Origin of the sequence: Streptomyces sp. NBC_00376 (assembly GCF_036077095.1) — a bacterium.
GTDB lineage: Bacteria > Actinomycetota > Actinomycetes > Streptomycetales > Streptomycetaceae > Streptomyces.
Genome location: NZ_CP107960.1, coordinates 2932065 through 3393437, shown reverse-complemented (window position 1 = coordinate 3393437; position 461373 = coordinate 2932065). Strand labels below are relative to the sequence as shown.

Genomic DNA, 461373 nt, shown 5'->3' with positions numbered 1-461373 from the left:
ATGCGAGTCGCCGCAGAGTACCGCCCCGGCACCGGGCGGAACGCCCCCGTGCACGCCGGGCGCACTGGGGGCAACTTCCGTGTGAAGGCCGACCGCTGCGGCGGTTTCCGGTCCCGGCGGTCAGGCCCCTCTCCATACGTTGCGCGCGCCGCTCGACTTCCGAAGCGGGCAGCGGGGTGGGGACGAGATGACGGACGACGGCGGTTCCGGCAGCACACCCGCCCTGCTGCTGTGCTGCTCGCCCCTGCTCGCCGCGGCGGCCACGGTCCTCGGCCTCGCGCCGGCCGCCCGCGCCGAGGACTCGCTGGGCCGGCTGGCGCTGCCGGTCGCATCGGGGAGGACCGCCGACAACCCGACCTTCCCCGGGTGGCCGCCGACGGCGCCTGCCCCGCCGAGAACGCGCAGCAGGTCTCACTGGCCGGGTCTCCCTGCACATGCCCGCCCTGGAGGTCACCGCCCTCATCGGCCCGTCGGGCTGCGGCAAGTCGACGTTCCTGCGCATCCTCAACCGGACGCACGAACTGATCGGCTCCGCCTCACTGGCCGGCCGGGTCCTGCTGGACGGCGAGGGCATCTACGACCGGGGCCGCCGCATCACCGATGTTCCACTCCCCGCAGGACGGCCGGACCGCCGACTACGTGAACGGCCGCTTCGGATGACGCCCGCGGGGGCCCGCCGCGCTCACCGCTGCGCACCTGCCGGCGCGTGAGTGAGGGCGGCGGCTCCCGCTCAGATCCCGGCCGCGGCCGCCAGATCGCGCTTGATCCCGTCGAGCAGCTCGGCCCCCCTGGCCCGCGCGGCCGGCAGCTCGTCCGCCGAACCGACCGGCACCACGACCTCCAGGTAGCACTTGAGCTTCGGCTCGGTGCCGCTCGGGCGGACGATCACCCGGGCGCCCCGGAGCTGGTAGCGGAGCCCGTCCGTGGGCGGCAGCTCGGCCGTGCCCCGCGCCAGGTCCTCGGCCGAGATGACGGCGAGGCCCGCCAGCGCGGTCGGAGGCTGCTCGCGCAGCCGCGCCATGGCGTCGGAGATGACCGACAGGTCCTTCACCCGGACCGACAACTGGTCGGTGGCGTGCAGCCCGTGGACGAGCGCCAGGTCGTCCAGGAGATCGAGCAGCGTACGCCCCTGCTCCTTGAGCACGGAGGCGAGCTCGGCGACGAGCAGCGCGGCCGTGATGCCGTCCTTGTCGCGCACTCCCTCGGGGTCGACGCAGTAGCCGAGCGCCTCCTCGTACCCGTAGCGCAGTCCGTCCACCCGGGCGATCCACTTGAAGCCGGTCAGCGTCTCCTCGTGGCCGAGCCCCGCCTTCTGGGCGATCCGGCCGAGCAGCGAGGACGACACGATCGACTCGGCGAAGACGCCGCTCACGCCCCGGTCCACCAGATGGGCGGCGAGCAGCGCCCCGACCTCGTCGCCGCGCAGCATCCGCCAGCCGCCCTCGGTGGCGGGGTCCGGGACGGCGACGGCACAGCGGTCGGCGTCCGGGTCGTTGGCGATGACGATGTCGGGCCCGGTGCGGCGCGCGGTCGCGAAGGCGAGGTCCATCGCGCCGGGCTCCTCCGGATTGGGGAACGCGACGGTGGGGAACGCCGGGTCGGGCTCGGCCTGTTCGGCGACGAGCACCGGTGCGGGGAACCCGGCCCGGTCGAAGGCGGCGGTCAGCACGGACGTACCGACCCCGTGCATCGCGGTGTACACGACCCGGGCGGTACGCGGCGAACCCGCGGCGAGCACCGCGTCCGTGCGGGCCAGGTAGGCGGCCAGGACCTCCTCGCCGAGGGTCTCCCAGCCCTCGTCGGGGCGGGGCACGCGGTCGAGCGGGCCGACCGCGGCGATCTCGGCGGCGATCTCGCCGTCCGCCGGGGGGACGATCTGCGAGCCGTCGCCGAGATAGACCTTGTAGCCGTTGTCGCGCGGCGGGTTGTGGCTGGCGGTCACCTCGACGCCCGCGACGGCGCCCAGGTGCCTTATGGCGTACGCCAGCACGGGGGTGGGGAGCGGGCGGGGGAGCACGGCCGCCCGCAGGCCCGCGCCGGTCATCACGGCCGCGGTGTCGCGGGCGAAGTCGGCGGACTTGTACCGGGCGTCGTACCCGATGACGACGAGCCCGCCGCCCTGCCCCTGCGCCTTGAGATAGGCGGCGAGCCCGGCCGCGGCGCGGATGACGACACAACGGTTCATCCGCATCGGCCCGGCCCCCAGCTCACCGCGGAGCCCGGCGGTGCCGAACTGCAGGGTGCCGGCGAACCGTGCGGCGAGCTCGTCGGCACTCCCGGATTCGATGAGCGCGGCGAGCTCGTCGCGGGTCTCGGGATCGGGGTCCTCCGCGAGCCACGCCCTGGCCTGCGCGATGAGGTCCTGCTGCACGGTGTCCGCCTTCCTGCGGGTGCTTCGTGGGTGGGTGCGCGGATCCGGCCGCGGCCGGATCAGATGCGTTCGAGGACCCGGGCCAGCAGCGCGCCCATGCGCGTGGCGGAGTCCCGGCCCGCCTGGAGCACCTCTTCGTGGTTGAGCGGCTCCCCGCTCAGCCCCGCCGCGAGGTTGGTGACCAGCGAGATGCCCAGCACCTCGGCGCCCGCCTCGCGGGCGGCGATGGCCTCCAGCACGGTGGACATGCCGACCAGGTCGCCGCCCATCACACGGACCATGTTGATCTCGGCCGGCGTCTCGTAGTGCGGGCCGGGGAACTGCACGTACACACCCTCTTCGAGGGTCTCGTCGACCTCCTTGCACAGCGCGCGCAGCCGCGGCGAGTACAGGTCGGTCAGATCGACGAAGTTGGCGCCGACGATGGGGGAGGCCGCCGTCAGGTTGATGTGGTCGCTGATCAGCACCGGCTGACCGGGGCGCATGCCCTCGCGCAGACCGCCGCAGCCGTTCGTCAGAACGACGGTCCCGCACCCTGCCGCGACGGCGGTACGGACCCCGTGCGCGACGGCGGCGACGCCCCGGCCCTCGTAGAAGTGCGTACGGCCGAGGAAGACCAGGACCCGCTTCTCACCGATCCGGTACGAGCGGATCGTCCCGCCGTGCCCCTGCACGGCGGGCGCCGGGAAACCGGGCAGCTCGGTCACCGGGAACTCGGCCTCCGGAGCGCCGAGCGCATCGCCCGCGGGCGCCCAGCCGGAACCCATCACGAGCGCGACGTCGTGGGTCTCGGCGCCGGTCAGCTCGCGCAGGCGGGCGGCGGCGTCGGCGGCGGCCGCGTACGGGTCGCCCTGGATGTAGTCCGGAATAACTGATGCGTTCACGCGGATGAGGGTAGCCGGTGATTCCCTACGCGCGTAGATGCCCTTGTGCAGAGTCTGTACACGCTTGCTCGTACATTCACACAAAAGCGCTGGCCGGACCGGTCAGCAGGGGCGCTTGCGAAGTTCCATCACATAGTCGTGCGGCGCGCCCGCGGACTCGGCGGCATCGGCGATCTCGCCCAGGTAGCGGGCGGACGGCAGCCCGCCCTCGTAGCCGTTCAGCACATACATCCAGGCCGGCTCCTCGCCGTCCAGGGTGTGCACCCGCACCCGCATCCGCCGGTAGATGTCGAGGCCGACACCCTCCCACCGGTCCATGGAGTCCTCGTCCATCGGCGCCAGGTCGTACAGCGCCACGAAGACCTGGGAACGGGGCGCCTCCACCACGGTGGCCAGCGCGCCCTCCCAGCCCATCTGCTCCCCGCCGAAGGTCAGCCGCCAGCCGTTGAGCCAGCCCGTGCCGCGCAGCGGGGAATGCGGTGCGCGGCGCGTCATCAGCCGCGCGTCGAGGTTGCCGGCGTACGCGGCGTAGAGCGACATGGGTTCGAGGGTACGGGAGGTGACGGCGGGAACGTCGATTCCGGTGCGGAAGACCACTCGCCGGGTTCCGCTTCCCGCCCCCGGGCCCCGGCGCGCACGCCCCGGCGCACGTATGGAGGGCCCCGGGGCGAAGCACCTTGGCGCGTGCGGGACAATGAAGTACGTACTGCATTCCCCCGGGGCGCTCCCCCGGACCCCCGGCCGGGGCAGCAGACGGCCGCGGGATGACATACGCGAGGCGGACTTTTCGTGACCCGGATCGTGATCATCGGCGGCGGACCCGGCGGCTACGAGGCGGCACTGGTGGGCGCCCAGCTCGGCGCGGAGGTGACCGTCGTCGACTGCGACGGCCTCGGCGGCGCGTCCGTCCTCACCGACTGCGTGCCCTCGAAGACCCTGATCGCGACGGCGGAGGTGATGACCACCTTCGACTCCTCGTACGAGGAACTGGGCATCATCGTCGCGGACGACACCCCGCACGTCGAGCAGGCCGCCCGCGTGGTCGGCGTCGACCTCGGCAAGGTCAACCGACGGGTGAAGCGCCTGGCGCTCGCCCAGTCCCACGACATCACCGCCTCCGTCACCCGGGCCGGCGCCCGCGTGATGCGCGGCCGGGGCCGCCTTGAGGGCCTCCAGGCCGCCGACGGCTCCCGCAAGGTCGTCGTGACCGCCGCCGACGGCACCGAGGAGACGCTCACCGCCGACGCCGTGCTGATCGCCACCGGCGGCCACCCCCGGGAGATCCCGGACGCGCTCCCCGACGGCGAGCGCATCCTGAACTGGACCCAGGTCTACGACCTCGACGAGCTGCCCGAGGAGCTCATCGTGGTCGGCTCCGGCGTGACCGGCGCCGAGTTCGCGGGCGCCTACCAGGCGCTCGGCTCGCGCGTCACTCTCGTCTCGTCCCGCGACCGGGTGCTGCCGGGCGAGGACCCGGACGCCGCCGCCGTGCTGGAGGACGTCTTCCGGCGCCGCGGCATGAACGTCATGGCCCGCTCCCGCGCCCAGGCCGCCAAGCGCGTCGGCGACCGGGTGGAGGTCACCCTCGCCGACGGCCGGGTCATCTCCGGTTCGCACTGCCTCATGGCGGTCGGCGCCATCCCCAACAGTGCGGGGATGGGCCTGGAGGAGGCCGGGGTCCGGCTCAAGGAGTCCGGCCACATCTGGACCGACAAGGTCTCCCGCACCAGCGCGCCGGGCGTGTACGCGGCCGGTGACGTCACCGGGATCTTCGCCCTCGCCTCGGTCGCCGCCATGCAGGGCCGGATCGCGATGTACCACTTCCTCGGTGACGCGGTGGCCCCGCTGGACCTGAAGACGGTCTCCTCGAACGTCTTCACCGACCCCGAGATCGCCACCGTCGGCTACACCCAGGCCGACGTCGACGCGGGCAAGATCGACGCCCGGGTGGTCAAGCTGCCGCTGCTGCGCAACCCGCGCGCGAAGATGCAGGGAATCCGCGACGGATTCGTCAAGATCTTCTGTCGGCCCGGCACCGGAATCGTGGTCGGCGGCTGTGTCGTCGCGCCGCGCGCGAGCGAACTCATCCATCCCATCTCGATCGCGGTCGACAACAATTTGACGGTAGAACAGATCGCAAACGCTTTCACCGTGTATCCGTCCCTGTCGGGTTCGATCGCGGAAGTGGCCAGGCAGTTGCACACCCGTAAGAGCACGGGCGAGGCGTAAGCGCCTTCGAGGACGCTGCATTCCCTGACGTCTCCCGGCATCTCCCGGCAACTCGGGTGCTCCGGTGATCGCCGTCCGGTCAGTACAGAACAACAACGGGGCCGCCTATATCACTTGGCGGCCCCTTGTATGTACAACTTCCGTTATTCGGCGCAAACTGCTGAAAACACTCGGGCGTCACGTTACTGTCAGTTTTGTGTTCGCTGCAGAACGTCGTCAGTTGATCCTCGAAATGGTGCGTGCCAACGGGGCGGTATCGCTCCGTGAGCTCGCCCGCGTCGTCCAGACCTCCGAAGTGACCGTACGGCGGGACGTGCGGGCACTGGAGGCAGAAGGACTCCTCGACCGCCGGCACGGCGGTGCGGTACTGCCGGGCGGTTTCACACGGGACTCCGGCATTCCGCAGAAATCCCATCTCGCCACCGCGGAGAAGACGGCCATCGCCGACCTGGCCGCCGGTCTCGTGGAGGAGGGCGAGGCCATCGTCGTCGGTGCCGGTACGACCACGCAGGAGCTGGCCCGCCGGCTCGCGCGGATTCCTGGCCTGACCGTCGTCACCAACTCCCTGCTGGTCGCACAGGCGTTGGCCCATGCCAACCGGGTGGAGGTGGTGATGACCGGCGGTACGCTGCGCGGTTCCAACTACGCCCTGGTGGGCAGCGGTGCCGAGCAGTCCCTCCAGGGGCTGCGGGTCTCTCGCGCGTTCCTCTCCGGGAGCGGGCTCACCGCGGAGCGCGGCCTGTCCACCTCCAACATGCTCTCCGCGAGCGTGGACAGGGCGCTGGTACAGGCCGCCGCCGAGGTGGTGGTCCTGGCGGACCACACCAAGCTCGGCTCCGACACCATGTTCCAGACGGTGCCGACCGACATCATCACCCGCCTGGTGACGGACGAACCCCCCGGCCACGACGACCGCGCCGCCACCGAACTGCAGGCCCTCGCCGACCAGGGGGTCCAGATCGCGGTGGCCGGTTCGGGCGGCGGCCCCGCATCGGCCGAGCCCCTCCCGCACGGCCGCCAGGGCCGCCGCGACATGCCCCTGCCCGGACAGCGCCGGACTCACGGGGGCGGGCCCGGGGGGCCGGGCCCGCAGCAGCTGCGGAGCGCGACGGTGATGGCGGAGCAGGGGGACCGGGCGAGGGTGGCGGACCTGCGGCGCCGATAGGGCCTCTCGTTTGGATCATGCCGGGCTCGCGTGCCCCGGTGCCGCACCTCGCCGCGTTGTCGTCGGTCGTCGACGCCCCTTCCCCAAGCTCTCGGCTCCGCTCGAGCAGGGGAGACCACATCCGGCTCCCTCCTCCCCCTTGCGATGCACGGCACCGGACCCCGCTCCCTGATCCGGCCTGATCCAAACGAAAGACCCTAGGCCCGCCGCGCGCGGCGGAGCCGCATATCGGTGACGCCGGGAAGGGGCGGGCAGGGGAACAGCCCCGCGCAGCGGACCACACGGCCTGCACGCCCCCCGCTCAACCCTCCTCCGCGCGCGCCCCCTTCAGTCCCTGCAAGGTCAGCATCAGCAACCGCTCCGCCAACTCCGGGTCTTCCGGCGACTGTTCGGCAGCCAGCGCGATCGCGTTCGTCAGCTGCAGAAGGTCGTCGATCGACACCTCCGGCCGCACGGCCCCGCTCGCCTGCGCCCGCCCCAGCAGCACTGTTCCCGCTTCGCGCAACGGCACATTGCACTGTGCCAGGGCAGAAGTGTCGTCCCGCGACGTCGACATGAGCGCCTGTGCGAGCCCCCGGTACTCACCCGCGTGGGTGATGATCGCGCTCAGCCACTCGACCAGGGCCCGGCACGGCTGCTCCGCCCCCGCGAGTTCACGGGAACGGGTGATCAGGGACGTCACCGCCTCCTGGAAGACCGCGTTCATCAGCGCGTGCCGGTTCGGGAAGTGCCGGTACAGCGTGCCGATCCCCACGCCCGCGCGCCGCGCGATGTCCTCCAGGGACGCGTCTGTGCCGTGCTCCGCGAAGGCGGTCCGCGCCTCGCTCAGCAGCCGGTCGTAGTTCCGGCGCGCGTCGGCCCGCATGGGCCGGGGCGGCGTCTGTGCCGTACTGATCGTCATGGCGCGGTCGTCCCTTCTTCCGCCTCGGGTCCAGGATGCCACCACGCGTCCGAGGGAGTGACCGCACGACCGGGTCCCCCGGGAAGACGTACGTCTTCCCGGGGGACCCGGTCGTGCGGAACAACGCGTCGATCAGTCCTTGATCTCACAGATCACGGCGCCGGAGGAGACCGAGCTGCCGACCTCGGCGGCGAGGCCCTTGATGGTGCCGGAGCGGTGCGCGTTGAGCGGCTGCTCCATCTTCATGGCCTCCAGGACGACGATCAGGTCGCCCTCCTGGACCTCCTGGCCCTCTTCGACGGCGATCTTGACGATGGTGCCCTGCATCGGGGACGCCAGGGTGTCGCCGGAGACCGCGGAGCCGGACTTCTTGGCGGCGCGGCGCTTCGGCTTGGCGCCCGCGGCGAGTCCGGTGCGGGCCAGGCTCATGCCGAGCGAGGAGGGCAGGGAGACCTCCAGGCGCTTGCCGCCGACCTCGACCACGACCGTCTCGCGGCCGGCCTCCTCCTCGGCCTCCGTGGCGGCCGTTGCGGTGAAGGGCTTGATGTCGTTGACGAACTCGGTCTCGATCCAGCGGGTGTGGACCTGGAACGGTTCGCTGGTGAAGGCCGGGTCGGTGACGACCGCGCGGTGGAACGGGATGGCGGTGGCCATGCCCTCCACGTTGAACTCGGCCAGCGCACGGGCCGCGCGCTGCAGCGCCTGCTCACGGGTCGCACCGGTCACGATGAGCTTCGCCAGCAGCGAGTCCCAGGCCGGGCCGATGACCGAGCCGGACTCCACGCCCGCGTCGAGGCGGACACCGGGGCCGGTCGGCGGGGCGAAGGCGGTGACGGTGCCCGGGGCGGGCAGGAAGCCGCGGCCGGGGTCCTCGCCGTTGATCCGGAACTCGAAGGAGTGCCCGCGCACGGCCGGGTCGTCGTAGCCCAGCTCCTCGCCGTCGGCGATGCGGAACATCTCGCGTACGAGGTCGAGGCCGCTGACCTCCTCGGTCACCGGGTGCTCGACCTGGAGGCGGGTGTTGACCTCCAGGAAGGAGATCGTCCCGTCCGTGCCGACGAGGAACTCCACCGTGCCGGCGCCGACGTAGCCGGCCTCCTTCAGGATGGCCTTGGACGCCGCGTACAGCTCCGCGTTCTGCGCATCGGACAGAAACGGTGCCGGGGCCTCCTCGACCAGCTTCTGGTGGCGGCGCTGGAGCGAGCAGTCACGGGTGGAGACCACGACCACGTTGCCGTGGCTGTCGGCCAGGCACTGCGTCTCGACGTGGCGCGGCCGGTCGAGGTAGCGCTCCACGAAGCACTCGCCCCGGCCGAACGCCGCGACGGCCTCACGGACCGCGGAGTCGTACAGCTCCGGGATCTCCTCCAGCGTGCGGGCCACCTTCAGCCCGCGACCGCCGCCACCGAAGGCGGCCTTGATCGCGATCGGCAGCCCGTGCTCCTCGGCGAACGCCACGACCTCGGCGGAACCCTCGACCGGGTCGGGCGTGCCGGCCACCAGCGGAGCCCCGGCGCGCTGCGCGATGTGCCGGGCGGCGACCTTGTCGCCGAGGTCCCGGATCGCCTGCGGCGGCGGGCCGATCCAGGTCAGGCCGGCATCCAGCACGGCCTGCGCGAATTCGGCGTTCTCCGACAGGAAGCCGTAGCCCGGGTGGATCGCGTCGGCACCGGAGTCCTTGGCAGCCTGGAGCACCTTGGCCATGTCCAGGTAGCTGGCGGCCGGGGTGTCACCGCCCAGAGCGAATGCCTCGTCGGCCGCACGCACATGCAGAGCGTCGCGGTCCGGGTCTGCGTAGACGGCCACGCTCCCGATCCCGGCATCCCGGCATGCCCGAGCAACACGGACAGCAATTTCGCCACGGTTGGCGATGAGCACCTTGCGCACGATGGCTCCCTCCTTGAAACAAGCTGAGTTTAGGGACTACCGACACGGCCCTACGACCCGTCCCCAATGGTGAGCTTGCCCACACGGAGTGTGATTCGAGGCTTGCTCAAGTCGCGAAATCCCTTGTGGCACCACGGTACGCCGGGTTTCATAACCGCACAGTAGCCACGAGGTGTGGTCCAGGTCTCTGTTCGGGCGAGCTGTGACCCCGCGCGTTTCTTTGTCGAGTCCCCACTAATGGGCGAACGATTCTTTGCCCGACGCGCCCGGGGCCGCAACAGCGGGGTGCGGGACGAGTGCGCCCACGTGCGCCACGAGCGCGGGGCGGAAGCGGAGATCGCCGGGCCCTTGTCCGGAGCGTTACCGGTTAGTAGGGTCCGCGCTATCTCACGTACTGCAGGTAACAGGGGGTGAACACCGTGGTGCGCAGACCGGTGGCGTTCGTGGCCGCGATCGTGCTGTTCGCGGAGGCCGTGGGCATCGTGCTCATCAACGGCATCCTGGCGACGGTCGTCAAGAACCAGGACATGTCACTGGCCGGGATGGACCCCGCCGTCATGTCGAACGGCACCTGGGCGATGGGCGGCGTCTTCGGCCTGTACCTGCTGCTGTGCGGGCTGTTCCTGCTGCTGGCCGGCGCCCGCGACCGGGCCCCCGGCCGGTTCGCCCGCATCGTCCTGATCATCTGCGCCGTGGTGCACGCGGTGCTGGGCGCGCTGACGGTCGGGCTGATCGGCTGGGCCGCGTTCGCGATCATGATGGTGGTGCTCGGGCTGATAGTGCTCACACTGGTGGCGTACGGCACCCGGTCCGAGGAGCCCGCCGACGACGACGCCGGAGCGGGCGCTCCGGCCGCCGTCTGACCGGTCCGGCCCGAGCCGGATCCGAGTCGGGTCCGACTCGTTCCCGAGCCGGACCCGTCACGCGTCAGACCCAGAGTTCGGTGACGGAGATCCCCAGCTCGCCCAGCAGCCGGCGCAGCAGCGGCAGCGAGAGCCCGATGACATTGCCGTGGTCGCCCTCGATGGCGTCGACGAACGGTGCCGAGCGGCCGTCCAGGGTGAAGGCGCCCGCGACGTGGAGCGGCTCGCCGGTGGCCACGTAGGCGGCGATCTCGGCGTCCGTCGGTTCGCCGAAGCGGACGGTCGTGGAGGCGGTCGCCGAGGCGGTACGTCCGGTCGCGGTGTCGATCACGCTGTGGCCGGTCTGCAGCACGCCGGCCCGGCCGCGCATGGACTTCCAGCGGGCGATGGCCTCCTCGGCGTCGGCCGGCTTGCCGAGCGCCTCGCCGTCGAGTTCGAGCACCGAGTCGCAGCCGATGACCAGGGCGCCCGCCGCCTCCGCCCGGCCCGCCACCGCCGCCGCCTTGGCCTCGGCGAGCACCAGCGCCAGCTCGGCCGGGGTCGGGGCGCTCAGCGCGTCCTCGTCCACCCCGCTGACGATCACCTCGGGCGCGAAGCCGGCCTGCCTCAGCAGACCGAGACGGGCGGGGGAGGCGGAGGCGAGCACGAGACGGCGCTGATCAGTCATACGGGCCATCGTAGAAGAGCCGCACCGGCCCCGGCCCCGTACGGCGGCCTCCGCGGACCGGCCCCGGACCCGCCCGTCAGCGCATCCCGATCGCGAACATCGCGACCACCATCGCGAGAGCGAGAACCAGCCAAGCGCGACGCATCATGTCCTGGGCGTCGCGCAGTTCCTTCGGAGGCTTGTTCTCGGGGTCGGACCACAGCATGGAAACGATCCTGCTGCCGTGGCGGACGGTGCGCCTGAGTACGGGTACTCAGCCGCCGTGGTGCGTACGGACCAGATCGCGCCCGGACGCACCGGAGGCCCGGACCCAAAGGGGCCCGGACCTCCGGAAACGTGCGCGAAGGGCTGCTCCCGCGCCTACCCGGGCCAGTACGTCCGGGCCCAGGCCCGGGGCCCCGGCAGATGGCGTGTGCGCCGGGCGATGCGCCCCGGGTCGGACCACTGGCCGGGCAGCGCCGACCCGGTGGCCGGACCGCCGGCCGACTCGTCGGGCGACGTCGTCGCGGCGGCGCGCGCCCGCACCACCGCCAGTGCGGCTGCCAGTTCCTCCGGGGTCGGGTTGCCCCGTACGACCTTGATCATGGCCAGGACCCTTTCTAGAGGGGGATGTTGCCGTGCTTCTTCGGGGGCAGCGACTCCCGCTTGGTACGCAGCTGGCGCAGCCCCTTCACGATGTGGGCGCGGGTGTCGGACGGCATGATCACCGCGTCGACGTAACCGCGCTCGGCCGCCACGTAGGGGTTGAGCAGGGTGTCCTCGTAGTCGGCGATCAGTTCGGCGCGGGTGGCGTCCTGGTCCTCGGCGGCCGCGATGGTGCGGCGGTGCAGGATGTTCACCGCACCCTGCGCGCCCATCACCGCGATCTGGGCGGTCGGCCAGGCGAGGTTGATGTCGGCGCCGAGGTGCTTGGAGCCCATGACGTCGTACGCGCCGCCGAACGCCTTGCGGGTGATCACCGTGATCAGCGGGACGGTCGCCTCGGCGTAGGCGTAGATCAGCTTGGCACCGCGGCGGATGATGCCGCCGTACTCCTGGTCGACGCCGGGCAGGAAGCCCGGGACGTCGACGAAGGTCAGCACGGGCACGTTGAAGGCGTCACACGTGCGGACGAAGCGTGCGGCCTTCTCGCTCGCGTTGATGTCCAGGCAACCGGCGAACTGCATCGGCTGGTTGGCGACGATGCCGACGGGGTAGCCCTCGACGCGCCCGAAGCCGGTGACGATGTTCGGCGCGAACAGGGCCTGCGTCTCCAGGAACTCGCCGTCGTCCAGCACGTGCTCGATGGCGGTGTGCATGTCGTACGGCTGGTTCGCCGAGTCCGGGATGAGGGTGTCGAGCTCGCGGTCCTCGTCCGTGGTGGCGAGGTCTGCCGCCTCGGGGAAGGCGGGCGCCTCGGACAGGTTGTTCGAAGGGAGGTACGACAGCAGCGACTTGACGTACTCGATGGCGTCCTTCTCGTCGCCCGCCATGTGGTGCGCCACCCCGGAGGTGGTGTTGTGGGTGCGGGCGCCGCCGAGCTCCTCGAAGCCGACGTCCTCACCGGTGACCGTCTTGATGACGTCGGGGCCGGTGATGAACATGTGCGAGGTCTGGTCGACCATGATCGTGAAGTCGGTGATCGCGGGGGAGTAGACCGCGCCGCCCGCGCACGGTCCGACGATCAGCGAGATCTGCGGCACGACACCCGAGGCGTGCACATTGCGGCGGAAGATCTCGGCGAACAGACCGAGTGCGGCCACGCCCTCCTGGATCCGGGCGCCACCGCCGTCGTTGATGCCGATGACCGGGCAGCCGGTCTTCAGCGCGAAGTCCATCACCTTGACGATTTTCTCACCGTAGACCTCGCCGAGCGAGCCGCCGAAGATGGTGAAGTCCTGCGAGTACACGCAGACGGGGCGGCCGTCGACCGTGCCGTAACCGGTGACGACGCCGTCCCCGTAAGGGCGGTTCTTCTCGATGCCGAAGTTGGTCGAGCGGTGCCGGGCGAATTCGTCGAGCTCCACGAAGGAACCCTCGTCGAGCAGCAGTTCGACCCGTTCCCGCGCGGTCAACTTGCCCTTTGCGTGCTGCTTCTCCACCGCGCGCGCGGAGCCCGCGTGCGCGGCCTCGTCGATGCGGCGCTGCAGGTCCGCGATCTTGCCCGCGGTGGTGTGGATGTCGGTCTCTTCCGGCTCGGACATCGGGTGGCGGCTCCCTGCCTGGTCACGGGGACGACTGTGCTGCTGAACAGGTACTGAAACACCTACTGATCCGTAGCGTATCGGCGCGGATACGGTTCGGCAGTGCGTCGTTTGCCACACCTAGTCTGGCTTGCATGACACCTTCGGATGCGTCACAGAGCCGTTGGTCGGACCTGGACCGACCGCCCCTGAACGTCCCCGCGCTGCGCCGCGGACTGCTGCGGCCGGGCGGGCTGTGGACCTCGCTCGACGTCGTGGAGACGATCGGGTCCACCAACTCCGAGCTCGCCCGGCGAGCGGCGACCGGGCTCGACGAAGGCACCGTGCTGGTCGCCGAGGAGCAGACCGCCGGCCGCGGCCGCCTCGATCGCACCTGGACGGCTCCGGCCCGTTCGGGCCTGTTCTTCTCCGTCTACCTGAAGCCGGGCGACGTCCCCGCCGAACGGTGGGGCTGGCTGCCGCTGCTCACCGGCGTCGCCGCGGCGACCGGCCTGGCGAAGTCCGCGGGCGTCGACACGGCCCTGAAGTGGCCCAACGACGTCCTGGTCACGGTGGAGGGCGTGGAGCGCAAGGCGGGCGGCATCCTGGCCGAGCGCGCCGGGGACGGCGTCGTCGTCGGCATGGGCCTCAACGTCTCCCTGCGCGCCGATGAGCTGCCCGCACCCACGGCCGGCTCGCTGGCCCTGGCCGGTGCCGTGTCCACCGACCGCGAGACGCTGCTGCGGGGCGTGCTGCGCTCGCTGGAGCACTGGTACGGCCAGTGGCGCGCGGCGGACGGCGACGCGGCGGCGAGCGGCCTCCAGTCGGCGTACGCGGCGGGCTGCGCGACGCTGGGCCGGACGGTACGGGCCCAGCTGCCCGGCGACCGCATCGTCGTGGCCGAGGCCGTGGCGATCGACGGCGACGGCCGCCTGATCCTGTCCACCGAGGACGGCCTCCAGGAACCGGTATCGGCCGGCGACATCGTCCACCTGCGGGGTGTGGGGGGCGGTCTGGTCTGAGGCGGAGGCGAAGGGTCGGTCCGGCTCACCCAGGAAGCGTTCCGGGAGGCGTCAGGGCTTGAAAACCATGCCCTCCTGGAAACCACCCACCGGCCGCAACCACCCACGCCCCCCGGCTCACCCAGGAAGCGTTCCGGGAGGCGTCGTGGCTTGAAATCCGCGCCCTCGTGGAAACCACCCACCGGCCGCAACCACCCACGCCCCCCGGCTCACCCAGGAACATTCCCGGACGCCATAGGGGCGTGAGCTTCGGCACACCTGCCGTATCGTTGAGGCGATCCACCGACAGATCGGCAGGGCAGTGCGCAGGGAACGGGCAGGAGGCGGCTGGTGACCGTCGACGACACGACCTCCGGTGCGGGCACGCAGCCCCCGTCGGAACCCTCGGTCCACGCGACACCGCATCACGAAGTCGACCATACGGCGGAACCGACCGACGACCCCCTCGCGATCCGGCTGGAACAGCTGATCCTGGGCGCCGACCGTCGTTACACGCCGTTCCAGGCGGCCCGTACCGCCGGTGTCTCGATGGATCTGGCCTCCCGGTTCTGGCGGGCCATGGGCTTCGCCGACATCGGGCAGGCCAAGGCGCTCACCGAGGCCGATGTGCTGGCGCTGCGCCGGCTCGCCGGTCTCGTCGAGGCGGGGCTGCTCAGCGAGCCGATGGCGATCCAGGTGGCCCGGTCCACCGGGCAGACCACCGCCCGGCTGGCGGAGTGGCAGATCGATTCCTTCCTGGAGGGGCTGACCGAGCCGCCCGAGCCCGGAATGACCCGTACCGAGGTCACGTACCCGCTGGTCGAGCTGCTGCTTCCGGAGCTCCAGGAGTTCCTGGTCTACGTGTGGCGGCGCCAGTTGGCCGCCGCCACCGGGCGGGTCGTCCAGGCCGCCGACGACGAGGAGATGGTCGACCGCCGCCTGGCCGTCGGCTTCGCCGACCTCGTCGGGTTCACCCGGCTGACCCGGCGGCTGGAGGAGGAGGAGCTCGGCGAGCTGGTCGAGGCCTTCGAGACCACCTCGGCGGACCTGGTGGCCGCCCACGGCGGCCGCCTCATCAAGACCCTCGGCGACGAGGTCCTCTTCGCCGCCGACGACGCGGGCACCGCGGCCGAGATCGCGTTGCGCCTGATCGAGGCGATGACCCAGGACGAGACCATGCCGGCGCTGCGCGTGGGCATCGCCTTCGGCACGGTCACCACCCGGATGGGCGATGTCTTCGGCACGACGGTGAACCTCGCCAGCCGGCTGACGTCGATAGCGCCGAAGGACGCCGTGCTGGTGGACGGGGCGTTCGCGGAGGAGCTGACCCGTACCGGCGACGCCCCGGCCTCCGAGGCGCAGGCGGCCCAGGAGGCCGCGGTGGCCGAGAAGGAGCGCCAGGAAGGCGTGGAGCCGGCCGTCGTGCCCAAGTACCGCTACGGGCTCCAGCCGATGTGGCAGCGCCCGGTGCGCGGGCTCGGCGTGGTGGAGCCCTGGCTGCTGGCCCGCCGCGGCTCTTCCTGAGCCCGGCGCCTCGCGGGGCCGGGAAGCCGGGCCGGCCTCACCCCTGACCACTGGCCGGGCCGCGCCATAGGATCCCTCCGGTAACGATCGTTAACCGGAGGGGTGCAGTCATGACCGTCACGTCCGAGCAGCGGTTCGGGGAGTTCGTCGCCGTACGGGTCCACGAGGGGCAGGAACACGTCGCCGAGCTGGTGCTCGACCGGCCCAAGGCGATGAACGCGGTGTCCACCGACATGGCCCGCTCGATCGCCGCCGCCTGCGCCGCGCTCGCCGTCGACCCCGGCGTACGGGTCACCGTCCTCACCTCCAGCCACGAGCGGGCCTTCTGCGTGGGCGCCGACCTGAAGGAACGGAACTCCTTCACCGACGCCGAACTGCTGCGCCAGCGCCCGACCGCCCGCGCCGCGTACACCGGTGTGCTCGAACTGCCGATGCCGACCATCGCCGCCGTGCACGGCTTCGCGCTCGGCGGCGGGTTCGAGCTGGCCCTGTCCTGCGACCTGATCGTCGCCGACCGCACGGCCGTGGTCGGCCTGCCCGAGGTGTCGGTCGGTGTCATCCCGGGCGGCGGCGGTACGCAGTTGCTGCCGCGACGGATCGGCGCGGCGCGCGCCGCCGAGCTGGTCTTCACGGCCCGGCGGTTGGAGGCGGCCGAGGCGCTCGGCCAGGGGCTGGTCGACGAGCTGGTGGAGGCCGGGCAGGACCGGGCGGCCGCACTGGCGCTCGCGGGCAGGATCGCCGCCAACTCCCCGGTGGGGCTGCGGGCCGCGAAGCGGGCGCTGCGGCTGGGGCACGGCCTCGATCTGAGGGCCGGTCTCGAAGTCGAGGACGCCGCCTGGCGGTCGGTGGCCTTCTCCGGCGACCGGGCCGAGGGCGTGGCCGCGTTCAACGAGAAGCGCAAGCCGAACTGGCCCGGCGAGTGACGCCGCATGACTTTATGCAACTGAATAGACACGCAGTGAAGGTGGTCGGTACTCGAAACTGATCAAATCACCACAAAACTACATAAGCTGTAGCGATGGGTGGTGATGATGCACGGCTGCGGGCCGTGGTTTCGCTTGCGCAGACGATGGCGGCGGCACACACCCCGCGGGGGTCGTGGCGAGCGGCTGCGCTGGGGGCGTGCGAGGCGCTGGGCGGCAGTTTCGCCGCGCTCTCCGTGTGGGAGCGCGGGCGCGGGCAGCTGCGCGTGCTGGTGAACGCGGGCGAACGGGCCGAGGGGGAGGAGGAGTTCCCCGAGGCGGAGGCGTATCCGGTGCACCAGTTCCCGGAGATCACCGAGTTCCTGCACGAACGGTGGGCCGGGGGTGGTGAACCGGACGCCTGGGTGGAGACCGCCGACGGCACGGCGGACGCGGGCGCCGGGGTGCGGGAGTACGGGAGCGGGTACGGCCGGGAGCGGGTGGCCGCGCTGCGCCGGCGCGGGCGCGGCTGCTGCGTGATCGCGCCGATCGTGCTGCACGGGCGGGCCTGGGGCGAGCTGTACGTGGCCCGCCCGGTGGGGGCGCCGGTGTTCGGGCGGGAGGACGCGGACTTCGCGACCGTGCTGGCCGCGGTCGTCGCCGCGGGGATCTCCCAGGCCGAACGGCTCGAAGAGGTGCGCAAGCTCGCCTTCACCGATCCGCTCACCGGTCTGGCCAACCGCCGCGCCGTCGATGTGCGGCTCGACGAGGCGGTGGAGCGGCACCGGGCGGACGGGGCGGTGGTCAGTCTGGTCGTCTGCGACCTCAACGGGCTGAAGCAGGTCAACGACACCCATGGCCACGCGGTCGGCGATCGCCTGCTGGAACGTTTCGGCTCGGTGTTGTCCCGCTGCGGCGCCATGCTGCCCGGCGCGCTCGCGGCGCGGCTCGGCGGCGATGAGTTCTGTCTGCTCACGCTGGGCCCGGAGGTCGACGACGTGGTCCGGGTGGCCACCGAACTCTGCGAACGCGCGGCCGAGTTGGAGCTCGGGGACGGGGTGGCGTGCGGGATCGCGTCGACCGGTGATCCGATCGGCCCGGTGGTGTCGGCGCGGCGGCTGTTCCGGCTGGCGGACGCGGCCCAGTACCGGGCGAAGGCGGCCCGTTCGGTCAAGCCGGTGGTGGCGGGGCGGGACGGCGAGGTGCTCCGGCTGGCCGACGCGCCGCCCAGGTCCCCGCACGACCGCCGCCACCTGCGCGGCAGCCGGCCCTGAGCGCCGCACCGGCCGGTAAGGGGTCAATCGCGCAACCACTGGTGACATGAAGAGATTCAGTCCGTACGCTTTTGAATATGGATATGCGCAAAGTGGTGGTGGAGACGTCCGGTACCACCGCTCAGGACGTCATCGCCGTGGCCCGCGGCAACGCCCGCGTCGAGCTCTCCGCAGCCGCCGTCGACGCGCTCGCCGCCGCCCGCGAGATCGTGGACGCGCTCGCCGCCAAGCCCGAGCCGGTTTACGGCGTCTCCACCGGGTTCGGGGCGCTGGCCAGCCGGCACATCGGCCAGGATCTCCGCGCCCAGCTCCAGCGCAACATCGTCCGCTCGCACGCCGCCGGCATGGGCCCGCGCGTCGAGCGCGAGGTCGTCCGCGCGCTGATGTTCCTGCGGCTGAAGACGGTCGCCTCCGGGCACACCGGCGTACGCCCCGAGGTCGCGCAGACCATGGCCGACGTCCTCAACGCGGGCATCACGCCCGTCGTCCACGAGTACGGCTCGCTCGGCTGCTCCGGCGACCTGGCCCCGCTCTCCCACTGCGCCCTGACGCTGATGGGCGAGGGCGACGCGGAGGGCCCCGACGGCACCGTGCGCCCCGCCGGCGAACTGCTCGCCGCCCACGGCATCACCCCGGTCGAGCTGCGCGAGAAGGAGGGCCTCGCCCTCCTCAACGGCACCGACGGCATGCTCGGGATGCTCGTCATGGCCCTGGCCGACCTGAAGATCCTCTACACCTCCGCCGACATCACGGCCGCGCTCTCCCTGGAGGCGCTGCTCGGCACGGACAAGGTGCTCGCCCCGGAGCTGCACGCCATCCGCCCGCACCCCGGCCAGGGCGTCAGCGCCGACAACATGCTGCGGGTCCTCGCAGGCTCCGGCCTAACCGGCCACCATCAGGACGACGCGCCCCGCGTGCAGGACGCCTACTCGGTGCGCTGCGCCCCGCAGGTCAACGGCGCGGGACGGGACACCCTCGACTACGCCGGGATCGTCGCCGCCCGCGAGCTGGCCTCCGCCGTCGACAACCCCGTCGTCCTTCCCGATGGCCGGGTCGAGTCCAACGGCAACTTCCACGGCGCCCCCGTCGCGTACGTACTCGACTTCCTGGCGATCGTCGCGGCCGACCTCGGCTCCATCACCGAGCGCCGCACCGACCGGCTGCTGGACAAGAACCGCTCGCACGGGCTGCCGCCGTTCCTCGCCGACGACGCCGGGGTGGACTCGGGCCTGATGATCGCCCAGTACACCCAGGCCGCCCTGGTCAGCGAGATGAAGCGGCTCGCCGTGCCCGCCTCGGCCGACTCGATCCCGTCCTCCGCGATGCAGGAGGACCACGTCTCCATGGGCTGGTCGGCCGCGCGCAAGCTCCGTACCGCCGTCGACGACCTCGCCCGGATCGTCGCCGTGGAGCTGTACGCGGCGACCCGCGCCATCGAACTGCGCGCCGCCGGGGGCCTCACCCCCGCGCCCGCCTCGCAGGCCGTCATCGAGGCGCTGCGGGCCGCGGGCGTCGAGGGCCCGGGACCGGACCGCTTCCTGTCGCCGGACCTGGCCGCGGCGGACGCGTTCGTACGCGCGGGGAAGCTGGTCGCGGCGGTCGAGCCGGTGACCGGCCCGCTGCACTAGTCCGTCAGGCGGGCCGGGTTTCGGTGCGGCGTGCCGAGTGGGAGACGAACGCCGCGCCGATGCCCAGGAACGCCACTCCGCCGATCAGATACGGGGTGGTGTCGATGCCGGTCCCGGTGTCGGCCAGCCTCGGAGCGGCCGCGGTGTCCCCGGCGGAGGTGGCGGTCGGTCCGCTCCGGTTGCCCGACGGAGCGGCCGGTCCGTCCGTCGCGTTGGCGGACGGTACGAACCAGAGGGCGGCCAGCAGTATGCCCGCGGCGGTGGCGGTCAGGAGCGGGCGGCGAGCGACGACCACGGAATCGATCCCCTTGTCACGGCCGTGAGTTAGTCATGTCCGCCGATGCTAATGAAAGCAGCGGGTCGCGGGAAAGCCGGAAGCGCGAGGAGCTTACGCTCCGGCACATGAGCACTTCTGAGACATCACAGTTTGTTCGGCTTCGAGTCGAAATGGTGCTGGAGATCACCGACCCCGCCGCCCTCAGCGGCACCGCTTTGGAGTCGATCGCCGCCGAGTACGGGGAGCCGGGCGGGGAGCCGGCCGAGGAACGCATGCACGCCGAGGCCGCCGTACGGGAGGACGGCGCGGAGGCCCTCGCCTCCCTCGTCGACCCGTTCGACCTGGTCGGCGAGGTACCCGGGGTCGAGCTCGCGCAGGCCTCCTGGAGCAGCGAGACCATCGACTACGACCCCGACGACCCGGACGCCTGGGACCTCGACGAGGAGGACGGCGAAGAGGAGTACGAGGAGGACGGCGTGGGGAGCGGTGGCGGCGTCCCGCACAATGGGTGAGGACGACGACGGTCACGTCGCCGCGAGCGGCGGGACCAGCAGCTGGTGAACACCGGCCCCGGACCGTTTTCGTACGCGGTCCGGGGCCGTTTCGTTCGCCGGCCGCTCCTACGGGACCGGCGTCGGGAACCACCGCAACCGCGGACGCGTCGATGAGTGTTGTTCCCCACATCTTTCGTGGATGTGGAACGGAGGACCCTTTCCATGGGTTCTAGGACCAATGACGGGTTCCGCCGGTCGACGGCGGCTCCGCTCGGGGTTTATGGGGATTCGGCAACGATGGAGAAGCGTGTGATGACGGACAGCAAGCGGCGCAGGGGCCTGATGGCCGCGTCCGCACTGCTCGGCGGCGTTCTGGTGCTCACCGCCTGCAACGACACGAGCGGCAGCAGCGCCGAGAGCTCGAAGAAGTCGCAGGCGGCCGAGGTCGACAAGGCCGCGGCCCAGGACGCCTCGGAAGCTCAGATAGCGATCTCGCCGAAGAACGGCGCGACCAACGCGAGCATCAACAACGACGCCAAGGTCGCCGTCACCAAGGGCACGCTCTCCGAGGTCACCATGACCACGGCGGCCGGGGACGCCGTCAAGGGCACGCTCTCCGCCGACGGCAAGAGCTGGAAGCCGGACGTCCAGCTGGAGCGCTCGACCACGTACAAGATCAGCGCGACGGCGAAGGACTCCAAGGGCCGCGAGGCGCACGAGAACTCCTCCTTCACCACCGTCTCGCCCGCCAACAGCTTCATCGGGAACTTCACCCCCGAGGACGGCTCCACCGTCGGTGTCGGCATGCCGGTCTCGATCAACTTCAACAAGGCGATCACGGACAAGAAGGCCGTCCAGGACGGCATCACCGTGACGTCCAGCAGCGGCCAGGAAGTCGTCGGCCACTGGTTCAACTCGCAGCGTCTCGACCTGCGTCCGGAGAACTACTGGCAGGGCGGCTCCACCGTCACGCTGAAGCTGGCGCTGGACGGCGTCGAGGGCGCGGACGGCGTCTTCGGCGTCCAGCAGAAGACGGTCACCTTCAAGGTCGGCCGCAACCAGGTCTCGACGGTCGACGCCAACACCAAGACGATGACCGTCACCCAGGACGGCAAGACGATCAAGACCATCCCGATCTCTTCCGGCTCCTCCGAGAACCCCACGTACAACGGGCAGATGGTGATCTCCGAGAAGTTCAAGGAGACCCGGATGAACGGTGCGACGGTCGGCTTCACCGACGACGACGGCAAGGGCGAGTACGACATCAAGGACGTGCCGCACGCCATGCGGCTGTCCACCTCGGGCACCTTCATCCACGGCAACTACTGGGGCGCGCGGTCGATCTTCGGCAGCGCCAACACCAGCCACGGCTGCGTCGGCCTCGCCGACGTGAAGGGCGCGGGCGACGCCAACCAGCCCGCCGCCTGGTTCTACAACAACTCCATCGTCGGCGACGTGGTCATCGTCAAGAACTCCCCGGACAAGACCATCACCCCCGACAACGGCCTCAACGGCTGGAACATGAGCTGGGCGGAGTGGACGGCGGGCTCCGCGGCCTGACCCGGCCCGCGCGCCCATCCCCGGCGCGGCCCGAACCCCGCATGGAGGCGGCGGCACCCGGATCCCCTCGGATCCGCGGTGCCGCCGCCTCCTGCGTCGGCTGCTCGCCGACGAGCCCACCGGCAACCTCGACGAGTCGATGCGGGACGAGGTCATGGAGGTGCTGGAGACCATGTGGAAGGAGCACGGCCTGACCTTCGTCATGGTCACGCACGACAGTGCCATCGCCCGGCGGGCACCCAGGCTCGCGAACATCCGCAAGGGCAAGGTCACCATCACGGAGAACGCGGCGGCCTGACCGGGCAAGGGACTTGAGGAGGGGGCCGGCGCCCGTGGGCAGGTGCCGGGCATGCGGGCCCGGTCTCAGCGGTGGGCCCGGGCGTCCACGGTGGCGGCCCGGTGGGCGGCGAGGTCGCTGCGGCGGACCTGGCGCAGGCCCAGCGGATCGGCGCGCAGCTCACCGTTCCCGCCGTTCCAGAGGGTGGTGCGGGGCAGCACACCGGGGCCCGAGAGGAGCGAGCGCAGCCCGTACCAGGGTTGCAGCGGCAGCCAGCAGAGCCCGTACAGCCAGCGCAGCAGCAGCGGCCAGGGCCCCGGCCGTCCGGCGTCGGGCAGTCTTACCACCCGTATCCCCATGATCAGCTTGCCCGCGCCGGCTCCGGTGAGCGCGGTGAGGACCACATGGTTGAGGAACGAGAACACGAGCGCCGGGCCGAGCAGCAGGCCGGCCGCCTCGGCGGAATCGGCCCTGTGCACGTACGGCCGGGCCAGGATGCCGACGGTGACCAGGCACAGGTAGCAGTCGAGGCCGACGGCGAGGTAGCGGCGCATGTCGCCCACCCGTGGCGGTAAGCACGCCGTGCGCGGCGCGGTCCGGTACCCCGGCGAGGGCGGGAGGGCCGGGCGAGCTGCCGGCAACGGTGATCCGGCGAGGTTCCGGGTACGTCTCGCCACCCGTGGAATTGTCATGACGGCATCATGTCTGATGAGCCGTCACCATGCCCCCGGGAACCGCGCGTACGCCGCCCGGCGGCCCGCATTAGTCTCACTGCCATGACCACCGCCATCACCGCCATGATCACCGCAGTCGTCGGGGTGCTCGGCACCCTCCTCGCACCGGTGTTCGCGCAGCGGCTGACCGTGCGCCAGCGCACCGAGGAGACCCGACTGGCGGACGAGCGGCGGAAGTTCGAGGAGCGGCGTACCCAGTACACGGCCATGAACCGGGCCTCCCGGCAGTTCCACACCCTTCTCAAGGACGCCCTGCACCGCATCCGCGACGGCGTCTACACGGAGCAGGAACGCAACCAGCTCGAAGAGGCCCGCCTCGACCACCGCGACCGCTACGCCGAGGCGCAGATGATCGTCCCCGAACGGATACTGCAGGCCTCCCGCGACCTCAACCGGGTGCTCGCCGGCGGTGACGCCGTCGTCAAGCGCCTGGACCGGGGCGTCGCCCGCGACGGCGAGAACGTCGGACAGGCCCTGGAAGACCTGAAGGCGGCCGACCCCTGCCTCGACACGATGTGGCGGCTGATGCGCCAGGACCTGGGCATCACGGACTGACTCCCGGGCCCCGCCCGTGAAGCTCGCCCCGCCCCCTCAGCAGGACCCGAACGGCCACAGCCGGTAGTGCGAATCGAGCCGGTACTCCCCGCCGTGCTCCACCGTCAGCCGCGTCCACTCGCCGTCCTGCCGCAGGCACCCGCCGCCGTCCGCCCGCAGCCACGGCGAGTAGGCGATCCGTACCGTCACCGACCCGGCGGCGGGCATCCGTACCACCAGGGAGGCGTCGTCCCCGCGTACGACGGAGCCCGGAGCGGAGATCAGCGGTACGGACTCGCGCACCCGGTAGATCCGCCATCCGGCGTTTTGCCACACCGGCTCCAGCCAGTCGGCGCCGCGCCGGACGATCTCCGCCTCCGCCTCGGCGGGCCCGTCCGGCCTGCCGCTGTGCAGCACGACCAGGCCCACGCCCCACCGGTCCAGCCAGGCCCGGTACGTCGCCGGGGCCGGCTTCCCCTGGTAGAACAGCCGCCCGCGCTCCACGTCGAGCTGCCGGTTCCAGCCGCGCGCCATGTTCACGTACGGGGCGAGGACCGTCGCCTCGCGGTGGTTGCGGGCCGGCACGACCTCCACCCGGGTCCGCCCGGCGCCCAGCCGGCGCAGCTCGGCGACCACGCCGTCGGTGTGTGCCGCCCAGGCGGGCACGGAGCCGGAGACCCGCAGGTCGTCATCGGTCTTGCCGGCCAGCCAGGCCGAGTTGTACACCAGCATCCCGGCCAGCAGCACGGCCGCGCCGCCCCGCGTCCACCCGGGGCCCCTCGTCAGGACGGCCGCCAGCGCCGCCAGCAGCACGGGCGGACCGGCCAGCCCCACCAGCCGCTCCACGTTCGTCCCGATGGGCGAGGCGATCAGGAAGGTCAGCACGACGCCGACCGCGTACACCGCGGCCGCGAACCGGACCACCCGCCAGCCGCCCTCGCGCGGCGCCGCCGGCCACAGCACCGCACAGGCCGCCAACGGCATCCACAACCTGCCCGCCGCCATGGGCTGTTCACCCGTGAACGGGAAGAGCAGCGTCGTCGCGGCCACCACCACGAACGGCGGCACGGCGAGCCCGGCCGCCCGCCGCCACTGCCGGTCCAGCCCGTACGCCGCGCCCGCCACCACCAGGAACAGCCCCGCCACCGGACTCGCCGCCGTGGCCAGCGCCGCGCAGCCCGCCGCGATGCCCGTGCGGCGGCGCCGTACGTACACCAGCGCGACCAGCCCGATCGCGACGCCCAGCGCGAACGTGGTGCGCCCGGACGCGACATTGCACCAGAGCGTCAGCGAACCCAGCACCGCGACCGCGCCCGGCCACCGCACCCCGCTCCGTACACAGAGCCGCCCCAGCGCCCACGACCCGCAGAGCCCGGCGGCGACGGTCACCGTCCGCACCCCGGACACCGCCATGAGCGGCGGCGTCAGCAGGCTGTAGTTGGCGGTGTGCATCCCTCCGTACCAGGAGAGGTTGTACGCGGACCCCGGATGCCGGGAGGCGAAGCCGGCCCAGGCGAGCTGCGCCGCCAGATCACCGCCGCCGGTGGCCAGCACCAGCGCCCAGAGCAGGTACAGCGGCACGACGACGAGCACCGCGATCCCAGGCACCCACCACAGCGCCGGATCCTCGGCGGTACCGGCGGAGGCCGGCCCGTCCTCCGGCCGGCCCTCCCGGGCGAGTTTTGCTACGCGCGGTCCGGTGCGCTCGGTGATCCCCACCCGGCAAACCCTAGTAAAACAATCCGGACCGGGCCGCAGCCTCCGCGTTGCCAGGGTCCGTGGTGTAGCCGGCTACACCACGGACCCGGGGGGCCGGCCCCTCGTGGCGGCCGCCTCCCGCCAACAGAATGGAGACATCACCCGGCGACACGGCATCACCCCGGTCACCCACACGGAGGAACCCCATGAAGGCACTGCTGTGGCTCGCGCTCTGCGCCGCGCTCGCCGCGAACGTCGCGCTCAACCTGATGGAGAACAACGCTCTCCACATCGTGCTGAGCGTGGTCTCGGGGCTGGTCGTCATCGCCTCCGGAGCGGGGTTGTGGATGCTGCGACGCGAGGCGCGCGCGTAGAGGCCGTCCCCCCCCTGCTCGGGTCCCCTTGAAAGAGCCACCGGGGCGGCTGGGACAATGGGTGGGCCACAACGGTTCAGTACGTCGCTTTCGTGAGCCGCAGAGCGTGCGAAGTCTGGGCGACGCCCTCAATGGGGAGGGGGACCGCCGGCGCCCCCGGGACGGGGGGCGTCTTCGCGCGCATGCCCACCGACGGAAGGTCTTGACCTGATGCAGGCCACCCCTGATTCCGTAACCCCGCACGCCACCGAGAACAGCATCATCGAGCCGCTGTACGCCGAGATCCTCCGGCGCAACCAGGGCGAGAAGGAATTCCACCAGGCGGTACGGGAGGTCCTGGAGACCCTCGGCCCGGTCCTCGCGAAGCGACCGGAGTTCGTGGACGCCAGGATCATCGAGCGCGTCTGCGAGCCCGAGCGCCAGCTGATCTTCCGGGTGCCGTGGTCGGACGACTCCGGTGACATCCACGTCAACCGCGGCTTCCGGGTCGAGTTCAGCAGCTCGCTGGGTCCGTACAAGGGCGGGCTGCGCTTCCACCCCTCGGTCAACCTCGGCATCGTGAAGTTCCTCGGCTTCGAGCAGATCTTCAAGAACGCGCTCACCGGCATGCCCATCGGCGGCGGCAAGGGCGGCGCGGACTTCGACCCCAAGGGCCGCTCGGACGCCGAGATCATGCGGTTCTGCCAGTCGTTCATGACCGAACTCCACCGCCACCTCGGTGAGTACACCGATGTCCCCGCCGGTGACATCGGCGTCGGCGGACGCGAGATCGGCTATCTGTTCGGCCAGTACAAGCGGATCACCAACCGCTACGAGTCCGGCGTCCTCACCGGAAAGGGCCTCGGCTGGGGCGGCGCCCAGGCGCGCACCGAGGCGACCGGCTACGGCTGTGTCATGTTCACCGCCGAGATGCTGCGCAGCCGGGGCGAGTCCCTCGACGGCCAGCGCATCGTCGTCTCCGGCTCGGGCAACGTCGCGATCTACGCGATCGAGAAGGCCCAGCAGCTCGGCGCGACCGTGGTGACCTGCTCCGACTCCACCGGCTACGTCGTGGACGAGAAGGGCATCGACCTCGCCCTCCTGAAGGAGATCAAGGAGGCCGGCCGGGGCCGCGTCTCGGAGTACGCGGAACGCCGCGGCGAGCACGTCAAGTACGTCCCCGGCACGGGCGTCTGGAACGTTCCCTGCGACGTGGCCCTGCCCTGCGCCACCCAGAACGAGCTCCACGAGGCCGACGCGGTGGCCCTGGTGCGCAACGGCGTGAAGGCGGTCGCCGAGGGCGCCAACATGCCCACCACGCCGGAGGCCGTACGCGTCCTCCAGGAGGCCGGAGTGGCCTTCGCCCCCGGCAAGGCCGCCAACGCGGGCGGCGTGGCCACCAGCGCCCTGGAGATGCAGCAGAACGCCTCGCGCGACTCCTGGACCTTCTCCCACACCGAGGAGCGCCTCGCGGAGATCATGCGCCACATCCACGACTCCTGCTACACCACCGCGGAGCGCTACGGCAGCCCCGGCAACTACGTGGTCGGCGCCAACATCGCCGGCTTCGAACTGGTCGCGGACGCGATGCTGGCCCAGGGCCTGATCTGATCCGGCACCCCTGACACATGACCGTGGCCCGGCTGCTCCGCGCGGAGCAGCCGGGCCACGGCCGTGTGGGGACAGCCGGCCGACGAAGCCGATGCGGCTCGGACCACTACCACTGACGGACATTGCTCGGCGGACATTGCTCGGCCCCATCGACGCATTCGGTGCCTGGGCCTTCGAGTACGGCGACGAGATCATGGCCGCCCAGGGCCGAAACAGCGCCTGGACCCCGCAGGCCCGGCGCCTGACGCCGCCGCAACGTCAGCCGGCCGCGCCGCCGTTCAGACGTCGCCGGAAGGTCTCCGCCACCCCCGTGTTCACGACCACCACCACCCCGAAGAACACCGCGGCCACCGAATGCCCCACGGCATGCACCGCGTACACACCACCACCGAGCACCACCGCCTTGACCAGCAGAACCCCTGCGAGCGGCGGCCGGAAACGCGCACGAGGCGCGGCGAACATCCCCCATATCAGGGCGGCGACAGCGGGCGCCCCGATCCCCAGCAGCAACCGGGCAGCCACACCGTCCCCGGTGACGAAACCCCACCAGGCCAGAGCGGCCAATGCCGCCACCTCGACGACGAACGCGAGCAGTTCATTGGCCATGAGCCAGGCCGGACCGGTCGGTGTGGCAGCAGTGCCGCGCCCTTCGCTCGTCATCAACGGGAACTCCTCTTCGCACGGTGGTCGACCGGGGTGGCCCGACCCCGCAGTCCAGCAAGGAGGCGAAGATCCTGTCAAAGCCGTCGGCGTGCCGTCGAGTCGAGTCGGATCGAACCCTGAGCCGGCCTGGGACGGGGGATGTCCGCCGAGCAGACCGGACCGCTCAGACGCCGGGTGGGCCGACTCGGGTGTAGGTATCGCCGATACTGGTGCCACCCGGGGTGACGACCCTGACGGTGACCGCGCCCAGCACGCCGGGCGGCGCCGTGGTCGTCAACTGGGTGTCGGAGACCACGGTGAAGCCGGCTGGCACACTTCCGAACAGCACTGCGGTGGCATACGTCAGTCCGGAGCCTGTGACGGTCACCGTGTTCCCGCCTGCCGACGGTCCCTGGTCGGGTACCAGACCGGCGAGCACCGGGACGCCCAGATACAGGTAGGTGACGGCGTTGCTCGTGCCGCCGGGCGTGGTGACGCTGACCGGTACGGTGCCGCTGACACCGGGCGGCACCGTCGCTCTGATCTCCGTGGCCGAGAGAATGGCGGAGGGGGCGGACGCCGTCGAGCCGAAGCGAACCGTCGTGGCCTGGAGGAGATTCGCCCCGGTCAACGTCACGGCGTTGTTGCCGCCCACCTGACCGGAGCTGGGGGCGACGCTGTTGAGGACCGGTGCGCCGAGGTAGTAGTAGGGGACGGCTTGAGTGCTGGTACCGCCGGGCGTGGTGACCGTGACGGCGACCGGCCCCGGGCCGCCGGTGGGGACCACCGCGGTCAGCTGGGTCGCCGAGACGAAGGTGAACGCAATCGCCGTGTTCACGCCGAAACGAACAGAGGTCGTACCGGTGAAGCCGGTTCCGGACAGGGTGACGGTGTTCTGGCCCGCGAGCGGTCCCTGGGCAGGAGCCACACTGCCCAGAACCGGAGCGGCGACATACGCGTAGGAGATACCGGCGCTGGTGCCGCCCGGGGTGGTGATCGTGACACTCAGCGGGCCGGCGGGAGCGGCGGGGGCGATCGCGGTGAGCTGTGTGTCGGAGACGGTGATGAACGCGGCGGCCGTGGTGCCGAAACGGACCGAGGTGGCGCCGGTGAAGCCGGTCCCGGTCATCGTGACCGTGTTCCCGCCTTCGACCGGCCCCTGGGTGGGGGTGAGGGAGCTGATCGTGGGCGTCGCGACCGTTACGGCCGCCGCCGGGAATGGACTGCTCGTCGTGATCGCGTGGGCCGCCGCGGCCGTCGACGGCTGCGCAGCGTGGGGCATTGAGTTGTCGGAGTGCTCCACTGCCGTTCTCCTGTCAGGGTGGTGTGAGCGGGGTGTTGGACAGGACGTCATGGACGGGGGGTGTTGTGGGCGGGACGGGACGAGGGGACCGGAATATGAGGGCCGGGCGCCGCCCGGACCTCCTGGCCGGGCGCCGCCCGGACCTCCTGGCCGGGCGGCGCGAGCGAGTGGTGCCGAGTGGGTACCCGCCCGGCCGGGCGCGGAGCGCGCCGACCGGGGCGGGCATCATGCACCGGAAGCGGTACCGGCGCCGGGCGCTGTTCCGCGCCGACGGCCGGTGCCACAGCCGTGGCGGATCAGATACCGGGGCCCGCCACATAGGTGAAGGCGCCGACGTCCGTGGCCGTGCCCGCGGGGTTGGAGAGACCCACGTCGACCGCACCGACGGTACCGGCCGGGGTGACGGCGGACACCGTCGTCGCGTCGATGACCGAGAACGGTGCCGGCACCGAGTCGAACGTGACCTGACTCGTCGAGGTCAGGTTGGTGCCCGTGATCGTCACCGCCGTTCCGCCGGACGTCGGTCCGGAGGCCGGAGTGATCCCGGTGATGGTCGGGACGTCGATGTACGTGTACGACAGACCGTTGTTGGACCCTCCGGCGGTTGTCACACTGACCCCCACCGGCCCGGCTGCCGCACCCGCGGGCACGACGACACTGATCCGGCTGTCCGACAGCACCGTCGGCGTGGCGGTATTGGCGCCGAAGGACACCCCTGTGGCGGTGGACAGGCCGGTGCCGCTGATGACGACGGTGTTGCCGCCTGCGGTGGGGCCCGAGCTCACGCTCAGACCGGACTTGAACGGGGCGCCGACGTAGAAGAACGGGATCGGATTGCTGGTTCCGCCCGGGGTGGTCACCGTCACGCCGACCGAGCCGGAACCGGACGGGGAGACAGCGGTGACCTGGGTGGACGAGACGTTGGTGACACCGGTGGCCGGCTTGGTGCCGAAGAGCACCGCGGTGGTGCCCGTGAGGTTGGTTCCCGTGATGGTGACGGTGGTACCGCCACCGGTGGAGCCCTGGTTGGGACTGATTGGCATGATCGTCCTCCGTGTTCCTTGAACTTACCTCTCGAATCCGGAAGTTGACTTCGAGACGGGCCCGGATCAGGGCCCATGGCCGCGGCTTGGACCACCGGGACGCTGTCCGGCCCCGGCCGTCCGCGCTCACCTCCCGCTCGGCCGGTCCCGGGGACGCCGCTGGGCGAGCCCGGGGAACCTTCCGAAGGGCGCCTGTTGGCGGGGAAGGCTCCGTCATCGGCCGTCCGCCGAACAGGGCACTCGGAGCCGTGACGAGCCGAGTCGCAAGCCGGCCGGCCCCGCAGGCCGTGGCCGGCCGGCTGCTCTCGTGGTCCCGATGACGAGGTGTTCGGTGTGCGCGTATGGTTCGCGCACCGCTCACTTGCAGAGGCCGGGGGCTGCCGCACCAGTCCCTGCTGCTGTTCGGCAGGGACGACTGGTCGGATCCATGTCCTCTACAGGGGCGCCCATCGCGGCCATCCGGAGCAAAAGATGCCGAGGCCCGTCATACGTGGGCGGTCGGCGAACAGAACGGTTCCGCGCTCCCCCGGAGAGGGATGGGCGGCCCACCGGTTTGGTTACGCAAGTGACCCATACAACTGGAATATGACACAAGTGTTGTGACGGGCAGTCACCTGAACGGACGAGCGTACGGAGGGCGGGTGCATCAGTACGCCGGGGGTACCCGAACCCGCCGCCTCTCTCACTGCGCGCCCCACCCGAAACCAGCATGCGCCTGGCGTGTACGCGGGCTGGATCGTTACGGGGTTGCTTCGGGCGGGATGGTGGGCTGCGGCCGGGGGAGCGTGTCCGGCTGCGGTGGTGCTGTCCAACTGGTGAGGGGTTGGAGGGAGCGGGCGGTTTCGGAGCCCGGTTCGACGTTGCGGACGCACAGGGGTTCGCCGACGGGATCGGCGAGCCGGCGGCGGTGTCAGACCCTGCGGACAGCGTCCTCGCTGCCCGGTCACCGCCCCGTCGAAGGAGTCCTCGTGAGCGACGCGTCCTCTCCCGTCCCTGAACTGAACTTGCTCAAGGAGTTCCAGGACAGCCTCGAAGGGCAGTTCTTCGCGCCGGGCTTCGAGCTGTTCAAGTACGACAAGGGCCTGGACTGGTTCTGCGGCGACGCACCCGACGCATACCTGGACCGGCTGATCCCGTTCGCGTACGCGACGCACTCCGGCTCGTACTGCGCCCTGTGGCGCTGCGACGACCGCACCGACCTCGCCACCCTGCCCGTCATCTTCTTCGGTGACGAGGGTGACCTCTGCACAGAGGCCTGCAACCTGCGCGAACTCTTCCGTCTGCTCGCCGCCGAGCCGGACGACCCCGAGGTCCGCGCCCGTCTCGCCTCCCCACGCCAGAGGTATCACGCGTGGCTGCAACGCAACTTCGGGCTCACGCCGCCCGACGGCACGGAGGACGTCGACGGGGAGGTCCTGGCCGAGTACACCCGGCGGTTCGCGCTCTGGGTCTCGGAGTTCGCCTCTGAGGACCTTCTCGGAGATGTGCTCAGCGCACTCGACCTGGACGTACCCACGCCATAGCCGCCGCCCGGCTCACCCCTCCGCCGGAGCCACCCCGATCGGGCACGAGACCCCCGTGCCGCCGATGCCGCAGTAGCCCGCCGGGTTCTTGTCGAGGTACTGCTGGTGATATCCCTCCGCGGGCCAGAACGTGCGGCCCTCCGCCGGGAGGATCTCCGTGGTGATCGTGGAGTGACCGGCGGCCGTGAGGACCTTCTGGTAGGCCTCGCGGGAGGCTGCCACCGCCGCCTCCTGGGCGGGGGAGTGGGTGTAGATCGCCGAGCGGTACTGGGTGCCCACGTCGTTGCCCTGGCGGAAGCCCTGGGTCGGGTCGTGGGACTCCCAGAAGAGCTTCAGGAGCTCGGCGTACGAGACGATCTCCGGGTCGAAGACGACGCGGACCGCCTCCGTGTGGCCGGTCAGGCCCGAGCAGACCTCTTCGTACGCGGGGTTCTCGGTGTAGCCGCCCTGGTAGCCGACGAGCGTCGTCCAGACACCCTCCGTCTGCCAGAACTTGCGCTCGGCGCCCCAGAAGCAGCCCAGCGCGAAGTCCGCGACCTCCAGGCCCTCCGGGTACGGGCCCACCAGGGGGTTGCCGAGGACCGTGTGGTGGGTGGGGACGGTGAATTCGGGGGTGGGGCGGCCCTTCAGGGCCTCCTCCGGGGTGGGGAGCTGCGGGGTGCGGCGTTGCAGGAACATGCGGGGGCTCCTCCTGGGGTGAGTGTGCAGTGCGTACAACGCGGTGGGGGCGCCATGGATTCCGCCCGCCCGGCCGTACGTGCGGTCAGTGCGGCAGCGTCGCCGGGGTGCCGCCATTCGCCTCGTACCCGGCCACCGCCAGCGCCCGGTAGACCGCGTACTCGGCGGCCGGGTCGGGGCCCTGTGTCCAGGGCAGTGCGCCGACGTGGCCGTCGATGTGGACGAGCTGGGCCATCGCCTCCGACCAGCGCTCCATCCGGACCAGGAAGAGGACCAGGAGATGGCGTACGTGGGCGAGCATCGGGTCGTCGGGGCGGGCCGCGTGCACCGCGAACAGGGCGCCCTCGACCGCCTTGGTCACCACCGCGCCGCGGTAGAAGCCCTGCACCAGATTGACCTCGGGCAGGTGCTCGTACACCGCGAAGAGCGGCAGAGCGGCCAGCAGCGAGCCCTGCGGGGCGCGGGCGGCGGCCGCGGTGGCGAAGCGGTCGGCCTCCTCGCGCGAACCGTGCCACTTCTCGCACCAGAAGTGCAGTGCGGCGATGTGCGCGCCCATGTGGGCCGGGGCGCGGTCCATCACCTTCGCCCAGAGCTGGTCGAACTCCTCGTGGGAGTAGCCGAGTCCGCGGGAGACGGCCAGTTCGGTGAGGTACGGAACGGGGTCGCCGGGCGCCAGCAGCGCCGCTTCGCCGCAGACCGTACGGGCCTCCTCCAGAATGATCCGGAAGTCGTCCGTCCCCGCGGTCGACGAGCGCCACGCCTGCTGCACCAGGAACTCCGCGTGCACCGCCGCGCCGCCCGCGTCCTTCGGCGCCTCGGCCCGCCATGTGCGCAGCCACGCACCACCGACCCCGGGCTGCTGCGCCAGCTCCAGCGAGGCGGCCCCGGCGAAGGCCTGCACCCGCTGCCACCGCACCTCGCCCTCCTTGGGCGTACCGGCCAGCAGCTGCGAGGCCGCCCGCCAGTCCTGGGAACGCTGCACGACGTCGAGCACGTCCAGGAGGTCCTGGTCCGGGCCCGGCAGCCGGATGTCCAGCTCCTCCTGGCGCACGAAGCCGTACGCGTCCGGGTCCGCGGCGTCCGGGGAACCCGGCGCGGCCAGGCGGATCCCGCCCCGGCGGCGCAGCACGAAGGGGCCGACGACGGCCGCGAGCATGCACAGGGCGATCAGGAACCAGAGAATCTCCATGCACCCATTGTCACCGGACGGCCCGGTAGTCCGGTGGGCGCCCTCGTGACGAACTACGCTCGGGCCCCATGAGCGACCAGCACAGCTTCGAGACCCTCGCGATCCACGCGGGAAACACCGCCGATCCCCTCACCGGCGCCGTAGTTCCGCCCATCTACCAGGTGTCCACGTACAAGCAGGACGGCGTGGGCGGACTCCGCGGCGGCTACGAGTACAGCCGCAGCGCCAACCCGACCCGTACCGCCCTGGAGGAGAACCTCGCGGCCCTGGAGGGCGGCCGCCGCGGGCTCGCCTTCGCCTCCGGCCTCGCCGCCGAGGACTGCCTGCTCCGTACGCTGCTGACCCCCGGCGACCACGTGGTCATCCCGAACGACGCCTACGGCGGCACGTTCCGGCTGTTCGCGAAGGTCGTCTCGCGGTGGGGCGTCGAGTTCTCCGTCGCCGACACCTCGGACGTGGCGGCGGTGCGGGCGGCGATCACCCCGCGCACCAAGGCGATCTGGGTGGAGACCCCGTCCAACCCGCTGCTCGGCATCACCGACATCGCCGCGATCGCCGGTGTGGCCCGTGCCGCGGGCGCGCGCCTGGTCGTCGACAACACCTTCGCCAGCCCCTACCTCCAGCAGCCCCTGGCCCTGGGCGCCGATGTGGTGGTGCACTCCACCACGAAGTACATGGGCGGCCACTCCGACGTCGTCGGCGGCGCGCTGATCGTCAACGACCCGGAGCTCGCCGAGGAGTTGGCGTACCACCAGAACGCGATGGGCGCGGTCGCCGGACCGTTCGACGCCTGGCTGGTGCTGCGCGGCATCAAGACCCTCGCGGTCCGCATGGACCGGCACTGCGAGAACGCCACCAAGGTCACCGACCTGCTCACCCGGCACCCCAAGGTGACCCAGGTCCTCTACCCGGGGCTGCCCGAGCACCCCGGCCACGAGATCGCCGCCAAGCAGATGAAGGCGTTCGGCGGCATGGTGTCCTTCCGCGTCGAGGGCGGCGAGGAGGCGGCGGTCCAGGTCTGCAACCGGGCGAAGCTGTTCACCCTCGGTGAGTCGCTGGGCGGCGTCGAGTCGCTCGTGGAGCACCCGGGCCGCATGACGCACGCCTCGGCGGCGGGCTCCCCGCTGGAGGTGCCGGCCGACCTCGTCCGCGTCTCCGTCGGCATCGAGAACGCCGACGACCTGCTGGCCGACCTCACGCAGGCGCTCGGCTAGAGCCGGCCGGCCGGGGGATCCGGTCGGTCGGAAGATCCGGGCGGGCTCGAACGCTTCGAGTCCGCCCGGCCGTCCGGGGCCTCGTCAGGCGTTGACCTGCTCGTCCTCCAGCATCGCCCGGATCTGTTCGCGCAGTTCCGGGCTGTCGGTGTGTTCGTGGACGGAGACCGCGTGTTCCGTCGCGGCCCGTACGACTTCCTCCTCCTCACCGGAGATGGTGAGCGAGCAGTGCGACACACTCGGATGCTTGCGGCAGTCGGCGATCTTCCTGGTCATGGCAGCCTCCCGGGGACCATCGCGCAGGACCGCGATCCCCCGCATTCCAGGATAGTTCGGCAGCCAGGACCGCCTACCAGCCCTCCAGGGGCGTCGTCTCGGCCGGTGGTACCTGCCAGGGGTGTACCGCCATCGCCCAGACCGTGAAGGCCACCACCGCGGCGCACGCCAGCACCAGCATCAGCCGGCGGACGAACAGCCGTCGGCGCAGCATCCGGCCGCCGCGCTGCGACGCCCGCCGCGCCAGATCGGCGGGCACCTGCGGATGCGGGCCGTCCAGCATGCGCCGGACCTCGTCCTCCCGGTCGCCGCTGCGGCTCACCGCGCGACCCCCAGCGGGCCCGCCGGGCGCCGCGCCGTGGGACGGCGGGTGCCGCGCATCGTGGCCACCGAGCGGTTGCAGAGCGCCCGTACCCGGTCCACCGGAAGGCCGAGCAGCGCCGCGGTCTGCTCCTCCGCGACCCCCTCGTACAGCCGCAGTACGAGGACGAGGCGCTCCTGCGGTGTCAGCGGGTCCAGCAGACCGCCGCGCGGCCGGTGATGGTGCCAGACCTCTTCGGCGAACCGGACGGCGAGCTCGCGCCGGGTGCGGTCGTACGGGTCCTCGCCGCGCAGCCGGTCCCACTGCGCGTACGTGCACGCCAGCGCGGCCGTCAGCAGCCGCTGGGCCCGGGGATTGGCTCCCGGCGGCCGCATGGGCTCGGCCGTGAGCAGCGTGGCGGTGTGCAGCAGGCGGCCGGCCGCGCCCGCGACGAAGGTCTCGAACTCCTGGGCGCGGCGCCGCTCCCGGCCCGTCTGGCGCTCTCGCACAGTCCACATCCGAGCCCCTTCGCGGGCTCCTGGTCAAGAGGCGTGCAGCAGGTCGGCCCGGGGCCGGAGCGCCCTCAGCCGGCCGGAGGCGCCTGGTGCGAGGTCTGGCGGGCGGCCAGCGACGCGTTGAACCGGGTGAGCAGTGCGCAGAACGTCTCGCGCTCCTCGGCCGTCCAGCCGTCCGTCACCTGCGTCATGAGCTCGCGGCGGGAGCCGCGGACCTCGTCCAGCCGGGCCTGGCCGCGCGGCGACAGCTGGAGCACGACGGCGCGGCCGTCCTCGGGGTGCGAGGTGCGCTTGACCAGTCCGGTGTCGACGAGCGGGGCGACCTGCCGGGTCACGGTCGAGGAGTCGATCCCCATGCCCGCGGCGAGCGCCTTGACGCCCATCGGCCCTTCCCGGTCCAGCCGGTTGAGCAGGAGATAGGCGGCCCGGTCCATGGAATTGCGTACCTGGCCGACACCGCCGAGGCGGGTCTGCTCGGCACGGCGGGCGAATACCGCGACCTGGTGCTGCAGAGCGTCGAGGACGTGGTCGGAACCCGTGGGTTCGGGGGCGGCGCCCCCGGAAGGAGACGCAGCTGTCGTCATGTCCTGAGGGGGCATGGCCGGGGGCTCTCTTCGTGCGGTGTCGGATGGGTGGGGGACAGAGTACGCGGCCACGGGGCAACGCGTACCAGCGCTGCGCAAACCCGTGGACAACGGCCCAGGAGGGGACGGGACGCGGCGGCCGGTGCCCTGCCGAGCTGCAAGACTTACCGTATGAACTTCCGCGCGACCGGCCACTTTCCCCCGCTGATCCTCGACGACGTCCGCGGGGCGCAGAAGATGCTCTCCGGCGTGGCCAGGATGACCGCCATGGAAGGCAGCCGCCACCTGACCGGCCTGGTGGGCGCGCCGGTCCACCTCAAGTGCGAGAACCTGCAGCGGACCGGCTCGTTCAAACTGCGTGGTGCGTACGTACGCATCGCGGGGCTGTCGCCGGTGGAGCGGGCGGCCGGGGTCGTCGCCGCGAGCGCCGGAAACCATGCGCAGGGTGTCGCACTCGCGTCTGCGCTGCTCGGCGTACGGTCGACGGTCTTCATGCCGGTCGGGGCGCCGCTGCCGAAGGTGGCCGCCACCCGCCAGTACGGGGCCGAGGTCCGGCTGCACGGCCATGTCGTCGACGAGACGCTGGCCGCCGCGCAGGAGTACGCGCAGGAGACCGGTGCGGTCTTCATCCATCCCTTCGACCACCCGGACATCATCGCCGGGCAGGGCACGGTGGGCCTGGAGATCCTCGAACAGTGCCCCGAGGTGCGGACCATCGTCGTGGGGATCGGCGGCGGCGGGCTCGCGGCGGGCATCGCGGTGGCGGTCAAGGCGGTCCGGCCCGATGTGCGGATCGTCGGGGTGCAGGCGGCGGGCGCGGCCTGCTACCCGCCCTCGCTGGCCGCGGGCCATCCGGTGTCGATCGATTCGCCGACCACGATGGCGGACGGCATCAAGGTGGGGCGCCCCGGCGATGTGCCGTTCGAGCTGGTCAGGGAGTTGGTCGACGAGGTCCGTACGGTCTCCGAGGACGAGCTGTCCAGTGCGCTGCTGCTCTGCCTGGAGCGGGCGAAGCTGGTGGTGGAGCCGGCCGGGGCGAGCCCGGTCGCGGCGCTGCTGAGCGATCCGAAGTCGTTCCACGGGCCGGTGGTCGCGCTCCTTTCGGGCGGCAACGTGGACCCGCTGCTGATGCAGCGCATCCTGACCCACGGCATGGTGGCGGCCGGGCGGTACCTGAGCCTGCGGCTGCGGCTGACCGACCGCCCCGGCGCGCTGGCCACGCTGCTGGGCGTGCTCTCGGTGGTCGACGCCAATGTGCTCGACATCGGTCATGTGCGGACCGATCCCCGGCTCGGGCTCACCGAGGTCGAGGTGGAGCTCCAGCTGGAGACGAAGGGTCCGGAGCACTGCGCGGAGGTCTCGGCGGCGCTGCGGGACGCGGGCTATCTGGTGATGGACTGAGAGGGCCGGCCCGCACCTGCGCCGTACCGAACCCTTGTCAGTCGCGATGTATCGCGTTACGTTTGCTGTCGGCGCCGGATTGTCGCGGGCATGCCTGCCTCCATGCGTTCACCGGGCGCGGAAAGACCGTCAAACCTAGGATCTGTTGAGGAAGTCACCCGAACGCACTGGGGGAATCCCGTATGCCAGGCGCCATCCATGCCGAAGGCCTGGTGAAGACCTTCGGCGATGTACGAGCACTCGGCGGTGTCGATCTCGATGTGCCGGAAGGCACCGTCCTCGGACTTCTCGGCCCCAACGGCGCAGGCAAGACGACCGCCGTGCGCGTCCTCACCACACTGCTCAGGCCCGACAGCGGCAGGGCCGTCGTCGCGGGCATCGACGTGCTGAAGAAACCCAACGAGGTACGCAGATCGATCGGCCTCTCCGGCCAGTTCGCCGCGGTCGACGAGTATCTGACCGGCCGTGAGAACCTCCAGATGGTCGGCCGGCTCTACCAGATGACCGCACGGGACGCGAAGGCCAGGGCGGGGGAGCTGCTGGAGCGGTTCAACCTCGCCGACGCCGCCGACCGCACGGCCAAGACGTACTCCGGGGGCATGCGGCGCCGCCTCGACCTGGCCGCGGCGCTCGTCGTCTCCCCGCCGGTCATGTTCATGGACGAGCCGACCACCGGCCTCGACCCGCGCAACCGGCAGCAGCTCTGGGAGGTCATCGAGGAACTTGTCGCGGGTGGCACCACGCTGCTGCTCACCACGCAGTACCTGGAGGAGGCCGACCGTCTCGCCCACGAGATCTGCGTGATCGACCACGGCCTGGTCATCGCCCGGGGCACCTCCGACGAGCTCAAGGCCCGCACCGGCGGCGAGCGCGTCGAGGTGGTGGTCCACCAGCGCGACCAGATCGAGCCGGCCCGCGCCGTCCTCGCCCACCTCGGCAAGGGCGAGGTCGCCGTCGCCGAGCACATGCGCAAGCTGACCGTCCCGGTCCTCGGCGGGGCCAAGCTGCTGGCCGAGGTCATCCGCGACCTCGACGCCCGTGGCGTGGAGATCGACGACATCGGGCTGCGCCGCCCCACCCTCGACGACGTCTTCCTCTCGCTGACCGGCCACACGGCGGGTACGCAGAACGGGGACGGGACCGGCGACGGAAACGGCGACGGGACCGGCGACGGAAACGGCGACGGGACCGGCGACACGACCGGGACCGGGACCGGGGCCGGGGCCGCCGCCGGCCGGCCCGGCGGCTCCCTGGCGGGAACGGAGGCGGTCAAGTGAGCGCGACAACCGGAACGCCCTTGACCTCCGCCGCACCCAGGGCGGGCGGCGGGATCGGGCAGTCGATGCGCGACTCGCTCGTCATCGCCCGCCGCAACCTCATCCGGATGGCCCGGATACCCGAGATGATCATCTTCGGGCTCATCCAGCCGATCATGTTCGTCGTGCTGTTCAGCTACGTCTTCGGCGGCTCGATGATGATCGGCGGCTCCACCAGCCCCGTCGAGTACCGGAACTTCCTGATGGCCGGCATCTTCGCGCAGACCGTGACCTTCGCCACCGCCGGGGCCGGTGCGGGCATCGCCGACGACATGCACAAGGGCCTCATCGACCGGTTCCGCTCGCTGCCCATGGCGCGCGGCGCGGTCCTCACCGGCCGTACGCTCGCCGACCTCGTCCAGACGACGCTGACCCTGCTGGTCCTCGCCGTCGTCGCGCTGCTGGTCGGCTGGCGCACCCACGAGAACATCGGCAAGGTGCTCGGCGGCTTCGCGCTGCTGCTCCTGCTGGGGTACGCCTTCTCCTGGATCGGGGCGCTGATCGGCCTCTCGGTCCGCACCCCCGAGGCGGCCACCTCCGGCGGGCTGATCTGGCTCTTCCCGGTCACGTTCATCTCGAACGCCTTCGTGCCCACCGAGAACATGGCGAGCTGGCTCCAGCCGATCGCCGAATGGAATCCGTTCAGCGCCACCGTCCAGGCGTGCCGGGTGCTCTTCGGCAACCCGGGCGTGTCGCCGTCGGACGCCTGGCCGATGGTGCACCCGGTCTGGGCGTCGCTGATCTGGTCCCTGCTGATCCTGGTGGTCTTCCGCACCCTGGCGGTGCGCAAGTACCGGCAGGTGGCGGTCTGAGCACAGCCGCACACGCCAGGAGCCCCCGGCCCGACGGGCCGGGGGCTCCTGGCATCGGTGTACGGGATCAGCCGGTGTACGGCTTCGCCGCGAGGATCTTCACGGTGGCCGTCTTGCCGTTCGGCAGCTCGTACTCGGCGTCGTCGCCCATCCGCTTGCCGTTCACGCCGGTGCCGAGCGGCGACTGCGGGGAGTACGTCTCGATGTCCGAGCTCGCGTACTCGCGGGAGGCGAGCAGGAAGGTCATCGTGTCGTCCGGGTCGCCGTCGAAGGCGATCGTCACGACCATGCCGGGCTCGACCACGCCGTCGTCGGCAGGTGCCTCGCCGACCTTCGCGTGCTCCAGGAGCTGGGTCAGCTGGCGCACCCGGAGCTCCATCTTGCCCTGCTCCTCCTTGGCGGCGTGATACCCGCCGTTCTCGCGCAGGTCGCCCTCCTCACGGGCCGCCGCGATCTTTACGGCGATTTCCGTGCGCGCGGGACCAGACAGGTACTCCAGCTCGGCCTTGAGCTGGTTGTACGCCTCCTGCGTGAGCCAGGTGACGTTTTCGCTGGTCTGGGTCACAGGGTGCTCCTCGTCGGTACTGGGAATACAAAGCATCGCCCTACCCGTAAGCATGTGCCTTCACGGGTGGGCGAAACCACGAGCCTAACAATTCCGCAGGAAAAGGGGGAGAAGGTAAAACGTCGGGACCGCGTAGACGCAGGTCAGGCCCGGACGCGGCGGTTCAGGACCGGCGTGCGCCGGTCAATGGGAGGCCCCGCCGTCGGTGGTGCAGCCCAGCAGCTCGACGCTGGTGGCCCTGGCCGTCGTACGCAGCGAAACGATCCGGTCGATCCGGTCGGTGCGCTCGTCGAAGCGGAAGTCCTTGCGGGCCACGTCGCTGCCGTCCTCGTGCTGAGCGCGCAGGGTGCAGTAGCCCTTGGCGTCCTTGTCCTTGCGCACTTCGAGGTGGACGTCGACGCGCTGGTCCGAGACGACCTGGCGCTTGATCACCTCGGCGCTGATGCCCTGGCCGGTGATGTAGTCGTAGCCGATCCAGCCGACCACAGCGAGAAGCACGACGCCCAGCACCGAGCCGATGATCTTGAGCTTGCGGTCCGCGAGCTGGTCCGCGGAGCGGCCGTAGCGGTTCTCCGGAAGCGCTTCGCGCACCGCCGTCATGATCGTTCCTCCTGTGCCGGGGATCGAGGAATTTTCCACCCCCCGGTTTCGGTCACTATAGAAGCCTGCCTACATGCCGAATCACTGAGGATCGAGTCTTGACCGAGCAGCTGCGACTGATGGCCGTCCACGCCCACCCCGACGACGAGTCGAGCAAGGGCGCGGCCACCATGGCCAAGTATGTTTCCGAGGGGGTGGACGTGCTGGTGGTGACCTGCACGGGAGGCGAGCGCGGCTCCATCCTCAACCCGAAGCTCCAGGGGGACGCGTACATCGAGGAGAACATCCACGAGGTGCGCAGGAAGGAGATGGACGAGGCCCGGGAGATCCTGGGCGTCGACCAGGAGTGGCTGGGATTCGTCGACTCGGGTCTGCCCGAGGGCGACCCGCTGCCCCCGCTGCCCGAGGGCTGCTTCGCGCTGGAGGACGAGGAGAAGGCCGCCGCGCGGCTCGTCCGCAGCATCCGTGCGTTCCGGCCGCAGGTCATCACGACGTACGACGAGAACGGCGGATACCCGCACCCCGACCACATCATGACCCACAAGATCACGATGATCGCCTTCGACGGTGCGGCGGACGCCGAGAAGTTCCCCGAGTCGGAGTTCGGCCCGGCCTGGCAGCCGCAGAAGCTCTACTACAACCAGGGCTTCAACCGGCCGCGCACGGTGGCGCTGCACGAGGCGCTGCTGGCCCGTGGCCTGGAGTCGCCGTACGGCGACTGGCTGAAGCGCTGGAAGGAGTTCGAGCGCGACGAGCGCACGCTGACCACGCACGTTCCGTGCGCGGACTTCTTCGAGATCCGTGACAAGGCGCTGATCGCGCACGCCACGCAGATCGATCCGGACGGCGGCTGGTTCCGCGTCCCGATGGACATCCAGAAGGAGGTCTGGCCCACCGAGGAGTACGAGCTGGCGAAGTCTCTCGTCGATACATCCCTCCCCGAGAGCGACCTCTTCGCGGGCATCCGCGACAATGCCTGATATGTACGCGACCCAGGCACTGACCGACCTCGTTCCGCTTGCTGAAGAGCTCGACAAGAACAAGGTGACCCCAGGCGTTCTCGGCTTCATCGTCTTCGCGGCGCTCGCCGTGGGCGTGTGGCTGCTGATGAAGTCCATGAACCGGCACATGGGCAAGGTCGACTTCGAGGAGGCCCCGGATCCGGACGCCGAGGCCGACGCCCCCGTGGCGGCCGGTTCCGCGAAGCGGAAGTAGCCGGAAGCGGCAGGCGGGGGCGGTTCCGGAGTTCCGGAGCCGCCCCGGGCACGAATCCGGCCGGTCGGTGACCGGCCGGATTCAGGGCTGTCCTCGGCCCGCGGCTGCCCTCAGCCGCCGGACGGGCCGTACGCGGCCGGCACCGGTACGCCCATGACCTCCCGGGCATGGCGTGTCGGCGTCATGCCCAGGCGCCACGCCTGCCACCCGTCCTCCAGGTCCACGCCGCGGTTCAGCACCACCGTGAACGCCGCCGCGCAGTCCTCCAGCTTGCCGTCGCGCGCCGGGTGGCCGGCCCGCACCAGCTCGGCCAGCTCCTCCTGGGCCACCGCCGTGCCCACCTCGCTGCCGCCCGGTGACGCGTAGGGCAGCAGCGTGCAGCGCAGGAAGCGGGCCCAGTCCGCGCCCCGCGCGTCGCCGTACGAGTCGAACAGCTCCACCGCCTCGCCGCACAGCTCCAGCGCCTGCGGGGAACGGTTGTTGCCCGCGTCGATCAGCGCCAGCTCCAGGCACGTCCACGCCTCGCCATGGGCGACCCCGATGCGCCGGAAGTCGGCGCGGGCGTCCATCAGGAGCTGGCGGGCGAAGCCGGAGTTGCGCAGGTTCCCGGTCTGGGCCGCCCGCTGGTCACGGGTGACCCGGCCCGAGTGGTGGCGGGCGCACGCCAGCCCGTACACGTCCCGCATCCGGGAGAACATCGTGCGGGCCCGCTCCAGCTGCCGCACCGCCCGGTCCGTGTCGCCGTTCTCCTCCAGGGCCTGGCCCAGGTAGAACAGCGTCCACGCCTCGCCGCGCGCGTCCTCGTTGTCCCGGTGCCGCTCCAGCGCCCGGTTCAGCTGCTCCACCGCCGGGGCAGGGTCGCCGTCCAGGAGCCGGGCACGGGCCAGCTGGGTCAGCGCCCACGCCTCGCCCCGCTCGTCACGGGTACTGCCGTACAGGTCCAGGGCCGTGCGCAGCGCCTCCTCGGCCCGCTCCACGTCGCCCATCCGCAGCAGGGTCTGGCCGAGCTGGAACCGCGTCCACGCCTCGCCGTGCAGCGACTCGCCCTCCCGGTGCAGGGTCAGCGCCGTGTCCAGCAGGGACAGCGCCTCCGCGAGCCGGGCCCGGTCGCGTTCGACGGCCGCCAGGGCGTGCATCGACCAGGCCCGGTCCTCCGCCTGCTCCTCGGAGGACTGCAGCTCGATCGCCTCGCGCAGCCGCGCCGACGCCTCGGTCAGATTGCCCTGGTGGTGCAGGGTGATGCCGAGCGAGCAGAGCGCCAGCGCGGTACCCGCCTCGTTCTGCGCCTCGCGGTAGAGGCCGACCACCGACGACAGGGTGGTGCGGGCCTTGTCCAGCTCGCCGAGTTGCCGGGCCGCGATGCCGGTGCGCCACTGCACGGACCGCTCCAGCAGCCCCTTGTCCACCGCCTGCGTCAACTCGCTGATCTCGCCCAGCCGGTAGAGGTCGCCGCGCAGCAGGCAGTAGTCGCACAGCGCGCCCAGCAGGTCCAGCACGGCGGCCTGGTCGACGCCCTCGGCGTGCCGCAGCGCGGAGGTGATGAAGCTCGACTCGTCGTCCAGCCAGCGCAGCGCCGAGTCCAGCGAACCGAAGCCGTGCGAGCCGAACTGACCGGCCCGGGTGGACATCTTGCCGTCCACCATCCGGATCACCGCACCGGCCAGGTCCGCGTAGTTGCGGATCAGCCGCTCCTGCGCGGCGGTACGGTCCGCCTCCTCCTCCTCGTCCCGCAGCCGGTCCAGTGCGAAGCCCCGTACGAGGTCGTGCAGCCGGTAGCGCGAGCCCCGGACATGGGTCAGCAGCCCGGCCCCGGCCAGCGCCTTCAGCAGCCGCTCGGCCTCCTGCTCGTCGGCGGACAGCAGGGCCGCCGCCGCGGCCGCCCCCAGGCTCGCCCGCCCGGCCAGCGCGAGCCGGCGCAGCAGCCGCCGTGCCTGCTCGGACTGGTCGGTGTAGCGCAGCCACAGCGCCCGCTCGACCGGGGTGACCGGACCGTACCCGGCGAGAGAGGCGGCGAGGTCGTCGCGGGTGCGGGTCCCGAGCGAGGAGCCCGCGATGCGCAGGGCGAGCGGCAGCCCGCCGCACAGCTCGGCGACGGTGTCCGTCGCCCGGGAGTCGTACGGCCCCTCCTCCCGGGTCTCGGCCGCCTCGCGCAGCAGCTCCTCCGCACCGGCCGCGTCGAGTGCGCCGACCGGCAGCTGATGGACCCGGGCCGGGACGTCGTCCGGCAGCCGGAGGGGCTCGCGGGCGGTGACCAGGACGAGGCTGTCGGAACGCTCGGGGATCAGGGTGCGCACCTGCGCCGCGTCGCCCGCGTCGTCGAGGACGACCGTCACGGGGGTGCCGGTCAGATGCTGGTGGTACAGCTCGCTCAGCCGCCGCACCTGCTGCTCGGCCGACGCCCGGCCCCGGGCCGACGGGTCCGCCCCGCCGCCGGGCGCCGCCCCGTCCCGGAACAGCAGCTGATCACGGGGCGCGCCCAGCCGGTTCAGCAGGTGCAGCAGCGCGTCGCGGGTCGGCAGCGGCGCCTCACCGGCCACGTCGCCGCGCAGATCGACCACGCAGGCGCCGCGGAACAGGTCCTTCAGGCTGTGCGCGGCCCGCACCGCGAGCGTGGTGCGCCCCGAGCCGGGCGTGCCGTGCAGGACGACGACGGTCGGCTTGGTCTCCGTCGACGCGCGGGCCTCCCGCACCCACTGCGCGATCTGCGCCAATTCGGTCCGCCGCCCCGCGAACGGCCCGTCGGAATCGGGCAGATGGCCGAACGACTGCTCCAGGACCGCGCGGGTACGGGCCGCCGCGCTGCGGTCCGTGCGGCGCGGCGACGGAGCGGTCCGCGACTGCGGGGGGACCTTCTTCGCCGGGGTGCGGGACGAGGCGGTGAGCATCCGCTGCTGGTCGATGAAGGGGCGGATGCCCCGTACCTCCAGCGCGGCCAGCCACTGCAGCCGCAACTGTTCGGCACCGCCGGGCTGTCCGAGCGCCCCGGCCCGCCGGTGGGCTGCGGGCCAGTGCGAGGCGGTGACCTTGGCGACGGTGGCGGTGGCCCCCGCGACCGCGACGACGGCGCCCGCGCCGAGGGCCGGCCCCGCCGCCGTACCGAACGCGACATCCGCGCCGACGGCGGCGATCGCGGCGACTCCGGTCACCAGCAGGGGAGTTCCCAGCGTGGCCCGGCTGAACCGCTGCGACAGCGGCCGCGCCCCGGCCTCCGCGGCGTCCAGCGCCTGGAGGTACGCGGCGTACTCGTCGTCCGCCGCGGCCGCCAGCGAATCCAGCGCCGCTCGCCCGCGCGCCGTCAGCGTGGCGGCGTCCGCCCGGCCGCCCGAGCGCCGTACCTCTTCCTCCACGGCGCGCACCAACAGCCCTTCGGCTTCGGCCCGATGGCTGTCCCGCATGTGTGTCCCCCTCCGGATACGACGGTCGGCCCTGCCTCGGCCGGGATCGCCGCCCAGTCTCCTGCTTGCGGCGCGTCGGCGCGAGGGAGTGACGCCCGGCACTGCGTGGCGCCGGCCGGCCAGGTGGCGTCCGAGGCGGAAATGCGGAAGGCTCGCGCGCATGGTTTCGGTAGTGCAGAACGTGGCGATCGACTGTGCGGATGCCTATGGGCTGGCCCGGTTCTGGAGCGGGGCGACCGGCCGTCCGCTGCATCCGGAGGCCGGCCCGGGGGACCGGGAGACTCAGGTGATGCTGGAGCAGGGCCCGGTGCTGTACTTCAACCAGGTGCCCGAGCCCAAGCAGATCAAGAACCGGATCCACCTGTGCCTGCGCCCCGAGACCTCGCGCGAGCAGGAGGTGGAACGGCTGCTGGGCCTCGGCGCCGGCTTCGTCAGCGATCACCGCAATCCCGACGGCTCCGGCTGGGCGGTCCTCGCCGACCCCGAAGGCAACGAGTTCTGCGTCCTGCGCAGCGAGTCCGACCGGGCCGCGACGAGTCCCTGACGCGCGTACGTGCGCCTGCCCGCCGTCCCGGCCCGCGGACGGGGAAGCCGCGTCTGCCCGGCCGGTACGCTTCCGGGGTGACGGAGCACACCGGGCAGGACGGGAGGCGTCCCGCGAACGACGGGCCGAAGGCGGCCGCCCGTAACCGGGCCGCTCTGGTCACCGCCGCCCGGGAGATCTTCGCGGAGCACGGTCTGGAGGCGCCGCTGTCCGCGATCGCGCGCAGGGCCGGGGTCGGGCAGGGCGTTCTCTACCGGCACTTCCCGGACCGGACCGCCGCGGTGGCCGCTGTTCTGGAAGAGAATGTGCGGCAGATCGAGCGGGCGGCCGAGGCCGAGAGCGCGACCTTCGCCGGTGTTCTCGGTGTGCTGACCTGGCATCTGACCGAGTCGGCGGCCTTCATCGGTCTCCTGCACGCCGACCGGGCGGCCAGTCGCTCCGAGATCCGCGCACATGCCCTGGGCCTGTCCGAACGCGTGGAGCGCGCCTTGCGGACACGGCTTCCCGGCGGTCATCGGCTGAGTGCCGCGAACGACCTCGTGCTCGCGTTCGCCATGGTCTCGGCCGCCGTGACCGGCCCCACCCGCGAGGAGCGGGAACACCGGGCGCTGGCCGCCTGGCGGCTGCTCGGCGTCGAGGTGGGGCCGGTACGGGCCTTCGGCGGTTGAGCCGAGGCGGGCGTCAGCCGCCGTTGGACTGCCGGATGCCTTCCGCGAGCGCGTCGAAGGCGTACAGGTATCCCCCGGCGGGGCCGCTGACGGTCATGTACGCCTTGGTCCCGCCGGGCGTGATGGCCACGTTCGTCGCCGACTCCAGACCTTCGGTCCGCGCGGGGAGCTCGACCGTCGCCAGCTGCTCACCGTGCCGGTCGTACACGGCCATTGCCGCCCGGCCGTGCAGCCCCTGGTAGAGGTTGCCGTCCGCGTCCACGGCGATCGAGTCGGTCTGCGCGATTCCGCCGTCCACGCGGATGGCAGTGTGCCGGGACGTCACCTCGCCCTCGTCGTCGAGGCGCAGGTAGGAGATCCGGTTCTCGGTGAGCTCGCTGAACCACAGACCGCGGTGGTCGGCGTCGAACGAGATCCCGTTCGGTGCGGCCAGATCCTCGGCCAGCACGGTGGCCTTCTTTCCCTCGCGGTCGATCCGCACCACACGCCCGTGCGCCTGTCCCTCGGACAGACCGCGTGAGTCGCTGATGTACAGGTTGCCCTTCTGGTCGAAGGCGATGTCGTCGGGGTTCATCCGCGCCCCGTCGACCTCGCCGGAGAAGAAGGTCCGCGGATCGCCGCCGCCGGGGGCCAGGCTCACGACCTCGCCGTGGGCGAAGTCGCTGAGGTAGAGCCGCCCGTCGTACGGGCTGAACTGCGCCGAGGTGTAGGCCCCGCGGCCGTCGGTGTGGACCGCACGGGACGTCTTCTTCCCGACGTCGACGCGCATGACCTTGGGCTTGCCCCCGGGCGCGGTGACATCGACGACGAACAGGCCGCCGTCCTCGCCGAACGTGGGCCCCTCCAGCAAGGTCATCCCGGTCTCGGCGTGCGCCGGGGTCAGTTGCATGACCTTCTGCGCGCGGATGGTCCTGCCCGCGGTCGCCGCCTCCTGCGTCCTGGGATCGCCGCTCCGTGTACCGCATCCGGTGAGGACCAGGGTGCCGATCGTGGCGAGCACGGCAAAGGACCGGGCCGAAAGTCGCTGCATGGGGGATCGCTCTTCCTGTCCGCTGCGGGGGTGCGCAGTCCGGGGATACGCGGCGCGTCAGAGGCGCGAAGGCCACCTGGCCGAATGTCGCCGTACCGCCGGACTCCAACCGGACACCATTGTCCGGTACTTGTTACGGTAGCGGACCGCCGCTCGTCCGGGGCGGTTCCAACGCCAAGGATCGAGGCTCTGTATGACGACCCATCAAGTTCCATCTCCCCATGGGCTCGCCGAGCTGCGACAGCGCTACCGCCTCGAACGTGAGCGGCGCGTCCGGCCCGACGGCGTCGGCCAATACCACGACACCGACGCCGAGTTCGGCTACTACGCCGCCGATCCCTACAAGGTGGAAACGGGCGAGCGCGAGCCGCTCCACGACACCGTGGACGTTGCTGTGATCGGTGGTGGATTCGGCGGCATCCTCGCCGGGGCACATGTGCGGCGCCAGGGCGTGGAACGCGTCCGGATCGTCGAGAAGGGCGGCGACTTCGGGGGCACCTGGTACTGGAACCGCTACCCGGGCGTCCACTGCGACATCGAGTCCCACGTGTACCTGCCGATGCTCGACGAGACCGGCTACGTACCGGAGTGGAAGTACGCCCCCGGCGACGAGATCCGCCGCCACGCGGTGCGGATCGCACGGCAGTCCGGCCTCTACGCGGACGCGCTCTTCTCCACCGCGGTCACCGCTCTGACCTGGGACGAGGCCGCTGAGACGTGGATCGTGGCCACGGACCGCGGTGACACCTTCCGCGCCACGTACGTCATCAATGCCACCGGCACCCTCACCGACCCGAAGCTTCCGGGGATTCCCGGGATCGAGGACTTCAAGGGCCACACGTTCCACACCTCGCGGTGGGACTACTCCTACACCGGCGGCACCCCGGAGGGCGGCATGACCGGCCTCGCGGACAAACGGGTGGGCATCGTCGGCACCGGCGCCACCGGCGTCCAGGTCGTCCCGATGCTGGCCGAGGACGCCGCGCACCTCTACGTCTTCCAGCGCACCCCCTCCACCGTGGACGTACGGGCCAACCGCCGCACCACCGCCCAGGACGTCGGCGCCGACCGCGAGGGCTGGGCCCGGCGACGACGCGCGAACTACCTCCGCATAGTCTCCGGCGAGCACGCCGACGAGGATCTCGTGGCGGACCGGTGGACCGCTTCGGCGGGCCTGCTGGAGAAGCTCCAGCCGAGCTTTCGGCGCCAGGGCGACCGAAGGGCTTTCGAAGCCGCCTACGAGGCCGCCGACGCCGCCAAGATGGACGAGCTCCGCGCCCGAGTCGAACAGACCGTGACCGACCCGGAGACGGCACAGAAGCTCAAGCCCTGGTACCGCTACGCCTGCAAACGCCCCACCTTCTCCGACCTCTACTACCCGGCGTTCAACCGCGACAACGTCACCCTGGTCGACACCGCCGACACCCACGGCATCGAGCGCGTCACCGAACACGGCGTCACGGTCGGCGCCACCACGTACGGACTCGACTGCCTGATCTTCGCCACCGGATTCAACGTCGGGACCTCCGGAATCCACTCGGGCAAGCTCCCCGTCCACGGCCGGGGCGGCGTCCGGCTACTGGACAGGTGGGCGCAGCGGGGCCCGCGCACGCTCCACGGCTTCACCAGCAACGGCTTCCCGAACCTGATCCAGATGGGCTCCCTCCAGAACGCCAGCAGCGTCAACTTCACCCACATCCTGGACGAGCAGGCCCTCCACGCCGCCGCCCTCGTCGCAGCCGCCGAAGCCGAGGGCGCCCTCATCGAACCGTCCCCCGAGACCGAGGACGCCTGGACAGCCGTCCTGGCCGAGGGTGCCCCCGACCACGAGCCGTTCCACGCCGAGTGCACCCCCGGCTACTACAACCGCGAGGGAAGAGGCCGGCCCAACGGCCCGACCGCCTACCCGCACGGAGCCGTCGCCTTCCACGAACTCCTGGAGCGGTGGCGCGACGAGTCAATGGGCGAAGTCCTCCGCGCCAGGACCGGGCGCCTCTAGGGTCTTCCGTCCGGATCGGGCCGGATCGGGCCGGGCCGATCCAGGTCGGAGGGCGCCCAGCGGCAGGGCACGCCTGCTGACTGCACAGCGGAGTTCGACTCGCACCGTGCGGCCGGAGGGGTCGTGCGCGTGCCTGGCGAGGCTTGGTGCTACCGCTCCGTACGACGCAGGAACTGCCAGCCCAGTACGGCCAGGGCGAGCGTCTGCCCGAGAGAAGCGAGCAGGAGCAGGGGCTGAACGACGGGAGAGCACCAGAACGCGGTCGTGCAGACCATGGGCAGGACCAGGTACGTGAACAGGTCCACCGCGGTCTGCAGCCGCTTGCGCACGGTGCGGCCCGCAACGTTGCGGTGGTAGATCTCCCAGCCGAACACTGCGCCGTGGGTGGCGGTGAGTTCCCCCAGGCGCGGTCCCAGCCGGTCGCGGACGTAGCAGCCGATCGCCGAGATCTTCTCGTCGTTGACCAGGTAGGTCCAGCCCAGGATCAGACAGATCGCGGGGACGGAGAGCAGCAGTCGGGACTGTCCGCTCTGGGCGGTGATTGCCACGACCGCAGTGGCTGCGGCGAGCGTGAAGTAGAGCAGGTTGTCGCGGAACCCTATGCGGTTCTTCTGTTCCTCCTTGAGACAGTCGTACTCGGCCAGAAGGATCTTGCTCTCGGTGACGTCATCCGTGGAGGTCACAGGCGCTCCTATGATCGAGCTCTGGTTCAGCCGGCGATCTGGAAGGGCGCCAGGCTGTCGGGGCCGTGCCGTTCGATCCAGCCCTTCCCGTCCGCCGCTATCCCCTCCAGGAGGCGGAAGGTGTGGGCGGAGCCGGCCGAGCTGAGGTTGATCTCGGAGATTTCCTGGGAATTCTCGGTCGGCGCCAGTTGATGGGCGTCGGCGTCCTTGACGCGGATCTTCCTGGCCGGTCCGTTGGAGAGGACGAGCTCCAGGTCGTAACCGACGTCGGCGTTCTCCGTCACCTGCACGGAGGTCAGCGCGTCGAACCGGTAGTTGTTCCGCTGCTCGTTCCTGCGCGTTGCGTCGGAGAAGTTGAACTCGGAGCTGATCTCGCGGATGCCGTCCTGGGTGAAAAGGAACAGGCGGAACACATAGTGCGAGTACCGCCATGGGCCGCCTCGTACCCGGCCACGTTTGTAGGAAGGCCCCGGGGCCACCAGGATGGTGTGGGTGATCAGGTCGCGCCAGGTGAGCCGGTGGTGCCGGAGCGCCTCATCGACGAACAGAGTCTTGTCGCAGGTGAGCCAGGTCTCCATCTCCAGTTCGCTGGGGCGCGTCTCGTCCAGCAACGACTGCCAGCGCTGATGGGCGATCTGCCGTGCGGTCAGCTGTTCGAGGTACTCCTGAGTCTCCCGATTCAGCCGGCGCTCTTCACGCTGGACCTCCAGCCATCGGAAAACGGTCTCGTGCCCGGACCAGGCCGCACCGAGCACGGCCAGGAACGCCCACAGAGCCCGCTGTGGGGCGGCACCGGAGACCGCCGTGCCGAACGCGGCCAGAGCCGCCCCGCCGAGAACAGCGAGGGCCGCCATGGTCAGGGCCTTCGTCCTGCCCGGAGTCTGGTCCTGGCGGCGCTGGTCGAACAAGGTGCCGTTGTTGTAGCGATTTCGGGCGTCCTCGGCGAGGTACCGGATCAGCCAGTCGACCCGCTCCACACCGATCCGGCTCTCCCGGTAGAGGTCCGCGATCTCGGCGGCGAGGCTTCTGCGGATCTGAATCGTGTGGGCGAGCCAGGCGTCCGAGGTGAACCCGTGGGGCCTGCGAACACTGAAGTAGTGATCGAACGAATGAATGACGCGCTTGGTGAACTTGTCCTCGGCGGAGGCGGGATCGCGCGGGTGCGAGACGTGGGCCTCGGCCGTGGGGCCCGGCCCGGGCTCCTGGCCCCACCACCGGCCGCCGAAGCGGGCCGCGGTCAGGCCCGCGCCGAGTGCCACTGGTAATTCGGCGATCGCCTGGGCCGGATTCGCGACCAGTGCCATGGCCCAGAGGAGCGCACTGCTGACGACGAACAGGACCGCCCGGACAGGGAGGGCCGCCCTGGCGGCGGCAGCGGTGCTCGGGCGGGGCCGAACGGCCCGCGCCCCTATGGGGGCGGGTGCGAAGTAGGCCCAGACCCGCTGGGCCCGGTCGTTGTCGAAGCGCTCCGCCCTGGCCTGTCCGAGGGTCTCCGCCCACAGGTCGTCCTTCAGCCCTCCGGTGAGTATGACGTCGAGGTGGCGGAGGATCGCGTCGTACTGGCGGAGCGGCAGGTCGTGCAGCTGCTTCAGCACTGGGCCGGTCTCGCTGCCGGTGGTGCTGAGTACCGCCAACAGGTCGAAAGTGACGCGCAGGGCTTCCTTCCACTCGTCCTCGGCGTAGTTCCGCACGAGCCGGGAGGCGTAGCGCAGCCGCTCGACCTCTTCGGTGGTCAGGTCGTGGTGGGTGCGTGCGCTGAGCATGGCGAGCACCCAGTGGAAACGAACCTCCGTGCCGTCGTGCCCGTGGACGATCGCATCAGTGATCATTTCGCGGGCGCGGCTGGGGACGCCGTCCTCCAGGAGCTGTACGCCGACCCGGTACTTCTCCTGCGGCGAGGCGTCCGGGTGGACGAAGTAGATCGTGGAGTCGTGCACGGTCTCGGCCTGGATCCCGATGGTGGAGTTGTACGCGGCCGAGCTGTACGCGGCACCGTCGTCGTGGCTCATGTCAGGTCACCGGCCGCAGTGACCAGGGGAGCCAACGTGGCCACCAGCGCGGGGCACTCCGCGACCAGTCCGCGCAGCCTCTTGAGCGTCATGACCGTCCGCTTCGACGATTCAGGGGTGCGCTCCCCGGCCGACCGGAGCGCGGAGTCCAGATCGGTCAGGGCTTCCCGGTAGCTGTCCTCGTCGAGGAAACCCTCGGTGCGGTGCCACCCCAGCTGATCGCGGAAACCGTTCAGTTCCGTGATCAGGTCCGTCGGGCCGGATGCCTTCGAGGCCCCGCTCATGTGGACACTGCTGCCCGTGGCTGAGCCGGCCATGATGCCGACGGTGCTGTTGTGGACGGTGTTGCTGACGCGCCGGTCGAACCGGTCGGCCGAGCGGGCCCTGTCGTCCTGGGGCATTGCGGCCTCTTCCTGCTCGCCCACCAGTTCCACTGCCAACCGGATGGCGAATGCCGCCGCGTTCGCCGCGGCCCGCGGCTGCCAGTTGCGGTCCTCTGAACTGTTCTTCGTGCCGTCCGCCCGGTCGCTGATCCCCCGGACGATGGCCACCGGCGCTCCGCTGAGATGGCCGGCCTGGGCCACACCGGCCGCCTCCATCTCGATGGCGAGCGCGTCGTTGTAGTGCTGTCGGATCCACTTCGCCTCGGCCGAGATCCTTGAGTTCTGGACGATCTCGCCGGCGGCGATCGCCCCGAAACGCACCTGCGGTCCGTCCTCGTGACTGGGTGTGGGGTCCGCCCAGTCGTCCATACGGGCCAGGTGCGAGGCGAGCTGGCTGATGCCGTGCGGCGCTTCCCACGCCCGAGGACGGGCTTTGAGCCCGTCGTCCTCGCTGGTCCCGCCGTGGTAGGCGTACACGTGTGACGCCATCACCACGTCACCCAGCCTGGTGGCGTCCCACAGGGCGCCGGCGACTCCGACGAACAGCACGGCCACCGGCGAGAACTCCTGGATGGCGCGTTCTGCGATGACCGCGGCGGAATGGTTCCCCTTGTTCGTCAGGCCGAGCGCGACACGGCACGATGTGCCCCGCACGGTGCCCACTTCGAACCGGGTACCGCGCTCATGGCGATGCACCTGAAGATCCGCCAGCCTCTGGCGCACGGACTGATATTCAAGATTGAGGGCGGTGAGAATCACCACCGGGCCGTTCGGCATCTACTCCTCTTCCCCTCTCGTGTTCCCTTCCGTCGCAGATGGCGCGGGTCGGATCAGCGGTGGGAACAGCACGGTGTTCGGACCGGCCCGGTACAGCCGTGCGGGCCGTCCTCCGGTGGTCCTGCGGTCCGTGCCGGCGGGGACGATGAATCCCTTCGCGGCTTGGACCTTCCGATAGAAATTGCGGGTGTCGAGCGGGGTGCCCCAGACGGCCTCGTACACCTGCTGAAGCTCTGCGATGGTGAAGCTCTCCCCGCAGAACGCGGTGGCCAGCGCCGAGAATTCAATCTTGGTGCGCGCGCGTTCGATCCCGTCCGCGGCGATTCGGCGGTGGTCGAAGGCGAGGGCAGCCTCGCCGGACAGGACGGCTTCTGCGGGAATCCACGCGGCATCGGTGGCATCCGTCCCCGCGACAGGGTCGGGCAGCCCCGGTGCGATCGCCAGGTGAGCTACGGAGACGACTCGGCCCCGCGGGTCGCGGCCCGAGCTTCCGTACACCGCCAGCTGTTCGAGGTGCACCCAGCCGGAGGTCAGGGCCGTTTCCTCACTCAGTTCGCGGTGGGCGGCGTCCAGGATCTCCTCGCCATCGTGGTTCAGGAATCCTCCGGGCAGCGCGAGCATGCCCCGGAAGGGATCTTCGCCCCGCTCCACCAGGAGGACGTGCAGACGATTCTCCCGCAGCGTCAGGATCACGAGATCGACCGTCAGTAGGACAGAAGGTGGTGACCATGCGTCATCTTGCATGTTCCGCACGGTACTTCAGTTACTGTCACTTGCACAAGAAGTGGGGTGCTGGGATCGACGCACCACTCGATCCCGTGGTCGTGGCGCGCACGGATGGTCAGCTGGTGGTCGAACATGTCAGCTCGCACCTGCCCGCAGTGCCACGTTCCGGCCCGCGACCGGCCTGGCATGGCATCCGCAGGGTGATGCATCCGGCCCGAAGGCGGGGAGTGTTCCGATCGCCCGCGAACGACGACTATCCGAGCGCCAACGGTCAGATGTCGAAAGCGAGACCTCTCCGTCCTTACAGGACCCCAAGATCGACCGTGATGGAGAAAGGTGCGGTGGCCTTCACTGTGCCGGTGAACATCTCGCCGTCCCTGTAAGCCTTGGTGGCGGGGTCGAGGACGTAGGTGTAGACGATCGGGACACCGGTGGCCGCTTGCTCGACCCGCCAGTAGAAGGGGATGCCGGCCTTGGCGTACTGGTCCACCTTCACAACCCGGTCGGTGGTCTCCGAGCCGGGCGACACGACCTCGACGACCAGGAGAACGTGTTCGGGGCGGGTGGGCGTGAGGTCGATGGTCTCCGCCCGGTAGACGATGACATCTGGGCGGCGATTGGTGAGGGGAACATCCTGCAAGCGGACGTCGAAGTCAGTGTCGGCGTTCCAGTCCGGGCCCGCGGCGGCGTCCAGGGCATTGGCCAGGATGCGGGCCAGTCGATTGTGCCGCTTGGAGGCGCTCGGGCTCACGACGACCATTCCGTCCACGATCTCGATGCCGGCACACTGCTCCTCGGACCAGGAGTCGTACTGCTCCGCGCTGATCTGCGTATGCATCCACGCGGGCGCCACCATCTCGGCGGTCATGGTGCACCTCCTTCGAGGAGCCTCGGCACTTCCGGCGCTGCTGGGCTCAGCCTACTGTCCTGTGCTGCCGGAACGTCCGGTTCGTAAGAGTGCGAGGGCCTGTCCGCCTGCATGGCCCGCCGGGCGGGACGCTCCGGGCCCGCTCGGCGAACCGTCTCAACTGAAGCTCGCCCCAGGCGGGTTGCCATGGGGTGGAGAGGTCGGCGTCCTCCACTCGATGGCGCATGCGTACGGTTCGGCCAAGCGAGGCAGGGCCCGCGCGGGCCTCACCGGCGGGGTCGGGCATTGTGAGAGGCTGGGATCATGAACCGGTTGGCTGGTGCGACCTCGCCTTATCTGCTGCAACACGCTGAGAATCCGGTCGACTGGTGGCCCTGGGAGCCGGACGCGTTCGAAGAAGCCCGGCGGCGCGACGTCCCGGTGTTCTTGAGCGTCGGTTACAGCGCCTGCCACTGGTGTCACGTCATGGCGCACGAGTCCTTCGAGGACGACGACGCCGCCGCGTACATGAACGAGCACTTCGTGTCCGTCAAGGTGGACCGCGAGGAGCGGCCCGATGTGGACGCCGTCTACATGGAGGCCGTGCAGGCCGCCACGGGGCAGGGCGGCTGGCCCATGTCCGTGTTCATGACGCCGGACGGCGAGCCGTTCTACTTCGGCACCTACTTCCCGCCCGAGGCCCGCCACGGCATGCCGTCCTTCCGGCAGGTGCTCGAAGGCGTGCACAGCGCCTGGACCGGCCGGCGCGCGGAGGTCGGGGAGGTCGCCGAGAAGATCACCCGCGATCTGGCGGGTCGGCAGCTGGACCACGGGGCCGGCGGGGTCCCCGGCGAGGCGGAGCTCGCGCGGGCGCTGCTGGGCGTCAGCCGGGAGTACGACCCGGAGAGCGGCTGGCTCGGCTCCGGTGACACCAGGTTCCCGCCGAGCATGGTGATCGAGTTCCTGCTGCGGCACCACGCCCGGACGGAGTCCGAGGGGGCGCTGGAGATGGCCGAGGGGCTGTGCGCGGCCATGGCCCGGTCGAGCCTCTTCGACCAGCTGGGCGGGGGCTTCCACCGGTACGTGCTGCGCCAGCGGTCCGGGGGCGCGCTGGTGCCGCACTTCGAGAAGATGCTCTACGACAACGCGCTGCTCTGCCGGGTCTACGCGCACCTGTGGCGGGCCACCGGCTCGGAGCAGGCCCGCCGGATCGCCCTGGAGACCGCCGACTTCATGGTGGGCGAACTGCGCACCGCCGAGGGCGGTTTCGCCTCCGCGCTCGACGCGGACAGCGAGGACGGCGAGGGCGGCGACGGGCGGCACGTCGAGGGCGCGTACTACGTGTGGACGCCCGAGCAGTTGCGGGAGGCGCTGGGGGAGGAGGACGCGGCCTTCGCCGCGGAGTACTTCGGGGTGACGGAGGAGGGCACGTTCGAGGAGGGATCCTCGGTGCTCCAGCTCGCGCCGGAGGGCGCCGGGGCGGACCCGGACCGGGTCGCCCGGGTGCGGGCCGCGCTGCTGGCCGCCCGTGAGACGCGCCCGCGCCCCGGCCGGGACGACAAGGTGGTCGCCGCCTGGAACGGTCTGGCGATCGCCGCGCTCGCCGAGACGGGGGCGTACTTCGGCCGGCCCGACCTCGTCGAGCGCGCCACCGAGGCCGCCGACCTGCTGGTACGGGTGCACATGGGCGCCGTCGCCCGGCTGGACCGTACTTCGAAGGACGGGCGGTCCGGCGGGCACGCAGGGGTCCTGGAGGACTACGGCGACGTGGCGGAGGGCTTCCTCGCGCTGGCCTCGGTCACCGGCGAGGGTGTCTGGCTGGAGTTCGCCGGCTTCCTGCTCGACATCGTGCTCCAGCACTTCACCGGCGAGGGCGGCCAGCTGTACGACGCGGCGGACGACGCCGAGCAGCTCATCCGCCGCCCGCAGGACCCCACCGACAACGCGACCCCGGCCGGCTGGACGGCGGCGGCCGGGGCGCTGCTCTCGTACGCCGCGCACACCGGTTCCGAGGCCCATCGCACCGCCGCGGAGGGCGCGCTCGGCGTGATCAAGGCGCTCGGGCCGCGGGCTCCCCGGTTCACCGGCTGGGGGCTCGCGGTCGCGGAGGCCCTGCTCGACGGGCCGCGCGAGGTCGCCGTCGCCGGACCGGTCGGCGGCGAGCTGCACCGTACGGCGCTGCTCGGCACGGCGCCGGGCGCGGTGGTGGCGGCCGGGGAGACGGGCGGGGCCGAGTTCCCGCTGCTGGCGGACCGGCCGATGGTGGGCGGGGCACCGACGGCGTACGTGTGCAGGCACTTCGTGTGCGATGCGCCGACGACGGACGCGGGAGAGCTGGCGCGGAGCCTCGGGGGCCGCTGAGGACCGGCGGGCGGCCGGGGCCGGTTTCCGGGCCCCGGCCGCCACAGCCGCAGGCCGTCCTCCGTACCGGTCACAGCCGCAGGCCGTCCTCCAGGGTGTCCAGGGCCTGGCCGATCAGCGCCACGAGGTCGTCCTCCTGGCCGCGCTCGCCCCAGTACAGCGTCACCTCGCGCAGCGTGCCCAGCACCGCCGCGACGAACACCCGGACCGCCAGGTCGCCGGGGGCGCGGCCGCTGCGGGCGGCGAGCGCGCCGGCCAGCACCTCGGCGGTGCCCGACATGCTCTCCGCCATCCGGACCCGGATCGCCGGCACCTCCACCATCAGCCGGGTGCGCTGCCGGAGCTCCTCCTCCCCGGTCGCCAGGAACGCCGCGAGCGTCCCGGTCAGGACGTGCCGGAGCGACTCCAGCGGCGGCTCACCGGCCGGGCGGCGGCGCAGGGCGGCCTCCAGGACCCGGTCGTACTCGTCGGTGAGGACGATGTCCTCCTTGGCCGGGAAGTACCGGAAGACGGTGCTGGGCGACACGTCGGCCGCCGCCGCGATCTGCTCCACCGTCGTCGCGTCGTACCCCTGCTCGGCGATCAGCCGGTACGCGGCCTGCCGGATCGCGATCCGGGTCCTGAGCTTCTTCCGCTCGCGCAGCCCCAACTGCGGCCCCGGAGCGGAAACGGAACGGGTACGGGAGGTGGCGGCCATGGCCGCCATTGTCCGGCATCGGCGGGGCGCCTGCACCGGTCAGGACGCCGCTCAGTGGTGGTTGTAGGCCACCAGCGAGATGCCGACGTAGTGCACCACGAAGGCCGCCAGGGTCAGCGAGTGGAACACCTCGTGGAAGCCGAACCAGCGCGGCGAGGGGTTGGGGCGCTTGATGCCGTAGATGATGCCGCCGGCGCTGTAGAGCAGCCCGCCGACGACGACCAGCACCAGCACGGCGATCCCGCCGGTGCGCATGAAGTCCGGCAGGAAGAAGACCGCGGCCCAGCCCATCGCCAGGTAGCAGGGCGTGTAGAGCCAGCGCGGCGCGCCGACCCAGAACACCCGGAAGGCGATCCCCGCGGCGGCGGCCGCCCAGACCGCCCACAGCAGCGGCGTCCCGGTGGACTCGGGGAGCAGCAGCAGGGTCAGCGGGGTGTACGTGCCCGCGATGATCAGGAAGATGTTGGCGTGGTCGAGCCGGCGGAGCACCGCCTCGCCGCGCGGGCCCCAGGTGCCCCGGTGGTAGAGCGCGCTCACACCGAACAGCAGGCACGCGGTCAGGGTGTAGATGCCGCAGGCGATCCGGCCGACGGGGCTGTCCGTGAACGCGATCAGCACCACCCCCGCGACGATCACGGCGGGGAACATTCCGGCGTGCAGCCAGCCGCGCAGCCGCGGCTTCACCGGGACGGGGTCGGACTCGGCTGGTTCCAGCCCGGCGGGCGCGGGCGCGGCGGCGGCAGCAGTCATTCCCGCATCGTACCTACGCGACCGTAGGTAACCGATACGAGTGGCAATGCTCACGTGTGCACCCCCCTGGACATATGGGCGAAACGGTCGGATGATCAAATGAGTGCGGTCGGCACCGGATGAGCGCCAACGGGATTCGAAGGGGTAGAAGCATCCGGGTCGCAGCCCCCACGGGGCAACTACCAAACAGACACCCTCATCAAGGAGCGATCGTGGCGCGCGACATCGCGGCTCCCCTCACCGTCCCCACCGATCACCAGGAGCTCGTCTCCTGGGTGAACGAGATCGCAGCGATAACCGAGCCGGACCGGGTGGTCTGGTGCGACGGCTCCGAGGCCGAGTACGAGCGCCTGTGCGGGGAGCTCGTGGCCAAGGGCACGTTCACCAAGCTCGACGAGACCAAGCGCCCGAACTCGTACTACGCCGCGTCCGACCCGAGCGACGTCGCCCGCGTCGAGGACCGCACGTTCATCTGCTCCGAGAAGGAGGAGGACGCCGGCCCGACGAACCACTGGAAGGCCCCCGCCGAGATGCGGGAGATCTTCACGGGCGAGAAGGGCGTCTTCCGCGGCTCGATGCGCGGTCGCACGATGTACGTCGTCCCGTTCTGCATGGGCCCCGTGGGCTCCCCGCTCTCCGCGATCGGCGTCGAGATCACCGACTCCGCGTACGTCGCCGTCTCGATGCGCACCATGACGCGCATGGGACAGGCCGTCCTGGACGAGCTCGGCACCGACGGCTTCTTCGTCAAGGCCGTCCACACGCTGGGCGCACCCCTGGAGGAGGGCCAGGAGGACGTTCCGTGGCCGTGCAACTCCACCAAGTACATCTCGCACTTCCCCGAGGACCGCGAGATCTGGTCCTACGGCTCCGGCTACGGCGGCAACGCCCTGCTCGGCAAGAAGTGCTACGCGCTGCGCATCGCCTCCGTCATGGCGCGTGACGAGGGCTGGCTCGCCGAGCACATGCTGATCCTCAAGCTCACCCCGCCGCAGGGCGAGGCTGAGGCCCCCAAGTACATTGCGGCGGCCTTCCCGTCCGCCTGCGGCAAGACCAACCTCGCCATGCTGGAGCCGACGATCCCCGGCTGGACCGTGGAGACCATCGGCGACGACATCGCCTGGATGCGCTTCGGCGAGGACGGCCAGCTGTACGCGATCAACCCGGAGGCGGGCTTCTTCGGTGTCGCGCCCGGCACCGGCGAGCACACCAACGCCAACGCCATGAAGACGATGTGGGGCAACTCCGTCTTCACCAACGTCGCGCTCACCGACGACGGCGACGTGTGGTGGGAGGGCATGACGGAGACCGCTCCGGCCCACCTCACCGACTGGAAGGGCAACGACTGGACGCCCGCGTCCGACACCCCGGCCGCCCACCCCAACGCCCGCTTCACCGTCCCGGCGGGCCAGTGCCCGATCATCGCGCCCGAGTGGGAGGACCCGAAGGGCGTGCCGATCTCGGCGATCCTCTTCGGCGGCCGCCGCGCCTCGGCCGTCCCGCTGGTCACCGAGTCCTTCACCTGGCAGCACGGCGTCTTCCTCGGCGCCAACGTGGCCTCCGAGAAGACCGCCGCCGCCGAGGGCAAGGTCGGCGAGCTGCGCCGCGACCCGTTCGCCATGCTGCCGTTCTGCGGCTACAACATGGGCGACTACATGAACCACTGGGTCAAGGTCGGTGCCGACAAGGACCAGTCCAAGCTCCCGAAGATCTACTACGTGAACTGGTTCCGCAAGAACGACGCGGGCAAGTTCGTGTGGCCCGGCTTCGGCGAGAACAGCCGCGTCCTGAAGTGGATCGTCGAGCGCCTCGACGGCAAGGCCGAGGGCGTCGAGTCCCCGATCGGCATCCTGCCGGCCAAGGGCTCCCTCGACACCGACGGCCTGGACCTCTCCGAGTCCGACCTGGACTTCCTGCTCAGCGTCGACAAGGAGGTCTGGCGCGAGGAGGCGGCGCTGGTCCCCGAGCACCTCAACACCTTCGGCGACCACACGCCGAAGGAGCTGTGGGACGAGTACCGCGCGCTGGTCGAGCGCCTGGGCTGATGCCCCCGGGCGCACCCCGGGAGGGGTGCGCCCCGCACACCCCCGCGGCCGGGCCTCGGACGTCCGCCCTGACCTGTGGGGTCAACAGCCCGCCGCGGTCCGGCCCCCGGAATCCCCTCACGATTCCGGGGGCCGCCCCTTTTCGTGTTCTTCCTGTCCTCCTGCGCCTTTCGTGGGGAACCACCGGGCATCGCCTTGATATTGCGCACGGCTCCTTCACAAGATTCGATGTTCCTTCACATGTCTCCGGCTTGGTCGGCCGGGGGCCAACAGAGCCTGTGGGGGACTCAGTTGAGAAGGAATCAGCACCGCATACGCATCGCGGCGACGCTCGCCGCGCTGACGCTCGGCACCGCGGGGCTCACCGCCGTCGCGCCGTCCGCCGCCCTCGCGGCCGACGGTCCGGTGGCCGGTGACACCGTGGCCAAGCTGCCGATCTCGTCGTACTCGGCCATGGTCGTCGACTCGGCGCACGAGCGGGTCTACATCACCGACGACCGCCGGGACCGGGTGGCGAACCAGGTCCATGTCTACAACTTCCAGGGCCAGAAGGTCGGCTCGCTGCCCACCGGCACCGCACCGTCCGGGATGGCCCTGAGCGCCGACGGCGGCACGCTCTACGTCTCGCAGTCCTCGGGCATCCTCGTGTTCGACACCGTGACGCAGCAGCGCACCGGCTTCACGTTCACCGCGTACGACGTGGGCTGCCCGCGCGATGTCGCCTTCGCGGGCGGCAGGGAGTGGCACACCGAGACGCCGTACTACTCCGAGTGCGAGACTCACACGACCTGGCTGTACGGCACGAGCGGGAACCAGGCCACGAACACCGGATGGAACGGCGCGGGCCGGCTGCGGCTGACCAGCGGCCCCGAGGCCCCGGACCGCATCGTGATGGCACAGACCCGCAGCCCCGGTGCGGCCGACCCGTTCCTCACCACGCTCGACGCGAGCGGCGACACGCTCGTGCGCGGCCCGGAGCGCCGGTTCGCGGACGCCGAGGGCCGGGGCGCGCTCGACGTGCGGGACACGGCGCAGTCGCCCGACGGGCGGCGGATCGCCGTCGCCGACGCCGCGTACGGCACCCGGCTGCTGGACGCCGCCGACCTGTCCGACGCGCCGGCCGGGTACCAGCCGCTGCCCGAGGGGGCCGTGGCGTCCGCCGTGGCCTTCAGCGGCGACGGCACCTACATAGCCAGGGGCGCCGCCGCGACCGGGAGCACGGTCGACCTGCTCGTGCAGCCGGCCGACCCGGCGGCCGGTACGGCTCCGCTGGAGTTCGCCTTCGAGGGCGCGCTCGACGGGGACCGGATCGCGCCGCGCGGGCTCGGCTGGTCGAAGGACGGCTCGCGGCTGTTCGCCGTCACCACCAACGCCTACGGCAACGAGTACTGGCTGCACGTCATCCAGCCCCCGGCCGCCCAGTACGACTCCCGGTTCACCGGCTCGCTCTCCACCACTCCGGGGCGGCCGGTCGTCGGCGAACCGGTCGGGATCAGGGGCCGGCTGGAGCTGGACGGGCCCGCGCCCGCCGAGCCGGTCAGGGTGTCGGCGGTACGGCATGACGCGAACGGCGACCGCAAGCTCGCTCCCGTCGAGGTCGACGCGGACGGATCGTTCACCGTTCTCGACGTACCGTCGCTGGTCGGCGACGCCACCTACACCGTCTCGTTCACCGGTGACGTCACCCACCGTCCGGCCGAGGACACCACGCTCGCCGTCACGGTCGACAAGGCCCCGACCACCATCGCTCTCACCGCCCCGGCGGAGGCGACAAAGAGCGCCGGGCTGACGATCACCGGCACCCTGACCGGCCAGGGGCGGCCGCTGCCCGCCGGGATCACCCTGTCCGTGGTGCGCACCGACCGGAAGGGCACCGGCACGCTGACCTCGGCCGCCGTCGCCGCCGACGGCACGTTCACCATCAACGACCTGCCCCGCGCCACCGGCGAGGTGACGTACACGGTGAGCTACGCCGGCGACGCTCTGCACACGGACTCGACGGCGTCGGGGACGGTGCGCGTCCGGCGGTAGTCGGGCGGCTTCCCGTCGGACGGGCCGGTCTTCCGGCCCGCCCGACGGGGCCCAGAAAGCGCCCCGCATCCGACGACCCGCCGGTGGCCGGTTACGGGCACGCGAGCTGGCGGCGACGGGGTAGTTGCTGCGAACCACCCGCGGCGGGACGTGCACCGCGCCGCAGGGCGCACGCACGCGTGCCGTGCCCGGACGATCCCGGGCACGGCACACTTCAGAGGGATCCCAACGAGGTCAGGACTCCTTCTTGCTCTTCGAGAGTCCCTTCTCGATTGCGTCCGCCGCCGTCCTGTTGAGGTCGAGGCTGTTCAGCAGCTGGTCCAGCGTGTCCCGGTAGCTGGACTGCTGGCTCCCGTTCAGCGGCTGCTCGTTCACGCGCGGCGGCGCGCCGGCGCCGGCCAGGGTCGCGTGGGGCACCTGCATGTTGGCCGGCACCCACGTCGCGTCGCCGCAATCGAGCGTCTGAGGTTCGCCCCCCTGCAGTCTGCATGTGAGTGAGAAGACATCTCCGTCGGTGTCGACCACCTGGAACCTGACGATGTTGTTGTGCTCGGTGACCGTGATGCCACAGGGGTTGGGCGGGTAGCCGTTAGTGGTGAGGGGCGTCCACGCGTACGGCGGGACCGTGTTGAAGTCAACAACACCCCCGAACGCCGACCCGTCGGGGGCCAGCACCGCCTTGACCTCCCGCTCGGCGTCGGTCTGGAAGGAGTCGATGGAGACGCACGGCCCGGTCGCGCCGGTGGCTCCCGTGGCGCCGGTCGCACCGGTGGCTCCCGTGGCGCCGGTCGCGCCGGTGTGGCCGGTCGCGCCGGTGGCTCCCGTGGCGCCGGTGGCGCCGGTCGGCCCCGTGGGGCCGGTGGCTCCGTTCTCGCCGTTCTCACCCGTGGCGCCGGTCGGCCCCGTGGGTCCGGTCGGTCCCGTTGCTCCGGTGGCGCCGTTCTCGCCGTTTTCACCCGTGGCGCCGGTCGGTCCGGTGGGGCCGGTGGGGCCGGTGGCTCCGGTGGCTCCGTTCTCGCCGTTTTCACCCGTGGCGCCGGTCGCACCCGTGGCGCCGGTCGCACCCGTGGCACCGGTCGCACCCGTGGCGCCGGTCGGTCCCTTCGGCCCCGTCGGCCCGGTGGGCCCGGTGGGCCCGCGCTTGCCCTTCTCCTCCTTGCACTTGTCCCTGTCGTGCTTGTTCTTGTGGTTGTCGCAGCACTCGTCCTTGTCGTGCTTGTTCTTCTGCTCCTTGCACTTGTCACCGCCCATAAGCGCAGGCCGGTTCGTCGCGCTCGGAGAGAAGTTCTGGGCGGCCGCCACCACAGGACTGGAGAAGCCCAGCACGACGAGGCTCAGCGTTGCCATCGCACCGCCGGCCAGCCACCTGCGACCGCGGGGCACCGGGCCAAGACGTGAGGGGGTCCTGTTCTCAGGACTCATGAGTTTGCTCCTTGGGGAACCGAATGGAGTGGTCTTGACGAGGCATGCAGAGCCTCTGACGCAACACTCGGGTGCATGTGCAAGAAAGTGGGCGAGGCACACCAGGCGTTCAGGCGATCGGCAGAACGAGGGAGGGGCCGAAAGAGAATGAGCCCGGAAGAGTTGGGCCATGCAGCCCCGTAGCGGGTTTAGTTCCGAGTGAGTGTCGGTGCGGCCGACACCCAGACGGATGGATACGCTCTGCATGCTTCATCAGTTCCCACTTTCCAAATCGAGGCTCGAATGTCCGTCAGGGATTTTCAAGGAAAGATGAATTTCTTCACCAGGGCCAGGAAGCGCGTGGCCAAGGTGGCGGCGGTCGCGCTCGCCGTAACCGCGACGTGTTCAGGGCTGACATGGGCGGCGGTCTCCCTGACGGGAAACAGCGTCGATGCGAAGGCGCCGGCCGCTTGCTCATACAACCTCACCAATGGTGCAAAGCCCGTGGGAATTCCCACTTTCAATGCATCGGCCGCTGCTCGGCCATACACGGCAGAAATCGTGACCAACCGGGGAACCGTCACCTTCGAGGCCCTGACCGACAAGGCGCCCTGCACCACCAACTCCTTCTCCTTCCTGGCGCGGAAGGGGTACTACGACGGCAGCGCGTGTCACCGCGTCACGACCCGAGGGATTTACGTACTGGACTGCGGTGACCCCGAGGGGAAAGGCGCGGCAGATCCGGGATATTTCTTCCAGGATGAAAATCTGGACGGAGCCGAATACTCGGCCGGCACCTTGGCGATGTCCAAGGCGGCTCCCGGCAGGAACGGCAGTCAGTTCTTCATCAGTTACGCCGATCCTGATGTCTCCATGTCGTCCGAGTGGACTCCCTTTGGGAAAGTCGTGAGCGGATTGGATGTACTGAAGGAGATCGCCAGCAACGGGACTCAGGACGGATCCTCCGACGGAAGGCCGAAGAAGGCTGTCGTCATCAAGTCGGTAACGGTGCGACAGGCATCGGTCAATGCCCCTCGCGAGAAGCGCGGGTGACTCCACCACGCCCCAGGTGTGCCGCTATTCGGAGTATTCAGCGCGCGCACATGGCGGCTCAGGGCCAGGCCTTGAAGGCTGCTGGCATCTTGAGGTCCTCAGGGTCAGTTTTCCGGAAGGAATAAGTCATGCAAGCCCCACCCACCGACAGTGCCACGCTCCCGGTGCAACAAAAATCAACTGTGGACGAAGGGCCGGTGGTCGAGCCGTCCAGGGGGAGCCGCTCCGACAGCCCGTGGTGGATCTGGGCCCTGGCGGGAGCACTGTTCTTCACGTACGCGACGTTGTCCCTGCGTATCCATCAGCGCATGCTCTCCCACAGTTTCGACCTGGGAATCTTCGAACAGGTCGTCCGCTCCTACGCGCATGGGCACCTGCCCGTCTCCGAGATCAAGGGACCGGACTTTCCCATCCTGGGAGACCACTTCTCTCCCATTCTGATCCTGGTGGTACCTGTCTACTGGCTGTGGCCTTCGGCGATGGCCCTGCTCGTGGTGCAGGCGGCGCTGATCGCCGCGAGCGTTCTGCCCCTGACTCTCTGGGCGCGCCGAGCGCTGGGCTCCCCCGCCGCCGCGGTCATCGGGGTCTGCTACGGCCTCTCCTGGGGTCTCGCGAGCGGGGTCGGCTCCGACTTCCATGAATGGGCCTTCGCCGTCCCCCTTCTCGCGTGCTCACTCACCGCTCTCGCGACGGGCCGGATGCGTGCCGCGGTCTGCTGGGCTCTGCCCCTGCTGCTGGTGAAGGAGGACCTCGGGCTCACCGTGGTCGTGATCGGCCTCGTCGTCGCCTGGCGTGGCGACCGCAAGCTCGGGATCACGACCGCCGCAGTCGGCCTGGCCGCGGCACTGCTGGCGACGATGGTCATTCTGCCGGCCTTCAGTCCGAGCGGGTCCTACGACTACTGGGGCTTCCTGAACGGCTCGGAAGGCAGTGAGGGCGGGCTGACGCATCTGCTGTACAGGAGCACGATCGGTCTCATCACCCCCGAGGCCAAGATCTCGACGCTCCTGCTCGTGCTGGCCCCGACCCTGTTCCTGGCCCTGCGGTCCCCGTTGATGTGGATCGCGGTGCCGACCCTGATGTGGCGGGCTGCCTCAGAGCTCAGCACCCACTGGGGCACCGTCTACCACTATTCGCTCACTCTGATGCCGATCGTCTTCGCGGCCTTCATCGACGCCTTGATCCGACGGAACCCGAGCAGGAACAGCCTGCGCCGATACCTCGCCGGCTCCGCTGCGATCACGCTCCTGGTCCTTCCGCAGTATCCGTTCTGGCAGCTGGTCCAGCCGGCCAGCTGGCGGGACGATCCCCGCATCGCTGTCGCCCACCGTCTGATGGACCGGATCCCTGACGGCGCCACGGTGCAGGCATCCAATGAGCTCGTGCCCCAGCTCACGAACCGTACGAGTGCCAGCCTCTACGGCTGGCCCGACAGCCGTCCCAATCCTCAGTGGATCATGGTGGACACCAAGGTGCCGTTCAGTCAGCGGTGGCCGCTGAACATCCTTCAGGAACAGCAGGCCCTGGGCGCTGCGCGGGCACAGGGGTATCTCACCGTGAGTAATGAACAGGGCTTCGTACTGCTCAAGCGTCCGAGCTGACGTCGCATCGTCGGTCTTCTACCTCACCGAGTCGGAGGTGACCCGTGAAATCAACGGTCTGCCTGAACATGATCGTCAAGAACGAGGCCCCGGTCATCAGACGCTGCCTCGAATCCGTGCGCCCTTTGATCGACACGTGGGTCATCCTGGACACGGGATCGACCGACGGCACCCAGGACGTCATCCGTGACGTCTTCAGTGATCTGCCCGGCGCCCTGCACGAAAGTCCTTGGAAGGGATACGACGGGAGCCGCAGCGAGGCGATCGACCTGGCGCGCGCCGAAGCGGACTATCTGCTGTTCATCGACGCCGACGACGAGATGGAGGTGGAGCCCGGCTTCCGTATGCCGGAGCTGACCCACGACGCCTACCGAGTCGCACTGCACGACGGACCCATCACCCACTGGCGCCCCGCTCTGGTCTCGACCCGGTTGCCCTGGCGCTATGTCGGCGTCCTGCACGAGTACATCGACTGCGGAACGCCGTACACCCTCGGGACATTCAACGGCGCCAACATCCTCTCGGTGGGCGGCGGCGCACGCCTGAGAGGAGAAGGAGTGCGGAAGAAGTACCTGCGCGACGCCAAGGTCCTTCAACAGGGTCTGATCAAGGAACCCGACAACTCCCGCTACGTCTTCTACCTCGCCCAGAGCTGGCGGGATGCCGGAGAGCCGAAGAAGTCACTGGCCGCCTACGACCGCCGCGCAGGGATGGGCGGTTTCGCGGAGGAAGTCTTCTGTTCCCACCTCTACGCCGCACGGCTTGCGGCAGAGCTCGGCAAGCGGCCGGCCGAGGTGATCGACCGCTACCTCCGCGCGCATGAAAGCCGTCCTTCTCGCGCCGAAGCGCTCGGTGAACTCGCGCGCTACTGCCGCACGAACGGCCGGCGCTGGCCACTTGCGCACATGTTCGCGCAGCAAGCAGCACAGATCCCGTACCCGGAAGACATTCTGTTCGTCGAGTTCGAGTGGTACGACTGGTGCTCGCTCGACGAACTCGCCGTAGCCGCTTACTGGACCGGAAACTATGAGGAGTCGGAGCGCTGCAGCCAACGCCTCCTCAAGAGCGGCAAGGTGCCTCCCGAGCACCACGACCGCGTGGTCGGCAACCTCGAATTCGCCCGGCAGAAGCTGGGTTCGAGGGAACTCGTGAACGCCTGACCGGGGCCGGAGCAGGGCCTGAACGGGGCCGGACCCGGGGTCGCGCGGGCGGTCGTGTGCGGCAATTGGGTGGCACCCGGCCCACGCGCCTCGACGGCACGTGGGCCGGGGCCGTCAGTGGGCGCCGACCAGTCGCGTCGAGGCGGCGGAGGCGGCGGCGAGCGCCGCGGTGTGGGCGTCCATCCGCTCGGCCGCGAGGATCGCGACGGCCGTGTCGGCGCGGGACGCGGCCACCACCAGTGCCCGGCCCGCGAGGGCGTGGGCGCGGCGGTGCAGTGCCGGTGCGGGTGCGTCGGTGCGGCCGGCGTGCCGGGCGGGCGGCGCGCCGCGCAGCCTGGCGACCTGCACGGCGATGCGGTCGCCCGCCTCGCCGATGCCCAGCTCGTCGGTGACCGCGAGGAGCGCGGCCAGGTGCCCGGCGAGCTGGATGTCCAGCTCTTCCTCGCGGGAGCGGTGCGGGAAGTCGTCGGCGTGGTCGGCCGGTGTGTGGACCGATTTGGTGCGGATCGGTTCGTACATGGATGGCCTCCTGGTGTTGCAGTGGGACCATCCTACCTTGGATTAAGTCTAAAGTTGTCTGCGGTCGATTCCTGGCTCCCGCGGAATCCTCGGCGGAGCACCCGGGGCCGGCCGCTACGGCTGGCCGTAGCCGTCCAGGAAGTGCGCGATCCGGGTCACCGCGTCCGTCAGGTCCTCGGTCGAGGGCAGCGTCACCACCCGGAAGTGATCGGGTTCGGGCCAGTTGAACCCGGTGCCGTGCACGACCATGATCTTCTCGGCCCGCAGCAGATCGAGCACCATCTGCCGGTCGTCCTTGATCTTGTAGACCTTGGGATCGAGGCGCGGGAAGAGATACAGCGCCCCCTTGGGCTTCACGCAGGTCACGCCCGGGATCTGCGTCAGCAGGTCGTACGCCGCATCGCGCTGCTCCAGGATCCGCCCGCCCGGCAGCACCAGGTCGTCGATCGACTGCCGGCCGCCCAGCGCGGTGGCCACGGCGTGCTGCGAGGGCATGTTGGCGCACAGCCGCATGTTGGCGAGGATCGTCAGCCCCTCGATGTACGAGGAGGCGTGCGCCTTCGGACCGCAGACCGCCAGCCATCCGGACCTGTATCCGGCCACCCGGTAGTTCTTGGAGAGCCCGTTGAAGGTGAGCACCATCAGATCGGGCGCGATCGTCGCGGTCGGGGTGTGGGTCGCCCCGTCGTACAGGATCCGGTCGTAGATCTCGTCGGAGCAGACGACCAGGTTGTGGCGCCGGGCGATCTCCGTCAGCCCGCGCAGCATCTCGTCGTCGTACACCGCACCCGTCGGATTGTTCGGGTTGATGATCACGAGGGCCTTGGTCCGGTCGGTGATCCGCCGCTCGATGTCGGCGAGGTCCGGCATCCAGTCGGACTGCTCGTCGCACCGGTAGTGCACGGCCGTGCCGCCGGCCAGCGAGACCGAAGCGGTCCACAGCGGATAGTCCGGAGCCGGTACGAGGACCTCGTCGCCGTCGTCGAGCAGCGCCTGCATCGACATCTGGATCAGCTCGGAGACACCGTTGCCCAGATAGATGTCCTCGACGTCGAGGTCGATCCCCTTGGTCTGGTAGTGCTGCATCACCGCCCGCCGCGCGGACAGCAGCCCCTTCGCGTCGCCGTAGCCGTGCGCCCCGGAGAGGTTGCGCAGTATGTCTTCGAGGATCTCGGGCGGGCACTCGAACCCGAACGCGGCAGGGTTGCCGGTGTTCAGCTTGAGGATGCGGTGACCGGCTGCTTCCAGCCGCATCGCCTCCTCCAGCACGGGGCCCCGGATTTCGTAACAGACGTTGGCGAGCTTCGTGGACTGGATGACCTGCATGTCTGGGAGCTTACGACCGCGCCCCGCGCCCTGCCCGGCCTTTCCTTCCCGGTTGCCCCACCCGGGTATTTCCCCCGCACCGCTCCGTCTTCCATAGCCATGCGCCCACCGTCCGTGACCGTGGGAACGCCGGGCGGAGCCGGGGGCGGGGCTTCGAATGCGGTGGAATCCGGGCGTGACGGACGCGGACGGGTGAGATGCGCCACGACGTTCGCCTTCCCCTCCCCTCTCCCTCCTACTCCGGCAGCCGGGTGCCCGGGGGCAGGTGGACGCCGAAGTCGGCCGCCAGTACGCGCAGCACCTCGTCGCCGTCCGCGAGTTCGCGTTCCTCGCGGGTGCCGCCCGGCGCGGTGACCGTGAGGGTGCGGCCGGTCAGTGAGAGGTGGGTGTCCGGGGTGGTGCGCTGGGCGTACACGCGGTGCGAGAACGGGGAGCGCGGGTTGGTCGCGATGTGCCAGTTGATCACCTCGTAGTCCGGCGCCTCGAAGGGTTCCAGCGTGAAGGCGTACTGGGACTCCCACGCCCCGTCGGCGCTGTACGCCTGGAGCTCCCACCGCGCCAGCGGCCCGTCGTGCGGGGTGTTCACGAGCCGGTGGCGGCGCGGGGCGTCGTGCAGCTCGGCTCCGGCGACCAGCGGGATCGGCTCCAGCAGCGCGCCGGGGGAGCCGAAGCCGACATCCGCCAGGTACGGCGTCGCCTCGCCCGGCACCTCGGCCAGCATCAGCATGTGCGTGCGCGGCCGGATCTCCCCGGGCCCGGCCCCCACCACGACCCGGGCGCACAGCAGGGTGATCCTGAAGCCGAGCGCGGTCAGCGCGGCGGCGAGCAGCGTGTTGTGCTCATAGCAGTACCCGCCGCGCCCACCGCGTACGAGCTTGGCCTCCAGGTCGGCGAGGGCCAGCGAGGGCGCGCTGCCGAGGACCGGGTCCAGGTTCTCGAAGGGGATGCCCAGCGCATGGGCCCGGTGCACGGAGCGCAGCACGCCGGCGGTGGGCCGACGCTCCCCGGTCCAGCCGATGCGGGCGAGGTAGGCGTCGAGGTCGGGCAGGCGGTCGCGGTCGGAAGTCATGACCCCGACGGTACGCAGTGGGGGCGGACGGTCGCCTCCGGCCCGGGACGGAGGCGACCTGGTCCCAGGGACCTCGGTCCCCGGGACTCCGGTCGCCGGGGACCGGGCGCCTCCTCCGTACCTCAGATGTGGCTCAACTCGGGTGAGAGGGCCACTCTCTTCGGAAACCATGACCACATGATCGGAAACGGGAAGCAGGATCTGGCCGTGGTCGTGGTGCGCGACGCGGAAGCCATCGCTGAGGTGCTCCGGCAGGCGCTGGAGACCGCCGGCGCGGAAGAACGCCCCGGCCTGGAGCGAGCCCTCGCCGTGGTCGCCGACGCGGCCGGCGTACCGGACGCGGAGCTGCGGGGCCGCTGGGCGGGGCGCCGGATCAGGGCGGGCGGACACCAGGGCCCGCTCGACGCGGTCGCGGCGGTCAAGGCGCTCCGCAAGGCCGAGCCGGGTCTGAGCCTGCGCCAGGCGGTGCAGCTTTCGAGGGAGGCGGCCGCGACGGAGGCCGCGTAGCCGCGCTGTCAGCGGGCGAGCAGGTCGACCACGCCCGTCGTGCCCTCGTGACCGTGGCCCTGGGCCAGGCGGCGCTCCATCAGGGACAGGTACGGAGTCAGCAACTCCGTGCTGACGCCCTGCTCCTCGGCGGTGCGCAGCAGCGTCGGGCTGCCCGCGACCTGCATGGCGAGGTTGGACACCACTCCCCGCGTGTAGTCGCCGTCGGCCAGCTGGGAGGCCATCAGGTGCACCGAGGGCACCATGGCGACCAGCCAGTCGGCGAGCAGCCGGGCGAACTCCGTCGGCTCGATGTCCTCCTTGCGGACCAGGGCGAACGCGTGCGCGACCCCGCCGAACATCCCGTTCATGGCGCTCAGCAGCGCCACGTCGTGCAGTGCGGCGGAGCCGGCGTCCGCACCGACGTAGGAGGTCCCGGTGGGTACGGCCAGCGTGTCGCGGTGGGCGTCGAAGAGGGCACGTGAGCCGCTGTAGAAGATGTAGCCGCCGGAGTCGGGGACGCCGATCATCGGCGGGACCGCCATGATCCCGCCGTCCACGAAACGGGCGCCCCGCTCGTGCGCCCACGCGGCGCGGGAGCGGGCCAGGGCCGGGGTGGAGGTGGTGAGGTTGACCAGGTCCTTGCCGGTCAGGTCGATACCGTCCAGGGTCTCGTCGACCGAGGCGTCGTCGAGCAGGCAGAGGACGACGAGGCCGCTCGCCGCGACCGCCTCCGCGACGCTTCCGACGACGCGCGCGCCGAGGGCGGCGAGCGACTCGGCCCGGCCGGGGCTGCGGTTCCAGACGGTGAGCGGGTGGCCGGCGTCGAGCCAGGTGCGGGCGAGTGCGGTGCCCATGGCACCGAGGCCGAGGAGGGTGAGCGGAGTCTTCTCAAATGCGTCGGAATTCATGGCAATTAGGCTGGCCGGGGAGCCGGGGGTGATCAAGTACGCACTTCGTTGTGGGTGGTTACCGCCGGGTGAGTGAGCAGGTGGGAGGGGTGGAGCGTGGGCACGGTTCGGAGGCCGGGGTCGTACGTGTGCGGGATCGACGCCGCGATGGACGTGATCGGCGGCAAGTGGAAGGTGCTGATCCTCTGGGCGCTCGGCGAGCGCACGTGCCGGTTCGGCGAACTGCGCAGAATGGTGCCCGGGATCACGGAGAAGGTGCTCGCGTCGCATCTGCGGGAGCTGGAGGAGGACGGCATCGTGCACCGCGAGGCGCACGACGAGGTGCCGCCGCGCGTCGAGTACTCGCTGACCCCGCTGGGCGCCGGGCTCAACGAGGCGCTGCGACCGCTCGGCGCCTGGGGCAGGGAGCACATCCTCACGGACGCCGGGCGGCCGCCGGTCTGACGGGGGCGCCGGCCCTGTGGGCGGCCACCCGACCGTAACGGGCACAGGATGTCGGGCCCGCGGTGGTGCGCGGTTCCTAACGTGAGTGTCCGTAAGGGAAGGAGTCCGGGGTGCTGGAGAAGCTGAACCAGGCCATGGAGTACATCGAGTGCCGTCTCGGTCAGGAGATCGAGGCGGCCGAGCTGGCCCGGATCGCCATGACGTCGGAGTACCACTTCCGGCGGATGTTCTCCGCGCTGGCCGGGATGCCGCTGTCGGAGTACGTGCGACGCAGGCGGCTGACGCTCGCGGGCGCCGAAGTGCTCGGCGGGGAGCGGACGTTGCTGGAGGTCGCCGTGCGCCACGGCTACTCCTCGGGCGAGGCGTTCGCGCGGGCGTTCCGTGCCATGCACGGTGTCGGTCCGGGCGAGGCCCGGCGGACCGGTGCGGTTCTGCGGTCCCAGCCCCGGATGTCCTTCCGTCTCGTGGTCGAAGGGAGCAGCAGCATGGAGTACCGGATCGTGGCGAAGGACGAGTTCCGGGTGGCGGGCAGGAAGGCGCGGGTCCCCCTGGTGCACGAGGGGGTCAACCCGGCCATCGCCGAGTTCGTCCGGGGCATCGACAAGGAGACCGTGGCGCGCATCGCGGCCCTGTCCGACCAGCAGCCGGAGGGCATCGTCCAGGTCAGCGACAACCTCGACCAGAGTCGTGCCGAAGGGACCGAACTCGACTACTACCACGCAGTGGTGACGAACAGCCAGGAACTTCCCGAGGGTCTGGATGTACTGGTGGTCCCGGCGGGCGCCTGGGCCGTCTTCGAGAACACCGGGCCCTTCCCCCAGGCGCTCCAGTACCTGTGGCGGGACGTGTTCACCCAGTGGTTCCCGTCCAATCCGTACCGGAGCAGGCCGGGGCCCGAGATCCTGCGCGTCCGGCTCTCGGAGGACGGTGCCCGGGGCGAGGCGGAGCTCTGGATCCCGGTGGAGCCGGCCACCGTCTGAGGCCGACGGCTTGAAACCGCCCCTTGTGGGGACCCCTTCAGTGCGCCAACATGCGCATGTCAAATCCGAAGGAGACTTCGGTGGGCGGGGGCCAACAGGACCCTGCCCAGGTCACTTGAGGGGACCCCCACATGAAGAAGCCTCTCGTCGGTGCGCTGTTCGCTGTCCTGCTCCTCGGGGCAGGTGTCGCGCCCGCAACCGCTGCAACCGGCCACGACGCGTCGTCGCCCGCCGCGGTCAAGGAGAAGGTCAGGCCCAAGGCGGTCAACTTCGCCGGGACCGTGGCGCTCAGCAACTGTTCCGGCTCCGTCGTCCGCACCCCGAACTCCCAGCCGGGCGATCCCGCGCTGGTGCTCTCCAACGGGCACTGCATGGAGACCGGATTCCCGGGGCCCGGTGAGGTCGTGTTCGGCCAGCCGTCCACCCGCAGCTTCACCCTGCTGAACGCCTCGGGCAGCGGCGTCGGAACCCTGCGCGCCAGCAAGATCGCGTACGGGACGATGACGGACACCGACATATCGGTGTACCAGCTCACCCGCACCTACGCCCAGATCGAGAGCACCTACGGCATCAAGGCGCTGGAGCTCAACACCGCGCACCCGGTCCAGGGCACCGCGATCACCGTCGTGTCCGGCTACTGGAAGCGCACGTACGCCTGCAACGTCGACGGCTTCGTCTACCGCCTCAAGGAAGGGGAGTGGACCTGGAAGGACTCGGTCCGCTACACCTCCGCCTGCCAGACCATCGGCGGCACGTCGGGCTCCCCGGTGATCGACAACGCGACCGGCAAGGTCGTCGCCGTCAACAACACCGGCAACGAGGACGGCCAGGAGTGCACGGACAACAACCCGTGCGAGGTCGACGAGAACGGCAACGTGACGGTGCGCGAGGGCATCAACTACGCCCAGGAGACGTACGGCATCGTGCCGTGCATCGGCGCCGGCAGCCAGTTCGACCTCAACCGTGCGGGGTGTGCCCTGCCCAAGCCGTGACCGTGTGAGTCATGTCGCCGCCGCGACTCCCGCCACCGGGTGTCGCGGCGGCGACGCGCGCGTTCACGGCTTCGCCGCGCGTCCGATCGCCGCCTCGATCCCGTCGAGCAGCACCCCGAGTCCGACGTCGAACGTCTCCCTCGCCTCGCGCTCCAGGTACGGCACCGACTCCCCGCCGGGAGCGGAGGCGGGCGCAGGCGGCTGCGGGGTGGAAGCGGTCTCCATCGCGACCAGGCTCGGGTAGCGCTCCGCGAAGTCGGGCGCCACCTCGCCCAGCAGCGCCGAGCGGGCGAACCACCACTCCTCGTCCGGCTCGCCCGTCGCCGCCGCGGCCTGCCGCGCCTCGGCGACCGTCCCGGCGCAGCCGCGCACGAAGTGGGAGAGTGTGCCGACCAGCCGCCGCAGCAGGTGCGCTTCGAGCCCGGTCGCGTCCAGCAGCCGCACGAGCGTGTCCAGCCCCGCGTACTCGTGCGGGCCGAGCACCGGGCGGGCCTGGGAGACCTGGAGCACCCAGGGGTGGCGGAGGTGGAATTCGAGCCTGTCCCGCGCCCAGGCGGTCAGCCCCGCACGCCAGTCGCCGTTCTCCTCGTACTCCGCGGGCAGTTCGGCGTGGACCGCGTCGTACATCAGGTCCAGCAGCTCGCTCTTGCCGGGGACGTAGGTGTAGAGCGCCATCGCGGTGCGGCCGAGCCGCTCGCCCACCGCGCGCATCGACAGCGCGGCCATGCCGTCCTCGTCCGCGACGGCGATCGCGGCGGTCACGATCGCATCGACGCTCAGCCCCGGCCTGGGGCCGGGACCGGGACGCCGGCCCTGCTCCTTTGACCCGTCGGCGCGCCACAGCAGGGACATCGAACGGCGGGCGTCGCCCTGTCCGGCAAAGACCACCACTTGCGACTCCTTACGCCGTAAAGTAACTTCGCCAGGTAATTCCTTACGGCGTAAACTATCAGTCGGAGAGGGCGGAACCGCCATGGGGCAGGCGTTGACCGTGTCGTACGTACGGGTCGTCGGCGTGGAGCGGATCACTCCGCGTACGGCGCGCGTCACCTTCACCGGGGACGCGCTGGCGGGGCTCATGGAGGACCGGCCCGACCAGCAGATGAAGCTCTGCTTCCCGAGGGAGGGGCAAGGAGTGCCCCGGCTGCCGGAGCCGGAGGCCGACGACACGTACGGCATGCGGTGGTACGAGGCGTATATCGCGATCCCCGAGCCCGAGCGGCCGCTGCTGCGGAGCTTCACCGTTCGCGCGTACGACCGTGGACGTGACGTGATGACGGTCGACTTCGTGCTGCACGGCGACGACGGGCCCGCCGCCCGCTGGGGCCGGGACGCGCGAGCGGGCGATGTGCTCGGCATGGTCGGCCCGTCGTCGCTGTACGCCCGGCCGCTGCCCGCCGCCGACTGGCTGCTGCTGGCCGGCGACGAGTCGGCGCTCCCCGCGATCGCGACCCTGCTGGAGTCACTGCCCGCCGGGGCGCGGGCGCTCGTCTGCGCCGAGGTCGCCGACGCGACGGAGGAGCGGCCGCTCGACTCGGCCGGCGAGGTGAGCGTCCACTGGGTGCACCGGGACGGGGGCGGGTCGCTGGCGGACGCGGTGCGGGCGGCGCCACTGCCCGCCGGGACCGGGGCCGCGTGGCTGGCCGGTGAGGCGGGGGCGGTACGGGCCCTGCGCCGTCACCTGATCGAGGAGCGCGGGTTGCACCGGGCGGCCGTGCAGTTCAGCGGCTACTGGCGGCGCAGCCTCACCCAGGACGACGCCCCGACCGAGGAGGACCTGGCCTGGGCGAAGGAGCAGGCGGGGGAGTGAGCGCGGGGGAGCGGGGGCCGAGGGGCGAGGACGGGGTGGCGGGGGCCGGACGCGCTACCCGGCGGCGCGCCCTGTTCCCCGGACGGCCCGGCCCGCCAGGGTCTGGGTGCGGCGGCCGTCCTCGATGACGAAGCGGCCGTCGATCAGCACGTGCGGGATGCCGACCGGCAGGGTGCGCGGCTCCTCGAACGTGGAGCCCGCCGCCACCGTCGCCGGATCGAAGAGCACCAGGTCGGCGCGGTAGCCCTCGCGGACGTACCCCCGGTCGGCCAGGCGCAGCCGCCGGGCCGGGCGCGAGGTGAGGTGGGCGACGCACTCCTCCAGCGAGAGGATGCCCAACTCCCGTACGTACCGGCCGAGATACTGCGGGAACGTACCGTAGGCGCGCGGGTGCGGCTTGTCGCCCTGGAGGATGCCGTCGCTGCCCCCGGTGTGCACCCGGTGGCGCATGATCTGCCGCACGTTCTCCTCGTGGCCCACGTGCTGGAGGATCGTCGGGCCGAGCCGGTCCTCGACGAGCAGCCGGCGCGCGGTCGTCCAGGGCGCCTCGCCGCGCAGTCGCGCGGACTCGGCCACCGTACGGCCCACATGGTCGGCGAGGGCGGGGGCGCCGACCCCCGAGATCTCGATGGTGTCCCACTCGATCGGCACGCCGTGGCAGCCGTCCGAGCCCAGCACCTCCAGGTGGTGCCGGATGCGTTCCGCCGTGGCGTCGTCGGCGAGGCGGGCGAGCACCGACTCGGGCCCGCCCTCGCTCGCCCAGCTCGGCAGCATCGCGACGAGGGTCGTGGAGCCGGGGGTGTACGGGTAGGTGTCGAGGGAGATGTCGGCGCCCGCGTCCAGGGCGTCGTCGAGCAGGGCGATCAGCTCGGGCGCCCGGCCCTTGTTCACACCGAAGTTCATGGTGGCGTGGGCGAGATGGAGGGCGCAGCCCGCGTTCCTGGTGAGCTGCACCATCTCCTCGTACGCGCCGAGCGCGCCCGCTCCGTACGAGCGGTGGTGCGGGCAGTAGTAGCCGCCGTACTGGGCCACCACCCGGCACAGTTCGGTGAGTTCGGCGTCGTTCGCGTACATGCCGGGGGTGTACGTGAGGCCGGAGGACATGCCGACCGCGCCTTCCGCCATGCCCTGGGCGACGAGTTCCTTCATCCGGGTCAGTTCGGCATCGGTGGCGGGGCGGTCCTCCCAGCCCACCGCGTGCATCCGGACCGTGCCCTGCGGGACGAGGTAGGCGGCGTTGACGGCGATGCCCCGGCCGTCGAAGTTGCGGTCCAGCCGGTCCAGGTACTCGCCGACCGTGCGCCAGTCGAAGTCGATGCTCGTGTCCTCGGGCGCACAGCCGTTCCAGCCGGCGATGGTGGAGCGGACCTCGGCGAGCGTCCGGTCGTCGACCGGGGCGTACGACAGGCCGTCCTGGCCGAGGACTTCGAGCGTGACGCCCTGCGCGGCCTTGGCGCTGTGGTCCGGGTCGCGGAGCAGCGCGAGATCGCTGTGCGCGTGCATGTCGATGAAGCCCGGCGAGAGGACGAGCCCGTCGGCGTCGAGCGTGCGGCGGGCACAGGGGCGCGGGCCGGGGGAGCCCTCGGGGTGGATCCCGGCGATCCGGCCGTCGGCGATGGCCACATCGGCGCGGTGGCCGGGGGCGCCGGTGCCGTCGACGACGTGGGCGTTACGGATGACCAGGTCCATGGGGGCTCCAGTTCAAGCCCCTCCGGCGAACGGGGGAGCGCTTCAGCTCCTCCGTTCGCCGAGGAGCATTTCAAGCCTCTCCGGAGATCGAGGAGCGGGGGTCCGGGGGCGGAGCCCCCGGTTACGGGAAGGGGCGGGGCAGGGGAACAGCCCCCGCAGGGCAGCTCCCCTCCCACAGCTGTCAGATGCAGGTGTCAGAAGAACGTGCGGATGTAGTCCGTGACCGTGCCGTCCGCCGCGACCAGCGGAATCAACTGCCACTTGTCGAAGCTGGTGCACGGATGCGACAGGCCCATCCCCACCCAGTCACCGACCTCCAGCTCCGCACCCGGCTCCGTACGCACCCATGCGTGCTGGTCCGACAGCCCGGTGACCGAGATGCCCGTCGCGGGCCGGACCGAGCCGTCCCGGCCGGACCGCACGACCTGCGCCTCGGGCAGGTCGAGGTCGTACGCCGCGTCCCGCTTGCCCGCGTTGAGGAACGCCTGCTCGTCCGACGGGCGCGACACGACCTGCGCCCACAGCCGGAAGGCGGGCTGCAGCTCCCCCTCCTCCGGCACCCGGTTGAACGGGGTCAGGTGGCGGTAGTGGCCGTCGTCGTGCGAGACGTACGCCCCCGAGCGCAGCAGCTTCAGCACCGGCGCCGACAGCTCCGGGATCTGTGCGAACACTTCCGCCACCGCGTCGAACCAGGCGCTGCCGCCCGCGCTGATCACGATCTCCTCGGCGGACGCGAAGCGCCCCGCGCGGTCGAAGTCGACGGCCAGCGCGACGAGCCGGTCCAGCCAGTCCCGTACCCGCTCGGCGGACGCCTTTGGCACCTCACCCTCATAACCGGCCACGCCCACCAGGCGCAGGGTCCCGGTCGCCGCCACCGCGTCGGCCACCGCCGCGCACTCGGCCTCGGTGCGGACCCCGGTGCGCGCGCCCTCGCCCGCGCCCAGCTCCACCACGACGTCGACGGGGCGGGAGGCGCCCGCCGCGCGCAGCGCCTCGTCCATCAGCTCCACGCCGCGCACCGAGTCGACGTAGCAGATGAGACGGAACTCCGGGTCGGAGTCCAGCTCGGCGGCGAGCCAGCGCAGCGCCGAGGCGTCGACGAGCTCGTTGGCGAGGAAGATCCGCCGGATCCCGTACGCCCGGTAGACCCGCGCCTGGTGCGGCACGGCGGCGGTGATGCCCCAGGCGCCGTACTCCAGCTGGCGGGCGAAGAGCTGCGGGGACATGGATGTCTTGCCGTGCGGGGCGAAGGCGAGCCCGTGGCGCTCCGCGTACGTCTCCAGGAGAGCGAGGTTGTGCTCGACCGACTCGGCGGACAGGGCGAGCACCGGGGTGGTGAAGCCGCCCGTGAAGAGGTTGCGCCGCTCGGCGGCGAGGGCGCCGACGGTCAGGCCCTCCGCGTCGGGCGGGAGCGCCTTGAAGCGGTGGTCGACCAGCTCGTCGGCGAGTCCGGACACAGGACGGTCGGCGCCCAAGGGGGCCTCCTCGATCGAAGTCGTCGTTGCATCATGTGCAACACTCATTGCGTATATCGCTTAACGCTGTCTAACATCCGAGCCGACGCCGGGTCAATGGCGTGCACCCCCGCCGCGCCCCGAACCCGCATCACCGAACCCGCGAGGAGCCCCGAGTGTCCGGAACCCCGGCCAGGACCGCCGACGCCGCCACGGCCGCCGAAGTCGTGTGCCTCGGCGAATCCATGGTGACGTTCCTGCCGTCGCAGCCCGGACGCCTCGCCGACGTACCCTCCTTCGGTCGCGGCATCGGCGGCGCCGAGTCCAACGTCGCCTGCGCGCTGGCCGCCGCCGGGCACCGGACGGCCTGGGTCAGCCGGGTCGGCGCGGACGGCTTCGGCGACCACCTCGTCGAGGCGATCGCCGGCTACGGGGTCGACACCTCCGGCGTGCGGCGCGATCCCTCGCGGCCCACCGGGATCTACTTCCGCACCGCGACCGACCGGGCCACCGACGTGCACGAGGTCGCCTACTACCGGGCCGGCTCCGCCGCCTCCGCGATGTCGCCCCGGAACATCCCGTACGTGACACTGCCCACGACCCGGGTCCTGCACCTGTCCGGCATCACCGCGGCGCTCTCCGCCGACTGCCTGGCCCTGCTCCACGACCTGACCGAGCCCCGCCCCGGCCGCCCGCTGATCTCCTTCGACGTCAACCACCGGCCCGGCCTGTGGCGCGACGCCGACGCGTCCCCCGAGGTGCTCCTCGACCTTGCCCGCCGCAGCGACCTGGTCTTCGTCGGCGAGGACGAGGCGGCTCAGGCGTGGGGCGTGACCGGCGCGGAGGCGATCCGCGCGGCCCTGCCGGAACCGGCGACGCTGGTCGTGAAGCGGGGCGCGGAGGGCGCGACGGTCTTCTCGGGCACCGGCGATGTCGCGGAAGCCGGTGAGGTCACCACCGTCCCCGCCCTGCGCGTGGACGTCGTCGCCCCCGTCGGCGCGGGCGACGCCTTCGCCGCCGGGTTCCTCTCCGCCACCCTGCGCGACCTCCCCGTACGCGACCGCGTCCGGCACGGCCACCTCATGGCCGCCGCCGTCCTCACCGTCCCCGGCGACCTCACCGCCCCGCCGGCCCGCGCGCACGCCGACTCCCTTGCCGCACTGGACGACGAGGCCTGGGGGAGACTTCGTCTCGGCCCCGGGTGGACGGGGGACGACCAGGAGGTACGTACGACATGAGTCAGACCGTCGACCGGGCGCTGAGCATCCTGCCGCTGCTCGCCCAGGGACCCGCCGACCTCGGCCAGGTCGCCGAGCGGCTCGGCGTCCACAAGTCCACGGCGCTGCGCCTGCTCCGTACGCTCCACGAGCACGGCCTCGTCTACCGCCAGCAGGACCAGCGCTACCGCCTCGGCGCCCGTCTCTTCGCCCTCGCGCAGGAGGCCGTCGAGAACCTCGACGTACGGGAGATCGCCCACCCCCACCTCGTCGAACTCAACGAGAGCTGCGGTCACACCGTGCATCTCGCGGTGTACGAGGAGCAGGAGGTCCTCTACATCGACAAGGTCGAGAGCCGCTACCCGGTCAGGATGTACTCGCGGATCGGCAAGCCCGTCGCGATCACCGTCGCCGCCGTCGCGAAGCTGCTCCTGGCCGACCTCACCGAGCCCGAGCGGCGCGCCATCGCCGAGAAGCTCGACTACCCCATGTACACGTCCCGTTCGACCCCGAACGCCGGTGCCTTCCTCAAGGAGCTCGCCGTCGTCCGCGAACAGGGCTGGGCCACCGACCTCGGCGGCCACGAGGAGTCCATCAACTGCGTCGGCGCCCCCATCCGGGGGGCGGACGGGCGGGTCGTCGCCGCGATGTCGGTCTCCGCGCCCAATGTCGTCGTCACGGCCGAGGAACTCCTCACTCTGCTCCCGCTGGTGCGCCGCACCGCCGACTCCATCAGCCGGGAGTACTCCGGCACCACCCGACCCAAGAAAGCCTGAACAGCCATGACCGAGAAGATCGCCCTCACCCCGAGCACCCACACCACGCCCCCCGCGAAGTTCTCGCACGGGGTGAAGAAGGGGAACATCCTCCAGGTCGCCGGCCAGGTCGGCTTCCTGCCCGCAGTCGAGGGCCAGGCCCCGACCCCCGCCGGTCCGACGCTGCGCGAGCAGACCCTCCAGACCTTCGCCAACGTCAAGGCGATCCTGGAGGAGGGCGGCGCGAGCTGGGACGACGTGATGATGATGCGCGTCTACCTCACGGACGTGGACCACTTCGCCGAGATGAACGAGATCTACAACGCCTACTTCGGCGAGCAGAACCTCAAGGCCGCCCCCGCCGCCCGCACGACCGTCTACGTCGGCCTCCCCAAGGGCCTCCTGATCGAGATCGACGCGCTCGCGGTCCTCGGCTGAGCAGGCTGAGCCGTCTGAACCAGCTGAACCACCTGAGCCCACCGAACCGGCCGAACCAGCTGATCCACTTGCCGCAACCGCACCACCGCTCTGCCACGCACGGCACGGCGCCCCACCCCATGGGGGCGCCGTGCCGCGCTCCCCCACACCCAAAATCCGTCGCCCCCAACGGAGTCACGCATGCTGCTCGCCGCAACCCCACCACCGGCCGAGACACCGCCCCACACCGGCGGAATCCTCCCGCTCATCGACGGCACCGCCGGTCTGCTGACCGTCGCCGTCCTCGGGATCGCGCTCCTCCTCTTCCTGATCATCAAGGTCAGGCTGCAGCCGTTCGTCGCGTTGCTCGCCGTGTCCATAGCCGTCGGCCTGGGCGCCGGACTCTCCGTCACCGAGCTCTTCGGTACGGTCCAGAGGTCCGCCGCCGTCTCCGTCATCGAATCCGGCATGGGCGGCATCCTCGGTCATGTGGCGATCATCATCGGCCTCGGTACGATGCTCGGCTCGATCCTCGAAGTCTCCGGCGGTGCCGAGGTGTTGAGCACCCGTCTGCTGAACTTCTTCGGCGAGAAGCGCGCCCCGCTCGCCATGGGCCTCACCGGCCTCGTCTTCGGCATCCCGATCTTCTTCGACGTCGGCATCTTCGTCCTCGCGCCGATCGTGTACGCCACCGCCAAGCGCTCCGGCAAGTCGATCCTGCTCTATGCCATGCCGCTGCTGGCGGGCCTCTCGATGACCCACGCCTTCCTGCCGCCGCACCCCGGCCCGGTCGCCGCCGCCGGACTCTTCCACGTCTCCCTCGGCTGGGTCATCCTGATGGGCGCCGTCGTCGGCGTCCCGTCCGTCCTCGCCGCCTGGGGCTACGCCGCCTGGATCGGGAAGCGGATCTTCGTCGCGGTCCCGCAGGACATGGTCGAGGCCGCCGAGGAGGCCAAGGCGGCGGTCGTCGCCGAGCAGCGGGCCGCCGGGGTCACCCCGCGCGAGGAGCCGGTCGCGCTCTCCACCGTACTCACGATCATCGGCACCCCGCTGGTGCTGATCCTCGCCGCGACGTTCTCCTCCATCGCGCTGGGCGCCTCCACCGCGCGCTCGGTCATCGAGTTCTTCGGCAACCCCTTCGTCGCCCTGACTATCGCGCTGGTGCTGGCGTACTACCTGCTGGGCATCCGTCGCGGCTGGTCCCGCAAGTCCCTGGAATCGGTGTCCACCTCATCGCTGAAGCCGGTCGGCAACATCCTGCTGGTGGTCGGCGCGGGAGGTGTGTTCGGCGCCGTCCTCAAGGCCAGCGGCATCGCGGACGCAATCGCCAAGACCTTCAACGACGTCGGCCTGCCGGTCATCCTGCTCGCCTGGCTGATCTCCGTGGTCCTGCGCGTCGCCCAGGGCTCGGCGACCGTCGCCATCGTCACCACCGCCGGCATCGTCGTCCCCCTGGTCGAGGGCCAGGACCTCTCGCAGGCCCACCTGGCCCTGATCATCATGGCGATCTCGGCCGGCTCGATCTTCGCCTCGCACGTGAACGACGGCGGCTTCTGGATGGTGTCGAAGTACTTCGGCATCTCCGAACGCGACACCCTGAAGTCCTGGACGGTCCTGGAGACCGTCCTGTCGGTCGCGGGATTCGCGGTGGCGGCACTGCTGAGCCTGGTGATCTAGGCTCTTCCATTCGGCTCGGACCGGCTCAGGCCTGGCTGACGCAGATGATGTTCTTGCCCTTGTCCACCTTCCAGTACCAGTAACGCTGCCCGCTGTTCGCCGGACAGATCTGGCCGCTGTACGACTTGGGTGCCCGGTAGTAGCCGGTGATCTGTGCGATCGACTGGCCCGCGACGGGCACCTTGTCGGCGTTGCAGCTCCAGACCACGAGCAGACGGGCGTTGCCGTTGCCGTCCAGGTCGGCGGGGAAGCACTGGCCCTTGCGGAACTGACGGGTCAGACACAGCGTCGTGTTCATGTCGTCCTTCGCGGCGTGGTACCAGGTGCCACTGCCGTTCTCCGAAGGGCAGGGGTCGGGGGTGCCGCCGGTCGAGTAGGCGCGGGTGACATGGACGTACGCGTTGGCGGAGTCACAGGCGACCCGCTGCGGCACCGCGGAGCTCCAGTTCCCGTACCCGTCGTCGTAGACGTTGAGGCACTGGCCGCTGGTCACGTACTGGAAGGCCCGGTCGACGGCATCGGCGGTCGGGGTGGGGGTGGGCGTGGGCGTCGGGGTCCGCGCCGCGTTGGTGCCGTAGGTGCTGCCGCTGGTGCTCTCCGTGCCGGACGTCTCCCAGGGCCGGTAGATCAGGAGCACCAGGACGATGAACAGTACGAGCAGCCAACCCGCGGAGGGGGACGACTTCTTCGGCGGTGTTGTGCCGTGCCCGGTCAGGCCGCCGAGGCGCAGATGATGCTCCGGCCGTTGTTCACCTGCCAGTACCAGAACCGCTGCCCGCTCCCGGCCGGGCAGGTCCACTTGGTGCCGGCCGAGGGCGCCCGGTAGTACCCGGTTATTCGCAGGATCGACTGGCCTGCCTGGGGGACGGTCGACGAGTTGCAGGACAGCACCACCGTCAGATCGGCGCTGACGGAACTCTGGACCTGCGCGGGGAAGCACTGGCCCACCTGGTACACCCGGTCGAGGCAGAGCGTGCGCTCGATCCCGTCCTCACCGGACTTGTGCCACCAGGTGAAGCCCTGCCCCGTGTCGCAGGAGCTGGACTCCCCGGACTGCGAGGTGACGCGGTTGACATGCATATAGGCGTTCCAGGCCCGGCAGTTGACCCGGACCGGGGTCGTGGCGCTCATCTTGCCGTGCCCGTCGCTGTACACGTTGAGACAGTCACCGGCGCGCACGGCGCGGAACGCCAGGTCGGTGGCGTCGGGTGTGGGGGTGGGCGTGGGGGTCGGTGTGGGTGTCGGGGTCGGTGACGGGTCGTCGTCGGTGCTGCCCGAATCGTCCGAGGTACCCCCGGAGTCGTCGCTGCTGTCGTTGTCGTCGGTGCCGGTGGTCTCGTCGTCGGAGTGGGTGTCGAGACCGTTGCCGGACGTGACGGCACCGGAAGCGGTGGTGCCGGCGGAGGACCCGCCGCTGCCGCTCGCCTTCCCCGAGGTTTCCCAGGGCTGCCAGAACACCAGGGCGACGACGACGGCGATGGCGATCAGCCAGCCCCAGTTCGATGAGCTGCCCGAGGCGGCGCCCGGCGGGCGCGTCGTGCCCCCGGCGGGCGAGGCGTTGGCGGACGCGGCCGCCCGCGCACGCGCGGCACGGATCGCCTGCTGGGCACGGGCGGCCTCCTCCGCGCGCTCCCTCTCGGCCCGCTCCCGCCTGGCACGGTCCTGCGCCGCCGCTTCCCGCCTGGCCCGCTCCTGCGCGGCCCGCCGCTGCTCGGCACGGGCGGCCTCCGCGCGTTCGCGCTCGACGCGCCGCGCCTCCTGCCGGGCGGCTCCCGCGCGTTCGCGCTCCGCCCGCTCCTGCTCGGCGCGCTCGGCCTGTTCGCGCTCCGCCTGCTCCCGCTCGGCCTGCTCCGCCCGCTGCCGCTCCGCCAGTTCCGCGAGGGCCGCCAGCTCCTGCCGGGTACGGTCGCGGCGGGCCCGGTCGCGGGCGGCGCGGGCCCTGCGCTCCTCCGTGTAGACCATCGTCGGGCGGGGCGGCGGCACCACGTCCGTACGTCCGTCGGCGTTCGGCGCCGCCGGGGCCGCGCCGCGGCCGTTGGCGAGTTCGATGCCCTGGGTCGCGTACGCGCCGATCAGTTCCGTCCACCGCGGTGGCAGCCAGCGGGTACCGCTGTGTGTGGCGGGCATTCCGGCCTGGTCGCGGCGGAAGCGGGCGAGTAGTTCGGCGGGTGTGGGGCGTCGGGCGGGGTCTGTGGCGAGGCAGGGGCGGATGGTGGGGACGAGTTCTTTGGGCAGTCCGTCGAGGTCGAGTTCGCCGCGTTGGACGCGGGCGAGGAGTCGGAGGGTGTCGCCGTCGGCGGCGTAGGGCGGTCGTCCGGTGGCGAGCATGAAGAGGGTCGCGCCGAGGGAGTACACGTCCGAGGCCGCTGTGGATGCCTCGCCGCGTGCTTGTTCGGGGGAGGTGAAGGCGATGGTGCCCAGGGTCAGGCTGGTGCGGGTGAGGTCGGCGGCGTGGGAGATGCCGAAGTCGATGACCCGGGGGCCCTCCAGCGGCAGCAGCACGTTCTGCGGCTTCACATCACGGTGGACGATGCCCACCCCGTGCAGGGTGACGAGCGCCTCCGCGGTCCCTGCGGCGATCCACCGCACCGCCGACGCGGGCAGCACGCCGCAGCTGCCGACGAGTTCGGAGAGCGGCGGCGCGGCGATGTAGTCGATGGCCATCCACGGCCGCTCGGCCTCCGGGTCCGCGTCCCGTACCCGCGCCGTGTACGCGCTGTCGACCCGCTGCGCGAGCGACACCTCGCGGGCGAACCGCCGCCGGTCGGTCTCGCTGACGTTCCCCTCGGCCAGCAGCGTCTTCACGGCGACGAGCCCCCGGCCGCCGCGCTCACCGCTGCGGGCCAGATAGATCCGCCCCATGCCGCCGGACGCCAGCCGTCCGATCAGCCGGTACGGTCCGAGCGCCGCCGGATCGTCCGCGCCCAGTGCCTGCACCCGCGCCCCGGCCATGTCCCGCCCCCTGTCGCATCACCGTCGAGCCCGTCGAGCCCAACAACGGTGCCATGTACGCGTCCGAACAGCCATGGAATGCGGAAAGTCCCGGCACTCTGTTGCCGGTCCGGGACAGGCTTGGGACGGCCCCGGGAACGGCCCCGGCCCCGGAACGTGCAGCAGCGCCGCCGGGGGAGCGGCGGCGCTGCTGGTCACTGATGCCGGCCGGTGGTTGTGGCAGGCCGTGCACGCGTGGATGTCACCTGCCGGCTACGGCAGGCCGTGCACGTGCGGGCCCACCGCGTTCGACCAGGCGTTGCCCGACGCGGCGTCCCAGTTGGTCGACCAGGTCATCGCCCCGCGCAGTCCCGGGTAGGTCTTCGAGGGCTTGAAGGAACCGCAGCCGGTGCCCTTGGCCAGGCAGTCCAGCGCCGCGTTCACGACCGAGGGCGCCACGTAACCGCTGCCCGCGCCCCTCGTGGAGGCCGGCACACCGAGGCCGACCTGGGACGGGTCGAGGCCGCCCTCCAGCTGGATGCAGGCGAGCGCGGTGAGGAAGTCCACCGAACCCTGCGAGTAGACCTTGCCGTCGCAGCCCAGCATCGAACCGCTGTTGTAGTACTGCGTGTTGACGACGGTCAGGATGTCCTTGATGCCGAGCGCCGTCTTGAAGTACTCACCGGACGTGGACTGCATGTCGATGGTCTGCGGCGCCATCGTGATGACGAGGCCCGAGCCCGCCTTCTGAGACAGTGAGCGCAGCGCCTTCGTCATGTACGTGGAGTTGAGGCCGTTCTCCAGGTCGATGTCGACGCCGTTGAAGCCGTACTCCTGGATGAGGGTGTGGACCGAGTTCGCGAAGTTGGTCGCGGAGGCGTCGCTGTTGACCGAGATGGAGCCCTTCTCGCCGCCGACCGAGATGATGACGTTCTTCCCGGCCGCCTGCTTCGCCTTGATATCGGCCTTGAACTGGTCGACGGTGTAGCCGTTCAGGCCCGCCGTGTCCAGGTTGAAGGTGACGGCGCCCGGCGTGCTCGTGGCGTCGGCGAAGGAGACCGCGATGATGTCGTAGTTCGCGGGCACGTCGCTGAGCTTCTGCACGGTCGCGCCGTTGTTGAAGTTCTGCCAGTAGCCGGTCACCGCGTGCTTGGGCACGGAGGTGCCGGGGTTGGGGTTGCCGCCGCCCTCCTTGGCCGTACGGCCGCTGACCGTCGCGGACTTGACGGACTCACCGGCCGCGTTGGTGGCGGTCACCGCGAACTGGTACGCGGTGTCGGCGGCCAGCCCCGTGACCGTCGCCGAGTTCCCGGTGGTCGTGGTGGCCTTCGCGCCGTCCCGGTAGACGGTGTAGCCGGTCGCGCCGGAGACCGCGTTCCAGGACAGGGCCACGGAGGAGGAGGTGGCCGTGCCGACCGCCAGGCCGGCCGGGGCGGACGGGATGGTCGGCTCCGGGTCGGTGCCGCCCCCGCCGTCGGGGCCGTTGACCGACACGTCGTCCACCAGATAGGCGGCCTGCCCGTACCAGCCGTGCGTGTAGACCTGGACCGAGGTGGTGCCGGGACCGGTCTTGAAGCTGGTGGTGAGCTGCGTCCAGTCGCCGGAGCCGGGGGACCAGGTCGACACGTCGGTGGTCCCGGTGCCGCTCGCGCCGAGGTACGCGTACCCGCCCTGCACCCAGGAGCTGAGCGTGTACGTCGAGTCGGGCTTCACGGCCACGGTCTGGGTGCACCGCGCGTTGTCCTGGCCGGCCGGGGTGGCCTTGAGGGCCGCGGCACCACCGTGCACGGGGGAGGAGACGGTGGTGCCGCTGCCGCCGGAACAGGTCCAGTTGGCGAGCCCGGATTCGAAGCCGGCGTTCTTGGCGACGTTGATATCGGCGGCCTGGGCGTTTCCGGCGAGGCCCGTGGCGGTCAGCGCACCGGCCGCGAGGACGGCCGCGGCGGCGCCGACGAGGGGACGGCTGTAACGTCTGCGGATTCTGTGGCCGTTGGCGGGGGAAGGTTCCACTTGCAGCCTCCGTGGGGGAGTCGGGGGTGCCTGCCGGGGTGCTCGGCGAGGAGCCGGCGGGGTGGACCGGCGGTACTCGGATCGTCCGGCGGGTGACGGGCAGAAGAAGGGGATGTGGAGTTGAGGAACGGTGGCCACCGCTGGCCGACAAAGCTGGTCCAGACCAATCGAGTTGTCAAGACCTCTGGCAACGGGACCTGCGGCGACCCCGTCCGTCCGGCCGGTGCCGAACCGGTCCGCCAGGGGCTCGCGAGCGCCTCCGCTTGGGCTCCGAACCGGCCTCGGCTTCCCTGTGAATTGACGTTTTGTTGACCTCGTCGGACCGTGTCGCGCCCCGTGCGGGTGAAGTGCCGCAAGTGCTCGGACAGTGACCGTCCGGTCTTCGCGGGGGCGGGTGCGGCAGGTTCCGCATCCGCGCTGACGTGCGGCGATGAATTCGGGGTCGGGGTAGCCGGAAGGTGTATCGGTAACCCTCCGCAGTTGTACAGAAGTTGACGATTTTCGATTTGGTCCGATTTAGCACCGGGGCGTTACGCGGGCGCCTCGCACACGTTGTCGGACTGGCCTCCGAAAAGTGTTCTCTGCCAGGTAAGACGTGGATAAAGTGCTGAGGCAGAACCGCGGAGCAGGAGCGATTGCGGCCGACGTCATGACCGGCGTCCGGCCGGAGCCGAAACGGGGAACAGCGTGCCGACCGCAATAGCAGTGACCAGTGCTGACTTGGTACTACCTCCGACCGATCAGCAGACGCCGACAGCCGCCCTGTTGCAGGCTCCGGATGCCCAGGCTCTGGAGATGGCCATCGGTGACATGCACGTGCTGCTCGAACAGCACGGGTACGTCGTCGCCGTCTATCCGACCGGCATCTCGCCCGCCCACGAGCGTCGGCTCTACTCCGTCCGCTCGGTCCTGGAGAGCGATCGCATCGCCCTGGTGAAGACGGACCTGCCGCCGCTCGGTGTGGCCGTACTCGTGAGGCAGCTGCGCCAGTTGTCCATCTGTGACTTCAGCCCCGGAGTGGTAGCCTCCGCCGCCCGGCTGCTGGCGCACTACATCCACGCGGGCGCGCTGCTCCACTCCGTCACCAAGTTCGACCGGGTCCCGGTCGACCTCAGGACCCATGCCAAGTCCTGGGTGCCCGGCTCGCAGTTCGCCGTGGTCGCGGGACCCGAACCACAGCTCGTCAAGGTCGGTCCGAAGGCGGAACTCCCGACCGGCCCCGAATTCGCCACTCATCTGATGACCGCCAAGGGGCAGTCCCAGTCCGAGTGGGTGAAGGAGGCCCTCGCGCCCGCGTGGAAGGTCCAGTCCATTCACGAGGCCGCACTTCCGTCCGGTTCCCCCGCATGGTGGGGAACCGGGAAGCTGGTGGAATTCGCCGCCTATCTGCCAGACATCTCCGTCCTGTACCAACTGGTGGCCTCGGTGCGCCGGGAGAACTGCCACTGGTGCGGAATGGAACTCATCGGTGACCGCTGCGGGTTCTGCTCCTCCCCGCTACCCGCAGCGGAGAACCGTAAGCACCCAGCCGGTGTCCTCAGCCATGGAGCGCTCGCACCACCGCAGTCCTAGAACGACCGCAGTCCTGGTACCACCGCAGTCCCAGCGCTTCCGCTTTCCTCCGTAGACGCCCTTCCGTCCGCTGCCCCACGCATCCGAATTGAACGAGGTTGTCCGGCCTATGAACTCCCGTCAGCGCCGCGGCGTGATACTCCTGCTTTTGTCGGTTCTGTGCGCCTTCGGCGCCTTCGCCGGCGTGCTCTCGGTGATCAGCGACGTCAATTCCAAGGTCGGGCCGGAGGTCTCGGCCTACCAGCTGAAGTCCGATGTAGCCCCCTATACCGCCCTGTCCTCCGGACAGTTCGAGAAGATCTCGATGCCCAAGCGCTGGCTCTCCTCCAACGCGGTGACGGACCTCTCCGAGGTCAACGGCAAGATCGCCGTCACCCAGCTGCGCAAGGGCTCGCTGCTCCAGTCCGACATGATGCAGCGCCGGCCCGAGCTGCAGCCCGGGGAGCAGGAGATCGCCATCATGATCGACGCCGCGACGGGGGTCGCGGGCAAGATCACCCCCGGTGCCACCGTCAACATTTACGCCACTTTCGAAGGCGAGAACGATGGCGCCCCGTCCCAGTCGAAGGTCATCGTGTCCAACGCCAAGGTGCTGGACGTCGGCAAGCTGACCGCCCTGGAGCCCAGCAACGACGGCAAGTCCAACATGGGCACCGAGGCCGTCCCGATCACTTTCGCGCTCAACACGCTCGACACCCAGCGCATCGCCTACGCCGAGTCCTTCGCGGCGCACGTACGCCTCGCGCTCCTCGCCTCCGGCAGCGACAGCACCATCCGTCCGGGCGACCGCACCTACACGCTCGACAAGGACAAGTGAGGATCGAATGACCACGAGGATCCTCCCGGCCGTCGGTGACGTCGACGCGGCCAGATCCGTCACCACCCTGCTCAGCCAGCTCCCCGAGGCGGAGCCGGCCACTCCGGTCAGCGATTCGACCCAGCTCATCGACACTCTCGCCCGCCTTGCGGGCGAGTCGCTCGACGATCTGCCCGAGGTCGTGCTGGTCCACGAGCGGATCGGTCCGGTGCCGGCACTGGAACTGATCCGGGAGGTCTCCCTGCGCTTCCCCGCCATCGGGGTCGTGCTGATTACCGCCGATGTCACCCCCGGTCTGTTCTCGTCCGCGATGGAGTCGGGTGCACGTGGTGTCGTCACCCTCCCCCTCAGCTACGAGGAATTGGCCAACAGGGTTCAATCCGCGGCCCAGTGGTCCGTCGGAGTCCGCCGCCACCTGACCTCCGGGACCGATGTCTTCACCGGTCCCGGCGGTACGGTCATCACCGTCAGCGGTGCCAAGGGCGGTGTGGGCGCCACTGTCACCGCCGTGCAGATCGCCCTGGCGGCGCAGGCATCCGGGCGCAACGTGGCCCTGGTCGACCTGGACCTCCAGACCGGCGACATCGGCTCGTACCTCGATGTGCAGTTTCGGCGTTCCATCGTCGACCTGTCGACGATCACCGACATATCGCCGCGCGTCCTGTCCGACGCCGTGTTCAGCCACAGCACCGGCCTGGCGCTGCTGCTGGCCCCCAGCGAGGGCGAGAGCGCCGAGGAGGTCAGTGACCGTTCGGCCCGGCAGATCGTCAGCGCCCTGCGCTCGCGCTACGAGGTCGTGGTGATCGACTGCGGCAGCCAGCTCCAGGGGGCCAGCGCGGCGGCCATCGAGATGGCCGACACGGCGCTGCTGGTCACCACACCCGATGTGATCGCGGTGCGCGGTGCGAAGCGGGTCGTACGGATGTGGGACCGGCTCCAGATCCGCAAGGCCGAGGAGACGGTCACTCTTGTCAACCGCTTCATCCGCAACACCGAGATCCAGCCGCAGCTGATCGAGAAGATCACCGGGACCACGACGGCCAACACCGCGGTCCCGGCGAACTTCAAGGAACTCCAGGCCGTCGTCGATGCGGGCCGGCTGCACGAACTCGACTCCAAGAGCACGGTCAAACAGGCCCTCTGGGCCCTTGCGGGCGAGCTCGGCATCGTCAAGGTTCCTGAGAAGGCGGAAAAGAGCGGCGCGAAGGCCATCGCGAAGTTCAAGAACGACCGAGGCTCGATCGGCCGCCGGCGCGACCGCGACGGCGACTCCCGGAACCGGAAGACGACCTAGGGGGCAAGTTGACCAATGGCACTTACCGAGACGAGAGACACGGAGATACGGGGAAGGCGTTGCGGTGACGTTTCCCCGGTGCGGGGCGGGATGCGCACCCGTCTCCTCGGCCGGGGACGCGACCGCGGCCAGACCGCGATCGAGTTCCTGGGCGTCACACCGCTGATCATCCTGCTGCTGATCGCGCTCTGGCAGTGCGCGCTGATCGGCTACACGTTCTCCCTGGCGGGGAACTCGGCGGACCAGGCGGCACACAAGGGCGCCATCGCGCAGGGTACGCGCGGACAGGCGTGCCGGGACGCGGCCAAGGAGGACCTGCCGAAGGTCTGGCGCGAGTCGATGAAGCGGACGAAGTGCGAAAGCTCGGGCGCGCTGTACAAGGCCACGGTGAAGCTTCGGGTTCCGGTCCTGGTACCCGGAGTACTCAACTGGCCGATGACGATCGAGGGCAACGCCGCGTCGCCGCTGGAGGCCGAGCGATGAGCATGCGCGTACACACACCGGGCCGGAAGGCCGCCGCGACCCGCCGGGACCGTGGCCAGGTCGCCATCGAGTACATGGGCTTCATTCCGCTGCTGCTCCTGGTGGGCCTCTTCGCGATTCAGCTGGGGGTCGCCGCGTACGCCGCCAACCAGGCGGGCACCGGTGCCCGTGCGGCCGCGCGTACCGCCACCCAGGACGTGCCGCGCGGGGACTCGGAGCGGGCGGGGCGCGACGCGATGAGCGACTGGCTCGGCAGCTACAAGAACTCGAAGTTCAGTAGCGACGACGGGACCGGCGAAGTGACGTACACCACTCGCGTGAGGATCCCCTCCGTTGTGCCCGGAATCGACGACTGGGGTTGGGCCAGTCGCAGTTCCACCATGCCGCGAGGGTGAGCAGGGCCCGCATTGCACAACTGGAGCACCACGAGCAAGTCTGAGCGAGGAGTTACGCAATGAGTCTGCGGGCACGCATGACCGCCCCCGAGAAGAACGGCGGGGCGCGGGAGGACAGCCACATGGTGGCCACCTACCGCGCCAAGCTGCTCGAAGAGATCGACCTGGCCGAGATGTCGTCGCTCGCCGCCGCAGACCGGCGAGCGCGGCTGGAGCGTGTGCTCAGCCACATCATCAGCCGCGAAGGGCCGGTCCTCTCGACCGTCGAACGCACCCAGCTGATCCGCAGGGTCGTCGACGAGGCCCTCGGGCTCGGCATTCTGGAACCGCTCCTTGAAGACGCGTCCATCACCGAAATCATGGTGAACGGACCGGACCAGATCTTCGTCGAGCGCAGCGGCAAGGTCGAGAAGCTGCCCATGCGATTCAGTTCGCACGAGCAGCTGATGCAGACCATCGAACGCATCGTGTCGACGGTCAACCGCCGCGTCGACGAGTCAAACCCCATGGTTGACGCGCGTCTACCCAGTGGTGAGCGTGTCAACGTCATCATCCCGCCCCTGTCGCTGACTGGTGCGACGCTCACCATCCGACGGTTCCCCAGAGCCTTCACGCTCCAGGAAATGATCAATGTCGGCTCGCTCGACGAGCAGATGCTGATCCTGCTGTCCGGACTTGTCCAGGCCAAGCTCAACATCATCGTTTCCGGCGCCACCGGCACCGGGAAGACGACGCTCCTCAACGCGCTCTCCGGCCTCATCCCCGACAGGGAGCGCATTGTCACCATCGAGGACTCCGCCGAGCTCCAGCTCCAGCAGAGCCACGTCATCCGGCTGGAGTCCCGGCCGGCGAACGTGGAGGGGAAGGGCCAGATCTCCATCCGTGACCTGGTCCGTAACTCCCTGCGTATGCGCCCCGACCGCATCGTCGTCGGTGAGGTCCGTGGTGGCGAATCGCTCGACATGCTCCAGGCGATGTCGACCGGTCACGACGGCTCGCTCGCCACGGTTCACGCCAACAACGCCGAGGACGCGCTCATGCGTCTGCAGACTCTGGCCTCGATGTCCGAGATCGAGATCCCGTTCGAGGCACTGCACGACCAGATCAACAGCGCTGTCGATGTCATCGTCCAGCTCACCAGGCACGCCGACGGTTCGCGCAAGATCACCGAGATCGCCGTCCTCGACTCGCACGGTCGCGACCCCTATCGCATCGTGTCCGTCGCCCGGTTCAACGCACAGCCGATGGACGCCGAAGGGCGGATCAACGGCGAATTCCAGTACCTCCCGATTCCGCGCAAGATCGCCGAGCGCCTCTACATGGCCAGCCAGCCCATCCCGCAGGCCTTCGGGGTTGCCGATTCCGCCGAACAGCTCGCCACCCGAGAGGCCAACTAGGTACCGTGCCATGACGAATCTCCCTTTTCTCACCATCGGCGTCACGCTGCTCGCCGGCGTCACGGGCGTCGCGGGCCTGCACGCCTACTCCGGTGGCAAGGCCGACCGGGATGCCCTGGTAGACCGTCTTTCGCACACCGGTCATATTCCGGAGGCCGGCCGACGCCGTCGATTCCGGTCGCTGGACAGCCGACTGCGGAGGACCGGCCTGGGCCGGAAGCTCGAACTGAAACTGGCTGCCACGGGCCTCGAGATCACTCCGGGCGAGTTCTTCGTCTATGCGGTCGTCGCCCTGGCCGGGCTCTGGATGATCGCTTCGTCCATGCTCGCCAGCTTCTTCGGACCGGTCGCAGCCCTCATCGGCCTCTGGGGCACCAACGCCTTCCTGAACTGGCAACGGACCAAGCGCACCGAGCACTTCATCAACCAGCTTCCCGAGCTCGCCCGCATCCTCGCCAACGCCACCCAGGCCGGCCTCGCGCTGCGTACGTCCATCGGTATGGCGGCCGACGAACTGGAGGACCCGGCGGGCGAGGAACTGGCCCGGGTCGCCCGTCGCCTCGCCGTCGGTGAATCCCTCGAGGACGCGATGAGCGAACTCACCGACCGCCTGCCCTCCCGCGAACTCGTTGTCCTCGTCACCACTCTCGTCCTGTCCAACCGGGCCGGCGGTACGGTCGTCAGCTCGCTGCGCAACCTCACCGAGACGCTGGAGGAGCGCAAGGAGACCCGACGCGAGGTCAAGACCCAACTCTCCCAGGTGACGGTCACGGCCTATGCCGTTCCCGCTTTCGGCCTGGGGGCCATGCTCCTGATGAACGCGGTCATGCCCGGCGCCCTCGACCGTATGACCGGTGCACTCATCGGCCAGGTCGCGGTGATCGTCTCCCTTGCCCTGTACGCGATCGGATTCCTCGTGATCCGACGCCTGTCCAAGATCGATGTCTGATGGGCGGCGCGCACATGGATCTGCTGTTGGCGGGCGTCATAGGACTCGCGGTCTTCGGAGCCATCGCGGGTGTCCGCATGTACCGGGCCGATGCGAAGCTCCCCGGTGACCTCGCGATCGCTCTGGAAGTCGGCTCGACCCGTACCAGTGCGGTCGGCTCCGGTATCGACCGTCTCGGCATGCGCTGGGCCCCCGCGGTCCTGCGGATGATGGGCGCCAAGGCCGTCAACAAGAAGCGCCGCCAGATCGACATGGCGGGCAACCCGGGCGGTCTGACCATCGACCGCTACGCTGCCCGCCGAGCGGTCTACGGCGGACTCGGTCTGCTCGGCGCTTTCTCAATGATCATCCGCGGGCAGATCTTCCTCTCCCTGGTACTGATCGCGTTCGGACTGTTCTGGGTCGAGGTCGGCATCTGGTCCGCGGTCCGCATCCGCCGTGACCACATCGACCGGACGCTTCCGGACTTCCTCGACGTGCTCGCCGTCGTGGTCTCCGCCGGCCTCGGCTTCCGGCAGGCCCTGGCCCGGGTCGCCGACAAGTACGAGGGGCCCTGGGCGGACGAGCTCCGTATCACCCTGCGCCAGATGGACATGGGTGTCAGCCGCCGTGAGGCGTTCGAGCAGTTGCGCAAGCGCAATGACTCGGAGCAGGTCGCGATGTTCGTGACCACGCTCCAGCAGGGCGAGGAGCTCGGTGCGCCGATCGTCGAGACCCTGATTCAGATCGCCAACGACATGCGGCGCACCGACGCCCAGAACGCCCGCCGGAAGGCGGCCAGGGCCGTTCCCAAGGCGACCTTCGCGGTCACCACGTTCCTTCTCCCTGGAACGCTGGTCATGCTGACGGTCGGATTCGTCTACGGGGTCAACGTCGACTTCAGCACCCTCATGGGCGGATGACGTGAACCAGGCGGACGGTGGGCAGAACCGCCGTGGGGAGGTGACAGGCTCATGGCGTTTCAACTCGGCAGCATCCAGACCGGACTGAATGCGCAGGTACGTCAGGCGATCGCCGATCCCGGCTCACGCCCGGCGTTCGCGATCCAGCTCAACGCGCTCCAGGCGATGTGCCGCCAGGTCTTCGGATTCCGGCTCGCCATGATCGCCATGGCCACACCGTTCGCCATCGATCACGCTGCCTCGGGCCTGGCTACATGGCTGATCGGCTCGGCCATCCTCGTCACCTTCATGGGCAGCTACGTCCTGTTCCGCGACTGGGAACGCTTCGGTCCGGTTCTGCTGCGCCACCCCTGGCTGCTCGGCATCGACGCCTTCTTCGGCGCCCTGCTGCTGATCACCGCCTCACCGGAATCCACTCTCGCCTACGTCACCGTGTGTACCCCGATGCTGGCCGGGCTGGTGCACGGCTGGCGGGGCGCCGCGATCTTCGCGGCACTCCAGACGGCGATCGTCCTCGGTGTGTACGGGACCGATCCGAGACTGGAAGCCGCCAACGCAACGGCGTTCCTCCTTCCGGGCTTCTGTGTGATAGCCGGAGCGGTGGGAGTCACGCTGCGGAACCTTCTTCTCCGCTTCGGTACCGCCAGCCAGGCGCTCACCGAGACCAAGGCGCGGCTCGCTGTCAGCGAGGCGGTGGAGGGCGAACGCGCGCGCCTCGCCCGGGAAATGCACGACTCGGTGGCCAAGACCCTGCACGGTCTGGCACTGGCGGCCGACGGACTGGCGGTGTCCTCCGACCGGATGGACCCACTCACCGTCAAGCACCAGGCCGAGCTGGTCGCCCGCGCTGCCCGCCGGGCCGCCGCCGAATCCCGTGAACTGCTCTCCGACCTCCGCCGCGAGTCCGGACTGGACGGAGGCGTGGACGTGACACGCGAGCTCCGGGCCCGTGCAGAGGACTTCACCCGACGCCACGGCCTCACCGCCACCTTCCGGCTGCTCAACGACGCCCCGATCCCGCACGTCCCCCAGGTCGTCGCCCGCCAACTGCTCACCATCGCCTCCGAGGCGATGGAGAACGCCCACCGCCACGCACAACCCACCTACCTCGTCGTACTCGCAGGCGTGAAGGGCGACGTCCTGCGCGTCAGCGTGTACGACGACGGGCGCGGCCTGCCCCCGGGCACGACGCTCGACGACCTCCGTCACGCCGGGCACTTCGGCCTGGTCGGAATGGTCGAGCGTGCCGCTTCCATCGGCGCCCGCATCCGTATCGGAAAGGGAAAGGCGACCAAGGGCACCGAGGTCCGCCTGGAACTCCCGATCGCAGCTCTCCTCGCCACTGCCGGCGCGGAGCAGCCCGACTGAACCGCTCCGTTTTCACCCTCACCCCCCATAGACCCTTGAGAGGAGGTCGCAGATGCCGGACGACGTCTCCCGTGTGTCGGGCCAGAACTGGGCCGCTCAGAACCACGCGTCCCAGCACACGTCCTCGCACGTCACCCCGCTCAACTCGGAGCCCAGCTCCAACGCGTTCCCCGTCCCTCAGCAGTCCGCGGCATCCGGGCCCATGCCTCCCTTCCCCGCAGCGGCGCCCATGGCCGTTCCCAACGCCCTGCGGGTCGTCGTCGCCGACGACAACCCCGTGGTCCGGGCCGGCCTCGGCGTCCTGCTCTCCGGCCGCGACGACATCGAGGTCGTCGCGGAGGCCGCGGACGGCCGCCAGGCCTACGACATGGCCGTCCAGCACCGTCCGGACGTCGTCCTGCTGGACGTCCGGATGCCCGGCGTCGACGGCATCTCCGCGCTGCCGCACCTCGCACAGGTTGCGCCCGTCATGATGCTGACCTACAGCCGCGAGAACGAGATCGTCCACGAGGCACTGCGCCTGGGCGCGAGCGGCTATCTGGTCCACGGCGAGTTCACGGCCGACCAACTGGTGCAGGCCGTGCGCGACACGAAGGACGGCCGTGCCCATTTCACCGCCACCGCGGCCAACGCCCTCCTCGCCCACATGCGTCAGGGCCCGGGGGCACAGTCACGACCGCTTCCGGAAGGGCTCGGCACGGCTCTGACCACGGGGGTTCCCTACCAGGGGCCCGGCTACGACGGACACCCCCCGAGTTCCGTTCAGCAACACGGTGCGCCTGCACACGCGCCCAAGCCCGAACCGTCTCCACCTGCGCCGCGCCCCGTCCGGTCATCACAGGGTCTTTCGCATCTGCAACCAGTTGTGGCACAGTCTTCCATGGCCGAGGAGCCGGGCGCGAAGCCCAACAGGCCACAGTACGGGCTGAGTTCACGGGAGGTGGAGGTCATGGAGCTGATCGCGTCCGGCATGAGCAATCAGCAGATCGCTGCCACCTGCTTCATCAGCGAGAAGACGGTCAAGAACCACATCAACCGCATCTTCACCAAGCTGCACAGCGCGAGTCGCAGCGAGGCCATCGCCCGCTGGCTCGGCACGGCCCCCTCCACGGGCAGTGGGGTTCGCGAGGTCGGTGGTCGCCGTGGCTGAGCGCGAGAGTTCGAACGGGAGTGTGGCCACGACGGGACATGGGCCCTTCCGGTGCGCATCGAGGGAAGAGGCCCAACTGATGCTTTGGGCCCGGGAATGGGCCCTGGGACCCTCCGGCGAGCGTGGCGCGTCGCCGTATGTTTCTCATGTCGCCAGCGGCACCGGCCAGGAGGAAGCCGGTACCGCAGGCGGCACCCAAGAAACGTGCGAGTCGGCCGGCTACCGGTCGGCCGAACCCGGAGGGGAACACCATGTCGGACATCACCCTGAAGACCGCCGTTCGGATCAACGGCTGGGCCAACACCGCTGTGAGCCGCATCCAGAAGCGCTACGAGAACATGGACCGCGGCCAGACGGCGTTCGAGTACCTGGGCATCATCCTGGTGGTCGTGGCGATCATCGGCGCGATCGCGGCCTCGGGTATCGGTGGCTCGATCTCGGGCAAGATCTCCAAGCTGGTGGACCAGATCAAGGCCGGCTAATGACCGCGAAACTTCGCGGCGAGGCAGGGCAGGCTTTCCCCATCTACGTTGTGATGGTGGCGGGTCTGCTCTTCCTCGCGTTTGCCTTCTTTACCGTCGGCAAGGCCTCGGCCTTGCGCAATGGGGCCCAGGGGGCAGCGGATGCTGCCGCACTCGCTGCCGCCCAGGAATCCCGCGAGCTGTTCGAGGCTCCGTTCCTCGCTTCACTTCCCGAGAGCATGTTGGACATGTTCCTGCAGGTGCACCCGGTTCTGGGTTGTCCTGCGGCCCACGCAATGGCCGCAGAGAACGACGCGAAGCTCACCCCGCCCGGATGCGTCGCTACGCCCGGCGGCGAGCGGGACAAGATCAGGGTTGATGTCAAGACCCTCAAGCCCGTGGGTGCGTCTGTGGTTCCTGGCATGAAGCGGAAGTTTGCCAAGGGACACGCCACTGCTGTCATCGAGTGGCGCTGCCCCAGGTGGAGGTCCGTCGACTACAACGACGATACCGTCCAGGACATGTACTTCTTCTCGTGCAGGGGAGGAGAGATGCTCGCAATCAGTCCGAGCAGCCCCCCGCCCTGGGAGCAGGTGAGCAAGATTCTCTTTGACGTGCACCTGGTCGACAGTTGACAGTGAACGACGAGTAAAGGAATCAGAAGCGATGAGCATTCGGCGCTCCATCAAGTCCCGGAGGGTAGTGGCAGCCGTCTCGATGACGGCGGCACTGGCCCTGGCCGTCACCGGCTGCGGTGCCGAGGACGGCGGAGGGACAAAGGACACCGGTTCGCCGTCTTCCCCCACGTCCCCGAAGTCCTCCGACGAGGACAAGGGAACGAAGCAGGAGGACACCGCAGCCGGGGAGAACGTGGACCCGAATGTGAAGCTCGCCGAGGCCAAGGGCGAAAAGGACATGCTCTTGGTCGTCAATCAGGTGGAGAGGGACTCCGGTGGGTTCGTCACGGTCCAGGGTGAGCTGAAGAATCAGGGTGACGTCGCCGTCAACCCGTCCGTATGGGCCGGAAACGAAAACGCGATCGTCACCAACAACCTCAACTCCGTCGGTGGCGCGACACTCGTGGACAAGGCGGGCAAGAAGCGCTACTACATCCTTCGGGACACTGACGGGCGCTGCCTCTGCACGACGGGGATGTCTGCGGTTCAGCCCGGAAAGTCGGTGCCGGTATTCATGCAGTTCCCGGCGCCGCCGGCCGCGACTACCGAGGTCGACTTCAATCTGCCGACCTTCGCCACCACGTCGCTGAAGATTTCTGGGTGACTGGCGATATGACATACACCTACATGAGGCGTGGCCCGATTCAACTGGCAGGCATGGCCATTGCGACAGCCGTGCTGCTGGCCGGGACGTCTTTCATGGGCGCCTCGGCAGCTCGGGCCGATGACGGACCGAGCGTGCCGCCTGGCACCGAGGCGTCCGAGACTCCACCTGTCACTGTGGACGGCAAGGATCCCGACCTGAAGATGGTCGACGGCGCCACGCTCGCCCCTGCCCGGGTCCTCGACATCATCCAGGTCGTCGAGGACATGGGCGGCGAGGAGCGGCGCGAGGACAGCAACGCGAACGTCAAGTTCGCGCTCCAGGCCGAAGTCCTCTTCGGCAAGGACAGCGCCAAGCTGAGCGCCGCGGCCAACTCCCGTATCGCGGCCATCGCCGCCGAGATCAAGAAGCAGAACGCCACCAAGGTGCGCGTCTTCGGCTTCACCGACAACCTCGGCTCGTCGGCCCACGGCGACGTGCTGTCCAAGCAGCGCGCCAACGCCGTGCAGTCGGTGCTGGTGAAGGATCTCGGTTCGACCGTCACCTTCGAGATTCGTGGCTACGGCGAGCAGTACCCGATCGCCGACAACAGCACGGAAGAGGGCCGGAAGAAGAACCGGCGCGTGGAGGTCTCCTTCCCGCGCGGCACGTCTTCCTGAGGAACCGCGCCACAGAAGGGGCCCGTGCACCGCGATCGCATCGCGGTGCACGGGCCTTTCGGCTGTGCTCGGTGCTCTCCTGACGATCACTCACAACATGTTCGACGCACCATTAAAGTAAGGGCCATGGGGCAGCAAGGTGAGCTGGTCGATGGTCGATTCCGACTGATCAGGGCCATCGGAAAGGGCGGCATGGGCCGCGTCTGGCTCGCTCACGACGAGGAACTCGACCGGGAGGTCGCCCTCAAGGAGATCCTTTACGGGTTCGCCGACGGCGAGGAGGAACGAAGCCGTCAGGTGGAGCGCTTTCGGCGGGAGGCCAAGGCGCTGGCCCGGCTCAGCCGGCATCCCGGCATCGTCACTGTGTTCGACATCCTTTCGCGGATCGACCCGCCGGCGATCGTCATGGAGCACGTGGAGGGGCCGTCTCTCAGGGAGCTGCTCGACGACGAGGGCCGGCTGCCGGTGCGCCGGGTGGCGGAGATCGGGCTGGCCGTTCTGGATTCCCTGGCAGAGGCGCATCGGCACAACGTCGTGCACCGCGACCTGAAGCCGGCCAACATCCTGCTCTCCGGCCAAAGGGTGTTCATCGCGGACTTCGGGATCGCGCTCATCTCTGACGCGACAACCATGACCAGGGACGGGGGCGCTCCCGTGACCCTGCAATACGCCTCCCCGGAACAGCTTCAGAGCGCCCGTGGCGACGCGGCCTCCGATCTCTGGTCGCTCGGCGCGACGCTGTACGAGATGGTCGAAGGGCGGCCGCCGTTCCGAGGGGACACCTACGCCACGTTGATTGCGGCGATCTGTGGCAGGGAGCCCGAGCAGATGCGTTGGGCAGGTGATCTCGCACCCCTTCTCCTGCGTCTGCTCGTCAAAGAGCCTGATGGGCGGGCAACGGTCGAAGAGGTAGCGGATGCGCTTTCCGCGATCGTCAATGGTCCGGTGGCCGACTTCGAGGAGGGCCTCGGTACGCGAACAGCACCTTCGCCCGCGCCCTTCGACCAGATGACGACGCGCACAGGCCCCGTGGCGGCGGGCCGGGCAGGGGTGCCTCGCCCTGCCGCGCCCGCCCCTGTCCCGGCAAGCCGTCGCGTTGAGGCCGTTGTGACGGAAGCTGTGGCGGCCGAGACCACCGTGCCGCCCCCTGCCGGTCCCGGCACGATGTCCTCCGCAGAACCTGCCGCTGCCACCCCGGATCCTCCGGTGCTGATTCAGGGCCTGCCGGTGGCCAGGCTGGTTCCCGCGCTGCTCGATCTGTGGAACTCGGGACACAGGGACGCGGCGCATCGGTCCCTTGTCCAAGCAGCGAAGATGCTCTCGGCGATGGACGTGATCGAGACGGCCCAAGGGCTTCGCGAGGATGAACGTCCGGCGATGGCACGGGACTTGCTCCGATATGCCGGACGCTACCAGTCTCCCGCAAGCCTCGCGGCACTCGTGACGGCTCTCCGCTCAGCCGGACGTGACAGTGACGCGGACGAGGTCTTGAAGGCGGCGGGCAGTGGTCGACCGGCTGGAGAGGTTCCGCTCGTCGTTGCCGCGCTCCGATCTCGGCTCAATCTGAGTGCCGGAAGATACAAGATGCATCCTGACCACGATGCGGCCCTGGTGATGGGAGCGGTGGCGGTGCGACAGAGCCCTCCCCGGGCCGCACGCGTAAGGCAACCGGACGGTGAGGGCTCCACATACCGGTTCACTGTGCCCGAGGCCCGTCAGCTCGTTGCCGAGGACTTGTCCCCCAGGGTGGTGACCGATCTGCGGCCAGGCACGCCGTACCTCGCGGTCGGGCAGCGTGGGCAGGCGCTGGTCGTGCAGCTGGACGATGGTCGACGTGGGCTCTTGTGGGACACGAAGAGTGTTCAACGCGTGGGCGACGGCTCCGACCGCTCACCGAGCGTTCCGTCTTCGCGTGCCAAAGGGGAGCGGCGCGGTGCTTCGGCGAAGGACAGCCCGTCCGGGGACGGGCAGGAGGTGGGGCAGCCGGACAGCGGGTTCTCGGCATTCTGGTTCGCCGTGCCTGAGCCCCGTCAGCTTGTCGCGGAGGACCTGTCCCCGCGAGTGGAGGCCGAGCTGTTGCCAGGGGCTTGGTATCTCGCGGTCGGTCAGCGCGGGCAGGCCCTGATCGCGCAGACGGCGGACGGTCGGCGCGGCCTCCTCTGGGACACGACACGAATTCAACGCGGCGACACTTGATCGAGGCCCGGCACGGCGAGCGCATCGCGGTGCCGGGCCCTGCCGTCCTCCAGCTACAGCAGGTGGTCGGCCTTGCCGGCCTTGATGTCGCGGATCATCTGCTGGAGCGCTTCGCGGCTGTCGACGAGGTAACGATCCTCCTCGCCCCGGATGGCGATGAATCCGTTGCCTTCTGCGTCCGTACCGATCCTGAAGCAGTTGTTCCCCTCGCCGCAGTACGGCTCTTCCCAGTCGATCTCGGGCATGCTGAACTCCTCAGAGTTGGCGGGAGATGGCGCGAATGAAGTCCCGGGACTCGGCGGAAGACAGCGAGGCTTCCTCCATCCAGTCCAGGTGTGCGCGGTATTTGGTCAGCTGCGCATCCGCGTGCATGAACTCGGGGCCGTGAGCTGAATCGAGTTGCACGGTGTCGAGTTGAGGCACGACACCGTGGGCATAGAGGAGTGCGTGCCCGGCACCGGGGAACGCGCCCTGGTCCACTGGGATCACCCGTACATCGATGTGATCGCGTTCTGACATTTCGCACAGGTGCAGCAACTGCTCGCGCGTGACGCTCCGGCCGCCGAACTGCATGCGGAGGGCGGCTTCGTGGACGTAGCCCGCGTAGTCGATGGGGGCTTCGCGGTCGAGTACCTGCTGACGTTCCATGCGGTGTGCGACCCGCAGTTCGATCTCCAGGCGTGACAGCTCGGGCAGAACGGCACCGAACACCGCGCGGGCGTATCCGTTGGTGTGGAGCAGGCCGGGGAGATGCACGGTCTGCGCCGTACGGATGCGCGTTGCGTGCCATTCAAGTTCGGCAATGTCCAGCAGACCGGATGGGAGTGTGCCTCTGTACTGCTCCCACCATCCGCGTTCGCGCTGCTCAGCCATCTCGGCGAGCGCGTCGACGTAAAGGGATTCGGCGCAGGCGTAGTTGCAGGCCAAGGTCCGCACCCGAGCGGGCGAAATCGGGCGGACCCCGCCCTCCATGTTGGAGATCTTCGTCCGGTCGATGCCCAGTAGTCCGGCCGCGTACGAGGTAGTTGCTTCGGCTGCGCTGCGCATCTTGCGCAGCTCGGCGCCGAGTCGCCTCTGGCGCTCTGTCGGGGTGGAACTGCTTGGCATAGGCCCTCTCTTCCACGGACTGTGGGAACAGTCTGCCGCTGCACGGGACGCCCAGTCCAACACGTTGGAGGCAATTGCCTCTAACTCGGCGGCACGTGTGCCAATGCTGCGCTACGTTAGGTTACGCACCGCTCACGCAGCGCCGACGAGCCGGAAGTGCATCACGCGGTCCTGCCCGCAACCTCCTGCCCTGGGAGGGGCGGTCCCGCGTCAGGGAGACAGGCCACTGCTCGTCCACAACACAACAACGTGAGCCACTCGTGCGCGCCCACGCGAAAGAGAGACACCGCCAACTCACCACCCGCACCAGGGGAGTCCGTCATGCACGTATCCACCTTCACCGCGCTCTGCCCGGCCGTCACCGCCGAGACGGGCCCGCAGGCCACCCCGTACCCCCGCCTCGCCCTCCGCTCCGACCCTTCGCAGGCTCATCCCCGGCCCCATCTGCGTTCCAAGGGTCATTCCGGGCGCGGGCTCTCGTTGAGTTTCACGCTCCCCGGTGACACCCGTAGCGCGTTCATCGGCCGGACCGTGGTGGCCGCCGCCCTGGAGGCGCACGGGCTTACCCCGTATGTCTGGCCGGCCACGCACATCGTGGACGAACTCGTTGCCGTCACCGTACGGATGAGTCCGGGCAAGGACCTCTACGTATCACTGCGCCACCGCGAGGATGCCGTACGTCTCCTTGTCTGGGACCAGCACCCGCACCACGCCGCCCCGGACACGGCCACCCTCTGCGAGACCCGCCGCCGGCGGGCGCTCTGGATGCTGGCGGCCGTTGTGGACGACTGGGGCGGCGAGTGGGGCGCCACCGAGGCCAACCCGCCCCAGCACGGCATCAAATCCTGGGTGCAGCTGCCCCGTTGAGCTGTGGATCCGGTACGCGACAGTGGTCGATGGCGGCCGCGGCGGCGACTTGGCAGCCAGAAGCGAGCTCTGCGAGGCGCCGCCCATCGCTGTGCAGTCCGCCTCGCGGAGGCGGCCAGGAGCGGGATATCCGACGGGTCCGCGCTGCGCGGGCCGCAGGCGGAGTTCTTCGACGCGGCGTACGACGACATGTGGCCCGGCCATCGACGGACCGGGCCCGCATAGCTTCCGCGAGCCGATGCGGAGAACTGCAGGTGCTCCAGGTCGTCATCCACGCAGGCGCCCGGCGGCCGGCTCCGAGCTGCCAGACGCCGGTGCTCGGCGATATTCGACCTCGGAGAGGTACTCGCTCATTGCGTCACGGTTGCGGACGAGTACGTCGATCCGCTCGGTGAGCCGGTTCCGTTCGGTGGCCAGCAGGGCCAGCATCTCCGGTGTCGCGTCGGGGAAATGGATCGATCGGGGTTTGTCCAGGCACGGAAGGATCTGCTTGATGATGCGCGTGGGGAGCCCCGCATCCAGCAGGCCACGGATCTGGTTGACCCGGTCCACGTAGCGGTCGTCGTACTCCCGATACCCGTTCGCTCCCCGGTCCGGGACAATCAGCCCCTGCTCCTCGTAGTAGCGAAGTAGCCGGCGGGACGCGCCCGTCAGTCGCGACAATTCACCGATTCTCACAGCCGCCGAAGCTACCTGGCGCACCTCGGCTTGACCATCACACCTATGTGAAGGTTTCAGGATTCGGTCCATGACCACCACGTCTTCCGACGCACAGCCTCGTGCGCGACAGGCCGGCCTGCCCTGGTCGGCTCTGTTGGCACTGGGGACTGCCGTCTTCATCACGAGCTTGACCGAGACTCTCCCCGCCGGTGTTCTGCCTCAGATGTCGGCCTCGCTGGAGGTCAGTTCGGGCGCTACCGGCCAGGCCGTCACCGTCTATGCGGCCGGTACGGCGTTGACCGCGATCCCGCTGGCCACGGCGACAGCGGCTGTTCCACGGAAACCACTGCTGCTCGGCGCCATGGCCGTCTTCCTGGTGGCCAACACGCTGACGGCGGCCGCACCGGGATACGCCGTCCTGCTCGTGGGCCGGTTCCTCGCCGGTGTGGCCGCGGGTCTGGCGTGGGCGATCCTCGCCGGGTACGCCCGTCGCATCGCACCCGCCGGCTTGGAAGGGCGAGCCATCGCGGTGGCGATGACCGGGATCCCTGTGGCGTTGTCCCTGGGAGTTCCGGCCGGCACGCTGATCGGTGAACAGGTGGGATGGCGGGCGGCGTTCGGAGCTGTCTCCCTGGCCACTCTCGTCGTCATCGGCTGGATCAGTGTGTCCGTCCCCGGCGTGGGGCGACGCGCCGATGAGAAGGCCGGAGCACCGGCGTCGGCGAAGTCGTCCCTGCGGCAGACCCTGGCGGTGCCCGGTGTCGTGGCGATCATGGTCACGGTCACGACGTTCGTTCTCGGGCACACGATCATCTACGCCTACATAGCTCCCTACCTCGCGCACGCCGGGCTCGGGTCGGCGACGGACGCGGTTCTCCTTGCTTTCGGCGTCGCATGCCTGGTGAGCATTTGGTACGTCGGACGCCATGTCGACCGTCGGCCGCGGACTCTGATGGTCACCGCCGCGGTGCTGTTCACTCTCGCCACCGCAGCCCTCGCAGCCGCAGCCCTCGCCGTCACAGCCACACACCTGATCGTCTGGGGCGCCGCTGTGCTTTGGGGCCTGGGGTGGGGCGGTGTTCCGACCCTGCTGCAAACCGCGGCCGGACAAGCCGGAATGCGGCACAGCCCCGCTGCCGCCGACACCGCGCAAGCCGTCCTCGTCACCCTCTGGAACGCCGCGATGGCCCTTGGCGGCATCATCGGCGGTCTCCTGCTGCAGAGCTCGGGCGTCACTGCGGTCGCCGTGTCGGCCGCCGCCCTCGGGGCAGTCAGCCTGCTCATCGTCGCCGGGGCCCGACACCACGCATTCCCCGCTCGGGCCACGCGATGACAGGCGGTGGGCGCCGGGCGGCGGTGTCAGCGGATGACGTCGAAGACGTTCTTCTGCAGGCCGTTGGAGTACGCCTCGTGCTCGACGAGCTTCAGCTTCTGGGTGTCCTTGTCCGTGCTGCTGAACAAGCGCTTGCCCGCGCCGAGGAGCAGGGGGAAGACGAGGAGGTGGTAGCGGTCGATCAGGCCGGCGTCCGAGAGGTTCTGGTTGAGGGTGGCGCTGCCGTGGATGATGATCGGGCCGCCCTCGGTCTCCTTCAGCGCGGCGACGTCGTCGAGCGAGCGCAGGATCGTGGTCTCGCCCCAGCCGGAGACCAGGTCGCTCTCGGTGAGGGTGGTGGAGACGACGTACTTCGGCATCGCCTTGTAGTCGGCGAAGTCCGCCATGTCCGGCCAGACCGGGCTGAACGCCTCGTAGCTGACCCGGCCCATCATCATCGCGGCGGCTTCCTGCTGCTCCCGGCCCTTGATCTCGAACGCCTCCGGGACGAACTCCATGTCCTTGAACGTCCACCCCGAGTTCCGGTAGCCGGGCTCGCCGCCCGGGGCCTCCACGACGCCGTCGAGCGAGACGAAGGCGGTGCTGATCAGGGTGCGCATCTGAGGACTCCTCGTTTCACGTGGGTGGTGCGGCAGCGGGATGCGCCGCACCGAACTATTGCTCACTTGACTGCAGACTGCAGACTGCGGATCCACGGGAAACTCATCGGTCCTCGTCGATCGTTTGTGCGGGTGGCTCATCCGTGTTGGCGCAGGTACGCCTCCAGCTCGGCGGCCCCGGACAGCATCGCGCGCCCTCGGGCCGACAGCCGGGCGTGCCAGTCGCGCAGAGTGGCCTCCAGCGGCTCCGGCCCGCCCGCCGCACGCACCTGGTCGATCAGCGGGGCGATCTGCTCCAACAGGTAGCCGCCCCGCCTGAGCTGGTGGGCCATGCGGGCATCCCGTACATCGGCCTCGTCGTAGACGCGGTAACCGGTCCGTGGGTCGCGGCGCGGGTGCACAAGTCCGGCGCGCTCCCACTTGCGCAGCGTCGCGGGCCGGACGCCGAGCTTCCCTGCCAGCGGCCCGATGAAGGTCTCGCCGGAATCGCATCCGGGTGCCGCATCCGGGGCGGGCGCCGCCGCGGGGTCCAGGTCGCGGAGGGCGCGTTCCACGGCCCGGAGGGTCTGCCGGTCCTCCAGGAGCTGGGCGTGGCTCTCGTCGACGAGGTGCAACGCCTCATCGGCCGAGCCCTCGTTCACCGCCCGCATGATCGCCGACGCCGTGGGGTGGCCGTGGCCGGGGACCAGGGCGAGGAACGCGCGCAGGGCCCCCGCGTGCAGCGAGGTGTAGGTGCGGTAGCCGTGGGGTGTGCGACCGGCGGCGGGAAGGATGCCGGCCTCCTCGTAGTTCCTGACCGCCTGCGTGGACAGACCGTGCACGCGCGCCAGGTCGACCGGCCGGAGCCGATCACCGGTTTCACCGGTTTGAAGGTTTTGCCCCATTGCCCTGCCGATATCGCGGGAAAGTTTCAACCGAAGGTTCAACGATAGCGTTGAAGGCATGGCTACCGACATCAAGGACACCGCCCATGCCGTCGATGCTGCCGCCGTCATGAGGCTGCTCCCGGCCCGGCCCCGGGTGCTCGCCCTGGGCGAGCCCACCCACGGCGAGGACTCCCTGCTCGACCTGCGCAACGAGCTCTTCCGGCAGCTCGTCGAGGAGGAGGGCTACCGCACGATCACGATCGAGAGCGACTGCATCGCGGGCCTGGTCGTGGACGAGTACGTCACCTCGGGCACGGGCACTCTCGACGAGGTCATGGAGCACGGCTTCAGCCACGGCTGGGGCGCCTCCGTGGCCAACCGCGAGCTCGTGCGCTGGATGCGCGCACACAACGACGGCCGGCCCGAGTCCGAGCGGGTCCGCTTCGCCGGCTTCGACGGCCCGCTGGAGATCACCGCCGCCGCGAGCCCCCGGCAGGCACTCACCGCGCTCCACGGCTACCTCGCGGACCGAGTGGAGGCGGACCTGCTCCCCTGCACCGCGCAGACGCTCGACCGCCTGCTCGGCGCCGACGACCGGTGGACCGAGCCCGCCGCGATGAGGGACCCGTCCCGGTCCGTGGGGCAGTCGGACGGGACCGGTCGACTGCGGCTGCTCGCCGACGAGCTGGTGGCACTGCTCGACGCGCAGACGCCGCACCTGATCACGGCGGATCCGCGGGAGGACCAGGACCGGGCGCGGCTGTACGGGCGGACCGCGATCGGCCTGCTGCGCTACCACCACTGGATGGCCGACACCTCACCGGCCCGCCTGACCCGGCTGGTGGGCCTGCGGGACCAGATGATGGCCCACAACCTCCTCGCCCTCGCCGAGCGGGGCCCCGTGCTCGTCCACGCCCACAACTCCCACCTCCAGCGGGAGAAGAGCACGATGCGGATGGGTGGGGAGCGGCTGGAGTGGTGGGGCGCCGGTGCACTGGTTAGCGCCGGGCTCGGCGAGGAGTACGCCTTCGTGGCCACGGCCCTCGGCACGATCCGGCACCAGGGCGTGGACACCCCGCCACCGGAAACCGTCGAAGGACTCCTCTACGCACTCCCGGAGGACCGCTGCGTCATCGACGCCGGCCGGCTGGCCACCGCCCTCGGGGACACGCGGCCCGGCCCCCGCGTATCCCCCTGGTTCGGCTACGCCCCGTTCGACCCGGCCCACCTGGCGGGCATCGACGGCATCGTGTTCGTCAAGGACGTCCCACAGGTCCAGTGAGGGGTCGGGTCGGCCATTCCGCCCGATCAGCTGCGAAGTGCCGTGCGGCTACGGTCAGTTGATGGCAGCCGGAACGTTGACGGCATCCGGGGCGTCGGTGGCAGCCGGGGCCGGGGCCGGGGCCGAGGACGGGGCCTTGCCGCAGAACTCCGCCTCGATCACATCGACGTAGGTGTCCCCGTCCCACAACCAGTCACCGTTGATGTTGAACGTCAGCTGGTGCTTCCCGTCCATCGTGCCGACCATCGCGGACAGGGAACCGTTCGTACGGCCGCTCTTGCCCACCACCTTCACACCGCAGGACAGCTCCGCGAACTCGACGCCGAGTCCGTACCCGGTCCCGTTGCCCAGCGGCACCTCGTCGAGCATCTCCTTCATCTGCGCCGGCGGCAGCAACTCACCTTCCATCAGCGAGCGTTGGAAGCGGTTGAGGTCGCCGGCGGTGGAGATGATGTCGCCGGACGCGCCCAGCCAGGTCATGTTCTGCGTGGTGGCGTCGTGGATCTCCGCGTCGGGGGTCTCCTGGTGGAAGCGGGAGTAGGCGACGGGGTGCGGGTCCGGCATCTGCGGTTCCGTGCCGGGGAACGACGTCCCGCGCAGCTTCAGCGGCCGGATGATGCGGCGGGTGGCCTCCTGCGCGTACGAACGGCCCGTCGCCTTCTCGATGACCATCCCGGCTATGACGTAGTTGGTGTTCGAGTACAGCGGCGCCTTCTGCGGGTCGGGGACCGGCGGGTACTTCAGCGCGACCGCCACCAGTTCCTCGGGCGTATGGGTGTCGTACCGGTGTTCCGGGAAGCCGGGACCGGCGGCGTCGTGCACGAACGCGGGGTCCGAGGTGTGGTCGGCGATGCCGCTGGTGTGGTTGAGGAGACTGCGCAGGGTGATCCGGCTTCCGTCGTACCCATTGCCCCGCACCAGGCCGGGCAGCCAGTGCTCGACCGAGTCGTCGAGGCTCAGCTTCTGCTCGGCCTCCAGTTGGAGCAGGACGGTCGCGACGAACGTCTTGGTGATGCTGGCCCCGCGGAAGTGGTCGCCGGGAGAGCGTTCGCGGCCGGTCGCGGTGTCGGCGTGTCCGGCCGATCCGTACCAACTTCCTCTGCTGTCACGTGCCATGGCGGCGACGCCGGGCAGTTCGCCCTGCTCGACCACAGCGCGCAACGCGGCACGGGTCGCCTCGTGGCCGCGCGGCGACTGTGTCTCGTGCGCGGCTGCGATGGGCGCGGGGGCCGCTTGTGCGGAAGGGCCGAATGCGGCCGTTCCCGCGATCGCGGCCACCGCCAGGGCGAGCGAGGAGATACGTGCGGTTCGTTGCCTCATGCGTCTTGCCTCCAGGTCACCGAGGGAGCGCGGTGCCGCCCCCTCGGTGCCACTGACGCGCAACGCAGGCCTCAGGGTTGATCGTTGGGGTTGTGTGCCGGGGTCACTGCTTGGGAGCCCTGGCCGTGACCAGCAGGCCGGCGAGCACGCTCGCCAGCAGAGTGAGGCCGACAGTCCACCAGAGGACCGCGGAGTACCCGCTCTCCATCGCGTTGGCGATCTGATCGCTTGCGCTGATCGAGATGCCGGCCTCGGCCGCCTCGGCCGCAGCGGGGGGAACGCCCGACGCGTTGCTCAGCCGATCGGAGGTCACCGAGACGAGGACGCCGGTGAACAGGGGCACGGCGGCCCAGCCGCCAAGATTCTGGGCCGCGAGGACCATCGCCGAGGTCCCGCCGGAATCCTGCGCGGCGACTCCGCCGGTCACGGTGGTGAACAGCGGCGTGAGGGCCAGTCCGGCACCGAAGCCGATGAGCAGTGTGCCCGGCAGCACCTGGCCGGTGTACGAGCTGCCCGCATCGATTTCGATGGAGGTCAGGAGCGCCAGGCCGACCGCCGTCAGCAGCAGTCCCGGCACGATCAGGTTGCGGGGCGCCAGCCGGTGGCACAGACGGGCTGCGACCTGGGTGGCGGCGAGGACGGCCGCGCCGGCCATGGGCAGCAGGGCCGCACCGCTGCCGGCCGGGGAGTATCCGAGGACGGTCTGGAGGTACCTGCTCACGATCAGGAACGTGACGAACAGGATCAGGCCGAGGAAGAACAGGGCGAGGAGAGAGCCCCCACGGTTACGGTCCCTGAGCACGTGCGCCGGGACGAGCGGGTTGAGCGAAGTGGTCTGCTGCCATGCGAAGGCCAGTAGCAGGAGGACGCCACTAGTGAGGAGGATCAGGGTCAGGAAGGTGGTCCAGCCCGTCGCCTGGGCCCTGTCGAAGCCGAAGGCGAGGGCGATGAGCGCGACGGAGCCGATCGCCAGCCCCGGTGCGTCGAGACGGGCAGGGGCGCGGACCGGGTGGGGGTCGTGCACCAGGGGGGCCGCGCCGACCGCGATGACCAGGGCGAGCCCGGCGGCGGCGTACATGCACATGCGCCATGCCAGGGTGTCGACCAGCGTGGCGCTCGCGAACACGCCGAACGCCAGGCCGCCACCGGCGACCGCGGCGTAGACACCGAAGGCCCTGCCGCGTTCCTTCGGGTCGCTGAATCCGGCGGAGACCAGGGCCAGCGCGGACGACGAGAGCAGCGCGGCGGACATGCCCTGAAGCGCGCTGGCGAGGATGAGCAGGGTGGAAGAGGGGGCCAGGCCGCCGACCACGAAGGCCACGGCGAAACCGGCCGAGCCGATGATGAACACCCGTTTGCGGCCCAGGAGATCGCAGAGGTGGCCGCCGAGCAGCAACAGCAGGCCGAAGGCCAGCGTGTAGGCGGTGGAGAACAGGCTCAAATCATCGGTGGAGGCGTGCAGTTCGGCGTAGATGGACGGCAGCGCGGTGCTCGTGATCGACGTGCCGATCAGCACCAGGAGCTGAGCCAGCGCGGCCATTCCCAGCCCCCACCACCGCATGGGGTGCGGAGCCGGAGCGCCTGCCGGGACGGGGGTCGTCGGCAGGCCGCCGGGCGCCTTGCTCAGTGACGGCCCGAACCCCGGTGACGGGTGGCGGTCCGCCGGTGCCGTCGGGGCGTACGCGGGATGCGGGGGGAGCGGCTGGGGCCGGTCGGCGTACTGCGGCTGGGCCGGGACGCGCGGGTCCGGCCGCGGGGTCCTCGTCTCCGGGGCGAAGTCCAGCAACTGTGCGGCATGACGCCCGAGTTGGGCGAGCACCGAGCCCGGCAGCCATTCGCCGCCCTGGTCATCGGATGTGCGGGCGACCACGTCGGCGGGGGTGGGTCGCTGCGCCGGGTCCTTGTGCAGACAGGCGCGTACGAGGTCGACGAGTGAGTCCGGTACGCCGGTCAGGTCCGCTTCCTCCTCCGCGATGCGGAACAGGTGCGCGTTCAGACCGGTCTCCGTGGCGCCGAAGAGGAGGCGGCCGGTGGCGGCGTAGACCAGGACCGCACCCAGGCAGAACACATCGCTGGCCGCGGTGAGTTCGAGGCCGCGCACCTGCTCGGGCGACATGAAGCCGGGGGAGCCGATCAGCATTCCGGTGCGGGTGTGCAGGCTGTCCCCGGCGAGGCTGTCCATGGCCCGCGCGATCCCGAAGTCGATCACACGCGGCCCGTCCACCGTCACCAGCACGTTGGACGGCTTCAGATCGCGGTGGATCAGGCCCGCGCCGTGCACCGACTCCAGGGCCGTGGCCAGGCGGTTGGCGAGGGTGCGGACCGAGTGCTCGGGCAGCGGTCCGAAGTCCTTGGCAATCACGGTGGTCAGATCGGGCCCGGGGATGTACTGGGTCGCCACCCAGGGCACCTGGGCCTCGGTGTCGGCGTCGAGCACGGCCGCCGTCCAGGTCCCGCCCACCCGTCGGGCGGCGGCCACCTCACGCGTGAACCGCTTGCGGAATTCGGGGTGCTGGGAGTGTTCGGCCTGCACCACCTTCACGGCCACGGTCCGTCCGGCTTCGGAACGTCCGAGGTACACCAGGCCCATGCCGCCCGCACCCAGCCGGGCTATCAGACGGTAGGGGCCGATGTGCTGGGGATCTTCGGCGGTCAACTGTTCCACGGCAGCAAGATAGTTGAGGTATCCAAGCCGTGGTGCCAGGTTGCCGTGAACGATCGGTGTACGTGTACGTGTACGTGCATGTGGCCGCGTACGTCTACGTCTGCGTGCGCGCGGCGCGTGTACGCAGTACGCGGCACGGGGCTCAGTCGGGAGACGGCATGAGCGGCGGGCCGTCGGACTCCGCCGCCGAGGCGATCTTGCGCAGCAGGACCACCAACTGTTCCCGCTCCGCCTCGCTCAGCGGGGCCAGGAGCGCGCGCTCCGTCTCCATCTGCTCGCCGATCGTGGACGACCAGGCGTCGGCCCCCTTCTCGGTCAGTACGACGAGCAGGCTCCGGCGGTCCTCCGGCGAGGGCTGACGGGTCACGTAGCCGGACTTCGCCAGGCGGTCGAGCCGGTTCGTCAGCGTCGCCGGATGGGTGCCCAGACCCTCGGCCAGCTGTGTCGGCGACATCCGGTACGGCTTGCCGGCGGAGCGCAGCCGCCAGAGGATCTCGTACTCCCACATCTTCAACTTGCGCTGCGAGAGCCCGGCTTCCTTGCGGCCCTGGAGGTACTGCACCAGCGTCTGCATCCGGGTGACGGCACCCTCGACGAGCGGGTCCAGGTCGGGGACCTCCCGCCGCCATCGGGTGATGTGCCGGTCGATCGAGTCGGCGCCGCGGGCCGAATCGCGCGTGGTCTGCATGGCTCCAGCATAGAAGCGATGATCCCGATTCAGATATTTTGAAATCGTAGTAAGCTCCGGTCTCCGCTCCTGGCTCCCGAGGCCGTCACGACGGTCCGCGCGGTTGGCCCGGACGCAAACGTCGTCTCATTTGGTGGGGGCCTGATGGGGATCGTCGAGCAGTTGGTGCCGGACGAATTGTGGGAGCTGTTCCAGCGGGTGGTGCCAGGGGCGCCCTCGCGGCCGCAGGGCGGTGGGCGGCGCCGGCACGGTGACCGTGAGGTGCTGGCCGCGATCGTGTTCGTGGTCACGTCGGGCTGTACGTGGCATCAACTGCCCACGGCCTCGTTCGGCCCGTCGGGGGCGACCGCCCATCGGCGCTTCTGCGAGTGGGCGCGGGCCGGTGTGTGGGCAGAGCTCCAGCGATTGGTGCTGGAACGGCCGGGCTCCCGCGACGAGTCGGAGTGGTCCCGTATCGCGATCTACTCGGTGAACCTGCGGGCCCGGGGCAGAGGGCTCTGACGGGCGGGCCCGGCCACTGCCTCCGGCCGGGGCGGGAAAGTGGTGAGGATTCGGTTGATCGCCCCATTTCCGTCATGGGCTCGCTTTTCGCTGCCGTAGCACCACCAAATGAGATGTCTTCTCGCTGTTTCGATTATGTTCAGGCGTTTCCAGAAAGGTTCCAGCCCCCTTTCCGGGTCCTTGAAAGCTCGGCGCTGGAAGGTGAATCCAAAAGCTTGACAGTGCGTTGCCGTGCATGGTGATGTACCTCGCAACGAAACGCCGGGTGGTGCTCCACAGGGGATACCAGAGAGAAACTTTGCGGATTGAACCTCACCTGATGGTTCTCCGTGCAGGCTGCTTTAGCGCCTGTAGTTTCCCTTTATTCTCCCTTTGCTGCCGCCTGCCCGAGGTGGTGTTTCCGGCCTGCCTTCGGATTGCCGATACGCAGGTGAACAGAGCATGCGGGCCATTCGGTCCGCGTGCACGTCGAAACGGCTGCGAACCAGCGGGGAGAAGACATGCGGAAGAGGCTCGGAGGGGCGGTCGTGGGTGCCGCGCTCATGACGATGATCGGCTTGTCGGGAACAGCGCACGCGGATGACGGCGAGTGCCTGAGTGCGACCGGGGGCAAGGTCTGCTTCTACCACTACGGCGACTACTTCACGGTGTACGACACCGCCAAGGACAGTGCCCACCCGGAGGCGCCCTGGTGGCTGCAGGGCGGGCGCATGGACACGTGCAAGAACCTTGAGGGCTACCAGTCCCAGGTGACGTGCAACTACGACTTCCCCGAGCACCAGCTCATCGCGTTCAACCTGCAGATCTGGGACGGGAACAAGATGCTCCGGAACACCCCCTCCCACCGGACATGCACGTCGGAGGCGGGCGGCTTCTGCAGCTGACGGGCCTGCTCGCAGACGTCACCGGCATCGATCCGAGGGGAAGAAATGAAACTGCGCAGGACCATGGCCGCGACCGGCCTGGCACTGGCCACCCTGACCACACTGGCCGTCGGCGCGTCGCCGGCCAGTGCCGCGGACGTCGTCACGTGCGGAGAGGTGCGCGTCGCCGATCCCACGGACGGGTGGCGGGTAAAGCTGGCCGGCACCGGCTGCTTCCACAGCTACGGCGACAAGTTCACGCTCACCGATGAGAACTCGGATTCGTACCACGTCGAGATCTGGTGGCAGACGGGGTACGGCAGGACCGGCATCTGCCGGAACATCGACAAGGCCGGATCCACCGTCACATGTAATTACGACATGCGCGAAGGCGAGAAGCTCATGTTTGAGGTGCATGCGATGAATGACGGAGTTTCCATCATGGCTGGAGAGCGGAAGAACGTCACCATCTGATGGTGCGCTCCAGCGCAACAGAGTTCGGGCGGGAGGCAGGAAAAGATGAACCGGCAATACAGAATTGCCCTGACGCTGGCGGCGGCCGGGTCGGCCATCGGGCTTTCGGTGACAGCTGCGTACGCTGCGCCCAGTGCGGGGTGGCAGGAACCGACGAAGGTCAGTAATGGGTACGGTCACGCATCGTTCAAGACGGACGGTGATGTCCTCACCACGTGCGACGACAAGACCGACGGCAAGAAGGTCCGGGCGAGCGTGCAGAAGTGGTACGCGTCCACGGGTTCCTGGCAGGCCGTGGGCGCGAATGACGCACCCGCTTCCGCCTGTGACTCCAAGGTCGTCGATGTGGAGCCCGACAGTTCGCTCTGCCGGATTCACATCTGGGCCGAGGACGGCGGCGTGAAGGTTTCCGGGAGCGACAGATACGGCCCGGAATTCAACGCCACGCCGTGATCGCAACGCGATACTGCACGGCGTGATCGCGCGGCGATATTGTCCCCCGATATCGCACGGCGATCGACGTTGTGCGTCGTGATCGGCCGTCGGCTTCGGCCGGCGGCCGGTCCGCGGCACCGATGCAGGATGCAGGATGAAATGCGACGGCCCGGCCGCGACGGTCCCCGCTCGACATGCCGATGGGTGCCGCCTCGCGTAGCGTGACAGTCCCCGGCCGCGACGGCGCCGCAGTCCCGCGCCCGAGCCCCCTCGGCCTTCGGAGGGCGGACATGAAGCTCGGTCTGCACTACTGGAACTACTCGACACCGGCCGACCCGGCGCTCATCGCGCCCACGCTCGCGGAGTCGGTGCGGGTCGCCGAACAGGCCGGGATCGCGTCGTTCAGCGTGATGGACCACTACTTCCAGATGGAGACGGGGCGGAGCGTCGCCGACGAACCGATGCTGGAGGGGTACACCACCCTCGGCTACGTGGCGGCGGTGAGCGAGCGGATGACGCTCGGCCTGATGGTCACGGGGGTCATGTACCGGCACCCCGGCCTGCTGGCGAAGATCGTCACCAGCCTCGACGTGCTGTCGGGCGGCAGGGCGAGGCTGGGCATCGGTGCCTCCTGGTACGAGCGCGAGCAGTACGGGCTCGGCGTGCCGGTGGTTCCGGTCGCCGAGCGGTTCGAACGGCTGGAGGAGACGCTCCGCATCTGCCTCCAGATGTGGAGCGACGACAACGGCCCGTTCCGAGGCCGTCATTACCGGCTCGCCGAGACGCTCTGCGTGCCCGAGCCGATCGGCGGGCACCCGCCGATCATGATCGGCGGCGGGGGCGAGAAGAAGACCCTGCTCCTGGTCGCCCGCTACGGGGACGCGTGCAACCTCTTCGCCACCGACCAGGAGGAAGTGGCCCACAAGCTCGATGTGCTGCGGGCGCACTGCGAAGCGGAGGACCGCGACTACGACGCCATCACGAAGACCGTGATGTACGGCGGGCCGGTGCTGGAGAAACCGGCCGCGTTCCTCGCCGACGCGGAGGCGTACGCGGACCTGGGCATCAGCGAGATCCAGGTGCTGCCCGACCGGGACCCGGTCAGCTTCACCCACCAGATCGCGGAGCGCATCGCACCCGCCGTCGCCGGGATCGGATAGCCGGCAGCGGGGGCGACGCGCTCCCACGTCGAAGCAGGGCGGGTCTACACGCCGGTGGTGCCGTCGACGATCTCCCGGATCACGTCGAGGTGGCCGTTGTGCCGGGCGGTCTCCTCGATCAGATGCATGACGACCCAGCGCAGATCGGGGTGCCTGCCGTCGCGCCGCGGCTGCTTGGCCGGTGTGTCCAGGTCGGTGGAGGCCACCAACTCGCTGTAGCGGGTGGTCCGTTCCTCGTAAAGCGAAAGCACATCGGCGAGTGGCATGTCCACCGCGATGCGCATTTCGCGGTCGGGGTCCTCGTCGGTCCACGGACCCTCGTCCGGACCACCGAGGAAGGCCACCTCGAACCAGTAGTACTCCACCCAGCTCAGGTGGTTGATCAGCCCGGCGATCGTCATCAGGGGCGATCCGGGCAGCGGGGCTCTGCGGGCGTCCTCCGGCGAGACGCCCTCGCACTTCGCGCGTGCGGTGGCGCGGACGTAGTCGAGGAAGGTGGCCAACTGGGTGCGCTCGTCCCATGCGGGAGGCGAATCGGTGCGTGTCATCGCCGTACACGATGTGCGACGGGTCGTCCCCTGTCCACCGCATTGTCCAATGGGGCCCGCTCCTGGGTCCGTGGGCCCACGCCCGGGCGATCCGGCCTCATTACGCTCGTGCACGACCGACTGTGAGCCAACCGGCCGGCGCCCGCGACGAGCGCCTGTCCGGCGTGCCCGCAGACATCCGGAACTGCACGCTCTACTCGTCTCTACTCGTTTCAACTTGTCTCCGACTGTCTCTGCCCATCTCCATCTGTCTCCATCTCTGTCTCCACCGGGCGCCCGCATCTCCTCCGAAGCGTGGTGTCCACACATTCATGAGGTGATGTGTCGATGAGTGACGGTTTCTTCTACTCGTACCACCTCGGCTGGAGCCGCCCGGACTCCGAGTCGCTCTTCAATGATCTCGACGCGGCGGGGCTGCGGCTCAGCCACCCGGTCACCCGGCGGGTGACACTGCTCGGCCCGGGGCCCGGCCCGCACGGCACTCCGTCGTGGGTGACCAGGGAGCAACTCGTGCTCCTCGCCGGACTCCAGCGGCTCGACAGTGTCGACTTCGTGCTGTGGGTGGACAGCGGGACCGAAGTGCCCGCCCGCATCCGCCGGATGAGGGACGGAGTGGTCGCGCTGGAATTCGGGTTCGGCCGGCTGACCCGGGACGAACAGGAGGTGGCCGCGAGGGCGATCAGGGAGGCGATAGGGCGGGCTTCCGTGCTCTGCATCGGCTTCGTCGTCGACCGCGAGGGTGCCTCCGTGGCGACGGACTGGAGCGGCGTCGTCATCAACGGCACCACGTTCTTCGACAGTTGGCCCGACACACTGGCCGTTCGGCACGAGATAGCCGCGATGCAGCCGCAGCTCGCCGGGGTGGCGTCGTTCGACCAGTCGCCCTGGATGCTCTTCGGGAGCGAGGTCCCCGTCCGGTAGCGGCGCCCCGCCGGGTAACGGTTCCCCGTCCGGTAACGACTCCCCGTCCAGTAGCGCCGACTTTGAGCCTTGCATTGGGTCCTGAGGCCCATGCCCCGATGGGTGCCGGTGTGGTCGGATGCGTGGAGTGGCTGAACTGTGGCCGTACACCGGCAAGGTGGGGGACTCGTCGTGTCTGGCATAGGCGGATTTGCGGTTTCGGGTGGCGGTGGCGGGGGCGTCGCCGTGGGCCGGCAGGGCAGGCAGTCCCTGCCGCGCCCGTTGCAGGCGGTGCTGATCCTCGTACGGCTCCTCTTCGCCGCCGCGGCTCTGGGCGGCATCGGTGTGCTGACGGTGGCGTCGGCGGTCGACGAGGTCGACGGCCAGCTCCTCGGGCTGCTGCTGTACGCGGCGCTGCCGAGCGTGACCGCCTTCGTGCTCTCGCTGTACGCGCGCACCGGTGGCGTCTGGATCTGGCGCGGACTGCTGGCCGTACACGTCTGGCTCACCTTCGGCGCACTGGCGAACCTCGGCGGGGACGGCGGTGGGCGCGCTGTCACCCAGCTGGTGATGCCGGTCGCCGTCATCGTCCTGCTGTTCCGGCCGAGTTCGCGCGAATGGTTCGACCTGCCACTCGAACAGCGCTTGCCGCACCGGCGGTTCAGCATCGCGCGCATGATCAAGTGGCGTCGGGACGACGCCGGTCAGACCGCGATGGAATACCTGGGCATGATCCTGGTGGTCGTGGCCCTCATCGGCGGGCTCGTCGTCACCGGCATCGCCGCCCAGCTGACCGGCGGGATGCAGGACGCGATCTGCCGGCTCACCGGGAGCGCCTGCCCCGCGCCCGGCAGCAATGTGGAGGCGGGTCCGGGCAAGGACTCCGGCGGTACGGCCGCTTCCGGCGGCACGGACTCGGGCGGCACGGACTCGGGCGGATCGGTGGCCACGGGCGGCACGGACTCCGGCGGCTCGGGCCCGGCGGGCTCCGACTCCGGCTCCGGTTCCGGTGGGTCGGACGTGGCCGGGGGATCCAATGCGGCCGGTGGGACCGATGCCTCCGGCGGAACCGGCTCGGCAGGCAGCGCGGGCAACGACTCCGGCGCCTCCGGCGCATCCGGAAGCTCCGCGGGCTCCAGCGGGGGTGACCCCGCCATCCAGGTCGACGACGGTGGCGACGACGTGGACACCACCGGGGAGCCGAACGGCGGCGACGATGACCAGGACGACTCCGGCGACGGCGACGACGGGAAGTCCGACGAGAGCTGCACCTCGGGCGTCGGGGCGTTCTTCTCCTGCGCCGCCCACCAGACCGGCGGCTTCTTCAAGGGCCTGATCGGCGACGGCCTGTGGGGCGACATCACCGGCACGATCGGCACGATCTTCCACCCGGTCGATGCGTGGAACGGCCTGATGGACTACGGCAAGAGCCTCGGCGACAAGTGGAGCCAGGACTCCAAGGACGCCGGGGGCAAGTGGGACGACGGCGACTACCTCGGCGCGATCTGGGACTGGACCAAGGCGTCCGGCGGCACCGGCCTCAAGGTCCTCGACGACATGTTCATCGGCGACGAAGTCCGTGACATGTGGAAGAACGGCGACGAGGGCCAGGCGATCGGCACCGGCCTCTGGAACATCGGCTCGCTGTTCATCCCGGGCTACGGCGAGGCCAAGCTCATCGGCAAGTTCGGAAAGCTGGGCAAGCTCGGGAAACTCGGCAAGCTCGGCGAAGTCGCCCAGAAGGCCGAGAAGGCCGCGAACAAGGCGAAGAAGGCCGCCAAGGCGGGCGATGTCGACGCCGCGGAGAGGGCCGCGCAGGAAGCACAGCGGCACGCCGACGACGCCGCCGAGAAGGCCGGCCTCAAGGGCTGCACCGTCGGGATGGGCGGTCGCGTCCGGGTCCCGTACGGCAGTGGTGCGGGCGTCGGACTGTCCGGCTCGGGCACCGGCACCATCGCCGCGCCGCCCATCTCGGTACCCGTCGGGTTCCTCGCGAAGGACTGCGGCGACGTCGACCCGGAGGACAAGGCCGCCGCCGACGAGGCCCAGCGACTGGCCGACGAGGCGAAGAAGGCCGCCGATGCTGCCAAGCGCAGGAAGAACCTGGAAGCCGCCCAGAACGAACCGAAGCCGGCCTGGTACAAGGACCTCAAGGACCCGCCGGCCGGGTCCAAGGACGGCGGCGACGGCAACTGGGAGAAGATCAAGCCCGGCGTCTGGAACTACCCGACCGAGATGGGCGCCCGCTATCAGGAGCAGATCTCCAAGGTGGGCCGCGGCACCGAGTACCGGATGCCGCTGGACAAACTCACGGGGAAGCCGGTCGATTTCGACGGCTGGGACGCCTCGCGGGGCACTTACCTGGAGGCGAAGTACGGGTACACGGGTAAGAAGTACTACAACGCCGACACCGGGGAACTCGCGCCGGATCTCGCCAACCGCTGGGCCGACCAGGCAACCCGGCAACTGGATGCCGCACGGGGCAAGCCGGTGGAATGGCACCTGTCCGATCCCGACGTCGCCGATGCGGCCCGGAAGATGTTCCGGGACCGGAAAATCGACGTTATCGTGATCAACACGCCGGGAGATGTCGTCGGCTGAACGAGGGCGCCGGGCGCAATTCCGAAGGCTGAGGGAGAGTTCCGTGCTTGATGTCGTTGTCAGCGGTTCTTGGGGTGTCCGGCAAGAGAGCGTCCAGGACATCGGCAGACGATGGGCCCAGACCCTCGCCGCGCTCAAGGCAGTGGACGGCGCCACATTCGGCGACTGGCACGACGCCGGGCGCGGCGACGCGTCCGATCCCGTGGTGCTGCCGTCGGGGGACCCGGTGTCGGAAAAGGTGCTGGTCGACTACATCGAGCGCAAGAACACAGGGCCCGATCTCGATGTGGTCGGCTACACGACTTCCCTCTGGGCGCACAATCCCGGGAAAGTACGTGTCACCACGGCAATTCACGCGGGCGGGTCGTCGCCGTACGTCACGAATTCGATCTCGCTCGGTTTCCGCTCGCGCGAGCTGGACGAATCGACCGAGGTGATCCGGCGGGCGCCCGAAATTCTGCGCATCATCGCGGAGGCCTGGGACATCGACACCGGTGAGGTGTACAACGATTCCCAGTACGACGCGGTGGCAGCGCAGTTCGAGTTGAAGAATTCCCATCCCCGGTGTGGCCGGGCGGTCTATCTCTCCGCCGGGCGGGCGGCACCGGCGCCCGAGGGCCTCGACGGCGCGTACACCCGTACCGCGGCAGGCGGCCTGGTCATCGATCTCACCCGGGGCGGTGCGACCGTGCCGGACAACGAGACGATCATCGAGGCCAACAGGGAACTGCGGGCGGCCGGGTCGCTGACCCCGCTCCCGGTGCCGATCGACCGCGACAAGTTCTGACGGCTGCCGCCCCGGCGCGGACGGGCCCCGGCCCCACCGCCCCGGCCCCAACGCCCCGGCGCGGACGGGCCCCGGCCCCAACGCCCCGGCGGCACCCGCCGGGCCGGCAGCCCTCAGAGCCATCCCCGCATCGCCGCGAACCCCAGCAGCAGCCCCACCGCGAACGCCCCGGGCACGAGCGTGAACGCCGCGGGCATCAGCACCGGACCCCAGGCCCCCGGCCCGGCCACCGTGGCGCTCCCCGCCGGGTCGGCCGGGTCGTAACTGACCCGGACCGGCGCCCCGACCTCGAAGCCGAACGGGCCCGGGGCATGGTCGGTGAACTCGATGTCGCGGCCTTCGCGGGTGCGGAACGCGAAGACGTACTCGGTGGCGTAACCACGCTCCGAGCCCGGCCCCCGGTCGACCGTCCGGCGGTCCGAGCACCGGCCCTCGGCGCGTTCGCCGTGCCGCACCAGCCGCAGCACCCGGTTCAGCCTCAGCGCGGAACGGAGTGCGAACGCGCCCAGGAGCAGGCCGAACAGCAGCAGGAACGTGGCCGTGCCACCGGGCAGGATCTGCATGAACGAGCGCTCCCGGTCCGCTACTTGACCGTGATCGAGTCGACGAACGCGTCGAGTTCCTTCGAGCTCAGCGAACCCTTCACCGCGTTGATCCGGACCGCGAACGGCACGTCCTTCGAATCGACGCCCGCCACCACGACCCCCGTCATCCGGGTGCCCTGCGCCGGCGTCCGGTCCTCGCCGCTCGACGTGAACTCGTAGTCGATCCGGCGCGCCTCACGGGCGCTCTCCGCACCCGCGAGCCGCACCTCCTCGGTCCCCTTGCGGGTCGCCCCGAGACCGATGCCGGCGCCCGCCGCGGACGCCGCCTCGGCGGCGCTGTCCACGCCCGTGGCGAAGTCGAGCTGGACCGAGACCATGCCGGTGCGCAGCCCGCCCTCCTCCTTGAGCGCGACGGCCGCGTTGGTCTTCGCCCGGTCGGCCGCGGGCTGCTCCTTGTAGCCCTTGTCCCCGGGGTAGCCGACGGAGAGGCTCTTGGTGTCGAGCTTGTCCCAGCCCTGCGGGAGCGCGGCGCTCTCCCCGCCGCAGCCGGTGAGCAGGGCGAGGCCGATGGCGGCGGCCGCGGTCGCGCCGATGGTCCGGTACGTCTTCTTGGTCGTCGTCATCGCCTATCGCCTCTTCGTCGTGCCGGTTGGTGCTCGCCGTACCGGTGCTTCCCGTACCGCTACTTCGCGCAGTAGCTGTACGGAAGGTACGAGCGCTTGTCGCCCTGCGGAGCGCCGAGGAACTCCGCGTCCGTCAGTGTCTCCTTCTTGTGCTCGTCGGAGATGGAGAATCCCAGACTCATGCCGAGCGAGACCTCGAAGCCGAACTCCTGGGCGTCCGTCTGGCCGTTGTACTTCATCTTGCTGGACAGGCCGTCCTCGTACATCAGCTGGTCGAAGGGGTCGGTTCCGGTGGGCTTCTGCTCCAGCGAATGATCGCCGAACATGTACTCGAACGGGGCGGTGTTGTTGCCGGAGCCGTCCAGCCACTGCTCGGCGATGGCGCGCTTGTCCTCGGTGGCCTTGTCGGTGTCCTTGCCGAAGACGATCGAGTTCGTCTGGACCTCGATGCCCGTTTCGCCGGAGGAGTCCGAGCCGCTGACCTTGCCGCCGCGCTTGTCCTTGCCCTTCTCGCCGTTGTCGCCGCTGATGTCGCCCTTGTTGGAGGTCGAGCCGTTCTCGATGGTCTGGGTCATGTCGATCCGGACGATCTTGCCGGTCTTCTGGTCGCGGGTGACGGTGACCGCCCCGGTCCGGTTGTCCTTCGCGGAGGCCGCGCCGCCCAGCGGGCCGGCCGAACCGCTGACCTTGCCCTCCAGTTCGAGCTTGGCGGTGTACGTGTACGACTCGTTGCCGTTGACGTCGTCCTTGGTGATGGTCACCTCGGGGGAGAACTTCGCCTTGCCGCCGAGCTTCGCGCCGAGCTTGGACTCGTCGCCCGCGCTGATGGAGAGGCCGCCGTCCGCGTACGCGTTGAGGCCGATGGTCGAGTACGAGATCTTCTTGTCGCCGATCTTGCTCTCGACATCCTTCTTCTTGTCGGCCCACTTCATTCCGGAGTACCAGCCGCCGCCGTAGCCGCCGCTGTACTTGGTCGAGGTCTCCCACATCTTCATCTCTTCGATGTCGTCCCTCATCTTCTGGGCCTCCTCCTCGCTCTTGAAGACCCAGGTGTCACCGTTGGTGATCTTGATGCCGCCGCCGACGTCCACATCGGCCTTGCCGAGCTTGCCGAGCTTGACGCCGGGGGTGCTGGCGGTGGCTCCGGCCGAGGCGGCGTCCGTGAACGTCATGTAGACCAGTTTGTCGTTCTCGTCGACCTTGCCGTCCTCGTTCACATCGGTCTTGGCCTGGCTGACCTTCTGCTGGAAGCCGTACTCGTTGCCCCACTCGAACCAGCCGATCTTGACCTTGTCGCCGACGGTGTCGGAGATGCTGGAGACCTGGCACATCTTGGGCTCGTAGTCGGCGTCCGTCTTCGGCTTGGCGGTGGTGTCCCCGCCGCCGGTGGAACAGCCGCCACCGCCGCCGCCCATGGAGCTGATCGCGCAGCGGATGCGCTCACCGATCTGCCCGCCGACGCCGGCCATGGCCATCGCGCCGATCAGCGTCACGACGAGGACGACCACCCCGAGGTACTCCATGGCGGTGGCACCGCCGTCCCGCCAGGAGTACGGCTGGTACGGGGCGGGCTCCGGCCGGTCCGCGCGGTCGTCCAGGAGCCGGTCTACGGCCAGCCCCGCCGCCGCGCCGGTCGCCAGCGAGACGAGCGGCATCAACGTGCCCTCGACGTCCACGAGATGCCAGGACACGGCCAGCCCGTAGACGAGCGCGGCCAGCGGGACGGTGAGCGAGGCGAGGAACGTCAGCAGGCGGGACTCGCGGTACTCGTCGGGCAGGACGCGCGCGGAGGCCAGGACCGTGAGGACGGTCGTGATGACGGCGGGTACGTGGATCAGGGCCAGGCGCCAGCCGAATCCGGCCAACCGCTCGTCGCTGGCCAGCAGCTCGACGAGTCCGCGCGAGACCAGATACCCGGCGGCGATGTAGACCAGCGCGCCGGCGGCCCAGCTACGGGTCAGCGCGAAGAACACGCCCCCGCTCGCACCGGATCCGCCACCCCCGCTCCCCGGCGGTATGTGGCCCGCGCCTCCGCTTCCCCAGCCCCCGCCACCAGTCACGGTTCTTCCTCTCCGACGCCCACTTGCCATGCCTGTGCCCGCAGTTCACATTCGGGTCGACGTGAGCGTACGGGTGTACGAGCCGGGTGACCTGGGCCCTTGGCCCCAAAGTCGGGCCCAACGGCCGATGCCCCGCCCCGCCGCGAGGAGCGGAGGGACGGGGCATCGAGGGAGAGGTGGAGGGGGCGAGAGGGGAGAGCTGCGGGCGGGTCAGTCCAGGTCGTCCGCGAACGTTCCCGCGCGCTCGGCGACCTCCGGTCTGCGGACCCGCAGTACGGCGAAGCCGACGATGCCCACGACCAGCGCGCCGACGAACACGTACGGCAGTACGTTCAGCGGCCAGGCCGGAACCGGCCACAGGTTGCGGTAGAAGACGTAGATCATCGCGGCGGCACCGATCAGCCCCAGGCCCCAGGTGACGATCAGGCCGCGGGCCCCGATCCGGCGCACGAACAGCGGAGCGGCCAGACACACCAGGGTGTAGCTGAGCATGTAGCCGAAGACGCCGATGGTGTCGATGTACGACGTCGCGTTCAGCGGCGCGGTACCGGCGCCGACCACGAGCACCGCGGGGACGACGACGAACGGGGTGATGGTCCAGATCGCGGCGGACGGGGTGCGGTGGCGAGGGTGGGCGACGCCGAGCCGGGCCGGCATCACACCCTCCTTCGCCATGCCGAAGAGCAGCCGGGCGGCGACGGTGATGCAGGCCATCACCACGGCCACGAACGACGCCGCGAAGCCCGCGTGCAGGAAGAACTTCAGGAAGCCGAGACCGGACATCTCCGCCAGCTCGTCCATCGGGTCGGAGCTCTTGCCCAGCGCGTCCGCCCCGCCGAACCCGGCGACCTGCGCGTACGTGGCGAACATGTACAGCACACCGGCCAGCACCGCACTGCCCATCACCGAGCGGGGGATCGCCTTGTACGGGTCGGTGGCCTCGGCGCCCAGCGAAGCGGCGCCCTCGAAGCCGACGAAGCCGAGCACGCCCAGCACCACGGCGAAGACGATGCCGTCGAGGGTGGAGCCGCTGAGGCTCAGCTGCTCGGTGTCGATGATGTTCCCGCTCTTGAAGAAGGCGGGGAGCAGGACGACCACGATCAGGACGATCGACACGACCTCCAGCACCGAGGCGACCCGGGCGGCCGTCCGCACACTGGCGATCGTCAGCCGCATCGCCACGGCGGCCAGCAGCACGTCCAGCAGGATCTGACCGGTGATCCCGGTGAAGAGCCCGATCCCGATCTGGTCGAGGGCGCGCGCCGTGTAGTAACCGGCCCCGGCCAGCGAACCCGAGCCGATGCACACCGCCCCGATGAGCAGCGCCCACCCGGTCACGAAGGAGCCGGGCGCCCCGAGCGAGAGCCGGGAGAAGGCGTAAAGCGAACCGACCCCGGCGCGCCTGCGGGCGAAGACGCAGATGCAGTACGCGATGGCGAGCACGGCCGCCATGGCCAGGAAGAAGGAGAACCAGGCGCCGTTGCCCGCGGACGCCGCCATGCTGGCGGGGGCGAAGGCGATGACGGCGCTGGGCGCGACGTTGGCGACGCTCTGCGCGCCGACCTCGAAGGTGGAGACGGAGCGGTGGGCCAGGCCGTCGGCCGGCTTCGCGGCGGTGGACTGCTTTCCGGCGGTGCTCATGTCCGGTCCTCCATCATCAGCAGCTGGCGCAGGGCGTGGCCGGCGGCGAGGTCGGCCAGCGCGTCGCCCGCCTCGTCCAGCGGACGCCGTGCCGAGATCATCGATTCCACGTCGAGCTCGCCCGACACCACGAGGTCCACCAGTGCCGGGATGTCCCGGGCGGCGTCGACGGAGCCGTAGTTGGAGCCGAGGATGCGCTGGTCGGCCTCGGCGAGCGCAAGCGGGTCGAAGCGTGCGGTGCGGCCGGTCGGCGGGAGGCCGACGATGACGGCGGCGCCGCCCTGGCCGAGCGCCGCGATGGACTGCTCGGTGGTCTCGATCTTGCCGATGGCGTCGAACACGTAGTCCAGGCCCTCCGGGACCAGGGCGCGCAGTGCCTCGACGACGTCGCCCTGGCGGGCGTCGACCGTGTCCGTGGCGCCGAGCCTGCGGGCCAGCTCCAGCTTCTCCGGGACGACGTCGACGGCGACGATGCGGCCGGCCTTCGCCAGCCTGGCGCCCTGTACGCAGGACAGGCCCACGCCGCCGCAGCCGATGACGGCGACGGTGGCGCCGGCCTCGACGCCCGCCGTGTTGCGGACCGCGCCGACACCGGTGGCGATGGCGCAGCCGACCAGGGCGATGACGTCGAGGGGCGCGTCCTCGCGCACCTTGATCGCGCCGGAGGCGGGCACCACGACGCGCTCGGCGAACGAGGAGACACCCAGGTAGTGGTGGGCCGGCTCGCCGTCGACCGAGAGCCGGCTGGTGCCGTCGTACAGCACCCCGCCGGGCGCCACGACCTCGGCGACCAGGCTGCACGCGGCGGGCCGTCCGGCGAGGCAGAAGCGGCAGGTGCCGCAGGAGGGGACCCAGGAGAGCACGACGTGGTCGCCGACCTCCAGCCCGGTGACGCCCGCGCCGAGCGCGGTGACCACGCCGGAGCCCTCGTGCCCCATCACGACCGGGGTGGGGTGGTCCCACTCGCCGCGCAGGACATGGAGGTCGGAGTGGCAGACGCCGGCCGCGGTCACGGCGACCTCGACCTCACCCGGGCCGGGCGGGTCCAGGGTGATGTCGGCGACGGCCACCTGCTGGCCCGGGGAGCGCAGGACGACGCCGCGCACGGTGCGCGCGGTGCTCTCTTGGAAGGACGGGGAGCTCATCGGCTTACTCCTCGGGTGGTGCGGAAGGGGCGGGGGGAGCGCGGCACGGCCGGCGCTCGGAGGCGGACGGCACAGCGGCCCGCCAGGACGCCTTGTTTAGCGCCATTAAACTTTCGTCAAGTTTTACAGCACTAAACTCGATGGGTAAAGACCCTTCCGGCAACCCTTGTGACCTGCGCGTTCCCCCGGCCACCGAACGTGACGTCCCCGACAGGTAGCGTGTCCGCCATGTCCGAAGCCCCTGACAGTCACATGTCCACGATCGGCCCGAGGCTGCGTGAGCTCCGCCTGGCGCAGGGCCTGACACTCGCCCAGGTAGCGGAAGCGGCCGGCGTGACCAAGGGCTTCGTGAGCCTTGCCGAGCGCGGCAAGACCTCGGTCTCCGTCCCGACCCTGATCCGTATCTGCGAGGCCCTGGGCACCGGCATCGCCACGCTCTTCGACTATCCGGACCAGGACGTCGTCAAGGGCGGCGTGGGCGCCAAGCTGGAGATGGGCGGCCACGGCATCGAGGAGTTCCTCCTGACGCCCGCCGAGGAACGGCACGTCCAGGTCATGCGGACGATCCTGCGGCCCGGCGGCGGCTCCGGCGGTGCGTACAGCCTGGAGGCCGAGACGGTCTTCGCGTACATGGTCCGCGGCACGCTGCGGCTGAGCGTGGACGGTGAGCCCAGGCTCCTGGAGGCCGGTGACTCGACGACGTTCTCGGCGCGGGCCGCGCACGCCTGGGACAACCCCGGCGAGGAGGAGGCCGAGGTCCTCTGGTCGATCGCCCCGGCCCTGCCGCTGTCCCGCACGAAGCTCCGGCCGTAGCGCGCCCGGCCGCCTACTTCCTGCTTCCTGCTTCCTGCTTCCGGCCGCAGTTCACTTCCGGTCGGTCCCGCTCTGCACGATCGTCACCCGGACCCCCGGCCGGATCCCCCACTTCTCCATCGCCCCCGCCTCCGCCTCGACCACATGCCGGGCCCGCAGCCGGGGCAGGCCCAGCCGGCCGGGCTTCATCGTGTGGACCGCCACGACCTTGAACTTCCGGTCCAGGTAAGCCACATCGATGGTGAACCGCATCCGGAAGCTGTGCACACTCCCGCACGGGGTGATCAGGAGAGCGCCGTCGATCCCGTCCTGCCCGAGCAGTCCGCGGCTCCGGGCCCGGTACGAGGCCGCGATCCGCAGCGGGATCTCCTCGCCCTGTCCACCCTGTGCGTCGGTGACCGTCAACGTGCCGTTGCCATTGCGCCATTGAGCCATGGCCATGAAGGTAGCGCCAGGTGACCGCCGCTGGGTCCGGAACGGTACGCAGTGGGCCCCAGGACCCATGACCGGTGCCCGGCGCCCGCTTAGGGTCGCTCCGTGGACGCCATGCTGACAGTGCTCGCCGCATTCTGGGGCGCAGCGGCCGGACTGCTGGTCCCGCGCGCCGCCTACCGGTTCTCCGTCGAACCGGAGGACCCCTGGCGCGACGCCTGCCCCGAGGGCCACGCCCTGACCGGGGCCGCCCGCGGCTGGCTCGGCTCCACCCGGTGCGCCCGGTGCGCGGCCGTGCCGGTACCCGCCGCCGCGGGCGCCGAGCGGGGAGAGCCGGACGGTGGGCCGGACCGCACGCCGCCCGCCACGCGTTACGCCCCCGGCGTCCTCGTCCCCGTCGTCACCGCGCTGTCCTGCGCCGTCCTCGCGGCGGCCACCGGGCTCCGCCCCGAACTGGCCGTCTGGCTGCTGATGGCACCCGTCGCCGTACTCCTGGCGACCATCGACCGCCGCGTCCACCGGCTGCCCGACCGGCTGACGCTGCCCGCCGCCGGGGCCGTCGCCGTACTCCTCGGCGCCGCCGCCCTTCTCCCCGAGCACGCCGGATCCTGGCTGTCCGCCCTGCTCGGCGGCGCCGCGCTCGGCGGCTTCTACTTCCTGCTCTTCCTCATCAACCCGAACGGAATGGGCTTCGGGGACGTCAAGCTCGCCCTCTCGCTGGGCATGGCCCTCGGCTGGTACGGCTGGGCCGTGGTGTTCGCCGGAGGCTTCGCCGGGTTCCTGCTCGGAGCGGTGTACGGGTTCGGGCTGATGGTCATGAAGAAGGCCGGGCGCAAGACCGGCATCCCGTTCGGCCCCTTCATGATCACGGGCGCGCTGCTGGGCATACTGCTCGGCGCCCTGGCCGCCTGACCTGGCAGTCTGGCCCCACCGCCCCCTGCCCCGTCGTCCGGCCCCGCCGCAATCCGGTCGCGCCGCCCGGCACCCGGCTGACACCATTCCCGTATGTCCGGAGCACCCGAAGAGACGCCGTCCGAAGCAGAGCGCGCACGATTCGAAGCCCTCGTCGCGGAGGCGGCCACCGTCTCCGTGGACGGCTGGGACTTCTCCTGGCTCGACGGCCGGGCCACCGAAGAGCGCCCCTCCTGGGGCTACGCCCGTGCCATGGCGGACCGGATGGGGCGGGCCACAGCCGCGCTCGACATCCAGACCGGCGGCGGCGAGGTCCTCGCCTCCGTACCGAAGCTGCCGCCGCTCACCGTCGCCACCGAGTCCTGGCCGCCGAACATCGCCCGCGCCACCGCGCTCCTGCACCCGCTCGGCGCGGCCGTGGTCGCCGACGCGGACGAGCCGCCGCTGCCGTTCGGCGACAACGCCTTCGACCTGGTGGTCAGCCGGCACCCGGTCACCACCTGGTGGGCGGAGATCGCGCGGGTGCTCGTCCCCGGCGGCACGTACTTCTCCCAACAGGTCGGCCCGGCCAGCGTCTTCGAGCTCGTCGAGTACTTCCTCGGCCCGCAGCCGCCCGAGGTGCGCGGCGCCCGCGACCCCGAGCAGGCGCGCGCGGCCGCAGAGGCGGCCGGGCTGGAGGTCGTCGATCTGCGGGCGGAACGACTGCGTACCGAATTCCTCGACATCGGCGCCGTCGTCTACTTCCTGCGCAAGGTGATCTGGATGGTGCCGGGCTTCACCGTCGAGGAGTACCGGCCGCGCCTGGCCGAACTGCACCGACTGATCGAGAAAGAGGGGCCGTTCGTCGCCCACACCACCCGATTCCTGATCGAGGCCCGCAAACCGGACCGGCCCTGACCGGGCAGTACCCGCCACGCACGGCCGGATGATGCGACCCTGGGCGGTGAACTCCCGGGGAAGGATCTGGCACATGAGGGTGGGGAACGAAGGAGAAGCGCCGCGGGTCCCGCGGCAGGGGCGGGCCGACTGGCTCAGGGGCGAGCGGATCATCGCGGTGGTCGGGGTGTTCTACCGGCCGGAAGGACGGCTGGGGGAGCCGGAGGCCGTCGAATTCCTGCTGGCCGACGGCCAGTCGGTGCTCCTGACCTGTGCGTCCGACTGGACGCTGCGCGTCGGTCCTGGTGCCTGGCCGCGGCTGCCCGACTGGTGCGTACCGTCGGGGCAGTGGGAGTTCGCCACCGTGTCGAACCTGCCGGAGCCGCCCGACGGCGGCTGGACGGTCACCCGCACCGAGGAACGCGGGGACGAGAACGGGCAGGTGCGCGAGGTCGTCATCCGCTGCGAGGGCGGCAGCTTCGTGGTCATCGGCGGCGACACCGTGGCGATCCGCTTCACCCGGGGCCACCGGGGCGCACCGGCCGCCACCTGAGCACGCCCCGCATCCGCCGTACGGTCTGCCCCTGCCGCCGCCTGAGCCCCCCGCATCCGCCGTACGCGTTGCGCCCCCGCCGCCCCTGAGCATCCCCGTGCACCCGCCCTACGCGTGCGCTCCCGCCGCACCCTGAGCGTCCCCCGCGCGCCCGCCTACGCATCCACCCCCGCCGCCCCTGAGCGTCCCCCGCGCGCCCGCCCTACGCGTGCGCCCCCACCGTCACCTTGCCCACCGTCAGCTCCGCGTGCCCCTCCAGCACCGCCCCCAACCGCGCCACCTCCGCCTCCAGCTCCCGCAGCTGCCCGGCCGTCAGGGGTGCCAGCGGTTCCACGGTCACCGCGATCCGGCGGCCCGAACGCCGCTGGTGCCACACCCCGGCGGCCGTGCCGTCGACCAGCAGCACCGGGAAGTTCCCCGCCTGGCCGCCCGCCAGCGCACGCGTGTACGCCGCGCCCGGGAAGAGCTGCTCGCGCGGCTGGGACGCGATGAGGAAGCCGTCGAAGTAGGGGAGCAGCCGCACCCCGCGGACCGGCTCCGCCGAGAAGTCGGTGTCACCCGCCACCACCCAGGCCGGGCCGCCCTCGTACGTCACCTGCTCGATCTCCCCGCGCGCGGCCGTTCCCGCGAACAGCTCCCCGGCCCAACCGGAAGGCGCCGAGAGCCACTTCGCGAAGTGCGCGGGCGTCGCGGGCCCGTACGCGTGCAGATAGCGGCGTACGAGACCGGCGAGCGCCCCGGGCCCGTCGAGCGGTACGACGCCGGGGCGGGTGTAGGTGACCTTGCGGCCGCGATCCGGCGCGAAGCACAGCACCCCGCGGTGGCCCGCCAGATGCATCACCTGCCGCCAGCGCGGCCACATGCCCTGGAACGCGGGCATCACGGGATCCCCCGCCCACGCCCCGGCCCGCTCCACCACCGCGTCGGACAGCTCGTCGACGGTCAGCTCGGCCCCGGTCAGCGCGTCCTCGATCGCGGCGAGCACCGTCCCGACCTGCTCCGGGGTCATCCGGGCATCCTTGGCGAAGGGATTGCGCCCGGTCGGCAGCGCGGACAACGCACCTGTCCACATGGAGAGTTCGGTCATCGGCAGCAGATGGACGGTGCCCCGCGGCCCGAACGTCTTGACCAGCGTGCGGTCCTTCCACAGCGCGGCGCGCACATCGGTACGGGTCACGTCCGTGGTCCGCATCCCGACGGAGAGCTCGGCGGCCGAGAGCACCTGGGCATGCGCGGCCGGCAGCGTGGCGACCACTTCGGCGGGGGCGAGGCGGCCGGGGGACGCGAGCCCCTGGCGTGCCATCCGGCGGGCATTCGCGGCGGTCCAGGTCACGTTTGCGGTTCGGCTCGTCATGACGGTGAAGCTATCGGCCCATCAGGTCAGGTCCTGTCCCATACTCGGCCCATGACCTCTGCGAGACGTACGGCCCGGATACTCGCCGCAGCGGCGGCGCTCGCCATGCTCCCCGCCCTCGCCGGCTGCGGCACCGAGCGGGCCGGGTCCGGGGCGGCGGCCGAGGGGACCCCACCCCGCGCGGCCCCGCTCGACGGCAGCGACGATCCCGTCGACGGCAGCGACGCCTCGAAATACCGGGAGAACCACGCCTTCCAGTCCACCGCCGAGCTGTCCCCGGCCGACCGGACCCGGGGCGATGCCGAGGTGGAGAAGGTCAAGGCCGGCCTGGCCGGGATCGCGGAGGGCCGCAGGACCACCGAGCCCCGGATCAGGGCGGCCCTCACCGGTCTGGGCTACAGCTCCGGAGCCATCACCACCGGCACCTTCGGCCCGCACCGCACCACCTTCCTGCTCGACCTCGGCACCATCTGCGTCGAGGGCGCGCTGGACGGCATGGTCAACGGCCTGGTCACGGCCGAGGCGCACGGCAGATACCTCGAAGGAACCGGCTGTGTGAAGCCGGTCGGCGGGCACTGAGACGTCAACCCGGTGATGCGCGCAACGGAGTCCGGTGAATCCGGAGAGTGATTGTGGAGTGGCGTGGCGCCCACCATCACTTACGAAGGGTTATGGTGGAAACCCCCCCTCGGGCCGGTCCGTATCCCCCCCCCACGGACCGGCCCGTTTTTTGTCGGGCCGAGGCGCCGGGCTCGTACCGCCCCGCGGTACCGCCCGCCCCGTGAGCCTCGTCAGCCCCGTCCGGCCCAGATGTTGGTGCCCTCGGTGTCCACGGCGAAGGCGTCGATCTCCTTCAACTCCTCGTCGGTCAGCGGCTGTCCGGCGAGCGCCGCGACGTTCTCCTCCAGCTGCTTCACGCTCGACGCGCCGATCAGCGCGGACGTCATCCGGCTGTCGCGCAGCACCCAGCACAGCGCCAGCTGGGCGAGCGACTGACCGCGACGCCGGGCGATGTCGTTCAACCCGTTCAGCCGACGCACCACCTCGTCCGAGAGCAGACCGGGATCCAGGGACTTGCCCTGGGTGGCACGGGAGCCCGCCGGGATGCCCGCCAGGTACTTCCCGGTGAGCAGACCCTGCGCGAGCGGCACGAAGGAGATGCAGCCCATGCCGGCCGTCTCCAGGGTGTCGAGCAGGTCGTCGTCCTCGATCCAGCGGTTGATCATCGAGTAGGACGGCTGGTGGATCAGCGCCGGTACACCCATCTCCTTGAGCAGCCCGGCGGCCTCGGCGGTCTGCTCCGCGTTGTACGAGGACACCCCCACGTACAGCGCCTTGCCCTGCTGGACGGCGGAGGCCAGGGCCCCCATCGTCTCCTCCAGCGGGGTCTCCGGGTCGAAGCGGTGGGAGTAGAAGATGTCGACGTAATCCAGCCCCATCCGCTTCAGCGAGGCGTCGAGCGACGACAGCAGGTACTTGCGGGAACCCCATTCGCCGTAGGGGCCGGGGTGCATCTCGTAACCGGCCTTGGTGGAGATGATCAGCTCGTCCCGGTACGGGGCGAAGTCCTGCTGGAACAGCTTGCCGAAGTTGAGCTCGGCGGAGCCGGGCGGCGGTCCGTAGTTGTTGGCCAGGTCGAAGTGGGTCACACCGAGATCGAAGGCGCGGCGCAGGATCGCCCGCTGGGAGTCCAGCGTGCGGTCGTCGCCGAAGTTGTGCCAGAGGCCGAGGGAGACGGCGGGAAGCTTGAGACCGCTGCGGCCGGTGCGGCGGTACTCCATGGAGTCGTATCGCGAACCGGCGGCTTGGTAGTGGAGAGGAGAATCAGTCACGTTTCTCTCCTTATCACGGACTTGTGACAGGCCGGGTTGGGCCGGTACGCCGCCTGCGCAGTAATGTGGCGGCTTCGGGGACTGCTACGGCACGGCGGGGCGACGGACTCTGTGGACCTGTGCGGCGATCCCCAGGGGGGACGACCCCGGACCCCGGGCAGAGGGGGGCGGGCGGGGCCCGCACGGAACCGAGAGGTGGACTCAGTGAACTTGCGCGACCTGGTGTACGGGCTCTACGCGCGCCGGGTGGAGGCCCGCCTCGACCACACCCAGGTGCCCAAGCACATCGGTGTCATCCTCGACGGCAACCGGCGCTGGGCGAAGGCGTCCGGCGGCACGGCCGCGCAGGGGCACCAGGCCGGCGCGGACAAGATCAAGGAACTTCTCGGCTGGTGCAGCGAGACGGATGTGGAAGTCGTCACGCTCTGGCTGCTCTCCACGGACAACTTCGACCGGCCCGATTCCGAGCTGAAGCCGCTCCTCGGGATCATCGAGAACACCGTGCGCGACCTCGCGGCCGACGGCCGCTGGCGGGTCCACCACGTCGGCACGCTCGACCTGCTGCCCGCCCACACCCAGACGGTGCTCAAGGAGGCCGAGCAGGCCACGGTCGGCGTCGACGGAATACTGGTCAATGTCGCCGTCGGCTACGGCGGACGCCAGGAGATCGCCGACGCGGTCCGCTCGCTGCTGCTGGACCACTCCGCCAAGGGGACCTCGTTCGAGGACCTGGCGGAGATCGTCTCCACCGACATGATCTCCGAGCACCTCTACACCCGGGGCCAGCCCGACCCGGACCTCGTGATCCGCACCAGCGGCGAGCAGCGGCTGTCCGGCTTCATGCTCTGGCAGACCGCGCACTCCGAGTACTACTTCTGCGAGGTCTTCTGGCCGGCCTTCCGCAAGGTCGACTTCCTCCGCGCACTGCGCGACTACGCGGCCCGCGGCCGCCGCTTCGGCGGCTGACTCCCGAAGGCTCCCGACGGGTCCGGCGATCATTCCCGGCCCGTCCCGGCGACCGCTCCCGGCCCGTCCGGCGTCCGAGGAAGCAGCCGCGCGGGCGGTGCGCCCGGACCCATGTGCCCCGGGGCACAAATCCCAGCTCACCCGCCTGCCCCGGGCGGCATGGCTTCGCGTGTTCGAGGGAATACCCCTGACAGGTCGACGTCCGGTCAGAAACCAGGCGGACGTCGTGTCCAAGTGAGCGGCATGGAGTCCGCTCGCCCGGGAGGCCCTTTGCACACGAAGGACCGTACGACCAACGCGGCCGACGCGGAGGGCCGGTATCCGGCCCGTGCTTCGGGGCCCGAACCCGGTCCGTCCTCTCCCATTGGGATGCTCCGCGACGCCGTCGCACCCCAACCTCGTCCGAGGGGGTACGTCCTTCCGTGGTGACCAGCACAAAGCGCCGCATGTCCGACAGGCGCACCTACGTTCTCGACACCAGCGTCCTGCTGGCCGATCCCAACGCCATGGCCCGGTTCGACGAGCACGAAGTGGTGCTCCCGATCGTCGTGGTCACGGAACTGGAGGCCAAACGGCACCATCCGGAACTCGGCTACTTCGCCCGGCAGGCCCTGCGCCTGCTGGACGACTTCCGGGTCCGCTACGGCCGGCTGGACGCCCCGATCCCGCTCGGGGATCTGGGCGGGACGCTGCGCGTCGAACTCAACCATTCCGACCCCGGCGTACTGCCAGCCGGCTACCGGTTGGGGGACAACGACTCACGGATCCTCGCGGTCGCGCGCAACCTCCAGGCCGAGGGGTACGACGTCACCGTCGTCTCCAAGGACCTGCCCCTGCGCATCAAGGCGTCCTCGGTCGGCCTCCTCGCCGAGGAGTACCGCGCCGAACTCGCCATCACCGACTCCGGCTGGACCGGCATGTCGGAGGTCCCGCTCTCCGGCGAGCAGGTCGACCTGCTCTACGGGGAGGAGACGCTGTACGTCCCCGAGGCCGCCGAACTTCCCGTGCACACCGGACTGGTCCTCCAGTCCGAGCGCGGCAAGGCGCTCGGCCGGGTCACCGCCGAGGGCAATGTGCGCCTGGTCCGCGGCGACCGGGAGGCCTTCGGCATCCACGGCCGCAGCGCCGAACAGCGCATCGCCCTCGATCTGCTCCTCGACCAGGACGTCGGCATCGTGTCGCTGGGCGGCCGGGCCGGCACCGGAAAGTCGGCGCTGGCGCTCTGCGCCGGTCTCGAAGCCGTCCTGGAGCGCAGGCAGCACCAGAAGGTGATGGTCTTCCGCCCGCTGTACGCGGTCGGCGGGCAGGAACTGGGCTATCTCCCCGGCACCGAGGCCGAGAAGATGAGCCCCTGGGCGCAGGCCGTCTTCGACACGCTCTCGGCGGTGGCCGGGCGCGAGGTCATCGAAGAGGTGCTGGGGCGCGGGATGCTGGAGATCCTGCCGCTCACCCACATCCGGGGCCGTTCGCTCCACGACGCCTTCGTGATCGTCGACGAGGCGCAGTCGCTCGAACGGAACGTACTGCTGACCGTGCTGTCCCGGATCGGGGCGAATTCCCGGGTGGTGCTCACGCATGACGTGGCTCAGCGGGACAACCTCAGGGTCGGCCGGTACGACGGAGTCGTCGCCGTGGTCGAGAAGCTGAAGGGCCATCCGCTCTTCGCGCACGTCACCCTCAGCCGCTCCGAGCGCTCGCAGATCGCCGCGCTGGTGACCGAAATGCTGGAGGAAGGCCAGATCTGATACAGGATGCGACAGTTGGTGCCGCCCGGCGGGCGAAGCAGCTTAGCCGGGCGGCACCGTGCTGCGGCACCATTTCCGAAAATCACTTGCTCCAAACGAGGTGTGAGCTTTCACACGCAACAGAGAATTGCTTCCCGGTGCGCCGTTCCGGCAGAGTCTTGCTTCCGTCAGGCCCCGCATACGGCACACCCGCACCTCCACAGGTGCTACGCACTACACAACTCAACAAACGCCGTCCGTATGCCGCCCGCGAGCACCACGCGGCGCTTCCTCCGGGGAGTCGCCCACCGGGCCCGTGCCTCCCGTGACCCAAGCAGTAGGGAGGCCAGCGCCAGGGGCACGATTGCGTCCGCGAGGTCACCTAAGCGGGCGATGCTGGAAGGACACCGTGTGAGCCGGATCTCGGTCCGGGGGTTCGCCGTGGCATCTGCCACTGCCGTGACCACCGTTGGCGCCGTCGTAGGCGTTGCATCGGGCAGCACCCCTGCTGTCGACGACAACAACTTCGAGGCGACCGCAGCCGACACCACGCTGCTCGCAGACATCCCCGCGGGCCAGCAGGCCCAGGTGCAGACCGCCTCGCTGACACAGCAGGCCGACGCCCAGGCCTCCGCGGCCGACGCAGCCGCGAAGAAGTCCGTGGAGGAAGCGGCCCGCATCCAGGCCGCCAAGGACGCCAAGTCGAAGAAGGCGGCGGCCGAGGACAGGCTGGAGAAGGAGCGCCAGGAGAAGAAGGACCGCGCCGAGCGCGCCAGCCGCTCCTCGATCCGCAGCGCCTCCGCCTTCGCCACGCAGAGCTCGTACACCGTCGCCGAGGTCCAGGCGATGGCCCGTCAGATGGTTCCTGGCGACCAGTTCCAGTGCTTCAGCAACATCGTGAACCACGAGTCGACCTGGAACTACCGGGCGAGCAACCCGTCTTCCGGTGCCTACGGCCTCGTCCAGGCGCTGCCCGGCTCCAAGATGGCGTCCGCCGGTGCCGACTGGCAGACCAACCCGGCCACCCAGATCAAGTGGGGCCTCAACTACATGGACAGCCGCTACGGCAGCCCGTGTGGTGCCTGGTCGTTCTGGCAGGCCAACCACTGGTACTAGGACCTGAACCTCCCGAGGTTCGCGTTCCTCTCGTGCGAAGCCCCTCACCGTTCTACGGTGGGGGGCTTCGCGCGTGTACGGTCGGTCCGAACCGTCCAGTGGGGGAGCGGTGGGGAGAGTAAACGGGGGAAGAGGAACGATCATGTCGAAACTACCGGGCTGGCTCGGCCGGCTGGGCGCCGAACTGACCGAGCTGGGCGACCGGCTGGAGCAGCGCCGGGACGAGGCCGTGGGCCAGGGGGCCGGGCGGGCCGAGCTGCCGGGGTCCGCCGGGGACGTGACCGCCTCCGCCGTGCCCGCCGCGGACGTTCCGGCCGAAGCGGCACGGGACGCGGACGACCGCGTCCCGCCACCGCCCTCGTACGCCCCTTCCGTCGCCGCCCGGCCCGATCCGGTCGCGGCGATCCCCTGGGGGATGCGCGTCGCGGCCGAGGCGGGCTGGCGGCTGCTCGTCCTGGCGGGCACCCTCTGGGTGCTGATGAAGGTCATCAGCGCCGTGCAGCTGGTGGTTCTGGCGTTCGTCGCCGCACTGCTCGTCACCGCGATGCTCCAGCCGACCGTCGCCCGGCTGCGCCGCCACGGGCTGCCGCGCGGTCTGGCCACCGCCGTCACGGCGATCCTGGGCTTCGTCGTCATGGGCCTGGTCGGCTGGTTCGTGGTCTGGCAGGTCATGGACAACCTCGACACCCTCTCCGACCGGGTGCGGGACGGTATCGACGAGTTGAAGCGCTGGCTGCTCGACAGCCCCTTCCACGTCACCGAGCAGCAGATCAACGACATCGCGAAGAACCTCAGCGACACCATCGGCACCAACACCGAGCAGATCACCTCCGCGGGACTGGAGGGCGTCACCGTGATGGTGGAGGTCCTCACCGGGATACTGCTGGCGATGTTCTCGACGCTCTTCCTGCTGTACGACGGAAGGCGCATCTGGCACTGGGTGCTGAAGCTGGTGCCGGCCCAGGCCCGGCCGGGGGTCGCGGGCGCCGGGCCGCGCGCCTGGCGGACGCTGACCTCCTATGTGCGGGGCACCGTCATAGTGGCGCTGATCGACGCGATCTTCATCGGGCTCGGGATCTTCTTCCTCGACGTGCCGATGGCGGTGCCGCTGGCCGTCTTCATCTTCCTCTTCGCCTTCATCCCGCTGGTCGGTGCGGTGGTCTCCGGGGCGCTGGCGGTGGTCGTCGCGCTGGTCACCGAGGGCGTGTTCACCGCCCTGATGGTGCTGGCGGTGGTGCTCGCCGTCCAGCAGATCGAGGGCCATGTGCTCCAGCCGTTCATCCTGGGGCGCGCGGTGCGGGTGCATCCGCTCGCCGTCGTCCTCTCGGTCGCCGCGGGCGGCATGATCGCGGGCATCGGCGGTGCGGTCGTCGCGGTGCCGCTGGTCGCGGTCACCAACACGGTGGTCGGCTATCTGCGGACGTACGGGCAGGAACAGGCGCTGAGATACGCGCCGTCCCCGCGCGGGGCGACCGCGGTCGACGTCGCTCCGACCCCCGCACCGGGCTCGCGGCCCGAGGGCACCGGCCACGCCGACGACGAGGACGGCGACGGCGGCGGCACGAAGAACGGGCCCGGCAAGTAGGGCCTGCCGCGGACGCGGGACGCACAAGCACAAGAGAGAAGGGCCCCGGGACGGTCGGTCGTCCACGGGGCCCTTCTCGTACAGGGGGTACTGCTGGTCCTACTCGGCGAGCACGGCCTCGGCATCGAGGGTCACGCCCACCGCCTGGATCACCGAGGCGATCTTGACGGCTTCCTGAATGGTCTCACGGTCCACGCCGGCCTTGCGCAGCACCTGCTCGTGGGAGTCCAGGCACTGGCCGCAGCCGTTGATCGCGGAGACGGCGAGCGACCACAGCTCGAAGTCGATCTTCTCCACGCCGGGCTTGCCGATGACGTTCATCCGCAGACCCGCACGGAGCGTCCCGTACTCGGGGTCCGACAGCAGGTGCCGGGTCCGGTAGAAGACGTTGTTCATCGCCATGATGGCGGCGGCCGACTTCGCGGCGGTGTACGCCTCCGCGGAGAGGTTGGCCTTCGCCTCCGGCTCCAGCTCGCGCAGCACCTTCGGCGAGCGCGAGGCGATCGCGCAGGCGAGGACGGTGCCCCACAGCTGCTGCTGCGGGAGCTCGCTGTTGCCGATGACCGAGCCGAGGTTCAGCTTCAGATCCTTGGCGAAGTCCGGAACGGCGGCCTTCAGTTCGTCGAGTGCCATGTCGCTGTCAGCTCACTCGCCCGAGAGGAGGGCGACCGGGTCGAGGGTGTTCTCGCCCTTGGTCCAGTTGCACGGGCACAGCTCGTCGGTCTGCAGGGCGTCCAGGACCCGCAGGACCTCCTTGGGGTTACGGCCCACGGAACCGGCGGTCACCATCGTGAACTGGATCTCGTTGTTCTGGTCGACGATGAAGACGGCGCGCTGGGCGAAGCCGTCCTCGCCCTCGATGCCGAGGTCACGCATGAGCTCGTGCTTCGAGTCGGCCATCATCGGGAACGGCAGGTCGGTCAGGTCCGGGTGGTCCTTGCGCCAGGCGTGGTGCACGAACTCGGAGTCACCGGAGAAGCCGAGGATCTGGGCGTCACGGTCGGCGAACTCGTCGTTCAGCTTGCCGAAGGCGGCGATCTCGGTGGGGCACACGAAGGTGAAGTCCTTCGGCCACGCGAAGACGATCTTCCACTTGCCCTCGTAGGTCTTGTGGTTGATCTGCTCGAACTCCTTGCCGCTCTCCAGCGAGACACAAGCAGTCAGGTCGAACTCGGGGAACTTGTCACCGACAGTGAGCACGCGCTCTCCTTGTAGCGTTGGAATTCCCTTTTAGGGGATTTCCTGAGGGTTGGACAAGGTCCACCTTGGCACAGAGTGCATTGATCGCGGAAATAGCTACACTCGGCCTTGATGATCGGAGGTGCCTATCAGTGGCTCAGGTGAATCAGGGCAGTAGGCCCAAACAGCCCAGCCTGTCGCAGCTGCGTGCCTTCGTGGCCGTCGCGGAATATCTGCACTTCAGGGACGCTGCGGCAGCAATCGGGATGAGTCAGCCGGCGCTGTCCGGAGCCGTGTCGGCGCTGGAGGAGGCACTGGGTGTCCAGCTCATCGAGCGTACGACGCGCAAGGTCCTGCTCTCGCCGGCCGGGGAGCGGCTCGCGGTGCGGGCCCGTGCGGTGCTGGAGGCCGTCGGCGAGCTGATGGAGGAGGCCGAGGCGGTCCGGGCGCCGTTCACCGGCGTGCTCAGGCTCGGAGTGATCCCGACCGTCGCCCCGTACCTGCTGCCGACGGTGCTGCGGCTGGTCCATGAGCGCTACCCGGAGCTCGACCTCCAGGTGCACGAGGAGCAGACCTCCTCGCTACTGGAGGGGCTGGCCGCGGGAAGGCTCGATCTGCTGCTGCTCGCCGTTCCGCTCGGGGTGCCGGGCGTCACCGAACTTCCGCTCTTCGAGGAGGACTTCGTCCTGGTGATGGAGCAGGACCACTGGCTGGGCGGGCGCGCCGACATTCCGCGCGAGGCGCTGCGCGAGCTGCCGCTGCTGCTGCTCGACGAGGGGCACTGCCTGCGCGACCAGGCCCTGGACATCTGCCGGGAGGCGGGCCGCACGGAGGGGGCGCCGGTCACCACGACCGCGGCCGGGCTCTCCACGCTGGTCCAGCTGGTGGCCGGCGGGCTCGGGGTGACGCTGCTGCCGCGGACCGCGGTGACGGTCGAGACCGGCCGCAACGAGGCCCTGATCACCGGGTACTTCGCGGAGCCGGCACCGTCGAGGCGGGTGGCGCTGGGGATGCGGACCGGGGCGGCGCGGCACGAGGAGTTCGAGGAGTTCGCGGCGGCGCTGCGGGAGGCGATGCGGGGGCTGCCGGTACGGGTGACGGGAGGGCCTTAGCCCTTGGGGCGAGTCAGGCGCGGGGTGCCGCCTCTGAATGGACCGTGTCCTCGCGGCTCGTCACTCCGTGCATGGCGGTCTCCGACCGGCCCGCGCGGGAGGTCGCTTGTATCCGTTGCCACGCTTTCGAAGGTTTTCCGCCCGGGTGGCCGGACGAGGGTCGACTGAGCCCGAGCAGAGGGTACGCCCCTGTGAGTAGCGGCACAGTGCCGGGAGGCCTCGGAAGCCATGGTGATCGCCCCGGACGGTCCGTAATCGGCAATACTTCAAGCCAATTTACCTATACAAAACCTCTGAAATTTGAGTGACTGTACGTCACTTAACGTACTGAACACTAAGATCTGCGACTGCAACCTCAAATGAGCGCGACGGACTCATGGGGGAGCCCGGGGAAGCCTGCCCGGATGGCATCCGGGGCACTGGGGGAGAGGGGCCAGGCATGGCGTGGGATGAATGGGAACAACTCAAAGCCGATGCGGCGCAGCGCCACACTACGCACATGGAGATAAATGGAGAGTGGTGACGGCCCACTCCCGTTCTGGCTGTCGGGCCAAGGGCCAACTCCCGCGCATTCTGGTTATTTCGACGTGGACAGGAACCCGTCAGCGGCAGACAATCTCGCTTTGATCGTCGCCGGACATTCAGACTTGATTACTGAAGAGGCCCCGCGGTGAAGTACGTATCCAATCGCATCGCCGTCCTTGTGCTTGCCATGGCTTTCGTAACTGGCTGCGGGAGTGGCAGCAATAATTCCCCTGCTTCCCAAAGGAGTTCCAGCGTGAATATGCAGCAGGCTGCGGACAAGGCCGACAGCCTCATCGGCGACACGCTGTCTTCTGTGCGCCCTCCCCTGGAGTGGACGCACGGTCAATCCGACAGCGGAATGTGCACCGGCGCTCCGGAACTCGGCGATGTCACGCGCCGTGCTGTGGTCATGACTCAGGTCTCCGAGGAACGCAGGGGTTCGCTTCTCGGAATCATCGAGCGGGCATGGAAGAAGTCGGGCTACACAATTACCAAGGTCAGGCCCGACGAGGAGTTCCCTGCCATCTTTGCCGATGCCGGCGACGGTGTATTGAGGATGGGGTTGGTCGTCGGGTACAAGGGGCAGTTCTTCCTGGATGTCCAAACGGCCTGCGTGGACAAGTCGAAGGTGGCGCAGCCCTCCACTCCGGGGAAGGGCACTGACTACCGCGGGAAGGAAGTGCCCACTCCCAACGTGCACTCCGACTTCTGGTCGTCCGACAAGCCGGTCGCTTCTGGTTCTCCGAGCTGAGGCCGACGGTACTGCCTTCGGTAAGTCCGGTACGAGCGCCGACCAGCGCCGGCTCAAGGCGAGGGGGCGCGGCTCCCGAGGAACCGCGCCCCCTCGCCGCCTCGCACAGGTCACTCCGTGCGCAGGCCCTCCGGGCGCATCAGGCGCCACAGCGAGGGCAGGGACACCAGCGTGACCAGCAGGATCAGTGCCGCACCCGCGCCGGTCATCGGCACGAACAGCCACCAGTCGGTGATCTTCTTGTCGAGCATGGTGATCAGCGCCGCGCCCAGGCCGAGCCCGCCCGCCACGGCGACCGTCAGCCCGATGACCACGGGTACGGCGGTCTGCCACAGCACCGACCAGGCGAGGGTGGAGCGCCGGGTGCCGAAGGCGACCAGGACCGACAGCAGGCGCTTGCGTTCGCGCAGCTGCTCCAGCTGGGAGACCAGCATCGCGGCGGCGATCAGCAGCAGCGTCGCGGTCGCGCCGACCTGGAGGCCGCGCTGCACACTGGCGTACTTCTCGTCACGGGTCTTCGACGTGAGGGACGCGACCCGCATCGCGGGGTCGATCCGGGCCGCCGTGTTCCGTACGTACTCCGCGGCGTCCTCGACGCTCTCGTCGATCCGGATCTGCGTCTGGGTCGTCGCGCCCGGCAGCTTGCTCGGGTCGAGGGCGCCGATGGTGGCCATGATGCCCCAGGAGTCCTCGCCCAGCGGATCGTGGCGGGCCTGGACCGTCCGGGAGTCGGTGGGCAGGGTCCACCGCATCGGCTTCTGGCCGTAGCCCGAGCCGATCAGGACCTCCTTGCCCTTGCGGGCCGTCGCATCGACCCAGTCGGACATCTCCTTGTCGTTCCTGGGGTGGGCCACGAAGGTGTCGCCGTCCGTGCAGGAGCCGATCCGGGCGAGTTCGCGCAGGGTCGCGCAGTCGCCGACGATGAGACTGGTGGTCGGCTGCACGTCGGACTTCGTGTACTTGCCGGGCCGGGTGGCGTACGTCTCGACCTTCCCGATGACGGCGTCCACGCCCTTGGTGGCCTTGAACTCCTCGATGGTCCGGGTGGCCGCCCCGGGTTCGACCTTCTCGGAGTACGTGTAGAACTGGGCCCGCGACGGGTCCTGCCCGGTCACCGTGCTGAACTCGTCGCCCACCGCGGCGAACAGCATCTGCAGTGCCACCGCTCCCGCGACGGCGACCGTGATGCCGCTGACCGCGCGGGAGGCGGCCCCGCTGCTCAGCTGGAGCCTGCGGGTGGCGAGCTGCCAGGGCACCGGGCCGCCGTGCAGCCGGTTCACGCACGCCTCGACCAGCCAGGGCAGCAGCAGCGCGAGCCCGACCAGGACCAGCACGGCACCGCCCGCGATCGGATACGGGTTGACCGGGGTGAACTCGTCGACCTTGCCGGTCAGTCCGAGCACCGCCAGACCCGCGACCGGCATCGGCAGCCGCCACCAGAGCCGGCGCCCGCGGTTGCCGCCGCCCCGTACGACGCCGAGCGGTTCGATCACCACCGAGCGCATCGCGACCAGCGTGACCAGCACCGCCGCCACCGGGACGGAGACGACGACCAGCGCCGTCAGCACGGGGTCGGGCACCAGGTCGGACGGGAAGACGCTGACGTTCCACACCTCGATGTGACCGACGAATCGGCGCCCCACCAGGAAGAGCACCGCCCCGGTCAGCACGCCGAGGAGCGCCCCGAACAGGGCCTCGCCGGCCGCGATCCGCCGGGTCATCCGGATGTCCGTACCCACCAGCCGCAGCGCGGCGAGCCGGCGGTCACGGCGGTCGCCGCCGAACCGCACCGCCGTCGCGATGAAGATCGCGACCGGCACCAGCAGCACCACGCAGATCATGATGATCAGCACGATGAGGACGGGCGGCATCTCCTCGCCCTGCCCCGGATCGCCGTAACCGGCGATCCGGTGGCCGCCGTCGGCGGGGGTCAGGGTGTCGCTGCCCGCGTAGTAGACCAGGTCGCCCGGCGAGACCAGGCCGGAGTCGGCGATCGTGCCGGTGATCCGGTACGGCAGCCGCTCCTTGAGGAGGCTGCCCTCCGAGGAGTCCAGCAGTTCCTTCAGCGCGGGGGAGACCACCATCTCGTCGGCACCGGGGAAGCGTGCGACGCCCGGCGGGACGACCGGGTGCGTACCGTCCGCGCGCATCAGCCAGCCCTCGACGGTGCGGCTGCGGTACTCGGTCTCCGAGTTGATCCGCAGCACCGAGGCGTCGGTCTTTTTGGCCTGCGCGTCGGGCCCGCCGGGAACGGAGCTCTCGGCGCGGGCCTCGCTGCGCGCGGAACGCTCCTGGAGCAGATGCGGTGCGGAGGCGGCGGTCAGCAGCAGTGCCACCCCGAGGCCGACGCCGACGGCGGTCAGCAGGGTGCGGGTCCAGCCCTCGCGCCCGCCGCCGGAGGCGAAGCGGATGCCGAGGCCGAGGTCGCGGAACCAGGCGGCGACGCCGGTGGGCGAGGTGGGCGCCGGCGGTGCCGCGGCCGGCGCGTCCTTCCGGTCGAGCAGCGTCATACGGCGTGCTCCAGGTCACGGGTCCGGCCGTCGCGCACGGTGACGTCGCGGTCGGAGTACGCGGCTACCCGGGCCTCGTGGGTCACCAGGACCACGGCGACGTTGGTCGACCGGGCCGCCTCGGTGAGCAGCTCCATGACCCGTTCGCCGTTGAGGGAGTCCAGGGCGCCGGTCGGTTCGTCGGCGAAGATCACCTTGGGCGAGGCGGCCAGCGCGCGGGCCACGGCGACGCGCTGTCCCTGCCCGCCGGAGATCTCGCCGGGACGCTTGGCGCCGACGCCCTCGACCTCCAGGCGCTCCAGCCAGTGGCGGGCGGTGAGCTCGGCGTCCTTGCGCCTGGCGCCGTTGAGCCGGATCGGCAGGGCGACGTTCTCCACGCAGGTCAGCTCCGGGACGAGCTGGCCGAACTGGAAGACGAAGCCGAACTCGGTGCGGCGCAGGGCGCTGCGTTGGGCGTCCGACATCGCGGAGAGCTCGCGGCCCGCGTAGGTGATCGTGCCCCGGTCGGGGGTGACGATGCCGGCGAGGCAGTGCAGCAGGGTCGACTTGCCGGAGCCGGAGGGGCCCATCACGGCGACGACCTCGCCGGGGTGGATGGAGAACGACGCGCCGTCGAGCGCGGGCGTCCGGCCGTACGCCTTGTGCAGGCCGTCGGCGCTGAGCAGGGAGCCGGCGGGGATCACGCGGACACCTCCGCGGCGAGCCGGTCGAGCCGGGCGGCGGTCAGTTCCAGCCAGCGCAGATCGGCTTCGAGGTGGAAGAGGGCGTGGTCGCAGATCAGCTGATCGGCGAGGTCGCCCTTGCGCTTGCGGTCGGTGAGTATGCGCATCAGGCGCAGATGCTCGGTGCGCTGGGTGTCCAGCAGGGCCTCGGCGCTGCGACCGGTGAGCAGGGCCAGGACGACCTTGGTGTAGAGCGTCGACTGGAGGTACGGCTCGGGCTTCTCCGGTTGCGCGAGCCAGGAGCTGACATCGGTGATCCCGGCCTCGGTGATGGCGTACCGCTTGCGCTCCGGGCCGCCGCCGCTCTCGACGCCGTCGACCTCGACGAGGCCGTTCTTGAGCAGCCGGGACATGGTCGAGTAGACCTGGCCGTAGTGCAGGGGGCGGTCTTGACCGAACTTCTCGTCGAACGTCCGCTTGAGGTCGTAGCCGTGGCGGGGGCCGGACTCCAGGAGTCCGAGCAGGGTGTGACCGATTGACATGCCGAGCACTGTACACGGCGTGTATACCTCTGGTGTATACCGGGGTTCCACTCCTGGAACCCCGGCTTCCGGAACCCCGGGGCTCAGGCGCCGGGCGGGCCCGGAGCATCCTTCGGGGGTCGCCCACGGCGGGGGATCGGCCGTGCCGTGCCCGGCAGGCGGCCCGCCTCCGCCAGCGCCCTGCGCAGCAGGAACTCGATCTGGGCGTTCGCGCTGCGCAGTTCGTCCGAGGCCCAGCGGGCCAGCGCGTCATGCACCGCGGGATCCAGCCGCAGCAGCATCTGTTTGCGCTGCGGCGGGGTCCTGCGGGCCGGCGGGGTCTGTTCGGTCACTGGTAAAGAGTGCCCGTGTTCAGGACCGGCTGGGCCGCGCGGTCACCGCACAGCACCACCATCAGATTGCTGACCATGGCCGCCTTGCGCTCCGAGTCGAGCTCGACGATGTCCTGCTCGGCGATCCGGGTGAGCGCCATCTCGACCATGCCGACCGCACCCTCGACGATCTGCTGCCGGGCCGCGACCACCGCGCCGGCCTGCTGGCGCTGGAGCATCGCGGAGGCGATCTCGGGGGCGTACGCGAGGTGGCTGAAGCGCGACTCGATGATCCGTACGCCGGCGGCCTGGACCCGGGCGGTGAGCTCCACGGCCAGCTTCTCGGTGATCTCCTCCGCGTTGCCGCGCAGCGAGAGGCCGCCCTCGTCGTGGGCGTCGTACGGGTACTCGATCGCGATGTGCCGGACGGCCGCCTCGGTCTGGGTGGCGACGAACTCCAGGAAGTCGTCGACCTCGAAGAGCGCCTGCGCGGTGTCCTCGACCTTCCAGACGACGATCGCGGCGAGCTCGATCGGGTTGCCGTAGGCGTCGTTGACCTTCAGGACCGCGGTCTCGTGGTTACGGACCCGGGTGGAGATCTTCCGGCTGCTGGTGAGCGGGTTGATCCAGCGGAGCCCGTCGGCGCGGATCGTGCCGACGTACCGGCCGAAGAGCTGGATCACCCGGGCCTCGCCCGGTGCGACCATCTTCACACCCGTCATGCAGAAGAACGAGACGATGACGAGCAGCACCCCGAAGATGCAGACCGGGACGCCCAGGCCGTTGTTGCCGTTCGAGCCGACGACGCCGCCGACGATGGCGAGACCGATACCGGCGATCACGCCGACCACGGTCAGCAGCAGGCCGAGACCGCCGGGAATGCTGTGCGCCGTGACCTCTCTCACCTGCGGTTCGGGCATCTGGGGCGTGTCGGGAGCGAGGTCGGTGGCAAGGGCGGTCGTGGTGTGCGGATTGTCGTGATCAGTCATGGGATCCCCCGTTTCGAAAGGCCGGCTCGGTGCTAGCAATGTGATTACACATTACCTGTGCTCGCAACCTTGGGCACCCTTCATGAGTCGGTTCCCTTAAGAACGGGTGCTGATTGTCACGTCCGCAAAAGACCGCATCGCTCGCTTTTTGTCCTGGCCGACGGTGTTAGCTGGTTCGGCTGAGCGGATCTGGTCGAGCAGAGAAACGGGAGCAACACAGCGATGGGTCGAGCGGATGCGCGACGAGCCCAGCGGCGCGGAGCGCGGCGGGCCGCGAAGAGCGGCGGCATACGCAGACTCTTCACCTGGAAGAAGATGCTGGGCGCCTTCTTCGGATTCTGCCTGCTGATCATGGGCGCCTTCGTCGCCCTCTACATGTACGTGGACATCCCGAAGGCCAACGCCCTGGCCGAGCGGCAGAGCAACGTCTACCAGTACAGCGACGGGTCACTGCTGACCCGGACCGGCTCGGACGGGGTCAACCGTCAGATCGTGGATCTGGCCGAGGTGCCCCTGAAGGTGCAGCACACCTTCGTCGCCGCCGAGAACAAGTCCTTCTACGACGACCAGGGCGTCGACCTGAAGGGCACCGCGCGCGGGCTCCTCAACACCCTCAGCGGCAAGGGCAAGCAGGGTGGCTCGACCATCACCCAGCAGTACGTGAAGAACTACTACCTGACGCAGGACCCGACGATCAGCCGGAAGCTCAAGGAACTGGTGATCTCGCTCAAGGTCGACAGCAAGAAGAGCAAGGAATACATCCTCGCCGGGTACATCAACACCGCGTACTACGGGCGCGGCGCGAGCGGCATCCAGGCCGCCGCGCAGGCCTACTACGGGGTCGACGCCAAGGACCTCACCGTCTCCCAGGGTGCCTACCTGGCCTCGGTGCTCCAGGCGCCCAGCCAGTACGACTGGCAGACCGCGAGCGAGACCGGCAAGAAGCTGGTCAAGGAGCGCTGGGGCTACACCCTCGACAACATGGTCGAGATGCACTGGCTCGACAAGGCCGAGCGCGACAAGCTCGAGTTCCCGGTCCCGGGCAAGGCCAAGCCCGCCAAGGGCATGGAGGGCCAGACCGGTTACCTCGTCGAGGCGGCCAACAACGAGCTGGAGAAGCAGGGCATCACCGCGGAGATGCGGCAGGCCGGCGGCTGGACCTTCACGCTCAACATCGACAAGAAGCGGCAGAAGCAGCTGGAGCAGTCCGTCGACCGCCAGCTGGAGTCCAAGCTGGACCGCAAGGGCAACAAGGTCGACGCGACCGTCCAGGCGGGCGCCACCTCCGTCGACCCGAAGACCGGCGCCGTCGTCGCGATGTACGGCGGGGCGGGCTACACCCAGCACTACTTCTCCAACGCCACCCGCCGGGACTACCAGCCGGCCTCCACCTTCAAGCCGCTGGTGTTCGCCTCCGCGCTGGAGAACGGGTCGAAGACCCAGGACGGCGACCTGATCGGCGTCAACACCCGCTACGACGGCACCAGCAAGCGGCCCGTGGTGGGCAGCGACACCCCGTTCGCCCCGGAGAACGAGGACAACCAGAGTTACGGCAGCGTCACCGTGCAGAAGGCGATGAACGCGTCGATCAACTCGGTCTTCGCGCAGATGGTCGTCGACGTCGGCCCGCCCGCGGTGAAGAAGACCGCGCTGGCCCTCGGCGTACCGGACAAGAACTTCCCTGAGCGCCCCGCCATCACGCTCGGCACCATGAACGCCTCGACGTGGGACATGGCGGGCGCGTACGCCACGCTCGACAACCACGGCAAGAAGGTCACCCCGTTCATCGTGAAGTCGGCCAAGCACCGTGAGCGGACGGTCGAGCCGGTCGAGGGCGTCGGCAGCCAGGTGATCAGCCGCAAGTCCGCCGACACCGTGACCTCCGTGCTGACCGGCGTGGTGGACAGCGGCTCCGGCCGGGCGGCCAACACCTCGGCGTACGAGGCGGCGGGCAAGACGGGTACGTCGGAGAACAACAAGTCGGCCTGGTTCGCCGGCTACACCCCCGAGCTCACCACCGTCGTCGCGCTCTTCGGTGAATCGCCCAAGGAGGGCGGCGGCCAGGTCAGCCTGACCGGCACGGCCAACTCCGGCCGGGCCAACGGCGGTGGCTTCCCGGCGCAGATCTGGGCGGACTACACGCTCGGCGCGCTGGGCGGCGGCTCCAGTGCCCAGTTCGACCTGGAGGACGTCGAGCGCGGACAGTCCACCGTCCCGTCCTCGCCTTCGACGACCCCCTCGCAGACGGCGAGCACCGACACGACCGCGTCGCAGTCGCCGGACGTGCCCTCGCAGAGCGCGAGCAAGTCGCCCGACGTGCCGCCGACCCAGTCGCCGGACGTGCCGCCGCCGACCCAGTCCCCGGACGTGCCGCCGCCGACCCAGTCCCCGGAGCCGCCGGGCAGCGGCGGGGTCCCCGGCAAGCCGGCCGACGGCAACGAGAACAACATCGTCAACAATGCTCCTCCCGCCCGATGAGCGCCTGAGCCGACGATGAACACATGAGTCAGGGGCGGTGCCGGCCGGCACCGCCCCTGACCCCTTTCCCGTGGGTCAGCCGCCGTTGACCTTCTTGGCGATCCGGTCGCCGAGGTCCTTGTCCACGTTGCGCCAGTACTGCAGCGCGCGCTCCAGGACCGGGGCGCTCACACCGTCCAGCAGATGGCCGGAAATGTTCCCTACCAGCCGCTCGCGGGCCGCGTCGTCGAGCACCTTGCGCACCATGGTGCCCGCCTGGCCCCAGTCGTCGTCCTCGCTGTGCAGCTTGTACGCCTCGTGGACCATCTCGCCCGCCGTCGCCCAGCCCGCCGGGTCGCCGTAGCGCGCGGTGTCCGCCGCCGGGCCGCCGTAGGAGTTCGGTGCGTAGACCGCTCCCGTACGGCTCGGCTCGTACCGCATCGGGCCGTCCTTCGCGTACGAGTTCCGGCCGAACCGCGGACGGTTCGGGGGCAGCTGCGCGTAGTTCGGGCCGATCCTGTACCGGTGGGTGTCCGGGTACGAGAAGAGCCGGCCGAGCAGCATCTTGTCGGGCGACGGACCGATGCCGGGCACCAGGTTCGACGGCTCGAAGGACGCCTGCTCGATGTGGACGAAGAAGTCCTCCGGGTTCTCGTTCAGCGTCATCCGGCCGACTTCGATCTCCGGGTAGTCGCCGTGCGGCCACACCTTCGTGAGGTCGAACGGGTTGAACCGGTAGTCCGGTGCGTCGTCGAACGGCATGACCTGGATGTACAGCGTCCAGCTCGGGTGGTCACCGCGCTTGATCGCCTCGAACAGGTCGCGGCGGTGGACGTCGCCGTCCACACCGGCCATCCGGTCGGCCTCGTCCTGCGTGTAGAAGTCGATGCCCTGGTCGGTCTTGAAGCGGTACTTCACCCAGAACCGCTCGCCGCCCGCGTTGACCCACATGTAGGTGTGCGAGCTGTAGCCGTTCATATGGCGGTACGTCTTCGGGATGCCCCGGTCGCCCATCAGCCACGTCACCATGTGCGCGGACTCGGGGGACAGGGTCCAGAAGTCCCACTGCATGTCGTGGTCGCGCACCGCGCTGTCCGGGCGGCGCTTCTGCGAGCGGATGAAGTCCTGGAACTTCATGGGGTCACGCACGAAGAAGATCGGCGTGTTGTTGCCGACCATGTCGTAGTTGCCCTGCTCGGTGTAGAACTTCAGGGCGAATCCACGAGGGTCCCGCCAGGTGTCGGGGGAACCCTGCTCCCCGGCGACCGTGGAGAAGCGGGCGAGCATGGCGGTCTGCTTGCCCGGCTGGAACAGGTCGGCCTTGGTGAACTGGCTGACGTCGTTGGTCACCTTGAAGGTGCCGTACGCGCCGGAACCCTTGGCGTGAACCACTCGTTCGGGGACCCGTTCGCGGTTGAACTGGGCCATCTTCTCGATGAGGTAGTGGTCCTGGAGCAGAATCGGTCCGTCGGATCCGACAGTGAGCGAGTGTTCATCGCTCTCCACCGGGATTCCGGCGTTGTTCGTGGTGTACGGGGTGTTCTTGGTCTTCGATTCCTCGGACACGAGCGTCCTCCCGTCGGTGGGGGTTTCGGTCAGGCCGTCTCGTTCACGACTGAAGTCAAACCCGCCGACAGGAGGTCGGCAACATTTCGCTACCCTGCGTACAGGGCTCTGCCCCGCGCCCGTTCCATGCCCTTGTGCCGCTCCTTCGCCGGCCCGGCTACTGGCCCCGGGACGGCATCTCGAACCAGACCACCTTGCCGGTCGAGAGGCGTGTCGCCCCCCACCGCCTGGCCAGCCGGTTCACCAGGAACAGGCCGCGCCCGCCCTCGTCCATGTCACGCGCCCGGCGCTGCCGGGGCAGCTGCGGGGAGTCGTCGCCGACCTCGCAGCGCAGCACGTCGGTGCGCAGCAGCCGCAGCGTCACCGGCCGCTCCGCGTAACGCACCGCATTGGTCACCACCTCGCTGATCAGCAGCTCCACCGAGTCGGAGAGATCGTCGAGGCCCCAGCGGCTGAGCGCGCGGCGGGCCAGCCTGCGGGCCCGGCCCGGCGCCGTCTCCTCCGGTTCGAGGTGCCAGTACGCGACATCGCTCGGCGCGATCCCGTCGAACCGGGCGGCGAGCAGCGCGATGTCGTCGTCCCGGTCGCCCGGACCGAGCATGTCCAGCACGTCGTCGCAGAGCGCCTCCAGCGGCGGCGAGTGGTCCGGGCCGGTCAGCCGGGCGGTGGCGGCGAGCCGTTCGCGCAGCTGCTCGATCCCGGTCCAGACGTCCCGCAGCCGGGACTCCACCAGGCCGTCGGTGTACAGCAGCAGCGTGCCTCCCGCGGGCGCGTCCAGCTCGACGGCCTCGAAGTCCACCCCGCCGACGCCGATCGGGGCGCCCGGCGGCACCCGCAGCACCTCCGCACGGCCGCCCAGATGGAGCAGGACGGGCGGCGGATGCCCGGCGTTGGCGATCGTGATCCGGTGCGCGACCGGGTCGTACACCGCGTACAGGCAGGTCGCCATGCGGTCGCTGCCGAGCCGCTGGGCCTGCTCGTCGAGGTGGTGCAGCACCTCCTGCGGCGGCAGGTCGAGCTGGGCCAGGGTCTGCGCGGTGGTGCGCAGCTGGCCCATGATCGCCGCGGACGTCATGGAGTGGCCCATGACATCGCCGACGACCAGGGCGACCCGGCTGCCGGGCAGCGGGATCGCGTCGTACCAGTCGCCGCCGACCCGGGCCGTCTCGGCGGCCGGGAGATAGCGGGAGGCGAGCCGGACGCCGGTCGGCTGCGGCAGCGAGTCGGGCAGCATGGTGCGCTGGAGCTCGTCGGCGATGTACGCCTCGCGCCCGTACAGCACGGCCTTGTCGATGCCGAGCGCGGTGTGCGTCGCCAGCTGGGCCGCGACCAGCAGGTCGTTGGACTCGAAGGGCGGCCGCTCCGTGCCGCGCAGGAAGACGGCGGCGCCGATCACCCGCCGCCGGCCGCGCAGCGGGGCGAGAATCGCGCGGTGTCCGGTGGGTACGGTCCGGCCGGCGCCGAGCAGCTCGGGCAGCGCGGCACGGGCCGCCGCCGAGTCCCCGAAGACCGGCCGCACCCCGCGCAGCACCTCGGCCAGCGCGCCGCCGGAGCGGACCTCGCACAGCTCGGCCGCCGGCGTCAGGTCGCCGTGCGGATCGATGACGGGCAGCCGCAGCCGCTCGGTCTCCGACGAGCTGTCCGTCTCCTCCTCGCTCAGCCGCAGCCGGTCGGACCGGCGCAGCCGCAGCACGAAGGGGGAGACCGGCCGCTCGTCACCGACCGGGAGCGGGTCGCGGAGGTAGACCAGTATGGCGTCGGAGAACGTCGGCACACTGGCCCGGCACAGGCCCAGCACGATCTCGTCCAGGTCTATGCCGCGGGCGATCCGCCGGGTGGCGGCCCCGACGAAACGCAGCCGGTCGCCCTCACGACGGGCCGCGGCCTGTGGATCGAGTCCTGCGGGGCCGGTCGCGGGGCCGGCTGCCGACCCCGGAGCCGCGGCCGGGCCGGGGATCGCGGCGGTGGCAGGGGAGGCGGCCGGCGCGGCGTCCTGCTGCCGCGGCCGGGTGCGTTCCTGCGACCGGGCGGCGAGAGGCTGCCGGCCTTCGTGGGAGGTGGGGTGCTCCGTCACGCGTGGGGTTCCGTCCGTCCGGGCCGGTTGTATGAGGCAATCACCTCGTGGGGCGTTACTGTGCCCCGGCAAGAGCGGCGATAACAACGGCTGTCACCGGATGCCCCGGAACGAGGGGCTGAAACCGGATGCTTGCGGGGTTGGCCGGTGACAACGTTTCCGGCGACGGGGCGGGCAACAGCGAGCACGTCTCCACCCCCTCGTAGTGGTTCATACGATTCATACGACTGATGTGGCTCATACAGCTCATGCAGTACGCGGTGCTCGTGCGGTGACTTGTGGTCAGGTCCGGTGCCGCGCCTCCCGGTTGGGGTGGAGCGGCACTCCGGAGGACGATCCTACGTTTGTCCCCCTGGGGTGCATCAAGGGTCTCACGACGGCGTATACGAGGGGGTGCGGTCCCAGTCATCCGGAAGCGCGGGAACCCGCCATTGTGGATCGGGCCGCCAGTCCTCCCAGCCGTCCCGGAACGGAGCGCCCCACTCCTCGATCAGCCCGACGGCGGCCCGGCCCGCCTCCCGCACCCGCCGCGCGGTCCGCGGGGCCATCAGGCCGGCCCGCTGCGCCATGGCGAACTCGTCCTCGTCGCGCCAGACCCAGCTGCGGTCCGGGTACACGGAGATGTCGAGAAAGTGATCCTCGGAGTCGACGCCGCCCTGCCAGCGGGTGTGCGGTTCCTCCAGATTCACGTACCAGCTGCGGAACTGCCAGACCGGCTCCCAGAACAGCCAGACCGACCACGGCTCACCGGGCCGGGCCAGCTTCAGCACGCCGTTTCCCAGCCAGGGGGAGCGGGCGGTGGTGCGCGGGGCGGTGTAGCGGGTGGCGAGCGGCTCGGCGTGCACGTCCCTGCCGTTCGCCAGCACCGGCTTCACGCACTCGGTGCCCGGTGCCACCCACACCGCGAGCAGTTCGTCGGTGTCCTGGACGACGGTGACGGGGCGGCAGATGTGGAACGGGTCCGGGGCCCGCTCCGGCGCCCCGGACCCCGCCGGCGCGCCGTTGCGGCGGTAGCGCCACAGGATCTGATCACCCGGCGCCCAGTGCTCGATGTCTCCGGTACCTGCCATGGACGGATCTTAGAGGGACCAGAAACCCCGCAGCTGCGACGCAGGTCACGGGTGGGTCATGCGCAGCACGTCGAGCGCCTCGTCGAGCTGTTCCACGGTGAGGTCGCCCCGCTCGACGTAGCCCGAGTCCAGTACGACCTCGCGAATGGTCCGGCGCTGCGCGAGGGACTTCTTGGCGACCTTCGCGGCCTCCTCGTAGCCGATGTACTTGTTCAGCGGGGTGACGACGGACGGCGAGGACTCGGCGTACTCCCTGGCCCGCTCCACGTTGGCGGTGATGCCGTCGACCGTGCGGTCGGCGAGCAGCCGGGAGGCGTTGGCCAGCAGCCGTACCGACTCCAGCAGGTTCTTCGCGATGACCGGGAGCATCACGTTCAGCTCGAAGTTGCCCGCCGCGCCCGCCACGGCGACCGTCGTGTCGTTCCCCGTCACCTGGGCGGCCACCATCAGTACGGCCTCTGGGATGACCGGATTCACCTTTCCGGGCATGATCGACGAGCCCGGCTGGAGGTCGGGGAGGTTGATCTCTGCCAGGCCGGTGCGCGGCCCGGACGCCATCCAGCGCAGATCGTTGGAGATCTTGGTGAGCGAGACGGCGATGGTACGGAGCTGGCCCGAGGTCTCCACGAGTCCGTCCCGCGCGCCCTGCGCCTCGAAGTGGTCCCGGGCCTCCGCGAGCGGCAGCCCGGTGGCGGAGGCGACCTCGGCGATGACGGCGGCGGAGAAGCCGGGCGGCGTGTTGATGCCGGTGCCCACGGCCGTGCCGCCCAGCGGCAGTTCGGCGAGGCGGGGGAGCGAGGCGCGCAGCCGTTCGATGCCGTACCTGACCTGTGCCGCGTAGCCGCCGAACTCCTGGCCGAGGGTGACGGGGGTGGCGTCCATCAGATGCGTACGCCCCGACTTCACGACCGCCGCGAACTCGGCGGCCTTGCGCTCCAGGGAGGTCGCCAGCCGGTCCAGGGCGGGGATCAGGTCGCCGGTGACGGCCGCCGTCGCGGCGATGTGGATGGAGGACGGGAAGACGTCGTTGGACGACTGCGAGGCGTTGACGTGATCGTTCGGATGGACCTCGCGGCCCAGCCTTTCGGTGGCGAGGGTGGCCAGCACCTCGTTGGTGTTCATGTTGGACGAGGTGCCCGACCCGGTCTGGAAGACATCGACCGGGAACTGGTCGTCCCAGCGCCCCTCGACGACCTCGGCGGCGGCCTCCTGGATGGCCGCGGCGACGTCCGGGTCGAGCACCTTCAGCTCGGCGTTCACCTTGGCCGCGGCCGCCTTGATCCTGGCCAGGGCCTCGATGTGGGCCCGCTCCAAGCGCTGGCCGGAGACCGGGAAGTTCTCCACCGCGCGCTGCGTCTGGGCCCGCCACTTGGCCTCGGCGGGCACTCTCACCTCGCCCATCGAATCGTGTTCGATGCGGAAATTTCCACCGCTCGCGGGGGTCCGCTCGCCGGCCTGTGACTCGTCCATCTCGTTCAACCTCCTGAAAAAGTTGAGCACTTGTCTTGTTCTTTCTATTCCCAAGACGCCTACCGGCCAGTAAATACCGGGGGTAACCACAACCCGGGGAGGCGCAATGAGGCGCATGAGGCACAGATTCCGCTGTACGGTCGCGGCCGCCGCGGCCATGGCGGCGGCGGTCGGCGGCATGACCGTAGCCGCCGGACCGGCCGGCGCGACGGACCGGTCAGGTTCCAGCACCATCGCATCCACCCCCCTGTCGCCCGAGCTGGAGGCCATCCGCGCGGCGGAGGCCACCAAGCTGTACGGCGACCCGGCCGAGCGCCCGCTCGCGGACCGCAAGACCGGGCTGATCTCGCTCGGCGACAGCGAGATCTCGGGCGAGGGCGTCGGCACGTACGAGGCCGGCACCAACGGCCCCGACAACTGGTGCCACCGCTCGCCCGACTCCGCCATCCACCGCACCGGCATCCCGGCGGACGTCACGTACAACGTCGCCTGCTCCGGCGCGTACACCGGCAACATCGTGATCGGCGGCTCGAAGCAGTACGCCGACGAGCTGGTGCAGAGCGACAACCTCGCCGTCAAGGCCCGCAACACCCGCATCAAGATGATCCTGCTGGTGGCGGGTGCCAACGACGACCTCCAGTTCGGCCCGGTCATGACGGACTGCGTCGAGCGCTGGGTGTTCTCCCAGGGCACCTGCCAGCCCAAGTACGAGGGCGGCTGGCAGGCGCGCGTCGACGGACTCGTCCCCAAGGTCGAGAAGACGGTGCGCGACCTGAAGACCGTCATGACCAGCGCCGGGTACACCGACAACGACTACAAGCTCGTGGTCATGGGCTACCCGAGCCCCATCGGCCCGGACTTCTACGACAACCCGAGCTTCCCCGGGAAGCTTCCCGGCGGCTGCGCCGGGTACGACTCCGACGCGGCCTGGGGCCGCAACGTGGCCGTCCCCGCCTTCGAGCGCGGCATGCGCAGGGTCGCCGACGACACCGGTGCCGTCTACCTCGACAACTCCCGGCTCTTCCACGGCCACGAGGTCTGCAGTGAGTCCACCTGGGCCCGCGGTCTCTACATCGACCTCGGGCACTTCCCGCCGGACTCCAACTCGACGCGGCAGTCCTACCACCCGAACGCGAGCGGCCACGGCGCCTTCGCGTCCTGCCTGACCCAGATCTACAACTCCAACCTGCGTCAGGCGAGCTGCGCCGACCCGGCGAGCACCGGAAAGCCGGTCCTGCAGGCCGGTGTGTGGGACGACGCCTTCAAGCCCCTGAAGAACGAGGCGACTGGCACCTGTGTGGACGTCCCGGGCTCGGTGACCCGTAACAACACGAAGATCGGCGGCTGGGACTGCCACGGCGGCCGCAACCAGGGCTGGTGGTACGACTCCAGCACGAAGAACCTCCACACGGAGCTGAGCCACGACCGGTGCCTGGACATACCGGGCGCCGACTACAAGGCGGGCGCCACGGCCATCCTGTACAACTGCTCGGGCGCGGCCAACCAGCAGTTCGTGAAGCAGTCGGGCACCTTGCGCCCGGCGGCCTCGACCGGACTGTGCCTGACGCTGGCGGCGGCGAAGGACCCGCTGAAGCTCCAGGCATGCGACGGCAGTGCGCAGCAGCGGTTCGTGTAGCTGTCACCGTTCTACGAGTGCGTGAAGAAGGGGCGGGGCGGCCGGTGCCGCTCCGCCCCTTCGGGCCGTCCGGCGCGGATCAGCCGGACGTCATGAACGCGCCGAGCGCGGCCGCCAGACGGCCGGGGTCCTCGGCCCCGCACAGCTCGCGCGCCGAGTGCATGGACAGCCCCGGCACCCCCACGTCGACCGTCTCCACGCCCAGCCGGGCCGCGGTGAGCGGGCCGATCGACGTACCGCACGGCATCGCGTTGTTGGAGACGAACGGCTGCCACGGCACACCCGCCCGCTCGCACGCCGCCGCGAACACCGCCATGCCGGTGCTGTCGGTGGCGTACCGCTGGTTGACGTTGACCTTGAGCGCGGGCCCGCCGTTGGGCAGCGGACGGTGGTCCGGGTCGTGCCGCTCCGCGTAGTTGGGGTGCACCGCGTGGGCCATGTCGGCGGAGACGCAGAACGCCCCGGACAGGGCCCGCGACCAGTCCTCCGGGCTGCCGCCGCGGGCGGTGACCGAGCGGCTCAGGACCCGCTCCAGCAGCGGACCCTGCGCACCCGTCGCCGAACCGCTGCCGACCTCCTCGTGGTCGAAGGCGGCCAGGACGGGGATGTACGCCGGCTCGTCGGCAGCGGTCGCCGCGGCCGCCAGGGCCGTGACGCCCGCGTGCACCGAGACCAGGTTGTCCAGCCGCGCCGACACCACGAACTCCCGGTCCGCGCCCAGGTATCCGGGCGGCTGGACGTCATGGAGCATCAGGTCCCAGCCGAGCACCTCGTCCGGCTCCGCCTCGGCGGCCGCCGCGACCCTGCGCAGCAGTGCACCCTCCGCGCGTGGTCCGAGCGCCCAGACCGGAGCGACATGGAGCTGCGGGTCGAGCGCGAGCGCCTCGTTGACCGTACGGTCCAGGTGGATGGCCAACTGGGGTACCCGCAGCAGGGGTTCGTCGATCCGTACGAGCCGGGACCCGACACCGCCGCCCGGGGTGCGCACCGCGAGCCGCCCGGAGATGCCGAGGTCGCGGTCGAGCCAGGTGTTCAGCGGAACGCCGCCGTAGATCTCCACGCCGATCTGCTGCCAGCCCGCCGACGAGGTGTCGGGGGCCGGCTTGACCCGCAGGTTCGGGGAGTCGGTGTGGGCGCCGACGATCCGGAACGGGGTGTGCGCCGGAGCCCCCTCGGGGACGTACCAGGCGATCAGCGCACCGGCGCGGGCGACGAAGGTGCCCCCGGTCGTGCCCGTCCAGTCGTCGGTGCCCCGCAGTTCACGGAAGCCCGCCTTCTCCAGGCGCTCGGCGGCACCGGCCACCACGTGGTACGGGGAAGGGCTCGCGCTGATGAAGGACAGCAGGTCGTCGGTGTGGCTGCGGTGGGTAAGCGGCGTCATCGGGCGTCCGCCTTTCCGGAGTTCGACGGTGAGGGTGGAGGGACCCGCGCCGGGCCGCTGGGTGCGGCGCGGTGCGGGCGGTGTGCGAGGAGCAGCCGGTCCCCGGGCACCCGGGCGATCCGGCGGGGGCGCCGGTCCTCGGGGGCGGGTTTACCGGGGCCGGCCGAGTGGTGCGGGAACGTCCGACAACCCACCAAAGCGGGCCGGTACGGCGCAAGTCCGCAGCGCGGCCCGCTGCGTGAAAGCGGCGGTGTCCGACCGTCCGCGGCGGCGGCGGTCCCCGGCGCGGGCGGGGACGTGCCGGGGCAGGCACCGGGAGCGTGCGGGACACCACGGCGGTCGCCCGGCCCCTCACCGAGCCCCCCGAGAATGGCTGAATAACGTCGTACGGGAATCTCATCGCTCCGGACCGGCGCGGTCGGCGCCGGAACGGGGTGCGGGGACGGCGGCCCGCCCGCGCGCCCCGGACACCCTGATCAGGAACACCACGGCGACCACGATGGCCGCCCCGTGCGACCAGCCGACGACGGCCAGCGGGCTGAACCTGTCGAGGGCCGCGGCGACCAGGATCATGCCGACGCCGAACCCGAGGTTCTCCAGGGTCGCGGAGAGCCCGAAGGCGTGAGCGCGCAGACCGGCGGGGAGCGTCTGCAGATGGGAGGTGTACGAGACCTCCGTCAGCCCGTCGGCCGCCCCCGCCGCCAGCGCGACCACGACGGTCGCGGCCCATGGGAACCCGGCGAACGCCAGGATGAACGCCCCGGACATCAGACAGGTGCCGTACCCGAAGCCCGGCGCCCCCACCGTGCGCCCGGTACGTCTGACGTACCGCTGGATCACCTGCTGCGCGACGACGTTCCCCACCGCCCACAGACACCAGAACGCGCTGACGAACACGGCCGGGTGGCCGGCGTCGAGCGCGGCGGAGTGGACCGGCAGCGCGGCGTTGTGGGAGGACGAGCCGAAGGCGTCGACACTCCGCAGCACCACCATCAGACCGAGACCCGGCGCGGCCGCCGACGCGAGCAACGCGCCCGGCCGCCGCCACCTCCCCGGCCTCCCCCGGCCGCCGGTCCGCTCCTTCTTGCCGTCCCCGCCGGAATCCCCCTCCGATTCCGGCCGGGCGGTCTTTCCCCGGCCCCCGCCCGGGATCGGCAGCAGCGCCACCGTGACGGCGCAGATCACGAAGGTGGCCATGTCCACCACGAAAGCAGCGGTGTAACCGACCAGCGAGACCACCACGCCCGCGGAGGCGAAACCGGCCACCATCGCCAGTGAACGCCCTGTAATGGAAAGGGAGTTCGCCCAGGACCGCCGGTCGTCGCCGACCATCTCGGGAATCGAACTGCGCAGCGACACCATGAAAAGCGTTCCGCAGCCGCCGACCACCACGGAAACCGCCATCAGGGAGGCCGTCCGCATCCCTTCGGGCGCGAGGACCAGCAGCAGCATCACCGCGGCCTGCGCCACATTCGTCCACAGCATGACGCGCTTGGCGGCGAACCGGTCGAGCAGACCACCGGCGATCAGCCCGGCGACAAAGCCGGACGCCAGGCGTGCGGCCATGAACAGGCCCATCGTGAGCGCCCGCCCCGTCGTCTCGTAGACGAACAGATTGAGCGCCACCATGTTCAGGAAGGTGCCGTAGGAGGACAGGGAGTACCCGGCGACGAGGAACCGGTAGCGGCGCTCCCCGCGCGCGGGGAGCGCCCCCTCGCCGTCCGGTGCGGGGTCCGGCCGGTCCTCCACCTGTTCGATGTCGCGCGTCACCCGGCCCATACTCACCGAGCGGTCGCGTTCACCCCCGACCGCGCGATTGCATGAATGTAATCTGCATGCTTGTGAAGGACGACCATTCCGGCCCACGGGCGTGTGATTGCCGCGAATCGTCGCCGGACCGCGTCTGCGACTCGGCCCTCGCTGCCTATCGGCGAGCGCTCACGGACGGAAGCCTTCCGGCAGGCGACGTGCCCGGTTGCCTGAGCGCCCTGCATCTGATGGTGGCGGACCGCCACGCGCCGGGACGGCTCGTCCCCGTACCACCCGAGACCGCCTCGTTCGACGTGCTCGGACCCATCGAGGCGGCGATCGCCCGGCAGCGCCGCACCCTGCGTTCGGCCCGCGCCGCGCTGACCGTGTTCGAGGGCCTGTACGCCGACGCGCACCGGCTCGAACCGTCCGCGCTCACCCGGCTCTCCGGCGAGGCCGTCATCGGCAAGGCGCTCGAAGCGGGCGTCGCGGGCTGCCGCGAGGAGGTCCGCACCGCCCACCCGGGCGGCGGCCGCCCCGTGCACGCGCTGGAGGAGTCGCTGCCCAGGGACATCCGCAATCTGCGGCGGGGCATCCGGCAGCGGACCATCTACCAGCACACGGTCCGCTCGGACCGCACGACGCTCGCCTACATCGAGCAGGTGACGACCGAGGGCGCCGAGGTCAGAACGCTCGCCGAGGTCGCCGACCGGATCATCGTCTTCGACCGGAACCTCGCGTTCATCCCGTTCTCCGACGAACCGCACAGCGCCCTGCGCATCCAGCACCCGTCCCTGGTCCGCTTCCTGGCCCGGCACTTCGACGAGGCCTGGGCCCGTTCGGTCCCGGTCCGCCCCGAACGGGTGCCGCTGCGCACGCCCGTCGTCACCTTTGACCTGCAACGGACCATCCTGCAGGCGGTCGTGGGCGGCGAGACGGACGAGTCGATCGCCCGCCGGCTCGGCATGAGCCGCCGCAGCGTCGCGGAGCACGTACGGAAGGTCTCCGAGCAGCTGGGCAGCAACAGCCGGGCCCAACTCGGCTATCTGGTCGCGACATCGGGCCTGCTGGAGGCATGAGCACGGCCCCGCGGAACGCTCCGCGGGGCCGTGGTGCTTCGTACCGACGGGTCAGGCGAGACCCGGGCCCCGCACCGGAATGCTGGTGAACGTGGGTGCCGGGGCGGGCTCGGTGAAGAAGTCGTTGCCCTTGTCGTCGACGACGATGAACGCGGGGAAGTCCTCGACCTCGATCCGCCAGACCGCTTCCATGCCGAGCTCCTCGTACTCGACGACCTCGACCTTCTTGATGCAGTCCTGCGCGAGGCGGGCCGCCGGACCACCGATCGAGCCGAGGTAGAAACCGCCGTGCGCGTCGCACGCGTCGGTGACCTGCTTGGACCGGTTGCCCTTGGCGAGCATCACCTTCGAGCCGCCCGCCGCCTGGAACTGCGCGACATAGCTGTCCATGCGGCCGGCCGTCGTCGGGCCGAAGGAGCCGGAGGCGTACCCCTCGGGCGTCTTCGCCGGGCCCGCGTAGTAGACCGGGTGGTCCTTCAGGTACTGCGGCATCTCCTCGCCCGCGTCCAGCCGCTCCTTGATCTTGGCGTGCGCGATGTCGCGGGCCACGACCAGCGGGCCGGTCAGCGAGAGCCGGGTCTTGACCGGGTACTTGGTCAGCTCGGCGAGGACGTCGTCCATCGGGCGGTTGAGGTCGATCTTCACGACGTCACCCGCCTCGTCGAGGTGCTCGTCGGTGGTGTCCGGCAGGAAGCGGGCCGGGTCCTTCTCCAGCTGCTCCAGGAAGACGCCCTCGGCGGTGATCTTCGCGGTGGCCTGGCGGTCCGCCGAGCAGGACACGGCGATCGCCACGGGCAGCGAGGCGCCGTGCCGGGGGAGGCGGACGACACGCACGTCGTGGCAGAAGTACTTGCCGCCGAACTGGGCGCCGATGCCGATCTTCTGCGTCAGCTCGAAGACCTTCTCCTCCAGCTCCTTGTCCCGGAAGCCGTGGCCGGTGGGGGAGCCTTCGGCGGGCAGCTCGTCCAGGTAGTGCGCGGAGGCGTACTTCGCGGTCTTGAGCGCGAACTCGGCCGACGTACCGCCGACGACGATCGCCAGGTGGTACGGCGGGCAGGCGGCCGTGCCCAGCGAACGGATCTTCTCCTCCAGGAACTTCATCATGGAGGCCTCGTTCAGCACGGCCTTCGTCTCCTGGAAGAGGAACGACTTGTTGGCCGAGCCGCCGCCCTTCGCCATGAAGAGGAACTTGTACGCGCCGCCGTCGGTGGCGTACAGCTCGATCTGGGCGGGGAGGTTCGAGCCGGTGTTCTTCTCCTCCCACATGGTGAGCGGAGCCATCTGCGAATAGCGCAGGTTGAGCTTGGTGTAGGCGTCGAAGATGCCGTGCGACAGCGCCTCCTCGTCACCGCCCTCGGTGAGGACGTTCTGCCCGCGCTTGCCCATGACGATCGCGGTGCCGGTGTCCTGGCACATCGGCAGCACGCCCGCCGCCGCGATGTTCGCGTTCTTCAGCAGGTCGAGCGCGACGAACTTGTCGTTGGACGACGCCTCGGGGTCGTCCACGATCCGCCGCAGCTGCGCCAGGTGGGCGGGGCGCAGATAGTGCGAGATGTCGTGCATGGCCTCGGCGGCCAGGGTGCGCAGCGCCTCCGGCGCGACCTTGAGGAACGTACGACCGTCGGCCTCGAAGGTGGAGACACCCTCGGAGGTCACCAGACGGTACGGCGTGGTGTCCTCTCCCAGGGGGAGCAGATCGGAGTACGCAAACTCTGGCATTACGGCCATTCCTCACTCGGCAGACGGCGGCTGACCTCCCTCGGGCAGCGCACCCACCAGGGTAGAACGCCACAGGAGTGCCGAAGCTGTGAGGTAAGGCTCAGTTCGGCCACTCCTGGGCGGCCGTTCCTGGGCGGGGTACGACACGGCGGGGGCGGGGCGGGGGCTAGTCGCGATCTATCGCGTTTGGGTACGCTGGGCCGGTGGACCTCGAAAAGCAGCCCCAGCAGCCAGTGGCCCCGGTGGAGCCGGCCGGCATCCGCGCCTCCGACGCGGACCGGGACCGGATCGCGGACATCCTGCGGGAAGCCATGGCCGAGGGCCGGCTCACCGCCGACGAGCACGCCGAGCGGGTCGACGCGGTCTACCGCGCCAAGACCGTCGGCGAGCTGGAACCGCTGGTACGGGACCTGCCCGCCCCGGTGGGCGCCGCCCGCACTGCCGCCGCTCCCGGCGTCCACGGTCACGAGAGCCCCACGGGTCCCGCCGACAACCTGGTGGCGATCTTCAGCAGCTCGACCCGCAAGGGCCGCTGGCGGGTCGGCAGCCGTACGAACGCCTTCGCGCTCTTCGGCAGCGTGGAGGTCGATCTGACCGAGGCGCTTTTCGGTCAGAGACTCACGGTCATCAACGCGACTTCCATCTTCGGGAGTGTCGACGTCAAGGTCCCCGAGAACATCTCGCTGCGCGGTAGCGGCACGGGCGTCTTCGGCAATTTCGAAGTCGCCACACTGGAATCCGCTGACCCCGAAGCGCCGGTGGTCGTGGTGAACGGCTATTCCGTGTTCGGCAGCGTGGAGGCGAAGCCCAAGCGCGGGAAGTTCATCGCGGATCTCCAGGACCGGCTGCGTAAATACCTCGGATAGCTCCTGCCGGAACTCATCCGGGAACTCCCTCGATTCTCCTTCGAAAACAAGCCAAATTCCCGGTCGACCGCTATTTCGCAGCCCGGAACCGAGTGCCACTCAGTGCATAGGCGTGCGCACAGCGGGTAGGGAATGCTGCATCGTCTCTCGCTCGCGAAGCCGTCGTCAGGAGTAGACCGTGCTGCAACTGCCGCATCAGCCCCTGCAGGTCGCCGCCGTCCCTCCCCAGCGCGCCCCCGCGCGGGAGGACCAGGCCGGCCCCTGGCATTCGGAGGCGGTGTGCCGCCGGGACGAAGCCGGGCTGTTCTTCGCCCCGTCGAAGGAGCCGACTGCTGCCAGACTCGCGCGCGAGGAGTCCGCGAAGCGGGTCTGCGCGCGCTGCCCGGTGATGATCGAATGCCAGGAACACGCGCTCATACAGCCGGAGCCGTACGGGGTGTGGGGCGGCCTCACCGCCGCCGAGCGCCGTGTGGTGCTCGCCCGTCGCAGACGTCGCGAGATGGAGCGCAAGGCCTCGGCCGTGTCCTCCGGTGCGACGGGCCGGATCGCGGCGGCGGGCTGACCGGCCCGGACCCGGCCGGTCCGGCCCGTACGCATCCGCGTCCGCATCGGTATCCGTATCCGTGTCCGCTCTGTGCGGTTCTGAGCCCGAACGCCGCATGCCGCACGCATCCGTACGCTTCCGTGTCCGCGCGCACCACGCGAAGAGGCGCCCCCACCGCACATGGGGGGCGCCTCTTCGCGTGGTGTCTCCGGAGACCTCGCACTGTCTTCCGGAGATCTCCGGGACCGGGTCTACTTCGCGCGGTCGAAGTCGATCGCGCTGTAGGCGCGCAGCTTCGAGAGCCGGTGCGTGGAGTCGATCTTCCGGATGGTGCCGGACTTGGACCGCATGACGATCGACTCGGTGGTCGCCGTCTCCGCGCGGTAGCGCACGCCGCGCATCAGCTCGCCGTCCGTGATGCCGGTCGCGACGAAGAACACGTTGTCGCCGCTGACCAGGTCGTCGGTGGACAGCACCCGGTCCAGGTCGTGCCCGGCGTCCAGCGCGCGCTGGCGCTCGGCCTCGTCCTTGGGCCAGAGCTTGCCCTGGATGACGCCGCCGAGGCACTTTATGGCGCAGGCCGAGATGATGCCCTCGGGGGTGCCGCCGACGCCCATCAGCAGGTCGACGCCGGTCCCCTCGCGGGCGGCCATGATGGAGCCGGCGACATCGCCGTCGGAGATGAACTTGATCCGTGCGCCGGTCTCGCGGATCTCCTTCACGATGCCCTCGTGACGCGGGCGGTCGAGCACGACGACGGTGACGTCCTCGGGGGCGGAGTTCTTCGCCTTCGCGACCCGGCGGATGTTCACCGAGACGGGGGCGTTGATGTCTACGAAGTCGGCGGCCTCGGGGCCGGTGACCAGCTTGTCCATGTAGAAGACGGCCGACGGGTCGAACATGGTGCCGCGGTCCGCGGCGGCCAGTACGGCGATCGCGTTCGGCATGCCCTTGGCGTTCAGGGTCGTGCCGTCGATCGGGTCCACGGCGATGTCGACCTCGGGGCCGGTGCCGTCGCCGACGCGTTCGCCGTTGAACAGCATGGGGGCCTCGTCCTTCTCACCCTCGCCGATGACGACGACGCCGTTCATCGAGACGGTGGAGACGAGGGTCCGCATGGCCTTCACGGCGGCGCCGTCGGCGCCGATCTTGTCGCCGCGGCCCACCCAGCGCCCCGCCGCCATGGCGGCGGCCTCGGTGACCCGGACCAGCTCCAGGGCGAGGTTGCGGTCGGGGGCCTCGGGGGAGACCTCGAGCTGAGACGGCAGATGATGCTCGGACATCGGAGCGCACCTTTCTGTACGGCGACGACCGGAAGAGGGTGCTGCGACTCTATCGTCAGGTCGACAAAATGAGCAGACCGGGTCACTTATGAGCAGCTGCCCCCGGGTCGGACCCGTCGGGGCTAATGCGACCATGGACCCGTGGCTAGCAAGCGAGGCAAGCAGACGGTGCGGGACATGTTCCTGTCGATGGCGGTCATCTCCGCCGCGGCAGGGGTTGTTTACATCTTCGTTCCGCACGACGAGAACGCCAACCCGGTCAAGGCGGTCGACTACCGGGTGGAGCTCCTGACGGCCCGCCGCGCGGCGCCGTACCCCGTGGCCGCCCCGGACGGACTGACCGAGAAGTGGAAGCCGACCTCGGTCAGCTACGACCGCAAGGCGGGCAACAGCTGGCACCTGGGCTTCCTCGACCCGGAGGGCAAGTACGTCGCGGTGGAGCAGTCCACGTCCCCGGCGAAGAAGTACGTCACCGAGGTCAGCCAGGACGCCAGGAACACCGGGCGTACACAGCAGGTCGCGGGCGAGACCTGGCAGCACTGGGAGGGCTCGAAGTACGACGCCCTGGTACGCCACGACAAGGGTTCGACCACCGTGGTGACGGGTTCCGCCTCGCCGGAGCGGCTGGCGGAGATGGCCGCCGCACTCAAGACGTCCTGACGCCGCCGCGCGTACGGCGTACGGAAGAAGGCCCTGGAGCACTCGGTGCTCCAGGGCCTTCTTCCGTACGGCTGTGACGCCGGGGTGACCGGGGTGACGGTCCGGCGCGGGGGCCGGACTCAGACGGTCTTGACGACCTCGTCGTAGGCGAGACGCGGCAGACGCGGGAACCAGGCGTCCTCGCCCGGCTTGCCGATGTTGACGACCATCAGCAGGCTGTGGTCGCCGTCCAGGAACTCCTTCTCGATGCCCGCGGCGTCGTAGCCGGTCATCGGGCCCGCGGCCAGGCCGGCGGCGCGGACGCCGATGATGAAGTACGCGGCCTGCAGCGCGCCGTTCAGCGCGGCGGCCGACTCGCGGACCGGGCGCTCGGAGAAGAACGCGTCCTTGGCCTGCGGGAAGTGCGGCAGCAGGGCGGGGAGCTCCTCGTGGAACTCGTTGTCGGTGGCCAGGATCGCGACCAGCGGGGCGGTCGAGGTCTTCGGCTGGTTGCCCTCGGCCATGTGCTTCACGAGACGCGCGCGGGCGTCGTCGGAGCGGACCAGGGTGACGCGCAGCGGCGACTGGTTGAACGCGGTCGGCCCGTACTTGACCAGGTCGTAGATCGCCTGGACCTGCTCCTCGGTCACCGGCTCGTCGGTGAAGGTGTTGGCGGTGCGGGCCTCACGGAAGAGGAGATCCTGGGCGGCGGGGTCAAGAGCGAGGGACATCGTGCGTATTGCCTTCCGGACGTTCAGATGGATCGACTGACTAGGATCACGGTAGCCCGAAAGTAGGTTAACTTTCAACTAAAACTGGGTGAGGTGATCCGTTCCACAGCGCTCCACCGGCCCCGCGGCAGCCTCGGGCAGCCGCAGCGCTCCGCCCGGCCCCGCGGCAGTCCTGGACTGCCTCAGCCGTTGTCGGCCGTTGCCGCGCCGCCGTTCTCCTGGCCGTCGGCCGGACCCGCGAGGGCCGCGTCCAGCCGGGCGCGCGCGCCCTCCAGCCAGTGCCGGCACACCTTCGCCAGCTCCTCGCCCCGCTCCCAGAGCGCGAGGGACTCCTCCAGCGTCGTACCGCCGGCCTCCAGGCGGCGCACCACCTCGATCAGCTCGTCGCGGGCCTGCTCGTAGCCGAGCGTGCCCGTGGCACCCGCCGCCGTAGTCGCGTCGTCCGTCATGCGCTTCACCCTACGTTCCGGCCCGCCAGGGGCCCGTGACCTCGTACGTCCATGATTTCGACCCGGTCCTCGACCTCGACCCGGTCCACGATTTCGACCGCGTCCGTGATCTCGACCCCGTTCACCAGCTCACTCGCTCACCCGCACCGCGAACTCGCCCCCCGAAACCCGCGCCCGGAGCATCTCGCCCGGCGCCCCCGCGTCCGCCGGATCCCGCACGACGTGGCCGTCGGCCCGCTGCAGCACCGCGTAACCGCGCTCCAGCGTCGCCGCGGGCGACAGCGCGACCACCCGCGCCCGGGTGTGGGCGAGCTCCGAGTCCGCCCGGTCCAGCAGATGCCCCAGCACCCGTCGGCTCCGCCCGACCAGCGCGTCGATCTCTGCCGCGCGCTCGTCCACCATCCGCTGGGGGCGCTCCATCGACGGCCGGCCCAGGGCGTGCGCCAGTCCGCGCTCCTCCCGGTCCAGCAGCCCCCGTACCGTCCGCAGCGCGCGGTCACGCAGCTGCCGCACCCGGTCCAGCTCCTCGCCCACGTCCGGCACGATCTTCTTCGCCGCGTCGGTCGGCGTGGAGGCGCGGAGGTCCGCGACCAGGTCGAGCAGCGGGGAGTCCGGCTCATGACCGATAGCCGACACCACCGGCGTACGGCACGCGGCCACCGTGCGGATCAGCTGCTCGTCCGAGAACGGCAGCAGGTCCTCCACGCTGCCGCCGCCCCGCGCCACGACGATCACGTCCACGTCCGGCAGATCGTCCAGCTCCTTCACCGCCTGGACCACCTGATTCACCGCGTGCACACCCTGCACCGCCGCGTTGCGCACCTCGAAGCGGACCGCGGGCCACCGCCGCCGGGCGTTCTCCAGCACATCGCGCTCGGCCGCCGACGCCCGTCCGCAGACCAGCCCGATCAGCTGCGGCAGGAACGGCAGCGGCTTCTTCCGGTCGAGCGCGAAGAGCCCCTCCGAGGCCAGCGACTTCTTCAGCTGTTCCAGGCGGACCAGCAGCTCACCGATGCCGACCGGCCGTATCTCCGTGGCCCGCAGGGACAGCTGGCCGCGCGGCGCGTACCACTCCGGCTTGGCCAGGACGACGACCCGCGCCCCCTCCGTCACCACATCAGCGATCCGGTCGAAGACCTGCCGGAAGCACGTCACGCTCACCGAGATGTCCTGCGACGGGTCGCGCAGCGTCAGGAACACCACCCCGGCACCCGGCCGCCGGGACAGCTGCGTGATCTGCCCCTCGACCCAGACCGCCCCGAGCCGGTCGATCCAGCCGCCGATGAGCCGCGACACATCACCTACGGGCAGCGGAGCTTCCGCGGACGTCTGGAGAGCCATGCGAGCGAGCGTATCCGCCCCCACCGACAATCGGGCGCCCACGACAGGACCGCCGGGTCCCAGGGAGTGTCAGGACCGCCAGGGCTCAGGAGCGTCGGATCACGCCCTCACCCCGTCACCCGGCCGCCCCGGGCCGTACGCCGCGCCCCCACTGCAACGCCAGCACCACCAGCCCCACCGCGAACCAGCACACCCCCACCACCTGAGCGCTCGGGGTCGCCTCCACGATCACCGCGATCAGCACCCCCGCGCCCACCACCGGCACCAGCACATGCCGCCACCAGCTCGGCGGTCCCGCCATCCGGCGTACGGCGAACCAGCCGACCACCGACGCGTGCAGCAGCACGAAGGCCGTCAGCGCACCGATGTCGACGACCGACACCAGACGGTCGAGGCCGTCGGCGCGCCGGGCCGCCCACACCGCGGCGATCAGCGTCACCGTCGCGGCCAGCAGGATCGCGACCCGCGGCACCCCGGACCCCGGGTCGACCTTGGCGAGCACCGAGGGCAGCCGCCGCTCCCTGGCCATCGCGAAGAGCAGCCGTCCCGCGGCCGCCTGCCCCGCCAGGGCCGCGAACGCCGCCCCGATCGCCTTGCTGACGGCCACCAGATCGTGCAGCCAGCCGCCGACCGCCGAGTCCACCGTGTCGTAGAAGGCCGACCCCTGCGCGACCGAATCGGCGGCCAGCTCCGCCGACGTCAGCGGTTCGAGCAGCGCTGCCAGATACGCCTGCGCCACGAACAGCACACCCGCCAGCACCAGACAGAACAGCAGCGCCCGCGCCACCTTCGCCGAGCCCCCGGTCACCTCCTCCGCGAACGTGGCGATCGCGTCGAAGCCCAGATACGACAGCACCGCCACCGACACCGCCCCCAGCACCGCCGAGGCGGAGAAGCCCGAATCACCGGTGAGCGGAGTCAGCCAGCCGCGCTGCGCCCCGTCCCGTACGAGCACCACCACCGCCGACACCAGGAACACCAGCAGCACCACGATCTCCATCGCCAGCACCGCGAAGCCGACCCGGGCGGCGGCCCGCACACCCCAGAGGTTGAGGAGCGTGGTGACGACGACGGCGAGCGCCGTCCACACCCACCGCGACACAGACGGCACCAGCGCATTCAGCGCGATCCCGGAGAAGAGATAGGCGACCGCCGGGATCAGCAGATAGTCGAGCATCGCCATCCACCCGGCAACGAACCCCGGCCCTTCCCCGAGCCCCTTGCGCGCGTACGCGAAGACCGAACCGGCCAGCGGGGCGACCCGCACCATCTGGGCGTAGCTGAACGCCGTGAACGCCATCACCACCGTCGCCGCGACGTAGACCAGCGCGACGGCACCGTCGGACTTCGCGTCCAGCGTGCCGAACACCCCGACGGGGGCCATCGGCGCGATGAACAGGAGCCCGTAGACCACCAGGTCCCGGAACCCGAGCGTCCGCCGCAGCCTCCCGCTTTCCTGATGCGCCCCTGCCACCCCAGTAGTCCCGCCGCTGCCGGTGTCCGGCATGAGCCCTCCCAGAGTCGCGAACGGTTTCAGCCCGTCAGGTCCTGCCAGTCCCGCCAGTCTCGCCACCGGGCTGATCTTCCGCGCGTTCGACTCGGCCTTACGATGGTTCGCATGACTGCTACGACACCTCGCCGCGTCCTGCTCGCCGCTCCCCGTGGCTACTGCGCGGGGGTGGACCGTGCCGTGATCGCCGTGGAGAAGGCCCTGGAGCAGTACGGCTCCCCGGTGTACGTGCGCCACGAGATCGTTCACAACAAGTACGTCGTACAGACCCTGGAGAAGAAGGGCGCGATCTTCGTCGAGGAGACGGCGGAGGTCCCCGAGGGCTCGATCGTGATGTTCTCCGCGCACGGCGTCGCACCGACCGTGCACGAGGAGGCGGCCGAGCGGAAGCTGGCCACGATCGACGCGACCTGCCCCCTGGTCACCAAGGTCCACAAGGAAGCCGTCCGCTTCGCGCAGGACGACTTCGACATCCTCCTGATCGGCCACGAGGGCCACGAGGAGGTCATCGGCACCTCCGGCGAGGCCCCCGACCACATCACGCTGGTCGACGGCCCCGAGGACGTCGCCGGTGTCGAGGTGCGCGACCCGTCGAAGGTCGTCTGGCTCTCTCAGACCACGCTCTCCGTCGACGAGACGATGGAGACGGTCGGCGCGCTCAAGGAGAAGTTCCCGCTCCTGATCTCGCCGCCCAGCGACGACATCTGCTACGCCACGCAGAACCGCCAGATCGCGGTGAAGCAGATGGGCGCGGACGCCGACCTCGTGATCGTCGTCGGCTCGAAGAACTCCTCCAACTCGGTCCGCCTGGTCGAGGTCGCCCTCGGCGCCGGTGCGAATGACGCCCATCTGGTCGACTTCGCCGAGGAGATCGACGAGGCCTGGCTGGAAGGTGTCTCCACGGTCGGCGTCACCTCCGGGGCGTCGGTCCCCGAGGTGCTGGTCGACGGCGTCCTGGCCTGGCTGTCCGAGCGCGGTTTCGAGGACGTGGAGATCGTGAAGGCGGCCGAGGAGTCCATCACCTTCTCGCTGCCCAAGGAACTCCGCCGCGACCTGCGCGCCGAGGCCGCCGCCCTCTCGGAGAAGTGACACCCGGCTTACGCTGTCCGGCTTTCGGGAAGTGGGCCGGGCGGCCTGCCCGTACCGTGGACTGCATGCAGATCTTCGGCGTGGACATCGGCGGATCCGGGATCAAGGGCGCTCCCGTGGACCTGGACCGCGGAGACCTGGCGCAGGAGCGCCACAAAGTACTGACACCGCACCCGGCCACGCCCAAGGACGTGGTCGAGTGCGTGGCCGAGGTCGTCGGCCATTTCGACTGGTCGGGTCCGGTGGGCGTCACCTTCCCGGGCGTGGTCACCGGCGGGGTCACCCGTACCGCGGCCAATGTCGACAAGGGCTGGATCGACACGGACGCCCGCGGACTGCTCGGGGACCGGCTCGGCCTCCCCGTCACCGTGCTGAACGACGCGGACGCGGCCGGTGTCGCGGAGATGACGTTCGGCGCGGGCCGGGGCCGCAAGGGAACCGTGATCGTCCTGACGCTCGGTACGGGGATCGGCAGCGCCCTCTTCATCGACGGCCGGCTCGTGCCCAACACCGAGCTGGGCCACCTGGAGCTGAACGGCCACGACGCGGAGAAGCACGCCTCCACCAAGGCCAAGGAGGACGAGGACCTGAGCTGGCACCACTGGGCGCACCGGGTGCAGAAATACCTGGCCCATGTGGAGATGCTGTTCTCGCCCGAGCTCTTCATCATCGGCGGCGGGGTCAGCCGCAAGGCCGACAAGTTCCTGCCTCTGATCGAGCACGTACGGGCCGAGATGGTGCCCGCGGAGCTCCAGAACAACGCCGGCATCGTCGGCGCGGCGATGGCGGCCAGGGGCGACTAGAGCCCCGCGCGCCGCTCGCCGCTCACCGCCGCGGGCGGCGCGGTCCCCGCGAGGAGGGCCGGGCCGTCTGCGCGGCGAGCAGCATGCGGCGCTGCCGCTGACGCATCAGCCGTACCTTCCGCACGGTCGCGATGAGCCCGGCGATGAGCGTTCCGCCGTACAGCCACCCGGCGTGCACGGCGAGCGCGGTGACGACCGCCATGGTCTGGCCGCCGAAGCCGCCCGTGCCACCGGCGATCGGGACGACGCCGATGGCGAACGCGATCGGCACGATGATCGGCGCGGTCACCAGGTCCGCGGGCCGCACCCACAGCGCGGTCAGCGCGCATACCGGGAGGAACAGCACACCGAACACCACCGACGAACCGTCGAGGACCAGCAGGTCGAGACAGGCCAGTACGAACATGGTGGCAGCGGCGAAGAGCCCGGCCCCGATCCCGGTCAGCCGGGGGTTCGGCAGCCTGCGCAGCGCGAGGACGACGGGCGGCACCGGACGCGTACGGCCCTCCGGCGCGCTCACCACCCGGTAGACGGTCGCGGTCTCCTCGATGGTGCCCTGCGGGGACAGCGGGGCCTGGCGAGACTGCCTGCGCTGCGGGGGACGTGTCCTGTGCTGCTCCACCGGGACAACGTAGGTCGCCGGGCAGCAGTAATCAGGTACGGGACACGCCCTTTGCGCGACCTAGGGGATGAGTTCGATGCCACACGGCCGAACGGGAACCGAATCGGCACCCGACCGGACCCGTGGGGACCCGGTTGCCCCCGCCCGTAAACTGGAGAATCGGCCCACCCGGTCCGCGGTCCCCCTCCACCCACCTCACTCCTCAGGAAGTCGCCAACGTGTCGCTCACGATCGGAATCGTCGGCCTGCCGAATGTCGGCAAGTCGACCCTGTTCAACGCCCTGACCAAGAACGACGTGCTGGCGGCCAACTACCCGTTCGCCACGATCGAGCCGAACGTCGGCGTCGTCGGCGTCCCGGACGCCCGGCTGAACAAGCTGGCGGAGATCTTCGGCTCCCAGCGGCTGCTCCCCGCGACGGTCGACTTCGTCGACATCGCCGGCATCGTCCGCGGCGCCTCGGAGGGTGAGGGCCTGGGCAACAAGTTCCTCGCGAACATCCGCGAGTCCGACGCGATCTGCCAGGTCATCCGCGCCTTCAAGGACGAGAACGTCGTCCACGTCGACGGCAAGGTCTCGCCCAAGGACGACATCGAGACGATCAACACCGAGTTGATCCTCGCCGACCTCCAGTCCGTCGAGAAGGCCGTCCCGCGCCTCACCAAGGAGTCCCGCCTCCAGAAGGAGAAGGTCGCGGTCCTCGCCGCGGTCGAGGAGGCCCAGAAGATCCTGGAGTCGGGCCAGACCCTCTTCGCCGCGGGCATCACCGCCGGCACCGAGAAGGGCAAGCTCCTCCACGAGCTGCACCTCCTGACCACCAAGCCCTTCCTCTACGTCTTCAACGTCGACGAGGACGAGCTGGTCGACGAGGACTTCAAGAACGAACAGCGCGCCCTGGTCGCCCCTGCCGAGGCGATCTTCCTCAACGCCAAGATCGAGTCCGAGCTGATCGAGCTCGACGACGACGAGGCCCTGGAGCTCCTCCAGTCCATGGGCCAGGAAGAGCCCGGCCTGGCCACCCTCGGCCGCGTCGGCTTCGACACCCTGGGCCTCCAGACCTACCTCACGGCGGGCCCGAAGGAAGCCCGGGCCTGGACGATCAAGAAGGGCGCCACGGCCCCCGAGGCGGCCGGTGTGATCCACACCGACTTCCAGAAGGGCTTCATCAAGGCGGAGATCGTCTCCTTCGAGGACCTGGTCGAAACCGGCTCCGTCGCCGAGGCCCGCGCCAAGGGCAAGGCCCGCATGGAGGGCAAGGACTACGTGATGCAGGACGGGGACGTGGTGGAGTTCCGCTTCAACGTCTGATTGGACGTGAACAACGGCCTGACCTGCGAGAAGACAGGTCAGGCCGTTGTGCTGCCCGCAGCAGTCCGCAGAACCTGAAGCGGCTACGTGTAGCAGACCGTTGAGCGGTGTCTGACGTGTACGACCCACACCCCCAGCTCCCCGCCGCCGATGGTGTAGACGACGCGCTGCCGATTGGGTGGCTGATTCCGGGACAGGGCTCCGGGAGCAGTTCCTTCCATTACCTCTTGTACCTCTTGCCGTTCGTGAGGTCGCGGTCGTGATCGTGTTGGCGTCGCCATACGCGTCGATCTTCCACCACCGAGGCGGGGGCCTACGCCGTCAGCTTTCCCAGTCGACGGATACCACGGCCCCGTCGCGGGCCACCTTGACGGCGAGGAGTTCGTCACTGGTCGCAGCGTCGATCGTGTAGTCCATGACGATCCGGGCCTCGTCCTCGCCGATCGGGTGCCACAGCCCGATCCGAACGGGGTGCATGGCTGCAGCGAACGCGTCGACGCTGATCGTTTCGCCGTTCGCTTCCCGGGTGAGGCGCTTGATCACCTCGATGTCGTCGAGTTCGTCGGCGTGGTGGTCGATGAAGTAGCGATCCTGCTGCAGGTTCTTACGGATCGCCGCGCGAGCCGCAATGTCCAGGGTCGGCAGGCGGCCCAGGTGCGTCGCGAACGCATCCAGTTCTCCCGCATCCAGCCCGGAGCCGGGATCGGCCCACAGTCGGATTTCGACCTCGCTGCTTCCCAGCGCGGCTGCGCCTTCCCAGATGACTTCCGTCTCGTCCACCGGTGGAACCTCAAGGTGCCCGAAGTAAGGGTGATCGATGCTCTTCATGTGGCCTGTCATTCCGATGGGCGTGTAGGGCTTGAGGAGTAGTGAACGTTCCTGTTCTCAGGTTACGGCCGTGATCATTCCTTGCGGGTACCGGTTCTGTCGGTACAGCGCCTCCGCTGGCGCCCGCCCGTACGCGATCCGCACGCGCGCGGCCTGCTCGAAACGACACCCCTGAGTGCACGCCGATGCGCAGACTGTTATCACGTCTCGGGGCTCAGTCGACACGTCTGCCGAGGGCCATGAAGGCAATCACTAACCTCTATGTTGCTAACATTGTTGTTAGTTCTGTGGGTGGAGGTCGGTCAGGCGTGGTGGATTTTGTAGGACGTCGCCAGGAGCTGGCGACGTTGGAGCGGGAGCTGCAGAAGGTGGCGGCAGGGGTCGGCGGGGAGCGGCCCGGTCGGTGCGTGATGTTGCGTGGGCGGCGCCGGGTGGGCAAGTCGCGGCTGGTCGAGCGGTTTGCGGAGCGCTCCGGAGCCCCCTTCTTGTTCTTCGCTGCGACTGGTGCATCCCCCGGGGATGATCTGGCGCGGCTGGCCAGGGACGCCCAGGTGTCGACGCTGCCACTGGCGGGGCTGGTGGCTGCCGCACGGCCGGAGAACTGGGACGCCGCGTTCGATGTGCTGGCCGCGGCGCTGCCTGCCGACCGGGCGAGCGTTCTGATCATCGACGAAGTGCCGTACCTGATGGATGCCGACGGCGCCTTTGAGGGGATGCTGCAACGGGCCTGGGACCGGGTGCTGGAGACCAAGCCGGTGCTGCTGGTCCTCATCGGCTCCGATCTGTCGATGATGGAGGCGCTGAACAGCTACGGACGCCCCTTCCACCAGCGCGGCCGGGAGATGGTGCTGGGACCGCTCAACCCCGCCGAGGTGGGGCAGATGCTCGGGCTGGATCCGGCGGAAGCCTTCGACGCCGCACTGGTCACCGGCGGGCTGCCGCTGATCTGCGCGGAGTGGCCGCGCGGCGCAGGACTGTGGGACTTCCTCGGCGAGGCGCTGAGTGATCCGGTCTCGGCCCTGCTGGTGTCGGCCGAACGCTCGCTGGCCGCCGAATTCCCCCCGCAGGTACAGGCACGCAAGGTGCTGGCGGCCATCGGGAGTGGCGAACGGACCTTCACCAATATCGCCCGTGCCGCCGGCGGGATCGGGGCCACGCCGCTGCAGCGAGCTCTGGAGCTGCTTACGGACAAACGGATCGTCGCCGGCGAGCTGCCTGTATCGCTGCGCCCGTCGAAGGACCGCCGCTACCGGGTGACAGATCCGTACCTGCGGTTCTGGCTGCACCTGCTCGGCCCGTCGATGGAGGAGATCGAGCGGGGGCGGGGCGATCTGACCTTGGCGCGCATCCGGGAGAACTGGACCAGCTGGCGTGGTCGGGCCGTCGAGCCTCTTGTCCGTGAGGCGCTGGCGCGGACACTGCCCGACGACCGGTTGCCCGCTGCCCCCGCAGTGGGCGGCTACTGGACCCGAACCAACGACGTCGAGATCGATATCGTCGGGGCGGACCGAGCCCCCATCGCCAAGGAGTTGCTCTTCGTCGGCTCCATCAAGTGGCTGGAGCAGTCGCCCTTCGACCGGCATGACTTGGCCGCTCTGCATCGGCACCGGGCTGCCCTCACCGACGAACCTGTTCCCGTCGTGGCGGTTTCGCGTAGTGGAGTCGACTGTCCGGGGCTCGACGCCACCTACGGCCCCGGCGATTTGCTGACCGTCTGGCCGCTGTGAGTGGCGGATGTCAGGTGAGGTAGGGGAGCCGGTGAGGCCTCGGTCGCTTACCGGCGCTGTTGTGCAGCGTTGGCGGTCCTGAGCCTCCTCGTGCCCAGGTCCCGGGACAGGAAAGGCTCCCCCGCCGCGATGTGCGGTGAAGGGGGAGCCTCGGAGGACCGGCCGTCTACCGGATCAGCTGCTGTCCTCGTCGTCCTCGTCCTGTGCGCGAGGTGCGTCGGGCCGGTGCGGGCTGTGCGAGGTGTCCCAGAAGTAGGGAGGCGCCATGTCGTCCTCGCTCGTCTCCTGCCGGTCTTGGTTCCGTTCGCCTGCGCCGCTCTCCGCGGACCCCGGCGTGAACGCATCCGCGTCGGCATCCGTGTCCGCGGCCGCGTCGGTGAACGGCGCGCCCTCGGGGGCTCGGAAGCGCGGCGACCAGGGCCCGGTGGTGTCCCCCTCGCTCGGAGGCTCACCCTCCGGCCCCTCGTCGGGCGCCGGGAGAAGGGTCTGCCTGATCTCCTCGGCGGCCTCGTCCAGCCCGGCCGCCTCCAGGCTCCGCACCACACGGTGCACGAACACCGTGTACTCATCCATGTCCGGCTTCAGGCCCACCGCCGCCAGCAGCAGGAGCAGCCGATCCGAAATCCCCACTTCCTCCTCGCGGTCGAACGTCCCTCCTCCCTGGGTGTGCCCGTCCCACAGCGGACCTCCGACGGTTGCTTCGGTCCGCGCGTACACGGGCGGGACGAGCAGGTGCCGGAAGATCTCGGGCACCTCCTCGTTCTTGGCCGCCGCCGAGATCTGGGCGAGAGGACCGATCATGTCGACTGCCTTCTCGATGTCGTCCTCGTGACGGGCCAGCCACCACACCACGGCGCTGCCCGTGCTCTTGAGCACGTCGTCACCGAGGTAGCCCCGCTTGTTGCGCTCGTGCTGACGCTCGTACTCCCAGAGCTCCTCGTCCTTGCGAAGGTCGTTCAATTTCCGCAGGCGCTCGCGGTCGGCGGGGGCGAGGGTCAGTGTCACATCGGCTGCCAGGGCCTTCACCCGTCCGCTCCGGTCCGGGAGCGGGGCGCCCAGCTCCCCTTCCAGGAGATACCGTGCGAAGCTCGCCCGGCCGGGCTTCTCGTGGCGGACGACCTGCAGGGCCCGGCTGACGACCGAGGAAACGGCGAGGGCTGGGGAGGCGCCGTCGGACCAGTCGGCGTGGTCGGGGACCGGCCTCCACCACACGGTGGCGGAGAAGAGGAAGTCGTAGCCGTCCGTTGCGCTCGGCAGCGCCGCGTCGACCACCCGAGTCTCCTGGTACGGCTGCTCCGTCGGCGCCGCGGGCGGCTCAGCTTCCTCGGGCTCGTACGGATCGGCCGACGCGCGGCCACCGCTGAGGACCGTCATCACGAGCAGCAGGGAACCCGAGGATGTGACCATGGACATGAAGCCCCACAGCCACGCCGACCAGTGCAGGAGGTTTCCGAGCACAGCCGGTGCGAGGCCGCAGAGAGCGACGAACAGCAGGCTGGGAAAGCGATGTTTCATCGTGCCTCTTCCGTGGTCCGTGGTCCGGCGCCCGCACGCTTCGCACTCTCCGTGCGGACGGACTGCGCGTTGTCGATGTGCTGCCAGAAGAGGGCGGCGACGGCCGCCCGGGACGGGTGGTGCCTGGGCCCCGCCCAGCCGCAGGCGATGGCGTAGAGGCGGTGCAGAGCGGCCGTGCGGCCGTGTGTCGCCCCGACCATCACGCCCAGCGCCATTTTCCGCGTACTGTCGCCCGCCGCGGCGTTCAGCCAACTGCTCACCAGCAGGTTCCAGAGCTCCGTCGGTGGCTGGGAGAAAACCGTCTCCCAGCCCAGGAACAGGTCCGGCCACGGCGGCGGCTCCGGTGCCCGGTCGCTCCTCAACAGTTCAGCGAGCAGCTGGAGATGGAGCTCTGCCCCGCGCGGCTCCCGACGCGTCCGGTCCCGCAGGCGGTCGATCAGTAGCCGGTAGGGCCGACGGTCGCGGCCGGCGAGGTCGAGAAGTACTTCCCGGGCCCCGCGTGCCGCCTCCCCCTTCCGCACGGCGAGGTAATGGAGCCGCACCATCGCCTGATCCGGGTGCGTCGCGCCGAGGCTCTGGAGGCAGGCAGCGGTCAGGACGCGAACGAGACCGTCCGACAAGGGGCCGGACCTCGCGCACTCGTACATCCGTCTGCGGAACCATCCCCCGAACCTCTCGTGGCTGAGACCGAGTTCGAGGGCCGCCACCGCTCGTGGGTCGCAGGACGCCCCGGTCGCGTGGTCCGCCCAGCGGACCACAAGGTCGAAGAGGTGGTCGGGCCGCCCGACGGCCAGGGACCGCTCGCCGAAGCGGACGACGACGTTCACCCGGTCGTCGGTGGTCAGACCGCGGAGCCCGGCGGCATGGCCGATCCAATTCCTGAGGTCGTCGCGCGTCCCGGGGAAGTTCGCCCAGAAGTACGTCCGTACCGCGTCGGCGTAGGCCAGCCGCCCGAAGTGGAGCCGCCCTTCCAGGTCCCGCTCGATCCCGAGCGTCGCCAATCGCTCCCCGAAATCCGTCCGTGCGAGCTCGGTTGTCGTCTCTTCCTCGTGCCTCACCGTCCTCATCAAGCCGTGCCACGCCTCGTAGACGGTGTCGGCGCGGGCCTCCTCGAACACTGCCGCCGCAAGCAGCAGGGCCCGCTCGGGCGCGGTGCGGACCGTGGCCACCTGCCGGCCCACCTCACCGGCGCGGTCGGTCACCGCGTGCATCGCTTGGTCGAGCCATCCCGCGAAATCGACGCCGAACCGGCCGCTGTCGCGAGCAGACCTCACCAGCCCCGCGAGCCGCGCCAGTTCCCGCATGGGGGAGCGTTCGCACAGGCGCTGGAGGTCGTAGCTCCCCAAATCCGTGGAGTGGAAGGCCATCCGGTCCATACGGAGGTACCGGGTGACGACGGCGATCCCCCGAGGGCGCCCCAGCGTCACCGTGTGCGGTTCGAGCTCCGGCGCGTGGGCGTGCTCCATGCCCGACGGCAGGACGACCACCATGTGGGCCCCCGCCTCCTGGACCTGTGACCGGCGCACGACCAGGAGGCGCTGGGCCTTGGCATACGCCTCCTGGTCGGCGATCGCGGAGAGGTCGAGGAGGAAGCGGTCCCCCTCGCCGGGGGCGAGAATGGCCTCGTCCTTGTCCGTGGCGGGAAGCTCCTCGAACCGGTCCTCCTCCTGCTCCTCTTCAGCGCCTGCGTCCTCACCGAGCTCGTGCAGCAGCATGATCGCTGCGGCGCGCCGGCCGCTGCCGGGCGCAGCCTCCAGCAGCACCACCGATCCGGGCTTCTCCAGGCAGCCGGCGGCGATGCGATAGCCCACCGGCCGAACGAACCGGTCGGCCAGGCGCACCCGGTCCTCTCGGACGATCCGGAGGGACTCGACCCCTTTGCGGATCATCCAATCCGCGCCGCCGTAGAAGACGTACTGGGGCCCTACGCCATTGTTCACCGGGCCACGCGGATCGTTGACGGTGACGCGGTCCTGCTCGGTCATCGTCCGTCGTCCGAGCGCCGACGCTCGCGCTCGAAGCGTTGGTGGACCGTGCCGCTGTTGTCGCCCGCGGTGAACTGGACCCCGGTGTTGTCGCCCTCGAAGTGGGGAGCGTTGTACTGGTGCCCCCACCGGTGTTCACGGGCCCCTGCGGTTCGTTGACGAAGGTGCCGGACAGATCTCCGTTGAGGTTTCCGATGCCGCGCACGCGCTGTTCGACGTCGCGCGTCCGCATCCTGGTGTGCCTGGCATCCTTGGCCGACTTCTTGCGGGACTTCGCCTCCGCCCGCTCCCGCGCCGCACGGGCGTCGCGGTCCACCGCACCCAGCTCGGGCAGGAGCCGGGCGAGGGTGTCGCCGAGCGCCGTCAGGTCCGATTCGGCGTTGCGGTGGTCGAACCGCCTGTACTGGCAGTCCGCCAGCTCCAGCAGATCGTCCGGAAGGACGGAGCGGTCGATCCTCGTGGCCTTTCCGACGAGCACGGGGATCACCAGGACCCCGCGGTCGAGCGCGGTCTGGATCTCGCGACGGGTCCAGTCCTGCTCGGCTTCGAGGGCGGGGCGGCCGTCGGCCCCCCGCACTTCTGCCCAGCGCGGGCCGATCACGGCGAGGAGAGCCTCGCACTCCTCCACCGCCCTGACCAGTTCCACCGGGAAACGGCGTCCGGGCTCGATCGAGTTGCTGGCGAAGAAGATCCGCTCGTCGCCGAACCGACGGGCGAGTTCCCGAGCGATCATGGTCGCTGCGGACTCCTCGTCGCCTGTGCGGTAGTTGACGAAGACGTCGGGCATGAAGGTTCCCTTCGTGAGAGGAAGACGGGTGAACGGGCACGGGGTTGTGGACCGGGGCTCCGGTCCGCCCGGGCCATGAGGTCCCGACCGTGTGGACGGCATGGTGCATCCACGGGAGGGCGTGCGGATGGAGGGGCGCCGCCTGGTGCGTCACTGGTCGCGGGCAGCCCGAAGAAGCCGGGGGCGCGATGCGACGCGTCGAGCGGTGATCAGAGGGTTCCGCCGGGGATCGTGGGATCCGGAGGGCCGGAGGGGCCGGGGAGTCCGGCGAGCCGAGCGGCTCGAGTCTGTGTCAGCCGTGCGCGGGGGCGAGTACGCGTGCCAGCGCGGGCTGCAGATCACGTACGGCGCGGCTGCTGCGGAACCGGGAGAGTTCCCGTGCGAGACGCCGGACGTCGCTGTTCACCGTCGCCGAGGGCACGGCCGGCATCACTCCCAGAAGATCCCCAGCGATCGCGCACGCGTGCTCGACCTCCCCGGAGGCGGCATGGGCCAAGGACCGGCGGAAGCCGTACCGGGCGCGGGTACGCAGCGCGTGCGGCGGGAGGCGGCGGTACTCCCGGTCGAGTACCTCGGCGGCGACCTTGGGGCGGCCGAGGTCGTGCAGGCACCAGCCGGTCGACATCGCCGCCGGATCGCTCACATGGGAGGTGCCGATCACGGGATCAGCGCCATTGCGGGCTTCGTCGCTGGCGAGCAGTTCCCGCGCCCTGTCGAGGCTGCGGAGGCAGTCGACTTCGTTGCCGACGAGCGCGTGCCCCTGGGCCTCCCGCTGGGCCGCGAGTCCCCGGATGCGCGGCGGGAGTTCGCTGCTCTGGGCGCGGCGGGCCAGGGCGACGGTGCCAGCGGCGTCCCCGCCGTACATTGTGACCAGGGCGCGTCGCACCAGTGCGTAGGAACCGAGGTACGGGTCACCCCCGGCGCGCGCCAGTTCGGCGGCCTCGCCCGTCCAGCCGAGTGCCGCGTCGCTGTCCCCGGCCTCCTGGGCCATCCAGCCGGTGAACTCCGCGAACCGCGAGGCGAGCAGGAGCGCAGGGGCCCGAGAAACGGACCGGGCGTCGGCGGCCAGCCCCGCGATCATGCGAGTCTGCGTCTCCAGCAGGGGCAGCAGGACCTTGGGTGCGGTGGACTGACCGAGCTTCCGCAGCTGGTCGAACTGCATGCGGAAGGAGGGCAGGAGGGGGTCGTCGGCGGAGGACAGCGCCTGACTGCCGAGTTTCAGGCCGAGGTCGATCAGCGCTCCCGTACCCGCCGAGAGGACCGCCCGGCGCCCGACGAGCCAGCGGTTCGGACCGGCGGGGGATTCGGCGGTGCCCGAGTCCGAGTCCGTCTCGGGTCGGGTGACCAGGCGCTGCAGCTCGCCGTCCGCGCCGAGGAAGGCGTCGCACCGCCGGGCTAGTTCGGGGGATGCGGAACGCTCCCCGCGCTCGACCTTGCTTATGTGCCCCTTGTCGTAGTTGAGCGCCACGGAGAACTCAGTCAGAGTCAGCCCCGCCTCTACTCGTAAACGGCGAAGTTCCGGGCCAAAACGTAAAGTCGTGCTCATCATCAACCTCCCCTTGAACAGTGACCGCGAGAGCCGTCCGCCCTCACGGGAGCCGTCATCCGACGATCACCGATCGACACGAAACCCGACGGTGAACACCTGCTGTGACGGCGTCGTTTCGGTCCGCATCCGAATGTGAGTCTGGCACGACGCGCGCCTGGAGAATCGGGGTTCGGCGGTGTTGCCCGTTGCCTCTTTCGTTCTCCGTTGCTTCCCGTCCGTTTCTTGGAGTGACCGGGGTCGACCGCGATCGGTACGTAGCGATCGAGAACGACAGGATCACGGGCGGGGTCCAGTCGTTCACGAAGTCGCAGCGCTCGTCGATCCAGGTGGGGGCGACGAAGATGTTGTCGCCGGCGGGAGCTTCGGAGGCTTCCAGCAGGGGCCAGGTGCGGGACTCTTCGACCAGGTGCTCCCAGGGCTCAGTCCAGTCGAGTTCCCAGTCCAGGCCAGTGCCGGAGACGCCGTACGTGCGGCTGGCGTCCACCTGCCAGAACTGGGAGTGGAGGATCACTTGGGCGTGGTCGGCCAGGTCGTTGATGGGTGAGGGAGACCTTGTTCGCCCCGCCATCCATGGTGGGCCACCGAAACTGGATGGCGTCGTCCTCCCAGAAGCAGACAGGGTAGGAAGCAGACAGGGCAGATGGCGTACGCGCCGGGCGTCTCGTCCAGGACGAGACGCCCGCAGCAGGGACAGGGGTAGCGGTCGCTCACCTGCGCAGTCTCGTTGCAGGTCCCGCCGGTGTGCCATGGATTTCTCTGCCTCGGCGTACCCAGCCAGTCCGCAGCCAGTCCGCGGGACCCCCATATGCGGCCGTCGGAAGCCAACGCATGCCAACGCGGAAATCCCAGGTCAGAGCCCTGGACGGGGCTCCGCCGCAGGTCGGGATCAGACCGCAGAGATTCCGCTTCAACGTCTGAGCGTCTCCCCAGAGGTGCTGTGACCTGCGACGAAGCGGGTCACAGCACCTTGCTGTCCGCGGCGGTCCGCGCAACTCGGGACCGCAGCTCGACGCTGTCGCCATCAGTTCGTCCGGGTGCCTCCGTTTCGCAGTGGCAGGACGGCGAAGACCGGCACGTCGTTCTCGGTCGTCTCCTCGCTGGGGAACCCGAGGGCAAGGTAGCTGCCGACGGAAACGGCGTGAGGATCGGGATACGTAACCTTGCCCAGGGCTTTGGAGTCCTTGGGATTCAGTGATTCACGTTTTGTTGCTGATCCGTCTGCCGCAGCCAGGGAGTATATGGCGGTCGGACTCGGTGTCTCGTATGCCAGGACCTTCACGCCCGACTTGTCGGCTGTCAGCAGTCGCCCTGAATAGTCGTTGGGGAGCTTCCTTGCCCACAGCTGCTTACCAGTATCCATGTTCACGGCTACGACACCGGTGTCCATTGCCGAAGGCATTGGTTCCAGGAGGTAAAGGGTGTTATTGAACATGCGAATTTCGCTGCCCAAGCTATTGGCTGAGATCATGTTCGAAATGACGGTCAATTCCACTGGAGTGAGTCTGGTCGAGTCGGCGCGCAAGGTGTAGAGGTGGTCGCCGTCGATGTCCGCACTGCAGCCGATCAGCAAGTGGTCGGCGCCCGCGACCAGGAAGTTCATGGTCCGCACTTTTGCCAGTGCGGTGACCGAACCTGATTCGCCGCCTTTCGGGTCGCAGCTCGGAAATGCCGACACTGCAGAAGCCGAGGAGCGAGATTTTCCATCGAAAGCAAGCAGCTTGACTCGGGTGTAGTTGTCACACATGCCGAATGCGTATATCTTGCCGTTGAATTCCTGCGCCTTGCCGGTCAGTATGCACCCATTGGCCATTGGCGTGTCGCCATAATCCGTCGACCAGTTGACGGTGCCGCCGTGTACGGCAACGCTGATCAAGTCGGTTTCAGTGTCGGATTCGTGCCTGAATGGTGCGGTCACTATGCCATCACCGATGGATAGGGATTCGTTGATGTCCCCACCCATGGTGCCGGGTGTACCGCTGGCTACGCCTGTGACGGCTTTGGTCCAATTGGGTGTGCCGGAGGAGAGGGAGATCGTTTGCAGGTGATCGCATTGCGATCCGTGATCCGGGTCGCTTGTGCCGTAGACAAAGGCGCCTATGCCTTCGGAGCTGCGACGGCTCATATTGCACAATGAGCTGCCTTTTGGGGGCAGCCAGGACCAGAGCTTCGCCCGGGTGGCAGGGTCGTACGCGGTCAGTTCGGTCGAGGTCCCGAGCACCACGCTCGAGGGCGTGCTCCACAGGCCGACGTAGTCACCTGCCGCACCCTTCGTCAACGACCAGAAGGAACCCGGCGACCATGAAGGGCTCGACTGGTTGCTCCGAGGACCGGAGTCGGGTGGCTGGTTGGCGATGCCGATACCGACCGCGGCCAGCAGCGAGAGCACGCCGACCAGAGCCGCGACCCTGCGGTCGACGGCCGCGACAGGCCGGCGGAACCGCCGACGGGACCAACGGCGATGCCGGGCAGGTGGCCTGTCGACCTCAACGTCTTCGTGTGGTCGCGCCAAAGCCCGGTGCAGGTGTACCAACAGGTTCTCGGAGGTGGGTCGAGCCGCCGGATCCGTTGCGAGGCACGCGGAGATCGACTCCCGCAGGAGGTCGTCGGAGACCCCGCTCAGGTCCGGCTCGGAGTGCGCCGCGGGGTGGCCGGGTTCGTTCGTCCCGCCGCGGCCGTGCGGACCCCGGCCCGTCGCCAGGAAGTGGAGGACCGCGCCGAGTGCGTAGATGTCCGAGGCCTCGGACGCGGCCTCGCCCAGCAGCCGCTCCGGTGAGGTGTAGCCGGGGTCGGCCATCAGCCGGATCGTGTCCGCGTCCAGCGCTCGGGTGACCCCGAAGTCGATCAGCCGTGGGCCGTCCTTCAGTACCAGAATGGTGGACGGTCTGAGGTCGCCGTGGATCATTCGGGCGCGGTGTACGGCGCCGAGTGCCTCGGCCAGTGCTGCCGCGAGCCGCCGCACGGAGTGCGCCGACGGCGGTCCTTCAGCGGCGATCACCTTGTCCAATGAGGGGGCGGCGAGGTAAATGACCGCAATCCAGGGCGCCGTCGCTTCGGTGTCGGAGCCGACGACGGGCACGGTGAAAGCCCCGCTCACGCGCTGAGCGGCCGCGACCTCACGCCGGAGCCTGGCGCGGAATTCTGGATCGCGTGCCACCTCGGCACGGATGACCTTGACGGCTACTCGGCGTCCGCCCGGAGAATGTGCCAGGTACAACCGGCCTGTCGCATCCGCACCCAGTCTGCTGAGCATCCGATAAGGCCCTAGCCGTACCGGATCCCCCGCGACAAGCGGCTGTTCTTCGCCGAGCCCGGTTTCCCTCATTACCCCGCCCGTCAGAACAAGGAGTCGTCTTCACCACGTCGCCACGGAACTGTCATGGAACAGTGAGCGGCCGCTCCGCCGCCGTGCGACCGGCGGCCCGGGGGAGAGTACCGGAGAGAGCCGTGGGGGACGTTTTTCGACAGGATCTCCGAGCTGGGCCGCAGATTCCGAGTTCGTGTGATGATGGTTCAACAGCGGCCGCCCGAGAAGCGGTTGACGGAGGAGTCGATGTGCGGGAGCTCGTCTACTTGTCGGAACAGAAGCTCGAGTACATGTTCACGGGCTCGGGCCGGGGCAACTCGATGCCGAGTATTGGGGCAACGGTAGGCGTGCCCGGAGTCACGGTGACAATGGCCACCGCATCGCCGACAGCCGCGTCGGACAGCACTGCGGATATGGCCCGCAAACTCGATGAAGTGATTCGGTTCCTCGGACGGGATCACCGTCCCGTCGACTTCTCCGCCCCAGGAGTCCGAGCGGGCCAGTGGGTCTTGTTCGACCTGCCGATGGGATGGGGCACGGGCCCGGAAGCCACTGGAACCACCTCGGGCGGCATCGCTCTGTTCGTCGGGACGGCGTCGAACGGTGCCGAGGGATCGGACAGTGTCACCGATCTGCTGCTGTGCGGTACGGCCGGCCACCTCCGCCACCGTGCCCAGGCCGCCTCGCGCCCGGGTTCCGACACGGACTCGGTGTATCAGTACCTGGCCGACCTGGAGGCGAGCGCGAGCGTGGAGAACGGACCTGAGGGTGATTCCCGGGCTGACCGCGCACCGTCCGGGCGCGACCTGGACGAGGACGTCGTGCGCAACGCCTTCGACGTCATGTCCGAACGCCGGCCATCCTCGCAGCGCGGCCGACTGCGAGGTCACGCACGGGTATTGCTCATCGCCGACCGTGAAGGCCGGTCGCCGCGCCTCGTCGTCGCGACGCCGCTGTATGTCGAGAATCCGCCCCCACGCCTTCCGGCCCGGTGGTTTCGACCCTGGCGTCGTCGCGACGTCCGTACGGGTGCGTAGGGCGGGCGTGCCGTGCTTCCACTGACACCTGAGGATCCGACGTTGATCGGGTCCTACCAACTCCTGAAAGTACTCGGGGAGGGCGGTATGGGCAGGGTGTACCTGGCCAGATCGCCCGGCTTCCGCCTGGTCGCCCTGAAGGTCATCCACCGGGAATACGCGACCGACCCCGGCTTCCGCGAGAGATTCAGACGCGAGGCCGCGGCTGCCAGGAGCGTCAGCGAGTTCTACACCACCCCGGTGATCGAGGCCGATCCCGACGCCGAGCAGCCGTGGCTGGCCACCGTCTACCTCCCCGCCCCTTCCCTGGAAGAGTTCGTCGACCGGTTCGGACCCATGAAGGAACCTGCGGTGCGAGCCCTGGGTGCCGGGCTTGCCGAAGCGCTTTCGGCGATTCATCAGGCCGGGCTCGTTCACCGCGATCTGCATCCCGCCAACGTGCTGCTGACGCGCGAGGGCCCTCAGATCATCGACTTCGGGATCAGCAGGGCGCAGGAAGTGACACGGGTGACCCGCACCGGCGCGATGATCGGCACGCCGGGGTACATGTCCCCCGAGCAGATCGTCCGGGAGCGTTCGTCCGAGCCGGCCGCCCGGGAGCCCGGGGCCGGACATCCCGGCGATGTCTTCTCACTCGGCTGCGTGCTCGCCTTCGCGGCTACCGGCTCGGGCCCGTTCGGTACCGGCAATGCCAGGGCTCGCCTGCGCCGCGCGGTATACGAGGAGCCGAGTCTGGAGCACCTGCCGGGCTCACTCCGTCCGATCGTCGCGGCCTGTCTGGACAAGAACCCCGCCCGCCGTCCTGGCGTGGCCGACCTGCTGAAGCAGCTCTCGCCCGTCAGTCCGCACACCCTGCTGAACGCGCGGCTGCGGGGCGAACTCGACGAGCGTGAGCGACGGGCGGACCTGATCAGCAGAGGTCCCGTCCACCCCGAGCCAGGGGAAAGGGAGGGGGAGAGCCCGGCGGGGAAGGAAGCCGCGGGACGCGGGGTCCATTCGCGCGGTCCGTCGTCGTGGCTGCGCGGGCGCGGTCGCCTCGTCGGGATTCTGGTCGGAGCAGTGTCCCTGCTGACCGTCGTCGGTATCGTCCTCGCGTACACGCCGTCCGGTTCGGACCCCGGCCCCGGGCCCGGCTCAGGCGAATCGGCGGCTCCTGAGGCAAAGCCGAACTCCCCTTGGTCGCTGACTGTCAGTCAGGCCGACATTCTCAGGGGCATGTGGAGCACCCCCTCACGCGTGGTGCTCGGCACACTTTCTGGTCTGACGGCGTACAACCCGGATACTGGCGCGAAGCTATGGTCCTGGAAACCGCCCGGCGGCGGCGTTCTGTGCAACATGAGCCACACCACGTCCGACGGGATCGGCGCCATCACCTATGGCGCCTTCAACAACACCGCCGGTATCGAGGAGTGCGATCGTCTGCAGACGATCTCCGCATCCTCCGGGGCCCTCAACTGGCCCGAGGCGATCAGCCTGGAGGGCCGCGGTTCGACAGGAATCCCGAACCTGGCCGGTGGCGAATCCCTCTCCATCGGCGGGGGAGTGGTGAGCGCGCCCTTCGCCGGAGCCGCTGACCTGATCAGCGTGTCCGTCCACACCGGCAAGGTCGGATGGTCCACGGGATCCACGGAATCCGGCATCAAAGCGATGGTCGACGGGTGCTCGCTGAGTGGCCTGGCGCAGGTGCTCAAGGGCACCGTCTACGCGCTCGGCCAATGCGACGACGGCCAGGGCGAGCTCCTTGCGTTCCGCAAGGGCTCGACGCCCTCGGTCCAACGGGTCGCGTCACTTCCCGGCTGCGCCGGTGTTTCCAACACCACCCTCTCGGGGTTCATGACCGCGAACGAGGATTACCTCCTTGTCGGCTGCGGTGGGGGCCATCCGTCCAGCAGGGTGTACACGCTGGCGGCCGGCTCGACCGTCCCGAAGGCCGTGGACCTGACAGGTGTGGCCGTCACCAGCCTGGGAGCTCTCTACAGTGGCGACCTGCCGCCGGTGAACGTCCTCATGGCCGACAGCACGTTGTACTTGGTGAAAGGACAGAACGTTCCCCTCGGGGGAACGCAGGACGGTGTCGTCGCGGTGGACATGGCGACGGGTGAACAGCGGTGGGCGAGGAAAGTGACCGGGACCTCCTCGGTGCGGCTGCTCGCGGCGACGGGTTCGGGTGTCTCCGTCCTGGGGCGGGGGACGGGGACACCCGCGCTCTACACCCTTACCGCGGCGAACGGTGAGGCGACCAAGAAATACGCACTGAACACTTCGCAGGCCGACACCTTCAACAACCCCTACGATTCCCAGATCCCGTATGCCGTGGCCACGCACGCGCACGTGGCCATCGGAATTCCCTGGGCCGTCAAACCGGACCAGACGGTCCTGGTCGTCCTGCCGACGACGCCTTCGGTCGATGTTCTGTGATGCGCGGTCTGCCCGGACGACGTCCGAGTGGCACGGAGGCACCGTGCGCGACGGTCAGCGCAGGGACTTGAGCACATCACGGGCGACAGCGGTCAAGGCGGCTTCCGCCTCCCTTCGGGCAACCGGCGTTTCGCCGACGCCCGGGCCCTCGCGTGTTCCGGAGTAGCTGACGGTGAACTCGGCGTTGCCGGATCGGGCGACGAGCTCGGCGTCCGCCCGATCCGAAGCTGTCGAGATGCCGTAGTAGAGATGGGCCTCGTCCCCGACTCCCGTCAGCGGATGCGAAGCCTTGAGGGTGAGGAGATCGCCGTCATACATGTCTGCGGCGTTGCTTTTATTCATTCTGTACTTGTCCCGCACGAGGGTGAACATGTGCGCGGTGCTGTCCTTTTCCGAGCTGTACGTGTCCAGCACACCGGAACCTATGGAGAGATCGACGCCGATACTCACATAGCCGTTCGCCCCCGAGGAAGCGTCGCTACTCCACTCGGGCCGCCTCGTGGTCAGTCCGGGGACCGTCGGCTTGTCGAACGGCGAGGGCGTGCATGTGGCCCCGGGCGCGTAAGCGTCGATCGTCGCCGGTTTCAGCAGCGAGCATCCATCGGGCGCGTCGGTGAAGACCCGACCGGAAGTCGTCCGGGAACCCTTGGCGGTGTCGCTCTTGCCCGAGCCGTTCAGGACGATGGCAATGGCGATCCCGCACGCCACTGTCGCCACACCGCAGCCGACCAGCCAACGCAGCCTCTTGCGCCGGGCGGAGAGGCGAGAACCGGTCGGCGTCGCACCCGGCTGGTCTTCGTCCTGCGGCGGTTGTGAGAGTCCCGGCCACCATGGAGGCGGACCCGACGGGCGGCCTGCAGGCTGCGACAACGCAGGAGTAGCCGGTTGCTTCGTTTCATCCCCCGGGGTCTTCGGTGACGTGTCACCCATCCCAAGCTTCTCTCTGCTCATCGAAGTGCCCCACCATAACGGGGCGTGTGCGGGGGCGGAACCTACCTTCCCGCCCGCCCTGACGACGGCCGGTGGATGCGAAGTCGGGTGGCGTCCCACCGTGCTGGATCGGTAGATGTATCGATGGCTACGAGCGCGTCCAGCACCGGCGACGGAAACACGGGGATGCTTCCGAAGGTATTCCGTTCCACGGCGTCAGGGGCGAAGCGGCTCTGACCGAGCAATAGCGCGGGGTCCACGAGCCGCGCGGCTGCCTCGCGTCAGACGGTCGCACGACCTCCTGTCTCGTCTCGACGAAGCCAGCCATCCACATGCCGCCTGCCCGCGCGGAGCGGATCGGATGAGACCCGTGGGTCAGAATTCGCGTACTCCGAGGGAACGTTTCGCGCGGACAGGTCCTCAACAGGGCGACGGAATCCCTTGCCGACGTAGGAGGACCCATGCCGAACCGGCCTGCCATTCCCGCCCCGACCCGTGCCGCCGTGCTCGTCGCCTCGGTGCTCACCCTGGACGCTGGGCTCCACCTGTACTGGACGACGGGCGCCACATGGCCCGCGGCCGACGACAGGAGCCTGTCCTACGCGGTTCTCGGTACGGATGTGCCGTTCACACCACCGATCCTGTTTCCTCTTGTCGCCCTGCTCCTCACTGCCGCCGCCTTCGTCCTCGCCCGCACTCGCCGGCCCCGCACTCCGCTGTTCCGCGTCGGTACCCTGGCCGTGACCGCGGGGCTCGTGCTGCGCGCCGTGGCGGGGGTCTACTGGCTGTTCGCCAAGGAGACCGGCACTGCCTTCTACTGGCTCAACCTCGTTCTCTACACCCCGCTGTGTGCCGTCCTGGCCGTCGCCGCTCTGCGGGTGGCGCGGTGGAAGGATGCGGCCCGTGCCCGATGAACGATCCGATGACCTGACGGTCCGGCTCGTGCGAGCCGCCCAGCGTGGCGACACCCTCGCCATGGCCGAACTCCTGGACGTGCTCGCCCCGTACGTCGGCCGCGTCTGCGCGCCCATAGCCCTGGGCCAGGGCGCGGACGCCGCGCAGGAGGCCCTGGTGGCCGTCTTCAAGTCGCTGCGCACGCTGAAGGACCCTGCCGCCCTGCACGGCTGGGTCCGTGCCATCGCGGTACGGGAGGCGATCCGTACCGCGCACCGCGCCGCCCGCACCGTACCGGCAGATCTCAGCGCGCTCCCGGCCCGCGGCGACCCTCAACTCTCCGCCGACATCAGGGACGTACTGGACCGGCTCTCTCCCGAGCACCGCGCGGTGCTGATGCTGCGTGACGTCGAGGGCCTGGACGAGCGCACCGCCGCCGCCCTGCTCGGCGTGCGCACGGGCACCGTCAAGTCGCGGCTGCACCGGGCCCGCGACACCTTCCGGAAGGCGTGGACGTCGTGAACGAACCCTGGCCCATCACCGACCTCGACCCCGTGCGCCGCCTGCATGTCTTGGCCGGCGGTATTCGCGGCGCCCACGTGACCGAGGCGCACATGGACGCGCCCTTCGAACGGGTCTGGGCCCTGCTGGGCGATCTGGAGGGCGCCTTCGGGCAGGTCGTGCCAGACATGGAACGGCTGCGCGTCGTCTGTCGGCAGGGCGAGCGTGTGGAGGCGCTGGCGCACAGCAGGTACGGGATGCGGGCACGGCTGCGCGGTGTGCAGCGGCCCGGCTGGTGCTGGTTGCAGAGTCGGTTCCTGCTGCTCGGCGTGGCGGCGGCGCCAGAAGGCCGGGGCACTCGGGTGGCGTTCACCGGTGGCGTGCGCCTGCCGGCCCAAGCCGCCCTGATCCCCCTGGGCGTACGTCGTGAGGGCAGCCGCAGCGTTCAGCGCCTGACGGCCCTGCTCTGACGGGAAGGCACTGGCTCCGGGCGCCCGGAGCCGGACAACCGGCTCGACCTCGCCGGCGTCGAGTTCGGAGCAGGGGTACCGCACCCGCATGGCGCGAAAGGGGGTCGCCGGTCGCGTCGGCTTCCTGGACAATACGACCGTTCAAGGCGGCAGGGGCTGGGCCCGCAGTGTTCGCCAGTGGCTGCACCGCCGGGGCCGGCAGCGAGGTCGGGGGAGCGGATGGCAGTGCCTGAGCAGAACGAGGGCCGCGAGGGGCAGGGTGTGTTCGGTCCGCCGCTGAGCGGGCCGTGGGGGGCGGGCCAGGGCGTGCCCGTTCCGCCGCCCGGGGCGTTCGGTCCCCCCGGCGGGGCGCCGCCGTTGCCGCCGTATCCGCCTGGCCCGCCCGGTGGGGGCCAGGGGCCGCGGCGTCCGGCGGGCAGGCGTGCGGTGTTGATTCCTACCGCGGTTGTGGGTGTTCTCGTACTCGCGCTCGTTGCGGGGGTCGCCCTCCTCGGTGGCGGTGATCCCCGCCGTCCGGCGGCCGACGGCAAGCGAGAGGCGAAGGCCGACTCCCGGCTGCTCGCGCCCTACCGCCTCGCGCTGGCCGACCTCGTCACCGTCCCGGGACTTCGCTACAAGGACGACTCGCCGGGCGGTCTGATGGAGCGCGAGGTCACCGTCACCTCCGCCGGAAGCCGCTTCGGCAGTACCGGGTTCGGCCGTGAGGAGCTCGACCGTGAGTTCCTGAGCATCGGAGGGAAGACGTTCGTCCGATGGCGGCTGGACCCTGCGGCGAAGGACGGTGAGAAGAAGCCGAGCAGGTGGGACGCCGGAGCGGGCCGGGACGAGGGGATCACCGACGAACTGGCCGAGCACCGGCCGGCGCCGCCGGAACTCGCCGCGTCGTTGCTGCAGGCCCTGGCCGATCTCGAGACCGACCCCGGCAGCGACGGATACGCCTCCCAGCGGCGCGACGTCGGCGGTGTCCCCGCCCAGGCGCTCGAAACTGCTGCCGGGCGCATGGTCATCACCGCCCACGAGCCCTACCGGCTGCTGCGGTTGGAGCCGCCCGCCGATTCGGCGTCGGGGGGAACGCGGGTCGGTGCGCGGCCGGCGGGTGCCGGTGCCGTGCAGGCCGTGGCCCACGTCGTCACGGCCGGGGCCGGGGCAAGGGCTGAGGGGGATGGGCCGTTCGACGGCAAGGACACCAAGGCGCTGGACCTTGAGCCGGTCACCCCCGAAGAGGCCCCCGCGATGTACGACACCCTGGAGAAGCAGACCAAGGCCCTGAGCCAGGCGGGCGACAGCGGCATTTCGCTGTCCCTGCGGGGCGATGGGTCGGTGAGTTGCAGTTCCGGCGGCTGCACCGCCAGAGGGAACTTCTCGGGGCAGATCACCGCGGACGCCAGGTCGCGTCTGACGGGCGGCCAGGTCACGGCGGTCATGACTTCCAGTTTCACCATCGACGGTCGCTCCGGCGGGAGTTGTACCAGCCCGGCGGCGACGTTCCCGGTCTCCGGGAGCGGTGTGTCCGGCAGTCTCACCTGTTCCAATCCGGGGGGCGGGCGGGACCTTCGCCTCGGTGGAGGGACAGAAGAAGGCCGAGGCCCGCGCCCGTTCGCGCGCCAACGGCGGTCGGCCCGTGCAGTACACGATCCCGTTGCGGGCCAACTCCCTGATCACGGCGCGAGCGCTGGCCACGGTCGAGGTCAAGCGGCTCGTGGAGAAGGTCGGCAAGGAGCGCAAGGGCGCCGGGCCGTGCTCCGCCACGCGTGACTTCCGCTCCGGTCTTCTCGCGCCGGATGCCTCCCCGCGTGGTGAAGTGCAGCAGTTGCGTACGGACGTGGTGCCGCACGTCGACCGCACGGCGGCGGGCAAGAAGGACCCGCTGAACTTCGGGAGCAATTACACTGGCCGGCTCGACCGGTTCGAGATCGGCGGTACGACGGATTTCGAGATCCATGTCTACAAGAACGGCAAGGAAATCGGGATCTTCGGCAGCGACGGATGGTTCGCCAAGCACGGAAAGAGTGCGGATGTGAAGGTGCCCCGCGAAACCTACAACCTCCTGAAGGGGCTGGCGGTGGGAGAGATGAGGCGCGAAGGCCGCATCGGGCCCAAGGGCACGGAGAACATCAAGGGCGACAGCTGGAAGCGCGACCGGATCACCGGCGGCTGCTGATGAAATACGTCCACGTGCGACCACTGCAGGATCTGTACGGATTTCACTTGGACCCGCAGGAATACCTCCGTGTCCTGCCGGAACTTCTGCCCGTCCTTCCCGCCGGTGCGGCGGAGTTCGCCTCGGATCCTGACCACTACGACTTCGGCAGTTCGCGCTGCGTGAAGGATTTGACGTTGGACCGGGTCGACCTCGTCGACGATCACGTATGCGTGTCGCTCGATTTGTCGCTGGGGCCGAACGAATGGAAGCACGAGGGCGGGCTGCGTATCCGGTACTCGGGTGTTCGGGATTTTTGGGTGAGAACCGATGATGACGCCGGGGGTGCTGGAGGGTTCGGGCTCGGGGGAGGGGGTGGATTCGTCGAGTGCGGTGATGAGGTGCCTCGGTTGGGCGATCTTCAACTGGACGAATTGCTCCCGCATCCGCACGGCTTCTCGCACGAGATCGCGTTCACGGAGGGGGCCCTTCTCGTGGTTGGTGCCGACCTCGTCGCGCGATGGGAGCGGCCGGCCTCTCGCCCTGAGATCTGATCTCGCGCGGCGTCCGGTCTGAGATCTGAGAGGGCGTTTGATCTAGGCGAATTGCCCTCTGAGAGGTCGTTTTCTCCCGGTGTTTCATCCCGTAGATTGTGTTTCGTCCTGGAATGTTGGGTCGCGCCAGGACACGGTGGTTTCCCCGGTGAGGCGGCGGGCCATGAGGTCGGTCATGGCGAGGTGGATCATAGCTTCGGAGCGGGTGGGCAGGGCTTCGTAGTCGCGGACCAGGCGGCGGTGAAACATCAGCCATCCGTAGGTTCGCTCGACGGCCCACCGCTTCGGGATGGGGGTGAAGCCCCTGGTCCCGGGCTTGCGTTGGGTGATTTCCATGTCGATACCCAGGGCCGCGGCGTGCTCGACCAGATGCTGGCGGTACCCGCCGTCGACCCAGACCTTTCGGATCGTGGGGTGCTCGGCAGCCACCGTGTCGATCAAGCTGGTGCCGGCGACGGAGTCCTGGACGCTCGCGGCCGTGACCAGGACCGCCAGAAGCAGGCCGAGTGTGTCCGTCACGATGCTTCTCTTCCTGCCGACGATCTTCTTGCCCGCGTCCGTGCCCTGGCTCGTGGCGGGAACGCTTGTGGAGGTTTTCACGCTCTGTGCGTCGATGACGCACGCGGACGGTTCGGCGTTGCGGCCTTCGTGTTCACGCAGCAGGCTCCGCAGCAGCCCGCTGAGATGGGCGAACACGCCGTCCTTTTCCCACTTGGCGAAGTAGCCGTAGACCGTTTCCCAGGGCGGGAAGTCGTGGGGGAGGTAGCGCCACTGCACTCCGGTGCGGTCCACGTAGAGGATGGCGTCCAGGATGGTACGCAGGTCGTGCTCGGGTGGGCGGCCGATGTTCAGGGCCCTGCTGCGGCGCTCGGCCCGCCAGTCGGTCAGGACCGGTTCGATCAACTCCCAGCGGGCATCGGACAGATCACTCGGATACGGGCGGCGTTCAGTCATGCTCTGGGCGTACCGCTCAGTGCAGCCCACGCCCAGGCGTGCGGCACCGACAACGGAAGCAAAGCCAATGCGCCCTCCCACCCTGGGATGAAACAGACCCAAGACATACTCCGCCCCACCCATCACCCCAGAAGAGCACCTTCGAGCCACCCGCCTCAGTGGCCTCAACCGTCCCCCACTCACGCACCGAAAGAATCGCCATCTTTCAAAACGAATTGCAGGAAAACGACCTCTGAGACCGTGTTTGAGATCTCGCGTTGTGGTCGGGTAGCCGGAGACCAGCAATGGTCTCCGGCTACCCGACCACACGCATTCACGAGAGAATCGTCTGGTGACTGTATCTATCGACCGTAGTCGGTCCCTTGAGGAGCTTGAATGTGATCGCTGGCAGGCGCCCCCGCCTGACGCCACCCGTCTCATTGCGACGGCGCACGCCCTGCGGAGTCGGCCGGTCGGGACTCTGACCGTTGAGGACCTGCGCCTGCTGATCGGGCAGGACATTGGGCTGCCGGTGCTTCTTCCGCTCGCGGTGGAGGTGCTTCGTGACAACCCGCTGGCCGAAGGCGACATGTACGAGGGCGACCTGCTGCGCGCGGTCCTGACCAGGAACTCAGCTGTCTGGAGCGCTTATCCGGAACTTGCGAGGCAACTGACCTTCATCGTCGGCGGCCTCTCCGACCTCTCGCCAGACCTGCGGAGCAAGGTCGAGCGGTTCGTAGGCACCGTCCAGAATTCCTGACGCGTTGCAGGTGCCTGTCGTCTACTACGGGGCTGTCCACCGAAGACGCCGTGGTCCTGGCCGTTTGGCCGGGCAACCTCGGGTGAGCCGGCGGACCATGATGCCGATCATCGCCCACCGGATCATGGTCTCGGACCGGGCAGGATCGGCCTCGTAGTCACGGGCAAGCCGCCGGTGCGCGGTCATCCAGGCGAACGTCCGCTCAACGGCCCAGCGCTTGGGCTGGACCTGAAAGCCTCGCTGGTCAGGCGCTTTACGGACGATCTCCAGCTCGCGGCCGAGGATCGAAGTGCTCCAATCGACCAGCCGTCCGGAGACGCCCTGGTCCGCCCAGACCTTCTGGATGCCCGGATGGTCGAGGCGGGTCCAAAGCAGAGGGCGTTTCGTGCCGTCACGATCCTGGACGCTCGCGGCAACCACGTGTACCGCCAGCAGGAGGCCGACCGTGTCGGTGACGATGAACCGCTTGCGGCCTTTGACCTTCTTGCCTGCGTCAAACCCTCTGGTGGAAACGGGGACGGTGTCGGCCGTGCGCACGGACTGCGAGTCGATGAGCCCCGCGCTAGGTTCGACGCTGCGGCCGTCGGCCACTCGGACCTGGTCGCGCAGCGCGTCGTGCAGCCGCTCCACGGTCCCGTCATCGTGCCATCACGTGAAGTACCAGTACACGGTCGGCCAGGGCGCAAAGTCCTTCGGTAGCTGACACCAGGCGCACCCGGTCCGCACGACATAGAAGATCGCGTCTACGATCCGCCGCCGTGGATGCTTCTCCCTCCGCCCACCCTTCGGCCCCACCCTCGCGGCCGGTAGTAGCGGCTCCACCAGAGCCCACTGTTCGTCCGTCAGGTCCGACGGATACCTGCCCCCAGAAGCGCACTCATGACCGCTCGGCAGAACCGTTCCGGCCGGGTGCCGGCCGGGTGAGCGGTACCGCGGTGACGGCTGCCGGTTCCGGGCCCTGGGCGAGGATGCGGGCCTGTAGCGCTTTCAGGGCGCGGCCGGGATCGGTGCCGGGTTCCGCGGCGACCCGGCGGCGGTAGGTGTCGTAGACGGTGAGGGCTTCGGCGCCGCGGTCGGCCCGGAAGAGGGCGAGCATGAGGAGTCGGGTGAAGCCCTCGTTCAGCGGGTGGCGGTGGAGGACGGAGCAGAGGTACGGGACGGCGTTGCGGTGGCGGCCCAGGTCGAGTTCCACTTCGGCGCGGAGTTCCATGTCGGCGGGGAAACGCTCGTCGCGGTAGACGCGTTCGCGGTCGAGGTTCGGGGCCTGCAGGCCTTCCGCGAGGGGGCCGGTCACCAGGATGCGGGCGCCGTCGAGGTGCTGCGCGGCCTCGTCGAGGTGGCCGGTGAGGGCCAGGGTGGTGCCGGTGGCGGCGAGGGGTTCGTGCTCATGGAGGTCGGTGACCGCGTCGCCGGTGTCCCTGTACCGTCTCGGCGCCGCCATCGCCCGCAGGTCCCGACCCGTGATCCGGCTGAGCGTCGCGCCGACCGTGATCGCCCTGGCGCTCGCCGCCGGGACCATGGACCGCCTGGTGCTCAGCCGGTTCGAGTCGCCGGGCTCACAGTCCGTGGACACCCGGGCCGCCGGGCCCCGGCATCGCCGCGTCACACGGCGTCCAGGGCACCGCCTCGGAATATGCGGAGGTCCACCGGACCGTCCCGCAGGATCGCCTGGCGCAGATCCTGGAGTTCGCGGCTCAGGTCCAGGCCCAGCCGGGCGGTCATCTCCGCTCGCGCCGAGGACAGTATGCGCAGCGCGTCCGCGCGGCGGCCGCATTCGTAGAGTGTGGCCGCACGGAAGGCCAGGAGCATCTCGTGTTCCGGGTACTCCTGGGTGAGGCGCGCGAGCTCCGCGGCCAGGGACCAGTAGTTGCGCAGTTTGAACTCCGCTGCCACACGCAGCAGTTGGGCCGAGATGAGCAGTTCGTCGAAAGCGGTGCCGATGCCTTGGCGGGTCCGCTCGGATGCGACGTCCTCCAGTAACGCGCCCCGCCATTCGGCCAGGGCGGCCGAGGCGAGCCGGGAGACCTCCTGCGGCTCGGTGCTCCGCTGGGCCCGGTTGACCAGCTGGGTGAAACGGTGCAGGTCCACCAACTGCGGATCGCCGGTGAGGGTGTACGTCGAGCCGCTCCGTACCAGCCCCACCGATCCGTCGCACCCGCCCCGGCGAAGGCTTGCCCGCAGTCGGCAGACGTCCACATAGAGATCGGTCCGGGACCGCGGCCGTCCCTCCTCGTCCGACAGGAGGTCGATCAACCGGTCCATCGGGAGCGGCCGGCCCATCTCCAGCAGAAGTAAGCCCAGCAGCAGACGCTCGCGGCGTCGACCGATGGCCTTGGGACATCCGTCGACGGTCCATTCAACTTTGCCCAGCACTCGAAAATGCGACCCCGTGGCAAGCATGGCGGCAATCATGCTCAGCCCGTCATGGTCCTGGCAAGGTCTTGGCATCCTCCCGACAGGCCCCACGTATCACACTGCTCACCCGTGCAACCGCGCCAGGGGGTCGAACTTGCCTTACGTCATTGCCGGTCTGGTGCTCGTCGGAGCCGTCGCCCTGCTCAACCTCGTCCTGCTCATGGTCATCCTGCGCCGCTGGCAGGAGCTCGAAGTCGTAAGCCGACGCCGCGACTTCGCAGCCGAAGGGCCACAACCCGGGGACGGACTACCGGACTTCACCGCCATCGCGCTCAGCGGGCGGACCGTGACCCAGGACGGCTTCCGTTCCGGCGAGCTGCTGCTGGGGGTCTTCTCCCACGACTGCCCGTCCTGCACCGACAGCCTCCCCGACTTCGCCGACCGGGCCGACCGGGTCCGGGCAGCGGGCGGGCGGGTCCTGGCCCTGGTGATCGGGGACGAGGCCGGCGGGAGCAGTCTGACCGCCCAACTCGCCGGGACGGCCGACGAGGTGGTACCGGGGCCCGAGGCCTCACCCCTCTTCCGCGCGCTGCGCGTCCCCGCCTTCCCCACGGTCCTCAGTTACCAGGACGGCGTTGTCGTCGCTCCCTCGGCCGCCGGCCGCGAACCGGTACCGGCGACCTCCTGAACCCCGGTGCGGCCGCGGTCCGCGTACCGCCGCCGCACCGTGGAGTACGGCACATCCCATCCACACAGGAAGAGGAGAACCATGCGCACACTCAAGGCCGGTGCGGGCCGTCTGATCGAGCGGATCCTGCCCAAGGCCGTGGCTGAGGCAGGCTGCCCGCCGGACTGCTACACCGAGTGGAGCACCAGCGCCCAGCGATGCCGCCGCTGCTGCTACTCGGGCGCCACGTGCAAGATCACCTGCGGTAGCTGGGACTACTGCTGAACCACCACGGGGCGGGCCGTGCGCGGCCCGCCCCGTGTCCGCCGGCCCAGGACCCATTCCCCCGGAGTCACCCTTGTCCGACCTGCTGCTCGTCTGCCGCCTGACCCTGATCTGCGTGCTGGCCGTGGCCGGCTTCGCCAAGTTGCGCGACCGCCGCCGATTCGCCACGGCACTGGGCGACCTCCCCTACCTGCCGGCCGCCGCCCGGCCGGCCCTCGCCGTCCTGGTGCCCGCGGCCGAGCTCCTCGCCGCCGTGCTCCTCGCCCTGCCCCCGACGCTCACCGCGGGCCTGGCCGTCGCCGCCGCCCTGTGCGCGGGATTCAGCGCCGTCGCCGTCACCACCATGCGGCGCGGCAGCTCCGCCGGCTGCCCCTGCTTCGGCAGCAGGACCACGGTGCCCATGGGCCCCTGGCACGTCGCCCGCAACGTCACACTCACCGTGCTCGCCCTCCTCGGCGGCACCATCGCCCTCACCCAGGGCACGGCCGGCCCGTTCACCGCCCCCGCACTGGTGCTCGCAGGGGCGGTCGCCATTTACCTCACCTTGTTCGCCGTCTTCACCGACGACCTCGCCGCCTTCTTCGCCGCCCGCCCGGCCGACGCCGAAAGGACGATCACGCAGTGAGCCACGCCATCACCGGCCTCGCCCTTCTCGCCGCGGTCACCCTCGTCAACGCCCTCCTCACCGTCGCCGTCACCAAGCGCTGGCGGGCCACTATGGCCGCCCCCGCCCCGGCCGCCACGCCCTCGGGCCCTCCGGCCCTCGCCGTGAGCGAGGGCGAGCGCGCCCCCGCCTTCACCCTGCACACCGCCGGGGGCGAAGTCGGCGAATCCGCCCTGGCAGGCCACCCCGCCCTCATCTGCTTCCTCCGCCCCGACTGCGGGCCCACCCGGGAGAGCCTCCCCGGGATCCGGCGGTGGGCCGAGGCGAACACCCCGTCGGGTGCGCGTCTCGTCGCCGTCGTCAACGGACGGCCCACCGACGCGGGCCCCCTGCTCGAAGCAGTCGGACCGCTCACCGAACTCACCGCCACCGAACCGCCGAACGGCCCCGTCGCCCGCGCCTTCGGCGTACGCCACCATCCGAGCTTCGTCCTCCTCGACGCCGACGGGACCGTCACCGAGACCGGCATCGGCCAGGGGTCCCTGACCGCGCTCGACCTCCTCGACGCATGAGCGGGCAGCCCGCCTCCCGCCCGGCCGAGTTCCTGCGGGGTCTCACCGCGGTACTCGCCCTCACGCTGCGGTCCTGCCCCGGGGCCCTCGCCGTCCGGGTCGCCACCGTCGTCATCGCGGGCACGGCCCCCGTGGCCGCCTCCTGGCTGCTCAAGTACGTGGTCGACAGCCTCGCCGCGGACGGCTTCCGCGCCGCGGACCTCAACCGGGCCGCGGTCGGCATCGGCCTGCTCACCGTCCTGCTCGCCGCCGCCTCGGCCCTCTCCTCCTACGCCGACGGCCGCATCCGCCGCGCCACCTCCACCCGGGCCCAGAGCGACCTGCTCACGGCCGTCAACCGGCTCAGCGGGCTGTCCAGGCTCGAACAGCCCGCCTTCCACGACCGGGTCCAACTCGCCATCCAGAGCGCCCAGGGCGCCGAACGGCTCGTCGGTGCGGTGCTCCAGGGCGCCCAGGGGGGCCTCACCCTGGTGGGCTTCCTGGGAAGCGTCCTGCTCATCAGCCCCACCCTGGCCGCGATACTCGTCGCCGCGGCCGTGCCTGCCCTCTTCGCCCACCTGGCCAACAGCCGCCACCGCGCCGACATGTTCTGGCGCACCAGCAGCCTCGCCCGCCGCCAGATCTTCTACCGGGGGCTCCTCACCGACACCCAGGCGGCGAAGGAGATCCGCCTCTACGGCCTCGGCGACTACTTCGCGCAGCGCCTGCGTACCGATCTCGACAGCATCAACCAGCAGGAGGAACACCTCGACCGCCGCCTCGTCACCTACGAGACGGCCCTCGCCGCCCTCGGCGCGGCCGTCTCCACCGGCGCACTCGTCTGGGGCGTGCACCAGGCCGCCACCCACGTCCTCACCGCCGGTGACGTGTCCCTCCTGGTCGCCGCCCTCGCCGGGCTGCAGACGGCCCTCGTCGGCCTGGTCGGGTCCATCGCCCAGAGCCACCAGACGGCCCTGCTGTTCGGCCACTACCTGCATGTCACCCAGGTCCGCGACGACCTCCCCGCCCCGCCCGCCCCGATCGCCCCACCGCCACTGAGCCGCGGGATCGAACTACGGGACGTCTGGTTCCGCTACGCCGACGACGGACCCTGGATCCTGCGCGGAGTCAGCCTGACCATCGCGCACGGCACCAGCCTGGCCGTCGTCGGACTCAACGGGGCCGGCAAGAGCACCCTCGTCAAACTGCTGTGCCGCCTCTACGATCCGCAGCGCGGCAGCATCCACTGGGACGGCATCGACCTCAAGGACCTCCCCGCGGACCAGCTGCGCAGGCGCGTCAGTGTGGTCTTCCAGGATCCGATGGAGTACGACCTCACCGCCGGGGAGAACATCGGCCTCGGCGACCTCGGCTCCCTCCACGACCACGGACGCATCCACGCCGCCGCCGCCGACGCGGACATCCACACCGCCCTCGCCGGCCTGCCGCAGGGGTACGACACCATGCTCAGCCGGATGTTCTTCCCCGACGACACCGAAGAGACCAACTCCGGCGTGCAGTTGTCGGGCGGCCAGTGGCAACGCCTCGCGCTCGCACGGGCCCTGATGCGTTCCGAACGGGACCTCATGATCCTCGACGAACCCAGCACCGGCCTCGACGCCGTCGCCGAACGCCACGTCCACGACCGGCTCGCCGCACTGCGCGAGGGCGCGACGAGCATCCTCGTCTCCCACCGCCTCAACACCGTCCGCGCCGCGGACACCATCGTCGTCATCGCCGACGGAACCGTGCGCGAGACAGGCACCCACGAGCAGCTCATGACCGCCCGCGGCATGTACGCCGAGCTCTTCACCACACAGGCCGAGGGCTACGAAGAGACCGTCCGATGAGCGCCGCGGTCCCGGTGCTCCTCGCCCTCGGGGCACTCCTCGTCCTCGCCGCTGCCCTGTGGCTGGCGCGTCGGCGGCTGCTGGCCGTGACCGTCCGCGGGTACAGCATGTCGCCGACGCTCATGCCCGGCGACCGGCTCCTGGTGCTCCGCGGCACCCGCCGCGTCGCCACGGGCCGGGTGGCCGTCGTCGTCGCACCCCACCCCGAGCACGGCTGGCACGGCCCCGCGGACACCACGCCCGACTCGTGGTACGTCAAACGCGTCGTCGCCGTCGCCGGAGAGCCCGTACCGCACTGGGCCGTCCGGTGCCCCGGTACGCACGTGCCGCCGGGCATGCTCGTCCTCCTGGGGGAGAAGCCGGGCTCACGGGACTCCAAGCAGTGCGGCTACTGCCCCGAGGACAAGGTCGTCGGGGCGGTTCTGCTCCGTCTGCGGGCCGCCGCGGCTCCCGGTGCGCCTTCTTCGCTGCCCTCGTCGGGCGGGTGAGGGCTCATGGCCCGGGGCGGGGCCCCCGGGCGCGGTCGGCGTGCGGTGAACGCCGGTGTGCGCTCAGCCCCTTGGCGGCGGCCTGGGTGATGTTGCGGGCCATGCCGCCGAAGACCACGGCGTGGAAGGGGGAGACGGACCACCAGTAGGCGTGGCCCAGCAGGCCGTGCGGGTGGAACAGCGCCCGTTGCCGGTAGCGGGTGCGGCCGTCGGAGCCGGTCTCGGCGTACATCTCCAGCCAGGCGAGGCCCGGCAGCCTCATCTCCGCGCGCAGCCGAAGCAGCCGTCCGGGCTCGATCTCCTCGACCCGCCAGAAGTCCAGCGAGTCCCCGACGCGCAGGTGCTCGGCGTCGCGTCGTCCACGGCGCAGCCCCACCCCGCCGACGAACCGGTCCAGCCACCCCCTGACCGCCCAGGCGAGCGGAAAGGAGTACCAGCCGTTGTCGCCGCCGATTCCCTCGATCACCCGCCACAGGGCCGTCCGGTCCGCGTCGACCGGCAGCTGCCGTTCGTCCTGGTAGAGGCTGCCCCCGGCCCAGTCCGGGTCCGTGGGCAGCGGATCGCTGGGCGCTCCCGGCAGGGCCGCGGAGGACCAGCGGGTGGCGACCTGGGCCTCACGCACCCGGCGCAGTGCCAGCGCCAGTGCCTCGTCGAACGGCAGCGGCAGGCCCGGCGGGTCGGGCACGTAGCGGGCGATGTCGTGCTCCTGGCAGACGACCTCATGACGCAGTGACTCCGTCAACGGCCGGGCCAGGGAGGCGGGCACCGGGGTGACGAGACCGACCCAGTGGCTGGACAGCCGCGGCGTGAGCACCGGAACCGGAACGATGAGCCGCCGGGGCAGTGCGGCGACGGCGGCGTAGCGGCACATCATCTCCCGGTACGTGAGGACGTCGGGCCCGCCGATGTCGAACGCCCGGTCGACGTCGTCCGGCATGGTGGCCGAGCCGACGAGATAGCGCAGCACATCGCGTACCCCGATGGGCTGGGTACGGGTGTGCACCCAGCTGGGGGTGACCATGACCGGCAGCCGCTCGGTCAGATACCGCAGCATCTCGAAGGACGCCGATCCCGAACCGATGACGACCGCCGCCCGCAGCACGGTGGCGGGCACCGGTGCGTCGAGGAAGATCCGGCCGACCTCGGCCCGGGAGCGCAGATGCGGGGAGAGCGACCCGGTCGGTACGCCCGGTGGGGTGAGCCCGCCCAGATAGACGATCCGCCGTACGCCGGCCGCGTGTGCCTGCTCGGCGAAGACGCGGGCCGCCCGGCGGTCGGTGTCCTCGAAGGAGGAACCGGTGCCGAGGGCGTGCACCAGGTAGTACGCCACGTCGATCCCCTGCATGGCCGCGGCCACCGAGCCCGCGTCCGTCACGTCGCCCCGCACCGTCTCGGCGTCCCCCGCCCAGGGATGGTCACGGAGCTTGCGGGGGGTGCGGGCCAGGCACCGCACCCGGTGGCCCGCTCGCAGCAGTTCCGGGACCAGACGCCCGCCGATGTACCCGGACGCCCCGGTGACCAGGCAGTGCAACCGTTCCGCGTCCCCGTCGCGCTGTCCGTCCGTGCCCACGACCGTGCCTCCATCCGTTCGCCCCGACCGTCCCCGATATCGACCGATCATGGATGAAATCTGCATGCCGGAGGCCCACTTCGCTGCGTGTCGCCGTGCTCGCCTGACTGCACTAACCCGGCGCGCGCGGCGGGCCGGGCGCCGCGAGGCTGTGGGCATACGCGCTCCCGCCGGCATGCCGGCGAAAGACGAAGAAGGTTTTCTCCCGTGCGTCTGCACCGAATGCGTCTGTACCGAATAGCGCTGTGGGTCACCGTTCCGATGGCGCTTCCCCTCCTCGTGGCACCCGCCGGAGTGACGAAGGCCCGAGCCGTTCGCGACACGGCTCCGGAAGGGGCCCCGTCCGTGTGGCGGCCCGGAACGACCGCTGGGCCGGTCGCCGGCATCGGGCGCCCGTTCCCGGCTCTCGGGGCGGCTTCGATGGTGCCGCCCCGCCTGGTGCCCCGGCCGGCCATCGTGTCGCGTGCGCAGTGGCGGGCCGACGAGACCAGGCGCGACCGCCATGCGCACTACGCGGCAGGGGTCAGGGCGGTCTTCATCCATCACACCGACACCCCCAACGGCTACGACTGCGCCGACGTCCCCCGTACCCTGCGCAATCTGTACACGGGCCAGACCCGTGACCGGAGTTGGGGCGACCTCGGCTACAACTTCCTCGTCGACAAGTGCGGCACCATCTACGAAGGCCGCGCCGGCGGTGCGGACCGCCCCGTCGTCGGCTCCCACACCCTCGGGTTCAACCAGGGCACCACGGGGATCGCGGCCATCGGCACCTTCGGGCCGGGGACGCAGGTACCGGCGGCCATGGAGCACGCGATCGCGGCCCTCGCGGCCTGGAAGCTCGGCCTGGGCGGCGTCGACGCCGCAGGCAAGGTGCGGCTCACCTCCACCAACGGCAAGAGCCGTTACGCCAAGGGCACTTCGGCCGAGTTCGACGCCATCTCCGCTCACCGCGACGGCTTCGCCACCAACTGTCCCGGCCAGGCGCTGCTCGCGCGGCTCCCCGCCATCCGCACCCTTGCCGCGAGCCTCCAGGGCAGGTCGTCGCCGCTCCCGCCCCCCGGAATCCGTTTCGCCGCGAGCCTGAGCAGCCCTCGCCACGACGGCGCCCGCTGAGTACGTCGCCGGTGCCGCCGACACGCACGCGGCGCCGGACCCGGCCGGTCCGCTTCCCGCGGGCCATTCCTCCTCCCGCAGGCCGTTCCGCCGGGCGGGGCCGGATGGCATGATCGGCAGCGCTGCGCCGCACCGTGTGCGGCATGCCGATGTCGACCAGGGGGAAACATGGAACGCCGTCCGGCCGCGAGATCCGGCTTCAACTGGTGGCTGCCCAGCGTGTACGCGGCGGCCGTCGTCCTCACCGGGGCCCTCGGCTCGGGCCGGGCGACGGGCATCGTCGCGGCGGTGGGCGGTGTGCTGCTCGGCCTCCACTACGGCTTCGGCAGCAGGCTCCGCGCCCGAGGCTGACCCCCGTACAGCCTCGCGGTCATGGCTGGGTCACCCTCAACTCCCGTACACCTGCGGGCTTCTGCGGGTCCTCGGACTCCACCGTCAGCCGTACCGACCTGGCCACCGCGCCCGCCCGGTACGGCTGCCAGTGCGTGCCGTCGGAAGACGTCTCCAGGCGGTACGAGAACGGTCGTACGTCCGCCCACTCCGGTACGGCCGATGTCACCGCGCCCGCCCGCCCCAGGTCCACCGTCAGCGCGCCCTTCGCGCCGTCCGGGGACCAGGCGGTGGCCGGACTGCCGTCCACCGCGGCCGCCGCGTACAGACCGGGGGATTCCGATGTCGCCGTCACCGGGCGGCAGCGGGCCGCGTCGGTGGTCGCGGCGAGGTCCGGGCGGCGGGTGGGGAGAGTGAGCGTGCCGCTCAGTGTGCGGGGGCCGGCGGGGGAGTCGACGGTGAAGGGGTCGCCGGAGATCAGCCGGACCATCGTCGTCCGGGGGCCGATCGCCAGGTCGTACGTACGGCCCCGGTAGCGCAGGCCCGTCAGCGTGACACCGCTGCCCAGCTGCGGCGGCAGCATCGGATCCAGACGCACCCCGTCCTCCCGCAGCCGCAGCCCCGTCAGGCCGTGCGTGAAGACCTGGAGGAACCCGCCCTTCCCGGTGAGGAAGTCCTCGGCGGGGAAGCCCGACAGCGGGTCCTGGGCGCCCGCCTTCGTGCCCCGGGCCTCGCTGAACAGGGCGTACGGACCGCGCGTGAACGGGCGTACGGCGCGCTGGAGATAGGTGTACGTCGCACAGCCGGGCTCCCCGATCGTGGCCGCGTCGATGGCGTGGACCGAGTCGGTCATGGCCGGGCCGTCCGGGTCGGTGCGCGCCGCGTAGTAGTCGAGCGTGGCGGCGGCGGCGCCCGGCTCCATCGGCCACTCCAGCGGGTAGATCAGCAGCACCGTGTCGGCCTGCTTGATCGTCGACCCGTTGTACCCCGCGTACTGGAGGAAGAGCCCCCGCGCCGGGTCGTACGGGATGCGCAGGCCGTCCGCCACCCGCTTCCACCGGACCGGTGCGGTGCGGCCGAGCAGTTGCGCCGCGCGGGTGGCGTTGCGCAGGGCGGTGGCGGCGACCGCGTTGGTGAAGACCCCGTCGGTGACGCCGTTGCTGTACTCGTCGGGGCCCGCGACCTCCTTCACCGAGTAGCTGCCGTCGTCGTCGGCGGTGGCCCGCGAAGCCCAGAAGTCGGCGATCCCGGCGAGCAGCGGCCAGCCGTGCCCGGCCAGCCAGTCGCGGTCCCCGGTCGCCAGGTAGTACTGCCAGACGGCCAGTGACACATCGCCCTGCAGGTGGTTCTGGGTGATGCAGTGCGGGGGGTTCCAGCTCTGGCACTCGGACCACAGCTCGCCCCTGCTCGCGCTCGTCCACGGGTAGAACAGGCCCTGGAACCCCAGCTTCCGGGCGTTGGCGCGGGCCGCGCCACGGGTGCGGTAGCGGTACTCGACGACCGGGCGGGCCAGCTCGGGGCGGGTGGCGAGCAGCCCCGGGTACATCCAGGTCTCGGCGTCCCAGAACACCATGCCGGCGTAGTTGTCGCTGGTCAGACCGGCCGGCGCGATGCTGTCGCGGGACCCGGCCCGGGTGGAGGCCAGCAGTCCGTACTGTGCCGTCCGCAGCCATTTCTGGAGGTCGGGACTGCCCGGTACGGAGATGTCGGCCGCCCAGGCCCGCCGCCAGGCCGCCGCGTTCGCCGTGAGCACCCCGGACCAGCCGCGCCGCGCCGCGCGCCGGGCGGCGTCGCGGGCGGCGGTGCGCGGGGCGGCGGAGGTGAGCGCGGTGTCGACGCCGACGTACTTCTCGAAGGTGTACGTACGCCCCGCGCGCACCCGGTGCGTGCTCCGCGCCGCAACCGGCGCTCCGGCCCCCGGCCCGCGGGTGCGCAGCATCTGGACGATCGCGCCCGCGGTCCCGGTGCCGAGGGTGCGGAACGTACCGTCGGGGGCGAGGGCGATCCGGCGCGCGCCCCTCGGGTCGAGCCGGCCGGTGACGGTCGCGGTGCCGTTCCAGTGCGGCTTCATGCGCAGTCGTACGGCGCCCGTGTGCACATCGGACCGGTCGGCGAGCACTTCGTACGTCAGGTCGGTCGCGCGGCCGTCGGCCGCGGTCCACCGCAGCGATGTACGCACCAGTCCGCAGCGCAGGAAGAGCGTCTGGCGGTAGTGCGAGATCCGGCCGGGAGGCGTGTCGGATCCGTAGGTCTCGTCGCCGACGCGCACGTCGACACCGGTCCAGCTCGGCAGTGCGGCGACCACCTCGCGGCCGGCGGCGAGATCCTTGTCGCGCCCGAACAGGCCGGAGACGAACGCGCCGTCGTAGCGCGGGGTGAACAGCGGCCAGCCGGTCTTCTCGTTCGACGCCGCGTATCCGGCGCCCGCCGCGGGCACCCGGTGGCCCAGGTATCCGTTGCCGGTGTAGGGGTCGTAGCCGTCCGCCTCGCCGAACCGGGTGGAAGTCGGCGCCCAGGCGGGATCGGTGTCCCGGCCGCAGGCGGTGGCCGCCGCGGAGGGAGGCGCCGCCGTGGCGGGAGGCGCCGCGTACGGGACGGGAGCCGCCGGCGCGATCAGTGCGCCCGCGACCAGGGCCGTGAGGGACGTGAGGAGAACGAGGCGCGAGAGGCTCACCGTACGAAGGTAGGGAAGCGCGCGCCGCGCGGCGGTGCGCGGCACGCGGGGTGAACGGCTGACGGGGCGGCGGGCGCCGGTGCCGCGACGGACCGGTCCGTTCCCGCCCTGCCCGGCTGCCCGGCCCGCCGGGCCCGCCCGGCCGTCCGCCCCGTCGGGCCGCCCGGCGGGTCCGCTTCGTCAGCCCGCGAGGCCGGTCTTGAGGCCCGCGCCGCACAGCGGAACGACGACGCTCCGGTCGGTCCAGTCGCCGACCGCGGCCCAGCAGGCGACGCCCGTCGTCTCCACGTAGAGGCCGCGTGCCGCCAGGTCCAGCTGCGCGGCACGGATCTGATCCTCGGTCACCGTGAGGAAGGTGCCGCCCGATTCCCTGACCGCGGCCAGGATGGCCCGTGCGCGCGGCGGACGCGGGATGGCGATGCCCTCGGCGAGGGTGGCGGCGGGGGCGCCGGGCAGGCCGGCGGGGAGCAGGCCGTCGGCGCCCGCGCGGAAGGCGGTGGCCAGCGGCGAGACGGCTTCGGCCTGTACGGCGATCAGCGCCGGTCGCCGGTCGATCAGCCCCCGGGCGTGGAGCTCGGCGGTGGCCAGGGCCGCGCCGAGGAGAAGGGTGCCGTTGCCGACGGGCACGGCGATGGCGTCCGGGAGACGGCCGCCGAGGTCCTCCCACAGCTCGTACACGTACGTCTTCGTGCCGTGCAGGAAGTACGGGTTGAAGACGTGCGAGGCGTAGAAGGTGCCGGGGACGTCGGCGGCGGTACGGGCGGCGGCCGCGGTGGCCTCGCGGTCACCGGGAACGATCTCCAGGCGGGCGCCGTGGGCCCGGATCTGCTCGGTCTTCTTCGGGGACGTGCCCTCGGGGACGTACACCGTGCAGGGGAGCGCGGCGCGGGCGCAGTACGCGGCGACCGCCGTCCCGGCGTTGCCGCTGCTGTCCGCGACGACGCGTTCGGGCGACAGCCTGCGGGCCAGCTCGGCGAGCATCACCGCGCCGCGGTCCTTGAAGGAGAGCGTCGGCATCAGGAAATCGAGCTTGGCCGAGACCGTGCCGGTGAGCGGCACGAGCGGGGTGCGGCCCTCGCCGAGCGTGGTCGTGGGCGAGGAGAGCGGCAGCACCTCTTCGTAACGCCACAGTGAATTGACGCGTCCGGTCAGGGAGTTGACCGAGAACGTGCCGGCGGCTTCGAATTCGAGGTCCCAGGGGCCACGGCAGACCGGGCAGCACCAGGTGAGAGCGGTGGTGTCGACGCGGGTGCCGTCCTGCGGGCAGATGTATGCGGGCATGCCGGTCAGCATGTCAGGCGCGTGGCAGCCCGATGGCGAAGGTATTGCAGAGCCCTGCGCACCCTTGTGCGATTCCCAAGAATCGGTCAATCTTTCGCTGTCGGCAGGGACTTGGGCAGTGCGGTACCAACAACAGATGTTTGTCATGCCCATGCTGTGCACTGTCTCCGTCCGACAGCACGCGCCCCCCACCAGTGCACCTCGATCGAGGAGGACCCCCCACATGTCAGTGACGCGTCACACCCCCCACGCGCGCCGAAGACTCGCCGCGGCGAGTGTCATGGCCGGTGCGGCCCTCGCGCTCTCCGGCGCCGCGGTGTTCCCCGCCTCGGCGTCCGAGCCGGCGCCCGAAGGCCGGATCCAGAACGCGGGTGCCCCGGGCACCATCAGCGGCAGCTACATCGTCACGCTCGACGAATCGGCGGCCGACGCGGGTTCCGCGAAGGGCAGGGCGCTCGCCAAGGAGTACGGCGCCGAGATCAAGAGGACCTACCGCACCGCCGTCAACGGCTACGCGGTGGAGCTCTCGGAGAGCCAGGCGAAGAAGTTCGCCGCCGACCCGGCCGTCGAGTCCGTCGTGCAGAACCGGACCTTCCATGTCACCGGCACCCAGCCCTCGCCGCCCTCCTGGGGCCTCGACCGGATCGACCAGAAGTCCCTGCCGCTGAATCAGAGTTACACCTACCCCGACAACGGGGGCCAGGGTGTCACCGCGTACATCATCGACACCGGTGTGCGGATCACCCACACCGACTTCGGCGGCCGGGCCTCGTACGGCTACGACGCCATCGACGACGACAACACGGCGGACGACGGCTACGGTCACGGCACCCACGTGGCGGGCACCGTCGCCGGGTCGTCGTACGGCGTCGCCAAGAAGGCGAAGATCGTCTCCGTCCGGGTCCTCGACGACAGCGGCTCCGGCACGACCGAGCAGGTCGTCGCGGGCATCGACTGGGTGACGGCGAACGCCGTCAAGCCCGCGGTCGCCAACATGAGCCTGGGCGGCGGGGTGGACTCGGTGCTCGACGCCGCCGTACGCAAGTCCATCGCGTCCGGCGTCACGTACGCCGTCGCCGCGGGCAACGAGTCGACCGACGCCTCCACGAAGTCCCCGGCACGGGTCACCGAGGCCATCACGGTCGGCTCCACCACCAGCACCGACGCCCGCTCCAGCTTCTCCAACTACGGCAGCGTGCTGGACATCTTCGGCCCCGGCTCGTCGATCACCTCGGCCTGGAACACCGGAGACACCGCCACCAACACGATCTCCGGTACGTCGATGGCGACGCCGCACGTCGCGGGTGCCGCGGCCCTCTACCTGGCCGACCACCCGAGCGACAGCCCGGCACAGGTCTCCGCCGGACTGGTCGCCGCGGCCAGCACCGGAGTGGTGACCAGCCCCGGTACGGGCTCGCCGAACCGGCTGCTGAACGTCGGCAGCGGCACCACCACGCCGCCGGGCAAGAAGTTCGAGAGCACGACGAGCTACACCATCGCCGACAACTCCACCGTCGAGTCGCCGATCACCGTCACCGGTGTCACCGGCAACGCGCCGGCCACGCTGAGCGTGCCCGTGAACATCACGCACACCTACAGCGGCGACCTGAAGATCGACCTCGTCGCGCCCGACGGTTCGGTCTACAACCTGAAGGCCTTCGGGACCGGTGGCAGCGCGGACAACGTGATCACCACCTACTCCGTGAACGCCTCGTCGGAGGTGGCCAACGGCACCTGGAAGCTGCGGGTCGCCGACAACGCGGCGGCGGACACCGGGAAGATCAACTCCTGGGGTCTGCAGTTCTGACGGCCATTCGGCCCTGACGTCCTGACGCGTCGGACATGTGGGGCGGCTGCTTCGGCAGCCGCCCCACTTCCGTGCGAGAAGGAACGCGGTTGCGGTGAACCGGGGGAGGGGAGGAGGCGTGAGAAGAGCTGAGAACCCTCTGGTGGTCGACGGCCGGATATGCGCAAGGACCTGGCGAATCATCACATCGAGTGAATCTTTGGCCTGTGCTTGCGGTTCACAACCGACGGTTGTCACGCTGTTGCAGACTGTCAACCTGTTGGGAGTGGCCTGTGACTTTCGGTGAGCAGCCCGCGTATCTGCGCGTTGCAAGCGATCTGCGAGAGAAGATCGTCAACGGTTCGCTGCCGCCGCATACGCGCCTGCCTTCGCAGGCCCGTATCCGCGAGGAGTACGGAGTCTCGGACACCGTCGCGCTGGAGGCGCGAAAGGTGCTGATGGCCGAGGGCCTGGTGGAGGGGCGTTCCGGGTCCGGCACCTATGTGCGCGAGCGCCCGGTCCCGCGGCGGATCGCCCGCTCCGGCTACCGGTCCGCGGCCGGCGCCAGTCCGTTCCGCCAGGAGCAGACGGCGGAGGGGGTGCACGGGACGTGGGAGTCCCGCAGCGAACAGGAGGGCGCGAGCGCCGAGATCGCCGAGCGTCTGGGCATCGAGCCGGGCGACCGGGTGATGCGTACGAGGTACACCTTCCGCGAGGCCGGGGAGCCGATGATGCTCTCCACCTCCTGGGAGCCGCTCGCCGTGACGGGGCGTACGCCGGTGATGCTGCCGGAGGAGGGCCCGTTGGGCGGCTGCGGGGTGGTCGAGCGGATGGCCGCGATCGATGTCGTCGTGGACAACGTGGCCGAGCAGGTCGGCGCGCGTCCGGGGCTGGCGGAGGAGCTCCTGGCGCTCGGCGGTGTGCCCGGACACGTGGTGATGGTGATCGAGCGGACGTACTACGCGTCGGGCCGCCCGGTCGAGACGGCGGACGTGGTGGTGCCCGCCGATCGCTACCGGGTCGCCTACCACCTTCCGGTCAGGTGACCGGTGGGCGGAGATCGCCGTCCGTCGTCGGTGACGACACGTTAACGCCCGGACGGTTCCCGTAACCGACGGGCAATCACCGGCTGCATAAGGTTGTCATGTACCGCTCCTACCGTCCGGTCCGTACCCGCACACCGGACGACGGACGGGAAGTCACCGATGACGGACACAGCCACACCGAAGACAGCCGGGGCCGACATCCCGGCCGGGGCCGACGTCCCGGCCGGGACCGGCTCCCCGGCCCCGGCCCGCAGCTACGCGAAGCTCGCCGCCGACGAGAGCCGCGAGGACTACTCCCTCCGCTACGCGCCGCACTCCTTCCGGCGCTGGTCGCCGGCCACGGTGGCGGGCACCGCACTCGGCGGGATCGCCTACCTCGCCGACTTCGCGATCGGCGCCTCGATCGTCTTCACCTACGGCTTCACCAGCGGACTCGCCTCGATCCTCGCCGCCGCGACGATCATCTTCCTCACCGGCGTACCGATCGCGCGGGCCTGTGCGAAGTACGGCCTGGACATGGACCTGGTCACCCGCGGCGCGGGCTTCGGATACTTCGGCTCGACGCTCACCTCGCTGATCTACGCGTCCTTCACCTTCATCTTCTTCGCCCTCGAAGGCTCGATCATGGCGCAGGCCATGCACCAGGCCGTCGGGCTCCCGGTCGAGGCCGGCTATCTGCTCACCACGCTCATCGTCATCCCGATCGTCTTCCGGGGCATGGGGGCGCTCGCCAAGGTGCAGGCGTGGACCCAGCCGGTCTGGATCATCGGCATGGTGCTGCCGTTCGTCGTGCTCGCCTTCGAAGCCCCCGACGCCTGGGGCGCGTTCGGCTCCTTCGGTGGCACGGAGGGCGCGGGGTCCGGGTTCTCCTGGATCGGCTTCGGGCTGGGCACGGGCGTCGCGCTCTCGCTCATCGCCCAGATCGGTGAGCAGGCCGACTACCTGCGCTTCATGCCGGCGCGGACGGAGGCCAACAAGCGGCGCTGGAACCTCGCGGTGCTCGCCGCGGGGCCGGGCTGGGTCGTCATCGGGGCCGCGAAGCAGATCGGCGGCGCGCTGCTCGCCTTCGTCGCGCTGGAGGCCGTCGGCAGGACGCACGCGCTGGAGCCGATCGCACCGCAGATCGAGGCGCTGCGGCCCTGGCTCGGCTCGTTCGCGCTGCCCGCGGCGGCGGTCTTCGTGATCGTCTCGCAGATCAAGATCAATGTGACCAACGCCTACAGCGGTTCGCTGTCCTGGTCGAACTTCTTCTCCCGGATCACCCACCGGCATCCGGGCCGGGTCTGGTACATCTTCCTCAACCTCGCCATCGCGCTCACGCTGATGGAGATGAACATGTTCGCCGCCCTCAACAAGCTGCTGGGCTTCTACTCGAACGTGGGCATCGCCTGGATCGCCGCCGTCGCCACCGACCTGGTCGTCAACAAGCGGATCGGGCTGAGCCCGCGGTACATCGAGTTCAAACGGGCCTATCTGTACGCGGTGAACCCGGCCGGATTCGGTGCGATGGTGATTGCCTCGACCGTCTCGATCCTGGCCTTCTTCGGGTTCTTCGGCCGTTACGCCGAAGCCTTCTCGACCTTCATCGCGGCCGGACTGGCGTCGACGCTCTGCCCGTTGATCGCCTGGGCGACGAAAGGGAAGTACTACCTGGCGCGGCCCAACCCGGTGAACGGTCCGGGCGCCGAGGTCGCGGACATCACCGCCACCCACACCTGCGCGGTCTGCGAGACCGCCTACGAGCTGCCGGACATCGCCGACTGCCCCGTGCGGTCCGGGCCGATCTGTTCGCTGTGCTGCTCGCTGGACGCGGAGTGCGGGGACGTCTGCCGCAAGCAGCCGTCGGCCGGTCCCGTCCTGATGCCGGTGCCGACGGTGCGCGCGGCGGCGCCGGAGGCGGGATAGCACGCGAGGGCGGCGGCGGGGGCCACCGGCGCAAGGGGAGCATCCAGCCGGGTGCGCCCCTTCTTGCTGACCGAATCGGTATCTCTTTGTGTAAATGCGTATCCGTTGAGTGAAGGTCAGGCGTACGCTCGGGCATATGCGTACTGCGGTTTCCTGGGGATCTTTACTGACATGCACGCCGTTCGAGGGAGGGGCGCAATGCTCGGAAGGGACACGATGAGCGACAGCGGTGCCGTGCTCCCGTGGCTGGTGATAAGGCAGGACGACAACGGCAATCGCTATCGCGTCGGCAGGTATGCCACGCAGGGCGAGGCCCAGAAGATCGCCGACAAGCTCGATGAGCATGGCCACAAGCAGCTCTACTGGGTGGAGCGCGCGGAGCAGAGCGCCCGGCCCTAGGGCGGGCGCGACGAGTGCGGCGGGGCGGGGGATCGCGCTCCGGCGCATGACCGTGCCCGCGTTCACGCGCCCGTCGCCGGAGGATCTAGGGTCCTGTCCGACGGGGTTGCGCGAGAGCGAAGGCGGAGCGATGTCGGTCCTGATCGACACGGTGGCATGGGTGCGGGTGGAGAACGGCAGGATTCTCTGCGCGCGACCACGGGGGAAGGACGTCTTCTACATCCCCGGTGGCAAGCGGGAGGGTCAGGAGACCGACCTGCAGACCCTGCTGCGCGAGGTCGAGGAGGAGCTGGCCGTGGCCATCCTGCCCGCGACCGTGTCCCACATGGGTACGTACGAGGCGCAGGCGCACGGTCATCCGGACGGGGTGGTCGTGCGCATGAGCTGTTACGCCGGCGAGTATCAGGGGACGCTGACGGTCAGCAGCGAGATCGAGGAGATGGCGTGGTTCTCCTACGCCGACCGGCCGCTCGTCCCGCCGGTCGACCAGCTGCTCTTCGACGACCTCAAGGCCTCGGGCGCGCTGGCCTGAACAGGGCGGAGCCGGCAGCGGAGTTGGCCCGTACGGCCGGGCACCCGGCGCCGGTGGGCGGGGGTGCCGGAGGCGGTTGACCGAGGCAGACGCCAAGGCGGCAGCGCGCGCCTGTCGCCTTGTGCGCCCCTTCTCCCCGGGGCATCCCTTCGTGCGCGCGGCCGTACACCCGTACGCCCCACGTGTCGGTCCCGGCGATAGTTCACCCCAAATATCGGGTATGTGCTGAATAGCCCTTGTAAACAGGGCGCTCTCCGCTGCTGGTCTTGGGAAGTGATCGGCGTGATCGACAGTGAAGGCGACTGCGCCGAGTGGACCTTTCCGGCTGAGCCGGGCGCCGTGCGATCCGCACGGCATGCGGTCCATGGGGCGTTGACCGCCTGGGGGCTCGATGCCGCCGTCGGGGATTTGACAGTTCTGCTGGTCAGCGAGTTGGTCACCAACTCGATGCGCTATACATCGGGGCCCATCGGCGTACGCCTGGTGCGCCCTCATCCCAATGGGGACGCCCCCTCCGCCCGTCCGGGACTGCTCGTGGAAGTCTCCGATCCGCTTCCGGATCCGCCCACCGAACGTATGGCGGGACCGGAGGACGAAGGGGGCAGGGGACTGCAGCTGGTGGCGTGTTCCGCCCGCCGCTGGGGGACCCGGCGGGGAAAGACCGGCAAGACCGTGTGGTTCGAGCTGGCCCTGCCTGGTTAGGAGTGGGGTGGGACGGACAGCGATCACCAGGGTCGGTCAGAACCTGGCTGAAAGGGACTGAGACCGTGCTGTGATCGTGAACGCCGTGTCGGTTGGGGCCGGAGTACTGAATACTGCGGTCATGACCGGTCCGGTGTGTGAGCTGGAGGGGACGGTCGCGTGAGCGAAATACCTGGGACAGCGGGCGACATCGTGTGGCAGAGCAGCCCGCCTGGCTCGATCTACGACTACATCAGGGTCGCCTCGTTCTCGATCGGCCCCGATGGCCTGATCGAGCAGTGGAGCCGCCGGGCCGCCGGCCTCTTCGGCATTGCCGCGGACAGGGCGGTCGGCATGGACCCGGTCGAGGCCTTCATGCCCGCCGAACTGCGCACGGACGGCCGCCGCAGAGTCGGCGAGATCCTCGACGGCCGGGAGTGGACGGGCCTCGTCCCCTTCCGGATACCGGGCGAGGAGGCCGTGCACGGGCTCGCCGAGATCTATGTGATGCCGAGTGAGACGGAGAGCGGGGAACGGGCCGCGCTCTGCATCGTCGTGGACGTCCGGGCACTGCGTCACATCGAGACGGACCTTGCCGCGTCCCAGGCGATATTCGGCCAATCACCCTTCGGTTTCGTGCTGTTCGGTACGGACCTCTCGGTGATCCGCGCCAACCAGCGCTTCGCCACCGTCTTCGGCGGCCGGGCCGAGGACCACCGCGGCCGCACGGTCGACGACTATCTCTCCGGGACAGAAGCCGACCGGCTCACCGTCACCATCCAGCGCGTACTGGAGACCGGAACGTCCGTCACCGATCTCCAGATCGTCGGCACCGCCCCCGGCACCGGCAGCCGCCACTGGTCGATGAACCTCTACCGCGTGCACAGCGGGTCCGGCCGCCCCATCGGCGTCGCCGGACTGGCCACCGATGTCACCCGCAGACACATCGCCGCCCGCGAGGCCGCCAGCGCCCGCCGCAACCTCGCCCTGCTCAACGAGGCCAGCGCCCGGATCGGCAACTCCCTCGACCTGGAGACCACCGCCCGCGAACTCCTCGACGTCGCCGTCCCCGGCTTCTGCGACCTCGCCTCCGTCGACCTCTACCAGGGGCTGCTCACCGGCGACGACGCACCGCCCGGCAGCTGGGATTCGCTCCGTCAGGAATCCGTCGGCGGCTCCGCCGAACTGCGCCGCGTCGCCCTGGCCAGCGCGGTGGCGGACGTCCTGCCCGACACCGCCGCGGAGACCGGCTCGCCCGAGCTCGGCTCCGTACACCGCTTCCCGTTCAACTCGCCGTGCGCCATCGCCCTGCGCACCGGCCACGTCGAGGACGTGCCCGGCGACGACCGGGGCTTCGTCCAGTCCACACTCGCCGTGCCGATGGTCGCCCACGACACGGTGGTCGGTCTCGTGCAGTTCTCCCGCACCAAGGGCAGCGAACCCTTCGGCGAGCGGGACCGGGCCCTGGCCACCGAACTCGCCGCCCGCGCCGCGGTCTGCATCGACAACGCCCGCCTCTACCGGCGCGAGCACGAACGCGCCCTGATCCTCCAGCGCAGCCTCCTGCCGCCCGGCGACCCGGTGGCCGCCGGCCTCGACATCGCCTGCCGCTACCTGCCCGGCAACACGGCCACCGAGGTCGGCGGCGACTGGTTCGACGTGATCGAGCTCCCCGGCCACCGCACCGCCCTCGTCGTCGGCGACGTCATGGGCCGCGGACTGCGGGCCGCCGTCGCCATGGGCGAACTGCGCACCGCCGTACGGACCCTGGCCCTGCTGGACCTGGAACCCGCCGAGGTGCTCTCCGCACTCGACGAGGTCGCCCGCGGACTCGGCACCCCCGGCGGCGCCGGCACGTCCGGCGGCTCCCAGTGGCCCTCGCGGGCCGCCCACAAGTCCCGGGAGGCGGACCTCTCCGAGATCTACCTGGCGACCTGCGTGTACGCGGTCTACGACCCGGTCACCCGGCGCTGCACCTTCGCCAACGCGGGCCACCTCCCGCCCGCCGTGGTCGAACCGGGCGAGGCCGCCCTGCTGCTCGACGTGCCGCCCGGCATGCCGCTCGGCGTCGGCGGCGAACCCTTCGAGGAGGTCGAGGTCGAACTGAAGGAGGGCTCGCTGCTCGCCCTCTACACGGACGGACTCGTCGAGTCCCGCGACCACCCGCTCGACGAAGGCCTCGAAGCCCTGCGCACCGCGCTCGTCGAGCCGGAACGGCCGATCGAGGACGTCTGCGACCATGTGCTGAGCACCCTGGACACCGGGCACGGCGAGGACGACATCGCCCTGCTGGTGGCCCGTATCCAGGGACTGCCGGCCGACGCGGTCGGCGACTGGCGGCTGCCCCGCGAACCCCGCTCCGTGGGCCGGGCCCGCGAACTGGCCCGCGACCGGCTGCTCGACTGGGGCCTGGACGACCTGGTGGACACCACCGAACTGCTGGTCAGCGAGCTGGTCACCAACGCCCTGCGGTACGGGGAGGGCGAGACAAGGCTCAGGCTGCTGCGCGATCGCACCCTGGTCTGCGAGGTGTGGGACGCCGGACTCGTCCAGCCCCGGCGGCGGCGGGCCCGCGACACCGACGAGGGCGGGCGCGGGCTCCAGCTGGTCGGGCTGCTGAGCGTGGCCTGGGGGTCCAGGCGGACCCCGCGCGGCAAGACCGTCTGGTTCGAGCTGGCCCTGCCCGACGGGGCGCCGGCCGCCGAGCTCTCCGTGGAGCAGCTGCTGAGCATGTACTGACCCGGCTGCCGGGCGGGCCCCGGGCCGACAGGTCTCAGGCCGACTTCAGCGCGGCCAGCCGGGCATCGATCTCGGCGCTGTCGCCCAGGCCGTCCAGCTGCTCGAACTGGGCGTCCAGCGACGAGGCGGCCAGCTCCTGCTTGCCCAGCGCCTTCGCCTCCTCGCGCCGCACCTTGTCCTCGAACCGGCTGAGCTCACTGGTCGGGTCGAGGACATCGATGCTCTTGACGGAGTCCATCATCCGGTTCTGCGCCTCGGCGGACTTGGCACGGGCCACCAGCTCGTCCCGCTTGGCCTTCAGCTCCGACAGCTTGGTCCTCATCTGGTCCAGGCCGGACTTCAGCCTGTCCACCACCTCGGTCTGCGCGGCGATGACCGGCTCCGCCGTCCCCGCTTCCTTCTCCGACCGGAGCTGACGGCCGAGCGCCACCTTGGCCAGGTTGTCGAACTTGTCCGCCTCCGCCCCGGACCCGGCCGCCCGCAGCTCGTCGGCCTTGCGGCTCGCGGCGAGCGCCTTGCCGCCCCACTCCTTCGCCGCGTCCACATCCTCCTGGTGGTCCTGTTCCATCAGCCGCAGATTGCCGATGGTCGTGGCGACCGCCTGCTCGGCCTCCGAGATGTTGGCCGTGTACTCGCGGATCAGCTGGTCCAGCATCTTCTGCGGGTCCTCCGCCTGATCGAGCAGCGCGTTGATGTTGGCCTTCGCCAGCTGGGTGACGCGGCCGAGAATGGTCTGCTTGGTCATGGAACTCTCCTTGTGCGCGTGGGTCTCTCCCGGGATCCCCGCGGTGGGTCTCTCCGGGGATCCCGGTGGATGAAGCGAATCTGCGGATGAAGCCTCGGGGCGGGCCCCGCGGCCGGCTCAGAAACGGCCGCCGCCTCCGCGCCGGCCCCGGGTGCCCCCGCCGCCGAAGCTGCCCGGCCCGGCGGCCCCGCCGTGCCCCCCGCCGCCGAACCCCCCGCCGTGGACGCCGCCGCCGCGCCCGCCCCCGCCGCCCAGGAGGCCGCCGAGGATGATGCCGCCGAGCACCGCGCCGCCGACCCCGCCGCCCGTTCCCCGCGCACCGCCCGGACCGTTCCGGTTCCCGTACGCGCGCACATCCTGTTCGGCCAGGCTCCGGGCCTGCCCGGCCAGCGAATCCGCCTGCTGCGCCTCGGACAGCGCCCCCTGCGGATCCTTCGCCCCGGCCAGCTCGCGCGACCGGTCGAGACGCCGCTGGGCCTCCGCCAGCCGGGTCCGGGCCTGGCTGCCCACAGCTCCCCGGTTCGTGGTGATGAAGTCGGCCGCCGCCGCGATCGCCGAACGCGCCGTGAGCACCGCCCCGTCCAGCAGTGAGAGGGCCCGCCGGTCGCCCTGATCCCGTTCGCGGACACCGGCCAGCGCCGCGTCGAGCGCCGCGTCCGCCTCCTCCACCCTGCGCAGCGCGTCGATCGGGTCGTACGGCCCGGCCGACATCCGGGCCCGCACATCGCCGAGCACCGACTTCGCGCGGGCGATCCGGCCCCGCAGATCGGCGGTCGGCGCACCGTCCCCGGCGCCTTCGAGCAGCCCGCCCGCATCGGCCAGATCGGTCTCCGTCTCGGTGAGGGCGGCGGGCAGCCGCCCCGCCGCCTCCGTGAGTTCCCGGCTCCGCCGCTCCACCGCGTCGACGAGGGTGGTCGCCTGGTCGACGGCGCCCTCGGTGGCCCGGATGTACACCGCCGCCGCCGAGTTGTTGGTGCTGTCCACCGACTGACGGCCCCGGTTGAGGCTCGACGTGGCGAAGACGAGCCGGTCCTTGGCCTGCTCGATGTCGCCGGCGACGGCGGCGAAGGCCGACTCCGCGTACTCCTCGCGCATCGTGTTCAGGGTGGCCTCGGCCGCGGCGACCCGTCCGGCGAGCGCCCGGAACGCGGCCTCGGCCGTGGCCAGGGCCTGCGGGGCGTCGCGTTCCAGGGCGCGCAGCCGGTCGAAGTCCTCGGACACGGCGTCCAGCCGGGCGCCCGCGTCCGCGCAGCGGCCGATGATCTCGTCCAGCATCCGGCGCCTGGTCGCCTCGTCCTCGGGAATGGCGTCGTCCAGGCGCTGACGCAGCCGGAACGCCGCCGTCAGCTCGCCCTTCGCATGGCCGACGGCCTTCGTGAACGGGGCCGCCGCCTCCTCGCCGAACTGGGCGGTGGCGAAACCCAGTTCCTCCTCGCTGGTGCGGACCGCGTCGTCGGTGTCCACCAGCGCCTCCTTCGCGCGAGCGTCCAGCTCAGGCAGCGGCTCCGGCGGCTGCGGCGCCCCGTCCGGTCCGGCGGAGGCGGGGCCCCAGCCCTTCGCGCCGGGCGTGGTGCGGGTCGTGGTGCGGCGCCTGCGCCGGGTGTACGCGTAGCCGGCCAGCGCCGCCGCCCCGCCGACGACGACCCCCGGGAGGATCAGGTCAGCGGTGTTCGTCCCGACGGATTCACCGGTTCCGGGGTCGGCGGCACCGGGGGTGATGGCCGGGGTGGGCACGGGCTTTCCGGCCAGTACGGCGGAGTACCCGTTTGCCGCGCCGATCGCCGCGCCGGCCCAGTCGTGCTCCCTGAGCGCGGGCTCGATCGCGGTGCTCGCCACGTCCTGGAGCTGGGCGTCGGTGAGGCGGGAGCCCTGTTCGACGGTGTACGCGTACTGCCGGTCGTGGGTGGCGACGGCGAGCAGGACGTCGTCGCGGCCGAGGCCGTTGCGGTCGGCCGTGGCATCTGCCCAGTTCTGCGCGGACCGCCCGGAGAAGTCCCGTACGTACACGACGAAGAGCTGTACGCGGCGGTCCGCGTACAGCCGGTCGAGTGCGGCCCGCACCTGGTCCCTGCGGTCCCCGAGCGCCCCCACCTTGTCGGTGATCTGACCGTCCCGGGACAGCGTGACGGGATCGTCGGCGCGGGCGGTCGGAGCTGCGGGAAGGGCCGGTACTGCGGAAAAAGCCGGTACTGCGGGAAGGGCCGGCCAGCACACCGCCATCAGCGCGGTGAGCAGGGCCCGGCCCGGTATGGATATCCGGGTACGGCTCACGGGCGGCGTCACATTTGTGAGGCTATGTCCACCCTCTGTCACCCGCGACCCGGCGACCGGGCCCGCCATCGGTGTCCGGGCGGTGCGTCATGATGCCCTACTACAGCGACGGCACACCGACACGCAGGGGGATACGGACGTGCTCACGGGGATCAAACGCGGGGCCGGGCGGATACGCGAACGGGCGGCCCGGTTCCGCTGGACCTGGCCCAGAAGGATCGCGCTGGGGGTGGTCCTGGCGATCGTGGTGCCGGTCCTCACCGCGGGCATCGCCCTGCGGCTCAACTACTCCGGCGACCCGGGCGACAACACCCGCACCCGGGGCCGCGACGCCATCTGGCTCGGCCACGCCTGGGTCGACGGGCGCAAGGACGACGCCGACCTCGCCGCGTTCGCCGACCGGATCGAGGGGACGGGGATCAAGGACCTGTACGTCCACGCCGGGCCGCTGGAGCACGACGGCACCCTGCCCGCCGACCGCTACCCCCGGGCCCGGTGGCTGATCGACGCCGTGCACCGCACCCTGCCCGGCATCCGGGTCCAGGCCTGGCTCGGCGACGTGCTGGCCACCGAGGGGCCCGACGGGCTGCGTCTGGAGCGGGCCGCGTCCCGTACCGCCGTGGTCGCCTCGGCCCGGCAGATCCTGGACGCCGGGTTCGACGGCGTCCACTTCGACCTGGAGCCGCTGCACTCCGGCGACCGCCACTACCTCTCGCTCCTGGACGACCTGCGCGCGCTCACGAGGCCGCGCAGGGCACAGCTGTCGGTCGCCGCCCACCAGATCGACCCGCTGCCCTCGGCGCACCGGGTGATCGGCGTGGTCAGCGGCGGCAGCCAGAAGTGGTGGTCGCAGAAGTTCTTCGGCCAGGTCGCGCGCCGGGTCGACCAGATCGCCGTCATGTCGTACGACACCTGGATGCCCCTGGAGGGGCTGTTCGGCGGCTATGTCGCCCAGCAGACGGCGCTCGCCCTCGAAGTGACGCCGAAGGACACCGATCTGCTGATGGGAGTGCCGTTCTTCCACGAGGACGACCTCGGACACCACGAGTCGGCCGAGACGGTCGCGGCCGCGGTCCGGGGCACCAGGCTGGGCCTGGGGCGCACCGACCGCGGCCGCGAACGGTTCGGGGTCGCGCTCTACGTCGACTTCGCCGCGCGGGAGGGCGACTGGTCGGCGTACCGCGCGGGCTGGAACTGAACGGACCCGAGTCGAGCGGATCCGATTCGAGCGACGGCGTACCGGGCCGGGGCCGGGCCCCGAGCTCTCCGCCCCGGACCGGTACGCCGCCACGTTTCGAGGCGGTTCAGCTGGCCGAGACGCCAGGACGGCTCAGATGGAGAACCGCTCCTTGGCGAGCAGCGGCCGCACCTTGGACTGGAACCCGCCGGTGCGGAACGGCCGTTGCAGCAGGCCGGGGCGGATCGCCTGGGCCAGCGCCGCGGCGATCATGCCCTGGTCGAGCGCGAGCAGGTAGTCGCTGACCCGGCCGGTGCCGACGTTGACGGAGTCCCGGAAGCCGTACCCGGCGTGGTAGGCGCCGAAGTCGCGATCGAGCGCACGCAGGTTGGCGATCGCCTCGTCCGGTGCGTAGGGCAGCGCGAGGAAGGAGGCGTGCGGGGTGACCACACCGTTGGTGAACGCCGAGGCGGGCGGCAGCGGTTCGCCGTCCTTGGTGTACGTGCGGTCGGTGTTGGAGGCGTAGCCGTCGATCTGCATGCCGATCGCGTCGACGCCGTACTCCTGGTAGCCGCCCTCGGGGATGTTGGCGGGGGAGAAGCCCCAGTACCCGTACCCCGCCTCCTCCGTCCCGTGCTCGATCTGGCTGCGGACGTAGCGGCGGTGGTTGAGGCCCCAGGACCTCGGCGACCACTCGGCCTCCGGCACGAACAGCGGCACCATCAGCGCCTCGAACATCGACCCGCCCCAGGTGGGCACGATCTTGCGGCCGCGATGGGTGTAGTGCCCCTGCCAGACCCGTACGCCGTCCATGGCGACGTAACTGCCCTGCGGGTACTGCTCCTGCCCGTGCTCGGGCAGCATCGTGCGCAGCAGGTGCCAGTAGTGGTCGGCGGGCAGCGAGCCGTCCGCGATGCCCAGGTAACTGGCCATCCGGGGCTCGGTGTTGAGCGCGCCGTAGTGGTGGCCGGTGGGCTCCTCGGTGTCGGTCCAGAACCCGCCGCGCAGCTGGCCGGGGCCGGCGACCGGGTCGGCCGGGTCGTACGGCGTGTAGTAGTACGACCAGTCGGCGGTGGCCAGGATGCGGGCGATACGCGGGCGCAGCGCGGGCGCGGCGTCGGCGGCGATACGCAGTCCGGTGACCAGCCAGGCGTTGTCGACGGAGGAGAGGAACGGGCGGACCGGGTCACCGGTGCCGGGCCACTCGGCGAGCACCGAACCGTCGTGCGCGTCGTACCAGTTGAGCCAGAAGCCGTGGTGGCGCTCCAGCTTCTCGACGGCCCGCACGGTGTGCTCCAGCCGTCGGCGCATCGTGTCGTCGTCGATCACCCCGAGCCCGGCGGCGGCCACCGTCGACCAGAGGCCGCAGCCGATGTTGGTGGGGGAGGTCTGACGCGACTGGACGGGGGCACCGGGCTTGCTGACATCGATCTTGTCGACGGCGAGACCGAAGTCGGTCGTCATGGCCTCGATCGACCGGTACGTGTCGCGGAACCAGCGCAGCAGCAGCGGTGCGTGCGAGCCGCGCACTGGCCGGTCGGCGGCGCCCGCCGGGGACGCGGCCACGGCTCCCAGCGACAGGGCGGCGGCCCCTGTTCCCGCTGCGGTGAGAAACGTACGACGGTTCATCAGAACCCCTCGAAGAAGAGCCACCGACTGTGGGCGGTGGGCGGATTTCGTTCGTCGGTCATGATTTGCGGGCGCGGGGCGCCGTGCCTCGTACGGCACCGGCGTGCGCCGCCGCTCGTGAGCAGGGCAGGACACGAGCGGCGCCGTACGCGGGCACAGGGCCCGAAAGGCCCTGCTGTACGGGAACCGGCGTCCGTCAGGTGCCGCCGGTTCCCGTACGGGCGGGAGCCGTCAGGTGGCTCCCGGTCGGGGGGAGCCGACATCGGTCGGCTCGTGAGCCGAGGCAGGTCGGCTCGGGTGGCCGCCGTCAGTCGGCGATACGCGGCAGGGCGCGGGTGCGGCCCATCTCGCCCAGCCAGACGGCGGACGGCTTGGGCAGCCGCTCGAAGGTCTCCGGGTCCCAGCCGATCAGGCCGAAGGTGGGCTTGTAGGAGCCCCACTCGTAGTTGTCGAGCGCGCTCCAGGCCAGGTAGCCCTGGATGTTCAGGCCGTCCTGGATCGCGGAGGCGACCTCGTTCAGGGCGCCGGTGTAGTAGTCGACGCGGCGGCTGTCGTCGTCGGTGGCGATGCCGTTCTCGGTGACGATCAGCGGGATGCCGTTGCCCAGGACCTCGGCGGTGTGGCGCAGCGCGTAGCCGACGGCGGACGGGTAGTACTCCCACTGCGTGAGGGTGCGCTCGGCGCCCTCGGCGGTGGGTATCGGGCCGTCGGTGCCGATCTTGGTGCGGGTGTAGGACTGCACACCGATCCAGTCGTCGCCGCGGGCGGCCTCGATGAAGACGTCCTCGCGGGGGTGACGGTAGGCCGCGGTGACCTCCTCGGCGCCGGGCAGGGCCTGGTAGACCTGGTTGGCGATGGTCCAGCCGACCTGGATGTCCGGGTTGATCGCCCGGACCTCCTTGACGGCCGCGTGGTGCGCGGCGATGACGGCCTCGGTGGTCTCGTCGTCGGGGGTCGGCAGCCCGGCCGGCGGGAAGCTGTTGTCGCCCCGCTTGGCCTGGCCGGCCATGACGGCGATCATGTTCGGCTCGTTGATGGTGCAGACGTGGCTGACGCCCTCGGCGATCACGGGTGCACAGGCCGCGACGTAACGCGCGAAGAGCTCGGTCGCGCCTTCGGCGGTCCAGCCGCCGCGCGCCTCGAACCACTGCGGCACGGTGAAGTGGTGGAGGGTGATCATGGGGCGCAGGCCGCGCTCGATGGCGCCCTCGACCATGCGGCGGTAGTGGGCGAGTTCGGCCCGGGAGAACCGGCCCTCGGCCGGCTCGATGCGCGCCCACTCGATGGAGAACCGGTAGTCGGTGAAGCCCAGACCGGCCAGCACGTCCATGTCCTCGTGCCAGCGGTGGTAGCTGTCGCAGGCGTCCAGGCTGGGCTCCTGGATGTGGGTGCCCGCGGCGTGCTCCTTGACCCACCAGTCGCTGTTGGTGTTGTTGCCCTCGATCTGGTGGGCGGCCGTGGAGGCGCCCCACAGGAAGTTTTCGGGGAACGGGACCTGGGTGTGCGTCATCGCAAACTGTCTCTCTGGTGATGAAGGGGTGTGGCCGACGGGGTGTGGGGCCGTGGCCTCGTACGTTTCGGTGGGGCTGCCGGGGCCGGCCCTACTTCATGCCGGCGGTGGCGATGCCCTGGGTGAAGTGCCGCTGGAGCGCGATGAACAGGATCACGACGGGCAGGACGACCAGCAGGGAGCCGGCCATCAGCATGCCGTTGGAGCCGCCCGCCTTGTTGGGGTCGGTGGCGAAGGTGGCCAGGGCGACCGGCAGGGTGTACTTGTCGGGGTCGTTGGTCGCGATGAGCGGCCAGACGAAGTTGTTCCAGGAGCCCAGGAACGTGAAGATCGAGAGCGTCGCCAGTGCGGGCTTCACCAGCGGCATCACGATGCGCCAGAAGATGTACCACTCACCGGCGCCGTCCATCCGGGCCGCTTCCAGCAGCTCGTCCGGGATCGACTGCATGAACTGCCGCATCAGGAAGACCCCGAAGGCCCCGGCGGCGAACGGCAGCACCAGACCGGCGTACGAGTCGATCAGATGCAACTTGCTCATCAGCACGAACAGCGGCAGCAGCATCAGGTTGCCGGGCACCATCAGGGCGCCGAGAACCAGGCCGAAGATCTTGTTGCGGCCGGCGAAGTTCAGCTTGGCCAGGGCGTACCCGAGCATCGAGCAGAACACCAGGTTCGAGGCGGTGACCAGCATCGCCACGATCACCGAGTTCATGAAGTACAGCGGCAGATCCAGCTTGTCGAGCAGGTCCCGGAAGTTCTCCAGGGTCCACTCGGTCGGGATCCACACGGGCGGGCTGGCCGTCAGTTCCTGCGGCGTCTTGAAGGCCGAGAGGGCCATCCACAGGAACGGCGCCGACATGATCAGCAGGCCGACCGACAGCAGGACGTAGACGAGGACGCGCTTCGGGTTGCGGGCCTTCTTCACCCTGGACGGCGGTGTGTTGCCGGGCTGCTTCGACGGCGCCGTCGAGACGGCGCCCGGTGCACTGGTGGCGCTCATTTCGTGTTGTCCTTCAGCAGTCGGAGCTGGAGCACCGTGATGCCCATGATCACCACGAAGAGGACATACGCCATGGCGCTCGCATAGCCCATGTGGAAGAAGTTGAAGCCCTCGCGGTACATGTTCAGCGAGACGGTGAGCGTGGAGTCCGAGGGACCGCCCTGGGTCATCACGAACGGCTCCTCGAAGACGTTGAGGTAACCGATGGTCGTGATCACCGTGGCGTAGAGCAGCGTGGGCCGCAGCAGTGGCACGGTGATGCCCTTGAACTCCTGCCAGGCACCGGCGCCGTCCAGCCGCGCCGCCTCCCGCACCTCGGTGGGGATGGCCTGCAGACCGGCGATGAAGAGCACCATGACCGTGCCGAGGTTGCGCCAGACCGCCATCGCGATCATCGACGGCATGGCGAGCGTCTCGGAGCCCAGGAAGTCGGGCGAGGTGAGGCCCACTTCGGAGAAGAGCCCCGCGACGAGCCCGTCGCTCGGGTCGAGCACGAACCGCCAGACCACGGCCACCGCGACGATGGTGGTGACCACCGGGGTGTAGAAGCCGACGCGGAAGAAGGTCCGCGCCCGGTCGATGCCGTTGTTCAGCAGTACGGCGACGACCAGACCGAGGAAGATCGTCAGTGGTACGCCGACCACCACGAAGTACGCCGTGTTGAACAGCGACTTGAGGAACTTCTCGTCGCTGAACAGGTTGACGTAGTTCTCGAAGCCGATGAAGTTCGCGTCCAGCGGGTGCGTGACAGTGCGCAGCCCGAAGTCGGTGAAGCTCATCGCCAGTGTGGCGAGGATCGGGAACGCCATGAAGACGAGGAAGAGGACGAGGAAGGGGGTGGAGAACAGCCAGCCGGCCAGGTTCTGCACGCCCATCGACTTACTTCCGCCCCGGCGACCCGCGGGCCCGGTGGCCGGGGACCCGGAGGCCCCCGGCCCGGCCTGCGCCTTGGCCGACTCCGCGGCCTTTGCGGTCATGGTGCGCATGACTCCTACTTCGTCCGGCCTTCGATTACTTCAGAAGGCCTTCGATTTGGGACTGGGCCGTCTTGAGCGCGTCCTCGGCGGACGCCTTGCCCTGGGTGACCTTGGCGATGGCCTGGTCGACCTTGTCGGTGATCTCCGTCCAGTTGGACAGCGAGGGGGACGACTTGGCGGTGTCCATCTGCTTCTTGAACACCTGGAGGTCGGTGTCGTCGGCGAGGTCGCCGGAGGTCCACGCGGAGGTGTTGGCCGGCAGGTCCTTGGTGCGCTTGTACCAGTCGGCCTGGCCCTTGGTGTCCGTCAGGTACTTGATGAACTCGGTGGCGGCGGCCTTGTGCTCGCTGTCCTTGGAGATCACCAGGGACGAACCGCCGGCCATGGAGGCGGAGGTCTTGTCGGCGGGCACGTTGGCCACCGCCCACTTGCCCTTGATCTGCGGCTGGCCCTCGTTCAGCAGGGTGACGTGCCAGGGGCCGCCGAAGAACATCGGGACGCGGCCGTTGCCGAAGTCCTTCACGACGTCGTAGCCGGGCTGCACGGACTTGTTGGAGAGCCCCTTGTCGAAGTACGAGCCGTACTCCTTGAGCGCCTTGACGGCCTCGGGGCTGTCGATGACGGCCTCGCCCTTGTCGTTGACGATCTCGCCGCCGGCCGAGTACAGGAAGGAGTAGAAGTTCTGCACCGTGTCCAGGCCGCTGGGCTGGATGGACAGGCCCCACTTGGTCCCGGCCTTCTTCTGGTAGGCCGAGGCGAGGTCCTGCATCTCCTTCCAGTTGCTCGGAGCCTTGGTGACGCCGGCCTTCTCGGCCAGGTCGGTGCGGTAGTAGAGGACGCGGGTGTCGACGTACCACGGCACGCCGTACGCCTGGCCGTCCACCTCGCCCTGCTTCCAGCCGGACGGGAAGAAGTCCTTCTCGTCGAAGGTCTTGGTGTCGACCGGCTCCAGCACACCGAGCTCGGCGAACTCGCCCATGTAGCTGCCGCCCATCTGCGCCACGTCCGGCAGGGTGCCGGCGGCGGCCGCGGAGACCAGCTTCTGGTGGGCGACGTCCCAGCCGACCGGGGTCACCTTGACGGTGATGTTCGGGTTGGCCTTCTCGTAGACCTTGGCCACATCCGCGAGCTTCTCGCCCTCGGCCCCCATGGCCCAGACGGTGAGCGTCTGCTTCTTGTCCGCGGCGACGTCGTCGCCGGAGCTGCCGCAAGCGGTCAGGCCGAACGTGAGCGCGCCGGCGACAGCGATACCGATCGAGGCGTTTCTGGCGGTGCGGGGCATGGAGGGCTCCTCCTTGAGCAATCCTGATGTATGCGCTGCCTGTAAGCGCATACATCACTCTGCGGCAGACGTTCGGGAATCCGCAAGAGGGTGCTAGGTCACACTCGTGCAACGTGCTGGACATCTGAATGTTCAACTTGCACGGTAAGTATGCCAATTGCGAAATTGGGTATGGTGTGACCGATTTCGCTCGCTGCCCGGATGGTGATCAAGGACTGTGTCGCCGGGGCGGGCCCGTTACGGTCGTGTTCATGGCTTCGTTCGAACATGACTTCCCCTTCGATCCGGCATACGGCTACACGCTCCAGGACCTGCTGCGCGTCCCCGCTCCCGCCGCTCCGGACGATTTCGACGCCTTCTGGCGCGACCGCTACCAGGAGGCCCGCAAGGTCGCCACGGAGCCGGAGCTCGGCCCGGTGGAGGAGGAGCGCGACGGGGTACGGATCCACGGCGTGACGTTCACCTCGGTGGGCGGGGTGCGGATCGGCGGCTGGGTGGCGCTGCCGGCCGAGGGGGCCGCGGAGTACGGATTCGTCATCGGACACGGCTACGGCGGCCGGGACCGGCCGGGCCCCGACGTGCCGCTGCCGCTGCCCCGGGCCGCGGCGATCCTGCCGTGCGTACGGGGCATGGCGACGCGCGGTGAGCACCCGGGCATCCCGGGCGTGTCCAGCGCGCACGTGCTGCACGGCATCGCCTCGCGCGGCACGTATGTCATCGGCGACTGCGTGGCGGACCTGTGGTGCGCGGCCTCCGCGCTGCACGAACTGGTGCCGGAGCTGGCGCCGGAGGAGGGCGGCCCCGGCCTCGGCTACCTCGGGGAGAGCTTCGGCGGCGGGCTGGGCGCACTCGCGCTGCCCTGGGACGACCGCTTCGGGGCCGCGCAGCTGACGGTGCCGACCTTCGGCAACCACCCCTTGCGGCTCACCCTGCAGTGCATCGGCAGTGGCGAGTCGGTGCGGGCCCACCACCAGGGCCACCCCGAGGTCACCGAGGTGCTGCCGTACTTCGACGCCGCCACGGCCGCGACGCGGCTGGAGACGCCCACCCTGGTGGCCGCGGCGCTCTTCGACCCCTCGGTGCCGCCGCCGGGGCAGTTCGCCGTGCACAACGCGCTGGCCGGCGAGCACGAGCTGCATGTGCTGGACGCGGGGCACTTCGAGTACGAGGGCACGGCGGCCGAGGTGGCGGAGCTCCGGGCGGCCCGGCAGCGGTTCTTCGGGGAGCGGCTGGGCCGGGCCCGATAGCCGGTACGGGGGCCGGCCCCTGTCAGCCGCAGCCGCAGCTGGCGCGGCGGATCGGCGACACCGGGAGCATCAGCGACACCGGCTCGCTGCTGCTGTCGCCCAGCCGCTGGACCAGCAACTCGACCGCCTGCTCGCCGAGTTGACGGATCGGCTGGCGTACGGTCGTCAGTGGAGGCCGGACGATCCGGCTCAGCGGAATCCCGTCGAAGCCGGTCACCGCGATGTCCTCGGGCACCCGCACCCCGCGCCGCTCCAGCGCCCGCAGCGCGCCCACCGCCATCTGGTCGTTGGCGAAGAGCACCCCCTGCGGCCGTTCGCCGTCACGGTCCAGCAGCGCCTCCGCCGCCCGTGCGCCCTCGGCCTGCGTCATCATCTCGGCCCGCAGATCGGGCGCGTCCGGCACCGGCAGCCCGGCATCGCGGCACGCCTGCTGGAATCCGAGGAACCGCGCCTCGGCGTCCGGCGACCCGACCTCGCCGCCGACGAAGGCGAGCCTGCGCAGCCCGTGGTCCTCGATCAGGTGGCGGGCCAGTTCGCGCTCGCCGTCGGCGTTCGCGACGACGATGTGGTCGAGATGGTCGATCTCGCGGGGGCCGGCGATCATCACCACCGGAAGCCGGCGCGATATCACTTCGAGGTCCTCGGTCGGCACGGTCTGTGCCAGCACGGCGAAGCCGTCGACCCGTCCCGCGACCTTCGCGACGAGGCTCTCCGGCCCGCCCTCCAGCGAGGCGGCGATCAGCAGCGCGTAACCGTGCCGCCGCGCCGCCCGCTCCATGCCGCGGATGATCTGGTCGGAGTAGAGCATCACCGCGTCGTCGGCGTCGCTGTCCGCCTCCGCGTCGGCCTCGGCGTCCGGGTCGGCGTAGTCGGGGAAGCAGAGGCCCAGCACCCCGGTGGTCCGGCTGGCCAGGCCGCGGGCGTTCCCGCTGGGTACGTATCCGAGCTGGCGGGCGGCTTCGAGGACCCGCTCACGGGTCTGGGCGCGTACCGAATCGGGGGTGCGGTAGACCCGCGAGACCGTGGCAATGGAGACGCCCGACCGCTCGGCGACGTCGTACACCGTGGGGGCGCTCACTCGACCGACCGTCCGCTTCTTGTTCCGTACCGAAGCACCTGCTGTTGCATGTACCGACCCTCTTCTGAAAGCGCATTCACCCTAGATCGCGGGCCGTGCGACGGGCAAGACCATCCAGAAGAACGACAGGTAACCTTGCAAGATTGCCTGTGCATTGTTTAGGTTGAGGGCATGCCGGAACCGACTGGAACCACCCCCGCCGGGCGTCGCGCCGCCCCGTCCGCCGAGCTGGACGCCGAGCAGTTGGCGACGGGGCTCACCGCCGTGGTCGGCCGGTTGGTGCGGCGGCTGCGCAGTATGTCCGCGGGAGATCGGCTCACACCGACGCAGCGCTCGGTGCTCGCCAGGCTGGACCTCGACGGGCCGGCCACCACGGCCGCGCTGGCCCGCGCGGAGTACGTGCGTCCGCAGTCCATGCGGCTGACTCTCGGCGCGCTGGAGAGCCAGGGGCTCGTCGAGCGGGCACCCGATCCGGCGGACGGCCGCAAGTCGGTGATGTCGCTCACGGAGTCCGGGGCCGCGACGCTCGCCGAGGCCCGGGCCGCCAAGCACGACTGGCTCGCCAGGGCCATGGCGGCCGAACTCGACGGTGCCGAGCGCCGCACCGTGGCCGAGGCCGTCGAGCTGATCGACCGGCTGACCGGGCACTGACGGCCGGCACCGGCCGCGACCGGCACGCCCCCGCACCCGTACCCATCGGAACCGAACGGTTCGCCCACACCACCCAGGAGCACCACCATGACCGCCACCACCCTGGACCCGAGGACCGCCCTGGTCGTCGTCGATCTCCAGAAGGGCATCCTCGCCCTGGACACCGCCCACCCCGCCGCCGGTGTCGTCGCCAACTCCGCCGCCCTCGCCGACGCCTTCCGCGCCAAGGGCCTCCCGGTCGTCCTGGTCCACGTCGTCGACGGTGCCCCCGGCCGCAACGAGACCCCCATGGCGTCCGGCGGACAGCTGCCCGCCGACTGGGCGGACATCGTGCCCGAGCTCGGCCCGAACGAGGGCGACATCGTGGTGACCAAGCGCACCTGGGGCGCCTTCCACGGGACCGACCTCGACCTCCGGCTGCGCCGAGCAGGCGTCACGCAGATCGTCCTCACCGGCATCGCGACCAGCATCGGCGTCGAATCCACCGCCCGCGCGGCCCACGAGCACGGCTACAACGTCACGATCGCCACGGACGCGGTCACCGACATGGACGCCGAAGCCCACCGCAACAGCGTCGGGAGGATCTTCCCGCGCCTGGGAGAGACGGACACGACGGAGGCGATCATCGAGCTGCTCGGCTGATCACCGCGGCCGGTCGTTCCCCCGATTCCCCGGGGGGCCGGCCGGTTTCTCGTTTCCCGGGGTCCGGCCGGCCCCCGTGCGGAGCGGCGGCCGGGGCGCTCCGCCGCACGGGTGAGGTTTCGGGCCTTCGCGCCGTGTCTGCGCCGCCTCCCGCGCGAGGGCGCCTTCAGTGGGTGGACGTATCAGTGTGATCAACTGCATATGCCACCAGAAACGCACAATCTGGCACACCCGCGGATGGGTGGGTCGGGCCGGCCCCGGAGGTATCAGCCATGTCCCACGTCGGCGTCCCGAGGGGGACGGCCCGAAAGCGCCGCTCCCTCGCGCTCCTCACGACAGGTGTGCTGACGCTCCCCGTGCTGGCCGGCTGCAGTTCCGGCGACAGCGGCGCGAGCGGTGCGACGGCCCCCCAGGACATCGCGGTCGCCGCCCGGAACCTGGTCGCCGAGGGCGGGACGGTCAACTGGGCCGTCGACGCCCTGCCCACCACCCTCAACGCCTTCCAGGCGGATGCCGACAGCACCACCACCCGGATCACCGGCGCGCTGCTGCCGACGCTCTTCCCGCTCGACGCCAAGGGCAGGCCGCAGCTGAACCCGGACTATCTGGAGTCCGCGAAGGTGGTCGAGAGCGAGCCCAGGCAGGTGGTGCTCTATCGGCTCAACCAGCAGGCGGTGTGGAGTGACGGCCGGGAGATCGGGGCCTCCGACTTCGTGGCCCAGTGGCGGGCGCTGAGCGGCAAGGACACGGCGTTCTGGACCGCCCGCAACGCCGGGTACGAACGCATCGAGAAGATCGAGCGGGGCGCCGACGACCTGGAGGTACGGGTCACCTTCGCCAAGCCGTACGCGGACTGGCGCTCGCTGTTCTCCCCGCTCTACCCGAAGGACGTGACCGGTTCCCCGGACGCCTTCAACGACGGGGCCCGGACCGCCCTCAAGGCCACCGCGGGACCGTTCCGGCTGCGCGGTGTGGACAAGAAGACCGGCGAGGTGACGCTGGTCCGCAACCCGCGCTGGTGGGGGAGCCCGGCCAAGCTCGACTCGCTGGTCTTCCGGGCCGTGGCCCCGCAGAACCGGACCGAGGCCCTGGCCGCGGGCAAGGTCGACGTGGCCGACATCGACGCGGCGGCGGCCCACCGGATCGCGCAGGCGGCCGGTGGCAAGGGCGCCGACGGGAAGCCGCTCGCCCAGGGGCCCGGCGCCCAGGGCCCAGGTGCCCAGGAGGGCCCGGCCGCGGCCCTGCGCTCCTGGGCCGTCGTGCACGGCTCGGACGCCAAGGCGGCGGCCGCAGCCTTGGCCGCCAGGGAGAAGAACCGGGCCGCCGCCGAGGCGTACGCCACCGAGCAGGCCGGGCTGCGCGCCTACGCGGTGCGCAAGTCGCTGGAGCCCGCCTACACCCAGCTCGCGCTGAACGGCGAGTCCGGACCGCTCGCCGACGACCGGGTGCGGCGGGCGGTGGCCCGCGCGCTGAACCGTCAGGAGCTCGTCGACACCGTGCTGGGGCCGCTCGGCCTGCCCGCGCAGCCGCTCGGCAGCCACCTGGCGCTCGCCGGGCAGCCGGCGTACAAGGACAGCAGCGACGCACTCGGCGGCCAGGACACCGAGGAGGCACAGGCGCTGCTGGCCGACGCGGGCTGGACGCCGGAGGGCGCGGTCAAGAAGTCGGACGGCACCAAGGCGGGCAGCGAGGCGGGGAAGAAGGCGGCCGGGAAGAAGGACGCGGAGAAGAAGGACGCGGAGAAGAAGGACGCGGAGAAGAAGGAAGCGGAGAAGAAGGGCGCGGAGAAGAAGGACGCGGAGAAGCAGGGGACGAAGGCGGGCGCCGCGGACGGCAAGGCAGGCGACGGCGCAGGCAGGCGCGAGCCCGATGCCGACGACGGCCTCCACATCGTCGGCGACGACAACGAGCCCGGCGACGGCGACCCGGCGGGCGGCGCCACCCACGTACTCGCGCCCGCCCCCGCCGCCGCGTTCCACAGCTCCGCGCTGCTGCGCCAGGCCGGCTACCTCTCCGGGTCCGGAACGTCCGAGGACGTCCCCTCCAGGGTCGCCGCCCAGGACAAGCGGCCGGGCGGTGCCGCCGGCGCGTACGCCCCCGCGGGCACCGCGGCACCCGCCCGGGTGCCCGACGGGCGCCGCGGTCCGCTCGGCAAGGACGGCGTGCCGCTGACCCTGCGCTTCGTCCTGCCGTCCGGTCCCGGGTCGGAGCCGCTGCGCAGCGTCGGGGACAAGATCTCGGCGATGCTCGAAGCGGTCGGCATCCGTACGGAGATCACCAAGGTCCCCGACGAGAGCTACTTCAAGGACCACGTCGCCTCCGGCGACTACGACCTGGCCCTGTACTCCTGGCCCGCGACCGCCTACCCGGCCACCGACGACCGCCCGATCTTCGCCAAGCCGGTGCCCGCCACCGACGGCTCGCTGCTGGTCGAGCAGAACTACACCCGTGTCGGCACCGACCACATCGACCAGCTCTTCGACCAGGCGCTCTCGGAGCTGGACGAAGGCACCGCCCAGGACCTGATGAAGCAGGCCGACGCCCGGATCTGGGCCGCCGCCGGATCGATTCCGCTCTACCAGCGCCCGCAGCTGGTGGCGACGGACAGGAAGCTGGCGAACGTCGGCGCCTTCGGCTTCGGGGCGCCCCACTACCAGGACATCGGTTTCAAGAAGCCGCAGGCCGCCGGAGCCCCGGCGAACAAGAAGAAGTAGCAGGTCAGGAGAGGATCCGAAGCTCAGAACTGGCTCAAATCCCTTGCCCGCCGGCCTGCCCGGCGGGCAAGGTCGTCGCTACCCGTCGACCCGGGCGGCCGCTCTGTCCCCCCACCTCTGAGACCCCCCACCCCGGAGCCCCTACTCCGGCCTCTCGGAGATTCCGCTTCGGAGCCCCACCTCCGAAGCCGCGCAAGTCCCGCGTCCGCCTCCGCCGTCTCCGCCTGCAGGGCCGTGGTCATGACACCCGGTGAAATCCTCCGGAAGAACCGGCCGCGCGGGCGCGAACGCGAGGCGGACGCGGGCTTTCGCCTGCGGAGCCGTACGCGTTCCCACTCGGTGCGTCTGCCGTCCGCACCTGCCCGGGGGACCGGGCGCGGGCCCTTCCCGGGGCCGGTAAAACTCGCCCGGGAAGCCGCGGCGGCGCCAGCCCCGTACCATTGGACGAGCCGTGGCGTGTCCGCCCGGCGGGCGTACGAGGACTTGAGACCGACTTAGACGCCTGATCCCACGATCCGAGAGAAGCGCAAGCCACCCATGCCCACGCGCCACGACATCCGTAACGTAGCCATCGTCGCCCACGTCGACCACGGCAAGACCACGCTGGTCGACGCCATGCTCAGGCAGGCCGGCGCCTTCGCCGCGCACGCCGCCGAGAACCTCGACGAACGCATGATGGACTCGAACGACCTGGAGCGTGAGAAGGGCATCACGATCCTCGCCAAGAACACGGCGGTGAAGTATCACCCCAAGGACGGCGGGGACCCGATCACGATCAACATCATCGACACCCCCGGCCACGCCGACTTCGGTGGCGAGGTCGAGCGCGGTCTGTCGATGGTGGACGCGGTGGTGCTCCTGGTCGACGCCTCCGAGGGCCCGCTCCCGCAGACCCGCTTCGTGCTGCGCAAGGCGCTCTCCGCGAAGATGCCGGTCATCCTCTGCATCAACAAGACCGACCGCCCGGACTCCCGGATCGCCGAGGTCGTCGACGAGACGTACGACCTCTTCCTGGACCTGGACGCGGACGAGGACCAGATCGAGTTCCCGATCGTCTACGCCTGCGCCCGTGACGGCGTCGCCTCGCTGACCAAGCCGGAGGACGGCACCGTCCCGGCGGACAGCGACAACCTGGAGCCGTTCTTCTCCACGATCCTGGCGCACGTCCCGGCCCCGGAGTACGACGAGGAAGCCCCCCTCCAGGCCCACGTCACCAACCTGGACGCCGACAACTTCCTCGGCCGTATCGCGCTCTGCCGCGTCGAGCAGGGCGAGCTGCGCAAGGGCCAGACCGTCACCTGGATCAAGCGCGACGGCACGATGTCCAACGTCCGCATCACCGAGCTCCTGATGACCGAGGCGCTCACCCGCAAGCCGGCCGAGGTGGCGGGCCCCGGTGACATCTGCGCCATCGCCGGTATCCCGGACATCATGATCGGCGAGACCCTGGCCGACCCCGAGAACCCGATCGCGCTGCCGCTGATCACGGTCGACGAGCCGGCCATCTCGATGACCATCGGCACCAACACCTCGCCGCTGGTCGGCAAGGGCGGCAAGGGCCACAAGGTCACCGCCCGCCAGGTGAAGGACCGCCTCGACCGCGAGCTGATCGGTAACGTCTCGCTCCGCGTCCTGGACACCGAGCGCCCCGACGCCTGGGAGGTCCAGGGCCGCGGTGAGCTCGCGCTGGCCATCCTCGTCGAGCAGATGCGCCGTGAGGGCTTCGAGCTCACGGTCGGCAAGCCGGAGGTCGTCACCAAGCAGGTCGACGGCAAGACCCACGAGCCGATCGAGCGCATGACGATCGACTCCCCCGAGGAGCACCTCGGCGCGATCACCCAGCTGATGGCGACCCGCAAGGGCCGCATGGAGACGATGACGAACCACGGTTCGGGCTGGGTCCGCATGGAGTGGATCGTTCCGTCCCGCGGCCTCATCGGCTTCCGTACGGAGTTCCTGACGCAGACCCGCGGCACGGGCATCGCGCACTCCATCTTCGAGGGCCACGAGCCGTGGTTCGGCGAGCTCCGCACCCGTCACAACGGCTCGCTGGTCGCCGACCGCGCGGGCTCCGTGACGCCGTTCGCCATGGTCAACCTCCAGGAGCGCGGTGTCATCTTCACCGAGGCCGGCACCGAGGTCTACGAGGGCATGATCGTCGGCGAGAACTCGCGCGCCGACGACATGGACGTGAACATCACCAAGGAGAAGAAGCTCACCAACATGCGTGCGGCTTCCGCCGACACCACGGAGAACGTGGTGCCGGCCCGCAAGCTCTCGCTGGAGCAGTCCCTGGAGTTCTGCCGCGAGGACGAGTGCATCGAGGTGACCCCGGAGACGGTCCGTATCCGCAAGGTCGTCCTCGACCAGAAGGAGCGCGGCCGCGCCGCGTCGCGCGCCAAGCGCTGATCCGACACCGGCGCCGGGCGCGCCGGTAGGTACAACGGGGCCCGGCCTTCCGTCAGTTGACGGGGGGCCGGGCCCTGTTGTGCGATGGCCCGACGGGGCGCCGGGGCGTATCCGTGTGCATCAGCAACCAGTTGGAACCGGAAAGGTACTTCCGGGTAGACCCATCACGCCCTTGTCCAGTGGTTTTCTTCGGCCATCCGTCCGCATATCGATCGTCGCTCTCCGAAAGCTGCGTTAACGGTCCGTTTCGAGCGTGTCTGTCTGGGATCCCTTTGTCCGGATTTCGGTCATTCGCGATTCCTTGATGTTGTCAAAACGAGACCCCTTAAGTGTGGTTTACAGCCCGGACGTACTTAATAGTTGGCTCCATTGAGCTCGGGTCAATGGGTCACGCACTGTGGGGAGTGCCGACTCACGAGCACACTAGGGGCACTGAAACGATCACCGTCAGGGGTGTCGGTGTATCAACTCCAGTGCCCTTCTTGTAGTCAAAAGTGGACTCATGAGGAGGAAACCCATGCGTGGTGCCAAGAGCGCCAAGTGGGTCGCGGGAGCGGCCATCATCGCCCTGGCCGCGACCGCCTGTGGTGGTAGCGACAGCGGTAACGACGACAGCATGAGCTCGGGCAAGGCGGACCCGAACGGGATCCTGACCGCCCAGCTGAGCGAGCCGCAGAACCCGCTGCAGCCGGCGAACGCCAAGGAGAGCCAGGGCAGCCGTGTCCTGCGCACGATCTTCTCCGGCCTGGTCGACTACGAGCCCGGCACCGGCAAGCTCGAGTACATCAACGCCGAGTCCGTGACGCCCAACGCGGACTCGTCCGTGTGGACCGTCAAGCTCAAGCCGGGCTGGAAGTTCCACGACGGCACCACGGTCACCTCCAAGTCCTTCGTGGACTCCTGGAACTGGTCGGCCAACGTCAAGAACAACCAGACCAACTCCAGCTGGTTCCAGGACATCAAGGGCTACGAGGACGTCCACCCCGCGAAGGGTGCTCCGAAGGCCGACAAGATGTCCGGTCTGAAGATCGTCGACGAGAACACCTTCACGATCAGCCTGACCGGCCCGGTCTCGTACTTCGCGTACAAGCTCGGCTACGACGTCTGGGCGCCGCTGCCCGAGTCCTTCTTCAAGGACCCGGCCGCCGCCGGCCAGAAGCCGATCGGCAACGGCCCCTACAAGTTCGTCTCGTGGGACCACAAGAAGCTGATCAAGGTCCGGAAGTTCGACGACTACCAGGGCCCGAACAAGGCCAAGAACGGTGGCATCGACTTCAAGAACTACACCACCGCCGACGCCGCCTACTCGGACCTGCGGTCGAACAACCTCGACTGGATCGAGGCCATCCCGGTCACCTCGCTGACCAGCTACAAGCAGGACCTCGGCGACCGCGCCATCGACGCCGAGTACTCCGCGATCCAGTCGATCGTCCCGGCGTTCTACACCAAGCAGTTCAAGGACATCAACCCCAAGGTCATCCAGGGTCTGTCCATGGCCATCGACCGTGACACGATCACCAAGACCGTGCTGCACGGCACCCGTACCCCGGCCGACTCGTTCGTCGCCCGCGGTGTGCTCGGCTACAAGGCCGGCGCCCTCGGTGACGTCACGAAGTACGACCCGGCCCAGGCGAAGAAGCTCATCCAGGAGGGTGGCGGCGTCCCGGGCAACAAGATCTCGATCCAGTTCAACGCCGACCAGTCCCACAAGCCGTGGGTCGACGCGGTCTGCAACAGCATCCGCAAGGCCGTCAACGTCGAGTGCGTCGGTGACTCCAAGCCGGACTTCCAGGCGGACCTGAACGCCCGCGACAACAAGCAGGTCAAGTCCATGTACCGCGGTGGCTGGGTGCTCGACTACCCGGTCAACTCGAACTTCATGCGCGACCTGTACGGCACCACCGCCGCCGGTAACACCTCGGGCTACTCCAACAAGGAGTTCGACGAGCTCGCGTCGAAGGCCGACAAGGCGAAGACGCTCGACGAGACCGTCAAGATGTACCAGGACGCCGAGCAGCTCCTGAAGAACGACATGCCGGCCATCCCGCTGTGGTTCTACAAGAACAACTCGGGCCAGTCGGTCAACGTCTTCGGCAAGATTCCTTACGGCCAGGACGGTGACCCGATCTTCACCGACGTCCAGGTGAAGGCCAAGAAGTAACCATCGGGATCCGAAGGCCGGTTTCGCCGTCCCTCTCCTGGGACGGCGGAACCGGCCCGTAGGCGTAGGCCCCCTGGGCTCTCCCCCCACACCCCCGCGGCGGAGACCACTCTGAGTAGGCCATCGCCGACCCCTCACGGCATGGAGGCATGATGGGGCGTTACGTCGCAAGGCGACTGCTCCAGATGATCCCGGTATTCATCGGGACCACTCTGATTATTTTCCTCATGGTCCACATCCTTCCCGGTGACCCAATCCGGGCGATGTGGGGAGACAAGGCGGCAGACCCCGCACAGGTCGCGTCGCTGCGCCATGAGTTCGGACTCGACCAGCCCCTGTGGAAGCAGTACGTCGACTACATGGGCAATCTCTTCCAGGGCGACTTCGGCAAGACCTTCGGTGGCCGCGAAGTCATCGACGAGATGTCCGAGTCCTTCCCGGTGACGCTGCGGCTGACCGCCGTGGCGATGCTCATCGAGATCATCGTCGGCATCGGGCTCGGCGCCTGGGCGGGTCTGCGGGCCGGCAAGGCCGCCGACACCGGCGTGCTGATCTTCACCCTGATCGTCATCTCGATCCCGGTGTTCGTGCTCGGCTTCCTCGCCCGCTTCGTCCTCGCGGACCAGCTCGGCTGGGTGGCACCGAACGTCCAGGACTCCACGGACTACGCGCAGTTGTTCCTGCCGGGCTTCGTGCTTGCCATGCTCTCCATGGCGTACGTGGCACGGCTGACCCGCACCACCTTCGCGGAGAACCTGCGCGCCGACTACATGCGTACCGCCATGGCCAAGGGCCTGCCGCGACGTCGCATCGTCGGTGTCCACCTGCTGCGCAACTCGCTGATCCCGGTCGTCACCTTCCTCGGCACGGACGTCGGCGGCTTCATCGGCGGCGCGGTCGTGACCGAGGGCATCTTCAACGTCCAGGGTGTCGGAAACCTGCTCTTCAAGGCGCTGCAGCAGCGCGAGGGCTCGACGATCGTCGGCGTTGTCACGGTCTTCGTCCTCGTCATCCTTGTGATCAACCTGCTCGTCGACCTGCTGTACGCGGTCCTGGACCCGAGGATCCGGTATGCCTGACGTCACCGAGACCAAGACCGAAGCGGCGGTGGACGCGGCTGCCGCTCCCGCGGCTGCGGACGGCAAGGGCAAGACCCAGGACAAGCCGCGCAGCCTCTGGGGCGACGCCTGGTTCGACCTGCGCCACCGCCCGATGTTCTGGATCTCCTCGATCCTCCTGCTGCTCCTGCTGATCGTCGCCGCGTTCCCCGGGCTGTTCACCGGCGCGGACCCGCGCGACGGCGACCTGACCAACCACTTCCTGACCAAGCCGGAGCTGGGGCACTTCTTCCAGCCCGACTGGTTCGGTTACGACGGTCAGGGACGCTCGATCTACGCGCGTGTCATCTACGGCACCCGCGCCTCGATCATGGTCGGCGTCGGCGTCACCGCCGCGGTCACCGTGGTCGGCGGCCTGCTGGGCATGCTCGCCGGTTACTTCGGCGGCTGGCTCGACTCGATCATCTCCCGGGTCACCGACATCTTCTTCGGCATCCCGTTCCTGCTCGGTGCGATGGTCGTCCTGAACGCCTTCACCGACCGCAAGGTGTACGTGGTGATCCTGGCCCTGGCCTTCCTGGGCTGGACCTCGATCTGCCGTGTGATGCGTGCCTCGGTGATCACCGCCAAGCAGGCGGACTACGTGACGGCGGCGCGCGCGCTCGGCGCCGGCACCCCGCGGATTCTCTTCCGGCACGTCCTTCCGAACGCGCTCGCCCCGACGATCGTCGTGGCCACCATCGCGCTCGGCGGGTACATCTCGGCCGAGGCGACGCTCTCGTTCCTCGGACTCGGGCTCGGGGAACCGACGATCTCGTGGGGCATCGACATCGCCCAGGGCAGCCAGGACATCCGGGACAACCCGCATGCGCTGCTGTTCCCGGCAGGAATGCTCAGCCTCACGGTCTTCGCGTTCATCATGCTCGGCGACGCGGTCCGCGACGCCCTCGACCCGAAGCTGCGCTGAGGAGGGCGTACGACGTGACCATCATGGACAAGACAGCAGACATCCCGGCGCCCCGCTCCGGCGGGCCGGACGACGCCCGACTCCTCGAAGTGCGCGACCTGCACGTGGAGTTCCACACGCGTGACGGTGTCGCCAAGGCCGTCAACGGTGTGAACTACAGCGTCGACTCGGGCGAGACCCTGGCCGTACTCGGTGAGTCCGGTTCCGGCAAGTCCGTGACCGCTCAGGCGATCATGGGCATTCTCGACATGCCGCCCGGCAAGATCCCGCAGGGCCAGATCCTGTACCGCGGCCAGGACATGCTCACCATGAGCTACGAGGAGCGGCGGAAGATCCGTGGCCAGAAGATCGCGATGATCTTCCAGGACGCGCTCTCCTCGCTCAACCCCGTGCTCTCGGTCGGCTACCAGCTCGGCGAGATGTTCCGGGTCCACCAGGGACTCTCCAAGAAGCAGGCCAAGCTCAAGGCCATCGAGCTGATGGAGCGGGTCAAGATCCCCGCCGCCAAGCAGCGGGTCAACGACTACCCGCACCAGTTCTCCGGCGGTATGCGCCAGCGCATCATGATCGCCATGGCACTGGCGCTGGAGCCGGACCTGATCATCGCGGACGAGCCGACCACCGCGCTCGACGTGACGGTTCAGGCCCAGGTCATGGACCTGCTCAAGGAGCTCCAGACGGAGTTCAACATGGGCCTGATCCTGATCACCCACGACCTCGGCGTGGTCGCCGACGTCGCGGACAAGATCGCGGTCATGTACGCGGGCCGGATCGTCGAGACGGCACCGGTGCACGAGCTGTACAAGCGGCCCGCGCACCCGTACACCCGCGGTCTGCTCGACTCGATCCCGCGGCTCGACCAGAAGGGCCAGGAGCTCTACGCGATCAAGGGCCTGCCGCCCAACCTGCTCAAGATCCCGTCCGGCTGCGCCTTCAACCCCCGCTGCCCCAAGGCGGAGGACATCTGCCGCACGGAGATCCCGGCCTTGGTGCCGGTCTCCGAGCAGGACGGCAGCGAACTGCCCGGACGCGGCAGCGCCTGCCACTTCTGGAAGGAGACGATCCATGGCTGAGCTCGACAAGACGGACGGTTCCATGGACGCCACCCCGAACGTCACCGAGGTCAAGGCGGTCGACGCCGTCGACGAATCGGCGGCGGTCGCGGCCATCGAAGCTCCGGTGGACCGCGGTGAGCCGATCCTCCAGGTGCGCAATCTGGTCAAGCACTTCCCGCTGAGCCAGGGCATCCTGTTCAAGCGCCAGGTCGGCGCGGTCAAGGCCGTGGACGGGGTCTCCTTCGACCTCTACCAGGGCGAGACGCTCGGCATCGTCGGCGAGTCGGGCTGTGGCAAGTCCACGGTCGCCCGGCTGCTGATGGCGCTGGAGACGGCCACGTCCGGCGAGGTCTTCTACAAGGGCCAGGACATCACCCGGCTGTCCGGCCGCGCGCTGAAGGCCGTGCGCCGGAACATCCAGATGGTGTTCCAGGACCCGTACACCTCGCTGAACCCGCGCATGACGGTCGGCGACATCATCGGCGAGCCCTTCGACATCCACCCCGAGGTGGCCCCGAAGGGCGACCGGAGGGCCAAGGTCCAGGAGCTGCTGGACGTCGTCGGCCTCAACCCGGAGTACATCAACCGCTACCCGCACCAGTTCTCCGGCGGCCAGCGCCAGCGCATCGGCATCGCCCGCGGCCTCGCGCTCAACCCGGAGATCATCATCTGCGACGAGCCGGTCTCCGCGCTCGACGTGTCGGTGCAGGCGCAGGTCATCAACCTGATGGAGAAGCTCCAGGACGAGTTCAACCTGTCCTACGTCTTCATCGCGCACGACCTGTCGATCGTCCGGCACATCTCCGACCGGGTCGGCGTGATGTACCTCGGCAAGATGGCCGAGATCGGCACGGACACCGAGATCTACGACCACCCGACGCACCCCTACACCCAGGCGCTGCTGTCGGCGGTCCCGGTCCCGGACCCCGAGGCCCGTGAGCGCGGCGAGCGGATCATCCTCACCGGTGACGTCCCGTCGCCGGCGAACCCGCCGTCGGGCTGCCGCTTCCGTACCCGGTGCTGGAAGGTCCAGGACAAGTGCTCCACGGAGCTGCCCCTGCTGGCCGTTCCCGAGCGCTTCAAGGGCTCGGACAGCCCCGCGGCACACGAGTCGGCCTGCCACTTCGCCGAGGAGAAGGACATCGTCGGCGCGGCTTCGTAGCACGGCCCGAAGGAGCTTCGTAGTACGGCCGGAATAACGCGAAAGCGCCCGGAACCCGCCGGTTCCGGGCGCTTTCGCGTCGTGCCCGGCAGGCGTACCGTCATCCTCCGCTGTTCATGACGGTACGTGCCCGACGGCCCCGACTACTTGTACTGGATGCCCCACAGGTTGCTGCTCTTCTTGACCGGGGCGACGTTGTTGGGCTTCTTCCAGTTCGTGACCTTCTTGCAGCCGCCGCCGGGCTTCGGCTCCAGGTGGGACTTCGTGACACTGAAGCCCTTGGCCTCGTGGTACATCATCAGGCGGCCGCGGGTCTTGCCCTTCTTCTTCTCAACCTTCGCCGAGTAGGTCCAGGTGTCCGACTTGGACCAGGTCTTGCCGATGGCGACGCTGAACGAGGTGGACGCCTTCGCGAAGATGACACCCGCCTCGGCGCCGACGGTCGCCGTGCCGGTGGCGGTCCAGGACCCCGTCTTGTTCTTGGCGTAGCTGATGGTCACGCCGGGCTTCGCCCAGTCGCTGTGCACCTGGGTGGCGCGCCAGACGGTCTTCTTGTCCCCGATGGAGTAGATCGGGGTGTCGTCGCACTTCGTCCCCGCCGAGGCGGGTGCCGCCGATCCGGCCACGACGCCGGCGCCGAGCAGAGCGCCGGTGACGACGGTACTGATGACACGCTTCACGCAGGTCCTCCTGATTTGGGGCCTTGTTGTGCGGTACGCGTCATACGCTATGGGTCAACTTCGGTGTGAGATAAGTGACTTGAGGGACTATTGAGGTTCTTTATGAGGAAGTGCGGATTCCGTGGGTTCTCGTGATTCCCTCCCGGTGGTGGGAGCACGAAGGCGCCCGGAACCGATCGGTTCCGGGCGCCCTTTCCCATGTACCCGGGAACCGGGCTCGCAGGTGGCTCGGGTCGATGGGCTCACGTGCTCGGCTCCGTGGGACCGGGGCGCCCCGCGTCCGGGGACCGGTCGGATCCCTGTCGGCGAGGCGCCCCGGGGCCGGGGCGGGGGTGTCAGCCCCCGGCCTTCGGGTCTTCGGTGACCTTGTCCTTGGTGAGCTTCGGCCCGGACGCGGCGTCACGGGCCTTCGGGACGACCGAGAGGGTCTGGGTGTCCTCGGGGTAGTGGCAGGCCGTCAGATGGCCTTCCCGGCTGCCCTCCACCCGCACCAGCGGCGGGGCCTCGCTCGCGCACTTGTCCGTCGCCTTCCAGCAGCGCGTGCGGAAGCGGCAGCCCGACGGCGGGTTGACCGGGGAGGGCACGTCGCCGGTGAGCAGGATGCGCTCGCGGGACGGGGCGTCGTCGGCGGTCGCCTCGGGCACGGCCGAGAGCAGCGCCCTGGTGTACGGGTGGCGCGGGTTGCCGTACAGGTCCGCGCGGTCGGCGATCTCCACGATCCGGCCGAGGTACATGACCGCCACGCGCTGCGAGAAGTGGCGCACGATGGCCAGGTCGTGGGCGATGAACAGGAACGCGATGCCGAGTTCCTTCTGCAGCTCCTGCAGCAGGTTCACCACCTGGGCCTGGATCGACACGTCCAGCGCCGAGACCGGCTCGTCGGCCACGATCAGCTTCGGGTCCAGGGCGAGCGCGCGGGCCACCCCGATGCGCTGGCGCTGGCCGCCGGAGAACTCGTGCGGGAAGCGGTTGTAGTGCTCCGGGTTGAGCCCGACGATCTCCAGCAGCTCCCGGGCGCGCGCCTCGCGGCCGCCCGCCGGGTCGATGTCGTTGATCTCCATCGGCGCGGTGATGATCTTGCCGACGGTCTGCCGCGGGTTCAGCGAGGCGTACGGGTCCTGGAAGATCATCTGGATCTCGGAGCGGACCGGGGCCAGCTGCTTGCGCGAGGCATGGGTGATGTCCTGCCCGCGGTAGGAGATCCGGCCGGCCGTCGGCTCAAGGAGCCGGGTGATCAGCCGGCCCGTGGTCGACTTGCCGCAGCCGGACTCACCGACCAGGCCCAGGCTCTCGCCCTCGCCGATGCTGAAGTCCAGCCCGTCGACGGCCTGGACCGCACCCACCGTCCGCCGGATCGGGAAGCCCGCCTTGATCGGGAAGTGCTTGGTGAGTCCGGAGACGTCCAGGAGAGGATCTTTGCTGCTCATTGGTGGGGAAGTCCCGTCTCTTGTACGTCAGTTGGGCCGGGTGCCGGCGAAGTCCGCGAAGAACTCGGCGCGCTGCTCCGCGGTGAGGTGGCAGGCGGCGCCGCGCCCGGCGGTGAGCTCCAGCGGCGGCTGGTCGGTCGCGCAGCGCTTGCCGCCGACCTGCTCGGTGAACGTGCACCGGGGGTGGAAGCGGCAGCCGGTCGGCGGGTTGAGAAGGCTCGGCGGGGAGCCGGGGATCGGCGACAGCGGTACGTCGACCGGTCCTTCGAGACTCGGCATGGAACCCAGCAGGCCCCAGGTGTACGGGTGCTGGGGCGCCCTCAGCACCTCCTTCTTCGTACCGCGCTCCACGCAGCGCCCGCCGTACATCACCAGCACGTCGTCCGCGATGTCGGCGATGACACCGAGGTCGTGGGTGATGAAGACGATCGAGGTGCCGGTCTCCTGCTGGAGGTCCTTCAGCAGGTCCATGATCTGGGCCTGCACGGTGACGTCCAGCGCGGTGGTCGGCTCGTCCGCGATCAGCAGTTCCGGGTCGCAGACCAGCGCCATGGCGATCATGGCGCGCTGGCGCATGCCACCGGAGAACTGGTGCGGATAGTCGTCCACCCGCATGTCGGGCTGCGGGATGCCCACCTTGGTGAGCATCTCCACGGCCCGCGCCCTGGCTTCGCGCTTGGAGGCCCCGGTGTGCTTGCGGTAGGCCTCACCGATCTGCTTGCCGATGGTGTGGTACGGCGAGAGCGACGCCAGGGCGTCCTGGAAGATCATGGCCATCTTGTTGCCGCGCAGCCGTTCCAGCTGCCGCTCCGAGGCGGCGAGCAGGTCCTGTCCGTCGAGCAGGATCTCGCCGTCGATCTCGGTGTGGTCGGGGTTGTGCAGGCCCAGGATCGTCAGGTTGGTGACGGACTTCCCGGAGCCGGACTCACCGACGATGCCGAGGGTCTTGCCCTTCTCCACGTCGAAGGAGAGGCCGTCGACGGCCTTGACGACGCCGTCCTCGGTCGAGAAGTGGACGTGCAGATCCCTGACGGAGAGGAGTGGCTGCTGATCGGTGCTCGTCACGGGGACGCTCCAGGAGGATGTTGCGGGAGAAGAGGTGGGCCGGAACGGGGGGCGGTCAGGCGAGCCGGATCCGTGGGTCGATGAGGCCGTACACGGCGTCCACGACGATATTGGCGAAGACGATCGCGCCCGCCGCGACGATGGTGACGCCGAGCAGCATGGGCAGGTCGCTGGTGTCGACGGAGCGGATGGAGAGCTGGCCGAGCCCCTGGAGGCTGAAGGTCTGCTCGGTGATGATGGCGCCGCCGATCAGGGTGCCCAGGTCGATGCCGAAGATCGTGACGATCGGACCCATGGCCCCGCGCCAGGCGAAGCGGAAGAAGACCGAGCGGCGGGACAGCCCCTTGGCGCGCGCGGTGCGGACGTAGTCCTCACTGAGCTGTTCCACCAGTTGGGAGCGGGTCATACGGGTGTAGTTGGCGGTGAAGATGATCGACAGCACCAGCCAGGGGAGCAGCAGGCCGCCGGCCCACTTGCCGGGGTTCTCGGTGAACGGTGTGTACGAGGGCTGTTCGAGCAGGCCCATCTGCTGCACCAGGAGGAACATCGCGATGTAGCCGACGAAGTAGATCTGCAGCGAGGAGCCGAGCAGCGAGGCGGAGCTGGCGATCTTGTCGAGCGCCTTGCCCTGCTTGACCGCGGCGAGCATGCCCGCGCCGACACCGAAGACGAGGAAGAAGAAGGCCGCGCCCAGCGAGAGCGAGAGGGTCAGCGGCAGCCGGTCCATGATCGTGCCGAACACCGGCTGGCGGTTGGTGAACGAGTAGCCGAGGCAGGGCGCCGGGCAGTGGCCGTAGTTGCCGTAGTCGCGCCCGACGAAGATGCCGGACAGCCAGTTCCAGTACTGGACGGGCATCGGGTCGGCGATACCCAGGTTCTGCTTGATCTGCGTGATGAGCTCGGGCGTACAGACCTTGCCGCAGGCCAGGCGGGCGGGGTCACGGGGTATCGCGTAGAAGAGGTAGAAGGTGATGGCGCTGATGATCAACAGAATGACGAGAGCGCCGGTCACGCGGCGGAGAAGAAATCGAAACATGGGGTCGTGACTTTCCGGGTGCGGCGCCGTCGCCGAGGGGCGGAGAGCGGGTGAATGACCGGGACCGGGGACGGCCTGCCGGTCCGGCAGGCCGTCCCCTCGGGATCACGCCTTGGCGTAGAGCTTGGTGATCGCGATGCCGTTGTTTCCGCCGTCGTAGACCACGCCGCCGACCTTGGAGCCGTACAGCCAGTTGCGGATCGGCCAGTAGTCCGGCACGCACGCGGCCAGCTCCATGATCTGCCGGTCGATCGCGCCCCAGGCCTTGTTGGCCTCTTCCGTGTCGGTGATCTTGGCCGCCGCGTCGATGGCCTTGTTGACGCCCGCGTCGTTCAGCTGGGGCCAGTTGGACGCGCCGTCGGCGATCACCCGGCCGTCGAAGGTCGGCTGGAGGGCCGTGTAGCCGCCCGGCCAGTCGGCGGACCAGCCGGCCGCGAACATGTCGTAGTGGTTGTCGATCTGGGCGATCTGGCTGTAGAAGGTGGTCTTGTCGACCTGCTTCGTCACCACGTCGAAGCCCGCCTTGGTGAGCGCGTTCTTGATGGCGACCGCCTGCTTGACCGCGTTGTCGGACTGCTGGAAGGCGATGATGATCTTCTGGCCTTCCTTGCCGGCGTCCTTCAGCAGTTGCTTGGCCTTGTCCGGGTCACCGGCGGGCTTCTTCTTCTTGCCGTAGAGGTCGAAGTCGATGTGGCCCGGGGTGAGCGGGCTGATGATCGTGGTGGCGATCTCGGAGGAGGAGGCGCCGCCGCGGATCAGCTGGGTCTGCTGCGCGGGCCAGGCGTAGTTGAGCGCCTGACGGACCTTCACGTCGGGGATCCGCTTGGTGTTGATCGCGTAGTAGTACGTCGCCGCGTCGAGATGCGTCATGATGCGCTTCTTCAGCGCCGGGTCACCGAGGGCCTTCTGGATGCGCTCGGCCGCGACCTCGTTGAAGATCGACACCGTGTGCTGGTCGTTGCCCTGGTCCGCCATGTAACGGTCCGTGGACGCCAGCCACTGGAAGCCGAACTGCAGCTGGAACTTGTCCGGGTACGCGTTGCGGATCGGGTCCGTCTTCGGGTCCCAGTGCGGGTTGCGCGACAGCGACATCGACTTGCCGATCTGACGGGCGTCGATCTTGTACGGGCCGCAGGAGAACGGCTTCTTGTCGTAGTCCTCCTTGTTGTCGTGCTTCTTCGGCACCAAGGAGAAGGAACGCATGCCCAGCGTGAAGTTGAAGTCGGCGCGGGCCTCCTTGAGATGGAAGGTGACGGTCTTGCCGTCGATCTCGATGGAGTCCAGGTGCTTGCCCTCGTAGGGGCCCTTGTACTTCTCGCCGCCGACGAGCCACTGCTGCGGGTAACGCGGGCCGAACGTCACGAACTTGGCGAAGAGCCGCTCGAAGGTGTGGCGGACATCCTCCATCGTGATGTCCGAGCCGTCCTCCCACTTCCCGCCGTCCTTCAGGGTGAAGGACCAGGTCTTGCCGCCGTCCTTGGTGGTGCCGGCGTCGGTGGCGAGGTCGCCCACGAGGGTGGTGGTGCCGTCGTCGGCCACCTTGTAGCCGACCAGGCCGCGCATGAACAGCGGGGTGAGGAGGCTCTCGTACGACGACCAGATCTGTGCCGGGTCCAGGTGGTCGCAGTCCATCGTCTCCATCGTGTAGAGCGTGCCGCCCTTGACCGCGCCCGGGACCTCGGGGGCGGGGCCGGTGGAGTCGGCCTTGGTGCCGACCAGGATCTCGGCGCCCTTGCTGCCGGTGACCTTCTTGGGGCCGTCGCCGCTCCCCTTGCCGCCGCCCGCGTCACCGCTGCTGCATGCGCTCAGGACGGTGGAGCTAGCGGCCGCCACACCGGTGGCGATGAGGAAGTTTCTGCGGGAGAAAGACATGCGTATCGGTCCTTGAGGTCGGTGGACGAAGCAGGAACGGCAGGCCGGACCACGGGGGCCGGGCTGTGCGGAACGAAGGCTCAGCCCTTGGACTTCGGGTCGAGCGCGTCGCGTACGGAGTCGCCGAGCAGGTTGAAGGCGAGCACGAACATGATCATCGAGATGCCCGGGAAGAGCATGAAGGTGATGTCGTCCGTGTAGAACGACGCCCCGCGCTGGATCATCACGCCCCAGTCGGGAGTCGGGTCGATGATGCCGACACCGAGGAAGGCCAGACCCGCCTCGGCCGTCACGAAGGCCGGCAGGGCGAGGGTGGACTGGATCAGGATCGGAGTCCAGAGGTTCGGCAGCAGTTCCTTGAAGATGATCCGGGCGGGCGAGGCCCCGGTCACCTTCGCGGCCTCGATGAACTCCCGTTCGCGCAGGGCCAGCACCTGGCCGCGCAGCAGACGGGCCATCGAGGCCCAGCCGAAGCCGGTGAGGGCGAGGATCAGACAGATGGCCCGCAGCGACGTCGGGATCTCGTCGTCCGGCGAGACGAACAGCCCGTAGACGACCGGCATGAAGGCGATGAAGAAGAGCGTCGACGGGAACGACAGCAGGATGTCGATGACCCGGCCGATGAAGTAGTCCGTCTTGCCGCCCAGGTAACCGGCGGTGATGCCGATGGCCACGCCGATGAGCGTGACGAGAATGGTGGCCGCCGCCGCGAGGAGCAGCGAGGTGCGGATCCCGTACAGCAGGAACGTGAAGACGTCCCGGCCCAGCTGGGGCTCGATGCCGAACCAGAAGTCGCCGCTGATACCGCCGTTGGGCAGGGCCGGATAGCCGAAGCCGTTGAGCAGTTCAGGGTTGTCCTGGCCGTACGTCGTGTACGGATCCTTGCCGTAGAGCTTGGCGATCAGTGGTGCGCAGATGGCCAACAGGAAGAAGGCAATGACCACATAGGCCGAAATCACGCCGGTGCGGTCGCGCTTGAAGCGCCGCCAGGCCAGCTTTCCCGGTGAGCGCCCTTCGGCGCCCTTGGGTGTCGAAGCGCCCGGTATCTGCGACTTCGCGTCCACCGCTTCAACTGTCTTGGCTGCGTTCGTGGTTGGACTTGTCATGGTGCTCCTGGCCCGGAGGGTCGAAGGACTCCGCAGGGCAACACCTACGGGCTACCCGGACTTTTTCAACGCAATTCATGCAGGGTCAATGAATGTCCGACGCCCTTGGCACGCTCTTTTGAAATTTGACCAATTCATGACCTGAATTAGGGGGTGTCTTTGGTTCCGCTTGGCTATAGCGAAGATGCATTCGCGACTTAACGGGTGAAGTCCGGCAATGAATCCGATATGCGGGCGCGGATGTCTCGGAATTCGTACGGCCGGTCGCCCGGGTTCGCGGTCGATGCGCATTCGATGCGTGGTCGTTATCGCTCCGCCGTCTGCCGGGGGTCACGGCCGGAGCTCCTCCGGTCGTGAGGTGCCACTCGGGTGGGCTCCGGCGCGCCCGAATGGGTGGAGTAAATGTGCGTGATGTCCGTGATGCGGTGATATTTGACCCTAAGTGAGACGGAGCACTACGAGGAGGCACTCCATGCGCGGAGCCACACAGGCCAGGTGGGCCGCATGCGCGGTCGTCGTCGCCCTGGCGGCGACGGCATGTGGCGGCGGGGGCAGCAGCAGTGGCGGCGGTGGGGCGAACGGAATCGTGAGCTCTTCGTGGGGTGACCCGCAGAACCCGCTGGAACCCGCGAACACCAACGAGGTGCAGGGCGGCAAGGTCCTCGACATGGTCTTCCGCGGGCTCAAGCGGTACGACCCGAAGACCGGCGCGGCCGACAACATGCTCGCCGAGAAGATCGACACCAAGGACAACCAGAACTTCACGATCACCCTGAAGGACGGCTGGACCTTCAGCAACGGCGAGAAGATCACCTCCAAGTCGTTCGTCGACGCCTGGAACTACGGCGCCCTGCTGAAGAACAATCAGAAGAACGCCTACTTCTTCGGCTACATCGACGGCTACAAGGACGTCCACCCGGACACCGGCAGCTCCACCGCGAACACGCTCTCCGGCCTCAAGGTCGTCGACGACAAGACGTTCACCGTCAAGCTGTCGCAGAAGTTCTCCCTCTGGCCGGACACCCTCGGCTACCCGGCCTTCGCCCCGCTGCCCAAGGCGTTCTACACCGACCACGCCGCCTGGGTGGCCAAGCCGATCGGCAACGGGCCGTACACCGTCGACAAGTACACCAAGGGCTCCTCGATGAGCCTGCGCAAGTGGGACAAGTACCCCGGAGCCGACAAGGCGCAGAACGGCGGCATCGACCTCAAGGTCTACACCGACAACAACACCGCCTACACGGACCTGACGGCCGGCAACCTCGACCTCGTCGACGACGTGCCCGCCTCGCAGCTGAAGAACGTCAAGGCGGACCTCGGCGACCGGTACATCAACACCCCGGCCGGCATCATCCAGACCCTCGCCTTCCCCTTCTACGACAAGAAGTGGGACACCCCGAACGGCGCCAAGGTCCGGCAGGGCCTGTCGATGGCGATCAACCGCGCGCAGATCACCGATCAGATCTTCCAGAAGACCCGCACCCCCGCCTCCGACTGGACCTCCCCGGTCCTCGGCGTGGACGGCGGCTTCAAGGAGGGGCTGTGCGGCGCGCCCTGCGAGTACAACGCGGCGAACGCCAAGAAGCTGATCCAGGAAGGCGGCGGCATCCCCGGCGGCCAGCTCAAGATCTCGTACAACGGCGACACCGGCTCCCACAAGGAGTGGGTCGACGCCGTCTGCAACAGCATCAACAAGGTGATGGGCAACAACAAGGCCTGCGTCGGCGCCCCGGTCGGCACCTTCGCAGACTTCCGCAACCAGGTCACCCAGCAGAAGCTGACCGGTGCCTGGCGGGCCGGCTGGCAGATGGACTACCCGCTCATCCAGAACTTCCTCCAGCCCCTGTACTACACCGACGCCTCGTCCAACGACGGCAAGTGGAGCAACAAGGAGTTCGACGGGCTCGTCGACAAGGCCAACGCCGAGTCCGACCGGGCCAGGGCCGTCTCCACCTTCCAGGACGCGGAGAAGGTCCTGGTCGCCCAGATGCCCGTCATCCCGCTCTGGTACCAGAACGGCAGCGCCGGCTACTCGGACCGGATCTCCAACGTGTCGCTGAACCAGTTCAGCGTCCCGGTCTACGAGCAGATCAAGGTCAAGTGACCCGTTGAGGCCGGGTGGCCGGTGCGCTCCTGGCGCCGGCCTCCCGGCCTGCCCGTCCCCCCGACGCGTCACTCCCGAGCCCCTGACCCCCGCGACCCCCGGAGCCCCGCATGGGACGTTATGTGATCCGGCGGCTGCTGCAGATGATCCCGGTCTTCTTCGGCACGACGCTGTTGATCTTCCTCATGGTGAACGTGATGGGCGACCCCATCGCGGGTCTCTGCGGCGACCGCGCGTGCGACCCCGCGACCGAGGCCCAGCTCCGCGCGGAGTTCGGCCTCGACAAGCCCGTCTGGCAGCAATACCTCACCTACATGGGCAATGTCTTCACCGGCGACTTCGGCACCGCGTTCAACGGGCAGAAGGTCACCGAGCTGATGGCCACCGCCTTCCCCATCACGATCCGGCTCACCGTCGTCGCGATCGTCTTCGAGATCGTCATCGGCATCAGCCTCGGCGTCGTCACCGGCCTGCGCCGCGGCCGCCCCGTCGACACCACCGTGCTCATCCTGACCCTGGTCGTCATCTCCATCCCGACCTTCGTCACCGGCCTGCTGCTCCAGCTCCTCCTCGGAGTCGAGTGGGGCATCATCAAACCCTCCGTCTCGCCGGAGGCCCCCTTCAACGAGCTGCTCGTGCCCGGCCTCGTCCTCGCCTCGGTCTCCCTGGCGTACGTCACCCGGCTCACCCGGACCTCCATCGCGGAGAACGCCCGCGCCGACTACGTCCGTACCGCCGTCGCCAAGGGCCTGCCCAGGCGCCGCGTCGTCATCCGGCACCTGCTGCGCAACTCACTGATCCCGGTCGTCACCTTCATCGGCACCGACGTGGGCGCGCTGATGGGCGGGGCGATCGTCACGGAGCGGATCTTCAACATCCACGGCGTCGGTTTCCAGCTCTACCAGGGCATCCTGCGCCAGAACTCCCAGACCGTCGTCGGCTTCGTCACCATCCTCGTCCTCGTCTTCCTGGCGGCGAACCTGATCGTCGACCTGCTGTACGCCGTACTCGACCCGAGGATCCGCTATGCCTGAGCAGACACCGGACGAGTCGATCTCACCGGCCGGAGCGGGAGGCGTGATGGACCTCGCCCTGGAGGAGGGCACGACCCTCGAAAAGACACCCGGCGGCCCCGAGGGCACCGGCCCGGCCGAGAAGCCGCGCAGCCTGTGGTCCGACGCCTGGCGGGACCTGCGCCGCAACCCGGTCTTCATCATCTCCGCCCTGATCATCCTCTTCCTGGTGATCATCTCGATCTGGCCGTCGCTGATCGCCGACCAGGACCCTCTCAACTGTGACCTGGCCAAGGCCCAGCAGGGCTCCCAGCCCGGACACCCCTTCGGCTTCGACGGACAGGGCTGCGACGTGTACACCCGTACCGTCTACGGGGCCAGGAACTCGGTGACCGTCGGCGTCTGCGCCACCCTCGGCGTCACCCTGCTCGGCGGTGTCCTCGGCGGCCTGGCCGGGTTCTTCGGCGGCTGGTGGGACTCGATCCTCTCCCGCCTCACCGACGTCTTCTTCGGCATCCCCGTGGTCCTCGGCGGCCTGGTCTTCCTCTCCGTGGTCACCAGCTCCACCGTCTGGCCGGTGATCGGCTTCATCGTGCTGCTGGGCTGGCCGCAGATCGCCCGCATCGCCCGCGGCTCCGTGATCACCGCCAAACAGAACGACTACGTACAGGCGGCACGGGCGCTCGGCGCCTCCAACTCGCGGATGCTGCTGCGCCACATCACCCCGAACGCCATCGCGCCGGTCATCGTCGTCGCGACCATCGCGCTCGGTACGTACATCTCACTGGAGGCGACCCTCTCGTTCCTCGGCGTCGGCCTGAAACCGCCGGCCGTCTCCTGGGGCATCGACATCTCCGCCGCCTCCCAGTACATCCGCAACGCCCCGCACATGCTGCTCTGGCCCGCCGGAGCCCTGGCGGTCACCGTGCTCGCCTTCATCATGCTCGGCGACGCGGTGCGCGACGCCCTCGACCCCAAGCTGCGCTGAGGAGTCCGCTGCCATGTTGCTCGAAGTGCGCGATCTGCACGTGGAGTTCCACACCCGCGACGGAGTGGCCAAGGCCGTCAACGGGGTCGACTACTCGGTGGCCGAGGGCGAGACGCTGGCAGTCCTCGGCGAGTCCGGCTCCGGCAAGTCGGTCACCGCCCAGGCCATCATGGGCATCCTCGACATGCCCCCGGGAAAGATCAGCGGCGGCGAGATCCTCTTCAAGGACCGCGACCTGCTGAAGATGAAGAAGGAGGAACGCCGGAAGATCCGCGGCCAGGAGATGGCCATGATCTTCCAGGACGCGCTCTCCTCCCTCAACCCCGTGCTCAGCGTCGGGGAGCAGCTCGGCGAGATGTTCGTCGTGCACCGGGGGATGTCCCACAAGGACGCGAAGCTGAAGGCCGTGGAACTGATGGACCGGGTCCGCATCCCGGCGGCGAAGGAACGCGTCGGGAACTTCCCGCACCAGTTCTCCGGCGGCATGCGCCAGCGCATCATGATCGCCATGGCGATGGCGCTGGAACCGTCGCTGATCATCGCGGACGAACCCACCACCGCCCTCGACGTGACCGTCCAGGCCCAGGTGATGGACCTGCTCGCCGAGCTCCAGCGCGAGCTGAACATGGGCCTGATCCTGATCACCCACGACCTGGGCGTGGTCGCGGACGTCGCCGACAAGATCGCCGTCATGTACGCGGGCCGGATCGTCGAGTCCGCCCCGGTCCACGAGATCTACCGGGCGCCCGCCCACCCGTACACCAAGGGCCTGCTCCGGTCGATCCCGCGCCTGGACCAGAAGGGCCGGGAGCTGTACGCGATCAAGGGCCTGCCGCCCAACCTGCTGCACATCCCGCCCGGCTGCGCCTTCAACCCGCGCTGCCCGATGGCCCAGGAGATCTGCCGGGGCGAGGTGCCGCCGCTGTTCGAGGTGGCCGAGCACCGCGAGAGCGCCTGCTACTTCTGGAAGGAGACGCTCGATGCACGCTGAAGCGCGCGAAGGCGGCGAACCGATCCTGGAGGTCCGCGATCTGGTCAAGTACTACCCGCTGACCCAGGGCATCCTGATCAAGAAGCAGATCGGCGCCGTCAAGGCGGTCGACGGGGTCTCCTTCGACCTCGCGGCCGGCGAGACGCTCGGCATCGTGGGGGAGTCCGGCTGCGGCAAGTCGACCGTGGCGAAGATGCTGGTCCATCTGGAACAGCCGACGGCCGGCGCGATCAAGTACAAGGGCGAGGACATCACCAAGCTGTCCGGCCGTGCCCTGAAGGCCGTGCGCCGCAACATCCAGATGGTGTTCCAGGACCCGTACACCTCGCTGAACCCGCGCATGACGGTCGGCGACATCATCGGGGAGCCGTACGAGATCCACCCCGAGGTGGCCCCGAAGGGGGAGCGGCGCCGCAAGGTGCAGGACCTGCTGGACGTCGTCGGCCTCAACCCGGAGTACATCAACCGCTACCCGCACCAGTTCTCCGGCGGCCAGCGCCAGCGCATCGGTATCGCCCGCGGCCTCGCGCTGAACCCCGAGATCATCGTCGCCGACGAACCCGTCTCCGCCCTCGACGTCTCCGTGCAGGCGCAGGTCGTCAACCTGCTGGACCGGCTCCAGGCGGAGTTCGGGCTCGCCTACGTCTTCATCGCGCACGACCTGTCGATCGTCCGGCACATCTCCGACCGGGTCGGCGTGATGTACCTGGGCCGGATCGTCGAGATCGGCTCCGACGAGCAGATCTACGACCATCCCACGCACCCGTACACCCAGGCGCTGCTGTCCGCCGTCCCGGTGCCGGACCCGGCTGCCCGGGAGCACCGGGAGCGGATCATCCTGCACGGCGACGTCCCCTCGCCCGCCAACCCGCCCTCCGGCTGCCGCTTCCGCACCCGGTGCTGGAAGGCGCAGGAGCGGTGCGAACTGGAGGTGCCGCTGCTGGCGGTCCCGGCCGTCTTCCGGCTGGCGGACACCCCGGCCGGGCACGACTCGGCCTGCCACTTCGCGGAGGAGAAGCAGGTGGTGCCGCCGGAGGGGCTGCTGGAGACGCCGGGGGAGGTGGCGGAGGAGACGCCGGGGGAGACAGCGGAGGAGGACGGTCCGCCGGAGGGTTCGAAGGGTGCGGACGGTGTGGAGGGTTCGGACGGTTCGGACGGGGAGAACGGGGCGGCTCCGTCCGGGTCCGCCCGGGGCGGCTGACGCGGGCGCGTTAACGCGTGGGCAACCCGGGCGTCTCACGTCCGATATACGGACCGGACAGCATGTCCGGGTACGGCCGTGCGGGTGCCGTGTACCGGCCGGGAGGCCTTCAAGTCCTCCCGGCCGGTTGCCCGTTGACGCACCACGCCGACGAACCCCTTGTCCGGCGGGCGGGGACGGTGAAGTATCGCTCGGGTGATACTCACTCGGGGGGCAAGGGTCACAGGTGCCGTTCTCTGCGCCGTGCTCGCGTTGATCGTCGCGGGCTGGGTCGTACGGGACGTCAGGGCGGCCGACGGCATCGAGCGGTTGTGGCACTACTGGGCCGGCTATCGCGACGCGCAGATAACGCTGAACCCGGCCACTTCGCCGTACGACGTGGTGCTGTTCGCGGTGTACGTCGCCGCGGCCGTCGCGTCCCTGCGGTCCTCGGTGGCCGCCGCCACGCTGGTCGCCACCGGTGTGCTCACGATCGTGGTACGGCTGCCCGGACTCTGGAACATCGGCGAGCCCCGGATGGACGGCCGGTTCGTCGACGACCTGCGCACCCGCGCCCTGCTCTGCGCCTTCGCGTCGCTCGCGGCGGGCATCGCGCTGATCATCACCGCGGCGGCCGGCCGCCGGTGCCCGGCGGCCGGCCGCCGGGCACCGCACGACTTCTCCGAAGACGCCCCGGCCCGGCCCGGACAGGGCGCGGGGGTGATCGCCTTCCTCTGCCTCGGCGCGGCGGGAGCGGTCACGATCGCCTGGGAGATCCGTCAGGCGGTGCGGATCCCGTACATCTACCCCGACTGGTTCCTGGGCGGGGACAAGATCTTCCAGGGACTGACCGACCCGCCGCCCGGCTGGTTCACGGCCGTCCTGGCGCTGCTCTGCCTGTTCGCCGGGGTGAGCGGGCTGCCGCGCGCCGTGCACGCGCGCCCGTTCGGCCTGATCGCCGCCGCGCTGCTGCTGGGCGGCGGCGGGGTGGGCGTGGCCCGGTCGGTGCACGAAGAGCTGCTGGAGCACTTCGCCGATCTGCCGGTCGAGGCCCAGCTCACCGTGGCGACCGGGTTCTTCGAGGTGTTCGTCGGCGTCGTGGTGCTGCTGGCGCTGGCCCGGCCGGGCCCGGCCGCACCCCCGCCGCTGCCCGACCAGGGCTACGGGCAGGGGTACGGCTATCCGCGCCCCGGCGTCTTCGGGCCGCCGCCCCCGTCCCAGCCGCCGCCCGGCTGGTGACGGGGAGGGCGACGGCTCAGAGGCTGCCGGGTGACCGCCCGATCAGAGGTCACCCGACAGGCTCTCAGCCGAGCAGCCCCAACGACCGCTTCAGGAAGTCGACCTGGAGCAGCAGCAGATTCTCCGCCACCTGCTCCTGCGGGGTCATGTGCGTCACCCCGCTGAGCGGCAGCACCTCGTGCGGGCGTCCGGCCGAGAGCAGCGCCGACGAGAACCTGAGCGAGTGCGCGACCACCACGTTGTCGTCCGCGAGGCCGTGGACGATCATCATCGGCCGCACCTGCTCGGCGGCCTCCGAGAGCCCCTCGTCGGTGATCACCGAGTTGTGCGCGTACACCTCGGGCTGCTTCGCCGGGTCGCCGAGATAACGCTCGGTGTAGTGGGTGTCGTACAGCCGCTGGTCGGTCACCGGGGCGCCGACCACCGCCGCGTGGAAGACGTCGGGCCGGCGGGTCACGGCCAGGGCGGCCAGATATCCGCCGAACGACCAGCCGCGGATCGCGACCTTGCCGAGGTCCAGCGGGAACCGGTCCGCGAGGGCGTGCAGGGCCTCGACCTGGTCGTCCATGGAGAGCGCCAGGTTGTTCTTGACCGACTTCTCCCAGCCGGGCGAACGACCCGGTGTGCCCCGGCCGTCCGCGACCACGACCGCGAAGCCCTGGTTCGCGAACCACTGCGACGTCAGATGCGGATTGTGCGCGGCGACCACCCGGCGGCCGTGCGGTCCGCCGTACGGATCCATCAGTACCGGAAGCGGACCGTCCGACTCCTTGTACCCCTCGGGGAGCAGCACGGCGCACGGAATTCGCCGTGCGCCCCCCTCGGTGAGGTGGACCCGGGCGGAGAGGACCGGCTCCTGCGCATGGCTCGTCACGGTCGCGATCCGCTTGCCGTCCCGGACCACCTCGACCAGGGCCCCCGGCCGGTCCAGGGAGTGGGTGACCAGCACCGTCACCCCGCCCGCGCGGACCGCCGAGTGCACCCCGGCCCCTTCGGACACTCGTTCCACGCCCAGTTCGTTGACCCGGTAGACATGGGTCTCGCCGAGCTCCGGCTCGGCCGCCTCCTCACCGGCCGTGGCCGAGATCAGGATGTCCGACTCGCCGATGTCCAGCACCGCCTGGAGCTGCAACTGCGCTCCGGTCAGCAGCCGGTCGCCGACCGCGAGCACCCGCGCCCCGCCCTCGTCCGCGATCCGCACGAGTCGGCCGTCCGGCGCCCAGGCGGGCACCCCGGGAAAGATTTCCAGCCAAACCGGGTCCTCGTCGGCATGCACCGTCCGCGTCGAACCGGTCTCCGGGTCCACCGCGAGGAAGAGATGACTCTGCTGGTCGCGGGACTGCACCAGCAGCAGCGGCGCCCCCTGCGACGACCAGTGCACCTGCGCCAGATAGGGGTGGCGCGCCCGGTCCCAGACCACTTCGGTGCGGGCGCCGTCCAGGCCCAGCACGAAGAGCCGCACGTCGGCGTTGGGCGTCCCGGCCGCCGGGTAGGCGACCTCGGCGGGCCTGAGGTCCGGGTGCGCGGGGTCCGCGATCCACCACCGCTGCACGGGGGCGTTGTCGACCCGGGCGACCAGCAGCCGGTCCGAATCCGGCGACCACCAGAAGCCGCGCGAGCGCTGCATCTCCTCGGCCGCGATGAACTCCGCGAGACCGTACGAGACATCGTCCCCGTCCGGCTCGGCGAGCGCCCGGTCGCCGTCGCCCTCCGCGCCCACGACCCGCAGTGCACCCTTGGACACATATGCGATGTGTCGTCCGTCCGGTGACGGCCGGGGGTCGATCACCGGGCCCGGCACCGGCAGCGCGCGGGCCGTACCCGCCCGCAGTTCGGCGACGTACACCTTCCCGGAGAGCGCGAAGGCGGCCAACTCGGCCGCCGCGTCGACCGCGTAGCCGACGATCCCCGACGACCCCTCTCGGCTGCGCTCGCGCCGGGCCCGCTCCTGCGCCGACAGCCGCTCCGCCGAACCCCCCAGCAGGGCCTGGGGATCGGCGACCACGCGCTCCCGGGGCGCTCCGTCCTTCGGCAGGTCGAGGACCCACAACCGGCCCGAACGGTCCGTCCCGGAGCCCGAGCGCAGGAAGATCACCCGCTCCCCGTCGGGTGAAACGGTGAACGACCGAGGGGCGCCGAGGGTGAACCGCATCGTCCTGGCGTGCTGACGGGGAAAGGAGATCTTCTGCGAAGTCATGCATCGAACCTAGTCCCCGACCGCCCGGTCGTGCGCCCCTCGTGCTGCTGTGCCCCGATCAATGCGTTACGACGGATAGTTATGATCCGTAGCGCTCGGTGGGTATGAACCTGCTGGCTCCATGTGTGCTGCCCGTCCCGACCGTACTGATGGAGGTGAACCGCCGTGGCACTCTCGATTTCGGCGGTGGTGCTGCTGGCGATCGTCGTCTTCCTGCTGATCCGGAAATCCGGACTGAAGGGCGGACATGCGGTGGTCTGCGCACTGCTCGGTTTCTATCTCGCCAGCTCGTCGATCGCGCCGAGCATCTCGAACCTGACCACGAATGTGGCGGGCATGATCGGAAGCCTCAAGTTCTGAGGCCCGGCCCGTCGGCGGTCGGTGCGCGGTGGTCGGTGTGCGGGGTGCGGTGGTGACGCGGGCGGTGATCGGTGCGCCCGGCTCGTAGGGTGGTCCCCATGACGGACCATCCCGCCCGGCGTCTCCTCCTGGTGCACGCGCACCCCGACGACGAGTCGATCAACAACGGCGCCACCATGGCCAAGTACGCGGCCGAGGGTGCCCAGGTCACCCTGGTGACCTGCACGCTCGGCGAGGAGGGCGAGGTCATCCCGCCCTCGCTCGCCCATCTCGCGGCCGACCGGGACGACACCCTGGGCCCGTACCGCCGGGGCGAGCTCGACGCGGCGATGAAGGAGCTGGGGGTCACCGACCACCGGCTCCTGGGCGGGCCCGGACGCTTCCGCGACTCCGGAATGATGGGCGCCGAGCAGAACCACCGCCCCGGCGCCTTCTGGGCCGCCGACGTGGACGAAGCCGCCGGGCACCTGGTGGAGGTGATCCGCTCGGTGCGCCCGCAGGTCCTGGTCACCTACGACCCCGACGGCGGCTACGGACACCCCGACCACATCCAGGCCCACCGCGTCGCGATGCGCGCAGCCGAGCTCGCCGCCGATCCCGGGTACCGCACCGGGTCCGACGCCCCGCACACCATCGCCAAGATCTACTGGAACCGGGTGCCCCGCACGGTCGCCGAGGAGGGCTTCGCCCGCCTCCGGGAGACGGCGCCGGACGCCTTCCCCTCCATCGCCGCCATCGATGACGTACCGGGCGTGGTCGACGACGCCAGGATCACCGCGCAGATCGACGGAACGGCCCACGCCGCCGCCAAGAGCACCGCGATGCGGGCCCACGCCACCCAGATCTCCGTGGACGGTCCCTTCTTCGCCCTCTCCAACGACCTCGGCCAGCCCCTCTTCACCACCGAGTACTACGAGTTGGTGCGCGGCGATTCCGGAGCCCCCCGGGGGGCCCGGGAGGACGACCTGTTCGCGGGCGTGGCGGGAGCGGAGCGATGAGCGGCGGCAAGCAGCGCGCACCGCGCCCCTCGAACGCCGCCGGGGGCGGCGCGCCCACCGGCCTCGCCGCGCCCCTCAACCCCGGGCGGATCGCCGCCTATGCGGGCCTCGCAGTGCTGGGCGCGCTCGTGGGGCTCGCCGGGGCACTCGTCCAAGCCGCCTGGTTCCCCGCCGGATTGCTGCTCGCGCTGCTGGCCGCCGCCGGGCTCTTCCACGGCGGACGCCTCCTCTTCGGCACCCAGCTCGGCGCCCTGGCGCCCGCCGCGGGATGGCTGATTTCGATCGTCGTTCTGCTGGGTGGACGCCCGGAAGGCGACTATGTCTTCGGCGATGAACTGGGCCTGACTCTTTTCATGCTGGGCGGGATGGCTGTCGCTGTGATCTGTGCCACCATGTCGCGGTCGCCCCAACAGGGCGCCGACAGTGGCCGACCTGGCAAGTAATGTGCCACGTCCGATCCCGTAATGCCCCTTGTCCGTCCGGTGTCCGCACGGCCGTTTCCCCCGGTCGCGGGGTGTGCGCCGGCGGCGCCCAGTATGGTGGTTCGCGCGCCGAGCCGTCCCCTGGCCTGCGGCATGGGGGAAGTACGGGCGGCGGAGCCAATCGGGAGAACCTGCTTTGAGTCGTGAAACTGACAGTTCGTCCTCCGGGCCCCAGGGGCGCGGAGGAGCCGCGTACCCCTCGGGGACGCCGCCGTACGGATCCCGCCAGTATCCGTCGCTGCACCCCTCGCAGGATGCCCCGGCGGGGGCCCCGGAGCCTGCGGACCCGTCCCAGTCCGAGGAGCCGAGGACCGAGACGACCCTGACGACGCGTATCCGGATCAACATTCCGGGCTCGCGTCCCATCCCGCCCGTCGTCATGCGCACGCCCGTGGGCGACACCGACAACCCCGACGCCGAGCGCACCGGCAGCATTCCGCGCCCCGGTTCGCCCGCGGCGGACGGTGCGCCGGGCGCGTCCGACGCCCCGTCGGCTGCCGAGGCCCGGACCGATTCCGCGAGCGCGGAACCGGCTGCCGACAAGCCGGCCAGGGAGAAGAGCGGCAGCGACTGGTTCGCCCCGCGCAAGGCCCCCACGAACACCTCGGTCGCCGGTGGCGGTGCGCCCGGCGGCGGTACGGCAGGTGGCGGTACGGCCGGTGGCGTCGGAGACGCTGGAGGTGCCGCACCCACGCCGCCCCGTGCCGATCTGCCGTACTTCTCGGACGGTCCGCAGCGCGGCGGCGACCAGGGCGCCCCTCGCCCCGACGACTTCGGGACCGGTGGCCCCGCGTCCGGCGGCTCGCGTCCGACGCCGAACCTCGGCGTGCGTACCCCCGGCCCCGCCGGACCCACCACGGGCCCGGTCACCGGTACTTCGTCCCTCACGCCGAACCTCGGCGGACCGGGCGGCCAGGGCCCCATGGGCTCCGGCCCGACGGGCTCCGGTTCCGGCCCCGACGGCCCGCCGCGGATGTCCGACGACACCGCGGTGCTGACGCCGCAGTTCGCGGCCCCGGCCCCGGCCCCGGCCGCCTCCGGTCCCGGCGGCAACGTCTCCGGGGACACGCTCACCAGCGGCATCCCCGTCGTTCCGCCGGAGTTCCGGGCGCCGTCCCTGTTCCCGGGCACGCCCGGTGCGGACGGCTCCGGAACGGCGCCCCGCGGCCCGGCCGACCCGATGGGCACCGGACCGGCCGGACCCGGCGGTCCCGCCGCCGCGTCGCCGGCTCCCGCCCCGCGTCCCGAACCGGCGCCCGCGCCCGCGAAGAAGCAGGGCCGCTCCAAGCTGGTCCTCCTCGGCGCCGGTGTCGTCGTGCTGCTCGGTGTCGCCTACGGCGCCGGGCTGCTGATGAACCACTCCGACGTGCCCAAGGGCACCACCGTCCTCGGCGTCGACATCGGCGGCGGCACGAAGGAAGAGGGCGTCACCAAGCTGGACGCCGCCCTCGGCAAGCGTGCCGCGACCCCGCTCCAGCTCTCGGTGGACGGCAGGAAGACCGAGCTCGCACCGGACAAGGCCGGGCTCGCCCTGGACAGCCAGGAGACCGTGCGCTCGGCGGCGGGCAGCGACTACAACCCGGTCTCCGTCATCGGCTCGCTCTTCGGCGGCAAGCGCGCCGTCGACCCGGTGATCCCGGTCGACAAGGAGAAGCTCGGCGTCGCACTGACGGACCTGGCGGGCGTCTCGGGCTCGGCCAACGACGGCACGATCAAGTTCGAGCCGGGCAAGGCCGTCGCCGTACCCGGGAAGTCGGGCAAGACGCTGGACGTCAACCAGTCGATGACCTCGGTGCGCGACGCGTACCGCGCCCAGGTGCAGACCGGCCGGACGAAGGTCGTCCAACTGCCCGTCACCACCAGCGAACCCACCATCACCCAGGCCGAACTGGACCGGGCGATGAAGGAGTTCGCGAAGCCTGCGATGTCCGGCCTGATCACCATCAAGGCCGGCGCCAAGCAGATCCAGTTCGGCCCGGCCAGGTCGCTGCCGCAGATCCTCTCGATGGTGCCGGTCGAGGGCAAGCTGGTCCCGCACTACGACAAGAAGGCCATCGACACCCTCTGCGACGGCGTCTTCGACGGCATCATGATCACCAAGGGCGACGGCAAGAAGCACCAGCTCAGCGCGGACGACGTGGCACACGCCATGCAGAGCGCACTGCTCGGCAAGACCCCTGCCGAGCGGACCGTGGTCATCGACCTCGGCGGCAACGGCTGACCGCAGGACCCGGCGCACCGCACCGCACGCCCGCCCCCGACCGGACCCCCGGCCGGGGGCGGCGCCGTATCCGGACGATGCCCCGGACCGCGCCGGCGGCCGCGGAGTCATGCGCACCGCATGACATCTGTCATCCCGTTTCCACGACCGGCGGCCCTGCCGCGGCCACCCCCTCCTCGGCCACGCTTGACGCATGACAACGACAACCGCCGAGGCCACCGGGGCGAAGACCGCCGCGGTCCGCTTCGATCAGGTCAGCAAGGCGTACGGAGCGGTACGCGCCGTCGACGGGCTCACCCTCGACCTGCACCCCGGCGAGACCGTGGCGCTCCTCGGCCCCAACGGCGCCGGGAAGTCCTCCACCCTGGATCTGCTGCTGGGCCTGCGCACCGCCGACGCCGGTTCGGTCCGGGTGTTCGACACGACCCCGCAGAACGCCATCGCCGCGGGCCGGGTCGGCGCGATGCTCCAGACCGGCGGCCTGATGGAGGACGTCACGGTCAAGGAACTGGTCGGCCTCGCCTGCGACCTGCACCCCAAGCCGTTCCCGGTGGCGGAGGTGCTGTCCCGCGCCGGTATCGCGCAGATCGCCGACCGAATGGTCAACAAGCTCTCCGGCGGCCAGGAACAGCGCGTCCGTTTCGCGCTCGCCACCGCCGGCGCCAACGACCTGATCGTCCTCGACGAGCCGACCACCGGCATGGACGTCACCGCCCGGCAGGCCTTCTGGGCCACCATGCGCGAACAGGCCGGGCAGGGCCGTACCGTCCTGTTCGCCACCCACTACCTCGAAGAGGCCGACGCGATCGCCGACCGCGTCCTCGTCCTCCACAAGGGCCGGCTCCTCGCCGACGGCACCGCCGCCGAGATCAAGGCGAAGGCCGGGGCCCGCCGGATCTCCTTCGAGCTGGAGGGCCCGGTCGACGAGGCGGCCCTGCGCGGCCTGCCGTTCCTCGCCGCGCTCGACATCACCGGCAACCGGGTCCGGATCCAGTCGCACGACGCCGACGCGACCGTCCACGCCGTGTACGGACTCGGCCTCTACCCGCGCGAACTCGAAGTCGCCGGACTCGGCCTGGAGCAGGCCTTCGTCGCCATCACCGAGGCCGAGGAGGCCAGGACCGCATGAATACCCTGATCAGGCTCGAAGTCACCCGCACCCTGCGGAACAAGAAGTTCATGTTCTTCTCGGTCATCTACCCCTCGGTGATCTATCTCCTCATCTCGGGCACCCAGAACACCACCGACCGGATCCCGCACACCGAGCTCACCTTCCAGGCCTTCTTCATGGTCTCGATGGCCTCCTTCGGGGCGCTGACCGCCGTCCTCATGGGCAACAGCGAACGCATCGCCAAGGAGCGCGAGAGGGGCTGGGTCCGCCAGTTGCGGCTGACCGCGCTGCCCAGCCGCGGCTACATCCTGGCGAAGATCGCCAGCGCGGCGACGGTCACCCTGCCCTGCATCGTCGTGGTCTTCCTGGTCGCCGCCGCCGTCAAGCACGTACGGGTCGAGACCTGGCAGTGGTTCGCGCTGGCCGGGGTCATCTGGGCCGGTTCGCTGGTCTTCGCGGCGCTCGGCGTCGCCATCGGCTACCTCGCCAGCGGGGACGCGGTCCGCCCGCTCACCATGATCATCTACTTCGGGCTCTCCATCCTCGGCGGCCTGTGGATGCCCAGCGCGACCTTCCCGCAGTGGCTCCAGAACATTTCCGAGTGGCTTCCCACGCACGCGTACGCTTCTCTCGGCCAGGCGATCGAGATGGGCGGTTCGCCGCACGCCAAGGACGTCGCCATCCTCTGTGCCTACTTCCTGGTCTTCGCGGGCGGCGCGGCCTGGCTCTACCGGAAGGACACCCTGAAGGCGTGAACGACGACGAGACGTCCGTGGGCGTCGGGCGCCCGCCCACGAACCGCAAGCAGGTCTGGATCAAGCTGCTCTGGATCGGTATCTGGCTCGCGTTCATGGGCGCCCCGGTCACGGATCTGACCGGGGGCAACCACACCCCGTGGGCGACGGCGCTCGGCGCGCTCGGCCTGGTGACCTTCGTCGGGGCCTATCTGGTCCTGGTCGTCCGCCACACGTCCAAGCCGCTGGACAGCCGTCTCGTGCACTCCGCGATCGCCTTCCTCGGCGCCCTGTCCGTCGTCCTCACCCTGACGCTCGGCACCTCGTGGCTGGTCCTCTTCGTGTACGTCGCGGTCTCCGTCGGTGCCACCCTGCCGCTGCGGACGGCCCGTTGGCTGATCCCCGCCGTCACGGGGGTCATGGTCCTCATGGGCCTGGCCGGCGGCCACCCCCGCGAGGTCATCACCGCCCTGGCCTTTCCCGCACTGCTGGGCGGGTTCTCGATGACGGGGGTGAGGCAGCTGATCCGTACGACGATCGAGCTGCGCGAGGCCCGCGCCACCGTCGCCCAGCTCGCCGCCAACGAGGAACGGCTCAGGCTCGCCCGCGATCTGCACGATCTGCTCGGCCACTCGCTCTCCCTGATCACGCTCAAGAGCGAGCTGGCCGGCCGGATGCTCCCCGACCACCCGGAACAGGCCGCCGCCCAGGTCGCGGACATCGAGCAGGTCAGCCGCCAGGCGCTGATCGACGTACGCGGAGCGGTCACCGGCTACCGCCGCCCGACCCTCCCCGGCGAACTCGCTGGCGCCCGCACCGCACTCGCCGCCGCGGGCATCACCGCCGACGTCCCGGCCGAGTCCCCCGAGGGCCTCCCCGAGAAGCCGGAGGAGGTGCTCGCCTGGGCGCTGCGGGAGGCCGTCACCAACGTCGTACGCCACAGCGGGGCCCGCCACTGCACGGTCACCCTCGCCCCGCGCCAGACCCTGGACGGCAGACTCCTCGAACTCACCGTCCGCGACGACGGAGTCGGCCCCTCGGGCAGCAAGCCCGGCAACGGCCTCACCGGCATCGGCGAACGCCTCGCCACGGTCGACGGCACGCTGCGGACCTCGGCCGGCGACGCCGTCTCCGCTTCCGGCAAAGGCTTCACCCTGACCTTGAGTGTTCCGCTCGATTCCGGCCTAGGATCCACGGAATGAGCATGATCAGACTTCTCCTGGCCGAGGACCAGTCCATGGTGCGCGAGGCCCTCGCGGCACTCCTCGGCCTGGAGCCCGACATCGAGGTGGTGGCCCAGGTCGCCCGCGGCGACGAGGTACTGGCCGCCGCCCGCGAGCACGACATCGACGTGGCGCTCCTGGACATCGAGATGCCGGGCATGACGGGCATCGAGGCGGCGGCGGTCCTGCAGCGCGAACTCCCGGCCGTGAAGGTCGTCGTCGTCACCACCTTCGGCCGCCCCGGCTACCTGCGCCGGGCCATGGAATCGGGCGCCGACGCCTTCCTGGTGAAGGACGCCCCGGCCTCCCAGCTCGCCGCGGCGGTACGGAAGGTGCTCGCCGGTGAACGCGTCATCGACCCCACCCTCGCGGCAGCGGCCCTCGCCGACGGGGCGAGCCCCCTCACCGACCGCGAACGCGACGTACTGCGCACGGCGGCCGACGGCTCCACCAACGCGGAGATCGCCGCAGCTCTCCACCTCTCGCAGGGAACGGTCCGCAACTACCTCTCCATGGCCATCCAGAAAATGGCGGCCCGCAACCGCGCGGAGGCCGTCCGCATCGCGCGCGAGAAGGGCTGGCTTTAGCGCGTCACGACCATGAGACGCCACGCATCGTCAGTCGGCCTCCGGGTAATGACAGTTGAGCGGAGCCGTGGCAGTCGGTACGAGAACACGGCGGCCAGGGTGGTGAGTTCGCTATGGTGGAACGGCCGCGGGGCACGGGGAGTCATGAGGAGTGGGTGGATGAGGGGACGGGATCTGCTGGTCGCCTGCGTCGCGCTGACGACCGTGTGCGGCGCGCTCTCCGCGTGCTCGTCCGACCCGGAGCCGCCCGGGCCACGGCCCTCCGGCATCGCGGACATCAAGCCGTGCGACTTCTTCACGGCGGACGAACTCGACGAGTACCGGCTCCATGACGCCAAGCCGCTCACCGCGTCGGGCGACTGCATGTGGGAGGGCACGAAGTTCTTCGAGGACGCGAGCACCGTCCTGATCCTCACGCTCCGGAACCGGTCCGCCGACAAGGAGTTGGAAGCCCTCGGCTCCTCCTCCGGGGAGAAGATCGCCGAACGGCAGGCCGTCAACGGCCGCCGGGTCTGGCGGAACACAACACCCGGCAAAGACGTCAGCTGCGCACTGCTCTTCGAGATCGACGGCACCTCGTCCGCCGAGCTGAAGCTCTCGGAGTTCCTGGGTGTCTCCGACGCCGAACCCACCCAGCAGGACCTCTGCAAGGGCCTCGACGAACTCGCCCCACGGGTCGAGGAGAAGCTGCCTGCCGTCCGCACCTGACGGAGATCCCGCGTGCGTGGGGTCGCTTCGCCCCGTTCACCACTCTCCGCCGCAGCGCTCCTGCTTCCGCCTGATCCGCGCCTCGATCACGTAGGTCTCCTCGGGCGTCGCGTCGCACCCTGCACCGCCTGCGTCCCCGTACGTCAAGGGCGACCGACTGGCGTGCCGGTGTGCGGGGGCACCGTCGCCCCCGCACACCCTTCCGCGCAGCCCGTCAGCCCGTCAGTCCGCCAGTCCGCCAGTCCGCCAGTGCGTCAGTGCGTCAGCGTCTGGCTGAAGCGGGACGGGCCGGTCGGGGCGCCGATCGTGGCCGCGCCGAACGAGACGGAACCCTTTGCGATGACGCCGGAGGCATCCGTAGCGAAGATCCACAGGGCGCCCCTGCCGCTGTTCTCCGTCGGGGCGCCGACCACCATCTCCGTACGGCCCTTGCCGTCGTAGTCGCCCAGCGAGAGGGCCTGGCCGAACTGGTCGCCCGCCTCGGCCACCCCCGGAACCCCGGCCGTGTACTGGCCGAACTCCTTGGAGCCCGCACCGCTCACGCCGTTCGGGCCGCCCTTGAGCACCAGGACCCGGCCGGCGTCGGCGATGCCCTTGATCTTCTCGTTCGGCAGGCCCACGGCGATGTCGGGGTAGCCGTCGCCGTTCGTGTCGCCCAGCGCCAGGCTGTAGCCCATCCGGTCGTGGTACTCGGCCGTGCCCGAGACGCCTTCGGTGTCCTGGTTGATCCAGACGGGCTTGCGGCCGGTGCTCTGCCCCTGTGGGCCGCCGTACGAGATGAAGAGCGCGCCGCCCTTCTTCACCGGGGTGTCCTCGTTCGCCCACTCGTCGCCGCGCCCGATGACGATGTCCCCGTGGCCGTCCTTGTCCAGGTCGGCGATGCCCACGGCGTTACCACCGACGCCCGCACCGTCCGCGTCCTTGATCTCGACCGGGGCGGCGAGACCGGTGCGGCCGCCCTTCAGCAGGTACGTGTGCTGCTGCCACGGGTCGCCCGGACCGAAGCCGAGGATCACCAGATCGCCCACTCCGTCGCCGGTCACGTCACCCACCGCGATCTCCGAGGTGTCGAGGACGTCCGTGCCGTCGACCGTGAAGGAGCTGACCCTGCTCCACTGGCCGGTGCGGCTGACCGGGCCGTGCAGGACGTGGCCGCCGCGCCGCACGTCGCCCACCGCGATGTCGGGGACGCCGTCACCGTCCACGTCGCCCACATCGAGGTCGCCGGTGGCGTCCTTCTGCTCGCCGGGGACGGGCTTCAGGATCGTGACGTTCTTCGAAAGGCCGGATGCGCCACCCCAGTTGACGGCCAGCACCGTGCCCTTGTCGCCGTCCGTCGACATCCCCCAGAGGCGGCCGACGAGATCCGCGTAACCGTCGTTGTCCAGATCGGCGCTGCGCAGGTTCGTGCCGTAGCGCGCGTCCCCAGGGTTGCTGATGCCCGAGCGGTCCGGCCAGGTCAGCACCTGCTTGCGGGCGGAGGACAGGCCGCCGGGGCCGCCGAAGAGGACGCTCACGGCGCCCGCACCCTCCGAGCCGCCGACGGTGGCCATGGGGGCACCCACGGCCACGTCCGGGTAGCCGTCGCCGTTGAAGTCGTCGCGCAGCCGCTTGCTGCTCGGCGCGCTCGCCGCCTGGGCGGGCGGCTGTGCCGCCGGGGCGGACGACCGCGCGGCGGCGTGGCCGACGGGAGCGGCCACGGCTCCGGCGACCACGGCGATTCCGGTTGCGATCGCCAGCCGGTGGCGTTGGGAAAGGACGGGCACGTCGATCAACTCCGGTGCTCGGTGCGTGAGTCGGGGCAGTACGGAATCATCTTCCGTACTGCCCCGTACGACCTCGCGGCCCGGCGGATGGTTGTGCCGCACCGCCGACGAGCGCCGGTGGTCAGCCCTTCTCGAAGGTGTCCAGGTGGGCGAAGGCCACCACATTGGCCTCGTAGTCCTTCGCGGTCTTGTTGTACGCGCCGCCACAGGTGATCAGGCGGAGCTGGGCGGAGTCGGTGTCGGCGTAGACCCGGTCGTCCGGGAACTTCGCCTTGCTGAACTGCTCGACGGAGTCGACCTTGAAGGTGGCCACCGAGCCGTCGGCGCGGGTGATGTCGACCTTGGCGCCGGGCTTGAGGTACTGGAGCTGGAGGAAGACGGCCGGGCCGGTCATCGTGTCGACGTGGCCCGCCACGATCGCGGCTCCGCGCTCGCCGGGGGTGATGCCGTCCTTGTACCAGCCGACCAGGTTGTTGTCGTTGGGGGGCGGCGCGTTCAGCTGGCCGGTGGGGCCGAGGGACAGGTCGGTGAACGGCGCGTCGACGCCGATGGTCGCGATCCGCAGCCGCTTCGGGACGGAAGCCGACATCGCCGGGCCGACGGTGGCCTTGGACGAGGTGACGGGGTCGGGCGCGGCATGGGAGCCGAGGACTTCGGGGACCTCGGGAACGGCGGGCGCGACGGCTGCGGGCGGGGCCGGCGGCTTGTCGTCGACCGAGGTGCCGAAGGAGTTGTAGATGAGGACCATGCCGAGCCCGGCTGTCACGGCGGGCCACATCAGGGCGCGGCCCAGTGTGGTTGGGGGGGCAGTCCGGGTGGGGGTGGAGCCGGTCGACTGCGGGGCGGCCATGGGACGTGCCTTTCGGTCGTGCGGTGTCGAGGAGGAGAGCGGGGAGGGGGAGGGGGCGGAGGGGAGCGCGGGCCGGGTTTATCCGGGGCTTATCAGGGGGGAAAAGAAGGCGCCGCGGCCGCCGCCCCGAAGGGCAGCGACCGCGACAACCGAACTACCGGCTGGAGGGTTGGCCCGGTCAGGCCATCGCGCCACCGGTCGACTGGCGACGGCGCAGCTTGTACGCACCGACGCCGACACCGCCGAGCAGCAGCGCCGAGCCGGCGGCCAGGCCGCCACCGGTCATCGCCATGCCGCCACCACCGGCGTGGACGCCGCCACGGGGCCGGTCGCCGCCGCGACCGCCGTAGCCGCCCTCGTCGCCGCCACGGCCGCCGTAGCCGCCGCCGCGGCCACCTTCGTCGCCGCCGCGGCCGCCGCCGCGGCCACCCTCATCGCCGCCACGGCCGCCCTCGTCGCCGCCGCGGCCACCTTCGTCGCCGCCACGGCCGCCGCCACGGCCGCCTTCGTCGTCACTGGCGATCACGGAGGCCATGAAGCCGCCGCCGGCGTGGACGCCGCCACGGGGGCTGTCGCCGCCACGGCCGCCGCCGCGGCCACCCTCGTCGCCGCCGCGACCGCCGTAGCCGCCGCCGCGGCCACCCTCGTCGCCGCCACGGCCGCCGCCGCGACCGCCCTCGTCGCCGCCGCGACCGCCCTCGTCGCCGCCGCGACCGCCGCCACGGCCGCCCTCGTCGCCGCCGCGGCCACCTTCGTCGCCGCCACGGCCGCCGCCGCGACCGCCCTCGTCGTCACTGGCGATCACGGAGGCCATGAAGCCGCCGCCGGCGTGGACGCCGCCACGGGGGCTGTCGCCGCCGCGGCCGCCGCCGCGGCCACCCTCGTCGCCGCCGCGACCGCCGTAGCCGCCGCCGCGACCGCCCTCGTCGCCGCCACGGCCGCCGCCACGGCCGCCCTCGTCGCCGCCGCGGCCACCCTCATCTCCACCGCGGCCTCCACCGCGGCCTCCCTCGTCGCCGCCGCGGCCCTCACCGCGGTCGGACTTTCCTTGGTCGTCGCCGCGCGAGGACGAGTAACCGTTGTCTTGGCCCGAGTCGCCCGACGCGGCCATGGCGTAGGCGGACGGGCCGGTGATGGCGAGGACCGCTGTGACAGCGGCCGTAGCGAACAGTGTGCGGGCAGAGCGCATCTGAACACATTCCTTCCGGCGCAACTGCGAAGAGTGACTGGGTGTCGACTCATTGTGGCGCAGTGGCGACGTGATCCACCGTCAGCCGGAATTCGAATTCGCGCCAATGCAAAACGCCGCATTGGGGCTACGCCGTGGGCTCTTCGGGTGGCGTTTGGCCGATAATCACCCGTTGGACTGCACGCAGCGGCGCGTGAGGTTTGGGCGACGGGGTCCCACTCGTTTGCCGACCTGGAGCCGTCCGCCGCCCGCCCCTCGAACTTCCTCGAATTGCCGTCAACAGCGCCTGTGAGCAGTTGAGTTGAAAAATGACACGAGCGGTGTGCCGGTCCGGACGATGCGGCCTTTGCGGCCTGCTGGGTTGCCGTGCGTGCGCCTTTGGGTCCGCGTCGGTGACGGACCCGAATCCGGCGACGCGCCGTCACATCGACCTGCTTGCCTTCGAGTGTTAAATCGGTTGTCCAGAGTCCGGATCCCCTGCTGTACTCACCCACGGAATTCGATCGACGAAGGAGCGAGTCATGCGAGGAACTCACATGTTCATTCGGACGGGAATTGTCACCGATCTTGAGGACATGGAGTTTCGTGCACACGTTGAATCTGGGAATCCTGGCGCATGTCGACGCCGGTAAGACGAGCCTGACCGAGCGGCTGCTCCACACCGCCGGCGTCATCGACGAGATCGGCAGCGTCGACAAGGGCAGCACCCGGACCGATTCCCTGGCGCTCGAACGGCAACGCGGCATCACGATCAAGTCCGCCGTCGTCTCGTTCGCCGTCGACGGCACCACGGTCAATCTGATCGACACCCCCGGGCACCCGGATTTCATCGCCGAGGTGGAACGGGTGCTGAGCGTGCTCGACGGCGCCGTGCTGGTCGTCTCCGCGGTGGAGGGCGTACAGGCGCAGACCCGCGTACTGATGCGGACGCTGCGACGCCTGCGCATTCCCACGCTCATCTTCGTGAACAAGGTCGACCGCGGCGGCGCGCGGTGCGACTCCGTCCTGCGGGACATCTCCGAGAAGCTCACCCCGGCCGTCGTCGCCATGGGGTCGGTCGACGCTCCCGGCGGCCGCGACGCCCGCTGCACGCCGTACACCCACGCCGACGCCGGCTTCACCGACCGGCTGACCGAGCTGCTCGCCGATCAGGACGACGCGCTTTTGGCCGCGTACGTCGAGAACGCCGCGGCGCTCCCGTACGACAGGCTCCGCGAGGAACTGTCGACGCAGACCGGGCGGGCGGCGGTGCATCCGGTGTACTTCGGCTCGGCGATCACCGGGGCCGGGGTGGAAGCCCTGATCCACGGGGTCACGGAGCTGCTCCCGGCGAGCCGGGGCGATGCCGACGGGCCGGTCTCGGGCACCGTCTTCAAGGTGGAGCGCGGACCGGGCGGCGAGAAGTCGGCGTACGTCCGGATGTTCTCCGGCACGGTGAGGATCCGCGACCGGCTGCCGTTCGGACGGGGCGACGGGCGCGCCGAGGGCAGGGTGACCGGGATCAGCGTCTTCGACCAGGGCTCGGCCGTCCGAGGGGCGGCGGTCCCGGCAGGCCGGATCGCGAAGCTCCAGGGGCTCGACGGCATCCGGATCGGCGACCCTGTCGGCGAACCGGACGCGGCCCCGCCGGGCCGGTGGTTCGCCCCGCCGACGCTGGAATCGGTGGTGGTCCCCAGCCCTCCGGCGAGCCGGGGCGAACTGCTCTTCGCGCTCGCGCAACTCGCCGAACAGGACCCGCTGATCGATCTGCGGCAGGACGACATCCGTGAAGAGGTGTCCGTCTCGCTCTACGGCGAAGTGCAGAAGGAGGTCGTCCAGGCGACGCTGGCCGACGAATACGGAATCGGCGTCGCCTTCCGCGAGACCACGACGATTTGCCTGGAACGGCCGAAGGGCAGCGGAGCGGCGTACGAGATCATCGATCAGGGCGGGAATCCGTTTCTGGCGACCGTCGGTCTGAGGGTCGACCCCGCCCCGGTCGGCAGCGGTATCGCCTACCGGCTGGAGGTGGAGCTCGGATCGATGCCCTTCTCCCTGATGAGGGCGGTGGAGGAGACCGTGGGGGAGACCCTGCGGCAGGGCATCCACGGCTGGCAGGTCACCGACTGCGTCGTCACCATGACGCATTCCGGTTACTGGCCCCGCCAGAGCCATTCCCACGCCGTTTTCGACAAGAGCATGTCGAGCACCGCGGGGGACTTCCGGAATCTGACCCCGCTGGTCCTGATGAGCGCTCTGATGGAGGCCGGCACCACGGTGCACGAGCCGATCCACCGGTTCCGTCTGGAACTCCCGGCGGAGCTGCTCGGCCCGGTCCTGCCCGTACTCGCCCAGCTGCGCGCCGTCCCGGGGACACCGGCCGTGCACGGTTCCCTCTGTGTGCTGGAGGGCGAGATCCCGGCGGCCCGCGTCCATGAACTCCAGCAGCAGTTGCCGGCCCTGACGCGTGGCGAAGGGGTCCTGGAGTCCGAGTTCGCCTCCTACCGGGCGGTCGCCGGCACGGCCCCGGACCGGCCGCGCACCGACCGCGACCCGCTCAACCGCAAGGAGTACCTGCTGCGCACGGCACGCAGGGTCGCCTGAGGGCCGGTCCGCAGGGCTACAGGGCGACGGGGCACGCGGCGGTCCCACGCCGCCCCGTCGCCCTGCGGGCCGCCCTCAGTTCAGCAGCGACCGGGCGGCCCGCGCCCGGCGGCGGATCGCCTCCGCGGCCGCGGGCTCCACCTCGTCGACCACGTCCGCGTACTCCTCCATCTCCGCCGCCCCGCGCAGGAACTGCCCGCTCTGCACGAGCAGCTGGGCGCGCTCGTAGCGCAGCCTGGCGGGGTGCGAGGGGAGCAGCAGCGACAGGTCCACCGCCCACAGCGCCACGTCCGTGCGCTCCGGACGGGCCGCCGCCCAGGCCCTGATGTTGTTCAGGATCCGCAGCACGATCTCCAGCGGCCGGGCGGGCACCAGCATCGACTCCTCCAGCGGCTCCCCGGTGGCACCGGCCACCAGTAGCTCCGCGTCCTGCCCGGTCATCGGCCGGCCGCCGTCGAACGGATCGGCCAGCACCCGCTCGGCCGGATCGCCGAACCCGACGACGAAATGACCGGGCAGCGCCACCCCGTACACCGGGGCGCCCGCCCGCCGCGCGACCTCGATCCACACCACCGACAGCAGGATCGGCAGCCCGCGACGCCTGCGCAGCACCTCGTGCAGCAGCGACGACTCCAGCCGCTGGTAGTCCGCCGACGAGCCCGCGAAGCCGTACCGTTCCCCGAGCAGCTCGGCCAGCGCCGAGGCCCACGCCCGGCCGCCCCGCACCCCGTACGGAAGCCGGCCCGCCAGCTCGTCCAGCTCGATCTGCGCCGCGTCGATCCCGTTCACGTCCAGCGCCGGATCGGCCACCGCGCCCAGCAGCAGGCAGAGCAGCGCGAGGTCCGGCCGTTCGGCCCGCGCCTCCTCGGCGAACCGGCGGCGCAGCTCGTCCAGGTCCGGGCGCCCGGCGGGTTCAGGGTTCATCGGGTCCGTCCGTCCCCGTCACGCCGACCGGAAGTGGTGGTAGAGGTGGTGGACCGCGAACCCCATGCCCTCGTACATCGCCCGCGCCCCCTCGTTGTCCGTCTCCACCTGGAGCCAGGCCGCGGAGGCGCCCTCCTCCAGGGCCCTGCGGGCGAGCGCGGTCATCACGGCGGAGGCGAGCCCCCGGCGCCGGTGCGCCGGATCGACCTCGACGGCCATGAAGCCGGCCCAGCGCCCGTCCACCACGCACCGCCCGATCGCGGCGGGCGCCGCGCCCTCCTCGTCGCCGGGCACCGAGGCGAACCACACCGAGGGGCCACCGCGCAGCACCGCCAGGACGTGCGGCCCCGGGGTCTCGAAGCGCTGGTAGCGGGAGAGCCAGGTCTCGTCGAGGTCCCGGCTCAGCCGCACCCGGGACACGTCCGCGTCCAGATCGCCGACCGGGGCGAGCCCGGCGGTGCGTACCTCCGCCGTCACCTCGCGGTGCCAGCCGCGCTCCTCCAGCTCCGCGCAGAGCAGCTCCTGGGTGCCCTCGGCGCCGGTCGAGGTCTGGATGTACGCGGGCAGTTCCCGTTCCCCGTACCACTGCCGGACGTGCCCGAGCGCCTCGTCGAGCGGGATGCCCGGATCGCCGAGCGGCAGCACGGAGTTGGCGCGCCGGGTGAACCCCCGCGCGGCGCGCAGCCGCCAGTCGCCGAGCGGTTCGCTCTCCACCGGCTGCCAGGCACGGGCGAGGACGGGCGCGAGCTCTTCGAAGGAGGCCGCCGGACCGCGCCGCCGGGCCGGAGCGGCGGGCACGACCTTGCCCGCCACCAGAACCGATTCCGGGATGCGGACCGATTCACCGCTCTTCGGTGTGATCGAGAGCACACCGTCGTCCCACGATGTGAGAACCCCTACGGTGTCGGTGAACGTCGCTCCTTGTGGGGCCGTCTCGCACACACGCCGGACTGATACCCGTTTGCCCACGTCAGCCGGTGTGATTCGGACCTTGAGCTGTCCGCCGATGGTGAATTCCACAGCTCTGTACGCCCCTCCTGTTCGGTTCGTGCCCCGGAACGGAGATACTAGGTGCGGGCATCGACGACGCCGCGCTCCCGCGCGAGAGCCAACGCCCTACCGAGGAGGAACGACAGCGTGACCTACGTCATCGCGCAGCCTTGTGTCGACGTAAAGGACAAGGCCTGCATCGAAGAGTGCCCCGTCGACTGCATCTACGAGGGCCAGCGGTCCTTGTACATCCACCCGGACGAATGCGTCGACTGTGGAGCCTGTGAGCCGGTGTGCCCGGTCGAGGCGATCTTCTACGAGGACGACACCCCGGAGGAGTGGAAGGACTACTACAAGGCGAACGTCGAGTTCTTCGACGACCTCGGGTCGCCCGGTGGTGCCTCCAAGCTGGGCCTTATCGAGCGCGACCACGCGTTCATCGCCGCGCTGCCGCCGCAGAACCAGTAGCCGGCGGCCAGCACGTACGCCGCCCCGGTCCCGTACGGCTCGTCACCGTGCGGGACCGAGGTGTTTCCACGCCCGGGTGACGAGCGGCCCGAGACCCCTCGCGTGTCCCGCGTGACCCCCGTACGAGAAAGCAGAGTTCCGTGTCCGCAGTCTCCTCCCGCCTCCCGGTCTTCCCCTGGGACAAGCTCGCGCCCTACAAGTCGACGGCCGGGGCCCACCCCGACGGCATCGTGGACCTGTCCGTCGGCACGCCCGTCGACCCGGTGCCCGAGCTGGTCAGGCAGGCGCTCGTCGCCGCCGCGGACAGCCCCGGCTATCCGACGGTGTGGGGGACCACCGAGCTGCGTGACGCGATCACCGGGTGGGTGGAGCGGCGGCTCGGCGCGGTCGGGGTGACGCACCACAACGTCCTGCCGGTCGTCGGCTCCAAGGAGCTGGTGGCCTGGCTGCCGACCCAGCTCGGTCTCGGCGCGGGCGACAAGGTGGCCTACCCGCGCCTCGCCTACCCGACGTACGAGGTGGGCGCCCGGCTCTGCGGCGCCGAGCCCGTGGTCTACGACGACCCGACGGAGCTGGACCCGGCCGGGCTCAAGCTGCTCTGGCTCAACTCGCCGTCCAACCCGACCGGCCGCGTCCTGGCCAAGGACGAGCTGATCCGGATCGTCGCCTGGGCCCGCGAGCACGACGTGCTGGTCTTCAGCGACGAGTGCTACCTGGAGCTGGGCTGGGAGGCCGAACCGGTCTCCGTGCTGCACCCGGACGTCTGCGGCGGTACGTACGAGGGCATCGTCGCCGTCCACTCGCTCTCCAAGCGCTCCAACCTGGCCGGCTACCGCGCGGCCTTCATCGCGGGCGACGCGGCGGTCCTCGGCGAGCTGCTGCTGATCCGCAAGCACGGCGGCATGATGACGCCGGCCCCGGTCCAGGCGGCGACGGTCGTGGCGCTCGGCGACGACGAGCACGTGGCCGAGCAGCGGACCCGGTACGCGCAGCGGCGCGCGGCCCTGCGCACCGCGCTGGAGGCGCACGGCTTCCGGATCGAGCACAGCGAGGCGAGCCTCTACCTGTGGGCGACGCGCGACGAGCCGTGCTGGGAGACCGTGGCGTACCTGGCGGAGCTCGGCATCCTGGTGGCGCCGGGCGACTTCTACGGACCGGCCGGCGACCACTTCGTACGGGTGGCGTTCACGGCGACGGACGAGCGGGTGGCGGCCGCGGTCAAGCGGCTGGGCTGAGACACCGGCGGCATGCACGCGAGGGGCCTCGGGAGTGCGCGCTTCCGAGGCCCCTCGCGTATGTGATGTGCCGGCCGGCGGCCGGTGCGGGTCAGCCGCCGATCGGCAGGCCCTGGGTGGGCAGGCCGCCCTTGGTCGCGGTACCGGCGGCCTCGCCGACGAGCCGGCCCGCGCTGCCCGCGGCGCCGCCCGCGGCCTTCTGCACGGCGGGGGTGGTCTCGGCACCGGCCTTGCCCACGGTCCTGGTCGCGGCCGGGAGGGTTGTCCCGACGATCCTCCCGCCGGTGTCGCCCGCCACCTGGGCGCCCTGCTGGGAGGCGCCGTCGACCGTCTTGCCGAGACCGGCGCCGTCGACGGTGGTCAGACCGCCGAGCTCCGGGGCCTGCGGGAGCTCCGCGGCACCCGCGGCTCCGGCCGCACCGACCACGGGAGCGGTACCCGCGGCGATCAGCAGCGCGGCACGGGCGATCCGGCGGGTCAGGGGGAGGGACATGATGCTCCTTCGACAGGATGAGAAATGGGTCTGTCCGTTGATCGGACGCAATGACAACCGTCGGAAGGGCAGGGGAGGTTGCGGTGGGCCGAGGTAAAGAGTCGGTAATGCGTCACATGATCTGCAATGGAGGAATCCGGGCAAACACAGCATTCCCGGGAGGTCCGGTAACCCTCACTTCTCTTCTGCGGGAAGGGGACTGAGGCGTAGGGAGGGGATTGCGGGAGGTGTTGTCCGAGGGGGTGTCCGGAGGGGTTCGGACGACACCTCCGGGTGGTCGTGCGAACTAGCGAGCGAGCTTGATCCGCACCTCGGTGGTGCCCGATTCCTTACGCTCCGTCCGCCAGCCCGACCCGGCCTCCCACACCTGGCCCGCGTACGAGACCTCGCCCAGGCGGAGCGCCTCGGACTGCGCGACCGCCCAGTGCGCCAGCTCCCAGCCGCGCCGGGCCGAGCCGTCCTCCTCGGACGCCCGGGGCGCCGGCACCGGCACCGATACCGTGCTCGTCGCCGCCGCGCCGGCGGCGCCCCCGCCGTCCTCGGGAGCCGTCCGCGCCGCGGGCAGCACGTCCTTGCCGAAGGCGCGCACCAGCTCCGCCCGCACCTTCGCCGCGTCGGCGCTCGCCGCCGTCGCCCGCGGCGGCGCGCAGTTCAGCGCGGCGGGGGTACGACCGGTCAGCGCGGCCGCCAGCAGGGCCGCGTCCGGCTCGTGCTTCGCGTACGCCTGCGGGAAACCGCTGCGCTGGACCCGCTGCGCGGCGACCGTCAGCGGCAGCCGCGAGTAACCGGGGACCTCGGCGAGATGCCGGTAGAACTGCCCGGCGGAGTAGACCGGGTCCAGGATCTGCTCCTCGGTGCCCCAGCCCTGCGAGGGACGCTGCTGGAACAGCCCCAGTGAATCCCGGTCACCGTGCTCGATGTTGCGCAGCCCGGACTCCTGGAGCGCGGTCGCCAGCGCGATCGTCACGGCGCGCTCCGGCATCCCGCGCGAGGTGCCGACCGCGGAGATCGTCGCGGCGTTGACCGCCTGCTCCGGGCTCATCCGGTACGTACGGCCCTTGCCGTCCGAGCCGTCCGCGGACCGCACGACGCATCCTTCGACGACCTGGCTGCCGGTTATGTACTGAACGGTCAGATAGCCGCCGAGCGCGGCGAGCACGACAAGGGCCGCCGCGATGCGCAAGGGGCGGCTGCGGCCGGTGTGTCGGCGGGCGGGGGAGACGGTCCGGGGCACGGGCCCACCGTACTGGAGTGCCCGACCGGGGCCGAGGGCCCAGTCCCTTAGGGTCGGTGCCATGCCCGAAACCACACTTGACCTCACCCTGGACGGCCCGGAGCTCACCGCCCGGCTCGTCGACTTCCCGTCGGTCAGCGGTCAGGAGAAGGACCTCGCCGACGCGATCGAGACGGCGCTGCGCACGCTCCCGCACCTGACCGTCGACCGGTACGGAAACAACGTCGTGGCCAGGACGAACCTGGGCCGCGCCGAGCGGGTGGTGCTCGCCGGGCACATCGACACCGTCCCGATCGCCGACAACGTGCCGTCCCGGCTCGACGAGAACGGGGTGCTGTGGGGCTGCGGCACCACCGACATGAAGTCGGGCGTCGCCGTCCAGCTGCGGATCGCCGCGACCGTGCCCGAGCCCAACCGCGACCTGACCTTCGTCTTCTACGACAACGAGGAGGTCGCCGCGCACCTCAACGGGCTCGGCCACATCGCCGACGCCCACCCCGACTGGCTGGCGGGCGACTTCGCGATCCTGCTGGAGGGCACCGACGCCGAGGTCGAGGGCGGCTGCCAGGGCACCCTGCGGGTCTTCCTCCGTACGGAGGGGGAGCGGGCCCACTCCGCGCGAGGCTGGATGGGGTCCAACGCCATCCACTCCGCCGCCCCGATCCTGGCCCGCCTCGCCGCGTACGAACCGCGCCGCCCGGTCATCGAGGGCCTCGAATACCGCGAGGGCCTGAACGCGGTACGGATCGAGGGGGGCGTCGCCAACAACGTCATCCCGGACGCCTGCACCGTCGTGGTCAATTTCCGGTACGCGCCCGACCGGACCGCCGAGGAGGCGCTGGCCCACGTCCACGAGGTCTTCGCGGACTGCGGCGTCGCCGAATTCGTCGTGGACGACCACTCGGGCGCGGCCATGCCCGGCCTCTCGCACCCGGCGGCCAAGGCGTTCATGGCGGCGGTGGGCGGCACCGCCCGGCCCAAGTTCGGCTGGACGGACGTCTCCCGCTTCGGTTCCCTCGGCGTCCCCGCGGTGAACTACGGACCGGGCGACCCGCTCTTCGCCCACAAGCGGGACGAGCACGTGGTGGTCGAGCGGATCACCCGGTGCGAGGAGCGGCTCCGCTCCTGGCTCACCTCCTGACCCATGGCATTCCCCTCTCCGTAACCTCCGTCGATCTACCCTGACCTGACAACGAATGGTCATCGGCAGATGGCCGTCGATCGTCGTCGGAGGGAGCAGGTCATGGGCAACCCCGAGGGAGCACACGTACCCGAGGAGCAGCGGGTCGGGCCGGTACTTCGCCGCAGGGAACAGGTGCAGCCCGGTACCACCGACCAGCGGCTGCTGGACACCGAGGGCGACTCCGAGTGGGTGCACACCGATCCCTGGCGGGTGATGCGCATCCAGTCGGAGTTCGTCGAGGGATTCGGCGCGCTGGCCGAGCTGCCGAGCGCGATCAGCGTCTTCGGTTCGGCCCGCACCCCGGCCGGCGGGCCCGACTACGAGGCGGGCGTACGGATCGGCAAGGCCCTGGTGGAGGCCGGCTTCGCGGTGATCACCGGAGGCGGGCCGGGCGCGATGGAGGCGGCGAACAAGGGGGCGCGGGAGGCGAAGGGCGTCTCGGTCGGACTCGGCATCGAGCTGCCCTTCGAGTCCGGGCTCAACCCGCACGTCGACATCGGCGTGAACTTCCGCTACTTCTTCGTCCGCAAGACGATGTTCGTGAAGTACGCGCAGGGCTTCGTCGTACTGCCCGGCGGGCTCGGCACCCTGGACGAACTCTTCGAGGCGCTCACCCTCGTCCAGACGGGCAAGGTCACCCGCTTCCCGATCGTGCTGTTCGGCACCGCGTACTGGAGCGGTCTCGTGGACTGGCTGCGGGACACGGTGGTGGCGCAGGGCAAGGCGTCCGAGCACGACCTGCTGCTGTTCCACGTCACCGACGACGTGGACGAGGCGGTCAACCTCGTGACGAAGGAAGTCGGCCGGTAAGGGACGGTCCGGGGTGCGGGGCCCGTCGCGGGGCCCCGCACCGCCCCGCTCAGGCCAGTCCGCGCCGTGCCACGGCCGGCTCCCGGTGCCCCGCGATCGACGCCACCATGTCCAGCACCTGCCGGGTCTCCGCCACCTCGTGCACCCGGTACACCTGCGCCCCCAGCCACGCCGATACGGCCGTGGTCGCCAGCGTCCCGATGACCCGCTCCTTCACCGGACGGTCGAGCGTCTCGCCGACGAAGTCCTTGTTGGACAGCGAGACGAGCACCGGCCAGCCGGTCTGCGTCATCTCACCGAGCCGCCGCGTCGCCTCCAGGGAGTGCCGGGTGTTCTTCCCGAAGTCATGACCGGGGTCGATCATGATCCCGTCGGGCCGCACCCCGAGCTCCACCGCCCGCTCGGCCAGCCCCACCGTCACCCGCAGGATGTCCGCCATCACGTCCTCGTACGCGATCCGGTGCGGCCGGGTCCGCGGCTCGGCGCCGCCCGCGTGCGTGCACACCAGACCGGCGCCGTACCGCGCGGCGACCTCCGCGAGCTTCGGGTCGACGCCGCCCCACGCGTCGTTCAGCACATCGGCGCCGGCCTCGCAGACCGCCTCGCCCACGTCGTGGCGCCAGGTGTCGACGCTGATCACCACGTCCGGATGGCGGCGGCGCACCTCCGCGACGAACCCCACCGTGCGGCGCGCCTCCTCCTCGGCGGTCACCTCCTCGCCCGGTCCCGCCTTCACGCCCCCGATGTCGACGATCGCCGCACCCTCCGCGATCGCCTGCTCGACCCGGGCGAGCGCCGGTTCGTCACGGAAGGTCGCCCCCTGGTCGTAGAAGGAGTCCGGGGTACGGTTCACGATCGCCATGATCACCGGCTCGTGCGCGCCGAATTCGCGCCGTCCCAGCCTGAGCGCACCGCTTCGCATACCGCGTTTCTCCTTTGCCGGATCGCCATGTGAGTCACCTGCGACCCTAAGGGCTGTCCCGGCCCTGTCCGGGCGGCCACCGGTTGTCGGTGGCGCATGGCACGATCGGACCCGGACAGGTTTCCGCTCTTGGGGAGATGCGCGTGTTCTGGTTCTTGCTGGCGACGATGGTCGTGGTCGTGGCCGCGGTCACCCTAGCGGTGGTCGGTGGGGGGAAGAGCGCCGTCCTGCAGGACGTGGCTCCCGAGCAACTGACCGACCCGCTGCCCGAGACGAGACCGGTCGGCCGCGCGGACGTCGACGCGCTGCGCCTGCCGGTGGCCGTGCGGGGCTACCGCATGGCGGACGTCGATGTCGCGCTCAGCCGGCTCGGCGCCGAGCTCGCCGAGCGGGATGCGCGGATCGCGGAGCTGGAGTCGGCGCTGGCCGGTGCCCAGGCGACCGCGGTCGGCGGCCCCGATCTGATCAAGCCGCCGAAGGAACAGCCGTCACAGGCGCGGGAGCTGCCCGAGGACCGCCCGAGGGCGCCGTGGGAGGCGCCCGGCCCGGACCCGCGGCGGACCGGGCACCCCGGAGAGGAGCCCCAGGAATGAGCGGCGTCGAAGCGGCCCCGGACGGCGGCCTGCGCTGCCCGTGGGGGCTCTCCACCGAGGACTACCTCGCGTACCACGACACCGAATGGGGCCGCCCCGTCCACGGCGACGACGCCCTCTTCGAACGGCTCTGCCTGGAGGCCTTCCAGTCGGGCCTGTCCTGGCTGACGATCCTGCGCCGCCGGGAGGGCTTCCGCTCCGCCTTCGCCGGGTTCAAGATCCCCGCCGTCGCGGAGTTCACCGACGCCGACAAGGAGCGCCTCCTCGCCGACGCCGGCATCATCCGCAACCGCGCGAAGATCGAGGCGACCCTCGCCAACGCCAAGGTGCTGGCGGGCTGGGCGGACGGCGAGCTGGACGAGGTGATCTGGTCCCACGCCCCCGACCCGGCCGGCCGCCCGGTACCGCGCACCACCGAGGACATCCCGGCGGTCACCCCGGAGTCCACCGCACTGGCCAAGGACCTCAAGAAGCGCGGCCTGCGCTTCGTCGGGCCCACCACGGCCTACGCGCTGATGCAGGCGTGCGGCCTGGTCGACGACCACCTGGCCGACTGCGTGGCGCGCCGTACGGGGGCGTAGCCCGGGAGCTACCGGCCGAGGTACTTCGGCCGCTCCTTGTTCAGGAACGCCTGCACCGCGATCGTGTGGTCCTCGGACGCGCCCGCCCGGGTCTGGAGCTCGTCCTCCTTCTCCAGCGCCTCGCCCAGCGAGTGACCGGCGCCGTACGCCAGGGACTCCTTGAGCGCGGCGTACGCCACCGTGGGGCCGGACGCCAGGGTGCGGGCCACGGCGGCGGCCTCGGCGGCCAGGTCGGCGGCGGGCACCAGCTTGTTCACGATGCCCAGCTCATGGGCGTCCTGTGCGGAGATCGAGCGCGGGAAGAGCAGCAGATCGGCGGCGCGGCTCTGCCCGATCAGGCGCGGCAGCGTCCACGAGACGCCCGAGTCGGCGGTGAGGGCCACGCCGGCGAAGGAGGTGTTGAACGAGGCGGTGTCGGCGACCACCCGGTAGTCGCAGGCGAGCGCGAAGCCGAAACCGGCACCGGCGGCGACGCCGTTCACCCCGGCGACGACCGGCTTGGGCATCTCGGTGATGGCCCGCACGATCGGGTTGTAGTGCTCCTGCACGGTGCTCAGCGCGTTGCCGCTGCCCGACTCGCGGGTGCTTTCGAGCGTGGCCACGTGCTCCTTCAGATCCTGGCCGACGCAGAACGCCCGCCCGGTCGCGGTGAGCAGCACGGCGCGTACGGCGGTGTCGGCCGCCGCGGACCGCAGCGCGTCCCGGAGCGCCACCTTGGCCGCGGTGTTCATGGCGTTCATCGCGTCGGGACGGTTGATCGTGATCGTCGCGAGTCCGTCGCTCACTTCGTAGAGCACGCTGTCCGCCATGTGGTCGGCCATTTCGTTGTCCCCTTCGCACCTCGGGCAATGCCTGTCCAGGCAAGCATGGCCGACTCGGACGGGAGCCGATATGTGACCTGCGTCTAACAATTGCGCTCCGATGCGGGGGTGCGGGTGGCGGAGTATCGCAGGCCGATCGCCGAATTGGGTGGTTTTGAGAGAGCGCGTTGCGCAAGCGATGCAGACCGATGTTGGTCATTGGGGTCTGTGATGCGGGATAATGGCCTGGAAGCAATGTGTTCGATGCCGGTGACACAGCGCCTGTCATGGGGCCGCCGGTTGCGATGAGCTGGTTTCAGGAAGGGGAACGAGCATGGCGGCCATGAAGCCGCGGACGGGCGACGGCCCGCTCGAGGTGACAAAGGAGGGGCGGGGCATCGTCATGCGCGTTCCGCTCGAAGGCGGCGGTCGGCTTGTCGTGGAGCTGACTCCGGACGAGGCCGATGCACTCGGCGATGCCCTCAAGAAGGTCGTCGGCTGAGCAGAGGCGCCCACACTTCAGCACTGCCCCGGCACGGAGTCCGTGCCGGGGCAGTGCTGCGTCCATGACCGTTCACGACTGTTCGCGGCCCTCCGCGACCGTTCACGGCCCGGATGGCCGGACAGTCCGGCGCGGCCTTGCGGGCCTCAGCCCCTGCGCACCGCGCACAGCAGCCCGTCGCCCACCGGCAGCAGCGTCGACAGCAGCTCCTGGCTCTCCCGCACCGCGCGCAGCAGCTCCCGCAGCCGCAGCACCTCCGCGGGCTGGGCCGCGGAATCGACGGTACGGCCGTCCGCGAAGACGCCCTCGAAGCAGACCAGGCCGCCGGGGCGCAGCAGGCGCAACGATTCAGCGAGGCAGTCCAGGCTCTCCAGCCGGTCGCCGTCGCAGAACACGAGGTCGTATCCGCCGTCCGCGAGCCGGGGCAGTACGTCCAGGGCGCGGCCGGGAATGAAGCGGGCACGGTTGGCGGCGAACCCGGCGGCCCGGAAGGCCTCGCGGGCGAACTGCTGGCGCTCGGGCTCCGGGTCGACCGTGGTCAGCACGCCGTCGGGCCGCATTCCGTGCAGCAGATAGAGACCGGACACGCCGGTCCCGGTACCGATTTCGGCCACCGCTTTCGCGTCCGTCGTGGCAGCGAGCAGGCGCAGCGCGGCGCCGGTACCTGGCGACACCGAGCGGAGCCCCGCCTCCCGGGCCCGGTCCCGGGCCCAGTGCAGTGCTTCGTCCTCGGCGACAAAGGCGTCGGCGAACGCCCAGCTCGTCTGCCGGTTGGCGGTAATGACCCTCTCCTGTCCCCGTAGTTGGCGCAACGGTGACTGTATCCGCTGCACCCGGGAACCCGCAGATGGGACCGGGCGTTATGGAGAGGCAGGGGAGAGCCTGTGGAATCGGCCCGCGGATCGGGTCCGGGAGCCACGGGCCGGCGGTTCCCGGGGCGATCCCCGGCCCCAGCAGGAAAAAGGCTTATCCGGAGCTAACGGGCGAGGTGGCTATGGTAGGGACTCCACTGGACACCACCAGAGCCGATAGGGGAGGTGCGGCTGCGCCTGTGGATCGGGGAGGAGTGCTGCGGCGCTTTCTCAGGTCGGCGGGTGAGCCGAAATCCGTGACCTACATTGCTGACCGTTCTTCCAACGACTCCGCACCGACCGCGACCTTCGCCTCAGACGCGGACTCCCAGGCGTGGACGCCACCCTCATGGGAAGAGATCGTCAGCACGCACAGCGGCCGGGTCTATCGCCTGGCCTACCGTCTGACGGGCAACCAGCACGATGCCGAGGACCTCACCCAGGAGGTCTTCGTCCGGGTGTTCCGGTCGCTGTCGACCTACACACCGGGCACCTTCGAGGGCTGGCTGCACCGCATCACGACCAACCTGTTCCTGGACATGGTCCGTCGTAAGCAGCGGATCCGCTTCGACTCCCTCGGCGACGACGCCGCCGAGCGGCTGCCGAGCCGTGAGCCGTCCCCGCAGCAGGTCTTCAACGACACCCACTTCGACGCGGACGTCCAGCAGGCGCTGGACACCCTCGCGCCCGAATTCCGTGCCGCCGTCGTGCTCTGCGACATCGAGGGTCTTTCGTACGAGGAGATCGCCGCGACGCTGGGCGTGAAGCTCGGCACCGTGCGCAGCCGCATCCACCGCGGCCGTTCGCACCTGCGCAAGGCCCTGAAGCACCGCTCGCCCGAGGCCCGTGCCGAGCAGCGCTCGCTGGCGGGCGCGATCCTGGCAGGGGAGGGCGGAACGGCGTGAGTGGCACAGGTCCGACCCCCGCGGAACAACACCTGGGGGACCGCCTCGCCGCGCTTGTCGACGGCGAGCTGAAACACGACGCCCGTGAGCGGGTGCTCGCCCACCTCGCGACCTGCGCCAAGTGCAAGGCCGAGGCCGCGGCGCAGCGTCGCCTGAAGAGTGTCTTCGCCCAGTCCGCCCCGCCGTCGCCGTCCGAGGGCTTCCTCGCCCGGCTGCAGGGCCTTCCCGGGGGGCCGGGGGGTGACGACGACGGCCCGGACAGACCATTCGGCGGCTCCGGGCGCTTCGGCGACGGGCTCTTCCCCGTGATCCAGCCGTCCGGCAGCCGCCCGGACTCGCCGGGGAGCCGGCCGCTCGGCGGCTTCGGCTTCCTCCCGACCCCGCACGGCTCGACGGCCGTACTGCCGGGCGGGTCCTCCCGTTCCGGTTTCCGGATCCATGAGGCGGGCCGGGAGGGCGAGCGGTCGCCCTGGCGCGGCCGGAGATTCGCCTTCGCGGCGGCGAGCGCCGTCTCACTGGCGGCCATCGCCCTCGGCGGTGCCCTGCCCACCGGTGCGGGCCCCAGCCCCGCGGCCCGGGCCACGGGCGGCGGAAACGCGGTGACCCCGCTCGACGTGCCTTCGCGCGGTGAGGGCGGCAGCCCGGCCGGCCGCCGCTCCACCGGCGGCCACGGCACGCTCGCCACGCGGGGATCGGGCGAGCGCTCGATCGCCGTCGCCCCGTCGACCGCGGCGAGCGTCGCACCGGCGGTGCCCTCCGCCACTCCCGTGGGGCTCTCCACCGCGAGCCTCGCAGGGAACCCCTATGCCACACCCGTCCTGACCAATATGTCCGCGCCGCCGCTGATACGACCGACCGGCACCACCCCGCTCTTCGCCCAGGTGTTCGGGCGGCTTGCCGCGCAGTCCCCGGTGCCCTCCGTGCCACCGTCCGGGACGCAGTCGTCACCACCGCCCTGGGCGCAGTCGTCGGCCTCGGCCCTCCCCACCCCCGACGATCTTGGTCTGCCGCTTTCCGTCCGGCGCTGACCGGGGTCTGCGCAAGCATTCGCAAACCTGGTTGAATTCCGGGAGCAGTTCCGGGAGGGACGCCCCTGCCGGGGCGTGCAGAGGTCAGTTGCGGCAGTTGCGGGGAGAGCATGGAAGACGGGAAGTCCACCGGGCCGAAGGCGAAGTGGTGGAGCCGGCCGACGCCGGGACGCACCCCCCGCACAGCGCCGGAGGAGCCGTCCCCCGTAGCGGACGCGGCGCCCACGGCCGACCCGGCGGACGCGGCTCCGGCGACGGACGCGACGCAGGCGGCGCAAACGACGGAAGCGACGGCTGAGATCGGCACGACGGAGCCCGCGACGCACACGGCCGATGTCCCGGCCCCGGCCCCGGCTCCCGAGGTACCGGCCGCGCGGCCCGCGACGCCGCTGCACCAGCCCGACGAGTACAGCACCCCGCCCTACGGCGGACCCGGCCCCTGGGCTCCCGCACCACCCGTGCAGCGGCCGGTACCGACCCCGGCGCACGGCACCCCCGTACCCCCGCAGTACGCGGGGACGAACGGCGCGGGCATCCCCACGTCGCCCATCCCCGCACCGTCGGCCCCAGCCTCACCCGCCCCCGCCGGCTTCACGCCCCCGCCGCCCCACACACCTCAGCAGCCCCAGCCGCACGGGGCGTCGACGCAGTGGCTCCAGTACGACCCCTGGGGCGCGCCCAGGCAGCCGCTCACCCACCCGGGCCCGCCGCTCGGGGCCGACACCGGCCGCAAGAAGAACCGGCGCGGCTCGCTCCTGATCGGCGCGGTACTGCTCGCGCTGGTGGCGGGCGGCATCGGCGGCGGCATCGGGGCCTACATGGAGCGCAACGGCGGCCTCACCCAGGTCGAGCTCCCGCAGGCAGGACGCAGCAGCGGCGGCCGCGCCCCGGACAGCGTCGCGGGCATCGCCGCCAGCGCACTGCCCAGCGTGGTCACCCTCCACGTCAGCGGCTCCGCCGAGTCCGGCACCGGCACCGGCTTCGTCCTCGACGGCTCCGGCCACATCCTCACCAACAACCACGTCGTCGCCCCGGCCGGCCAGGCAGGCGAGATCACCGTCACGTTCAGCGGTGGCGAGACCGCGCGCGCCGAGGTCGTCGGCAAGGACAGCGGCTACGACCTGGCCGTGGTCAAGGTCACCGGGGTCTCCGGCCTCAAGCCGCTGCCGCTGGGCAACTCCGACAACGTGCAGGTCGGCGACCCCGTGGTGGCGATCGGCGCACCCTTCGACCTGTCCAACACCGTGACCTCCGGCATCATCAGCGCCAAGGACCGGCCGATCACCGCGGGCGGCGAGAAGGGCGACGGCAGCGACATCAGCTACGTCGACGCGCTGCAGACCGACGCGCCGATCAACCCCGGCAACTCCGGCGGTCCGCTGGTCGACACCGACGCCCATGTCATAGGCATCAACAGCGCCATCCGGGCCGCCGACAGCGGTGCGTCCGAGGAGGGCGGGCAGGCGGGCTCCATCGGCCTCGGCTTCGCCATCCCGATCAACCAGGGCAAGCGGGTCGCCGAGGAGCTGATCAACACCGGCAGGGCCACCCACCCGGTGATCGGTGTCACCCTCGACATGAAGTACGCCGGGGACGGCGCCAGGGTCGGGGAGAAGGGCGCGGCCGGAAAGTCCGCGGTGACGCCGGGCGGGCCCGGGGCCAAGGCCGGGATCAGGCCCGGGGACGTCATCACCGAGGTCGGTGGCAGGCGGGTGCACAGCGGCGAGGAACTCATCGTGAAGATCCGCGCGCACCGTCCGGGCGACCGTCTGGACCTCAAGCTGACCCGCGGTGGTAAAGACCTGTCCATCTCTTTGACGCTCGGCTCCGCAAGCGGCACGTGACGGCTCCGGCACGCTACCGCGCGGACAGTTCCGACGGGTACCGTGGGCCGGGTCCGGACCTCGACCGACATGGTCTCGGAGAACACGAAGGGCAACAGGGTGTTCAATGACATAGGCGCACTCGAGCTGGTGACGCTCGCGGTTCTGGGCGTGCTGATCTTCGGCCCGGACAAGCTGCCAAAGGTTATCCAGGACGCCTCGCGCTTCATCCGCAAGATCCGTGAGTTCTCGGAGAGCGCCAAGGAGGACATCCGTACGGAGCTCGGCCCGGAGTTCAAGGACTTCGAGTTCGAGGACCTCAACCCCAAGACGTTCGTCCGCAAGCAGCTCATGGACGGCAAGGACGACCTGGGGCTGAAGGAGATCCGCGAGAGCTTCGACCTCCGCAAGGATCTTGCCGAGGTCACCGACGCGGTGAACGGCCGGGAGAGCAAGGAAGAGGAGTCCGAGGACTCCCGGAGCAGCGTGTCGAGCGGCGCCGCGATCACCGCCGCCAATGGTTCCGCCGGTGCTCCGGACCTGCTCAAGAAGCGTGACCAGCCCGCAAAGGACGACCGGCCGCCGTTCGACGCCGACGCCACCTGACCCCCCGCCAATCCAGGCTCGCCCGGAGGCTATGGCTATTCTCCATCTGTCCGGTTGTGAGTACGCCCGTTGGGGGGCGGGCCGCTCCGGACCCAACGGATCGAGGAGGCGGCCGGGCAGATGGAGACGACAAGTCGGGTGGGCGCGGAAGACGTGCCGAGCACAGGCACGGCAGAGGGGATGCCGGCGGCCCGGCGTACTGTCGACGGCTATCTGGCGGCCACGTTCCCCTGGTACGGACTGGACGAGGCCTTCACCGGCCCGCGCCGGCTGATGCAGGTGGGCACCGCGGCGGACGGCACGGTGCAGCACGGTTCCATCGGTCATGGTGACGAGCCGTCGGTCCGGGCCGACGCCGGTGCCGAGAAGCAACGGTTCGCCGTCGTCGTGTCGATGGCCAGCAGCCCGGTGCGGCACAGCGGCGACGGCACGGGGGTGCTGGACGCGACCACGGTGTCCTCCGCGGCCTGGCTGGCCGGGTCCGGTCTGCTCGCCTGTACCTGGCCGTCGCAGATGGACCACGCGCTGCGCGACGACTGGCTGGACCAGCAGACGGAGACGGCGTTCGAACTCGCCGACGACCTGGACGGCCCCGCGTGGTCGGTGCTGTCACTGCCGGTGGACGGGGTCCCCGTCCCGTTCCACTACCGCGAGTCCGAGTTCGGCTGGGTGCTGGCGGGATCGGCGCCCGGCGGGGTGCACATCGGCGCGTACGGGCGTGGGATGAGCGCGTACGGGCTGGGCTTCTCGGTGATCGGCGACATCACGGCGTACGCGTAGCACGGGGACACAGGCGCGAAAGTGCGTGGCGGTGACCGGCCCGGGCCGGTCACCGCCCGCCGTTTCAGAACTTGTTGCGCGGGGTGATGCCCAGCGACATGCCCGACAGGCCGCGCTGACGGCCGCCCAGCTTGTCCGCGATGGTGCGCAGCGCCTTGCCGGCCGGGGAGTCGGGGTCGGACAGGACGACCGGCTTGCCCTCGTCGCCGCCCTCGCGCAGCCGCACGTCGATCGGGATGGAGCCGAGCACCGGCACCTCCGCGCCGACCGTCTTCGTCAGGCCCTCGGCGACCTTCGCGCCACCGCCGGTACCGAACACGTCGACCATCTCGTCGCAGTGCGGGCACGGCATGCCCGACATGTTCTCGACGACACCGACGATCTTCTGGTGGGTCTGCACGGCGATCGAACCGGCCCGCTCGGCGACCTCGGCCGCCGCCTGCTGCGGGGTCGTGACGACCAGGATCTCGGCGTTCGGCACGAGCTGAGCCACCGAGATCGCGATGTCGCCGGTGCCCGGCGGCAGGTCGAGCAGCAGGACGTCGAGGTCGCCCCAGTACACGTCGGCGAGGAACTGCTGGAGCGCGCGGTGCAGCATCGGCCCGCGCCACACCACCGGGGCGTTGCCCGGGGTGAACATCCCGATGGAGATGACCTTCACGCCGTGCGAGGACGGCGGCATGATCATGTTCTCGACCTGGGTCGGCTTGCCGTCCGCGCCGAGCATCCGCGGCACGCTGTGCCCGTAGATGTCCGCGTCCACGACGCCGACCTTGAGGCCGTCGGCCGCCATCGCCGCCGCCAGGTTCACCGTCACCGACGACTTGCCGACGCCGCCCTTGCCGGACGCGACCGCGTAGACCCGGGTCAGCGAGCCGGGCTTGGCGAACGGCACCTCGCGCTCCGCCGTGCCGCCGCGCAGCGAGGACGCGAGCTCCTTGCGCTGCTCGTCGCTCATCACGTCCAGCGTGACGTCGACCCGCGAGACGCCCTCGACGCGGGCGACCGCGTCCGTCACGTTCTTGGTGATCGTCTCGCGCATGGGGCAGCCTGAGACCGTGAGATAGACCGTGACAGCGACCGCACCGTCAGCATCGATCTCGACCGATTTCACCATGCCGAGCTCGGTGATCGGGCGGTGGATCTCCGGGTCGTTCACTGTCGCCAGTGCTTCAAGCACCGCGTCTTCCGTAGCCATACGGACGATGTTACGGCGCCTGCCGCTACGCGTGAGTAGCCCCCGTCAGCGGTCTTCGTCACTCTCGGCCGGGAACAGGGCCCGCCGGTCGTCCAGGTCCCTCACGAGGTCCTCCAGTTCGGAGCGGATCCAGTCGCGGGTGGCGACCTCGCCGAGCCCCATCCGCAGCGACGCGATCTCCCGGGTGAGGTACTCGGTGTCCGCGATGGAGCGCTCGTTCTGCTTGCGGTCCTGCTCGTGGGTGACCCGGTCGCGGTCGTCCTGCCGGTTCTGCGCGAGCAGGATCAGCGGCGCCGCGTACGAGGCCTGGAGCGACAGCATCAGGGTCAGGAAGATGAACGGGTACGGGTCGAACCGCAGGTACACGGGCGCGAAGACGTTCCACACCAGCCAGACGATGATGACCAGCGTCATCCAGACGATGAACCGTCCGGTGCCCAGGAAGCGGGCGATCCGCTCGGAGAACCGGCCGAACGCCTCGGGGTCGTAGTCGGGCAGCATCCGGCGGCGCGGGTCCTTCGGCTGGTCCAGCCGGGAACGGGGCGGGCGCACGATGCCCGAGGCCCCCACCGGCGCGGCCTTCGAACGGTCCTCAGCGGCCATCGGCCACCCCCTCCGAGCCGTGGAAATCCGTCTCCCGCCAGTCCTCGGGCAGCAGGTGGTCGAGCACGTCGTCGACCGTCACCGCGCCGAGCAGCGACCCGCTCTCGTCCACGACGGGCACCGAGACCAGGTTGTACGCGGCCAGATAGCTCGTCACGGCCGGCAGCGGGGTGTCCGGCGTGAGGGGGACGAGATCGCTGTCGACGATCGAGCTGACCAGGGCGTACGGAGGGTCCCGCAGCAGCCGCTGGAAGTGCACGGTGCCCAGGTACTTGCCGGTCGGCGTCTCGTCGGGCGACCGGCACACGTACACCTGGGCGGCGAGTGCCGGGGACAGGTCCGCCTGCCGGACCCGGGCGAGCGCGTCGGCGACCGTCGCGTCCGGCCGCAGGATGATCGGCTCGGTGGTCATCAGCCCGCCCGCGGTCCGCTCCTCGTACGACATCAGGCGCCGCACATCGGCCGCGTCGTCCGGCCGCATCAGCGTCAGCAGCCGCTCCTTGTCCTCCTCGGGCAGCTCGGACAGCAGGTCGGCCGCGTCGTCCGGGTCCATCGCCTCCAGGACGTCTGCGGCGCGTTCCTCCTGGAGCTTGCCGATGATCTCCACCTGGTCGTCCTCGGGCAGCTCCTCCAGGACGTCGGCGAGCCGGTCGTCGTCGAGCGCGGCGGCGACCTCGGCCCGCCGCTTCGGCGACAGATGGTGCAACGCGTTGGCCACGTCCGTGGGGCGCAGCCGCTCGAAGGTGGCGACCAGGGTCTCGGCGCCCTGCCCGACCTCTTCCAGCGAGAACCCGCTGACCGCCGACCACTCGACCGTCAGGGTCTCGCCCTTGCGGCGCAGCGCCCCGCCCTTGCCCTTGCGCACGAAGTACTTGTCGATCTCCCAGTCGCGGCGGGCCGGGAGCTGCTGGATGGAGACGTCGAGGACGGTGACCTCCTCGCCGGTCTCCACCAGGCGGACCCGCCGGTCCAGGAACTCGCCGAGCACCAGGCGTTCCGTGGGCCGCTGTTCGAAGCGCCGCATGTTGACCACGCCGGTGGTGATGACCTGGCCGGACTCGATCCCGGTGACCCGGGTCATCGGGAGGAAGATCCGGCGGCGGCTGAGCACTTCGACGACGAGCCCGAGCAGCCGGGGCGGCCTGCCGCCGACCCGGAGCATCGCGACCAGGTCGCGGACGCGGCCCACCTGGTCGCCGTTGGGGTCGAAGACCGGGACACCGGCGAGGTGGGAGACGAACACCCGGGGGGCGCCTGCCACCATGGTGCGCCTCCTTCTTCCGTGTACGACTTCGTCGGCTGGTCCGTTTGGCAGTCAATCAACCGTTATGACGGGATCAGGCTAGCCCGTACCGCTCCGGGTTGCCCCGGTGGAGCCGTCCGTACGGCTCGCTGCCGGACGGCGTGTACGGCACAGGTACGCTGCCGTCTGTCACCCCCGCGATGCAGATGAGAGGCAGTGCGCCCGTGACCTCTTCCGTTCCGCCTGTCCGGGCCCGACGCCGGGCCGCTCTCGCAGCTCTGCTCTGTGCGGGGCTGGCCACCGCCCTCACGGCGTGCGGCGAGGATCCGGACCAGGGGACCAATGGCGTCGGCAAGCTGAGCGCCACGGAGATCGAGAAGAAGGCACAGAGCGCGGCGGACTCCGCCGACGCGGTGCGCCTCGCCGGGACGCTGGTCAGCAAGGGCGGCACGTACAAGCTCAACATGCAGCTCAAGGAGAGGGGCGGCACCGGCTCCGTCGTCTCGAAGGACAGCACCTTCGAACTGCTGCGGATCGGTGACGAGCTCTATCTGAAGGCGGACTCCGGGTTCTGGAACCACGAGGAGGAGTCCGGCACCGACAGCGCCGCGGGCGGCGCCGCCGCGGACAAGCTCCAGAACAAGTACGTGAAGGTGCCCGAGGACGACCCCACGTACAAGCAGCTGCGCGGCTTCACGGACAAGGAGACCCTGCTCGACGGGATGCTCACGCTGCACGGCACCCTCAACAAGGGGGACCGCGAGGAGGTCGGCGCGACCCGGACCGTCCAGATCATGGGCGGCAAGGGTGAGGGCGGCACGCTCGACGTGTCCCTGGAGGGCAAGGCGTATCCGCTGCGCTTCGCGCGCGGCGGTGGCGGGGGCACCGTCACCCTCTCGGACTGGGGCAAGGACTTCGACCTCCAGGCCCCGCCGCAGGTGGACACGGTCGACTACGGGAAGCAACTGCCCAAGACCTCGTCCTGAGCGCGGACCGGGGCCGCCCGGCGGCCCCGGACCGGCTGCCTTGCCCCGGCCCGGTCAGCCCTTCTTCGCGCGCCCCTGCTTCAGCAGCCGCGGCAGCCCCGCGGGCACCGGCCGTCGCGTGGTCGCGGACGTCGGCAGCGGCGCCGCAGCCAGTGAGCCGTCCGGCAGCTCGGTACGGAACTCGCCGGGAGTCAGCCGCAGCACCCGGCACTCGCGCGCCCACCGCTCCGGCATTTGCTCGGCGTCCGGTGCGTTCAGCCGCTTGCCCTTGAGCTCGGCGACCGCTGCCTCCCACTCCTCGGAGTGCGGGGCCAGCTCCGTCACGGCGGCCGTCCAGGCGATCAGCCGGCCGCCCTTGTCCTTGCTGCGCACGGTCACCTCGGCGGCGGACCCGTCGGCGAGCCCGGCCGGCAGCGGCTGCTCGCCGGGGCCGTCCCCGACCAGGTGCGCCGCGCCCTCGTGCCATACGTGCCACAGCGCCCGTGCGGGCCCGGTGCCCCGTACCCAGATCAGGCCCGACTTCTTGGTGGCCTCCTCGACGAGGGCCCGGCCCAGTGGCGCATCAGGTGCAGCAGCAGTCATGCCCGAACTCTATGGGAGGCGCACAAGGGCCGGGATCAGAGCCAGCCGTTGCGCTTGAGCGTGCGGTGGATGGAGAAGCAGACCACCCCGATGACGCCCAGCACCATCGGGTAGCCGTACCGCCAGCCCAGCTCGGGCATGTGCTTGAAGTTCATGCCGTAGACGCCGCAGATCATCGTCGGTACGGCGACGATGGCCGCCCAGGACGTGATCTTGCGCATGTCCTCGTTCTGCGCGACGGTCGCCTGCGCCAGGTTGGCCTGGAGGATCGAGTTCAGCAGCTCGTCGAAGCCGACGACCTCCTCGTGCACCCGCGCCAAGTGGTCGGCGACATCACGGAAGTACTTCTGGATGTCGGGATCGATCAGCCGCATGGGCCGCTCGCTCAACAGCTGCATCGGCCGCAGCAGAGGCGACACGGCACGCTTGAACTCCAGGACCTCACGCTTCAGTTGGTAGATCCGGCCCGCCTCCGAGCCGCGCGAACTGCCCTTCGCCGGGGTGGAGAAGACCTCGATCTCCACCTCGTCGATGTCGTCCTGGACGGCGCCGGCCACCGCGATGTAGCCGTCGACGACATGGTCGGCGATGGAGTGCAGCACCGCGGACGGGCCCTTGGCGAGCAGCTCGGGGTCGTCCTGCAGCCGGTGCCGCAGCGCGCGCAGCGAGCCGTGGCCGCCGTGCCGCACGGTGATGACGAAGTCCCGGCCGGTGAAGCACATCACCTCGCCGGTCTCGACCACCTCGCTGGTGGCGGTGAGTTCGGTGTGCTCGACGTAGTGGATGGTCTTGAAGACGGTGAAGAGCGTGTCGTCGTACCGCTCCAGCTTCGGTCGCTGATGGGCGTGGACGGCGTCCTCGACGGCCAGCGGGTGCAGCCCGAACTCCCGGGCGATACCGGCGAATTCCTCCTCGGTCGGCTCGTGCAGGCCGATCCAGGCGAAACCGCCCTCCTCCCGCACCTGGAGCATCGCCTCGTGCGGCGTGCGGCAGGTGCCGCTCTCCAGGCGCCGGCCGTCGCGGTAGACCGCGCAGTCGACGACCGCGCTGGAGGCGGAGGGGTCACGGGTGGTGTCGTAGGCGTTGTGCAGGGCGGTGCTCTTGCGCAGGGAGGGGCGCACGACGGCACGCAGGTCACGGATCATCGACATGGCTGGCTCCTTCACGGAGGGCCGTCGTCGGGCACGTGGAACAGCCCGGAATGGGGACGTGTGCTCACGTCCGCAAAGCGGGCGGCACCGCGGCGGCGCGATGACGGCGTTCGCTACAGACAGGCAAAGAAAGGAGTGCTCTTCCGTCGTGCGCAAAGCCATGGGCCTCGGCCGGGAGGCTCGGGAGGCTTCAGATCACCGAGAGAGGTGGAGGGCGGAAGAGCGGTTGGTACTGCACGATCGACTTCGATCCATTGCAGCCCCACCTCCTCCAGCCGGTCCCCCTTGGGGGATGACGTGTCGTCGGGGCTGAGAGCGACGCTTCTGCGTGCTGCCCCGACCAGCGGCCAAGACTATCAGCCGACTGACGGCCAATCCCTTACTTTGCCCGTTCCATACGCGTCCTATGCTCGCGGGATGGGAGAAATTCTTGCTCTGGTCGAAGCCCGGCTGCGGACGGCCCTCGGTGAACCGGACGCGCGCGCGGCGGTGACGTTCCTCGGTACGGACCGGATCGAGGTGCTCCGCTTCGTCGACGGCGATGTGGTGCGCTATGCCACGCTCGGCATGTCCGCGCAGCCGATGGCCGATCCGACCGCGGTCCTGGCGGACCCGGTGAAAGGGCCGCGCGCCGAACTGGTCCTCTCCGTGCGTGCAGGGCTCGCCGACACCGACAAGGTGCTCCGCCCGCTCGCCGTGCTCGCCGCCTCCCCGCAGGTCGAGGGGGTGATCGTGGCGCCGGGTGCCTCGCTGGAGGTCGGCGAACCGCTGTGGCCCGGGGCGCCGTTCAGCTCGGTGCTGGTCGCGGAGCCGGGCGGCCTGGTGGAGGACCTTGAGCTGGACGCGCCCATGGACCCGGTGCGGTTCCTGCCGCTGCTGCCGATGACGCACAACGAGGCCGCGTGGAAGCGGGTCAGGGGTGCGCAGGAGCTCCAGGAGCGGTGGCTCTCCAACGGTACGGATCTGCGCGATCCGCTGCGGGGCTCCGTACCCCTGGACTGACCCGCCGGACCGGCCGGACCGGTCCGCGCCACCGCAGGCACGGGAAAGCCCCGCCGCGCGGCCAGGAGGGGGAGCCGCGGGCGGGGCGGTGCGGGGGTGGGGAGGTCAGTCGGCGAAGACCGTGACGCTGTCCTCGGTCGCGTGGACCGGCTCCAGCTCGGCCGCCTCGTGGGTCAGCGCCGACCGCCGGATCCAGACGACGACCGCACCGACCACGGCCGTGACCGCGGCGACCACGAACGGGATGTGGATGTTGCTCCACTCCTCGATCTTCGGCGCGAGGTACGGGGCGGCTGCCGCGGCGAACCAGCGGACGAAGTTGTAGCCGGCGCTCGCCACCGGGCGCGGGGCGTCGGAGACACCGAGCGCCAGCTCCGTGTAGACGGTGTTGTTCATGCCGATGAAGGCGCCGGAGACGATCGTGCAGACGATGGCGGTGGTGTGGTTGCCGTAGCCCAGGACCAGGAGGTCGGCGGCGAGCAGCACCAGCGAGGCGCCGAGCACCTTCAGTGAGCCGAAGCGCTCCTGGAGCCGCGGGGCGACCAGCACCGAGAAGACCGCGAGCAGCAGGCCCCAGGCGAAGAACACCGCGCCCGACTTGTACGGCGTCATGTTCAGCACGAACGGGGTGAACGCCAGGATCGTGAAGAACGAGTAGTTGTAGAAGAACGCCGAGGTCGCCACCGAGGCCAGCCCGCCGTGGCCGAGCGCCTTGACCGGGTCGAGGAGCGAGGTCTTCCTGGCAGGCCTGGGCTGTTCCTTCAGGAACGCCGTGATGCAGATGAAGCCGATGGCCATCAGCGCGGCCGTGCCGAAGAACGGGTAGCGCCAGCTGGCGTCGCCGAGCAGGGCGCCGACCAGTGGCCCGCAGGCCATGCCGAGGCCGAGAGCCGACTCGTAGAGCAGGATCGCCGCCGAGCTGCCGCCGGCCGCGGCGCCGACGATCACGGCCAGCGCGGTCGACACGAAGAGCGCGTTGCCCAGCCCCCAGCCGGCCCGGAAGCCGACGAGCTCGCCGACGGACGACGAGGTGCCGGAGAGCGCGGCGAAGACGACGACGAGCGCGAGGCCGGCCAGCAGCGTCTTGCGGCCGCCGATCCGGCTCGACACGAAGCCGGTGACGAGCATCGCCACGGCGGTGATCAGGAAGTACGAGGTGAAGAGCAGCGACACCTGGCTCGGCGTCGCCTCCAGGCCCTTGGCGATGGACGGCAGAATCGGGTCCACCAGGCCGATTCCCATGAACGCGACGACAGAGGCGCCCGCCGTGGCCCAGACGGCCTTCGGCTGGCGCAGGATGCTGCCCGCGCCCTGATCGAACGGATCCTCTCCCTGCATGGGTCTTCTCGCTCTCCGCTAGATAGTTGCGATATACATAGAATAAGTTAGGGAGGCTAATGAGTGCAAGTTACATCTATTTCCGCAGGTGAAGCCGCACCGCGGACGGGTGATCTTCCTTGACGCGGCGACGGTCGTGGAGGACCGTTGGTCGCTATGAGGGGCGAAGCCAGTTGCCCGAAGTGCGGAGGCCGGGTCAGGGCGCCCGGTCTGTTCGCCGACACCTGGCAGTGTGCCGTGCACGGCAGTGTGCAACCGCTCCAGCCGGTCGTCCCGCCCAGCGTCGAAGCGCTGGGAGCGGTGGTGCGCCGGGCCAAGGTCCCGGTGTGGATGCCCTGGCCACTCCCGGTGGGCTGGCTGTTCACCGGAGTGGCGAGCGCGGGCGACGACCGCAGCGGTGGCCGGGCCACCGTTGTCGCCTGCTCCGGCCCGGGTCCCGTCGGCGGTATCGGTGAGCTGCTGCTCGTCACCGAGGACCTGGGCGTCGGGCTGGGCGCGCGCTACGCGGGGATCGACGGCCCCGACCCCGGCCCGTATCTGGACGTCGGCGGCCCGCCGGACGTCAAGATGCTCGCGGCCGGACGTCCCACCCCGCTGTGGAACGTCAAGGGCGCCCCCGCGGACCGGGCGGTCTTCGCGGGCGAGGCGCGCGGGCTCTGGCTCTGGGCGATCGTCTGGCCCGAGCAGTCGGGGCTCCTGATGTACGACGAGCTGGTGCTCGCCGATCTGCGCGAGGCCGGGGGCGAGATGGAACTCGTACCCTGCGGGGCGCTCACCCCGCGCCTGCTCGACTGAGGGCCCCTGGAGAGGGGCCGGGCGCCGGACGAAGGGCGGTTATCCTAGAACGTCCCCTTGTCCGGCCCCGAGCACTGGAGTACGCGTCGTGCGCATCGACCTGCACACCCACTCCACCGCATCGGACGGCACGGACACCCCCGCGGAGCTGGTGGCGAACGCCGCCGCAGCGGGCCTGGACGTCGTCGCGCTCACCGACCACGACACCGTGCGCGGCCACGCCGCGGCGGTCGCCGCACTTCCCGAGGGGCTCACCCTCGTCACCGGCGCCGAGCTCTCCTGCCGGATCGACGGCGTGGGCCTTCACATGCTGGCGTACCTCTTCGACCCCGACGAGCCCGAGTTCGCCCGCGAACGCGAACTCGTACGGGACGACCGGGTGCCGCGCGCCCGCACCATGGTGCGCAAGCTCCAGGAGCTCGGCGTACCCGTCGAGTGGGAGCAGGTCGCCAGGATCGCCGGGGACGGATCGGTCGGCCGGCCGCACATCGCCACCGCGCTCGTCGAACTCGGCGTCGTCGGGACCGTCTCCGACGCCTTCACGCCCGAATGGCTCGCCGACGGAGGACGCGCCTACGCCGAGAAGCACGAACTCGACCCCTTCGACGCGATACGGCTGGTCAAGGCCGCCGGAGGCGTCACCGTCTTCGCGCACCCGGCCGCCGTCAAGCGTGGCGAAGTGGTGCCCGAGTCCTCGATCGCGCTCCTCGCCGCCGCGGGGCTCGACGGCATCGAGGTCGACCACATGGACCACGACGAGCCGACCCGGGCCAGACTGCGCGGTCTTGCCGGCGATCTGGGGCTGCTGACGACCGGGTCCAGCGACTACCACGGCAGTCGCAAGACCGTCGGGCTCGGTGAGTACACCACCGACCCCGAGATCTACGGCGAGATCACCCGGCGCGCCACGGGAGCCTTCCCGGTGCCGGGCGCCGGCGGGCGGGGCCCCGCGTAACGACGCACGCGTCGGGGCCGGAGCACGGGCCCGTACACGTACCGCCGTCCCCCCACCTTCACGTTCCACTTCCTCGCACCTGGCCGTAGGGCCGCCGTCATGGCTTCGGGGTGCGCTCCTTCAGGCCGTTTCTCTCTTCTCGCAAGGCTCACTGTGTTCGACGTCGCTGTCTTCGGATCCCTTTTTCTCACGCTTTTTGTGATTATGGATCCCCCCGGGATCACCCCGATCTTCCTCGCGCTCACCGCGGGCCGCCCCGCCAAGATGCAGCGCAGGATGGCGTTGCAGGCGGTCGCCGTCGCCTTCGGCGTGATCGCCGTCTTCGGCGTGCTCGGTCAGCAGATCCTCGACTACCTGCATGTCTCCGTACCCGCCCTGATGATCGCGGGCGGACTGCTCCTGCTGCTGATCGCACTCGATCTGCTCACCGGCAAGACCGACGAGCCGACGCAGACCAAGGACGTCAATGTGGCGCTCGTACCGCTGGGCATGCCGCTGCTCGCCGGGCCCGGCGCGATCGTGTCGGTGATCCTGGCGGTGCAGCACGCCGACAGCGTGGGCAGCCAGATCTCGGTCTGGTCGGCGATCGTCGCCATGCACATCGTGCTCTGGCTGACCATGCGTTACTCGCTGCTGATCATCCGGGTCATCAAGGACGGCGGCGTCGTGCTGGTGACCAGGCTCGCCGGAATGATGCTCTCCGCCATCGCCGTACAGCAGATCATCAACGGCGTCACCCAGGTCATCCAGAACGCCTGACGGCTCCCCGGACACCACAACGCCCCCGTACGGACCTTCCGTACGGGGGCGCCACGTCTTTGTGCGTCGGCGTGCGTTACGAAGCCGAGGTTTCGGCCGGGCGGATGTAGATGCGCTGGCCCACGGCTGCGGCCTGCTGCACGATCCGGTTGACGGAGGCGGCGTCCACGACGGTGCTGTCCACGGCGGTACCGTCGACATCGTCGAGTCGCATGATCTCGAAGCGCATAGGGCTTCCCTTCGTCTGATCCTCCTGATGGAGAACTACTGGGAGGACGGGTGTCCCGTCCGCAAGGATGAGAGCACCGGACATCACTGTCCTGCGCTCCACGGGAGGTATAACGGCTTGCTGTCTACAAACATTCCCTACGCTAAGGAAATTTTTTGGATGTCTAAGTATCAGCAGGTCATCGAGCACGCACGGGCGACGAGGTCCACGACGAGGCCCGAATGAACGAGGCAGAGATCCGCGAGCGCCTGGACCGCACCAACGAGCTTCTCCAGCGCATGCTTGCCGAGGTGTCGAAGACCCCCTCGACCCACGCGATCTTCGTGGACGCCGGCTATGTGTACGCCGCGGCCGGACTGCTCGTCACCGGCACCGAGGACCGCCGCTCCTTCGACCTCGACGCGGAAGGACTGATCGAGGCCTTCATCGACAAGGCCCGCACGATCTTCGCGGACAGCAGGCTGCTGCGCGTGTACTGGTACGACGGAGCCAGGCGGCGCATCCACACCACCGAGCAGCAGTCCATCGCCGAACTCCCCGACGTCAAGGTCCGGCTCGGCAACCTCAACGCCAACAACCAGCAGAAGGGCGTCGACTCACTCATCCGCACCGACCTCGAATCGCTCGCCCGGCACCGCGCCATCAGCGACGCGGCCCTGGTCGGCGGCGACGAGGACCTGGTCTCCGCGGTGGAGGCGGCGCAGGGGTACGGGGCCCGGGTGCACCTGTGGGGCATCGAGGCGGGGGAGGGGCGCAACCAGGCCGAACCACTGCTCTGGGAGGTCGACAGCCAGCGCACCTTCGACCTGGACTTCTGCCGCCCGTACGTCACCAGACGCCCCGTCACCACGTACGAGGACGACACCCCCGCACCCGCGCGCGAGGACGTCCGCTTCGTCGGCGCGCAGATCGCCGCGGCCTGGCTGGCAGCCCGGGGCCGCGAGTCCCTCGCCGACCTGCTGCCCGGACACCCGTATCTGCCGGGCTCCGTCGACCAGGACCTGCTGGTCGAGGCCGAGCGGCTGCTCCAGCACTCGCTGCGCGGCCACGCACATCTGCGGCGGGCACTGCGCGACGGCTTCTGGCAGCACCTCCAGTCGCAGTACTGAGCGGCCCGCCGCCCCGCCTACAGACTGTCCCAGAACGCGGCGAGCGCGGCCGCCGTCTGTTCCGGGCGGTCCGTGTTGGGGGAGTGCTCGGCCCCCGCGATCCGGGTGCGGTCCGCGCCGAGCCGTCGCGCCATCTCGTCGAGCAGCGGCACCGGCCAGGTGTCGTCGCGCTCGCCGGAGAGCACATGGACCGGCAGCGGCAGGGCGGCGAGTTCGGCCACCCGGTCCGGCTCGGTCACCAGCTGACGGCCGGTGGCGATCAGCTGGGCGGGCCGGTGGCGCAGCCAGCGCCGGCGCAGCGCCTCGCCGTTCACCGTGGCCGCTTCCTCCGGCGGGTCGAGGGCGCGCATCGCGTCCCACACCCGGGCCATGCTCAGCGTCGCGAGCGCGTCGCTGAGCACCTTCACCTTGAGCTGCTGGGCCTCGACGACCTCGGCGGGCCCCGACGACATGAGCGTCAGCGAGCGGAACGGCGAGGCGTCGAGCAGCACGGCGGCGCGGGCGATCTGCCCGCCGAGCGAGTGCCCCAGCAGATGCACGGTGCCCGCGCCCCCGTCGCCGAGCGCGGTGGCCTGCGCGAGCACATCGTGGGCCAACTCGCGCTGCGTGTAATCCTCCTGACGGTCCGTCCCGTCGCTCTCGTACTGGCCGCGGCCGTCCACGGCGACGATCCGGTACCCGGCGGACGAGAGTGGCTCCAGGAGCGCCATGAAGTCCTCCTTGCTGCCCATGTATCCGGGCAGCAGGAGGGCGGTGCCGCGCACGGCACCGGGCGGCGAGGCGTCCAGCACGGCGAAGCCGCCGCGCGAGGTGCGCAGCTGGTGGGCGTGGGCGCAGGGGGGCGGGGTGAAGGTGTGCGGCCGGCTCATGGGACGAGGGTAGGGCCTGTCCGGCGGCTCAGGGTGGGACAGGCCCGTGGTCGGGCCCGGCCCGGGGGCGGTGCGGAGGTGCGCGAACGCCGGACGGGCCCGAGGATGTCCTCGGGCCCGTCCGGCGTCGGTCGGCTGCTGCTCAGCCTTCGGTCTTGGCGGCGGCCGCGCGCGGCGCCCGGCGCCTGCGCGGCTTCGCCTCGCCCTCCTCGGCGGCCGGGGCCTCGGCCACGGTCTCCGTCTTCGGCTTGGCGGCCGCACGGGTGCGGCGGCGCGGCTTGGTCTCGGCCACGGGCTCGGAGATCGGGGCGATCTGGAAGTCGACCTCGTCCTCGGCCGGCTTGACGACACGGGGGCGGCGACGCGGCTTGGTCACCGTCTTCGTCTCGGCCACCGGCTCGGAGAACGGGGCGATCTGGAAGTCGACCTCGTCCTCGGCCGGCTTGACCACGCGGGCGCGGCGGCGGCGCGGCTTGGTCTCGGCCACGGGCTCGGCCTCGACCGGGGTGGCCTTGGCAGCCTTGGCGGCCTTCGGCTCCACCACGACCTCGACCACGGCCTCCACCGTGCTCACCACGGCCTCGGCAGCGGCCTCCGCGGCACCGACCCGGGTACGGCGACGGCGGCGCGGCGTACGCGGCTCCGCCGGGGCGTCGCCGGCCTCGGCGGACGGGGCCGGCACCGCGGCGGTGGACGCCGTGTCGGAGACGGCGGAGCCGCCCCGGGTGCGACGTCGCTGACGCGGCGTGCGCGGTGCGCGCTCCTCGCGGACGGCGGGCGCCGAAGCCGCGGCGGACTTGCGGCCGCGGCCGCCCGTCTCGCCGAGGTCCTCGATCTCCTCGGCCCGCAGACCCGCCCGGGTCCGCTCGGCGCGCGGCAGGACACCCTTGGTGCCGGCCGGGATGTCGAGCTCCTCGAAGAGGTGCGGCGAGGTGGAGTAGGTCTCGACCGGGTCGTTGAACTTCAGGTCGAGCGCCTTGTTGATCAGCTGCCAGCGCGGGATGTCGTCCCAGTCGACCAGCGTGATCGCGATGCCCTTGGCGCCCGCGCGGCCGGTCCGGCCGATGCGGTGCAGGTAGGTCTTCTCGTCCTCCGGCGACTGGTAGTTGATGACGTGGGTCACACCCTCGACATCGATACCGCGCGCCGCGACGTCGGTGCAGACGAGCACGTCCACCTTGCCGTTGCGGAACGCGCGCAGCGCCTGCTCGCGGGCGCCCTGGCCGAGGTCGCCGTGGACCGCGCCGGACGCGAAGCCGCGCTTCTCCAGCTGCTCGGCGATGTCGGCGGCCGTGCGCTTGGTGCGGCAGAAGATCATCGCGAGCCCGCGGCCGTTGGCCTGCAGGATGCGGGAGACCATCTCCGGCTTGTCCATCGAGTGGGCCCGGAAGACGTGCTGCGAGATGTTCGCGACGGTCGCGCCCTCGTCGTCGGGCGAGGTGGCGCGGATGTGCGTCGGCTGCGACATGTAGCGACGCGCGAGACCGATGACGGCGCCCGGCATGGTCGCCGAGAACAGCATCGTCTGGCGCTTCGCCGGAAGCATCGTGATGATCTTCTCGACGTCGGGCAGGAAGCCCAGGTCGAGCATCTCGTCGGCCTCGTCGAGCACCAGCGCCCGGACGTGCGAGAGGTCGAGCTTGCGCTGCCCGGCCAGGTCGAGCAGGCGGCCCGGGGTGCCGACGATCACGTCGACGCCCTTCTTCAGGGCCTCGACCTGCGGCTCGTACGCGCGGCCGCCGTAGATCGCGAGGACGCGGACGTTGCGCACCTTGCCGGCGGTCAGCAGGTCGTTGGTCACCTGCTGGCAGAGCTCACGGGTGGGGACGACGACGAGCGCCTGCGGCGCCTCGGTCAGCTCCTCGGGCGCGGCCCGGCCGGCCTCGACGTCCGCGGGGACGGTGACGCGCTCCAGCAGCGGCAGACCGAAACCGAGGGTCTTGCCCGTGCCGGTCTTGGCCTGGCCGATGACATCGGAGCCGGAGAGCGCGACGGGGAGCGTCATCTCCTGGATGGGGAACGGGGACACAATGCCGACGGCCTCAAGGGCCTCGGCCGTCTCGGGAAGAATCCCGAGTTCACGAAACGTAGTCAGGGTGCTGCCTCTTCTGTGAGACGCGGTCCGAGGCGAACGCTGGGGGTCGTACCGTGCCGGGGTTGGTCATCCGGCCGTGGATGGGCCGGGTGGCGCGGGACCACTGCCGTCGCTCGAGCGCTCGTGCCGCTGAGGGGGCCCCTCATCTGCGGTCGTACGTGTCGTACGACCCGCGTGGAGGGCTGTCGGGTCGGAGCCGATCGGGCCACCGACCGGGCATCCTCATTCGTTTTCACCATTTTCACGCCACCGGCACGTCCAAAATACTCAGTAGGCGCAATACCACTGTACCTCGGATTTGTGCATGTGTGTTGGGCGAATTCATCGGAACGGTGTGATGTCACTGGCCGGCCAGGCCCCTCCGTCCCCCGCCGGGCGGGCTATTCTGCGCTTCATGGAGACGCCTGACAACGCCACTGAAACCTCCGAACCCACCGGAATCGCCGCCCAGGACTGGGCCACGGCGTCCGCGGAGCCGCAGTACCGGGCAGCGGTCGTGGACCTGCTGGGAGCACTCGCTTACGGGGAGCTGGCGGCCTTCGAGCGGCTCGCCGAGGACGCCAAACTCGCGCCGACGCTGGCCGACAAGGCGGAGCTGGCAAAGATGGCCTCCGCCGAATTCCATCACTTCGAGCGGCTCACCGACCGGCTGACCGCGATCGACGTGGAGCCGACCGGCGCGATGGAACCCTTCGCCAAGGCTCTCGACGACTTCCACCGCCAGACCGCGCCGTCGGACTGGCTGGAGGGCCTGGTCAAGGCGTACGTCGGCGACTCGATCGCCAGTGACTTCTACCGGGAGGTCGCGGTCCGCCTCGACTCGGACACCCGCTCCCTCGTCCTCGCCGTGCTCGACGACACCGGGCACGGGAACTTCGCCGTCGAGAAGGTGCGCGCCGCGATCGAGGCGGACCCGCGTGTCGGCGGCCGGCTCGCGCTCTGGGCGCGCCGGCTGATGGGCGAGGCGCTCTCCCAGGCGCAGCGGGTGGTGGCCGACCGCGACGCGCTGTCGACGATGCTCGTCGGTGGCGTGGCCGACGGCTTCGACCTGGCGGAGGTCGGCCGGATGTTCTCGCGGATCACCGAGGCGCACACCAAGCGGATGGCGGCGCTGGGACTGGCCGCGTAACCGGATCATCGGGGGCCGGCCCGCCGGGCCGGCCGTCAGGCCGCCGCTGATCGGCTCAGCCGGCTGCTGCTCCGCGGCCGGATCAGCAGCGAGAGCGTCACGGCCCCGACCAGCGCCGCGCCGACCAGCGTGGCCACGACATGGCCCGGACCCAGCACCGAGTGCATGAGATATGCGCCGAACAGGGCTCCCAGGGCGCCGGTGGTGAGGACGGCACGGCGGGACGGGAGCCGGTCCGGCAGGAAGCGGAGCGCCAGCCAGGCGAGGGCGAGTCCGAGCACTGCGGAGCCGAGCGGTTCCAGGATCACAGGTGATCACCTCGCGAGTTGCGGGGCGGGTAAATCGGTCGTTAGCGGTCCTACCCGTGGGCCGCGGAACGCAACCCTCCTGGGCACAGGCTTCACACGGAGAACGCCGGCACCGGCGGGAACGGGCGGCGGCCCGGTGGGAAGTAGTCCCACCGGGCCGCCGCCACGGTCACTGCTGAGAGCGTGCTGGACTACAGCGCGCCGAACCCCACGCGCCGCGTGCTGGGCTCGCCGATCTCCACGTAAGCGATCCGGTCGGCCGGCACCAGGACCTTGCGGCCCTTCTCGTCCGTGAGGCTGAGCAGCTGCGCCTTACCGGTGAGCGCCTCGGCGACCGTGCTCTCGACCTCTTCGGCGGAAAGCCCGCTCTCCAGAACGATCTCCCGGGGCGTGTGCTGCACCCCGATCTTGACCTCCACGGCTATGTCCCTCCGACGGTCAGTCCCTGCGCGGTGAGCCGCGCCGTACCCAGCACACATTAGCCCGCTGAGGGGGGCCGCCAGTGGCCGGTGGGCAACGCCCGCAGCGAACACGGGCGCGGCCGCGCCGGGCGGCCCGCGTCAGTGCTGATCGATGCCGTGCAGCGGGAAGCCCGCGATGCCCCGCCAGGCCAGCGACGTGAGCAGCTGGACCGCGGTGTCGCGCGGAATGGCCGACCGGCTGGAGAGCCAGTAGCGGGCCACCACCTGGGAGACACCGCCCAGGCCGACCGCGAGCAGCATCGATTCGTCCTTGGACAGCCCCGTGTCACCGGCGATGACGTCGGAGATCGCCTCCGCGCACTGCAGCGAGACCCGGTCGACGCGCTCGCGCACCGCCGGCTCGTTGGTCAGGTCGGACTCGAAGACCAGCCGGAAGGCGCCGCCCTCGTCCTCGACGTACGCGAAGTACGCGTCCATCGTCGCGGCGACACGCAGCTTGTTGTCGGTGGTCGACGCCAGCGCCGTACGGACCGCCTGGAGAAGCGATTCGCAGTGCTGGTCGAGAAGGGCCAGATAGAGCTCCAGCTTGCCCGGGAAGTGCTGGTAGAGCACCGGCTTGCTGACCCCGGCCCGCTCGGCGATGTCGTCCATCGCGGCGGAGTGGTAGCCCTGCGCCACGAAGACTTCCTGCGCGGCGCCCAGCAGCTGATTGCGTCGGGCGCGGCGAGGCAGGCGAGTGCCTCGCGGGCGCGCCGCCTCGGTCTGCTCGATGGCTGTCACGCCGCCTCCCAAATTTGTGATCGGACACAGCTTTTCCGTGCACGCTGCGCCGTACAGCCATCGTACTTTTGGGTAACCCGGGTACGCGCGGCGCGGACGCAGAATTTCATGGACCGGACGGCTGCGGTAGCCACAGATTCCTCGGCCACTGGGACAAATCAGGTTGTATCAGCGGTATTCGTCCTCATCCTGTGCGACGAAGCGGGCCTGCTCCGCCGCATCCGCCTCGTTGGCACTGTCCCGGTCGATCTCCGTGAGCGGTTCGTCGCGCCGCTGCTGAAGATCGGCCTGCTGCTCGGCGGCGTCGGCCCGGGGCGTCTCCTGGTCCGGTTCGTCCGGCTGGATCTCCTCGAAGGTCTCCGGGTCGCTGGGGTCGACCGTCATGGTGACTCCCTTCCTTGCTTCGAGCGTAGGAGCTACCCCGGCGGGCCGCTACGCGGTCTGTGACCGCGAACACACGAATCGGGGTGTGATCGTCTCGTAACATTGCCGCATGTCTTCGACCGAGCTGCCTGGCGTCCGTGCCGTCGCCGCCGCGGCGTCTCCCACGCTGGGCACCGTCGGGGTCGCGCAGGGGGAGGAACTGCGCTCCGTCGCGCTCCCCGGGCTGACGCTGACCGTCCGGTCCCGGCCTCCGCAGCGGGCCGGACTGCCGCCCGCGCTCTATGTGCACGGGCTCGGCGGCTCCTCGCAGAACTGGTCGGCGCTGATGCCGCTGCTCCAGGACGTGGTGGACGGCGAGGCCGTCGATCTGCCCGGCTTCGGCGACTCCCCGCCGCCGGACGACGGGAACTACTCGGTCGCCGGGCACGCCCGCGCCGTGATCCGGTTCCTCGACGCCGGGGAGCGCGGGCCGGTCCACCTGTTCGGCAATTCGCTCGGCGGCGCCGTGGCCACCCGGGTCGCCGCGGTCCGTCCCGACCTGGTGCGCACCCTCACCCTCGTCTCGCCCGCGCTCCCCGAGATCCGGGTGCAGCGGTCCGCCATGCCGACGGGGCTGCTCGCGGTGCCCGGTGTGGCCGGCCTGTTCGCCCGGCTGACCAGGGAGTGGTCCGCGGAGGACCGTACCCGTGGCGTGATGGCGCTCTGTTACGGCGATCCGGGGCGGGTCTCCGAGGCGGGCTTCCGCGCGGCGGTGGCCGAAACGGAGCGCCGGATGGAACTGCCGTACTTCTGGGACGCGATGGCGCGCTCGGCACGTGGCATTGTCGATGCGTACACGCTCGGCGGTCAGCACGGACTGTGGCGCCAGGCCGAGCGGGTGCTCGCACCGACCCAGCTCGTGTACGGCGGACGGGACCAGTTGGTCTCGTACCGGATGGCGCGCAGGGCGGCCGCGGCCTTCCGCGATTCACGGCTGCTGACGCTGCCCGACGCGGGGCACGTGGCGATGATGGAGTACCCGGAGGTGGTCGCCCAGGCCTTCCGGGAACTGCTCGAAGAACGCGGCGGGAGCTGATCCGGGGCGTGGGACGACATAGTCGAAAGGGCCCCAAACCCTCGGGGTCCGACAGCGAGGCCGCCGCCGCGACCGCGGGCGGCGACCGCGAGGGCGTCCGGCCGCCGGGCCCCGGCACCGGCCGGCGCCGCAGGTCCGCCGACGCGCCGTCCGGCTCCGACGGGCACGCCCCGTTCCAGCAGGCCGGGCACGTCCGCGGCGGCCACCCCGAGCAGCGCGAACCCGGCGGCGGCTGGGGGACCGGGCCCCAGCCCCGGTTCCGGGCCGAGGACCCCCGGACCGAGGGGCGGCAGGCTTCGGCCCAGCCGCAGGCGGCGCCCCGGCAGCAGCCGCAGACCGGCACCCGGCCGCTGATACCGGGACCGCGGCGCGAGTTCGTCGAAGCGTTCGACGCGCCGCCCGCGCCGCCCGCACCGCGCGGGCCCTCCGTCCCGCCGGCCCGCCCTGCCGATCCGTACGCCTCGGTCGGCGAGTGGGACGAGCGACCGCCCGGCGCCGCCGTCGATCCGGCCGTCGGCAAGGAGAGCAAGGACGGCAAGGGCTCCAAGGGGCGCACCTTCACCGGGATCGCGGCCGCCGCGGTGACCACCGTGCTCGCGGTGGTCGTGGCCGGGCAGGTCGCCCAGGACGGCGGCGGGACCACCGCCGCGCAGCCCGCGGGCGTCGACCGGGCCGGCCTCGACGGCACCTCCCGCTCGGACGACCGGGCGACCCCGGAGCCGGTGCGGGTCAAGCCGCTCACGTACGAGCAGAAGATGGCCAAGGCCTATCCGCTCGCGCCGGAGCTGACGGCGTCCGGAAAGTTCGAGACGGTTCCGGGGAAGGCGAAGGCTCCCGGTCGGGGGCACAAGTACCAGTACCGGATCGACGTGGAGAAGGGCCTCGGTCTCGACGCCGAACTCTTCGCCAGGGCCGTCCAGGAGACGCTCAACGACGACCGCAGCTGGGCGCACGACGGGGCGATGACCTTCGAGCGGATCTCCTCCGGCGATCCCGACTTCGTCATCACCCTGGCCAGCCCCGGGACCACCGGCGAGTGGTGCGAGAAGTCCGGTCTGGACACCACGGAGGACAACGTCAGTTGCGACTCCGCGGCGACCGAGCGCGTGATGATCAACGCCTACCGCTGGGCACAGGGGTCGTCGACCTTCGGACCGGACAAACTCTTCGCCTACCGCCAGATGCTGATCAACCATGAGGTCGGCCACCGGCTGGGCCACAACCATGTGAGTTGCGGCACGGCCGGAACCCTCGCTCCGGTGATGCAGCAGCAGACCAAGTCGCTGAACATCGACGGGATCAAGTGCCGCCCCAACGCCTGGGTGTATCCGACCAGTTGATCCGGAAAGGGGTGGGTCCGCGAGTGCGACGGGCCCGCCCCTTCGGCATGCCGGGCACCGTGGCCGTAAGCGGAACCGGTGCCCGCCTGCCCGCACCCCGTCCGCATGGTGAGATCACTGTCTCAATTCACGTTGACATCCCCTGGGCGGTGATCCATATTTCTCGGCATGTCACACGGCCCCGTCCTCCCCGATCGCGCAGCCATAGAGCTGGCGCTCATCGGTGTGACCGGGCACAGTGTCGCCGACATCGACTGTTGCTGACGCCTGCCCGAGCGCGCGTCCGCCCGCCGTCCGAGCCCTTAACGGGCCGGGCCGCCACGCATGACCGCCGCGCCCGGCGCAATCCCTCCGCAGGCGCGGCGGTTCGTTGTCACCGGTCGGCTTCTCCGGTCGTCGACCGGCTGTGTGCACTCGCTCTCGTCGCTGCCTGCGCGGAACCCTTACGTCCCGTTTTGCTCAGGCAGTACATCCGAGAGGTCATCTTCCGATGCGTCAACCGTCCGTCATATCGCGCCGCGTGGCCGCGGCCACCGCAGTACTCGTCGTGGCGGCGGGTGCCGCGGCCTGCGGACCCAAGGACAACAAGGGCGGCGACGGCAGCTCCGGTGCGGCGGGCAAGCCGCAGAAGGGCGGCACGCTCACCGTCCTCAACAGCAAGCCGCAGGAGGACTTCGACCCCGCGCGGCTCTACACCTCCGGCGGCGGCAACGTCCCGTCCCTGGTCTTCCGTACGCTCACCACCCGCAACCGGGAGGACGGCGCCGCCGGCGCGAAGGTCGTCCCCGACCTCGCGACCGACCTGGGTACGCCCAGCAAGAACGCCACCGTGTGGACGTACACCCTCAAGGACGGCCTGAAGTACGAGGACGGCACCGCGATCACCAGTGCCGACATCAAGTACGGCATCGAGCGCTCCTTCGCCGCCGAGCTCTCCGGCGGCGCGCCCTACCTGCGCGACTGGCTGATCGGCGGCGCCGACTACCAGGGCCCGTACAAGGACAGGAAGGGCCTCGACTCGATCGAGACGCCCGACGCGAAGACGATCGTCTTCCACCTCAACAAGCCGGAGGGCGAATTCCCCTTCCTGGCCACGCAGACCCAGACGACCCCGGTGCCCAGGGCCAAGGACACGGGCACCAAGTACGAGGAGCACCCGATCTCCTCGGGCCCGTACAAGGTCGTCAAGAACGAGGGTGACGGCGAGCGCCTGGTCCTGGAGCGCAACCCGCACTGGTCGGTGGCGACCGACGAGGAGCGCAAGGCATACCCCGACCGGATCGACGTGCGCTCCGGGCTCGACTCCGCCGTCATCAACCAGCGCCTGTCCGCCTCGCAGGGCGCCGACGCCGCCGCCGTCACCACCGACACCAACCTGGGCCCGGCCGAACTCGCCAAGGTCACCGGCGACAAGAAGCTCGCCGCCCGCGTCGGCACCGGCCACTTCGGTTACACCAACTACATCGCGTTCAACCCGAAGGTGAAGCCGTTCGACAACCCGAAGGTGCGTCAGGCGATCTCGTACGCCGTCGACCGCTCCTCCGTGGTCAACGCGGCCGGCGGCTCCTCGCTCGCCGAGCCCGCCACCACCTTCCTGCCCGACCAGGCGGCCTTCGGCTACACGCCGTACGACCACTTCCCGGCCGGTAAGAACGGCAACGCGGCCAAGGCCAAGGAACTGCTGAAGGAGGCCGGCTACCCCAAGGGGCTGACCGTCACCCTCACGCACTCCAACGACAAGGACTTCGCGACGAGCCCGGAGATCGCCACCGCGCTCCAGGAGGCGCTGAAGAAGGCCGGAATCACCGTCAAGCTCCAGGGCCTGGAGTCCAACGACTACTCCGACACCGTCTACAACGTGAAGAGCGAGCCCGGCTTCTTCCTCGGCGGCTGGGGCGCGGACTGGCCGTCCGGCGGCCCGTTCTTCGCGCCGATCTTCGACGGGCGCCAGATCGTCAAGTCGGGCTACAACTTCAACTCCGGCCAGCTGAACGACTCCGCGGTCAACAAGGAGATCGACGAGATCAACAAGCTGACCGACCTGGACGCCGCCGCGAAGCGCTGGGGCGCGCTCGACAAGAAGGTCGGTGAGCAGGCGCTGACCGTGCCGCTGTTCCACCCGGTCTACAAGCGCCTGTACGGCGAGGCCGTCAAGAACGTCGTGATCAGCGACTGGACCGGCGTGCTCGACATCTCGCAGGTCGCGGTCAAGTAGTCATGGCAGAGGCAACTCTGGTCGAGGAGGCGGGGACCGCGAAGGTCCCCGCCTCCGGGGCCAATCCGTTCTGGCGGCGGCTGCGCGCCCGGCGCGCGGCCCTCGTGGCGGCCGCGATCGTCGCCCTGCTGGTCCTGGTGGCGCTCGCCGCACCGCTGCTCGCGGGCATCGAGGGCCAGGACCCCACCACGTACCATCCCGACCTCGTCGACTCCGCCACCGGCGGGGTGCCGGTCGGCTCCTTCGGCGGGATCAGCGCCGAGCACTGGCTCGGCGTCGAACCGCTCACCGGACGCGACCTGTTCGCCCGCGTCGTGTACGGGGCCCGGGTCTCGCTCGGTGTCGCGCTCGCCGCGACCCTGCTCCAGGTGCTCATCGGCGTCTCCATCGGGCTCGCGGCGGGGCTCGGCAACCGCTTCGTCGACCAGGCGCTCAGCCGGGTCACCGACGTCGTGGTCGCGCTGCCCGTCATGGTGATCGCGCTCGGCGCGCTCGCCGTCGTACCCGCGAGCTTCCCCCGCCCGGTCCTGATCGCCGTGATCATCGGCCTGGTCGGCTGGTCCGGGACCTCGAAGATCGTGCGCGCCCAGACGCTCTCGCTGAAATCGCGCGACCACGTCGCCGCCGCCCGGCTCAGCGGCTGGGGCTCCTGGCAGATCGCCAGGCGCGAACTGCTGCCCGCACTGGCCGCGCCCGTCATCACCTACGCGGTGCTGCTCTTCCCGTCGAACATCGTCGTCGAGGCGGCCCTGTCCTTCCTCGGCGTGGGCATCAAGCCGCCCACGCCGTCCTGGGGACAGATGCTCAGCGACGCCGACACCTGGTACCAGGCGGCGCCCACCTATCTGCTGATCCCCGCCCTGCTGCTCTTCGTCACCGTGCTGGCGCTGACCGTCCTCGGCGAGGGCGTACGCACCGCGCTCGACCCGCGCGCCGAGTCCCGGCTGCGGATCGGCACCGGACGGAAGAAGGAGGCCGACGCGTGAAGTGGTTCCTGCTCAGACGGATCGGCGGAGCACTCTTCGTGCTGCTAGCCCTCAGCGTCGTCGTCTACGCCGCCTTCTACGTCGCCCCCGGCAATGTCGCGCAGATCGCCTGCGGTCCGCGCTGCTCGCCCGCGCAGGTGGCGCAGGTCAGCGAACAGCTGCACCTGGGCGACCCGTTGTACCTGCAGTACGCGCACTTCCTCCAGGGGCTCTTCACCGGCCGCGACTACTCGACCGGCACCGGCGTGCTGCACTGCCAGGCGCCCTGCCTGGGGCTCTCGTACCAGAGCGACCAGCAGGTCACCGAGCTGATCCTGACCAAGCTCCCGGCCACCGCCTCGCTCGCCGTCGGCGCCTTCGTGCTGTGGATGCTGCTCGGCGTCGGCACCGGACTGCTCTCGGTGTGGCGGCGCGGCCGGCTGACCGAGCGCGTCCTGACCTGGATCACCCTGGCGGGCATGGCGACCCCGGTCTTCGTCATCGGACTGCTGCTGATCATCGTCCTGGTCACGGCGCTCCAGATCCTGCCGTTCCCGGACTACGTACCGCTCACCGAAGACCCGGAGCAGTGGGCCTGGAACCTGCTGCTGCCCTGGATCTCCCTGGCCCTGGTGTCCGCGGCCCCGTACGCCCGGATGACCCGGGCCTCAATGCTGGAGACCCTGGCCGAGGACCATGTGCGCACCTTCAGGGCGTACGGGGTCGGCGAACGGGCGCTCGTGGGACGGCACGCGCTGCGCGGTGCGCTGGCGCCGGTGATCGCGCTCGGCGCACTCGACATCGGCTCGATGTTCGGTGGCGCCGTCCTCACCGAATCGCTCTTCGGGATTCCGGGGGTCGGCCGTGAACTCGTCGACGCCGTGAAGCACGTGGACCTTCCGGTGGTCGTCGGGCTGGTGCTCGTCACCGGATTCTTCGTGGTCCTCGCCAATGCCGTCGCCGACATTCTCCAGGCGATGGCCGACCGACGGGTGGTACTGGCATGAGCCTGGTCGAAGTCTCCGATCTCTCGATCTCGTTCGGCGACGTACGAGCCGTGGACGGGCTGTCGTTCTCGCTGGAGGCCGGCGGCGCGCTCGGAGTCGTGGGGGAGTCCGGCTCCGGCAAGAGCGCCTCGGCGTACGCGCTGCTCGGACTGCACCGCGGGACCGGTGCGAAGGTCGGCGGCTCGATCCGGGTCGCCGGGGTGGACGTGACGGCGGCGGACGACGCGGAACTGCGGGCCCTGCGGGGCGCGAAGGCCGCGATGGTCTTCCAGGACCCGCTGTCCTCGTTGGACCCGTACTACGCGGTGGGCGACCAGATCGCCGAGGTGTACCGGGTGCACAACCGGGCCTCCCGCCGGGCGGCGCGGGCGCGGGCGGTGGAGGTGCTGGACCGGGTCGGGATCCCCGACGCGGTACGGCGCTCCCGGTCGAGGCCGCACGAGTTCTCCGGTGGGATGCGGCAGCGGGCGCTGATCGCGATGGCCCTGGCCTGCGAGCCCCAGCTGCTCATCGCCGACGAGCCGACGACCGCCCTGGACGTCACCGTCCAGGCCCAGATCCTCGACCTGCTCCACGACCTGCGCCGCGAGACGGGCATGGGGCTGCTGCTGGTCACGCACGACGTGGGCGTGGCGGCGGAGTCGGTCGACGAGGTGCTGGTCATGCAGTCGGGCCGGGCGGTGGAACGCGGACCGGTGGGCGAGGTGCTCGTGGCACCGCGCGAGCCGTACACGAAGGCGCTGCTGGCGGCGGTGCCCCGGGTGACGGAGGCGCGCGACCGGTCCGGCGCGGCGGCGGACGACGGCGAGGTGCTCGTCGAGGCCGACGGCGTCCGGCAGGTGTTCGGCAGGGGAAAGACCGCGCTCGCCGCCGTCGACGGGGTCTCCCTCACCGTCCGGCGCGGCGAGACCCTCGGCATCGTCGGGGAGAGCGGCAGCGGCAAGACCACCCTCGGGCGGATGCTCGTCGGACTGCTGGAGCCCACCTCGGGGCGGCTCACCCGCGACGCCCGGGTGCAGATGGTCTTCCAGGACCCCGTCTCCTCCCTCAACCCGCGCCGCTCGGTCGGCGAATCGGTCGCCGACCCGCTGCGGGCCCGTGGGCAGCGCGACGAGGCCGCGATCAGGGCGCGGGTGCGGGACCTGCTGACCCGGGTCGGACTCGACCCGGACAGCTACGACCGCTACCCGCACGAGTTCAGCGGCGGGCAGCGCCAGCGCGTCGGTATCGCACGGGCACTGGCCGCCGAGCCGGAGCTGATCGTCTGCGACGAGGCGGTCTCCGCGCTCGACGTGACGACCCAGGCCCAGGTGACCGCCCTGCTCGCGGAACTCCAGCGGGAACTGGGACTCGCCCTGGTCTTCATCGCCCACGACCTCGCCGTCGTACGGCAGGTCAGCGACCGGGTCGCCGTCATGCGGCAGGGCCGGATCGTCGAGGAGGGCGCGGTGGACCAGGTGTACGGGAACCCGCGGGACCCGTACACCAAGCAGCTGCTGGCGGCCGTTCCCGCGCTCGATCCGGCGCTCGCGACGGTGCGCCGCGCGGCTCGCAAGGAGCTGGCCGCCGCCTGACCCTGAGTGACCGCTCGCTCCCATAGCGCGACAGAACGCTACTGGGGCGGGAAAGTTACGACGGTTCACCCCTTTCGGTGGTGCGACGGACAACCGTCCGTCGCACCACCGGCGTATCCGCTTACGGTCGTCCCGCTGTGAGCCGCCATTCCAACGGCGGCCGCCCACAAGGGAGATCGGGGGTGTGCTCGTGCGGATCGGACTCCTCACCGACGGTGGTTACCCGTATGCCGGCGGTGAGTCCGGACTCTGGTGCGACCGTCTGGTGCGTGGCCTCACGCAGCACGAGTTCGATCTCTTCGCGCTCAGCCGCTCCGCCGAAGAGGAGGAGCGCGGCTGGGTCCCGCTCCCGGCGCAGGTCGGCCGGGTACGGACGGCACCGCTCTGGACGGCCGACGCGGACGTACGGGGCACCAGGGCCCCCAGGGGGCTGCTCGCCCGGATGGTGACCGGCGGCGGCGCCCGACCGTACGGACGGCGCGAACGGCGGCGCTTCGAGGCGCACTTCGCGGCGCTCGTGGCCTCGGTCTGCGCGGCGGACGCGGGGGGCGGCGAGGACGGTGCCGCGGGTACGGGTGAACCGGGCGGCGAAGGGCGTATGTCCCTTGCGGACGCGCAGTTCACGGACGGCCTGTACGGACTCGCCGAACTGGCCCGCGAACACGGCGGACTCACCGCGGCCCTCCGCTCCGAAACCGCCGTGCGGGTACTCGAAGCGGCCTGCCGCGCCCCGGGCACCGGGCGCACCGTCCAGACCGCCACCGTCCCCGACCTCCTCGCCTTCGCCCGGGAACTCGACCGGGTGCTCCGCCCCCTCTCGCTCGACTGGTACGACGAGGAGGGCCTCGGCGCGGTCGACCTCTGTCACGCGACGTCCGGTGGCGCCGGCGCACTGCCAGGACTGCTGGCCAAACGCTTCTTCGGGGTGCCGCTGCTGGTCACCGAGCACGGCGTGCGGCTGCGGGCGCACTACCTCGCGGCGACCGACACCACGCTGAACGCGCCGGTGCGCGCCCTGCTCGCCAACCTGCACGGGCGGCTGGCCACCGAGGTGTACCGGCAGGCCGCGATCGTCACCCCGGGCAACACCCACGCCCGCCGCTGGCAGGAGCGGTGCGGCGCCGAGCGGGAGAAGCTGCGCACCGTCCACCCCGGCATGGAGTCCGACCGCTTCACGGCGCTGGGGGAGAGCGGCGACAGCGGCCCCGGCGACACCCTGGTCTGGGTCGGGCCGATCGAGCCCGCCAAGGACCTGATCGCGCTGCTGCACGCCTTCGCGGAGGTACGGAAGGCCGAGCCGGACGCCCGGCTGAGGATCATCGGCGCCCCGGCCCGGGGTGCGGAGGGCGCGGAAGGCACGGAGGGCGGGGCCTATCTCGCGCACTGCCGGGCGCTCGCCGCCCAGCTGTTCCCCGACGAGGCCACGGACGCGCACGCCATCGGGGACAACCCGGTCTCCTTCGAGGACCTCGGCGGGGCCGAGGTGCCCGAGCTGACTGACGCCTACGCGGCGGGCGGGGTCGTCGTCCTGTCCAGCGTGATGGAGGGCTTTCCGACCGGTCTCGTCGAGGCGATGTTCTGCGGCCGGGCCACGGTGTCGACGGATGTCGGCGCGGTCGTCGAGGTCATCGGCGGTACCGGGCTCGTGGTGCCCCCGCGCAACCCCCGGGCGCTGGCCGACGCCTGTATCGCGCTGCTGCGGGACCCCGAGCGCCGTGCACGGCTCGGAGCGGCGGCGCGCGCCCGCGCGCTCGAACTCTTCACCGTCGACCAGAACCTCGCGGCATTCCGCGGCATCTACCTGGAGCTGATCTCGCACGCCCCGGTGCGCAGGGAGGCCGAGGCGGTGGACGCCGACGGCGAACCGCGCCCGTTCGCCACCCCGCCGGAGGCGCGGGTCCCGGGTCCGTGGACGGCCTCGGGCGCCGCCCCGGCCGGCCGCACGCCCAGCTGGGCCGCCGGGCCCCGGACCGTCTGCGCGGGAGCTCGGGGAGCGGGTGGCGGCGATGCGTGAACAGGAGCAGGGACAGGAGCCGGCCGGGCCGGGACGCGGCGGACCGCAGGCCGGCGCGGCCGGCGACAATCACGGAGGAATCACCATGGGCCGCCCGACCGAGGGGTCCGACGCACCCGCCGCACCGACCACCGGCGGAAGCTGGGACCTCCGCTCCCGGGCCCTGGTCTCCGAGCCGTCCCTGGCCGGGGACGCGGGCGAGGGCGCGGGCGGGGATACGGAGCCGGAATCGGAATCGGATCCAGCGGGGCCGATGGGGACGGCCGGCCCGGCGGCGGCGCCGGGGCCCGGCGTGCTTGCGGTGCCGGCCGAGCCTGTGGGGCTTTCCGAGCCTGCGGTGTCATCCGAGTCTGCGGCGCTCGCGGGGACCCCCGGGACTCCCGCAGCTTCCGATCCCCCCGCACCTTCCGAGGCCCCTGCGGCCCCGGAGATCTCCGCGACCCCCGCCGCCACCGGTGACCCCCGCCCCGCCCGCGCCCCCGAGATCGCGCGCCCTGTGCCCGCGCGTCGGCTCAACGCCTCGCGCCGTGGCCCCGCCGACCCCGTGAAATCGCTGATGCACCGCCACCGCGAGCTGTGCGAACGGGCCGTCGATCCGCTGGAGGTCGCCGCCGGGCTCGAAGCCCATGGCGTCACCGACCGCGCCGCCGCCCGCTACCGGCACCGCGATGTCTTCTCGCTCGCCGAGGAGCTGTTCGCACGGGTGCCCGGCGTGGCGGCACAGGCCACGACCGGCCCCGACGCGCCGGAGCGCGACATCGCGACGCGCGCCGCCTGGTCGCTCCGCGCGCTGCTGCCGGGCGCCGCCTGCATCGCGACCGTCGGGGCACTCGGACTCACCGAGGGGGCGCTCGACGGCCGGGCCCGGCTCGCGATCGCCCTCGCCGGGGCGCTCCTCGCGCTCACCGTGCTCGCGCTCAGCCTGCGCAGCGGCCCCCTGCACGCCGAAGGCCGCTCCTCGGGCACGGCCAACGTGTACGGCTGCTGGCTCCTCGGCTACGTCATGTACGGCGAACCGCTGCTCGACCAGGTGCTCAGCGGTGGCCCCGAAGGTCCCTGGGAGGTCACCCCCGCGCCGCTGCTGGGCCTGGCCCTCGCCCTCGCCCCGGCCACCTGGTGCGCCCACCTCTTCGCCGTACACGCGCACCGCCGGCTCATCGGCAGCCGTGCGCTGGAGGAGTTCGCCGCGGGTGTGCGCCCCCTGCTGTTCGGGGCCGTCGCACTCCATCTCTGCGCCGTCGCCGGTCTGCTGTACCTAGCGCACCTCGCGTACGGGGGCGGCGGGGCGTTCGTCGGGGCGGCCGCTCTCGGGGTGCTGCTCCTGCTGGCCCGGCTGCTGACCGTGCACGGGTTCCCCGAGCTCGCCGCCGGCGGACTCGCCTTCGCCTGCGTGGTCGAGGTGCTGGCTCCCGCGCTGGTCCTGGCCGGGCGGCTGCCCCATCTGCACTTCCTCGCCCGCCCCGTCGACCTCCTCGTCATGACGTCCGGCACCGGATCCGTACCGGCCATCGCGTGCGGAGGAGCAGCGCTCGGACTGCTGATCGCCGCCACCGTCGTCCTCTCCCGGGCGTCCGCCCACAGCACCGCCACAACCACCGGCCGACCGGTCGACGAAGGCCCGGCCGCCGCGTAACCACAGCCGCACCACTGCCATTGCACGCCCCGCGGAGCCGACGCCGCGGGTCATCGCCCCACAACCGCACCTCACTTCTCAAGGAGACACCGGACATGACCCCCCAATCCCCTTCACCGGCAGCTCGCCGTCGGCGCCGAGGGGGCGCGCGATGAGGGTGCTGCTGCTCGGAGCCAACGGATTCCTCGGCCGGTTCGTGGCCGACCGCCTGCTTGCCGACCCCGCCGTGCACCTCACGGCGCTCGGCCGCGGCGACGACGCCGACGTACGGTTCGACCTCGCCAGCGGGAGCCCCGGCGCGCTGACCCGTTTCCTGGACGCCGTCCACCCCGGAGTGGTCGTCAACTGCGCGGGCGCCACCCGCGGCGGCGCCCGCGATCTCACCCGCCACAACACCGTCGCCGTCGCCACGGTCTGCGAGGCGATGCGGCGCAGCGGCTGCACGGCCCGGCTCGTCCAGGTCGGGTGCTCCTCGGAGTACGGGCCCTCGCAGCCCGGCTCGTCCACCGCCGAGGACGCGATCCCGCGCCCCGGCGGCCCGTACGGCGTCAGCAAGCTCGCCGCCACCGAACTCGTCCTCGGCTCCGGCCTCGACGCGGTGGTGCTGCGGGTCTTCTCCCCGGTCGGTCCGGGCACCCCGGCCGGTTCCCCGCTCGGCAGGCTCGCCGAGGCGATGCGCCGGGCCATGCAGTCCGGCGACGGCGAGCTGAAGCTCAGCGGCCTCGGCGTGCAGCGCGACTTCGTGGACGTACGCGATGTCGCCCGCGCCGTGCACGCCGCCTCGCTCTCCGCCGCCCAGGGCGTCGTCAACATCGGCACCGGCCGCGCCGTGCGCCTGCGGGACGCGGCCGCCGTCCTCGCCAGGGTCGCCGGGTACGCGGGCGCACTCCACGAGCTCGACGCGCCCCCGCCCCGGCTGCCCATCGGTGCCCCGCGCACCTCGACCGAGTCGGTCATCGAGCACCTCTCGGCGACCCCGTCCCCCTATCCGGACGGCTGCGGCGCCTGGCAGCAGGCCGATGTCCGCACCGCCCGGGACCGGCTCGGCTGGCGCCCCAGGATCAACCTGGAGGAGTCCCTCGCCGACATCTGGATGGAGGCGGCGTGCCGTATCTGACCAGTACCGGAACGGCCCGCCGGACCGGCGGCGCCGAGCAGCTCGGCTTCGGCGTGCCCGGCTACGCGCACCCGCTGCTCGCACCGGCCGAGTGGGCCGAACTGGCCCGCCCCGGAACCCCGCTGCACTGGGCCGTCCTCAACATCGACGACGGCCCCGGCGCCCGCCCCGATCCGCACTGCCTGGAGGCCGCGGGCCGGCTCCGCAACGCGCGCGAGCGGGCCGTGCACGGCGACGATCCGCGCGACTCGGTCCGTGCGTCGGGCGGCCGGCTGCTCGGCCATCTCGATCTGGCCTTCGGCAGCCGCCCCTTCGGGGAACTGATCGCCGACGCGCAGTCGTTCCTCGACTGGTACCGCGTCGACGGCTTCTATCTCGGCCGCTGCCCGGCGGGGCGCGCCGAGCTCCCGGCGGTGCGCCGTCTCACCAGCACACTCGCCACGCTCCTGGAACACGGCGACCCGCCGTACGGGGAGGGGAGCGGGCCACTGGTGCTCGGGCTGGGCACCCATCCCCACCCCGGCTACGCGGAGGCCGCCGACCAGCTGGTCACCTTCTGCGGACCGTGGACGGACTACCGCTGGTCGCAGGTGGCGGAGTGGACCGCCTCCTATCCGCCGGAGCGGTTCGCGCACTTCGTCCACGGCGTTCCGCGCACCCACCTCGACGAGGCCATGCGCATCGCCCGCTGGCAGGGCGCGGGCACGATCTTCTTCACGGACCGAGACGGCCAACAGGGGCAAACCGATCCATTCGCGGCGCTGCCCAGGTACTGGGACGAAATCGTCTCGCGGATCGGACCTGGTATCTCGGAATGAGAAGGAGCGTGGCAGTGTTACGGCAAGAACAACCGTACGTAGATGAAGTACGTAGAATCCGACCACCTGCATTGTTGAGGTTCCTGTGTCGCTGCCACCCCTGGTCGAGCCAGCTGCTGAGCTCACCGTCGACGAGGTCCGCAGGTACTCCCGCCACCTGATCATCCCGGATGTCGGGATGGACGGACAGAAGCGGCTGAAGAACGCGAAGGTGCTCTGTGTCGGCGCCGGCGGTCTCGGCTCGCCGGCCCTGATGTACCTGGCCGCGGCCGGTGTCGGAACGCTCGGCATCGTGGAGTTCGACGAGGTCGACGAGTCGAACCTGCAGCGCCAGATCATCCACAGTCAGTCCGACATCGGGCGCTCCAAGGCCGAGTCCGCCAAGGACTCGGTGCTGGGCATCAACCCGTACGTGAACGTGGTCCTTCACGAGGAGCGGCTCGAAGCCGACAACGTGATGGACATCTTCGCCCGGTACGACCTGATCGTGGACGGCACGGACAACTTCGCCACCCGCTATCTGGTCAACGACGCGGCCGTACTGCTGAACAAGCCGTACATCTGGGGCTCGATCTACCGGTTCGACGGCCAGGCGTCCGTCTTCTGGTCCGAGCACGGCCCCTGCTACCGCTGCCTCTACCCGGAGCCGCCCCCGCCGGGCATGGTCCCCTCCTGCGCCGAGGGCGGCGTGCTCGGGGTGCTCTGCGCGTCCATCGGTTCCATCCAGGTCAACGAGGCCATCAAGCTGCTCGCCGGCATCGGCGACCCGCTGGTCGGCCGGCTGATGATCTACGACGCCCTGGAGATGCAGTACCGCCAGGTCAAGGTCCGCAAGGACCCCGACTGCGCGGTCTGCGGCGAGAACCCCACCGTCACCGAGCTCATCGACTACGAGGCCTTCTGCGGCGTCGTGTCCGAGGAGGCCCAGGAGGCGGCGCTCGGCTCCACGATCACTCCCAAGCAGCTCAAGGAGTGGATCGACGCGGACGAGAAGATCGAGATCATCGACGTCCGTGAGCCGAACGAGTTCGAGATCGTCTCGATCCCGGGCGCGAAGCTGATCCCGAAGAACGAGTTCCTGATGGGCAACGCCCTCCAGGACCTCCCGCAGGACAAGCGCATCGTCCTGCACTGCAAGACGGGCGTCCGCAGCGCCGAGGTCCTAGCGGTCCTCAAGTCGGCGGGCTTCGCCGACGCGGTGCACGTGGGCGGCGGCGTGATCGGCTGGGTCAACCAGATCGAGCCCGAGAAGCCGGTGTACTAGGCACTGGTACGAACGCGTCGAAGGGGCCGGTCCGCAGCTGCGGACCGGCCCCTTCGACGTGCTCCGGATCGGTGCTACGAGCAGGTCTTCCCGTCGTCCGGGACCCTCCCGTCGAGGAAGTACGCGTCCACCGTCGACGTCACGCAGGAGTTCTGGCCGTACGCGCCATGCCCCTCGCCCTTGTTGGTGAGCAGGATGCCCACTCCCTTGCCCAGCTCGTCCGCCATCTTCCGGGCACCCTCGTACGGCGTCGCCGGGTCACCGGTCGTGCCGACGACCAGCACCGGACCGGCGCCCGGGGCGCTCGTCTCCGGGTTGTCGTGCTCGCCCTCCACCGGCCACTGCGCGCACCAGCCGGCCGTGTCCCACGCCAGGAACGGGCCGAACACCGGGGACAGCTTCCGGAACTCCGGCAGCAGCGCCCTGGCCTCGGCCGCCGTGGGCCGGAGCTTGCTGTCCGCGCAGGAGATGGCGCGCTGCGAGTGGTTCTGGGTGTCGTAGTGGCCCTTCTCGTCACGGCCGTTGTACGAGTCGGCCAGCTGGAGCAGCATGTTGCCGGTGCCGCTCTTCTCGGCCTCGTCCAGCGCCTGCGTCAGGAACGGCCAGTTGCTCTTGGCGTAGAGCGGCGTGACGATGCCGGTGATGGCCAGCGACTCGTTGAGCTCGCGGCCCGAACGGGTCGGCAGCGGCTTCCGGTCGATCCGCTCCAGCAGCTTCGCGATCCGCTGCGTGCCCGCCTTCGGGTCCTGGCCGCGGTCCTTGAGGTAGTTCTCCAGCGCCCGCTGGAAGCCGGTCGCCTGGTTGCGGGCGTGCCCGATCGTGTCCGCGGTCGGGTCGACGACGGCGTCCAGCACGGTGCGCCCGACGTTCGAGGGGAAGAGGTGCGCGTAGGTGCCGCCGAGCTCGGTGCCGTACGACATCCCGAAGTACGTGAGCTTCTTGTCGCCGAGCACCGCACGGATCAGGTCCATGTCCCGGGCGGCGTTCGTCGTACCGACGTACGGCAGGACCTTGCCGGAGCGGCGCTCGCAGCCGGCGCCGAAGTCCGCGCCGTCCTTCATGAACGCCGTCTCCTCGGCCGCCGTGTCCGGGGTCATGTCGACCTTCCGGTACGCGGTCTCCTGCTCCTTGTCGGTGCGGCAGCTCACCCCTTCGCTGCCGGCCACGCCGCGCGGGTCGAAACCCACCAGGTCGTACCGGGAGTTGAGGTTCTCGTACGAGCCGGCGGCGCGCGGCAGTATCGAGACGCCCGAACCGCCGGGGCCACCGAAGTTGAAGAGCATCGAGCCGAGGCGCCGGCCGTTGTTCTGGGCCTTCTTGCGGATCAGCGCGATCCCGATCGTCTCGCCGTCGGGCTTCGCGTAGTCCAGCGGTACTCGGACCGTCGAGCAGCGCCAGTCGGATCCGGGGGCGCTCTCGCCCGCGCGGGCCTCGCAGCCCTTCCAGTCCAGCCGCTGGGAGGTGAGGGCGGCGGGCAGCCGGGGGGTGCCCGGCTGCCCGTCCGAAGCGGTGGACGGCCGACCGGCCGAGGACGCGGGATCGCGGTCCGTCCGGTCGGCCGGCTTGTCGTCCGTACCCCCGCCGCAGCCCGCGAGCAGACCTGTCAGCAGAAGTGCGGCGCCGGCCAGAGCCCCGGCGCGTGCGTGTGCGACCACGTGTGCGTCCTCCCCGATGTTGCCTGTACTCGCGGCGTACAGATGTGCCCGTACCTGCGACGTACAGAAAGTCCGCCCATGCTAGGTGTTGCCCGGCGGGGACGCGCCGTTACTTGCAGACGGTCCCGGCGGCCGGAACCTTTCCGTCCAGCAGGTAGCCGCCCACTTCCTTCTGCACGCAGGCGTTGCCGCTGTTGTACGCGCCGTGCCCCTGGCCCTTGTACGTCATCTCCACACCGACGCCCTCGCCCAGCGCGTCGGCCATCGCCTTCGCGCCCCCGTACGGCGTCGCCGGGTCGCCGGTGTTGCCGATGACGAGGATGGGGGCCGCGCCCGGGGCGCTGACGTCCGGGGTGTTCCAGGCGCCCGGTACCGGCCATCCGGTGCAGGACAGCAGGGACCAGCCCAGATAGTTGCCGAAGATCTTCGAAGCGGACCGGAACTCGGGGAGCTTGGCCTCGGTCTGGTCCGCGGTGAACCGCTGCTTGGAGTCGGCGCAGTTGATGGCGGTGTTGGCGGCCGTCGAGTTGTCGTACTGGCCGTTCTGGGAACGGCCGTTCAGCGAGTCGGCGAGGGCGAGCAGCAGCGCGCCGTCGCCGCCGTCGGCCTCGTCGATCCCCTGCTCCAGCAGCGGCCAGGTCTGCTTGGAGTAGAGGGCGGCCGCGATCCCGGTCGTCGCCAGGGTCTCCGTCAGCTGACGCGAGCCGAGCCCCGGGACCGGCTTCTTCTCCAGGCCCGTGAGGAGGCCGGAGATCCCCTGCTCGACCTCCTGCGAGGTGGCGCCGGGAAGCTTGCACGCCTCGCCGCGGTCGACGCAGTCCTGGGTGAAGTTGTTCAGCGCGAGCTGGAAGCCCCGGGCCTGGCCGAGGGAGGACTGCTCGGAGTCCTGTGTCGGGTCGACCACCGCGTCCAGCACCGACCTGCCTACGTTCTTCGGGAACAAGTGGGCGTAGACGCCGCCCAGTTCGGTGCCGTACGAGATGCCGAAGTAGTACAGCTTCTTGTCGCCGAGCACCTTGCGCATCAGATCCATGTCGCGGGCGGCGTCGGTGGTTCCGACGTACGGAAGCTGCTTGCCGGAGTTCTCCTCGCAGGCCGCCGCGAAGGTCTTGGTGCTCTTGACGAGGGTGTTCACCTCCGCCGGGGTGTCCGGGGTGCCGTCGATCTCGAAACGGGCGTCGAGCTGCTTGTCGGTCTCGCACTCCACCCCGTCGCTGCGGCCCACGCCGCGCGGGTCGAAGCTGACCAGGTCGTAGCCGGCGCGGAGCTTGTCGTAATCGGTACCGAAGGCGGGCAGGGTGGCGACACCGGAGGCGCCGGGGCCGCCGAAGTTGAAGATGAGGGAACCGATCCGCTTGTCCGGGTTCTTGGCCCTGGCCCGGATCAGGGCCAGCTCGATCGTCGAGCCCTCGGGCTTCGCGTAGTCGAGCGGGGCCCTCATGAACGAGCACTCCCAGGGGGTGCCGCCGGGCAGCGGGGTCGGCGGCTGCCCGCCGCCCTGCGCGGCGGACGGGGCGGGGCAGGGCTTCCACGTCAGCTGCTGGGAGGCGAGGTCGCCGGAGCTGCTCGCGTCGGCGGCGTTCGCCGCGAGCGGCGAGCTCTGCGGCCCGTCCGGGCCTTCCTTGTCGCCGCTCTTCGAGCAGGCGGTGATGGGCAGAAGCACGGTCACGGCGGCGGCCAGTGCGGCGGCACGCAGGGCAGGGGAGGTCCTCATGGCCCCATGGTGCGGCGGGAACCGGGTCGCTGCACGGAGCACCGGTCCAAGCGGGTGGCGGGCAGCCGGGCCGTCCCCCGACTGGCCTTGCGGGTGGCCCGAGCCGTCCCCCGAGCAGCCTTGCAGGTGGCCCCGGCCGTCCGCTTGCGGGCCGCCCCGACCCGTCCCCGGACCGGCCTTGCGGGTGGCCCGAGCCCTCCCCCGACCGGCCGTGCGGGTCGTCCCGCACGGCGGCTGAGGAGGTGTCAGAGCTCGCCCTTGCGGGTCAGATGGTTGAAGCAGAGCCAGCCGGGAAGCACCGGCAGCCACAGCGTCAGCAGCCGGAACAGCAGCACGGCGGGTGCCGCGACCTCCTTCGGCAGGCCGACCGCGATCAGACCCAGCGTCAGCGCACCCTCGACCGCACCCATGCCGCCCGGTGTGGGCGCCGCCGACCCCAGAGCGTTGCCCGCGAGGAAGACCACCGCGATGCTGGCGTAGCTGAGGTGCGGCACGTCCGGACCGCTGAACGCCCGAACCGAGGCGTCCAGGCACATCACGAACATGCCGGTCAGCAACAGCATCCCGCCGATGCCGGTCAGCAGCTTCTGCGGCCGCTGCACCACGTCGAGCATGCGCGGCACGACCCCGGCGAACAGCGAGCGCACCCGCGTCACCACGAACTTCCGCAGGAACGGGACCGCCGTCACCACCAGCACCAGCACGGCTACGGTCAGCAGCCCGGCGATCACCGTCCTGGACGGGGTGAGCGAGGACGGCGTCCGCTCGGTGCCGGTCAGATAGCCGAAGGCCGCCAGCAGCAGGATGTGGCAGCCGAGGCCGAACAGCTGCGAGGCGCCGACGCTCGCCACGGCGAGCCCGGGACGTACCCCGGCCCGCTGGAGGAAGCGGGTGTTCAGCGCCACACCGCCGACCGCGGCCGGGGCGACGATCTTCACGAAGGAGCCGGCGACCTGGGCCAGCACCGTCTTGCCGAACGGCACCCGCTCGGGCACGAAACCCAGCAGGCTCATCGCCGCAGCCACGTAACTGAGGGCCGAGAAGCCGACCGCGGCCGCCACCCAGCCCCACTCCGCCTGCTCGACGACCGCGCCGAAATCGGCCTGGGTGACCTGCGAGATGAGGAAGTACGCGGCGATCGCACCGGCGATGCAGCTGAGCAGGGTGCGGGCCTTGATGCGTTCCAGCCGCACCGGCTCGACCGGGGCCTGCGGCCGGATCAGCAGCACCTGCTGCCGCATCTGGGAGAGCAGGTCCTCCTCGCGGGCCCCGTCCAGGGCGTCGTCCAGGGCGCGCTTCTCGGCCTGCTTCTGGTTGCGCAGCGCCTTGCGGTCGGCCTTGCGGTCGGCGCCGGCCGCCCCGTGTTCGTGGGCCCTGGCCCGCTTGGCCGCGTCCGACGCCTCCAGCACCGCCTCGCGCTCCCGTTGCGAGCGCTCCCGGGCGAGCCGGCGCAGCGCCGCCCGGGTGGAGCGGCTCAGTGCGATCGGCTGGAGCAGCGGCAGACAGTCGGCGACGACGTCGGGACCGAGCACCTCCAGCGCACCGGCGACGGCCCGCTCGGCACCCACCCGCAGACCCGTCGTGGTCAGCAGCTGGGCGACGTCCATCCGCAGCACCAGATCACCGGCCGCGATCTCGCCGCCGCGCAGATCGGTGACGAACACCTTGCCGGAACGATCCACCAGGATGGCGTCGCCGGTGAGCCTGCGGTGCGCGATCCGCCGCGACTGGAGCGCCTTCACCTGACGCCAGGATCCGTGCAGCAGCTCGTCGGTGATCTCCGAGTCCTCCAGCGCGTCCAGCGAACGGCCGCCGATGTGCTCGTACACCAGCATCACGGCGTCGGGTCCGAGCTCGGACGTGGCGATCAGCTTGGGCGCGTTGGCCCCGGCGGCGATCGCCGCGTAGGCGAGCAGCGCCTCCTGCTCCAGGGCCTGGCGCAGCGACTGGATGGAGCGGCGCTGGGTGATGCCGCGCAGGGTGAGCCGGCGCCACACCCGGTAGAAGAAGCCCTGGGCCTGCTGCTCGCGGTCGACGACCGTGACGTCGAGCGGTGGCCCGTCCTCCAGGGAGACCAGATAGCGGCGCCCCCGGTCGCTCTGGTCGCCCGAGTCCGGGGTGTCGTCGGCGCGCATCGCGCTGACCGGGCGGAAGCCGACATGGCGCAGACCGGCCATCAGGTGCTGACCGGTCGGCCGTACGTTCGGCGAGCCGACCGCGTACAGCGTGCCGTACGCGACGGTCCAGCCGATCAGCACGGTGAGGATGATCGAGAACGGGGTCGTGTAGCCGCCGACCAGCATCGCGAACGCGTCGAGCAGCAGCACCACCCACAGCACGACCCGCCAGCGCGGCCGTCTCGCCATGCCGACCGCCGTCATGTACGCGATTACCGGGGCGAGATAGCCGTGTACGGGATCGGTGAGCGCGTCACCGGGCTGTGGCTGGGTCAGCGCGTCCTGGATGGTGCCGGGGGCCGAGTTGGCGACCCAGAGGTCGGTGGCGAGCGTCACGCCGTGCGCCAGTACGGCGGCGAGCACCCCGTCGGCGATCCGCAGCCCGTCGCGTTTGATCAGCCGTTCGATGGCGAAGGCGACCGGGACGAGCAGCACGGCGATGCTGGAGACGAGACCGGCCGTCTTGATCAGGACGTCGGGCGCCTGACCGGTGCCCTTGTTGATGTCCTGTTCGAGACCGGTGGTCGTGCCGTGGGCGAACGCGGCGATCGAGAGCAGGACGACGATCGCCAGGACCCCGATGAGGAGCCGCATCAGATCGGAGGGGCGGTGCACACGGGCGGGGAGCAGCGGTTCGTCGCCGGAGACGCGTTCGGCCTGCTCCTCCGCGGCGGACGAGAGCGTCGAGCCGGTCAGATGTCCGGGGAGCTCCGCCTGCTCGGCGCCGGGCTTTCCGGGCCCGGAGACGGGCTTCGCGGGATCGGACACCGGCTTTCCGGGCTCGGTGCCGGGCTTCGCGGCGGGTGCGCGGGAAGCGTCCGGCCGCGGCTCGGCGTCAGGGGCGTCCGCCGCCTTCGGTGGCTGCACGCCCTGCTCCTTCGTCGCCTCTGATTGGTCTTCGTGTTCTCGTATCACCGGTCACCGCCCGCACGATGGTGGCACGGCCCGACGACGCAGGGGGGCATCAGGGTGCACTGCACGGACATGGGTACGGGCACGCGAACGGACATGGGAAGCGCAAGATACGCCCCTTCGCTTCCGCCCGCAGGCCCTGTGACCGGACGCACACGGACCGGGCCGGGATGTCGGTGGCGTACGGCAGGATGGGTCGGATGAGCCAACACCGCACGAGCGGCGACGGGGCGGGCGACGACGGGACGGGCGACGACCGCACGAGCCACGCACTGCCGGATTACGTGGAGCGCGTGCTCGACGTCGCCGAGCTGATCCCGCCCGGCCGCGTCATGACGTACGGCGATGTCGCCGAGTGGCTGGACGAGGGCGGGCCGCGCCAGGTCGGCCGGGCCATGTCGCTTTACGGGTCCGCGGTGCCGTGGTGGCGCGTGGTCCGCGCCGACGGGGCACTCCTCCCCGGCCACGAGCTGCGGGCGCTGGACCACTACCGCGCGGAGGGCACCCCGCTGCGGGAGGCGTCGCGAGGCGCGGAGGGCCACCTGCCGCGCCTCGACATGAAGCGGGCGCGGTGGGACGGCGTCACCGCGGACGGGGGCGCGGACCGGGACAAGGGCGGAGGTGCTCACACCTGACAGCTTCCGCCATCCGGCGGCACAGCGGGCGGCGCCGGGGCCGTACGACGTACCCGACTTCCGGGAAGTGACCCAGGGTGCACAGGCAGTGATCGAGAGTGCCCGAAATGTGACCGACGGCAAGGCCTGTGGCATGTGACGCGACGGGACCGTGGCCACGCGGAGTGACGAGCGGAGTGGCAAGCGGAGTGACGCGGGGAGTGACGAAGAGCACGGCCGGACGCCGGACCGGGCTCGCGACGGCGTCCGCGCCCCGGCACTCGACGGCGTCCGCGCCCCGGAACGTGATGAGGCACGCAGCGCACTCGTCCCGCACAGCGCCCCTGCTGGCGTAGCTTCGTAAGTTCGCGGCGCGCACCGCACCCTAGGCACGCACCGCACGCATCGCACGCACCGCACCCTCGGCACCCTCGGCATCAGCACACCCACCAGGACCGGCGAACCACGTGAGCTCCTCCTCCTTCACCCGGCACAGTCCGCACCGCCAGACACGGCAGCGGGCCGGAGGCGCGTACCGGCTGGTGCGCACGCCGCCGGGCTCCGTGGACCCTCCTCTCCTGGACGCGGCACAGCGCGCGGTGGTTGATCACCCCGGCGGCCCGCTCCTGGTGCTCGCCGGACCCGGCACCGGCAAGACGACCACACTCGTCGAGGCGGTCGCCGCACGCATCGCACGGGGCGGCGACCCGGCCCGCGTCCTGGTGCTCACCTTCAGCCGCAAGGCCGCCGTGGAGCTGCGCGACCGGATGGCCGCCCGGCTGGGCGCCGCGCGCGGCCCGCAGGCCACCACGTTCCACTCCTTCTGTTACGCGCTGGTCCGCGCCCACCAGGACGCCGACCTCTTCGCCGAACCGATGCGGCTGCTCTCCGGGCCGGAGCAGGACGTCACCGTCCGCGACCTGCTCGCCGGCCAGCTCGAACTGGAGCGGGACGGCTTCGCGCACATCCGCTGGCCCGACGAGCTGCGGGCCTGCCTGACCACCCGTGGCTTCGCCGACGAGGTACGAGCGGTGCTGGCCCGCAGCCGCGAGCTGGGCCTGGGGCCGGACGCGCTGGCCGCCTTCGCCCGCCGCACCGGCCGCCCCGACTGGGGGGCCGCCGCAGACTTCCTCGCCGAATACCTGGACGTGCTGGACGCGCAGGGGGTGCTGGACTACGCGGAGCTGGTGCACCGGGCCGTGCTGCTCGCGGAGCGCCCCGAGGTGTCGGCGCTGCTCGCGGGGGAGTACGACGCGGTGTTCGTCGACGAGTACCAGGACACGGACCCGGCGCAGGTACGGCTGCTGCACGCGCTGGCCGGCAACCGGGGGAGCGCCCCGGGCGCGGGGGGCGGCCGGGACCTGATCGCCTTCGGCGACCCGGACCAGTCGATCTACGCGTTCCGGGGCGCCGACGTGAACGGCATCCTCGACTTCCCGGAGACGTTCCGGCGGGCGGACGGCGCCCCGGCCCCGGTCGGCGTGCTCACCACCTCGCGGCGTTCCGGCGGGAAGCTGCTGGCCGCCACCCGGCTGCTCACCCGCCGGATGCCGCTGACCCGGCTGCCCGCAGCGAAGGTCCGCGCCCACCGCGAGCTCACCGCGGTCCGCGAGGGCGGCAGCGTGGAGGCGTACACCTACCCGACCGCCTCCACCGAGCTGGAGAACATCGCCGATCTGCTGCGCCGGGCACATCTGGAGGACGGCGTCCCGTGGAACGAGATGGCGGTGCTCGTACGGGCCGGCGGCCGCACCCTCCCGTCGCTGCGCAGGGCCCTCACGTCGGCGGGCGTGCCGTTGGAGGTCGACGGGGACGACCTTCCCCTGCGCCACGAACCGGCGGTGGCCCCGCTCCTGACAGCCCTGCGCGCGGTCGCCACGGCGGCCCTGCGCGGGAGTGCGCCGGGCGCGGAGGAGGCTTCGCCTGCGGAGGGTGCGGAGGGTGCGGAGGGTGCGGAGGGCGCGGAGGGCGCGGCCGACGCTCCGGCGGCGGAGGGCGCGACGGCGGAAGACCCAGCGGCGGAGACGTCCTCCTGGCTGGACACCGAGACCGCCCTGACCCTCCTCGCCTCCCCCCTCGGCTCCATGGACGCGGCCGACCTGCGCCGACTGGGCCGGGCCCTGCGCGACGAGGAGCGGGCCGCAGGGAACCGCGTACCGGCGCCCTCCGGCGACCTGCTGGCCCGAGCGCTCGCCGAGCCCGAGCGGCTCGTCGCGCACGATCCGGCGTACGCCCGCGGCGCCCAGCGCCTCGGCGCGCTGCTGCGCAAGGCGCGCGAGCTCCTCGAAGGCGGCGGCACCGCCGAGGAGGCCCTGTGGACACTGTGGTCCGGCACCCCGTGGCCGGGCCGGCTGGAGCGCGCCGCGCTGCGCGGCGGCGCGGGCGGCCGCAACGCCGACCGTGACCTCGACGCCGTCTGCGCGCTCTTCGACACCGCGGCCCGCGCCGAGGAACGCACCGGCGGGCGCGGGGCACTCAACTTCCTGGAGGAGGTCGACGCCCAGGACATCGCCGCCGACACCCTGTCCAGGCGCACGGTGCGCCCCGACGCCGTACGGCTGATGACCGCGCACCGCTCCAAGGGCCTGGAGTGGCGCCTCGTCGTCGTCGCGGGCGTGCAGGAGGGGCTCTGGCCGGACCTGCGCCGCCGGGGTTCGCTGCTGGAGGCGGACCGGATCGGCCGCGACGGCCTGGCCGAACCGCTCACCCCCGGCGCCCTCCTCGCCGAGGAACGCCGGCTCTTCTACGTCGCGGCGACCCGCGCCCGCGAACGGCTCGTCGTCACCGCGGTGAAGGCACCCGCCGACGACGGCGACCAGCCGTCCCGCTTCCTCACCGAGCTCGGCGCCGAGCCGCGCGACGTCACCGGCCGGCCGCGCCGCCCGCTCGCCGTCGCCGCGCTGGTCGCCGAACTCCGCGCCACCACCGTCGACCCCGAAGCCTCCGACGCCCTTCGCGAGGAGGCCGCCCGCCGTCTCGCCCGCCTCGCCGCCCTCACCGACGACGAGGGCCAGCCGCTCGTACCCGCGGCCCATCCCTACCGCTGGTGGGGCCTGTACGAACCGACCCGCTCCGCCGTCCCGCTCCGCGACCGGGACCAGCCCGTGGCCCTCTCCGGCAGCGCGCTCGACCAGCTCGCCAACACCTGCGCGCTCCAGTGGTTCCTCGGCCGCGAGGTGAAGGCGGACGCCCCGGCGACGGCGGCGCAGGGCTTCGGCAACGTGGTCCACGTACTCGCCGACGAGGTGGCCTCCGGGCGTACCCCCGCCGATCTCGCCGTCCTCATGGAGCGGCTGGACTCGGTCTGGGACGGGCTCGTCTTCGACGCCCCCTGGAAGTCCCGGCAGGAGAAGGAACAGGCACGGGCCGCCCTCGAACGCTTCCTGCGCTGGCACGTCATGGACCGCACCGGCCGCACCCCCGCCGCGAGCGAGCACGATTTCGACGTGACGCTGGGGGCGGGGGAGTACGAGGTGCGCATCCGGGGCTCCATGGACCGCGTCGAACAGGACGCCGAGGGCCGGGCCTACGTCGTCGACTTCAAGACCGGCAAGCAGTCCCCGACCAAGGACGAGGTGGCCCGCCACCCCCAGCTCGCCGTGTACCAGCTGGCCGTCCGGGAAGGCGCGGTCGACGAGGTCTTCGACGGCAGGCGCCCCGAGCCCGGCGGCGCCGAACTCGTACAGCTGCGCCAGCCCGCCCCCAAGAAGGAGGGCGGTGACGCACTGCCCAAGGTGCAGGCGCAGGAACCGCTCGCCGGTGAATGGGTCTCCGACCTGCTGGCCACCGCCGCCGGCCGGGTCCTGGACGAACGCTTCACCCCCACGACCGGCCAGCACTGCACGCACTGCGCCTTCCGGGCCTCGTGCAGCGCCCAGCCGGAGGGCCGCCACGTCCTGGAGTGAGCAAGCGAGCGGGGGCGGGGGTTCTTCGGCGCCGCCGGTTGTCAGCGCGTCCGGTTAGCCTTTCTGGGGTGTCCTCACGTATCACCGATCCCGAGCAGCTCAAGGAGCTCCTCGGGATCCCGTTCACCCCGGAGCAGACGGCCTGCATCACCGCGCCGCCCGCCCCGCAGGTGATCGTGGCCGGAGCCGGGTCGGGGAAGACCACGGTGATGGCGGCCCGCGTGGTGTGGCTGGTGGGCACGGGCCAGGTCGCCCCGGAGCAGGTCCTCGGGCTGACGTTCACCAACAAGGCGGCCGGTGAGCTCGCCGAGCGCGTCCGCAAGGCCCTGATCGCGGCCGGGGTCACCGATCCCGACGCCATCGACCCGGACAACCCCCCGGGCGAGCCCAGCATCTCCACGTACCACGCGTTCGCCGGCCGGCTCCTCACCGAGCACGGGCTGCGCATCGGACTCGAACCCACCACCCGCCTCCTCGCCGACGCCACCCGCTACCAGCTCGCCGCCCGCGTGCTGCGCGAGGCCCCCGGCCCCTACCCGGCCCTGACCAGGTCGTTCCCCACCCTCGTCAGCGACCTGCTGGCACTCGACGCCGAGCTCGCCGAACACCTCGTACGCCCCGAACAGCTCGCCGAGTACGACACCGGCCTCCTGCGCACGCTCGAATCGGCCCGGCTGAGCAACGCCGAGCTGCGCAAGATCCCCGAGACCGCCGAGGCCCGCCGCGAGCTGCTCCAGCTGACCCGGCGCTACCGCGAGGCCAAGAAGAGCCGCGACCTCCTCGACTTCGGCGACCAGATCGCGCTCTCCGCCGAGCTGGCCCTCACCCGCCCCGAGGTCGGCGCGATCCTGCGCGACGAGTTCCGCGTCGTGCTGCTCGACGAGTACCAGGACACCTCCGTCGCCCAGCGCCTGCTGCTCTCCGCCCTCTTCGGCAGCGGCCCGGAGGAAAGGACCGGGCACGCCGTCACCGCCGTCGGCGACCCCTGCCAGGCGATCTACGGCTGGCGCGGCGCCTCCGTAGCCAACCTCGACGACTTCCCGCTCCACTTCCCGCACGCCGACGGCGCCCCCGCGACCCGCTACTCCCTCAGCGAGAACCGCCGCAGCGGCGGCAGGCTCCTGCACCTCGCCAACGGCCTCGCCGCACCCCTGCGCGCCATGCACGAGGGCGTCGAGGCACTGCGTCCCGCACCCGGTGCCGAGCGCGACGGCATCGTCCGCTGCGCGCTGCTGCGTACCCACGCCGAGGAGATCGGCTGGCTCGCCGACTCGATCGCCCACCTGGTGCGGACCGACAAGGCACCCGGCGAGATCGCCGTCCTGTGCCGCACCGCGGGCGACTTCCCGGAGATCCAGGCCGCGCTGGTGGCCCGCGACATCCCGGTCGAGGTCGTCGGCCTGTCCGGGCTGCTGCACCTGCCCGAGGTCGCCGACCTCGTCGCGGTCTGCGAGGTGCTCCAGGACCCCGGGGCCAACGCCTCCCTGGTCCGGCTGCTTACCGGCCCCCGCTGGCGGATCGGCCCCCGCGACCTGGCCCTGCTCGGCCGCCGGGCCCGGCTCCTGGTCCACCGCGCGGCCCACGGCGACGACGAGGACTTCGACCCCGACCGGCGGCTCGCCGAGGCCGTCGAGGGCATCGACCCGGCCGAGGTGATCTCGCTCGCCGACGCACTGGACACCTTCCTCGAATCGGGCGGCGAGGAGGACGACGGGCTGCCGTTCTCCACCGAGGCCCGCATCCGTTTCGCCCGCCTCGCCGCCGAACTGCGCGACCTGCGCCGCTCGCTGGCCGACCCGCTGATGGACGTGCTGCACAGGGTCCTCGCCACCACCGGCCTGGAGGTCGAGCTCTCCGCGTCGCCGCAGGCCCTGGCCGCCCGCCGCCGCGAGACCCTCGCCAATTTCCTCGACGTCGCGGCCCGCTTCGCAGCCGTCGACGGCGACGCCACCCTCCTCGCCTTCCTCGGCTTCCTGCGCACCGCCGTCCAGTACGAGAAGGGCCTGGACAACGCCCTGCCCGGCGGCGAGAACACCGTCAAGGTCCTCACCGCCCACAAGTCCAAGGGCCTGGAGTGGGACGTCGTCGCCGTGCCCGGCCTGGTCGCCGGCCAGTTCCCCAGCGGCCAGTCCCGTGACGCCTGGACCGCCCAGTCGAAGGTCCTCCCGCACGCCCTGCGCGGGGACCGGGCGACCCTCCCCGACGTCCCCTCCTGGGACGCCAAGGGGCTCAAGGCGTTCAAGGAGGAGATGAAGGAGCACCAGCACACCGAGGAGCTCCGCCTGGGGTACGTCACCTTCACCAGACCCCGCACCCTGCTGCTCGGCTCCGGCCACTGGTGGGGCCCGTCCCAGAAGAAGCCGCGCGGCCCTTCCGGCTTCCTGCACGCGCTGTACGAGCACTGCGCGGCCGGACACGGCGAGATCGAGATCTGGGCCGACGAACCGGCCGAGGACGAGGAGAACCCGGCGCTCGACGGGCGGTCCGCCGACCAGGCGTGGCCGCTCCCTCTCGACGACACCGCGCTGACCCGTCGCAGGGCCGCCGCGGACACGGTGATGGCACACCTGGAGGCCCTGGCCACGGCAGGGGGCGTACCGGACGCGTACGAGGCGCCGTCCGTTGCCCCCGAGCCGTACGACGAGCCTTTCGACGACGGGTACGACGACGAGGCGTTCCCCGACGAAACCGACGACTGGGACGCACTGTCCACGGAGCGCCCCTCGGCCCCGGTGCCGCCCGCCCCCGCACCGCACATCCCCGCGGCCCGTACCCCCGAGCCCACCGGGGAGCTCCACCCCGGGGAGCGCCACCCCGAGCCGGCCGGAGAGCACCACCCGGAGGAACACCACCCCGGGACGCACCGTCTCACCCCCGAGGAAGCCCGCACCCTCGCCTCCTGGGACCGCGACCTCGACGCCCTCGCCGGTGAGCTGCGCCGCGCCCGCGCCACCGTGCGCGACGTCCTCGTACCCGCGTCGCTCTCCGCCACCCAGCTGCTGCGGCTGGCCGACGACCCCGACGGCTTCGCCCAGGAGCTGGCCCGCCCGATGCCGCGGCCACCGCAGCCGGCGGCCCGCCGGGGCACCCGTTTCCACGCCTGGGTGGAGTCCCGCTTCGAGGAGCTGCCGCTGCCCATGCTCGGCCCCGACGAGCTGCCCGGCGGCGACGAGAGCGACGCCGAGATCGCCGACGAGCGCGACCTCGCCGCACTCAAGGAGGCCTTCGAGCGCACCCCGTACGCCCGCCGCACCCCGTACCGCGTCGAGACGCCGTTCCAGATCACCCTGGCCGGCCGGATCGTCCGGGGCCGCATCGACGCGGTGTACCGCACCGGGGACACCTACGAGATCGTCGACTGGAAGACCACCCGCACCAACACCGCCGATCCCCTCCAGCTCGCGATCTACCGCCTGGCCTGGGCGGAACTGCACGACCTGCCGCTCACCGATGTCACCGCCACGTTCCTGTACGTGCGCAGCGGCGAGACCGTCCACCCCACCCGCCTCCCGGGCCGGGCGGAGCTGGAGCGGATCCTGCTGGACGAGAGTCCTTAGCCCCCGGCCTCAACCCCGGTCGATCAGCAGCTGGGCGCGGGCGGTCGTGAACAGCCGCTGCTGCATGGCGAGCTTCTCCGGACGGGCGGCGGTGTCGAAGAGCAGCTGGTAGACCTGGCCCGCCCTGCCCGCCCTGCCCGCGACGAAGACTTCGACAGGCTTGCGGGCTTCGCTCTGGCCCGCCCAGTGGTAGTCGATCTCCAGCCAGAGGGCGCCGCGGCCGTTCTGCCGGGTGGTGTGCGAGACGGCCTTGAGATCGGCCATCGACGACTTGGCCGTGTCCCGGTACCAGGCGAGCTGCCCGGCGGAGGCCGCCTGGGCGGTCGCTCCGTACGACGTGTCCCGTTTGACGCTCATGTCATGGGCGCCGTCCGGGGAGTTCCAGTTGCTCTGGATGCTGTTCCGCCTGTTCCGGGTTCAGCCGCCCGGCAGGGCGAAGACGACGGTGAGGCCGCCTTCGCCGACACGGTGCCAGCCCTTGGGCACGGCCGGCGGAGCAGGCTGCGACGGCGGAGAAGGCTGTGACGGAGGGGATGCCTGTGACGACCCCGAGGGCGTGGCGTCGGGGCCGACGGTTGCGTCCGGGGCGCCGGCATTGCCGGCGTTGGTCCGACCGACCGAGGAGCCGCCGACGAGCGGGACCCCGAACACCGCCAGCAGCAGACCGACGACGGCGGTGATCGCCGAGACCCACGCCGCAATTTCCCCGGTCCGCCGGCTCGGCGGCGTTCCCTCACCTGAAGCGCTCAACTCCCTCTCTACCCCTCTCGCGGCCGGGCACCGGGCGCTGCCCGGCGGAGCCATTCAACTGGAGGAGGAACAGTGCCGGCAGGCATCCGGCCACAGCGGGTGCGACGGCACCCTGCAGCGCGGGGGCGAGGCCCCCGTACCGCGGGCGGGAAGACGCCCCTGGGCGAGGCACTAGGCTCAAGGCCATGAGCGACACCCCGGACAGCGCCGTCCGTACGTACACCGAGCAGCACCGCACAGCCTTCCTGGACGACCTCGCCGCCTGGCTGCGCATCCCGTCCGTTTCCGCCCAGCCGGAGCACGACGGAGACGTACGGCGCAGCGCCGAGTGGCTGTCCGCCAAGCTCAAGGAGACCGGCTTCCCGGTCACCGAGATCTGGGAGACGCCCGGCGCCCCCGCGGTCTACGCCCACTGGCCGTCCGAGGACCCGGACGCCCCGACCGTCCTCGTCTACGGTCACCACGACGTGCAGCCCGCCGCCCGCGAGGACGGCTGGGACACCGACCCGTTCGAGCCGGTGATCCGCGACGGCCGCATGTACGGGCGGGGCGCCGCCGACGACAAGGGGCAGGTGTTCTTCCACACCCTCGGCGTCCGGGCCCATCTCGCCGCCACCGGCCGCACCGCCCCCGCCGTCAACCTCAAGCTCCTGATCGAGGGGGAGGAGGAGTCCGGCTCGCCGAACTTCCGTGCCCTGGTCGAGGAGCGGGCCGAGCGGCTCGCCGCCGACGCGGTGATCGTCTCCGACACCGGCATGTGGGACGAGTCGACCCCCACGGTCTGCACCGGCATGCGCGGCCTCGCCGAGTGCGAGATCGAGCTGTACGGCCCCGAGCAGGACATCCACTCCGGTTCGTTCGGCGGCGCGGTCCCCAACCCGGCGACCGCCGTCGCCCGGCTCGTCGCGGCGCTGCACGACGCGGACGGCCGGGTCGCGATCCCCGGTTTCTACGACGGTGTGGCAGAACTCACCGAGACCGAGCGCGCGCTCTTCGCGGAGCTGCCCTTCGACGAGGCCACCTGGCTGCGCACCGCCAAATCCCGCGCGGCGTCGGGCGAGGCCGGCTACTCCACGCTCGAACGCATCTGGGCCCGCCCCACCGCCGAGGTCAACGGCATCGGCGGCGGCTACCAGGGCGCCGGAAGCAAGACCATCATCCCGTCCTCCGCCCTCGTGAAGCTCAGCTTCCGGCTGGTCGCGGGCCAGGACCCCGACCGCATCCAGCAGGTGGTCCGGGCCTGGGCCGAAGCCCGGGTCCCGGCCGGTGTCCGGCACCGGATCACCTTCGCCCCGGCCACCCGCCCCTGCCTGACGCCGCTGGATCACCCCGCCCTGCAGGCCGTGGCCCGCGCCATGGGACGGGCCTTCGGCCAGAAGATCCTCTTCACCCGCGAAGGGGGCTCGGGACCCGCCGCCGACCTCCAGGACGTGCTCGGCGCGCCCGTCCTCTTCCTGGGCATCTCCGTACCGTCCGACGGCTGGCACGCCCCCAACGAGAAGGTCGAGCTCGGCCTTCTGTTCAAGGGTGTGGAGACGACCGCGCACCTCTGGGGCGAGCTGGCCGCCGCACTCCGCTGAATCCTCTGAACACCCGATCCATCCCGGGGGAGTAGGAAGCACCTGTGAGCACCTTCGACAACGCCACCGCAGACCGGCCCATCGGTCTCACTGCGCCCAGCGGCATCGACCGCGCCGCGCACCACCGCCTCGACGAGGCATGGCTGTCCGCCGCGTGGAGCCACCCGACCACCCGCGTGTTCGTCGTCTCCGGCGGCCAGGTGCTGATCGACGACACCGCCGACGGCGGTACGGAGATCGTCATGACCCCGGCCTTCGAGGCCCCGGTCACCGAGACCCACCGCTACTTCCTCGGCACCGACGAGGACGGCGTCAGCTACTTCGCGCTCCAGAAGGACTCCCTGCCCGGCCGCATGGACCAGCCGGCCCGCCCGGCCGGCCTGCGCGAGGCCGGTCTGCTGCTCGGCCCGCGCGACGCGGGCCTGATGGTGCACGCGGTGGCCCTGGAGAACTGGCAGCGCCTGCACCGCTTCTGCTCCCGCTGCGGCGAACGCACGGTCATCGCGGCGGCCGGCCACATCCGCCGCTGCCCGGCCTGCGGCGCCGAGCACTACCCGCGTACGGACCCGGCGGTGATCATGCTGGTGACCGATGACCAGGACCGCGCACTGCTGGGCCGCCAGGTGCACTGGCCCGAGGGCCGCTTCTCGACGCTCGCGGGATTCGTCGAGCCGGGGGAGTCGATCGAGCAGTCGGTGGCGCGCGAGGTGTTCGAGGAGGCGGGGGTCACGGTCGGAGAGGTCGAGTACATCGCCAGCCAGCCCTGGCCGTTCCCGTCGAGCCTGATGCTCGGTTTCATGGCACGGGCCACCTCGTCCGAGATCAATGTGGACGGCGAGGAGATCGAGGAGGCCCGCTGGTTCTCCCGCGAGGACCTGAAGGCCGCCTTCGAATCGGGCGAGATCCTGCCCCCGTTCGGCATCTCGATCGCGGCGCGCCTGATCGAACTCTGGTACGGCAAGCCGCTCCCGAAGCCGGGCAGCGTCGGCTGATCCCGGATTCGAACGAGAACGCCCCCTCCGGTGCCGGACCGGAGGGGGCGTCCCCGCACGGCGGGAGAGGCGGGATCAGACGGCGAGCGCCTGCTTCACCTGAGCCAGGGACGGGTTCGTCATGACGGCCTCGGCACCCGTGGAACCGACCACGAGGACGGTGGGAACGGTCTGGTTGCCCCCGTTGGCCTTCTCGACAAAGGCCGCGGACTGCGGGTCCTGCTCGATGTTGATCTCGGTGTACGCGATGCCCTCACGGTCCATCTGGCCCTTGAGCCGGCGGCAGTAGCCGCACCACGTGGTGCTGTACATCGTCACAGTGCCCGACATGTCTTGGCGCTCCTCTGTCTCGTCTGTCTCATCCGTCTCATCCGTCATGTCCCTCATGCGGAGAAGCTGGACCGTGCGTCACCGCACGGAAGGGGAACGTACGCGAGGCAACCACCATTCCCGCAGCCGGGCCGTGGAGGCCACGCGACCGGACGGGCCGTATCGGCCAGGGCGCATGGGCCGGGGCTGCGGCAGTCGGACCGCACCGGACCAGCCGGACCGCACCGGACCAGCCGGACCGCACCGGACCAGCCGGACCGCACCGGACCAGTCGGACCGTATTAGTACGACGGATACAGCTCCCCTGTGGACAACCTCCGCGTCCGCCTCTCCCGACCTGGCAGCATGGCGGGGTGACATCAGCAACGCATTCCTCCCTCTTCCCGCAGGTCCCCGAGTCGGCCGACGCCGTGCTCGACGGCCTGGACCCCGAGCAGCGCGAGGTCGCCACGGCCCTGCACGGCCCGGTGTGTGTGCTGGCCGGAGCCGGTACGGGCAAGACGCGTGCGATCACCCATCGCATCGCCTACGGGGTGCGCGCCGGGATACTTCAGCCGACGAGTGTGCTTGCCGTCACGTTCACCAACAGAGCCGCCGGCGAGATGCGCGGACGGCTGCGCCAGCTCGGCGCGGGAGGAGTCCAGGCCCGGACGTTCCACTCCGCCGCCCTGCGTCAGCTCCAGTACTTCTGGCCGAAAGCGGTCGGTGGCGACCTGCCCCGGCTGCTGGAGCGGAAGGTCCAGCTGGTCGCCGAGGCCGCGGCCCGCTGCCGCATCCGGCTCGACCGCAACGAGCTGCGGGACGTCACCAGCGAGATCGAGTGGTCCAAGGTCACCCAGACCGTGCCCGGCGACTACCCGGCCGTGGTCGCGAAGACCCAGCGCGACGCCCCGCGCGATCCGGCCGAGATCTCCCAGATCTACGCGACGTACGAGGAGCTGAAGCGCGACCGCTCGGTGATCGACTTCGAGGACGTGCTGCTTCTCACCGTCGCCATCCTCCAGGACCGCCACGACATCGCCGACCACGTCCGCCGCCAGTACCAGCACTTCGTCGTCGACGAGTACCAGGACGTCAGCCCGCTGCAGCAGCGGCTGCTGGACCTCTGGCTCGGCGACCGGGACACCCTGTGCGTCGTCGGCGACGCCAGCCAGACGATCTACTCCTTCACCGGAGCCACCCCCGACCACCTGCTGAACTTCCGTACCCGCCACCCCAACGCGACGGTGGTCAAGCTGGTCCGGGACTACCGCTCCACCCCCCAGGTCGTCCATCTGGCCAACGGACTGCTCAGCCAGGCCCGCGGCCGTGCCGCCGAGCACCGGCTCGAACTGGTCTCGCAGCGCGATCCCGGCGCCGAGCCCGCCTACACGGAGTACGCGGACGAGCCCTCGGAGGCCGAGGGCACCGCGCGCCGGATCCGCGATCTGATCGCCGCGGGAGTCCCGGCCGGCGAGATCGCCGTGCTCTACCGGGTCAACTCCCAGTCCGAGGTCTACGAGCAGGCCCTGGCGGACGCGGGCGTGCCGTACCAGCTGCGGGGCGCGGAGCGGTTCTTCGAACGGGCGGAGGTGCGGGAGGCCGGAGTCGCCCTGCGTGGCGCCGCCCGCGCCGGGGGCAACGACTCCCTGCTCGACGACGCGGAGGGGCTGCCCGCCGAAGTGCGCGCGGTCCTCTCCATCAAGGGATGGACCCAGGAGCCCCCCGCGGGTTCGGGAGCCGTGCGCGACCGCTGGGAGTCGCTGGCAGCCCTGGTCCGGCTTGCCGAGGACTTCGAACAGGCCAGGCCGGGTGCCACCCTCTCCGACCTGGTGGCGGAGCTCGACGAGCGGGCCGCCGCCCAGCACGCCCCCACGGTCCAGGGGGTCACCCTCGCCTCGCTCCACTCCGCGAAGGGCCTTGAGTGGGACGCCGTGTTCCTGGTCGGCCTGACCGAGGGCATGATGCCGATCACCTACGCCAAGACCGACGAGCAGATCGAGGAGGAGCGCAGGCTGCTGTACGTCGGAGTCACCCGGGCCCGCCTCCACCTCTCGCTGTCGTGGTCGCTCTCCCGCTCGCCCGGCGGACGCGCCGGACGGCGCCCGAGCCGGTTCCTCAACGGCCTGCGTCCGGGCTCGGCGCCGCTCGGCACGCGCGGTACGGCCGGTGGCGGCGGGATCGAGCGGGGCCCGGCGGGACCGGTCGCCAAGCGCAGCCGTCGCGGCCCCGCCCGGTGCCGGGTCTGCGGCAAGACCCTCACCGACGCCGGCGAGATGAAACTGATGCGCTGTGAGGACTGCCCCTCCGACATGGACGAGGCGCTGTACGAGCGGCTGCGCGACTGGCGGGCGGTCAGGGCGAAGGAGATCGGTCAGCCCGCGTTCTGCGTGTTCACGGACAAGACACTGATGGCGATCGCCGAGGCCGTACCGGGCAGCGAGGGCGAACTGGCGGTGATCTCCGGCGTCGGCGCGCGGAAGCTGGGCCGGTTCGGGACCGCCGTCCTGGCCATTTGCGCAGGTGAGACGGTAGAGGAAGTGCTCGGGGAAGCGGCTGGCGAGAGGTGAGAAAAACTCGTCGAAAAAATAGTTTGCGCCTGCCCCAGTCATCACCATAGGTTCTTAACCACGGGAACAGCGACTTCTCTGAAGCCGTGGCCCTGTGCTGTACTTATCCGAATACGTAGGACCGGCCCGCCGGTCCGCCCGAGACGCCGAGAGGAGGCGATTGAAGTGATCAGCATCATCGAGACCAACAAAATGACCGATCTTTCGGTCGTCTCCGCCTGCTCGCTCGGCCTCGCCTGCTCTTCCGAGTCCTCGCTCCGTGGCACCGGTCTGTCCGGCATTTCTGTCGCCCGTCCGCTGTCCCCTGCGAGCCTCCCCGTGCGGGAGCGCAATGAGCGACCGGCTCAGGCACCGGCAGCAGCAGTAGCGAAGGGACAGGCCCAGGCCTATGCCTTTGCGGCCGTCGGTGCGGGAGCGGAATCCGGCGCCAAGAAGCAGACGATGCACCACCACACGATGTGGGCCTTCCGTGGGCCTGAACCCTGGAGTGATCCAGCCTGATTCACCATCAGGCCGGCGCCTTCAGGGCCGCGGAACCCCACTCGGGATCCGCGGCCCTTTTGTTTTGTCCGAACGGACGAGACAGCGCGAAGGAGCCTCGGGACAAGCAGCACCCGGTACCAGCCGCCACCCGGCCAACCAGGCCGGAACGACCAGACGAGGACACCACCCACCGTGCAACTCGAAGCGCACGCCCCGTCCGTACCGCCTTCCGAAACGATCCCGCCGCCCGGCCTCACGGAGGACTCCACCTTGTTCCCCCTCACCACGCTCACCGCGCTCGACGACGCCATCGAGAACCTCGGCGTGCCCGTCCCGTGCCGCTCCTATGACCCGGAGGTCTTCTTCGCGGAGTCGCCCGCCGACGTCGAGTACGCCAAGTCCCTCTGCCGCACCTGCCCGCTCGTCGAGGCCTGCCTCGCCGGCGCCAAGGAGCGCCGCGAGCCGTGGGGCGTCTGGGGCGGTGAGCTCTTCATCCAGGGCGTCGTCGTCGCTCGCAAGCGGCCGCGTGGCCGTCCGCGCAAGAACCCGGTCGCGGCGTGATCGCCGGACTGGGGGTCACGGCCCCCAAGCCCATGAAGCGCATCGGAACCATCGACCGTCCCCACACCCACGATCCCCGAAATCAGGCAGCAATGTCCGTCCCCACCAACGAGCCCGTCGGCTCCGCAACACCGAACGTCACGATCATCGGCGCGAACGACTCGCGTCAGAACAGGACCCGCGAAATGCAACTCATCCCAGAAGCTCTGGCTCGTGCTCATATGCACGACCGCATGAGGGAGGCCGATACGGAGCGCCAGGCGGTACGCCTGGTCAACGCGCGCCGTATGCAGCGCCGGGCCGAGCGCGCTTCGATGCGCGCCCGCCGCGCGCTGGCCATGGCCGTCATGCACTAGTCGGGCCGCACACCAGCAACACCGCTGCCGGGCAACCGCTCTGCCCGGCAGCGACCAGTACCCACAGTCAGTACCCCTTCCGCGGGGCCGGTCCGCAACGGACCGGCCCCGCGGTCGTGCTGCGGTGGTCCTGCCGTGCTGCGGTGCTGTGTGGTGCCGCGCGGCACGGCGGCGACAGAGTTATCGTCACGAGGTGGACGAGGAGACTCATCACCGGATTCAGCGACCCGCGCAGAACGAGAGCGACGCCGCAGTCGTCACCTGTGCCCTGTGCGATACCTCCGCCGACGGTGACACCGCACCGCCGACCTGGATCTGCTCGGTGGAGAACGGCAGGCGCCAGTACTTCTGCGACGAGTGCGCCCGCACCAACATCAGGGCGATCGAGAGCCGGCTGGACTCGGCCTGGTGGTGATCCGCCAGACGGCCACGCATTCACCGCCGGCAAGGCCCCCACCAGCGGCAACACAGTCGGCCGCGGCGTCCCGGCCTACGCCCCCAAGGGCGCGTCGCCCGCCAACTCGTGCACCTCGGTCTGCTGCACCGTGGCCTCCTGCGCCTCGGGTTCCTGCACCTCGGTCTCCTCCTCGTACTCCAGGAGGAAACCCGGCAGCCAGGATTCGAGCTCGTCGCGCAGCCGCACCGTCGCACCCAGCTGGCACAGGACCCCGATCGTGCTCAACGTCACCCGGTGTATCAGCAGATAGGCGGGCGGCAGATTCAGCTGCTTGCCGAGCTGATGAGCGGGGGAGCGGGGATCCGCGATCCGCGCCGCCTGATTGCGCATCCAGCTCCGGGTGAACGTGAACTCCTCCACCTGAGCCGGCTCGATGATCGGGAGGAGATAGTCGAGCACCGCGTCCGGGTCGAGGTCGATCGTGTCCTTGACGAACCCCTCCTCGCGCAACAGCTCGTACACCGACTCCGCCTCGCCCGCCAGCGTCAGCCGCAAGGAGTCCCCGATGGTCTGCGGCAGACCGCCCGGAAGCCGGTCCACCGTCCCGAAGTCCAGCACTCCGAGCCGCCACTGCCCGTCCTCGCCGGTCCCCTCGTCCGGGGGCAGCAGCCGGAAGTTTCCCGGATGCGGGTCCGCGTGCAGCAGACCGGTGCGCGCGGGCCCCGAGAAGAGGAAGCGGGCCAGCAACTGGCCCGCCCGGTCCCGCTGCTCCGGAGTACCCTCCGCGATCACGTCGGACAGCGGAACACCGTCCATCCACTCCGTCACCAGCACCTGGTCCGACTGGTGCACCACACCGGGGATCACGACATCCGGGTCGCCCGCGAACTCCTCGGCGTGGTCCTGCTGCGACCGCGCCTCCTGCTCGTAGTCCAGTTCTTCCGAGACCCGGTCACGCAGCTCCGTGATGAGCGGTTTGATGTCCATCCCGGGAACCAACGGGCCGAGCAGGCGGGCGAATCGGCTGAGTTGGGTCAGATCCGAGAGCAGCGCCTGACCGGCGCCCGGATACTGCACCTTCACCGCGACGTTCCGCCCGTCGTGCCACACCGCCCGGTGCACCTGGCCGATCGAGGCGGCGGCCGACGGCTTGTCCTCGAATTCGAGGAACAACTCCCGCCAGTCCTCTCCGAGCCGCTCCTCCAGCACCGCGTGGACGGTATCGCTGGGCATGGGCGGCGCGGCTTCCTGGAGCTTGGTGAGTGCCGCCCGGTACGGTCCGGCGACCTCCTCGGGCAGCGCCGACTCGAAGACGGACAGGGCCTGTCCGAGTTTCATCGCCCCGCCCTTCAACTCGCCCAGAACCTTGAACAACTGGTCCGCGGTGCGTTGCTGCACCTCCCGGGCGACCAGCTCCGCCGATCTCCCGCCGATCCGCTTGCCCAGACCCCACGTCGCACGGCCGGCGAAGCCCAGAGGCAGGGCGGCCAACTTGGCGGTACGGGTGACCGCTTTCCGGGGTAGATCAGACATGAGCCCCTCCAAATCCCAGACTGCCGTACCGCGTGCGGCGGTTACCCGGCCATTGTGTCCTGCATTGCTTCGGTCCCGGAGGAGCCCTCCCGGTCAGTGTGCCCAGCCGCTCCACAGGAGCAGCCGAGGTGTGCGCCCAGCCGCTCGGCCCGCCAGTCCAACAGCGGCAGCGCGGCCTCCCAGCGGGTCCCCGTGCTCGCGGGCAGTTCCCCGTCCAGGAAGGACAGCGCGTGGGCGGCCGCGAGCCCCGCGACCGCCGTCGCCAGCCCCAGGTCACAGGCCTGAACGGCGGTGCGCCGCCCGGACTGCCACTGGGACAGCATCCTGGTCCAGTCCGCATCCCGGTCCGCGCGGTCCAGCGCCAGGCACCCGGCGCAGGCCGTACCCCCGGGCAGGACCAGGGGCCCGACGACCCCCGTCGCCTCCAGCACTCCGGCGTAGAGATGAGGAGTCCCCGAAGCGATCCACGGCTCGGCCGTACGGGGGTCGGGGACGTATACCGAGAAGCCGTCGCGAGGGGCAACCACGATCAGCGACAGCCCCGGCTCGCCACCGGCCGGGGACCCCGCCGTCTCCGCCGTCCGGGGAGCCGGACCCGAGGCGGATCTGCGCACCAACTGCCGGGCGGCGGTGTCCCTGCGCTCCCCGACGGACGCCGGCGGAAGCCCGCCGGGCGACACGTCGCACGGCTCGGTGTGCCCGCCGTCCAGGACCTCCACCCGGCCGACCCCCGACCCGGACAGCACCGCCGCGATCGCGGCGCCGACCCGCCCGGCACCCCGCACCTGGACCCGCATCGCCCGACGGGCCGCCAGCCGCCGCATCCCACCACCCGGTTCGGGATGGACGACGGAGAGCGACGCCAGATCGGGGCGGTGCCGGTCCAGGGCTCCGGGCCGGTTCCGTAACGCATCGGCCTCCGGGCCGGCGGCGCGTACATCGTCGATCAACCCCGCGTTCGCCAGTCGGCGCACCAAGGTGTCCACTTGATGGTCCGAAAGGTCCAGCGTGCGGGCCTCCTCGCGCAGCAGTGGCAGGCCACGTGTTCCGTCGAGCAGTTCCAGAAAACTTCCCGTGGCGATATCCAGCGGGCCGAACTTCACGGCATGGGCGTGAGTCACGCCGAATTGCACGGTGCCCCGGCCGCGCCATGCGCGGCGCAGTGCGGGCTTCAACATCGGATGCACGGCTACCCCCGGTCTGTGTTCCCTGATCCCTGTGCGCGGGCCGCTGCACGGGATCTTCGCGAGATCCGTTCACAGAATGCAGGCAGGCGTCGAAGCGTGCGGAAAGTTATCCACAGGCGTGGGGTATTAGTCGTTCAAATGGTGCACGCCGTGGAGTGGATCAAGTGTGAGTGGAGTGGATCAAGTGTGAACCGCCCCGGAGGCGGGACTTCCCGCACCGTCACCGGGTAACGTCGTGGCGTGCCCGCCGACCCGTCACCCGGAATCGCCGGGGAGACCCCCACGCGCAGCGCCGGAACCCAGCAGCGCAGCGCGGCGGACCGTCCGCCCCGCGCCTCGGCAACGAGCGCGGTCGAGGTCCGCAGGAGCAATCGCCGCAGCAGAACGGTCTCCGCGTACCGGGAGGGCGACCGCACGATCGTGCTCATCCCGGCCCGGATGTCGGAGGCCGAGGAGCGGCGCTGGGTGGGCGTGATGCTCGACAAGCTCGCGGCGCAGGAGAGCAGACGCGTCTTCGGTGACAGCGAACTCGCCGAGCGGGCCGAGCGGTTGTCCGCCCAGTACTTCGAGGGCCGGGCCAGGCCCGTTTCGGTGCGGTGGGTGACCAATCAGAACACCCGCTGGGGTTCCTGCACCCCGGCGGAGGGCAGCATCCGTCTGTCGCACCGCTTGCAGGGCATGCCCGAGTACGTCGTCGACTACGTACTGGTCCACGAGCTGGCCCATCTGCTGGTGCCCGGTCATGGTCCGCGCTTCTGGCGGCTGCTGGAGGCGTATCCCCGTACCGAGCGGGCACGCGGTTACCTGGAGGGCGTGGTGGCGGCCGACCGGCTGCCCCATCTGCCCGCCGCACGTGGTGAGTGACGTCCACCGATTCTGTACCGGGTGTGTACCGACTTAGCCCGATGCCGGACTTTGCGGTTAGCCTGGCGCGACGCATTCACATTCGGGATGGGGGACGGTCGTTACGCATGGCCAGGGAATTCCAACGCGGCCACAAGGCCAAGATCAGCGATCTCACGCCGGGGACGGATCTGTACGTAGGTGTGCAGATCGCCGGTCAGGGACTGACCTTTGACATCAGCTGCTTCGGCCTCGATGCCAATGAGCAGCTCTCCGACGACCGGTATTTCATCTTCTTCAATCAGCCTAAATCACCCGAGGAGTCCATTCAGCTCCTCGGTGCCCAGGCCGGCGACACCGAGTCGTTCCGCGTCACCCTGGACCGCATTCCGGCGAACATCCACAAGCTCTCGTTCACCGCGACGGTCGACGGGGCCGGACAGATGTCCCAGATCGGCCCCGGATACATCCGGATCGTCGCGGGTGGCGAGGAAGTCGTCAGGTACGCCTTCAGCGGTTCGGAGTTCACCACCGAGCGTGCGGTGATGCTGGGCGACTTCTATCTGAAGGACGTCTGGCGGTTCGCCGCGGTCGGCCAGGGCTTCGACGGCGGCCTCGAAGCGCTGCTGAAGAACTTCGGCGGCGAGGTCGCCGAGGAGGAGCCCGCCGCGCCTCAGCCGCAGGCGGCGGCACCGTCGTTCGCCCCGCCCGCCCAGGCTGCCGCACCGGCCCCCGCCCCGTCCTTCGGAGCCCCGTCCGCGCCCCAGGCAGCCCCGCCGGCCCCGTCCTTCGGCGCCCCGCCGGCCCCCACACCGCAGCAGCAGATGCACACCGCGCCGACCATGGCGGCGCCGCTGGCACCGCAGGGCGGCACGGTGCCGCCGCCCGCCCCCGCCCCCGCTCCGTACGGGCAGCCGCCCCAGCAGCCGCAGTTCGGCCAGATCCCCGGCCAGGTGCCCCCCGCCGCCCCGTTCGGCCAGCAGCCCCCTGCCCCGTTCGGCCAGCAGGCCCCGGCCCCGTACGGGCAGCAGCCGCCAGGAATGCAGCCGCCCGGTATGCCCCAGGGCGTGCCGCAAGGCGTTCCGCAGGCCGGTGCCGGTCTCCAGGCTGCGCTCCAGCCGTACAAGGAGGCGCCCACCGGTCAGCGCTGGACCCCGCAGAACCAGCAGCTCATGCGGGTCGACCTCACCATGGGCGGTACGCCCGTGCTCGCTCGCCAGGGCAGCATGGTGATGTACCAGGGCAAGGTCGACTTCAGCTACAAGGGCGCCGGTTTCGCCGGCCGCATGGTGGGCAACGCCACCGGCCAGGAAATGCAGCTGATGCGCTGTACCGGCCGCGGCCAGGTCTTCCTCGCCGAGGACGGCTCCCATCTGCACGCCATCGAGCTCCAGGGCGACGGCATCTGCGTCTCGGCGGAGAACGTCCTCGCCTTCGACGAGTCGCTGCAGCACGAGGTCCGCAGGATCGAGGGCCACGGCATCCCCGGCGGCGCCCTGTTCACCATGCAGTTCCAGGGCACCGGCACGGTCATCGTCAAGACCCACGGCGTCCCCGTCGTCCTGCCCGTGACGCCGACCACCTTCGCCGACTGCAACGCCGTCGTGGCCTGGTCGGCAGCGTCCCAGGTGATCATCTCCAGCCAGGTCCGGCTGCGCCGCAACGCGTACCCGGGACACAGCGGGGAGACCGTGAACCTCCAGTTCCGGGGCGCTCCCGGCAACTTCATCGTCGTCCAGCCCTACGAGGTCTGAGGGAGCCCGTCATGAACCAGCAGCTCGCGGGCTACGCCCCGACCCCCGTCACGGCCCGTATGGAGAACCACGGCCGCACGATGCTCAAGGTCGCCATGGCCACCGGCCAGGACCTCTACGCACGTACCGGCTCGATGGTCGCGTACGAGGGCTTCATCCAGTACGAACCCAACCCGCCCGCCGTCCGCCAGATCGCCTCCCAGTGGATCACCGGCGAGGGCGCACCGATCATGAAGTGCTCCGGCGACGGGCTGCTCTACCTCGCCGACTACGGCGCCGATGTGATCGTCATCAACCTCAACAACGACTCCCTCTCGGTGAACGGCACCAATGTCCTCGCCTTCGACGGTCATCTCACCTGGGGCGTGGAGCGGGTCAAGGGCCTCGCCAAGTTCGCCGGCCAGGGCCTGTGGAACGTCTGCATCTCGGGCACCGGCTGGGTCGCCATCACCTCGCGCGGCACACCGATCGTGGTCGACTGCGGACGCGGCGAGGACGAGACCTACGTCGACCCGGACGCCCTCGTGGCGTGGTCCCCGAACCTCAAGGTGAAGGGCAAGCGCAGCTTCAAGGCCTCCTCGCTCATCGGGCGGGGCAGCGGCGAGGCGTATCAGATGGCGTTCTCCGGCCAGGGCATCGTCGTCGTACAGCCGAGCGAGGACAGTACCGACCGCCTGCGGATCCAGAACTGACGGGGGAGGAGAACACAGCATGCAGAGTCCGCTTTTCAGCTACACGGAACAGCAGTCCCAGGACCGGTACACCATCCAGAACCCGCAGCTCCTGCGGGTCTCGCTGACCGGCCACGACGACGTCCTCGCCCGCAAGGGCGCCATGGTCGCGTACCAGGGTCTGATGGAGTTCGACGGCGAGTACCAGTCGCACGGACAGCGCCGCGCCCGCGCGAACACCGGTGAGGGCCTCGACCTGATGCGCTGCTCCGGGCAGGGCACCGTCTACCTCGCCAACCTCGCGCAGTACATCCACGTCGTGGACGTCGACCACGACGGCATCACGGTGGACAGCGCCTATGTCCTGGCGCTGGACTCCTCGCTGCACACCGAGGTCATCGCGGTGGACAGCCAGTACGGCATCTCGGGGACCGGGAAGTATCAGCTCAACATCTCCGGCACCGGCAAGGTCGCTCTGATGACCTCGGGCCAGCCGCTGATGATGCAGGTCACGCCGGACAAGTACGTGAACGCCGACGCCGACGCGATCGTCGCCTGGTCCAGCTCGCTGCGGGTGCAGATGCAGGCCCAGACGCACTCCTCGGGCGTCTGGCGGCGGCGCGGCAACACCGGCGAGGGCTGGGAGCTCAGCTTCCTCGGCCAGGGCTTCGCCCTGGTGCAGCCGAGCGAGGTGCTGCCCCCGCAGAACCACGAGATCGGCCAGGGCATCCGGGCCCAGTACGGCATGGGCCAGCAGGGCGCCCACGGTCAGAACCAGAACAACTCCTGGAACTGAGCCACCGCGCACCGGCACGCGCGACACGGGTGAGGGGCGGCCTCCGCGGAGACCGCCCCTCACCCGTGCGGCAGGCGGTGCCTACCGGCGCCGCTCCAGCTCGGCGCGGGTCCGCTCCATCAGCCTTACGACCGATGCGTCGGCCACCGACGCGACCTCGTCGTAGGGGAACCAGCGCAGGTCCAGCGACTCCTCGCTGATCTGCTCCGTCGCGCCCGAGGGCGCCAGCGCCGCGTACTGCACGTCCAGGTGCCAGTGGCAGGGCGCGGGGATCGGGTGGCGGTCCAGCGTGACCGGGCCGCCCGCGAGCAGGGTCAGGCCGGTGATGCCGGACTCCTCGGTCGCCTCCCGCAGCGCCGCCGCGGCGAGCGACACGTCCTGCGGCTCGCAGTGTCCGCCCACCTGGAGCCACATCCGCAGCTTGCGGTGGAGGGTGAGCAGCACCCGGCCGCGCTCCGGGTCGACGACCAGCGCGCTGGCCGTCAGATGGCCCGCCTCGCAGGCCTTCCACATGCCGTCGGGGTGCTCTGCCAGATGGTCGAGATAGCTCCGGCGCAGCTCACCCTGGACCGGATCCGGGTTCTCGTACCCCTTCAGTACGAGAACGGCGTCGTCATGCAGGCTCACTGGTCGGTGTCGCCCTTGCTATCGCCCTTGCTGTCGTCCTCACGGCTCTCGGTCCCACCGGTGCCGGGCGCGTCCTTGCCGTCCGCGGTGGGGCTCTGCGGGCCCTTCGCGGCCTCGCCGAGCATCTTGTCCAGCTCGGAGAAGTCCAGCTGCTCGTGGTGCACGAAGCCGTCCGGATCGTCCAGGTCCTGGGCCGTGGGCAGCATGTCGGGGTGCGCCCACAGGGCGTCGCGCCCGTCCAGACCGCGTGCGTCGGTGAGCGAGGCCCACAGGCGCGAGGCGTCACGCAGCCGCCGCGGACGCAGCTGCAGACCGATGAGCGTGGCGAACGTCTGCTCGGCGGGGCCGCCGGAGGCGCGGCGCCTGCGCATCGTCTCGCGCAGCGCGTCCGCCGAGGTCAGACGGGATTTCGCAGCCTCGTGGACCACCGCGTCCACCCAGCCCTCCACCAGCGCGAGAGCCGTCTCCAGACGGGCCAGGGCGGCCTTCTGCTCCGGTGTGTCCTCCGGCTGGAACATGCCCTGCTGAAGGGCGTCCTGGAGCTGCTCGGGCTGCGACGGGTCGAACTGGCCGACCACGTCCTCCAGCTTGCTGGTGTCGACCTTGATGCCGCGCGCGTACCCCTCGACGGCGCCGAACAGATGCGAGCGCAGCCACGGGACGTGGGCGAAGAGGCGCTGGTGCGCGGCCTCGCGCAGGGCGAGATACAGCCGAACCTCGTCCTGCGGCACGCTGAGGTCCTTGCCGAACCGCTCCACGTTCAGCGGCAGCAGGGCGGCCTTGCCCGCCGGGCCCAGCGGCAGGCCGATGTCGGTCGAACCGACCACCTCGCCCGCCAGCACGCCGACGGCCTGCCCGATCTGCTGGCCGAACATGGCGCCGCCCATCGACCGCATCATGCCGATCAGCGGGCCGGCCATCGCCTGCATCTCCTCGGGCAGCACGTCGCCCATCGCGAGACCGACGCGCTCCGCCACCGGGTCGACCAGCTTCTGCCAGGCCGGAAGGGACGCCTCCACCCACTCCGCACGGCTCCACGCCACGGTCGACACCGAACCGGAGGGCAGCGACGTCACACCGTCCAGCCAGAGGTCGGCCAGGCGCAGCGCCTCGTCCACCGCGGACCGCTCGGTCGGGCCGACGCTGGCGTCCTTCGTGCCGTCCGGTGTGCCCTGCGAGACCGTCTGGCGGGCGATCTGCTTGGCCATGTCCCAGTTCACGGGACCGCCCTCGTAGCTCAGCATCTGGCCGAGCTGCTGGAAGGCGGCGCCCAGGTCATTGGGGTTCATCGAGCCGAACATCGCCGCGAACGGGTTGTCCCCGCCCGCGCCGGGGCCGAAGCCGAACGGGTTCGCCGGCCCGCCCGAGCCCTGCCCACCTCCGGTGGGGTCCTTCTTCTTGCCCTCGTCGCCGTTCTCCGGCTCCTCCGGCGGAAGGCCGAATCCGAATGGGGTGTCACTCACGGGTTTCCTCGGCTCGTAGGGCCGCCGGCTCGAACCGACGGCGACTGCCCGACATCACCATCCAGCGTAGACACCAAAACCCCGCGCAGGGCCTCAGTGCTCCGCCGGCTCCCGGCCTGCGGCAGGATGGACGCCACCTGGTACGCACGCGTCATTCGGGTACGTACTGAAGACAACCGCTGGAGACGCCCGGTGAGTTCCCCAGATCCTCAGGTTCGCGCAGCGCGAAACCTGCCCGCCCCCTCGACCGAGAACAAACCAGAAAAGAGCCGCTCAAGGAACCGTGGCCCCGTCGTCGCGGTCACCGGAGCGGCGAGCGGCGTGGGCGAGCTGCTCACCGCACGCCTCGCGGCCTCCGAGGAGATCAAGCAGGTCATCGCCATCGATGAACGCCGCGGAGAGGTCTCCGAGGCGACCTGGCACATCCTCGACGTACGCGACCCCGCCATCGCGGAGAAGCTGCGCGGCGCAGATGTCGTGGTGCATCTCGCACTCGATCTCGACCTGGAGACCGACCCCGCCGCCCGCACCGCCTACAACGTGCGCGGCACCCAGACCGTGCTGACGGCCGCCGCCGCCGTCGGCGTGCACCGGGTCGTGCTGTGCACGTCGGCCATGGTCTACGGGGCGCTGCCCGACAACGACGTCCCGCTCGCCGAGGACGCCGAGCTGCGCGCCACGGCCGAGGCCACCGGCGTCGGCGATCTCCTGGAGATCGAACGGCTCGGCCGTCGCGCGCCGCGTGCCCACCCCGGACTCAACGTGACCGTGGTCCGGCCCACCGTCCTGGTCGGCGGTACGGACACCGCGCTGACCCGCTACTTCGAGTCGCCGCGCCTCCTGGTCGTCGCGGGATCGCGTCCGACCTGGCAGTTCTGTCATGTCGACGACCTGGTCACGGCCCTGGAATACGCCGCCCTGGAGAAGATCGACGGCGAGTTCGCGGTCGGCTGCGACGGCTGGCTGGAGCAGGAGGAGGTCGAGGAGCTCAGCGGCGTCCGCCGGATGGAGCTGCCCTCCGCCGTGGCCCTGGGTGCCGCCGCCCGGCTGCACCGAATCGGCCTCACCCCGTCGCCGGCGGGTGATCTGGCGTACACGATGCACCCCTGGGTGGTCAGTGTGAGCCGGCTGCACGACGTGGGATGGCGCCCCGGCTGGACCAACGAGGAGGTGCTCGCCGCCCTCCTCGAAGAGGTCGAGGGCAGGCACACCGTCGCCGGACGCCGGCTCGGCCGCAAGGACGCCACCGCCGCGGGTGCCGCCGGTGCGACCGTGGCACTGCTCGGCACCGCCGCCCTGGTCCGCCGCGCCCGCAAGGCCCGCCGCCGTATCTGAGGGCCGCCCGGCGGGAGCCCGTCCGAGCGGTGCCTTCTGTAGAAGGCTCCAAGGCCGGGGGCGGCCCGCCGGTGGAAAGCGCTATTCCGGCTTGTCGGCGCCGTACGGCACCATGGGCCCATGGCTCCCACCTACGACCACCCCGGCGAGCGGACGGCGGACGACCCCGTCCGGCTGCTGGAGATCCGCGACACCCCGCTCTCGGTCGACGAGGTCTTCCGGGCCGTCGGGGACGACGCCGCGGGCGGCACGGCGCTGTTCGTCGGCACGGTGCGCAACCACGACGGCGGTCAGGACGTCGGCGCGCTCGGGTACTCCTGCCACCCCTCGGCGCAGGACGAGATGCGCCGGGTGGCCGAGAAGGTCGTCGCGAACTTCCCGGTCCGGGCGCTGGCCGCGGTCCACCGGGTGGGTGACCTCCAAGTGGGGGATCTCGCGGTGGTCGTCGCCGTCTCCTGCCCGCACCGTGCCGAGGCGTTCGCGGCCTGCAGGCAGCTGATCGACGACCTCAAGCACGAGGTCCCGATCTGGAAGCACCAGCGTTTCTCGGACGGCACCGAGGAATGGGTCGGAGCCTGCTGAGCGCAAGTCGGCCAGGAGGCCGTCCGGACCGATTTGCGTAACCCCACCCCTGCCGTGAGCGTTGGTTGTCCAGACGGTTAATCTGCTGATCGGTCAGTTGCGGTCGCTCATGGGGTAGGGAGGTCGTAATGGCAGCACTTGCCTGGTTGCTGATTCCGCTTTTCGCTGCGCTCGGCGCTGCGATATGGGGAAGCTGGGCCGCCCGTAATCGAACGACCGGCGATGTCTCCGAACTCGCCGGCTATGCCAGGTTCCGTGAGGCGATGGAAAAGCCGCACTCCGGTTCCGATGTCGCCTGACAACTTCTCGCGCGTACGCAGTTGCCAATCCGTATCGCGGCTCCGACTGCCGACGCCCTCCGGCGCAGCCCGCGCCCGGCTCCCCGCCCCGTACGGACCGGCCCCGACGGTGCACTGACAGACCCTTCCCGTACTGTCGTTCCATGCCACGCCGCACCGCGACGATGCTCGCCTCCACCCTGATCCTCATCGCGCTGCTCTGCGCAGGCGTGCTGATCAAAGTGCCGTATTCGGAGATGTCTCCCGGGCCGACGGTGAACACCCTCGGCGAGGTCGACGGCGAACCCGTCCTGCAGATTTCCGGGCACAAGACGTACCCGACGTCCGGCAACCTCAATATGACGACGGTCAGAGTCACCGGTGCCGACTACAACATGAATCTCGTCGAGTCCGTCTACGGCTGGCTGGCCCACGACAGCGTGGTCGTACCGCACGACACGCTCTACCCCGACGGCAAGACCGAGCAGGAGTCGACGCAGGAGAACGCCGAGGAGTTCAGCCAGTCCCAGGAGAGCGCCAAGGTCGCCGCGCTGACCGAGCTGAAGATCCCGGTGGCGTCGCGCGTCGTGGTCTCCACGGTCGTCAAGGGCAGCCCCGCCCAGGGCAAGCTGCACGCGGGCGACGTGATCAAGCAGGTCGACGGCGCGCCCGTCGAGCAGCCCGAGGACGTCGCGAAGCTCGTCACCCGCCACGACCCCGGCGAGAAGGTCACCTTCACGATCATCCCGGCCCGGACGGCACAGGCGGCCGAGAAGGCGGGCAAGGAGCCCGAGGGCAGCCGGAAGATCGTCATCACCACCGCGAAGGCACCCAAGGAGGACCGCGCGATCGTCGGCATCCAGGCCGGGACGGACCACACGTTCCCCTTCCGGATCGACATCAAGCTCGCCGATGTCGGCGGCCCGAGCGCCGGTCTGATGTTCTCGCTGGGCATCATCGACAAGCTGACGCCCGGCAAGCTCACGGGCGGCAAGTTCATCGCGGGCACCGGCACGATCGACGACAAGGGCAAGGTCGGCCCGATCGGCGGCATCAACATGAAGCTGGTCGGCGCGCGCAACGCCGGCGCCAGGTACTTCCTGACGCCGGACGAGAACTGCAAGGCCGCCGCCTCCGACATCCCGAGCGGACTCACGCTGGTGAGGGTGAAGACGATCGACGACGCGAAGAAGTCGCTGGAGAAGATCAAGGCGGGGGACACGGCCGGGCTGCCGAGCTGCTCGGCAGGCTGACCGCGCCCCCCGCGGGGGAGACGCGATCAGGGCCGCTCGGTCAGGCCTCGAAGGTCGCGGCCAGGGCGTCGGCAAGGCCGGGCACCAGACCGGCGCCGGTCCGCACCTCGCTCGGGGTGTCCTTCGCACGCAGCCGTACGGCCGACTCACGCGTACCGTCCCGCAGGACCGCCACGGTCATCCGTACCTCCTGGCGCTCCGGGTGCTTGGCGACCCACTTGGTCAGCTGCGCGTCGCTCAGCCCCTCGGGCACGGAGGACTCGGCGGACGGCGGGAGCATCAGCCGCTCCACCGTCATCGCGCATCCGATCACCGCGTCGGGCCAGGCGATCGTGGCGAGGAACTCGTCCAGGGCGGTGCCCGGCGGCAGCTCGTCCTGCTCGATGGGGGTCAGGGAGGAAGTCGGGGATTCGGCGCTGTCCAGCCCGAGCTGGGCGGCGAGACCAGGCTCCTGGACCCGCAGCTTGGCGGTGTCGACCAGGGCGAAGAGCCGGGCCGGCTGGTCCCAGCCGAGGCCGGAGATGTACTCGTCGATTTCGAGCACGGCGACGGTGAGCGGGCTGGCGGCCATCGGAGGGCCTGAGGGAGAAACGTTGGGCATGGTCAATATCCTGCCTCCTTCCGCCCCGGGAACGGGAACTAGGTAAAGCCTCAGTAAGTTGCATAGGTGGGCTCTACGATCGCTGGGCCCGCTTCACACGACCCGCGAACTTCGAGGTGCGCACGTTGGCTTTCCAGATGCCGGACCGCGGCGGAGGCCCGACCGGGCCACGGATCAGAGTCGGCCGCCCGTCCCGGCGTGCCCGTACCCTGCTCATGACATTGGGCGTCCTGGCGGTTCTCGCCATGGCGTTCGTCATGTTCGCCGGGTTCTGGACTGACTGGCTGTGGTACCGGTCGGTCGATTATTCGTCCGTCTTCACCACCACCCTGTGGACCAAGATCGGGCTGTTCCTTGTTTTCGGACTGCTGATGGCTGTCGCCGTCGGCCTGAACATCTGGCTCGCGCACCGGCTCCGGCCGCCGCTGAGCGCGATGTCCCTGGAACAGCAGAGCCTGGACCGCTACCGGATGAGTCTCGCCCCGCACAAGAAGTGGGTGCTGCTCGCGATCACCGCGCTCGTCGGTCTGATCGCCGGAGCATCCGCCTCCGGCCAGTGGCGTACCTGGCTGATGTATGTGAACGGCGTCGCGTTCGGGCAGAAGGACCCCCAGTTCCATCTGGACGTGTCCTTCTACGCCTTCGATCTGCCCTGGTACCGCTTCCTGCTGGGCTTCGGCTTCGCGGCCACGGTGCTCTCGCTGATCGCCGCCGCGATGACCCACTATCTGTACGGCGGGCTGCGCATCACCAGCCCCGGAGCGCGGGCGACCGGCGCGGCCACCGGCCATCTGTCGGTGCTGCTCGGCGTCTTCGTCTCGCTGAAGGCCGTGGCGTACTGGCTCGACCGGTACGGCCTGGCCGTGAAGTCCAGCGACTTCAAGGCCACGGACAACTGGACGGGGCTGCGGTACGTCGACGCCAACGCCTATCTGCCGGCGAAGACCATCCTGTTCTGCATCGCCGCGATCTGCGCCGTGCTGTTCTTCGCGACGCTCTGGCGCCGTACCTGGCAGCTCCCGGTGATCGGCTTCGGCCTGATGGTGCTCTCGGCGATCCTGATCGGCGGGCTGTACCCGGCGATCGTGCAGAAGTTCCAGGTCCAGCCGAACGAGCAGGCCAAGGAAGCCCCGTTCATCCGGAAGAACATCGAAGCGACGCGTGACGCCTACGACATCGACGACGCGCAGGTCGACGACTACTCCGGCAAGAGCACGACGGACGACGACGCCAAGCTTCGCGCCAGCGCGAACGAGGCGGCCAGCTACCGGGTGATGGACCCCAACGTCGTCTCCCCGGCCTTCCAGCAGCTCCAGCAGAAGAGGAACTACTACCAGTTCCCCAAGACGCTGGACGTCGACCGCTACAAGGACGCCGCCGGCAAGGACCAGGACACGGTCATCGGTCTGCGCGAGCTCAACCTCGACGGCATCCCCAAGCGCAACTGGATCAACGACCACTTCACCTACACCCACGGCTACGGCGCCATCGCGGCCCGCGGCACGACGACGGGCAAGAACCCGAAGGGTTCCCCGGACTTCACCGAGTCCGGCCTGCCGACGTCGGGTGATCTCGGCAAGTACGAGCAGCAGATCTACTACGGCGAGAAGACCGAGCAGTACTCCATCGTCGGCGGGCCCCAGAAGGAGCTCGACTACGAGGAGGACGGCGAGAAGACCACCAGCTACAAGGGCGACAGCGGGGTCAGTCTCTCCAACGCGTTCAACCGCGCCGCGTACGCCGTCTCGTTCAGTGAGCCGCAGATCCTCTACTCGGGGGCCATCGGCGAGGGCTCGCGGATTCTCTACAACCGCACGCCCAAGGAGCGCGTCGAGGCGGTCGCCCCGTGGCTGACCATCGACGGCGACGCCTACCCGGCCGTGGTGAACGGCCGCATCCAGTGGGTCGTCGACGCGTACACCACCACCAACGGCTACCCGTACGCCTCCCGTACGACGCTCGGTGACACCACGGCCGACTCGCTGACCACCAACCAGCGTGCGGTCGTCGCCCAGCAGAACCAGGTCAACTACATCCGCAACTCGGTGAAGGCCACCGTCGACGCCTACGACGGCAAGGTCAAGCTCTACGAGTGGGACACCCAGGACCCGGTCCTCAAGACCTGGCGCAAGGCGTTCCCCGGGACGGTGGAGCCCAGGGCGGACATCCCGCAGGAGCTCATGGACCACCTGCGCTACCCGCAGGACCTGTTCAAGGTGCAGCGCGAACTGCTCACCCGCTACCACGTCACGAACCCCGCGCAGTTCTACAGCGGCAGTGACGCGTGGCAGGTCCCGGACGACCCGACCAACAAGGAGTCCGGTGCGGTCCCGCCGTACTACCTGAGCATAAAGATGCCGGACCAGACGGCTCAGAAGTTCTCGCTGACGACGACCTTCACGCCGAAGGGGCGGCCCGACCTCGGGGCGTTCATGGCGGTGGACGCCGATGCGGCCAGCAAGGACTACGGCACGATAAGACTGCTGAGAGTCACCACCACGGTGAAGGGCCCAGGCCAGGTACAGAGCGAGCTCAACGGCAACGACGACGTCGCCGAGTTCGTGAGGAACCTGAAGGGAACCGACTCCGACATCGAGTACGGCAACCTGCTGACCGTGCCGTTGGAGGGGGGCTTCCTCTACATCGAGCCGGTGTACACGCGCGGTGGCACGCAGAACTATCCGCTGCTGCGCAAGGTCGCCGCCTCGTACGGGTCGAAGACCGTCTTCGAGAACAGCCTCGGGGAGGCGCTCAACGCGGTCTTCGGGGTGACGGACTCCGGCACCACCCCGCCGGAAACCACCAGACCCCCGGGCACCACGGAGCCGCCGGCCACCGGTGACGCGGCGCTGAAGAAGGCGATCGCGGATGCGCAGAAGGCCTACTCGGAGGGCGAGGCGGCCCTCAAGGACCAGGACTGGGCCGCCTACGGCAAGGCCCAGGCGGATCTGCAGGACGCGCTCCAGCGTGCGGCGGCCGCCCAGCCCAAGTCGGGCAGCGCGAACAACGCGAGCGGCGGGAACGGCGCGAGCAACGCGAGCAGTGCGGACAAGGCGGATAGGCCGGACAAGGCGGATGGTGCCGACAAGGAAGGCAAACCATCCGGCGCTGACAGTGGTGGCTGAATAACCCGGTAAAGGCTCACCCCCGCGTCGTGGTACGGTTTCACCACAACGACGCGGGGTGGAGCAGCTCGGTAGCTCGCTGGGCTCATAACCCAGAGGTCGCAGGTTCAAATCCTGTCCCCGCTACTGAAAGACCAAGGCCCGGATCCTTTCGAGGATCCGGGCCTTCGTCGTGTCGCGGCGACTTTCTTGCGCAAGGTGCGTGAAGTGCGGTTCGCGGGGCACGAGTTGGCTCCGGACGTGTTTGACTTATCTCTCTGTGGGCATGTCGACAAAACGCTGAAGTGACCTAACTGGCCGCGCTATACCAGGTGTACGCGGGTGGCAGGCGGTGCGCGATGGTATTTATGGGGGACAGGGCAACTCTGTTGGAGACAGGGCGGTTTGTGCAGCGTCGCGTTCATCGGTCAGAGAACGCGGCGAATGCGGCTTTTGGCGTTTCCGCCACGGAGAGCAACGAGACCACTGACACACCTGGGACACCCGAGACACCTGAGATCATCAAGGCGACCGAAACTGCCGAGACTGCGGGGTGTGCCGCGACCGTCGAGAGCACGGAGTTCACAGAGAACACGGGAAGCGCCGTGGGCGACGGGAACACCGGGGCCACGGAGGCCCCCGGCAGCGCCGAGAGCCCGGAGAGCGCCGAGAGCGAGGCGCGGCACCGTCGTGCCGCCGATGCCGGGGACACCGCGTCGATGAGCGTCCTCGGCGCCCTGCTGCTGCGCCGCGGCGACCTGGACGGCGCGGAGCCCTATCTGCGCGGGGCCACCGCGGACGGCGACCGGGCCGCGGCCAACAACCTGGGTGTCCTGCTCCACCAGCGCGGATACATCGACGACGCGGCCGGCTGGTGGCGCATCGCCGCCGTCGCGGGGTCCGCCGCCGCCGCGCACGCGCTGGGCCGCCACTACCGCGAGCGCGGCGACGAGCCCGGCGCCGAGTACTGGCTGAGGCAGTCCGCCGAGCGGGGTCATGCGCTGGGCGCGTACGCCCTGGCCGACCTGCTGGAACACCGCAGCGACGTCGGCGCGGAGCGCTGGCTGCGCGCCGCCGCCGAGCAGGGGCACCGGGAGGCCGCGTACCGCCTCGCGCGCATGCTGGACCGCAACGCCGCCGACGACCCGCACGACGCCTTCGGCCGCCCCGGTCTTGGCCCCGGCGCCGGTGACCGCCCCGGCGCGACCGGCCGGCCCGTGGCACGCAGGGACGACGGCCCGGTCGCGGGTCCGGCGACGGGACGGGTGGGCGAGGCCGAGCAGTGGTACCGGCAGGCCGCCGCGCGCGGCCACCGGCGTGCCGCTCTGCACCTCGGCGCCATCCTCGAACAGCGCGGCGAGCCCAAGGAGGCCGGCCGCTGGTACCTCATCTCCGCGAAGGCGGGCGAGGCGCGCGCAGCCTGCGCGCTCGGCTTCCTGCTGCGTGACGCGGGCGACGAGGAGAGCGCCGCCGTGTGGTGGCTTCGCGCGGCCCAGGACGGCGACGGGAACGCCGCCAACGCCCTGGGCGCCCTGCACGCGGCCCGTGGCGAACAACAGACCGCCGAGCGCTGGTACCGCGCCGCGATGGACGCGGGCGACGTCAACGGTGCCTACAACCTCGGCCTGCTCTGCGCGGCCCAGGACCGTACGCCGCAGGCCGAGCAGTGGTACCGCCGCGCCGCGTACGCGGGCCACCGCGAGGCCGCCAACGCACTGGCCGTGCTCCTGCTCCAGGCGGGCGACGCGACCGGCGCCGAGCCCTGGTTCTCCAAGGCGGCCGAGGCGGGCAGCGTCGACGCGGCGTTCAACCTCGGCATCCTGTACGCCGGGCGCGACGAGGACCGTGCGGCACTGGTCTGGTACGAGCGTGCCGCGGCGGCCGGCCACACCGAGGCCGCCCTCCAGGTCGGCATGGCCCTGCTGCACCAGGGCGAGGAGCAGGAGGCGGAGCGCCATCTGCGCTGTGCGGCGGGCGGCGGCAGCGCGGAGGCCGCCTTCCGGCTGGCCGGGGTGCTGGACTCGCGGCAGCCGCCACCCGGGCCCCCCGCGCTCGGGGAGCCGATGCCGGAGAAGACCGAGTGCGAGGAGTGGTACGAGCGGGCCGCCGAGCAGGGGCACCGCCGCGCCCAGGTACGGGTCGGAATGCTCGCGGCGGCCCGGGGCGACGTGGACAGCGCCGCCCGCTGGTACCGCGAGGCCGCCGAGTCGGGCAGCCGCAACGGCGCCTTCAACCTCGGGCTGCTGCTCGCCCGCGAGGGCAGTGAGCGCGAGGCCGCGCTGTGGTGGAGCCGGGCCGCGAACGACGGGCACGGGCGGGCGGCCCTGCGCCTCGCCCTGCTGGCCGCCCGCCGGGGCGAGCTCACCGAGGGGCAGCGCTGGTGCGCGCGGGCGGTCGAGCTGGGCCCGGCGGAGGTCGCCGAGCGGGCGGCCCGGCTGCGGGAGGCGCTGCACCAGGAGCTGACCGCGTAGGGCAGAAGCCGGCCGGGGCGCCGGGGGTGGGGCACCCCTGGCGCCCCCGGAATCGATTTGCGCTGGTCGGCAGCGGTGACGTACAGTTCTAAACACAACGACGCGGGGTGGAGCAGCTCGGTAGCTCGCTGGGCTCATAACCCAGAGGTCGCAGGTTCAAATCCTGTCCCCGCTACTGAAGACAGAAGGCCGGATCCTTTCAGAGGATCCGGCCTTCTGTGCATGCGCCGTGCGCGGGTCAGAGCTTGTGGCCCACCGCCTCCGAGTACATCGCCCGGTCGACGGCCTTCGACTCCGGCACCGGGGCGCCCTTCGAGACGCCCGAATCGGCGTACGCCTCCTGCAGCCGGTCCGTCGTGCCTTTCCGTATCTCCCAGTCCATCCGCATCGACGGGGTCGACCGCAGCGTGGCCTCGTCGGTCTTCATCAGCTTCGCCAGCTCGGCGACGAACGCGGGATCGGACTTGTAGTCCCCGGCGAAGTAGGTGTTCACCGTCCGGATGTAGGCGCGGAGAAAGGCGACACCCGCGTCCGGGTCCTTGTTCAGCAGTGTCGGGCCGAAGAGCAGACCGCCGAGCGGTTCACCGACGGGCTGGCCGCCCAGGAACGCGTATTTCGTGTCGCCGTCCACCTTGCGCCAGATCGGGTCGAGCAGCCAGGCGGAGTCCACGCCGCCGTTCTGCAGTGCGGTCAGCACATCCGCGGAACCGAGCTGCTGGAAGCTGATCCTGTCGAGGCCGCCGCCGTGCTTCTTCAAGGAGGTGTCCATCGGGTACGCGATGACGGAGCCCTTGCCGATCATGGTGCCGAGCTTCCGGCCCGCCATCTCGACGTGATCGGCGCTCTCGCCGTCCTTGAGGCGCACCCACAGGCCGCTCTTGGAAGTGGGGTCGGGGGAGAAGTTCCCCGCGACCCACTTGATGTCGAAGCCGCCGTTGATGCCGTTCATCACGGCTGCCTCGGGAGCCGCCCACTGGGCGTCCACGTCGCCCTTGGCGAGCAGCGGCAGGGCGTCCGGGGTGGGAAGCACCTTCAATTCGACGTCCAGCCCCTCCTTCGCGAACTCGCCCTTCGCCACCGCGACCTGGAGCGGAGCGACGTACTCCGCGCTCAGGGTGCCGGTGGCGACGGTGATCTTCCGCCGCTTCGCCAGTGGCTGGGCAGCCGGGGCGCCCTTGTCGCAGCGGGCCGCCTTCCGGTCGGGGGCGAGTTCGGCCGGGTCGGTCCAGCTGCCGGCGCCGCAGCCCGCGACGGGCCGGACGGTGCGCGGCGCGGCGGGGCCGTTGCCGCCGGACTCCGGCCGGGCGCAGCCTGCCGCGCCGAGCAGGGATGCCGTGACGAGCACGGCGGTGCGGGTGAAAAGGGTGTGGGTACGCACAGTGCCTCCGTACGAGGAGCGTGGAGAGAGCCGTTCGGGACCGGCAGTCGAGGAGCATGGGGAGCCGTTCGGGACCCGGCCGTCGAGGAGTGCGGGGAGCCGCTCAGGACCGACCGCGGCCGCGGTCGCGCGGGGCCCACGGCGTGAGCAGCCGTCCGGCGACCCGCACCACTTCGGAGAAGACGACACCGAGGACCGCCACACACACGATGCCGACGAACATCACGTCGTTCTGGAACAGCGCCCGGGAGTCGAAGATCAGATGGCCCAGACCGTCGGCCGCGGCGATCTGTTCGGAGGCGACGATGACGAGCACCGCCACTCCTGCCGCGATCCGTGCCCCGACCAGGACCGCGGGCAGCGAGGCGGGAAGCAGCACATGGTGGAACATCTGCCAGGGCGAGGCGCCGAAGACCTGACCGGCGTCACGGTGGCCGACCGGGACGGCTAGCACGGCCGCCATGGTGGAGATCCAGACGAAGAAGAAGACGGTCGCGGCGACCAAGGCGATCTGCGGTCCCTCACCGAGGCCGAACATATTGAGGAAGACCGGCAGCAGGGCCAGTTTCGGCACGACGTACAGGGCGTCGAGCAATGGCTCCAGCGCTGCCCGTACGAGGGAGAGCGAGCCCATCAGCAGGCCGAGGGCGTACCCCGCGACGGTGCCGATCGCATAGCCGCCCAGGACCCGCTTGAGCGTGGCCCACACGTCCGGCCACAGTTCACCGGCGCCCGCCCGGTCCAGGCCGTCCGCCAGGATGGTGGAGGGGGCGGGATAGACCCGGGCGTCGATCCAGGACCGTGCGGCGGCCAGTTGCCAGAGCAGCACGAGGAGCAGCGGTACGGCGACGGCTAGCGCGATCTCCAGGGTGCGGCGCCTGCGGTGGGTGCGTACCGGATGCAGTTCCTGCGGGCCCGGTCTGCGGATCAGGACGCCGTCGTCGGACTTCGTGGCGTTCACGGTGACGGTCATGCCGGGACCGCCTCCCTGCGGACCTCGCCGCGCAGGAGCTCCCACAACTCGCTCTTCAGCGCGGTGAACTCGGGTGCCGACCGGACTTCGCCGGTGCGCGGCCGACCGAACGGCGGGCGGCGCTCGGCGATGATCCGCCCCGGTCTGGCGGACATCACCAGCACCCTGTCCCCGAGCACGATCGCCTCTTCGAGGCTGTGGGTGATGAAGAGGGTGGTGGTGCGGGTGGTCTGGGTGAGGTCGAGCAGCTCGTCCTGGAGGATGGTGCGCAGCTGGGCGTCGAGCGCCGCGAACGGCTCGTCCATCAGCAAGATCTCGGGTTCCACGGCCAGGGCGCGGGCGATCGCGACCCGTTGCCGCATCCCACCGGAGAGGGTGGCCGGATACGCACCAGCGAAGTCGGAGAGCCCCATCCGGGCCAGCCAGTCGCGCGCCCTGGCGTCGGCCTCCTTGCGCGGTACGCGCTGGATGTCGAGGCCGAAGCGGACATTGGCGAGCACGGTCTTCCAGTCGTAGATGCCGTAGTCCTGGAAGATCATCGCCGCCGGGCGGGGCGAGGCCGTACGGATGGACAGCTCGCCGGAGCTGGGGCGGAGCAGTCCGGCGGCGATCCTGAGCAGTGTGGACTTGCCGCAGCCGGACGGGCCGACGATGCAGGTGAACTCGCCCGGTGCGACGGAGAGATCGAGCGGGCCGAGGGCGGGCAGGGCCTTGGCGCCGCGCCCGAACGAGCGGGTGAGCGCGTCGGCGCGGAGTTTGGGACTGACGGTTGCGGTTGCGGGTGGGGTCGGGTGCGGAACTCCCACGGGTCTCTCCTCGCGCGTATCGAGGTGCGGATCCGCCGCGGGGCGGACGTGATCGCCGCAGACGATATGACTACCCGTCAGATTCGGGAAGGGGGTGCGCACGTGCCGATGGCGGGGAGGTGCGTCGTTCCCTGCGGGGATTCACGCGGAAGGCCCCGGTGCGAATGACGCTCGCGCCGGGGCCTTCCGTCGCTCGTTCGGCTCAGCCGGTCGCCGCGCAATTGGGGCAGATGCCTCGGTAGGTGACCTCGACGCCGGACACCGTGAAGCCGAAGCGCTCGTCGCTCGGCAGGTCCGCCATCGGGTCGCCGGCCGGGTGCACGTCGCGGATCGTGCCGCAGCTCGCGCAGACGAGGTGGTGATGGGGGCGGTGTGCGTTCGGGTCGTACCGCTTGGCGCGGCGGTCCGTGGAGACCTCGATGACCTCGCCGAGCGACACCATCTCGCCCAGCGTGTTGTACACGGTGGCGCGGGAGATCTCGGGCAGCTTGACCACGGCCCGCGCGTGGACCTCGTCGGCCGTCAGGTGCACATGGTCCCCGTCGAGGACCTCGGCCACGACGCGCCGCTGCGCAGTCATGCGCCAGCCACGTCCGCGAAGTCGTTCCAACAGGTCACTCATAGAAACAAGCCTAACAGTGAAGGGACCAGGTCCCGAACGGGTGTGACTTTGGATGTTCACTTGACTTGGACTAAGTCCATTGTAGGATCGGCAACGGCATACGCCAAGGGACAGGCTGTGCAGTTCGAGACGAATGTGCAGGAACGACGCAGGAGGCGCACGTGACGCAGGGACCGCTCACCACGGAGGCCGGCGCGCCGGTCGCCGACAACCAGAACAGCCAGACCGCGGGCGTCGGCGGTCCCGTCCTGGTGCAGGACCAGTCGCTGCTGGAGAAGCTCGCGCACTTCAACCGTGAGCGCATTCCGGAGCGCATCGTGCACGCCCGCGGCGCCGGCGCGTACGGCACGTTCACGCTGACCCGCGACGTCTCGCAGTGGACGCGCGCCAAGTTCCTCTCCGAGGTCGGCAAGCAGACCGAGACCTTCCTGCGCTTCTCGACCGTCGCAGGCAACCTCGGCTCGGCCGACGCGGTGCGCGACCCCCGCGGTTTCGCGCTGAAGTTCTACACCGAAGAGGGCAACTACGACCTCGTCGGCAACAACACCCCCGTGTTCTTCATCAAGGACGCCATCAAGTTCCCGGACTTCATCCACACCCAGAAGCGCGACCCGTACACCGGCTCGCAGGAGGCTGACAACGTCTGGGACTTCTGGGGTCTGTCGCCCGAGTCCACCCACCAGGTGACCTGGCTCTTCGGCGACCGCGGCATCCCGGCCACGCTGCGCCACATGAACGGGTACGGCTCGCACACGTTCCAGTGGAACAACGAGGCCGGCGAGGTCTTCTGGGTCAAGTACCACTTCAAGACCGACCAGGGCATCAAGAACCTCACCCAGGCCGAGGCCAACAAGCTCGCCGGTGAGGACCCGGACAGCCACCAGCGCGACCTGCGCGAGGCGATCGAGCGCGGCGACTTCCCGTCCTGGACGGTGCAGGTCCAGATCATGCCGGCGGCCGAGGCGGCCACGTACCGGTTCAACCCCTTCGACCTCACCAAGGTGTGGCCGCACGCGGACTACCCGCCGATCGAGATCGGGAAGCTGGAGCTCAACCGGAACCCGGAGAACATCTTCGCGGAGACCGAGCAGTCGATCTTCAGCCCCGCGCACTTCGTGCCGGGTATCGGTCCGTCCCCCGACAAGATGCTCCAGGGCCGTCTCTTCGCGTACGGCGACGCCCACCGCTACCGCGTCGGCATCAACGCCGACCACCTGCCGGTGAACCGTCCGCACGCCACCGAGGCGCGTACCAACAGCCGGGACGGCTACCTGTACGACGGCCGCCACAAGGGTGCGAAGAACTACGAGCCGAACAGCTTCGGCGGTCCGGCCCAGACCGACCGCCCGCTGTGGGAGCCCACCACCGTCACCGGTGAGGTCGCCACGCACGCGGCCCCGAGCCACGCCGAGGACAACGACTTCGTGCAGGCCGGAAACCTCTACCGGCTCTACTCCGAGGACGAGAAGGCACGGCTGATCGAGAACCTCGCCGGGTTCATCGCCAAGGTCTCGCGCGACGACATCGCCGAGCGCGCGATCAACAACTTCCGCCAGGCGGACGGCGACTTCGGCAAGCGTCTGGAGGCCGCGGTCCAGGCCCTTCGCGGCTGATCCGGGCGGCTGCCGTCGGCGGTGGGCCGGTCTCCTCTTCGGGGAGACCGGCCCACCGGTCGTTCACGCCGGGCTCAGCCGATGAGTTCCGCGTGGTGGTGGCGCCTGATGGGTGCCCAGCAGCGCAGGATGTCGCGGACGGAGACGATGCCCACGGGCCCGTGGCCGTCCAGCACGATCAGGTGGCGGAACCCGCCGTGTGTCATGGCCTCCGCGGCCTCTTCCAGGGTCCAGGTGGGCGAGGCGAAGACCACATCGGTGGTGGTGTGGGTGGCGGCGGTCTCGACGTCCGGATCCTGTCCGGAGCCGATCGCGTTGAGGATGTCGCGTTCGGTGAGGATGCCGAGCCCGCTGTTGTCGTGGTCGAGGACGACCGCGGCCCCGATGCGGCGTACCGACATCAGCCGGGCGGCCTGGCGGAGCGTATGGGCGGGCCCGATGGTGAGGACCAGTGTGCTCATGGCGTCACGGACGAGCATGAAGGGAGCCACCTCCTTGGCGAACGGCCACGTGAGCCGATTCACAAATTCACAAGCGGGGGGACTCTCAGAGTTGCACCGATGCGTGGAAGGAACAAGGGGGGAGTGAAGCACACCGAGGGGCGTGCGGCAGCGCGCGACGCCCCTCGGGAACACGGTCCGGTGATGCGATCCGATGCGATCAGGGCCGGTGGCGCCGGTTCAGCAGCGCCGGCTCGGTAGCGCTGGTATTGAACCGCCCTTCCGGCGGGGTGCGGCATCGCTCCACAATCTGCCGGGGAGAGCTGCGTGGTTGTGGGCGTCATTGGTCGTTGGCGGTCATCGTCGGCCCCCTCGGACGGCCCACGGACGGCCCGGAAGAAAGCGTGACGCCGGTCATCTGCAGGCAGATTTACAGACCGCGCGATCACTCCGCGCTGAGCTGACCGTTCCCGCAGTGCTCCGCTCCGTGCCCCACATGTGCCCCACGATGCGCCCGGATGCGTCGCCCTCGCGTTCGGGCGGAACCTTGTTGTTGCGTGGACTCCCTCGACTTGCCGCGCGTCAACCGGCCTCAGACTGAGGCCGGGATCGGGTGGCGTCCAGGGTCTTTCGTTTGGATCAGGCCCCGCGAGCCCGGCATGATCCAAACGAGAGGCCCCGGGGCGTGTCCGACGGGTCGGCACAGTCCCTGCGACTCTCCCACAGCTACGCTCGCGCGGGTGCGCCCCGCGGCGCGTGGCTGCGGGGCGCCTTGTGGGGATCAGCGGATTAGTCGACCGGCTGCCCGTCGTACATACCGCCCTTACAGGGGTTGCCCGGCTCATTGATCGCGGGCGTTCCGCCGCCCTGCCTGCACTCAGAAGGGGAGACGGAGGATGGGGCACCCTGTGCGGCGGTGGCGGCGGTGGCGGCGCCTGTGAGGCCGAGTCCGGCGAGGGCTGCCGTGGCGATTACGGCGGCGAGGATTCGTCGAATGCGCATTTGGTTTCCCTTTCACGGATTGCCTCGGTTGGGGCACTACCCAGCTTGATCTTCGCCCATGTGGGTGGCACATCATGTTGCGCCATTCAGGTGACATGGCTGTCGGGAGCGGGGCCGCTGACCCGGCCCGCCCAAGGCGGAGGAGTGCCCGCCCTCGCTCCCAGGTACCAAGCGACCATCGAGCGGCGGCGCGCCCGGACTGCTGAGCCGCCGCCTGTATGCCGCGGCTGCTTCGTCCGGCTCCCGGCAATTGGCGTCAGGGAAAGTGTGCAGGTCAAGCCGCAAGCTGCGTCAGTAGCGCTGGTTCAGGTAGCCGAGCAGCTCGTGGTGGAGCAGTCCGTTCGATGCCGCAGCGTTGCCGCCGCCCGGACCGGAGACCCCGTCCAGGCTGGTGAACCTCCCGCCCGCCTCCTGGACGATGATCGCGTTGGCGGCCATGTCCCAGAGCGACAGCTCGGGCTCCGCGCAGATGTCCACCGAACCCTCGGCGACCATCATGTACGGCCAGAAGTCCCCGTACCCGCGCGTGCGCCAGCAGGCCCGGGTCAGGTCCAGGAATCCGTCGAGGCGGCCCTGCTCCTCCCAGCCGCTCAGCGAGGCGTACGCGAACGAGGAGTCCGTGATCCGCTCGACCTTCGACACCTGGATCCGGGTCGCGGAGGTCAGACTCCGGCCGGTGTACGCCCCGGCGCCCTTGGCCGCCCACCAGCGCCGGTTCAGCGCGGGGGCCGACACCACGCCGACCACCGGCTGGAAGCCATCCTCGCCCGCCTCCATCAGCGAGATCAGCGTCGCCCAGACGGGCACGCCGCGCACGTAGTTCTTGGTGCCGTCGATCGGGTCGACGACCCAGCGCCGCGGGCCGGTGCCCTCGATCCCGAATTCCTCGCCCAGAATCGCGTCGCGCGGGCGGGCCCGATGCAGGTGGCCGCGGATCAGTTCCTCGGCGGCCTTGTCGGCCTCGCTCACCGGCGTCATGTCCGGCTTGGTCTCGACCTTGAGGTCGAGGGCCTTGAACCGGTCCATCGTCGCCGCGTCGGCGGCGTCCGCCAGTACATGGGCAAGGCGCAGATCATCGTGGTAATCGGGCATGCGGTCACAGTATCGACCGAAGGTGAACGGGGCCATACGTCCCCGGAGCCGCGCCGACCGTCGACAGCCGCGCGGGCCATTGACAGTCCCGGGGAGCGAGCCGACGCTGGGTCGCGGAGCCCTCGGCGCGGGAGGCGACGATGCCCACAGCGCGGGAAGTACTGCTGGACGCCGCCCTCTCGGCGCTGGCCACCCTGCCCTGGACGTCGGTGCGCATGGTCGACGTGGCAGCCGCCGCGGGCGTCTCCCGGCAGACCCTCCACAACGAGTTCGGCGGCAAGGACGGCCTGGCCCGTGCCCTGGTGCGGGAGGCCGCCGACGGCTATCTGGCCGGGGTCGAGCAGGCGCTGGGATCGGCCGGCGGCACGGCGGACAGACTGGCCGCCACCGCCGCCTGGACCGTCCGGGCCGTACGCGCGAACGCGGTGGTCAAGGCCTTGCTCACCGGCTGCTGGAGTGAGCGGTTACCCCGCCCCGGATCCCTGCCGGCCGGGTACGCGTCCCCGCTGCCCGGCCCGCGCGGCGCCGGTCCCGGACCGCCGGCCCCCACCGAACTGCTCCGCCGGGCCGGTGAACGCGCGGTGGCCGCACTCGACGGGGAAGGGCCACCGCGAGACCGGGAGGAATTGGCCGCGACCTGCGAGATCGTGCTGCGGCTCGCCCTGAGCTACGCACTGGTGCCCGCCCCGCCGGGGGCCGGGGAAGAGCCGGCACCGCTGGTGCGCCACGTGGTGGCGCGGGCGCCGGACGCGGTCAGTGGGACGAGCCCGAGAGTTGGAGACCGATCACCCCGACGATCACCAGGGAGATCGAGACCAGCTTGAGCGTGGAGACCACGTCGTCGAGGAAGACCATGCCGTAGATCGCGGTGCCCGCCGCGCCGATGCCGGTCCACACCGCGTAGGCGGGGCCCACGTCGAGTTTCTTCAGCGACATCGTCAGCAGACCGAAGCTGCCGAGGGCGAAGACACAGAACGCGACGGTCGGCCAGAGCCGGGTGAAGCCGTGCGAGAGTTTCAGACAGACGGCGAAGCCGGTCTCCAGAAGTCCTGCGACCACGACCAGCAGCCACGCCATCGTCAGTGCCCTCCCGCGTCGGTGACCGCCTTGCCATATTGAATACGATTATGCACTTACCGGTGACGGCGGATCGCAAACGTGCCCCGGTCAGTCGCCCTCGCGCCGTTCCCGGGTGGACAGCAGCCGGTGCAGCGAGTCCAGCCGGGCCGGATCGGCGTGGCCGTCCGCGACCCAGGCGGCCAGGGCGCATTCCGGTTCACGGCTGTCGTGGGTGCAGCCGCGCGGGCACTCCTCGGTGCCGGGCTCCAGGTCCGGGAACGCGTGGATCACCCGGGACGGGTCGATGTGGTTGAGCCCGAAGGAGCGCACGCCGGGGGTGTCGATCACCCAGCCCCGGTAGTCGGGCAGCGGCAGCGCCAGCGCCGAGGTGGTGGTGTGCCGGCCGCGCCCGGTGACCGCGTTGACCACTCCCGTCGTACGCCGCCGGTCCTTCGGCACCAGCGCGTTGACCAGCGTGGTCTTGCCGACGCCGGAATGCCCGACGAAGGCGGTGACCCGGTCGTGCAGCTGCTCGCGGACCCGCTCGGCCGCGTCGCCGTTCTCCAGCTCCTCGCGGCTGGTCACGATGAACGGGACGCCCAGCGGCGTGTACGCCTCCAGCAGCTTGTCCGGGGAGGCCAGGTCGGACTTGGTGAGGACCAGCAGCGGCGAGAGCCCACCGTCGTACGCGGCGACCAGGCAGCGGTCGATCATCCGCGGCCGGGGTTCCGGATCGGCCAGGGCGGTGACGATCGCCAGCTGGTCGGCGTTGGCGACGACCACCCGCTCGTACGGATCGTCGTCGTCCGCGGTCCGGCGCAGCACCGAGCGGCGCTCACCGATGCGGACGATGCGGGCGAGGGTGTCCTTGTCGCCGGAGAGATCGCCGACGATGGAGACGGTGTCGCCCACCACGGCGGCCTTCCGGCCCAGCTCACGGGCCTTCATCGCCATGACCGTACGGCCGTCGACGAGGCAGGTGAGGCGGCCCCGGTCGACGGTGAGGACCATGCCCTCCTCGGCGTCCTCGTGCTTCGGGCGGATGTGAGTACGGGGCCGGTTGCCCTTGCGGTTGGGGCGGACCCGGATGTCGTCCTCGTCGGGGTTCTTGCCGTAGCGGCGCATGTCTCAGGCCCCGAGCATTCCGGTCCACATCTGCGGGAAGTCCGGCAGGGTCTTGGCGGTCGTCGCCACGTTCTCGATCTCCACTCCGGGGACGGCAAGGCCGATGATCGACCCCGCGGTCGCCATCCGGTGGTCGTCGTAGGTATGGAACGTACCGCCGCGCAGCGGGCGGGGCCGGATGTGGAGGCCGTCGGCGGTCTCGGTGACATCGCCGCCCAGTTCGTTGATCTCCTTGGTGAGCGCGGCCAGCCGGTCCGTCTCGTGCAGCCGCAGATGGGCGACGCCGCTCAGGGTGGAGGGCGAGTCGGCCAGGGCCGCGACCGCCGCGATGCCCGGGGTGAGCTCGCCGACCTCGCCGAGGTCGACGTCGATGCCGTGGATCCGGCCCGAACCGGTGAAGGTGAGACCGTGCTCGGTCAGCTCGCAGCTGCCGCCCATCGCGGTGAAGATCTCCCGCAGCGCATCGCCCGGCTGGGTGGTGTGCTCGGGCCAGTCGGGGATCGTGACCCGGCCGCCGGTGACCAGCGCGGCCGCGAGGAACGGCTGGGCGTTGGAGAGGTCGGGCTCGATGGTCAGATCACGGCCGAGCAGGGCGGAGGGGGAGACCCGCCAGACGTTCGGCTCGCCGCCCGTCTCCGGCTCGTCGACCTGTGCGCCGACCGCCCGCAGCATGTCGACGGTCATCCGGATGTGCGGCATGGAGGGGAGCCGGGCGCCGGTGTGACGCACCTCCACCCCCTGGTTGAAGCGCGGCGCGGACAGCAGCAGTGCCGAGACGAACTGGGAGGACGAGGAGGCGTCGATCGCCACCGGACCGCCGTCCAGCGCACCGCTGCCGTGCACGGTCATCGGCAGCGAGCCGCGCCCCTCGTCGTCGATCCGGGCGCCGAGCACCCGCAGCCCGTCGATCACGCCGGTCAGCGGGCGCTCGTACGAACGCGGGTCGCCGTCGAAGCGGACCGGGCCGTCGGCGAGGGTGGCGACCGGCGGGAGGAAGCGCATGACCGTACCGGCGTTGCCGACGTCGACCGTGGTCGGGCCGTGCAGCCGGGCCGGGATGACCCGCCAGGCCTCGCCGGAGCCGTCCGGGCCCACGCCCTCCTCGATGCCCACGCCCATCGAGCGCAGCGCCTCGGCCATCAGCAGGGTGTCGCGGGAACGCAGCGGGCGGCGCAGCCAGCCGGGCTCGGCGGCGAGGGCGGCGAGGACCAGCGCGCGGTTGGTGACCGACTTCGATCCGGGCACGGTGACGGTCGCGTCGACCGCCCCGGTCGCATGCGGGGCGGGCCAGAGAGCGGGGTGCACGGAGCTTTCGGTCATGGATCTCACTTTAGACCGACCGGCAATCGGGGGGTGGCGCCGCGGGGCTGGGCACGCACATCTGCGGCGTTGTCGTCGATCAACAACTTCCCCGAGCTCTCGGCTTCGCTCGAGCAGGGGAGACCCCATCGCGTTGCCTCGATCCTCCGCCTTGCAGCTGCACGCACCCAGCCCCGCTCCTTCTCCCACCCCCCGATTGCCGGTCGGTCTCAACGGCCTTCGCCCGACGGCCTCCCGCCCAGCGGGCTCCGCCGAGGCCCCGTATGCCTCACATGCCGAGCAGCCAGCGCCCGCCGCCGATCAGCGAGCAGAGCGACACCGCGTGGAAGAGGAAGAGCCAGAGCGCGGCCGGCACGTCCGTCAGCCGTGACAGCTGGTCCGCGTCCGAGTCCGGCGCACCGCCGTGACGCCGCTTGGACTGGAGCTCGAAGGCCGGCCGCACGCCGCCGAGCAGCAGGAACCAGACCACGGTGTACGCGAACAGCGACTGCCAGGCGGGTGAGGCCAGCCAGGACACCAGCAGGAAGGCCGAGCCGGTGAGGATCACCGTCAGCGCCCCGTACACATTGCGGATCATCACCAGCATCACCGCGAGCAGCGCGGTGGCCACCCACAGCAGCAGCGTGATCCTGCCGTCGACCAGCAGCCACGCGCCGCCCAGGCCCAGCAGCGGCGGGGCGGTGTAGCCGGCGGCCGCGGTGAGGATCATGCCGATCCCGGTCGGCTTGCCGCGGCTGACGGTCAGGCCGCTGGTGTCCGAGTGCAGCCGGATGCCGGACAGCTGCCGGCCGGTGAGCAGCGCGATCAGCCCGTGGCCGCCCTCGTGCGCGATGGTGATCGCATTGCGGGTCAGCCGCCATATCGGGTTCGGTACGACGGCGATCAGTGCGAGCGTGCCGGTGACCACCACCAGCCACTGCTCGGGGGCGGGCTGGGTGCCGAACACGCGGTCCCACAGGTTGCCCAGTTCGGTGCTGTCCATGGTGCGGGCGGCTCCTTGCGGTATCGGCTTGCGGTATCGGCGTCCTGCCGGTGTGCCGGTCGTGGCAGTCTGGCACTCATGTGCGGACGGTATTCAGCGAGTCGGCGGCCCGAGGACCTGACCGGACTCTTCCAGGTCGAGAAGTGGGAGCCGGCCGAGGCCCTGGCGCCCGATTGGAACGTGGCGCCCACCAAGGAGGTCTACGCCGTACTGGAGCGTCCTCTCAAAGACGCAGACGACCAGCGTCCGGTTCGCCAGATGCGCGCGCTGAAATGGGGGCTCGTGCCGTCCTGGGCGAAGTCCCCGGAGGGCGCCGCACGGATGATCAACGCCCGCGCGGAGACCGTCCACGAGAAGCCGTCCTTCCGCCGCCCCTTCGTCTCCCGGCGCTGCATCCTGCCCGCCGACGGCTACTACGAGTGGGTCACCGGCGCGGACGAACGGCAGCTGGAGGAGAAGGAGAAGAAGAAGCGCCCGCGCAAGCAGCCGTACTTCGTGACCCCCGCCGACGGATCGGTCTTCGCGATGGCCGGGCTGTACGAGTTCTGGCGCGACCGGACGCTGCCCGACGACCACCCGATGGCCTGGTGGGCGACGTGCACGGTGATCACGACCGAGGCGGAGACCACCCCGCTCGCCGTCGCCCCCGCGGACGGTCCGGCCACGCTCGCCGACATCCACCCCCGGATGCCGCTGATGCTGACCCCGGACCGCTGGGACGACTGGCTCGACCCCTCGCGCACCGACGTCGAGGAGCTGAAGGCGCTGCTCGCACCGCCGCCGGGCGGGCTGATGCGGGCCTATCCGGTGGCCACGGCCGTCAGCAACGTCCGCAACAACGGGCCCGAACTGCTGGAAGAACTGGCCGCGCCGGAAGTGGGCACCCTCTTCTGAGCTCCCGGCGGGGAGGATGGGGCACGTGAGCACTACAGACACCGGCCGCCGGGCCGAAACGATCGACACCGACGCCGGACCGGCCAGGATCACCTGGTTCCCCGCGACGGGCACCACGAAGGCGGGCCGCGCCCGCCTGGTGCTGGCCCTCGGCCATGGCGCGGGCGGCGGCATCGAGGCCCGCGACCTCCAGGCCCTGGCCGCCGCGCTGCCCGCCCACGGGGTGACCGTGGCCCTGGTGGAGCAGCCGTGGCGGGTCGCCGGGAAGCGGCTGGCGCCCGCCCCGAAGACCCTGGACACCGGGTGGCGGGGGCTGTGGCCCGCGCTCACCGCGCCCGGACTGCCCGTCGTCGCGGGCGGGCGGAGCGCCGGGGCCCGGGTGGCCTGCCGGACCGCCGCGGAGCTCGGCGCCCACGCCGTCCTCGCGCTCAGCTTCCCGCTGCACCCGCCGGGCAAGCCGGAGAAGTCCCGCGCGGACGAGCTGCTCGGCTCCGGAGTGCCCACGTTCGTCGTGCAGGGCGGCCACGACCCGTTCGGGCGGCCCGCCGAATTCCCTCCGGGGGAGTACGAGCTCGCCGAAGTGCCGTACGCCGACCACGGGTTCTCCGTACCGAAGAAGGCCGACCTCGGCCAGGACGAGGCGATGGGGATCCTGACCGCCGCCGTGACCGGCTGGCTGTCGGCCCTCGTGTGACGTACACCCCGGGAATGTTGGGGGAGGGGCCACTGTTGTCGGTGACATCGGTACATCAACGTCGTACGTGGAGAGGGAGTCCGTCGCATGGGTTCGACCATCTGCCCGCGCCGCTCGAACGCCGCTGACCTGGAGTGGACGGTGCTGCACGCGGCCAGGACCACTCCCGATCGGGCCCCGGGCGGATCGGAACGACAGCCCGTATCGAAGCAAGGTCGACTATTCTCCGATTCGAGCGGGTCCGGTTTCGGCTCCGCCACAGCGTTGGAGGAGGTGGGTCCGGTCACTGGGACCGACACAGGGACCGACGACGGCCGCGCACAGGAGACGTCCGCCGAGCGCAACGCGCGCTTCGAGCGGGACGCGCTCGGTTTCCTCGACCAGATGTACTCGGCCGCGCTGCGCATGACGCGCAACCCCGCGGACGCCGAGGACCTGGTCCAGGAGACGTATGCCAAGGCGTACGGCTCCTTCCACCAGTTCCGTGAGGGCACCAACCTCAAGGCGTGGATGTACCGCATCCTCACCAACACGTTCATCAACTCGTACCGCAAGAAGCAGCGCGAACCCCAGCGCAGCGCCGCCGAGGAGATCGAGGACTGGCAGCTGGCGCGCGCCGAGTCGCACATGTCGACCGGTCTGCGATCCGCCGAGTCGCAGGCGCTCGACCACCTGCCCGACTCCGACGTGAAGTCCGCTCTGCAGGCGATCCCCGAAGAGTTCCGCATCGCCGTGTATCTCGCCGATGTCGAGGGCTTTGCCTACAAGGAGATCGCGGACATCATGGGGACTCCCATCGGTACGGTGATGTCCCGACTGCACCGGGGCCGCCGCCAGCTGCGCGGCATGCTGGAGGACTACGCCCGGGAGCGCGGGCTCGTCCCGGCCGGTGCCGGAGAGTCGGACGATCGGAAAGGCTCGGGCTCATGAGCTGCGGAGAGCCGCACGAGACGGACTGCTCGGAAGTCCTCGATCATCTCTACGAGTTCCTCGACCACGAGATGCCCGACAGCGACTGCACCAAGTTCGAGGTGCACTTCGAGGAGTGCTCCCCGTGCCTGGAGAAGTACGGCCTGGAACAGGCCGTCAAGAAGCTGGTGAAGCGTTGCTGCGGCCAGGACGACGTGCCCAGTGATCTGCGGTCCAAGGTGATGGGCCGGATCGATCTGATCCGCTCGGGGCAGGCCGTGCCCGAGCAGGACGTGACGGCGGCCGAGAGCGGACAGCCGACCGCCGCCAAGGAGTGACACCCGGCGGCCGGTGCGTACCGGCCGCCGCCACCGGATCACCCGAATGTGCTAATCGAGCTCATCGACGCTCGACCGGTTCCACAACTCGCTAGCCTGGCGCCTCCATTGACCATGTTGGGGGGCGGGCCGAGCGGGTGAGAGCCACACGCGGGGCGGCGCGCGCGTACATCGCGGTGGTCGTGCTGGGTGCCCTGTGCTGTGTACTTCCCGCGCTGCGGAGCGGTGCCGGGACCCCGTGGGTCACCGTCGCACTGCTCACCGGGCTCTATCTGGCCTGTGAACTCCCCGGGCGCTGCCCCTTCTTCGGCAGCTCCATGCCGATCCGTGCGGGATCGTTCTTCCCTTTGCTGCTTGCCGCCGCCTTCCTGCTGCCGCCCGCCGCGGCCGCCCTCGTCGCCGTGCCCGGATCGCTCGTCGGCCGGGTCGAACAGCCGCCGTTCACCGCACGGCGCGTCTGGCGGGCCGCGCAGCTCGCCGTCACGGTCTGGGCGGCCTCGTCCGTCCACGGACTCTTCGGCGGCACCGTCACGCTCGGCGGCACCGGTACCGGCCCCGGCCGGCTCCCCGACCTGCCCTACGCGATCCTGCCCGCCTGCGCCGCCGCCCTGGCCTTCAGCCTCGTACTGACCTCGCTGGACGGCTCCATCCTGGCCGTGGCCGAGCAGCTGCCCCTGCGGCGGGCCTGGAGCGGGCTGCTGCCGCGCTCGCTGGGACCGCATCTGGTGCACGGACTCGCCGGGCTGATGATGGCGGTCCTGTGGCGCGGTCCGTACGGTCCGTTGTCCGCGCTGATCGTCCTGCTGCCGATGTACATCTCCTGCTGGGTCTTCGCCCAGTACCACCGCGAGCACGCCGCCCACCGCGCCACCATCAGGGCGCTGGTGCAGGCCGTCGACATCAAGGACACCTACACCCGGGGCCACAGCGAGCGGGTCGGGCGGGCCTCCGTCCTCATCGCCCGCGAACTGGGCATGGACCCCGGCCGCCTGGAGGTCGTCCGGTTCGCCGGCATCCTGCACGACGTCGGCAAGCTCGGCGTCCCCACCCGGGTGCTCCGCAAGGACGGTCCGCTCACCCCGGAGGAACGACAGGTGATCGAACTGCACCCGGAGTACGGGCACGAGATCGTCCGCGGCATCGGCTTCCTCGGCGAGGCGCGGGCCGCGATCCTGCACCACCACGAGCGGCTCGACGGCAGCGGCTACCCGTACGGGCTCAGCGGGCGCGAGATCCCGGAGTTCGCCCGGGTCGTCGCGGTGGCGGACGCCTTCGACGCGATGACCTCGACCCGGTCCTACCGGCGGGGCAGGCCCGTGCCGGCCGCGCTGGAGGAGCTGAAGCGGTGTGCGGGCACCCAGTTCGACCCGCAGATGGTCCAGGCGCTGGCGCGCGGGCTCGAACGGCACGGCTGGTCGGCGGTGACGATGGCCGGGACGGCGGACGGGCCGGGGGTCCCCGGGCCCCGGGCCGAGAGCGCGGAGGCCGCCCCGGGCCGCCCCGGGCCGTCCGGCGGGCTCGACCGCGTACCGCCGCCGCAGCCCCCGGCGGACGGGCTCGGTGCGGTGCCCGGACCGCAGTCGCCCGCGGACCGCCGCCGGTGACCCGGGACAGGGCCGGCACCCGGCTGCCCGCCGCCGTCCTCACCGTCCGCGCCGCCGCGGCCCTGCTCGCCGCCGCCGGGCTCGGCCACACCCTCTGGAACGGCGTCCACGAGCCCGGCCACGCCCTCGCCTTCGGGGTGCTCATCGCCGTCGGTGAACTGGCCCGCTGGGGCGCGCTGCCCGGCGAGCGCGAGCCCGCGCCGCTCGGCGCCGCCGGAGCCCTCGCGTACGCCCTGCTGGGCTGCAGCGGCGGCGGACCGACCGAGCACGGCGTCCTCCAGGTGGTTGCCGTGCTCGTCGCGGCGAACCTCGTGGCCTGTGTGCCCCATGTGGCCCGGGGCACGGGGCCCGCACCCGACCGGGTGGCCCGCCGCGTCCTGACCGTCACCTTCGCCGCCGTGTGCTTCCAGCCGCTGTACAACAGCGGGCGCGCCGAGGGCTGGTCCGGCGAGGGCCCGTACTACGTGCTCGTCCTGCTCCTGATCCTCGTCCTGACCGCCCTGTGCGACGCCGTGCTCGCGGCCCTGCTGCTGCGTGCGCGCACCCGCCACCCCTACCCGCCGCTGCTGCGGGACGAGCTGCGCGGCCTTCTCGGCATCGGCTCGGCGGTCTGCGCGACCGGGGTCGTGATGGCGCTCGGGGTGGCCGTCGCCGGGCTGTGGGCGCTGCCCGTCCTGTGCGTACCGCTGCTGCTGACCCATGTCTCGTTCCGCCGGTTCGTCGCCGTGCGCATCACCTACCGGCAGACCATCGCCTCGCTCGCCAGGTCCACCGAGATCGCCGGGTACACCCCGCACGGGCATGCCCGCCGGGTCGCCGTGCTCTGCCGGGCCGTCGGCCGTGAGCTGGGGCTCTCCGGGAGCCGGCTGACCGTGCTGGAGCACGCCGCCCTGATGCACGACATCGGCCAGCTCTCGCTGGTAGACCCGGTCCCGGACGGGGCGACGGCCACCCTGCCCGCCGCCGATCAGCGCCGTATCGCGCTGCTCGGCGGGGCCGTGGTCCGCCAGACCGGGGTGGACCCCGAGGTCGCCGTCGTCGTGGAACGGCAGGCCGACCCCTACCGCGAGCAGCCGTTGTCCGCCAGGATCGTCAGGGCCGTCAACGCATACGACGACCTGTGCGGGGAAAGTCTCATCGGGCCGCTGGGCGCGCTGGAACAACTCAGGCTCGGGACCGCCCACGACTATCAGCCCGAAGTCGTGGAATCACTGGCCAGGGTCCTCGCCCGGGGTGTTCCGGCCCCGGTCCTGCCCGGGTAACCCATGGGTAATGAGCGGGCGTCCGGCCCGGCATGGTTGGATGCGAAGAAGAGCGGAAAACGAGGGTGTCCAGTCGGGACAGGCGGGAATCGTGAGGATCTTCGGGAAGGTACGGCATCGGCCCTCCGCCTCTTGGCGGCAGGCCACGGACCGCGCGTTCACGCTGATCGGCGACGGCCGGTACGAGGACGCGGGCGCGCTGCTGACACGTGCGGCGGACCTGGAACCCTGGCTCTCGGAGTCGTGGTTCAACCTGGCGCTGCTGCACAAGTTCCGGCATGACTGGGAACAGGCGAGAGCCGCCGGCCTGCGGGCCGTCGCGCTGCTCGACAAGGAATCCGGCGCTCCCGACTGGTGGAACGTCGGGATCGCCGCCACCGCGCTGCAGGACTGGCCGCTGGCCCGCCGGGCCTGGCAGGCGTACGGCCTGAAGGTGCCGGGCGCCGGCCAGCACACCTCGGCGGCCAACAGCGAGCCGGTCGGCATGGAGCTGGGCAGCGCCGCGGTACGGCTGTCGCCGGAGGGCGAGGCCGAGGTGGTCTGGGGCCGCAGGCTCGATCCGGCCCGGATGGAGGTGCTCTCCATTCCGCTGCCGTCGTCCGGCCGCCGCTGGGGCGAGGTCGTCCTGCACGACGGGGTGCCGCACGGCGAGCGGGTCACCGCGGCCGGGCCCTCCTACCCGGTCTTCGACGAGATCGAGCTGTGGGCGCCGTCCCCCGTACCGACCTGGGTGGTGCTGCTCGAAGCGGCCACCGAGGAGGACCGGGACGCGCTGGAGCAGCTGGCGTCCGACGCCGGGTTCGCCGCCGAGGACTGGTCGTCCTCCGTACGGCTCCTCTGCCGGGCCTGCTCGGAGAGCCGGATGGAGAGCGACGAGGGCGACGGTGAGCACCTCGACCCGCACGACCACAGCGAGCCGGGCCATCCGGGCCCGCTGGGCCACCGCACCGCCGGTGAGCTGTGGGTGCCCGAGCGGGAGTGCGGGATAGCGGCACCGGCCGGGCTGGTGCGCGGTCTGCTGGACGGCTGGGTGGCGGACAGCCCGGACAGCCGCGAGTGGCGGGATCTCGAAGAAGTCTGCTGACCGGTGCCCGTAGGCTGTACGGGCACCGGGTCGCGGTGCTCGGGTGCCCAAGCCCCGGAACTGTCGGACGGCCTGGTTTCAGGCAGGGCCGGACTTCGGGCCCAGGGCCGGGTTTCAGGTTTTGAGGAAGGCGTACGGCGGACATGGCGCAGCAGGATACGGACGAGCAGATCAGCGTCGACGACGAGGGTTTCGTCGTGGACACCGAGGACTGTGAGGCGCGCGAGGCGGCACATCGCGAGCGCGGCACCTCTCGTCCGATCACGGTCGTGGGCAACCCGGTGCTCCACAAGGAGTGCAAGGACGTCACCGAGTTCGACGACGAGCTGGGCCGGCTGATCGACGACATGTTCGCGAGCCAGCGGACCGCGGAGGGCGTCGGCCTGGCCGCCAACCAGATCGGCGTCGACCTCAAGGTCTTCGTCTACGACTGCCCGGACGACGACGGTGTGCGGCACGTGGGCGCCGTCTGCAACCCGGTGCTCGAAGAGCTGGCGCCCGAGGACCGGATCCTGGACGACTCCAACGAGGGCTGCCTCTCCGTCCCGACGGCGTACGCCTCGCTCGCCCGCCCGGACTACGCGGTGGTCCGCGGACAGGACGCCAAGGGCAACCCGGTCAAGGTCCGGGGCAGCGGCTACTTCGCCCGCTGCCTCCAGCACGAGACGGACCACCTGTACGGCTACCTGTACATCGACCGGCTCTCGAAGCGGGACCGCAAGGACGCGCTGCGGCAGATGGCGGAGAACACGCCGCGCTACGAGGTCGTGCCGAACGACTGAGCGAGCACCCGACCGCCACCGGTGGGCCCGGCCCCTCGCCGTCTCGCGAGATGCCGGGCCCACCGGTTTTCGCACCCGGGCGCGCGTCAACTGCCATTCACCCCTTGGCAGTTGACGCGCGTCGACTCGTCCGACAAGCTCTCTGACCACACTTCCGTCACAGCGGGGAGCCCCACATGCTCAGACGTATCGCACGACTCCTGCTCGGTCTTGTCATGACCATGGCTTTCGCTCTGGGTGGTGCCGTGGTGACCGCCGGCACCGCACAGGCCGACGGCTGCTACACCTGGACCCGCACGATGTCCCCCGGCGCCACCGGCAACGACGTCGTCCAGCTCCAGATCCGGGTGGCCGGCTACCCCGGCTACAACGCCGTACTCGCCATCGACGGCTCCTACGGACCGGCCACCACCGCCGCCGTCAAGCGCTTCCAGGCCGCCTACGGCCTCGCCGCCGACGGCATCGCGGGCCCGGCCACCCAGGCCAAGATCTACGAGCTCCAGGACAACGACTGCACCCCGGCGCATTTCACGTACGCCGAGCTCAACCACTGCAACAGCACCTGGGCCGGTGGTGCCGTCGCTGCGGGAACCGCCAAGGCCAACGCGCTGAGCACCATGTGGAAGCTGGAAGCGCTGCGCCACGCGCTCGGTGACCGCCCCATCACCGTCAACAGCGGCTTCCGCTCCACGTCCTGCAACAGCGCGGTCGGCGGGGCGTCGAACAGCCGTCATCTGTACGGCGACGCGGCCGACCTGGGCGGGATCGCCTTCTGCACCCTGGCCCAGCAGGCCCGCAACCACGGGTTCAACGGGATCCTCGGCCCGGGATACCCGGACCACAACGACCACGTCCATGTGAACCAGGGCCCCAGCCACTTCTGGTCCGCGCCCAACTGCGGCATCTGACACGCGCGTGGGGCCCGCCGGCACCGGCGGGCCCCACCTGTGCGCGGGACGGTCAGGCGGACTCGGCCTTCAGCCGCGTACCGCCCGTCGTCTGGACCGCGGCGCCGTCCGCGGCCCGCCGGGTCAGGGAGAGCTGCGAGATGGCGTTGCGCAGGGTCAGCGCCCCGGCCCCGGGGTCCAGTTGCCAGCGCTGGGTGCGCGCCGCCGCCGAACAAGCGCCGAGCGACAGCTCGGCCCCGACCTCCAGCGGAGCGCCCAGGTACTTCTTGCCGCGCACCGCGTCCAGGCACTGGTCCGTCCCGGCCGCGCGCACCGTGTAGTAGCCGTCGGCGGTCGCCGTCAGCGTCTAGGAGGCCACGCTGCCGCGGACCAGGGACACACCCGAGTCCGCCCCCGGAGCGAGGACCTCGTCCCCGGCGGTCAGCCGGTACGTGCCGTCGGCCAGCGGGGTGCGGTCGGTGTTCGACCAGCCTGGCGCGTGGCCGATCCGCCTGGCCAGCGCCTTGGCTCGGCCGGTTCGCGGTCCATGGGCAGGTGTGGCGAAGAGTTGGACGATTGACCCGACGTCAGACCTGTGACGGGTGATGTATAGGTCAGGCCGCTCCGGCGATCGAGGTCGGGCCACGGAAGGTGCGGCGGTACGCATTGGGTGTGGTGTCCAACGAGCGTACGAACTGGTGGCGCAGGGCGGCAGCGGTCCCGAAACCGGTGCGCCCGGCGATCGTGTCCACCGTTTCATCGGATGTCTCCAGCAGGTGCTGCGCCAACAGCACCCGCTGGCGCAGCAGCCAGCGGTACGGAGTGGTGCCCGTCTCCTGCTGGAAGCGCCGGGCGAAGGTGCGCGGCGACATGTGGGCCTGGGCGGCGAGCTGCTCGACGGTCATCTCCTGGTCGAGGTGGCGCTCCATCCAGACCAGCGTCTCGCCGACGGTGTCGCAGGAGGTGCGGGGCAGCGGCCGCTCGATGTACTGCGCCTGGCCGCCGTCCCGGTGCGGCGGCACCACCATGCGGCGGGCGAGCGCGTTGGCGGCGTCGGGGCCGTACGCCTGCCGGACCAGATGCAGACAGGCGTCGATCCCGGCCGCCGTGCCCGCCGAGGTGATGACCTGGCCCTCGTCCACGTACAGCACATCGGGCTGGACGACGGCCCGGGGGAAGCGGCGGGCCAGCGCCGCCGCGTGGCGCCAGTGGGTGGTGCAGCGGCGCCCGTCCAGCAGTCCGGCCGCGCCGAGCACGTACGCGCCGGAGCAGACGCTCATCACCCTGGCCCCCCGGTCCACGGCCCGGCGCAGCGCGTCGAGGACCTCCTCGGGGTACTCCCGGTCCCGGAAGTTGCTGCCGGCCGGCACGGCGATGAGGTCGGCCTCGTCCAGGCGGTCGAGGCCGTGCGGCGTACTGATGGTGAAGCCGGCGTGGGTCCGCAGCACCGGGCCCTCGGCGGAGACCACGGCGAAGTCGTGGACCGGCAGGCCCTGATCGCTGCGGTCGAGTCCGAAGACCTCGCACAGCACACCCAGTTCGAAGGGGTGGACCTCGTCGAGCAGCAGAACGGCGACATTTTTCAGCATGGCGCCAGTGTGGCAGTAATTCGAGGTTCCATGACAGTCCTGCCACTGCCGCAATGTGCCCGCGCGGACGAGAGTAGAGCCATGAACACATTCCAGAACGTCCTGGGCATAGCCGCACTTATCGCTCTCGTCCTGCTGCCCGCCCTCGCCGGGCTCGCCCGCGAGCGCCGCATCGACCGCGAGCTGCGCGCCGCGGAACGGGCCCGGAGCGACGGACCCCCGCAAACGGCAGGCGCCGCGCGGCCCGTCACGGCTGCGCGGCGCCCCTACCTCAGAAGCTGGGCCAGGATCTAGCCCCGAAAACGGAGCTGAAGAGATCTAGAAGTCGTCGTCGAAGGCGACCGAGCCCTCCACCGCCACCTGATACGCGGACGGCCGGCGCTCGAAGAAGTTCGTCAGCTCCTGCACGCCCTGGAGCTCCATGAACGAGAACGGGTTCTCGGAGCCGTACACCGCCGGGAAGCCCAGCCGGGTGAGCCGCTGGTCGGCGACGCACTCCAGGTACTGCCGCATCGACTCGGTGTTCATGCCGGGCAGCCCGTCACCGCACAGATCGCGGCCGAACTGCAGCTCCGCGGCCACGGCCTCCTTCAGCATGTCGGTGACCTGCTGCTGGAGCTCGTCGTCGAAGAGGTCGGGCTCCTCCTTGCGGACGGTGTCCACGACCTCGAACGCGAAGTTCATGTGCATCGTCTCGTCACGGAACACCCAGTTGGTGCCCGTGGCGAGACCGTGCAGCAGGCCCCGCGAGCGGAACCAGTAGACGTACGCGAACGCGCCGTAGAAGAACAGCCCCTCGATGCACGCCGCGAAGCAGATCAGGTTCAGCAGGAAACGGCGGCGGTCGGCCTTCGTCTCCAGGCGCTCGATCTTCTCGACCGAATCCATCCACTTGAAGCAGAACTGCGCCTTCTCGCGGATCGACGGGATCTCCTCGACCGCGTCGAACGCCGCCGCGCGGTCGTCCGGGTCGGGCAGGTAGGTGTCCAGCAGCGTCAGATAGAACTGGACGTGCACGGCCTCCTCGAAGAGCTGCCGCGACAGATACAGCCGCGCCTCGGGGGAGTTGATGTGCTTGTACAGCGTCAGCACGAGGTTGTTGGAGACGATCGAGTCGCCCGTCGCGAAGAACGCGACCAGCCGGCCGATCATGTGCTGCTCGCCGGGGGACAGCTTGGCGAGGTCGGCGACGTCGGAGTGCAGGTCGACCTCCTCCACCGTCCAGGTGTTCTTGATCGCGTCCCGGTAGCGCTCGTAGAAGTCCGGGTAGCGCATCGGCCGCAGGGTCAGCTCGAAGCCCGGGTCCAGCAGGTTCTTCTCGGAGTTGGTGGAGCTCATTACTGGCAGGCCTCGCAGGACTCGGGGTTTTCGAGGGAGCAGGCGATCGCGTCCGCGTCGGGCGCCGAGGCCTGCTGTACGGGAATGGGGGCGGCGGCCGCCGCCTGGCCGGAGGCGGCACGGGCGATCCGGGTCGCCGGGCGCGAACGCAGGTAGTACGTCGTCTTCAGCCCCTGCTTCCAGGCGTACGCGTACATCGAGGAGAGCTTGCCGATCGTCGGCGTCTCCAGGAACAGGTTCAGCGACTGGCTCTGGTCCAGGAACGGCGTACGGGCCGCCGCCATGTCGATCAGGCCGCGCTGCGGGATCTCCCATGCGGTGCGGTACAGCGCCCGCACCTCCTCGGGGATCCAGGCGAAGCCCTGCACCGAGCCACTGGCCTCGCGCAGCGCCTCACGGGTGCGCGCGTCCCACACCCCGAGCTTCTTCAGCTCGTCCACCAGGTACGCGTTGACCTGAAGGAACTCACCGCTGAGCGTCTCGCGCTTGAAGAGGTTGGAGACCTGCGGCTCGATGCACTCGTAGACGCCCGCGATCGAGGCGATCGTCGCCGTCGGCGCGATGGCGAGCAGCAGCGAGTTGCGCATCCCGCTCTTCGCGACCCGGGCGCGCAGCGCCTCCCACCGCTCGGGCCAGTTCAGCTCGGTGTCGTAGTGGTCGGGGTGCAGCACACCGCGCGCCGCACGCGTCTGCGACCAGGCCGGAAGCGGGCCCGAGCGCTCGGCGAGCTCGCAGGACGACTCGTACGCGGCGAGCATGATCCGCTCGGAGATCTTCGTGGAGAGCGCGCGGGCCTCGGGGGAGTCGAAGGGCAGCCGCAGCTTGAAGAAGACGTCCTGGAGACCCATGGCGCCCAGGCCCACCGGGCGCCACCTGGCGTTGGAGCGGCCGGCCTGCTCGGTCGGGTAGAAGTTGATGTCGACGACCCGGTCCAGGAAGGTCACGGCGGTGCGGACGGTGGCGTCCAGCCGCTCCCAGTCGATGCCACCGTCGGCGACGAACGCGCCGAGGTTGACCGAGCCCAGGTTGCAGACCGCCGTCTCGCCGTCGTCGGTGACTTCGAGGATCTCGGTGCACAGGTTCGACGAGTGGACGACGGTGCCCGGCTCGGCGGTCTGGTTCGCGGTCCGGTTGGAGGCGTCCTTGAACGTCATCCAGCCCTGGCCGGTCTGGGCGAGGGTGCGCATCATCCGGCCGTACAGCTCACGGGCCGGGATCGTCCTGCGGGCCAGGCCCTGGGCCTCGGCGGCCCGGTACGCGGCGTCGAACTCGTCGCCCCACAGGTCGACCAGGCCGGGCACGTCGGCGGGCGAGAACAGCGACCAGTCGCCGTCCGCGTCGACCCGGCGCATGAACTCGTCCGGGATCCAGTGCGCCAGGTTGAGGTTGTGCGTACGCCGCTGGTCCTCACCGGTGTTGTCGCGCAGCTCCAGGAACTCCTCGATGTCCGCGTGCCAGGTCTCCAGGTAGACGGCGGCGGCGCCCTTGCGGCGGCCCCCCTGGTTGACCGCGGCGACGGAGGCGTCGAGCGTCTTCAGGAACGGCACGATGCCGTTGGAGTGCCCGTTGGTGCCCCGGATCAGCGAACCGCGGGAGCGGATGCGGGAGTACGACAGACCGATGCCGCCCGCGTGCTTCGAGAGCCGGGCCACCTGGTGGTAGCGGTCGTAGATCGAGTCGAGCTCGTCCAGCGGGGAGTCCAGCAGATAGCAGGAGGACATCTGCGGGTGCCGGGTGCCGGAGTTGAAGAGCGTGGGGGAGGAGGGCAGGTAGTCGAGCCGGCTCATCAGCCCGTACAGCGCCGCCACTTCGTCCACGGCGCGCTGCGAATCGTCCTCGGCCAGCCCGGCCGCGACCCGCAGCATGAAGTGCTGGGGCGTCTCGACGACCTGGCGGGTGTGCGGGTGGCGCAGCAGATAGCGGCTGTGCAGGGTCCGCAGCCCGAAGTAGCCGAAGCGGTCGTCCGCTCCGTCGGCCAGCGAACGCTCCACCAGCGCGTCGAGGGCGGCCGCGTGACGGGCGACGAACTCGGCGGTCCGGTCCGCGATCAGGCCCTCGCGGTGGCCGACGGCGACCGAGGCGGAGAAGGAGACCGCGCCCTGGCCGGCCGCCTCGTCCGCGATGGCGAGGGTCAGCAGCCGGGCGGCGAGCCGGGAGTAGGAGGGGTCCTCGGAGATCAGCCCCGCGGCGGCCTCGGTGGCCAGCGACCGCAGCTCGGCCTCGTCGGCGCGGGCGCTGCGGCCGCGCAGCGCGGCGGCGGCGACCCGGCCGGGGTCGGTGTCGGGCAGATCGGCGGTCAGTTCGGTCAGGGTCCGCAGCAGTGCGGTTCCCGGTCCGTCCTGTGCGGCGGCCTCGGACTCGGCTGCTGCGGACGCGGCGACTGCCGGATCGGCTGGCGCGATGGTCACGTGGTGCTCTCCCTCGCTCGGCTCGGGGCCGGCGGGGATCGGGGCAGCCCTGCGGGCGCGCAGACCCGGAACAGGGCAGCACTTCGCACGGCGTCCACCGGCCCAACCGCGAGGCCCGGACGTCTGGGCATCCGGTTCGGTCGAGCCGGATGCGCTGCCGGCAGGTCATCGGACTGACTCGGGGGTGCACAAAAGCGCACTGAATACACCGTTGCGGGACAGTTCCGGATTCGCACCGGATTCCCCTGCGGCGACAGCGAGGACGAGCATACATGTGGGGGCTGCCCGAAGAGGCAGCCCCCACATGTTGTGTCGGTCGGCAAATGCCGGGACCACAGGACGCGTTCTGCGGCCCTTTCGGGCAGACGGCGGACGGCCCGTCGCACCCCTTCGGGAAAGGGGCTCGACGGGCCGTCCGCAGGCCGTGGGGCGCGGTCGTCAGTGGCCGCCCGGAGCGCCCGCCGTGGCTGGCGGGAGTTCCGCCTCGACGCCCGGGTCGCCCGCGTCGGCGGTGTAGTCGGCCGGGGAGGTCTCGTCGATCCCGGCAGGTGCCTTCACGGCGTTCAGGACGAAGGTGAGCACCACCGTCACCACCACGTTCAGCACGAACGCGGTGAGGCCGATGTAGCCGATCTCGCCGATTCCGGGGATCTCCTTGGACGAGCCGCCGAAGTGCTTCTGCGTCGGCGAGGCGACCCCGTACGCGGCCACCGTCCCGTACACCATGCCGACCGCCCAGCCGGCGAGCAGCGCCCAGCGGTGGAACCAGCGGGTGAACAGGCCGCCGACCAGGGCGGGCATCGTCTGGAGGATCCAGATGCCGCCGAGCAGCTGGAAGTTGATCGCGACCGTCTTGTCCATGGTGAGGACGAAGGCGAGTGCGCCGACCTTGACCAGCAGCGACACCAGCTTGGAGACCTTGGTCTCCTGCTCCGGGGTCGCGTCCGGCTTCAGGAAGTCCTTGTAGATGTTGCGGGTGAACAGGTTGGCCGCGGCGATCGACATGATCGCGGCGGGCACCAGCGCGCCGATGCCGATGGCGGCGAACGCGACGCCCGCGAACCAGTCCGGGAACATGTTCTCGAACAGCTGCGGGATGGCCAACTGCCCGTTGTCCACCTTGATCCCGGCGGCGATGGCCATGAAGCCGAGCAGCGCCAGCAGGCCCAGCATCAGCGAGTACAGCGGCAGGATCGTGGTGTTGCGCCGGATCACGTTGCGGCTGCGGCTGGAGAGCGTCGCCGTGATCGAGTGCGGATACATGAACAGCGCCAGCGCCGAGCCCAGCGCCAGGGTGGCGTAACCCCATTGGCCCGCCTCGCCCGGCGCGAGCGCGCCGCGCGGTTTGCCGGTGGCCGGGTTGGTCTGCGAGAACGCCTCGCCCGCCTTGGCGAAGATGTCGTCGAAGCCGCCGAGCTTGATCGGGATGTAGATGATCGCCACCGCGATGACCAGGTAGATCAGCCCGTCCTTGACGAAGGCGATCAGCGCGGGTGCCCGCAGCCCGGACGAGTAGGTGTACGCGGCGAGCACCGCGAACGCGATCAGCAGCGGCAGGTCCTTGATGAACCAGTGGGTGTTCTCGCCGCCGCCGACGCCCATCACGTCCAGCACCGCCTGGATGCCGACCAGTTGGAGCGCGATGTACGGCATCGTGGCGAGGATGCCGGTGACGGCGACCGCCAGCGAGAGGCCCTTCGAGCCGAACCGCCCGCGGACGAAGTCCGAGGTGGTGACGTACCCGTGCTTGTGCGATACCGACCACAGCCGCGGCAGGAAGGTGAAGATCAGCGGGTACACGAGGATCGTGTACGGCACGGCGAAGAAGCCCGCCGCGCCCGCCGCGTAGATCGCCGCGGGTACGGCGACGAAGGTGTACGCGGTGTACAGGTCGCCGCCGAGCAGGAACCAGGTGACCCAGGTGCCGAAGGAACGCCCGCCCAGGCCCCATTCGTCGAGGCTGGCCTCGTTCTCGGCCTTGCGCCACCGTGCCGCCAGGAAGCCCATGACCGTGACGGCCACGAAGAAGAAGATGAAGACGCCGAGCGCGACGCCGTTCACGCCGTCCTTCATGCCGACGCACCCCCCTTGCGGGCGCGCTGGTCACGCTGCCACAGCTTGTACGCGATCATCGTGAGCGCGGTGGAGATCAGCACCCAGAGCATCTGGTACCAGTAGAAGAACGGAATACCGATGAAGGTGGGGTCCACCTTCGCGTACGAACTCACCCAGAGCATCGCCACGAACGGCGCGACGAGACAGAGGGCGATGACCACCCGTACCGGTGTGACGGTGGGTGGTTTTCCTTCTGGTTCTGCTGGCATGTGGCGACTCCGTCCCCTCGCTGAGCACCTTGTAATGCGCAGGAAATCTAGGGGAGGCTTCCGGTCACCGTCACCCCCCGTCCGCATTGCGGTCCGGCAACGGTCGGCCGAGTGGGTGTTCATGCTCGAAATACGGCCAAATGTACGACGTTTGGTCCGGACCGGGGTGCGCGAAAGGCCCCCGCGGAGTGATGCGTTCCACGGGGGCCGAACGATGGCGCGGACTCAGTCCGTGGGCCGCTTCAGGCGCGCCACGAACTTGTACCGGTCGCCGCGGTAGACCGAACGCACCCACTCCACCGGTTCGCCCTGTCCGTCGAGCGAGTGCCGGGAGAGCATCAGCATCGGCAGGCCCACGTCCGTACCGAGCAGCCCGGCCTCGCGCGGGGTGGCCAGCGAGGTCTCGATGGTCTCCTCGGCCTCGGCCAGCCGTACGTCGTACACCTCTGCCAGCGCGGTGTAGAGGGAGGTGTACTTCACCAGCGAACGGCGCAGCGCCGGGAAGCGTTTGGCCGAAAGGTGGGTGGTCTCGATCGCCATCGGCTCACCGCTGGCGAGCCGCAGCCGCTCGATCCGCAGCACCCGGCCGCCCGCGCTGATGTCGAGCAGCCCCGCCAGGGTGTCGTCGGCCGTCACGTAGCCGATGTCCAGCAGCTGGGAGGTCGGCTCCAGGCCCTGGGCGCGCATGTCCTCGGTGTACGAGGTGAGTTGCAGGGCCTGCGAGACCTTCGGCTTGGCCACGAAGGTGCCCTTGCCCTGGATGCGCTCCAGCCGGCCCTCGACGACCAGTTCCTGGAGCGCCTGGCGCACCGTGGTGCGCGAGGTGTCGAACTCGGCGGCCAGGGTCCGCTCCGGCGGCACGGGGGTGCCCGGCGGCATGGTGTCCGTCATGTCGAGCAGATGTCGCTTCAGCCGGTAGTACTTCGGGACGCGTGCCGTCCGTGTGGCCGCGCCCGTCTCGTTCTCCGTACTGCCCCCGTCGGCACCCATGGTCCGCCCTCCCGGCGCTTGCGTTGCTGCCGTCACCGGCTCCTCCGTCTGTCGCGGCTCACATGGTGGCACGGTCCGGTCACGGCTGGTCGCCCTCCCTTAGGTGTCGGTCCTATAACGGACGCGAGTGCACTTCTTATACACCCTTGACACCCCTAAAGGTCTAGGCCAAGCTCCCCGTACTGGTCTAAACCATTAAAGACCAGGTCCAGCCCCAGCAGTACTCGTCGAATGTCTTCGCGGTGGGCGGGGTTGCAGTATCCCTGAGGAGGGTTTGGCGTGAAGCGCAAGCTCATCGCGGCGATCGGCGTCGCGGGCATGATGATCGGCCTCGCGGCGTGCGGGTCCGACGACGGCGGCGACAGCGGCAAGAAGGCCGGTCCGGACGCGTACAAGGGCCAGACCCTGACGGTGTGGACGATGTCCGGCTCGAACCCGGACGGGTGGACCAAGAAGGTCACCGAGGAGTTCGAGAAGAAGACCAAGGCCAAACTGAAGATCGAGGTCCAGGACTGGAACGGAATCCAGCAGAAGGTCACCACCGCCCTCTCCGAGTCCAACCCGCCGGACGTCCTGGAGATCGGCAACACCCAGACCCCGGCGTACGCCAAGACCGGCGGCCTCGCCGAGCTCGGTGACCTGAAGAAGGAGATCGGCTCCGCCTGGGCCGACGGCGTCAACCAGCCCTCCGTCTTCGACGGCAAGCAGTACGCCCTGCCGTGGTACGTGGGCAACCGCGTCGTCATGTACAACAAGAAGGTCTTCAAGGACGCCGGCATCGCCGAGACGCCGAAGACCCGCGCCGACCTCTTCAAGGCCTTCGAGGCCATCGAGAAGAAGGGCGACGCCGAGCCGATCTACCTGCCCGGCCAGAACTGGTACTTCTTCGACGGCCTGCTCGTCGGCAAGGACGTCTCGCCGGTCAAGAAGGAAGGCGACAAGTACGTCTCCAACCTGGCCGACCCGAAGGTCGCCGAGGCCATGGACGTCTACAAGCAGTACCAGGCCTTCTCCAAGGCCCCCAAGGACAAGGACGAGGCCACCCCGCAGCAGGCCGAGGTCTTCGCCAAGGGCAAGACCGGCGCCATCATCGCGATGGGCTACGAGGCCGGCACCGCCATCAAGGCCAACCCGAAGATCAAGGACGACATCGGCTTCTTCACCATCCCCGGTGAGACGGCCGACAAGCCCGAGGGCGTCTTCCTCGGCGGCTCGAACCTTGCCGTGGCCGCGGGCAGCAAGAACCAGGACCTGGCCAAGGAGTTCCTGAAGATCGCGCTCTCCGAGCAGAACGACGGTGAGCTGATCAAGGAGGCCGGCTGGTCCCCGAAGAACGACGCCATGCAGAAGTACACCGTCGGCCAGCCCGCCGCCGAGGCCGCCGGTCCGGCCGCCGCCAAGTCCGGTGGCACCACGCCGCTGATCCCGGAGTGGGCGCCGGTCGAGAACCCGCCGAACCCGATCAAGACCTACATGACGCTGGTCCTGCAGGGCAAGTCGCCCGCCGAGGCCGCCAAGCAGGTCGAGGGCGAGCTCAACAAGCGCCTCAGCCAGCAGCAGTAGTCGCAGTAGCGCGTCCCGCGCCGGGGCGGCGGGTCCCGACCCGCCGCCCCGGCTGTACGCACCGTTCCGTGTAGGGCTTTGTTGGAAGAGATGGCGAGCATGGCAGTGCAGACCGAACCCTCGGATGTGGCCAGGACGGCCGCAGTCCGCGGGCAGGACGGGGAACCACCCGTCGGGCAGCACGGGGGCAGCAAGCGGAAGCTGGGCATCGGCGCGGCGCCGTACCTGCTGATGATTCCCGCACTCGCGGTGACGGCGGTCTTCCTCGGGTACCCCCTGGTGAAGAACGCCATGCTGTCGTTCCAGAACCTCAATATGGGACAGCTGATCCAGCATGTCACCGAGTGGAACGGCTTCAAGAACTACCAGGAGATCCTCACCGGAGAGGACTTCTGGAAAGTCACGCTCCGCACGATCGTCTTCACCGGCGTCAACGTCGTCCTGATCATGGTCCTCGGCACCCTGGTCGGACTGCTGCTCGCCCGGCTCGGCAAGAAGATGCGGCTCACCCTGATGGTCGGCCTGGTGCTCGCCTGGGCGATGCCGATCGTGGCCGCGTCCACCGTGTTCCAGTGGCTGTTCGCCTCACGCTTCGGCGTGGTCAACTACGTGCTGGACCAGCTCGGCTGGCACTCGATGGCCGACTACAACTGGACCGGATCGCAGTTTTCCACCTTCTTCGTGGTCACCCTGATGATCGTCTGGCAGTCCATCCCGTTCGTGGCGATCAACCTGTACGCGGCGACCACGACCATCGCCAAGGAGCTCTACGAGGCCGCCTCGCTCGACGGCGCCGGCGTCTGGAAGAGCTTCACCTCGGTGACGTTCCCGTTCCTGCGGCCGTTCCTCTACGCCACGACCTTCCTCGAAGTCATCTGGGTCTTCAAGGCGTTCCCGCAGATCTTCACCATCAGCGAGGGCGGCCCCAACCGCCTCACCGAGACCCTGCCGATCTACGCCTTCGTCGAGGGCGTCGGCAACCAGCACTACGGCATGGGCGCGGCGATCTCGCTGCTGACCATCCTGATCATGCTGGGGCTGACCTCCTACTACCTCCGCATCGTTCTCAAGCAAGAGGAGGACGAGCTGTGAAGCGCTCACTGTTCGGCCGCATCTGGCCCAACGCGACGGCGATCATCCTCTTCGCCGGTCTGGTCTTCCCCGTCTACTGGATGTTCAGCACGGCGTTCAAGCCGACCGGCGACATCATCACCGAGACGCCCGTCTGGTTCCCGACCGACGTCACGTTCGAGCACTTCAAGACGGCGTACCACGCGCCGAACTTCCTGACCCTGGTCGGGAACTCGCTCACCGTCACCCTGCTCGCCGTGGTCTTCTCGCTGATCATCGCGCTCTTCGCGTCGTTCGCGCTGGCCCGGATGCGGTTCAAGGGCCGCAAGGGCATGATCCTGGTCTTCATGATCGCGCAGATGGCGCCGTGGGAAGTCATGGTCATCGCGATCTACATGCTGGTCCGCGACGCGGACATGCTCAACAGCCTGGTCCCGCTGACCCTCTTCTACATGGTGATGGTCCTCCCCTTCACGATCCTGACGCTGCGCGGTTACGTTGCCGCCGTGCCCAAGGAGCTGGAGGAGTCCGCCATGGTCGACGGCTGCACCCGCCCGCAGGCGTTCGTCAAGGTGATCCTGCCGCTGCTCGCCCCCGGCCTGATGGCCACCTCGCTCTTCGGCTTCATCACCGCGTGGAACGAATTCCCGCTGGTCCTCATCCTCAACAAGGACCCCGAGGCCAAGACGCTGCCGCTCTGGCTCTCCCAGTTCCAGAGCCAGTTCGGCGACGACTGGGGTGCCACCATGGCGGCGGCCTCGATCTTCGCCATCCCGATCCTCATCCTGTTCGTCTTCCTGCAGCGCAAGGCCGTCAGCGGCCTCACCGACGGTGCCGTGAAGGGATAACGCCGCCATGACCACCCTGATATCCACCACGGACACCGTCACCCGCGACGCGCTAGCCGTCCTGCAGCCCGGCTTCACCGGCACCACCGCCCCGGACTGGGTGCTGCGCAGGGTCGACGAAGGGCTCGCCTCCGTCGCCCTGTTCGGCCGCAACATCCGGACGCCCGAGCAGGTGACCGCGCTCACCGCCCAGCTCAGGGCCGTCCGCGACGACCTGCTCGTCGCCATCGACGAGGAGGGCGGTGACGTCACCCGCCTCGAAGTGCGCACCGGCTCCTCGTTCCCCGGCAACCTCGCCCTCGGCCACGTCGACGACCTCGCCCTGACCCGCGCGGTCGCCCAGGAGCTCGGCCGCCGGCTCGCCGAATGCGGCGTCAACCTCAACTGGGCGCCCTCCGCGGACGTCAACTCCAACCCGGGCAACCCGATCATCGGCGTACGTTCCTTCGGCGCCGACACCGGACTCGTGGCCCGGCACACCGCCGCGTACATCGAGGGCCTCCAGGCCGCCGGGGTCGCCGCCTGCACCAAGCACTTCCCGGGGCACGGCGACACCGCGATCGACTCGCACCACGCGATGCCGCGCATCGACGTGGACCTGGAGACCCTGCACGCCCGTGAGCTGGTGCCCTTCCGGGCCGCCATCGCGGCGGGCACCAAGTGCGTGATGAGCGCGCACATCCTGCTGCCGGCGCTCGACCCGGACCGCCCCGCCACGGTGAGCCCGCAGATCCTCACCGGCCTGCTGCGCCAGGAGCTGGGCTACGACGGCCTGATCGTCACCGACGCCGTGGAGATGCAGGCCATCGCCGCGACCTACGGCATCGAGCGGGGCTCCGTCCTGGCGATCGCCGCCGGGGCCGACGCGCTGTGCGTCGGCGGCGGCCTGGAGGACGACGGCACGGTGCTGAGACTGCGCGACGCGCTGGTCCGGGCGGTGCGCAGCGGCGAACTCCCCGAGGGGCGGCTCGCGGACGCGGCCGCACGGGTACGCGCCCTCGCGTCCTGGACGCAGGGGGCCAAGGGGACCGGTTCGGGGCCGGGCACGGCAACGCAGGAGGGGACCACGCCCGGCACCGGAATCGGCTCCGACATCGGCCTGGTCGCCGCCCGCCGGGCGGTGCTGGTGACCGGATCCGCCGCCCCGCTCACCGAGCCCGCGTACGTCGCCGCCTTCACCTCCGCCTCGAACATCGCCGTCGGCGACGAGACCCCGTGGGGCGTCGCCGCGGAGCTGGGCCGGCTGCTGCCGGGCACGGAGACCGACACGTACAGCAGCGAGACCGAGGCGCCGGCCGCCGCGGTGCTGCGGGCGGCGGGGGAGCGGCGCATCGTCGTGGTGGTCCGCGACGTCCACCGCCACGCCTGGATGGGCGAGGCGCTCGACGCCCTGGTGGCCGAGCGCCCCGACACGGTCGTCGTCGAGATGGGCGTACCGCAGGCGGCTCCCAGGGGCGCCCTGCACATCGCAACCCATGGCGCGGCCCGGGTCTGCGGCCTCGCGGCGGCGGAGATCGTCGTCAGGGGCGCGGACGGCCGGACGGCCTGAGCGCGGGGCGTGATGCGGGGCCGGGGGCCGCATCACGCCCGGCCGGACAGGCCCTAGCGGCATACGAGAGGGCCGGGGCACCCAGCGTGGGTGCCCCGGCCCTCTCCTGAGCGTCCGGGAGCCTTACAGCCCCTGCCACGGCGGCTTGGCCGCGTAAGTGGCGCGGAAGTAGTCCGCCAGCTTCAGCTTCGACGCGGCGGCCTCGTCGACCACCACCGTCGCGTGCGGGTGCAGCTGGAGCGCCGAGGCGGGCACGACCGCGGCGACCGGCCCCTCCACCGTCTGCGCCACGGCGTCCGCCTTGCCCTCGCCGGTGGCGAGCAGGATCGGGTGACGGGACTCCAGGATGGTGCCGATGCCCTGGGTGATCACGTGGTGCGGCACCTGCGAGATGTCGTTGTCGAAGAAGCGCGCGTTGTCGACCCGGGTCTGCTCGGTGAGCGTCTTGATCCGGGTGCGGGAGGCGAGCGAGGAGCACGGCTCGTTGAAGCCGATGTGCCCGTCGGTGCCGATGCCGAGGAGCTGGAGGTCCACGCCGCCGGCCTCGGCGAGCGCCTTGTCGTACGCCAGGCAGGCCGCCTGGACGTCCTCGGCACTGCCGTCGGGGCCCATGAAGGACGCCTCGGACAGGCCGAGCGGTTCGACGACCTCGCGCAGCACCACCGAGCGGTAGGACTCGGGGTGGCCCGCGGGCAGCCCGACGTACTCGTCGAGCTGGCAGATGCGGGCGCGCGAGGCGTCGACGGCACCGGAGCGGACCTTGGCCGCCAGCGCCTGGTAGACGGGCAGCGGGGTCGAGCCGGTGGCAACGCCGAGAAGTGCGTCGGGCTTGCGGCTCAGCAGGGCGCCGATGGCCTCCGCGATGAGTTCGCCGCCTGCCTTGGCGTTCGGGACGATGACAACTTCCACGCGGGGCCTGCCTATCTGAAGGGTGAAGTCAGGTGGTATAGACCAATCGTGTTCCAATCTAGCAGACCCGGTCGACCCGAGCGCGGCGGACGTACCGTCCCGGCCGCGGCCCGCCGACGGCCGTCCGGGGCCGTCGGCGGCCGGCGCGGGCCGAGAAGATCCTGGCCCGCAGGGACGAGGTCGGGGCCCTGGTGTCGCGCTACCGGTTCGCCGAGATCAGCTGAACGCGGGGAGCGGCCGAAAATGCCGGCCGAACACAGAAAATGGCCCCGGAAACACCCGCGGGCCACGGCGCCGGGACGGGACCCTCAGCCCGTCCGGCACCGCAGCCCGGAGCAAGGCCGGCCGTCATGGCCGGACCGGTCGGCCGGCGGTGTGCGGTGCCCCCGGCCGGGGAGAGGTACCGGCGCGGTCAGGGCAGAGAGCGCGGTACCTCGATCCGCCCTCCTGTGCGGGGAGAGCGGAAGCTCTGTCTTCAGCATTGTGGACTAGACCATTCGCCCGTGTCCATCCATCGGAGTGCCGAAATTTTCCGCACTCCTTACCTTCTTCTTTTTACCTTCTTCCTTGCACGTACCGTCCGGACGTCCGGTTCGGAACCAATGCCCGTCCGCGGGTACGCTCGCACACGTGCCCTCCATGAACGACCTCGTCCGCCAGCACACAGCACTCAGTGACACCGACCTGGAGTGGCTGCACCTGCTGGTCTCGGAGTGGCAGCTGCTCTCCGACCTGTCCTTCGCCGACCTGGTGCTCTGGGTTCCCACCCGCGACGGCACCCGCTATGTGTCGGTGGCGCAGATGCGCCCCAACACCGGCCCCACCTCCTACCAGGACGACATGGTCGGACACCTGGTTCCGCGTGGCCGCCGCCCGCTGCTGGACGCGGCGCTGGACGAGGGCCGGATCGTGCGCGAGGGCGACCCGGAGTGGCGCGAGGAGGTGCCGGTACGGGTCGAGTCGATCCCCGTACGCAGGGAGCAGCGGGTCCTCGGCGTGATCGCCCGCAACACCAACCTGCTCACCGTCCGCACCCCGTCCAGGCTGGAGCTCACCTACCTCCAGTCGGCCTCCGACCTGGCCCAGATGATCGCCGCGGGGTCCTTCCCCTTCCCGGGCCAGCAGGTCGACATGGACGCGTCGCCGCGCGTGGGCGACGGCCTGATCAGGCTCGACGCCGACGGGGTCGTCCAGTACGCCAGCCCCAACGGCCTCTCCGCGTACCACCGCCTCGGCCTCGCCTCCGATCTGGTCGGCCAGCACCTGGGCGGCATCACCGCCGAACTCGCCCCCTCCCGGGGCCCGGTGGACGAGGCCCTGGTCAAACTGGCCAGCGGCTACGCGCCCCGCGAGTTCGAGGTCGAGTGCGCGGGCGGCGTGATCCAGCTCCGGGCGATCCCGCTCAAGCCCAAGGGCGTCCGCATCGGCTCCCTGGTCCTGCTCCGGGACGTCACCGAACTCCGTCGCCGCGAACGCGAGTTGATCACCAAGGACGCCACCATCCGGGAGATCCACCACCGGGTGAAGAACAACCTCCAGACCGTCGCCGCCCTGTTGCGGCTCCAGGCCCGGCGGATGGACTCGGTACGGGGCCGCGAGGCGCTCAACGAGGCGGTACGGCGCGTCGGTTCGATCGCCATCGTCCATGAGACGCTGTCCCAGAATCTGGACGAGCGGGTGGAGTTCGACGAGATCGCCGACCGCGTCATCGCGATGGTCGCCGAGATCTCGCCCGGCAAGGTCACCTGCCGCCGGACGGGTCGCTTCGGCATCCTGGATGCCGAAGTGGCCACCCCGCTGGCGATGGTGCTCACGGAAGTCCTGCAGAACGCCCTGGAGCACGCCTTCACGCTCGCCGAGTCCGGCACGGTGGAGGTGTCCGCGGTGCGCGGCGGTTCCTCCGTCGAGAAGCGGCTGCTGATCACGGTCCAGGACGACGGGTGCGGTCTGCCGGAGGGGTTCGACCCGCAGCGCGCCGGCAATCTGGGGCTCCAGATCGTCAGGACGCTGGTGGAGGGCGAGTTGGGCGGAACCTTCGGCATGGTCCCGGCCCCCGAGCGCGGCACCCAGGTCGTGCTCGACATACCGGTCCGTTCCGAGAAGTGACCCGGCCGGGAAGCGACCCGGCCCGCCCTTCGGGGCGGGCGGTGGCGGCCTGAACGCAGCAGTGAGCCCGGACCGTTGTTCACGGTCCGGGCTCACTGGTCATGCATGCGCTTCGGGGGTACTGCGCGCTGCGACTCGGGGGGCGGGGTTGTGCGTACGCTCTGTACGCGCCGCCTGGCTGAGGCTCGTAGCGGTGGCGTCGGTCAGGCGCTGGCGTTACGCGCCCGGTTGCGAGCGGCGCGGCGCTTCATCGCGCGGCGCTCGTCCTCGCTGAGGCCACCCCAGACGCCGGAGTCCTGGCCGGACTCGAGCGCCCACTGCAGGCACTGCTCCATGACGGGGCAGCGACGGCAGACGGCCTTGGCTTCCTCGATCTGCAGCAGCGCAGGACCGGTGTTGCCGATGGGGAAGAACAGCTCGGGGTCTTCCTCACGACAAACGGCGTTGTGACGCCAGTCCATGGCTGCTACCTCTCCTTGGTATTACATACTGTTGCTTGTGAATGTGAACGCTTTCACGAATCCCCCCGCAGATGACGGGCCGACGCCCAGATGAACTGGTTGTGGTCCTGTGAAGTGAGGAGGGGTTCTGGCTCTCAGTGGAGGCCGGTGTTGCGGGCCGTCCCGATCGCCATGTAGAGATTCGCAAACCTCGGCGGCGGATACAACCCCTTCTGGAAACTTTTTTTTGATTCCTCGGTGTCGACTAGGTCACAGCCGTACTTCTATGGGGTGGAGTCCAGCCCAAACGTTCGAGTTAAAGGACTTTGGTCTCTTCTACTCACACAATCACACGCAGTGCACGGCGTACGCCTGTGAACGTCACACTTGTGCGCACTCCCAGGTGGTCGCCGTCCATCTGGAAGGGCAGTGGAACCTTTGAATGCAAGGTGAAGTCCGTGAGGTCATGAAGTGAAACAGCGTGCTTTCCGGACGGGCCCTTCTCCGGGCTCGAAGTGAGCAGCTGGGTGCCGTACCGGGCGACCGCCGGAGTGGAGAGCCGCTTCAGCCCGAGCACGTCCAGTCCGGTGTCGAAGGTGGCCTTCGGGGACGCATACAGCGGGCGATTGCCCAGGTAGGACCAGGGGGCGGTGTTGGAGATTATGGACAGCGCCAGATCGGTGACCGGCTCCTGCCCCGGGGTCTCCAGGGTCATCACGCCCTTTCTGCGGTGCGGCTCGTCGATGAACTGCCGGACCACCTGGCGCACGTACAGCGCGTGCGTCGAACGCTTGCCTCGTTCGCGCTGCTGTTCGACGCGGCCGACCACGCCCGCGTCGAACCCGAGTCCGGCGCAGAAGGTGAACCAGCGTTTCGGGACCGACTCGTCCTCGGTGCCGGGGGTGCCGGCCGCCAGCCCGAGGCCGACCGTGCGTTCGGTCCGGTTGGCGAGCGCGTCCAGGATCGCCCCGGTCGCCTCCACCGCGTCGTTGGGCAGCCCCAGGGCGCGCGCGAACACATTGGTGGAGCCGCCGGGAACCACCGCGAGGCTCGGCAGGCTGTCCAGATCGGGACCGTTGTGGAGCAGGCCGTTGACGACCTCGTTGACCGTGCCGTCGCCGCCCAGGGCGACCACCAGATCGATGTCGTCGGCGTCCGCGGCCCGTCGCCCCAGGTCCCGGGCGTGACCGCGGTATTCGGTGGTCACGGCCTCCAGCTTCATCTCGCTGGCCAGCGCATGGATGAGCACATCACGGGTCCGCGCACTGGTGGTGGTAGCAGCTGGATTGACCACGAGGAGTGCGCGCATGACCGCCAGACTACCTACCGCGCGGTATCACTCTGAAGTCCTGCCCCATGACCTTCACGCACAGTGACGGCGCAGGGTCGATTCCGACCCCGGCTTCGCTTTCGTGGCGCCGGGATGCCAACCTGCAAGGGTGAGTACTCAGCAGAACACGCCCGACTCGTCGCCCGCACCGAGGCTCGAACCGGCGAAGCCGAGCAGGATCACTCTCGTTGCCGGACTCACCGCCCTGGAAGGGGCGGCGCTCGCCATCGGCGGGATCTACATGCTGGTCATGGGGCTGCTCGGGCGTCCCGAGAGCCCGCAGCAGGCGGAGATGGGCGGGCTGACGCTGATCGCGCTGGCCGTGATCCCGTTGGCCGCCGCCCGTGGTCTGCTGCGGCGGCGCAGCTGGAGCCGCGGTCCCGCGCTCATCACGCAGATCATCGCGCTCCCGGTGGCGTGGACGCTGCTGAGGTCGCAGGGGGTGCTGATCCCGGCCGGGATCGTCCTCGCCGCGGTGACCCTGACGGCGCTCTACCAGCTGGTCAGGCCGACGACGGTCGAGGCGCTCGGCATCCGCCGCCCCGGCACCGCCCCGGAGACCGGCACCACCCCGGAGAACTGAACCGCCCCGCCGGAAGACCTGGCGGGGCGGAACGGCGGCACCGGGCGGCCGCGGGCACGGGAAGGACCACGCCCGCGCGGCCCCGCCCGCTACTCCTCGACGAGCAGCCGTTCGCGCAGCTGCGCCAGCGTGCGGGCCAGCAGCCGCGAGACGTGCATCTGCGAGATGCCGACCTCCTGCGCGATCTGCGACTGGGTCATGTTGCCGAAGAAGCGCAGCAGCAGGATCCGCTTCTCGCGCGGCGGCAGGTCCTCCAGCAGCGGCTTGAGCGACTCCCGGTACTCGACGCCCTCCAGCGCCTCGTCCTCGGAGCCCAGCGTGTCCGCGACCGCGGGGGACTCGTCGTCCGTGTCCGGCACGTCCAGCGAGAGCGTGCTGTACGCGTTGGCCGATTCCAGGCCCTCCAGGACCTCTTCCTCGGAGATGCCCAGCCGCTCCGCCAGCTCGTGGACCGTCGGCGAGCGGCCGTGCTGCTGGGAGAGCTCGGCGGTGGCCGTGGTCAGCGAGAGCCGCAGCTCCTGGAGCCGGCGCGGCACCCGGACCGCCCAGCCCTTGTCACGGAAGTGGCGCTTGATCTCGCCCACGACCGTGGGGGTCGCGTACGTCGAGAACTCGACGCCGCGGTCCGGGTCGAACCGGTCCACCGATTTGATCAGGCCGATGGTGGCGACCTGCGTCAGGTCGTCCAGCGGCTCGCCGCGGTTGCGGAACCGGCGGGCCAGGTGCTCCACGAGCGGCAGATGCATCCGCACCAGCCGATTGCGCAGCTCCGCCTTCTCGGGCGACCCGTCGGGAAGCGCGCGCAGTTCGATGAACAGCGCCCGCGCCCCGCTGCGGTCGTGTGGATCGTGGTGCCCGTGCTCGCTCATCTGGCCTGCCCGCTCCGCCTGCGACTGCTCCACCGCGACCGTACGGCCCGAAGGCCCGTCCGCCCCGTCCACCGGATGGGGCAGGGCCTGCTGCTCCGGGATGCCTGCTGCGCGCACCACCCCTGGTCGCATCGTCTCGTCCCGCACAGGACCGTCCCCGTTCCCGTTGCTCACGCCGGCCCGGGTCCCGCGCCGCGCTGTTTGTAGAGGCTGATGCTGACCGTACGGTCGTCGGCGACCGAGGATTCGACCTTTCCGGCCAGTGCGGAGAGCACCGTCCATGCGAAGGTGTCTCGCTCCGGCGCCCGGCCGTCCGTCGTCGGGGCCGACACGGTCACCTCGAGAGAATCCTCGATGAGCCGGAAGACACAGCTGAGGACGGAGCCCGGCACGGCCTGCTGAAGCAGGATCGCGCAGGCCTCGTCGACCGCGATGCGAAGATCCTCGATCTCGTCGAGAGTGAAGTCCAAGCGCGCTGCGAGACCGGCCGTGGCCGTACGCAGCACCGACAGGTAGGCACCCGCAGCGGGCAGCCGGACCTCTACGAAGTCCTGATTCCCGGGCTCGCCTGCGATCTGGGACACCCTCACCTCCAAGGTGGCACAAACTCTTTCGAGGATCCGGGAAGGGTGCCCCGGAGCCATGTGGTACGTCTTCGGTTCTGGTCCGCGACGCTATCGCGATCCATGATGCCGTGTCGCCAGAGCCCCAGCCCATGGCTGTCACTCATGGTAAGCCCATGAGCACACACAGTGGGTAGGGGTCTGCGGCGGTCAATTACGAACAACCGGCGCCGGTTTGACGTACCCAGACGTCAGACGATCGAACCGTCCTCGAAGCACCATCGCCAGCTCTCGCCGGGTTCGAAGCTCCGCATCACCGGATGGCCGGTCTCCTTGAAGTGTCCCGTGGCGTGCTGGAGGGGTGACGAGTCGCAGCAGCCGACATGGCCGCAGACCAGACAGAGTCGCAGCTGCACGGGGTGGGTGCCCGCGGCGAGGCACCCCGGGCAGGTCGCGCTGAGCGGGGCCGGTTCGGGGCGCGGCAGTACGGACAGGTGAGAGCAGTCACTCATGATTGTCAGGTTACGACGGATGCGTGGCCCGTGAATTGCGGATGCGAGGACCGTGGAATGGACGTATTGCCGCTGGTGGGACTGGTCGCGGCCAGCGCGGCGGTGGCGGGGGCGGCCCGCCGCACCCCCGTGCCGGCCCCGCTGCTGCTCGTCACGGTGGGCCTGATCGCCTCCTACCTGCCCGGGGTGCCCACCTACACCCTGGACGCGCACGTCGTGCTGCCGCTGCTGTTGCCCCCGCTGCTCTACACGGCGGCCGTCGACAGCTCGTACCTCGATCTGCGGGCCAATCTCCGGCCGGTCGCGCTGCTCTCGATCGGCTACGTCCTGTTCGCGACCGTCGCGGTCGGCTGGCTGGCGTACCGCCTGGTGCCCGGCCTGCCGCTGACCGCCGCGCTGGTGCTCGGCGCGGTCGTCGCCCCGCCGGACGCGGTCACGGCCGCCGCGATCGCGCGCCGGGTCGGGCTGCCCGGCCGGGTCACGACGATCCTGCAGGGGGAGTCCCTGGTGAACGACGCCACGGCGATCACCGCCTACAAGGTGGCCATCGCCGCCGCCGTGGGCGAGGGCATGAGCTGGGGCGCGGGGATCGGCGAGTTCTTCCTGGCCGCCGTCGGCGGTGTGGTGGTCGGCCTGGCACTGATGGTGCCGCTGCACTGGCTCCGTACCCATCTCAGGGAATCGCTGCTGCAGAACACGCTGTCGTTGCTGATCCCCTTCGTGGCGTACGCGGCGGCCGAACGCGTGCACGCCTCCGGGGTGCTCGCCGTGGTCGTGGTGGCGCTCTACCTGGGCCACCGGTCCTGGCAGGTCGACTTCGCCACCCGGCTCCAGGAGGCGGCCGTCTGGAAGATGGTCGCGTTCATCCTGGAGTCGGCGGTCTTCGCGCTGATCGGGCTCCAGCTGCCCTTCGTGCTGAAGGGGCTCGGCGAGTACGCGGTCGGTGAGGCCGTCCGGTACGCGGTGATCGTCTTCCTCGCCGTCGTCGTGGTCCGCTTCATCTGGGTCTACCCGGCGACGTACCTGCCCCGGTGGCTGTCGAGACGGATCAGGGAACGCGAGCCCGACACCGACTGGACGGGGCCGCTGATCGTCGGCTGGGCCGGGATGCGCGGTGTCGTCTCGCTCGCCATCGCCTTCTCCATCCCGTTCGTCATGTCCGACGGGAGCCCCTTCCCGGCCCGGAACCTGGTGCTCTTCCTGACGTTCACCACGGTCATCGGCACCCTGGTCGTCCAGGGGCTCACCCTGCCGCTGCTGGTGCGGGTCCTGAAGCTCCCCGGGCGCGACGCGAAGGCGGAGACGCTGGCCGAGGCGCAGGCCCAGAGCGAGGCCTCCGCGGCCGCCGAGGCGCGGCTGGACGAACTGCTCGCCGACCGCCGCAACCAGCTGCCGGGCCCCCTCGTCGACCGGCTGCGCACCGTCATGGAACGCCGCCGCAACGCCGTGTGGGAGCGGCTGGGCGCGGCCAATCCCGTGACCGGGGAGTCGGCGGACGACACCTACCGGCGGCTGACCCGGGAGATGATCGGCGCCGAGCGCGAGGTCTTCGTGACGCTGCGGGACGAGCGGCGGATCGACGACGAGATGCTGCGGACGCTGCTCAGGCGGCTCGACCTGGAGGAGGCGGCGGCCTACCGGGAGGAGTCCGACGCCGCCTGAGGGCCGCCCGTGACGACCGCCGCGAGCGCGGTTCCCGGAGGGAACACGCCCTCCCCGGCCAGTTCGGTGAGCGCGTACAGCAGCTTGGCCACGTAGAGCCGCTCGACGGGCAGGCCGTGCCGCTGCTCGAAGTCGTCGGCGAAGGCGTGCAGTGCCGGGGTCGTACGGGCGTAGCCGCCGAAGTGGAAGCGCTCGTCCAGCGACCAGGCCCCGGCCGGGCCGCCGAACGCCTCCTCCTGGAGTCCGCGCACCGCGTCCCCCAGGAAGCCGCCGCGCAGCACCGGAACGCCGAGGGCGCGCTGCCCCGGCGCGAGCCCGGCGGCGAGCCCGGCGAGGGTACCCCCGGTGCCGCAGGCCACCGCGACGACGTCGGCCGCTCCACGCAGCTCGCGCCCCAGCTCCGCGCACCCCTGTGCGGCCAGGGCGTTGCTGCCGCCCTCCGGGACGACACAGCACTCCCCGAAGAGGCTCAGCAGCCCCGCCAGAACCTCCGGATCACCCTTCGCGCGGTACGTCGCACGGTCCACGAAGTGCAGGGTCATCCCGTCGGCGGCGCACCGGGCGAGCGAGGGGTTCAGCGGCCGGCCGGCCAGTTCGTCGCCGCGTACCACCCCGACGGTGGGAAAGCCGAGCAGCCGCCCGGCGGCGGCGGTGGCCCGCAGATGGTTGGAGTAGGCGCCGCCGAAGGTCAGCACGGTGCGCCCGGCGGCGGCCCGCAGATTGAGGGAGAGCTTGCGCCATTTGTTGCCGGGCAGATCGGGGTGGATCAGATCGTCCCGCTTGAGCAGCAGCCGGACGCCGTGGCGGGCGAAGCGCTCGTCCTCGACCGGCTGCAGGGGCGAGGGGAGCACCGGCCGCAGCCGGGAGAGGTCGAGGGCTTCGGAGGGCATGCCGCAATTGTCGCCGTACCGGGCGGGCACCGGTCATTTGAGCCGGTCGTGGATGCGGGCCCGCATGGAGTCCATCGTGAAGCCGCGCGGGTCGACCTTGCCCGGCTGCCACTCCTTGTGCCCGATCACCGAGCGGGAGTTCCAGCCGTGGTGGCGGCAGATCGCGGCGGCGGCCTTCTCGACGGCTTCGAGCTGGGCCTCGGGCCAGGGGTCCTCGCCGTCGCCGAGGTTCTCGCACTCGAAGCCGTAGAAGTGCCTGTTCCCGTCGGTGTCGGCCGCGTTGTCGCCGGGGAGGCGCTTCTCGGCGACAACGGCGCGCAGTACGTCGCTGTCGCCGAGTCCGGCGTGGTTGGCGCGGCCGTAGCCGACCAGGTGGACCCGGCCGTCCTTGGCGATCACGCCGTGGCACAGCGGGCCGGGCAGATCCGGGTGGCCGTCGCGGCAGACGCGCACGGTGGCCTCGGTGCCCCTGGTGACGGTGTGGTGGATCATCACGCCGTTGACCGGGCCCCAGGGGCCCTTGTGGTTGCGGTTGTGGGTGCGCCAGTCGCCGACCTGGACGACGGTGAGCCCCTCGTTCATCAGGACTTCCAGGAACCTGCTCGCGGACATGGGCGAGGACATGGCCGTCTCCTTCGTGCGTGGGGGGAACCAGCCTTGAACAGCCTTGATCCGCTTTTACCGGAATGCCGCTCTCCGGGCCGTGCCTTCGGTGGCTGTTCGGACCGTGTGCGATCCGAACCGGTCAGATCCGCGAGCAGTGGGCCGGATTCAGCCCTGTGCCAGCCACATGTCGGGGCCGAACACCTCGTAGTGGATGTCGGCCGCCGGGATGCCCTTGGCCAGCAGCTGGGTGCGTACGGCACGCATGAAGGGCAGCGGGCCGCAGAGGTAGGCGTGGGTGCCGGGGGCGACGGCGAGGCCGCTCAGGTCGACCAGGCCGGTGCGGTCGGCCGGGTGGCCGGGCTCGGGGTCCTCGTACCAGAAGTGGGCGGCGGATTCGGGGAGTTTGCCGGTGAGCAGGGCGTGGTCGGTGCGCATCGCGTGGGTGGCGGGGGAGCGGTCGCCGTGCACGACGGTGACCGGGGCGCGGTGACCGGTCGCCGCGAGGTGCTCCAGCATCGAGAGCATCGGGGTGCAGCCGATGCCCGCGGAGGCGAGCAGGAGCGGTGCGTCGGCGGAGTCGAGCACGAGATCGCCGTACGGGGCGGAGACGCGCAGCACGTCACCGGCCTCCACCTCGGTGTGCAGGTGGCGGGAGACCTCGCCGTCCGGCGAGCCGCCGCCCCGCACCCGCTTGACGGTGATCGAGCGGAGCCGGGAGCCGGGGGCGCAGGAGAGGCTGTACTGGCGTATCTGGCGGGCCCCGTCCGGGAGTTCCACCTGTACGGAGACGTACTGGCCGGGCCGGAAGGCGGGCGCGGGCGCTCCGTCGGCGGGGCGGAGCTGGAAGGTGGCGACATCGGCGGTCTCCTCGATCCGGGTGACCACCTCCCACTCGCGCCACACGTCGCCGGCGACGACGCCCTGCTGCGCGTACAGCCGCTCCTCGATCGAGATCAGGGCGCCGGCCATCAGCCAGTAGACCTCGTCCCAGGCGGCGGCCACCTCCGGGGTGACCGCGTCGCCGAGCACTTCGGCGATGGCGGCGAAGAGGTGGGTGTGCACGATGTCGTACTGGGCGGGGGTGACGCCGAGCGAGGCGTGCTTGTGGGCGATCCGGCCGAGCATCACGTCGGGGCGGGTGCCCGGGTGCTCGATCAGCTGCGTCGCGAAGGCGGCGATGGAGCCCGCGAGGGCCTGCCGCTGGGCGCCGGACGCCTGGTTGCCGCGGTTGAAGAGATCGCGCAGCAGCTCGGGGTGGGCGTCGAAGAGCTTGCGGTAGAAGAGATCGGCGATGTCTCCGACGGCCGCGCCCACGGCGGGCAGGGTGGCGCGGACGGTGGCGGTCGACGTCTCGGAGAGCATCGGGACTCCTCATTGTGAATTGGTATATGAGATGCGTATTTTTGGGCAGCGCGAGGCCGGCGGAGGACCCTGGCGCGGTGTGTGCGGTGTGTGGCGTGCGGCGGCTCAGTCGGGGGCCGGGCGGCCGCTGCTGATGCCGATCAGCAGTGGTCCGGTGGGGGATGCGACGAGTTCGGTGATGGTGAGCGGATCGAGCGAGGCGTAGAAGGCCTCCTCCGCCTGACGCAGGGCGCCGCGCAGCCGGCAGGCCGAGCGCAGGGGGCACGGGGTGGTGCCCTCGCAGTCGACGACGTCGCCGGGCCCCTCCAGCTCCCGGACGAGTCCGCCGATCGAGGCGGAGCGGCCCGCTCCGGTGAGGCTGAGCCCGCCGCCGCGGCCCCGCCGCGCCTCGATCAGGCCGAGGTGCTGGAGCTTGGCGACGACCTTCGCGGTGTGGGTGTACGGCACCTGCATGGTGGCCGCCACCTCCCGGGTGGTCGGCGGATCCTCGTTCTCCACGACGGCGAGGCGCATCAGTACGCGCAGTGCCACGTCGGTGAATCTCGTCAGCCGCATGACGACCACCGTAGATAAGTTGCATCGGGGATGCAACTTAAGTCGACTCGCGGACATCGCTGTGCGTTGTGCCCAGCCCAAAGCCGATTAGTCACACTCTTTTGTGTAATGGCGCGACCGCTCTCCGTGCTGAAAGGCTTCTTCGCGCAGGTCAGCCGAAGAATCGAGAGGACGACAGATGTCCGTTGGTGAAGAGGTTCAGAACGCGTCGTTGCCGCCGCAGCAGAGCCTGGGGACGGCAGCGGCGCGGAACCTCGCGACGACCACCAAGTCCGCCCCGCAGATGCAGGAGATCACCTCGCGGTGGCTGCTGAAGATGCTGCCGTGGGTGCAGGTGCAAGGTGGTACCTACCGGGTGAACCGCCGGCTGAGCTACTCGGTCGGGGACGGCAGGGTGACCTTCGTTCAGACCGGTGACCGGGTCGCGGTCATCCCCGCCGAGCTCGGTGAGCTCCCCGCCCTGCGGGACTTCGGCGACGAGGAGGTGCTGGGCGAGCTCGCCCGGCGTTGCGAGCAGCGCGAGATCGCGGCGGGGCAGGTGCTGGCCGCGTCGGGGGACGTGGCGGACAGCGTCTATCTGCTGGCGCACGGCAAGGTCGAGAAGATCGGCACCGGCCCGTACGGGGACGAGACGGTGCTCGGGGTCCATGCCGACGGGGCCTACTTCGGGGACCAGGCCCTGGTCGACGGCGACGCCGTCTGGGAGTACACCGCCCGCGCCGTCACCGCCTGTACGGTGCTGACGCTGAACCGGGCCGATGTGCTGAACCTTGCCGAGCGGGCGCAGCCGCTCCGCGACCATCTCGCCGGACTGCTCAACATCCCGCAGCAGCGCACCAACAAGTACGGCGAGGCGGCGATCGACCTCTCCGCCGGCCACGTCGGCGAAGCCGTCGTCCCGCACACGTACGTCGACTACGACGCGGCGCCCCGCGAGTACGAACTGAGCGTCGCCCAGACCGTGCTGAAGGTCCACAGCCGGGTCGCCGACCTCTACAACCAGCCGATGAACCAGACCGAGCAGCAGTTGCGGCTCACGGTCGAGGCGCTGCGCGAGCGCCAGGAGCACGAACTGATCAACAACCGCGAGTTCGGGCTGCTCAACAACTGCGACTACGGGCAGCGCCTCCAGCCGCACGACGGCGTGCCCAGCCCCGACGACATGGACGAACTGCTCTCGCGCCGCCGCGGGTCGAAGCTCTTCCTCGCCCACCCGAGGGCCATCGCCGCGTTCGGCCGCGAGTGCAACAAGCGCGGTCTGGTACCGCAGAGCGTCGACCTCGGCGGACAGCATGTGCCGGCCTGGCGAGGGGTGCCGATCCTCCCGTGCAACAAGATCCCGGTCACCGACGCCCGGACCACGTCGATCATCTGCATGAGGACGGGTGAGGACGAGCAGGGCGTCATCGGACTCCAGCAGACCGGCATCCCCGACGAGATCGAGCCCAGCCTCTCGGTCCGCTTCATGGGGATCGACGAGCAGGCGATCATCTCCTATCTGGTGACGGCCTACTACTCCGCGGCCATCCTCGTACCGGACGCCCTGGGCGTACTGGAGAACGTCGAGGTCAGCCGCTGGCGGTAGCCCCGCGGGGGCCCGGACGACGATGTCCGGGCCCCGTCAACCTCCGCCACCGGGCAGCGGTGCCCGGGGCGGCCTCGGGAGGACGCCCCAGTGAAGACCCACCATGTACCCCAACCACCCACACCCCGGGCCCCGGGCGACGACGCCCCGGCCACCCCGGTGGCGCAGGGCCCCGGTGACCCGGCCACCCTCGTGGCGCAGGGCCAGGAGGCCGGGGCTCTCCTGAAGGAGACCCGGGCCCTGGTCGATCCCCGACTGCGCGCCGCCGTCGAATCCTTACCCGGATCGATCCGCCGCGTCGCGATGTACCACTTCGGCTGGCAGGAGGCCGACGGCACCCCGTCCTCGGGGCCGGCCGGTAAGGCGATCCGGCCCGCCCTGGTCCTCGCCGCCGCCCGCGCGCTGGGCGGCGATCCGGAACGGGCGGTACGGGCGGCCGTCGCCGTGGAGCTGGCGCACAACTTCACGCTGCTGCACGACGACGTCATCGACGAGGACCGGACCCGCCGCCACCGGCCCACGGCCTGGGCGGTCTTCGGCATCCCCGACGCCGTGATCGCGGGCGACGCCATGCTCGCCCTCGCCCAGCGGCTGCTGGCCGAGGACCCGGACCCGGCCTCGGCCCGTGCCTCGGCGCGGCTCTCGACCTGTGTCATCGAGCTGTGCGCGGGCCAGCAGGCCGACTGCGCCTTCGAGGACCGGGGCCCCGACGAGGTCACGCTGGACGAGTGCCTGACCATGGCCACCGCCAAGACCGGGGCCCTGCTCGGCTGTGCGTGCGCACTGGGGGCGCTGTACGCGGGCGCTGAGGAGCGGGCGGTCCGCGGGATGGACGGCTTCGGCCGGGAGGCGGGCCTCGCCTTCCAGCTCATCGACGACCTGATCGGCATCTGGGGGGACCCGGCGCGGACCGGGAAGCCGGTCGGGGCGGATCTCGTCGCCCACAAGAAGTCGCTGCCCGTCGTTGCCGCGCTGACCTCCGGCACCCCGGCCGCGGCCGAACTCGCCACGCTCTACCGGGGATCGATGAACACCCCGGGCGAGGTGAGCCGGGCCGCCGACGCGGTCGACCGGGCCGGCGGCCGGGACTGGGCGCAGATCGCCGCGGCGGACCGGATGGCCCGTGCCCTCCACCACCTGTCCCGGGCGGTCCCCGACCTGGCCCGGGCCGGCGACCTCCTGGCCCTGGCGGAGTTCGTCACCCGCCGGACGAACTGACCGCGAACCACCGCGACCGGGGGCGATGAACGCGCGAACGAAGGAGACCGGACCCGAGGAGAACGGAATCGAAGAGGCCGGACCCGAGGAGCCCGGGCGCTGGGGCCCGGAACACAGGAGCCCGGAACGGAGGAGAGCGGAACCGGGGAGAACGGAACAAGGCGCCGAGGTCACAAGGCCCGTGACGTGAAACGGAGGGCGATCGGGCGACTGTCATGGGCACGGGCTACAGTCCGTGCCCATGACAGATGAGTCATGGGCGGGGTGGTACCGGGACCGACAGGGTTCCGACGCCGTCGTCCTCACCACCGACGGACAGCAACTACGCCTCCGGACAAGGGGCATCGACTTCGAGGGCGCGAGCTTCGACGGCCTCACCCCGGCCGCCGGCGCGCCACCGGCCGACGACCGGTTCGTCCTGGTGGACGGTGCGCTGAGCGACTGTGTCCTGGAGTGGGACCTGCCGCTCCCGGTCATCTGGGACGGAGCGGTCCACCAGGCAACGCTCAGCTGCCTGTTGTCGCTGCGCCGACCCGATTCGCACCTGAGCCTCGAATTGCAGTTCGGTGGTGCGGCCTACGCGTCCCATCGTGCCGAGAGCGACTTCGCGTCCGCGCTCGCCACCATCCAGCGCGCGCTGCCGCCCGGGGTGCGACTCCAGACCTGCATCGCCTGCGCCTTCTCGGACTACTTCCCGGCCCCGGCCGCGGTGCGCGGACTGTCCGGCGGCCTCGCCTGCTTCCGGGGCGCCAAGGACGCCTACCGCGAGGCGGCCGGTGAGGGCGATCTCCGGGACCTGTGGGACCGGCGCACCGGATTCGTCCAGGAGATCTGGAGCTGCCGCGAGTACGAGCCCCGCCCGGACACCGGCGCGGGCACCGGACACCGGGGCGCGTTCCCGCTGGAACACGCCTGAGGCGAGGGGGCGCAGACCGGCCCGAAGCGGCCACCCCGTCCTACGAGGTGGCCGCTTCGGGCCGGTGTGGCGCGGTGCTGTGCGGTGAGGTGGGGCGTGGTGCTGTGCGGTGCGTCCGGACCGTACGGGGTCAGGAGGCGCTGCGCGCGAGTCCGGCCGCGAAGCCGTACTGCCACAGGTAGTTGACCCGGCTGCGCTCGTTCGCGTCGGGGTACGGGTTGGTACAGGACGGTCCGGGGCCGCCGCCCGACATCAGTTCGCTGCACGGACCGGAGTAGTGGTCCGGAAGGCCGAGCACGTGCCCGGTCTCGTGCGTGGTGACGCGGGTCGAGTTGTACTGCTGGTTCTGCGCGTAGTCCAGGAAGATGTACCCGTTGCCGTGACCGTCGGTGCTCGCGTACGAGCCCCTGGAGTCGTTGCCCTCGTAGTAGGCGAAGTCGGCGTTCGAGCCTTCCTGCAGCCGGACGGTGGAGACGGAGCTGTTCCAGATCTGCGCGCTGTTGGCTATCGAGCTGCGGAAGCTCGGCGCGTTGGCCGCGCTGTAGACGACGGTGACCGACTGGGCGCCGGGGTTCGCCGCCCGCTTCTTCGCCACGGACTTGGCGACCGCCTCGAAGAACGCCTTGTTCGCGGCGGCGTTCTCGTGCGACCCGGCGTAGGCGGTGTAGCCCGCGCGGGCCTGCGAAGCGGTGTCGACGGGTGCGGCGGCGGGGGCCGAGGAGGCGGCGATGGCGGGGGCGGTGCCGAGCACGGCCGCGAGGCCGAAGCCGAGGCCGACCACGGCCGACATGACGGTCCTGGGGTGTCTCATGGGGGGTCTCCTACCGGTTACCGGTCCGATGAACCCGTCCGATGATCGGACCCGGACGGGTGCGGTACGCAGAGAGTGTCGGGGAGCGGGAGCCCGTGCGGATGATGTCAACCGGCGATAACACCGCCCTATCGCCGTCCTGTCGCCGCTCTGTCACCGGACTCCTGCCACCCCGGGTACTGCCGTCGAAGCGTCCCCCAACTAAAGGTGAATTAAAGGACTTTGATGCGATTGGGGAGTCTGGTGCGACCGTCGCCCGCCGCCCTACGCTCGACCGTATGGAGCTTGAGGTGAGACACCTCAGGGCGCTGTGCGCCATCGCGGACACGGGCAGCCTGCACCAAGCCGCCCGCAGACTGGGCGTGAGCCAGCCCTCCCTGACCACCCAGCTGCGCCGGATCGAGAACACCCTGGGCGCCGAACTGTTCAGCCGCGAACGGACCGGCTGCCGCCCGACGTTGCTGGGCCGCGCCGTCCTCAGCCGAGCCCGCCCCCTGGTCGACGGGATGACCGCCCTGGTCAGCGACGCGAAGGCGGAGGCCGACGCGGTCCGGGCCTCCGGGCCGCGGCTGCGCATCGGCTGCACCGCGAGCCGCGTCATCGGCGGCTGGCTGCGCAGGCTGCGGCTCCGGCTGCCCGACACGGACATCTCGCTGCGGGTCGACGTATCGGCCCGCGCACTGCTGCGCGACATCGCGACGGGCGGGCTCGACGTCGCCTTCGTCCACGAGGTCGAGGGCTGCCCGCTGGCCGTCCCCGACGGCCTGGAACAGCGCGTACTCCTGGACCGCGAACCGCAGTTCATCTCCATGGCCAGGGACCATCCCGCCGCCGCCCGGCCCGTGGTCGACCTCGTCGATCTGGCCGGCGACCGGTGGATGGTCGACCCCACGGTGGACGGTGAATGGGACGGGCTGCGCCGGGTGTTCGGCGAGGCCGGGCTCGCGCCGACCGTCCTGCACGGCGACTACCTCACCGCCGCCTCCCTCGTCGTGCTCGGCGAGGCGGTCGCCCCCTGCCAGCCCACCTCCGGACCGCGCGACGACATGGCCATCCGCCCACTGCGCGACGACCCCCTCGCCGTACGGCTGCTGCTGGTGTCCCGGCCGGGCGCCGACATGGGTGCGGTGTACGGGGAACTGGAGGCGGCCTACCGTGAGGCGGCCCGGCGCGCTGCCGGCTACCACCAGTGGCTGCTGCGCAACCGAAGCCCACTCGCCCGCACGCCGTGACGAACGCGGCCCGCCCGCCCGCACGCCGTGACGAACCGCTTCCCGATTCCGCCGAGAGCGAGGACCGGTTCCCAGTGGGCCGTCCGGCGGGCAGAGTCGGGCACATGAGGCTTCTGATGCTGGGCGGTACGGAATTCGTGGGGCGCGCCGTCACCGAGGCGGCGCTGGCGCGGGGCTGGGAGGTCACGGTGTTCCACCGCGGCCGGCACGCGCCCCCGCCCGGAGTGGCGGAGCTCCTCGGCGACCGCACCACCGAGGACGGCCTGGCCGCCCTGGCGGGCGACGGCGAGGGTTCCGGCGCCGGGTACACCTGGGACCTGGTGGTGGACACCTGGAGCGGCGCCCCCTCGGCCGTACGGGACGCGGCCCGTCTGCTGGCGGACCGGGCCACCCGGTACGCGTACGTCTCCAGCCGCTCCGTGTACGACTACCCGACCCCGGCCGGCCTGTCGGAGGACGGTCCGCTGGTGGCCGGTGCCTCGCCCGACGCGGGCGGGGACGTCTCGTACCCGCTGGCCAAGCGCGGCGGTGAACTGGCCGCGCTCGACGCCTTCGGGGACCGGGCCCTGCTCGCCCGCGCGGGACTGATCCTGGGGCCCTGGGAGAACATCGGCCGACTGCCCTGGTGGCTGGGGCGGATGGCCCGCGGCGGACCCGTACTGGCCCCGGGCACACCGGATCTGGGGCTTCAGTACATCGACGCCCGCGACCTCGCGAACTGGTTGCTGGACGCGGCCGGCAGCGGTCTGCACGGGCCGTACAACCTGGTCAGCCGGCCGGGGCACGCCACCATGGGGCAACTGCTGGAGGCCTGTGCACGGGTCACCGGCTCCGACGCGGAACTGCGCTGGACGCCCACCGAGAGGATCCTCGCGGCCGGTGTGGAGCCATGGACCGATCTGCCGGTATGGCTGCCGCCGGGCGAGCTGTACGACACCCTGCACTGCGGGGACGTCAGCAAGGCGTACGCGACCGGCCTGCGTTGCCGCCCGGTCGAGGAGACGGTCGCCGACACCTGGAAGTGGCTGGAGGAGCTGGGCGGGGTGGCGCCGCAGCGACCGGACCGGCCCGCGGTCGGCCTGGACCCGGACGTGGAGGCCGGACTGCTGGCGGAAGGAGCCTGACGCACCGCCAGGACTGTGACGCGCCGCCCTCCCGGGACCGTGACCGCGCCGTGCGGGTGCAACCCCGGGCGCGGTCCCGGGTATCGGGGGCCATCGGGGTTGGTCCTGGCGTGGCACTCCTGTCATTTGTAGTAAAAGCTCCATATTGCCCTGTATGGCAACACATGCGCGTGCGCGCGGCAACGGTATCCGGGCGGCGGTGGCCATGGCGGCGGCCGCGGCAATGGTTGGCACGATGGCGTCCATCGCTCTCGCCGACCCGCTGCCCGGCGGGCTCGGTCCGTGTCTGGGCCGCGACTGCCCGACGACCTGGCTCGATCCGAACAACGGGCCCGTCACCCACCACGACCGCAACATCAACATCTTCGTCGGCGGCGACTTCCTGGTCCGGGAGGCCGCCGCCGAGGCCGAAGGGAAGATCGTCACCCTCGGGCAGTTCGACATGAACAAGCGCGAGGGTGCCTCGCAGGTCTACAACGTCGGCGTGGCCGGCGTGGGCTCCCGGGTGCCGCCCCCCAACGACTCCGACAACCTGACCGTGGGCGGGCCTCTGTCCGTCGCGACCGGGCAGCGGCTGCTCGCCGAGGAGGGAACGAACCACGGTGTGGTCAGGTACGCCCGGACCGTCAGCGGAACGGTGATCCCGGCCCCGGTCCACGAAGCGGACGCCACGGCCCCGTACGTGGACCTGCGCGACGAACTGACCGCGGCCAGCCACTGCTATGCGTACGACGACAACCAGGATCGCCGCCGCCCCGCCACCGGCACCGTGGTCAACTCCGGTTTCGAGACGGTCTTCACCGGCGACGGCACCTCGCCCCTCCAGGTGTTCGCCGTGGACGCCGATCTGGTCTCGGCCCAGGGCGGCCAGCAGGGCACCACGTTCGCCGCGATTCCGGACGGCGCGACGGTGCTCGTCAACGTCTACGGGAGCAGCCGCAACATCAGCACGCTGATGGGCTCGCTGCCGCAGGCCGGGCTCCGCGAGCGCCTGCTGTGGAACTTCCCGGACGCCACCGAGGTCGGTCTGCACGGCACCGGGCAGTTCCAGGGCAGCGTGCTGATCGGCCAGCAGTCCAGTACCGCCATCCTGGACATGAGCGGCACCAACGGCCGTTTCTACACCGCCGGTTCGCTGACCCACACCTCGGCAGGCGAGTCGGGCGGCCAGGAGCTGCACGCCTACCCCTTCGACGGCGATCTGCCGGGATGCGGCGAGGAGCCGACTCCCACCCCGACGCCGACGCCGACGCCGACGCCGACGCCGACCCCGACGGACACGCCCACCCCGACGCCGACGGACACGCCCACGCCGACCCCGACGGACACCCCCACGCCGACGCCCACCCACACCCCGGGCCCGAAGCCGACCCCGTCCCACACCTGGCCGCACAAGCCCGACGGGCCCGGCTGGCCGCACAAGCCCGACGGGCCGGACCGGCCGCACAAGCCCGACGGGCCGGACCGGCCGCACGAGCCCCACCCCGGGGGCGAGCTCCCGCACACGGGCGTGCGCGGCGGTGAATGGATTCTCGGCGGAATCGCCGCCGCTCTGCTCGCGGCCGGATCGGCGGCCACGCTGATGGCCCGGAGGGCGCGTCGACGCGGCTAGTTTTGGCCCATGGCCGAACTGCTGCTGCACCTCACCGAAGGGCCCCTGTGGGAGGCGGCCCGCGGGATCGGGACGTACGAGATGTCCACCCGCGGCCGCACCCTGCACGAAGAGGGCTTCATCCACTGCTCGCTGCCGCACCAGCTCCCCGGCGTGGCCGAGATGCTGTACGGCGCCGGGAGCGGGGCCGGGACCGGAGACCAGGAGCTCGTGGTCCTGGTCATCGATCCCGACCGGCTCCCGGTGCCCGTACGGTACGAGTCCGTCGCGCCCGGTGGCGAGGAGTTCCCGCACATCTACGGCCCCGTCCCGGTGGACGCGGTCGTGGAGGTGCGCCCCTGGCCGCGAAAGGAGGGCGACCCCGCATGAACAACCCACCCCCCACCGGCCCGGAGAGCCCGGACGCCCCCATCGTCGCCGTCACCGGCGCGGGCGGAGCCGTCGGCGGCCGGGTCGCACGGCGCCTGGCGCGGGCCGGCGTGCCCGTGCGGCTCCTCGGGCGCGACCCCTCCCGGCTGCCCGAACTCCCCGGCGCCGTGGCCGCGCCGCCCGCCCGGTACGGCGACGGCGAGGCGATGCGCCGTGCCCTGGCCGGGGCGCACACACTGTTCCTCGTCTCGGCGCACGAGAGCCCGTACCGGGTGCGCGAGCACACGACGGCCGTGGACGCGGCGGTCGCCGTGGGCGTCGAGCGCATCGTGTACGTCTCCTTCCTGGGCGCGGCGCCGGACGCCACGTTCACCTTCGCCCGCGACCACTGGCACACCGAGGCGCACATCCGGGCCGCCGACATCCGCCACACCTTCCTGCGCGACAGCCTGTACCTCGCCGGGATCCCGGCCATGACCGGCGCCGACGGGGTGCTGCGCGGACCGGCCGGGGACGGCCGGGTCGCGGCGGTGGCGCACGACGACATCGCCGACGCCGCGGTCGCGGTCCTGCTGGCCGACGCCGAGAGCGACGACACCCGCCACGACGGGATCACCTACGACCTCACGGGCCCGGCGGCGTTCACCCTCGCAGAGGCGGCCGAGGAGCTCACCAGGGTCACCGGCCGGACCGTCACCTACCTGCCGGAGACCCGGGAGGAGGCCTACGCCTCCCGGGCGCAGTACGGCGCCGAGGACTGGGAGGTGGCCGGCTGGGTGACCTCGTACGAGGCCATCGCCGCCGGTGAGATGGCCACGGTCTCGGAGGCGGTGCCGGACCTCACCGGGCATCCGGCGACGAGCCTGGCCACGTTCCTGCGGGAGCATCCGGACAGCTACCGGCACCTGCTGAAGACGGACTGACCCGGCGTCGGACGAAGCCGGACCGGCCGACCCCGCGTCGGGCGGCGCCGGAGAGGGGAAGAGGCCTGCGGCCATGCGTACGGAGACCCCGTGGGGCCCTTGGGATCCGCCCCCGCCGGACGAGGCCGCACGCCTCTTCGCACCGTTGCGTGTCCCCTGGTGGATCGCCGGGGGATACGCGGTCGAATTCGCCGTGGGCCATGCCTTCCGGGACCACGCCGACATCGACGTACTGCTGCTCCGCCGCGACCAGGTCGCCGCCCAGCGGCTCCTGGCGGGCTGGGAGTGGTGGGCCGCGGACCCGCCCGGCACCCTGCGCCCCTGGCTGCCCGGCGAGATCCTGCCGCCGCACGTGCATGACATCTGGTGCCGCCCGGGGCCCGACGAGCCCTGGCGCATCCAGCTCATGCTCGACGACACGGAGGGCGCCGACTGGCTGTTCCGCCGCGACCCCCGCATCCGGCTGCCGGTCGGCCGGCTCGGCCGGGTCTCCGAGGGCGGCGTCCCGTATCTCCGCCCCGAGGTGCAGCTCCTGTACAAGGCAGGGTCCCCGCGCCCCAAGGACGAGCAGGACTTCGCGATGGCGCTGCCGGTCCTCGACGCGGACCAGCGCGTCTGGCTGACCGGGGCCATCTCCCTGGCCCAGGACGCGGGGCACCCGTGGGCGGTGCGGCTGCGCGCCAGTCCGGCGGGCTGACGGGCGCGAATCGCCGCCACGGGGACGGGTGGCACCGGTCCTCAGCTCACGTACGCGCCCGCCCGGGCCGCCGCCTCGGCCGCCCCGGCGGCCCGGTCCGCCGCCGCCTCGTCGAGCGGGTCGCCGCTGGCCAGCAGCCGGTAGTAGAGCGGCGCCGACACGGCGCGGATCACCTCGTCCGCGTCCGTGCCCGCGGGCAGCTCCCCGCGCTCCACGGCCTCGGTGACACAGCCGGACCACTCCTTGATCCGGATCGCGTAGAACCGGTGCAGCGCCTCGGCGGTGCGCGGGTCGCAGGTGGCGGCGGCGATCACGGACCTGAAGAGCGCCCCCTGCCGCGGGTCGGCGAGGGTCGTGGCCACCAGCCGGGCGTTGGCCCTGAGGTCCTCGGCCAGCGAACCCGTGGCCGTGCGGGGCGAGGACTGCTCGGCCATGTCGTCGAGCAGGTCCGCGATCAGGCCGGTGGGAGTGGACCAGCGCCGGTAGACGGTCGTCTTTCCGACCTCCGCGCGGCGCGCGACATCGGCGAGATCCAGCCGGTCGAAGCCGTGCTCGGCCAGGGCGTCGCCCGCCGCCCGCAGGACCGATTCCCGGACCCGGGCGGTACGGCCACCGGGCCGGACGCTGCCGGGCTCCACACCCTCAGAAGCCATAACGGGTCTCCAGTTCCATTAATAACTCTTCCTCTGCTACGGTGACTTCCATCTTAACGGAACTCTGGTCCCGTTAAAACCTCCGTCCCCGTCTCCGCTCCGTCGAGGAGTCCCATCATGTCCGCACCCAGCCAGGTCCCGTCCGGCGCGACCGCCGCCGTGCCTCCCCTCACCCCTTCCGCCGCCTCGTCGAGAACCCGTATGACCGGACGACAGAAGCTCGTCCTCGTACTCCTCCTCGGCGCCCAGTTCATGATCGCCGTGGACTTCTCGATCCTGAACGTGGCACTGCCGGTCGTCGGCGAGGGGCTCGGCTTCCCCCTCTCCCGTCTCCAGTGGATCGCCACCGCGTTCGCGCTCGCCGCCGCAGGCTTCACACTGCTGTTCGGCCGTGTCGCCGACCTCGTCGGCCGCAAGCGGCTGTTCCTCGCCGGCATGGTCGTCCTCGGTCTCTCCTCCGCCCTCGGCGGACTCGCCACCTCGCCCGAAGTGCTGCTCGTGGCAAGGGTGTTGCAGGGGCTCGCCACGGCGGCCGTCACCCCGGCCGGGCTCGCGCTGCTGACCACCGCCTTCAAGGAGGGCCCGCTGCGCGAACGTGCCCTGGGGCTCAACGGGGCGCTGATGTCCGCCGGATTCACCGCCGGGGCCGTCCTCGGCGGCCTGCTCACCGATCTGCTCTCCTGGCGCTGGGCGTTCTTCATCAACGTGCCGGTGGCCGCCCTGGTGGTCGCCCTCGCCCCGGCCGTCATCACCGACTCCCGGCCCGCCGCGCGCCCCCGGCTCGACGTCCCCGGCGCCGTGACCGTCACCGGCGGTCTGCTCCTGCTCGTCTACGGGCTGACGCAGGCCGGCGAGTCCGGCTGGACCCGGCCCACCACCCTGGCCGCACTCCTCGCCGGGCTCGCGCTCCTCGTCGCCTTCCGTGCCGTCGAGAAGAAGGCCGCGGCACCGCTGGTCCCCGTACACATCCTGAAGCGGCGCAGCGTCATCTGGGGCAACACCGCCGGTCTCATCGCCTTCGTCACCGAGACCTCGCTGGTCTTCCTGCTCACCCTCTACCTCCAGGAGGTCCTCGGGTACTCACCGCTCGCCACCGGTCTCGCCTTCGGCGTCCTGGGCATCGGCACCGTGATCGGCGGCACCCTCGGCGGCCGCGCCGTCGGCCGGTTCGGGAACCGCAGGACCATCGTCACCGGCGGAGCCGTCCAGGCCGTCGCCACCCTCGCCCTGGTGGCGCTCGGGACGTCGGGGGGCTGGATCACGCTTCTGCTGGTGGCCACCTTCGTCGGCGGCATCGGCAACATGCTGGTGATCGTCGGCTTCATGGTCACCGCGACCTCCGGTCTCCCCGACGAGGAACAGGGCCTGGCCACCGGCCTCGCCACCATGACCCAGCAGGTCGGCATCACCATGGGCATCCCGGTCATGAGCGCGGTCGCCACCGCCCGGATGTCCGCACTCGGCGACACCGGCCCCGAGGGCGTTCTCTCGGGGGTCTCGGTCGCGATCCTGGTCAACTCGGCGCTGGTGCTTGCCGGGGCGCTGCTCGCGGGCGCCTTCCTCGGGCCGCGGCGGACGGGGAGCGACGTGCGGCGGTGAGAGCGGGGAAGCGGCGATGCCGGGCAGGCGATCCGACGGATCCCCTGCCCGGCATCGCCGCTTCCCGGTCCTCGGCGCGTCTCAGCCCTCGTCGTGGGCCTTCCGCAGCGCGGCGATGTCCAGCTTCTTCATGGTCATCATCGCCCTGGTGGTCCTGGCGGCCTTCGCCCCGTCCGGATCGGTGACCATCCCCGGCAGCACCTCCGGCACGACCTGCCAGGAGAGTCCGTACCTGTCCTTCAGCCAGCCGCAGGGCCCCTCCTCGCCCCCGTCCGTGAGAGTGCCCCAGTAGTAGTCCACCTCGGCCTGGTCCGCGCAGCGGATCTGGAACGAGATGGCCTCGCCGAACGTGAACTCCGGGCCGCCGTTCACCCCCACGAACTTCTGGCCGTTGAGCTCGAACTCGACCGTCATCACCGATCCGGCGGGCCCCGGCCCCGCCTCGTTGTAGCGGCCGATCGCCCCGAGGCGGGAGTTCTTGAAGACCGAGACGTAGTACTCCGCCGCCTCCTCGGCCTGTCCGTCGAACCACAGACATGTGGTGAAGCCCTCGGTGGTCATCGCTGTCTCCCCTCATTACGCAGCCCCGTCGCCTGCGCAGGTACGCCCATACCGACCGATCCCGTCCCGAAAACTCACCGTTGTACTGGGGGTAACTCAAGGGGGACAGGTATCGGCCGACTTCATATGGTCCCTGTGGATGGCTCGAAATCGCCTCGGCGACACGGCTGCATCCCACATCTAACAACCGGCCCGGAGGGTTCTGTGACCGCGCGGCGGACGCGGGTCATACCCAGGTCCGACCCCGAGGTCCCGGCCGTGGTCCGATGCCCCGGCCGGGGGAGGGGCGGCATCGTCGGGGCATGACGAACCGAACTGCCCCCACGGGCACACCGGCGACCGCCATCGGTGCCCGGCTGCGCGTCGCGCTGCCGGTGGAGCGGATGGGCACAGCCGGATTCACCGGACGCTGGGCAGGCGGCACCGCCATGGTGCTGGGCCCGGTCCTGATGCTGGCCGGGGCGCTGCTGCGCGTCCGCTTCCACTTCTTCTACCCGGACCAACTCGCCGCGTACGAACGGAACTCCACGCTGATGGCCACGGCGTACGGCCTGTTCGCCGCCGGGGGCGTGCTGCTCTGGCCCGCCGTGGCCGTGCTCGCCGCCCGGATCGGCGCCCGCAGCCCGGGATGGGGGCTGTGGGGCGGAGTCCTGGTCGTCTTCGGGCTGTTCGCCCGCGCCTTCCACGCGGGAGTGGACCACCTGGCCCTCCAACTGGTGCGATCGCGCGGCGCCGCGGCCGCCACCGAGGCCGTGACCGCCGGCTACGGCGCCTTCCACGTCTTCGCCGCGCTCAATCTCGCCGTGCTCGCGGGCTGGATCGTCCTCGCGCTCGGGGCCTGGCGCACCCGGGTGCTCGGGCCGGTGAGGGCCGTCGCCCTCGGCCTGACGGCGGCGCTGCCCTTGGGCGTTCTCAAGGGCACCACACCGATGTCACTGGTGGCCCTGGCCGGGCTGTGCATCGCACTGGTGCCGTCCGGCGTCGGCCTGCTGCGCGAGGAGCCGCGACCCGGCCGGGCGGCGGCGCTGCGGTGGGCCGCGCTGACCGCGGTGGCGATCGCGTTCATGGTGCTGATCGGACAGGCCGGCTGAATGCGCCGCCCGTACGGATACCGTCGGACCATGATCCCCACGGTCGACCGCCGCCGTCCGAGGCTCCAACTCCTCGACCTCGTCGCGGCGTTGTCCCTGACCGCCGTCTACATCGGATTCGTCCGGATGGGTTCCGGCGACGGCCAGGCGCACTACACCGGGCCGCTCTGGACCGGGTACCTGGTCGCCGCCGCGGTGGGTCTGCCCATCGCCGTGCGCAGGCGCCGACCGCTCCTGGTGCTGGCGGTCGTCCTCGCCGCGCTGGCTGCCGCCTCGCTCCTGGACATCGTGCGCGAGCCGTACGCGGCGGCCGGCTTCGGGGCCTACCTGGTCGGCCTCGCCGAACCGGCCCGCCGCTCCGTACCCGCGCTGGCCGTTGCACTGACGGTGGCGGGCGGCGCCGTCTACCTCGGCGAGGCCGTGGTCACCCCGGCCGAGGACCCGTTGGGGGCCGTGGGAGTGGCCGGGCTGGTGGTGCTGGTGATCGGTGGTTCCTGGGGTGCGGGCCGCACGGTGCGCGGGCGCCGGGCCGACGCCGTACGGGAGGAGCGGCGTCGCGCGGAGCGTGCGGTGGCGGAGGAACGCCTCAGGATCGCCCGGGAGTTGCACGACATCGTCTCGCACAACCTCAGCCTCATCGCCGTCAAGGCGGGCGTCGCCGGACATGTCGCGGACGCCGATCCGCAGGAGGCGAGGGCCGCGCTGAAGATCATCGAGGAGACGAGCCGGTCCGCCCTGGGCGAGATGCGGCGCACCCTCGGCGTACTGCGCGGCCAGGGCACGCCCCCCGGCGCGGGCACGCAGCTCGCCCCGGACGCTCCCCTCGGCCCGGACGCCCCGCTCGGCCCGGTCCCGGACCTCGGCCGCCTGGACGCGCTGGGTGTCGAGGCCGGGCGGGCGGGCACGGACATCCGGTTCGCGGTCCACGGCACGGAGGGACTGGCCGAGGGGATGCGGGTGACCGCCCACCGGATCGTCCAGGAGGCCGTCACCAATGTCGTACGGCACGCGTCCCCGACCCGGTGCCGGGTCACGGTCGCGGCGGACCCGCGCGAGATCCGTATCGACGTCGTGGACGACGGCCCACCGGCGGGCCGCCGGCGGACCGGACATGAACTTCCCGGCGGGCACGGACTGCTGGGGATGCGGGAGCGGGCCATGATGTACCAAGGCAGCTTCGCTGCGGGTCCGCGCCCGGAGGGCGGTTTCGCGGTGTCCGTCCGGCTGCCGGTCGGCGGGGAGCGGAACACATGACCGACGGAGCACCGGTCCGGGTGCTGGTCGCGGACGACCAGGCCATGGTGCGCGGCAGTTTCCGCGTACTGGTCGATCACACGCCCGGCATGACCGCGGTGGGCGAGGCGGCGACCGGCACGGAGGCCGTCGAGCTGGCCCGGCGCGCACGGCCGGACGTGGTGCTGATGGACATACGCATGCCGGAACTCGACGGCATCGAGGCCACCCGGCGCATCTGCTCGGACCCCGCCACGTCCCGGGTCCGCGTCCTGGTCCTGACCACCTTCGACCTGGACGAGTACGTCTATGCCGCACTGCGCGCCGGAGCCACCGGCTTCCTCCTGAAGGACACCCCGCCGGCGGAGGTCCTCACCGCCATCGGAGTCGTCGCCGCGGGGGAGTCGCTGCTCGCGCCCTCGGTCACGAGCCGTCTGATCGCGGAATTCGCCCGCCGCCCGGAGCCGGGACGGCCACCGTCCCGTTCGCTGGACGGGGTCACGGACCGGGAGCTGGAGGTGCTCGGCCTGATCGCGCGCGGCCTGTCCAACACGGAGATCGCGCAGCACCTCCGGCTGAGCCCGGCCACGGTCAAGACGCACATCGGCCGGCTGCTCGCCAAGCTCCGGGCGCGCGACCGCGCCCAACTCGTCATCGTCGCCTACGAGACCGGTCTGGTCGACGCCCGAAGGCACGACGGTCTCAGACGGTGACCTTGGGGTCCGCCGGCCCGAGGTACTGCACGGCGGTCTGTTCGCAGTGCGGTGCGAGCAGGTTCCTCAGCTCCTCCGCCGCGACCCCGACGAGGTCGCCGTCGTGGGTGGCGCGGAGGGTTTCGAGTACGAGGACGACGCGGTCGGAGTCCTCGGTGACACGGGTGCGGTGGGCGTCGCGGTGGTTCCAGTGCCGGGTCAGGACGCCGCCGGCGTCCGCGTAGACGATCTCGCCGGGCTTGGGGTTCTCGACGGCGTCGGGCTCGCCGAGCGGGGTGAACTCCTCGCTGCCGTCCGCGTACCGGATGTCGACGTCGCCGGTGACGTGGTCCAGGTCGAATGCGCCGGCGGGCAGACCGTGACGGACGGAGACGGCGTTGTACGAGTCGACGGCGGGGTTGATACGCGGCAGAGTCCCGCGCTTCGTGAAGCGGCGGCCGAGCGCGTCGACGCTGGGCCGGACGCGGCGCGGGTTGGTGCCGAAGGAGCGGTAGGCGGTGTGCCACGCCTCGATGCGCGGGTCGGTCTCGTCGGCGGGCTGCCAGACACCGTCGGCGAGCCCCCGCTCCAGGCCCTCCAGGGCGGCGGCGGTGTCGGGCCAGGGTTCGCGGCCGCGCAGGCCGGTGGCGGTGACCAGGGCGATGAGGGTGTCGGGGAAGGCGTCCGTGACGTCGGGGGCGATGCGGAAGGTGGTCATGAGCGGGTGTTTCCGTTTCCTGGGCGAGGCGGGTGCGCGAGTGCGTGAGTGGGTTCAGGTCAGGGCGAGGAGGCCGACGGCGACGGCGGCGGTGCCCAGGCCGACGAGCTGGCCGCGGTGGATGCGTTCGGCGAGCACGCCGCGGGCGAGCAGGACCGTGCCGGCCGGGTAGAGGGCGGTGATCACGGCGACGACGGTCAGGTCCCCGCTGCGGGCGGCGAGCAGGAACATCAGGTTCGCCATCGAGTCCAGGACGCCCGCGGCGGCCGACATCGCGTAGGCGGGCCGCTCGGGGCCGAGCTTGCGGTACATCAGCCCGGCGACGGCCAGGGTGACGGCGGAGGAGACCGCCCGGCCGATGATCAGCGGTGCCACACCGCTGTCGGACGGTGCCTGGTGCAGGAAGATCAGCTGGAGGGCTATGGCGGCGCCCGCGCCGAGGGCCAGCAGCAGCGCGGTACGGGACGGGCGCACGACCCCGGCGCCGTGCCCGGCGCTGACCAGCACCACCGCGAACAGTGCGAGCGGCAGGCCCACCAGCCCGGCGGCCCCCAGGTGCTCGCCCTGGAACAGCCCCACGCAGACGGGCAGCGCGGCGGAGACCAGCGCGGTCACCGGCGAGAGCACGTTCATCGGGCCGATCGCCAGGGTGCGGTAGAGAAGGGCGAACGCGGCGGCGGAGACGACCCCCGACGCGGCACCCCAGCCCAGGGCACCGAGGCTGAACGAGGCCCCGAGCACCGGCCACAGCAGCAGCTCGACCGCGAGCGAGGCCGGGGCGGCGATCATCACCGTACGCAGGACATGGGCCTTGCGGGCACCGAGACCGCCGAGGAAGTCGGCGCACCCGTATGCGAGTGAGCTGCCCAGAGCCAGGAGCAGAGCGATCACGGCACATCCCTTACCATCATTGAAACGACCGAACCGTACAACGGATCGACCGGTCGGTGTCAACCAAATGACCGCACGGTTCAATCCAGTAATCCGTGACGGGGATGGAGATCAGATGGCCGAGACGGCCGCAGCCCTGCGGACGGTCGCGTACAACGTCAGGGCGGCCCGGACCCGCGCGGGCCTGTCCCTGGACGAGCTGAGCCGGCGCGCCCAGGTCAGCAAGGGGGCCCTGGTGGCACTGGAGAAGGCCCAGGGCAACCCCAACCTGGCCACCCTGGTCCGGCTGGCAGACACCCTCGGCATCTCGGTCTCCGCCCTGATGCAGGGACCGTCCGAGGGTCGCGTACGCGTCGTGACCGCCGAAACCGTCGCACCCCTGTGGACCGGGCCGCAGGGCGGCGAGGCCCGGCTCATGCTCACGACCTCGGGCCCGGCCCCGGTCGAGATCTGGCGCTGGCGACTGGAGCCCGGCGAGGAGTACCCCAGCCACCCCCACCAGGCCGGAGTCACCGAGACCATCAGCGTCACCGCCGGCCGGATGACCCTGCTCGTCGACGGCGAGGAGCACCCCGTCGAAGCCGGCCAGACCGCCACCTTCGAGGGCGACGCCCCCCACGCGTACCGCGGCTCCGGCACCGGGACCTGCCACCTGATCATGACGGTCCACCTGCCGCCGGGTCCCACGGCCACGACCACGATCTGACCGGCAGGAATTCGCCCGGGCCCCCCGGTTGCCGGCGAGTACCCTGCGCCGACTCAGCGTTCTCGGGCGGGAATTGGGAGGGGCGCAGCAGTGGGGTGGTGCTGCCCGGGCAGTGCATCTGCGTGAACGAATCCGGTGCGTGGAACGGCAACCGCAGTCTTCCCCCGGCAAGGAGTTCGGCCGTGCGGGGGTCGTTGAACTGCCCCGGCGCGGGGCCTTCGAGATCGCCTGCCTGGGCGTCATCTTCGTCCACCGCAGGTGATCTCCCGTTCCTCTCCAGGAACGGCCGAAGGGGTGCGACCGGCAAGCGGTCGCACCCCTTCGGAGCAGGGACTGGAAGGTCAGGCCTTCTTCGTCTCCCAGAAGATCTTGTCGATCTGGGCGATGTAGTCCAGCGCCTTCTGGCCCGTCGCCGGGTCCGTGGAGGCCTTGGCGGCCGACAGGGCCTTCAGGGCGTCGTTGACCAGCTGGTGCAGCTCCGGGTACTTCTCGAAGTGCGGGGGCTTGAAGTAGTCGCTCCACAGCACCGAGACGTGGTGCTTGGCGAGCTCGGCGCGCTGCTCCTTGATGACCACCGCGCGGGCCCGGAAGTGCGGGTCCTCGTTGGCCTGGTACTTCTCCTGGACGGCCTTGACGGACTCCGCCTCGATGCGGGCCTGGGCCGGGTCGTACACGCCGCAGGGCAGGTCGCAGTGGGCGCTGACCTTCACCTTGGGGGCAAACAGGCGGGAAAGCATTGAGCTGTCCTTCCTCGTGATCGTCTTCTCAGGTGGGACATTACTCGGTGAGAGACGTGATTTCGTGGGTGCCCCCATGGGCTTAGGCCAAAAGTCCAGGGCGAGGATGGGACCAGTGGCCGAATGTACGTAACGCTGTACGGGACGGTGTACTGGACGGACCGGGGAGGTGTCGGAGAGATGCGGGACGTGCCGGAGGTGCCGGAGGTGCCTGAGCTGACGCGGGGACAGGGCGGGCGCGGGATGTCCCCGCGGATGCCGTTCCAGGTGGTGGAGGTGACCGGGCCGTCGATGGTGCCGACGCTCCATCACGGGGACTGGCTGCTGGTGCATTACGGGGCGGAGGTGCGCCCCGGGGACGTGGTGATTCTGCGGCATCCGTTCCAGCAGGACCTGCTGGTCGTCAAGCGGGCCGCCGAGCGTCGTCGGGGCGGCTGGTGGGTGCTGGCCGACAACAGCTTCGCGGGCGGTGACAGCACGGACTACGGGACGGTGCCCGAGGAGTTCGTACTGGCCAGGGTCCGGGCGCGCTACCGGCCGCTGAAGAAGGATCAGCGGTCGGTGCTGGGTGTGGTGACCTGGGCGGTCTCCGCGCTGCGGCCGGTGTCGGCCGCCCGTTCCGTCTCCAGGCGCTTGCGGGCCCGGTAGGCGGCCACATTGGCCCGGGTCGCGCAGCGGTCGGAGCAGTAGCGGCGCGAACGGTTGGTGGAGGTGTCGAGGTAGGCGTTGCGGCACGGCGACGCCTCGCACAGGCCGAGCCGGTCGACCCCGTACGAGGTGAGGTGGAAGGCGAGGCCCATCGCCGCGATGGCGGCGTACCCGGCCGTCGCGTTCGACGGATGGTCGGCCAGGTGCATGTGCCAGTCCGGCTTTCCGTCCTCGTCCCGGGTCTCGTGGCCGGAGATCTGCGGGCTGACCGGGAACTCCAGCAGCAGTGAGTTGAGCAGGTCGACGGCGAGTGTCTCGTCCCCGCCGTCGGCCGCCTCGAAGACCGAGCGCAGCCGGGCCCGTACCGACCTGAAGCGCGTCACGTCCGCGTCGGTCGCCCGCCGGGCCGCCTGGCCGTTGGCGCCGAACAGCTCGCGGACCGCCTCCACGGAGGTGAGGGAGTCCTTGTTGCGGGCCGGCTCCTCGGTGTTGACCAGACGCACGGCGTAGTCCGAGTAATAGGCCAGTTCCACTTGTAGTCCTTACGGCGTGGGTCTATGGTCGGTGCAGCGAACGATGTAATGGGCCTTTGCAGGTCCAGGGTATTACATGGAGGTTCCTGGTGACTGAGACATCGACAGGTACGGACTGGCGGGCCTGGCAGGAGAGCTGGGACCGGCAGCAGGAGTGGTACATGCCCGACCGCGAGGAGCGGTTCCGGGTGATGCTGGACATGGTCGAGGCCCTCGTCGGGCCGCGGCCGAGGGTGCTCGATCTCGCATGCGGTACGGGAAGTATTACGGACCGGCTGCTCAAGCGGTTCCCGGAAGCCACCAGTACCGGCGTGGATCTCGACCCGGCGCTGCTCGCCATCGCACGCGGCTACTTCGACGGCGACGAGCGCGTCACCTTCGTCACCGCCGACCTCAAGGACCCCGAGTGGGCCGGGCGGTTGCCGTACGACTCGTACGACGCCGTCCTCACCGCCACCGCCCTGCACTGGCTGCACACCGAACCGCTCACCGCGCTCTACGGGCACATCGGCGGGCTCGTCCGGGACGGCGGGGTGTTCATGAACGCGGACCACATGATCGACACCGCGACGCCCCGGATCAACGCGGCCGAACGCGCCCACCGGCACGCCGTCATGGACCAGGCCAAGGCCGCGGGCGCTCTCGACTGGGCCGACTGGTGGGCGCTGGCCGCCAAGGACCCGGTCCTCGCCGGACCGACCGCCGAGCGGTACGAGATCTACGGCGAGCACGCGGACGGCGACATGCCCCCCGTGCGGTGGCACACCGACACCCTGCGCGAGGCGGGATTCGGGGAGGCGCGGACCGTCTGGGCCTCGCCCTCGGACGCCCTGGTGCTCGCCGTGAAGTAGCGGGACGAGGGGGAGGGGCGGGCGGTACGGCCGAAGGCCGTGCCGCCCGTGATCTGTTTCCGGGCGCACCGCCCGTGATCTGTTTCTGACGTCGCTGCAACCCGCTGCGCACCCCACCGCACTGGAAGGGTGAGACGGTCCGCACCCGCGGACCCGGAGAGGGGCGCCGACGATGCGGATCGATGACGATGCCGCGCTGCACGCCTTCGTCGAAGGCAGACGTACCGCGCTGTTCCGCAGCGCGTACCTGCTCTGCGGCGACCGGCACGAAGCCGATGACCTGGTCCAGGCGACGCTGGTCAAGGTGGTGCTCGGGGGGCGGCGGTACGGACGGCTCGACAACATCGAGGCGTACGCGCGCAAGACGCTGATCAACACCTTCATCGCATCCCGCCGCCGGTTCTGGCGGCGCGAACAGTCCTACGGCGAACTGCCCGACCGCGCCGGCCGGGCGCCGGACACGGACACCGGGCTGGCGGTGCGGGCGGCGCTCGCCCGGCTCACGGACAAGCAACGGGCCGTACTGGTCCTGCGCTACTGGGAGGACCTGAGCGTCGAGGCCACGGCCGGGCTGCTCGGGATGCGGGAGAACACGGTCAAGAGCCACGCGGCTCGGGGGTTGGCGGCGCTGCGCGCCGAGATGGCGGAGGAATTGGTATGAGCAACGACGTGCACGAGCTGCTGGGGCGGGCCGCGGACGACGCGGGAGCGCCGGCCACCACCACCCGGACGGTGTACGCCGGGGCCGCCCGGGTGCGGCTGCGGCGGCGGGTCACCGTCTCGGTCGCGGCGGCCGCCGTGGTCGCGGGCGGGGCCGTCGTGGTGCCGAACCTGGCCGCGAAGGGCGGCGACACGCAGGAGACCACGGTGGCGGCGCCGGTCGAGCTCGCGGGGAACAGCGGTCGGGCGAAGGACCTGGCGAAGGTGCTGCCCAAGGGCGTCGGGGACATCGATCAGGTCTCGCTGTCGGTCGTCATCAAGGGCGACACCTCCGAGCGGGAGATGCCGCACCTGGAGGGGCCGTTGGACGGGCACTTCTCGGTACGCAGGGACGGCGGTGTCGGCTACCTCGTCATCGGCTACATGAAGACCGGAAGCAGCATTGCGGGGGAAAACCCGTGCGAGGCCGCCCCCGGGGTGCCGGCCATGCCGGACTGCGTGAACGAGAAGCTGCCGGACGGGCGCGTGCTGACGACCTGGAGCGACCCGATGAACTACGACGGCGTGCCGCAGTGGGGCAGGGAGCTGTCCGGCCGGCTCACCTTCAAGGACGGCGGGGTGCTGTCCGTCCGCGACAGCACCGGCTTCAAGGGCGAGCGGGCGCAGGGCCCGCTCCTGAAGACGCCGCCGCTGACCCGTGCCCAGCTGCGGGAGCTGCTGCTCAGCCCGCAGCTGCTGCCGAAGAAGTAGGAGAAGCAGGGAACGGACGGAGAAGGGCGGTACGGAGCTCTCGGCTCCGTACCGCCCTTCTCCCGCTGCTGCTAAAGCACCTTCGACAGGAACGACTTCGTGCGGTCGTGCTGCGGGTTGGTCAGCACGTCGCGCGGGTGGCCGGACTCGACCACCACGCCGTCGTCCATGAAGACCAGCGCGTCGCCGACCTCACGGGCGAAGCCCATCTCGTGGGTCACGACGACCATCGTCATGCCGTCCTCAGCGAGACCGCGCATGACGTCCAGGACGTCGCCCACCAGCTCCGGGTCGAGCGCCGACGTCGGCTCGTCGAAGAGCATCAGCTTCGGCTCCATGGCCAGGGCACGGGCGATGGCCACCCGCTGCTGCTGTCCGCCGGAGAGCTGGGAGGGGTAGTTCTTCGCCTTGTCGCCGAGGCCGACCCGGTCCAGCAGCCGCTCGGCCCGGGCCCTCGCGACGGCCTTGGACTCGCGCCTGACCTGGACGGGTGCCTCCATGACGTTCTCGATCGCCGTCATGTGCGGGAAGAGGTTGAAGCGCTGGAAGACCATGCCGATGTCCCGGCGCTTCAGCGCGACCTCACTGTCCTTGAGCTCGTAGAGCTTGTCGCCCTTCTGGCGGTAGCCCACCAGCTCGCCGTCGACGTACAGCCGGCCGGCGTTGATCTGCTCCAGGTGGTTGATGCACCGCAGGAACGTCGACTTGCCGGAACCGGACGGGCCGATCAGGCAGAAGACCTCCCGGGGCGCGACCTCCAGGTCGATGCCCTTGAGGATGTGCGCGGCGCCGAAGGACTTGTGGACGCCCTCGGCCTTCACCATGGCGGTGGCGGTCATGCGATGCCTCCCTTCGGGCGGCCGATGGACAGGAGGTTGGCCCTGACCTTCTGGAACGGGGTGGGCGGCAGGTTGCGGCTCGAACCGCGCGCGTAGTACCGCTCCAGGTAGTACTGGCCGACGCTCAGCACCGAGGTCATGATCAGATACCAGGCCGCGGCCAGGAAGTACATCTCGACCGGGGCTCCGGACGCCTGCCCGATGTCCTGGGCGTACTTGAACAGCTCGTAGAACTGCACCGCCGCCACCAGCGACGTCGTCTTGAGCATGTTGATCACTTCGTTGCCCGTCGGCGGCACGATCACCCGCATCGCCTGCGGGATCACGACGCGGCGCAGGGTCTTGCCGTGGCTCATGCCCAGCGCGTGCGACGCCTCCGTCTGGCCCTCGTCGACCGAGAGCAGACCCGCACGGCAGATCTCGGCCATGTAGGCGGCCTCGTTGAGACCCAGGCCGAGCAGCGCCGTCAGCAGCGGCGTCATGAAGCTCGACCAGTAGTCCTTGTAGATCGGCATCAGGTTGATGTACTCGAAGACCAGGCCCAGGTTGAACCAGACGAAGAGCTGGACCAGGACCGGGGTGCCGCGGAAGAACCAGATGTAGAACCAGGCGATCGACGAGGTCACCGGGTTCCGCGACAGCCGCATCACGGCCAGCAGAACGCCGCCGACGATGCCGATGACCATGGACAGCGCGGTCAGCAGCAGGGTCTGGGTGACGCCCTTGAGGATGCGGTCGTCGAAGAAGTAGTCCGGGACCGCACCCCAGTTGATCTTGCCCTGGCTGAAGGCGTAGACGATCGCGACGAGCGCGGCGATGGCGATGACGGCCGAGACGTACCGGCCGTAGTGCCGGACCGGAATGGCCCTGATCGCCTCGGGACCGGAGGACGTGGCGAGGGGTATGGGCGGCTGGTCGGCCGGGCCCGCTTTCTTGATGTCAGTCACAGGAAGAACCTTTCTGCGCCGGTCCCTGATCAGGATCCGCCGTTCACCTTGGCCTCGGTGACCGCACCGGCCTCGACACCCCACTTGGAGATGATCTTGCCGTACTCGCCGTTCTTGATGATCGCGTCCAGTGCCGCCTGCACGGCCTTGGTCAGCTGGTCGTTGCCCTTGGCGACGGCGATGCCGTAGGGGGCGGCCTCGACCTGCTCGCCGACGATCTGGAAGTCCTTGCCACCGCCCGAGGTCTTCACCGCGTACGCGGCCACCGGGAAGTCGGAGGAGCCGGCGTCGGCGCCACCGCTGCGCAGCCGGGTCTGGGCCTCCAGGTCGTTGTCGAAGGTCTCGATCGCGATCTTCTTGCCGCCCGTGCACTTCTTCGACTCGTCCTTGGCGAGGTTGTGCGAGACGGTGCCGCGCTGGACGGCGATCTTCTTGCCGCAGAGGTCCGCCCAGGTCTTGATTCCCTGGTCGTCGCCCTTCCGGGTGTAGATCGAGACTCCGGCGGTGAAGTAGTCGACGAAGTCGACGCCCTCGCCGACCTTCTTCTTCGTCTCGGAGTCGATGCCCTGCTGGCGGTCCTTGGTGTCGGTCATCGACGACATCGCAAGGTCGTAGCGCTTGGAGCGCAGACCGGTGATCAGCGTGTCGAACGTGCCGTTCTGGAACTCGAAGGTCACGCCGAGCTGCTTGCCGAGCGCGGCGCCGATGTCGGGGTCGATGCCGACCGTGTTGCCGGACTTGTCCTTGAACTCGACCGGCGGGTACGCGATGTCCGAACCGACCCTGATGACGCCCTTGTCCTGGATCTCCTTGGGCAGGAGGTCAGCGAGCGGCGCCCGGGCCGATGCCGAGTCGTTCCGCGGGTTGTTCTTGGTCTGGTCGCCACAGGCGGCCAGCAGCATGGTGCCGGCGACCGCGATGGCGCAAACCGCTGCGATCCTGGATTTCGCGGCCGTGCGACGAGTGGTGCTTGCGGTCATGATCGGGTTGCCTCCGGCAGGTGAGGGTGGTGTTACCAGGCGGTATGGACACACGACTTCGGATGTCGCCCCCCTGTGGGATTAGGGCATCTTGCCATTCGGACTGGCTCGAACTGGTCGCTGCTCGTGTCAAAATCGGATAACGGGCGATCCCCGAACCTCACGAGGCCGGTACACGAGGCCGGACCATCTCTGGGGTTTCCACCATCACGCCGGAAGATCTGCGGCGCGTCTCGACTGGTGGACGCTTTTGTCGCTTGGCGGACTTGTCCAGATATTCGACTATGAGTCACGTCACCGAACCGATATGGACTCGTCGATGACGCGGTTCGTCCGGTAAGAAAGACCTTTACACCCCTCATCCGGGGCTCAGGGCGCGTGTGCGGCGCGCCCGCGCGTATGTATTTCCCCCTGCCGGGGCGGGCCAACCGCCGACGTGGGGCACGTACGCGGTGCCCGCCCACCCCTCCTCAACCAGGAGTGGCCACCCTCAAACGATGAAGACTTAAGGGGTCAACACCATGGCAGCGGAGATCGTCAATCCTCGCAGCGACAGCACCACTGACAGCACCACCGATGAGCCGTTCGATCCGGCCTTCGCTCTCCACCGCGGAGGGAAGATGGCCGTGCAGGCCACCGTTCCCATCCGTGACAAGGACGACCTGTCCCTCGCGTACACGCCCGGCGTCGCCAAGGTGTGCAGCGCCATCGCGGAGAATCCCGACCTGGTCCACGACTACACCTGGAAATCGCAGGTCGTCGCCGTCGTGACGGACGGCACCGCGGTTCTCGGCCTCGGTGACATCGGACCCGAGGCGTCCCTCCCCGTGATGGAGGGCAAGGCGATCCTGTTCAAGCAGTTCGGCGGCGTCGACGCGGTGCCGATCGCACTCGCGACCACCGACGCGGACGAGATCGTCGAGACCGTCGTCCGGCTCGCGCCGTCCTTCGGGGGCGTGAACCTGGAGGACATCTCGGCGCCGCGCTGCTTCGAGATCGAGCGCAAGCTCCAGGAGCGGCTCGACATCCCGGTCTTCCACGACGACCAGCACGGCACCGCCGTCGTGACGCTCGCGGCCCTGCGGAACGCCGCGAAGCTGTCCGGCCGGAGCCTCGGCGACCTGCGCGCCGTCATCTCCGGCGCCGGCGCCGCGGGCGTCGCCATCGCGAAGTTCCTGCTGGAGGCGGGGCTCGGCGACGTCGCCGTGGCCGACCGCAAGGGCATTGTGAGCCGGGACCGCGAGGACCTCACCGAGGTCAAGCGCGAGCTGGCCGAGCTCACCAACCGGGCCGGGATCTCGGGTCCGCTGGAGAGCGCGCTGGCGGGCGCCGACGTCTTCATCGGCGTCTCCGGCGGTACGGTCCCCGAGGCGGCCGTCGCCTCGATGGCGCCCGGCGCGTTCGTCTTCGCCATGGCGAACCCGAACCCCGAGGTCCACCCCGACATCGCGCACAAGTACGCGTCCGTCGTGGCGACCGGGCGGTCCGACTACCCGAACCAGATCAACAACGTGCTGGCCTTCCCCGGCATCTTCGCGGGCGCCCTCCAGGTCCGGGCCTCCCGGATCACCGAGGGCATGAAGATCGCCGCGGCGAACGCGCTGGCCGACGTCGTGGGCGACGAGCTCGCGGCGGACTACGTGATCCCGTCGCCGTTCGACGAGCGGGTGGCGCCTGCGGTCACGGCCGCGGTGGCGGCCGCCGCGCGGGCGGAGGGTGTGGCCCGGCGCTGAGCCGGTGGGGCGGGGCGGGGTACGAGTTCCCGGGTGCGGGGTGCGCCTGCGGCGGGCTTGTTCCCCACCCCGCCCCTTCCCGTAACCGGGGGCTCCGCCCCCGGACCCCCCGCTCCTCAATCGCCGGAGGGGCTGGATTCCGGGCTCTGCCCCCGGACCCCCGCTCCTCGACCGCCGAGGGGCTGGGATGCGCGGCGCGTCCGCCCACCCCGCGCGGTGCGCGTCACACCCGTGGCCGGTTACGCCCGGCCCGTGCCCGGCCTATCGTCGGGGCCATGTTCGCCGCCTACGCATCCCGCATCGACCGCGACCAGCCCCTCAACGGCCTTGAGCTGGGCGAACGCCCCGCCCCCGAGGCTCGACCCGGCTGGACCACCGTCAATGTCCGGGCAGCCTCCCTCAACCACCACGACCTCTGGTCCCTGCGCGGCGTGGGCCTCGCCGAGGACAAGCTGCCGATGATCCTCGGCTGCGACGCGGCCGGGACCGACCAGGACGGCAACGAGGTCGTCCTGCACTCCGTCATCGGCCAGACCGGTCACGGCGTCGGCCCGGATGAACCCCGCTCCATCCTCACCGAGCGCTACCAGGGCACCTTCGCCGAGCAGGTCACCGTCCCCAGCTGGAACGTGCTGCCCAAGCCGAAGGAACTCACCTTCGAGCAGGCCGCCTGCCTGCCGACCGCCTGGCTCACCGCGTACCGGATGCTCTTCACCAACGCCGGGGTGCGCCCCGGCGACTCGGTCCTCGTCCAGGGGGCGGGCGGCGGCGTCGCCACCGCCGCGATCGTGCTCGGCCGGGCGGCCGGGCTGCGGATCTACGCCACCAGCCGCGACGAGGCCAAGCGCAAGCGGGCCGTCGAGCTCGGCGCGATCGAGGCGTTCGAGCCGGGGGCGCGGCTGCCGCAGCGCGTCGACGCGGTCATCGAGACGGTCGGTGCGGCCACCTGGTCCCACTCCGTGAAGTCGCTGCGCCCCGGCGGCACGCTCGTCATCTCCGGCGCGACCAGCGGCGACCGTCCCTCGCACGCCGAGCTGACCCGGATCTTCTTCCTGGAGCTGAAGGTCGTCGGCTCGACCATGGGCTCCAAGGACGAGCTGGAGGACCTGCTGGCGTTCTGCGCGACCACCGGCGTACGGCCCGTCATCGACGAGGTGCTGCCGCTGGACCGGGCCCGCGAAGGGTTCGAACGGCTCGCGGCGGGCGACCAGTTCGGAAAGATTGTGCTCACCTGCCCTTGAGGAGTAAGGGGTGAGCTGCTCTGATCTGCGCCATGCGAATACGGATGCGGATACGGACAGGCAGCGTACTCACCTCGATCGTCACTTCGTTCGTGCTCGCGGCGGGGGCCCTCGCCCCCGCCGCCGACGCACACCCGGCGCGCCCAGCACACCCGGCACCATCGGAACGGGCCGGCATACCCAGCCTCACCGACGACCAGGGCCGCACGCTCACCCTGCGCGGATGGAGCGTCGCGGACAAGGCGAACAGCGGTGACCAGGCGCTGAACGCCATCACCGAGAAGCACTTCCGCGATCTGCGGGCCAAGGGCTTCAACTTCGCCCGGCTGCTCTTCTTCTGGGACGACCTGGAGCCGAGCCGGGGCCACTACAGCGCCGAGTATCTGCGCCGGATCGACCGGGTCCTGGACTGGGCGCAGAAGTACGACATCCAGGTGCTGCTCGACGCCCACCAGGACGTGTTCGGCCCGGCGTTCAACGCCCGAGGCATCCCGGCCTGGGCGACCCGCACCGACGGTCTGCCCTTCACCCCGCACCCCGACGACTGGTTCTCGGAGTACTTCGAGCCCGCCGTGCAGCGCGCCTTCACCCACCTCTACGAGGACGCCGACCTCCAGCGCGCCCAGGCACGGATGTGGAGGTCGTGGCCAAGCGCTTCGGGCACCACCCCGCCGTCCTCGGCTACGACCTGATCAACGAGCCGATGGGGGAGCTCGGCGCGGGCGAGGACCTGCCGACGGCCGCCCGCCGCATCGAGGCCCAGCAGATCACCCCGATGTACAACCGGCTCGCCCGCGCGGTCCGTTCGGTCGACCGCGACAACTGGCTGTTCATCGAGCCCACCCCCATCGTCGGCGAGGGCGTGCCCACCGGACTGGGCGCGATCAAGGACCACCGCACCGTCTACGCCCCGCACTTCTACAACACCGCGATGGAGGCCGGTGCCGACTACGACCCGGCGGCCGGCTGGATCGAGTCGTACGAGGCCGCCATCACCGCGTACCCGAAGCAGCAGAAGATCCCGGTCGTCGTCGGCGAATGGGGCCCGCTGAACAACAAGCTCCCGCAGATGGGCCGCTTCTACCGGGACGCGATGGCCTCCCTGAGCCGCTACAGCTCGGGCTGGGCGGGCTGGGTGTGGTGCTACGGCGGTGGCTACTGCGCCCTGGACGAGAACGGCGCCTTCGCCGCCAACAAGGAGCGGACCGCCACACCGTACGCACCCGCCGTCGCCGGAACCGTCCACTCCGACACGTACGACGACAGCGCGCGCGTCTACCGGCTCACCTATACGGCGGGCCGTCATGGCACCACGGAGATCTCGCTGCCGCCGACCGCAGGGCGGTGGCGGGTCTCGGTCGAAGGCCGCGCCGAGGTCCGTCGCCACGGCGGAGAGGTGCGCGTCCAGGCCCGCAAGGGGGCGCGCATCACAGTGACGGTGACCGGGGCCGGGGCCGGGGCCGGGGCCGGGACGGAGCGCGACTGAGCGGCCCGTACACCGCGCCACGCGCCCCGTACGCCACGCCTGCCACATCGCGCGCCGCACACCGCGCCCGCACACCCCTGCCTGTCAATCACGGTTGACAGGCAGAGGTGTGTCAACCTACGTTGACATCATGACTGAAGCGACGGATCTCGCCGCGCGTGCCGGTGACCGTGACCCCCGGGTGGGGCTGCGGGCGGTCGCCGCGCTGCGCCGGCTGCTGGAGCAGCTCGAAGCCGTACAGGTCAGGAGCGCCCGCGTGCAGGGCTGGTCGTGGCAGGAGATCGCGGCCGAACTGGGCGTCAGCAGGCAGGCCGTGCACAAGAAGTACGGGAGGCAGTGATGTTCGAACGATTCACCAAGGACGCCCGGAGGGCCGTGACCGGCGCCGTGGCCCATGCCGAACGGACCGACGCGGCATCGGTCACCGAGGAGCATCTGCTGCTGGCCCTGCTGGACCGTCAGGAGGGGCGGGCCGCCTTCGCCGCCGCCTCGCTCGGTCTCGTGGACCGCCGCGCGGCCGTCGAGGCCGAGCTGGCCACGGCCCGCCGCCACGGCGGACTGACCCGGGCGGACACGGACGCGCTCGCCGGTCTCGGCATCGACGTGACCGAGATCGTCGCCCGCGTCGAGGAGGCCCATGGGGAGGGTGCGCTGGACCGGGCCCGGCGGCGTGGTGCAAAGCGTCGCCCGTTCACCCGCGGGGCGAAAGGCATCCTGACGCGGTCGCTGCGGATCGCGGCGGGGCGCGGGGACCGCTTCATCGGCGACGAGCACCTCCTGCTGGCCCTCACCGCCTGCCCCGGAGTGGCCGCCGACGTGCTCGCCGCACATGGCGCGACGTACGTGACGGTGACCCGCGCGCTGTACGGGGACGGGGAGGGCGAGGCGGGGCGGTTCAAGGAGGCGGGCTGAACCCGGGTCCTCGAACCGCCCCCCACCCCGTCAGTTCTGCCCGTCGTCGCCCTTCCTCAGCAGCGCCCCGATGTGGGCCGCCGCCGTCGACAGGTGGCGGCGGGCCTCCGTGAGCTGCTCCTGAGTGACGCCCCTGTCCCGGGCCGTGTCGCGGATGTCGTCGCGGAAGCGGTCGAGCAGCCGGTCCAGGTCGCGGGCCGGGTCGCCGGTGCGGGGGGTGTCCTTGCCCCAGTCGTCGTCGGCCCCGGCCGGTTCCGGCTTGACGTAGGGGGGCCAGGTGCCCGTCCTGGCGAAGCCGCCGAGCTGGCCGGTGATCTCGGCCAGTCCCTCCCGTACGCCCGAGGGCCAGTCGCCCCGTGCGAAGTGCTCCTGGACCTGCCGGGCGGCGTTCTGCATCTGCTCGCGCGCCCGGTCCTGGGCCTCCTTGGCCTGACGGCGGGCCTGCTGGGCGTCCTCACGGGCGCGGCGGGACTCGTCCTTCGCCCGGCGGGCCTGCTCCTTCCACTCCTGCTTGGCCTTGCGCAGCTCCTCCTTGGCGGCGCGCCAGGCCTCCTTGTCGCCGAAGTCCCCGAGGTCGCCGAAGGCGGACTCCCAGTCGCCCTTGCGGCCGGAGCCGGAGCCGGAGCCCGAGCCGGAACCGGCGCCCGAGCCGGTGTGCCTGGTCTCGTGTGCGGCGGCCCGCATCTCGCTGCGCAGCTTACCGGCGGCGCCGCGCACGTCGTCCCGTATCTCGGCGGCCAGCTCGGAGACCGAATCCCGGATCTCCAGCTCCAGATCGGCCAGTTCGCCCGTGCGGCCGGCCAGCTCGGCCCGGCCCGCGTCGGTGATCGAGTAGACCTTGCGGCCGCCCTCGGTGGCATGGGTGACGAGGCCCTCGGCCTCCAGTTTGGCGAGGCGCGGATAGACCGTGCCCGCCGAGGGGGCGTACAGACCCTGGAAGCGCTCCTCCAGGAGCCGGATCACCTCGTATCCGTGGCGAGGGGCCTCGTCGAGGAGCTTCAGCAGGTAGAGGCGGAGGCGGCCGTGGGCGAATACGGGGGGCATGTCAGAGCACCTTTCCGGTCGGCTCGGCATCGTACGGACCGTCCTCGGCCGGCGGGCGGCGCAGCAGGGCGATCGATCCCGAGACGGTCGTCGCGCGCAGCTTCCCGGTCCCGGCGCCGAGCGTGCCGGTGATCTTCTTCGCTCCCCACTGGCCGCTGACCCGCAGGTCCTCGAACCCGTTGGAGACGGAGCCGCTCGCGGTGTTGGCCTCGACCGTGGCGTCCGCCGGGTGCGGCAGCCGGATGGCGACCTCGCCGGAGACCGTGGTCAGCCGGATGTCGGTGGGCTTCCCGGTCGGGTCCAGGTCGAGCACCATGTTGCCGCTGACCGATTCGGCCCGTACCGAGGCCCCGGCGCCCTCGACGACCGTCAGATCGCCCGAGACGGAATGGAAGCGGAGCTCGCCGGTCACCGACTGGGCCTCCACGCTGCCGGAGACCGTGTCGGCGAGCACCGGCCCGGCGAGCCCGACGAGCGTGGTGTCGCCGGTGACGCCCCTCACGTCCGTACGCCCGCGGATCCCGGAGACGACGGCGCCCGCGCCGACGACGCCGACCTCCACCGCCGACCCGGCCGGCACGGCGAGCGAGACGACCGCGCTGCGGTGCCAGCCCTTGCGGTCGAACCACTTGAGGAAGTTCTGCCAGGGCAGGTCCTCGTAGGCGACCGTGAGCGCGCCGTCCTCCAGCGTCACGACCAGTGGCGGTCCCTCGATCCCGGAGACCTCCAGCCGGGCGGCCGGCTCCTCGGTGCCGACGACGTTGACGGTGCCTCCGACGATGCGCACGTTGAGCGACGTCACGGGGTCGTCGAAGGTCAGCTTCTGGGGCTCGGCGATGGCCCATGTCGACACAGGCATGGATCTGACCTCCTGGGAAGCGCGGCTGACGCAATATATCGCATCTCTTGGTGAACACGATATATCGCGGATCGGGGAAGTCAAGGCGCGTCGCGATGCCGTCGGCGGATCACCGAGAGGGTCAAAGAACGTCAAATATGGGCAAATTGCCCTAGCGTGTGAGGCATGAATGCGACATCTCCCGCGGGGGCGCTGCTGCTGTGCCGAGCCGAACCGGAGACCGTAGGGCCGGTGGCCCGTCTGCTGCGCGAGCGGATGCTGCTCGCTCCCGCCGGGGACGGATGGTCCGTCCTCGTGCCCGAGGGGAAGCCCTGGCAGGGCGCGGTCGCGGAGGCCGGTGCCGCGGACGTGGTGGAGCCGGTCGACCGCGTCGTGGCCGGCTGGGCCGCCGCGCTCGCGGTCGGCTCGGCGTGGCCCGTGCTCGCCCTGTGGTGGGACGGCGACCGGGCCGGCTGCACGCTCGCCTCCGGATTCCGCCGCCCGGTCGGCTACGTCTGGCTCGCGGACGGCACCCCGGCCGGTGAGGACGAGGCGATGCGTACGCTCGCCGAACGGCTCGGCCTCGATCCCGTGCTGGACGTCCAGGCGCTCGAAGAGCTGATCCGCCCGGACCCGGACGCCGACGCGCGCATCCGGCTGCGCGGGCTGCTCGCCGTACTGACCCGGATCGGGCTGATCCTGCCGCCCGGACTGGACCCGGACACGCCCGGCGACCGGCTGTACGCGGCGGCCGACGACCGGACCGAAGCGGAACCGGTCGCCCGGACCGGACGGCGCGAGGCGGTGAAAGCCGAACTCGACGTGGTGGAGAGCAGTCGCCTCGGCCCCTGGATGCGCGGCCCCAGGGCCCGTGCGCTGGCAGGTGCCCAGTTCGCGGCCGGGCTGCCGCTGGTCCTCTGGGGGATCGGGCGCCGCCGCGGCGGATGGGTGCTCGCGGGGGCGCTGCTGCTGGCGCACGGGGCGCTCGGGCTCGCCTACGGCCGGATGAGGGGCGCCGAGGAGCCCGCGGACGGGCGCGGGTGACCGTTCGTCCTGGCCCCTAGTCCTCGTCCTCGTCGTCGTCGAGCCGGGCCAGCCAGGTCGCGAGGCGCTCGACCGGCACCTCGAAGTCGGGATTGAGGTCGACGAACGTACGGAGCTGCTCGGCGAGCCACTCGAAGGTGACCTCTTCCTCGCCTCGCCGCTTCTCCAGCTCCTCGATACCGCGGTCGGTGAAGTACATGCGGCAACCCTAATGCCTGGTGGCAGCCCCACGAAGGCCGGGAGCGGGTCCCCGGGCCGCGCGCTCCGGCACCTCCACGACCCGTCGCGACCGGCCCCACTCACCCCCGCCGACCCGCCGGGAACCGCCCCGCACCACTGCCGCGTCCCGGTCCGCGCACCCGCCCGCGTACCCGTCCATCTGCCTCGCATCGGACGCGTACTGCCGTTAGCCTGCGGGTAGTTGGGGAACGGGGGGTTTCATGGGTGACAGTGACGCCCGTATTACGCGCATTGAGATGCCCGACGGTACGGAGGTCTGGGCGCGGATCTCCGGCGCCGAGGAGCTGGCGCAGTCCGGCTCGGGCCCGTCGTTCGCGGACATCGGCGCCGGGAACATCGCGGACCGGGTGCAGGCCCGGGTCGAGAGCCTGCAAGGGGTCGTGACCAGCGTGGCGCGTTCGCTCGCCGAGCCGCTGCGGGCCGTGCGGCCCGACGAGGTCAGCGTCGAGTTCGGGATCGAGCTCACCGCGAAGTCCGGCAAGGTCGTCGGGCTGCTCGCGGACGGCGAGGCCAAGGGATCGATCAAGGTCACGCTGACGTGGAACGGCGGCGGGCCGCCCCTCGACCCGCAGGTGTCCGCGCAGTCGCCGGGGCAGCAGCCGGCCACGCCCTCCACCTCTCCCTCCGCCCCGTCCTCTCCCACCGGCCCGTCCGCTCCGTCCGATCCGTCCGCCGGGGCACCCACCGGCGCACCGGCGCACGCGGGCGGCACCGGGCCGGACGACGGAAGCGGATCGTGACGCAGCCGCCGGGCGGGGGCGCGTGGCAGGGGCCGGGCGGCGCCGAATCCGCGCTGATTCGCCTCGTGAAGGACGCCACGGTGCGCATCCATCGTCCGGAGCCCGGGTATGCCCCTGAAGGATCCGACGGCGACTTCCTGGGGAGCGGATTCTTCATCGCTCCGAGCTGGGTCCTCACGTGCGCGCACGTGGCGATGGAGGGGAGGGGGCGTCAGGTGAACGTGGTCTACAAGACCGCTCGTGGCGGCGACGCCGTCAGGGTCGGGGGCACGGTCGTGGCGGCCCTGCCCGAGGAGTGGCCCGGCACGGGCGGCTGGCCGGCCCCCGACCTCGCGCTCATCCAGCTGCTGCGGCCCGTCGAACACCCCTGTGTGTACCTCAGCGAGCGCTCCACGGGCATGAACCGCGGCGCGTACTACTTCGCGGGCTGGGCGGACGGCGGAGCCGGAGCGCTCAAGCGGCTCGGCCGGGAGTGCCGGGTGGTGGGCACCGTCGACGACTGGGCCGACGGCGACGAACAGGTGCTGATCGAGGCGAGCCAGCTGTACGCGGGCATGTCCGGCGGACCCGTCGTCGATCTGGCCAGGGGCGAGGTCGTCGGCGTACTCAAATCACGCTCCATGGATACGAACGGCGGTACGGCGATCGGCGTGGAGCGGCTGCGCACGCTGCCCGTGCCCGACCAGGCCGCCACGGCCGAGTCCGACGACCCGTACCAGGCCGTGTTCCACGCCCACGACCGCTACCACGCCGACCGGCACAACAACCCGGTGGACGACGAGGAGTCCTGGGCGGACGTCCAGCGGGACCTGGGCGCCGTGGCGGGCCCGGCGCTCACCCCGCAGCAGCGCGTCGACCTGCTGGGCCGGCTCGCCAAGCTCCCGCCGCCGGTCAGCACCCGCAGCCTGCTCGACACCCTCGGCGGCCTCGGGTACGGCTACCGGACCGTCGGCGTCCCGGCCCCCCGGGGCTGGCGCGACGGGCTGGGCGTCCTGTACGACGCCCGCGAGGGCGACGAGGCGCTGGAGCGGATCCTGCGCTACTGCATGGGCGCCATCACCGCCGAACGCCCCTATGTGGTGCCCTCCACCCAGCGCGCCGAGGACGCCCTGTGGGACTGGGTGCGCGAGACCGCGAAAGAGCGGCTCAAACCGCCGTTCCGCCGAGAGATGGCCAGGCTCCGGTACCAGGGCCGGTACGACCGGGGCGCCGAGCACGTGCGGACGGCCGAACCGGCCGACGAGCCGGTCCGTCCGGTGCGGGCCCCCACGTTCGTCGTGCTGTATCTGGAGCCCCGCGCCTGGGAGCCGGACCAGTACGACTGGCGGGTCGTCGCCCGGATGACCGCCGACGACCTGCCCGTCACCGAGAACTACCAGGGCACCAGGGCCGACGAACTGCCGGCCAGGCTCGCCGCCTCCCTCGGGAAGGCGTTCCGGATGTGCGACGAGCCCGACAGCCCCGCGATCCTCCAGGTCGTGGTGCCGCCGGCACTGCTCGACCTGGAGGTCGAGAACTGGCAGCTGCCCGCGGACAGCCGGCCCCTCGGGGTCCAGCGGCCGGTGGTCGTCCGGTGCTCGGACGAGGGCACCGCCCCGTCCGACGACGCCGTCCGGGAGCGCGAGGCGCGCTGGAACCGCATCCACACCGGTCCGACCCGGGCCGCCGTCCTGGACTGCGACGACGGAATGCGGGTACCCGTGCCCGTGGCGGCGAAGCTGCGCGGACTGCCGCACGAGACCGTCCCGGTGTTCTGCCGCTACGGCGGCCGGACCGACGCCCAGAGCGTAGCGGGGTTCGCGCGGGTGCTCGACGACGGGTTCGGCGTGGTCCTGTGGCGGCGCCCGAGGACCGAACGGGCCGCGTCCTGCACCGAGTTCCACCTACGGGTCGTCGACACGGTCGACGGGGCGGGTGTGGCCGACCGGCTTCCGCAGAAGATCCATGAACTGAGAAAAGGGGTGCGTGAGGGCAGGCCCGACATGTTCTGGTCGGACGGCATCGCCCTGGTCTACGGAAACCCGCAACCACCCACGCCCGGCCCGTTGTTGCAGGCTCCGTGAACCCTCTTTCGGGGGGTGTCCCGGATGACTACGGTGAACCACGTTCGACTGCTGCCCCTGGCGGACGAGTGATGACGAGGAACACGTTATGAGTGAACCCAGCGAGTGGCTCATCTACCGAGGGGCCGGCGAACCGCACGAAGGCATCGAGCAGTTGCCTCCGCCGCCGCCCTGGCGCGACTTCGCGAGCCGTGGCGCCCCGGACCCCGACGAGCCGGACGGGGACGGCTCCGCCGACCGGCGCCTCGGCGGCCACCGGCACGTCGCCGAACTCCACCGGCCGGGCGCCGAGGAGCTCGAAATGATCAACGCGGCGCTCTATCTGCGGCGTCCGCTGCTGGTCACCGGCACCCCCGGCGCGGGCAAGAGCACGCTGGCTCACTCGGTCGCCCATGAACTGGGGCTCGGCCGGGTGCTGCGCTGGCCGATCGTGAGCCGGACGACACTGCTGGACGGCCTCTACCACTACGATGCGATCGCCCGGCTCCAGGACGTACAGATCGCCGCGCACAGCGCCGCAGCCGGCACGGGCGCCGGCCCGGCCACGGACGATGTGGGCAGTTACATCCGGCTCGGACCGCTCGGCACCGCGCTGCTTCCCTCGGACCGGCCCCGCGTGCTGCTCATCGACGAGCTCGACAAGAGCGACATCGACCTGCCGAACGACCTGCTCAACGTGTTGGAAGAGGGCGAGTTCGGCATTCCGGAGCTGGAGCGGATCGCCGACCGGCTGCCCGACGGCGAGGCGCGGGTACTCGACGACGACGGCAACAAGGTGACGGTGCGGGGCGGCCGGGTGCAGTGCACCGCCTTCCCGTTCGTGGTGCTCACCAGCAACGGGGAGCGGGACTTCCCGGCGCCGCTGATGCGCCGCTGCATCCATCTGGAGCTGGGGCGCCCCGACCACCAGCGCCTCGCCACCTTCGTGCGCGCCCACCTCGGCGACGAGGCGGCGCGCTCCGGGGACGACCTGATCGCCCACTTCCTGGAGCGGTCCCGCAGCGAACTCCTCGCCACGGACCAGCTGTTGAACGCCATCTACCTCACCGACGCCGCCGCCCCGGCCGGCCGCGACCGCCTCGCCGACCTGCTCATCCAGCGACTCGACCGGCCGAGGTGATGGGCTGATGGCGGGCGCCGGCGCGAGACACGGACCGGACGGCGAACACCACCCCGGCGACGGCGACGGCGTGGCGGGGGAGAGGGCTGTGGTGCCGCGTGAGGCGGGTTCCGACGACGACGGTGTTGCGGTGCTGGGCGGGACGGGGCCCGACGACGGTGTTGCTGTGCCGCGTGAGGCGGGTTCCGGCGACGACGGTGTTGTGGTGCCGCATGGGACGGGACTCGACGACGCGGGGCTCTTCCCAGCCTTCGTGGCGCGGCTGCGCGAGGCCGGGCTCGACCCCGACGTCGAGCAGCTGCGCGACGCGCTCTGGCTGGCCCGCTGGGCCCGTCACCCGGACGCGCCGTCTGCCGACCCCGACGCCGACACCGTGACCGGGGGGCAGGGGCACATTCCGGGTGTCCGCCTGCCCCCGGAGCCGCCGTCGAGCGGGCGGCCCGAGGCCCCAGGGCCCGACGCCGCGAAGCCCGCGCACGACGCCCCGGGCGACGAACCCCTGCCACGGGCGGACCCCGGCGACCCTGACCGGCGGATCACGCTCTACCCCGTACCGCGTACCGGACCCTCGGACCGCGCCCGCCCCGGCGGCCCGTCGGGCACGGGCACGGGCGCTGCCCGGAAGGGGCGTACGGCCGCCCTCGCCTTCGGTGTGCCAGCCGCCCCGGCGCTGCCCGCACCCCTCGAACTCCAGCGCGCACTCAGGCCGTTGCAGCGCTACCACCCCGCGTCGCCGCCGCTGCGCAGCACCCTCGACGAGACGGCGACCGCCGAACTCAGCGCCCGCGCAGGCGGGTTGATCATTCCGGTGTTCCGTGGCGTGTCCCGGGGCGAGGCGGTCCTGCAGTGCGTCATGGACGCCTCGTCCTCGATGCTGGTCTGGGACCGGATGTTCGGCGAACTCCAGCAGATATTCGCTCAGTTGGGTGCCTTCCGGGACGTGCAGGTCCGCTATCTGCACCAGGGCCCCGACGGCGCGGCCGCGGTGAGCCGCAGCCCCGACCCGGCCGCGGCGCCGCTGAACTCCGCGGACCGGCTGAGCGATCCGACCGGCCGCCGGGTCACCGTCCTGGTCAGCGACTGCGCCGGTCCGCTCTGGCACAGCGGCCGGGCCCACCGGCTGCTGCACCAGCTGGCCGCGCAGGCCCCGGCCGCCGTGCTCCAGCCGCTGCCGCAGCGGATGTGGAACCGCACCAGACTGCCGGTCACCTACGGTTCGCTGTCCCGGGGCGACGGACCCGGCGGAGCCGCCGTGCTCAAGGTCGTGGAGCAGCCGGGTACGGGCCCCGCCGTGCACCCGGGGGCCCTCGCCGTACCCGTTCTCCCGCCGGTGGAAGGGGCGCTGGCGGCCTGGGCCCGGCTGCTCTCCGGCACCGGATCGGGACAGATCTCCGGCGCGGTCGGCTGGGTGCGGGCCGATCACCCGGCGGCGGCCGCGCAGCGTGCGGGCGATGGACTCTCCTCGCTCCAGCTGGTCAGCCGCTTCCGCTCGGCGGCCTCACCCGCCGCCGGGCAACTGGCCGTCTACCTCGCGGCGGCCCCGCTGCACCTCCCGGTGATGCAGCTGGTGCAGCGCACGATGCTGCCCCACTCGGGCCCGTCCGAACTCGCCGAGGTGCTGCTCAGCGGGTTGCTGACGCGGAGCAGGAACGAGGACGGCGGTGAGCACGACGGCCAGTGGTACGAATTCGTGCCCGGCGTCCGGGAGGCGCTGCTCGGCCCGCTGGGCCGCGACGAGGCGCTGCTCGTGCTCAAACACTGTTCGCAGTACATCGAGCAGCGGTTCGGCAGGGGCGGGCCGAACTTCCCGGCCCTGGCCTTCGCCCAGCTCGGCGAACGCCGGCACGAACGCAGATACCCGTCCACACCGGCCACCGCCGGTACGGACCCCCTGGAGGACGGCACGCCCGACGGGGGGATCGAGGAGGGTGGCGAGAACGAGGAGAGCGGCGCAAGCGGCGGGTCGCGCGTCCCCCACCCCTTCGCCGAGGTCGCGGTCCGCGTACTGGAGCGTTTCATGCCCCTGCCCGAGCAGTTCGTGATGCGGACCGGACGCGGGGGCCACCCGAGCCCCGTACGGACCCCGAACACCGCGGTGGAGAGCGCCCGCGCCCTCCTGCGGCAGTTCGAATCGGACAGCATGGTGCAGTACCTCATCGACGCCGTGCAGCTTCTGCGCGGCGCCGCCGTGCGCGAGGAGCAACCGGACACCGACCCCGCACTGTGGGCGGAATACGCCCGCTGCGTGCTGCGGCTGTGGGAGGTCCAGGGCGACGCCGAACTGCTCCGCGAGGCCGAGTACGCCGCCGAACGGGCCGCCGCGCAACCCGCAGCGGTACGCGAACGGGCCGTACTGGCCAAGGTGTTGCACGCCGCAGCCGACGACCGGCGGCGGCGCGGCGACCGGCGCGGCGCGCTGGAGCTGCTGCGCCGTGCCGACCGCGAGTACACGGCCGCCTGCTCGGCCCCCGGCCTGGACCCCGCCGAGGCCCTCCGGCTGACCCTGGAACGGGTGAGGGCCCTGGAGGCGCAGTGGCGGCTCGACGGCGACACCGCCCTGCTCCAGGCCGCGTGCGGAATGCTGGAGGCGTTCGCCGATGTCTGGCCCGACCAGGAGAACCGCCCCACAACCCTGCCCCTGGCGCACGGAAGGACCATGCTGAAGCTGGCCGGGGCCACCGCCGACACCGAACAGTCCCGGGTGTACGCGGGCCAGGCCGCACGTTCCCTGCGCACCGCCTTCGAACAGGGCGGCGGCCGGCACACCCTGGGCACCGAGGTGCGCGTCCTGCTCGATCTGGTGGACGCCCTGCTCGGCTCCGGCGAGGAACCGGACGAGGCCGCGACACTCGTCGAACAGGCCCTGGCGACCGTACGCGATCAGCGGCAGCGCGCCGCGCTGCGGATCAGGGCCGGCCGGGTCCGCGCCGCCCGGTACGAGCACACCGGCGAGCCCGACGAACTCGTGGCCGCCGCCGACTGGTTCGCCCGCGCCGCCCGGGACGTCCCCCGCGACTCGCGCGCCCACACCGACCTGCTCGCCGAATGGGGCGGCACCCTGCTGCGCCGGGCCCGGCTGCCGGACGGCCGCCCGCACATCGGCGCCGCGATCCGGGTGCTGCGCGACTGCCGTACGGAGACGCCGGCGGGCAGCACCCGCCAGGCCGAGCGGCTGCTGATGCTGGGCCGCGCACTGATGCTCCGGCACCGTGCCACCGAGGACCGGGTCGACCTCCGCGAGGCCGAGCACCTCTTCGGCCTCGCGGCCCAGGAGGCGGCCGACCCGCTGACCGAGGCAAGCTGCTGGCTGGAGCTGGGCCGCTCCCACCTGGACGCCGCCCGGGTGCTCCAGCGCCCGGCCCGGCTCGACGACGCGGCCGAGGCGTTCCGGGGGGCGGCGGAGGCGGCCGGCCGGGCGGAGGCGGAGCTGGACAGTCCGCAGCAGGTCTGGCAAGCGGTGGAACTGGGGGCCACGGCCAACCACTGGCGGGGCATGACGTACGAGCGAGCGGGACGCCCCCGGGCCGCACGCGACGCGTACCGCTCGGCCCGCCAGGAATGGCGCAAGCTGCCGGACGGCGGCGGATCGGCGGGCGGCGCGACCGCCGAGCGGCTGGCGGAGCTGGAGCGCTGACGGGGCGCCGGACGGCGCGGGGCGGGCGACGTGGGGCTTCGCGTGGCGGGCCGCCGCGGTGCGACCGGCGCACGACCGACGCCGCTCGACGGCATCTTCGCCAAGGCGTAGCCCCGGTCCTGCGGGGCATCCGTACATTGGCGGCCGGTACGCGGGACGCGTGCCGGCGCACAGGACATCAGGTACACGGGCCCGGCCGGGCGCTCAAGGGCGAGCGCACCGGTGCGGGCGCGAGGGGTGTTACGGGGAGGCGTGATGAACGAGACGGTGCGCACGGTGCACACGGACATCCCGGACGGCGGTCCGCCGGACGGCCCGTCCGGCGGACCGGACGCGCTGCCGGACCTGCTGGCGCTCGATCTGGAGGCACTGCGGACACTGGACCATCCGGTGCTCGCCGAGGTGGTCGCGGATCTGCGCGGACGGGTCGAGCAGCCGCGGGAGATGTTGTGGGGGTTCGACAACTCCTTCTGACCCGCCGCCGTCTCCTTCCGGCCGCGGCCCGGCCCGGTGGGACGGCGCCGGGGCCGCACGATTTCGGTCCGGTGGCCCGGATGAACAGGACATCGTGACAGGGCACGGGTTTGTCCCCGCGGCGAGCCAGGGATACTCCCCTCGGGGCGGCGACGGGGGCCGTGCCGGCGGATGCGAACGGCACGGGGGTGCGGGAGTGTCTCGACAGGCGACGCCGAAAACGCCCCCATGTGCCGGGCCGAACCGACCCGGGCCCTCCTTCGGGCAGTTCATCGTCAAGGTGCACGGCCGCTGCAATCTCGCCTGCCGCTACTGCTACCTCTACGCGGGCCCCGACCGCACCTGGCGCGACCGCCCGGCCGCCGCCGCACCCGCCGTCCTGGACCGCACCGCGCACCGCATCGCCGAACACGCGGCCACCCACGGACTGCGACACGTCGCGCTCGTCCTGCACGGCGGCGAACCCCTGCTCGCGGGCGCCCACCGGCTGGCCGCCTTCGCCGACCGGGTACGCGGCCTGGCACCCGCGGGCTGCACCGTCCACACCACCGTCCAGACCAACGCGACCCTGCTCACCGAGGCCCGCACCGCCACGCTCGCCCGGCACGGCATACGCATCGGCATCAGTCTCGACGGCGGCCTGGCCGCCCACAACACCCAGCGCACCGACCACGCGGGACGCCCCTCCTGGCCCGCCGCCTCGCGAGGCGCCCGGCTCCTCGCCGACCGGCACCCCGACGCGTACGCCGGCATCCTCACCGTCGTCGACCCCCGCACCGACCCCATCGAGATGTACGAGTCGCTGCTCGACCTGCACCCCCCGGCCATCGACCTGCTGCTGCCGCACGGCAACTGGACGAACCCCCCACCGGGCCTGCCGCGCACGGGCTCCGCGTCCGGCCGCCCGACCCCGTACGGCGACTGGCTCACCACCGTCTTCGACCGCTGGTGGCGCACCGGACGGCGGGAGACCAGGGTCCGGCTCTTCGAGGAGTGCATAGCCCTGCTGCTGGGCCTGCCCGGCGCCACCGAAGCCCTCGGCCTCGATCCCGTCGACGCGATCGTGGTCGAGACCGACGGGGCGATCGAGCAGGTCGACTCCCTCAAGTCCGCCTACGACACGGCCGCCGCCACCGGGCTCGACGTCTTCCGCCACACCTTCGACGACGCCCTGCGCCACCCCGGCGTGGCCGCCCGCC

420 protein-coding genes, 2 tRNA genes, 7 pseudogenes and 1 riboswitch (1 of these 430 cut by a window edge) are annotated in these 461373 nt (G+C 70.6%); of the genes and pseudogenes, 243 read left to right on the top strand and 186 right to left on the bottom strand.

What is annotated here, in order from left to right:
- Positions 1-383: 383 nt before the first annotated feature.
- Positions 384-710 carry an ATP-binding cassette domain-containing protein gene (locus tag OG842_RS45200; RefSeq protein ID WP_443064062.1) on the top strand — a complete coding sequence of 109 codons (327 nt, stop codon included), beginning with the start codon at positions 384-386 and terminating at the stop codon, positions 708-710.
- Positions 711-730: 20 nt separating this feature from the next.
- Here the strand turns inward: OG842_RS45200 and OG842_RS15045 are convergent, their stop codons facing one another.
- The 3 genes from OG842_RS15045 to OG842_RS15035 form a co-directional block, all read right to left on the bottom strand.
- Complete coding sequence (locus tag OG842_RS15045; RefSeq protein ID WP_266730160.1) at positions 731-2371, bottom strand: phospho-sugar mutase; 1641 nt, start codon at positions 2369-2371, stop codon at positions 731-733.
- Positions 2372-2430: 59 nt separating this feature from the next.
- Complete coding sequence (locus tag OG842_RS15040; protein WP_266730159.1) at positions 2431-3255, bottom strand: purine-nucleoside phosphorylase; 825 nt, start codon at positions 3253-3255, stop codon at positions 2431-2433.
- Between the two features lie 102 nt (positions 3256-3357).
- Complete coding sequence (locus OG842_RS15035; protein WP_072486709.1) at positions 3358-3795, bottom strand: gamma-glutamylcyclotransferase; 438 nt, start codon at positions 3793-3795, stop codon at positions 3358-3360.
- Positions 3796-4044: 249 nt separating this feature from the next.
- Here OG842_RS15035 and OG842_RS15030 point away from each other — a divergent pair, with 249 nt between their 5' ends.
- On the top strand, positions 4045-5484 hold the full coding sequence (locus tag OG842_RS15030; protein WP_266730157.1) for an NAD(P)H-quinone dehydrogenase: 1440 nt from the start codon (positions 4045-4047) through the stop codon (positions 5482-5484).
- Between the two features lie 196 nt (positions 5485-5680).
- Positions 5681-6649, top strand: a complete 969-nt coding sequence (locus OG842_RS15025) for a DeoR/GlpR family DNA-binding transcription regulator (protein WP_266730155.1) — start codon at positions 5681-5683, stop codon at positions 6647-6649.
- Positions 6650-6950: 301 nt separating this feature from the next.
- On the opposite strand, the gene OG842_RS15020 is transcribed toward OG842_RS15025, so the two are convergent.
- Both OG842_RS15020 and OG842_RS15015 read right to left on the bottom strand, forming a co-directional pair.
- Complete coding sequence (locus OG842_RS15020) at positions 6951-7550, bottom strand: TetR/AcrR family transcriptional regulator (RefSeq protein ID WP_266730154.1); 600 nt, start codon at positions 7548-7550, stop codon at positions 6951-6953.
- 132 nt (positions 7551-7682) lie between these two features.
- Positions 7683-9437, bottom strand: coding sequence for an acetyl/propionyl/methylcrotonyl-CoA carboxylase subunit alpha (locus OG842_RS15015; protein WP_266730152.1), 1755 nt, complete (start codon positions 9435-9437; stop codon positions 7683-7685).
- A gap of 410 nt (positions 9438-9847) precedes the next feature.
- On the opposite strand from OG842_RS15015, the gene OG842_RS15010 reads away from it, so the two are divergent.
- Complete coding sequence (locus OG842_RS15010; protein WP_266730149.1) at positions 9848-10300, top strand: hypothetical protein; 453 nt, start codon at positions 9848-9850, stop codon at positions 10298-10300.
- Positions 10301-10364: 64 nt separating this feature from the next.
- Here the strand turns inward: OG842_RS15010 and OG842_RS15005 are convergent, their stop codons facing one another.
- From OG842_RS15005 to OG842_RS14990, 4 genes are all read right to left on the bottom strand, one after another.
- Entirely contained in the window at positions 10365-10976 is a 612-nt protein-coding gene (locus OG842_RS15005; protein WP_266730148.1) for a nucleoside triphosphate pyrophosphatase, read from the bottom strand.
- 67 nt (positions 10977-11043) lie between these two features.
- Positions 11044-11172 (bottom strand): morphogenic membrane protein MmpB, encoded by a 129-nt coding sequence (mmpB, locus tag OG842_RS15000; RefSeq protein ID WP_266730146.1) that lies wholly within the window; start codon positions 11170-11172, stop codon positions 11044-11046.
- A gap of 155 nt (positions 11173-11327) precedes the next feature.
- Positions 11328-11552 (bottom strand): acyl-CoA carboxylase epsilon subunit, encoded by a 225-nt coding sequence (locus OG842_RS14995; RefSeq protein ID WP_266730145.1) that lies wholly within the window; start codon positions 11550-11552, stop codon positions 11328-11330.
- Positions 11553-11566: 14 nt separating this feature from the next.
- Positions 11567-13150: an acyl-CoA carboxylase subunit beta gene (locus OG842_RS14990; protein WP_266730143.1), complete on the bottom strand. Its 1584-nt coding sequence runs from the start codon at positions 13148-13150 to the stop codon at positions 11567-11569.
- A gap of 134 nt (positions 13151-13284) precedes the next feature.
- Here OG842_RS14990 and OG842_RS14985 point away from each other — a divergent pair, with 134 nt between their 5' ends.
- The 5 genes from OG842_RS14985 (at position 13285) to hutH (ending at position 19458) form a co-directional block, all read left to right on the top strand.
- Positions 13285-14151, top strand: a complete 867-nt coding sequence (locus tag OG842_RS14985; RefSeq protein ID WP_328512254.1) for a biotin--[acetyl-CoA-carboxylase] ligase — start codon at positions 13285-13287, stop codon at positions 14149-14151.
- A gap of 330 nt (positions 14152-14481) precedes the next feature.
- Positions 14482-15654 carry an adenylate/guanylate cyclase domain-containing protein gene (locus OG842_RS14980; protein ID WP_266730140.1) on the top strand — a complete coding sequence of 391 codons (1173 nt, stop codon included), beginning with the start codon at positions 14482-14484 and terminating at the stop codon, positions 15652-15654.
- A gap of 110 nt (positions 15655-15764) precedes the next feature.
- On the top strand, positions 15765-16577 hold the full coding sequence (locus OG842_RS14975) for an enoyl-CoA hydratase/isomerase family protein (protein ID WP_266730138.1): 813 nt from the start codon (positions 15765-15767) through the stop codon (positions 16575-16577).
- Between the two features lie 95 nt (positions 16578-16672).
- Entirely contained in the window at positions 16673-17830 is a 1158-nt protein-coding gene (locus tag OG842_RS14970) for a GGDEF domain-containing protein (protein WP_266730136.1), read from the top strand.
- Between the two features lie 77 nt (positions 17831-17907).
- Positions 17908-19458 carry a histidine ammonia-lyase gene (gene hutH / locus OG842_RS14965; protein ID WP_266730134.1) on the top strand — a complete coding sequence of 517 codons (1551 nt, stop codon included), beginning with the start codon at positions 17908-17910 and terminating at the stop codon, positions 19456-19458.
- 4 nt (positions 19459-19462) lie between these two features.
- Here the strand turns inward: hutH and OG842_RS14960 are convergent, their stop codons facing one another.
- Positions 19463-19753 (bottom strand): hypothetical protein, encoded by a 291-nt coding sequence (locus OG842_RS14960; protein WP_266730132.1) that lies wholly within the window; start codon positions 19751-19753, stop codon positions 19463-19465.
- Between the two features lie 107 nt (positions 19754-19860).
- Here OG842_RS14960 and OG842_RS14955 point away from each other — a divergent pair, with 107 nt between their 5' ends.
- From OG842_RS14955 to OG842_RS14945, 3 genes and pseudogenes are all read left to right on the top strand, one after another.
- The gene (locus OG842_RS14955; RefSeq protein WP_266730130.1) at positions 19861-20247 is read left to right on the top strand and encodes a hypothetical protein; all 387 of its coding nucleotides are present in this window, start codon (positions 19861-19863) and stop codon (positions 20245-20247) included.
- Between the two features lie 279 nt (positions 20248-20526).
- Positions 20527-21789, top strand: coding sequence for a L,D-transpeptidase (locus tag OG842_RS14950; RefSeq protein WP_266730128.1), 1263 nt, complete (start codon positions 20527-20529; stop codon positions 21787-21789).
- 100 nt (positions 21790-21889) lie between these two features.
- A pseudogene (locus OG842_RS14945) lies at positions 21890-22087 on the top strand (ABC transporter ATP-binding protein); the annotation flags it as partial.
- A gap of 65 nt (positions 22088-22152) precedes the next feature.
- Here the strand turns inward: OG842_RS14945 and OG842_RS14940 are convergent.
- Positions 22153-22620, bottom strand: a complete 468-nt coding sequence (locus OG842_RS14940) for an RDD family protein (protein WP_266730126.1) — start codon at positions 22618-22620, stop codon at positions 22153-22155.
- 222 nt (positions 22621-22842) lie between these two features.
- Here OG842_RS14940 and OG842_RS14935 point away from each other — a divergent pair, with 222 nt between their 5' ends.
- Positions 22843-23355: a hypothetical protein gene (locus tag OG842_RS14935; RefSeq protein WP_266730124.1), complete on the top strand. Its 513-nt coding sequence runs from the start codon at positions 22843-22845 to the stop codon at positions 23353-23355.
- A gap of 36 nt (positions 23356-23391) precedes the next feature.
- Here the strand turns inward: OG842_RS14935 and OG842_RS14930 are convergent, their stop codons facing one another.
- On the bottom strand, positions 23392-24942 hold the full coding sequence (locus tag OG842_RS14930; RefSeq protein ID WP_266733598.1) for a hypothetical protein: 1551 nt from the start codon (positions 24940-24942) through the stop codon (positions 23392-23394).
- A 296-nt stretch (positions 24943-25238) separates the two neighbouring features.
- Between OG842_RS14930 and OG842_RS14925 the strand changes: the two genes are divergently transcribed.
- The 3 genes and pseudogenes from OG842_RS14925 to OG842_RS14915 all read left to right on the top strand — a co-directional run.
- Positions 25239-25406: a hypothetical protein gene (locus tag OG842_RS14925; protein ID WP_266730122.1), complete on the top strand. Its 168-nt coding sequence runs from the start codon at positions 25239-25241 to the stop codon at positions 25404-25406.
- A 210-nt stretch (positions 25407-25616) separates the two neighbouring features.
- Complete coding sequence (gene gdhA, locus OG842_RS14920; protein ID WP_266730120.1) at positions 25617-26996, top strand: NADP-specific glutamate dehydrogenase; 1380 nt, start codon at positions 25617-25619, stop codon at positions 26994-26996.
- A 130-nt stretch (positions 26997-27126) separates the two neighbouring features.
- A pseudogene (locus OG842_RS14915) lies at positions 27127-27213 on the top strand (winged helix-turn-helix transcriptional regulator); the annotation flags it as partial.
- A gap of 41 nt (positions 27214-27254) precedes the next feature.
- Here the strand turns inward: OG842_RS14915 and OG842_RS14910 are convergent.
- From OG842_RS14910 to OG842_RS14900, 3 genes are all read right to left on the bottom strand, one after another.
- Positions 27255-27656: a YrdB family protein gene (locus tag OG842_RS14910; RefSeq protein ID WP_266730119.1), complete on the bottom strand. Its 402-nt coding sequence runs from the start codon at positions 27654-27656 to the stop codon at positions 27255-27257.
- 166 nt (positions 27657-27822) lie between these two features.
- Positions 27823-28941 carry an IPT/TIG domain-containing protein gene (locus OG842_RS14905; RefSeq protein WP_266730118.1) on the bottom strand — a complete coding sequence of 373 codons (1119 nt, stop codon included), beginning with the start codon at positions 28939-28941 and terminating at the stop codon, positions 27823-27825.
- A 296-nt stretch (positions 28942-29237) separates the two neighbouring features.
- On the bottom strand, positions 29238-29984 hold the full coding sequence (locus OG842_RS14900; RefSeq protein WP_328512253.1) for an IPT/TIG domain-containing protein: 747 nt from the start codon (positions 29982-29984) through the stop codon (positions 29238-29240).
- Between the two features lie 968 nt (positions 29985-30952).
- Between OG842_RS14900 and OG842_RS14895 the strand changes: the two genes are divergently transcribed.
- Positions 30953-31507 (top strand): hypothetical protein, encoded by a 555-nt coding sequence (locus OG842_RS14895; protein ID WP_266730114.1) that lies wholly within the window; start codon positions 30953-30955, stop codon positions 31505-31507.
- 12 nt (positions 31508-31519) lie between these two features.
- Here OG842_RS14895 and msrA read toward each other — a convergent pair whose 3' ends face one another.
- The gene (msrA, locus tag OG842_RS14890) at positions 31520-32185 is read right to left on the bottom strand and encodes a peptide-methionine (S)-S-oxide reductase MsrA (protein WP_266730113.1); all 666 of its coding nucleotides are present in this window, start codon (positions 32183-32185) and stop codon (positions 31520-31522) included.
- An 85-nt stretch (positions 32186-32270) separates the two neighbouring features.
- A complete protein-coding gene (locus OG842_RS14885; protein WP_266730112.1) occupies positions 32271-33374 on the bottom strand; it encodes a hypothetical protein in 1104 nt (367 codons plus the stop codon).
- A 68-nt stretch (positions 33375-33442) separates the two neighbouring features.
- On the opposite strand from OG842_RS14885, the gene OG842_RS14880 reads away from it, so the two are divergent.
- The gene (locus tag OG842_RS14880) at positions 33443-34588 is read left to right on the top strand and encodes a cystathionine gamma-synthase (RefSeq protein ID WP_266415071.1); all 1146 of its coding nucleotides are present in this window, start codon (positions 33443-33445) and stop codon (positions 34586-34588) included.
- 84 nt (positions 34589-34672) lie between these two features.
- Here OG842_RS14880 and OG842_RS14875 read toward each other — a convergent pair whose 3' ends face one another.
- From OG842_RS14875 to OG842_RS14860, 4 genes are all read right to left on the bottom strand, one after another.
- Positions 34673-34864 (bottom strand): DUF1059 domain-containing protein, encoded by a 192-nt coding sequence (locus tag OG842_RS14875; RefSeq protein ID WP_266730111.1) that lies wholly within the window; start codon positions 34862-34864, stop codon positions 34673-34675.
- A gap of 73 nt (positions 34865-34937) precedes the next feature.
- On the bottom strand, positions 34938-35186 hold the full coding sequence (locus OG842_RS14870; protein WP_266730109.1) for a hypothetical protein: 249 nt from the start codon (positions 35184-35186) through the stop codon (positions 34938-34940).
- Positions 35183-35674, bottom strand: a complete 492-nt coding sequence (locus tag OG842_RS14865) for a sigma factor-like helix-turn-helix DNA-binding protein (protein ID WP_266733597.1) — start codon at positions 35672-35674, stop codon at positions 35183-35185. Before OG842_RS14865 ends, OG842_RS14870 begins: the two co-directional genes overlap by 4 nt.
- Positions 35675-35748: 74 nt before the next feature.
- On the bottom strand, positions 35749-36279 hold the full coding sequence (locus OG842_RS14860) for a MarR family winged helix-turn-helix transcriptional regulator (RefSeq protein WP_266730107.1): 531 nt from the start codon (positions 36277-36279) through the stop codon (positions 35749-35751).
- Between the two features lie 156 nt (positions 36280-36435).
- Between OG842_RS14860 and ilvA the strand changes: the two genes are divergently transcribed.
- The 3 genes from ilvA (at position 36436) to OG842_RS14845 (ending at position 39793) form a co-directional block, all read left to right on the top strand.
- A complete protein-coding gene (gene ilvA / locus OG842_RS14855; RefSeq protein WP_266730105.1) occupies positions 36436-37665 on the top strand; it encodes a threonine ammonia-lyase in 1230 nt (409 codons plus the stop codon).
- Between the two features lie 182 nt (positions 37666-37847).
- Positions 37848-38942 (top strand): ATP-binding cassette domain-containing protein, encoded by a 1095-nt coding sequence (locus OG842_RS14850; RefSeq protein ID WP_266730104.1) that lies wholly within the window; start codon positions 37848-37850, stop codon positions 38940-38942.
- Positions 38939-39793 (top strand): ABC transporter permease, encoded by an 855-nt coding sequence (locus OG842_RS14845; RefSeq protein ID WP_266730103.1) that lies wholly within the window; start codon positions 38939-38941, stop codon positions 39791-39793. The genes OG842_RS14850 and OG842_RS14845 overlap by 4 nt, the downstream gene beginning before the upstream one ends.
- 67 nt (positions 39794-39860) lie before the next feature.
- On the opposite strand, the gene greA is transcribed toward OG842_RS14845, so the two are convergent.
- Positions 39861-40358 carry a transcription elongation factor GreA gene (greA, locus tag OG842_RS14840; protein ID WP_093550387.1) on the bottom strand — a complete coding sequence of 166 codons (498 nt, stop codon included), beginning with the start codon at positions 40356-40358 and terminating at the stop codon, positions 39861-39863.
- Positions 40359-40541: 183 nt separating this feature from the next.
- Positions 40542-40958: a DUF4307 domain-containing protein gene (locus OG842_RS14835; RefSeq protein ID WP_266730100.1), complete on the bottom strand. Its 417-nt coding sequence runs from the start codon at positions 40956-40958 to the stop codon at positions 40542-40544.
- A 98-nt stretch (positions 40959-41056) separates the two neighbouring features.
- On the opposite strand from OG842_RS14835, the gene mca reads away from it, so the two are divergent.
- A complete protein-coding gene (gene mca / locus OG842_RS14830) occupies positions 41057-41938 on the top strand; it encodes a mycothiol conjugate amidase Mca (protein ID WP_266730098.1) in 882 nt (293 codons plus the stop codon).
- A 1-nt stretch (position 41939) separates the two neighbouring features.
- Complete coding sequence (locus OG842_RS14825) at positions 41940-42173, top strand: hypothetical protein (RefSeq protein ID WP_266730096.1); 234 nt, start codon at positions 41940-41942, stop codon at positions 42171-42173.
- Positions 42174-42283: 110 nt separating this feature from the next.
- Here the strand turns inward: OG842_RS14825 and OG842_RS14820 are convergent, their stop codons facing one another.
- Positions 42284-45568, bottom strand: a complete 3285-nt coding sequence (locus OG842_RS14820) for a tetratricopeptide repeat protein (RefSeq protein ID WP_266730095.1) — start codon at positions 45566-45568, stop codon at positions 42284-42286.
- Positions 45569-45728: 160 nt separating this feature from the next.
- On the opposite strand from OG842_RS14820, the gene OG842_RS14815 reads away from it, so the two are divergent.
- Both OG842_RS14815 and OG842_RS14810 read left to right on the top strand, forming a co-directional pair.
- Positions 45729-46112 carry a VOC family protein gene (locus tag OG842_RS14815; RefSeq protein ID WP_266730093.1) on the top strand — a complete coding sequence of 128 codons (384 nt, stop codon included), beginning with the start codon at positions 45729-45731 and terminating at the stop codon, positions 46110-46112.
- A 77-nt stretch (positions 46113-46189) separates the two neighbouring features.
- Positions 46190-46780 (top strand): TetR/AcrR family transcriptional regulator, encoded by a 591-nt coding sequence (locus OG842_RS14810; RefSeq protein WP_266730091.1) that lies wholly within the window; start codon positions 46190-46192, stop codon positions 46778-46780.
- A 13-nt stretch (positions 46781-46793) separates the two neighbouring features.
- Here the strand turns inward: OG842_RS14810 and OG842_RS14805 are convergent, their stop codons facing one another.
- Positions 46794-47810: an SMP-30/gluconolactonase/LRE family protein gene (locus tag OG842_RS14805; RefSeq protein WP_266730090.1), complete on the bottom strand. Its 1017-nt coding sequence runs from the start codon at positions 47808-47810 to the stop codon at positions 46794-46796.
- Positions 47811-48003: 193 nt separating this feature from the next.
- Between OG842_RS14805 and OG842_RS14800 the strand changes: the two genes are divergently transcribed.
- Positions 48004-49809 (top strand): flavin-containing monooxygenase, encoded by a 1806-nt coding sequence (locus OG842_RS14800; RefSeq protein WP_266730089.1) that lies wholly within the window; start codon positions 48004-48006, stop codon positions 49807-49809.
- A 149-nt stretch (positions 49810-49958) separates the two neighbouring features.
- Here the strand turns inward: OG842_RS14800 and OG842_RS14795 are convergent, their stop codons facing one another.
- The 5 genes from OG842_RS14795 to OG842_RS14775 all read right to left on the bottom strand — a co-directional run bounded on the left by OG842_RS14795 (position 49959) and on the right by OG842_RS14775 (position 55255).
- Positions 49959-50492 (bottom strand): hypothetical protein, encoded by a 534-nt coding sequence (locus tag OG842_RS14795; RefSeq protein WP_266730087.1) that lies wholly within the window; start codon positions 50490-50492, stop codon positions 49959-49961.
- A 26-nt stretch (positions 50493-50518) separates the two neighbouring features.
- Positions 50519-52501 carry a hypothetical protein gene (locus OG842_RS14790; RefSeq protein ID WP_266730086.1) on the bottom strand — a complete coding sequence of 661 codons (1983 nt, stop codon included), beginning with the start codon at positions 52499-52501 and terminating at the stop codon, positions 50519-50521.
- On the bottom strand, positions 52498-53661 hold the full coding sequence (locus OG842_RS14785; RefSeq protein ID WP_266730085.1) for a 5'-methylthioadenosine/S-adenosylhomocysteine nucleosidase family protein: 1164 nt from the start codon (positions 53659-53661) through the stop codon (positions 52498-52500). Before OG842_RS14785 ends, OG842_RS14790 begins: the two co-directional genes overlap by 4 nt.
- A complete protein-coding gene (locus tag OG842_RS14780; RefSeq protein WP_266730084.1) occupies positions 53662-54405 on the bottom strand; it encodes an NUDIX hydrolase in 744 nt (247 codons plus the stop codon).
- A gap of 283 nt (positions 54406-54688) precedes the next feature.
- Entirely contained in the window at positions 54689-55255 is a 567-nt protein-coding gene (locus OG842_RS14775; RefSeq protein ID WP_266730083.1) for a Uma2 family endonuclease, read from the bottom strand.
- A 303-nt stretch (positions 55256-55558) separates the two neighbouring features.
- Between OG842_RS14775 and OG842_RS14770 the strand changes: the two genes are divergently transcribed.
- Positions 55559-57595, top strand: a complete 2037-nt coding sequence (locus tag OG842_RS14770; RefSeq protein ID WP_266730082.1) for a thioredoxin domain-containing protein — start codon at positions 55559-55561, stop codon at positions 57593-57595.
- A 70-nt stretch (positions 57596-57665) separates the two neighbouring features.
- On the opposite strand, the gene OG842_RS14765 is transcribed toward OG842_RS14770, so the two are convergent.
- Positions 57666-58292, bottom strand: a complete 627-nt coding sequence (locus OG842_RS14765) for a TetR/AcrR family transcriptional regulator (RefSeq protein ID WP_266730081.1) — start codon at positions 58290-58292, stop codon at positions 57666-57668.
- Positions 58293-58343: 51 nt separating this feature from the next.
- A complete protein-coding gene (trhA, locus tag OG842_RS14760; protein ID WP_266730079.1) occupies positions 58344-59042 on the bottom strand; it encodes a PAQR family membrane homeostasis protein TrhA in 699 nt (232 codons plus the stop codon).
- A 212-nt stretch (positions 59043-59254) separates the two neighbouring features.
- Between trhA and OG842_RS14755 the strand changes: the two genes are divergently transcribed.
- Together OG842_RS14755 and OG842_RS14750 are read left to right on the top strand one after the other, a co-directional pair.
- The gene (locus OG842_RS14755; protein ID WP_266730077.1) at positions 59255-61087 is read left to right on the top strand and encodes a phosphoenolpyruvate carboxykinase (GTP); all 1833 of its coding nucleotides are present in this window, start codon (positions 59255-59257) and stop codon (positions 61085-61087) included.
- Positions 61088-61378: 291 nt separating this feature from the next.
- Entirely contained in the window at positions 61379-63118 is a 1740-nt protein-coding gene (locus OG842_RS14750) for an Ig-like domain repeat protein (RefSeq protein WP_266730075.1), read from the top strand.
- A gap of 234 nt (positions 63119-63352) precedes the next feature.
- Here the strand turns inward: OG842_RS14750 and OG842_RS14745 are convergent, their stop codons facing one another.
- On the bottom strand, positions 63353-64465 hold the full coding sequence (locus OG842_RS14745) for a hypothetical protein (protein ID WP_266730073.1): 1113 nt from the start codon (positions 64463-64465) through the stop codon (positions 63353-63355).
- 384 nt (positions 64466-64849) lie between these two features.
- Here OG842_RS14745 and OG842_RS14740 point away from each other — a divergent pair, with 384 nt between their 5' ends.
- The 3 genes from OG842_RS14740 (at position 64850) to OG842_RS14730 (ending at position 68333) form a co-directional block, all read left to right on the top strand.
- On the top strand, positions 64850-65572 hold the full coding sequence (locus OG842_RS14740) for a peptidylprolyl isomerase (protein ID WP_266730071.1): 723 nt from the start codon (positions 64850-64852) through the stop codon (positions 65570-65572).
- 128 nt (positions 65573-65700) lie between these two features.
- A complete protein-coding gene (locus tag OG842_RS14735; protein ID WP_266730070.1) occupies positions 65701-67173 on the top strand; it encodes a DUF2079 domain-containing protein in 1473 nt (490 codons plus the stop codon).
- A gap of 44 nt (positions 67174-67217) precedes the next feature.
- Positions 67218-68333 carry a tetratricopeptide repeat-containing glycosyltransferase gene (locus OG842_RS14730; RefSeq protein ID WP_266730069.1) on the top strand — a complete coding sequence of 372 codons (1116 nt, stop codon included), beginning with the start codon at positions 67218-67220 and terminating at the stop codon, positions 68331-68333.
- A 114-nt stretch (positions 68334-68447) separates the two neighbouring features.
- On the opposite strand, the gene OG842_RS14725 is transcribed toward OG842_RS14730, so the two are convergent.
- The 3 genes from OG842_RS14725 to OG842_RS14715 all read right to left on the bottom strand — a co-directional run bounded on the left by OG842_RS14725 (position 68448) and on the right by OG842_RS14715 (position 71247).
- Positions 68448-68852: an SCO4983 family protein gene (locus tag OG842_RS14725; RefSeq protein WP_266730068.1), complete on the bottom strand. Its 405-nt coding sequence runs from the start codon at positions 68850-68852 to the stop codon at positions 68448-68450.
- Between the two features lie 114 nt (positions 68853-68966).
- Entirely contained in the window at positions 68967-70178 is a 1212-nt protein-coding gene (locus OG842_RS14720; RefSeq protein WP_266730067.1) for a pyridoxal phosphate-dependent aminotransferase, read from the bottom strand.
- Between the two features lie 235 nt (positions 70179-70413).
- A complete protein-coding gene (locus tag OG842_RS14715) occupies positions 70414-71247 on the bottom strand; it encodes an arylamine N-acetyltransferase family protein (protein ID WP_266730066.1) in 834 nt (277 codons plus the stop codon).
- Positions 71248-71424: 177 nt separating this feature from the next.
- Here OG842_RS14715 and OG842_RS14710 point away from each other — a divergent pair, with 177 nt between their 5' ends.
- Positions 71425-71754 carry a hypothetical protein gene (locus tag OG842_RS14710; protein WP_266730065.1) on the top strand — a complete coding sequence of 110 codons (330 nt, stop codon included), beginning with the start codon at positions 71425-71427 and terminating at the stop codon, positions 71752-71754.
- An 8-nt stretch (positions 71755-71762) separates the two neighbouring features.
- On the opposite strand, the gene OG842_RS14705 is transcribed toward OG842_RS14710, so the two are convergent.
- On the bottom strand, positions 71763-72644 hold the full coding sequence (locus tag OG842_RS14705) for an NAD(P)-dependent oxidoreductase (protein ID WP_266730064.1): 882 nt from the start codon (positions 72642-72644) through the stop codon (positions 71763-71765).
- Between the two features lie 96 nt (positions 72645-72740).
- On the opposite strand from OG842_RS14705, the gene OG842_RS14700 reads away from it, so the two are divergent.
- The 3 genes from OG842_RS14700 (at position 72741) to OG842_RS14690 (ending at position 75060) form a co-directional block, all read left to right on the top strand.
- Positions 72741-73088, top strand: a complete 348-nt coding sequence (locus OG842_RS14700) for a winged helix-turn-helix transcriptional regulator (protein WP_323185744.1) — start codon at positions 72741-72743, stop codon at positions 73086-73088.
- Between the two features lie 110 nt (positions 73089-73198).
- Positions 73199-74068 carry an AraC family transcriptional regulator gene (locus tag OG842_RS14695; RefSeq protein WP_266730063.1) on the top strand — a complete coding sequence of 290 codons (870 nt, stop codon included), beginning with the start codon at positions 73199-73201 and terminating at the stop codon, positions 74066-74068.
- Between the two features lie 131 nt (positions 74069-74199).
- Positions 74200-75060, top strand: coding sequence for a S1 family peptidase (locus tag OG842_RS14690; RefSeq protein WP_266730062.1), 861 nt, complete (start codon positions 74200-74202; stop codon positions 75058-75060).
- A 63-nt stretch (positions 75061-75123) separates the two neighbouring features.
- Here OG842_RS14690 and OG842_RS14685 read toward each other — a convergent pair whose 3' ends face one another.
- Complete coding sequence (locus OG842_RS14685; protein WP_328512252.1) at positions 75124-75951, bottom strand: TetR/AcrR family transcriptional regulator C-terminal domain-containing protein; 828 nt, start codon at positions 75949-75951, stop codon at positions 75124-75126.
- An 82-nt stretch (positions 75952-76033) separates the two neighbouring features.
- On the opposite strand from OG842_RS14685, the gene OG842_RS14680 reads away from it, so the two are divergent.
- A complete protein-coding gene (locus tag OG842_RS14680) occupies positions 76034-76870 on the top strand; it encodes a siderophore-interacting protein (protein WP_266730060.1) in 837 nt (278 codons plus the stop codon).
- A 54-nt stretch (positions 76871-76924) separates the two neighbouring features.
- On the opposite strand, the gene OG842_RS14675 is transcribed toward OG842_RS14680, so the two are convergent.
- Both OG842_RS14675 and OG842_RS14670 read right to left on the bottom strand, forming a co-directional pair.
- Positions 76925-78559, bottom strand: coding sequence for an N-acyl-D-amino-acid deacylase family protein (locus OG842_RS14675; RefSeq protein WP_328512251.1), 1635 nt, complete (start codon positions 78557-78559; stop codon positions 76925-76927).
- Between the two features lie 194 nt (positions 78560-78753).
- Positions 78754-80082 (bottom strand): alanine racemase, encoded by a 1329-nt coding sequence (locus tag OG842_RS14670; RefSeq protein WP_328512250.1) that lies wholly within the window; start codon positions 80080-80082, stop codon positions 78754-78756.
- A 107-nt stretch (positions 80083-80189) separates the two neighbouring features.
- On the opposite strand from OG842_RS14670, the gene OG842_RS14665 reads away from it, so the two are divergent.
- From OG842_RS14665 to OG842_RS14650, 4 genes are all read left to right on the top strand, one after another.
- Entirely contained in the window at positions 80190-81251 is a 1062-nt protein-coding gene (locus tag OG842_RS14665; protein ID WP_266730055.1) for a sugar kinase, read from the top strand.
- Complete coding sequence (locus OG842_RS14660) at positions 81248-82006, top strand: IclR family transcriptional regulator (RefSeq protein WP_266730054.1); 759 nt, start codon at positions 81248-81250, stop codon at positions 82004-82006. Before OG842_RS14665 ends, OG842_RS14660 begins: the two co-directional genes overlap by 4 nt.
- Positions 82007-82012: 6 nt before the next feature.
- On the top strand, positions 82013-82423 hold the full coding sequence (locus OG842_RS14655) for a RidA family protein (protein WP_093897317.1): 411 nt from the start codon (positions 82013-82015) through the stop codon (positions 82421-82423).
- Positions 82424-82603: 180 nt separating this feature from the next.
- Positions 82604-84079, top strand: coding sequence for a GntP family permease (locus OG842_RS14650; RefSeq protein WP_328512249.1), 1476 nt, complete (start codon positions 82604-82606; stop codon positions 84077-84079).
- 25 nt (positions 84080-84104) lie between these two features.
- On the opposite strand, the gene OG842_RS14645 is transcribed toward OG842_RS14650, so the two are convergent.
- The 3 genes from OG842_RS14645 to OG842_RS14635 form a co-directional block, all read right to left on the bottom strand.
- Entirely contained in the window at positions 84105-84878 is a 774-nt protein-coding gene (locus tag OG842_RS14645) for an LppU/SCO3897 family protein (protein ID WP_266730052.1), read from the bottom strand.
- Complete coding sequence (locus tag OG842_RS14640; protein ID WP_328512248.1) at positions 84791-87031, bottom strand: serine/threonine-protein kinase; 2241 nt, start codon at positions 87029-87031, stop codon at positions 84791-84793. Before OG842_RS14640 ends, OG842_RS14645 begins: the two co-directional genes overlap by 88 nt.
- A 252-nt stretch (positions 87032-87283) precedes the next feature.
- Positions 87284-89020: a chitinase gene (locus OG842_RS14635; RefSeq protein WP_328512247.1), complete on the bottom strand. Its 1737-nt coding sequence runs from the start codon at positions 89018-89020 to the stop codon at positions 87284-87286.
- Positions 89021-89725: 705 nt separating this feature from the next.
- Between OG842_RS14635 and OG842_RS14630 the strand changes: the two genes are divergently transcribed.
- The 15 genes from OG842_RS14630 to OG842_RS14560 all read left to right on the top strand — a co-directional run bounded on the left by OG842_RS14630 (position 89726) and on the right by OG842_RS14560 (position 103944).
- Positions 89726-90592: a hypothetical protein gene (locus OG842_RS14630; protein WP_328512246.1), complete on the top strand. Its 867-nt coding sequence runs from the start codon at positions 89726-89728 to the stop codon at positions 90590-90592.
- A 109-nt stretch (positions 90593-90701) separates the two neighbouring features.
- A complete protein-coding gene (gene cpaB, locus OG842_RS14625) occupies positions 90702-91409 on the top strand; it encodes a Flp pilus assembly protein CpaB (RefSeq protein WP_328512245.1) in 708 nt (235 codons plus the stop codon).
- A 7-nt stretch (positions 91410-91416) separates the two neighbouring features.
- Positions 91417-92703, top strand: coding sequence for an AAA family ATPase (locus tag OG842_RS14620; protein WP_328512244.1), 1287 nt, complete (start codon positions 91417-91419; stop codon positions 92701-92703).
- A 90-nt stretch (positions 92704-92793) separates the two neighbouring features.
- Positions 92794-93186 (top strand): TadE/TadG family type IV pilus assembly protein, encoded by a 393-nt coding sequence (locus tag OG842_RS14615; RefSeq protein WP_328512243.1) that lies wholly within the window; start codon positions 92794-92796, stop codon positions 93184-93186.
- Complete coding sequence (locus OG842_RS14610) at positions 93183-93581, top strand: TadE family protein (protein ID WP_328512242.1); 399 nt, start codon at positions 93183-93185, stop codon at positions 93579-93581. The genes OG842_RS14615 and OG842_RS14610 overlap by 4 nt, the downstream gene beginning before the upstream one ends.
- 59 nt (positions 93582-93640) lie before the next feature.
- Positions 93641-94978, top strand: a complete 1338-nt coding sequence (locus OG842_RS14605; protein ID WP_328512241.1) for a CpaF family protein — start codon at positions 93641-93643, stop codon at positions 94976-94978.
- 10 nt (positions 94979-94988) lie between these two features.
- Positions 94989-95927, top strand: coding sequence for a type II secretion system F family protein (locus tag OG842_RS14600; protein WP_328512240.1), 939 nt, complete (start codon positions 94989-94991; stop codon positions 95925-95927).
- Between the two features lie 14 nt (positions 95928-95941).
- Positions 95942-96829, top strand: a complete 888-nt coding sequence (locus OG842_RS14595) for a DUF5936 domain-containing protein (protein ID WP_328512658.1) — start codon at positions 95942-95944, stop codon at positions 96827-96829.
- Between the two features lie 51 nt (positions 96830-96880).
- Positions 96881-98197: a sensor histidine kinase gene (locus OG842_RS14590; protein WP_328512239.1), complete on the top strand. Its 1317-nt coding sequence runs from the start codon at positions 96881-96883 to the stop codon at positions 98195-98197.
- Between the two features lie 52 nt (positions 98198-98249).
- The gene (locus OG842_RS14585; RefSeq protein WP_328512238.1) at positions 98250-99347 is read left to right on the top strand and encodes a response regulator transcription factor; all 1098 of its coding nucleotides are present in this window, start codon (positions 98250-98252) and stop codon (positions 99345-99347) included.
- Positions 99348-99598: 251 nt separating this feature from the next.
- Positions 99599-99829 (top strand): Flp family type IVb pilin, encoded by a 231-nt coding sequence (locus OG842_RS14580; RefSeq protein WP_072484032.1) that lies wholly within the window; start codon positions 99599-99601, stop codon positions 99827-99829.
- The gene (locus OG842_RS14575; RefSeq protein ID WP_328512237.1) at positions 99829-100443 is read left to right on the top strand and encodes a pilus assembly protein TadG-related protein; all 615 of its coding nucleotides are present in this window, start codon (positions 99829-99831) and stop codon (positions 100441-100443) included. The genes OG842_RS14580 and OG842_RS14575 overlap by 1 nt, the downstream gene beginning before the upstream one ends.
- Before the next feature lie 31 nt (positions 100444-100474).
- Positions 100475-101089 carry a hypothetical protein gene (locus OG842_RS14570; protein ID WP_328512236.1) on the top strand — a complete coding sequence of 205 codons (615 nt, stop codon included), beginning with the start codon at positions 100475-100477 and terminating at the stop codon, positions 101087-101089.
- A gap of 53 nt (positions 101090-101142) precedes the next feature.
- The gene (locus tag OG842_RS14565) at positions 101143-101748 is read left to right on the top strand and encodes an OmpA family protein (RefSeq protein ID WP_328512235.1); all 606 of its coding nucleotides are present in this window, start codon (positions 101143-101145) and stop codon (positions 101746-101748) included.
- 126 nt (positions 101749-101874) lie between these two features.
- Positions 101875-103944, top strand: coding sequence for a serine/threonine-protein kinase (locus OG842_RS14560; RefSeq protein ID WP_328512234.1), 2070 nt, complete (start codon positions 101875-101877; stop codon positions 103942-103944).
- A gap of 53 nt (positions 103945-103997) precedes the next feature.
- On the opposite strand, the gene OG842_RS14555 is transcribed toward OG842_RS14560, so the two are convergent.
- The gene (locus OG842_RS14555) at positions 103998-104189 is read right to left on the bottom strand and encodes a hypothetical protein (RefSeq protein ID WP_328512233.1); all 192 of its coding nucleotides are present in this window, start codon (positions 104187-104189) and stop codon (positions 103998-104000) included.
- A gap of 10 nt (positions 104190-104199) precedes the next feature.
- Entirely contained in the window at positions 104200-105051 is an 852-nt protein-coding gene (locus OG842_RS14550) for a helix-turn-helix domain-containing protein (protein WP_328512232.1), read from the bottom strand.
- A gap of 321 nt (positions 105052-105372) precedes the next feature.
- Between OG842_RS14550 and OG842_RS14545 the strand changes: the two genes are divergently transcribed.
- Positions 105373-105918 carry an ATP-binding protein gene (locus OG842_RS14545; protein WP_328512231.1) on the top strand — a complete coding sequence of 182 codons (546 nt, stop codon included), beginning with the start codon at positions 105373-105375 and terminating at the stop codon, positions 105916-105918.
- A 267-nt stretch (positions 105919-106185) separates the two neighbouring features.
- Here the strand turns inward: OG842_RS14545 and OG842_RS14540 are convergent, their stop codons facing one another.
- Entirely contained in the window at positions 106186-106596 is a 411-nt protein-coding gene (locus OG842_RS14540) for a MerR family transcriptional regulator (protein WP_266733592.1), read from the bottom strand.
- 70 nt (positions 106597-106666) lie between these two features.
- On the opposite strand from OG842_RS14540, the gene OG842_RS14535 reads away from it, so the two are divergent.
- Positions 106667-107911 (top strand): MFS transporter, encoded by a 1245-nt coding sequence (locus OG842_RS14535; protein WP_328512230.1) that lies wholly within the window; start codon positions 106667-106669, stop codon positions 107909-107911.
- A 26-nt stretch (positions 107912-107937) separates the two neighbouring features.
- On the opposite strand, the gene OG842_RS14530 is transcribed toward OG842_RS14535, so the two are convergent.
- Complete coding sequence (locus tag OG842_RS14530; RefSeq protein ID WP_328512229.1) at positions 107938-108510, bottom strand: dihydrofolate reductase family protein; 573 nt, start codon at positions 108508-108510, stop codon at positions 107938-107940.
- A gap of 137 nt (positions 108511-108647) precedes the next feature.
- On the bottom strand, positions 108648-109394 hold the full coding sequence (locus OG842_RS14525) for a TioE family transcriptional regulator (protein ID WP_328512228.1): 747 nt from the start codon (positions 109392-109394) through the stop codon (positions 108648-108650).
- A gap of 58 nt (positions 109395-109452) precedes the next feature.
- Between OG842_RS14525 and OG842_RS14520 the strand changes: the two genes are divergently transcribed.
- Positions 109453-110658, top strand: a complete 1206-nt coding sequence (locus OG842_RS14520) for an erythromycin esterase family protein (protein WP_266730025.1) — start codon at positions 109453-109455, stop codon at positions 110656-110658.
- A 54-nt stretch (positions 110659-110712) separates the two neighbouring features.
- Here OG842_RS14520 and OG842_RS14515 read toward each other — a convergent pair whose 3' ends face one another.
- From OG842_RS14515 to OG842_RS14505, 3 genes are all read right to left on the bottom strand, one after another.
- On the bottom strand, positions 110713-111978 hold the full coding sequence (locus OG842_RS14515; RefSeq protein WP_328512227.1) for a serine hydrolase domain-containing protein: 1266 nt from the start codon (positions 111976-111978) through the stop codon (positions 110713-110715).
- A gap of 103 nt (positions 111979-112081) precedes the next feature.
- Positions 112082-114643, bottom strand: coding sequence for an MFS transporter (locus OG842_RS14510; protein ID WP_328512226.1), 2562 nt, complete (start codon positions 114641-114643; stop codon positions 112082-112084).
- Between the two features lie 142 nt (positions 114644-114785).
- Positions 114786-115331: a MarR family winged helix-turn-helix transcriptional regulator gene (locus OG842_RS14505; protein WP_328512225.1), complete on the bottom strand. Its 546-nt coding sequence runs from the start codon at positions 115329-115331 to the stop codon at positions 114786-114788.
- A gap of 144 nt (positions 115332-115475) precedes the next feature.
- Here OG842_RS14505 and OG842_RS14500 point away from each other — a divergent pair.
- From OG842_RS14500 to OG842_RS14480, 5 genes and pseudogenes are all read left to right on the top strand, one after another.
- A pseudogene (locus tag OG842_RS14500) lies at positions 115476-115814 on the top strand (transposase); the annotation flags it as partial.
- Between the two features lie 518 nt (positions 115815-116332).
- Positions 116333-116716: a hypothetical protein gene (locus tag OG842_RS14495; protein ID WP_266730020.1), complete on the top strand. Its 384-nt coding sequence runs from the start codon at positions 116333-116335 to the stop codon at positions 116714-116716.
- 63 nt (positions 116717-116779) lie between these two features.
- Positions 116780-117169 carry a hypothetical protein gene (locus tag OG842_RS14490; protein ID WP_266730018.1) on the top strand — a complete coding sequence of 130 codons (390 nt, stop codon included), beginning with the start codon at positions 116780-116782 and terminating at the stop codon, positions 117167-117169.
- 45 nt (positions 117170-117214) lie between these two features.
- Complete coding sequence (locus OG842_RS14485) at positions 117215-117622, top strand: hypothetical protein (protein WP_266730017.1); 408 nt, start codon at positions 117215-117217, stop codon at positions 117620-117622.
- A gap of 272 nt (positions 117623-117894) precedes the next feature.
- Positions 117895-118764, top strand: coding sequence for an LLM class F420-dependent oxidoreductase (locus OG842_RS14480; RefSeq protein WP_266730016.1), 870 nt, complete (start codon positions 117895-117897; stop codon positions 118762-118764).
- Between the two features lie 44 nt (positions 118765-118808).
- Here the strand turns inward: OG842_RS14480 and OG842_RS14475 are convergent, their stop codons facing one another.
- Positions 118809-119312 carry a DinB family protein gene (locus OG842_RS14475; protein WP_266730015.1) on the bottom strand — a complete coding sequence of 168 codons (504 nt, stop codon included), beginning with the start codon at positions 119310-119312 and terminating at the stop codon, positions 118809-118811.
- A gap of 327 nt (positions 119313-119639) precedes the next feature.
- Between OG842_RS14475 and OG842_RS14470 the strand changes: the two genes are divergently transcribed.
- From OG842_RS14470 to OG842_RS14460, 3 genes are all read left to right on the top strand, one after another.
- Complete coding sequence (locus OG842_RS14470; RefSeq protein ID WP_266730013.1) at positions 119640-120233, top strand: hypothetical protein; 594 nt, start codon at positions 119640-119642, stop codon at positions 120231-120233.
- 171 nt (positions 120234-120404) lie between these two features.
- A complete protein-coding gene (locus OG842_RS14465; protein ID WP_266730012.1) occupies positions 120405-122813 on the top strand; it encodes a Tox-REase-5 domain-containing protein in 2409 nt (802 codons plus the stop codon).
- Positions 122814-122856: 43 nt separating this feature from the next.
- Positions 122857-123600, top strand: a complete 744-nt coding sequence (locus OG842_RS14460) for an Imm52 family immunity protein (RefSeq protein ID WP_266730010.1) — start codon at positions 122857-122859, stop codon at positions 123598-123600.
- Positions 123601-123713: 113 nt separating this feature from the next.
- Here OG842_RS14460 and OG842_RS14455 read toward each other — a convergent pair whose 3' ends face one another.
- From OG842_RS14455 to OG842_RS14435, 5 genes are all read right to left on the bottom strand, one after another.
- The gene (locus OG842_RS14455; RefSeq protein WP_266730009.1) at positions 123714-124163 is read right to left on the bottom strand and encodes a DUF3592 domain-containing protein; all 450 of its coding nucleotides are present in this window, start codon (positions 124161-124163) and stop codon (positions 123714-123716) included.
- Positions 124164-124183: 20 nt separating this feature from the next.
- Positions 124184-124768: a hypothetical protein gene (locus OG842_RS14450; protein ID WP_266730008.1), complete on the bottom strand. Its 585-nt coding sequence runs from the start codon at positions 124766-124768 to the stop codon at positions 124184-124186.
- 59 nt (positions 124769-124827) lie between these two features.
- Positions 124828-126858, bottom strand: a complete 2031-nt coding sequence (locus OG842_RS14445; RefSeq protein ID WP_401873235.1) for a hypothetical protein — start codon at positions 126856-126858, stop codon at positions 124828-124830.
- Positions 126859-127038: 180 nt separating this feature from the next.
- Positions 127039-128469 (bottom strand): APC family permease, encoded by a 1431-nt coding sequence (locus OG842_RS14440; protein ID WP_266730006.1) that lies wholly within the window; start codon positions 128467-128469, stop codon positions 127039-127041.
- The gene (locus OG842_RS14435) at positions 128466-129614 is read right to left on the bottom strand and encodes a Zn-dependent alcohol dehydrogenase (RefSeq protein ID WP_266730005.1); all 1149 of its coding nucleotides are present in this window, start codon (positions 129612-129614) and stop codon (positions 128466-128468) included. The genes OG842_RS14440 and OG842_RS14435 overlap by 4 nt, the downstream gene beginning before the upstream one ends.
- 228 nt (positions 129615-129842) lie before the next feature.
- On the opposite strand from OG842_RS14435, the gene OG842_RS14430 reads away from it, so the two are divergent.
- Positions 129843-130427, top strand: a complete 585-nt coding sequence (locus OG842_RS14430) for a helix-turn-helix domain-containing protein (RefSeq protein WP_266730004.1) — start codon at positions 129843-129845, stop codon at positions 130425-130427.
- 51 nt (positions 130428-130478) lie between these two features.
- Here the strand turns inward: OG842_RS14430 and OG842_RS14425 are convergent, their stop codons facing one another.
- Positions 130479-130868 carry a DUF192 domain-containing protein gene (locus OG842_RS14425; protein ID WP_401873231.1) on the bottom strand — a complete coding sequence of 130 codons (390 nt, stop codon included), beginning with the start codon at positions 130866-130868 and terminating at the stop codon, positions 130479-130481.
- 96 nt (positions 130869-130964) lie between these two features.
- Here OG842_RS14425 and OG842_RS14420 point away from each other — a divergent pair, with 96 nt between their 5' ends.
- The 3 genes from OG842_RS14420 to OG842_RS14410 all read left to right on the top strand — a co-directional run bounded on the left by OG842_RS14420 (position 130965) and on the right by OG842_RS14410 (position 133200).
- Entirely contained in the window at positions 130965-131771 is an 807-nt protein-coding gene (locus OG842_RS14420; protein ID WP_328512224.1) for a prepilin peptidase, read from the top strand.
- A gap of 93 nt (positions 131772-131864) precedes the next feature.
- Positions 131865-132668 (top strand): class I SAM-dependent methyltransferase, encoded by an 804-nt coding sequence (locus OG842_RS14415; protein WP_328512223.1) that lies wholly within the window; start codon positions 131865-131867, stop codon positions 132666-132668.
- Positions 132669-132741: 73 nt separating this feature from the next.
- Positions 132742-133200: a hypothetical protein gene (locus OG842_RS14410; protein WP_266730000.1), complete on the top strand. Its 459-nt coding sequence runs from the start codon at positions 132742-132744 to the stop codon at positions 133198-133200.
- 202 nt (positions 133201-133402) lie between these two features.
- On the opposite strand, the gene OG842_RS14405 is transcribed toward OG842_RS14410, so the two are convergent.
- Entirely contained in the window at positions 133403-134554 is a 1152-nt protein-coding gene (locus tag OG842_RS14405; RefSeq protein ID WP_328512222.1) for a winged helix DNA-binding domain-containing protein, read from the bottom strand.
- Positions 134555-134605: 51 nt separating this feature from the next.
- Here OG842_RS14405 and OG842_RS14400 point away from each other — a divergent pair, with 51 nt between their 5' ends.
- Positions 134606-135133, top strand: coding sequence for a hypothetical protein (locus OG842_RS14400; RefSeq protein ID WP_266729998.1), 528 nt, complete (start codon positions 134606-134608; stop codon positions 135131-135133).
- 212 nt (positions 135134-135345) lie between these two features.
- Here OG842_RS14400 and mgrA read toward each other — a convergent pair whose 3' ends face one another.
- Positions 135346-136386, bottom strand: a complete 1041-nt coding sequence (gene mgrA / locus OG842_RS14395) for an L-glyceraldehyde 3-phosphate reductase (protein ID WP_266729997.1) — start codon at positions 136384-136386, stop codon at positions 135346-135348.
- A 204-nt stretch (positions 136387-136590) separates the two neighbouring features.
- Between mgrA and OG842_RS14390 the strand changes: the two genes are divergently transcribed.
- From OG842_RS14390 to OG842_RS14375, 4 genes are all read left to right on the top strand, one after another.
- The gene (locus OG842_RS14390) at positions 136591-137352 is read left to right on the top strand and encodes an isoprenyl transferase (protein ID WP_266729996.1); all 762 of its coding nucleotides are present in this window, start codon (positions 136591-136593) and stop codon (positions 137350-137352) included.
- 422 nt (positions 137353-137774) lie between these two features.
- A complete protein-coding gene (locus tag OG842_RS14385) occupies positions 137775-139097 on the top strand; it encodes a PhoH family protein (RefSeq protein ID WP_323185738.1) in 1323 nt (440 codons plus the stop codon).
- A gap of 390 nt (positions 139098-139487) precedes the next feature.
- The gene (locus tag OG842_RS14380; protein WP_266729994.1) at positions 139488-140192 is read left to right on the top strand and encodes a transglycosylase SLT domain-containing protein; all 705 of its coding nucleotides are present in this window, start codon (positions 139488-139490) and stop codon (positions 140190-140192) included.
- A gap of 142 nt (positions 140193-140334) precedes the next feature.
- Complete coding sequence (locus OG842_RS14375) at positions 140335-141777, top strand: AI-2E family transporter (RefSeq protein WP_328512221.1); 1443 nt, start codon at positions 140335-140337, stop codon at positions 141775-141777.
- 99 nt (positions 141778-141876) lie between these two features.
- Here the strand turns inward: OG842_RS14375 and OG842_RS14370 are convergent, their stop codons facing one another.
- Positions 141877-142410 (bottom strand): alkyl hydroperoxide reductase, encoded by a 534-nt coding sequence (locus tag OG842_RS14370; protein ID WP_072483998.1) that lies wholly within the window; start codon positions 142408-142410, stop codon positions 141877-141879.
- A 12-nt stretch (positions 142411-142422) separates the two neighbouring features.
- Complete coding sequence (locus OG842_RS14365) at positions 142423-142977, bottom strand: peroxiredoxin (protein WP_031083404.1); 555 nt, start codon at positions 142975-142977, stop codon at positions 142423-142425.
- 131 nt (positions 142978-143108) lie between these two features.
- Here OG842_RS14365 and OG842_RS14360 point away from each other — a divergent pair, with 131 nt between their 5' ends.
- Positions 143109-144068, top strand: a complete 960-nt coding sequence (locus OG842_RS14360) for a hydrogen peroxide-inducible genes activator (protein ID WP_266729992.1) — start codon at positions 143109-143111, stop codon at positions 144066-144068.
- A 784-nt stretch (positions 144069-144852) separates the two neighbouring features.
- On the top strand, positions 144853-145344 hold the full coding sequence (locus OG842_RS14355) for a hypothetical protein (RefSeq protein ID WP_266733589.1): 492 nt from the start codon (positions 144853-144855) through the stop codon (positions 145342-145344).
- A 110-nt stretch (positions 145345-145454) separates the two neighbouring features.
- Here the strand turns inward: OG842_RS14355 and OG842_RS14350 are convergent, their stop codons facing one another.
- The 5 genes from OG842_RS14350 to OG842_RS14330 form a co-directional block, all read right to left on the bottom strand.
- The gene (locus OG842_RS14350) at positions 145455-147854 is read right to left on the bottom strand and encodes an ABC transporter permease (protein WP_266729991.1); all 2400 of its coding nucleotides are present in this window, start codon (positions 147852-147854) and stop codon (positions 145455-145457) included.
- Positions 147851-148537: an ABC transporter ATP-binding protein gene (locus OG842_RS14345; RefSeq protein WP_266729990.1), complete on the bottom strand. Its 687-nt coding sequence runs from the start codon at positions 148535-148537 to the stop codon at positions 147851-147853. The genes OG842_RS14350 and OG842_RS14345 overlap by 4 nt, the downstream gene beginning before the upstream one ends.
- Positions 148534-149058 (bottom strand): PadR family transcriptional regulator, encoded by a 525-nt coding sequence (locus tag OG842_RS14340; RefSeq protein WP_266729989.1) that lies wholly within the window; start codon positions 149056-149058, stop codon positions 148534-148536. Before OG842_RS14340 ends, OG842_RS14345 begins: the two co-directional genes overlap by 4 nt.
- An 83-nt stretch (positions 149059-149141) precedes the next feature.
- Positions 149142-149390 (bottom strand): hypothetical protein, encoded by a 249-nt coding sequence (locus OG842_RS14335; RefSeq protein ID WP_266729988.1) that lies wholly within the window; start codon positions 149388-149390, stop codon positions 149142-149144.
- Positions 149387-150358 (bottom strand): SPFH domain-containing protein, encoded by a 972-nt coding sequence (locus OG842_RS14330; RefSeq protein WP_266729987.1) that lies wholly within the window; start codon positions 150356-150358, stop codon positions 149387-149389. The genes OG842_RS14335 and OG842_RS14330 overlap by 4 nt, the downstream gene beginning before the upstream one ends.
- 222 nt (positions 150359-150580) lie before the next feature.
- Between OG842_RS14330 and OG842_RS14325 the strand changes: the two genes are divergently transcribed.
- Positions 150581-152836, top strand: coding sequence for a transglycosylase domain-containing protein (locus tag OG842_RS14325; RefSeq protein ID WP_266729986.1), 2256 nt, complete (start codon positions 150581-150583; stop codon positions 152834-152836).
- A gap of 75 nt (positions 152837-152911) precedes the next feature.
- Here the strand turns inward: OG842_RS14325 and OG842_RS14320 are convergent, their stop codons facing one another.
- The 4 genes from OG842_RS14320 to OG842_RS14305 form a co-directional block, all read right to left on the bottom strand.
- Complete coding sequence (locus OG842_RS14320) at positions 152912-154381, bottom strand: catalase (RefSeq protein WP_266729985.1); 1470 nt, start codon at positions 154379-154381, stop codon at positions 152912-152914.
- Between the two features lie 157 nt (positions 154382-154538).
- Positions 154539-156455 (bottom strand): ATP-binding SpoIIE family protein phosphatase, encoded by a 1917-nt coding sequence (locus OG842_RS14315; protein WP_266729984.1) that lies wholly within the window; start codon positions 156453-156455, stop codon positions 154539-154541.
- Positions 156456-156826: 371 nt separating this feature from the next.
- Positions 156827-157525, bottom strand: a complete 699-nt coding sequence (gene fomD / locus OG842_RS14310) for a cytidylyl-2-hydroxypropylphosphonate hydrolase (RefSeq protein WP_266729983.1) — start codon at positions 157523-157525, stop codon at positions 156827-156829.
- A gap of 45 nt (positions 157526-157570) precedes the next feature.
- Complete coding sequence (locus tag OG842_RS14305; protein WP_266729982.1) at positions 157571-158995, bottom strand: class II fumarate hydratase; 1425 nt, start codon at positions 158993-158995, stop codon at positions 157571-157573.
- A 106-nt stretch (positions 158996-159101) separates the two neighbouring features.
- Here OG842_RS14305 and OG842_RS14300 point away from each other — a divergent pair, with 106 nt between their 5' ends.
- A complete protein-coding gene (locus OG842_RS14300; RefSeq protein WP_328512220.1) occupies positions 159102-160631 on the top strand; it encodes a ricin-type beta-trefoil lectin domain protein in 1530 nt (509 codons plus the stop codon).
- 79 nt (positions 160632-160710) lie between these two features.
- On the opposite strand, the gene OG842_RS14295 is transcribed toward OG842_RS14300, so the two are convergent.
- Positions 160711-162012 carry a M18 family aminopeptidase gene (locus OG842_RS14295; protein ID WP_328512219.1) on the bottom strand — a complete coding sequence of 434 codons (1302 nt, stop codon included), beginning with the start codon at positions 162010-162012 and terminating at the stop codon, positions 160711-160713.
- A 396-nt stretch (positions 162013-162408) separates the two neighbouring features.
- A complete protein-coding gene (locus tag OG842_RS14290; protein ID WP_266729979.1) occupies positions 162409-163782 on the bottom strand; it encodes an MFS transporter in 1374 nt (457 codons plus the stop codon).
- A gap of 71 nt (positions 163783-163853) precedes the next feature.
- Between OG842_RS14290 and OG842_RS14285 the strand changes: the two genes are divergently transcribed.
- Positions 163854-164840: a LuxR C-terminal-related transcriptional regulator gene (locus tag OG842_RS14285; RefSeq protein WP_323185807.1), complete on the top strand. Its 987-nt coding sequence runs from the start codon at positions 163854-163856 to the stop codon at positions 164838-164840.
- A gap of 51 nt (positions 164841-164891) precedes the next feature.
- Here the strand turns inward: OG842_RS14285 and OG842_RS14280 are convergent, their stop codons facing one another.
- Positions 164892-166559: a fumarate hydratase gene (locus OG842_RS14280; protein WP_266729977.1), complete on the bottom strand. Its 1668-nt coding sequence runs from the start codon at positions 166557-166559 to the stop codon at positions 164892-164894.
- Positions 166560-166762: 203 nt separating this feature from the next.
- Between OG842_RS14280 and OG842_RS14275 the strand changes: the two genes are divergently transcribed.
- On the top strand, positions 166763-167425 hold the full coding sequence (locus tag OG842_RS14275) for a DUF1707 SHOCT-like domain-containing protein (RefSeq protein ID WP_266729976.1): 663 nt from the start codon (positions 166763-166765) through the stop codon (positions 167423-167425).
- A 178-nt stretch (positions 167426-167603) separates the two neighbouring features.
- Positions 167604-167987, top strand: coding sequence for a WhiB family transcriptional regulator (locus OG842_RS14270; RefSeq protein WP_266729975.1), 384 nt, complete (start codon positions 167604-167606; stop codon positions 167985-167987).
- A 233-nt stretch (positions 167988-168220) separates the two neighbouring features.
- Here the strand turns inward: OG842_RS14270 and glpX are convergent, their stop codons facing one another.
- Entirely contained in the window at positions 168221-169252 is a 1032-nt protein-coding gene (glpX, locus tag OG842_RS14265) for a class II fructose-bisphosphatase (protein WP_266729974.1), read from the bottom strand.
- A 141-nt stretch (positions 169253-169393) separates the two neighbouring features.
- Between glpX and OG842_RS14260 the strand changes: the two genes are divergently transcribed.
- On the top strand, positions 169394-169912 hold the full coding sequence (locus tag OG842_RS14260) for a DUF4245 domain-containing protein (protein WP_266729973.1): 519 nt from the start codon (positions 169394-169396) through the stop codon (positions 169910-169912).
- A gap of 119 nt (positions 169913-170031) precedes the next feature.
- Here the strand turns inward: OG842_RS14260 and OG842_RS14255 are convergent, their stop codons facing one another.
- The 4 genes from OG842_RS14255 to OG842_RS14240 form a co-directional block, all read right to left on the bottom strand.
- Complete coding sequence (locus OG842_RS14255; protein WP_266729972.1) at positions 170032-170622, bottom strand: malonic semialdehyde reductase; 591 nt, start codon at positions 170620-170622, stop codon at positions 170032-170034.
- Positions 170623-170804: 182 nt separating this feature from the next.
- Positions 170805-171071: an exodeoxyribonuclease VII small subunit gene (locus tag OG842_RS14250; RefSeq protein ID WP_266729971.1), complete on the bottom strand. Its 267-nt coding sequence runs from the start codon at positions 171069-171071 to the stop codon at positions 170805-170807.
- A gap of 129 nt (positions 171072-171200) precedes the next feature.
- Positions 171201-172412, bottom strand: coding sequence for an exodeoxyribonuclease VII large subunit (gene xseA / locus OG842_RS14245; protein ID WP_266729970.1), 1212 nt, complete (start codon positions 172410-172412; stop codon positions 171201-171203).
- A 115-nt stretch (positions 172413-172527) separates the two neighbouring features.
- Positions 172528-173919: an APC family permease gene (locus OG842_RS14240; protein ID WP_266729969.1), complete on the bottom strand. Its 1392-nt coding sequence runs from the start codon at positions 173917-173919 to the stop codon at positions 172528-172530.
- Positions 173920-174021: 102 nt separating this feature from the next.
- On the opposite strand from OG842_RS14240, the gene OG842_RS14235 reads away from it, so the two are divergent.
- Positions 174022-175011 carry a 4-hydroxy-3-methylbut-2-enyl diphosphate reductase gene (locus OG842_RS14235; protein WP_266729968.1) on the top strand — a complete coding sequence of 330 codons (990 nt, stop codon included), beginning with the start codon at positions 174022-174024 and terminating at the stop codon, positions 175009-175011.
- A gap of 65 nt (positions 175012-175076) precedes the next feature.
- Positions 175077-175814: a polyphosphate--glucose phosphotransferase gene (ppgK, locus tag OG842_RS14230; RefSeq protein WP_266729967.1), complete on the top strand. Its 738-nt coding sequence runs from the start codon at positions 175077-175079 to the stop codon at positions 175812-175814.
- 22 nt (positions 175815-175836) lie between these two features.
- Here ppgK and OG842_RS14225 read toward each other — a convergent pair whose 3' ends face one another.
- On the bottom strand, positions 175837-176382 hold the full coding sequence (locus OG842_RS14225) for a DUF6542 domain-containing protein (RefSeq protein WP_443064061.1): 546 nt from the start codon (positions 176380-176382) through the stop codon (positions 175837-175839).
- 272 nt (positions 176383-176654) lie between these two features.
- Here OG842_RS14225 and ychF point away from each other — a divergent pair, with 272 nt between their 5' ends.
- Positions 176655-177743, top strand: a complete 1089-nt coding sequence (ychF, locus tag OG842_RS14220; RefSeq protein ID WP_189542725.1) for a redox-regulated ATPase YchF — start codon at positions 176655-176657, stop codon at positions 177741-177743.
- A 321-nt stretch (positions 177744-178064) separates the two neighbouring features.
- On the opposite strand, the gene OG842_RS14215 is transcribed toward ychF, so the two are convergent.
- Positions 178065-178571, bottom strand: coding sequence for a DUF2004 domain-containing protein (locus OG842_RS14215; protein ID WP_266729966.1), 507 nt, complete (start codon positions 178569-178571; stop codon positions 178065-178067).
- A gap of 308 nt (positions 178572-178879) precedes the next feature.
- Here OG842_RS14215 and OG842_RS14210 point away from each other — a divergent pair, with 308 nt between their 5' ends.
- The gene (locus OG842_RS14210) at positions 178880-180298 is read left to right on the top strand and encodes an ATP-binding protein (protein ID WP_266733587.1); all 1419 of its coding nucleotides are present in this window, start codon (positions 178880-178882) and stop codon (positions 180296-180298) included.
- Positions 180299-180472: 174 nt separating this feature from the next.
- On the opposite strand, the gene OG842_RS14205 is transcribed toward OG842_RS14210, so the two are convergent.
- The 8 genes and pseudogenes from OG842_RS14205 to OG842_RS14170 form a co-directional block, all read right to left on the bottom strand.
- On the bottom strand, positions 180473-181813 hold the full coding sequence (locus tag OG842_RS14205; RefSeq protein WP_266729965.1) for a hypothetical protein: 1341 nt from the start codon (positions 181811-181813) through the stop codon (positions 180473-180475).
- Positions 181810-183798, bottom strand: a complete 1989-nt coding sequence (locus OG842_RS14200; protein WP_266729964.1) for a hypothetical protein — start codon at positions 183796-183798, stop codon at positions 181810-181812. The genes OG842_RS14205 and OG842_RS14200 overlap by 4 nt, the downstream gene beginning before the upstream one ends.
- Positions 183795-184585, bottom strand: a pseudogene (locus OG842_RS14195) (toll/interleukin-1 receptor domain-containing protein). The gene OG842_RS14200 and the pseudogene OG842_RS14195 overlap by 4 nt, the downstream one beginning before the upstream one ends.
- Before the next feature lie 292 nt (positions 184586-184877).
- Positions 184878-186134 (bottom strand): helix-turn-helix domain-containing protein, encoded by a 1257-nt coding sequence (locus OG842_RS14190; RefSeq protein ID WP_443063981.1) that lies wholly within the window; start codon positions 186132-186134, stop codon positions 184878-184880.
- Positions 186135-186186: 52 nt separating this feature from the next.
- Entirely contained in the window at positions 186187-186645 is a 459-nt protein-coding gene (locus tag OG842_RS14185; protein ID WP_266729963.1) for a hypothetical protein, read from the bottom strand.
- Entirely contained in the window at positions 186554-186769 is a 216-nt protein-coding gene (locus tag OG842_RS14180; protein WP_323185806.1) for a CPCC family cysteine-rich protein, read from the bottom strand. The genes OG842_RS14185 and OG842_RS14180 overlap by 92 nt, the downstream gene beginning before the upstream one ends.
- Positions 186770-186797: 28 nt before the next feature.
- Positions 186798-186845, bottom strand: a pseudogene (locus OG842_RS14175) (CPCC family cysteine-rich protein); the annotation flags it as partial.
- Positions 186846-187155: 310 nt separating this feature from the next.
- The gene (locus tag OG842_RS14170) at positions 187156-189384 is read right to left on the bottom strand and encodes a serine/threonine protein kinase (RefSeq protein WP_266729962.1); all 2229 of its coding nucleotides are present in this window, start codon (positions 189382-189384) and stop codon (positions 187156-187158) included.
- Positions 189385-189686: 302 nt separating this feature from the next.
- Here OG842_RS14170 and OG842_RS14165 point away from each other — a divergent pair, with 302 nt between their 5' ends.
- Together OG842_RS14165 and OG842_RS14160 are read left to right on the top strand one after the other, a co-directional pair.
- Positions 189687-190475 carry an SAVMC3_10250 family protein gene (locus OG842_RS14165; protein ID WP_266729961.1) on the top strand — a complete coding sequence of 263 codons (789 nt, stop codon included), beginning with the start codon at positions 189687-189689 and terminating at the stop codon, positions 190473-190475.
- Positions 190476-190487: 12 nt separating this feature from the next.
- On the top strand, positions 190488-192893 hold the full coding sequence (locus tag OG842_RS14160; protein ID WP_266729960.1) for a serine/threonine protein kinase: 2406 nt from the start codon (positions 190488-190490) through the stop codon (positions 192891-192893).
- 54 nt (positions 192894-192947) lie between these two features.
- Here the strand turns inward: OG842_RS14160 and OG842_RS14155 are convergent, their stop codons facing one another.
- Positions 192948-193844: a hypothetical protein gene (locus OG842_RS14155; RefSeq protein ID WP_266729959.1), complete on the bottom strand. Its 897-nt coding sequence runs from the start codon at positions 193842-193844 to the stop codon at positions 192948-192950.
- Positions 193845-194284: 440 nt separating this feature from the next.
- Between OG842_RS14155 and OG842_RS14150 the strand changes: the two genes are divergently transcribed.
- From OG842_RS14150 to OG842_RS14125, 6 genes are all read left to right on the top strand, one after another.
- Positions 194285-194737, top strand: a complete 453-nt coding sequence (locus OG842_RS14150; RefSeq protein ID WP_266729958.1) for a DUF3995 domain-containing protein — start codon at positions 194285-194287, stop codon at positions 194735-194737.
- Complete coding sequence (locus tag OG842_RS14145; protein ID WP_401873194.1) at positions 194718-195239, top strand: RNA polymerase sigma factor; 522 nt, start codon at positions 194718-194720, stop codon at positions 195237-195239. Before OG842_RS14150 ends, OG842_RS14145 begins: the two co-directional genes overlap by 20 nt.
- Positions 195236-195688, top strand: a complete 453-nt coding sequence (locus tag OG842_RS14140) for a hypothetical protein (RefSeq protein ID WP_266729956.1) — start codon at positions 195236-195238, stop codon at positions 195686-195688. The genes OG842_RS14145 and OG842_RS14140 overlap by 4 nt, the downstream gene beginning before the upstream one ends.
- Positions 195689-196135: 447 nt before the next feature.
- The gene (locus OG842_RS14135; RefSeq protein WP_266729955.1) at positions 196136-197443 is read left to right on the top strand and encodes a hypothetical protein; all 1308 of its coding nucleotides are present in this window, start codon (positions 196136-196138) and stop codon (positions 197441-197443) included.
- Complete coding sequence (locus tag OG842_RS14130) at positions 197388-197849, top strand: hypothetical protein (protein WP_266729954.1); 462 nt, start codon at positions 197388-197390, stop codon at positions 197847-197849. The genes OG842_RS14135 and OG842_RS14130 overlap by 56 nt, the downstream gene beginning before the upstream one ends.
- 47 nt (positions 197850-197896) lie before the next feature.
- Positions 197897-198382, top strand: coding sequence for a hypothetical protein (locus tag OG842_RS14125; RefSeq protein ID WP_266729953.1), 486 nt, complete (start codon positions 197897-197899; stop codon positions 198380-198382).
- Between the two features lie 84 nt (positions 198383-198466).
- On the opposite strand, the gene OG842_RS14120 is transcribed toward OG842_RS14125, so the two are convergent.
- A complete protein-coding gene (locus tag OG842_RS14120; RefSeq protein ID WP_266729952.1) occupies positions 198467-199336 on the bottom strand; it encodes an IS5 family transposase in 870 nt (289 codons plus the stop codon).
- A gap of 331 nt (positions 199337-199667) precedes the next feature.
- On the opposite strand from OG842_RS14120, the gene OG842_RS14115 reads away from it, so the two are divergent.
- Positions 199668-200075: a contact-dependent growth inhibition system immunity protein gene (locus tag OG842_RS14115; protein WP_266729951.1), complete on the top strand. Its 408-nt coding sequence runs from the start codon at positions 199668-199670 to the stop codon at positions 200073-200075.
- Between the two features lie 24 nt (positions 200076-200099).
- Here OG842_RS14115 and OG842_RS14110 read toward each other — a convergent pair.
- The 3 genes and pseudogenes from OG842_RS14110 to OG842_RS14100 form a co-directional block, all read right to left on the bottom strand.
- A pseudogene (locus OG842_RS14110) lies at positions 200100-200969 on the bottom strand (IS5 family transposase).
- On the bottom strand, positions 200953-201648 hold the full coding sequence (locus OG842_RS14105) for an AfsR/SARP family transcriptional regulator (protein WP_266729950.1): 696 nt from the start codon (positions 201646-201648) through the stop codon (positions 200953-200955). Before OG842_RS14105 ends, OG842_RS14110 begins: the two are co-directional and overlap by 17 nt.
- Positions 201649-201677: 29 nt before the next feature.
- A complete protein-coding gene (locus OG842_RS14100) occupies positions 201678-202448 on the bottom strand; it encodes an AfsR/SARP family transcriptional regulator (RefSeq protein WP_266729949.1) in 771 nt (256 codons plus the stop codon).
- A 136-nt stretch (positions 202449-202584) separates the two neighbouring features.
- On the opposite strand from OG842_RS14100, the gene OG842_RS14095 reads away from it, so the two are divergent.
- From OG842_RS14095 to OG842_RS14070, 6 genes are all read left to right on the top strand, one after another.
- Positions 202585-203118: a peroxiredoxin family protein gene (locus tag OG842_RS14095; RefSeq protein WP_266729948.1), complete on the top strand. Its 534-nt coding sequence runs from the start codon at positions 202585-202587 to the stop codon at positions 203116-203118.
- Positions 203119-203199: 81 nt separating this feature from the next.
- On the top strand, positions 203200-203382 hold the full coding sequence (locus OG842_RS14090) for a hypothetical protein (protein WP_266729947.1): 183 nt from the start codon (positions 203200-203202) through the stop codon (positions 203380-203382).
- A 73-nt stretch (positions 203383-203455) separates the two neighbouring features.
- Positions 203456-204007, top strand: coding sequence for a MauE/DoxX family redox-associated membrane protein (locus OG842_RS14085; RefSeq protein WP_266729946.1), 552 nt, complete (start codon positions 203456-203458; stop codon positions 204005-204007).
- Entirely contained in the window at positions 204004-204558 is a 555-nt protein-coding gene (locus OG842_RS14080) for a TlpA family protein disulfide reductase (protein WP_266729945.1), read from the top strand. Before OG842_RS14085 ends, OG842_RS14080 begins: the two co-directional genes overlap by 4 nt.
- Entirely contained in the window at positions 204555-206387 is a 1833-nt protein-coding gene (locus OG842_RS14075) for an ABC transporter ATP-binding protein (protein WP_266729944.1), read from the top strand. The genes OG842_RS14080 and OG842_RS14075 overlap by 4 nt, the downstream gene beginning before the upstream one ends.
- Positions 206384-206875: a S26 family signal peptidase gene (locus OG842_RS14070; RefSeq protein ID WP_266729943.1), complete on the top strand. Its 492-nt coding sequence runs from the start codon at positions 206384-206386 to the stop codon at positions 206873-206875. Before OG842_RS14075 ends, OG842_RS14070 begins: the two co-directional genes overlap by 4 nt.
- A 4-nt stretch (positions 206876-206879) precedes the next feature.
- On the opposite strand, the gene OG842_RS14065 is transcribed toward OG842_RS14070, so the two are convergent.
- Entirely contained in the window at positions 206880-208445 is a 1566-nt protein-coding gene (locus tag OG842_RS14065; RefSeq protein WP_266729942.1) for an SDR family oxidoreductase, read from the bottom strand.
- Between the two features lie 420 nt (positions 208446-208865).
- On the opposite strand from OG842_RS14065, the gene OG842_RS14060 reads away from it, so the two are divergent.
- Both OG842_RS14060 and OG842_RS14055 read left to right on the top strand, forming a co-directional pair.
- Entirely contained in the window at positions 208866-209561 is a 696-nt protein-coding gene (locus OG842_RS14060) for a peptidoglycan recognition protein family protein (RefSeq protein WP_323185737.1), read from the top strand.
- Between the two features lie 168 nt (positions 209562-209729).
- Positions 209730-209912, top strand: a complete 183-nt coding sequence (locus OG842_RS14055; RefSeq protein ID WP_266729941.1) for a hypothetical protein — start codon at positions 209730-209732, stop codon at positions 209910-209912.
- A 19-nt stretch (positions 209913-209931) separates the two neighbouring features.
- Here the strand turns inward: OG842_RS14055 and OG842_RS14050 are convergent, their stop codons facing one another.
- Both OG842_RS14050 and OG842_RS14045 read right to left on the bottom strand, forming a co-directional pair.
- Positions 209932-212565, bottom strand: a complete 2634-nt coding sequence (locus OG842_RS14050; RefSeq protein ID WP_266729940.1) for a discoidin domain-containing protein — start codon at positions 212563-212565, stop codon at positions 209932-209934.
- A gap of 180 nt (positions 212566-212745) precedes the next feature.
- Positions 212746-213846 carry a pyridoxal-phosphate dependent enzyme gene (locus OG842_RS14045; RefSeq protein WP_266729939.1) on the bottom strand — a complete coding sequence of 367 codons (1101 nt, stop codon included), beginning with the start codon at positions 213844-213846 and terminating at the stop codon, positions 212746-212748.
- Positions 213847-214069: 223 nt separating this feature from the next.
- On the opposite strand from OG842_RS14045, the gene OG842_RS14040 reads away from it, so the two are divergent.
- From OG842_RS14040 to OG842_RS14010, 7 genes are all read left to right on the top strand, one after another.
- Entirely contained in the window at positions 214070-215653 is a 1584-nt protein-coding gene (locus tag OG842_RS14040; protein WP_266729938.1) for a S8 family peptidase, read from the top strand.
- A 272-nt stretch (positions 215654-215925) separates the two neighbouring features.
- On the top strand, positions 215926-216678 hold the full coding sequence (locus OG842_RS14035) for a GntR family transcriptional regulator (RefSeq protein ID WP_266729937.1): 753 nt from the start codon (positions 215926-215928) through the stop codon (positions 216676-216678).
- A 159-nt stretch (positions 216679-216837) separates the two neighbouring features.
- Entirely contained in the window at positions 216838-218583 is a 1746-nt protein-coding gene (locus OG842_RS14030) for a purine-cytosine permease family protein (RefSeq protein ID WP_266729936.1), read from the top strand.
- A 198-nt stretch (positions 218584-218781) separates the two neighbouring features.
- The gene (locus OG842_RS14025; RefSeq protein ID WP_266729935.1) at positions 218782-218982 is read left to right on the top strand and encodes an SPOR domain-containing protein; all 201 of its coding nucleotides are present in this window, start codon (positions 218782-218784) and stop codon (positions 218980-218982) included.
- A gap of 130 nt (positions 218983-219112) precedes the next feature.
- A complete protein-coding gene (locus OG842_RS14020) occupies positions 219113-219514 on the top strand; it encodes an NUDIX hydrolase (protein WP_266729934.1) in 402 nt (133 codons plus the stop codon).
- A gap of 273 nt (positions 219515-219787) precedes the next feature.
- Positions 219788-220216 carry an ATP-binding protein gene (locus OG842_RS14015; RefSeq protein WP_266729933.1) on the top strand — a complete coding sequence of 143 codons (429 nt, stop codon included), beginning with the start codon at positions 219788-219790 and terminating at the stop codon, positions 220214-220216.
- A gap of 192 nt (positions 220217-220408) precedes the next feature.
- Positions 220409-222934: a SpoIIE family protein phosphatase gene (locus OG842_RS14010; RefSeq protein WP_266733582.1), complete on the top strand. Its 2526-nt coding sequence runs from the start codon at positions 220409-220411 to the stop codon at positions 222932-222934.
- A gap of 34 nt (positions 222935-222968) precedes the next feature.
- Here OG842_RS14010 and OG842_RS14005 read toward each other — a convergent pair whose 3' ends face one another.
- Complete coding sequence (locus tag OG842_RS14005) at positions 222969-223679, bottom strand: PspA/IM30 family protein (protein ID WP_266729932.1); 711 nt, start codon at positions 223677-223679, stop codon at positions 222969-222971.
- A gap of 117 nt (positions 223680-223796) precedes the next feature.
- A complete protein-coding gene (locus tag OG842_RS14000; protein WP_443064060.1) occupies positions 223797-225950 on the bottom strand; it encodes a TPM domain-containing protein in 2154 nt (717 codons plus the stop codon).
- Positions 225951-226122: 172 nt separating this feature from the next.
- Here OG842_RS14000 and OG842_RS13995 point away from each other — a divergent pair, with 172 nt between their 5' ends.
- Positions 226123-227148, top strand: a complete 1026-nt coding sequence (locus OG842_RS13995) for a hypothetical protein (protein ID WP_266733578.1) — start codon at positions 226123-226125, stop codon at positions 227146-227148.
- A gap of 132 nt (positions 227149-227280) precedes the next feature.
- On the opposite strand, the gene OG842_RS13990 is transcribed toward OG842_RS13995, so the two are convergent.
- The 5 genes from OG842_RS13990 to OG842_RS13970 form a co-directional block, all read right to left on the bottom strand.
- Positions 227281-228756 carry a glucoamylase family protein gene (locus OG842_RS13990; protein ID WP_266729931.1) on the bottom strand — a complete coding sequence of 492 codons (1476 nt, stop codon included), beginning with the start codon at positions 228754-228756 and terminating at the stop codon, positions 227281-227283.
- 307 nt (positions 228757-229063) lie between these two features.
- Positions 229064-230266 carry a glycoside hydrolase family 1 protein gene (locus OG842_RS13985; protein ID WP_266729930.1) on the bottom strand — a complete coding sequence of 401 codons (1203 nt, stop codon included), beginning with the start codon at positions 230264-230266 and terminating at the stop codon, positions 229064-229066.
- Positions 230267-230357: 91 nt separating this feature from the next.
- Complete coding sequence (locus OG842_RS13980; RefSeq protein ID WP_266729929.1) at positions 230358-231266, bottom strand: carbohydrate ABC transporter permease; 909 nt, start codon at positions 231264-231266, stop codon at positions 230358-230360.
- Positions 231263-232252 carry a carbohydrate ABC transporter permease gene (locus OG842_RS13975; RefSeq protein ID WP_328512218.1) on the bottom strand — a complete coding sequence of 330 codons (990 nt, stop codon included), beginning with the start codon at positions 232250-232252 and terminating at the stop codon, positions 231263-231265. Before OG842_RS13975 ends, OG842_RS13980 begins: the two co-directional genes overlap by 4 nt.
- Before the next feature lie 25 nt (positions 232253-232277).
- On the bottom strand, positions 232278-233525 hold the full coding sequence (locus OG842_RS13970; RefSeq protein ID WP_266729927.1) for a sugar ABC transporter substrate-binding protein: 1248 nt from the start codon (positions 233523-233525) through the stop codon (positions 232278-232280).
- 251 nt (positions 233526-233776) lie between these two features.
- On the opposite strand from OG842_RS13970, the gene OG842_RS13965 reads away from it, so the two are divergent.
- On the top strand, positions 233777-234772 hold the full coding sequence (locus OG842_RS13965) for an acetylxylan esterase (protein ID WP_266729926.1): 996 nt from the start codon (positions 233777-233779) through the stop codon (positions 234770-234772).
- 22 nt (positions 234773-234794) lie between these two features.
- Here the strand turns inward: OG842_RS13965 and OG842_RS13960 are convergent, their stop codons facing one another.
- Positions 234795-235850: a LacI family DNA-binding transcriptional regulator gene (locus OG842_RS13960; RefSeq protein WP_266729925.1), complete on the bottom strand. Its 1056-nt coding sequence runs from the start codon at positions 235848-235850 to the stop codon at positions 234795-234797.
- Between the two features lie 171 nt (positions 235851-236021).
- Here OG842_RS13960 and OG842_RS13955 point away from each other — a divergent pair, with 171 nt between their 5' ends.
- The 9 genes from OG842_RS13955 (at position 236022) to OG842_RS13915 (ending at position 248669) form a co-directional block, all read left to right on the top strand.
- Positions 236022-236501 (top strand): MarR family winged helix-turn-helix transcriptional regulator, encoded by a 480-nt coding sequence (locus OG842_RS13955; protein ID WP_266729924.1) that lies wholly within the window; start codon positions 236022-236024, stop codon positions 236499-236501.
- Between the two features lie 87 nt (positions 236502-236588).
- Positions 236589-237143, top strand: a complete 555-nt coding sequence (locus tag OG842_RS13950; protein WP_266729923.1) for an isochorismatase family protein — start codon at positions 236589-236591, stop codon at positions 237141-237143.
- A 272-nt stretch (positions 237144-237415) separates the two neighbouring features.
- Entirely contained in the window at positions 237416-239857 is a 2442-nt protein-coding gene (locus OG842_RS13945; protein WP_266729922.1) for an ABC transporter family substrate-binding protein, read from the top strand.
- Between the two features lie 537 nt (positions 239858-240394).
- Positions 240395-242266, top strand: coding sequence for a translational GTPase TypA (typA, locus tag OG842_RS13940; protein WP_266729921.1), 1872 nt, complete (start codon positions 240395-240397; stop codon positions 242264-242266).
- Positions 242267-242783: 517 nt separating this feature from the next.
- Positions 242784-244427, top strand: coding sequence for a peptide ABC transporter substrate-binding protein (locus OG842_RS13935; protein ID WP_266729920.1), 1644 nt, complete (start codon positions 242784-242786; stop codon positions 244425-244427).
- A gap of 152 nt (positions 244428-244579) precedes the next feature.
- On the top strand, positions 244580-245506 hold the full coding sequence (locus OG842_RS13930) for an ABC transporter permease (RefSeq protein ID WP_266733577.1): 927 nt from the start codon (positions 244580-244582) through the stop codon (positions 245504-245506).
- The gene (locus tag OG842_RS13925; protein ID WP_266729919.1) at positions 245499-246452 is read left to right on the top strand and encodes an ABC transporter permease; all 954 of its coding nucleotides are present in this window, start codon (positions 245499-245501) and stop codon (positions 246450-246452) included. The genes OG842_RS13930 and OG842_RS13925 overlap by 8 nt, the downstream gene beginning before the upstream one ends.
- A gap of 14 nt (positions 246453-246466) precedes the next feature.
- Positions 246467-247525 (top strand): ABC transporter ATP-binding protein, encoded by a 1059-nt coding sequence (locus OG842_RS13920; RefSeq protein ID WP_266729918.1) that lies wholly within the window; start codon positions 246467-246469, stop codon positions 247523-247525.
- Entirely contained in the window at positions 247518-248669 is a 1152-nt protein-coding gene (locus OG842_RS13915) for an ABC transporter ATP-binding protein (protein WP_266729917.1), read from the top strand. Before OG842_RS13920 ends, OG842_RS13915 begins: the two co-directional genes overlap by 8 nt.
- Before the next feature lie 143 nt (positions 248670-248812).
- Here OG842_RS13915 and OG842_RS13910 read toward each other — a convergent pair whose 3' ends face one another.
- The 6 genes from OG842_RS13910 to OG842_RS13885 form a co-directional block, all read right to left on the bottom strand.
- The gene (locus tag OG842_RS13910) at positions 248813-249349 is read right to left on the bottom strand and encodes a hypothetical protein (protein WP_266729916.1); all 537 of its coding nucleotides are present in this window, start codon (positions 249347-249349) and stop codon (positions 248813-248815) included.
- Between the two features lie 335 nt (positions 249350-249684).
- Positions 249685-250776: an ABC transporter ATP-binding protein gene (locus OG842_RS13905; RefSeq protein ID WP_266729915.1), complete on the bottom strand. Its 1092-nt coding sequence runs from the start codon at positions 250774-250776 to the stop codon at positions 249685-249687.
- A 27-nt stretch (positions 250777-250803) separates the two neighbouring features.
- A complete protein-coding gene (locus OG842_RS13900; protein ID WP_266729914.1) occupies positions 250804-251841 on the bottom strand; it encodes an ABC transporter ATP-binding protein in 1038 nt (345 codons plus the stop codon).
- Positions 251842-251896: 55 nt separating this feature from the next.
- Positions 251897-252877, bottom strand: a complete 981-nt coding sequence (locus OG842_RS13895) for an ABC transporter permease (protein ID WP_266729913.1) — start codon at positions 252875-252877, stop codon at positions 251897-251899.
- 105 nt (positions 252878-252982) lie between these two features.
- On the bottom strand, positions 252983-254749 hold the full coding sequence (locus OG842_RS13890) for an ABC transporter substrate-binding protein (RefSeq protein WP_266729912.1): 1767 nt from the start codon (positions 254747-254749) through the stop codon (positions 252983-252985).
- Between the two features lie 80 nt (positions 254750-254829).
- Complete coding sequence (locus tag OG842_RS13885; protein WP_266729911.1) at positions 254830-255855, bottom strand: ABC transporter permease; 1026 nt, start codon at positions 255853-255855, stop codon at positions 254830-254832.
- Positions 255856-256327: 472 nt separating this feature from the next.
- Between OG842_RS13885 and OG842_RS13880 the strand changes: the two genes are divergently transcribed.
- From OG842_RS13880 to OG842_RS13855, 6 genes are all read left to right on the top strand, one after another.
- Complete coding sequence (locus tag OG842_RS13880; RefSeq protein ID WP_266729910.1) at positions 256328-257959, top strand: peptide ABC transporter substrate-binding protein; 1632 nt, start codon at positions 256328-256330, stop codon at positions 257957-257959.
- A 110-nt stretch (positions 257960-258069) separates the two neighbouring features.
- Complete coding sequence (locus OG842_RS13875; protein ID WP_266729909.1) at positions 258070-258993, top strand: ABC transporter permease; 924 nt, start codon at positions 258070-258072, stop codon at positions 258991-258993.
- On the top strand, positions 258986-259960 hold the full coding sequence (locus OG842_RS13870; RefSeq protein ID WP_266729908.1) for an ABC transporter permease: 975 nt from the start codon (positions 258986-258988) through the stop codon (positions 259958-259960). Before OG842_RS13875 ends, OG842_RS13870 begins: the two co-directional genes overlap by 8 nt.
- Before the next feature lie 13 nt (positions 259961-259973).
- Positions 259974-260951, top strand: coding sequence for an ABC transporter ATP-binding protein (locus OG842_RS13865; RefSeq protein ID WP_266729907.1), 978 nt, complete (start codon positions 259974-259976; stop codon positions 260949-260951).
- Positions 260941-262152 (top strand): ABC transporter ATP-binding protein, encoded by a 1212-nt coding sequence (locus tag OG842_RS13860; protein WP_266729906.1) that lies wholly within the window; start codon positions 260941-260943, stop codon positions 262150-262152. The genes OG842_RS13865 and OG842_RS13860 overlap by 11 nt, the downstream gene beginning before the upstream one ends.
- A gap of 243 nt (positions 262153-262395) precedes the next feature.
- A complete protein-coding gene (locus OG842_RS13855) occupies positions 262396-263370 on the top strand; it encodes a hypothetical protein (RefSeq protein WP_266729905.1) in 975 nt (324 codons plus the stop codon).
- A 64-nt stretch (positions 263371-263434) separates the two neighbouring features.
- Here the strand turns inward: OG842_RS13855 and OG842_RS13850 are convergent, their stop codons facing one another.
- On the bottom strand, positions 263435-265567 hold the full coding sequence (locus OG842_RS13850) for a prolyl oligopeptidase family serine peptidase (RefSeq protein WP_266729904.1): 2133 nt from the start codon (positions 265565-265567) through the stop codon (positions 263435-263437).
- Positions 265568-265732: 165 nt separating this feature from the next.
- Here OG842_RS13850 and OG842_RS13845 point away from each other — a divergent pair, with 165 nt between their 5' ends.
- The 9 genes from OG842_RS13845 to OG842_RS13805 all read left to right on the top strand — a co-directional run bounded on the left by OG842_RS13845 (position 265733) and on the right by OG842_RS13805 (position 273991).
- A complete protein-coding gene (locus OG842_RS13845) occupies positions 265733-265927 on the top strand; it encodes a hypothetical protein (RefSeq protein ID WP_093896879.1) in 195 nt (64 codons plus the stop codon).
- Positions 265928-266025: 98 nt separating this feature from the next.
- Positions 266026-266925, top strand: a complete 900-nt coding sequence (gene mshB, locus OG842_RS13840; RefSeq protein ID WP_266729903.1) for an N-acetyl-1-D-myo-inositol-2-amino-2-deoxy-alpha-D-glucopyranoside deacetylase — start codon at positions 266026-266028, stop codon at positions 266923-266925.
- Positions 266922-267368 (top strand): DUF6113 family protein, encoded by a 447-nt coding sequence (locus OG842_RS13835; RefSeq protein ID WP_266729902.1) that lies wholly within the window; start codon positions 266922-266924, stop codon positions 267366-267368. The genes mshB and OG842_RS13835 overlap by 4 nt, the downstream gene beginning before the upstream one ends.
- A gap of 175 nt (positions 267369-267543) precedes the next feature.
- Complete coding sequence (locus OG842_RS13830; protein ID WP_443063980.1) at positions 267544-269628, top strand: hypothetical protein; 2085 nt, start codon at positions 267544-267546, stop codon at positions 269626-269628.
- A 193-nt stretch (positions 269629-269821) separates the two neighbouring features.
- Positions 269822-270757: an ABC transporter ATP-binding protein gene (locus OG842_RS13825; RefSeq protein ID WP_266729900.1), complete on the top strand. Its 936-nt coding sequence runs from the start codon at positions 269822-269824 to the stop codon at positions 270755-270757.
- Positions 270754-271494 (top strand): ABC transporter permease, encoded by a 741-nt coding sequence (locus OG842_RS13820; RefSeq protein ID WP_266729899.1) that lies wholly within the window; start codon positions 270754-270756, stop codon positions 271492-271494. Before OG842_RS13825 ends, OG842_RS13820 begins: the two co-directional genes overlap by 4 nt.
- The gene (locus OG842_RS13815; protein ID WP_266729898.1) at positions 271491-272675 is read left to right on the top strand and encodes a sensor histidine kinase; all 1185 of its coding nucleotides are present in this window, start codon (positions 271491-271493) and stop codon (positions 272673-272675) included. The genes OG842_RS13820 and OG842_RS13815 overlap by 4 nt, the downstream gene beginning before the upstream one ends.
- A complete protein-coding gene (locus OG842_RS13810; RefSeq protein WP_266729897.1) occupies positions 272672-273283 on the top strand; it encodes a response regulator transcription factor in 612 nt (203 codons plus the stop codon). Before OG842_RS13815 ends, OG842_RS13810 begins: the two co-directional genes overlap by 4 nt.
- 159 nt (positions 273284-273442) lie before the next feature.
- Positions 273443-273991, top strand: coding sequence for a hypothetical protein (locus tag OG842_RS13805; RefSeq protein ID WP_266729896.1), 549 nt, complete (start codon positions 273443-273445; stop codon positions 273989-273991).
- 254 nt (positions 273992-274245) lie between these two features.
- On the opposite strand, the gene OG842_RS13800 is transcribed toward OG842_RS13805, so the two are convergent.
- On the bottom strand, positions 274246-275757 hold the full coding sequence (locus OG842_RS13800) for an FG-GAP-like repeat-containing protein (protein ID WP_266729895.1): 1512 nt from the start codon (positions 275755-275757) through the stop codon (positions 274246-274248).
- A 121-nt stretch (positions 275758-275878) separates the two neighbouring features.
- Positions 275879-276607 (bottom strand): class F sortase, encoded by a 729-nt coding sequence (locus tag OG842_RS13795; protein ID WP_266729894.1) that lies wholly within the window; start codon positions 276605-276607, stop codon positions 275879-275881.
- Between the two features lie 307 nt (positions 276608-276914).
- Between OG842_RS13795 and OG842_RS13790 the strand changes: the two genes are divergently transcribed.
- Together OG842_RS13790 and OG842_RS13785 are read left to right on the top strand one after the other, a co-directional pair.
- Positions 276915-277961 (top strand): hypothetical protein, encoded by a 1047-nt coding sequence (locus OG842_RS13790; RefSeq protein WP_266729893.1) that lies wholly within the window; start codon positions 276915-276917, stop codon positions 277959-277961.
- Positions 277962-278381: 420 nt separating this feature from the next.
- Positions 278382-280379, top strand: coding sequence for an elongation factor G (locus OG842_RS13785; protein ID WP_266729892.1), 1998 nt, complete (start codon positions 278382-278384; stop codon positions 280377-280379).
- Between the two features lie 75 nt (positions 280380-280454).
- On the opposite strand, the gene OG842_RS13780 is transcribed toward OG842_RS13785, so the two are convergent.
- Both OG842_RS13780 and OG842_RS13775 read right to left on the bottom strand, forming a co-directional pair.
- Complete coding sequence (locus tag OG842_RS13780; RefSeq protein WP_266729891.1) at positions 280455-281303, bottom strand: transglutaminase-like domain-containing protein; 849 nt, start codon at positions 281301-281303, stop codon at positions 280455-280457.
- An 18-nt stretch (positions 281304-281321) separates the two neighbouring features.
- Complete coding sequence (locus tag OG842_RS13775; protein WP_266729890.1) at positions 281322-282323, bottom strand: GNAT family N-acetyltransferase; 1002 nt, start codon at positions 282321-282323, stop codon at positions 281322-281324.
- 117 nt (positions 282324-282440) lie between these two features.
- Here OG842_RS13775 and fdxA point away from each other — a divergent pair, with 117 nt between their 5' ends.
- Together fdxA and dapC are read left to right on the top strand one after the other, a co-directional pair.
- Positions 282441-282761, top strand: coding sequence for a ferredoxin (gene fdxA, locus OG842_RS13770; protein ID WP_018956287.1), 321 nt, complete (start codon positions 282441-282443; stop codon positions 282759-282761).
- 140 nt (positions 282762-282901) lie between these two features.
- Positions 282902-283996, top strand: coding sequence for a succinyldiaminopimelate transaminase (gene dapC, locus OG842_RS13765; protein WP_266729889.1), 1095 nt, complete (start codon positions 282902-282904; stop codon positions 283994-283996).
- A 91-nt stretch (positions 283997-284087) separates the two neighbouring features.
- Here the strand turns inward: dapC and OG842_RS13760 are convergent, their stop codons facing one another.
- Entirely contained in the window at positions 284088-284489 is a 402-nt protein-coding gene (locus OG842_RS13760) for an ATP-binding protein (protein WP_266729888.1), read from the bottom strand.
- Positions 284490-284775: 286 nt separating this feature from the next.
- Positions 284776-285723, bottom strand: a complete 948-nt coding sequence (locus tag OG842_RS13755; RefSeq protein WP_266729887.1) for a hypothetical protein — start codon at positions 285721-285723, stop codon at positions 284776-284778.
- A gap of 61 nt (positions 285724-285784) precedes the next feature.
- Here OG842_RS13755 and dapE point away from each other — a divergent pair, with 61 nt between their 5' ends.
- Both dapE and OG842_RS13745 read left to right on the top strand, forming a co-directional pair.
- Positions 285785-286864 (top strand): succinyl-diaminopimelate desuccinylase, encoded by a 1080-nt coding sequence (gene dapE, locus OG842_RS13750; protein ID WP_266729886.1) that lies wholly within the window; start codon positions 285785-285787, stop codon positions 286862-286864.
- A 102-nt stretch (positions 286865-286966) separates the two neighbouring features.
- A complete protein-coding gene (locus OG842_RS13745; protein WP_266729885.1) occupies positions 286967-287716 on the top strand; it encodes a TIGR00730 family Rossman fold protein in 750 nt (249 codons plus the stop codon).
- A gap of 49 nt (positions 287717-287765) precedes the next feature.
- On the opposite strand, the gene folP is transcribed toward OG842_RS13745, so the two are convergent.
- Positions 287766-288638 carry a dihydropteroate synthase gene (folP, locus tag OG842_RS13740; protein ID WP_266729884.1) on the bottom strand — a complete coding sequence of 291 codons (873 nt, stop codon included), beginning with the start codon at positions 288636-288638 and terminating at the stop codon, positions 287766-287768.
- 137 nt (positions 288639-288775) lie between these two features.
- Between folP and OG842_RS13735 the strand changes: the two genes are divergently transcribed.
- Together OG842_RS13735 and OG842_RS13730 are read left to right on the top strand one after the other, a co-directional pair.
- Entirely contained in the window at positions 288776-289231 is a 456-nt protein-coding gene (locus OG842_RS13735; RefSeq protein ID WP_401873143.1) for a hypothetical protein, read from the top strand.
- On the top strand, positions 289228-289812 hold the full coding sequence (locus OG842_RS13730; protein WP_266729882.1) for a DNA-3-methyladenine glycosylase I: 585 nt from the start codon (positions 289228-289230) through the stop codon (positions 289810-289812). The genes OG842_RS13735 and OG842_RS13730 overlap by 4 nt, the downstream gene beginning before the upstream one ends.
- Positions 289813-289820: 8 nt before the next feature.
- Here OG842_RS13730 and OG842_RS13725 read toward each other — a convergent pair whose 3' ends face one another.
- Complete coding sequence (locus OG842_RS13725; protein ID WP_266729881.1) at positions 289821-290633, bottom strand: enoyl-CoA hydratase/isomerase family protein; 813 nt, start codon at positions 290631-290633, stop codon at positions 289821-289823.
- Between the two features lie 313 nt (positions 290634-290946).
- On the opposite strand from OG842_RS13725, the gene OG842_RS13720 reads away from it, so the two are divergent.
- A complete protein-coding gene (locus tag OG842_RS13720) occupies positions 290947-291114 on the top strand; it encodes a DUF3117 domain-containing protein (RefSeq protein ID WP_003966491.1) in 168 nt (55 codons plus the stop codon).
- 146 nt (positions 291115-291260) lie between these two features.
- Here OG842_RS13720 and OG842_RS13715 read toward each other — a convergent pair whose 3' ends face one another.
- Positions 291261-291926: an O-methyltransferase gene (locus OG842_RS13715; RefSeq protein ID WP_266733576.1), complete on the bottom strand. Its 666-nt coding sequence runs from the start codon at positions 291924-291926 to the stop codon at positions 291261-291263.
- 182 nt (positions 291927-292108) lie between these two features.
- On the opposite strand from OG842_RS13715, the gene sigE reads away from it, so the two are divergent.
- From sigE to OG842_RS13690, 5 genes are all read left to right on the top strand, one after another.
- The gene (gene sigE, locus OG842_RS13710; protein ID WP_266729880.1) at positions 292109-292870 is read left to right on the top strand and encodes an RNA polymerase sigma factor SigE; all 762 of its coding nucleotides are present in this window, start codon (positions 292109-292111) and stop codon (positions 292868-292870) included.
- On the top strand, positions 292867-293898 hold the full coding sequence (locus OG842_RS13705) for a zf-HC2 domain-containing protein (RefSeq protein WP_266729879.1): 1032 nt from the start codon (positions 292867-292869) through the stop codon (positions 293896-293898). The genes sigE and OG842_RS13705 overlap by 4 nt, the downstream gene beginning before the upstream one ends.
- A gap of 110 nt (positions 293899-294008) precedes the next feature.
- Complete coding sequence (locus tag OG842_RS13700; protein WP_266729878.1) at positions 294009-295742, top strand: S1C family serine protease; 1734 nt, start codon at positions 294009-294011, stop codon at positions 295740-295742.
- 99 nt (positions 295743-295841) lie between these two features.
- Positions 295842-296327 carry a sec-independent translocase gene (locus OG842_RS13695; RefSeq protein ID WP_266733575.1) on the top strand — a complete coding sequence of 162 codons (486 nt, stop codon included), beginning with the start codon at positions 295842-295844 and terminating at the stop codon, positions 296325-296327.
- Positions 296328-296447: 120 nt separating this feature from the next.
- Positions 296448-297107, top strand: a complete 660-nt coding sequence (locus OG842_RS13690; RefSeq protein WP_266729877.1) for a hypothetical protein — start codon at positions 296448-296450, stop codon at positions 297105-297107.
- A gap of 64 nt (positions 297108-297171) precedes the next feature.
- Here the strand turns inward: OG842_RS13690 and OG842_RS13685 are convergent, their stop codons facing one another.
- From OG842_RS13685 to OG842_RS13675, 3 genes are read right to left on the bottom strand one after another with little or no spacing between them, the layout of a single operon-like run.
- On the bottom strand, positions 297172-298305 hold the full coding sequence (locus OG842_RS13685) for an Mrp/NBP35 family ATP-binding protein (protein WP_266729876.1): 1134 nt from the start codon (positions 298303-298305) through the stop codon (positions 297172-297174).
- 45 nt (positions 298306-298350) lie between these two features.
- Positions 298351-298908: a DUF1003 domain-containing protein gene (locus OG842_RS13680; protein WP_266729875.1), complete on the bottom strand. Its 558-nt coding sequence runs from the start codon at positions 298906-298908 to the stop codon at positions 298351-298353.
- Entirely contained in the window at positions 298898-300172 is a 1275-nt protein-coding gene (locus OG842_RS13675) for a magnesium transporter MgtE N-terminal domain-containing protein (RefSeq protein ID WP_266729874.1), read from the bottom strand. The genes OG842_RS13680 and OG842_RS13675 overlap by 11 nt, the downstream gene beginning before the upstream one ends.
- A gap of 203 nt (positions 300173-300375) precedes the next feature.
- Between OG842_RS13675 and OG842_RS13670 the strand changes: the two genes are divergently transcribed.
- Positions 300376-301137 carry a hypothetical protein gene (locus OG842_RS13670; protein ID WP_266729873.1) on the top strand — a complete coding sequence of 254 codons (762 nt, stop codon included), beginning with the start codon at positions 300376-300378 and terminating at the stop codon, positions 301135-301137.
- Between the two features lie 54 nt (positions 301138-301191).
- Here OG842_RS13670 and OG842_RS13665 read toward each other — a convergent pair whose 3' ends face one another.
- On the bottom strand, positions 301192-301719 hold the full coding sequence (locus tag OG842_RS13665) for a hypothetical protein (protein WP_266729872.1): 528 nt from the start codon (positions 301717-301719) through the stop codon (positions 301192-301194).
- 35 nt (positions 301720-301754) lie between these two features.
- Positions 301755-302870, bottom strand: coding sequence for a magnesium and cobalt transport protein CorA (locus OG842_RS13660; protein WP_266729871.1), 1116 nt, complete (start codon positions 302868-302870; stop codon positions 301755-301757).
- 417 nt (positions 302871-303287) lie between these two features.
- Between OG842_RS13660 and OG842_RS13655 the strand changes: the two genes are divergently transcribed.
- Entirely contained in the window at positions 303288-303872 is a 585-nt protein-coding gene (locus OG842_RS13655; protein WP_266729870.1) for a suppressor of fused domain protein, read from the top strand.
- 105 nt (positions 303873-303977) lie between these two features.
- On the opposite strand, the gene OG842_RS13650 is transcribed toward OG842_RS13655, so the two are convergent.
- Positions 303978-305210, bottom strand: a complete 1233-nt coding sequence (locus OG842_RS13650) for an MFS transporter (RefSeq protein WP_266729869.1) — start codon at positions 305208-305210, stop codon at positions 303978-303980.
- 156 nt (positions 305211-305366) lie between these two features.
- On the opposite strand from OG842_RS13650, the gene OG842_RS13645 reads away from it, so the two are divergent.
- The 3 genes from OG842_RS13645 (at position 305367) to OG842_RS13635 (ending at position 307719) form a co-directional block, all read left to right on the top strand.
- The gene (locus OG842_RS13645; protein ID WP_266729868.1) at positions 305367-306005 is read left to right on the top strand and encodes a DUF6758 family protein; all 639 of its coding nucleotides are present in this window, start codon (positions 305367-305369) and stop codon (positions 306003-306005) included.
- 88 nt (positions 306006-306093) lie between these two features.
- Positions 306094-306960: a PHP domain-containing protein gene (locus OG842_RS13640; protein ID WP_266729867.1), complete on the top strand. Its 867-nt coding sequence runs from the start codon at positions 306094-306096 to the stop codon at positions 306958-306960.
- A gap of 153 nt (positions 306961-307113) precedes the next feature.
- Positions 307114-307719: a MarC family protein gene (locus tag OG842_RS13635; RefSeq protein ID WP_124716542.1), complete on the top strand. Its 606-nt coding sequence runs from the start codon at positions 307114-307116 to the stop codon at positions 307717-307719.
- A gap of 76 nt (positions 307720-307795) precedes the next feature.
- Here OG842_RS13635 and OG842_RS13630 read toward each other — a convergent pair whose 3' ends face one another.
- Positions 307796-307948 (bottom strand): hypothetical protein, encoded by a 153-nt coding sequence (locus OG842_RS13630; protein ID WP_266729866.1) that lies wholly within the window; start codon positions 307946-307948, stop codon positions 307796-307798.
- Positions 307949-308169: 221 nt separating this feature from the next.
- On the opposite strand from OG842_RS13630, the gene OG842_RS13625 reads away from it, so the two are divergent.
- The gene (locus OG842_RS13625) at positions 308170-309057 is read left to right on the top strand and encodes an NYN domain-containing protein (protein WP_266729865.1); all 888 of its coding nucleotides are present in this window, start codon (positions 308170-308172) and stop codon (positions 309055-309057) included.
- A 17-nt stretch (positions 309058-309074) separates the two neighbouring features.
- Here the strand turns inward: OG842_RS13625 and OG842_RS13620 are convergent, their stop codons facing one another.
- Both OG842_RS13620 and OG842_RS13615 read right to left on the bottom strand, forming a co-directional pair.
- Positions 309075-309926, bottom strand: coding sequence for an alpha/beta fold hydrolase (locus tag OG842_RS13620; protein WP_266729864.1), 852 nt, complete (start codon positions 309924-309926; stop codon positions 309075-309077).
- 142 nt (positions 309927-310068) lie between these two features.
- Complete coding sequence (locus OG842_RS13615) at positions 310069-311931, bottom strand: DEAD/DEAH box helicase (protein ID WP_266729863.1); 1863 nt, start codon at positions 311929-311931, stop codon at positions 310069-310071.
- A gap of 484 nt (positions 311932-312415) precedes the next feature.
- Between OG842_RS13615 and OG842_RS13610 the strand changes: the two genes are divergently transcribed.
- The gene (locus OG842_RS13610; protein WP_266729862.1) at positions 312416-313150 is read left to right on the top strand and encodes a ferritin-like fold-containing protein; all 735 of its coding nucleotides are present in this window, start codon (positions 312416-312418) and stop codon (positions 313148-313150) included.
- A 35-nt stretch (positions 313151-313185) separates the two neighbouring features.
- On the opposite strand, the gene OG842_RS13605 is transcribed toward OG842_RS13610, so the two are convergent.
- From OG842_RS13605 to OG842_RS13590, 4 genes are all read right to left on the bottom strand, one after another.
- On the bottom strand, positions 313186-313458 hold the full coding sequence (locus OG842_RS13605; RefSeq protein ID WP_266729861.1) for a hypothetical protein: 273 nt from the start codon (positions 313456-313458) through the stop codon (positions 313186-313188).
- A 191-nt stretch (positions 313459-313649) separates the two neighbouring features.
- On the bottom strand, positions 313650-313877 hold the full coding sequence (locus tag OG842_RS13600; protein ID WP_218105578.1) for a DUF3107 domain-containing protein: 228 nt from the start codon (positions 313875-313877) through the stop codon (positions 313650-313652).
- Positions 313878-314018: 141 nt separating this feature from the next.
- Positions 314019-314660, bottom strand: a complete 642-nt coding sequence (locus tag OG842_RS13595) for a TetR/AcrR family transcriptional regulator (protein WP_018105511.1) — start codon at positions 314658-314660, stop codon at positions 314019-314021.
- 168 nt (positions 314661-314828) lie between these two features.
- Positions 314829-315044 carry a hypothetical protein gene (locus OG842_RS13590; protein ID WP_266729860.1) on the bottom strand — a complete coding sequence of 72 codons (216 nt, stop codon included), beginning with the start codon at positions 315042-315044 and terminating at the stop codon, positions 314829-314831.
- A gap of 109 nt (positions 315045-315153) precedes the next feature.
- Here OG842_RS13590 and OG842_RS13585 point away from each other — a divergent pair, with 109 nt between their 5' ends.
- The 12 genes from OG842_RS13585 to moeZ all read left to right on the top strand — a co-directional run bounded on the left by OG842_RS13585 (position 315154) and on the right by moeZ (position 330066).
- Positions 315154-316119 (top strand): alpha/beta fold hydrolase, encoded by a 966-nt coding sequence (locus tag OG842_RS13585; RefSeq protein ID WP_266729859.1) that lies wholly within the window; start codon positions 315154-315156, stop codon positions 316117-316119.
- Positions 316120-316127: 8 nt separating this feature from the next.
- Entirely contained in the window at positions 316128-317459 is a 1332-nt protein-coding gene (locus OG842_RS13580; RefSeq protein ID WP_266729858.1) for a DUF3152 domain-containing protein, read from the top strand.
- A gap of 168 nt (positions 317460-317627) precedes the next feature.
- Entirely contained in the window at positions 317628-317723 is a 96-nt protein-coding gene (locus tag OG842_RS13575; RefSeq protein ID WP_323185735.1) for an Ms4533A family Cys-rich leader peptide, read from the top strand.
- Positions 317724-317949: 226 nt separating this feature from the next.
- Entirely contained in the window at positions 317950-319674 is a 1725-nt protein-coding gene (locus OG842_RS13570; RefSeq protein ID WP_266729857.1) for an ABC transporter substrate-binding protein, read from the top strand.
- A gap of 2 nt (positions 319675-319676) precedes the next feature.
- Positions 319677-320660 carry an ABC transporter permease gene (locus OG842_RS13565; RefSeq protein ID WP_266729856.1) on the top strand — a complete coding sequence of 328 codons (984 nt, stop codon included), beginning with the start codon at positions 319677-319679 and terminating at the stop codon, positions 320658-320660.
- On the top strand, positions 320657-321646 hold the full coding sequence (locus OG842_RS13560) for an ABC transporter permease (RefSeq protein WP_266729855.1): 990 nt from the start codon (positions 320657-320659) through the stop codon (positions 321644-321646). The genes OG842_RS13565 and OG842_RS13560 overlap by 4 nt, the downstream gene beginning before the upstream one ends.
- The gene (locus OG842_RS13555; protein ID WP_266729854.1) at positions 321643-323220 is read left to right on the top strand and encodes a dipeptide ABC transporter ATP-binding protein; all 1578 of its coding nucleotides are present in this window, start codon (positions 321643-321645) and stop codon (positions 323218-323220) included. Before OG842_RS13560 ends, OG842_RS13555 begins: the two co-directional genes overlap by 4 nt.
- A 190-nt stretch (positions 323221-323410) precedes the next feature.
- On the top strand, positions 323411-325234 hold the full coding sequence (locus OG842_RS13550; protein ID WP_266733574.1) for a DUF3492 domain-containing protein: 1824 nt from the start codon (positions 323411-323413) through the stop codon (positions 325232-325234).
- Complete coding sequence (locus tag OG842_RS13545; protein ID WP_266729853.1) at positions 325227-326867, top strand: hypothetical protein; 1641 nt, start codon at positions 325227-325229, stop codon at positions 326865-326867. The genes OG842_RS13550 and OG842_RS13545 overlap by 8 nt, the downstream gene beginning before the upstream one ends.
- Positions 326868-327018: 151 nt before the next feature.
- A complete protein-coding gene (locus OG842_RS13540; RefSeq protein WP_072483872.1) occupies positions 327019-327984 on the top strand; it encodes an NAD-dependent epimerase/dehydratase family protein in 966 nt (321 codons plus the stop codon).
- Entirely contained in the window at positions 327972-328802 is an 831-nt protein-coding gene (locus OG842_RS13535; RefSeq protein WP_266729852.1) for a spherulation-specific family 4 protein, read from the top strand. Before OG842_RS13540 ends, OG842_RS13535 begins: the two co-directional genes overlap by 13 nt.
- Positions 328803-328887: 85 nt before the next feature.
- Positions 328888-330066: an adenylyltransferase/sulfurtransferase MoeZ gene (moeZ, locus tag OG842_RS13530; protein WP_266729851.1), complete on the top strand. Its 1179-nt coding sequence runs from the start codon at positions 328888-328890 to the stop codon at positions 330064-330066.
- A gap of 74 nt (positions 330067-330140) precedes the next feature.
- On the opposite strand, the gene OG842_RS13525 is transcribed toward moeZ, so the two are convergent.
- The 3 genes from OG842_RS13525 to OG842_RS13515 form a co-directional block, all read right to left on the bottom strand.
- Positions 330141-331721 (bottom strand): alpha/beta hydrolase, encoded by a 1581-nt coding sequence (locus tag OG842_RS13525; RefSeq protein WP_266729850.1) that lies wholly within the window; start codon positions 331719-331721, stop codon positions 330141-330143.
- Between the two features lie 109 nt (positions 331722-331830).
- Positions 331831-333435 (bottom strand): alpha/beta hydrolase, encoded by a 1605-nt coding sequence (locus OG842_RS13520; RefSeq protein ID WP_266729849.1) that lies wholly within the window; start codon positions 333433-333435, stop codon positions 331831-331833.
- A 245-nt stretch (positions 333436-333680) separates the two neighbouring features.
- Positions 333681-336479 carry a lysylphosphatidylglycerol synthase domain-containing protein gene (locus OG842_RS13515; RefSeq protein WP_266729848.1) on the bottom strand — a complete coding sequence of 933 codons (2799 nt, stop codon included), beginning with the start codon at positions 336477-336479 and terminating at the stop codon, positions 333681-333683.
- Positions 336480-336724: 245 nt separating this feature from the next.
- Here OG842_RS13515 and OG842_RS13510 point away from each other — a divergent pair, with 245 nt between their 5' ends.
- From OG842_RS13510 to OG842_RS13500, 3 genes are all read left to right on the top strand, one after another.
- On the top strand, positions 336725-337159 hold the full coding sequence (locus tag OG842_RS13510; protein WP_323185734.1) for an MGMT family protein: 435 nt from the start codon (positions 336725-336727) through the stop codon (positions 337157-337159).
- 446 nt (positions 337160-337605) lie between these two features.
- A complete protein-coding gene (locus OG842_RS13505; protein ID WP_266729846.1) occupies positions 337606-341043 on the top strand; it encodes an ATP-dependent helicase in 3438 nt (1145 codons plus the stop codon).
- A gap of 68 nt (positions 341044-341111) precedes the next feature.
- A complete protein-coding gene (locus OG842_RS13500; protein ID WP_266729845.1) occupies positions 341112-344600 on the top strand; it encodes a UvrD-helicase domain-containing protein in 3489 nt (1162 codons plus the stop codon).
- A gap of 9 nt (positions 344601-344609) precedes the next feature.
- On the opposite strand, the gene OG842_RS13495 is transcribed toward OG842_RS13500, so the two are convergent.
- Positions 344610-344957 carry a hypothetical protein gene (locus OG842_RS13495; protein ID WP_266729844.1) on the bottom strand — a complete coding sequence of 116 codons (348 nt, stop codon included), beginning with the start codon at positions 344955-344957 and terminating at the stop codon, positions 344610-344612.
- Between the two features lie 60 nt (positions 344958-345017).
- The gene (locus OG842_RS13490) at positions 345018-345350 is read right to left on the bottom strand and encodes a hypothetical protein (RefSeq protein ID WP_266729843.1); all 333 of its coding nucleotides are present in this window, start codon (positions 345348-345350) and stop codon (positions 345018-345020) included.
- 185 nt (positions 345351-345535) lie between these two features.
- Here OG842_RS13490 and OG842_RS13485 point away from each other — a divergent pair, with 185 nt between their 5' ends.
- Positions 345536-346930, top strand: a complete 1395-nt coding sequence (locus tag OG842_RS13485; RefSeq protein WP_266729842.1) for a dipeptidase — start codon at positions 345536-345538, stop codon at positions 346928-346930.
- 44 nt (positions 346931-346974) lie between these two features.
- Positions 346975-347922, top strand: coding sequence for an NAD(+) diphosphatase (gene nudC / locus OG842_RS13480; protein WP_266729841.1), 948 nt, complete (start codon positions 346975-346977; stop codon positions 347920-347922).
- Positions 347923-347997: 75 nt separating this feature from the next.
- On the opposite strand, the gene OG842_RS13475 is transcribed toward nudC, so the two are convergent.
- Positions 347998-348252: a mycoredoxin gene (locus tag OG842_RS13475; protein WP_266729840.1), complete on the bottom strand. Its 255-nt coding sequence runs from the start codon at positions 348250-348252 to the stop codon at positions 347998-348000.
- Positions 348253-348605: 353 nt separating this feature from the next.
- Here OG842_RS13475 and OG842_RS13470 point away from each other — a divergent pair, with 353 nt between their 5' ends.
- The 5 genes from OG842_RS13470 to OG842_RS13450 all read left to right on the top strand — a co-directional run bounded on the left by OG842_RS13470 (position 348606) and on the right by OG842_RS13450 (position 352616).
- Positions 348606-350801 carry an ATP-dependent DNA helicase UvrD2 gene (locus OG842_RS13470; protein WP_266729839.1) on the top strand — a complete coding sequence of 732 codons (2196 nt, stop codon included), beginning with the start codon at positions 348606-348608 and terminating at the stop codon, positions 350799-350801.
- Between the two features lie 165 nt (positions 350802-350966).
- Positions 350967-351302: a hypothetical protein gene (locus OG842_RS13465; RefSeq protein ID WP_266729838.1), complete on the top strand. Its 336-nt coding sequence runs from the start codon at positions 350967-350969 to the stop codon at positions 351300-351302.
- 174 nt (positions 351303-351476) lie between these two features.
- Positions 351477-351845, top strand: coding sequence for a WhiB family transcriptional regulator (locus OG842_RS13460; RefSeq protein WP_266729837.1), 369 nt, complete (start codon positions 351477-351479; stop codon positions 351843-351845).
- Between the two features lie 32 nt (positions 351846-351877).
- Entirely contained in the window at positions 351878-352201 is a 324-nt protein-coding gene (locus OG842_RS13455; RefSeq protein WP_124717384.1) for a hypothetical protein, read from the top strand.
- Between the two features lie 193 nt (positions 352202-352394).
- Complete coding sequence (locus OG842_RS13450) at positions 352395-352616, top strand: hypothetical protein (protein ID WP_266729836.1); 222 nt, start codon at positions 352395-352397, stop codon at positions 352614-352616.
- A 75-nt stretch (positions 352617-352691) separates the two neighbouring features.
- On the opposite strand, the gene OG842_RS13445 is transcribed toward OG842_RS13450, so the two are convergent.
- Positions 352692-354131 carry an ABC1 kinase family protein gene (locus OG842_RS13445; protein WP_266729835.1) on the bottom strand — a complete coding sequence of 480 codons (1440 nt, stop codon included), beginning with the start codon at positions 354129-354131 and terminating at the stop codon, positions 352692-352694.
- A 41-nt stretch (positions 354132-354172) separates the two neighbouring features.
- Positions 354173-355318 (bottom strand): ThiF family adenylyltransferase, encoded by a 1146-nt coding sequence (locus OG842_RS13440; protein ID WP_266729834.1) that lies wholly within the window; start codon positions 355316-355318, stop codon positions 354173-354175.
- Positions 355319-355558: 240 nt separating this feature from the next.
- Between OG842_RS13440 and OG842_RS13435 the strand changes: the two genes are divergently transcribed.
- The 4 genes from OG842_RS13435 (at position 355559) to OG842_RS13420 (ending at position 359382) form a co-directional block, all read left to right on the top strand.
- Positions 355559-356182: a M48 metallopeptidase family protein gene (locus tag OG842_RS13435; protein ID WP_266729833.1), complete on the top strand. Its 624-nt coding sequence runs from the start codon at positions 355559-355561 to the stop codon at positions 356180-356182.
- A gap of 107 nt (positions 356183-356289) precedes the next feature.
- Positions 356290-357915 (top strand): TerD family protein, encoded by a 1626-nt coding sequence (locus tag OG842_RS13430; RefSeq protein ID WP_266729832.1) that lies wholly within the window; start codon positions 356290-356292, stop codon positions 357913-357915.
- 11 nt (positions 357916-357926) lie between these two features.
- Positions 357927-358607 carry an AIM24 family protein gene (locus OG842_RS13425; RefSeq protein ID WP_266729831.1) on the top strand — a complete coding sequence of 227 codons (681 nt, stop codon included), beginning with the start codon at positions 357927-357929 and terminating at the stop codon, positions 358605-358607.
- Between the two features lie 19 nt (positions 358608-358626).
- Positions 358627-359382, top strand: a complete 756-nt coding sequence (locus tag OG842_RS13420; RefSeq protein ID WP_266729830.1) for an AIM24 family protein — start codon at positions 358627-358629, stop codon at positions 359380-359382.
- Positions 359383-359463: 81 nt separating this feature from the next.
- Here OG842_RS13420 and OG842_RS13415 read toward each other — a convergent pair whose 3' ends face one another.
- Both OG842_RS13415 and OG842_RS13410 read right to left on the bottom strand, forming a co-directional pair.
- Entirely contained in the window at positions 359464-360009 is a 546-nt protein-coding gene (locus tag OG842_RS13415) for an NUDIX hydrolase (protein WP_266729829.1), read from the bottom strand.
- On the bottom strand, positions 360006-361472 hold the full coding sequence (locus OG842_RS13410; RefSeq protein WP_266729828.1) for a zinc-dependent metalloprotease: 1467 nt from the start codon (positions 361470-361472) through the stop codon (positions 360006-360008). The genes OG842_RS13415 and OG842_RS13410 overlap by 4 nt, the downstream gene beginning before the upstream one ends.
- Before the next feature lie 192 nt (positions 361473-361664).
- On the opposite strand from OG842_RS13410, the gene OG842_RS13405 reads away from it, so the two are divergent.
- The 4 genes from OG842_RS13405 to OG842_RS13390 all read left to right on the top strand — a co-directional run bounded on the left by OG842_RS13405 (position 361665) and on the right by OG842_RS13390 (position 364920).
- Entirely contained in the window at positions 361665-362807 is a 1143-nt protein-coding gene (locus tag OG842_RS13405; protein ID WP_266729827.1) for an SDR family oxidoreductase, read from the top strand.
- A 120-nt stretch (positions 362808-362927) separates the two neighbouring features.
- Positions 362928-363389 carry a molybdenum cofactor biosynthesis protein MoaE gene (locus OG842_RS13400; RefSeq protein WP_266729826.1) on the top strand — a complete coding sequence of 154 codons (462 nt, stop codon included), beginning with the start codon at positions 362928-362930 and terminating at the stop codon, positions 363387-363389.
- A 128-nt stretch (positions 363390-363517) separates the two neighbouring features.
- Positions 363518-363688: a hypothetical protein gene (locus OG842_RS13395; RefSeq protein ID WP_266729825.1), complete on the top strand. Its 171-nt coding sequence runs from the start codon at positions 363518-363520 to the stop codon at positions 363686-363688.
- 143 nt (positions 363689-363831) lie between these two features.
- Positions 363832-364920, top strand: coding sequence for a YlbL family protein (locus tag OG842_RS13390; protein ID WP_266729824.1), 1089 nt, complete (start codon positions 363832-363834; stop codon positions 364918-364920).
- A 40-nt stretch (positions 364921-364960) separates the two neighbouring features.
- Here OG842_RS13390 and OG842_RS13385 read toward each other — a convergent pair whose 3' ends face one another.
- Positions 364961-365521 carry a PPA1309 family protein gene (locus OG842_RS13385; protein WP_266729823.1) on the bottom strand — a complete coding sequence of 187 codons (561 nt, stop codon included), beginning with the start codon at positions 365519-365521 and terminating at the stop codon, positions 364961-364963.
- 137 nt (positions 365522-365658) lie between these two features.
- Here OG842_RS13385 and OG842_RS13380 point away from each other — a divergent pair, with 137 nt between their 5' ends.
- From OG842_RS13380 to OG842_RS13365, 4 genes are all read left to right on the top strand, one after another.
- Positions 365659-368646 carry a UPF0182 family membrane protein gene (locus tag OG842_RS13380; protein WP_266733573.1) on the top strand — a complete coding sequence of 996 codons (2988 nt, stop codon included), beginning with the start codon at positions 365659-365661 and terminating at the stop codon, positions 368644-368646.
- 52 nt (positions 368647-368698) lie between these two features.
- Positions 368699-368772: transfer RNA gene (locus OG842_RS13375), tRNA-Met, on the top strand.
- A 212-nt stretch (positions 368773-368984) separates the two neighbouring features.
- Complete coding sequence (locus OG842_RS13370; protein ID WP_328512217.1) at positions 368985-371096, top strand: tetratricopeptide repeat protein; 2112 nt, start codon at positions 368985-368987, stop codon at positions 371094-371096.
- A gap of 101 nt (positions 371097-371197) precedes the next feature.
- A tRNA-Met gene (locus OG842_RS13365) sits at positions 371198-371271 on the top strand.
- A 63-nt stretch (positions 371272-371334) separates the two neighbouring features.
- Here the strand turns inward: OG842_RS13365 and OG842_RS13360 are convergent.
- The 4 genes from OG842_RS13360 to OG842_RS13345 all read right to left on the bottom strand — a co-directional run bounded on the left by OG842_RS13360 (position 371335) and on the right by OG842_RS13345 (position 374875).
- Positions 371335-372474 (bottom strand): ABC transporter substrate-binding protein, encoded by a 1140-nt coding sequence (locus tag OG842_RS13360; RefSeq protein WP_266729821.1) that lies wholly within the window; start codon positions 372472-372474, stop codon positions 371335-371337.
- A 103-nt stretch (positions 372475-372577) separates the two neighbouring features.
- Positions 372578-373447 carry an ABC transporter permease gene (locus OG842_RS13355; protein ID WP_266729820.1) on the bottom strand — a complete coding sequence of 290 codons (870 nt, stop codon included), beginning with the start codon at positions 373445-373447 and terminating at the stop codon, positions 372578-372580.
- Entirely contained in the window at positions 373444-374253 is an 810-nt protein-coding gene (locus tag OG842_RS13350; protein ID WP_266729819.1) for an ABC transporter ATP-binding protein, read from the bottom strand. Before OG842_RS13350 ends, OG842_RS13355 begins: the two co-directional genes overlap by 4 nt.
- A gap of 202 nt (positions 374254-374455) precedes the next feature.
- A complete protein-coding gene (locus OG842_RS13345) occupies positions 374456-374875 on the bottom strand; it encodes a Fur family transcriptional regulator (protein WP_266729818.1) in 420 nt (139 codons plus the stop codon).
- A 161-nt stretch (positions 374876-375036) separates the two neighbouring features.
- Here OG842_RS13345 and OG842_RS13340 point away from each other — a divergent pair, with 161 nt between their 5' ends.
- Positions 375037-376488, top strand: coding sequence for a catalase (locus OG842_RS13340; RefSeq protein WP_266729817.1), 1452 nt, complete (start codon positions 375037-375039; stop codon positions 376486-376488).
- Positions 376489-376562: 74 nt separating this feature from the next.
- Here OG842_RS13340 and OG842_RS13335 read toward each other — a convergent pair whose 3' ends face one another.
- The 3 genes from OG842_RS13335 to hisN form a co-directional block, all read right to left on the bottom strand.
- Positions 376563-376967, bottom strand: coding sequence for a CBS domain-containing protein (locus tag OG842_RS13335; RefSeq protein ID WP_266729816.1), 405 nt, complete (start codon positions 376965-376967; stop codon positions 376563-376565).
- 750 nt (positions 376968-377717) lie between these two features.
- The gene (locus tag OG842_RS13330; protein ID WP_266729815.1) at positions 377718-377930 is read right to left on the bottom strand and encodes a hypothetical protein; all 213 of its coding nucleotides are present in this window, start codon (positions 377928-377930) and stop codon (positions 377718-377720) included.
- Between the two features lie 291 nt (positions 377931-378221).
- Entirely contained in the window at positions 378222-379022 is an 801-nt protein-coding gene (gene hisN / locus OG842_RS13325) for a histidinol-phosphatase (protein ID WP_266729814.1), read from the bottom strand.
- 140 nt (positions 379023-379162) lie between these two features.
- Between hisN and OG842_RS13320 the strand changes: the two genes are divergently transcribed.
- Entirely contained in the window at positions 379163-379846 is a 684-nt protein-coding gene (locus OG842_RS13320) for a TetR/AcrR family transcriptional regulator (RefSeq protein WP_266729813.1), read from the top strand.
- Here the strand turns inward: OG842_RS13320 and OG842_RS13315 are convergent.
- The 4 genes from OG842_RS13315 to OG842_RS13300 all read right to left on the bottom strand — a co-directional run bounded on the left by OG842_RS13315 (position 379776) and on the right by OG842_RS13300 (position 383508).
- The gene (locus OG842_RS13315; protein WP_266729812.1) at positions 379776-380099 is read right to left on the bottom strand and encodes a DMT family transporter; all 324 of its coding nucleotides are present in this window, start codon (positions 380097-380099) and stop codon (positions 379776-379778) included. The genes OG842_RS13320 and OG842_RS13315 overlap by 71 nt on opposite strands.
- A gap of 90 nt (positions 380100-380189) precedes the next feature.
- Positions 380190-381206 (bottom strand): ribosome small subunit-dependent GTPase A, encoded by a 1017-nt coding sequence (gene rsgA / locus OG842_RS13310; RefSeq protein WP_266729811.1) that lies wholly within the window; start codon positions 381204-381206, stop codon positions 380190-380192.
- A gap of 3 nt (positions 381207-381209) precedes the next feature.
- Positions 381210-382526, bottom strand: coding sequence for a 3-phosphoshikimate 1-carboxyvinyltransferase (gene aroA / locus OG842_RS13305; protein ID WP_266729810.1), 1317 nt, complete (start codon positions 382524-382526; stop codon positions 381210-381212).
- A gap of 268 nt (positions 382527-382794) precedes the next feature.
- A complete protein-coding gene (locus OG842_RS13300) occupies positions 382795-383508 on the bottom strand; it encodes a M50 family metallopeptidase (protein ID WP_266729809.1) in 714 nt (237 codons plus the stop codon).
- Between the two features lie 78 nt (positions 383509-383586).
- On the opposite strand from OG842_RS13300, the gene OG842_RS13295 reads away from it, so the two are divergent.
- The 9 genes from OG842_RS13295 (at position 383587) to OG842_RS13255 (ending at position 391983) form a co-directional block, all read left to right on the top strand.
- Complete coding sequence (locus tag OG842_RS13295; RefSeq protein ID WP_266729808.1) at positions 383587-384402, top strand: SOS response-associated peptidase; 816 nt, start codon at positions 383587-383589, stop codon at positions 384400-384402.
- A 16-nt stretch (positions 384403-384418) separates the two neighbouring features.
- Positions 384419-385096, top strand: a complete 678-nt coding sequence (locus tag OG842_RS13290; protein ID WP_266729807.1) for an alpha/beta hydrolase family protein — start codon at positions 384419-384421, stop codon at positions 385094-385096.
- A gap of 273 nt (positions 385097-385369) precedes the next feature.
- Positions 385370-386026, top strand: a complete 657-nt coding sequence (locus OG842_RS13285) for a sigma-70 family RNA polymerase sigma factor (RefSeq protein ID WP_266729806.1) — start codon at positions 385370-385372, stop codon at positions 386024-386026.
- The gene (gene rsrA, locus OG842_RS13280; protein WP_124716484.1) at positions 386023-386343 is read left to right on the top strand and encodes a mycothiol system anti-sigma-R factor; all 321 of its coding nucleotides are present in this window, start codon (positions 386023-386025) and stop codon (positions 386341-386343) included. Before OG842_RS13285 ends, rsrA begins: the two co-directional genes overlap by 4 nt.
- A gap of 137 nt (positions 386344-386480) precedes the next feature.
- The gene (locus tag OG842_RS13275; protein ID WP_266729805.1) at positions 386481-387947 is read left to right on the top strand and encodes an HD-GYP domain-containing protein; all 1467 of its coding nucleotides are present in this window, start codon (positions 386481-386483) and stop codon (positions 387945-387947) included.
- Complete coding sequence (locus OG842_RS13270) at positions 387944-389209, top strand: HD-GYP domain-containing protein (RefSeq protein ID WP_266729804.1); 1266 nt, start codon at positions 387944-387946, stop codon at positions 389207-389209. Before OG842_RS13275 ends, OG842_RS13270 begins: the two co-directional genes overlap by 4 nt.
- Positions 389210-389300: 91 nt before the next feature.
- Positions 389301-390293: a tetratricopeptide repeat protein gene (locus OG842_RS13265; protein WP_266729803.1), complete on the top strand. Its 993-nt coding sequence runs from the start codon at positions 389301-389303 to the stop codon at positions 390291-390293.
- 143 nt (positions 390294-390436) lie between these two features.
- The gene (def, locus tag OG842_RS13260) at positions 390437-391075 is read left to right on the top strand and encodes a peptide deformylase (RefSeq protein ID WP_266729802.1); all 639 of its coding nucleotides are present in this window, start codon (positions 390437-390439) and stop codon (positions 391073-391075) included.
- A gap of 176 nt (positions 391076-391251) precedes the next feature.
- Positions 391252-391983, top strand: coding sequence for a D-Ala-D-Ala carboxypeptidase family metallohydrolase (locus OG842_RS13255; protein ID WP_266729801.1), 732 nt, complete (start codon positions 391252-391254; stop codon positions 391981-391983).
- Positions 391984-392035: 52 nt separating this feature from the next.
- On the opposite strand, the gene OG842_RS13250 is transcribed toward OG842_RS13255, so the two are convergent.
- Together OG842_RS13250 and OG842_RS13245 are read right to left on the bottom strand one after the other, a co-directional pair.
- The gene (locus tag OG842_RS13250; RefSeq protein WP_266733571.1) at positions 392036-392326 is read right to left on the bottom strand and encodes an RICIN domain-containing protein; all 291 of its coding nucleotides are present in this window, start codon (positions 392324-392326) and stop codon (positions 392036-392038) included.
- 250 nt (positions 392327-392576) lie between these two features.
- Positions 392577-393551 carry a GlxA family transcriptional regulator gene (locus OG842_RS13245; protein ID WP_266729800.1) on the bottom strand — a complete coding sequence of 325 codons (975 nt, stop codon included), beginning with the start codon at positions 393549-393551 and terminating at the stop codon, positions 392577-392579.
- Between the two features lie 81 nt (positions 393552-393632).
- Between OG842_RS13245 and OG842_RS13240 the strand changes: the two genes are divergently transcribed.
- Positions 393633-393845 carry a hypothetical protein gene (locus OG842_RS13240; RefSeq protein WP_266729799.1) on the top strand — a complete coding sequence of 71 codons (213 nt, stop codon included), beginning with the start codon at positions 393633-393635 and terminating at the stop codon, positions 393843-393845.
- Positions 393846-393869: 24 nt separating this feature from the next.
- Here the strand turns inward: OG842_RS13240 and OG842_RS13235 are convergent, their stop codons facing one another.
- The 5 genes from OG842_RS13235 to OG842_RS13215 all read right to left on the bottom strand — a co-directional run bounded on the left by OG842_RS13235 (position 393870) and on the right by OG842_RS13215 (position 400611).
- Positions 393870-394889, bottom strand: coding sequence for a ribonucleotide-diphosphate reductase subunit beta (locus tag OG842_RS13235; protein WP_266729798.1), 1020 nt, complete (start codon positions 394887-394889; stop codon positions 393870-393872).
- The gene (locus OG842_RS13230) at positions 394889-397297 is read right to left on the bottom strand and encodes a ribonucleoside-diphosphate reductase subunit alpha (protein ID WP_266729797.1); all 2409 of its coding nucleotides are present in this window, start codon (positions 397295-397297) and stop codon (positions 394889-394891) included. The genes OG842_RS13235 and OG842_RS13230 overlap by 1 nt, the downstream gene beginning before the upstream one ends.
- A gap of 142 nt (positions 397298-397439) precedes the next feature.
- Positions 397440-397567: riboswitch (cobalamin riboswitch) on the bottom strand.
- Positions 397568-397735: 168 nt separating this feature from the next.
- Entirely contained in the window at positions 397736-399370 is a 1635-nt protein-coding gene (gene mctP, locus OG842_RS13225) for a monocarboxylate uptake permease MctP (RefSeq protein ID WP_266729796.1), read from the bottom strand.
- A complete protein-coding gene (locus OG842_RS13220) occupies positions 399367-399621 on the bottom strand; it encodes a DUF3311 domain-containing protein (RefSeq protein ID WP_266729795.1) in 255 nt (84 codons plus the stop codon). Before OG842_RS13220 ends, mctP begins: the two co-directional genes overlap by 4 nt.
- A 225-nt stretch (positions 399622-399846) precedes the next feature.
- Entirely contained in the window at positions 399847-400611 is a 765-nt protein-coding gene (locus OG842_RS13215; protein ID WP_266729794.1) for a GntR family transcriptional regulator, read from the bottom strand.
- Positions 400612-400890: 279 nt separating this feature from the next.
- Here OG842_RS13215 and OG842_RS13210 point away from each other — a divergent pair, with 279 nt between their 5' ends.
- The 4 genes from OG842_RS13210 to OG842_RS13195 all read left to right on the top strand — a co-directional run bounded on the left by OG842_RS13210 (position 400891) and on the right by OG842_RS13195 (position 405642).
- Positions 400891-402174 carry an extracellular solute-binding protein gene (locus OG842_RS13210; protein ID WP_266729793.1) on the top strand — a complete coding sequence of 428 codons (1284 nt, stop codon included), beginning with the start codon at positions 400891-400893 and terminating at the stop codon, positions 402172-402174.
- 99 nt (positions 402175-402273) lie between these two features.
- Positions 402274-403266, top strand: a complete 993-nt coding sequence (locus OG842_RS13205; protein WP_376635536.1) for a carbohydrate ABC transporter permease — start codon at positions 402274-402276, stop codon at positions 403264-403266.
- Entirely contained in the window at positions 403263-404093 is an 831-nt protein-coding gene (locus OG842_RS13200) for a carbohydrate ABC transporter permease (RefSeq protein ID WP_266729792.1), read from the top strand. Before OG842_RS13205 ends, OG842_RS13200 begins: the two co-directional genes overlap by 4 nt.
- 7 nt (positions 404094-404100) lie before the next feature.
- Positions 404101-405642, top strand: coding sequence for a glycoside hydrolase family 3 protein (locus OG842_RS13195; protein ID WP_266729791.1), 1542 nt, complete (start codon positions 404101-404103; stop codon positions 405640-405642).
- Positions 405643-405765: 123 nt separating this feature from the next.
- Here the strand turns inward: OG842_RS13195 and nagB are convergent, their stop codons facing one another.
- Entirely contained in the window at positions 405766-406551 is a 786-nt protein-coding gene (gene nagB / locus OG842_RS13190; protein WP_266729790.1) for a glucosamine-6-phosphate deaminase, read from the bottom strand.
- Positions 406552-407190: 639 nt separating this feature from the next.
- Between nagB and OG842_RS13185 the strand changes: the two genes are divergently transcribed.
- Positions 407191-408657 carry a PAS domain-containing sensor histidine kinase gene (locus OG842_RS13185; protein WP_266733567.1) on the top strand — a complete coding sequence of 489 codons (1467 nt, stop codon included), beginning with the start codon at positions 407191-407193 and terminating at the stop codon, positions 408655-408657.
- A gap of 203 nt (positions 408658-408860) precedes the next feature.
- Here OG842_RS13185 and OG842_RS13180 read toward each other — a convergent pair whose 3' ends face one another.
- A complete protein-coding gene (locus OG842_RS13180) occupies positions 408861-409118 on the bottom strand; it encodes a WhiB family transcriptional regulator (RefSeq protein WP_003953983.1) in 258 nt (85 codons plus the stop codon).
- A 319-nt stretch (positions 409119-409437) separates the two neighbouring features.
- A complete protein-coding gene (locus OG842_RS13175; RefSeq protein ID WP_266729789.1) occupies positions 409438-410406 on the bottom strand; it encodes a diacylglycerol/lipid kinase family protein in 969 nt (322 codons plus the stop codon).
- Between the two features lie 130 nt (positions 410407-410536).
- Between OG842_RS13175 and OG842_RS13170 the strand changes: the two genes are divergently transcribed.
- Positions 410537-411010, top strand: coding sequence for a hypothetical protein (locus OG842_RS13170; RefSeq protein WP_266729788.1), 474 nt, complete (start codon positions 410537-410539; stop codon positions 411008-411010).
- Positions 411011-411099: 89 nt separating this feature from the next.
- Here the strand turns inward: OG842_RS13170 and OG842_RS13165 are convergent, their stop codons facing one another.
- From OG842_RS13165 to OG842_RS13155, 3 genes are all read right to left on the bottom strand, one after another.
- Positions 411100-412053 (bottom strand): RNA polymerase sigma factor SigF, encoded by a 954-nt coding sequence (locus tag OG842_RS13165; RefSeq protein ID WP_382934735.1) that lies wholly within the window; start codon positions 412051-412053, stop codon positions 411100-411102.
- Positions 412050-412463, bottom strand: coding sequence for an anti-sigma regulatory factor (locus tag OG842_RS13160; RefSeq protein WP_093899579.1), 414 nt, complete (start codon positions 412461-412463; stop codon positions 412050-412052). The genes OG842_RS13165 and OG842_RS13160 overlap by 4 nt, the downstream gene beginning before the upstream one ends.
- 230 nt (positions 412464-412693) lie before the next feature.
- Positions 412694-412954 carry a UBP-type zinc finger domain-containing protein gene (locus OG842_RS13155; protein ID WP_266729787.1) on the bottom strand — a complete coding sequence of 87 codons (261 nt, stop codon included), beginning with the start codon at positions 412952-412954 and terminating at the stop codon, positions 412694-412696.
- 57 nt (positions 412955-413011) lie between these two features.
- Between OG842_RS13155 and OG842_RS13150 the strand changes: the two genes are divergently transcribed.
- On the top strand, positions 413012-414616 hold the full coding sequence (locus OG842_RS13150; protein WP_266729786.1) for a Na+/H+ antiporter: 1605 nt from the start codon (positions 413012-413014) through the stop codon (positions 414614-414616).
- Here the strand turns inward: OG842_RS13150 and OG842_RS13145 are convergent.
- The 4 genes from OG842_RS13145 to OG842_RS13130 all read right to left on the bottom strand — a co-directional run bounded on the left by OG842_RS13145 (position 414589) and on the right by OG842_RS13130 (position 418029).
- Positions 414589-415506, bottom strand: coding sequence for a 1-aminocyclopropane-1-carboxylate deaminase/D-cysteine desulfhydrase (locus OG842_RS13145; RefSeq protein ID WP_266729785.1), 918 nt, complete (start codon positions 415504-415506; stop codon positions 414589-414591). The genes OG842_RS13150 and OG842_RS13145 overlap by 28 nt on opposite strands.
- A gap of 33 nt (positions 415507-415539) precedes the next feature.
- On the bottom strand, positions 415540-416130 hold the full coding sequence (locus OG842_RS13140) for an N-acetylmuramoyl-L-alanine amidase (protein ID WP_266729784.1): 591 nt from the start codon (positions 416128-416130) through the stop codon (positions 415540-415542).
- A 147-nt stretch (positions 416131-416277) separates the two neighbouring features.
- On the bottom strand, positions 416278-417474 hold the full coding sequence (locus OG842_RS13135; RefSeq protein ID WP_266729783.1) for a globin domain-containing protein: 1197 nt from the start codon (positions 417472-417474) through the stop codon (positions 416278-416280).
- A 105-nt stretch (positions 417475-417579) separates the two neighbouring features.
- The gene (locus OG842_RS13130; protein WP_266729782.1) at positions 417580-418029 is read right to left on the bottom strand and encodes an RrF2 family transcriptional regulator; all 450 of its coding nucleotides are present in this window, start codon (positions 418027-418029) and stop codon (positions 417580-417582) included.
- 178 nt (positions 418030-418207) lie between these two features.
- Between OG842_RS13130 and OG842_RS13125 the strand changes: the two genes are divergently transcribed.
- The 3 genes from OG842_RS13125 (at position 418208) to OG842_RS13115 (ending at position 421748) form a co-directional block, all read left to right on the top strand.
- Complete coding sequence (locus OG842_RS13125; protein WP_266729781.1) at positions 418208-419614, top strand: family 2B encapsulin nanocompartment shell protein; 1407 nt, start codon at positions 418208-418210, stop codon at positions 419612-419614.
- A gap of 159 nt (positions 419615-419773) precedes the next feature.
- Complete coding sequence (locus OG842_RS13120; protein ID WP_401876371.1) at positions 419774-420832, top strand: family 2 encapsulin nanocompartment cargo protein polyprenyl transferase; 1059 nt, start codon at positions 419774-419776, stop codon at positions 420830-420832.
- Between the two features lie 241 nt (positions 420833-421073).
- The gene (locus OG842_RS13115) at positions 421074-421748 is read left to right on the top strand and encodes a DUF6304 family protein (RefSeq protein ID WP_266729780.1); all 675 of its coding nucleotides are present in this window, start codon (positions 421074-421076) and stop codon (positions 421746-421748) included.
- A 130-nt stretch (positions 421749-421878) separates the two neighbouring features.
- Here OG842_RS13115 and snpA read toward each other — a convergent pair whose 3' ends face one another.
- Positions 421879-422559, bottom strand: a complete 681-nt coding sequence (gene snpA, locus OG842_RS13110) for a snapalysin (protein WP_266729779.1) — start codon at positions 422557-422559, stop codon at positions 421879-421881.
- 278 nt (positions 422560-422837) lie between these two features.
- Here snpA and OG842_RS13105 point away from each other — a divergent pair, with 278 nt between their 5' ends.
- The 6 genes from OG842_RS13105 to OG842_RS13080 all read left to right on the top strand — a co-directional run bounded on the left by OG842_RS13105 (position 422838) and on the right by OG842_RS13080 (position 428516).
- Positions 422838-423791, top strand: coding sequence for a LysR family transcriptional regulator (locus OG842_RS13105; protein ID WP_266729778.1), 954 nt, complete (start codon positions 422838-422840; stop codon positions 423789-423791).
- A 116-nt stretch (positions 423792-423907) separates the two neighbouring features.
- The gene (locus tag OG842_RS13100) at positions 423908-424915 is read left to right on the top strand and encodes an NAD-dependent epimerase/dehydratase family protein (protein ID WP_266733563.1); all 1008 of its coding nucleotides are present in this window, start codon (positions 423908-423910) and stop codon (positions 424913-424915) included.
- Between the two features lie 154 nt (positions 424916-425069).
- Positions 425070-426527 (top strand): choice-of-anchor A family protein, encoded by a 1458-nt coding sequence (locus tag OG842_RS13095; RefSeq protein ID WP_323185732.1) that lies wholly within the window; start codon positions 425070-425072, stop codon positions 426525-426527.
- A gap of 9 nt (positions 426528-426536) precedes the next feature.
- A complete protein-coding gene (locus tag OG842_RS13090; protein ID WP_266729777.1) occupies positions 426537-426896 on the top strand; it encodes a DUF952 domain-containing protein in 360 nt (119 codons plus the stop codon).
- Complete coding sequence (locus OG842_RS13085; protein ID WP_266729776.1) at positions 426893-427819, top strand: NAD(P)H-binding protein; 927 nt, start codon at positions 426893-426895, stop codon at positions 427817-427819. The genes OG842_RS13090 and OG842_RS13085 overlap by 4 nt, the downstream gene beginning before the upstream one ends.
- Positions 427820-427892: 73 nt before the next feature.
- Positions 427893-428516: a nucleotidyltransferase domain-containing protein gene (locus OG842_RS13080; protein WP_266729775.1), complete on the top strand. Its 624-nt coding sequence runs from the start codon at positions 427893-427895 to the stop codon at positions 428514-428516.
- A 41-nt stretch (positions 428517-428557) separates the two neighbouring features.
- Here the strand turns inward: OG842_RS13080 and OG842_RS13075 are convergent, their stop codons facing one another.
- Positions 428558-429169: a TetR/AcrR family transcriptional regulator gene (locus OG842_RS13075; protein WP_266729774.1), complete on the bottom strand. Its 612-nt coding sequence runs from the start codon at positions 429167-429169 to the stop codon at positions 428558-428560.
- Positions 429170-429286: 117 nt separating this feature from the next.
- Here OG842_RS13075 and OG842_RS13070 point away from each other — a divergent pair, with 117 nt between their 5' ends.
- Positions 429287-430768, top strand: a complete 1482-nt coding sequence (locus OG842_RS13070; protein WP_266729773.1) for an MFS transporter — start codon at positions 429287-429289, stop codon at positions 430766-430768.
- Between the two features lie 81 nt (positions 430769-430849).
- Here OG842_RS13070 and OG842_RS13065 read toward each other — a convergent pair whose 3' ends face one another.
- On the bottom strand, positions 430850-431329 hold the full coding sequence (locus OG842_RS13065; RefSeq protein WP_266729772.1) for a VOC family protein: 480 nt from the start codon (positions 431327-431329) through the stop codon (positions 430850-430852).
- A gap of 302 nt (positions 431330-431631) precedes the next feature.
- On the opposite strand from OG842_RS13065, the gene OG842_RS13060 reads away from it, so the two are divergent.
- From OG842_RS13060 to OG842_RS13050, 3 genes are read left to right on the top strand one after another with little or no spacing between them, the layout of a single operon-like run.
- Complete coding sequence (locus tag OG842_RS13060) at positions 431632-432420, top strand: hypothetical protein (protein WP_266729771.1); 789 nt, start codon at positions 431632-431634, stop codon at positions 432418-432420.
- Positions 432421-432450: 30 nt separating this feature from the next.
- Positions 432451-433674, top strand: coding sequence for a sensor histidine kinase (locus tag OG842_RS13055; RefSeq protein ID WP_266729770.1), 1224 nt, complete (start codon positions 432451-432453; stop codon positions 433672-433674).
- Positions 433671-434366, top strand: a complete 696-nt coding sequence (locus OG842_RS13050; RefSeq protein WP_266729769.1) for a response regulator — start codon at positions 433671-433673, stop codon at positions 434364-434366. Before OG842_RS13055 ends, OG842_RS13050 begins: the two co-directional genes overlap by 4 nt.
- Here OG842_RS13050 and OG842_RS13045 read toward each other — a convergent pair.
- Together OG842_RS13045 and OG842_RS13040 are read right to left on the bottom strand one after the other, a co-directional pair.
- On the bottom strand, positions 434356-435063 hold the full coding sequence (locus tag OG842_RS13045; protein ID WP_266729768.1) for a B3/B4 domain-containing protein: 708 nt from the start codon (positions 435061-435063) through the stop codon (positions 434356-434358). The genes OG842_RS13050 and OG842_RS13045 overlap by 11 nt on opposite strands.
- Before the next feature lie 54 nt (positions 435064-435117).
- Positions 435118-435954: an EamA family transporter gene (locus OG842_RS13040; protein ID WP_266729767.1), complete on the bottom strand. Its 837-nt coding sequence runs from the start codon at positions 435952-435954 to the stop codon at positions 435118-435120.
- A gap of 115 nt (positions 435955-436069) precedes the next feature.
- On the opposite strand from OG842_RS13040, the gene OG842_RS13035 reads away from it, so the two are divergent.
- Together OG842_RS13035 and OG842_RS13030 are read left to right on the top strand one after the other, a co-directional pair.
- Positions 436070-436660, top strand: a complete 591-nt coding sequence (locus tag OG842_RS13035) for a helix-turn-helix domain-containing protein (RefSeq protein WP_266729766.1) — start codon at positions 436070-436072, stop codon at positions 436658-436660.
- A gap of 139 nt (positions 436661-436799) precedes the next feature.
- The gene (locus OG842_RS13030) at positions 436800-436922 is read left to right on the top strand and encodes a hypothetical protein (protein WP_266729765.1); all 123 of its coding nucleotides are present in this window, start codon (positions 436800-436802) and stop codon (positions 436920-436922) included.
- A gap of 79 nt (positions 436923-437001) precedes the next feature.
- Here OG842_RS13030 and sodN read toward each other — a convergent pair whose 3' ends face one another.
- Entirely contained in the window at positions 437002-437397 is a 396-nt protein-coding gene (gene sodN, locus OG842_RS13025) for a superoxide dismutase, Ni (protein WP_093899557.1), read from the bottom strand.
- Between the two features lie 180 nt (positions 437398-437577).
- On the opposite strand from sodN, the gene sodX reads away from it, so the two are divergent.
- Positions 437578-438045, top strand: a complete 468-nt coding sequence (gene sodX / locus OG842_RS13020) for a nickel-type superoxide dismutase maturation protease (RefSeq protein ID WP_376318893.1) — start codon at positions 437578-437580, stop codon at positions 438043-438045.
- Here the strand turns inward: sodX and OG842_RS13015 are convergent.
- Positions 437949-438578, bottom strand: a complete 630-nt coding sequence (locus OG842_RS13015; protein ID WP_266729764.1) for a CGNR zinc finger domain-containing protein — start codon at positions 438576-438578, stop codon at positions 437949-437951. The two genes, sodX and OG842_RS13015, sit on opposite strands and share 97 nt — an antisense overlap.
- An 89-nt stretch (positions 438579-438667) precedes the next feature.
- On the opposite strand from OG842_RS13015, the gene OG842_RS13010 reads away from it, so the two are divergent.
- The 3 genes from OG842_RS13010 (at position 438668) to OG842_RS13000 (ending at position 440839) form a co-directional block, all read left to right on the top strand.
- Positions 438668-439429 (top strand): class I SAM-dependent methyltransferase, encoded by a 762-nt coding sequence (locus OG842_RS13010; RefSeq protein ID WP_266729763.1) that lies wholly within the window; start codon positions 438668-438670, stop codon positions 439427-439429.
- A gap of 172 nt (positions 439430-439601) precedes the next feature.
- Positions 439602-440090 carry a sigma-70 family RNA polymerase sigma factor gene (locus OG842_RS13005; RefSeq protein ID WP_266729762.1) on the top strand — a complete coding sequence of 163 codons (489 nt, stop codon included), beginning with the start codon at positions 439602-439604 and terminating at the stop codon, positions 440088-440090.
- Positions 440087-440839, top strand: a complete 753-nt coding sequence (locus OG842_RS13000) for a hypothetical protein (protein ID WP_266729761.1) — start codon at positions 440087-440089, stop codon at positions 440837-440839. The genes OG842_RS13005 and OG842_RS13000 overlap by 4 nt, the downstream gene beginning before the upstream one ends.
- 71 nt (positions 440840-440910) lie before the next feature.
- Here the strand turns inward: OG842_RS13000 and OG842_RS12995 are convergent, their stop codons facing one another.
- From OG842_RS12995 to OG842_RS12985, 3 genes are read right to left on the bottom strand one after another with little or no spacing between them, the layout of a single operon-like run.
- Positions 440911-441678 carry an amino acid ABC transporter ATP-binding protein gene (locus OG842_RS12995; protein ID WP_323185731.1) on the bottom strand — a complete coding sequence of 256 codons (768 nt, stop codon included), beginning with the start codon at positions 441676-441678 and terminating at the stop codon, positions 440911-440913.
- Positions 441675-442625 (bottom strand): amino acid ABC transporter permease, encoded by a 951-nt coding sequence (locus OG842_RS12990; protein ID WP_266729760.1) that lies wholly within the window; start codon positions 442623-442625, stop codon positions 441675-441677. The genes OG842_RS12995 and OG842_RS12990 overlap by 4 nt, the downstream gene beginning before the upstream one ends.
- 29 nt (positions 442626-442654) lie before the next feature.
- Positions 442655-443605 carry an ABC transporter substrate-binding protein gene (locus tag OG842_RS12985; RefSeq protein ID WP_266729759.1) on the bottom strand — a complete coding sequence of 317 codons (951 nt, stop codon included), beginning with the start codon at positions 443603-443605 and terminating at the stop codon, positions 442655-442657.
- Between the two features lie 521 nt (positions 443606-444126).
- Here OG842_RS12985 and OG842_RS12980 point away from each other — a divergent pair.
- The 5 genes and pseudogenes from OG842_RS12980 (at position 444127) to OG842_RS12960 (ending at position 448977) form a co-directional block, all read left to right on the top strand.
- The gene (locus OG842_RS12980; protein WP_266729758.1) at positions 444127-445338 is read left to right on the top strand and encodes an NAD(P)-dependent malic enzyme; all 1212 of its coding nucleotides are present in this window, start codon (positions 444127-444129) and stop codon (positions 445336-445338) included.
- Positions 445339-445613: 275 nt separating this feature from the next.
- Positions 445614-446579 (top strand): zinc-binding dehydrogenase, encoded by a 966-nt coding sequence (locus OG842_RS12975; protein ID WP_266729757.1) that lies wholly within the window; start codon positions 445614-445616, stop codon positions 446577-446579.
- Positions 446580-446611: 32 nt separating this feature from the next.
- Positions 446612-448065 (top strand): annotated as a pseudogene (locus tag OG842_RS12970) (cellulase family glycosylhydrolase).
- Between the two features lie 130 nt (positions 448066-448195).
- A complete protein-coding gene (locus OG842_RS12965; RefSeq protein ID WP_114249297.1) occupies positions 448196-448405 on the top strand; it encodes a sigma factor-like helix-turn-helix DNA-binding protein in 210 nt (69 codons plus the stop codon).
- Positions 448405-448977 (top strand): Clp protease N-terminal domain-containing protein, encoded by a 573-nt coding sequence (locus OG842_RS12960; RefSeq protein WP_266729756.1) that lies wholly within the window; start codon positions 448405-448407, stop codon positions 448975-448977. The genes OG842_RS12965 and OG842_RS12960 overlap by 1 nt, the downstream gene beginning before the upstream one ends.
- 30 nt (positions 448978-449007) lie before the next feature.
- On the opposite strand, the gene OG842_RS12955 is transcribed toward OG842_RS12960, so the two are convergent.
- The gene (locus OG842_RS12955; RefSeq protein ID WP_266729755.1) at positions 449008-450021 is read right to left on the bottom strand and encodes a PadR family transcriptional regulator; all 1014 of its coding nucleotides are present in this window, start codon (positions 450019-450021) and stop codon (positions 449008-449010) included.
- Between the two features lies 1 nt (position 450022).
- Positions 450023-450880 (bottom strand): DUF4097 family beta strand repeat-containing protein, encoded by an 858-nt coding sequence (locus tag OG842_RS12950; RefSeq protein WP_266729754.1) that lies wholly within the window; start codon positions 450878-450880, stop codon positions 450023-450025.
- 165 nt (positions 450881-451045) lie between these two features.
- Between OG842_RS12950 and OG842_RS12945 the strand changes: the two genes are divergently transcribed.
- Complete coding sequence (locus OG842_RS12945; RefSeq protein ID WP_266729753.1) at positions 451046-451903, top strand: hypothetical protein; 858 nt, start codon at positions 451046-451048, stop codon at positions 451901-451903.
- 16 nt (positions 451904-451919) lie between these two features.
- Here OG842_RS12945 and OG842_RS12940 read toward each other — a convergent pair whose 3' ends face one another.
- On the bottom strand, positions 451920-452102 hold the full coding sequence (locus OG842_RS12940) for a DUF6104 family protein (RefSeq protein WP_266729752.1): 183 nt from the start codon (positions 452100-452102) through the stop codon (positions 451920-451922).
- A 241-nt stretch (positions 452103-452343) separates the two neighbouring features.
- On the opposite strand from OG842_RS12940, the gene OG842_RS12935 reads away from it, so the two are divergent.
- The 6 genes from OG842_RS12935 to OG842_RS12910 form a co-directional block, all read left to right on the top strand.
- Complete coding sequence (locus OG842_RS12935) at positions 452344-452883, top strand: CU044_2847 family protein (RefSeq protein WP_266729751.1); 540 nt, start codon at positions 452344-452346, stop codon at positions 452881-452883.
- Complete coding sequence (locus tag OG842_RS12930) at positions 452880-454946, top strand: VMAP-C domain-containing protein (RefSeq protein ID WP_266729750.1); 2067 nt, start codon at positions 452880-452882, stop codon at positions 454944-454946. The genes OG842_RS12935 and OG842_RS12930 overlap by 4 nt, the downstream gene beginning before the upstream one ends.
- A gap of 88 nt (positions 454947-455034) precedes the next feature.
- Entirely contained in the window at positions 455035-456066 is a 1032-nt protein-coding gene (locus OG842_RS12925) for an AAA family ATPase (protein ID WP_266729749.1), read from the top strand.
- Positions 456067-456073: 7 nt separating this feature from the next.
- Positions 456074-459700: an SAV_2336 N-terminal domain-related protein gene (locus tag OG842_RS12920; protein WP_266729748.1), complete on the top strand. Its 3627-nt coding sequence runs from the start codon at positions 456074-456076 to the stop codon at positions 459698-459700.
- Between the two features lie 255 nt (positions 459701-459955).
- Positions 459956-460174: an FxSxx-COOH cyclophane-containing RiPP peptide gene (fxsA, locus tag OG842_RS12915; protein ID WP_266729747.1), complete on the top strand. Its 219-nt coding sequence runs from the start codon at positions 459956-459958 to the stop codon at positions 460172-460174.
- A gap of 271 nt (positions 460175-460445) precedes the next feature.
- A protein-coding gene (locus OG842_RS12910) for an FxsB family cyclophane-forming radical SAM/SPASM peptide maturase (RefSeq protein WP_266733557.1) crosses the window boundary here: on the top strand, positions 460446-461373 show its 5' portion. The gene runs 197 nt beyond the window's last position; 928 of the gene's 1125 nt are visible here — the first part of the coding sequence; its start codon is at positions 460446-460448; its stop codon lies off the right edge, out of view.

Bases quoted from the DNA above. Each gene is read 5' to 3' on its own strand.
- OG842_RS15035 (WP_072486709.1), bottom strand. From the start codon at position 3,795: ATGTCGCTCTACGCCGCGTACGCCGGCAACCTCGACGCGCGGCTGATG.
- OG842_RS15020 (WP_266730154.1), bottom strand. From the start codon at position 7,550: ATGACGATCAGTACGGCACAGACGCCGCCCCGGCCCATGCGGGCCGAC.
- OG842_RS15005 (WP_266730148.1), bottom strand. From the start codon at position 10,976: ATGGCCCGTATGACTGATCAGCGCCGTCTCGTGCTCGCCTCCGCCTCC.
- mmpB (WP_266730146.1), bottom strand. From the start codon at position 11,172: ATGCTGTGGTCCGACCCCGAGAACAAGCCTCCGAAGGAACTGCGCGAC.
- OG842_RS14995 (WP_266730145.1), bottom strand. From the start codon at position 11,552: ATGATCAAGGTCGTACGGGGCAACCCGACCCCGGAGGAACTGGCAGCC.
- OG842_RS14990 (WP_266730143.1), bottom strand. From the start codon at position 13,150: ATGTCCGAGCCGGAAGAGACCGACATCCACACCACCGCGGGCAAGATC.
- OG842_RS14985 (WP_328512254.1), top strand. From the start codon at position 13,285: ATGACACCTTCGGATGCGTCACAGAGCCGTTGGTCGGACCTGGACCGA.
- OG842_RS14975 (WP_266730138.1), top strand. From the start codon at position 15,765: ATGACCGTCACGTCCGAGCAGCGGTTCGGGGAGTTCGTCGCCGTACGG.
- OG842_RS14970 (WP_266730136.1), top strand. From the start codon at position 16,673: ATGGGTGGTGATGATGCACGGCTGCGGGCCGTGGTTTCGCTTGCGCAG.
- hutH (WP_266730134.1), top strand. From the start codon at position 17,908: ATGGATATGCGCAAAGTGGTGGTGGAGACGTCCGGTACCACCGCTCAG.
- OG842_RS14955 (WP_266730130.1), top strand. From the start codon at position 19,861: ATGAGCACTTCTGAGACATCACAGTTTGTTCGGCTTCGAGTCGAAATG.
- OG842_RS14950 (WP_266730128.1), top strand. From the start codon at position 20,527: ATGGAGAAGCGTGTGATGACGGACAGCAAGCGGCGCAGGGGCCTGATG.
- OG842_RS14940 (WP_266730126.1), bottom strand. From the start codon at position 22,620: ATGCGCCGCTACCTCGCCGTCGGCCTCGACTGCTACCTGTGCCTGGTC.
- OG842_RS14935 (WP_266730124.1), top strand. From the start codon at position 22,843: ATGACCACCGCCATCACCGCCATGATCACCGCAGTCGTCGGGGTGCTC.
- OG842_RS14925 (WP_266730122.1), top strand. From the start codon at position 25,239: ATGAAGGCACTGCTGTGGCTCGCGCTCTGCGCCGCGCTCGCCGCGAAC.
- gdhA (WP_266730120.1), top strand. From the start codon at position 25,617: ATGCAGGCCACCCCTGATTCCGTAACCCCGCACGCCACCGAGAACAGC.
- OG842_RS14910 (WP_266730119.1), bottom strand. From the start codon at position 27,656: ATGACGAGCGAAGGGCGCGGCACTGCTGCCACACCGACCGGTCCGGCC.
- OG842_RS14900 (WP_328512253.1), bottom strand. From the start codon at position 29,984: ATGCCAATCAGTCCCAACCAGGGCTCCACCGGTGGCGGTACCACCGTC.
- msrA (WP_266730113.1), bottom strand. From the start codon at position 32,185: ATGTTCCTGCAACGCCGCACCCCGCAGCTCCCCACCCCGGAGGAGGCC.
- OG842_RS14885 (WP_266730112.1), bottom strand. From the start codon at position 33,374: ATGGAGATTCTCTGGTTCCTGATCGCCCTGTGCATGCTCGCGGCCGTC.
- OG842_RS14880 (WP_266415071.1), top strand. From the start codon at position 33,443: ATGAGCGACCAGCACAGCTTCGAGACCCTCGCGATCCACGCGGGAAAC.
- OG842_RS14875 (WP_266730111.1), bottom strand. From the start codon at position 34,864: ATGACCAGGAAGATCGCCGACTGCCGCAAGCATCCGAGTGTGTCGCAC.
- OG842_RS14860 (WP_266730107.1), bottom strand. From the start codon at position 36,279: ATGCCCCCTCAGGACATGACGACAGCTGCGTCTCCTTCCGGGGGCGCC.
- ilvA (WP_266730105.1), top strand. From the start codon at position 36,436: ATGAACTTCCGCGCGACCGGCCACTTTCCCCCGCTGATCCTCGACGAC.
- OG842_RS14850 (WP_266730104.1), top strand. From the start codon at position 37,848: ATGCCAGGCGCCATCCATGCCGAAGGCCTGGTGAAGACCTTCGGCGAT.
- OG842_RS14835 (WP_266730100.1), bottom strand. From the start codon at position 40,958: ATGACGGCGGTGCGCGAAGCGCTTCCGGAGAACCGCTACGGCCGCTCC.
- OG842_RS14825 (WP_266730096.1), top strand. From the start codon at position 41,940: ATGTACGCGACCCAGGCACTGACCGACCTCGTTCCGCTTGCTGAAGAG.
- OG842_RS14820 (WP_266730095.1), bottom strand. From the start codon at position 45,568: ATGCGGGACAGCCATCGGGCCGAAGCCGAAGGGCTGTTGGTGCGCGCC.
- OG842_RS14815 (WP_266730093.1), top strand. From the start codon at position 45,729: ATGGTTTCGGTAGTGCAGAACGTGGCGATCGACTGTGCGGATGCCTAT.
- OG842_RS14805 (WP_266730090.1), bottom strand. From the start codon at position 47,810: ATGCAGCGACTTTCGGCCCGGTCCTTTGCCGTGCTCGCCACGATCGGC.
- OG842_RS14800 (WP_266730089.1), top strand. From the start codon at position 48,004: ATGACGACCCATCAAGTTCCATCTCCCCATGGGCTCGCCGAGCTGCGA.
- OG842_RS14790 (WP_266730086.1), bottom strand. From the start codon at position 52,501: ATGAGCCACGACGACGGTGCCGCGTACAGCTCGGCCGCGTACAACTCC.
- OG842_RS14785 (WP_266730085.1), bottom strand. From the start codon at position 53,661: ATGCCGAACGGCCCGGTGGTGATTCTCACCGCCCTCAATCTTGAATAT.
- OG842_RS14780 (WP_266730084.1), bottom strand. From the start codon at position 54,405: ATGCAAGATGACGCATGGTCACCACCTTCTGTCCTACTGACGGTCGAT.
- OG842_RS14775 (WP_266730083.1), bottom strand. From the start codon at position 55,255: ATGACCGCCGAGATGGTGGCGCCCGCGTGGATGCATACGCAGATCAGC.
- OG842_RS14770 (WP_266730082.1), top strand. From the start codon at position 55,559: ATGAACCGGTTGGCTGGTGCGACCTCGCCTTATCTGCTGCAACACGCT.
- OG842_RS14765 (WP_266730081.1), bottom strand. From the start codon at position 58,292: ATGGCCGCCACCTCCCGTACCCGTTCCGTTTCCGCTCCGGGGCCGCAG.
- trhA (WP_266730079.1), bottom strand. From the start codon at position 59,042: ATGACTGCTGCCGCCGCCGCGCCCGCGCCCGCCGGGCTGGAACCAGCC.
- OG842_RS14745 (WP_266730073.1), bottom strand. From the start codon at position 64,465: ATGGCAACGCTGAGCCTCGTCGTGCTGGGCTTCTCCAGTCCTGTGGTG.
- OG842_RS14740 (WP_266730071.1), top strand. From the start codon at position 64,850: ATGAATTTCTTCACCAGGGCCAGGAAGCGCGTGGCCAAGGTGGCGGCG.
- OG842_RS14735 (WP_266730070.1), top strand. From the start codon at position 65,701: ATGCAAGCCCCACCCACCGACAGTGCCACGCTCCCGGTGCAACAAAAA.
- OG842_RS14725 (WP_266730068.1), bottom strand. From the start codon at position 68,852: ATGTACGAACCGATCCGCACCAAATCGGTCCACACACCGGCCGACCAC.
- OG842_RS14720 (WP_266730067.1), bottom strand. From the start codon at position 70,178: ATGCAGGTCATCCAGTCCACGAAGCTCGCCAACGTCTGTTACGAAATC.
- OG842_RS14715 (WP_266730066.1), bottom strand. From the start codon at position 71,247: ATGACTTCCGACCGCGACCGCCTGCCCGACCTCGACGCCTACCTCGCC.
- OG842_RS14710 (WP_266730065.1), top strand. From the start codon at position 71,425: ATGATCGGAAACGGGAAGCAGGATCTGGCCGTGGTCGTGGTGCGCGAC.
- OG842_RS14705 (WP_266730064.1), bottom strand. From the start codon at position 72,644: ATGAATTCCGACGCATTTGAGAAGACTCCGCTCACCCTCCTCGGCCTC.
- OG842_RS14690 (WP_266730062.1), top strand. From the start codon at position 74,200: ATGAAGAAGCCTCTCGTCGGTGCGCTGTTCGCTGTCCTGCTCCTCGGG.
- OG842_RS14680 (WP_266730060.1), top strand. From the start codon at position 76,034: ATGGGGCAGGCGTTGACCGTGTCGTACGTACGGGTCGTCGGCGTGGAG.
- OG842_RS14675 (WP_328512251.1), bottom strand. From the start codon at position 78,559: ATGGACCTGGTCATCCGTAACGCCCACGTCGTCGACGGCACCGGCGCC.
- OG842_RS14670 (WP_328512250.1), bottom strand. From the start codon at position 80,082: ATGAGTGTTGCACATGATGCAACGACGACTTCGATCGAGGAGGCCCCC.
- OG842_RS14660 (WP_266730054.1), top strand. From the start codon at position 81,248: ATGAGTCAGACCGTCGACCGGGCGCTGAGCATCCTGCCGCTGCTCGCC.
- OG842_RS14655 (WP_093897317.1), top strand. From the start codon at position 82,013: ATGACCGAGAAGATCGCCCTCACCCCGAGCACCCACACCACGCCCCCC.
- OG842_RS14650 (WP_328512249.1), top strand. From the start codon at position 82,604: ATGCTGCTCGCCGCAACCCCACCACCGGCCGAGACACCGCCCCACACC.
- OG842_RS14640 (WP_328512248.1), bottom strand. From the start codon at position 87,031: ATGGCCGGGGCGCGGGTGCAGGCACTGGGCGCGGACGATCCGGCGGCG.
- cpaB (WP_328512245.1), top strand. From the start codon at position 90,702: ATGAACTCCCGTCAGCGCCGCGGCGTGATACTCCTGCTTTTGTCGGTT.
- OG842_RS14620 (WP_328512244.1), top strand. From the start codon at position 91,417: ATGACCACGAGGATCCTCCCGGCCGTCGGTGACGTCGACGCGGCCAGA.
- OG842_RS14615 (WP_328512243.1), top strand. From the start codon at position 92,794: ATGCGCACCCGTCTCCTCGGCCGGGGACGCGACCGCGGCCAGACCGCG.
- OG842_RS14610 (WP_328512242.1), top strand. From the start codon at position 93,183: ATGAGCATGCGCGTACACACACCGGGCCGGAAGGCCGCCGCGACCCGC.
- OG842_RS14605 (WP_328512241.1), top strand. From the start codon at position 93,641: ATGAGTCTGCGGGCACGCATGACCGCCCCCGAGAAGAACGGCGGGGCG.
- OG842_RS14600 (WP_328512240.1), top strand. From the start codon at position 94,989: ATGACGAATCTCCCTTTTCTCACCATCGGCGTCACGCTGCTCGCCGGC.
- OG842_RS14595 (WP_328512658.1), top strand. From the start codon at position 95,942: ATGGATCTGCTGTTGGCGGGCGTCATAGGACTCGCGGTCTTCGGAGCC.
- OG842_RS14590 (WP_328512239.1), top strand. From the start codon at position 96,881: ATGGCGTTTCAACTCGGCAGCATCCAGACCGGACTGAATGCGCAGGTA.
- OG842_RS14585 (WP_328512238.1), top strand. From the start codon at position 98,250: ATGCCGGACGACGTCTCCCGTGTGTCGGGCCAGAACTGGGCCGCTCAG.
- OG842_RS14580 (WP_072484032.1), top strand. From the start codon at position 99,599: ATGTCGGACATCACCCTGAAGACCGCCGTTCGGATCAACGGCTGGGCC.
- OG842_RS14575 (WP_328512237.1), top strand. From the start codon at position 99,829: ATGACCGCGAAACTTCGCGGCGAGGCAGGGCAGGCTTTCCCCATCTAC.
- OG842_RS14570 (WP_328512236.1), top strand. From the start codon at position 100,475: ATGAGCATTCGGCGCTCCATCAAGTCCCGGAGGGTAGTGGCAGCCGTC.
- OG842_RS14565 (WP_328512235.1), top strand. From the start codon at position 101,143: ATGGCCATTGCGACAGCCGTGCTGCTGGCCGGGACGTCTTTCATGGGC.
- OG842_RS14560 (WP_328512234.1), top strand. From the start codon at position 101,875: ATGGGGCAGCAAGGTGAGCTGGTCGATGGTCGATTCCGACTGATCAGG.
- OG842_RS14555 (WP_328512233.1), bottom strand. From the start codon at position 104,189: ATGCCCGAGATCGACTGGGAAGAGCCGTACTGCGGCGAGGGGAACAAC.
- OG842_RS14550 (WP_328512232.1), bottom strand. From the start codon at position 105,051: ATGCCAAGCAGTTCCACCCCGACAGAGCGCCAGAGGCGACTCGGCGCC.
- OG842_RS14545 (WP_328512231.1), top strand. From the start codon at position 105,373: ATGCACGTATCCACCTTCACCGCGCTCTGCCCGGCCGTCACCGCCGAG.
- OG842_RS14535 (WP_328512230.1), top strand. From the start codon at position 106,667: ATGACCACCACGTCTTCCGACGCACAGCCTCGTGCGCGACAGGCCGGC.
- OG842_RS14530 (WP_328512229.1), bottom strand. From the start codon at position 108,510: ATGCGCACCCTGATCAGCACCGCCTTCGTCTCGCTCGACGGCGTCGTG.
- OG842_RS14525 (WP_328512228.1), bottom strand. From the start codon at position 109,394: ATGGGGCAAAACCTTCAAACCGGTGAAACCGGTGATCGGCTCCGGCCG.
- OG842_RS14520 (WP_266730025.1), top strand. From the start codon at position 109,453: ATGGCTACCGACATCAAGGACACCGCCCATGCCGTCGATGCTGCCGCC.
- OG842_RS14515 (WP_328512227.1), bottom strand. From the start codon at position 111,978: ATGAGGCAACGAACCGCACGTATCTCCTCGCTCGCCCTGGCGGTGGCC.
- OG842_RS14505 (WP_328512225.1), bottom strand. From the start codon at position 115,331: ATGCAGACCACGCGCGATTCGGCCCGCGGCGCCGACTCGATCGACCGG.
- OG842_RS14495 (WP_266730020.1), top strand. From the start codon at position 116,333: ATGCGGAAGAGGCTCGGAGGGGCGGTCGTGGGTGCCGCGCTCATGACG.
- OG842_RS14490 (WP_266730018.1), top strand. From the start codon at position 116,780: ATGGCCGCGACCGGCCTGGCACTGGCCACCCTGACCACACTGGCCGTC.
- OG842_RS14485 (WP_266730017.1), top strand. From the start codon at position 117,215: ATGAACCGGCAATACAGAATTGCCCTGACGCTGGCGGCGGCCGGGTCG.
- OG842_RS14480 (WP_266730016.1), top strand. From the start codon at position 117,895: ATGAAGCTCGGTCTGCACTACTGGAACTACTCGACACCGGCCGACCCG.
- OG842_RS14475 (WP_266730015.1), bottom strand. From the start codon at position 119,312: ATGACACGCACCGATTCGCCTCCCGCATGGGACGAGCGCACCCAGTTG.
- OG842_RS14470 (WP_266730013.1), top strand. From the start codon at position 119,640: ATGAGTGACGGTTTCTTCTACTCGTACCACCTCGGCTGGAGCCGCCCG.
- OG842_RS14455 (WP_266730009.1), bottom strand. From the start codon at position 124,163: ATGCAGATCCTGCCCGGTGGCACGGCCACGTTCCTGCTGCTGTTCGGC.
- OG842_RS14450 (WP_266730008.1), bottom strand. From the start codon at position 124,768: ATGACGACGACCAAGAAGACGTACCGGACCATCGGCGCGACCGCGGCC.
- OG842_RS14445 (WP_401873235.1), bottom strand. From the start codon at position 126,858: ATGGCAAGTGGGCGTCGGAGAGGAAGAACCGTGACTGGTGGCGGGGGC.
- OG842_RS14440 (WP_266730006.1), bottom strand. From the start codon at position 128,469: ATGAGCACCGCCGGAAAGCAGTCCACCGCCGCGAAGCCGGCCGACGGC.
- OG842_RS14435 (WP_266730005.1), bottom strand. From the start codon at position 129,614: ATGAGCTCCCCGTCCTTCCAAGAGAGCACCGCGCGCACCGTGCGCGGC.
- OG842_RS14430 (WP_266730004.1), top strand. From the start codon at position 129,843: ATGTCCGAAGCCCCTGACAGTCACATGTCCACGATCGGCCCGAGGCTG.
- OG842_RS14425 (WP_401873231.1), bottom strand. From the start codon at position 130,868: ATGGCCATGGCTCAATGGCGCAATGGCAACGGCACGTTGACGGTCACC.
- OG842_RS14415 (WP_328512223.1), top strand. From the start codon at position 131,865: ATGTCCGGAGCACCCGAAGAGACGCCGTCCGAAGCAGAGCGCGCACGA.
- OG842_RS14410 (WP_266730000.1), top strand. From the start codon at position 132,742: ATGAGGGTGGGGAACGAAGGAGAAGCGCCGCGGGTCCCGCGGCAGGGG.
- OG842_RS14405 (WP_328512222.1), bottom strand. From the start codon at position 134,554: ATGACGAGCCGAACCGCAAACGTGACCTGGACCGCCGCGAATGCCCGC.
- OG842_RS14400 (WP_266729998.1), top strand. From the start codon at position 134,606: ATGACCTCTGCGAGACGTACGGCCCGGATACTCGCCGCAGCGGCGGCG.
- OG842_RS14375 (WP_328512221.1), top strand. From the start codon at position 140,335: ATGTCGAAACTACCGGGCTGGCTCGGCCGGCTGGGCGCCGAACTGACC.
- OG842_RS14370 (WP_072483998.1), bottom strand. From the start codon at position 142,410: ATGGCACTCGACGAACTGAAGGCCGCCGTTCCGGACTTCGCCAAGGAT.
- OG842_RS14355 (WP_266733589.1), top strand. From the start codon at position 144,853: ATGCAGCAGGCTGCGGACAAGGCCGACAGCCTCATCGGCGACACGCTG.
- OG842_RS14350 (WP_266729991.1), bottom strand. From the start codon at position 147,854: ATGACGCTGCTCGACCGGAAGGACGCGCCGGCCGCGGCACCGCCGGCG.
- OG842_RS14340 (WP_266729989.1), bottom strand. From the start codon at position 149,058: ATGTCAATCGGTCACACCCTGCTCGGACTCCTGGAGTCCGGCCCCCGC.
- OG842_RS14330 (WP_266729987.1), bottom strand. From the start codon at position 150,358: ATGACTGATCACGACAATCCGCACACCACGACCGCCCTTGCCACCGAC.
- OG842_RS14325 (WP_266729986.1), top strand. From the start codon at position 150,581: ATGGGTCGAGCGGATGCGCGACGAGCCCAGCGGCGCGGAGCGCGGCGG.
- fomD (WP_266729983.1), bottom strand. From the start codon at position 157,525: ATGGCAGGTACCGGAGACATCGAGCACTGGGCGCCGGGTGATCAGATC.
- OG842_RS14305 (WP_266729982.1), bottom strand. From the start codon at position 158,995: ATGGACGAGTCACAGGCCGGCGAGCGGACCCCCGCGAGCGGTGGAAAT.
- OG842_RS14300 (WP_328512220.1), top strand. From the start codon at position 159,102: ATGAGGCGCATGAGGCACAGATTCCGCTGTACGGTCGCGGCCGCCGCG.
- OG842_RS14295 (WP_328512219.1), bottom strand. From the start codon at position 162,012: ATGACGCCGCTTACCCACCGCAGCCACACCGACGACCTGCTGTCCTTC.
- OG842_RS14280 (WP_266729977.1), bottom strand. From the start codon at position 166,559: ATGCCAGAGTTTGCGTACTCCGATCTGCTCCCCCTGGGAGAGGACACC.
- glpX (WP_266729974.1), bottom strand. From the start codon at position 169,252: ATGTCCGAGCATCATCTGCCGTCTCAGCTCGAGGTCTCCCCCGAGGCC.
- OG842_RS14255 (WP_266729972.1), bottom strand. From the start codon at position 170,622: ATGTCCCTCGCTCTTGACCCCGCCGCCCAGGATCTCCTCTTCCGTGAG.
- OG842_RS14250 (WP_266729971.1), bottom strand. From the start codon at position 171,071: ATGACGGACGACGCGACTACGGCGGCGGGTGCCACGGGCACGCTCGGC.
- xseA (WP_266729970.1), bottom strand. From the start codon at position 172,412: ATGGCTCTCCAGACGTCCGCGGAAGCTCCGCTGCCCGTAGGTGATGTG.
- OG842_RS14240 (WP_266729969.1), bottom strand. From the start codon at position 173,919: ATGCCGGACACCGGCAGCGGCGGGACTACTGGGGTGGCAGGGGCGCAT.
- OG842_RS14235 (WP_266729968.1), top strand. From the start codon at position 174,022: ATGGTTCGCATGACTGCTACGACACCTCGCCGCGTCCTGCTCGCCGCT.
- ppgK (WP_266729967.1), top strand. From the start codon at position 175,077: ATGCAGATCTTCGGCGTGGACATCGGCGGATCCGGGATCAAGGGCGCT.
- OG842_RS14215 (WP_266729966.1), bottom strand. From the start codon at position 178,571: ATGAAGAGCATCGATCACCCTTACTTCGGGCACCTTGAGGTTCCACCG.
- OG842_RS14205 (WP_266729965.1), bottom strand. From the start codon at position 181,813: ATGAAACATCGCTTTCCCAGCCTGCTGTTCGTCGCTCTCTGCGGCCTC.
- OG842_RS14200 (WP_266729964.1), bottom strand. From the start codon at position 183,798: ATGACCGAGCAGGACCGCGTCACCGTCAACGATCCGCGTGGCCCGGTG.
- OG842_RS14190 (WP_443063981.1), bottom strand. From the start codon at position 186,134: ATGATGAGCACGACTTTACGTTTTGGCCCGGAACTTCGCCGTTTACGA.
- OG842_RS14170 (WP_266729962.1), bottom strand. From the start codon at position 189,384: ATGCTCAGCAGACTGGGTGCGGATGCGACAGGCCGGTTGTACCTGGCA.
- OG842_RS14155 (WP_266729959.1), bottom strand. From the start codon at position 193,844: ATGAGCAGAGAGAAGCTTGGGATGGGTGACACGTCACCGAAGACCCCG.
- OG842_RS14150 (WP_266729958.1), top strand. From the start codon at position 194,285: ATGCCGAACCGGCCTGCCATTCCCGCCCCGACCCGTGCCGCCGTGCTC.
- OG842_RS14145 (WP_401873194.1), top strand. From the start codon at position 194,718: ATGCGGCCCGTGCCCGATGAACGATCCGATGACCTGACGGTCCGGCTC.
- OG842_RS14120 (WP_266729952.1), bottom strand. From the start codon at position 199,336: ATGACTGAACGCCGCCCGTATCCGAGTGATCTGTCCGATGCCCGCTGG.
- OG842_RS14090 (WP_266729947.1), top strand. From the start codon at position 203,200: ATGCGCACACTCAAGGCCGGTGCGGGCCGTCTGATCGAGCGGATCCTG.
- OG842_RS14075 (WP_266729944.1), top strand. From the start codon at position 204,555: ATGAGCGGGCAGCCCGCCTCCCGCCCGGCCGAGTTCCTGCGGGGTCTC.
- OG842_RS14070 (WP_266729943.1), top strand. From the start codon at position 206,384: ATGAGCGCCGCGGTCCCGGTGCTCCTCGCCCTCGGGGCACTCCTCGTC.
- OG842_RS14060 (WP_323185737.1), top strand. From the start codon at position 208,866: ATGGTGCCGCCCCGCCTGGTGCCCCGGCCGGCCATCGTGTCGCGTGCG.
- OG842_RS14055 (WP_266729941.1), top strand. From the start codon at position 209,730: ATGGAACGCCGTCCGGCCGCGAGATCCGGCTTCAACTGGTGGCTGCCC.
- OG842_RS14045 (WP_266729939.1), bottom strand. From the start codon at position 213,846: ATGCCCGCATACATCTGCCCGCAGGACGGCACCCGCGTCGACACCACC.
- OG842_RS14040 (WP_266729938.1), top strand. From the start codon at position 214,070: ATGTCAGTGACGCGTCACACCCCCCACGCGCGCCGAAGACTCGCCGCG.
- OG842_RS14030 (WP_266729936.1), top strand. From the start codon at position 216,838: ATGACGGACACAGCCACACCGAAGACAGCCGGGGCCGACATCCCGGCC.
- OG842_RS14025 (WP_266729935.1), top strand. From the start codon at position 218,782: ATGCTCGGAAGGGACACGATGAGCGACAGCGGTGCCGTGCTCCCGTGG.
- OG842_RS14020 (WP_266729934.1), top strand. From the start codon at position 219,113: ATGTCGGTCCTGATCGACACGGTGGCATGGGTGCGGGTGGAGAACGGC.
- OG842_RS14005 (WP_266729932.1), bottom strand. From the start codon at position 223,679: ATGACCAAGCAGACCATTCTCGGCCGCGTCACCCAGCTGGCGAAGGCC.
- OG842_RS13990 (WP_266729931.1), bottom strand. From the start codon at position 228,756: ATGAACCGTCGTACGTTTCTCACCGCAGCGGGAACAGGGGCCGCCGCC.
- OG842_RS13985 (WP_266729930.1), bottom strand. From the start codon at position 230,266: ATGACGCACACCCAGGTCCCGTTCCCCGAAAACTTCCTGTGGGGCGCC.
- OG842_RS13980 (WP_266729929.1), bottom strand. From the start codon at position 231,266: ATGAGCGCCACCAGTGCACCGGGCGCCGTCTCGACGGCGCCGTCGAAG.
- OG842_RS13975 (WP_328512218.1), bottom strand. From the start codon at position 232,252: ATGCGCACCATGACCGCAAAGGCCGCGGAGTCGGCCAAGGCGCAGGCC.
- OG842_RS13970 (WP_266729927.1), bottom strand. From the start codon at position 233,525: ATGCCCCGCACCGCCAGAAACGCCTCGATCGGTATCGCTGTCGCCGGC.
- OG842_RS13965 (WP_266729926.1), top strand. From the start codon at position 233,777: ATGGCTTCGTTCGAACATGACTTCCCCTTCGATCCGGCATACGGCTAC.
- OG842_RS13955 (WP_266729924.1), top strand. From the start codon at position 236,022: ATGCCGGAACCGACTGGAACCACCCCCGCCGGGCGTCGCGCCGCCCCG.
- OG842_RS13950 (WP_266729923.1), top strand. From the start codon at position 236,589: ATGACCGCCACCACCCTGGACCCGAGGACCGCCCTGGTCGTCGTCGAT.
- OG842_RS13945 (WP_266729922.1), top strand. From the start codon at position 237,416: ATGTCCCACGTCGGCGTCCCGAGGGGGACGGCCCGAAAGCGCCGCTCC.
- typA (WP_266729921.1), top strand. From the start codon at position 240,395: ATGCCCACGCGCCACGACATCCGTAACGTAGCCATCGTCGCCCACGTC.
- OG842_RS13935 (WP_266729920.1), top strand. From the start codon at position 242,784: ATGCGTGGTGCCAAGAGCGCCAAGTGGGTCGCGGGAGCGGCCATCATC.
- OG842_RS13930 (WP_266733577.1), top strand. From the start codon at position 244,580: ATGGGGCGTTACGTCGCAAGGCGACTGCTCCAGATGATCCCGGTATTC.
- OG842_RS13925 (WP_266729919.1), top strand. From the start codon at position 245,499: ATGCCTGACGTCACCGAGACCAAGACCGAAGCGGCGGTGGACGCGGCT.
- OG842_RS13915 (WP_266729917.1), top strand. From the start codon at position 247,518: ATGGCTGAGCTCGACAAGACGGACGGTTCCATGGACGCCACCCCGAAC.
- OG842_RS13905 (WP_266729915.1), bottom strand. From the start codon at position 250,776: ATGAGCAGCAAAGATCCTCTCCTGGACGTCTCCGGACTCACCAAGCAC.
- OG842_RS13895 (WP_266729913.1), bottom strand. From the start codon at position 252,877: ATGTTTCGATTTCTTCTCCGCCGCGTGACCGGCGCTCTCGTCATTCTG.
- OG842_RS13890 (WP_266729912.1), bottom strand. From the start codon at position 254,749: ATGTCTTTCTCCCGCAGAAACTTCCTCATCGCCACCGGTGTGGCGGCC.
- OG842_RS13885 (WP_266729911.1), bottom strand. From the start codon at position 255,855: ATGACAAGTCCAACCACGAACGCAGCCAAGACAGTTGAAGCGGTGGAC.
- OG842_RS13880 (WP_266729910.1), top strand. From the start codon at position 256,328: ATGCGCGGAGCCACACAGGCCAGGTGGGCCGCATGCGCGGTCGTCGTC.
- OG842_RS13875 (WP_266729909.1), top strand. From the start codon at position 258,070: ATGGGACGTTATGTGATCCGGCGGCTGCTGCAGATGATCCCGGTCTTC.
- OG842_RS13870 (WP_266729908.1), top strand. From the start codon at position 258,986: ATGCCTGAGCAGACACCGGACGAGTCGATCTCACCGGCCGGAGCGGGA.
- OG842_RS13865 (WP_266729907.1), top strand. From the start codon at position 259,974: ATGTTGCTCGAAGTGCGCGATCTGCACGTGGAGTTCCACACCCGCGAC.
- OG842_RS13860 (WP_266729906.1), top strand. From the start codon at position 260,941: ATGCACGCTGAAGCGCGCGAAGGCGGCGAACCGATCCTGGAGGTCCGC.
- OG842_RS13850 (WP_266729904.1), bottom strand. From the start codon at position 265,567: ATGACTTCGCAGAAGATCTCCTTTCCCCGTCAGCACGCCAGGACGATG.
- mshB (WP_266729903.1), top strand. From the start codon at position 266,026: ATGACGGACCATCCCGCCCGGCGTCTCCTCCTGGTGCACGCGCACCCC.
- OG842_RS13835 (WP_266729902.1), top strand. From the start codon at position 266,922: ATGAGCGGCGGCAAGCAGCGCGCACCGCGCCCCTCGAACGCCGCCGGG.
- OG842_RS13825 (WP_266729900.1), top strand. From the start codon at position 269,822: ATGACAACGACAACCGCCGAGGCCACCGGGGCGAAGACCGCCGCGGTC.
- OG842_RS13820 (WP_266729899.1), top strand. From the start codon at position 270,754: ATGAATACCCTGATCAGGCTCGAAGTCACCCGCACCCTGCGGAACAAG.
- OG842_RS13810 (WP_266729897.1), top strand. From the start codon at position 272,672: ATGAGCATGATCAGACTTCTCCTGGCCGAGGACCAGTCCATGGTGCGC.
- OG842_RS13805 (WP_266729896.1), top strand. From the start codon at position 273,443: ATGAGGGGACGGGATCTGCTGGTCGCCTGCGTCGCGCTGACGACCGTG.
- OG842_RS13795 (WP_266729894.1), bottom strand. From the start codon at position 276,607: ATGGCCGCCCCGCAGTCGACCGGCTCCACCCCCACCCGGACTGCCCCC.
- OG842_RS13780 (WP_266729891.1), bottom strand. From the start codon at position 281,303: ATGAACCCTGAACCCGCCGGGCGCCCGGACCTGGACGAGCTGCGCCGC.
- OG842_RS13760 (WP_266729888.1), bottom strand. From the start codon at position 284,489: ATGTCCCTCCCCCTGACCCGCCGGATCGCCCGTGCCGCGCTGCTGATC.
- dapE (WP_266729886.1), top strand. From the start codon at position 285,785: ATGCCCGAAACCACACTTGACCTCACCCTGGACGGCCCGGAGCTCACC.
- OG842_RS13745 (WP_266729885.1), top strand. From the start codon at position 286,967: ATGGGCAACCCCGAGGGAGCACACGTACCCGAGGAGCAGCGGGTCGGG.
- folP (WP_266729884.1), bottom strand. From the start codon at position 288,638: ATGCGAAGCGGTGCGCTCAGGCTGGGACGGCGCGAATTCGGCGCGCAC.
- OG842_RS13735 (WP_401873143.1), top strand. From the start codon at position 288,776: ATGCGCGTGTTCTGGTTCTTGCTGGCGACGATGGTCGTGGTCGTGGCC.
- OG842_RS13730 (WP_266729882.1), top strand. From the start codon at position 289,228: ATGAGCGGCGTCGAAGCGGCCCCGGACGGCGGCCTGCGCTGCCCGTGG.
- OG842_RS13725 (WP_266729881.1), bottom strand. From the start codon at position 290,633: ATGGCCGACCACATGGCGGACAGCGTGCTCTACGAAGTGAGCGACGGA.
- OG842_RS13720 (WP_003966491.1), top strand. From the start codon at position 290,947: ATGGCGGCCATGAAGCCGCGGACGGGCGACGGCCCGCTCGAGGTGACA.
- sigE (WP_266729880.1), top strand. From the start codon at position 292,109: ATGGTAGGGACTCCACTGGACACCACCAGAGCCGATAGGGGAGGTGCG.
- OG842_RS13700 (WP_266729878.1), top strand. From the start codon at position 294,009: ATGGAAGACGGGAAGTCCACCGGGCCGAAGGCGAAGTGGTGGAGCCGG.
- OG842_RS13690 (WP_266729877.1), top strand. From the start codon at position 296,448: ATGGAGACGACAAGTCGGGTGGGCGCGGAAGACGTGCCGAGCACAGGC.
- OG842_RS13685 (WP_266729876.1), bottom strand. From the start codon at position 298,305: ATGGCTACGGAAGACGCGGTGCTTGAAGCACTGGCGACAGTGAACGAC.
- OG842_RS13680 (WP_266729875.1), bottom strand. From the start codon at position 298,908: ATGGCCGCTGAGGACCGTTCGAAGGCCGCGCCGGTGGGGGCCTCGGGC.
- OG842_RS13675 (WP_266729874.1), bottom strand. From the start codon at position 300,172: ATGGTGGCAGGCGCCCCCCGGGTGTTCGTCTCCCACCTCGCCGGTGTC.
- OG842_RS13665 (WP_266729872.1), bottom strand. From the start codon at position 301,719: ATGACTGCTGCTGCACCTGATGCGCCACTGGGCCGGGCCCTCGTCGAG.
- OG842_RS13660 (WP_266729871.1), bottom strand. From the start codon at position 302,870: ATGTCGATGATCCGTGACCTGCGTGCCGTCGTGCGCCCCTCCCTGCGC.
- OG842_RS13655 (WP_266729870.1), top strand. From the start codon at position 303,288: ATGGGAGAAATTCTTGCTCTGGTCGAAGCCCGGCTGCGGACGGCCCTC.
- OG842_RS13650 (WP_266729869.1), bottom strand. From the start codon at position 305,210: ATGCAGGGAGAGGATCCGTTCGATCAGGGCGCGGGCAGCATCCTGCGC.
- OG842_RS13645 (WP_266729868.1), top strand. From the start codon at position 305,367: ATGAGGGGCGAAGCCAGTTGCCCGAAGTGCGGAGGCCGGGTCAGGGCG.
- OG842_RS13630 (WP_266729866.1), bottom strand. From the start codon at position 307,948: ATGCGCTTCGAGATCATGCGACTCGACGATGTCGACGGTACCGCCGTG.
- OG842_RS13625 (WP_266729865.1), top strand. From the start codon at position 308,170: ATGAACGAGGCAGAGATCCGCGAGCGCCTGGACCGCACCAACGAGCTT.
- OG842_RS13620 (WP_266729864.1), bottom strand. From the start codon at position 309,926: ATGAGCCGGCCGCACACCTTCACCCCGCCCCCCTGCGCCCACGCCCAC.
- OG842_RS13615 (WP_266729863.1), bottom strand. From the start codon at position 311,931: ATGACGCTCCCCGTCGCGCTCTCCGGCTCCGATGTCATCGGCCAGGCC.
- OG842_RS13610 (WP_266729862.1), top strand. From the start codon at position 312,416: ATGGAGACGCCTGACAACGCCACTGAAACCTCCGAACCCACCGGAATC.
- OG842_RS13590 (WP_266729860.1), bottom strand. From the start codon at position 315,044: ATGACGGTCGACCCCAGCGACCCGGAGACCTTCGAGGAGATCCAGCCG.
- OG842_RS13585 (WP_266729859.1), top strand. From the start codon at position 315,154: ATGTCTTCGACCGAGCTGCCTGGCGTCCGTGCCGTCGCCGCCGCGGCG.
- OG842_RS13575 (WP_323185735.1), top strand. From the start codon at position 317,628: ATGTCACACGGCCCCGTCCTCCCCGATCGCGCAGCCATAGAGCTGGCG.
- OG842_RS13570 (WP_266729857.1), top strand. From the start codon at position 317,950: ATGCGTCAACCGTCCGTCATATCGCGCCGCGTGGCCGCGGCCACCGCA.
- OG842_RS13565 (WP_266729856.1), top strand. From the start codon at position 319,677: ATGGCAGAGGCAACTCTGGTCGAGGAGGCGGGGACCGCGAAGGTCCCC.
- OG842_RS13555 (WP_266729854.1), top strand. From the start codon at position 321,643: ATGAGCCTGGTCGAAGTCTCCGATCTCTCGATCTCGTTCGGCGACGTA.
- OG842_RS13545 (WP_266729853.1), top strand. From the start codon at position 325,227: ATGCGTGAACAGGAGCAGGGACAGGAGCCGGCCGGGCCGGGACGCGGC.
- OG842_RS13540 (WP_072483872.1), top strand. From the start codon at position 327,019: ATGAGGGTGCTGCTGCTCGGAGCCAACGGATTCCTCGGCCGGTTCGTG.
- OG842_RS13520 (WP_266729849.1), bottom strand. From the start codon at position 333,435: ATGAGGACCTCCCCTGCCCTGCGTGCCGCCGCACTGGCCGCCGCCGTG.
- OG842_RS13510 (WP_323185734.1), top strand. From the start codon at position 336,725: ATGAGCCAACACCGCACGAGCGGCGACGGGGCGGGCGACGACGGGACG.
- OG842_RS13495 (WP_266729844.1), bottom strand. From the start codon at position 344,957: ATGAGCGTCAAACGGGACACGTCGTACGGAGCGACCGCCCAGGCGGCC.
- OG842_RS13485 (WP_266729842.1), top strand. From the start codon at position 345,536: ATGAGCGACACCCCGGACAGCGCCGTCCGTACGTACACCGAGCAGCAC.
- OG842_RS13475 (WP_266729840.1), bottom strand. From the start codon at position 348,252: ATGTCGGGCACTGTGACGATGTACAGCACCACGTGGTGCGGCTACTGC.
- OG842_RS13455 (WP_124717384.1), top strand. From the start codon at position 351,878: ATGAAGCGCATCGGAACCATCGACCGTCCCCACACCCACGATCCCCGA.
- OG842_RS13445 (WP_266729835.1), bottom strand. From the start codon at position 354,131: ATGTCTGATCTACCCCGGAAAGCGGTCACCCGTACCGCCAAGTTGGCC.
- OG842_RS13430 (WP_266729832.1), top strand. From the start codon at position 356,290: ATGGCCAGGGAATTCCAACGCGGCCACAAGGCCAAGATCAGCGATCTC.
- OG842_RS13425 (WP_266729831.1), top strand. From the start codon at position 357,927: ATGAACCAGCAGCTCGCGGGCTACGCCCCGACCCCCGTCACGGCCCGT.
- OG842_RS13420 (WP_266729830.1), top strand. From the start codon at position 358,627: ATGCAGAGTCCGCTTTTCAGCTACACGGAACAGCAGTCCCAGGACCGG.
- OG842_RS13400 (WP_266729826.1), top strand. From the start codon at position 362,928: ATGGCTCCCACCTACGACCACCCCGGCGAGCGGACGGCGGACGACCCC.
- OG842_RS13395 (WP_266729825.1), top strand. From the start codon at position 363,518: ATGGCAGCACTTGCCTGGTTGCTGATTCCGCTTTTCGCTGCGCTCGGC.
- OG842_RS13390 (WP_266729824.1), top strand. From the start codon at position 363,832: ATGCCACGCCGCACCGCGACGATGCTCGCCTCCACCCTGATCCTCATC.
- OG842_RS13385 (WP_266729823.1), bottom strand. From the start codon at position 365,521: ATGCCCAACGTTTCTCCCTCAGGCCCTCCGATGGCCGCCAGCCCGCTC.
- OG842_RS13380 (WP_266733573.1), top strand. From the start codon at position 365,659: ATGCCGGACCGCGGCGGAGGCCCGACCGGGCCACGGATCAGAGTCGGC.
- OG842_RS13370 (WP_328512217.1), top strand. From the start codon at position 368,985: ATGGTATTTATGGGGGACAGGGCAACTCTGTTGGAGACAGGGCGGTTT.
- OG842_RS13355 (WP_266729820.1), bottom strand. From the start codon at position 373,447: ATGACCGTCACCGTGAACGCCACGAAGTCCGACGACGGCGTCCTGATC.
- OG842_RS13345 (WP_266729818.1), bottom strand. From the start codon at position 374,875: ATGAGTGACCTGTTGGAACGACTTCGCGGACGTGGCTGGCGCATGACT.
- OG842_RS13335 (WP_266729816.1), bottom strand. From the start codon at position 376,967: ATGCTCGTCCGTGACGCCATGAGCACACTGGTCCTCACCATCGGGCCC.
- OG842_RS13330 (WP_266729815.1), bottom strand. From the start codon at position 377,930: ATGCGCATTCGACGAATCCTCGCCGCCGTAATCGCCACGGCAGCCCTC.
- hisN (WP_266729814.1), bottom strand. From the start codon at position 379,022: ATGCCCGATTACCACGATGATCTGCGCCTTGCCCATGTACTGGCGGAC.
- OG842_RS13320 (WP_266729813.1), top strand. From the start codon at position 379,163: ATGCCCACAGCGCGGGAAGTACTGCTGGACGCCGCCCTCTCGGCGCTG.
- OG842_RS13315 (WP_266729812.1), bottom strand. From the start codon at position 380,099: ATGGCGTGGCTGCTGGTCGTGGTCGCAGGACTTCTGGAGACCGGCTTC.
- rsgA (WP_266729811.1), bottom strand. From the start codon at position 381,206: ATGCGCCGCTACGGCAAGAACCCCGACGAGGACGACATCCGGGTCCGC.
- aroA (WP_266729810.1), bottom strand. From the start codon at position 382,526: ATGACCGAAAGCTCCGTGCACCCCGCTCTCTGGCCCGCCCCGCATGCG.
- OG842_RS13300 (WP_266729809.1), bottom strand. From the start codon at position 383,508: ATGGACAGCACCGAACTGGGCAACCTGTGGGACCGCGTGTTCGGCACC.
- OG842_RS13295 (WP_266729808.1), top strand. From the start codon at position 383,587: ATGTGCGGACGGTATTCAGCGAGTCGGCGGCCCGAGGACCTGACCGGA.
- OG842_RS13290 (WP_266729807.1), top strand. From the start codon at position 384,419: ATGGGGCACGTGAGCACTACAGACACCGGCCGCCGGGCCGAAACGATC.
- rsrA (WP_124716484.1), top strand. From the start codon at position 386,023: ATGAGCTGCGGAGAGCCGCACGAGACGGACTGCTCGGAAGTCCTCGAT.
- def (WP_266729802.1), top strand. From the start codon at position 390,437: ATGGCGCAGCAGGATACGGACGAGCAGATCAGCGTCGACGACGAGGGT.
- OG842_RS13255 (WP_266729801.1), top strand. From the start codon at position 391,252: ATGCTCAGACGTATCGCACGACTCCTGCTCGGTCTTGTCATGACCATG.
- OG842_RS13245 (WP_266729800.1), bottom strand. From the start codon at position 393,551: ATGCTGAAAAATGTCGCCGTTCTGCTGCTCGACGAGGTCCACCCCTTC.
- OG842_RS13240 (WP_266729799.1), top strand. From the start codon at position 393,633: ATGAACACATTCCAGAACGTCCTGGGCATAGCCGCACTTATCGCTCTC.
- OG842_RS13235 (WP_266729798.1), bottom strand. From the start codon at position 394,889: ATGAGCTCCACCAACTCCGAGAAGAACCTGCTGGACCCGGGCTTCGAG.
- mctP (WP_266729796.1), bottom strand. From the start codon at position 399,370: ATGAAGGACGGCGTGAACGGCGTCGCGCTCGGCGTCTTCATCTTCTTC.
- OG842_RS13220 (WP_266729795.1), bottom strand. From the start codon at position 399,621: ATGCCAGCAGAACCAGAAGGAAAACCACCCACCGTCACACCGGTACGG.
- OG842_RS13215 (WP_266729794.1), bottom strand. From the start codon at position 400,611: ATGGGTGCCGACGGGGGCAGTACGGAGAACGAGACGGGCGCGGCCACA.
- OG842_RS13205 (WP_376635536.1), top strand. From the start codon at position 402,274: ATGGCAGTGCAGACCGAACCCTCGGATGTGGCCAGGACGGCCGCAGTC.
- OG842_RS13195 (WP_266729791.1), top strand. From the start codon at position 404,101: ATGACCACCCTGATATCCACCACGGACACCGTCACCCGCGACGCGCTA.
- OG842_RS13185 (WP_266733567.1), top strand. From the start codon at position 407,191: ATGAACGACCTCGTCCGCCAGCACACAGCACTCAGTGACACCGACCTG.
- OG842_RS13180 (WP_003953983.1), bottom strand. From the start codon at position 409,118: ATGGACTGGCGTCACAACGCCGTTTGTCGTGAGGAAGACCCCGAGCTG.
- OG842_RS13175 (WP_266729789.1), bottom strand. From the start codon at position 410,406: ATGCGCGCACTCCTCGTGGTCAATCCAGCTGCTACCACCACCAGTGCG.
- OG842_RS13155 (WP_266729787.1), bottom strand. From the start codon at position 412,954: ATGAGTGACTGCTCTCACCTGTCCGTACTGCCGCGCCCCGAACCGGCC.
- OG842_RS13150 (WP_266729786.1), top strand. From the start codon at position 413,012: ATGGACGTATTGCCGCTGGTGGGACTGGTCGCGGCCAGCGCGGCGGTG.
- OG842_RS13145 (WP_266729785.1), bottom strand. From the start codon at position 415,506: ATGCCCTCCGAAGCCCTCGACCTCTCCCGGCTGCGGCCGGTGCTCCCC.
- OG842_RS13140 (WP_266729784.1), bottom strand. From the start codon at position 416,130: ATGTCCTCGCCCATGTCCGCGAGCAGGTTCCTGGAAGTCCTGATGAAC.
- OG842_RS13135 (WP_266729783.1), bottom strand. From the start codon at position 417,474: ATGCTCTCCGAGACGTCGACCGCCACCGTCCGCGCCACCCTGCCCGCC.
- OG842_RS13130 (WP_266729782.1), bottom strand. From the start codon at position 418,029: ATGCGGCTGACGAGATTCACCGACGTGGCACTGCGCGTACTGATGCGC.
- OG842_RS13125 (WP_266729781.1), top strand. From the start codon at position 418,208: ATGTCCGTTGGTGAAGAGGTTCAGAACGCGTCGTTGCCGCCGCAGCAG.
- OG842_RS13115 (WP_266729780.1), top strand. From the start codon at position 421,074: ATGACAGATGAGTCATGGGCGGGGTGGTACCGGGACCGACAGGGTTCC.
- snpA (WP_266729779.1), bottom strand. From the start codon at position 422,559: ATGAGACACCCCAGGACCGTCATGTCGGCCGTGGTCGGCCTCGGCTTC.
- OG842_RS13105 (WP_266729778.1), top strand. From the start codon at position 422,838: ATGGAGCTTGAGGTGAGACACCTCAGGGCGCTGTGCGCCATCGCGGAC.
- OG842_RS13100 (WP_266733563.1), top strand. From the start codon at position 423,908: ATGCTGGGCGGTACGGAATTCGTGGGGCGCGCCGTCACCGAGGCGGCG.
- OG842_RS13095 (WP_323185732.1), top strand. From the start codon at position 425,070: ATGGCAACACATGCGCGTGCGCGCGGCAACGGTATCCGGGCGGCGGTG.
- OG842_RS13090 (WP_266729777.1), top strand. From the start codon at position 426,537: ATGGCCGAACTGCTGCTGCACCTCACCGAAGGGCCCCTGTGGGAGGCG.
- OG842_RS13085 (WP_266729776.1), top strand. From the start codon at position 426,893: ATGAACAACCCACCCCCCACCGGCCCGGAGAGCCCGGACGCCCCCATC.
- OG842_RS13080 (WP_266729775.1), top strand. From the start codon at position 427,893: ATGCGTACGGAGACCCCGTGGGGCCCTTGGGATCCGCCCCCGCCGGAC.
- OG842_RS13075 (WP_266729774.1), bottom strand. From the start codon at position 429,169: ATGGCTTCTGAGGGTGTGGAGCCCGGCAGCGTCCGGCCCGGTGGCCGT.
- OG842_RS13070 (WP_266729773.1), top strand. From the start codon at position 429,287: ATGTCCGCACCCAGCCAGGTCCCGTCCGGCGCGACCGCCGCCGTGCCT.
- OG842_RS13065 (WP_266729772.1), bottom strand. From the start codon at position 431,329: ATGACCACCGAGGGCTTCACCACATGTCTGTGGTTCGACGGACAGGCC.
- OG842_RS13060 (WP_266729771.1), top strand. From the start codon at position 431,632: ATGACGAACCGAACTGCCCCCACGGGCACACCGGCGACCGCCATCGGT.
- OG842_RS13055 (WP_266729770.1), top strand. From the start codon at position 432,451: ATGATCCCCACGGTCGACCGCCGCCGTCCGAGGCTCCAACTCCTCGAC.
- OG842_RS13050 (WP_266729769.1), top strand. From the start codon at position 433,671: ATGACCGACGGAGCACCGGTCCGGGTGCTGGTCGCGGACGACCAGGCC.
- OG842_RS13045 (WP_266729768.1), bottom strand. From the start codon at position 435,063: ATGACCACCTTCCGCATCGCCCCCGACGTCACGGACGCCTTCCCCGAC.
- OG842_RS13035 (WP_266729766.1), top strand. From the start codon at position 436,070: ATGGCCGAGACGGCCGCAGCCCTGCGGACGGTCGCGTACAACGTCAGG.
- sodN (WP_093899557.1), bottom strand. From the start codon at position 437,397: ATGCTTTCCCGCCTGTTTGCCCCCAAGGTGAAGGTCAGCGCCCACTGC.
- sodX (WP_376318893.1), top strand. From the start codon at position 437,578: ATGCGGGACGTGCCGGAGGTGCCGGAGGTGCCTGAGCTGACGCGGGGA.
- OG842_RS13005 (WP_266729762.1), top strand. From the start codon at position 439,602: ATGCGGATCGATGACGATGCCGCGCTGCACGCCTTCGTCGAAGGCAGA.
- OG842_RS13000 (WP_266729761.1), top strand. From the start codon at position 440,087: ATGAGCAACGACGTGCACGAGCTGCTGGGGCGGGCCGCGGACGACGCG.
- OG842_RS12995 (WP_323185731.1), bottom strand. From the start codon at position 441,678: ATGACCGCCACCGCCATGGTGAAGGCCGAGGGCGTCCACAAGTCCTTC.
- OG842_RS12985 (WP_266729759.1), bottom strand. From the start codon at position 443,605: ATGACCGCAAGCACCACTCGTCGCACGGCCGCGAAATCCAGGATCGCA.
- OG842_RS12980 (WP_266729758.1), top strand. From the start codon at position 444,127: ATGGCAGCGGAGATCGTCAATCCTCGCAGCGACAGCACCACTGACAGC.
- OG842_RS12975 (WP_266729757.1), top strand. From the start codon at position 445,614: ATGTTCGCCGCCTACGCATCCCGCATCGACCGCGACCAGCCCCTCAAC.
- OG842_RS12965 (WP_114249297.1), top strand. From the start codon at position 448,196: ATGACTGAAGCGACGGATCTCGCCGCGCGTGCCGGTGACCGTGACCCC.
- OG842_RS12960 (WP_266729756.1), top strand. From the start codon at position 448,405: ATGTTCGAACGATTCACCAAGGACGCCCGGAGGGCCGTGACCGGCGCC.
- OG842_RS12955 (WP_266729755.1), bottom strand. From the start codon at position 450,021: ATGCCCCCCGTATTCGCCCACGGCCGCCTCCGCCTCTACCTGCTGAAG.
- OG842_RS12950 (WP_266729754.1), bottom strand. From the start codon at position 450,880: ATGCCTGTGTCGACATGGGCCATCGCCGAGCCCCAGAAGCTGACCTTC.
- OG842_RS12945 (WP_266729753.1), top strand. From the start codon at position 451,046: ATGAATGCGACATCTCCCGCGGGGGCGCTGCTGCTGTGCCGAGCCGAA.
- OG842_RS12940 (WP_266729752.1), bottom strand. From the start codon at position 452,102: ATGTACTTCACCGACCGCGGTATCGAGGAGCTGGAGAAGCGGCGAGGC.
- OG842_RS12935 (WP_266729751.1), top strand. From the start codon at position 452,344: ATGGGTGACAGTGACGCCCGTATTACGCGCATTGAGATGCCCGACGGT.
- OG842_RS12925 (WP_266729749.1), top strand. From the start codon at position 455,035: ATGAGTGAACCCAGCGAGTGGCTCATCTACCGAGGGGCCGGCGAACCG.
- OG842_RS12920 (WP_266729748.1), top strand. From the start codon at position 456,074: ATGGCGGGCGCCGGCGCGAGACACGGACCGGACGGCGAACACCACCCC.
- fxsA (WP_266729747.1), top strand. From the start codon at position 459,956: ATGAACGAGACGGTGCGCACGGTGCACACGGACATCCCGGACGGCGGT.